Here is a 461,373-nt window from a genome sequence, read left to right on the forward strand (position 1 = left end):
TGCTTTAAGGTGTGAATCGGCATTATTGTCGATCCTGTCGTGTGCATATCCTGCATGAACTGGTACAAGCTTTTCCAGCAAGTCCAGTATATCAGACACAATACCTGACTCATTCTCGTTGACAATGATCGAGGTCGTTGTGTGCTTCGTACTGATCACGCATATACCGTTACGTACCCCACTGTCAGCTACACATTCCCTGACCCTGCTCGTTATATCGATAAGTTCGATCCGTTTTCCGGTTCTTACCTGCATACCTGTCACCAGTAAGTGATAACATTTTCAGACTTTTAATCATACCGGGTCTTATAGATTCAGTTCAAGAAACATGTGACATCGAAAGGACGTGTACACAATATACCAATGCTGTTTTTCATAAAAATAGAATATGAAACGATATCAGATCAAATGAACATAAAAAAAAGAACTTCATAAATAGAAAAAAGTCCCGGACATAAATCCGGGGTTATTTAAAAACTTGCTGAACGACCTTATTTCTGTAAATAGCTGGACAGAGCAGCTGTGCTGCTAAAATAGTCACTTACAGGGATGGTGCAGGTGTTGTCATCGGAGTTGTACTCATAACCAGCAAGTGTAACACCGTTCGCTGAGAAGATGAAATCACCTGTAGGATTCTTCAACTGGCTGGACTGGAATGTAGCAACACCGGTTGCATCTGTTACGGCAGATACAGTTTCTGATACAAGACCACTCCAGTCACCGGAAACGGTTGCACCGGGAACAGGGTTGCCGTCAGCATCGACTACAGTAGCCTTAGCAGTTGCATATGCGAAGACATGTTTGTTTGCCTTTACAGTAGAGGTGGGGTCTATAGTAAGCACACTGAAGTGCATGCTACTTACAGGATCCGTGACCGGAGTCTCTGTAGCAGGTTCTTCTGTAGCAGGAACCTCAGTAGCAGGCTCTTCTGTAGCAGGTTCCTCTGTTGCAGGTGCCTGGTCGAGATTTGATACTGCTGCAAGAGCATTCACAAGACCGTAGCCATAATAGTCATCCTTGCCTGCGGTACCAAAATCAGTAGCAGTGCTCTGGAGTCTTGCACGTACCTCTGCAGGGTCCCATGTTCCATCGTTGTCAAGGTCAAGATTGGTTCCTGAAACATCAGTGTTGAGCAGAAGGGCTACTACACCGGTCACATGAGGGGCGGCCATACTGGTACCACTATAAGAGCCATATGAAGATCCAGGCAATGTGGAATAGATATATCGTCCAGGGGCAGCCAATTCAATTTGAGGACCGTATGATGAAAAATATGCTATGGAATTACTTGATTCAATAGCTGCAACTGCAATCACAGAATCGTAATCTGCAGGAGAGAGAACTGAAGGATCATCTTCATCACCTGTGTTGCCAGCTGATGCAATGACCACAGTGCCACTGTTATAGGCGTTATCACATGCCGCTTTAAGAGTGCTGGAATATGAGCCGCCTAAACTCATAGAAATTACGTCAACATCATTGTTCACAGCCCAGTTGATAGATGCAATAACATCACTCCATGAACAATATCCTGCTGAGTTAGCTGCCTTGAGGGCATAGAAACCTACATCAGGAGAAACACCAATCACACCAATATCGTTGTCAATTCCAAGAACTGTACCGGCAACATGAGTACCATGGCCATTATCGTCCATTGGACTACTATCATCGTTAACATAGTCATACCCACCAAGGTAATTTGCTGCAAGGTCTGGGTGATTGTAGTCTACACCGGTATCGATAATAGCCACTTTAATTCCATTACCAGTAAACCCTAGAGCATGTACCTCAGGAGCATTTACCCTTTCAATTCCCCAAGGAATAGTCTCTCCTGTTATCTGGGCAATTCCATCCGGTTCGACAAGATCGATATTCGGATTCTTAGAAAGAGCATCGATGGCCTTCAGAGGAAGTTCAGCTGCAATAGCAGGAACAACATCATATTCGTACTTTATCTCTCCACCATTTGCCTTCACAAGCTGGGCATCGGGTTTATTCTTGAATTGGATAAGAACAGGAACTTTTTCATTATCGGACGATACAGCACTTGCCGGTGCCACCATAAAAGATAGCAGAATCGACAAGATCATTAATAACGTAATTGGTACTTTATTCATCATATCACCGGTTTTTCACCAAATGGAGCTTTAAAACGGAATAATATATCTGCACTTTAACAATAGTAGAACAGCTTAATGGACACATATAAGAATGTTATGAAATTATCACGGACATTTTTGTAAAAATTATACAGTTACACATTAATTACAGATGCAAAAATTATAAGCAGCAAATTATGAGCAAAATAATAATCAAATGAATATTGAAAACAATATTCATTCGAAGTCGGAAAGTCCTTTCAGGTCCAGCGTTGCGAAATAGTCTTCCACTGTTTCTGCTCTTCTGATCTGCACAAAACTTCCGTCAGGTCTCAGAAGTATCTCTGCTGACCTCAACTTGCCGTTATAGTTGAAACCCATGGCATGTCCATGAGCTCCTGCATCATGGATAACAAGTACATCACCACTCATGACCTCCGGAAGAAGTCTGTCAATGGCAAACTTATCGTTGTTCTCACATAGGGAACCTGTGACATCATAGAGCTGTGTGGCTTCCTCGTTCTCCTTTCCGAGAACAGTTATGTGATGGTAGGCTCCATAGAGCGCAGGACGCATGAGATTGGCCATACATGCATCTGTACCGACATAGTCCTTGTAGATGTGCTTCATATGACGTACACTGGTAACGAGATAACCGTAAGGTCCTGTTATGACCCTTCCGCATTCCAGGAATATCTTCAATGGATGCAGGTCATTTGCCCTGATGATCTCATCATATGCCTTGCTGACACCCTTAGCGATCACATCATAAGGAACCTTATCCTGCTCGGGTCTATATGGTATACCTATTCCACCGCCAAGGTTCACGAACTCGAACTTAATGTCCAGTTCCTCTGAGATCTCAGCTATAAGTTCGAACAGTATCTTTGCTGTCTCAATGAAGTATTCAGGGTCAAGTTCATTTGAAGCAACCATCGTGTGCATACCGAACCTCTTGACGCCCTTTTCCTTCATTACGCGGTAGCCTTCGAAAAGCTGCTCCCTTGTGAAGCCGTACTTTGCCTCTTCAGGATTGCCTATGATGGCATTCCCTTCCTTGAGAGGACCGGGATTGTAACGGCAGCATATTATCTCAGGCAGACCGGCTGTCTCTTCAAGATATTCTATATGGCTGATGTCATCCAGATTGACGATGGCACCCAGCTCCTTAGCCTTGATGAACTCCTCTGCAGGAGTGTCATTGGAACTGAACATTATATTCTCACCAACGATCCCTGTACTTTCTGCGAGAAGGAGTTCTGGAAGGGAACTGCAATCAGCACCAAAACCCTCTGCCTTGAGTAACTTCATGATGTACGGATTTGGCAGTGCCTTTACCGCAAAATATTCCTTGAAACCGTTTACAACACTGAAAGCTTCCTTGAGCTTCCTTGCATTCTCGATGATCGCCTTCTCATCATATACATGGAAGGGTGTTGGATACTTTTCAATCATCTCTGTTATCTTTTCCTGTGTGAATGGAAGTGTCTTTGCTACCATTGATCTCCCTCAACGTTACTCTACATATCTCTGCTCCCCTTAAACTCGGTCCATCAATAAATAGTTGATTGGAGAAGTGAGACCATCATCTGCATGATATGTCTCTTGATAATGATTTTATAGTAGTTCTCACACCCATTTCTTTTTTAGAACGCAGAATATATATACATCTTGTTCGCATATAGTAGAACAATTGGGGCGTATTTCATTTTACAAATTACAGAGGACAGTTTACGAAAGCCAGTTTTAGAAAAGAGGATATAGAAATGAACGAAAAAGATCATTACTCCGGTGATGATGACTCGCACGATAAGATAACCAGCATCGATGAACTGATAGAACACATTGTGGAAATGTTCGCAAGTAACATCGGAGAAAATGGTGAAAAACCAGTGATACATGGTTTTACATTTATCAACCAGCCAGGGAAGAAGCCTTTTGTGTTTGGCTTCAAAGGCCATAACGAGCCTGAACCCATGGAATATGAGGAAGAGAGCGAGGGAGACTTCTATATCTTTAAACAGGAACCTTTCATTGATGTCTGCGAGATCGGGGACGAAGTAATCCTCCTTGCAGACCTTGGAGTTGAGGAAGAACAGGTTGAGTACTATCCATACGCTTCACATGTGGAGATCTCGGTCATAACACCCAATACCGGGTATTCCCGTGTAATCGACCTCCCATGTGATGTCGACCCGGAGACCATGGCCCGGAGTTACAGGAACGGAGTACTTGAACTGGTGTTTCAGCTTGCTGATGTGGAAGAGTAAGAGAGGTATTTGATCTCCTCTTTCTTTTTTCATAATTCCCATTGACCATACCCAGCCGCAGAGGATCTTATTTCCTTTTTAATTCATTCCTTTATCTTTAGTCCTGACTCCGTATATTATCAGTTCTTTTGACAAAAAGCTCCCTCCTGAAAAAGACGCAAAGTATGGCAAGTGTCAAATACTTGAACCCTGATTTCAAACTAAGCAAAAAATCGGGAAAGATCTAAATGATAAAAGTAGTCAAAGCAGACGAAAGACATCTTGTTGACAACGACTCACAGAACAGTTACTGGCTCTTCTCTTATTCTGATTATCTGGATATGCAGAACACACATTTCGGTGATATAAAGGTCTTCAATGATGAGACACTGAAAGCAGGAAAAGCATTCAATACCGAGTCTACCAATGATAATGAAATAGTGACCATTGTCCTTGAAGGAGAACTTACCCATGAGGACAGCACAGGAACAAAGGATGTACTTAGAGCCGGTGATGTACAGGTCATATCAGCAGGTAGCGGTACCTCATTTTCAGGAATGAACCTCACAGGCAGCGATGTTCGCTTATGCAGGATGTGGATCACTTCCCTTACGCAGAATATGAAACCTTTATGCAGAAAAGAGAACTTTGAACTGGATTCCCGCAAGAACGAACTGGTAGCCATTGTCGGTCAGGGATACCCGGGTGCGGTCAAGATGCGTGCCAACTCGACAATTTTCATGGCAGATCTTGAAGAAGGAAAAACCGTGGACCTGCTGGCGGATATGTCCAGATTTATCTTTATCTATGTACTTGAAGGTGAGATCACAGCCCTGGGAGAGAAACTGGCAAAGAATGACCAGGGTCGCATAACCCAGACCGATAAGCTTTCTGTCAAAGCTGATTCTGATGCACGTTTCATCCTGGTGGATGCTACAGGTGCATATATAGGATAAGGACAGGACCGGATGGGAGAACTTGCAAAGCTTCCCAATATCGGCAAAAAGGTCGAAGAACAACTATTACAGGCCGGAGTGAACACACCGGCCGAACTTATCGAACTTGGTAGCAGGAAAACATTCGAAAGGCTGATGACAATCGATGAGAGTTCCTGTATCAACAAGCTCTATGCCCTTGAAGGTGCCATTCAGGGAATACGCTGGCACCATCTCCATGAAGAGGAAAAGAAGGCACTGAAAGAGTACTATCTCTCCCTGAAATAAGAGGACAGATACTCGAATACCTCTCCAAGCTCCTCATATTTGAGATGGGCGTAACCGTCCAGAGGAGTAGGCATATTGTTGACAATAACAAATTTTCCTCCTGTCTTCAATGATAACATAGGAAGGGTTGCAGCTGGCTGGACAACAAGTGAAGAGCCAATGACCACGAAAAGATCAGCCTTTGAACTTGCATCCATAGCCCTGTCAAATGCATTCTGATCAAGCACCTCCCCAAAGAAGGTGATCTCAGGTTTTATCAGGCCACCACATTCACTGCAATGAGGAACTTCCTCCTCTTTTAACATGTCCACAACATCCTTATAGGTATATTGCCTGTCACATGAAAGACAGCTGTGGAAAGAGGGAGAACCGTGGACCTCGATCACATTGTCAGAGCCGGCCTTCTGGTGGAGAAGGTCGATATTCTGGGTTATCACAGCTTTAACGTATCCCTGTTTCTCAAGGAATGCAAGGGTATCATGGATAAGATTGGGTTCCTTGCTGTCAAGATCATAGATGAAGTCCCTGGCATGTGTATAGAAATAGGAAGGGTCCTTCAGGAAATAATCGAGGTCGAATATCCTGTTAGCATCATATTTTGTGTAGATGCCATTACTACCCCTGAAATCAGGAATGCCTGAGAAGGTAGATATACCCGCACCGCTCAGGAAAACAGTATTATCGGAACTTTCAATGAGATCTGCCAGCCTCTTCATACCTATATCTTACAATTCAGGGTTTATATTGCTTTGTCAGGGAAGTATGAGGAGAGGAAAAGGAAGGGGGAGGGGAGATAGGACCGACATTTTACGGCGTCCTCTAATCCTTCAGGATCATCATAGGATTCCCCACACCAACAACTGTCACTTTTGTCTCAAGAGGCGGATGTGACCAGTTATCAGGGGATGTTGTCTTTTTAGAGACACTTATCTTTGTGTCCTGTTCCAGTATACCACAGCGGACCTCGTATTCAAGCACTAGTTCCTTCCCGGTCCTTGTTGCGAACTCAACAGCATCCGCATACCTCAGGAAACGTTCCCTTCCAACAGGCGAGAATACAAGGAAATCCTCATCAGGATTCTCTATGGATGCAGGCATTATCAGGATCTCTATCCTCTTGACACCTTTACCTGCAAGAGCGCCTACAGCATTACCGACATCTGCGAATTCCGGAACCACCACATCTGCCTCGATGAGCGACCTGAGTTCGCTGCCATATGCCTGTGACGGACCTCCAAGAAGTACAACCGGCAGTTCCACCTTGAACTTTGCAGGATATTCGTGGCTCAGAAGGTCGCCTATCATACCTGAAGGATGATGGGGAAGGATGTAGGACATGAGGTCTGTTGCCATGTTCTTTGCCACAAGTTCCCTTACAAGTGTACAGAGATCGTACTTTCCCCTGGTAACATATCTCGCAAGGTTCATGGCACCGGTCTCAGCAGCATCCACATCCCATTTTGTATAGACCCCGAGAACATGCAGAGCATCGGTTGGAGTGAAGCCTATCCCCTGTATCAGTCTTTTTTGCACAAGGGAATCCAGTACCTTTGTTGGTACATCCCTGTTGAGAACACTGGAAAGTTCCACGGCTGACACCGGGTCGGGACCCATGAGATCCAGCACTTCCTTTTCACTATCTTCAAGGTCAAGAGCCTCATAACCTGTCCTGACAAAGAATTTGGTAGGCTGGAAATTCTCATCCATCAGGCCTCTGGAGATCACTTTATTCCTTTTGAGCTTGTTCAGGATATCAGGATAGGTCCTGGATGCAACACAAAGAGGAATGACCCTTCTGGGACCAACATGAACCTTCTCATCCATGATCCATATATGGCTGTCACCGCCTGTTGCGGAGGTCTCCATCTTCATGGCTCTCACACGGGTCTTCCATCCACCTACAACGGCACCGGATGAACTAATTTCAGGTACTCCATTGTACAGCATGGAAACATCGGTACTGGTACCTCCTATATCGATCACGGCGCATGTTTCCATCTTTGAGAGGTATGATGCTCCAAGAAGACTGGCAGCAGGCCCTGAGAATATCGTCTCGATAGGTCTTTCCAGCGCGTCCTCGATATTATAGACAGAACCATCACATTTAAGCATCAGAAGACGTGCTTCGATACCACGTTCCTTTATGTCCGCTATAACAGAATTGACGAACTGGTATGTGATAGGGATAAGCTGGGCGTTCAGGACGGCGGTCACAGCTCTCTCATAGGCTCCAAGTTCCTGGGACAGTTCATATCCGCAGACAACCGGCATACCGGTCTTCTGCATGATGAATTCCTTGACCTTCAGTTCATGTTCGGGATTGCGAACACCAAAGTATCCGGAAACCGCATAAGCTGAGACCTTTGTTCTTGTCTGCTCGATGAAATCCTCCACAGAACAGATATCAAGCTCACAGGCCTCATCACCTCTGGGGTCATGCCCTCCTTCAACACACATCATATACTCTGTCGGGAACTCTGTTTGAGCTGGTTTCTCACCTACAATGATAAGACCCACATTGGTTCCCGTACCCTCAAGGAGAGAATTGGTTGAGAGAGTTGTCGAGACCGACACCAGGTTCACGTTCTTTAAAAGTTCCGGGTCAAGGGAATCCAGAACATTCCTTATTCCTTCCTGCAGGTCAGGATATGTTGTAAAAGCCTTCTTTGAATCCACAATTGCTCCATCGGAGCCTCTTATAAGTACTGCGTCAGTATATGTCCCACCAGCATCGATCCCAAGACCAAAATGCATTTGATATCACCCGTTTTAAAATTAATTGAACTATAATTAATAGATGGTCTGTGAGATATATAAGCATATCAGAAGCATAGTAATTTCAATAAATTTTTAAGTACTGCAGGCCATATCAGATAAGGGGTTTAGTGTAATGCGGGTCAATTATATCGAAACTGTCCTTCCATGTATAGCAGACCCATGGAAACTGCGGATCATTGCACATCTTGACGAAGAACCTGACCTGATGGTCATCTCAAAGTACCTCGATGGGAAATACTCTGAGAAGCTGGGAATGGTAGTTGTGAAGAATGGAATAAGAGAAATGAACTTCTTTCAGAATGGTCAGGTCACCATACGGATGGTTGATTCCGAAAAGGAAGCAAGTGACCTTGTGAACAGACTGCTGACAATGGCATATCATAAGGCTATTGTCACAGGAGATATCTGACCCAGGTTCTCTGTTTCGGCTCTGTTTCATAACCCTTTTATACTCAGCCTTCAAGGAAAGAACAGATATGTTCAGAACAACAGTTATCCCAAGATTCGGCGATTTTGACGGACTGAAACACGCCAACAACATTTCCATTGCCATCTGGTTCGAGCAGGCAAGGACCCCCATCTTCAGGATATTCACCCCTGACCTCGACCTGAGCTATGAGAACTGGAAACTCATTATGGCAAGGACAGAATATGAATATGTGGGAGAGATGTTCCTCGGCCCGGACGTTGAGATCATCACCTATATCTCAAGGATAGGAAATTCTTCCTTTGTAGTTACACAGGAAGCATGGCAGGATGACAGAAAGGGTGCCATCGGCAGATCAACAATAGTACACTATGACTTCATTAACAAAACATCGGTCCCGCTGCCTGATGAGATCAGAAAGGAACTTGAGAAGCACTTTAAGGAAGAAGAACAGAACAAATAAAAGAAGCAGGGATGATGTGGAACTCACACCATCTTCTTTCTCTGTACATAAGCGACTGCCAGTAGTCCGACGGATGCCAGCAGGCCTGTGAATCCGGGTATTCCGGTACTTTCAGTTTCTTCGGCGGTCTCAGGCAACTCACTGTACTCTTTATACTCTTCATAGACAGCTATGGACGTACCAAGGAAAGCACTATCATCGGAGTAATAATCCTGAAGCTCTTCAAGCAGTGTCTGCACATCTGCATCAGTCATGAAATCCTCCCCAACTGATATACCTATCAGGGCCTTTCCATCGGATACTCTTATCTCACCCATTCTGGATGCAACCGAATCGATCACATCAGCCTTGCTCTCAGGATTCGTGCCTTCAAGGTAATATGTCTGAAGTATTATCAGGTCCGCAGTCTCTGCAACCTCTGAGATATCGGACCTGTCATATGATGCAGGAATATCAACAGCGACCGCAACTTCGTTACCGGTCATCTCACGGACATCTTCCAGAAGCATCAGATTAAGCTCACATGCCTCTCCAAGGTCCTCACTGCATGGGTCAAGGGCAATATCGACACCATCGTAAGCTGAAAGTGACTTTTCATTATAGTCAAGGATCTTTTCAAGTACGCCCTTCACATACACGGAATTGTCCTCAGATGATGCACTCTTCGGATCATTGAATATCATTGCATAGACCTGGATATCATTGTCGTGGGCTGTCTTTACGAACCTTTCAAGATCCCATACATCATCACCATCGGTGAGCAACATGATCGTGTTAAGTCCACTGCCTTTGAGCTCGGATATGGTGCTATCATCATAGTCTGTAGAGTTGAAGATACGAATGGCACTTATCAGACCGCTGGCAGGTGTTATATTGATCCTTACCGGTTCTGCCTCTGCAACTGTCCCATCTTCCCCTGCCATGGCACTGGAAAACGTTACTGAAGGTTCAGGATAGACGAACTTTCTCACATAGGCATAATCGATCCATGAAGAACCGGTATTATCAGATACATCTGAATATGTACCTGTGTAGAAATAGGCCTTCATGTCAGTGACAGGTATGTAATTGTTCTCCTCTGTAGCCTCAAGGTCCATCTTACTGTCCCTTACACCATTCCTGTACCATGCGATCCTTCCCAGTTCATCTTCCGTATCCATATACCAGGCAACCCCGATAGTATACCAGTCACCCTCGATCACATTGATATCAGTAAGGTCCTTTGGATAATAACGGGCATCGCTCTTAGCATTTTCAAGTACCCATGTGACCCTTGTCTCGTTCTCAAGCTCACTGGATGCAAGTATCTGGTTCTTTGTCTCTTTCTGAGGGTCAACGAATCCCTGCATCAGGACAGGACCACGGGTGTCGGTTCCTGTTGTTGTCTTCTTCCTTTTGACAACGAACATTGAGTTCACAGAAAAATCATCCTTGGACTTGATGGTCGCGACATCCTCTGGATGGAATTTTGGAACGATCAGGTTGACCAGACCGGAGCTTAGTTTTATGTCACTGCCCCCGTTCGTGAATGTTTCCCAGTTGCTGAACAGACCTGAAGCCCCGAAATCATCGAACAGGTCGAATGTTGCCGGTCCGCTGCTGATATCCGATGCCTCCATGTTGCCATAGTACATTGTTATCTTTTTTGTACCATCAGCAGCAATGGAAGGAACCTCCACCCAGACTACGGCTTCTTCCTTTTTGGAATTCCATTCCTCTATCCAGTGTTGTAACTGCTTCTCACCTGATGTGAAACGCAGATCCTCTCCACCTGACTGAGCAAGAGAGAAATCAAAGTTAGAACTATCAAGGATCACAGGGATCTGATAGTTGATCAGATTATTTCCCGAGTTCTCTCCGATGTATATCTCTTCAGAATAGTTCCATTCCCCACCACCGGAATAGGTCAATGCTGCGCATGGTTGAACAAATAAGGCACATGCGGCCAATACTACCATAATGTGTATAATTCTTTTGAACACCGTTCCTACACCTTCTTTTAGCTCTTACCACCATTCGAGATTTAATTTCTTACTAATTATTTGCGATCAGATAGTATAAATATTGCGCACATCAAACTATCCTGCATTACAGCAGCTCAGCAATAGAAAAAAAGCAATGATAAGATAAGGATCCGGAATATGCCTGCCAGTTTGATCAGGAATGTTTGCTAATGAAATGATGTATCAATTGACCGGATATGCTGTCAGTTCCCGGAATATGAGGGATCTCATCCTTTGTGTACCATCCGGCATCCTCTATCTCGATACCATCGATCCGTATCTCACCTTCCGAATGTTCAGCTGTGAAACCTATCATGAGAGAATCGGGATGAGGCCAGGGCTGGCTTCCAAAATATCTGATGTTCCTGACAGAGATCCCCACCTCTTCCATCACCTCACGCACCACCGCCTGCTCGATCGTTTCACCTGGTTCCACGAATCCGGCAATGATGCTGTATCTTCCCGGAGGGAAATGAGGGGAACGTGCCAGTAATAATCTGTCTCCTTTCTCAATAAGCACGATTATGGCAGGAGAGATCTTCGGGAACGCGGTGAAGCCACATTCAGGGCATGCCTTTGCTCTTTCTGCCGCCTTGAGTACTGTAGGAGAGCCACAACTGCCACAGAAGAGTGTGTTCCTGTCCCATTCCATGATATGGACAGCTTTTCCTGCAAGTGAAACGAATGGTTCTTCAAGTATATCGGCAAGTCTCCTGATATCGAAGAAACTAAGATCGTCTGAGACAACATCCATATCACTATCTTCTGTCCCATTGAGTTCCATGGAATAACAGGATACATCCCTGAGCTCTCCAAGATACTGTTTTCTCAGGATATCGAGGCACATGTTCTCTGCTTCTTCAAGAGATGGCAACCTGAGACTATCGTTCTCATCCAGCAACAAGAGTTTGCGATCCCTGAATGCAAAACAACAGGTTTCGTTAGTTCCTTCTTTTTGTGGGGGACTTACCAGTGGAACGAATTCTGAACTTAGATCTATGTCTTGTGAACTCATGGTTTGAGAAATAATGTTCGGTTATGTTTATCAAAGTTACCTTTGACGACTTAAAGCTTTAATAAGCTGCAAACAAAATATTACATGGGTAAGGGAGATCTTGCGATGAACTATCTGATACTGGTAAGACACGGACAATCAAGGTGGAACCTTGAGAACAGATTCACAGGTTGGGTGGACGTTCCACTCAGTGAGAAAGGCATTCGTGAAGCTATGGATTGTGCAGAGGAACTTGAGGATTTCCGGATCGATGTTGCCTTCACATCGAAATTATCCAGGGCACAGGAAACGCTTTTTCTGATACTTGCAAAGCAGGAGAAAACAGGCATTTTTCTTCATGAGAGCGAAAAAAGGGACCGGTGGTCATACCATCCTTCAAGGGCGGATGGTTCCGAAATACCGATATATTCAAGCGATGCTTTGAACGAACGTTTTTATGGCAACCTTCAGGGGCAGAATAAGCAGAAAGCAAAGGAGACCTATGGGGAAGAACAGGTATTCATCTGGAGAAGAAGCTACGATGTACAACCTCCGGGTGGTGAGAGCCTTAAGGATACCTACGAGCGTACGATACCCTATTTTAAGGAAAGTATCATCCCGCAACTTGAAGACGGGAAGAACGTAATAATCGCTGCCCACGGCAACAGCCTGCGCTCCGTGATCAAATACATAGAGAATATCAGTGACGAGGAGATACCAAAACTCGAACTTGCAACAGGGAAACCACTGTACTATCAGTTTGAGAATGGGAGTTTCGTCAAAGAAGAAAAAGAATAACAGAAATGGATGTAGTGAAAGATGGTACTTTCACTCGTACGGTGATACCTCATCAGGCATCGGGGATGTATGCAGGATACACTCATCACCATGTTTTACCAGTTCCTCGATGGATTTCCTGAGTATCGATGGATAGACAAGTCCTACTTCTTCCTTTATTGCACGACCCTTGCAGAAGAACTTGAACGTGGGTGTTCCCCTTACACCATATTTCCTTGCGGTCATAGGACTTTCAAGTCCGTTCATCCTGACAAAGGTACAGGAATCATGGAATTCGTTGGAATAATCCCTGAAATATGGTTCTATTTCCTTACAATGGGTACATGTGGGAAGATAGAACATAACGACCATTGGTTTTTCCTGGTTCTCGAGAAGCTCTTCCCAGTTTGAATCATTGACTTCTAATACATTGCTTTCAGGCATTTTTACCGCTCCCATAATAAGAGGGGACTTATAGATATTAAAAACTTATCTTCAAAGCTTCAAAAAAGCAAATGTACATTTGATGGCCTGCCTTATCAGGGAAAGATACACCAACCAAACTGACCGATAACAGATCCAAAACTACCATAATGCAAAATATATTTGTATAATAATATTTGATTAATCACTAGCAATATATAGGTTAGCAAGTATCATAGAATTACAAAAAAGGGCGTTATCGATCGATATGGAAGACATTCCTGAACTATTTGATGAAATGGAGCATGAATACAGAAGACAGTTACTTCATGCTGCCTTTGGTCTTCTGATACTGCTATTTCCTTTAATAGGTCCCAGGACACTGCTCATTATCAGTTTCCTTATAGTGATGGGACTCAACTTTCTACCGGAAGATTCACGCATCTGCAGATACCTTTACAAGAAACCACTTCCGGGTTCCCGGGAGATGCTTACAGACCGCATCAATGAAGGGCTCAGGAGTGCAAAGAACCTTGCGATATCGGTATTCATACTGCTGCTGATAAGCTCATTACTGGAACTAACTTCCTATCAACTGCCATTATATGTGATCGCAGGTGCCATCGCGATATCCACTTTCGGAACCAGTGCAGCGAATTTCATGCGCCACAGGAAGAAGCTTCAAACACTTCATATCGAGCATCAGGATAATGATATACATGAAAGATACCTGTTACCATCAAGCATAGTCCTCCTCGCTGTCGGAATATTGACAGCTTCCTTTGCCGGTATCTGGCTCATATACTGGCAGCAGAGCGATGTCAGTACTAACATGGTGATCTTCCTGGCGGTCATAGGTTCTCTTACAGGTGCACTTTTTGAATCGATTCCCGGAGACATTGACAATAATATCTCGGTGCCACTGGGTTCAGGAATGATGATGTGGCTCTTCAGTTCTTTCGGATACTCGGTTCCACCACAACAGATGCTCTTCGCACTTATCTTCTCTATAGTTCTGGGCTATCTGGCATACAGGACAAGAATCGCAGACCTCTCGGCACTTTTCAGTGCAGCACTTCTGGGAGTGCTCATCATAGTGTTCAGTGAACTCTTCTGGTTCATTCTCCTGCTGACATTCTTCATACTTGGTGGAGGATTCACCAAATACAAGTACAGGTACAAGGAGTCCATAGGACTTGCGCAATCAAAGGGTGGTGTCAGGAGCTATGAGAACGTTTTCAGCAACAGCACGGCTGCTCTGGTACTTGCGGTCCTGTACGGGATATATCCCCAGCATGCGGAACTCATAATCTTCGCATATCTGGGTACCGTGGCAACAGCAACAGGAGATACACTTGCCAGCGAAGTGGGTACTACTGCCCGTGCCCAGCCAATAATGATAACCACACTGAAGCCCGCAAAGCCCGGTGTTGACGGGGCGGTGACGGTACTTGGCGAGATAGCAGCGCTTCTCGGAGCCATGGTTATAGGTGTCCTTCCTGTCCTTTTTGGAAAGCTCGATGATGCACTCCTTGTAATAAGTATTACAACAGCAGGTGGTTTTCTGGGAACGAACGTTGACAGCATCCTTGGAGCCACACTTCAGAACAAAGGAATGCTTTCAAACAGTGGTGTCAACTTTGTGGCAACCTTTGCAGGTGCCATTATATCCGGTATCCTCTATGTGGTTATAGTTTAACTGACACATGTATCATCATTCGAACTGACATGACCTTGCAACCCCGCTTTTAACCGCTGCATCCGCAACCGCTGATGAAACAGCTTTTACCACCCTTCTGTCAAGGGGACCGGGGATGATGTAGTTCTCATTGAGCTCATCGTCGGAGACAATACCCGCAAGTGCATAAACCGCTGCCATTTCCATTTCCGGTGTTATGTCACTTGCACAGGAATCCAGAGCACCACGGAATATCCCCGGAAAACCAAGGCAATTGTTTATCTGATTCGGACAATCCGAACGACCGGTGGCAACTATCCTGGCACCAGCTTCTTTTGCCACTGATGGCATGATCTCAGGAATTGGATTTGCCATGGCAAATATAATCGCATCTGATGCCATGGACGAGACCATCTCAGCACTTACGATATCAGGAGCTGAAACACCTATAAACACATCTGCTCCGACAAGCGCATCTGCCAGAGTACCTGTGATCCTCCTGTCATTCGTCGAACCTGCTATCTCTTCCTTTTCCGGGTTCATGCCTTCATTACGGCCTTTGTGGATGATTCCGCGTCTGTCGCATACAAGAAGCCTTTCAGAGACCACGCCTGCATACAGGAGTTTGAAGGCTATGGCTTTCCCTGCAGCTCCTGCACCAGATATCACCACACTGATGTCCTCCATTTCCTTGCCAACAATCTTCAGTGCATTGATAAGTCCCGCAATCACTACAACAGCTGTTCCATGCTGGTCATCATGGAAAACAGGAACTAGAAGCTCATCACAGAGTCTTTCCTCTATCTCAAAACAGCGGGGAGCACTGATATCCTCAAGATTGATGCCACCGAATGCAGGTGCTATGTTTTTGATCGTCCTGATCGCCTCTTCTATGTCATTGGTATCAAGACAGATAGGGAATGCATCGATATCTGCAAGTTCTTTGAATATCAATGCTTTTCCTTCCATTACAGGTAAAGCTGCATATGGACCTATATTCCCGAGGCCAAGTACTGCAGACCCATCTGAGATCACTGCGACAGAATTCCTCTTCATCGTATACCTGTAGACCTGTTCATGATCCTCAGCTATTCTTTTGCACGGTTCGGCAACACCCGGGGTGTAGGCAAGGCTCAGATCCCCTATGTCATCAAGAGGGACCTTGGCACATGTACCTATCACTCCACCGGCCTTCTCATGGAGGTCAAGTGACCTGAGACCAAGACTGCTATCACCTTCTTCACACATCGGGATCTGTTTATCTTTTTTCATAGCACCACTTCAGGATAGATAAAGGAGATATCTTATTGATACCTGATAACTGACTTTTCAACTCTCATAATACATTGTCCTCAAAAAAGTTATATGTTCTCCATGAATATCCTCATAGGATGAATACGGCCATCAGGGGAATCGCAAGAGAGACGCTTGAATTCATAATGGAGGTCAGCAGGTCTACATACCCGAAAGAGTTCGCAGGCCTTTTGCAGGCAAAGGACGGAGTGATCACCGATATTCTCATCCTGCCGGGAACCGAATCCAGCGAGGTCAATGCAGTCCTTAAACTGTTCATGATGCCGAACATGGCAGCTGTTGGTTCAGTGCACAGTCACCCCAGTTCTGTGATCAGACCGTCAAGAGCAGACCTCAGGCTCTTTAGCAAGACAGGGAATCACCATATAATAGTTGGTCATCCATTCGGCCCTGATAACTGGAAATGTTTCAGCGGGAATGGTGAAGAGATATCACTTGAGGTACTTGATGTGGATATAGAGGATGATGAGATACTTTAAACCCATGATCTCAACTTAGATCGGGGAACCCACTGGAACCCCATACCCTATCAACAAGATCATCAGACTCCTTCGTTGATAGCGGGATAGTAACTCCAAAAGTACTTCCTTTTCCCGGTTCACTTTCAAGGCTGATCTCACCGCCATGTACTTCTACGAATTCCTTGACAATACTAAGTCCAAGCCCTGTTCCCTCGAATTTCCTGTTGAGTGAACCATCGACCTGCACAAATGCCCTGTAAAGCCTTTCCTGGTCCTCTTCAGAGATACCGATACCCGTATCCCTGACCATTATATGCAGATCCCTGTTATTCTGCTTCACAGACACAGATACAGTTCCGCCTGCAGGAGTGAATTTAATTGCATTGCTGATCAGATGGTTCAATATGGTTTTGACCTTGGCCTTGTCTGCATATATCACACTTACATGCGGATCTATATCAAACTCCAGTTTGACACCTTTTTTGAATGCATTCGGACCAAGCATCCGTTTAACGTCTACCAGAATCACTGGAAGGGAGAACATCTCTATATCGAGTTCCATTTTTCCCTCCTCGATCTCGGCAATATAGATCAGCGAGTCGATAAGGTCGATGAATCTTGAGCCTGCAAACTTGATGATCTCCACGAAATGATGCTGTTCCTCGTTAAGCTCTCCGGTCTCCTGTGCCAGAAGCAGGTCGGCATAACCCAGTATAAGGTTAAGTGGGGTTCGAAGTTCATGGTTCATATTGCAGAGGAACTCGCTCTTCGTGCGGGAAGCGTTCTCTGCAAGTATCTTTGCGTCATGGATCGCTTTCTCGGCCTGTTTCGGTATACTTGTATCCTGAAGGGTCTCTATTGACCCGATTATCTTATTGTTGTGATCCCTGATGGGAGCTGCCGTAAAGAACATCCATTTGTTGATCGCATGAAAAAAATCTTCAGCCTGGTATCCGCCTTCTACAAAGGAAGAGGTAAGGTTCTTGTCACCATACAGCTTTTCGATGCTCTTCAGCGAACCATCAACTATCAGATCAGCAAGCACGGGTCTTTTCTCTTTATAGAAGGCCCTCCAGGCATCCTGGGTACCTATCATCTCACTGGCCCTGATGCCTGTTACGTTTTCACATGCCCGGTTCCAGTAGATCACATCATGGTCCGTGTTTATCACAAATGTTGGTATAGGGTTTCCATTGACTATCTGGAACAATTCATCCTTCTTGTCCTGAAGTTCTATCTCAGCATGTTTACGGGCAGTGATATCACGACCCACACCTACCAAACCAATGAGCTCGTTCTCCTCTGTGAAAAGAGGGGCTTTGACCGTCTCAAGAAGGACTTTCGTACCATCGGCACGGTCCATCCATTCAACACTTTTGTAAGACTTGCCTGAATCCAGAACCTTGCGGTCATTTGAACGGAAGAAATTTGCCTTGTTCCTGTCAAAGATATCATGACTCGTTCTTCCTACGATATCACTTACTGGTTTACCCACGTATTGAGAGAATATATCGTTGCAAGCAAGAAAGACACCATCTGTATCCTTGAAGAAAACAAGATCAGGGACCGATCTTAATAATCCCGAAAGGAGGGCCGTTTTCTGGAATAATTCCCTTTTTAGAGGATCAGATGTATCAAGACCTTTTTGATCAAAACCACCTTCAATATCATTGCCCGACAAAACTATAACTCCCACTTCTTAATGATCGAATAGTAGAACTGAACAAACAATTGCGGCACATGATATAAATATTTTGTATTTATTCGAAAAATATATTTGCAAATATAAGTAAAAGAGTCTATTGTACCAGATGATGACAGGGATCATAAAAGCAACTTGTCTTAGTTTCTGAAAGAAAAGAAGAACGAAACATCCGGAAAAAGAAGATCAGAGAAAACTTAAGAGCAGCAGACAATTGGGCACAGAAGGAATCAAACTGATAGAGAGCAAATGAGTGATGGATTTCCCCATTTGCTCTCTTTTTCACTAACTCCCGACTAGACCCATTCTGTATATTTGTGTGGTACAATTGTGTTTAGACTACGCCATGGTAGTTGAGGAATGAATAGTATGTCAACAGAGCGAACATAAGAGAGGCAAGAAATGTGCCGAAATTATATGTGTTGGAGTTAACGTGATATTCTGTCATGTTTTATCATGATATACTAGTATTTGCTAGTATATAAAACTAACTGTAATTTATCATGATTAATCATCTTATTTGATGGTGTACGAACTGTCATAGCAATATTATCCTGGAAATGAATAAAAAATACAGAATTCCTTTTTAATATTTGTCTTTTAAAAGTTAAAAAGATATTTAAGCTGCATAAACATTGATACTTATTGTCGATCCACAAGATATACATGGGAGTGAAAACAGATGTCAGATGATATTAAACAGAAAATTGTAGATTGCCTGAAAGAACATAAATGGTTGAACCTTGGGACAGTTGACAGGGATGGTAAACCAATGGTACATACCATGGCCTATGCATCCGATGGTGCAGTGATCTATTTCGGTACCGGAAAGGACACACGTAAAGTGGCTAATATGGCCAACAACCCGTACGTTGCCTGCACAGTGGACGATGACGAGGTAGAGGTAATGGCTATCACGGGTCTTCAGCTAGAGGGTAAAGCCTCCGTTGTAACTGATGAGAACGAAGCTGGCAAAGCCTACGGATTAATGCTTGAGAAATTCCCATTCATGGCTGAACTGCCAACAGAGAGTGAGAACCTTCTTTTCAAAGTAGAGCCTGTAAAAGCATATTACCTTGATTACACCAAAGGTTTCAGTCATCGCGACATGGTGACATACTGAAACTGATCAGAGCATTTTCTGGCAGGAAATATTCTTTTTGACCTGCCTCTTTTTTTATGAGATACCTGTATTCGATCACATCCATAAAAAGCAGGAAAAAAGGATCTTGCCTGCATGATAAAATATCAAGCCATGCCGGTAATCGATAAGTACCAGAAGAACAGAGAGAATGGAACAGCATTCAGATGAGGAAAAGCATGGACAGCATGGACAGCACAGACAATACTTCTAACATGGACGACATAAAAAGATACTTCTCACAGGAGTGCTTTGCTTCAAATTCCGGCATGATATTGACCGAAGTCTCAAAAGGATATGCAAAAGCAGAGATGATGATAGAGAAAAGACACCTCAATATTCTCGGCACAGTCCATGGTGGTGCGATATTCACACTTGCGGATATGGCATTCGCTGCTGCATCGAATTCACATGGAAACGTCGCTGTTGCTATCAATGCTGACATCTCATTTGTAAAAGCTGCATTTGAAGGCACCCTTTGTGCAGAAGCAAAGGAAACATCCATCAGCCCTAAGATATCAACTTACGTCATCAATGTCACAGATGAGAAGGGAGATATCGTTGCTATATTCAATGGCATGGCCTACAGGAAGAAGAACAGGCTGGATATTCCTGAAAAGTGACCGCCACTGAAAAGAGACGAGATCATTTACCGATAAAAAAAGAAATGAGATAGCTGAGTGGTCACACCAGCTCTCTTGGCTGTTTTTCTTCAGGCAATGAAGGCAATTTTGCAGAGCTCACGAACACGGGAGTTTCGACATCCTTTGCCCTCTCAAGAAGCAATTCCTTTCCCCTTTGAGTTATTCCGAAAAGAGGTACGGCACTGCCAACCTGGACCAGCGGTTTTACAAGTTCACGTATGTTCTTTGAAGCACAACTGGTGACGATATCAACATTATCCAGCAATTCCTGTGCGAACTCCCTGCCAATACCGGTCACATGTGCACCGATGATGGTCAGTTCAAGGTCCAGCTCGGATTCGAGTTCTCTCAACTCTTTTGCAGTCTCCGGGAAGACAACTGTCACAGCTATTCTTTTGTAACCGAGTTCTGCAGCCTTCCTTGTAGCTTCAACAGGATCGATGCTTGCAGTAGAAGGATCAAAGACTATACCTCCTCGTTCGTTGATCCCATTGATCGTCGCATCTATGGGTTCGGTCTCGACAAGACCTGAGATACGTGCACCGATTCCCTGTACAAGGTTCGGGTTGTTGGATATCACACTGCCTGCACCATCACATGCAGTTACAGTTGTATCAAGGAGTCCGCGGTTAAGACCTGTCATCATGGTCTCGGATGCACCGAAACCAACAAAGATATCCATGTCAAGCTGGCGTTTATCAGTGAAAAGGCCGAAATCCTCTATACGGAATTCCATGTTCTTCTTTATATCTTCCTTTGTGATCTCAGTGATCCCACGTGCCTTCTCAAAGATCGGACACCATCTGATAAGTGGTTCGCTTACCTCGACAACCTCACCGTTCTCAACAACAACTCTGGCCTTTCCCAGTATCTCCATTACATGTGGCATAGAATTCACCTTTGATATAAAATAAGTATGATCATCGGACAAGAGGACATGCTCACAGAGCATCCCTTTTGTCAATTACTTTTTTAGACTTCCCGGCTGTGCGTGGAATGTTACCTTTCTCGGTCAGTTCCACATTGGTCCTGATGTTGAGCACGCTCTTAAGTTCGTTCTCAACGTGTTTGCGAACAGCGGCAAGGTCCTTCAGCTCACCTGTGAATGCATTGTCCTCGAGTTCCACCCTCACAGTGATCTCATCGAGCATCTTCGCATTCCTGTCAAGGATGACCTGGAAGTGTTCTGTGACCTCGGGTATGTCCACAATGACATCCTCTATCTGTGAAGGGAAGACGTTTATTCCCCTGACTATGAGCATGTCATCGGCCCTTCCGAGAAGTCTGGATATGCGCTGTGTGGTACGACCACATGAACATTCATTTTCCAGTAACCTTGTGATATCACCGGTCCTGTATCTGATGATCGGTAAAGCTTCCTTTGTCAGGGATGTGAGAACGAGTTCACCCTTCTCACCTTCAGCGACCTGTTCACCTTCCTTATCAAGTACCTCGACATAGAAATGGTCGCTCCATATGTGGAGACCATCCTGTTCCTCACATTCGAAGGCAACTCCCGGGCCCATAAGTTCGGATAGACCGTATGAATCGTATGCCTTTATGCCAAGGGAATTCTCCAGTTGCTTCCTTGTATTTGATGACCATGGCTCAGCACCGAAACATCCTACCCTGAGAGAGAGCTTGTCCACGATATCCATCTCCTGAGCCGTTTCTGCAAGATAGAGCGCATAGGATGGAGTACAATGAATTGCAGTGACGCCGAAATCCATCATCATCTCAAGCTGTCTGGCAGTGTTCCCGGTTCCGCTCGGGACGGTCATGGCACCCATTCTTTCGGCACCGTAATGGAAACCAAGGCCACCTGTGAATAGTCCGTAGTTCACAGCATTCTGGAAGACATCATTGCTGTCAAGACCCACCATGGTAAGGTTCCTTGCCATGAGGTCGGACCAGTTCTCTATATCGTTCTGGGTATACCCGACAACAGTTGGCTTCCCGCTGGTACCTGATGATGCATGGATCCTCACTATATCCTTCCTAGGGACAGCAAAGAGCCCGAATGGATAGTTATCCCTGAGGTCGGTCTTCTTTGTGGTAGGTAATTTGCTGATATCATCAAGTGACCTTATATCATCAGGCTTTATGCCAAGTTGTTTGAACTTCTCTTTGTAAAAAGGAACATTATCATAGACTGCTGCAGCCGTCTTCTTCAAGCGTTTCAGTTGTAGTTCGGCAAGTTCGTCCTTTTTCATGGTCTCGTATTTTGGCTGCCAGTATCTCATAAAAAAATCTCCGGAAAATATCTGCTCATAGGAGTGAGCTTAAGGTGTTTAAACCTTTTTGCAGATACATATTCTTTTCGTCAAAATATGGCCGGAGGACAGAAGTTATTAACTTTGCTATTTAACCATAAATAGGACCGAACTGAAGATCCTGTACAGGAGATCTTACAAAAGCCGGATCATGGAGTGAAAATATCTTGTCAGATGATGTGACAGAAAACAAGGATATGAGCGAAGAGGAACTGATAGAACTCATCAAGTCCAGATTCCCCGGAAGGGATCATAAGACTTTTCTCAATGTTCTGAACAAGTCCAGCCCGACACATCGTGGCGAGATCCTCAGGACCACACGCTTGCTCCTTGATACTGACTGGATGCTTGCAGGACTTTTCCTTGAGGGTCTTCCAGCTGTCGCAGAGAATGAAGGAACAGAGATTATCAGGAAATGGGCAGGCATCGGTATTAAGATATTTGAGCAGAGCAAGGACCTGGCAATCGATTATTTTTCATTTTCACCACCACTCCTGAAGGAACTCGGTGCCAGTGAACTGGAAGAGTGGGTCCTGAATGGCTTATCTGTCTTTGAAGATAATCCTTCCTCTGGAAGACCTTATTTCTCCCTTGGGTCTGAAATCTCAAAGGAATTCATTGAGAACATCAAAGGGTCAACAGCATTGAGCGATATCATAACGGTCCTCCGATACTATGCCCTTGGTTTGTCAGGCGTGAATTTCAATATTCGGTCCCGGAGGGAGCTACAGACAAAGGATGACATGGATGCCATAAACCCTGTTATTGCAGGTAACACCATCTACCTTGCACCCCGGATAAACAAATACGGTGATAGCGAAGATAATTTCAGGATATACAAACTAAGCATAATGCATGAGGTCGGACATGTCCGTTTCAGTTCCCTGAAGGTCGAACACGAAGATGCAGCAGGACTGATGGCAGACATCAGGAAAAGGTACTCCACCATGAAGAAAAGGATCCCTTTACCGGGAATGCAGGCTGTGGGTCTTGTAGGCATTGACGATATCATAGCTCTTTTCCCGAATCAGGCACTTGCAGGGACCATACTGGGAGTTCTTGAGGATGCAAGGGTAGAGCACATGATAATGGAACGTTATGCGGGAGTTCGCTCGGACCTTGAGAGAATAAGACACCTGATGCTTCTGACAAGGCCAGCTCCCGGTGGAGGTCTTGAAGGGTTCATGGAATCACTTCTGTGGATATCCACGGGACATGAACCTGTCCATGATGCGGGCAGGGAGATAACACCCCTTCTGGACCAGGTCAGGAACCTGCTTAAGGACAGCATCTTCCGGGAGGGATCATCAATTATTGACGCACTTGATGCAACCTTCAACATATATACTATGCTTGATGCAAAAATGGGTCCGCTAAGCCAGAAGGATTACGAACCACTGAAGAACATCGACTACCGTGGAGTGAGTATAGGAGTGCATGACCGGAAGGATCCGCTTTCCTCCCGACAGCATGAGAATATCATCAGGCAATTCATCCCCGAAAAAGAGATCGAACTCACAGAAGAGAAAGAGATACCACTGGAAGAAGAGGGCAGGCGCCAGCCTACATATGCTTCGAAAAAGAACTGGAACATCCTTGGAAGGTACAGGTACGATGAATGGGATGCCGTTATCAATGGCTACAAACCGGAATGGTGTGTTGTCAATGAGGTCGAACCTTTCGGGATGTCAGATGAATATTACAGGGATTCGTCAGAAGAATACAGGAACGAGATAGCACTGATAAGGCAGATATTCAACAGGATGAAGCCGGAAACGTTCCGCAGGATGAAGGAACAGACCGACGGGACAGAGATAGATATCGATGCCTTCATCGATAATCTGATACAGAGGAAGTGCGGTGTGAACCCCAATGAGGGACTCTACCTCAGATGGGACAAGCATGAAAGGGATGTTGCAACCCTTTTCCTTGTAGATGTAAGTTATTCCACCCATAAAGTGATCGACTTCGAGGGAAAGAGCATACTGGATGTCGAGAAGGATTCACTCATCATCATGACACAAGCCCTTGAGAGCATAGGTGACAGATATGCCATCCATGCCTTTTCAGGTAAGTCAAGGGATGATGTCGAGTACTTTGTCATTAAGGAGTTCGACGAGGAACTCTCTGATGATGTTGCACGCAGGATAAGCCAGCTTGAGCCGGTATCAAATACCAGGCTCGGACCTGCCATCCGACATGCGATAAGGAAATTTGAAAAAATAGACGCAAAGACAAAGATAATAATACTCCTGTCAGATGGCGAACCCTTTGACACCTCCCGCGGGGAGAACGCCTATAAAGGAAACATTGCCGAAGAGGATACAAGGGTCGCGATAAATGAAGGCAGGGCAAAAGGAATACAGCTCTTCTGTATAACCGTGGATAATGAACCCGGCAATTATCTTGATAATATCTTCTCCGATTCAGGTTATACTATAATAGATGATGCAAGTTCGCTTCCTGAGAGTTTGCCGGTGTTGTACAAGAGGATAACTACCTAGTTCTATAAAAATTGCTTTTGTGACCGTAAATTTCCCCTGCAACACCAGAAGTCCAATTCCAGCGCCCAATAATTATATTTGTACATATATATTCAAATATGCCAGCATAATATTATAATTTTGACTGTATTTATTTGATTTTATGTACACATTAACATATTTCATGTACATGAATTATGACATGATGTCATAATGGTTTAAACCGTGTACATTCAGTCCTCTCATTAGATAGCAATGAGATATCCTGAAAAACGTAGGTTACTTACAGGAACGATACTTCTGGTCATTTTCCTGTTCACTATGCAATCAGCAGTAGCCGACAGCAGCGATATCTCAACTGACATAAGCTCCAGCTATAAACTGGTACCTGAAGAAGGAGTAGTAAAGGTCTCAAAAGAAATTACATTCCATAACTACAACAGTGACACCAAATACTGGAGAGGTTACTACTCCAACTACAACTACTATCTGCCTGAAGCTGCAATGAACGTTCAGGTCTTTGACGATGAGAGAGCAATGACCTTTTCCATAGCTTCTGAAGGCTATCATGTCTTTTACTTCAACAAGAAGGTCTGGTATGAGGAAAGTTACACATTCCATGTGACCTACGAACTTGAAGCTAACAGGAACACAGCCAGTTTCTCCATAAATGAATATGGGGATAACATAGATGTTACACTTGAAGTTCCATCTGATTTTGATACACATCTCAGCAGGGACGACTATGAGGTTGAAGAGAGATCATACTCAAGCATCTACAAGTTCGAAAAAGGCCAGGAATGGGATAAAGCCTGCACGGTCAGTTCTGTCAGGTCATCACCACGCATGACACTTGTAGAAACAGCACACCTTGATGAAAGGGATGTAGATGTGACCATACGATACTGGGAAGGGGAAGAAGAATGGGCACAGGACATCATGCAGACGACCATTGAAGGTCTGGAACTCCTTGAGGACAAATGGGGAATTGCATATCCAGCAAACTACAATATAACCATCACACAGGCCAACATCACAGAGACAGGTGGTTACGGTGGTTACAATGAAGGTCGCAGCGGTATCTGGCTCCTCTACACATCCAACCATGGAATACTCATACATGAACTGGCACATTACTGGACACGTGCCTGCAACTTCGACCAGTTGTGGATGGACGAGGGTTACGCTGACCTGTACACATATCTGGTACTGGCAGAGATGGAACCGGAAGAAGCAACTTCAAGACGTGACAGATTCCTCAGCAAGTATGAAAGCCTGAAAGAGGAATACGATCATCCACTGGCTGACTGGAACACTCCCGAAAGCATTGATGATACTTCAAATGGCAAACTTGTTGATTTCGGATATAAGAAGGCATTTGCCCTTACATACACACTGTATGAGACAACTGATGTCAGCACGCTGAAGGAAATGAATAGGGAATTCATCAGTTCAGGAAGTGACATCGACAACTCAGATTTCCTGGAGATAACTTCTTCATACACTGACCAGGACATAACCTTCATTGAGAATTATCTGTACTCCTGATAACTTTCCTACTGAAAACTTTCTTTTATTAACTTCAGGAGATAAATAAAACTGAATTAAAATATTACATTTTTGGATAATTTTATAAACCTAAAATACGTATAGGTATGTGGTCAGTGGGGACCACAATGAGATCTAATGCCTACGGTAGTCTTTATTCATTTGTGGGAAAGTGGAAGATGAATACCGAAAAAACAGAAGGGAATGCCATAGGGAATCTGGCAGATATTGTTGAGATCATACTTGACAATGCACCGATCGAAGAAGTAATGGAAATACTGATCGACCGAATCCCCTCCATTTTCCCCGAACCCGAGAACGTAGCCGCGGGAATAGAATGGATGGACATGAAATGTGAAGCCTTTTCATGTGAAAAGGAGGAACTTGTCCTCAGGAGTGACATCGTTATTGACGGTACTAAAGAAGGCACCATCAGGATTGCCGTCAGGAACATGGACAGGAAGAATATCGATGATGCTCATCTGATCGAGGAGTATAAGAGACTGCTTGGTCTTATAGCGAGGATGATATCAGTCTTCTTTGAGAAAAGAAAAGAAGTTGCAGACCTCAGGAACAGGGCAAAGATAGCAAGGGACTATTGCGAGAAGATAGATGACTACATATTCATTTTGGATCATGATGGCACAATTCTTGATTTTAACACTAATTTCATGGAATGTACCGGATATACTGCAGAACAACTGAGACAGATGAACATAACAGATATCATGTCACAGTGTGCAGAGGGCTTCAGAGAATCATTCCCGGTAACAGATACTATTCTGAACGGACATTCCACTTTTGAACTGGAACATAGATGTGATACAGGTGAGACCATACCGATGAGTGTCAAATGCAAACCACTTGACGATAAGAATGAGAGTTTCCTCTGTGTTGCAACGGACAGGTCGGAAGCAAAAAAAGCTGAGACCGAACTGGAAGAATCGGAGAGGAAATATTCCACCATCGTGGAAAAAAGCAACGATGGTATTCTCATTGTCCAGAATGGAAAAATAGTGTTCGCAAACTCAAGGATACTGGAGATAACCGGATACGTGCCTGAAGACCTCACGGACAGGGAGTATCTGATGATCATTCCTGAAGAGGACCATAAGATATCCAAAAACTGGTTCAGGGAACAGAGATCAGACCTGAATGGCAATGAACTCTTCAACATGGAACTGGTAACAAAAGAGGATAGGATAATACCCGTTGAGGCAAACTGGTCTATAATAGACTATGAAGGACAGCAAGCTGACCTGCTTATCATCAGGGATATCAGTGAAAGGGCACGTACTGAAGAACTTCTCCAGAAAGAAAGGGACCGGCTGGAGAACTACCTCGACGTGGTTGGTTCAATAATAGGAATAACCAATAGTGATGCTGAGATCATCTTCGTCAATAAGGTTGGTGCCGAAATACTGGGATATACGAAGGAAGATATCATAGGCAGGAACTGGTTCACCGATTTTCTGCCGGAAAGTGTCAGGGAGCCCACCAGAGAAGCATTTCACAAAGTAATGGCTGGCGAGATCGACCCCCCACAGTACTTTGAGAATCTCCTGCTTACAGGAGAAGGCGAGGAGAGGTTGATATTCTGGCACGATGTACCACTGGAAGATGAGAACGGAAAACGCATCGGAATGATAAGCTCCGGAGAGGACATCACAGAGAGCAGAAAGATGGAAGCACTTCTCGTGGAATCGGAGAAGAACCTCAAAACGATATTCAATAACATAGATGACCAGATATTCATCCACAGACCATATGGCAATTTCATCGATGTTAACATGGCCGTTCTCCATTCAAGCGGTTACACAAAAGAAGAAATGCTTGAGCTGGGACCAAAGGACATAGTAAGACCTGAACTACAGCCCCTCATGGATGCTTACACCGAACGTATAATGAAAGATAAGAAGATCATCTTCGAAATACCCTATATACGGAAAAATGGGGACTTACTACCACTTGAGATCAACTCCAGACTTATTGAATATAAGGGCGAAGAAGCTATTATTTCAGTAGCAAGAGACGTTACTGAGCGCAAAAAGGCGGAAGACAGGTTAAAGCGTTATGCAGGCGAGCTCAAACATTCGAACGAGCTCAAAGACCTTTTTACAGATATCATCAGGCATGACCTGCTGACACCGGCAAGTGTTGTTAAAGGCTACACTGAAGAACTGCTCCTTACAATAAAGGATGAAGAGACACTAAAACTGGCAGAGAAGGTCAGGGACAACAATGACCGGCTTATTGAATTGCTGGAAACGGCTACAAAGCTGGCAAAGCTTCAGAAAGAAGAGGAGATAACCTTTGAGAAACTTGATCTCGTACCGGTCATAAAAATGGTCATCGAGAGTTTCGGCACCCAGCTTGAAATGAAGGAGCAGGAAGTTAAGATAACCACAGATGGAAAGTACCTGTCCCGTGTCAACCCAGTTATAGAAGAGGTATTCGCAAATCTTCTTTCCAATGCCATCAAATACAGCACGAATAAAAGTACTATAGATATCACCCTTGAAGATGAAGAGAAAATGTGGAAAGTAAGTGTTGCTGACCACGGACCGGGCATTCCTGACGAGGAAAAGCCCCTGCTGTTCAATCGCTTCCATCGTGCTGATAAAAGAGGTGTCAAAGGAACAGGACTGGGACTTGCCATCGTTAAAAGGATAATAGAGATGCATGGTGGCAAGTACGGAGTGGATGACAGACCTGACGGACAGGGAAGCGTGTTCTGGGTCACAGTCAGGAAAGCATGAACAAAGATCGTCATGCCTCTTTTCAAATATATAATAACACCAGAACTATATTGATAATGCCCGCAAGAACGAACTTTTCCATCAGAATACCTGCCTGTCTTTCTAATAACACATATTATTTATTTTTAAGGTTTTGCAGACCATGATATTACTTATCGATAAGTACCATCATGAAAACCTATAAATACTGAGCATTATAAAAATAAGCGCATAAATATGGTGCCATCAGACATGCCCGAAAATACTGACAATGATCCTGCCTTTATTCAGAAAACTACCCCTATTGATCATCAGGAAGATGGCATTGTCATTATTGCACCGGACAGGACCATTACCTATTGTAATGAAAGCTGGAAAGAATTTGTTCAAAGCTATGATATCGGTCTTTTCAAAGATAACGATGGAATTGAAAAGTTAATAGATGAAAACTCTCAGGATACAGAGAATGCAGACAAATCTTCCTTCATGGTCAAAGGCATCTGTGACGTTATCGACGGCTTTGAAAACTCATTCACTTTTGAATATACACCTGAAGCCTCTGAACACGAACACAGGTTCCAGATGAAGGTCAGACCTCTTTCAAAAGACTATCCTGCAAATATTATTCTGCAGAACATCGACATAACTGAAAGAAATAGTTGCGAAAACGAGCATATTGACCATCAGGGATGTATCCATTCGTTACTCAACAACCTGCAGCTTGTTGGAGTTACACTCGACACTGAGGGGAAAGTTATCTTCTGTAATGATTTTCTACTGGACCTGACAGGCTGGAAAAGAGAGGAGATCCTCAACAGGAACTGGTTCGATATTTTCCTCCCGGTTGATATCGTTCCCGAGATAAGGGGATATTTTGCAAGTATACTGGAAAAAGTGGATGTGCCATCATACCATAGTAATGAGATCGTCACAAGGGAAGGCAACAGGAAACTGATAGCATGGAACTATACGGTTTTCAGGGATAGCGATGGGAATGTTAAAAGCATTACCAGTGTTGGCGAGGATACAACCGACCTGGAGTCTGCCGAAAGGTCCCTCATAGAAAGCAAAGGACAATTACGCACACTGGTAGATAGTTTGCCTGACCTTGTGTGGCTAAAAGATGTCAATGGCACATTCCTTGCATGTAATCCTAAATTCGAACGACTGGTCGGTGTAAAGGAATCAGAGATCATTGGGAAAACAGATTATGATCTTCTGGAAAAGGATCTCGCGGATTACGTTGTACAAAAAGACAGGGAAGCAATAAATGCAGGTATACCTGCGATCAACGAGGAAAAGGTCACCTACGCTGATGACGGGCATCATGAATATATCGAGACTATCAAAAGCCCAATGTATGATGCTGATGGAAACCTGATAGGCGTATTAGGTGTTGCCAGGGACATTACCCAGAGAAAACAGACCGAGGATGAATTAAAGAAGAGAGAGTTGAAACTGCGGACTGCACAGAGTGTTGGTCATTTCGGAAGCTGGCAGTTCGATCTTAATTCAGGAATGGTTGAGGCTTCCGAAGAAGCTCTCAGGATATATGGATTAGAAAAAGAGCAATTCACCATCAAAGAGGTACAAACGATCCCTCTTTCTGACCATCGATCAATGCTGGACAGGGCCTTAAGTGACCTGGTCGCAGGAAAAGCACCTTATGATGTCCATTTCAGGATAAAGAGACGTAATGACGGAGCTATCCGTTATATACATTCTATTGCTGAATATTTTGCTGAGCAAAATGTTGTGATCGGCACCATACAGGATATTACCGACCATAAAAAAGCAGAAAAGAAGATGGAAGAAGATGCGATCAGGAGACGCATATTCATAGAGCAGTCCAGTGATGGGATGATCATTCTCGATCAGAATGGAAAAATACTGGAAACAAACAGGAAATATGCGGAGATGACCGGGTATTCGAATGAAGAACTCACTGAAATGCATATATGGGAACTGGATGCTCACATGAAACCTGAAGAAATGGTCGAACACATCAAAGAGCATGAAGATACTGAATTATATTTAGAGACAACATTAAGGTGCAAAGATGGAAAGTTCCTTGATATTGAGATAAGTGCAAGCTATGTCACATTTGGCGGAGAGAAATTGATATTCTCTGTGTGCAGGGATATTACAAAGCGCAAGGAATCTGAACGTAAGATCCAGGAAGATGCTATAAGGAGGCGTATCCTGATCGATCAGTCCAGCGATGGGATCGTTGTTTTTAATGAAGGGGGCAGGGTTGTAGAAACTAATCAGAAGTTTGCAGAAATGCTTGGATATTCCCCGGAAGAGATCATCAGATTAAATGTATGGGACTGGGATGTAAACCTGTCGAATGAAGAAGATTTTAAAGAGTATGAGACGATTGCCCATAACGATAATTATATCGAAACCGTAGTTCGCCGCAAAGATGGTACTTTTCTGGACCTGGAGATCAGCTCGAGTGACGCAATATTTGATGGAGATAAACTTATTTTCTCGGTATGCAGGGATGTGACCAGACGCAAAAGGGCAGAAGAGGAATTGCTGCAAGCCAAGATAACAGCAGAAAAGGCCAGCAGAGCAAAATCAGAGTTCCTTGCCAATATGAGCCATGAACTAAGAACACCTCTCAATTCGATCATAGGCTTTTCACAGATGCTCAATGAAAGGATACCAGGAGAATTGAATAAAAAGCAGGCAACTTATGTATCCAATGTCCTTAGAAGCGGGAATCACCTGATAGAACTTATCAACGACATACTCGACCTTTCAAAGGTCGAATCAGGAGAAATGAAACTCAATCGCAGCCAGTTCATAGTAGACGACCTGTTAAAAGATGCTGCAACAACTATCAGGCCAGCTGCAAAGAAAAAGTCCATTGAGATAACAACTGATATACAGGGCTGCAACATGGATATATGTGCTGATCGGACAAAGATAAAGGATGTATTGCACAATATCCTTTCCAATGCTGTTAAGTTCACACCTGAAAAAGGAAGCATCGATATCAAAGCAAAATGTATCGATGACAAACTTCATGTAGCGATCTCAGATACCGGAATAGGCATCCCTGAAGAACAACAGGGAATGATATTCGAACCATTCAAACAGATCGACAGTTTCATGACGCGCAAATTCGAGGGAACGGGGCTGGGTCTTGCGCTTGTAAAAAGATATGTGGAGATGCATAACGGAAAGATCGATGTGCATAGTGAGGTTGGTAAAGGGAGTACCTTCACATTCATGATACCCATCAGCAGCAATGAGTATCAATGAGATCGCCTGAAATTTCTGCCTGAGATGTGAAGAAATTGTTTTGAATAACTATGTGTTCAACAGATGCACATTTATATATAATAGAAGTGATATCTTTTTAAGAGTAAATTGTTGAAAACCGGTGATCTATTGTCAGTAACAATAAAAAGTCTGCAGGATCAAAGCTATAAGCCCTCCGAGACCCTCAATAAAGATGAGGAACTACTTGATTGTCTATTGCAGAATGACTCAGCTTACAGGATATTGTTTAAAAACAACAAAGCTGCGGTACTGAAGGTCGACCCTGAAAACTCATTGGTCATTGATGCGAACAGAGCAGCCTGTGAGAATTTTGGATGGGACCGTAGCAATATCACTGGTATGAAATTACAGGAGATCATTGATCTGCCACATGAAATGATATATCCTGATAACAAAAAGGGCAAAGAAAATGGCACTGAGAACAAGTTCTCAAATTACTTTTTATTGAAGCATCTTACAGCTGCTGGAAATACTCGTGATATCAAAGTTTACTTCTGTCCTGTTGATACCATCCCACAAGATCATCAATATTATATCCTTCGCGACGTTACCGGGCACGAAAAGACCAGACAAACGCTTGAAGCAGAGATAATGAAAAGAAAGATCCTTATTGAACATTCCGCAGATGGTATAGTTATCATCGACCAGAATGGGAAGGTGTTCGAAGCTAATAGCAAATATGCAGAAATGCTTGGATATACACCAGAAGAAATGCTGTCATTGTACATGTGGGACTGGGACACGAACTACACACGTGAACAACTTCTGGAAATGGTCCGGCTTGCCGACAGCGTGGGAGTTATTCATGAAACAAAGCAGAAAAGGAAAGATGGAACTCTCATTGATGTAGAGGTCAGTGGAAATGCAGCTAAGTTCGATGATCAGAAACTTATCTTCTGTGTGTGCAGGGATATTACTGAAAGGAAGATCGCGGAAGAATCTCTGCTTGAAGCCAAGCAGGTTGCTGAAGACGCAAATCTGAGCAAGAGCCAGTTCCTTGCAACTATGAGCCATGAACTGAGAACTCCACTCAATTCGATCATTGGCTTTTCAGATATGCTGAATGATGGGATTGCGGGTGAGCTGAATGAAAAACAGGCTCAATATGTGAGCAATGTTTTGACTGGTGGTAAACATCTGCTTGGACTTATCAACGATATACTGGATTATTCCAAAGTAGAAGCTGGGAAGATGGAACTCTATTATGAGGAGTTCCTTATCCAGGATGCTGTCGGAGAAGTGAAAATGCTGACAGACCCCATTGCTGCTAAAAAGAACATAAACGTCAACGTAGATGTTGACCCTGTGCTTATCGTAAATGCAGACAGGACAAAGTTCAAACAGATACTTTACAACCTTACGAGCAATGCGATAAAATTCACACCAGATGAAGGTACGGTCTCTATTGGTGCCGGACCTGCTAATGATATGGTCAGAGTAACCATAAAAGATACCGGCATTGGGATCTCAAATGAGAACAGACCCAAACTCTTCTATCCATTCAAGCAACTTGACCAGTGCGCTACACGCGAGTACCCCGGAACCGGTTTGGGACTCGCTATTGTAAAGAAATATGTGGAAATGCATGGCGGGAATATATGGGTTGAAAGCAAACCCGGAGAAGGTAGTACTTTCGCATTTGTCATACCACTGAACACAGACCTGAACGATCTATGATATTCAATTACTAAGAACGGTCTTGTGGAATACTGAAGCCAAATATGCTGTAATTACCATACTCACTTTTGACCCAGACCTCCCCCTTGTGAAGCTCAACCAGTTCTTTGACAAGAGAGAGACCCAAGCCGGTACCTTTCTGTTTCCTGGTGGAAGTTTCACCTACCTGAGAAAAAGGCTGGAACAGTTTATCAAGATCATCTTCCTTTATTCCTACTCCAGCATCTTCAATTTCAAAAATAATCATAGAATCAACCACATCTGACCGGACAATGATGTTCCCTCCTTCATGAGAGAACTTGGCTGCATTACCGATTAGATTGTAGAGTATCTGCCTCAGCTTTCCCGGGTCAGCTTCTACCACATCCACCTCCGGCCCTATATCGATATTGACAGATATATTCCTGCAGGATGTCGAAGCACGCATGGCCTCCACTACCTCATTGATAACCGGTGGAACCATAATATGCTCATATTGAAGTTCCATCTTTCCGGCTTCTGCTTTAGATAGGTCCAGTATATCGTTAATGATATCAAGCAAGTGATATCCGCTTGTTCCTATGTTCTGAGCATATCTTTTCTGTTCACTGCTAAGAGAATCTGATGGGTCATTTGCAAGAATATCAGAGAACCCTATTATGGAAGTCAGCGGCGTCCTTAGTTCATGTCCCATGCTTGCCAGGAATTTTCCCCTGGCTTTACTGGAATCCTCTGCAATCTTTTTAGCTTCCCTGAGATCCTGCTCCATCCTTTTCCTTTCGGTCAGATCAATTTCCATGGAAAATATCTCCAGGCGATCATCAGATGTCGGAACAACTGAGTAGCTTGAGAATACAGGGATCTTTCTTCCATCTTTTGCCAGAAAGACCGTTTCATATGTCTGTTTATATTCCCTGTCATCCTTCATGGAAAAAAGAATATCTGCAAATCTATTTGCACTTTCATCTGGAATAATAAGATCAGACATATTGTGTCCCAGTACCTCCTCTTTTGCATAACCATACATGTTCTCGCTGGCCTGGTTCCAGTAATGTATCGTACCATCAAGGTCAAAGCCCTGTACGGCAACATCGGGAACATTTTCAATGAAATTCTGGAATTTTCTTTCAAACAGAACCAGCTGCCTCCCCTGATCATCCACTGTCCTTGACAGAGCAACCTGTCTGCTAAGCACTATATAGATCACATTGGTAATCATAAGGACAAAAATGAATGTAAGCGCCTTGATAAATGTCACATCACCCGGAACAAGTCCTTCTTCAAGAACAGTATCAAGCCATTTGCCTGTATAGAGCCAGGCATTATAGAGTACTATGAAGAATATCAACAGGGTTGTGATAGCTATTGAATATGGCCTTCTGAACCATTCTTTCAAATGAAGAGGATCCATTCCCTTATTATCACTTTTTATGTTGTGGCCTCCTTTTCGAAATATAGTCCAAAGAACTTTTACAATGATATAGGTATCAACGTTTTTCTTATCGATTCATTTATAACAATGTTATTATATAAAATGAATCATATAACAGTGGTAATAGTAGCATAAGAATACATAATGTACCAATAACGTTGTTCAATAACAATTTAATAAATGCACTTTTGAGTCCTAAAATGCGAGATATAGAATCCTATTCCACATACGTGAACATATTTTTGTTTCTGATACTGCTGAACTCACTTATGTCACGATTTGCCGTTGTAAAATCCCCTGTATCAACCGGGCCTGGTGTTTCAAGTATGTATTTTGCCGTGGCATTCATGATAGTATTTGCCCTGTGGTATGGGATCGGAGGTGCTTTATCCGCATATCTTGGTTGCATGATAGGAGCAGGCATACTTGCTGACATGCCTTTTTCCCTGAATGTCATATGGTCACTTGCAGACCTTTGGCAGGTACTTATCCCACTGGCTGCATTTTCCTACTTTGGTGTCAATATAAGACTACGAACAAAAAAGGACATAGCAATATTCATTCTCTTTGCCTGCATTATCAACAACCTGACAGGTGCTCTCTGGGGAGCACTCATGCTTGCCATTTACGGAATAATTGAGTGGGAAGCTTTCAATGCGGCATTCCAGGGATGGTTCTTTGGCAACATTATTGCTACACTGCTAATAGTACCGCTCCTGCTCCGCTATATAACTCCTTATATCCAGCAGACACGATCATATGTTAAGGGTTACTGGACATGAGGAGAAACACTAAGCCAATGTACAGGCTTCAATTTCGATATGCAGAACCATATATAACAAAAATATCTGGAAGGGTGTGTTATGGATAGAGAGGAGGACAGATGGAGACATGTATCACTAACTAACATGATCCCGTACTGTTCTCGTGTATTCTGATATCTTGGAACATATTGATGCAAACAACGCAGCAGCTGACTTTTACAGATGGTCAATAGAAGGAGGAGTTACAAGATCTTTATTCTGCAATCAGCCTCTGAACAATGACAGGACCATCGATGTTGAAGTCTCCGGACCCCGTCACCTGCAAAGAAAGTTATCTTTCCGGCACCTGCTCACATATATATAAATAATAGTATATTTTGCACTGGAAATAAGGGGGTGCTAAGACTCTGCACCTCAAAACATGATAAATAATTATATGTAATACTATACTATATTTACATAAAATATCAAGACATATTCAATTTAGACATTAACACTGATCAAGAGAATGAATCTGCACTCTTTGCATAAGTGTTGACCGTCATGAACGATTATAAGATCATATTCAAATACAGATCTACACTTAAAAAGAGCAGTTGTATGAATCTTGAAATGCTGATCTCCCTGGTGAACAATGCGGCTTTACTTCTTGCACTAGGTGTCATGTACGATGTCCTGTTTTCCAATGAGAGCATAAACACACGTGTAAAAAGTGTATCTGCAGGGATTGGCATTGGTCTGATAGGTATTGCCCTGATGCTGAACCCATGGGAGTTGTCTCCCGGACTGTTCTTTGACACACGTTCTATTCTGCTTGGTACGGTCGGCCTTTTCTTTGGATTGATCCCTGCGGCCATAGCAGGGATCATAGTTGCATCTTTCCGCCTCTATCAGGGAGGCATGGGAGCTATTGTAGGGGTTACTGTCAGTATATCTTCAGTTATAGTTGGATTGCTATGGAGACAATTCCACGAAAAGCTTCACAAATTCTTTGGTAGATCAGACCTCTACATTTTTGGTATCCTACTTCACATTATGATGCTCTTTTGTATGCTGCTGCTTCCATGGCCTTATGCATTTGAAGTCATAGAACAGATAGGTTTCCCGGTAATGTTGATCTATCCTCTGGGTACTTTCCTGCTTGGAACCATGCTTAAGAATCAGATGTTACGCAAAGGAATGCAGGATGCCGTTAAAGAGAATGAAGAAAAGCTCCAGGAATTCATAGATAACGTCCCGGTCGGGATGTTTCGTACCAATTCAGATGGTAAGGCCCTTCAGGCAAACCCGGAAATGGTCCGGATCATAGGAAGGGAAGATAAAGAGGAAGCCATCAATTACATGCAGGATGTAGGAGAACAATTGTATGTTGACAGGGAACGCCGCAAAGAACTGATAAGTATCCTCAAAAAACAGGGACATGTTGAAAATTTCGAATTTGAGATATTACGTGCAGATGGTAAACATATCTGGTTGATGCTCAATGCAAGGACACATATCGGAGAAAACGATGGTCCGTTCTTAATAGATGGTTTCACCCTTGATATCACAGAACGTAAAAAAGCAGAAGAAGCACTGAAACAAACCGAATTGAAATACAGGCAGGCACACAATATCCTGCAGAAGGTCATTGAAAGCCCTAAGGGTGTTGTCATATTCGCACTTGACAGAGACTACAAGTACATCGCCTTTAACAGGAATCATCAGATGACAATGGAGAACATCTGGGGTGCCAGCATTGAGGTTGGTTTCAGTATACTCAGTTACATCAAAGATCCTTCTGACAGGGAAAAGGCAAAAATGAACTTTGACAGAGCACTCACAGGTGAAGCTTTTACTATCATCGAAGAATACGGTAATTCTCTTCTCGAAAGACACTGGTATGAGAATGTATACAGTCCTCTTGAGGATGATGAAGGAAATGTTATCGGGCTTACTCTGTTCTTAACAGATATTACAGAACGCAAACAGACAGAAACAGCTCTTATTCAGGCTAAATTCATGGCAGAAGAATCAAATCAGATCAAATCGGAATTCATTGCGAATATGAGCCATGAACTCCGCACACCACTTAATTCGGTCATTGGTTTTTCCCAGATGCTGATGGAAAAAATATTTGGTGACATGAATGAAAAGCAACTGAAATATGTTTCCAATATATCAAAAAGTGGCAATCACCTGCTGGAGCTTATCAATGATATACTGGATATTTCAAAAATAGAATCAGGAAATATGGAATTTTCACCTGAGATGGTCGACCTTAAAGAATTGATGGAAGAGACCATAGCTCTAATGGACCCTCTGATAAAGGAGAAGAGGATCGGCCTTGAAGTTAACATCGATTTCGAAGAGCTGGAAATAAATGGTGATAAAACAAAGATCAAACAAATAATCTATAATCTACTTAGCAACGCGATCAAGTTCACACCTGAATACGGCAATATTCATTTTGATTCTAAAACAGTAAATGAGAACTTTGAGGTATCGATATCTGACACTGGTATAGGTATTCCATTGGAACAGCAGAAAGCTATTTTCGATCCGTTCAAACAGGTCAGTTCATCCACAAACCGTACTCATGGAGGAACAGGACTTGGACTTGCAATCGTTAAATATTACGTAGAGATGCATTCAGGTGAGATCGGTGTTAAAAGCGAGGTTGGTAAGGGAAGTACGTTCACTTTTACAATACCTATTGATCTGAAGAACGAGTGACGAGTGGTTCCAAATGCATTACTAAGTAAACTCACATCTCACTCAGGCAGACTTATATGAAAATATTATCGGATTCGGGATAACCAGCTCACACATACATAAATATAGATAATAGTCTGTTTTGCACGGGAACGAAAGGTCTACGCACAAATATAACATTACTTCTTCATATTTTGCCTGTATTCTATATAAAACAAGTATAAATATATAATAGCACCTATATATTGTAACAAATAAGCAAATGTGATATATCTCTGTTATGTCTAAATGATAGATAGTTCGAGATAAAGAACATAGAGATCGTTAAAGATCATACACCGATGAGGGATATAGTGTGGTTATAGATAAATCCGGATACATGGCACTATTCATAGAATCACCGATATCCATAATGATACACGACAAGGAAAGTGGTGAAATAATCGATGCTAACCCTAAAGCCTATAATTCATTTGGATTTTCTTCACTGGAAGAATTACAGGCAAACAACATCTGGTTCAACCCACCGTACTCACTGAATGAAGCACAAAAATTCATACACAGAACTATTTCCGAAGGCTCCCAGGAGTTTGAATGGCTTCATAAGAAGAAAAATGGCGAGGATCTGTGGTTATATGTCCGGCTGAATACTGTTACGATCGATGGTGTTGAATGTGTCATGTCAGCATCGATCGACATAACCGGGAGAAAGGAAGCTGAGAATGCTTTACAGCAAAAGAGTGAGGAACTGGAAAAAATTCGCGAACGTTTCATGCTGGCAGTGAATGGTTCACAGGAAGGGATCTGGGATTGGGACCTGGAAAGTAACCAGCTATACTTTTCTCCTAAATGGAAGGAAATGATCGGATATGACGATCATGAACTCCAGAATTCCTTTTCTACCTTTGAGGTGAGACTCCACCCTGAAGATAAACAAAGAGTACTCGACTATCTTGAAAAATACCTGAACGGAGAGATATCTGAATACCATATCGAATTTCGCTTCCGTCATAAAGATGGTAATTACATCTGGGTACTTACCAGAGGGGTCGCTCTTAGAGATGAGAATGGAAAACCCTGCAGAATGGCAGGTTCTCACATAGATATAACCGAACGTAAAAAGAACGAAAGAACCCTGAAACAGGCGAAGCAGAAGTACAGACAGGCATACAAGCTCTTACAGGAAGTCATTGAAAGTCCTGAGAATGTTGTTATATTCGCTCTTGATAAAGATTACAGGTATATCGCCTTTAACAGGAATCACCAGATGACAATGGAACATATCTGGGGTGCCAGGATAGAGGTTGGTGACAGCATGCTTGACCATATCAAAAGTCCTGTTGATGCAGAAAAGGCAAAGGTGAATTTTGACAGGGTACTTGCAGGCGAGGCCTTCACCATCGTCGAAGAATACGGTGATTCATTATTTGATAGAAGATGGTATGAGAATGTTTACAGTCCTCTTGAGGACCATGAAGGAAATGTCTTCGGGCTCACACTGTTCTTAACAGACATTACCGAGCGTAAGATGGTAGAGGTCCAGTTACAAAGAAAAGAAATGCAACTTCGTACTGCACAAAGTATTGGAAACATCGGGAGCTGGGAGTTCGACCTTAATTCACGTAAGGTCGATACATCTGAAGAAGCAAAAAGGATCTACGGGATCGGGGAAAAGGAATACACGATCGATGAGATACAGGATATACCATTGCCGGAATACAGGCAGATGCTATTCGAAGCGATGATGGACCTTCTGAAAAGAAATGTACCCTATGAAGTTGAATTCAAGATCAAAAGGTCCAATGATGGGGAAATTCGTGATATACGGTCTGCTGCAGAATATTTTGCTGAGAGGAATGTTGTCATAGGAATGATACAGGATATAACTGAACGCAAAAAAGCTGAGATGGCCCTTCTTCAGGCCAAGGCACTGGCTGAAGAATCAAATCAGATAAAATCAGAGTTCATTGCGAACATGAGCCATGAGCTGCGTACACCACTTAATTCGGTCATTGGTTTTTCCCAGATACTGGGTGAGAGGATCTTTGGGGATCTGAATAAAAAACAAGAGGATTATGTATCCAATATACAAAAAAGTGGTAAGCACCTATTGGAACTGATCAATAATATACTCGATATTTCAAAAATAGAATCAGGAAATATGGAATATAAGCCTGAGCTAATCGATCTTAAAGAAGTAATTGATGAGATCACAGCATTGACAGATCCCCTGATAAAAGAGAAGAATATAGATCTTAAAGTCAGCAGCGGGTCTGAAAAACTGGAAATGAATGCTGATAAGATCAAAATGAAACAGATATTGTATAATCTTCTTAGCAATGCTATCAAATTCACAGAGGAGAATGGGAAAATAGGTCTTGAATCCAGAATGGAGAATAACAGTGTCCGGATATCTGTGTCTGACACTGGCATAGGCATTCCTTTAGAACAACTGGAAGCTATATTCGATCCATTCAGACAGGTCAGTTCAGCCACGAACCGAACGCATGGAGGAACCGGATTAGGCCTTTCTATTGTCAAATATTACGTAGAGATGCATTCAGGCGAGATCAGTGTTAAAAGCGAGGTTGGAAAAGGAAGCACATTCACTTTAACAATTCCGATCAGCAAGGAAGATAAATAGTTGCTGACCAAAACTAGCTTACATTACAAATCCACGTCTACCCAGCATACTCAATGATAGAATAATCATTGGTTATACACATTAAGGCCACTTAATTAAATATTAATTGTAGTATATTTCGCACTGGAAACGAAGGGCTCCTAACTGCCAGAATAATCACAGATCATCAAACTTTATTTTCTTTCACCCCTGCAACTGATATGAGAAACAGAAAATATAAGCACAATAGGTACATACTGATTAAATTATAGTACTATAAATATAATTATAGCGATTTGTTATATATATGTTGCTGAATAATAGTAAATATACACAGACATTATTGTGAAAAAATGGATCTAACAACTTATCTCAAACATTTGTTTACTATTTTCGAGCTCAAGCTGGCCGGTCCGGCTTTGAGTGCGCAACAAATGAGGCTGCATGGAAGATAGATTTACCCTTGAAAAGAACAGACTGAAAAGTATCACAGATATCCTTCAGTCAAAACATGACTCTGTACAGGAATTCCTGGATATTGTACTTGAGGAGGCTATCAAGCTCACTGGAAGTGCGATAGGTTATATCTACCATTATAATGAAAGAACGAAGCAATTCACTCTTAATACCTGGTCTAAAGAAGCAATGGAAGAATGTAAGATTGCTAAGCCTCAGACCACTTATAAGCTGCATGGTACAGGTATATGGGGAGAAGCAGTGCGGCAGCGTAAAACCATAATAGTCAATGATTTCCATGCTCCAAACCCTTTGAAGAAAGGTTATCCTGAAGGTCATATAGAGCTTCACAGGTTCATGACGATACCTGTTTTCAGGAACAACAAGATCGTTGCTGTAGCGGGGGTCGCCAACAAAGGATCGGATTACACGGAAAATGACAGGCTCCAGCTTAACCTGCTAATGGATTCCATGTGGAATGTCACAAGAGAGATCGGTGCTGAAAAAGCATTAAGGGAAAGCGAAAAGAAATACCGGGGTCTTTTTGAGAATGCCATTAATGCCGTAGCGATCCATCGGATAATTCTTGACAACAAAGGTGAACCAATCGATTATGTCTTCCTTGAGGCAAATGAAGCATTCGAAGAACATACAGGACTCAAAGTCGACGACATCATTGGAAGATGTGTGACCGAAGTTATTCCTGGAATTGAAAATGCACATTACATCAAAACATATGGTGAAGTGGCAATTACAGGTAATCCCATCAGCTTCGAAGATTTTGCCGAGCCATTGAACCGATATTATCATATCAGTGCCTACAAAGTTGACGAAGATATATTTGCTACTGTTTTCCAGGACATCACTGAACGTAAGAATGCCGAAAATGCACTGATCAACAGAGAAGGACAACTACGGACTCTGGTAGATACCATCCCCGACCTCATATGGTTAAAGGATGCTGACGGGGTTTATCTTTCATGTAATACAAAATTCGAGCGTTTCTTTGGTGCAAAGGAAGAAGATATCAGTGGAAAGACAGATTATGATTTTGTAGACAGGGAGCTTGCAGACTTCTTCAGGCAAAAAGATGTAAAAGCAATGGAAGCCGGCAAGCCCAGTGTGAATGAAGAACTGATCACCTATGCAGATGATGGTCATGAAGAATATCTGGAGACCATAAAATGTCCCATGTACGACTCTAACGGAAAGATCATAGGAGTGCTGGGCGTTGGAAGGGACATCACCGGGCGCAAAGAAGCACAGGATGCCCTGCTTGAGGAACGCCAGCGTCTTGCAAACATTATCGAAGGGACGAATGTAGGCACATGGGAATGGAACGTGCAAACTGGCGAGACATTGTTCAATGAACGATGGGCAGAGATCGTTGGTTACTCACTGGAAGAACTGTCCCCCATTAGCATCCAGACATGGATAGACCTTAATCATCCGGATGATCTTGCAATATCCGACAAACTCCTTAAAGAACACTTTAGCGGAAAACTGGATTACTATGAATGTGAAGTGCGTATGCGCCATAAGAATGGGGAATGGGTATGGGTGCTTGACCGTGGAAAGGTCACTGAATGGGATGAAGAAGGCAAGCCTCTTCTCATGTATGGGACCCATGCAGATATCACTGACAGGAAAAAGGCAGAAGAAGAGCTTCTTCATGCAAAAGCAGAAGCAGAGAATGCCAACAGGGCAAAATCGGAATTCCTTGCAAATATGAGTCATGAGCTGCGTACGCCAATGAATTCGATCCTGGGTTTTTCCCAGATGCTATACGACGGAATACCCGGCAGTATCAATGAGAAACAAACAAAGTATCTTTCAAATATACTGAAAAGTGGCAATCAGTTAACGGACCTTATCAACGATATACTGGACCTTTCCAAGATAGAGGCCGGAAAGATGGAACTCGCATATGAGATATTCGATATCAATGACCTGACCGACGAGATTGTAGCATCAATGAAACCGGCTGCAATTGACAAGAATATAGATATAGTAAACGAGATCGATAACGGGATCATCGAGATATATGCAGACCGTAACAAGATAAGAGATGTCATGTACAATCTCCTCTCTAATGCTATCAAATTCACCCCGAAAAGTGGAAAGGTCAGCATAAAGGCAGGTCACAACAATGATAAAATCACGATATCGATATCAGATACCGGTATTGGTATTGCAAAAGAGGATCAGCCCGGAATATTCGAACCTTTCGAACAGGTCGATAGTTTCTTCACCCGTGAGTATGAGGGAACAGGACTTGGCCTTAATATTGTTAAGAAATATGTGGAGATGCATGACGGAGAGCTACATCTTGAAAGTGAGGAGGGGAAAGGCAGCACCTTCACATTCGAGATCCCGGTCAAGCCCATAGAAGAATGAACATTCTACAGGCCTGTCAAAGACCAGATATCACACCCTCTTTTTCAAATATACAAAGACTACACCAAGAATGCAGATAGCTGAAAGCAGAACTTCAAATCCCGGCAAGCCAGGACTATCAGAACTCTTTCTGATCTGCTCTGCCATTTCTTCAAGTTCAGCCTCATCTTTTAGCAATTCATAGAATCCATGCCACTGTACATAATCAGGACCCATCATGAATGCGCCCATTCTTGCACGTCTGCCCTCATGATGCCAGAATTCATAGATCTTGAACTCTATGGGTTCATCAAAGTTCTGCTCGGTCAGCAGTCCCTCTTCCCTGAGCTCATCAACTATTAGTTTTGCTCCTGCGTACTTCTTATTGTATAACTCAACAGTATTGTCTGCATTTTCATAGTAATTCGTGATCCAGTCACCTGAATGACACTGTGCACACACGGAGTACATACGGTCACGCTTTTCCTGCCACGTGGACCCATCACTGATGGGAGTCCCGAATATGTTAGCCGTGTTGTCGGTATGTCTTGATACAGGAGGTTCAAGTTCCCATGAAAGACGTGAACTCACATCATGCGTGGTTTCGAGTTCATCCGTCCCGGACATATGGCATACAGTGCAGGTAGGTGCCCTGTAATCCTCACCAGCTATCCATTCCTCTGAACTCCAGTTCCACTGGTCACCCTCGGTATTATATATGCTCCCATGCTTGGATTCGGAGTATATCTCCGTCTGGGGATGGTCCGGCCCAAGATGGCATTGTTCACATGATTCAGGTTTTCTTGCTTCTTCAACTGAGAAAAGATGGCGGGTGTGGCAGGCGGCACATGACCCAGGGCTTCCGTCAGGATTTATTCTTCCAATCCCGTTATTTGGCCATACTTTGGGATCATCCGTACTCTTACCGGTCATATTGGTCCCATGACATGCCTGACAGCCGTTGACAGTAGCATCATGGTTCACAATGGTCTCACCGTCGACCGTTATCTTACTTTCAAGATATGGCAATGCCTTATTGTCAAAATCTACCTCATAGTACAGAGCACCAAGGGAATGCAGGCTTCGGGTATTCTCTTCGAACTCTTTGGCATGGCATGACCCACAATCACTTGCTGATACCACGGGTGATATATGAGGTCCGAAATGAACCCTGGCATCAGGGTCATCAGGGTCGGCTATGTGACAGTCCCCACAAGATATACCTTCCTCTGCATGCTTGCTGCTTTCCCAGTCATCTACTATCACCGGAAATACGTCCATAGAACCGTGACAATCCAGACAGCTATCGGGTCCGTATTCGACCGCTGCACCTGTTTGGATGATCAAAACAAAAATTACGACCAATGTCCATGTTAATAAGTATGCTACCTTCATGTTCCACCCCTTGATCACAATGATCCTGTAGGATCATATGAAATGTCCCCTTAAAAAAATAGACAGAACTTTGATAAAAAGGTTGGCTAAAAAAGTGCAAACGAAAACTTACAACTGTTGATATTCTCATGTAATCGGCATTCTCATGTACATGCCATACTAGAAACCTTTGATTACTGCAGTATTGTTGTGAATGGGGAAGTAGCATATTATCAAACATCCGTTTTTTATATACAGAATGAAATATTGTGAATAGTTGTCTCCGCCACATTTATTCCAATATTGAGCACTATTGAAAGTACGTATTATCTGAATAAAGTCCAACAGTCAAAATAAGATTATAGTATATTTTGCACTTATAATTTAGTGCATTTAAATATTGAACTAACTATAAAACATCATCAATGTCCTTATCAGATTATTTAATCATTAGAAAATTATTAAATACAGAATATTTATATACAATATAACATGATACATTAATATAAATCATTGTGCAAAAGTTAAACTAACTATATGTATATCCCCGTGATCTTCATCCAGAAGTCCGAGAGACCAAAGAATAACCGGACTTTAAACTGTCAAGAAAGGAATATAATGAAAAAGAAGAACATACCTTCCTGCATCCACGATAAAGTAAAGGTAGACTGCACACAACTATTCAATAACAACATAGAACTATCAGGCTCTGGCAAGTCGTTAGCTAATGAAGAGTTAGTCACCTGTCCCGGCCATTGTTATCAAGAATATCTGGAAACAACTGATCGGGTTTGTATATTCAGGTGAAATTATTTCATGTATACCGGGGTATGCCTCGTGGATCTGAAAAAAATAAGTATTGCTCATAAAATATTGATAGTATCTTTGTTATTAACTATATTACCTGTAACTATAGTTGGCTTTTATGCTTACGAGCAAACAGAAGCTGGCACCTGGTCTCAATTAGAAGACTATTTGAACGACCAGTTGTTAATTGAAAAGGTATATATCGAGTCTACTTTCTCCCTTGCACAGGACAAAGTAAGTAGTGACCTGGGGGTTGCAAGGACCGTTTTTTACTCGAAAGGTGATCCCGAGATAATAAATGGACAAATGGTACTGGGGGAAGATTATGTTGTCAACAACAATTTCGAGATCGTTGACAATGTCAAGAATATGGTCGGAGGGACTGCGACTGTATTTCAGGTACTGGATGGAGAAGCTGTAAGGATCTCTACTAACGTAATCACTAATGAGGGAGAAAGAGCAGTCGGTACCATAGTGTCACAACCGGTTTATGACACAGTTGTCAACAAAGGTGAAACATTCTACGGAAGGGCATGGGTGGTCAATGCCTGGTATCTGACCGCATATGAACCTATAAGAAATAGTGCAGGTGAGATCATCGGTATTCTTTACGTTGGTGTTCTTGAAGAGCCATTTATCAGTACGATAAGGGATCACATTGATGAAATTGTTGTAGGTGAGACCGGATATATCTATATAATGGACTCAGAAGGAGATATTATAATTCATCCTGGTCTTGAAGGTGAGAATGTCTACGAGTATGACTTTGCAAAAGACATCATCAATAACAAAGAAGGTATTATTGCTTATGAGTGGGAGGGACGTGATAAAATTGCTGGCTACACTTACTATGAGCCAAGTGATTGGCATATAGTATCAACTACTTATTATGAAGAGTTTGCAGATCCCCTGCTAGCGATCAGGAACAGTATAATAATGGCTGTTCTGGTCTTTGTGATTCTTGGTGTTTTAGCTGCATTCCTTCTAAGCAGATCTATTTCCGGTGGAATTCAAAAAATTGTTACTGAGTTTGATGACATAACCAATGCTACTATTCAGGGTAAACTGGACAGGAGAGCAAATATTGATGTTGGTGTCGATCTGGAGGCGATACCCAGGGGTTTCAATCAGGTACTGGATGCTGTGGAAGAGAATGAGGAAAAGCTCAGTGCAATGGTGACGAACATTTCCGATGTTATCGCTATTATCGATAAGAATGGAGTTAACAGGTACAAAAGCCCAAATGTAGAGAAATTGTTCGGGTGGAAGCCTGAGGAACTGGTTGGTAACTTTGCATGGGAACAGATACATCCTGATGATGTTGCAAAGGCACAGGCAGCACTCCATGGGATATCAACTGAACCAAAAGCTACCACAAGCATAGAAGCAAGGTACCGTTGCAAGGACGGGGACTACAAATGGGCGGAATTTATAGGTATTAACCTTTTTGATGAAACTGCAATAAATGGATTTCTTGTGAATTACCGTGATATTTCCGAACGCAAGGAGTCAGAAAAAGCTATTCGTGACAGAGAAGAACAGTACAGGGCACTTTTCACAGAAGCACCTATTTCGATAATCATACATGACAGGGAAAGCGGTGAGATAATTGATGCAAATCCCAAGACCTGCGAAATGTATGGTCTTTCTTCGCTTGAGCAACTAAAAGCAAATGAATTCTGGACAGATCCACCATATTCCTTTAATGAAGCACTCAACCTGATCCATAAAGCTGCCACTGAAGGAACACAGGAATTGGAATGGCTTAGCATAAATGCAGAAAATGAGTATTTCTGGCAACATGTCCGATTGAGTCCTGTAACCATCAATGATGTTGAAAGGATTATGGCGACAACAATTGACATAACTGAACGTAAGCAGGCAGAAATGGCTCTTCTTCAGGCTAAAGCCCTGGCTGAAGAATCAAATAAAACAAAATCGGAATTCATTGCAAACATGAGTCACGAACTGCGTACACCACTTAATTCTGTTATCGGCTTTTCCCAGATCCTGAACGATAAGATATTTGGGGACCTGAATGAAAAGCAAATGCATTATACGTCCAATATACTGACAAGCGGCAAGCACCTGCTGGAATTGATCAATGCTATACTCGACATTTCAAAAATTGAATCGGGTAATATGGAGTTAACACCAGAGATGATCGATATGCAGGAAGTGATCTATGAGATAACATCAGTGATGGACCCTCTGATGAAAGAGAAAAGCATTGGTTTCAGAATTAATACTGAGTTTGAAAAGCTGGAAATAAATGCTGACAGGATGAAGCTTAAACAGATATTATATAATCTTCTTAGCAATGCGATCAAATTCACACCTGAAAATGGCAAAGTTTGGATGGATACAAAAATACTGAATGACAGCGTTCAGATATCAGTGTGTGATAATGGTATTGGTATTCCTCTGGACAAGCAGAAAGCCATATTTGACCCATTCAAACAGGTCAGTTCATTTGCAAACCGCAGTCATGATGGAACAGGATTAGGACTTGCTATTACAAAACACTACATAGAGATGCATTCAGGTGATATCTGCGTTGAAAGTGAAATAGGCAAGGGAAGCACATTTACTTTTACATTACCAATTGATCTGAAGAACGGATGATCTATGCCTTTTTACCAAAACAGGTTTCCACGGAAGTAGAAAACTTTATATCGGTTTGAATACAACCCCTTTTAAGGATATTACCCGATCGGTAGTGGGGCGGCTATATGATGGGTGCACGGGGTCCGGATACTCTTGGTTTCACTAGTGCAATTGTTTCAGCGTTAGCTATGTTGTTCTATTATTGTTGGCGCTGTCTGCACAAACGCATATCTTATGACACTACGTTGGGTTTTGGTCCATCATATTGCATGTCTGAATCCAATAAACACGCATACTGACTTGATCTCTGGCCTGCAATTCTAAAGTAATTGGAGTGGGAAATAGAATGAAACTAAAATGGTACGATCGATCATCGGTAGTGTTCATTATCACATTCGTGATCATTATGGTCCTTTCCGTGTCAGCAAATGCAGAAAATTATGTTATTGGGGATCAAAGATCGCCGGTGGTGATGCCTGTAGAAGGAGCTACTTATGTCGGAGCTGAGGAATGCAGCCTCTGTCACGCGGAAAAATATGCAGAATGGGAAACAACGGGTCATGGGTACATACTCATTACTCCTGAGGAAGCTCTGGAGATGAGAGCTGATCTGCCGTTGCCTGCTGGTTATATGGAAGACGATATACTCTTTGTGAACGGTGGCTGGGGATGGAAAGCCAGATATATCGATGAACAGGGATACATCATAACAAAGACCGGGGAGAATATGGCTGTCAACGGTTCGAACCAGTACAACATTGAGACCGGTGAATGGGTGGATTATAATGCAGGGATACTGCTGGAGTACAACTGTTTTAAATGTCATACTACAGGCGCATCCTATGATGAAGGAGTGGAAGGATTAACCGGCATTCCCGGTTCGTGGGAGTTCAGAGGTGTTCAATGTGAGGCATGTCACGGGCCTGGCAGCGAACATGTGGCACAGGGTGGTGCAGAAGGTGTTGCTATCAATGTGGATCCAAGTGCCTCTTTCTGCGGACAGTGCCACAGGAGAGGAGAGGACGATGATAAAATACCTTCAGGCGGAGGATTTGTACAGCATCACGAGGAATATCAGGAACTGCTGGCATCCGGCGGAATGTCAACATTTGACTGTGTTGTGTGCCATGACCCTCACCAGCCAGTACATGCGGGTGCTACAAATCCTACAGAAGGACTTGGCATAACCACACAATGCGAAGACTGTCATGCTGAAGCCGCCCGAATCTATGCAAATTCAACAAAAGGAGCAGCAGGAATTGAATGTCTGGACTGCCACATGCCACTGAGCGCCAGATCAGCGGTCAATACATCCCCTTACGTGGCAGATGTAAGGTCACACCTGTTCAGGATCGATACCAGCGTTGATGCAGAGTTCACATATATTGATGAAGAAAGCGGAAAGGAATATGCAAATTCGTACCTAACACTGGAGTATGCCTGCCTGAAGTGTCACACGGACAAGGATAAGGCATGGGCTGCTGAAACAACACCCATGGTAACTGCCCATGCTGCAAAAGAGGATACTGCTCCCATGACATCGACTGAAGAGGCAACGCCCGGATTTGGAGTGATCACCGCGACTTTGATGATTGCGACAGGGTATTTGATCGTAAGGAGAAGACCATAAGAATTCTCCTTTTCTTTTCTTTTCTTTTATTTTTTTCCTGAATGACTTTGTGTTCACAATGTGTGCGCGATCATGAAAATGATGAATCATGCCGGCTTCGCCGGACCCTCCGGGATCGGTAAAGTGATCCATGACTTCCGGTTGATGAAACTGCTATCTACTGCACCCTTGTGGTTCCAGTAGTTCTGCAAAAACAATTGAATAACAAAGAACAAGGCGACCATCCACTGCAGGTGGCACGTTCCTTTGCTGCCATCCTGATGACTTTTGAAACAAGATATTTGTTTAAAGTTACTGCGTTCAAAGTTGCAATTGGCAGGAATTCTACATAGCCGGAAAAAGTATTAATCAGATAATTCCCCATTTCTTTATGGGAGTTTGAAAATGGTTGAAACGACTATAAAGGTAGAGGGTATGTCCTGTGGACATTGCCAGATGCACGTTACAAAAGCAATAAATGGAGTTGAAGGTGTCTCTTCTGTCAATGTAGATCAGGAGAAAGGAGAAGCCAGTGTATCCTATGATCCGGAAACAACAGATATTGACACGATTAAAAAAGCGGTCAATGATTCCGGATATAAAGCCTGACATCGTTTGAAATATAGATTTATTTTTGCTGCGAGGGAGTAATGAAAGTACAGATCAACAGATAGATCAGATCTGACAACACATTATATATCTGCATTTTAGATGCCGGATAAAACAAGAACATCAATGATGTGAGAGTGTGATAAAGACAGTATTAGAGATCGAAGGGATGACCTGTGCGTCATGTGCAAAACGAGTTGAAGATGCCTTAGGAAAAACAGAGGGTGTTGTATCTGCAAGTGTAAATCTGCCTGCCGAAAAAGCGTTTGTGGAATATGACCCGGACATCACAGATATGGATGCACTGGTAAAAGCTGTTCAGGATACCGGATACGGTGCGATCCCCGCGGACAGGAAAGCAAGGACGATCACTGCCGACATCGGTGAAATGACCTGTGCGACATGTGCACAAACAGTTGAAAGATCACTTTCCTCGATCCCCGGTGTCCAAAAAGCAAATGTCAATTTTGCCGCATCCAAAGCAACGATCTCATACGACCCATCTGCTGCATCTGTCGATGACATGAAAGCAGCTGTTCATGATTCCGGCTATACGATGAGTTTTGAAGAAGAGGAGGAAGAAGAAGTTGACCGTGAACAGCTTTCAATAGACAAAGCGGCACGCAAGATGTGGCTGGCATCGATTTTCGCCGGCATGATCATGGTCCTGATGATGGTTCAGATGTTCTTTATGACCATTCCCTATTATTTCTTCATCACCCTGATACTGGCCATTCCATCTGTATTTATAGCAGGGGCTGATACCCACAGAGCAACCTGGAAAGCTCTGAAACACAGAACGGTTAACATGGACACGCTCATAACAATGGGCTCCCTTATCCCTTATTTACTCAGCATGCTGGGTATCTGGTTCCCGGTTACCACATTTGTAGAAATGGCAGCTACGATCATGGCATTGCACCTTGTAGGGAGGTATCTGGAAACAAAAGCAAAGGGTAGGGCATCCCAGGCAATCAAGAAACTTATCGCCCTGGAAGCTAAGAATGCCCGTATTATTGAGAATGGGGTTGAAAAAGAGATATCTGTTAAAGAGCTTGATCTGGATGACATAATGCTTATAAAACCCGGTGAGAAGATACCGACAGACGGAGTTGTGGTTTCCGGCAGCAGTACTGTGGACGAATCCATGGCAACGGGTGAATCGCTACCTGTTGAAAGGAAAGAAGGGGATGAGGTCATCGGTGCCACCATCAACCAGAATGGTTCACTCCGGGTAAAGGTCACAAAGGTCGGAAAGGATACTTTCCTGTCACAGGTCATTACCATGGTCGAGCAGGCACAGGGATCAAAGGTCCCTATACAGGAGTTTGCTGACAGGATGACCGGGTACTTCGTACCAACCGTTATCATCATAGCCATAGCTGCATCGATCTCGTGGTTACTGTTTCCTGATCTTCATATATCGATAGTTGAGTATTTCAACTTCCCCTGGAGCAATACAAATGTCCCTATATTCACACTTGCACTCCTTGCCACAACGGCAGTACTTGTTATTTCCTGCCCCTGTGCCCTTGGACTGGCAACCCCCACAGCCCTGATGGTCGGAACTGGAATGGGAGCACAGCGAGGCATTCTGATCCGCAGTGGTGAGGCGATACAGACCATGAAGGATGTTAATATCATTGCCTTTGATAAGACCGGTACAATTACAAGAGGCCAGCCTCAGGTAACCGATGTACTGGTATCAGGTTCCCTCTCATCAGAAGAACTGCTGTCCTATGCAGCAAGCCTGGAGTCGGTTTCAGAGCATCCTCTGGCAGCTGCCATAATCAAGAAAGCAGAAGAGAACGGAGCCAGTACTCATGAGGTCATGGATTTTGAATCGATAACAGGGAAAGGTGTGAAGGGTCTTATCAATGACCATGAGGTTCTCGTGGGGAACCGAAAGATCCTTTCCATGTACGATGTCGATCATCAGGAATTTGAGGAGAAGATGGGTAATCTCGAAGCTGATGCCAAAACGGTGGTATTGGTGGCAATGAATGGAAAAATAGCAGGTATCATCGCAATTGCGGATACTGTCAAGGAAGATTCCATTCAGGCGATCAGGGAGATCGAGAGAATGGGTATAAAGACCGCAATGATCACCGGAGACAACAATATGACAGCAGAAGCTGTGGCAAAAAAGGTCGGGATCAGCTATGTGATCTCCGATGTCCTGCCCGGGGGAAAAGTGGATGAGATAAAAAGGTTGCAATCTGAATATGGTATAGTCGCAATGGTAGGGGACGGTATCAATGATGCCCCCGCACTCAAACAGGCAAACATAGGAATTGCCATAGGTACGGGTACTGATATCGCGATCGAATCATCTGATATCACTCTGGTGAGAGGGAACATCAAGTCGGTTGTTTCCGCTATCAAATTGTCAAGATTCACATTCCGTAAGATCAAAGAGAATTATTTCTGGGCCTGGATCTACAATGCAGTAGCTATACCAGCAGCTTTCTTTGGATTACTTCACCCCATGATAGGAGCAGGTGCAATGGCAATGAGCTCACTGACGGTTGTTCTTAACTCATTGAGGCTCAAAAACACAAATATTGAGCCTGAACCCGAAACCTGACCACTGTAGAAGACCGGGGATGCTTCTTTACTTGAAGATGTGTCAACAAAGGAGGAGTAAGAATCCTAATACTGTAATATCGTATTATGGAGTAGAATTAAAGCAAGAGTAACGGAATCAGCAATTAAGGTGAATGTCAATGATAAGAACAGAGTCACAGGAAACGAATAGCTGGCCCTTAACAGATGGAGATTATATCATAGGTGATCCGGAATCTTCGGTTGCTGTGGTGACACTATCCTCTGATCACCATACCCTTGGTCTACAGAATTATGCAATATGTGGCACATGTTTTACGGAAAATTTTGGCATACAGAAAGTGATCGTAAATGTACTTTCAAATCCCAACATCAGTTGCCTGATACTTTGCGGTAAAGAAAGTAAGCATTTTGCAGGTCAATCTATCATGGCACTTATAGAGAACGGAGTTTCGGCCATGGGAGGTTATAAAAAGATAATCGGATCAATAGGAGTGATCCCTTATCTGGATGAGATACCCATGACCGCAATAAACCGCTTTCTGCGAGAGATCGAAGTTATAGATCTCATTGATATTACTGATCGTGGAACAATCCAGAGCAAAATAGATTCCTGTATCCATAAAGAACGAAAAGAAGCAGCGAACCATATAATGCCTGAGATCGATGAAAATAGCTGGAAGAAGTATGAAAATATAGTTCAGCAAAACACCATGTCGAAGATAAAGAAATAGAGGTCACCGGTATCAGATCACACCGGTTACCTGCTTTATTCCTTACTTTGTCCCATTATCAGTTTGCGTGGACAAGCACATGCATAAAGTTCACACCGCCTACTCCACTATCGCTGCTTACCAGTTCTTCTCCATCACTTGTAGACCTGTAATGGTCTGTTGTATAATCCCATTTAAGGTTGACATCTGCGAGAAGCTGCTGGTCCTTTGAAGCAGGAGGCTGGATCACAAATTCAAGTGTGCCGTAGCTCTCCCTTTCGTTATACGCATAGTCGGGACCGGGGCCATAGTAATATATCCTGTACCTTGGATTGCTGATACTGGTCACCCAGTACTCGTTGGCAGAATCCCATCTCCATGACTCGGAGGCGAATTCGGCATCAGGTGTCAGAGTTATCCTTGATGTCTTCTGGTCCGCATGGGTCACAAAACCTGTTATGTCAAGTATCTCTGAAGGATAGCCCGGTTTTTTAGATACGAATGTGAGCTGGTTGTTGAATCCGGTAATACTTCCTTCAACAGTTATGTCGACCTTTCCTCCACCTTCAAGATAATAGGTCTGCTCGAACTCCACCGGGATCATTTCTTCCTTTGGACTTCCCTCTATCTCCAGTTCTATCTCCTGATCGGAACTTGAACCGCCGGTGATGACCACAGCATAAAGGACATCATTCTCCTTCAGGGAAACCTGAGCCTGCTTACCATTATCGGTCAGTGATGCAACATACACCGCTTTTGTCCTTTCACCATCTATTGCCTTGTACAGCTGGATGACATTGTTTTCATTCATTCCGCTCAGAGCTTCTACGGATACGCCCCTGGTCGTTGATCCTGAATGTACATCTGCAGTGATAGCTACGAGTTTTGCAGTGTAACCGCTGTTAAGCTTAACCTTTACCTTTTCAGTGGTATCACCTGTGGAAATGTCTTCCTTGTAGGCTACAACTTCCTCATCGAGTCCTTTCTCTAGTTTTATAGGACTGTTCGCATTGAAGAGGAAGAAACCTGCAAAATCTGCATATTCGTCTTTCAGGCTGGACTTGTGGTTCTCCTTAATATAACTGTCAAGGGATGAATCCACACCTGTGAATGCTGAATCCTTTGCAACAGCACCCCATATTCCCTTGAATGGAACTCCGTTGGAAGCCATGTAGTCTATGAAGTGAGATGTTGAATATTCGTGATTTGAATCGACAGTGGTAATGGTAGTCTCAAGGTATCTGGGTTTGACATCCTTGCCCATGGCACCGGTCTTCAGTGCGATCTCATCTGCTGCATAATCTGCGGTAGCTTCTATCCACCACCTTCTCATGTCCATACCCCTGCTATAGAATACCTGGTTCTGGAACAGGTGGAAAAGCTCATGGGAGATCTCCTGTTTGGTGGCAACATCGCTGTAGCTTTGAGTACTTATGATAATGTTACCTGTGAGTGGATTGTAGTACGATTCATCACTTTTGATAACATAGACAGATATCTTGTTCTTGGGAGCCGTGAAGCCTGCGTTCACGTAGGCATCATAGGATTCCTCCAGCAATGACCTGACCTTCGCAGTGTATCCATATATCTCATATGCACCAAGACCACTTGCATCCAGGCTGTCATCGAATTTGATGGTGAAGTGCGGGGCTGTGGATACAACATAGCCATCTGAAAGACCGAACAATGTCCATGGTGAGAAGTGAGTTGTCTTTACAACTATTTTATCATCAACAATATCAAACTGAGATTCAACCCATACCTCGTCTTCCTCGTTATAGCTGGCAACCGTGAAGTAATCTAAAGCTTCGATACCTTCAGGCACCAGGGAAGCATCATAGTCAAAACTCAGTGTGATCTCTTTCTCAAAATAACCTTCATCTCCAAGTTCTATCTCGTAGGATCTCAGAGGTGTCAGTGCATCCAGTTCCACATCCGGTATCTTTTCCACACTGGATATGACCAGTTTCTCCTCAGTAGCGATCGTACCTGCTGGTATCTCTACAGTGAGCTGCTCCACTGATACAGTACTATCCTCGACCGGGCTGATACTCTGTGAAACAAGCTCATCTTTACCTGTGCATCCTGATGACAGGATCAGGAGCAACAATACACATATTATATGTAATTTTTTAATAGAACCACCTCAACAACTATATGTAAAATATAAATGAGTTAGGGGGATATATATATGCATATATATAAAGATATCAGCTGATCAGCGCTTGATTATCGTTATCAAGAAATGAAATTTGGACATGTATTCTAAAACATAAAGAAGTGTGACGGTGTGTCAATACCATTCGCAACTCCGATGACGCTTCGGAAGCACAAAGCGAGGTTCTAAGCTACGCTCAGCACCGCAATAATGAGAAGAAAAGTTTGTTAACTCTGCAAAAACAAATTGCAAGAGAAATAGATAAGTGTGGTGGGCCCGATGCCATTCACAACCCAGATGACGCTTCTGGAGCGCGAATCGAGGTGCATCGCTGCGCTCAACACCACAATAATGAGAAGAAAAGTGTAGTAACTCTGAAAAACAAACTACAAGAGAAATAGATAAGTGTGGTGGGCCCGATGAGATTCGAACTCATGACCCCCGCCGTGTAAAGGCCTCCCCTGTATCCGTTTGCGAATATATACCGGTGCAAGAGAGCCGGACATCTTCCCATGCAGAACACCCACAGGTACTGAATGATGTATGGGCCCACCACAAGGAATCTTTCAAGGATTGGTTGAACGATAAAGATGTTTCTCAGACAACAAAGAGAGATTATTATAACGCTCTTAAACGGTTCTTTTCTACTGAATCAGTTCAAAAACCACAGGACTTCAGGAAGCTCGATCTGAGAGACAAAGAAGAGCGTGGATTACGTAATTTGTTCAACTATTTTGAAGATGAGGACATTGATGATGTCTGTGGATATTCTATTCAGAAATGGCGGCGTTATGTCAAAATAAAGAAATCAAATGTCTATGAAGTCTATGTTACAGATGAAGAGATTCAGGAAGCATATGAGAGTTATCATGAAGAATTGAAACCTATCTATAAGTTGCTGATGTACTCTGGAAATCGACTATCTCATATTCACAAGATGCTGAAGACTTTTGATGAACGCAATATTGTTGTAGATGGAGAGGTTGCACATTACCCATCAGCTGCTTTCTCATCAGGAACAAAGAAGACATTCCAGATATACTTCCCATCTTCATTCATTACTACACTGAAAAGCATCGGCAAAGTCTATGGATACGATTACTATGCCAAGAGAATCAGGCATAATCGTGTATGTGCAAAGACTATTCGCAAGTGGCACCTTAACTTGATGATTAAAGAAGGAGTTACTGAGAGTTTGGCTGATTTTATTCAGGGAAGAGCACCTGCTACTGTAGGAAGTGCTCACTATCTCAATAAGGTACAGCAGTCGAAAGAGGAGTATAGGAGGATTTTGAGGAACTTTGTTATATGAGTGGCAATAATTCCCTGATTATTTGAGGTTAGGTCATTCATTTTCGTATCGCATCTTTACACTATATTGAGGGTAGCAAGAATTCAACATAAGGGCAAAAACCCTATTTGCAGGATTTAACACTATCAATAATATAAATCAATGTTTACTGATTTTGATAACATTAACTTCATTTCTCTTTAGATTCACCCCCTTTTGTGAAATTAGTCAACAATGCGGAACTTGTGCCGAAAGCAACTGAGAAGGGGGAAGGGGGTGCATGAGAAAAAGCGAAGTTATGAGCCCCTTGAAATGGATTTCCTGGAAAAGGATTTCCTGGAAATGTATATTCAGCTGGATTTATGATAGAGGGTTTTAGTCCAGCATTCTGCATAATCCATTTTGGAGCACCAGCATATTGAACACTATGCCATGCCTCATGCACGGGTGTAGTGTAAATACTTCTTCCATGAAGTAAGCGAGACATGCCATGACTTGTAAACAAAAAATTACGATTTGGAATACCATAAGTTGGATTAAATTGTGTTAATGTTGGAAGTCGAGCACGAAATTTAGGCACAAATGAAGTTTCATATATAGTAGCTATATTTTCCACTATGTTATACCTTCCATACAAATTAAGTTCCGGTGGATCCCCACCATACCTGAATTTCAAATCATTTTTTGCCCCCGCTATGCGACGTACACGGGGAGCCATTCTCCCCAGCTGATTATTTCTAATACGGGCTCTCCTTTGAAGTCCGCGAGGGCCTAAGCGATGTAAAGCATTGACACCCCGATTGTAGGCAAAAGAAGTACTTGCGCGAGCAAAGCCAAAGCCACTCCGGCCAAGTGTGTAGATGTTAATACCTTCTGAGCCAAATTCAAGCCAGTCTCCCTTCTCTGCCGCATCCCACATGCGACCAGGAGTTTCGATAATGCCCTTACCCATCTGCGAAAAAACATCGCTGATGTCCATCCCCCCTTCAGCCATCTTACCAATCCCACTGACAACTTCGTGATGATAGTCCCACCAGCCTGTCGCAATCCCAATAGCTTCTATAATGACACCACTCAAGTCTTCAGCTTGCTTTACACCTTCTACGAAAATATTGGTAACAGCCCATACGGCACCTCCCATCGCTAAAACTCCTCTCCCCCACCAAGATAATTCATGGTGTTCGCCTATTCCACCTACATCTGAGCTATTTCCACCTTGAACATTACTTCCAGTTGGAACATTATTTGTTGCTGAGAGTCCGAGACGGTCAGTCCATGCATATGGGTTGCCTTTGGCAAACCCATAGCGATCTATTCCATCTATAATGCCCAAAGGCTCAGGCTGTAAAAATCTTCCAGTAGTTGAGTCATAAACCCTATATGGGGTCAAGTAAAGGTTTTGTGAATCAGCTCTCCAAATACCGTGAAAACCATACTGATTCTGCAAAGCAGGCTCTGTAGCTGCAATCTGTTGTCCAAATACGTCGTAATTAGTAGTGGAGATTAAATTTCCAGAGCTATCTGTGATACCTACAAGAGACCCTGATAGATTTGTTAAGGGTATAAAGTTTGCTCCACACTGCGCGATTTGAACGAGGTCTGCTTCTGATATTCCATGTACATATTGAACTAGAGGATTACCATCTGCACTTCTGACTTCAATAATGGAATGATTTTGGTAAACATACCGTTTATCTACTCCGCCTTCTGAAACAGTGAGCATGCGACCAAAAGGATCGTAGGTAATCTTAAGTAAAATGTCTGCCCCCTTAAAAATTGTAGTCAGACGATTCTCTTGATCATAGACAAAACTAAAGTTTCCATTTTTTATGAGATTCCCGTGACCATCATGAATCCGGTTAACACCTTCTATGGATGTATAACGTCCAGATTCATCAACAGAGTAATTGATGGTTTCTAAAATACTCCCACTTTTTCGGTGGATAGTACGTTCTCTAGGACCATCATTGAAAAGTTCAAAGAGAATTTCTTCTTTTTCGGGATCTGAATCAATACTCAAAGATATATTTGAAGAAAGGTTATCAAAATCTGACTGTGATAGCACGTTTGTTCCAACATTACTGAAAGACAAAATATCAATGAGGGAAATATTTGTTGATTGCATTACATCTATCACCCGACCTTGTGCATCTGCTTGTATAGATTCAGTCCATACTGTACTATCTTGATCAGTTTGAATTACTTTAGGCAATCCACGCGAATCAAAAATTCTGGAAATTTCTAAAATGGGTTCATTCTTATCTTCTCTATAATAATTGAGATGTATCAATCGCCCAGCTGGATCTCGAAGAGTCCTAGCATTTAATGCTTCACCAAATTTTCTAGCAGTGTATCCGCGAAATCCAAGAGGGCATGCTTGTAGAATAGAATTAGTCATATCTGTGGATCCAGGATCATTACGACCAATAGCAGTTTGATGGATTTCTGTTAGACAGCCAGCTAAATCGTATTCATATTTTAATGTCCTTCCATTTGGGTATTTAAGATTCGATAAACGTGATGCTGAATCGTACTCACAAGAGACCGTAAGACCATCAGTATTTTCAGAAATGAGAAGGCCTCTAGAGTCATAACGTTGCCTAATAAAACTTCTGCCATCAGCCACGTGGGTAGGACGACCTAATCCATCATAAGAGAATTTAATGAGTGAGGGGCCGTTCACATGGTACCACGCTGCACCAGCAGGAATTTGCAATGCACTGCGATCAATTTCCTGTCGCTCAATGTGACCATCGCCAGTATACTTAAACTGGGATATCACTCCGTTTCCATCTTGATGCCAGACCAGATTATCCATAGCATCATATCTATGTTGTACAATTACCTCACTACTGCCAGAAGGGCCATATTTGTAGATGATGGGACGACCAAGTATATCATGTTCAACCTCCATAACACGTCCCTTCGGGCCATTTATCTGCTGGACTTCACCTGCCGAGTCTCGCACCACCTGAAGGCGGAGTTCTTCAGTAGTACCTTTAGCTACTATCATTTCCTGAAGATCACCAAAGGCATCACGTGTTTCTTTGATTTCAAATCCAAGTTCATCTTTCGCAAGGACCCTGCGTCCTGTACTATCCCACTTCAAAATGCGCTGGTTTCCAAGGGTATCTTCCAACAAAATAGGATTCCCAAGTATATCAAAAATGGTTTTGGTCTGAAACATTTCATCCACAGAAGTTCCATCCGGCTGGCTGGCCGTGGCAAAAACCCTTTCAATAGTTGTTCGATTGATTGTGTCATATTCCCTTTCAATACGATTGCTTTCAGCATCTTCAATTTTAATGATACGCCCAAGCCCATCATAATCATAACAAATAAATTCACCTTCCGGAAATTCGATTTTTCTTAGACGGTCCGCATGATCATAGAAAAAGACCGTCTCAGCTTTTTCTTCTGAGTCCTCTCCAGCAGGATCAAAAACAAATAAAATACTTTTTCGTAAGCGTCCACCTTCATCACGCTCAAACTCCTCTTCAGCCAATCGCGTATTCTCACCGGCATCTGGATGCTTTCCATATATAATACGCTTGGTTAACTTATCCAACGCATCCCATTCTAGTTTTTCAATGGTTCCAGAGGGAGAAATTCTACGAGAGATGCGCCCATATCCATCATATTCACAACATTCAACGTTCCCAAGAGGATCCCTCACAGATAGAAGTTGGCCTTCCCTGTTGTATGAATAAATATACTTTGCCTCATCAGCAGTTCCGGATGCTAAAATTTGATCACTAATTTGCCCTCTGGAATTATATGTGAATTTAGTGACCATTCCACGTGGGTTCATAGCACTGATAAGTAGCCTATCTGGACTATACTCCATAATTGTTTTACGAGTAATAGACCCATCTCCTGATTGATCCAATACTTTAACAGGGTCGCCTGAATCGTCGTATTCAATTATCTGAATTAGAGTACCAGAATAATCTAAACGGCCATTACTATTCATTCGTACACTTTTTACTTTAGCAACTCGATCGTGTTTTGTGTAGTCAAATTCTGTTATCCCCGGAAGACCACCTGACACATGAGGTGAAAGCTCTTCCCTTAACACTAAACCAAAATGGTCGAAGGTTTTTTTTACTTCAAGACCGTCTGCTTCACGAAGTCTTACCAATCGGCCTCCAAAATCCCATTCCATTTCCCTTTCGAGCGCAAAGCCCTCTTCATCACAGATTTCCTTATTGATATATGCCTCCAGCCCAAGAGTATCAAAATAATCGTAGCGTGTAACCAAATCGCTTTCTGAGAACATAGGAATTCTTCGCCGTACTAATCTTCCCCTATTATCAATTTCAAGAATTATCTGCCTCTCAGACTGAATACTTCCATCAGGGAGTGTTGCATTAGGATATTCAACCCGAATGAGGTTTCCTTTCTCGTCATAGATAAATTTGCGAGTGACGCTAGGAGGACCATTTATAGGCAGCTCATCAATTCCCGCATAATATGGACCGATTTCTTTTTCAATATATCCGAAAGTTGGATGATAGGTGAAGGTAGTAATCCTCTTTGGAGGGGAATTGGAACCAGGAATAGCATATTCTATTACTTTTCGTAGTTCCCCAAATCTGGCCTTGTCAACTGGAGGAGCGGTTTCAGGATCTCCTATTATGATTTCATATTCCTCTCGACCATAACGATATTCAATTACTCCACCCTCAGGGCGCTCCTCCCTAATTACACGGCCGTCGAGATTGTAACGATAACAATATTCAATAGTACGAAAAGATCCCTCTACAAATTCTCTTGTGGAATAGGAAACGACTCTGCCCAAATCATTATACTCGTATTCGTGGATGTTTCCATCAGGAGATTGAACATAAACCCTAACTCTTCCATAATTATGAGGTTCAAGTTGAGGATCAGAGGATATAGGCAAAATAGATTCGTAGTCATAAATCCATATTCCTTTTCCTTCTTTTTGTGCAACTACTCTATTATAAGAAAGCCTCTTAGGCTGGGTGCCATATTGAACTCTCAAGATTGAAATACCACGCGGGTCTATCACTTCCACGATATTATTTTCCATACCCATGGGTGCAAGATTTCCCAAATATCTATAACCGTGACACCGCTGAAATTGCTCCTCACGACCAGTGCTATGATTAACCTCAACAAGCCTTCCAGCCGAATCATACTCATACTGAATCCAACGATCAGATGCCTTGTCAATCAATCTCACAAGACGTCTATCATCATCATATTTCAGACAAATCTCCCGCCCTGAAGTATCAATTATTTTAATCAATAGATAATCCTCATACTCAAAGAGGATTTCATTCCCGTTGAGATCAGAGATGCGTTCAGCCTTAAGATTTTCATTATAAAAGATTCGGCGTCCTTCAGGACTTAGAAGAATATATTTTCCAGACTTTTTTATCAAACACTCATGAATTCCTGCTGGGCTTCCAAATATTGCATCAGCAACCCCGGTAAAGTCATCTGGAACATTAAAACCTTCATTTTTCAAAACAAATCTATCCATTCGCAGCGATCCACTGCTAACATACACTACAAAATCCTTACCACCTTTGATATTATCCTCTAAAGCTTCCCTAAGCCACAGATTATAGGAATGGTCCCATTGTTTCCCCATTGGACCATCATAGTCAATCCTGTGTCGATAGGTTCTACTAAACTGTATATCTAAACCAACTCCAGGTATCTCCAAGTCAATTTCACTTAATATAAGGTCACCTAAAGCAAGCAGTACAGGGTCACCCCCACTTGATGAGTCTCCAGGAGGTTGAGAACCCCTGCGATCTGATGTACTGGTCCCACCAGAAAGTTGTATGGGAGCAGAACTTGGACGTTCCAGTCCTCCAATAGAACGTGAATCTGCGGAGGGATCAAATGGGTTTCGCCCTGCCAATATTTCATCTAAATCAGGCCATATAGAAAGAAGAGTTTCTCTCGAATTAAAACGCAGAAGAATCCTTAAAATGTCGGGATGGGTGAGTGCTGCCCTTAGTTGAGCATTTTGTTCTTCCAATGAAAAAGAAGAGTTTCTTATTAGGGTCGCGGCAGGAGAAACTGCAAGATAATAGAAATCCTCATCGTCAGCGTTGTGTGTACTGACAATCGTACCAGTATCATCTATTTGGAAAATTGGTAAACCATTTACTGAAAGATGACTTTCAGCATAATAGCGTAGTGCCTCCACAATAGTTATCCTTTTTTTATTAATAAGAGAACCATTTTCATCAATGGAATAGGAATAATATTGATTATCTTCTTCTAATTGGATATAACGTTCTATCTCTACCATGAATTCAACTCCATGATATAAACGGGATGATAGACACTCTAGCCCACTTAAAACCGCTTATAGAATAATAAATATATTTCATTAGCTACGTTATAGTTTTTTTTTGATTGTTTGTTATTTGGTACCTAAACCTATAGTCTTTAACCGCAAATCCCGAATTTCCTTGTCTGACATATTTAAGGAGCAGCACATCCTTTCTGTAGGCATAGACAGAATATCGGCTTTGTTCACTTTTTCACCTAAAACACTTTGTAGGCGTTTGGCAATAGTTTCACTAATACCGGGAATTTTTGACACAGGAGGGTTGCACTCTGATGGTTGTTTACGAAGAAGACGAGCGATTTGCTTGTGGAAATAATCGGTCTGATAATAGTGAACTTGACCCGCTGGTTGCCTACCCCTACCTGAAACACTTCGAAGTATTTCTTGCCCAATTACATTAGACATTTCCCGAGATTCGATAAGTGCAGACTCATTTGCAGGTCCTGCTACAAATCTTAAACCTCGATTTGAAACGTCTTTTTCATAAGATATCCACTCCCCAGGAAGCAAAGGAACCACAGTACGCTTACAGCAACAAAGCCGTCTTCCTGTAAGGAACAATGTCTCCACTCCATCACCTGGAGTTGGAGCTATTTCTTGAAGATAAATACGGACATCAATCTTCAACTCACCATCCAACAGAAGATCGTTCGTCGTATAGTCGCGGTCTTCATATCTCCAGGTAACTGCTCCAAAAATTGTTAAGTAATCGGATCCATGTGTGACATTCCAATTTTCTAGCCGTTTTGCACTTAGCTGTATAACATTAAAATCAGTAATCTCCCAACCAGCAGGAGGGTAATATGTTTGTGAATCTTGCACTAGTTGTGTGACTGAATCATCTTCTATAGTTCCTCCTCGATTTTCAGCTTTAGCGAGGAGGTAGAACTCGAAATCATCAGTCTTTTTCTTATGGGAATAAGTAGCCTTAGTACCTACATGAGCAGTTTCTAGTTCTACTTCAAGACAAAGTCCCATCATATTATGAGGACGGCTTACTACCAAAAATACTTCCTGAATACCCTCCAACTGTCTTGGACCATTAACAAATGTAAAATTTGAAGTAACAATATGAGGGCGAGGTTGGAGAAAGAAGATAGCCCGGTTAGTCCCCAAATGATAAGCTTGAAAAAGGCTATACATCTGGGACAGATTTGTAGTGCGAGAAAAACCCTCTCGAATTTCCTCCAATCCATCTGTTGTGCGAATATCCATTCGCTGAGTCTGCGAAAGTTCCTTAGTTCCCCACTGTCCTTGCTGACCATAGTTCAATCCAGCACCTTCCTTCTCACCCCCAACTTTCAAACCAACGTTAAAGCCCATGTCAATGTCAAGAACCTCAGTAGAATTTGTTGTGGTGGTTCCCTTTTTCACATTTACAGATTGAACAGACCTAGATACCCTTTCACCACTCTCGGATACCATTTCATATAATTCTCTTTTCTTTGGTTCAAAATCAACAAAGTAGGGATATTCATCAGCCTTAAACACAGACTCTTCCGGTTTTGTAGGTCCTACAGAAACACTGAGAAGAGCACCATAACATGGAAAATATTCGTCGAGTTTGTCTCGAAATTCTTCGATACCCGGAAGAACGTCCCATGCATCATCTGACACATCTAGTTCTTTCCCATTGGGTTGGAATCCAGTGATAGTAGCCACTATCTTCAAATAGGTAATGATTCTTCCTTCATACACCTGTTCCTCCTTTGGTGGTTCATAAGAAAAAGCAGCAACCGAACTACGCCAGCGAGGTGGTTTTTCCTTATCGCAAATCCCCTCATCTACCATATCCTCGCTTACACACAACCTTTTCCATTTGATGTCTTCCGGAAATTGTAAGATTCCAATACCCATCTTTATACCCCTCAATAAACAATAAATAAATAGAAATTAAAATTTACAATACTTTAAGTAAAAGTAATTAAATATACAACTAATATATGCATTTGGAAACTGTGTTTCTAAAGTCAAATACTAAAAATATACCTTAACTAACAATAATAAATTGTTTATTATTGAATAAAATTATCATCAGGAATGTGGTACTGAGTTTGTCTTATTAGTAGGCTTGGCTGATAACAAAAACTTTCCTGCTGTTGAAGGGGAACAAAGATGATTCCTTCTATCATAACTCCTTTTTATGTGGTTAAGAGATATGATCCAGATTGTATAAAGAAAATCCATAAGACTTTTTGTGCGAACTGGAAGAACAAGAGACTTTGGATTAGATAGATTTGACCTGAAATACAATCGGACGTATAATGAAAACGTGACTGAATTTAATCATTACCCAGTTTATGTAGAATTGCTATCAATAACGATATGGATTAAAGAGGATTCTTTGAACCCTTAGATTTTCTAACTCCTGATACATATGCGTTCTACAAACCCCGCCTCTGATAGGCGATGCTTGAAAAAATACTTCTATAGCAACAAATACGTAATATCTAAAGCAGAACACATCCAGGATTGGCACTCTTCGCAGGAACCAGTTAGTAATGTAATCAGTGAATCTGGTTTAGTAATAGAAGCAAATCTTTGTGACAGGTGTGGTGTTCTGCATGGGAAATTACCTAAGTCAAAAGCATGAGGCAGTTATTCCTACCGGAATTATATTGATAAGGTAGAACACGTCCTGCAGTGGGATCAATCCTTAAATATTGGGAATTATACATAGCTAGCAGTCTAGCAAATACTCAGCAATGATCAGGTAATCACTCTGGCATAACAAGACGTTGCTGGGTCATTACTTAGGCACGATACTATATCCAAGGTCTAAGCTATTACTCCCATATTCATATTATGATAGACCAGAGGCTTTTGAGACGATAGATACTAGCTGAACTAAGAAGAATTGCTGAACATCATAACAAGTCAAGAGTTGAAGAGCAGCACGTAATGGCTGCATACAATAAAATGTATGAATCCGTCCCTTAATCTGCCCGAACCTCTCCCTTGAAGAGTCGGGTAAAACATTCATTGCACATGGTGACGTCACCAAGACCGTGGATAAAGAACAGAGCTAATCAAAGACTAACCTACTTCAAGAACCCTATTTGTACGTGAGCATAAATCGCTATCATGCAAGCAATGGCGCTGCATGACGAAAGATAATAAAACGCTACCTAGAGAATAATGGCTATTGCTATTGTTTCCCTCTGCGCAACATTGTAAACCTCTGTTTTTTCGGCACATTGTATATAAACTTTTTTAGCCAGTTTTCCAAATTTACTCCGAAAAATTGTTTTTTTGTATAATTCATTTATAAGTACATAGTAAGTTTGTAGAAAAATTTATATAGTTTAAATCAAATCTGGAGACATATGGGGGGTAAGGGGGGTTGAAACTTATAAGTATACTTGTAAGTACTCTGATGGGTTGCAGTCTGAGTGAGAACACTCGCCCTGCAACAGTGAACTAAATTGTGGACCGCGAAGCAAGGGTGGTTGCAGATCTGCCTCATACTATAGTCCTGAATAAGTGCCCTCTCCTGGACGTGTTCTGCCTTATAAGATGACAACGCATTGTTCAAGCAATGCCAGTATCTTTAATGGTGCCCTATGGATTTTTCTTCACGTAGCCATAGCAACATCCCGACACATCATCTCTGCCAGTTCAGCATGCTTCTCTTCAAAGCGGAGTGACTTGCGTGAACGAATATACTGCTTGATTCACATAAAATATCAAGTCCTCTATTTATGTGAATGAATTCGAGTAACAAAGCGCATATATCGACAATTGACGAACAGTTGTGAAATAATTCCTGCAAAGAAAAAATGTGCCAAGCAAGGACCTTGGCAAAGTGACACGAAATATCGAAGCATATTCCAAACATCGTAACAGTCATGAATAGCTCACAAACCTCGGCGAACTGTTACAATATTGACTGATGCCGAACTTGTAATTAGACAAAGGCACATACTCAATGGAAAATCCCTATCTTGTGCCATGGCATATTAATAACTGTGGATTCCAATCTTAAAATATCATGCTACTTGCTATGGATTCAAGGGGTATAGTTCCACTGGAAAAGTGTCTACTGCTACGTAAAAAACAAACCCCTCACGCGAATATATGCAGTAATACTGTAGTATATTACAGCAGAGTACTAGTAAGAACATCCATCAGTGTAGTAAAGTATTCTATACCTATCCTATTACTCGTAAGTATAGGTCCTTTGATACAGCAATACTACAGCCAATGACTCGTAAGTATAGGTAAGTTGCTACAGCAATACTACAGCCACTTACTAGTCATTATCCAGTTATCCATACTACGGTCACTTACTCGTAAGGATAAGTCCTTTGCTACAGTCAATTGCCACAGTGCAGCCGGCTGCACCAATGTGCGTGTTCTAACTTAGATGCGCCTAGGTCAACGACTGGAGCATGGTTGCAGACATACATTACACATACCCCTACAGCGCTCTGAGAGCCCCGTGGTGGACATTTTATGGCGATTTAATGGTACTATACTACTCAAAAATAGCCGATAGCGTTTTTATAGAAAGATGCATCTAGGAGCGCCGTACAGCCCCACTGTTGAGTTGTGTTTTTGAAAAAGGCATCACTCAAGCGTTTGTGCAAATGTGCTGTGGTTGCCTAGGGAACTCCATATGTTTGCACGCCATAATTTGAATGATCTCGTATATAAATAAAGCGATGGTTCTTGTATGGCGAGATACTCGAGTTGCGAGTAATGCACAAAGTTGCCCACTGAGTACTTTTTACGTCAATTGACGTAATAAACACATGGAGTAGAAAACTCCTAGCAACAGACCCATGCTTGCCATATGCATTACTTACTCAAAAAGTTCATGAGTTAATTATAAAGTATGGGCATCCTATTCCTGTCTGGGTCAGAACACGCCACGCAGTGCAACCAATCTAAGGTTATTGATTTGGTATGAGGCTTATTACTCAGTAGAGTACCAAGGCATATTCTTTAAAGGCTGCATTCTGCAGCATGCTATGTCACTGTGAGTGTTCTAACATAGGTAAATACCTAGGTGCTCTTCCAACACCCCGCCCTACCCACCATATGCCGCTGGATTTTAACTACAGTATAAAAAGTTTTCGATAAACCGCTGTATTTGACAACATATGCTGCCCATATCTAGGCAAATTAATACTGACTATATAAGTAGAATGCACATATTATCATACATTTGTCAATTATTTTATCTGTTTTTTGAGTTGCGCAGTTGAAATCGACATCATTAGGGCGTGCCCTCTTGATGCTGCTTTTGTATTAATCTTTGAAAGTATATCCATCATACTATTAGTATCAAAGGACTGTTCAGTAATGGGCTAGAAATACTAGTAGGTAAACTCTGCTCCAAGTGGAGATAATGATGGACATGGTTGAAATGCACGTGTTCTTTACAGTGCTGCGCAAGCACGAATTAGAATTAGTCAATACTGGTGCGAAGCATCAATACTCAATTGTATAGTTGTCGTATGCAAGGAGCCTTACGCCCTTGTCCATCAGCTGACGTTCTACCATAGCAACGATCTCGTCCTGTGGTACATCAGGCCACTCCTTCTTACGTAGCTCAACCGCTTTCTTTATGGTGATTATATCAGAAACGCTCATGTCATCGGCGTTTGTGACTATCAGTTCCTCTTTATTATTACTGGTGTCTTTTACTGTTAGTATCATTGCCATATCAATTACCCCCACGTTGCGTATTGGTTTGGTCATTTGAATTTTTAACACCCTGTTGTCAAGATCATAGATAGAGTGTGTAACAATCCCATATTTTTTATGATAGTAAAGATCCGTGTTGAATAAAAAGGTATCGTTAATGATGTTTCTTCGAGTTGGAAGTTCGCGACTTTGTAGGGATTTTTTAATGATTGCTTGAACTGTTCTTTGTCCAACTTTCAATGTTGCAACAGTTATACTATTTTGCTTAGCAATATCAATTACATTGCTAGTTAGCTTGAAACTGCCTACTTCTCCTTTATCAATAAGTTCCAAAGCTGCTTTGAAATGTGTATCATACTTAGACCCTATCTCCGTTGCAAATTCTTCTGCAATATCCCTATCTCTACTCACATGACATCTCCTTTATCTGTTTCTTATTAGCACTTGACATGGTCCAGAACCGTTTGTCTCGGTCACAGCCCGGCGTTGTATGGCGTCTGCAGTTCGGTGCCAAGTAGCTTCACATCTTTGTTGTGAAGTGTTCTTCTGGATATGTCACAATATTTGATAACTGTTCATGATACTTTTTAAATGTATTGTAAAGAACAATAGAATTTTTCAGCCTGAGTGATCTGAGAAGTACCTATTGTTTGTTCCACAGGAAAGTACCAATTGCATTCCATGGTGCGGTGTTCTGCTTAATCCATATATCCAATCAAGTCTTACTCACACATTCAACCGATTGAATCAGTGAACGAAACAACATATTTCATTCCGGTTACGATTGCAGTAATTGTTCAGCAGTGGACCTAGCAGCGTTTCAATATGCAATTCGCATATGAATTATCGAGTATGCCCCCCTCAAAAAGGTCTGATGATTTTCTATTATGGACTATATCCTGATGATTATAATGAGTAACATTACAAGTTAATTATTAATGAGCAACATATCCGCCAATATTACATAATATAGCAGGTACGCCCTTTTAATAAAAAAATAAGACACACGAAAGCTTTATTTGCCAAATAAAGTATTATATGCTCTTATATGAAGCTTGCCCATGATATTGAATGTACGGATGTCTACAAAATAGAACCCACAATAATAGTCAAATGGTGCTGCATCACATGGACAGCATTAATAAGTCAAATCCTTATAAGAATGCTTGAATCAAAGGCTTCTGAAGTGATAGAGGCGAGATGAATTAAGAATTACTGAACCCTTTGGAAGACTAAACGTTGACCCAGCAACGTCTGAGCTTATTTACAATATGATTGAGATGTTCGTGAATCAGCAGTTTACTTGCAACTGTGCGTGTTCTGTTTAATACGTAACCACAGTATGGCGCAATAGTGTAATTGGACAACTCATATATAGTGTTGTACAATAATTAATTGTATGAAATACATAGGAAAATCAAAGATCACTAAGCATACTGCAAACGCGAAACATACATATCCAAGAGTCAAATTACCGGAGTCACACATCGAATTAATAGGAGATACAACACATATATTTGAAGGATACTACAAAGGAAAAAAGATACTAGTTTTAGCGTTAGATGAAGACTTTGATGGTGATGTTGTTCAATCCATTGTCCAATCACAGGAAAACTCAAATCTAGAAGCTAGGGTTGAAGATTTAGAAAAACTAGTAAAAACACTAATAAGCGAACCAAAGAATTGTGGTGGGCCCGATGAGATTCGAACTCATGACCCCCGCCGTGTAAAGGCGATGTCATAACCGGCTAGACCACGGGCCCACGTTGTTTGCGAATGAAGTTGTTCGGTGGCGCTTTCGCCCTCGAGCAACCCCTAGATGTAACTAGTTGTATATAACCTTTATTGATGGAACAGGGAAATATCGGATGATGCTTAAATACTCAGTGCCTTCTTAGGCTCTGTAGAATATCTCATTTAAATTCATCATGTGATCGAGCGTGCGTGACATGGTTGTAGACCATTATTTTTGCGGGAAACATTGCGGTGTTTGATCATCGGAATTCAGAGAAGGAGATTAAGGTAACAGATTATCTTATTCATCTTTTCGGATTGTGCCGGCTTCGCCGGACCCTTCGGGATAATCCCGATTATTCATGACTTCCGATGAGTTGACCTTATTATCCCCTGTACCATTATGTTTCCGATAGCTCTGCGAAAAATAATAGATAAACAAAGAACAGTACGACCACACGCCGCAGGCGGCACATTCCTTCGCTGCCACTCTGAAGACTATTGAAATAATGTAGTTGTTAAAAATTTCTGGTTCTCAAAGGTGTATTGGCAGAATTTCTACAGACCCTCTCCATGATATAGTTGAACAAAATTAACAGTTATATCCTGAGAATTTACCGGTCATCTCAGTGATATCGACCCTTATGACCGCTACCTTGCCCAGAACCTCATCCGGGTAAGAGTTCTTCATTTCACCGGCATACTTCTCCATCAGAAGATCGAGGGCTTTTACCTTATCCTCTGCATCTGTTATGATGGAAGCATTTCCATGACCGATGATACTGTAGTATTTCATGCTCCAGCCACAACTTGTTGGTGCTGGCGTTACCTCAGCCCTGTATTCCATTTCAAAGCAGATATGGGGGTTCTCATTGATGAGATCCATCTTCTTTCCGGCCTTTGCTGCATGCAGGTAGAGAGCATTATCGTGGTATGCAAAGTTCATCGGTACCACATAAGGGACATTATCCCTGCACATGCTAATTCTGCATATGATAGCCTCGTTGAGGATGGTTTCCATCATCATGTCATCCCGGATCTGCTTCTCAGGCCTTCTCATAGCACATCAATCCTCAGTCTGTAGCTGGCGGGAAATTTGCATTGATAATATCCTCCACCTCATCCAGCCATTCCTGGCGCTGCTCAGGGGAACTGCCGGCAATGGTCCTGAACATCCTGCGATGGAAATTGATGACACCACAAAAGTCGAAGATACAGTCCTTCCATATCCTCTCAAGCGGGTCGCCAAAAACAGTGTTCTCCCGTTCCTCCGGCGTATTGGAAGTATTGAACACTATCGCCGCCTTCGCTTTCAGAAGGCCGATCGGAAGCCCGGAGCCGTCGTCATCCTCAGAGAACCTGTATGCCACATCCTCCCTGAGCACACGGTCAACCCATCCTTTCAGAATGGCTGGCGGCTGACCCCACCAGTTGGGATGGACGATGATGATTCCATCCGCTTCCCTGATCTCTGACCAGTGAGTTAGGACCAGAGGATCATCAGAACGGTCAGCCACAAGTTCCTCACCCTGAAGAATCGGGTCAAACCCTTCTCTGTGCAGGTCATGGAAACGGACATCATGTCCGCCAGTCTCTAAAGTCTCGACCACCTTTGAAGCAATAGCATGGTTGAAACTCTTCTCATAAGGATGTCCGAGTATAACAGAGATATTCACAATATCCACCTTTCCAGCACATTACCGCAGAGGATTGGATAGTTAAACCGTTCAGATAAGATAATCAACGACCACGCGGTCTTCAGCTATCTTTCCAACGAATTCCGCAACCTTCAGGTGCTCAGGATGATCCTGGTATACTTTGAGGGCTTCCTCATCCTTGAACTCAGAATAAAGAGCAACATCATAGGCAGCAGCAGATGAATTGACATTGAGTCCCACTTCGATCATCTCTATCTCAGGTATGACATCCCGGAGGGTCTCAAGCATTTCCTTCATGAACAGTGCATTCTTGACATTGGTGTTCCCTTCAGCCTGCTCCTTCAATTTCCACATCACTATATGCTTTAACATGAAATTTACCTCATCCTGAAATTGTTAACATGTATCTTATGTTTAACTATTAACTGAAGGCATGACGTAAGAAAAATCATTGATGTCTATCGCTGATGCCTGACAGAACGCCTTATATATATAAATAATAACAAAGTGAAATAGGGCTTTGTAATGGCTCACGATTCAGGTGATGAGGACGAGGACTACGAGATAGAGGTCGTCGAGGAATACATAGGAGATTACGGAAGTGTACGCTCCATAGTGCGTGAGGCGTTGCCATTCGAGCTCATGGCCACCATCGGAGGTGTCATCTCAGGACTTATCCTCTCAGGTATGAGCAACGAACTGGAACTGATACCAGGACTTATCGTCATCACTCCGGCAGTACTGGGAATGCGGGGGAACATCTCCTGTACACTTGGCTCCCGTCTTGGAAGTGCCATACATATGGGTCTTATAACAAAGATAGACCGCAATCCCGAGCTTGTGAACAACGTTTCAGGTTCACTTCTTCTCAGTCTAATCATGTCCATAATACTTGGAATTGCAGGACATATCATAACCGTCGCACTGGGTCTTCAGAGCGCAGGTGTCTTCAGTCTTACAATGATAGCAGTCCTTGCAGGTGTTTCCTCAGGGCTTATCCTGGCAGTTGTAGCGGTCTTCCTTGCACTGGGTATGTTTCGTTTCGGATTCGATCCTGACAACGTAGTTACACCTGCAATTGCCACCATCGGTGACATAGTATCAATGATAATGCTCTTCCTGGCAGCAAGGGTGGTGCTTATGATATGAGCTACTACACAGTGCGCGGAATAGTCAACAGGGGCTTCCCCATACTCTTTGTTACGTCCATCATAGGCATATTCTCAGGACAGATACTCAACATCGAGATAGAGAAACTTGTCTCCATGCCGATAATACTCGTACTGATACCCGCACTTATCAAGATAGGCGGTGATACCGGAAGTATGCTGGGGGCCAGGCTTTCCTCATCCTTCCATATGGGTCTTGGTAGCCACCTTAGCAGGAACCCTGTTGTCCGCAACAGCGTCTATGCAGCCATGATAGTAGGACTTACAGCCTGCGTGTTCGTTGCCATAACCGTATGGATAGCAGGGCTGGTATTTGACATGGGGATCCCATTCACAAAACTTCTGGCACTTTGCCTGATAGCCGGTTCCTTCGAACTGCTGGTGGTGTTCTCAGCAACCATTGGTATCGCATTTGCATCTCACAGGTTCGGAGTGGATCCCGATGACACAGTGATCCCGCTTATAGCTACATTCGGTGATCTTATCGGTGTCACAGGGATATTCGCAACCATGCATCTCCTGAACCTTATCTAATATATATTTTAAAAACAAAATAAAGAACAAGAATACATTGAACGGTAGAAATCTATGAGTCCCAAGGAAATAAGATATGTCCCACGAAATCTCAAGGATCTGTTGATCGAGATGAAGGATACTTCCGAACTCATGGTAGACCTTGCATATTCTGCAATGGTGTACGATGACGAGGATATAGCCGAAGAGGTTGTCCGGCTTGAAGAGAAGATGGATACACTTGACTATCACATGAAAATAGCTGCAATGCTCAGCACAAGGCGTGTCGAGGAAGCTGAGGAGATGTCCGGTGTGCTTCAGGTAGCACGCGCATCAGAGAACATTGCCAATGCGGCCGGTGATATCGCAAAGATCGTACTGATGGACATGGGTATCCCAATGGAATTAAAACTCGCAATGCGTGAGGCTGATGAGACCATTACAAGGGCAACGATAGGAGAGGAATCTGAAATTGCCGGCAGGAACCTCGAGGATATCGAATTTGACACTGAGGCCGGGATGTGGATCATTGCCATCCGCAGGAACGATGAGTGGATCTACGATCCTGATCATGAGACACGATTAAGACCGGACGATGTGCTCTTTGCACGCGGTCATGACGAAGGTGTACCTCTTTTCATGGAACTTGTTACCGGAAGGAAGTATATCCCAAGGGAGATCCAGCATGAAAGGTTCCTTATCGACCTTGAAAGAGCTGTTGACATAATAGTCGAGATGAAGAACATGGGAGAACTTTCAGTAGGACTTGCATATTCCGCTCTTCTCTTCGACAACGAGGACATCGCATACGAGGTCAGGGCCCTTGAAGTCGAAATGGATTCCATGAAACATGAGCTACAGCACTGGGTCCTTGAGACTGCAAAGCATGTACCGGATGTCAATATCCTTCGTGGCCTTCTCCAGCTTGCGAACTCAGCAGAGGCAATATCAGATGCTGCATATACCATTGCTGATACGGTCCTCAGGGATATCGATCTTCATCCTATCATCACGATAGCCGTAAGGGAATCCGATGAGGTGATCACCAAACTGATCGTACAGGACTGCTCACCTATTATCGAGAAGACATTCGGCCAGTTGAAGCTTGAAACTGAAACTGGTGTCCATGTAATGGCTATCAAAAGAGATGAGAGATGGGTCTACAGGCCAAATAAGAGAACTGTTGTCAAAGCAGGTGACATCCTGGTAGCAAGAGGTTCACACACAGGAGAAGAAGCACTGTTCGAGATGTGTGCCTGTCCGCTTGACGATAAAAATGGATCCTGATCCTTTGATCAGGATATTCAATTAAGTACTAAGCTTTAAGCCAATATTTCTACGGAACCGTCCTTCTTACCGATGTAGACCTCGTCTGCATTGGTAAAGATGCCGTGTTCCACAATTCCGGCAACCTGTGAAAGGAGAGCTGATGTTACTACAGGATTCTCTATCACACCGAAACTTGCATCGATAACGAAGTTACCGTTATCTGTTATCACAGGACCGTCCTTCCTTGATGCAAGACGCAGCTCAGGTTTTCCGCCTATCCTGCATACCTGCTGTGAGACATACTCCTTTGCATAAGGAAGTACTTCCAGTGGCACGTAGTGGTTAAGCTGCTCACTGTATTTTGATTCATCAGCGACCACAACAAAGCGCTCTGCGGAACGGGATACAACCTTCTCACGTGTGTGTGCTGCACCGCCGCCCTTGATCACATTCAGACCTTTATCGATCTGGTCGGCACCATCGATGGCAATATCAAGGTTTGGGTGCTCTGCAAGTGATGTAAGGGTGATACCTGCCTGGATGGCGAGCATCTCTGACTGGTATGATGTCACTACTGCAATTATGTCAAGACCTTCGTCAACACGCCTTCCAAGCTCGGCTATGGTATAGGCGGTGGTGGAGCCGGTACCAAGACCGACGACCATGCCATCCTGCACAAGGTCTGCTGCAGCGATACCTGCAGCTTTCTTCTCAGGACTCTCTCCTGTTGGGTTCCTTTCTTTCATGAACTTATCCGCCTTATCAGGGTTATGGTGAAAGTCTGCGCCTGTCCCTTGGGAAGAGTACTACATCACGGATGTTGTCTACACCAAGCATTGTCATGACAAGTCTCTCGCAACCGATACCCCATCCTGCATGTGGTGGCATACCGTATCTGAAAGCCTTGAGATAGAACTCGAATCCTTCTGGGTCAAGACCCTGTGACTCGATCCTCTCGATGAGAAGCTCAGGGATGTGTATACGCTGTGCACCTGATGAGAGTTCCATTGTCCTGTGCATCATATCGAATCCCTTTGAAAGGATCGGGTTGTCCTCGTAAGGCATTGCATAGAACGGCTTGATCTCGGTTGGCCAGTCGATGATGAAATAGTGTGATTCGCCGGTCTCTTTGAACACATACTCACCGATAGTATGCTCGGCAGCGGTTCCAAGGTCGTCTCCCCAGTTGAGCATCTCGTCTGTGTTCGCGTTGACGATCTCGATCGCCTCGTCATAGGTGACTCTCTTGAATGGAACCTGTGGGACCTTAAGTTCGACACCAAGGACTGCAAGTGAGTCTGATGCGTTCTCAATGACCTGCTCGTAGATGTAGGCCACCATGTTCTCAAGCACTTCCATTACATCGAAGTGGTCACAGAAACTTGCCTCGATATCAATGGATGTTGCTTCGTTGAGGTGCCTGCGGGTGTCGTGTTCCTCTGCCCTGAAGATAGGACCGATCTCGAATACCCTGTCAAGTCCGCCTGACATGAGGATCTGCTTGAAGAGCTGAGGACTCTGGTTGAGGAATGCCTCCCTGTCGAAGTATGTGATCGGGAAGAGTGATGTTCCACCTTCTGTTGCTGTTGCAACGACCTTTGGACTGGAGGTCTCGATGAAGCCGTTATCTGTAAGGTATCCTCTGACTGCCTTGAGGACTTCGTGTCTTACCTTGAAGACAGCTGTTGTTCCCTCACGCCTGAGGTCGATGAACCTTGAATCAAGACGTGTGTCAAGTTCTGCCTCTACCTTTCCGGTGGTGTCCATTGGGAGTGGTGATTCTGCCTCGTTGAGGAGCTTTATCTCATCAGGGATGAGCTCATATCCGTTTGGAGCCTTACCTTCCGGCTTGACGCTTCCTGTGATGGAAACTACGGATTCCCTGACAAGTTTCCTTGCCTGGTCCAGAAGTTCCGGGTCAGTCTTCTTCTTCACGAGTGTGATCTGGGATCTTCCTGTACGGTCCCTGACCACAACAAAACAAATTCCACCAAGGTCACGTACCTCGTGTACCCAGCCAGCTACAGTGACCTTCTGGTCACCCACTTCCTCCGGGTCAATCTGTGACGCATAATGTGTTCTGAGATCTGCTAATGACATATATTCACCTGATCATTGTATTAATATAATAGACTGATTCGCTAATACCTAATTTATTCGTTATAAAGGTTTGTGGACAAAGGATTAGGTAATGTTGCCTACATATTCTAACGTTGTCTGCTCTATAAGAATTCTGCAAATTCCAACTTTGAACTCACTAATTTTCACTAGCTACATTATTTCGATAGTTTTCAGATAGTAGTTTATAAGTAACTTCAACCATCCCGGAGGGTCCGGCGAAGCCGGCACAATCCAAAATAGTAATAATCTGTTGCCTTTTTCTGAATACAGGCAATTAAAAATGCGATATTTTCCACAAAATTGATAGTCCACAACCATGATATGCATGCACACTCACCGAAAACAGGCAAACAAGAATTTCTATGGAGACATAAATCCCTCTTTATTAATTTTATTCACGTCGTGCTAAAAAATAAGTTTATATAGTTTGCAATTTCTATAGTTGCATGTAGAACAGTTAAATATATTTGAACTAATGATTGAATTCATGTTAAAATTGACAATCAAATTTTCCAGGATTCAACAGCATGAGTGGTGGTACTTTGAACTTAAAAAACGTATTAATGCTAGTTTTATTGCTAGTTGCATCCATGGGAGTTGCATCAGCGAACAATTTTTCTGAAACAACAGCTAAACCCAGTAACTTTGTGTGGGACGAAAACACAGCTTCTTCAAATACATACACATGGGATGCCAGAACATTTTCGGGTTTTTACTATGATCTGGATTCCGGCAATTACTCCGAATCAATGACAATAAATATGGATAACTGTTGTGACAGAATTATAGAAGAAGGAGACCTTGAATATTCAACAATTCCTATTAACATCGATTTTAAACATGGTGACTGGGGTTCATATCAGGTAATCGGGTTTATTGGAGAGAAATACTTTTCGGGCTATACCAGTGATACAAAATTTCCTGGTGACGAGGCAAGTCTGATACCTGATGGTATAATTACAAAGATCCTAATTGATGATAACAGAAATGTACCATTCAATTCCAGCTCTCCAATTCTCCTTGAAAACGGATATATACTGAATCTTGTAGAAGTCGATACCAGTGGATCTCGTGCATTTATCACACTTGAAAAAGATGGGGAACTTCTGGATACCGGTATTGTGGCAGCAGATGACGACTACGTATATGAGATCAATCTCAGAAATAACGATGTACCAATTATAGTAGTTCACTTCAATAATATTACTCATGGAAATGAAACAAATCCTGTATTTGTCAATGGTATATTCCAGGTATCAGAGGATTATTTGTTGTTAGAAGAAGGTGATTTGTACTCTGAAATGGAACTCACTTATTATTCTGATAATGGTATCGGAATGGAAAATGATAATCAAATTAACCTGTCAAAAGGTAACATCATTCAATTAATGGGTGATATATGCTTAAAAGTTGCTGATGATGATAATCTCAGATTTGCACCCTTTGTAAACAAAGAGACAGGAAACACATACTATTTGAGAGGTACTGTTGCAGAAAATGACACTTTTACCTGGACACCTTTGAATTTCGCAGGTTTCTATTATAATATGGATAGTAACATCGGTTCTGAAAAACTTGAAGTCATCAGCCTTGATGACAGGATGATAGAAGAAGGGAACCTTGAATACACAAGCACTATTCAGGAAGTTGATTTCAAAGCAAATTATAGTGATTTGGACCCTGCAGAGTTTCCTGCAAAATATCCGGTCATGGGATTATTTGGGGAGATGTATGTGCCTCTTCGGAGCGATACTCCGAATAAATTGACAGAACTACTTATTGATAAAGACGAAAAACACTTGCTTACCGTTGAAGAGCCAGTGGAGATAGGTGGTGGCTATGCAGTTTCATTAGAAGCTACCAACAACACAGTTAAAATGATGTTACTCTACCTATTCAAGGATAGTGAACGAATAGACAGTGAAATTCTAAGCGTAGGTGACAATGGTGCTACACTTGTTTATAAGGATGATATTTCAACAGAAGATGACATCGATATTTTACGAGTACACTTTAGCAATATGTCCCATAATCAAACAACAATTGATGGTATCTGGTTAAGGGATGAGGAGAATTGTATTGATATTAATATTGGTGACTCTTTTGGAAAACTAACTGTTTCAGAGATAGGAGCTAATCATCTAAAAATGGAAAATACTGAAAATGTAACTCTTTTCCAAAATTCAGTTATTGAAATTACAGAGAATTACGCATTCAGGGTAGCAGATGATAATGACCTACGTTACTATCCATACACTGAGATAACGCCACTAAACGCATTAACTTTTAATTCTTTTAGTCCGGCGACTATTAATCCTGAATCTTACAACGGAAATATAACAACATTCAATGTAGAATTAAATCAGGAGGCAGATGTCACCTGGGTTCTGGATGATGTAATACTTTACACAAACACATCGGTAACAACTGCTTCATATATCAATACCAGTGCAAAAATTGGAATCCATAACCTGAAAGTAACTGCAAAGAATGAGAATGGATATGCTGAAAAACAATGGACATGGATTGTGACTGAGCATCCTTTTGAGTTTATAAACATTGAGCCTGCAGGGGACTGTTCTGTAATAATTGGAGGAACTACGGACTTTAATGTGAACATGCCGTACAATTGTACAATTGAATGGTATTTGGACAACAATTTGGTTCAAACTGATAACAATGTAACCTCATCAAATTACACGTTTGATTCTTTGATAAACAACATATCTTCACGTTCAAGTCATTCTATTAAGGCAGTAGCTTCAAACGGGAATGAAACATGCCAGAAGGAATGGCATTGTTCTGTATATTTGATAACACTTCGTTCTGGACTAACATGGGAACTAAAAGATGGATATTCTCTAACACTTTCGAGTGTAGATACTACTGGAGATAAAGCCCTGCTTAACCTGAGTAAAAACGAAGAACTTGTGGACCAACGAATTGTACCAGCTGAAAGTTATTACTGTTACAACAGGTCTATTAATGGAATTGAACAGAACATTATCAAAGTATATGTATCAGACATCTTCCAAGGGCAAATTGATAGTCTAGTTGTCATTGAAGAACTACAGCAATATTCAGATGCAGGCACATTAGATACTAATCCTGTAAAATTGCTGGGACTTGGAGATATATGGACTCTTGGAAGTGGTTACTCATTATCTATTGTCGGAGTTGATGAAAAAGAAGATTATTGTATAATTTCCCTTGACAAGGATGGCACAATAGTGGATGAACGTATTATCAACAGCAATACTATCTATAGATATCAGAGAACAAATGAAACAACAGACAACATTGAGACAATTATTGAGATACCAATTTTCAATGTGTTTAATTCGATCCCAGAAGAATATGTAGAATTTTCAAGCAACTATACACTCTACTCCGATGAAGGTACAGTTGATACTGATTCCTTTGTACTGATCAGGTCAGGTGAACTCTGGGAACTTAATAATGGATATGCTATTGGTATTGAAGAGATATCTGACAAAAAAGCATTGGTAACAATTGAAAAGAATGGTATTGTAGTTGATCGTGACATTATTGATGAGAACAGCATTTACAATTACGAAAGGCTGGAATCTATAAATGGAACTATCAAAACAATAATTACGATTAATTCATCAAAGATATTCAACGGGAATTTTGAAGACTACATTGAATTCAATTTGGACTATCAGGTTAATTCTGACACAGGTACAGTGGCTCTTAATGACAAAAGTATAGTTGAAGCTGGAAGTACATTGGAATGGGATAATGGCTATAGCATTAGTTTAGTTTCAACAGGCATCAACAATAAAAAAGCTATGTTCTCTCTGGACAAAGACGGAGAATTATATGATGAATTTATTCTGGATGTTGGAGACTACTACTACCTCAACAGAACAATAGATGGAACTGAACTGACGATTGTCAGGTTCCAGTTAGAGAACGTTTTTACTGGAGAGAACAACAATATTGTCACCATAAATAGAATTATAGAGAACCCTGATATTTCTGGTGATGATATAAGCATTACAACTACTGAGAAAGACACCTTCAGGATCAGAAGTCAGAACTACAATGGACTTGATCTTACTGATATCATTGGCTACAATGACACAGACTCGATTAAAATTAATTCATCAGGTTTTGCCGGTTTCTTTTACGATATAGATAAAGGTATTTCAACTGAAACGCTTACAATATTCGGTGGTTCTTATATTAATGGGACTTTGATCGAGACAAATGGAACTGTGTATGCCTCCAGAAGAATGCCAATTGAATATGAAAGCAGCAATATAGAAGGTTACTACGATTGTATTGGGCTTTTTGGAGAAAGATATGTTCCAATTAGTGAGAATACCCTCAATAAGACTGCAAAATTAGTTATTGATACTAACGAAAATATTGTATTAGAGACAAAGCAAAGTCTTTACCTTCCAAGTGGTTATGAGATCACTCCAAAAGGAATCGATGTTGAAGGAGAAAAAGTATGGATTGAATTATCTAAAAACGGAGAGTTCCTTGAAGATGAAGTTATTAATGTATTAAATAATGAGATGTGGGTCTATGATAAAGATCTTGCTGGTGAAGATGATGTTATTGTCATGAAAATGAAAGTAACTGATATAATTCAGCAGAAGGATGGTAACGGAATAACCGTTATTGAGGGCTTGTGGCTGATTGACTTCGAAAATATTGTCGAAATAAATGTAGGCGATAACTTTGGTGAAATGCAGGTATCCAAAATTACAGCAGATCACCTCGAAATGACAAATCCAAATTCAATCGAGCTTGAACGAAATTCCATCGTTGAGCTTACAGACAAATATTCCTTTATGGTAGCAGACAAAGATGAACTGGAATTCTGCCTTGTGGAAGAACCTGGGGATTCCAGCACATGCGAAGTTCGTGGAACTATTTCAGAAAATGCTGCCATCTCTGAATGGACTCCTGTAAACTTCGAAGGGTTCTATCATGGGTTTAGTGATAATGGTGGAACAGAAACACTTGTGGCTAATATTTCTGATAGCGAGATAGAGAATAGAAACCTGATATACCAGACCAGCCCTGCAAATGTGGATTTCAGGCATGATGAATGGGGTGAATATTCTGCCATTGGATTCCTTGGTGAAAAATACCTTGCATCTTACACCGGGTCAACCGGGTTTGAGCTGAACGCTACAAACCTGCTTTCAACTAACAGGTTATCCAGAGTCCTTATTGATTCTAATGATGAATATGTCCTTTACAATAATTCTATGCTGATCCTCGAGAATGGATACGAACTTGAAGTCCTTTATATAGATACAAACAATAGCCTTCTTAACCTGTCCCTCATAAAGGATGGCTCAAAGGTCGATACTGCCGAGGTGTATGCAAATCATGATTACATCTACAGAACTGATATCCAATCTATCAATGACGTGCCTATCATAGCAGTTCACTTCAATAATATCTCTGCTGAGAATGGAAGTAACGATGCACATGTTGAAGGTTTATTCCAGATTTCAGACGAATGTACTTTCCTGTCTATTGGTGATACGTTCGGACAAATGACGCTAAGCAGCATTTCTACAGGTGGTATTACCTTGCTTAATGGAAATGATATGCTGTTATCAAAGGGTTCCAGTATCAACGTAACAGAGAATCTTTATTTCAGTGTTGCAGATGATGACGAGGTCAGATTCTATCCATTTATGCATATCACCACTCCTACACTGGAATTTAGAACCCTGAGTCCGGGCAGGGATGAACTGACATCTGAATCAGATACCTGTTTAATCTTTGAAGTCACTACAAGCAAAGTATCTGATCTTACATGGATTGTAAATGACGTTGAGATCCAGACCAATGATTCATGCATGTGGGCCAGTTTCTCATACACACCTACCTCTACAGACCCATATACTGTAACAGTACAGGCAGAAAACTCAGATGAGACTATAGTGCAAACCTGGAACATGAATGCAAATATTCCACTATCGAATACTATAGATGCAAGTTCATCAGGTAGTTCCTCCTCAGGAGGAGGTGGCGGTGGAGGCGGCAGTACAGGGGAAGCCTATGAAAATATCCTCAAAAAAGAAGTTGTCCGGGAAAATGTTAACAAGGACATGGAAACAACATACAACTTCAAGGAAGATGTCAACCCTGTTGAATCCATAAAGTTCATTGCACTTAAAAATGCAGGAACAATCTCTGCGACTATTGAAGTACTGAAAGGCAGATCCTCATTTGTAGACGTAGAACCTTCCGGTGAAGTCTACAAGAACATTAATGTCTGGATTGGAAAGACTGGATTTGCAACGCCTGCAAATATAAAGGATGTACAGGTTAAGTTCAAAGTAGAAAAGACCTGGATTGAAGAGAACAATATTCAGGGATCATCCATCTGTTTATGCAGATATAATGATAATATATGGAATGAGCTAACAACACAGAAAGTAGATGAGGATGACAAATACTTCTATTTTGTCTCTGAAACTTCAGGATTCTCTGCTTTTGCTATAACAGGAAAAGCATTAGATACTGCAGGAAAGACCGATGTTAGCTACAGTCTGCAGGATAATACAGAAAATGATCCTGCTATAAGTGAATCTGAAAATTCAAGTTCAACAGAACAGAAGAGTACACCCGGATTGGGAATAACAGCTTCCATTACTGTGTATGCTTTGGTTGCTTTGGTACTAAGGAGAAGGAACTGAGTTCCTGATCCCTTTCTTATTTTCTGAGCAACTTAAAACTCCGGTCTTCAAAAATGTAATTTCCTGGTGAAAATAAAAGAGAATCCTTTAATTATTCGATTTCAAAAAAGAAATACTGGAACCTCTACTCAAGGCTCCTCTCATTGATCTCGCACCTGATATCCTGTTTGAGTATATCAACTGCATCATCATAATTCTGTATCTGACCAAGGGTCCACATCATCTTAACAAGTGCAACCTCTGGAAGCATATCCTCGCCTTCAATTGCTCCTGCTTTTAAGATATCCCTGCCTGTGTCATATACCCTGTCGCATATCCTGCCGTTGAGACACTGGGAAGTGACGATGACCGGGATCTTCTGTGATGTGGCTCTCTCGATCTGTGGTATCCAGTCAGTGGATACGTGGCCGAGACCTGTTCCTTCTATGACGATGCCTTTGTAACCTGCATCGATGAAATAGCCGAGGATATCAGGACTTGAACCCGGCGTGAATTTAACAAGAGCGCACTTTGGTTCGAGTGAATCCATGAGTGCAAGTTCCTTCTCATTCCTCTTTGTGTAGGACAGACCGGTCGTAATCTCACCTGTTGCATAGTCCACATAACCTACCGGTTCTGAGTTGACGGACCTGAAAGCATCCCTTCTGGATGTGTGCATCTTACGAACCTTGGTGGCACGGTGGATTGAGCACTTATCGTCTGATGACTCACTGTGCATAACAACGGTCACTTCTGCAATATCACTCACAGCGACCTTTGCAGCACAGATAGCATTCATGGCATTGTCACTGCTTGGCCTGTCAGCACTCCTCTGTGAACCTACGAAAACGATTGGCACAGGAGTATCGATCATAAAGGACAATGCAGCAGCGGAGTACATCATTGTGTCAGTACCGTGAGCAATGATGATACCATCGGCACCGTTCTTGATCTCTTCAACAACAGCCCTTGCAAGCTCCTGCCAGTAATCAGCCTTCATGTTCTCGGAAAGGATGTTGTAGATGGCCTTACCGCTGAAATTGGCTATCTCTGTGAGTTCAGGGATTGCCTGCAGGATATCGTCAGCAGAGAACTGTGAGGTCACAGCACCTGTCCTGTAGTCGATCTTACTGGCAATTGTTCCGCCAGTTGACAGGATGGACACCTTCGGAAGACCCTTCTTTGGTTTTACTTCAGCTTTAGCGGCTGCCTTTGTGATAGCTTCCATATCCTGTTTCTTCTGTACTACTGTGACAGTGGCACCCTCAGGTTCTATACCTGCATTGTATCCACTGACCATCTTTACGATAATATGACCGGTCGTGCTCGGCATGAGGATACCTTCGTATTCCACACCTGCCTTTTCGACCTTTACCCTGTCACCTTCTTCGAAGTCCATGATAATCCCTTGATTGTAATAACTGTAAGAATTGTGATTGTAGTGTTAGTAGTAATATATGTATATGATAGGTAAGCGTTCAAACATCTTTTCCGGTATAGCCTTCAACCACACTGAACAGAACCTTCAGTGAATCCTCGATTCCCTTGTTCAATCCGGCAATATCCGTCTTTGTGCTTTCAAGCTCTTCCATACGTATCTTGATCGCTCTTTCCATCTCAACAGGTGCAGGACCACCTGTGATAGCCCTTCTGTTGATGTTCAGTACAGGGTCAAGAGCTTCCTTTACCATCTCTGCTGTAAGTCCCCTGCTGCTCAGGGTCTCACCGATAACGTCCTTCGCGACCTCATCTATCTCTTCCAGTGTAGGATCTCCGTCACCACGTGCCAGCACACCAACAATCTGGTGGGCTGTCCTGAACGGGATACCTCCTGCCCTTACCATGGTGTCTGCAAGTTCCGTTGCTGTGGTGAAACCAAGAACAGACTTCTCAGCCATGCTTTCTGTGTTGACCTTCATGGTGGCTATCATGCCTTTTGTTATACGGACAGCACCTCTTGTGGTCTCCACTGCACGCCACATATTCGGTGTTGCCTCCTGGAGGTCACGGTTGTAGCTCAGTGGAAGTGCCTTACAGAGAGAGAGTAATGCCATAAGTGAACCGATAACCGTTCCTGCCTTGCCCCTGACGAGTTCAGCAGAGTCCGGGTTCTTCTTCTGTGGCATGATGGATGAAGTGGAAGCATACATATCATCAAGCTCCACGAAAGAGAACTCGGAACTTGACCAGATGATGATCTCCTCTGCCATCTTGCTGAGGTTCACCATGATATTTGCCATAGCAGACACGGATTCTATCAGGAAATCACGGGTGCTTACAGCATCCATGGAGTTACCGAGCATGTCATCGAACCCGAGAAGTGTACGTGTCCTTTCACGGTCAAGATCAAAACCTGTAGAAGCAAAGGCTGCAGAACCAAGCGGACATTTGTTCACCCTTGAGAATGCACTGATAATGCGCTCAATATCCCTGCCAATCGCATCGGAATGGGCCACAAGATGATGTGCGAATGTGGTTGGCTGAGCATGTTGCAGGTGTGTGAATCCAGGCATCAGTGTCTCTGTGTTCTCTGATGCTCTGTCAATAAGTGCTTTGCGAAGTCCGAGAAGCTCTTCCATAAGGGACAGAAGCTCATCCCTTAACCTTATCCTGATACAGGTTGCAACCTCATCGTTACGGGAGCGACCGGAGTGCATCCTGCCACCTGTATCCTCACCTACTATATCTATAAGCCTGGACTCAAGTGAGATATGGATATCCTCATAACCGTGATCCAGTTTTTCGATACCCTCTTCCTTTATCTTCAAAAGCCCTGTAAGGATGCTGCTGCAATCCTGTTCTTTGATAATTCCCTGCTCATGCAGCATGACCGTATGAGCCATGTCCACAAGGATATCGGCCTCGAATATCCATTTGTCAGCAGACATAGATGATGTGAAATCGAGCATATCTTCATCAGGTGTTGAAGACAAGCGGCCTCTACGTAAAATATCGCTCATTTGAACCCTCGTGATTATAAAATGTAATATGTAATTAGAAGTAACCCTGATTGGTAGCGTGGTATTGGTCTGGATACTTAAATAAGGATCGGTTTTTTAATAGTTCGCAAACTGTCATCAGGCTTTAGTATGGAACCTTTACCTTTCAAGAGAAGCTATTTATACTAACTTGAATATAATAATAGAAATAATAATTATTGCTGGTCGTACTGTGCTAATACGTCCTGCTTCATTGAGGTGAAATTTTGACTAACGAGAATGATAGTTACGCAGATAATATAGATGATGAACTTAATCAACTTGTGATATTCAACCTGGGTGTAGAAGAATTCGGCATCAATATCATGCAGGTTCAGGAAATAATCCGAATGCCTGATATAACAAGGATCCCAAAGTCACCTGATTATATCAAAGGTGTGATCAACCTTAGAGGAAAGATAATAGTTGTCATGGACCTTGACAAACGCTTTGGAATGCCGGAACAGGATATCACGGACGAATCAAGGATCGTTGTTGTGGACATAGAAGGTACCGTTGTAGGACTGGTCGTTGACTCAGTCAGTGAAGTAATACGCCTAAAGGGTTCCAGCATCGAGCAGACACCTGAGATCATCTCACAGAAGATCAATGCAGAGTACCTGAAAGGTGTCGGTAAACTGGATGAAAGATTACTTATCCTGCTCAACCTTGAGAACATCGTCGGCGATTCTGCTGCAGCAGCCTGAAATATATTATTCAACAGATGACAATGACCTGAGGGTTTGTCATCATCACTTTTTTTCAGATACATCGATCCCGGTACACGTAGTGCTATGAACAAAAGCCGGATAAGACCCTGTTTGCAGATGCAAGGATAACAGGACGAATATATAGCATCAGTAACATAACCACTTTTTGTAGAGGGAATCAAATGAGAACACTTGACATAGTCATCATTTTAATTGTCATCACCCTGGGAACAATAGCATGCGGATGCATAAATGAACAGGCAGAGGAAGATAGAACCGTTGAGGACATATCTGAAACTACTGAACAGGTCATGAGTGGTGGAACGGATACAATATATCAATTCTCGATCATCAATGCCCTGCTGGAAGGAGTATATGATGGAGAAGTAAGTTCTGCTGAACTTAAAGAACATGGAGACTTCGGGCTTGGTACCTTTGATGATCTTGACGGGGAAATGCTGGAACTTGATGGTGTGATCTATCAGGTCAAAGCAGACGGCAATGTCTATGAAGTAGATGATACCACAACATCACCATTCGCTGTTGTTACTTTCTTTGAGACGGATATCGAGGATATATTCAGTGAACAGATGGATAACCAGCAGATGGCAGAACACATAGCCGACCTCTTGCCCAGCGAGAACATAATGTATGCCATAAAGATCACCGGCAATCTCAGTTACTTGAAGACACGTAGCGTGGCAGCACAGGAGAAGCCATATCCGAGACTTGTCGATGTGACAAAGGACCAGTCTGTCTTTGAATTCAATGATACCAGAGGTACGATCGTCGGATACTGGATGCCGGAATATATCGACGGCATAAATGTCCCGGGTTATCACCTGCATTTCATCACAGAGGACAGGACAGGTGGCGGACACATCCTGGAATACACGATCGATTCGGGAATAATAGAGATAGACAGCACAGACGGGTTCTACCTTGAACTGCCTGAGAATGAGAATTATCTTGGCACGGGCTTTTCACAGGACACTGAAGGAGAGCTGGAAGAAGCTGAGAACTGATCCTGTTTAAGTGGAATATGAATATGGACGTCTGTTCCTGTTCCCTTTTCACTTTCGATCCATATATTGCCCTTATGGTTCTCCACGATAACCTTGCTGATGTAGAGTCCAAGTCCGTTGCCACCATAGGTCCTTGTTGAAGAACTGTCTATCTGGTGGAATTTCTGGAAAAGTTCCGGAATATCATTTTCTGCGATACCTACACCGGTGTCGCCAATTACCACATGTATGCCTGCACCCTCAACATTAGCGGATACAGTGACAGTCCCGTTCGAAGGTGTGAATTTCACCGCATTGTCCATCAGATTCAGGAATACCTGGGGAAGATATGTCCGGTCGGCATCTACTGAACATGAGTCGAAAGCATAGTCCACACGGATCTTTATTCCTTTCTCTTTCATAGCATCAAAGAACATATCCACTGTCTTGTTAAGGACAGAGGAGATCTCAACCGGTTCGAAATTATAGCGAATGGTCCCGTTCTGATCAGTACTGAGGAATAGTAAAGAGTCGATAAGATTCTGGAGCTTGCGCGTCTTTGTGACAACACGTTCGATAGCATATGTCTGTTCAGAGTTCAATTCTCCCAGGCTACCGTCATAAAGAAGTTCACTGAACCCTTTGATAGATGTCAGAGGAGTATTGATCTCATGTCTAAGGTTTGAAAGGAACTCATCTTTTAACTTATCGAGGGATTTAAGCTCATCATACGCTTTTTCTAATTCGGATGTAGAGCTCTTCAATGCCTTTTCTGTCTGCTTACGTTCGGTGATGTCACGTATATGGCTTACAGCCATTGTTACGTCACCTTTGGTATCATAAACAGGGAATATACGGAAATCCCTTACTCTCTCATCGACAGGACCCGTATGCTCGAACTCTTTCATATTACCCGTTGAGAATACCTCTTTTACAGGACAGGGGTCGCAGGGCATCAGGTCTGCTGTGAAGGATTCACATAACTGAGGATGTGCGTCCTCATCCCCGGGAGCGGATATGAGATCACTCTTCCAGTTACTCGTCACTATATTCATTTCCCTGTCAACCACAACGATCAGGTCCTGAAGGGCATTGAAAGTACTTGTAAGGAGTTCCTTCTGGTTCTGGAGTTCCTCTTCAGAGTTCTTGGTAGCTGTTATATCAGCAATAAGTCCGATGCCTCCCTCAAGTGAATTGTCATTACGGGAACGCAAAGGCACATAGTATGATCTTAAGAATATCTCCCTGCCAGATGTACGGGCAGAGTACTCATTCTCGTAAAATGAACCGGTATCAGATAAAGAGCCTGCAAAGAGCCGATGTAAACTGTCATCATTGACGTAATCGAACATATCAGAACCAACGACATCAGCTTTCTTTACCCCGAAGATATTCAGGAAACTTCTGTTGCAGTGGGTTATAGTTCCGCCTTTTTCTACAAAGATACCTAAAGGTGAAGCATCGAATATCAACCTGTGCCTTTTCTCTGAATCTAAAAGAGCTTCCTCAACCTGTTTTCTTTCGATCACTTTGCAAAGACGTGATGTTATCACATTCAATAGACGCTGTTCTTCTTTCAGGAAAGGACCGATGTCATGGAAAGGGCGTTCCTCACGATAGGATACATGCAAAGAACCTCTTTTCTTTCCGTGAGTGATGATATCACTGGACAGGGTGTATATGTTCTTCTCATAATGTTCGGTCCTGTGGACCTCACCATCCAGAACTATGCATAGCTCTGCAACCTCAGGGTAAAGAAAAGCTGGTTTCAGCCTTTGTATTATGCCTTTCAGTAAAGACCTGAGGGGCATATGAAGGTCGAAAAGATCAGAGATACTGTAGATGCATTCAAGCTCTCGTTCTCTTTTTCCCATATGGTCCTGTTTTTCCTGCAAGTTTTGCCCACACCAGATTCAATAATATTTACAAGTAACTAATATATTACTGTATTATATATTATTTATATTAATAGATTTTGTTGCTCAAATGATCATGGAAATAATTCAGAAGTAGCGGAAAGAGTCTTCCTGATACTATGCTATTAAATAGATGAGGGGCAATAGATGAGTTCATAAATGCCATCTGGCACATAAATGCTTGAACCACAGGTGAATAAATGTATTCAGACAGGATCAATTCATTACCCCCATACTTATTTGCAACGATCGATGAAGCAAAGGCCGCAGTAAAGGCAAAAGGTGTAGACGTTATCGATCTTGGTGTTGGCGACCCTGACCACCCGACTCCGGACCACATCGTAGATTCAATGTGTGAAGCCGTACGTAACCCGGAAACACATACATATCCATCCTACACAGGAATGATGAGCTTCAGGAAAGCTGCTGCAGATTGGTGCAAGGAGACAAGAGGCCTTGATCTTGACCCTGCATCTGAGACCCTCACACTTATCGGATCCAAGGAAGGAGTAGCCCACATACCTCTGGCATTCATCAACCCGGGAGATGTCGCACTCTGCCCTGACCCTGCATACCCGGTCTACAAGATCGGTACAGAGTTCGCAGGTGGCGAAGCACATATCATGCCACTTCTGGATGAGAATGACTTCCTGCCGGACTTTGATGCAATACCAAAGGACAAGCTTGAAAGAGCAAAGCTGATGTTCCTGAACTATCCTAACAACCCTACTTCTGCGATCGCTGATAAGAAGTTCTTTGAAGAGGTCGTACAGTTCGCCCGCGATAATGACATCGTGGTCATCCACGACAACGCATACTCCGAAATGACCTATGACGGCTACAAGGCACCAAGCTTCCTGGAAGTTGACGGTGCAATGGATGTTGGTATCGAGCTTTACTCACTCTCAAAGACCTACAACATGACAGGATGGAGACTTGCCTTTGCAGTAGGTAACAAGGAAATAATATCCGGCATCGGTAAAGTAAAATCAAACATCGATTCCGGTGCTTTCGACGCTATCCAGATGGCAGGTATCACGGCACTATCCAGTTCCCAGCAATGTGTTACTGATATGAACAAGATCTATGAGGAAAGAAGGGACGCACTCCTGAAGGGACTCACAGAAATGGGAATAGATGTCAAGCCACCTAAGGCAACATTCTACGTTTGGGCGCCTGTACCTGAAGGCTATGACTCAATGGGATTCGCAAAACTGCTGCTTGAGGAAGCAGGCATCGTGGCAACACCAGGTGTTGGATTTGGAACCTATGGTGAAGGCTACATCAGATTTGCACTTACACGCTCCGTTGAGAGGATCGACGAGGCAGTTCAGAGGATGAGCAAACTGAATATCTGATATTCTAAGCTTTTATCTTCTTTTTTCTTTCTTTTTTAGTTTTCGTCTCTAGTTTTCTTCTCCCTTTGGCCATCATATTTTGTTTTACTGCATAGTGGATACCCTGATCCGATCGTAATTAGTATATAGAAGCATATAATTTTAAAATAAAATATATATTTTAATTTTATTTATTTTATTTTAAGAAAAATATGAACATAACGCCCTGAAGTAACTACATTCCACCAATATATATGAGCAAGCTTCTATGCAAATATGCTCCCTACAAGTATCAATAAAAACAATAAAGAATTGTTCAGCACAGAAGAGATATCCGAATTCCTGCATGATACAAGATACATTATCCTGCTATACATAGTAGGGGACTTCCTGACAACATTCCATGCTCTGAGCAATGGATACGGATTCGAGGAGAACAGGATGCTTGCAAGTATAATGGCTGAGCATGGGATCTGGTCACTACTTATAGTAAAGATGCTGATACTTCTTGTGATCTACTGGAACTATCACTCGATCAGAGCGTCCGTCCATTCATATGCCAGAAGACTGTGGGACCTGTCAAGACTCGGAGTAAGCCTATTAGGACTTGTCCTTGTGATCAATAACCTGATGGTAATATCAATGAGATCAAGTCTTTTCGAGTACCTTGGCCTCTCCTGAAAGAGACTCTTTTATCTGGGTGGCCTTTATGTTGATGACCATTTCAGCTATATCCGCACTATATTCGGATATACGCTGAAAACTCTCAATTATCTTTCTTTGCCTTTCCCCGTAAAGACAATAGGTATTCTCCGAACCTTCAGACTTCTGTATTATCTTGTTCCCAAGTGCAGATGACATCCGGGAGGTTCTGATTATATGGTTCGCAAGGTCAGTATCAATGTTGAGTACTGCCTTAAAAGAATCCTGGAACAGCCTGTGTGAAAGGACACCCATCTCTATGATATCATCGCTACCATTCTTTTGTCCATCCATCTGGACAACGGTCTGGGCTATTATATTAACATGGTCACCAATGCGTTCCATGAGCTTGATTATAAGGCGATATCCGAGGCAATCCTTTGAATTATTTATCCCCAACTTCTGGGCAAGTACCGAATCATCAAGAGCGGCCTTTATCTGCCTGACACTTAAAAGATAGAATTTGTCGACATCATTGTCCCTCTGGGCTATATCCGTTGCAAGTTCCACATCGTCTTCCCTTAAAGCAACAATGGTATCCTCCATCATAGAGGATATTATACGGAACATACTCTGCAGGGACTTTTCAAGTGAAATGTCCTGATAGTTCAGGAGATTCTGGAGAACGATCTCGGTCCTGGATTCCTCAACGATCTCAATGCCAATGAGACGTTTGCGCGCAGACTCTTTCAGATACTTACGTTCAGCGGCTGTAAAACCACCTGGAGAAACTATCCTGATAATATCATATCCAACAAGATAATTGGCAACAAGTGTCCTGAAATTCTCTTCCTGGTCTTCGGATGCTACCATCTCGACCTTTGAACGGGCATTCTTCTTCTGCTTTTCCTGATCAGGAGTTATTACAAGTGAGCGGTCAGGTTTCACTGTCAGAAGCACAGTATCTCCTGCACTGAGATCACTTTCCCTTACCCAATCAATGGGCAGGGAAACGATATATGTTGAACCGCCTGTCAGCTGGATCTTTCTTTTATCTGAAATGTGAATCCTTCCTTTGAATCTATTAAATAGGACTAAAAATATTAAAGGATTGTCAGATTCCCTGAAACCTGACTGAGCCTTGATGTCATACCATCATCATCGGTAATCTCCAGATCGATAGTGATATTCCTGTCATTATACGGGTCAATACCAACCGGCCTGACAACCATACCCGAGAGATCATAATCATAGAGGGTTACATTTCCTGAATCCTTCCATACAGCCCATTTGTAACTTGTAATAAAGCCATCTGTATCAATAGAATCCGATGCATCCAGGATCAGATAACTATTAGGACTCTGGGTACCATTGGCACTTTGCAGGTATTCCACCTTGAACTGAACTTCAGCAACCGGCATAGGTGGGGTGAAAAGTTCCCTGAAGACATTGATATAAGATGTTATTATCTCTACCTTGAGAGGTTCATCCTCTGAAGGAGCAGCTCCCGCATAGGAAGTGAAGTCGATCCCATAAGAGATATTGTAATCATCTGTGTTGGTGAGACTTCCACCGGAACTATTACCATAAAAGGTGATCTGCCTGTTCTCATCGTCTATTGAGAAATTGCCTGATCCTATGCACTTTGTTCCATTTGAAGCGAAAGTGACATTGTGATCATATACAACCTCTCCAAAGGATTCCCAGGGATGTTTTTCAAGGGTATATGTGTAGTCAAGACTGTTGTTGGTCCATGAGGAAGAGGCGGGTATCACCTCTGAACCTGTTACAGTGATGTCCGAGAAATTAAGATGGATCGTCTTGCTCTTTGTAGCAGGAATGACAACCCTGTGATTCGCACTGTAGATTGCAGGATAATCCCTGTAGACATCAAAATTGCCATCGTTGTCGTATGCCTTGAAATGAAGGAAATATCCCCCATTGATATTGATTGCGGATATATAGGAATCATCTATATTGAGATTGAGAACTTTAAGGTCGATGGATTCCCAGCCTGATCCATCCCCTACCGGTTCGATGGAGATTATCCTGAGATCCTCATTCTCAACAGCAGTTTTATGGCTTTCAATTTCCATAGCCTGCTTTTCCGTAGTGGAAATAATGAAGGCTACACTTGTGGCAGCGATTATCGTAACAAGTATCAACAACAGAGTTCCAAAAACAACAGTAACTCCGCGTTCATTATTCACAAATGATCCAATATCGTTACCAGCCATCTCTGGTGAAAAGATCATTAGCGATTATATACTTTGTTTCCATAATATATATAGTCCCCAATATTCTATAGATATTGGCCAATTATTCCAAAACGATTTAAACAATGATCACTTTTAGGGTTTTGATGGTGCTAACTAGCTTCGGTTTGAAAAACGTACCTTCCAATGTGGTACTGTTAATAGAAGAGGACATAGGAGATGTAAAGAGCGTCTTCTTCCGCAAGATCAGTCTTGATGCTCTGAAGCTTGGAAAGAAGGTACATTACATTTCTACAAGGAGTTCCAGGAATGACATAATGGAGGAACTTACCAGATCCGGCATACATGACCATCTGGAGAATCTGGATGTCATTGGCAACTTCTCAGACCCCGTGTCCCTGCTTGATATGTGTTACAGAAGGCACAAACTCACCAGTCGCCTCTATGGAGAGGATGCCGGCCCGTTACACAACATAACCGATGCTGATGTCTGCATAATAGACATGTTCTCCTCTCTTTTCATCCATGAGGAGATAGAGGTGATATCAGAGACCATCGAAGCTCTGACAAAAATCAGCAGAGAAGAGAATATAACGTTCCTGCTTGCAGCAGATATCGGCATTCTTCCCGAAAGGGCAGAAAAGATAGTGCGCTCCATGGTCGATGGTGTCATACAGTTCAAGACCGAGTACGCCGGTGGCAAGATCAACCGTTTCATAAACATCCCTAAAATGAAAGGAAGTATCCCCCTGAACAAAATGATAGCATACAATGTCACAGGGCAGGGAATAACCATGGATACAAGGGAAAGGGTTGGTTAAACTACCTTCTTTAACATAGAACTATTGAATTTTAAAGGCAGAGAGAGAATTAACCATCCTCTCCACCTACTATAATTGTCGCTGTTCCTTTTGATTCACCTGCTGTTGCGGTGACTATATACGTACCTGCGTCAGAACCTGGTATAGGTGTAACTGAAACTGTACCATCATCCTCTGTCATTGAACTCGTTATTATGCCATCAGGTGATATGGTCATCTTGACAAAAGTACCGGGAACCGGATTTCCATCTGGATCGGTAACATTGAAGATGATAGGCTGTTGCAGCGGAATACCTCCAAATACTTCCTGACCATCACCGGAAACAACTGATACTATGTAAGAGTCCCCTGCACCTGCAGGTAGCAGAAGTGTTACACAGGCAATATAGCTCAAAGCTATCAATACTGCCGAATGTTTGAAACCATGCTTGATCTCGCCTTCAGTGATAAGTCCGACAATGAGTCCACCGAACAGGGCATTCAGTATGATCATATGGAAGAAACCACGCTCGAAATCTATGTCAGAAAGACCTGCTCCTCCAAGCATTTCCATACCAACACCCTGAATGAGAGGTAAAAGGGATGTTGAGAGGATGTATGTCAGCATCACGATGATACCCTGCGCGAGATAGAAGATAACAATGTACTGTTTCAGATCAGCTTCCTTTTCCCTCTGTATAGCTATCACTGACCTCATATCTTCCGAGGTACGAAACAGAAGGTCTGCAACATTACCACCTGTATAAGCTGCCTGAACTACTACATCGATATATCTTGCCACAAGGCGGCTTTTCATGGAAGCCGACATCCTGTGCATGGATTCATCGAAGGATTTCCCCAGTACCATTGAAGAAGCTGCATCCTGAGCATGACTGCTTATGGCACCGAGATTGGTCTTTGAGAGATTGATGAAACCCTTCACCGGATCGATACCACCCCTCATCAGTTCTGATAACTTGTACAGGAACTCACTGAAAGCAATCTCTCTTTTCTGCAACTTTCTCTTTTCCAGGAAGGAATCTATCGAATACGGAATGATAGCTACAAGGATGGCAAAGACCATTATGTGGTCCAGGTCATCTTTTGGTTTATCATCGTCAGGCTCCGGTTCAACCTCCTCCTCTTCAGCAGGCAGGGTCTCACCTCTTTCCGCTGCTTCGGCAGCTTCAAGTTCTGCTACCAGGGCTTCATAAGCTGCCTGCTTTGCTGCAGCTTCATCGCTTACAGCAGGACCTGCTTCTGATGCTTCATCCGTCACAAAGGAATGACCGGTGAGAACTGCCATCATCAATATCATGAATGCAATAATGACAGGGATACCCAGTGTCAGATATTCACGCTTGATATCATAACGTAGTGTCAATATCTGAACATATCTTGCTATTGTCAAATGGTGTTTTTCAATACTTCTTTCAATATTCATAGAGTACTCCTTGAATATTTCATCCAGAGCAGGATCAGGAAAACGATATTGATGAAAGGCAACATGAAATAGACGAAGAACTGGAACATCTGTTTGGCTGTGAAAGGTCCGAGGTCGATACCCAGAGCACTTGTGACCACGATCATGAGGACCACAAGTACCACACTCATCACAACTCCGCTCAGATAACCTTCACCATATACACCAAGGGAATCAACGAACTCCTTTTGCATCTTTCTCCTCATATCCATAAGTTCATTCGATTTCATCTCAAGATAGGTACGTAAGCCTCCACCGGATTGCATGGCATTGGCAAGGTCTATACAAATATTCCTGAGGGATTCCGAAGACGTATTTCTTATAAGATGGTTCATGGCACTGACACCGTCCTCACCCAGAACATCCACACGGTACATCACCTTGCCAAATTCAACTGAGACATCCCCGTAATCCTCTATGGCAACCTTCCTTATCACATCCATAGGGGACGAACCCGAACTTGCAAGGATCGTCATATAACCCAATGTGAAAGGGAGTTCCTGTTCGATATTCATGTTCTTGTTGGAGACCTTGTTATAGAGCATGAAAGGAAAGCCACTGACCGTCAGACCAAATGTCAGGAAGGTAAGGACTGATATATACACAAGCGGGGAAGAGGAATTACTGAAAAGAATGACTGATAGTATGAAGATGATCACTGATGCTAGTGCTGCAGTTACAAGCGCAAGGGAGATGAACATACCGGGGGTAAGTACCATATCCGCCTGATATAGTGATCTGGCAACATCTTCCTGTGGTTTCCTGTCTACCTGCTTACCGAAGACGTAGCAGAACATCTTGTATTTCTCTACGTATTTGTTGGTCTCACCATCATTGAAAGCCTGATGTACATCAACATCCCGGGTCCTGACCATTAATGACTCATCTCCGCCATCTCATCCTTTTCTCTTGAATACCTCCTGATAGCTCTGGCAACTTCCTCATATTCAGTTATACCGTCATTAGCAAGGGATTCAAGGTACTTTCCACGCATTTCCATTTCCCTGACAAGCTCCATCTGGTCGATACCGAACTCATCATTGATGGCATCGAACATGGCACTGCTGCCACTGTATTCGTATTCATCCGTAACGGGATTCCATTTGAACACAGGATTCGTTATAAGGTCACCACGTTCAGGGTCCAGTTCCACAATCTCAACTATCCTGAGTGCACGCCTGAGGAAATGCTCACCGACCTTGATCATGGAATTGAAGATGACCATGTCCACACTGGCAAAGAGATTCCTCGGTACGTTCATCGGCTCGGATTCGACCCTGGAGAGAAGTTCATGGATAGAGCCTGCGTGTATGGTTCCCATACATGGGTGACCCACAGAGATAGCCTGGAACAGGGTACCTGCTTCAGCACCACGGACCTCACCAACCACTATGTATTCAGGTCTCTGCCTCAAAGCAGCTTTAAGGAGGTCGAAAAGCTCAATATCTCCTGCGGACTTGCCACCCTCACCACCACCAAAACCAGCCCTTGTGATAGATTGTGTCCAGTTAGGGTGCATGAGGTTCATTTCAGCAGTATCTTCGATAGATACTATCTTGTATTCAGGCGGGATGAAAGCACCAAGAGCATTCAATGTAGTTGTCTTACCGGATGCTGTACCTCCTGCTGCCAGAACCGATCGTTTGTACTCGATCATCAGCCAGAAATAGGCAAGTACCGTGGAGTCATAGGTTTTGTAATTCATTAGGTCGATACAGGATACCGGATTGGACTTGAAACGCCTGATAGTAAAGGTAGAACCTCTTTTAGTTACCTCTTTTCCAAGTGTCAGGTTGGCACGGCTCCCATCCACAAGGGTTGCATCCCTGATCGGTTCAAGAACTGATATATGACGACCTGCTGCCTGTGCCATCCTCATGACAAAGTTGTTAAGCTCGATCTCCTCATAGATCACATCAGTAGCTACCGAACTGTAGACCCTGTGATTGATATATAGGGGTGTGTACGGCCCATTACAGGTAATATCCTCAATGTATGGGTCTTTCATCAGGAGGTCCATCCTGTCAAAGCCCATGTATTTCTTATGTAGATAATAGAAGAATTTGTCCTTCTGCGTTTCACTGAGCTTCAGACGATAGATGTCCACTATAAGATCGAACCTGTCCCTCAGAGCTTCATCCCTGTCCTCTTCTTCTACAAGCAATATCTCAGAGTGTGCCATCTTGTCAAAGGCATTCTGTATGATGTAAAGAGCTTCCTCCTCGCTTTCACTAAGTGGAGGTTCAAGGCATTTGTATTGAAGGGATTCGCCATCGAACTCAATGTGAACATACTGACAACCGGGTGTAACCTCATAGGTGATATTGACCTCCTTTTGGGGTACTCCAGGTGCAGGGACTGATAGTTCACCGACTATGAACTCCATCTCTTCAATGGTTTCAGGTGCAGGGGTTATTATCTGCTCTATCTTCTTTAAAAGTAAAGAGACCTGTGAATTTTCGGCCGGGTCCGGATCCTGCTCATTCAAGGATTCGACTATATCCTCATATACAATCTCAGAGTCCTTTTTCTTACCAAGAATAAGACCAAACTTTCGCTTCTTTTTTGCAGACTCTTTCTCTGCAGCAGGAATTTGATCATTTTCATCGATAGACGTGTCACCGAAAAAGAGAGCATCCTTTTTTGATCCCCCTTCCTGCTCCCCCTCTTTTTCCAATACCAGAACGGAGGAAATTGCTTCGTGGATGGGCACTTCGTGCTCTGCCTGAGGGAGGAGGGACTCTTCCTCGCCAGTATGATTGTTATCGGAGATGAGAATATCATCTGTTGTTTCTATCACATCTCCACCTATACGAAGGGTGGTATTTTCGATGGTATCAGGTTCTTCCTGAATATTTGTATCAATTACATGAGATGGCTTTTTTCGGCTGAGCCTTGATCTTAAATAGAGTTTAACCAATTCTGTGCCTCCAAGCAATCAAACGTATTGTAGCATTGATAATCAGAACAATAGTTATTAGAACAAATGCTGCAGCAAATGCTTCTGAATCTGAAACTAAATGAGGGTAGTTATATGCATTATAAATTGTAAGTGGTAAGCTTGCCACTAGATCCTGGAACGGATATATCTTCACACCATACAACAGCTTGTCACTTGCAGCAATCTTAAATTCAGGATAGAACTGTGTATAGCCTGCAGTAAAGATCACAACGGCAGATTCTTCTGCAGCACGGCCTGTACCCAGTACTATACCTGTCAGAATTCCTGAAAGAGCAGAAGGTATTGTAATATTTTTTATTGTTTCCCATTTTGTGGCACCAAGTGCATAACTGGCAGCTTCAATATCAAATTTTACTGTATCTATCGCTTCTTCACTTGCGCGTTCAATCACCGGTAATATAAGTATTGCAAGAGCAATGGAACCAGAGATTAGAGAAAAACCTCCAGTAATCGACCGCATATAGAATGCAAATACCAGAAAACCAAAAATACCTAGGACGATAGATGGCGTACCTGAAAGTACATCAATAAGAAAACGGAATGTTCGTACTGCAAAACCATCCTTTGCATACCTTTTTAGATATATTGCCGTCCCTACAGCTACAGGTGTTGCCAATATTGTAGAAAAAATAGACAGGAGTATAGTGCCTACCACAGCATTTCCAATTGCACCACCAAGTCCGGGTTGATTGGATTCAGAAGTAAGTATGAAATGCAAACTAAGGCTTGGAAGCGCCTTTATTCCAATCGTTCCCAAAATGAAAAACAATACCAATAATATGAGAATAGCAGACAAATACGACAAAGTAATAAATACTCTACCTGTGAGTTGTCTCAAATTAATTTTTGACACTAATGGTAGAAAATTGGTTTTAATATCTTTTGATTTTTCGGTATATGTCATTTTCTCCCCCCTATAGCCCTTGCTAATCCTACAAACAATATCTCTGTTGCAAAAAGTACTGCAGCAATAGCAAATATAGCACTTCTAGCTTCTGCATCAGCTATTTTAAAGCTAACATCTGACAGGATTTTGGTAGTCATTGCAGTGCCTGTTCCAAAAAATGTTGTTGGTATATTATTAGAACCTCCAAATAACATTACAATAGCCATAGTTTCACCCATAGCCCTCATCATACCAAGTATCACAGCTGCCATTATACCCTTAGATGCTGTGGGTAGCAACACTTTACTAATAGTTTCCCAATGTGTAGCACCCAAAGCAAATGAAGCTTCTCTGTACGCATCTTCAACTGAACGTATTGAATCCTCAGACATTGATATGATAGTAGGGAGAATCATTATGGCAAGTACTGTTGATGCAAGCGCTAAACTCACCCCTCGCACATTTATTTCTGTGCTAAAAAAGGGTATTAAACCCAACAGAGAAACTGTAAGTGGAGAGATATAATTAACGAATAATGGACCAAGAACAAAATACCCGAAAATCCCATATACTACAGAAGGAATCCCAACCAATAGTTCAATCAGGGGTTTCACTATCGAAACAAGCCTTGGAGAGGCAAATTCGGATAAAAATATTGCTGTGAAAACTCCTATAGGAACAGATAATGCAAGAGTTACCACCGTTAGAATCAGAGTTCCTAAAAAGTATATACGAATCCCATATATGTGCTCAGCATAATCCCATTTAGAACCTGTGATAAAATTGATTACACCTTGACTTTCAAATGTTGGATAGGCAATGTAGAAGATGAAACCTATGAAGAATAATGTAATAAAAACTGTAAGAGCAGTGCAAAATGCAAAGACAAATTTTGGAGTTAATGATTCTAACCTGGATATTGTCATATTATTCATTTCTTCCGTTTTATCTAATGAAAAGAAAAAGAGTGGTGATTTGTGCATTGGCACAAATCATTGTTATTTAATTTAGAGGTCGTACAATGAATAATATCCGACTTCTGAGAAGATTCCCTTCTGAGCTGGCTGGGTAGCGAAATCAATAAATGACTGCTCAATTGAGGAAGGCTCACCAAGTGTAAGGTAGTTGAGAGGTCTGGTAAGCTTTGCAGGGAATGTGCTTGTCTCACCCTGAAGCTGGAGAAGAGCCTCATCATTGTTGTCATCGAAGTCTGTACCGGCACCTACATTAATAATTTCTACTGTTGTGTCCTCAACGAATCCAATGTCTACGAATCCAATTGCAGGAGCTGTTGTGGATCCAGCCTCTACAGCTGCGAGTACACCAGGATTTCCAGTTGCCTTTGTTGCATTTGTATTGTCTATGTAGTGTTTGTCACCAAGCCACTTAGCGAAACATTCTTCACTGCCACTGCCTGCCTCTTCTCTCTGATAGACCTGTACGTCAGCGGTAGCGGAGAGGTTGCTTGGTAAAGAACCAGATGCTACCATACCATCTGCATCTGCTGCCTGATACAATGCAAGCATTTCAGCAGCTGTTATTGGACCATTACAGGTGACACCTTTGGAAATTGGAACTACTGCACTTGCACCAATTTGATGAACCTGCAGTGTTGGGTGCTCTGTTACTGTATCTACTGGCTCAGATGCTGAACCAATGTCTACAACGTCCATTTCAGCTGATGCAATACCTGCACCGGAACCGCCTGCCTGAACTGTTACTTTAACACCAGCATTTTCTCCCATGTAGGCATCTGCAAGAAGTTCAGAGACTGGCTGAACAGTTGTTGAACCTGCAATAAGGAGTTCTGCGGATGCGCCTGATGCGGCTTCTGCTGCACTTGCTTCGTCGGAAACGTCGCTTGAGAAAGAGCCCATGATCGTACCTACAGCTGCTGCACCAGCGATTGCTACCACTACTAAGACGAGGGTTGCAACGATAGGTGAAACACCTGCTTCATCGTTGAAAAGTTTCTTAAAGTTCATGTTTATCGTACACCAATTTGTTTTATGTTCCTATTCGGGAGCGGGTTTGAATCGCTCTGGCAGTAGATTGGATGCACAATATATAATCATTCTACAAGTCATGTATATAGACCACTAATCAATATAGAATACGGATATCTCTATATACTGGTGCATATACGACAGGGAAAATCCATTATATAGAAAAAACTCAACAACTGGAATTTAAAAGTGAAGTCTCTGTGAAAAAAAAAGCAAATAGTAGCGAAAAGTTGTATTTAAAAGTGACTATAAAAATAAATACAGAATAATGTGAATGAATATAATAAGAAGAATTGCACCCTGATAACTTACTTTGAAATAAGGGTATAGACAACACCAAATACGGCTGCTGCAATGATAACAACAATAACATAAAGATAATTCTCTACAGCATCAATGGCCGAACTCTCTACCACACCAAAGAGAGAGGATATTCCACCTAAAGCACCAGTGAATGTCCTGCTGACAAAATCCTGTGTCCTGTCAAAGATACCGGTTATCGGATCAAGGACCTTTGACAGGAACGTAGGTGTTGAATCATCCTGCTGAACCTCGACAGACATATCTGAAATATCTAGATCTGATACTTCATCGTCTGATGAATACAGATCATCTTCATTATTGTCTGCATTGTTATCTTCATCATCTATGACTTTCTCCGCAGGCATCACATCTACAGACGCCTGATCATCGATAGCAGCCAGGTCAGATATCCAGCCACCATTCAACGGCTTCCAGTACTGCTTTACCTCATTACCGTTAACATAGAATGAGGACTGGACCTCACCCTCATAATCCCCTATAGCCCTGAATGCACATATAGCAGGAGGGAGGTCAGGAGCTACATCTGATGAAATATCATAGGACATAGATAGTGATGAACCGGGTGGAAGTAACACACCATCAACAGAAAATGAAAAGGAATCATTAGAATTCGTAGTACTAAGGTCCCATTCGCTCAAAGGCAGACCACTGCCCTCAAGACCCTTTTCCACACTTCCATCAACATACGTCACGTTTACAGGAACAGTATCCGTAAGGTTGATCCATGCTGCACGATTACCATCGTTGGACAATTTGAGTGTGACTGTGTAGTCATCATCTGCACCTGAAAGACCTTTGTCAACCACAATATGAGGACCGTGGATCGTAAGAGATCCTGTACCTGACTCCCATGTTAATTCCTCCCCGAAGAAGTCAGCAGTTACAACAACTTTATCAAATGAGTACTTTCCAGATCTTATACCTATCAGCTTCTGACCTAAATAGTACTGGCCATTATCATCCATCGAAGAATGGTCACCGGAATCATATGCTTCAGATATCACAAGGTCTTCCGGAATCTCAGAGAACTGAACATTTAGGTCATCTATGGTATACAGACCGATATTATAGATATGTGTCCTGAGGAATACGAATTCCGTTGCATCACGGATCTCATAGTTGCTCGAGCTGTAACTGTTCGTAGCACTTTCCAGTTCCTTCACATACCATGAGGTCATATTTATCTCATTTCTGGTGATCTCCAGAATAACCTCCATATCAGGCTCAGTACAGCTCAGTTCCATTGAACCACTGAACTCATGAGAATTGCCTTTTATGTCATCTCCTGTTGCTGTAGCATTAAGGTAATAGTTAATATCATAAGGTGATGTCTTTTCATCCCACTCAGGTGCAACCACTGTAAAGTTGAGTTCAACGCTGTCATCCTGTTCGAGACAACCAAGATTCTTCCTTAGCACATTGTCCTTTAACTGAAAGTCCCCTTTTTCCCTCAAATTTAGTTCTCCAAGAGGAATTTCAAGAACAACACTTTCTATCCATGCGTCACCAGTATTCCTGACCTCGACATCAATTACTTTTTCCTCACCCGGAGCATACTGTTCAGAAGATACTTCTACACCCTGGATAGTCTCTTCACTTGCATCGAATTCAACCTTGAGTTCAGGAAGACCCCTGTAATAGATAGTTAGCTTAGCAGAAGGAGTCTTGTAGCCATCTGTGGTTATATCATCCAATACCACCAGAATCTCATTATCCCATTCGAATGACATCCTGTCATAGACGTCCAGGAAAAGGAACTCTTTTTTTACGACCCAATCTTTCTCTATTGAGATAAGGGCTGCATCAAGATCCTCAGTGAAATCATCTGATCTGAAAGTATAAACGACACCATTGACAGCCACTGTTTCTACCTGTCCCCACTCCAGACTGGTCGAGCCTTCTTTAACCCACTCAACACAATGATCAAGATCATTACATGGACAATAATTATCCGCCGCTGCCAGAGGCAAAAATGAAGAGAACAGCAATATCAGCGTTGTGAGGTAGAATAAGCTAGGTACGTATCTACTCGTTTTTTTCATAGGATCCACTCCACACTATTATGACCTTTTTGAGACCTTCCCGGAAATAACATACGCAAGCAGAGCATACCCCGCCATTGTTACAAAAACAAAGGGTATTGCCATATTGAAAAATGAAGACGGAGTATACCAGCATGTTGAATAGAAGGTATACAGGGAAAGTACCACCGCTGCCGGCAAACTGACTATTCTCTTCATGGATGCTAGAATCACAGTTTAAAATATAGCCCTTGCACAAAGGAATTACATACCTTGATGTGAACTATTGGGAACTACATAGAGTATATAATCTGATGCCTATAATTGTACCCTGACATTTTTCTTAATAATCATTCCCTTTTCAGAACCTCATATCCAAACACGGATATCGCAATTATGATAGACGTCATGGACAACATGAAGATCATATTGGAATACGCCTCCTTCAGAACGAACCAGGAAAGACCACCTAACACATGAGTGACACTCATGAGCAGGATTATAAAAACACCTATGGGATATATATCCTCATTCTCCAGAAAGTGAAGGATAGTGTAACCCATCACATAGTAGAACACGACAGTCAAAGCAAGATATGGAAGAACGATATCGTTCTCCACTGCAAAAACAAGTGTCGGGCTGAACTCATTTGCCAGTATATTCTCAATACTGCCTGCAAAATAGAACGTCAGGGAATAGTCGATCACAACGGCAGCGCAGAGAAAAAGAGGGATTAACCTATAATTGTGATAGATCGATCGCAGACTCTGCAATATTCGATGCATAATCCTTTATCCTGCTGAAACTGTCAATTATCAGTTCAATGGAATCCTCGGCCGGAACCTGACTTGCATTGATAAGCTTCTCAGTGAAGAGCTGATCCCTTCCAAGTACATTATTTGCCATCCCGCTGTCAGACTCCCTTAAAGCCTCGCTGCTGTCCATAAAGATGGACTGGCAATCCCTGCAAAGATCTGCAAGTATTGAACGTACATCCTGTGGAAGCGATATATAAGAAAAATGTAATGATATCTTGGAGATGTGATCACCTATTCGTTCAACATCATTTGCAGCCATCCGGTAGTAGAAGGATTCAACAAGGCTCAGTTTATCTTCCTTTGACTGTTTCTTCAGGTTCAGGCGGTCAACATGCTGTTTTGAGACAAGCAGGAACATCCTGTCAAGGTCATCATCGCGGGTGATGATGTGTTTGCACATGTCCTTATCATCCTCTTCAAAGGCCATTGCAAGTTCATCCAGCATGAGATACACAAGGGATGACATCCTTTTCAGACCTTTCTCGATCGTGAGATCGTCTGTATCAAGGAAGTTCTTTATCATTATCTTCTTTTCACTACTTTCAACGATCTCAAACCCTACAAGACGATGGCACAGGTCCTTTATCTCCCGCTTCTCTTCAGAGGATATATTGTCACCACTTATCTCTATTGCCTGATGGTCACCTACAATATACAGGCCGACTATGTCCCTTTTCAGATGTTCCAGTTCTTTTTTGAACTTCAGCTTCTTTGGATGCTTAGATGACCTGATACCCGGAGGCTTCAGAAGTAACGACCCGTCCTCCTGATAGAATATGGATATATGGGAACCCGCCTCCAGTTCTGAGCGAACGGCCCATTTCTTTGGAAGGGTCAATACATAAGTGGATCTGCCCGTTATCTGTACTTTTCTTGTATCCATTTGTTCTCACGATCCAATGGGAATTAAGATTATAGAGGGCAGGGATCGGACTATAAAGTTTATCTCCATAGATTATAGACTCTATGGGAGCTATATAGACCACAAAAAATGAAAAGCAAAATGATATAGAGTCAGTATATAAAAAAGAGTGCTCAGACAGCACTCATCACCAATTTATTGACTACCCTATACTAAAAGAGAATCAGGTCCTATACGACCGCTTCTTATCATATGGTCCATGAGCACAAGTGCCATCATGGACTCTGCCACAGGCACCATTCTCGGTGGAATGGTTGGATCATGCCTTCCATGGATCTCAACATCTATCTCTTTCATAGATGCAGTATCAACACTTTTCTGCGATTTTGAGATAGAAGGCGTTGGTTTTACAGCGATCCTGCAGATGACAGGCATTCCTGTGGATATGCCACCTGTGATACCGCCTGCATTATTCATTGCCGGAACTACGTGTCCGTTCTCAAGCATGTAGGGGTCGTTCATCTGACTGCCTTTCATCTTAGAGCATTCGAATCCTGCACCTATCTCCACACCTTTTACAGCACCTATACCCATCATGGCGCAGGCAAGGTCAGCATCGAGTTTACCGAATACCGGTTCACCAAGACCTGCCGGGACACCTGTGGCTATTATCTCTACGACACCGCCGATACTATCACCTTCATTACGGGCAGCATTGACCTGTTCAAGCATCTTTTCGGCTGCTTCGGGATCAGCACATCGGACAACATTGCTATCGACATTGTCACGGACCTCATCAAAGGAAAGAGGTCTGGCCTTCACTCCACCAAGTTCGGTAACGTGAGCGAACACTTCGATGCCTGCAAGTGAAAGGAGTTTTCTGGCAACTGCACCCCCGGCAACCCTGCCGATGGTCTCCCTGCCTGATGATCTTCCGCCTCCCCTGTGATCACGTATGCCATACTTCTCAGAATATGACTGGTCGGCATGTCCGGGTCTTGGGATATCCTTGATATAATCATATGCACTGGACTTCGCATTCTTGTTCCATACAAGCATGGATACAGGCATTCCTGTTGTAACACCATCGATAACACCGGAGAGTATCTCCACGGAATCTGATTCCGAACGTGGTGTCGATACCTCGCTCTGACCTGGCCGGCGGCGGTCAAGGTCCTTCTGAACGTCTGCTTCTGAAAGCTCAAGTCCTGCAGGTACACCATCGACTACGACTCCCAGGGCTTTCCCGTGGGATTCGCCCCAGGTGGTGATCCTGAAAGAATGTCCGAATGAATTTCCTGGCATAATCGTATAGATTCCCTGATATTATTTATATCGACCGTGTGTGGGCAGGCTCGATATGCACCAGCACATCCTCTATTCCCTCGAAGTTCTCCCTGATACGATACTGGACTATATGGGAGATCGTATGGGACTTGTAGGTGCTCATCTCAGGGTCAACTTCTACATGAAGGTCCACATAGACATTTCCCGGTGGACCCCTTGTACGTATCTTATGGCAATCGATAACACCTTCGATATTGCAGACAACCTGTTCTATCTCATCGGTATCTATCTGGGATTCATCTGCAAGTATGGATACACTATGAAATATGATCTCTGCGCCTGCATGTAATATCACCAATGCGATAAGGATAGAGACTGCAGGATCGATGATCGGATAACCCGCATAGATAGCTACCAGACCTATGATCACAGATAGTGAGACATAGATATCACTTCTCGTGTGAGCTGAATCTGCAAGCAGTACCTCACTGTTAAGCTCTTTACCGACCTTGCTTTCATAGGTCGTAACAGCATAGTTCACAACCATGGTGCCGAGCATCACAACAAAACTGATGGCAGTGACCTCAGGATGATTGCCGTTACCAAAACGTTCGAATGCCGAATGGACTATCTCGAATGCGACAACTGCCAGTATCACAGCGATCATTATAGATGCCAGTGTCTCGAACTTACGATGACCGTACGGATGTTCCCTGTCAGGCGGTTTAGCTGCTATCTGGATACCGATAAGACCCACGATATTGGAAACACCATCGAAAAGAGAATGGAAACCATCGGACTGCATACTGAGAACGTTGGTGTAGTAGCCGTATGCGATCTTCGCGGACGATACAGCCAGGTTCAGGAAAAGTACATAGACCATAACTTTCCGTATTTTCCTGAAACGAAGGTCCATGTCGTACATCTATAATGATTATGAATATCAACAATATAAACTATATGATATTTATATCTAATAAAAGAAGGCAAGCCAATAATCTGTAACACCGTGTGATTTAATATATTAATAAAACCATAATATAAGCAGGTGATATCATTGAAATTGAATTTAAAACGAGCTACTTTGATAATTTCATTATCATTCATCGTGTCCCTGATCATAATAGGTTCCGGGTGCCTTGAAACTCCCGAAGCTACTCCTGCAACTATAGATGAGAATGCATTGACAGCATACGGATGGTCACAGGTAGGCATTGAAGAAAAGTCATTCGAACAGGAACTTACCGATTCAAAGAGCCTGACCATCAGTTCGGTCACTGTGGAGTATTACAATGACAGACTCATGAACGATATCAACGAACAGGCACTCAGTTTCGCGGAAGAGAACAACATTCCTTTTGAGACAGGTATGCCGGCAAGCATGACAGCGCATATGGTCACATACCGTCTGACACTCCCATCCGGTGCGAAATTGCCTACCGACCTCATGTCAGATATAACGGAGAGAATGGTCAATGACATGAAGGAAGGTAACGGCATCGAAGATATCGAGGACACAAAGACAAGGACCATCATACTCAATGATGGTACTGAGGCAAGCGTCAGGATATTCACAGGGTCAGGTAATTCTACAGATACAGACCTGAGGATGATCGGTTTTGTTACTGCCTTTGAGGGTGAGAATACCAACACCTTTGTAATGGGATTCACCCCGGACGGAGAACACAGGATCGAAGCCGGTATTGTGGATGGTACCCTATTCTCAGTTGATGGCGAGAGCGAACTTGATGAGATGCTGGAACTTGTAAGCACTATAGAGTAAGATTTAAACTGCATATATAGTTCAATTTAGCACTCGAAAAACTATACAGATCCATTAGAACACCTATTAATACGATACTTTGAATCGGATGATAGGTGTTCTACTTGAATATTCATTTTGAAAAATACAGCACTAGAATATTGATAGTCACTTTTTTGTCCATTACAGTTGTTCTTTTTTCAGGTTGTATATCTGATAATGGAGGTGCTGATACCCCTGAGATCATCAACAATTCCATTGGAATGGAACTTGTCCTGATACCAGCAGGTGAGTTCTACATGGGAACCGACTCCACACCTGTGGTTGCCTTCGATGATCCGGTACACAAGGTGACCATAGATGAACAATTCTATATGGCAGAGTCCGAGGTCACACAGAAGCAATGGACAGCAATAATGGGAGATAATCCATCTTACTTCAAAAGTGATGATCTGCCTGTTGAACAGGTATCCTGGTACGATGCACAGGAATTCATTGCCAGGTTGAACGAGATGGAGAACACCGATAAGTACCGTCTTCCAACCGAAGCTGAATGGGAATATGCTTGCAGGGCAGGAACAAGTACTGACTTTTCTTTCTCTGACAAAGCCACTGACCTTGATACCTATGGATGGTCCGACAGTTATGGCTGGTGTGCTATTAATTCGAATAGTACTACAAACCCTGTAAACCAGAAGGAACCGAATTCATGGGGTCTCTATGACATGCACGGGAATGTATGGGAATGGGTACAGGATAACTGGCACGACAATTATGAAGGTGCACCTGCTGATGGAACGGCATGGGAGGAAGGGAAGCTGAACAGCCGGGTAGGACGTGGCGGAAGCTGGATGGACGGACCCAATATATGTAAGAGCCATTTCCGTGGAAGCCTTGATGCCAACAGTACATCGAACGTTCTGGGATTTCGGATCGTGAAAGATATCTGAGCTTCCATTCATGGAACAGGAATATCAATGTCCGTGACCGGAAGATATAATTCTGATAGATACTCAGTTCTGAACATGGTTAAAATTGCAGTCACCGGGAAAGGCGGAGTAGGTAAGACAACACTGTCAGGCACCCTTGCAAGGATGCTGGCAAGGGATGGATATGATGTGCTTGCCATTGATGCCGATGCTGATATGAACCTTGCTTCCTCACTTGGGATAGATAAAGCCCCTGAGCCACTTACAGATTATCAGGACCTTATAGAAGAGAGGGCCGGGGAAAAGGAAGGCATGTTCAAGTTCAACCCGAAGGTGGATGACATTGTGGATAAATTTGGTGTTACAGGACCTGATAACGTCAAAATGCTCGTAATGGGAACCATCGAAAGGGGAGGAAGTGGTTGTATGTGCCCTGCATCTGCATTCCTGAAGGCTTTCCTGAGACATGTAGTGCTCAAGGATACCAGTGCTGTCATTCTTGATATGGAAGCAGGTATCGAGCATCTGGGTCGTGGTACCACCCGTGGTATCGATCTTATGATAATTGTCGTTGAGCCGGGTATGCGCTCCATAGAGACCGCACAGAGGATCAAGCAGCTTTCAGAGGGTATTGACGTGGAACACCTTGCTGCGATCATCAACAAAGGCACTGCTGCAAATATAAAGCCAAAACTGGAAGAGCTTGGAATACCGGTCCTCGGGGAAGTTGCCTATGACCCTGACCTCATGGAAGCCGACTTCAATGGTCTTGCCCCGATCGATGTAGGCGGGAAGTGGGTGGATTCCGTCACAGAGATAAAGGACAGGATGCTTGAGATGATAGCAGGTTTCGAGAAGGAAGATAAAGCTCAATAGAGCTGGAACTCATCCAGTATCCATGATGATAAAGACTTCCTGCGGGGATATTGAAGCTTACATTACCAAAGATGGTTCGACCATCAGGGAACTGATGCACCCGCAGGTACATGGTAACTCAGCACAGAGCATCGCTGAAGCTACTGTTCCTGCAGGAGCTTCCACTCTTTTACACCGGCACGATATCACAGAGGAGATATACCATATACTTTCAGGTTCCGGTCTTTTGACACTGGATGATGAGTACATCGAGGTCAAAGAAGGCGATTCCATCTGTATCCATCCGGGAATGTCCCACAATATCAGGAATACAGGAACTGAAGAACTCAGGATATTGTGTTGCTGTTCTCCTGCATACTCACATGATGACACTGAGATCCTTGAATGACCTATAGATAAAGTACAGGATAACAGGCAACAGTATCACACCCATGCAATGGCTCTTTTTCACTCCCAGGAACGGAGCGAGCATCCCAATGGGAATAGCTATGATGAAGATGAGCAAACCAAAAAGTCCTGTTGATAGCAATACCATAGCTGCAAGGAATAAGATGATCCCATAGCAAATTTTGGGATAATCTATTTTTTCCAACATGCGGTGGACGTTATCACCCAGATAGATCGTTGAGAAATACGACAAAAGGGATGTCAGCAGGATAGCACACAAAAAGAGCACCACCATTGATAGCTCAAGAGTGATGCCACCCATTAGCTCATCTATGGCAACCATGGCGCCACTCCTTGTCCTGCCGATGAAAGCCAGTGCCATCAATCCGAATATTGCATTACTGGTATTGACACCTGATATTGAGACAATGAACTCCTTCGAGGAAGCCAGGAAAACCTCATCATCCTGCATTACATTCTTTGAATCTGGTTTCTCTCTTACGAAAATGCGTGCAAAGACCGTTGCTATAGATGAGGATACTCCAGGTAACCATGCCACTATGGAACCGAATATACTCCCGGTTGCAATGCCCCTGAGAATCCTGCTTCTTTCAAGGTCCGGTCTTGAATCATACTGTGTGGGGATAGCTGGGTCAGAGAACAGGCTTATTATGAGCTGGGAAGCACCAAAGAGTCCGCTTAACAGTGGAAGCAGTATTGAACCCTCTGACCAGCCTGTTAGCGGATGAGAAAGGGATTCCATCCTGAATGCAAAGATACCCAGCAGACCGCTCATCCCAAAAAGAAGAAGTGCAAAGGTTCTTTTTCTCCACACTTTTATCCTTCCTTCCCCTTGAAGGTATTCACCTTTCTCTGTCATGATCATCACAAGAGCGACAAGGATGAGGATGTATGCCATGTTATCCTGAATGACCTGATAACCCTTCACAAAGAGGAATGAAAGTGGGATCACTGTCAGAAGTGACATGACCACTGAACCGGCACTTCCCAGGGCTGAAAGACGGATAGCCTGTGAACCCTGACCTTCAAGCAGCAGGGTGTGGCCGGGAAGGACTGCAAGAGCTGTATCCTCACCGGGTGCACCCAGGAATATTGATGGAATGATATCGTGGAATGTGTGAGAGATACTATTTGCCAGTATCATTGCCGCTATGCAGACCACTGGTAATCCCCTGTCGGAAAGGAAAGGGGAGAACGCAAGCAATATGAGTGCGAAATTGTTGGTATGGATCCCCGGAACAAGGCCGGAGATCACACCAAGAAGGTATCCCGCTATTACCGATACCAGAAATATCCACAGGGGAACATCTGTAAGAACACTCATTGTCGTTTTCCTTTATGTTTTGCAGGAAAATATTCAATTAGTACTTAATTTTTGCTTTTTGACTTTAAAATAAATATGCCAAAATAAAGATGCTGAGGTTCTGCCTGACACTCTGAAATTCTGGTCAATAATAGATTTATATAATAAGATTCCCTGTCCTTACAGGAATGGATACCACAACGACCAAATGCAGTAAATGTAACAATAACGCGATCATTTTTCAGAAATACTCAGGTATGCACCTTTGCAGGAAGCATTTCATAAATGACGTTGAACGTAAGATCAAACTTACGATCAGGAAACATTACAGCGTCAAAAGGAATGAGGTCATTGCAGTGGGCCTGAGCGGTGGTAAGGACAGCAGTACCACCCTTTACATATTACACCAGATATTTGGAAAAAGACCTGACGTCGAACTTGTGGGTATCTCCATCGATGAAGGCATAGAAGGATACCGTCCTGACACCATACAGTCAGCAAAGGAGCTCACCGAGAAACTGGGTGTCAGACATATAATACGCTCTTTCAGGGAAGAATATGACACCACCATGGATGAGATAGCACCCCAGCAGAGGGAGAAAGGAGCATGCAGCTATTGTGGTGTACTCAGGAAATCACTTCTCAATAAGATAGCCCTTGAGATCGGTGCAACGAAACTGGCAATAGGGCACAATCTTGACGATGAGGCACAGACACTCCTGATGAACCACCTTAAAGGCGACGTTTCACGTATGGTAAGACTTGCCCCTCCTAAAGAACTTGAAGGACTTATACTGAGGATGAAGCCTCTCAGACACATTCCTGAAAAAGAGGTTGCACTCTACGCATACCTTCATGACCTGCCATTGGGCTTTGGTGGATGTCCGTATGCCCATGAGGCAATGAGAGGTGAGATAAGGGTCATACTCAATGATCTTGAGGTGAAACATCCCGGAACCAAATATGCCCTGCTTAGTGGTTTTGATAAGATATCCGGCATACTTGGACGTGAATTCCCGCAGGAAGGACTTTCCAGTTGCAGCATCTGCGGACAGGCATGTACAGAGAACGTATGCCAGGCCTGCAAGCTACTTAAAAGGGATCAGTAGTCCAGCATATACTCTTCAAAGGAGTAGAGTTTCTTTTCTGTCCTGTCAAGATAGAAGCGTGTAAGCCATACTGTTATCAGAGGCTGTATAACTATAGTGCTAAGGATCAGTTCTGCAAAGGACCATAGCTGAGCTATTACATCCACATAGGATGCTACCTCTCCTATCACTGATATGAACACAGTTACCCCTATGATAAAGAGCCACATGAAAATTGCAGACAGGATGTTATGCCTGAAGAAGGCCAAGCCTGTCTCAATTGCACTTATCGGGTCAAGGTTATCGACCACCAGGGCATAGTTCACAAAGAAAAGGACAATGCTCAGAGCTATTATGTAAAAAACCCATGCAAGCATCCCCAGAACCAGCAATGTAGCACCTGCTGCCTCACTTTCCGGATTTGACAGGAACAGACTTACGTCACCTATGGAAATAATCCCGGGAACAAGGAAGACCAGGCCTGCAATAGTAAGCAATGAAATAAGTACATTGGTGAGGAACAGGTTCAGGAAATTCTCGCTGCCTGCCCGGAACATGTCATGAAGGTCTGTGTGTCCCGTTTCTAATGCTTTCTTTGCCATACCTATGGCTCCGGCGGTGAAGAAAGAAGAGAACACCATATAGAGCAGGAGCAGTACGAGTCCTACTACTATCATCAGGAACATGCTCTCTGAGAATACCGAGGAGAACAGGCTCAACATCTCATCCGGAGAAAGGGACTCGGGGTCGATGTTCTGCTGTGAGACCAGCGGCATGATAAATATAAGCGTGAAGATGAGAATCCCAAGAATAAAGAACAGGATGACTGTTACAAGCTCAAGTATGAAAGGAACACAGATGTTAAGGTTCCTTTTCCACGTACCAAAGCCCTTGCTAATGACTGCTCCAATGTCCTCGACCATCATATAACTCCTGAGAGAGGTTCTATGTGTCCCTCATATTTATTTTCATCCCACTGGAAAATGCTAATTTCCTGTATATACAAAACCTTTTAAGGAGAAGATACAGGAACAAATCACAAAGTTTAAATATAATAATATCTTTTGTAGCAATGTTCTTGCACGGGTGGCTCTTTTCATACACTAAACCCACTCCCACACTTAAACCCCACTCCCCAAATACATTAAACCCGACCACCCGTGCAAAACTTGTTCTTTGTTTTAATGAGGTTGTTTTTGCTATTTGTTACTATGATCAGCTGGAATCATATCGAGATTATCGAATTCTTAAATAGAATACATATTTTGTAAACAAGAATAATTGATTGCTATATGGCTTAAGATAAGCCAATTGGCATTGAAACTCCCAGATAAATATATATAGGTGTTACTTACTATGTTTTTTGAGGTGAAAATACATGTCAATGTTAGCAAACATATGGGGCTTGATCGCACTTGCATCCGTTATCTGGGTTATATACGATGTACTGACTCAGAACAAAGGTTTGGATACAGTTAAGAAAGTACTCTGGATACTTGTAGCACTTATATTTGGTGTTCTGGGCGCTATAGCATATTATTTCCTTGGCAAGAAGTAAGTATCATTAAACAGATACACATTTTTTGTTTTCAGGATCATTCGATCCAATCTTTTTTACTCATCCCAGAGATAAGGTCATTGATACACCATTGTTTACCGTTGGGTATGTCAGGATATTCATTACTACGTTTACTGCAAATAATGCCCTGTTAAAAAGAGTGATTAAAAAAGAGAAAAGGATTTCCGGCAAAAGCCGGAAACAAAGAGTTTATTCTTGTTTTAGAAGATACCTGCACCAATGAACAGGGATGAGAACAGGATTGCGATCATGTTCACTACCTTGATCAGAGCGTTAAGGGCAGGACCGGATGTGTCCTTGAATGGGTCACCGACGGTGTCACCAACAACTGCTGCCTTGTGAGCTTCAGAGCCTTTTCCACCGTGTTCACCATCTTCGATAAGTTTCTTTGCATTATCCCATGCTCCACCACCATTGTTCATGGTCATAGCAAGGAGAAGACCTGCAACGATGATACCGATAAGAAGACCACCAAGGGCCTCAGGACCAAGCACTACACCAACAATAAGTGGTACGATGATTGCAAGAGCACCAGGAATTGCCATTTCACGGATCGCTGCTGCGGTTACAATATCCACACACTTGCCGTATTCAGGCTTTGCTGTACCTTCCATGATACCAGGAATTTCCCTGAACTGGCGGCGAACTTCGTTTACAATAGCGAATGCTGCCTTACCGACTGCCTTCATGGTAACTGCAGTGAACAGGAACGGAAGGAGACCACCAATAAGAAGGCCGACAAGAACAATTGGGTTGTCAAGGCTGAGTGAGCCTGCTCCGAGGTTCACTTTGTGAGTATAGTCTGCAAAGAGTGCCAGTGCACCAAGTGCTGCTGAACCTATTGCATATCCCTTTGTGACAGCCTTTGTGGTGTTACCTACTGCATCAAGTGCATCGGTGATCTTACGCACGTTGGAAGGCATGCCTGCCATTTCTGCGATACCACCGGCATTGTCAGTGATAGGGCCATATGAGTCAAGAGCTACGATCATACCGGTTGTTGAGAGCATTGCTGCTGCTGCGATGGCAATACCGTAAAGACCGATAGCAGGACTTGCTGCTCCGCCTACAACGAAATAGGATGCAAGAATACCTGCAATGATTATCAAAAGTGGAAGTGCGGTACTCTCAAAACCAATTGCAAGACCGGAAATTACGTTTGTACCTGCGCCTGTTTCGGATGCTGCTGCGATCGACTTTACAGGACGGAATGAAGTTGAAGTATAATATTCTGTGAACACCACCATAAGAACCATGATGGCAATACCTACGATCGATGCGTAGAAGAAGCTCATGCTCATTCCAAGGAACTGAGTCACGAAGTAGAATGCAACGATACTCAGAATAGCAGAGACTGCAACACCCTTGTAAAGAGCTTTCATGATCTTTCCATCGCTGCCTACCTTCACGAAGAAGACAGAAATAATGGAAGCAAAGATCGCGACTGAACCAAGAATGAGTGGGTAAAGAATTGCGTTAGGGAATGTATCAATGATGAGTGATCCGAGAAGCATTGATGCGAGAACTGTAACTACGTATGTTTCGAAGAGGTCAGCACCCATTCCGGCACAGTCACCTACATTGTCACCTACGTTGTCAGCGATAACACCTGCATTACGTGGATCATCTTCAGGGATACCTGCCTCTACCTTACCTACAAGGTCTGCTCCTACATCGGCTGCCTTGGTGAATATTCCACCGCCAACCCTTGCGAAGAGACTGATAAGACTTGCACCGAAACCGAATCCGACTACAAGGTCCACATCACCGTAAAGGATGTAGAAACCACTTGTACCGAGAAGTGCAAGACCTACCACAGCAAGACCTGTGACAGCTCCACCGCGGAATGCAACGGACATTGCCTTCTGCAATCCTTTTGATGCTGCACTTGCGGTTCTGACATTAGCCCTTACGGACACATTCATACCAACGTAACCTGCTGCTGCAGAGCTTATAGCACCAGCAAGGAAACCGATAGCTATCTTAGCTCCGTCATCAAGGAGAGCTAAGATAAGCGCTGCGAGAATAACAGCCACAACTGCTATTGTTTTATACTGACGATTCAAATATGCCATCGCACCTTCCTGGACAGCACCTGCTATTTCCTGCATCTCCTTGGTACCAGCATCCTCTTTAAGGACACCGCGCGCAAAGATACCAGCAAATAACAAACTAATAAGACCAGCAAGAGGGGCAAGATAAATTAAAGATTCAAAAGATTCCATATTAAAACTCCTCTCAAATATAGTTTATTTAAATGCGATTTACTTAATAATGTGATTTATTCATCGATTCGATCTTGTAATCATTAATGAAGCAGCATGTCACTTACAATATGACCTGCCACATAATTGTAACCACGTCGGCTATAATACTGATATATACTATATAAAAGTGAGCCGTAATTGTACGCACCTGATATGAATGTATCGGCACAAAAGACGCAAATTACAATCCGCCTCCTATCTGCATGAGTTCGAACTCGATATCATCGGGTACTTCAACCCTGAAAACAAAGACATTGTACCTTGACCTGCGAGCAGCAGATATAGCTGTCTTCTGCTCAGGTGTCAGATACCCATCCGTACTTGCTATACACAATGATTTCTTCGCATCCTTTACGAGAAAATCGAAGTGTTCACCATAAGCATCAAGGAATTCAACAAGCCCGCTCAGATCATCCCAGTTCTCACACATGTGGATACTTTTGGTAGCAGAATTACTTACATACCAGTCCCTGGACATGTATGGATACGCAGCATACTGGTCCTTAAGGTCATCATATGCCTTATGTATCTTTGTGACCTCTGAGTTCAGATCGATCCATTTCCAGCCTTGCTCCGAGAAATAGCGGGAAGCTACTATTGACACTATCCTGTTCTTATCATTCTGGTCAAGCTTCATTTTAACACCTGCGCGTATAATGGGTCTTATGACATTTAATTTTATATATCCCGGAGGTTGAATTTCGGTAAAGAAAAGGTAGATCGGGACCTGCAGATCATATCTGTGAACTCCTGTATAAGCTTCTGCCCTAATACGCGAAGTATGGCAGCACTTCTGTAGAAGAGACATTTACATATAATATAGGCTTCAGATCCATAATCTCTTCCTTTGGTACATCCCCGGTATCCAGCTCGATAATACCTTCGACCTTTAAAGAGGAACCTGCTTCTACATAGCTGTTCATCTTCTGAAGGACAGAGGCCTGAGATGTGATGATATAAGGACTTTCAGCCAGTACCGGCTCGACCGTTGTGACATAGATATCCTTCCCACCACTGTTTAAAAGAGTGAACTCGTAGCTGTAAATGGAAACGGAACCATTGTCATCGGAAGAACCTATCGATGAACTGCCATCAACAATTAACAGACCTTCCACCGGGACAGGTCCGCAAGACCATATATTGCCACTGAGGCCGATCAGCACAGCAACAACAATGATCAATAAACCATATGAAACACCTTTCTCCATTACAACTCCTCTGAATAAGAAGGATACATCCATCCAATATCCCATTTTTGCCTGAAAAGGAATGAGTTCATAATAGAAGGCAAAGGGGAGCACCTTTTCTCAAGTATTTAAAACTGGTTGGTATGGTATCTAATGAGATGGTGGTAATTTCCCACTCCCGTCTGCCAATTCAATATTGGTCAGCATAATATATAAAATATACCTGCAATTGAATAAAATTTCCAGTACTAGTGTATATCTTTTATATGTGTTGGCTGCTGGCAAGGGGGTTTAAGCTATATATTAGTACTAACATAATCAGATTAGATATATTAGTAAATATATTTAGATTCAATTAAATGTGCACTTTAACGATAAAAAGTCAGAATATAAGATCAGGACCGAGAAAAATGGAATGCAGAAAATGCAACTACAGAAAGGATATTCCTTTATATTCCAAATGTGCAGGCATAGAAGGAAGGACACGAGTAGGAACAGCTTATTATTGTGGACATCCGGATATGAAAAATCCCGTCCCGGTGATCCCGGAAAATAGAAGTCTAACGGAAGACTGCCCTGTAGAGAGAACTATCCTCGATACATCTGAGAGTCTGCAGAGTTCAGGGATCACTGGATAAAGTACCATTATCCATTGAGAACAGAAAATGTTCTGACGAACATTCGATCATAGTTTTGACCCATAGTTCTACATTTACTATTTACTATAAAGCCATTGTACGATCAGTACTTAAAATAGATGATGCCTGAGATGTGCAGGCATTCATTTTCTGAATTATATGAACATGCAACATATAATGTTCATGACAATATGATCACTTAAAGAGTTCAGCACCGGCGGTCTTTGCCTGTGACATGAGTTCAGCATTCTCTTTTACTTCACCCGGAGCGTGGTGGCCTACATCCACAAATGTTCCCTTTACATCCATACCGAACAGCTGAAGGACCTGTGTGAACTCATCAAAGACTCCTTTGAAGGCATCAGGCTCCGGGTTGCCATGCGCACCGACTATGACAGCCTTCTTTCCACCTTCAATGCGTGGTGTGAAGTCCGGGTTTACAAGTGCCCAGCAGCGGTCGATCATCTGACGCATCTGACCTGTGAACTGGAAGAAGTAGATAGGCGACCCGAATACGAAACCATCTGCATTCTTAAGGGCATCATATACTTTTGACATGTCATCTTTCAATTTACATCCATCAACTTCCCTGCAGTATGTGCATCCCTGGCAGCCTCTTATGTTCATTTCATTGATGTAGAATTTCTCAACATCCGCACCTGCTTCTGCTGCACCATCAAGGACCTGCTGAACAAGTACATCGGTGTTACCATTCTTTCTTGGACTTCCTACGAAACCTACTACTTTCATTTAGATCATTTCCTTAAATTAGTGATGATTACTTTTTGAGAAGTACTCGAATGCTATTTATGTAGCGACGATATAAATATATCATACACAGATTTACAATAGTAACTAACAAAAAGTATAGTAAAGATATTATGACAAATAACAAAGAAACTTCCAGGAAAAAAGATCAGCAATACAACTGCCCCGTAGAAGCTACTCTTGACATCATAGGTGGTAAATGGAAACCACTTATCCTGTGGCAGCTAAAAGAGAATACACTACGCTATAATGCACTTCAACAAACATTACCCGGCATATCTCCCCGCATGCTTACAAAACAACTCCGGGAACTTGAAGAGGATGGAGTCATAAGACGTAAGATGTACCCGGAAATACCACCCAGGGTTGAGTATTCACTCACTGATCTTGGAAGAACGATAATTCCCGTGCTTGAATCCCTGTGCCAGTGGGGAATAGAGCACATGGGTCATAGATGTAAACTCGAATGATCATAGATAAATTATACTGGTGTACACATATTCATTTTAAATATACACCATAAATTATTAAAAGCATTAAATATAATATACGTCATTGGTATAGTATGATCGATCTGAGGTGTGACCCTTCCTGAATCCTCCTGGTTGTCCTCATCCTGTCTAAAGTAGACTCACACCTCAGAACATACTAATAATATACTGATATAAAGTAAAGATATGGTATTCTTCATAAGTTTCTCCAAAGTATTATAATCCATAAGAGAACTTCGTTCTTCCAGGTAGATAAGCGTGAAACAAAGAATGATAGCCCTGTGTATGCTCCTTACACTGGTATTTGTCTTTATACCAGGATGTATAGATGAGAATCCCAAAGAAGAAGAAATGACTTCTAAGGACATAGTTGTAAATGAGACTGAATTTGCAGAGGTAATGAAGGAAGCTAATACAGCCTATGTAAAAGCTCTTGTGTCAACAAGCAGGAAGGACACATCATCCTCGCAGATATATATTGATGAGCTGGTGGAAAAACTGACCTATGTATCAGACACCTACGGAGAAGCAGCTCCTGAGATGTATGCAACTGATAAGTACTGGCAGACAGAGATAAAAAGAGCAGTGATCATCGCTGAGTATTCACAGGAAATGCTTGATGAAGGCGATATAGAGGCTGCCCATGAGGCACTTGAACCTATGAGGGACCTTTTTTTCGGCCTCCATGAAAGGAACGATGTATTACACATGGGAGACCACCTTACCATGTTCCATATGACAATGGAGGAGACCATTACTGCTGCAAATGAGAATAATACAGAGATGCTTACTCTCTTCATTCCAAAAATGGAAGAACAATGGCAGGATGTAAAGGATGCGGAAAGACCGGATAGTGCAGATGCCAGCTACGACCAGTCACTTGCAGCAGTTGACACAGCGATCGAAATGCTGAACGGATCAGTAGAAACAGGAAATATAACACAGGTGCAGCAGGACGCCGGAAGTCTGAAACTTGCATTTGCAGATGTCTTCTCAAAATACGGTGTTGTGATATCCTGAAAGAAGAGAAGTTGAGCAAAATACCGGATTCACCTGTCAGATAATAAACGGAGAATGGGATGGGTAAAAGGCATCTTTAAATGTGACCATCCCACTACAGGATGCGCAAACCCAGTAATTCCAGTCCCTGCTCAATGAAAAAGAGAGCAAAGATCATGTACACAAGTCCCAGACCACGGATAGTGTAGAGATAATAATTACTTTTCAGGAAAGAACGTGATCTTCCAACAAACAATGCTACCATGATCTTCGATCCTACAAGGAGAGCATAGAATCCAAGAACGAACAGGACAGTTGCAAGTATGTCGATTTTCATGCTCCTGAAAAGGATGGGACCACCAATGGCTATCCAGAAAAGGTATGGATGGGGGCTCAGAAAATTGGCCAGTATACCCTTTTTCAATGAATCCTTTTTTCTGCTCCCAATTTCAAGATCATTATTATCGGTCCTCAGGGAGGAAATACCGAGATGAATAAGATATACCGCACCTGCAAGGCTGATAAAGGCAATAGTTCGGCCCTGGTCACTGAAGTTCAGAAGAAAGAGCAGGATAACTGATACTATCAGAATATCCGTTATCAGCGGTGATATAGCAACCTTCATACCCTCTTTTGAACCATGTTGCAATGTTTCAGAGATGGTCATTGCCATAAGTGGGCCGGGAGAGAGTCCAGCCGACAGACCGAGAAAAATACCCATCAACAGGAATTCGGTTGTTCCTTGCATGTTCATCCTTTGTATCCCTTTAAAAACTTTAAGGTTTTTGGCATCTAAAGGTAACAAATAATAAAAAAGCTAGATGTTATTTATATAATTCAGCTATTAGTATCGTATGGTATAATTTTATATTACCATATAGCATATGATATTTCATAGTATCATGAGCAATTATTAAATTCAGTTGCCTACTAAAAATAAAATAATAAAAATGAAGACAGATAGTAGCACACAGGGTTGGTTGGACATTCCCTGCCTTCATGTAAACTTATAGCAATATTAGCAGTTGATAGTTTGTCCCATAGATGGAAAATACCATGAACGCTAAGACCAATATTCATAACCACAGATCACTGGCACTTGAAGTAACAGCCATGTATATGATAGCTGCCGGTTTGTGGGTCCTGTTCTCTGACCAGATACTCGGATGGTTCGTTACAGATATAGACCTGTATATGAAAATGCAGATATATAAGGGAGGAGTGTTTGTATTTGCAACAGGTTCATTACTATACCTTTATCTCGATCCACGCATCAGAGAACTCAATGAATCCCAGAGGAAATTAAAGGATGCTGAAACATCACTGAAGAAACGCCTGGAATACGAGACAGCAACAGCAGAAAGTATGCACATCCTGCTTGAAACAGGTAGTGTCGATGAGATCCTAACACGAATACTCAAAGCAATACATGGAACTGTAAAGAATAGCAGGACCTATATCTTCATGAATGAAGAAGACCTGGAACTGGGACTTTGTATGTCACAGATAGCAGAGGTCGTCTCTGATGGGATCGAAACGCAGATCGATAACCCGGACCTTCAGCACCTTCCATATAGCGAAGGAGCACCAACACTGCTCCCTATTCTTGAAGCAAAACACCATTTCGCACATATAGTGGAAGAACTTGATGATCCTGAAAGGACCATTCTAGCTGAACAGGGAATACTCTCCATACTTTTATTACCAATATTTGCCGGCAAGGAATTCTGGGGTTTCATAGGATTCGATGATTGCGTAGAGACCCGTGAATGGGAAGAGAATGACATCGACCTGTTAAAAGTGATAGCTAATGGTATTGGTGAATACATCATCCGCAAAAGATCGGAAGAGGAGCTCAGGGAAAGTGAAGCAAAACAGAGTGCAATGATCACGAACAGTACCGATGTGATCGCGATCATCGATGAGAACGGGATCAATCAGTATAAAAGTGCGAATGTGGAGAAACTGTTTGGCTGGAAGCCCGAAGAGCTCATTGGCAATTACATGTGGGAGAACATGCACCCTGAAGATGTTGACTATATAAAAGCAGCATATTCGGTGTTCACCGGTACACCGGGAGCAATATTCAGTTCCGAAATGAAATATCGGTGCAAGGATGGGACATACAAGTGGATAGAATACACGATCAACAATCTTCTGCATGAGCCTGCGATCAAAGGTATCCTGTTGAACTACCATGATATAACTGAACGCAAACGGGCAGAAGATTTCCTGCTTGAGAGCGAAAGGAAGTTCAGGAACTATATTGAGAGCGCTCCTTATGGCATCTTCGTCATAGATAAAAATGGAAATTATCTTGAGGTCAACAGAACTGCCTGTGAACTTACAGGATATGAAGAAGATGAACTAACTAAGATGAATATGCTTGACCTGATCGCAGCCGAATCATCCATAAGGGCGAGTTATAGTTTCGATGAGCTTAAAATAACAGGCTACACATCGGCAGAGCTGCGTTTTAAGCACAAGGACGGCTCGGTGTTCTGGATAAGAAGAGATGGCACAAGGCTCTCGGACACAGGTTATATCCTATTTATAACCGATATCACAGAAAAGAAAAAGGTGGAGCACTCCTTGATAGAAGCAAAGATGCTTGCAGAAGAGAACAGCCGTATCAAGTCGGAGTTCCTTGCTAACATGAGCCATGAATTAAGGACACCACTGAATTCAGTGATCGGATTTTCCGATCTGCTTGGAGTGACTATAAAAGAGGATATTACTGAGAAGCAGCTCGGATACATTAACCATATCAATAAAAGTGGAAGACACCTTCTGGAGCTTATAAATGATATTCTTGATATCTCAAAGATAGAAGCTGGAAAGATGGAACTTGAACTTGAGAGACTCCATGCATCAGAAGTATTGAATGAGGTACGGGAATCTGTTCTGCCACTTGCACAAAAGAAAAATATCACGATAAGAATTCCAGAGAATCACAATAATGGCGAGATAATTGCTGATAGGTTGAAGTTACAACAGATAATGCTGAATCTACTCAGCAATGCGATCAAGTTCACACCCGACAATGGCGAGGTTTCGATCAGTCTCAGTAAGAAGAACGACAAGACAGAATTCTCAGTTGCAGATACAGGCATCGGAATCCCTAAAGACAAACAGGAAGATATATTCAACCCATTTACCCAGGTCGATGCATCATTTAAAAGAAAATACGAGGGAACTGGCCTGGGACTGGCACTTGTCAGACAGTTCGTGGAAATGCATGGTGGGGAGATCTGGCTTGAAAGTGAAGAAGGAAAAGGAAGTACATTTACTTTCACCATCAATGACCGGATCAACGAATAGAATTGAATAAATAGAATAGATGATCAGCTTATTGTGAAGGAATTGAGGGATATTCTCAGATTCATCTTACCAGAAGTTCGTGATTCTGCTCGAATATCCTTGAAGAGATCCTCATATTTCCAAGTTCTTTGTTAGCTTGCTCAAGTTTGTTCTTCAGCTCGAAGACATCATCTTCAAGGCCCTTGATATATGCCAGTTGCTGCTCGATCCTGGCATCCTTTTTAATGATATGAAGCTGTTGTTTGTGGATAGTTGTCTGCCTGCCTATCTCTTCTTCGGTCTTTTTCTGCAGTTCAATGAGTTCTTTTTCGCGGGAGGCGAATTCCTCCTCCTGTGCAGAGAGGTTCTTATGGACGTGCTTGATGTATTCACGCCTGCGTTCTATCTTCTCGTTCTCGACCTCGATATCAATTTCACCGGAAGCTAGCTCTCTCTTCCTTGCAGTGATCTCCTTTGCCCTTCTATTGAGTCTGACCCTGGTCCTTTCAAGTCTTTTCTGCTTTTTGTGAAGGGCCAGTTCCTCTTCATACTGGACACGTAGAACCCTGTATTGCTCACAGTTTCTTTTCTGGAGAGAGTCCATATTGATATCGTATCTGTCCATACGGCTTGAAAGCTCAGTTTCAAGCTTTAAGAAGTCAACACGCTTTTTCTCGTAATCCTTCTTTGCTTTTTTGAGCTCATCATTTTTGGCAACAAGCTTTTCATATTCCACAGTGATCAGTTTTTTTGCTTCACGGATCTTCTTATACTCTTCCATGACAAGGACTTCATCAGCCTTGATCTGCTCTTTCTTCATAGAGATCTCAGCACGCTTTTTCTCAACTTCATCAAGCTGACTGAAGTAAGTAGCCTTGATATTCTCAAGATCCTGCAGTTGATTCTGGTAGAAAAGTTCCTCGCTCATTTTCGGTCCCGCTTAAATTTTACTGATTCCATCTGGAATACATAGTTTGTACTAATAAAGAGTAATTATGTTGTTATATAAAAGAAGCATGTTCATAGTTTTTCAATATCTACCCACATATGCGTTCATTAGGCATAATTATGTACATGAACAAGAAAAATAAAAGAAAACAGGCCTTTAAAGTAGAGCTAATTGTTCATTGACCGGTCATTGAACGCAATATGCAATAAAATGATCAGCTTAATGTTATATAAGCTACAATTTGCTCGGAAGCGATGTGTATCAATATCATATTGGTTGTGCTAAGTGAAGTCTTCTCAGCCTCAGGATCAGTTACATCTATAGGATTGTCATTTATCGTGAAAGTACCGGAACTAGTATCAATTTCCAGTTTATCACCGACGGCCATGACCTCACTATTTCCAGTAATTGGAGAATAGATATGAGTTTCCCCATTCGAAGAGAGGATCAATCTGATCTTCGAAAGATCCATATCATCGCCACTCTGATGTTCAAGCAAATACTTCCCGTCATCGAGTGTTGATCCCTTTACTGATACCTGAGGAAATGAGTCATATGTTTTGGAATCCGAAGACTGGTCATTCGTTTCTTCAGCTACTTCGTCTTTAATGGCAGTTGATCCCATCTGATCCGCTTCTGGCAAGGTATCCTCTGTCGTGCCATTAGCTTCATTGATCAAACCATCATCAATATCATCAGATCGGATCTGATCAGTTTCTGGCAAGACACCTTCTGTCGTGCCATTATCCTCATTGTTCAAACCAGTATCAGAAGCGCATCCTGAAACCAAAACAACAAAACCGATCAAAAAGATTACCATAGCTAACGAAATGTTACTTTTCAAGTATATCCCACCACTCAATAGGTAATCTTTTTTATATAATATTTAACTCTTCTCGTAATCTCTCAAAAAGCTGCAGGAAATTATCTTTGCAGATAATCTAAAAAGATAATGTAAAAAATAAAATAGAAGGGCTTAAAGCCCTTTTCTACCTTTCTGACCTTTCATTACAACCGCTGTCATAATTCCAATGGCTGCTATTCCAAGTATCCAATAAAGATATCCGGAACCACTTTCTTCAGTGGGTTCTTCTGTTTCTACCGGAGGAGTGTATACAACTTCCGGCGTCTCTTCAATGACCTCTTCCTTATAGATACCAAAGAGTGCATATACAGAGAAGTGAGTGGTGAAAGCAGTTGCTCTGCCATTCTCCCAATCAACAGTTGTCTCAAGGGGCATCCATTCACCATCCTCTGAATATGTGTAGATCACAGGCTCTTGCTCCCTGGAGAACTCTTCCGGATCGAAGTCAAGAGTGATCATGACCTCTTTACTGAAAGATGTGCCTGAAGGTCCGAAATCAACACATATACCAGGATCACTTACACCTGCCGGTGCAGACGCAGGCGGAGAAGGTAATTTCCTGACAGTGACCTTACCTACAGCATTGCCTGCAGGGTCAACTGCAACCGTTCCTTTGAACAGGGTTACAGTAGTTGTGGAATCTGCAGATTTGGCAACGGTATCTCTACTTACTTCGCCGTTGTTCCCGGTTGAGAGATACGTGGTCACAATGGTCCGTGACCTGAGCATCACAGGCAAAGAATCATCATCAAGCGATTCAGAAGGACTTTCAGATGACTCGTCAGATGATCCGTCATCTATGAAAATACCGAATCTACCGAAAGCTGACAGGTTGGCAATGATAGTGTTAGTGCTTGTATTCACTGACGTACTGCTCACATCATACCAGTCACTGCCATTCAACTTGTAGAGGTCGAGTGTTGATTCCTCAGTGCTGTCCAGAGATGAATCATTGTAATAGAAAGTAATGTTCATGTTCTGTGATGAGTTAAGGGACAGGTAGCCGAAAACATTCACTTTTCCTGTAAAGCTGTTCGGGTCGCTTGTGTTACCATTCAGACTGGTCTCCGAGTCATTGATACTGAAGGACAGCTTAAGTGTTTCATTTATGAATGACTGGTTGGTTACAGTTATGTTCAAGGAATCACTGGAATACAGACCATGAAGACTGTTGTCAACTGCAAAGTTCGATATCAGAGTACTGTTGCTTGAACTATTGTCGTAGATACCTACTGTATTGTTGTTCAAAGTGCTGTCAGACAAAGTATAGTCCTCACAGCCATCAACATATACACCGTAATCGGAGTTATAGCTGACAGTATTGTTGTCCAGCGTCACATGCTGATTCTCTATGAGATAGATACCATGGTTCGAGTTACTATTGATGGTATTATCGGTTATGGAACTATGATCACATGTATTGTCAGAATACTGTGAATAGGAATAGATACCATATCTTGTATTTTCACTTATATTGTTCTGAGTGATATTACTATAATCACAGCTACCTGTATATATGGAGCCGGAACTCAGATAAAGCATTACACCATCACGATTGCCTGTTATTGTATTATCTACCAGGGTGTTATAATTGCACTGAAAACTGTTGTATGAATAAAGGTAGACTCCTTCATTCGTATTGTCGGTGATCACATTACTATCCAGAGTATTGGAATTCGAGGTCTCGATCCTTATACCACGCACATTGCTATCGATAGTATTGTTCGTTATCTCATTACTGGTCGAATAATACTTGACATAGATACCATAATTGGTACTGCCTGATATCTCATTATCAAGTATATCATTATCATTGCATGATGAATACATGTAGATACCGTTATCATTGGAACTAAGAATGTTATTGGATATCTCATTAAACCTCGAAGAAGCATAAAGATAGATACCATTGGAGCTTGAACTAACGTTGTTCTCGCTCAGAACATTATAAGTTCCAGAAGAAGAGATATAAATACCATAATTGTTGTTGCTCGTCAGATCATTGTTTGTGACATTATTGTAGTCACATGAACTGATAAGATAGATACCGTACGGATTGGAAGAAACTGTGTTGTTTATCATGTCATTCGTATCTGAAGATGAAAGATAGATACCAGTATTACTGTTCCCTGTTACATTGTTGCTGGAAACATTGTTCTCATTACTTGAGGTGTAAAGATAGATACCATAAGTATTGGAATATACAGTATTGTCGAATATCTCATTGTCTGTTGAAGAATACAGGATAATACCATTGCTATTGGAAGAGACATCATTATCATTTAAATTATTGAAAGTGTTGGACTCATCCAGGAATATTCCCCTTATACTACTGTAGCTGGTGATGTTTACCAGGTCGTTATAATCGGAGTCGAACAAACGAATACCATTGTAACCATCTACAACTGTCACATTGTCTATGGTCGAGTTGTCAGTATATGCGAACAGAACGCTATCATACCCATCTGACAAGCTCAGATCCCTTACAGTGACATTGGTGGAATTGATCACACATATCTGCCCTGAATCAGCAGGTAGCTGAACATCGGATACATTCATCCAGTAATATATCGGCTTGCTGTCAACAAGATTGCTTGTGTTGACATAATTTATGTAATGGTCCAGTGATGCACCATCAACTCCGAAATTATAGGTATTGGAGTTCATTGAGTTGTTTTCAAATGTGTTGCTTCCTGAATTGAAGATGAATATACCGTATGTACCGCTATTGACACTGTTGTTGGTTACATTGTTGTAGGTTGATGTCTGTAAATGTATACCATAGTTATTCCCCGAAGTAAAATTATTGTTCATTATGTTGTTGAATGCACTATAGTCATCAAGGAAAATACCATTCGTCTTTGACGAGGCTGTGATATTGGACACATCATTGTACTCGGAATCATACAAACGGATACCATTGGTACCAATTGACACAGTAACATTGTCTATGGTCGAGTTGTCAGTATATGCAAAAAGAACATCATCATATCCTCTGGAAAGAACAAGGTCAACAACAGAGATATTCGTGGAGCTTGCCACACATACCTGACCCGCATCTGCAGGGATCTGTGCATCGGACTGACTTACCCAGTAATAGATAGGTTTGCTGTTAACAAGGTTACTTGTATCTACATTATTTGAGTAATGGGATGCAGAAGAACCATCAACTCCAAAATTATTACTATTGGAGTTCATAGTATTATTGACCAGTATACAGGAACCTGAAGAATCAAGATATATACCACGACTATTTAAGTATGCAGTATTGTTAGCAAGGTTACTGTTCCCTGAAGCAACCAGGTAGATACCATAACTGTTAGAGTATGCAGTATTATTGGTAAGGTCACTATTCCCTGAAGAAGACAGGAAGATACCATAACTGTTAGAATATGCGATGTTATCTGTCAAATTGCTATAGCTGGAAGAACCTATGTAGAACCCATATGAACTGCCACTTATTGTATTGTTCCATAATGTGTTATAATAACTTGAAGAATAAGTGTAGATACCAGAATATGAATTACTGCTTAGATTGTTATTATATATACTATTATTACTGGAACCGGTCAGGTGAAGACCACGATAATTATTTGTAAATAGATTGTCCGATATTGTACAATTAGAGTTCAAGGACATCTTCACTCCTGAACTTGTAGATGATGTGGCATCCTTGATCGTAAAACCGGAGAGAGTTACGTTATCAGATGTGATCTGAACTACATCATTATTACTAACAGGAGTTCTGATGGTAGTACTTGCAGCCCCGTTCTCAGATATAAGGGTCAACTCCTCGCTGATCACAACATTTTCCGAATATGTTCCATCAGTTACGATGATAATGTCATTTGCCGATGCAGCGGTGATCGCATCACCTATTGTTGTATATGCCTCACCGGAACCGACCCTCAGAGTCTCTGCTGAAGCTGTACCTGTGAAAATGATAATGGCGATTGCCAGTAATAGAAGAGCATTTGGTCTTGGTTTTTTAATGTACATAGTACCATCCTATATTTGTTCAATGATTTTTATAATATTGATGTGATATTGAAAAGAAGCTATATAATCTTTATTATAAATTTTAGTAAATCCCATGGACTATTCACACTGTTAACTGTTTTCAAAAAAGCGATAGGTCCGTAGAAGTAAAGAAAAAACAAGATCCTTGTCCGTAACTATTGTAAAGAACAACATTTTAAAAAAAATGAACCAATAAGGCACGTACATTCACTCTGTAATTTTTGGTTGGTTGGTATGCGAGTCAATGCCAAAGACATACTATTTGCATGTCACCGCGCCTTGTTTTTCAAAACACATAACTAGTATTTAAGTTTTTATAAATTATTCTAGAGTGTCAATTGTGAACTACATCGATACACAATATGTTCCACATGGCCCCAATATTACCATTTTATCCGATCAACAATACCAGATATAAAAAAAGTAGGAAATTGCACATGTACACATTATAAATACTATCAATACTAAAGTTCTTTGGGGTTAAAACAATGAAAAAACTAAAGAAATGCCCGGAGTGTAATTCAGAATTGAATGAGAACGAAACTGTACAGTTCTGCAAAACATGTGGTTACTGGACGAATATAGGAACTGTGAGGTTCGACCCTATAGCGTTGATCGATTGAGCAACAGGTTTTCAATTAGTTAACTGGGATCGTGAAAGTGAATTTACTGCCTTTGCCGGATTCACTTTCAACCCATATCCTACCTTTATGCAGTTCTACATATTTCCGGGTCAGCATTAGACCAAGACCTGTACCTTCATACTGCCGGGATAAGGATGAGTCGATCTGGCTGAAAGGCTTAAAAAGCTTTTTCTGGTCACTTGATGAAATACCGATGCCAGTATCTGTAACCGATATGTGAGCCATGTCCTCTTTCCTTTCCGATCTGATTGTGACGATACCACCGGCATCTGTGAACTTTATACCATTGCTCACCAGATTGTAAAGTATCTGTTTAAGGACCGATCTGTCCGCGGACAGATATTCAGGATGAGAACCACACTCCAGCTTTATTACTATCTCTTTGACTGCTGCAAGTGGTTGCATGAAAGAGAGCATTTCTTCCAGAACATTATGGTCTGACACCTTTTCCAGTTCCAGTTCGATTTTCCCGGATTCTACTTTGGATATATCCAGAATGTCATTGATGATCCCAAGGAGATGTTTTCCACTATTGGAGATATTGTTAACATATCGATATTGCTTATCGTTAAGACCCCCTAACTGCCCGAGGATCAGGAGACCCGAGAAGCCGATTATGGAGTTTAGAGGTGTTCTGAGCTCATGGCTTATATTAGCAAGAAATTCACTCTTTGCTCTGTTTGAAGACTCAGCATCCAATTTTGCATTTCTTAGCTCTGTTATGTCAACTCCGTATTCTATGATACCTTTGATATTACCCTGATCATCTTTTATCGCGGATACGAACATCTTGAATGCCTTGCCGGTCTTGATCTCACGTATATCTTCAGGTGTAGTCTCGTAAAGTATTGTTTCACCTGTTAAGAGAACTTCCTCCACTTTACACCAGGGACACGGAGAGGACCTTTGCATGAATGCCTCGTAACATTTCCTTCCCAGAACCTTATCGACCGAATCAGCATTTGCCAGTTCCAAGCGGAAGCCCGCATTGTTCATAACGATGACATTGTATTCGTTATCCACCACATTAAGGGTCCCGGGAAGCATATCTATTATGGAATGGAGTAGTTCCCTGTTCTTCCGGGCTTCATATTCCGCCTGCTTTCTTTCGGTAATATCCCGTACAACAGCCAGATTGAGGTGATCACCATTATATTCTATCGGACTGAAATTAAGTTCAATTGGCAGTAAGGAACTGTCCTTGCATACACATACCATTTCAACGATCCCACCGCCCTGACCCAGTTTCTCAGCAACCTGCTTACCTGCCATTTCCCTGAACTCAGGAGGTATCAGGTCAAGTACTCCCATCTGCAGTAATTCATCCCTTGAATAACCCAGACATTCACATGTTATGGGATTTACTTCCAGAAAACGGCCTTCTGCATTATAGATAGCAATACCGTCATTTACAGAATTGAAGATCGTTTTGAAAAGGTCGTCCAATCATATGCCCCCATAGAAGAAATGAAGATCAGAATCTAATATTTCTGTCCTGGTTGTCTCAATACCACTATACATGCGTTGTTCATTCCATTTTTCATAGATCAAAATGCAAACAGGGTCTATTATAAGTTTTATTATGGAGGTACAGGCTATTGATAATAGAGTATTATGCGTCAGTATATAAATGTTTTTATAAATATAGCAGTTTCTTTTCGTTAATTGTGCAACAAAGCTAAAATAACCAGAACATGAACATAAGGAAGAAACAAGATGAAAATAAATGAAGACCTAACTGTAAGTTTAGATCAGCTGGAAGAATTCCAGAGGATCATTGGTTTTGGATTTAACAACAAAAGCATTTTGACAGAGGCTTTGACACATGGTTCATTCTATAGCGGTAACAAGCGGAAAATGAAAGCTTTCATGCAAAAGAACAAGCTGGAAAATGCTGATTACAATAAACTGGAGAATCTGGGAGACCTTGTACTGGACCTCATTATCGGTGACTTCTTTTACCATCACAAAGAGACCGAGGATTATGCAAAGTCCAACGGCCTGTCAATAGAAGCTGCATTAACCGCTGTTAAGATCGTGCTAGTAGAGAACGAAGCTCTGGTCCCCGTAGCACAAAAACTGGAGCTGGAAAAGTACATCATCTACGGCTATCTGGATAATGTTGAAGATATATTCGATGATGTGATCGAAGCACTCATTGGAGCTATCTATCTTGATCAGGGATTACCTGAAGCCAGAGAGTTTGTCTACAAGTATTTTGATATCGAAAGTGCTTTAGAGAAAATACCACATTCAGACCCAATAGGCAAAATACAACAGATATATGGCGAAGACAACATCCAATATCCATTGATCGAAGAAACCGGCCCAGGTCATTGCAGGATGTTCACTTTTGGACTGGAAATACATGGTTCGATAGTATCCACAGGAAAAGCAACTCAGGTCAGGAAAGCAAAAGCCGAAGCTGCAAGGAAACATCTTCAGTATTTGAAAGGGAAAGGTTCATTGGAGCAGGGATAGTTAGATTGCTTTTTAAATTCATTGTGTGATGGGAATCATCACATTCTTTTTTTGAAATTACTAATACACTTACGTTCAAGCAGCATAAAAGTGTCTACATCTAAGAATTTAATATTCTCTCAGGTCATTTCCATTTTTCCTGATATATCCCATAATCTTATCTTTTAACCTCACAGGAAGCTTGGCAATATCCAACATCTTATCTGAATATTTTTGAAGATCATCTCTTAATTCAGGATAGGAAATCTCCTGGACTGGAATTGTAATAATACGCTTTGCATCAAATACCAGACCAGATAAACCGACCGCAACTTGAATTTCTTCCTTGATACTAGGCTCGAGTGAAATTTCTATTTGTTTGATTGAAGCGATTAATTGGTCCATGTTCTCAATCATTGTTTTACTATTTTCCTTAATCTCAGAGATATCTGCATAAAGAGACAGTGATGGAAAGAAACCTATCAATGTGGAAAGAATCATCATTTGATTTTCTACCTTTGATTCACTCTTTATCTCATCAATTTTAGCAATAATTAATTTGTTTTCAGAAATATCAGGAATCTTTGATTTTAACGAGAAAATTACATTATCAAGGTTCTTTCCCATTTGTTCCTGACTTTCAACTCCCCATCCTTGTATTTCTTTATTGACAGAACAAGCAATGTATTCGGCCTCTGTCCCTTTTGCCTCCCTGCAAGCAGCCTCAGCCTTCTCCTTTACATCGTCAATGAGTTTTTTGATATTTTGATGAAAATAAGGCTTTATTTTATGGAAAAGATGATTCAAATTTGGAGTATTTCCCTTTGTTTTATCCATTAAGTATTCTGCATAATGACATTGCTTGCGACAATATGTAACTAGCTCTACCTTTGATTCAATACCCATTTTATGAGGGGCTTGGGCAGCAAACAAAGCATCAGAAAGATTTTCAATTACCTTTACCAACCTTTTCTTGTTTGTTGAATCCTCAGCTACTGACCTTGCATCAATAAGGTATTTTTCAATTTTTTGTCGAGAAATCTGTTTTTTTAGTATAACTTCGCTGAAAGAACGATAGAATAAGTAACAAAATTTTGCAGGATTAAAATAGCAGTCTTCAATTGCAGCTTTCTCAAAATGTACAACAGCTTTTTCGACTAAATCTCCAAGTACCCTTTCATCCTTGGTTTTTGATGCCTTGTAAACGTATATTTTGCCAAGAGAATAATTAGCCCTATTTCGAATACAACTATGTTTATCTCCGGTAAGAGTAACCAAGCAATCAAGAATTTCGGAATCTCCACCTATATGAGGATAAATGAAGCCTAAAGAATGGGCAACTCCCATTCTAACTGAGCCACTTTCATCTTGTGCCAAAATTAGCAAATCTCTAAGGGATTTTTCAGGGAAGGGTAAATCAGGACAAGCATCCCCTATCGAGAAAGCTAATCCTTTCCTTATAGATTCATCACTATTATTTACATATTGATGCAATATTTCCCATGCATCTTCTTTATCAGGAAAAGAAGAAAAAGCATTACCTACAGAAATAATTAAACTACCCTTGAAATCGAATCTTTCATCATCTAATAAACCCATCAATTCTTTTTGAGCCAATATTTTAACTTTATCTGGAAAGTGTTGGAAAACATAGCCGATTGAAATGGATGCTGTTTCCCTTACACTTCTGTCTTCATGAATAACCAGTTGCATTAAATCATAATATCCACTTTGTTTTTCTGGATAAAATGAATATGAATGGAATATAGAGGAAGTTATTTCGTAGGTATTGAGAAAAGATGATGAATCTATAACGTAAAATAAATCATCCCAAGCTTCTAGTTTATCTTCAACATGTGGAAAAACATAGCTAAACGATCTAGCTGCTTCATGGCCTACATCACAATCATCTTCTAGTGCCATCCTTACTAAAATATCCCATGCTTTATTTCTATCAGGAAGATAAGGAAAAGCAAATTTAAGTGACATGGCAACACTTTCCTGAACCTCCTCATGAGAATTTCTTGCAAGCCGAAACAAGTCTTTCATTGCCTGGTCCTGAAATTCTTCAGGAATATATGCAAATGCCGGACCTATTGCAAAAGCTGCATATTCTTTAACCTCGATGTCTCGAGATAGTGTCAGCCTGTGCAGTTTCTGCCATGCTTCATTTTTATCTGGTAAATCCTTAAATGCGGGACCCAATGGCTGTAAAACACCTGTAATTGAGCTACTACTCCTTGAATTTAAAACATGCTTTACCGCATCCCATGCTTCGCTTTTGTCTTTAAGACAAGAAAGCACACTTAGAAGAAATGAAATAGCTTCCTTTTGGGGAGGGCCACTTGCATATTTAGCGGTTTCGATTAAAGATTGGTAAGCTAAGTCCCGTCCAGATGACGACCAAAAATCTTTGGTTATTTGCTCAATATTTGAAGGCATCTAGAGGAGATTTAGAACGTTTAAAGTATAAAAATTGTATGAAAAGAATACAGCAATGATAACAAAATTCGAAAAAAGATATCGACACTGAGGAAGGAATTCTACCAGCAATACAAAGCTTACGCATCGTGGTCTGTGTAGATCCAGCGGTCACATCCAATGAGGAATACGACCGCAGTACTTCACAGGGTGATGAAGGAACAGGATTTAACAAGAGCCGGGGTGGGGATTTTATTGTGAAGTATTATTCTAAAATACAGAACAATCTCAGAGAAAAGCAGGTGGATGAGACTGCAGAACTGGTAATTGAGAAACTGAAAAAAGAAAAGAAAGTATTATGATATGTACCGCGCTTTGAGTGGGACCATATTCTCTTTCTTGATTTGGTATACAGCATATTATCAGAAGAGTTATCCACTTGATGATGTTACAAAAAGCATAGTACCAAAAAACAGTAAAACGACAGCATTGTTGCTCTGAAGTGATTAAAGCCAGTAAAAAAAGATAAGTTGTATGAGTGAGTTGGCAGCGTTCTATAGTTCCCAAAGACTCTCGTACTTAAGTACAGTATAGAACGCAGGCGGACTTATCTTCTGTGTTCGGGATGGGTACAGGAATCGCCCCGCCGCTATGGCCGCCAAACTCTCTCATGATGAAGGTAAAGGTAAAGCCAAGATCCGGATTCGAACCGGAATGGAATCGCTCTGCAGGCGATTGCGTAGCCGCTCCGCCATCTTGGCAATGAGCGATTGATGAACGGATTCATACTATTTATACATTACCTTAGATAACGTGTATATTAACATGCACATATCAGATTTCGCCTGGACAAAGCAAGACGGACAGGCACGGATTTTTAGTAGCCGCGGACTGAACACCTCGTTGCCTTGGTGCGTACATCCCGACCCTATCAAACCGGTCTTATACCGGGATCCTTAAAGTGGTCTCTTTTCAAGTCAGATTTCGAGCTTAGATGCATTCAGCTCTTATTCCTTAGCGCGTAGCTGCTCAGCAGTGCCCTGTCGGACAACTGATACACCAGTGGCGCCGCTACTCTGTTCCTCTCGTACTAAAAGTAGCTTACCCTCAGACCACAGACACCTCTAGTAGATAGTAACCGACCTGTCTCACGACGGTCTAAACCCAGCTCACGATCTCCTTTAATAGGCGAACAACCTCACCCTTGGCCGCTGCTGCACGGCCAGGATGGAAAGAACCGACATCGAAGTAGCAAGCTGCCGGGTCGATATGTGCTCTTGCCGGCAACAACTCAATTATCCCCGGGGTAACTTTTCTGTCATTTTTGGCTCGCACCAAGCGAGCTCAAAAGTTCGCTAGAACCGACTTTCGTCTCGTCATCCACTACTGTGCTGAATAACGTCAGGCTGACTTATGCTCTTACACTCTTCAGTGGGTTTCCGACCCACTTGAGTCAACCTTTGTGCGCCCTTGATATCTTTTCAAGGGCGTCCCGCCCCAGGCAAACTGCCCACCTATCGGGGTCCTCTTCTCAGAGTAAGGGCCGTAATTTCAGAAGGGTAGTGTCCCAATGGCGACTCCATCGATGCTGGCGCACCGACTTCGACGTCTCCTACCTACACTGTACATCCAAAATCACAACCCAACGACAGGCTGCAGTAAAGCTCCACGGGGTCTTCACTTCCCCCTAGAGGTCTCTAGACTGTGCACTAGAAAGTAAGCTTCACCGGACTCTGGCTAGGGACAGTAGAGCTCTCATTGATCCATTCATGCGAGTCGCCAATTAAGCGACAAGGTACTACGCTACCTTAAGAGGGTCATAGTTACCCCCGCTGTTTACAGGCCCTTCGTCCCGTTGAAACGGGGTTTCAGGTACCTGCACTGAGCAGGATTCAGAGATCGTACTAGCCCTTACGGGTTTGCGATCTCCTATGTTGGTATTAGACAGTTAGAGCTCTCTTGTCACTGCGACCTGCTGTCTTCACAGCAGGCACTCCTTCTCCCGAAGTTACGGAGCTAATTTGCCGAATTCCCTTAGCCAAATTGTTCCGACACGCCTTAGCCTTTTCAGCTAGGGGCACCTGTGTCAGTTCTCGGTACGGACCCATGACTCCCTTTTCACGGGTTCCCGGGTGCAGCTGACTTTCGCCATTACATATTCGCCCGCTTCTCGCCATTACGGCTCTCCACGGGATTCGATGCTTAGACGGCGCGACGGCGCCGCTCAGCCTGCCCAAAAACGTCAGTTTATTGTCATGAGGTACAGGAATATTAACCTGTTTCCCTTTCGGCGTACTCGAATTACGGTACGTCTTAGGACCGACTAACCCTCGGCTGACGATCATTGCCGAGGAAACCTAGCCCCTTCGGCGGTTAGGATTCTCACCTAACTATGCTGTTACTATTACCAGGATTTTCGTTTCCGCCCGGTCCACAGGACTTCACAGCCCTGCTTCTGCCCGAACGCAACGCCTTCCTACGAGATCACCTTGCGGTGCTCCGTGGTATCGGTGGTCGACTTGAGCCCCGTCCATTTTCGGGGCCCCAAACCTCGACTGGTGGGCTGTTACGCACTCTTTAAAGGATAGCTGCTTCTAAGCTAACCTTCCAGCTGTCTAGGGCTTAGGACGCCCTTTAGTATTAACACTTAGTCGACACTTAGGGACCTTAACCACGGGCTGGGTTGTCTCCCTTACGGACTACAGGCTTACCCCAGTAGTCCGGACTCCAATTGTCTACGACGACGGTGAGTTTGGAGTTTGACAAGCGGCTGAGGAATTTCTTCCCCGGGACCACCAATCAGTGCTCTACTTCACCGACTATCTCAAATTAGGTCATGCTACGACATGTTTCGGAAGGAACCAGCTGATGCCGGGTTAGATTAGCCTTTCACTCCGAGACGCAGGTCACACGAATGATTTGCAGATCAATACCGCTTGCGGTCCTCCACGTAGCTTTCGCCACGCTTCAACCTGCCCACGCCTAGATCACCCGGCTTCGGGTCGTATCCTAATGACTCCACGCACTTGTATACGTCGCTCCTCACCTTGCGGTTGCGAGCATGTTGCTTTCGCTTCGGCTTCCTATTTGAAAGTTAGCCATCGCCATTTGAATACACTCCCTGGCCCGTTCTTCAAAACGTAAGATATGACATTGGCAATATTACCCGTACTGCGGCCTCGCGACCGTTTCCTTCGTAATAAAGATCCTTTAACGCCATATCGCTCCATCGCCTCCAGGTTTCAGGCACTTTTAACCTCCCTTCTTGGGGTACTTTTCAGTTTTCGGTCACCCTACTAGTTCGCTATCGGTCTCAAGAAGTATTTAGTTTTGGAAGTTGGTGCCTCCCAAATTCACGCGAGAATTCCAACTCACGCTACTCAGGCTGTTTTCCAGATCCTTTGGTTGTTGTTTACGTGACTATCACACTCTATGGTCTAACGTTCCAGAAAAGTTAAACTTCAACCAGGTCGGATCTTTAGAAAAGCCTACAACACCACATCTCCCGCATGTTTCCAGCGGGATTCAGTTTGAACTGTACCGTGTTCATTCGCCATTACTAACGGCATCTCTTCGATTTCTTTTCCTGCCCCTACTAAGATGCTTCAATTCGGGGCGTTCCCGATCATTGCTGATCAACACGCAAAACGTGTTAGGAAGACCCATTAGGAGATCCCAGGTTCATAGGCTCCATGCACCTACCCTGGGCTTATCGCAGCTTGGCACGTCCCTCTTCAGCTCTTGAGCCGAGCCATCCACCTGAAGGCATATTAACCAGAGTCCATCTCACTTTGTCCAGTGAGCGTCTGATATATGCATGCATATACACGATATCATTGCGGCCGTCGTTGCTTCGACCGCTTCATCCTTCCCCGGAGACATTACTCTCCAGGTGCACTATTAATGGACTTGCAGGGATTCGAACCCTGGGCCTTCGCCTTGCAAAGGCGACGATCTTCCAACTGATCTACAAGCCCATAGAAGATTCACTTAGAATCTTACCTTGTTATCTCGGATCTGACAGTTTTTCGATTTCTGACCGGTAAGTGGTGATGGACTTTGTGTCCATCATGCTTAGGAGGTGATCCAGCCGCAGATTCCCCTACGGCTACCTTGTTACGACTTAACCCCCCTTGCGAAATTTAGGTTCGAACACGGCACTAGTCCATGCCCTCACCCATACCTCACTCGGGTGGTTTGACGGGCGGTGTGTGCAAGGAGCAGGGACGTATTCACCGCGCTATATTGAAACGCGATTACTACGGATTCCAGCTTCATGAGGGCGAGTTGCAGCCCTCAATTCGAACTACGGCCGGGTTTATGAGATTACCAACCCCTTTCGGGGTAGGGACCCATTGTCCCGGTCATTGTAGCCCGCGTGTAGCCCTGGAGATTCGGGGCATACTGACCTACCGTAGCCCGCACCTTCCTCTGGTTTAGCACCAGCGGTCCCCACAGAGTACCCATCATCCCGAAGGATATGCTGGCAACAGTGGGCACGGGTCTCGCTCGTTGCCTGACTTAACAGGATGCTTCACAGTACGAACTGACGACGGCCATGCACCTCCTCTCAGCGATTCAGGTAAGACCTTCAGCCTGACCTACATATTGCTGTCGCCCCAGGTGAGTTTTCCGGCGTTGAGTCCAATTAAACCGCAGGCTCCACCCGTTGTAGTGCTCCCCCGCCAATTCCTTTAAGTTTCAGCCTTGCGGCCGTACTTCCCAGGTGGCTCGCTTCACGGCTTCCCTGCGGCACCTGAAACGGTCGCACCATCCCAGACACCTAGCGAGCATCGTTTACGGCTGGGACTACCCGGGTATCTAATCCGGTTCGTGCCCCCAGCTTTCGTCCCTCACCGTCGGACCCGTTCTGGTAAGACGCCTTCGCCACTGGTGGTCCCACAAGGATTACAAGATTTCACTCCTACCCCTGTAGTACCTCTTACCTCTCCCGGTCCCAAGTCCGACAGTATCCCCCGGAGGCCTAACAGTTGAGCTGTCAGATTTCCCGGAAGACTGATCGAACCGGCTACGGACCCTTTAGACCCAATAATAGTGGCCACCACTCGGGCCGCCGGTGTTACCGCGGCGGCTGGCACCGGTCTTGCCCGGCCCTTGCTAACACCTGCTATTTACACAGGTGGACAGCCAACATAATATGCTGGCACTCAGTATTCCCTTATCGCGGTTTCCCGCATTGTAAAGTTTTCGCGCCTGCTGCGCCCCGTAGGGCCTGGATTCATGTCTCAGAATCCATCTCCGGGCTCTTGCTCTCACAACCCGTACCCGTCGTCGGCTAGTAGGTACATTACACCCACTACAACCTGATAGGCCGCAGATTCATCCTAAGGCACCGGAGCTTTTGACCACAGAACATTCCAGTATCTATGGTATATCAGGTATTATCACCAGTTTCCCGGAGTTATGCCTGACCTTAGGGCAGATTATCCACGTGTTACTGAGCAGTACGCCATGTTCACGAAGAACATTTGACTCGCATGGCTTAGTCGAATACTGATAGCAGTGACCTCTGGCAGGATCAACCAGAATTGTTGATCACACACAAAGGATTGTATTATGGAAGTCATTTAAGGAATCATTAGGAAAGAACTCTCACTAGAGATTCTTTACACATGCACATTAGTTGGTTAATTCCTTCATTTAGTAGTTATACACTACCGGTCAGAATTAACCGAACTGCCAAATCCAACGTCGGACAGAAACAGCTTCTGTCCCCACTAATAAGGCGGTGATCGTAAGTGTTCCGCGCGATTCACGCGGACTCCTTCAATGGTCATCATCGTATATATACCTTCCGAACGCTTGGTTCGAAGGCAAAGGATGAACCTTTGGAGCATATAGATAATGCCCACTTATCGAGGAGATATCATCAAATATCTCCAAAAGGAGATACATGAAAGCCCTCCAAAACATCTCAGAGGGATTCTGTACATATCACACATAGTACATAAACCTAACCGATTTAATTAATTTAAATGTCCTGTAGAAATCCTCTAACATATGAGAGAATCATAGTCTAAAATTACTAGATAATATTGATTTCATAGATTTTCTACAGAGCCGAAAAGTGTATTAATTATATATAGTCGCAGCATTCTGATTCCATTGCATGAGTGACACCTGTTCTACATGCACATTGTTCAAACCAACAGCAATCACATACGGTTTTTGCAGACGTGAGTCTCCGGTTGCAAAGGCAGGGTTTCCGGTAGTTCCCTCAAATGAGTGGTGTGGTCAACATGAACCCCCGAGCAGAAAAACATGATAGAATCATATGCAACTGAAGCAGCTACTTTCCTGATAGGAATCTTTGCATGTATAGTCATAAGGACAAAACTCTGGTGGAAGAACAAGACCGTAGAAGAACAGAAATCCTTCGTCTACGAAGTTCTACAGTCACTGGAATATGGTAAGATTACCAATGCTAAACCGAAGAATCTGATAGAACCATACTTCTGCAGGTTTGAAAAACAGATGTGTCTACCAATCTAAGAAGATAGCAGAATTAGTATCATAACTTTTAACAAAACAGAAAAATAGTTCGACGCTGAGGGGGAGATTCGAACTCCCGCAGCGCGTTAGCACTACCGGTTTTCAAGACCGGCGCCGTAGTCCACTTGGCTACCTCAGCATGTCGGATGCTATCTTAATAGCGACCTAGGATATAAGGGTTTTGATTCAAAATCGATATTGACAGTAATTGTCTTAGATTCTGAAGAGGGAATTGATGTGTAGTATAATGCGTAATATAAAGTGAAGTGAAAAGAGGAATATTATTCCTCTGTTGCTTCAGCTTCTTCTTCCTCTGCAGGAGCTTCGGTTGCCTCAACTTCTGCTGTCTCAGGGACGTATGGGTGCTTCTCGATGTACTCAAGGTTTGGAATACCCAGCTTGTCGATAAGCTCGTTTGCGATGGTGAGTTTTGATACAAGCCATCTCTGGTTGAATCCGAGCTCGATTGGGGTGTAGACCTTGATAAGGTCATCAGTTACCTCGATGTCGATCTCAGGCATACCTGTGTAGAGTGAGAGCAGACCCTGTGCCTTTGCGACAGGTTCCTCGATCTTCTCTTCGATGGTGTATTCGTATTCAACTTCCTTGCCTGCAAGTGCGTGGTTGAGATCTATGCGTATCCTGCGGCCAATGACCTGGGAGATAACTCCGCGCCTTCCGTTAAGCTCAATTGGCATTCCAGTGTATGGTCTCTGGTCACCGAGCTGGTCCTTGATCTTTGTAACTGAGACAGTCTCTACAAGAGCAGGGTTGTGTGGTCCGAATGCCATTTCCGGTTCAATTGTGACAGTACCGGAGTATCCTACATCCTTACCTACGAAATCCTCATCAAGGCCCTTGATAGTGTGACCGGAACCTACGATCACAACATCCCCGCCGTAAACGCCACGTGGGTTGAAGATGCCATTGTCTTTTGCAAGCTGTTCATCGGTAGTGTCGAAGATCTGTCCTTCATTGAACTTACCGGTATAGTTTATCTTTATGAAATCGCCTTTCTCAATAGTCAAATCGATCAACTCGATATTATTTGATTAATAGTATGATCCTTCAATAGAACCTGTGAATTGAATTACCTGCACGCTATACTCATATGCCTTTAAGAATCTTTTGCCACCGGAGCAGGAAAAAGACCTGAAAAGGTCAGAATCGACCATCTTATCAGAGTCTTAGAAAGTCTCATCCACAACAATACCCTTAACGAACTCCCTGTCATCACCTTCAAGAAGTGTTACAGAGAACGGAGATTCCAGTATCTCCTCAAAACCGGGGAACATATTCTCAAAAGGAACCCTTGTATCATGCCAGTCCATCTTCCTGCTATGGCTCAGAACACCCTTTCCTTCACGGTACTTGTAATTGTCCCGCACCCTGCCGATCGCCACCTGCCTGTCGCACATGAGAGGGATCACAATAAGATCATAGATCCTTATACCGTTCACAAAATGAAGCATATCCTTTGCCCAGATCTCAAGCATATCCACAGGAGGAGTGCTTATTCTTGCCAGCAGTGCCTTCTTCATCTGCTCCACCTTCTCGAACTCATCGAACTCATGCATGGTGGCATCGAACTGCTTGACCTCATCATCGAACTTCTGAAGCTTGCTGTTAAGACTCTTCATCTTCCTGATCATCTCAGGCCTGTCCTTTGAATGATCGACATTCTTGAGCGCATCCTCGAACTCTTTCCTGAACCTCTTGTCGAAATCCCTGTACTTATCACCAAAGTGCAGGTACTTCTTGTAGTTCTGTGGCTGATGTTTCATCTCCATCAGTTCGTTGCCAAAAAGATCCATGATATGCAGGTTAAGATCGAACGAGATGAAATCCCTCTCAATACAGGACTTCTCCTGCTGACCGCAATAACCAGTACGTACTACCCATGCATTGTTCCTGTGTTCGCGTACCATATCTCTCACCATAATGGATAATAGTTAGATATATCTAATAGAATGTGTCTTGTGATAAGATATTAAGCCAAATGATAAAAGAGGTTGCGGTGGAACAGAACCACACAACACCCATTGATCCCTGCATCTCATACACCTGATCAGAAGACAAATGCATAAAAGCATAGATAAAAACACAAAACGACCATGACCCCTGAAGACTCATATGATATCATCGTTGTCGGTGCAGGCCCGGCAGGCTCCACGGCAGCCATGTACGCAGCAGAGAACGACCTGTCCGTACTCCTTGTAGAAAAGAAGAAGGACATAGGAGTACCGCTGCAATGCGGAGGTTTCCTCCCTCACTATCCTGTTCTGCAGGAACTCGTACCCAATGCAGAACTCCCGGTAACACTTGAAGAGATACCGTCAAGTTGTATACATGCCACGGCCAGCTACCAGCGTTTCATAGCACCCAGTGGCCTTTCCAAAGGTTTTGACGTAGACGCCGATGCGATCGACAGAAGACGTTTTGATAAACACCTCGCAAGAGAAGCAGCAAGAGCAGGTGCAGAGCTACTTGTAGGAACGAATGTCACCGAGGTTAACGACACAAAACTCCTGATGGACGGAGCATTCGGTGAGTTCGAGGTAGAAGGAAAAGTGATAATCGGTGCCGACGGCCCGAACTCCATAGTCGCAAAGGCCAGCAATATGTTACGTGACGCTGACCCGATGGGAACAGGTACTGCCTTCGAATACGAGCTCAGCGGTGTGGACATAGACAGGGATGCAGTTGAGATGTACTTCGGCAAGGATTATGTCCCCGGAGGATACGCATGGATCATATCCCAGGGTGGAGATACAGCCAACATCGGGGTCGGCATCAGGGAAGCACTCTTTGAAGAGCACCTCTGCGCCAGGGACTATCTAGAACGTTTCATGTACGAGCACCCCATAGCAAGCGAGAAGCTCAGCGGTGCATCCATAACTTCAGTTGTGGCTGGACTCGTTCCCGTAGGCGGGGCGCCAAAGGTGACCGCATCTCATAACACACTCATAGCAGGCGATGCTGCCGGACATATAATAGCAACCAACGGAGGAGGCATATCCACAGCAATGGTCGGTGGTAAACTTGCAGGAGAGACAGCATCAGATTTCCTGAAAGGAAAATGCAGGCTTCAGGAATACGAAACAAGATGGAGAGAGCAGATGGGACTTGAGATCAAGACAGCAGTCTACGTCCGTAAACTAATGGATAAACTCATGCTCTCCGACAGGCTTATGACCACAGCTATTAAAATGATAAGTCCTGAACAAATGAAGGCCATACAATGCGGACAGCTTCCTGATCCGGTTAAAAAGACATTGATGAAGCTGAACGTGGGACTCAGTTGATGTACATATTCGTTTACGGAACCCTGAAAAAAGATTCAACGAATCATTATTTGTTAAATGGTTCAGAATTCATCTGTTCCACAGGAACAAAGGAGTCATACACCATGCTTGACATGGGACAATTTCCCGGAGTTCTCAAAGACGAATTACCAGAAGGGCATTCGGCATCAATACAGGGAGAGGTCTATGATGTCAACGAGCAAACACTCGGGAAACTCGATACCTATGAGGGAGACTGGTACTTCCGTGAAGAAGTGGAACTTGAAGCAGGGGTCACAGCACTGATGTATTTCCTCAGGAAGATACCACCGCTTGACTACAGGATAGTTCCTGAAGGGAACTGGACAGGTAGATAGCACCGGAACATCAGAACAGGAAAACAGAGGAAGTGGAGATATAGATGCCAGACAATGATAACAGCATTCCAATGTTCAAAGGAACCATAAGCTATGAGGCATTCGGGAACCTTTATCTCAACATAACCAACCAGTGCAGTGCAAACTGTGTTTTCTGCATCCGGGACCTGTGCGATGGCGTATATGGCTACAACCTCCGCCTTTCAAGGGAACCCACAGAAGAAGAGATAATCAGGGATCTTGAAGGCCATGACCTTCAAAAGTATCATGAGGTTGTATTCACGGGTTTTGGCGAACCGACCTGCCGTTTCGATACGGTACTTCACATAACGAAATGGCTTCATGACAAAGGCATCATTGTCAGACTTGACACAAACGGCCATGCAGGCGTAATGAACCCCGGAAGGGATGTCGTCTCTGAATTAAAAGCTGCCGGACTCGACTCTGTTTCGATCAGTCTTAACGCCGAATCCGAAGAAAGGTATAATGAACTCTGCAAACCTGCTTTCATAGGATCATACGATGCAATGCTCGATTTCACAAAAAGATCAGTCCAGAAAGGAATTAAGACCCGGATGACAGTTGTTGGTGATACCGACGTTGACATCGATAAATGTGAAAGGATAGCAACCGGCCTGGGTGCTACCTTCAGGGTCAGATAGATCGAAAAGGATCGGCCTGCATCATCAGACAAGTTCCGTTTCTCAGAAATACCTGAACAGATCATCCCTTTTTGCACTATGAAGTCGTTGCCTGATAAGTGACTTCAGGGCCTTCAGGTCACCTTTTTTAGCACACACAGGAGCTACCACATCAATCCACTGTTTCCATGGTGGCAGCATGTTCAGTTTGTCACATATCCCATCAAGGGTAGCATTAAGCTCGGAATCCTTTATCTTATCTGTCTTATTAACTGCAAGTATCGTATCTATACCAAGTTCCCGGAACAGCTCGAACAGTTCGATATCAATAGGGATCTCATTCCTGTTCTCCCATCTCCTGACTATATCAAGGAAAGTAGCACCATCGATCACCAGTACTGCAATGCTGATCCTGTCAGCATTCTGTTCGATATAGCGTACTATCTGGTCCTTTACGATATCCTGTTTACGGTCCTTTACACCGCTCATAAAACCGAACCCCGGAAGGTCGGTTATAACCATATCGTCATTCTGTATGTGGGTCGGTTTCAATGTCACACCGGGACGCTTGCCCACCTTGACATTCTTACCTGTGATATTTCTGATGATAGAGGACTTCCCTACATTGGACCTGCCTGCAAAAAGTACCTCGTAGTTCACACCTGTAAGTTCATTATTCTTTTTCGCCATTTTTCTCAACCTTCCCTTTACTTTTTTCCTCTCCGATGGCCCTGTCGAAGGCATGAAGGAAATCATCGAAGGACCCCTTTGGTATCCTGGCACCTGCAGCTGCTGCATGACCTCCGCCACTGCCACCGAACTGCGGAGCGATACGCCGCAGCAGCATATTCAGGTCCACAGTGTCACGGGAACGGAAGCTAAGATCATAAACATTCCTCTTGTGCCTGAACTCTGCTGAAAGTCCAACATCTTTCTGCCCATAGGAAGCAGCATATATAGCAGATTTTGACATATAACCATGAGGGTCCACCACATATGCAAGGTTCCTGAGAGTCCTGACCTCTTTTTTTACATGGATGCGCAGCTTTTCCTCAAGTTCAGCACCCTCTTTCGCATACCTGAGCAGGTTAGGTATCTCCGTAGGGATCTTGTCATGAGATAGCGGCAGGACCATCTTTCTCTTAAAATCATAATTCCTGCCCGCATAGATGAGCGCCTGAATAAGTGTGCCTGCCTGAAAGAAAAGACTTCTCTTGTCCCAGTCAAGCAGCCACTCCTTTACAGATGGACTGTTATCGTAATAATCCCCAATCGCACCATATATCGCTACCCTTCGCATATCCCTGCTGAGCCTGTCCTCAAGGACCTTATAGGTGAGTTCCGATGAACAGACGGTCAGGTCATGGTGTAGCCATTCAGGATGAACACATTTCTTCGGCAACGGATGATGATCGATATATGTAAGGTTCGCATTCTCGGCAATTTCTTCAAGCCGCCTGAAAAGTTTCGAACACTTGCTCTCATCAACTGCGATGTCACATATGATCACATTCCTGTACTCTTCAGCAAGGTCCAGCTCATCCACAACCCCGATAGGGGAAGTGAAATATACATCCGCATCAGGATAAGCACTCTTTGCAATAGCACCTGAGCATACACCATCCGAATCCCCGTGTGTCAGGATCAAAGAAGAATTGCGGCCATTCTCATGTTTACTTGATCGGGTCATTGAAACATCCTGGAGTATATATAATGAATAAAGGGAATAGTTCCTCTTTCGTGTGAAATGACACTCATAGTATTTTGTCTTTGGTATCCTTCAGGAAACCGGTGATCGAATCAAGGATGTCATACAGGAACTGTAGTTTTCCATGATCCTCTGTTTCTTCAGTTACACCCGTTTCCTCTGCATTGGTAGAAACGTCTTCTGAATAACCATCCCCATATGCATCTGCCGGATATTCTTCCTCATAGGAACTTTCTATGACCTCAGCAGGGTCCCGGACCTTCATAAGCATCTTTTCTGAATAAACAGTACCCTCATACTCCTTTGAATCCACAAATCTTATCTGGGCCGGAGGAACGGTCACATCCCCTATCTTATCCATACGCATAGAATAGCTCAGTGATATGTTGTCCTCTGCCTTAAGGACACGACTCATACCTGTATCACCGTCCAGAAGAACAGCACCCAGAGGAAGCTGGTCAGAGACTGTCACATGGGCTGCCCTGTCACCTTCATTCACTATATCAAGAATGACATCCACATTACCATTGACATCGACCGCTGTACTCGATAAGGACTTGCTGGCAGTTATGAAAGGACCATGAACATCCAGAGTGGAATTGTTCAGTTCCCTTGAGTAGGTTCTTCCTTCATGCTCAACCGTTATCGAAGTCCCTGCAAGATCATAGGATCCTGGTTTCAAGGCCTTTATCGAGAATTCCAGTATCTTCTTTTCATAAGGGTCAAAAGAAACATTCCATACAGGGTCGGCATCCGGATCGAGTACGAATTCTACAGGAAGCTCCTTAGTGACAGTCACCCTTCCAAACGAATCGTCACCCTTGTTCTTCATTTCCAGAGTGAAGTATGCCCTTTCATCGATGTAGATCTCATCGCTGTGAAAAGATTCGAATTCAAAGGTTGCATTTATCCATGATATCCTGGTTGGGGTCAATGGCTCTGTAGAGTTAGCCACCTTAACACTTATTGTAGCGTACGGAGAAGATATATCATTACCTGTGATGATCTCAAGAGCTGTTACATTCAACCGGTCATCAAAGGCGGTATTGTTGGAAAACTCGGTGTTGTTGGCCAGTATGGCCATCCATGAATCATCATATATACTCCCAATAGTGAGTACCACATAATCATTCTCAGTATCAAAAGCCTTTGCAGGAGAGAAATCAGAGGCCTTGATGAGATAACCGCTGTGATTTATCTCATCTCCCCAATAGAGGGTGTACTCCTCGGCATCGAGCCATTCAACATCATCTGACTGTGCAGCTGCCACAATGCAGAAATTCATGAGCAGCACAGTCAGTGCTATTAACAGGAGTCTTCTCTGCCACATCGGGTAATTACCTGCTGCGTCTGGATACTAAATAAACTGCAAACAGAGCCACGATCATTAGACTTGCCTCGAAACCCGGCTGAACCCTGGTATCCTCGTATTCATCTTCATAATTTGTGGAACTATCGGAACTGCTGCTCTCCTGCTCATTGCTGGTTGAACTGCTATCAGAACTGCTACCTGCTGAACTATCAACTGTTTCAGGATTGGGGTCAAGGACTGTGATAATTGGCGAGTTGGATATCTTCTCACCTTTATAGTTCTCCATGTCGATAAAAGTAGCACTGGTCTCAGAAAGTTTCAATTCTCCTATATCATTGATCATGATCTTGTACGAGTAGGAATAGGATTTTCCGTTTACAGCCACATCATCAAAACTAAGGTCACCACTAATGAAAGCTACACCATCTGGAATAATTTCCGTGGTGTGCACACTTGCATCCCTGTTACCCTGATTCTTTACAGTAACTGTCACAGTGCTCTCATTGCCAGGATAGATCGTCCCAGGGTTCACTGTTTTAGTAAGGACGATATCAGGACCATTTATCTGTATACTAGGTTTGTCAGCTGTAAAAGTATAGGTCTCCCCATCAGGAGCAGTAAAAGTGGCAGTTGCTTCGGGAACTGTGTATTCGCCAGTCTTTATGGGTTTCAATGTATACTCGAATATCTTTGCCTTGGTTTCTTTTGGACTAAAAGAGAGGGTTATTTCATCGTCAAGACTGTCCTGTATCTCAAGATCATCAGTAACTGTATTAGCCACCTTGACAGAACCCACACTATAGATACCATTGTTCCATATACTGACCGAAACATGTGCAGTCTCATCCATGTAGATCTCTTCGGTCACTGTCTTGGTAATAATAAGCTCAACAACTGGTTCTATAGTAATGGTCTTTGTTTCAGTATCCTCAAGGATCTCACCGTTGATATCCTCTGAACTCGTGGTTACATTTATCTCAACATCTGTCTCTTCCCAGTAATGCGGGATCTCAAGTTTGATATCTATTGTATCGAGTACTTCGTCTTCTTCGACAGATACATAATTATATGTAAGCTTACCATCAGCAAGCTCCATTCCATCCACATCGATATCCACATCCATATCATATGCCTTTGCGTCACCATCGTTGGTGATGTCAATGGTAGCTTCAATATATTGGTATGCAACTGTCCTTGGATCATACTCATCTTTCTCGGTCTCGACAGTGATATCCATTTCTGGTATACCCCTTTCATATACCTCGATAGAAGCGGTCGGATCCTCCATGTTACCTGTCCATTCATCTATGTTCAGATCCATTGACTTAACAAATATGCGTATGTCATCACCATTCTCAGTGTCACGGAACTCAAAGCCGGTTCCTGACTGAACAGGTGATTTATCTTCAAGAACGCCATTTCGATAGATGCCTATGCTGACAAAGCCACCTTCATCAAAGTCCTCTGCCTTTATAGTATAATCGTCAAGAGTGACAGTACCACCCCAATGAAGGGTCGCACTGGTAGACTTATCGTCACTCCATTCAATATCATCAAGATCATATGCAGCAGCTGAAGTGCTGAATAACATCAAGATAAAGACAACACACAATAGATGAAAGAGATTATTATGTTTCATAGACATCACTGACTTTTTCGATATAGATAATTAGCATTTTGGATAAAGGGGTTTGAATCCCTGTAACTGAGAAGGTCTGTCAATGACCTTTGTCCTGGAAGTAGAGTCCGGGAGATTCATCAGGGAAGGACGCAGTATCATACCCGCAAAGTGGTCATCATTATGGCTGAAGCCATAACCCGATACCATTTGTCTTTCGGACCTTCTTGACTGGAATGCACCATGTTCACCTTTGGCCTGGTCTCTATGCTTTTCAGCCCCTTTCTTTGAGAGACCTGAATGCATGTCCCTCTCTTTGGACCTTAAGCCATCTTCCTTACCTCTGGTATACCTCTCCTTGACAAGTTCACCGAGTCCGGCCTCTCTGGCAAGGTCCTCCAGCATGGAATATCTTTCACTTACCCAGCCAAGCTCAGAATGCTTATGATAGCCTACTTCATATCCAAGTTCATAGACGTTGGTTGAGAGCTCAGTGATCTCTGCATCTGTTAGCTGAGTTTGCTCTTCCTTTTTAGCAAAGAATCTTACCATTCCTGAACACCATCATTCAAGAAGACCACCGATCTTTAGTCCCTGATCACCAAAACTTACCTCACGCATGTTACAATCATGCTTTGTACCCCTCATTTTAATGATCTGCAATGCACGGGTCATTGTCTTATCATAGAGGAAATTATGCATGAAAATAACACCATGGGCAGCAAACTGCTCTGTGGAATAAGCACTTGGTTCGGTCATTTCTGATATCAGGACAGTGGTACAACCCAGTTTCTTCAGGTTCCTTATGAAACGGCTCATCTCCTTTTCCTGAAGAGAGAGATCCCTTGTAGTGAACCTTATAGCAGATACTGAATCGATGACCAGCCTCTTAACGTTATATTCGGCCACATAGGCTGCGATCTCCCTGAATACCATGGAAGGAGAAGGTGCTTCATGTTCTGCCGTTGTGCTGGTGACCTCGTAATCAGGAGTTATGTACTCGTTCATCTCATCCATGTAACCATATTCCATTCTTGGACCAAGGTCAGCGAAAAGTAATTTCTTCATTTTGATGAGAGTTAGTACGTTCAACGAATAATTTGACATGTCATCGATGATGTTCTGGGGACTTTCGAGCAATGTCACATAAAGTCCAACCTCACCAAGAGCTGCACCCTGTGCCAGGTATTGAACACAAAATGTTGTTTTACCACTGCCCGGTGGACCGCTTACCAGATAAACACGTTCAGCAAGCAGACCGCCCTGCACCAGTTCGTCAAAACCTTCTACACCTGTCTTTATCCTCATTAGCCATCCTCGAATATTTAATAATACAATATATAATATAATAATTGTTTATAATTATACAATGAACCTATTTGAATGCTTCGATTGTATATATGCATATTTAATAAAAATGCATGAATAAATAGATATGTAACAAATACACAATTTCCCGACAGATTAAAATGAGTTCATAATCATTCCTCTTCTATGCAGTTAAAAGACATCATCCCGATCCTTGAAGAGGTAGCCCCTCCGGAGCTTGCTGAAGATTTTGACATTGGAAGGATAGGACTGACACTTGACCTTCAAAATGATGTTAAAAAGATAGCTGTAGCCCTTGATCCTACTGAGTACGTACTGAAAAGAGCTGCCATGATAGATGCGGATCTTCTCATCACCCATCACACACTGATATTCCATTCTATCAATTGCATCAGCAAGGAACTGGCAGACAGCCTGAAAATAGCGCTGGACAATGGCATCTCATTATACTCGATGCATACGAACTTCGACAAGGCTAAAGGCGGCATCAATGATGCACTTGCTAAGAGGATCGGGTTGTCAGATATACAGGAAACACCCATTGGAAGGATAGGAAAGATAAGTCCTTGTTCTGCAGATACATTTGTCAACCATATCTCAAAGAGCCTGGGTACACACGTCCAGTATACAGGTAACAGGGATGAGATCAGTACCGTGATGGTATTTGGAGGTAGTGGTTTCAGGTCAGAGTATATTGATATGGCCAGGGAACTCGGAGCAGATGCATATGTATCATCTGAGTTGAAGCATGATATAATAAGGTCCTACAGTGATATGCTGCTGGTGGATGCTACCCACTATGCAACCGAAAATCCGGGGATGGAGGAACTATGCCCCGTTCTTCTTGAAAAGCTGAAGCTTGATGTTGAGTTCATCGACCATGACCCACTTATCAGGACACTTTGATAGCTGTGATAGTATGGTGAAGGATACTGAAGAACAAAAGCACCAGGACAATGAAGAGATCAGTGAGGATGAACTCGAGGAATTGCTCGAAAGACAGCTCAAGAAAAAAATAGATGATCCAAAGCACCGTGGATATGGCGACTATGAAAGAAGAAGGATATACAGGGGACCCTCGGTTAAAAGGGACCCTGAATAAGATACAAAACTCAATTCTAATTACTATTGCCTGTTATCGATAACCTTCTTTCCGCATTCCTCAGGGACTATCGTAAGTTCCCCTCCCTCAAATTCATTTCTCAGAGGGTCGGTTCCGGCTATCCTGTCCAGCGTCACCGCCACAGCAGCAACCTCTGAATGTGGCTGGTTCCCAACTGCGACGTTCCAGTCGGCCATCTCATATATCTCGAACGGGACCTTTTCAGCACCTACGACGATCATGAGCTTGTCACATTCCTTTATTTCAGGAACGGCATCAGGAAGGTTTATACCATACATGGACAGATGGCAGACCTTACCGCCATCCTCTTTCCATTTCCTGATCTCAGCCTTCCAGCTAACATTGTTCTTAGCATAGAAATCGCCACCCCATCTTGTGGAAACATCGGCTATATTGTCCGCAAGCTTCTGGTCATCCGATGCAAGGAGCATGCCCTTAGCACCGAAGGCCCTTGCTGTCAGACCAACATGAGTGGTTATCCTTTTATCCCTCTGGGGACGATGACCCAGTCTTAAAATAACTATCTCTTCAGGCATATCGATCAGACTTCTGTGACGTCGGCTACCTTCTCAAGAAGCATTCCTTCTACGATTATCGGAAGGTCTTCCCTTGCACTCTTGATAGCTTCTGCAAGTTTCTCTTCCTTCTCGGCATAGATGGTCAGGACAGGGTTACCTTCTTCAACTGATTCACCACGCTTTTTGTGAATCCTGACACCTGCACCCTTGTCATTCGGCGCACCTGCAAGTCTTGCGATCTGTACTATACGCTTGTTGTGGAACTCAAGGATATAACCATTGGTAGGTGCTGTGAGTTCTGCTGTGAACTGACCCACCTGAATGTCCTTGTGGGTCACATCAGGATTACCGCCCTGTATCTCTATGATCTCTCTGAACTTGGCCAGTGCCTTGCCGTTCTTCAATGTCTCAATAGCAAGTTCACGACCCTGTCCTTTTGCAGCCACTCCACCCATCTCAAGTAGCATACCCGCAAGGACAGCACTCTTCTCGATAAGACTGTTCGGACCTTCCATTGTTTCAAGGACCTTAAGAGCCTCTATGACCTCAAGTGCAGGACCTACTGTCCTTCCAACCGGAGATGCACCATAGGTAAGAGCACAATCCACATCCATACCAAGGCGTTCTCCAAGACTTATGAGGTCCCTGGCGAGTTTTCTTGCAGCCTTTACATCCGGTAGTTTCGTACCTGAGCCTGTAGGAAGGTCCATAACTACTTTCTGGGCACCTACAGCACCCTTCTTGGCCAGGATGGATGCCAGCAACTGGCAGTGAGGATCGATCGACAGCGGATACTCGATCCTTATGAGCTTATCATCAGCTGGTGCGATATTCGTTGCACCACCCCAGACAATGACACCGCCGACCTTTTCGGTCATTTCCTTGATCTGCTGTGCGTTGAACTCCACAGGAGCAAGGATCTCCATAAGGTCAGCCGTACCTCCTGCACCGGTTATGGCACGGGAACTGGTCTTAGGGATAAGCAGACCATTGGCTGCAACGATAGGAACAATAAGAAGTGAGATCTTGTTGCCTGGAACACCACCTATCGAGTGCTTGTCCATTATAGGGGAGGTACTGAACTCTATACGTTCACCGGTCTCGATCATTGCCTTGGTGAGCCATTCGGTCTCATCCTCGGTCATGTCCTTGATATAGGTAGCAGTAAGGAAAGCAGCAAGTTCGATGTCATTGAGGTTCTCCTCAACTATGTCCTTCACAAGCTCGTATATCTCGTCCCTTTCAAGCTTGTGTCCATCCATTACTTTCCTGATGATACGGGTGGATTTGGGTTTATCTGCAGGTTCGACCTCTACAGTCTCGGTCCATTCCTTCTTAAGCTGTTCCTGCACTTCATGATACAGCCCTACCATTCCGGGAGCTATCATATCCTCTGTAAAATCAACTATAGCTGTGAGTATGGTGTGGTCCCTTATCCTGACCCTGTCACCTTCGTTGACTCCCAGTTCCTTGGCATCAATGGTATTCAGAACCACTTTGTATTTGCCGACCTTGATATCAATAGGCTGTACTTTTAACTGCATTGTTACACCTTTATATTATACAGAAAAACGCATTAAGGGATAAATAGGTTTATGGTAAACTGAAAAATAAGAGAGGAATATCTGGAAAGAACCAGATATCAGATATGATACATGAATTTAATCTTCAACCGGATCAGCAACCTCGCATTGTATGAATGAACCGGACCTGCTCCTTGCAGATGAGCCGCTCTTACCTGTCAGGAAGTTCTTTGTTGTGCATGCCATCCACTTCCAGTGTAATACAACATGGATAAGTGAGAACGCAACCATAAGAAGACCTATCCACTCATGCATCTGGAGCAATTCCCTTCCATCAAACCCTAAGAAGCTTGAATGATGGCCTCCATACATCAGGACGACTCCTGTAACACTTACTATGACCGACTGTGCTAATAACGGCATATCTACAATGTAATTCAATGTTGTCTTCTTCATTTTTAAACTCCTTTTTTCCCTGTAATTTTCCTTTACTTTTCCTGTGACTGTGAAATGTTGTTGAAATGTTGTTGTTCTTATGAGATGAGTTGGATCGAGACCACATGCTGGTGTACGACATTTTGGTGGTACGTTGATGATGGTTTGTGGTTGGGTGGTGGTATGTTGGGTGGTGGTATCAGACATGTGATCTCGCAATTCCCAGATTCGGAAATGCAAATATAAAGATACTTACAATCAAAAAACAAGTATAAAGCTTTAATTTGAAATTAGAACCATACAAAGCTTCTAAAACTTATTGTACATGGATAAATAGACATATACAGCAATAAAAGGAGTATAAAGCTTTATTCAACCATCCATACCCTTTGGTTAATAGCACCACTGCACTTAAAAGCAAACAGACATGATATTGCCACATGAACAGGTTCATGGAAATAGCGATCGATGAAGCACGCAAGGGAATGGAACACAACCACGGCGGACCCTTCGGGGCAGTTGTCGTGAAGGATGGAAAGATAGTTTCAAGAGCACATAACAATGTACTGAGAACTAACGATCCCACATCCCATGCCGAGATACTTGCTATCAGGGAGGCATCTGCCGTACTGGAACGCTTTGACCTTTCAGATTGCCAGATATATACAAGCTCACAACCATGTCCTATGTGTCTTGCAGCCATCTACTGGGCACGCATCAGGACCGTGTATTACGGCTCTGACAAAGACGATGTGGCAGCCATAGGTTTCGATGACAGCCAGATCTACAATTACATCTGTAATTATGTTCGCGGAGAAGAGCAGGAAGCTGAGCCCGAGCTCATCAATATAGAAAAAGAGAAATGCCTCGAGCTGCTCGGAGAATGGGATGAGAAGACTGACAAACAGATGTATTGACAGGAGATCATCCTTTACAGCTTTTGATATGATCCATATTATATATATTATGAGATCATCATTATTTATTGAGTATCGAGCAGAATAACCAGGAGAGAAGACATGGAAATAGAACTATTCATACCAAGCATGATCTCACTGCTGATCACCCTCTCACTGATGCTGATATTCGACTTCCTGTTCAGGAAACGGAACCTTTTCGCAAGGGAGAGGATAATACAGCAGCTTATCTTCGTTGCGATCCTTATCACAGGACTTTTGTTTACCGTCTTCACCCTGCCGATAGATGTTGAAGACAAGAATCTGGTGCTTACCTTTGTCAGCATAATCATCGGTGCCATAATCGCATTCTCATCAACGACCTTCGTGGCCAATGCAATGGCCGGGATAATGCTCCGGATGATCCTTCCATTCAAGGTCGGGGATTTCATCCAGACAGATGGTACTTATGGAAGGGTGACCGAGATATACTTCCTGCACACCCAGGTGCAATCTGTTGACAGGGACCTTATCACCGTACCCAACCTGACACTGGTCTCAAAGCCCCTTAAGACCATAAGGTCATCCGGGACGATCATAACCACAAGCGTATCCCTGGGCTATAACATACCCCGAAAGGATATTGAGAAGGACCTTCTGAAGGCAGCAGAGATCACAGGTCTTGAGAATCCTTTTGTGCACATTGAAAAACTGGGAGATTTCTCCATAACCTACAAGGTAGGAGGATTGCTCAAGGATATCGAAGGTATCATAACTGCGAGATCAGATTTCAGGAAAAATGTTCTGGACACCCTGCATGGTTCTGACATTGAGATAGTCTCCCCCACATATATGAACCAGAGAGTGCTCAGCGAGGATTACGTATGCCTGCCTCCAAGGGAAATATTCGAGGACAAGGATAAGAAGGAGCCTGAGCCTGAGGTGAAGACCGAGGATATTATATTCGATAAAGCGATCATGGCGCAGATGCTTGACAGGATATACACTACAGCAGACGGGCTTTCTTCACGCAGAAAGAACATGGATGAGAAGATCAAGACCATCGCTGACGAGAGCAAGCGTAATGAGCTGAAAGAACAACTATCCGTACTTGCCCTTAAAGATGAAGAATTAAAACCTGCCATACAGAACCTGAAAGATATTCCCGATATAACTGCAATGCCTGATGAGAAAGATGACACTTATATCAGGATACTGGTCGATGCCGAGAAGGAGATAACCCTGCTGGACAACAGGCACATCGATATTGAAAAGAAGATCGATAAGGTACTGGAAAGGCAGGGATGAAAAGATTTTTTAAATTTGCCGCTATTGAGGAACAGAATGATAATTGGTGTACTTGGTCCCAGAGGAACCTATACTGAAAAAGCTGCAAGGCAATGGATAGAAAAGAAAGGACTTGAAGAGGATACTGTTCTTGAATATTGTGCAGACATACAGGATGTGTTCACCCTGCTCGGGGAAGGAGGATGCGACGTCGGTGTTGTCCCTCTGGAAAATTCTATCGAAGGGGCTGTCGGAGTCACTCTGGACATGCTGATGGAAGGAGATATACATATAATAGGTGAGACCATCGTCACGATCAAGCATTGCCTGCTGTCCAGAGGGAAAAAGGAAGATATCAGAGTTATACTATCCCATCCCCAGGGTATTGGCCAGTGTCGCCATTCCCTGAAAGAGCATTTTCCTGATGCTGAACTAAGGACAACAGGAAGTACATCCCATGCAGCAAAACTTTCCACTGAATTCGAGGAAATGGCTGCTATCGCTTCACCTGAGACCGCGGAGATGTATAACCTTAATATCATAATGCCTGACATCCAGGACCGTAAGCATAACCATACACGTTTTGTCGTCATTACAAGATCCGATGATATGCAGACTATGGAGGGACTGAAAGAGGATGCTGCGGACTGTTCCTACAAGACATCGATCATAGTCTATCTTGACCGTGACCGCCCGGGTGCACTTTATTCCATACTGGGTGAGTTCGCAAAGAACGATATCAACCTTACAAGGATAGAGTCCAGACCTTCAAAGAGAGTACTGGGTGATTACGTGTTCTATATCGACTTCGAAGGAAATATAGACGATACAATTATAAAAGATACGATATATAATATTGAGCCACAGGTAGCGATGTTAAAAATGCTGGGTTCATACCCTAAATTCGATTCCCACTGTGAATCGAACTAGTATCTTTAAAAACACCTTTTACAGGAAATACAGGCAGTGCCAACATGGATGTAAGGGACTTCGTTAAGAAACAGGAAGCTGCACTTAAACGTTACCGCAGGATATACAAACTTCTGGACTTTATCGGGACAACGATCATCCTTTACCTGCTTCTTTTCTACATTGGTTTGGATGAGGTCTTCCAGTACCTGAGTAGCTTTGAGGTCAAGGCAGGCACATCCTATGATATACTGGGAATGAGCATCGCCTTTGAGACACTTGCCCTGACGATCATCGCTTCTTTTATATCTCTCATTGTCACCGTCCTGAGACACCTGCGTGATGACAGGACAAAAGCACTGTTCCTTATTGAGGAAAAATACCCTGAACTGCATGAAAGACTCAGGACGGCCTATGATAATGCAGGTGTTGAGAACCTGATAGTCACCGACCTGTTGAACTCAGTATCCCTGAAGATCAAGCAGGTTGCTTCATCCGCACTTCTCGTAAAAGGAAAAGTTGTGTTCGCACTTATCATCATTCTGGTTTCCAGTGCAACACTGGTCTACGTTGTTGATAACGACGTGCGTACAACCGGATTCACCCCCAAAGAGCTTGCAGAGATGATAGATGACGTAACAGGTGACGATAACGATAAACCGGATGATTTTGTAGTACTGGAAGGTGAAGACGATGACGAAGAAGGGAACTCAGGTTCGGAGGATCTGACAGGAGAAACGGCGATAATCGTGGTAGAAGGAACCGAGGTTGACCTGACACTCCCGGCAGGAAGCGGAATAGGGTTCAGTAATCAGGAAGATGCTGAGGAAGCGGATGAGGATTTTGAACAATCCTCGGCCTACGAGATCAGTATAATCTCATCACAATCATATTACGAAGAATTGCCTGAAGGCTATGAAAGCATCATCAAGTCCTATTTCGAGGAAATGGCAGGCAATTAGATCACACAGATAAATTCACATTCATCAATTACATTCACAGGACAAAGATAAAGGAGATAATAGATGGCTAGCGACCTGAATTCAAGGGATATGTCCCAAACATACAAAATGGCTGGCGATATGTTCGCAACACTTTCCAATGAGATAGGGAAAGTCGTTGTCGGCCAGAAAGATTCAGTGGAACAGATCATCATTGCGATACTCTGTAACGGACATGCACTGGTAGAAAGTAACCCTGGTCTTGGAAAGACACTTACTATTTCCACAATATCAAAGGCAATGGACCTGAACTTCAGCAGGATACAGTGTACACCTGACCTGATGCCTGCAGATATCACAGGAACACATATAATAGAGGAAAGTAACGGACACAAGGAATTCAAGTTCGAACCCGGACCGATCTTTGCCAATATCGTACTTGCGGACGAGATCAACCGTGCCTCTCCTAAGACACAGTCAGCATTGCTTGAAGCCATGCAGGAGAAGCAGATCACTGTTGGTAACGACACTTTCATCCTTGAGCAGCCTTTCTTCATCCTTGCGACCCAGAACCCTATAGAGATGGAAGGAACATTCCCTCTCCCTGAGGCACAACTTGACAGGTTCCTGCTCAAGATCCTGGTGGACTATCCTACCTATGAGGACGAGATCGAGATCGTCAACCGTTATACGAAGTCCATAATGCCAGCTGTCAGCAAGGTGATCAACAAGAACACGTTGCTTGACCTGCAGAGACTCACAAGGGACGTACCTGTTGCCGATGACATCAGGAACAGGGCCATCCAGATAGTCATGTCCACCCGTATCAAGAGCGAATACATCGAGTATGGTGCTTCCCCGAGGGCATCGATCGGACTTATCCTTGCAGCAAAGGCCCGTGCACTGATCCAGGGACGTAATTTCGTCAGCGCAGAGGACATCGACGCAATGGCATATCCGGTGCTCAGACACAGGGTCGTACTTACCTTCGAAGCGGAAAGAAGGGGAGCAAGCACTGACCAGGTAATAAAGGGCATACTTGAGAAGATAAAGTGAATTGGCATCTTTGCCGGGTAAGTCAAGCAGGGCACTTGCAATGAGCGACAAGAGACATAACATCGATGTTGAATTCTTCAGACAGCTTGATCGTTTTACCTTCATGGTGAGGAAAAGGATATCAACTGCATATGCAGGTAGCAGACGCTCCATCCATAGCGGAAAAGGGCTGGATACCATAGGTTACAGAAGCTATAACCAGGGAGATGAGCTCAGGTCCATCGACTGGAAAGCATATGCCAGGTCTGAGAAACTCTATGTTCGCCAGTTCGAGGAAGACAAGTCCCTGACAACACACATACTGCTCGACTCCAGTAAGAGTATGGACTATACTGGTGGAAAGGACCCCAGCAAGTTCGAATATGCAACCATGCTGGCAGCAGGTTTTGCCTATCTTGTCACCAAAGACAATGACAAGTTCGCCATATCCACGTTCTCAGAGGAGATCGATATCACAAAGCCCAGAAGGGGGAGGAAATATCTCCTCAACACCATCGAAAGGCTTGAGACCGCAAAGGTGGGCGGGAAGACCGAGATAGATGAATGTACAACCGTATATGGAAAGGCCATAAGCTCACGTTCACTTGTTATAATCATCTCAGATTTCCTTCAGGACCCTAAGGAGATCGAATCAGCCATCTACCGTTTCGCTGACCATGACCTGATACTGGTACAGGTACTGGACAGAACAGAAAGCTCGCTTGTTATCCACGGCCATAGCAGGCTCATCGACCTTGAATCCGGTGTCAAGATGGACACATACATCAGCGAGGACCTCAAGAACCAGTACCAGAAGAAGCTTGACGAACATGTCAACCATATCGGCGATATATGCAGCAAGGTCGGAGCCGAGTTCTATACGTTCACAACAGATATCCCGATATTCGATGCTTTCTTCCATACCATCAGCAGGAGGAAATGGTAAATGCCCTTTGAGACACCTCTTGCACTTGCAGCACTTGCAAGCATCATCCCTCTTATAATACTGTACCTGCTCAAACCAAAGCCACTTCAGGTACAGGTCCCTTCACTTATGTTCCTTCTCGACATCAAGGAAGAGAAGAAACGTTTCTACACATCGATCACAAAACTCATCAAGGACCCACTTTTCCTTATACAGCTACTTGTGCTGATACTCCTTGCACTGGCGGCAGCAGCGCCATATCTCGAGACACAGGAAGCTCTCAGCGGCGAGCACACGGTACTTATCATCGACGCATCCGCAAGTATGCAGACAGACGACAGGTTCGACGATGCCATATCAAAGGCAGAGGACTACGTCAGTAAGAAGAACAGCATCATCCTTGCAGAAAGCACACCTGTGACCATACTTGAAGGAGAAGGTTCGCAGGCAACCTACGATGCACTGGATTCCCTCGAAGCAAAGGCAACTGTGGCAGACATCTCAAGTGCTGTCTCAGCAGGTATGAGAATGCTCTCTGGAGAAGGCGGTAACATTGTGGTTATCTCTGATTTCGCCAGCTGGAACGGCGATGACCCTGTGAACGCCCTGAAACTGGCGGAATCATACGGCCTTACGGTACAGTTCGTCCTTGTGGGCAATGATGCTGATAACGTAGGTTTCATACAGGGAAGCATCGAAGTCGAAGATGGCAGTTACACATACACAGGAGTTGTCAAGAACTACCATAACAGCCGACAGATAGTTGACATAGAAATAGAGAGACTCGACAGCGGAAAGACGAATACGGCATCCCTCAATATCCCTGCAAGGTCAACAAAACAGCTAAGGATCACAAGCCTCGGAACAGGGATAACCGAAGTAAGGATAAAGGACGATGACAGCCTTCCGGCAGATAATATCGCCTACATATCCATCCCGAGGATATCTGACAGGGAACTGCTCTATGTCACAGATACCGATGACCTGCCATCAGAAGTGGCACTCTCGCTTATACCCAACATTGACCTCAAGCAGCTTGAAGGAATACCTGATGACCTTTCCGGATACAACATCGTCGTTATCGCCAACAAGGAAAGAGCACTTGCAGGAAATGAGATCGCAACCCTCAGCAGCTATCTGAACAATGGCGGCAGGGCTGTTTTCATTGCCAGTGAGGCGTTATCATCTGAAAATGCCCTGACGGAACTGGAGGAACTGCTTCCTGTGAGACCGCTGACCGTTGAAGATGCGGAAGATGGTGTTACCCTTGAAGTGGTACAGGAAACAAGGCTCAGTGAGGACATCAAATACGAAGAGGTTGCCATGTATCAGTACCTCAACGTTACCGGTAGGATAGACTCCACCACTCTTGTGGCTACGGAAGAGGAAATACCGATGCTTGTATATGGTTCAGTTGGTGATGGTACAGTAGTCTATTTCGGTATCAATGACCTTACAGGTGAGGAAGCATGGAACAACTTCCACAACCTTCCTGAATACCCCGTGTTCTGGTTCAAGCTGGCAGGATGGCTGGGAGGCACGGGCAGCGTGCAGGAGTACAACCTCAAGACAGGAACTATCTCAGCCCTTGCAAAAGAACTGGAAATTACAACACCTTCAGGTACAGAGACCGTGAGCCGTGTCCTGTATGACCAGACAGGTGTATATAAGGTGGCAGGAAAGGAGATCGCTGTGAACCTGTACAACGATAAGGAATCTGACACCAGCCTTGAAGGGGACGATGTTATAGAACGTGCACAGGCAGACGATGAACCGGGCCTTGTACGTGCAAGCTCCTACACGGCAAAGAACTATCTGGACACTTATATGATAATAATCGTTTTCGCACTGGTCATACTTGAACTGTTGATAATAAGAAAGAGAGGTGAACTCTGATGGTGCAGTTCGAGAACATAGAAGTATTGGCACTTATCGTACCTGTTGTCATTGCAGGCCTGTTCCTTATGAAAAGGAGTGAGAGGAAAGGCCTTGTTATCTCACGCATATTTGTCGCCATACTTCTGGTGACAGCCCTTGCATCACCTTTCACACTGGTACCAAGGGTCACGAGCGATGACAATCCAGACCTTGTTATAATCTCGGACGAGACCGACAGTATGGCATTGTTCGAGAATGATACATCTACCGAACTTTATGAAGCATTGACCTCAAAGACCCCCACATCACTTGTCAGGTTGACAGGTGAGAGCACTGCACTTGGAGATGCCATAGTACAGTATTCCACCGGCGAGAACCAGATAGTTCTTGTTACCGATGGAAACAGTAACTCAGGAGAGGATCTTGAGGATGCACTACTATTCGCACAGGAGACAGGCACAACAGTCTACCTTGTACAGCCCGATCTTGAGGAGAACGACCTGAGCGTACAGATAGAAGGCGACAAGACGGTCACATACAAGAACGAGAACCAGTATGAGATCGTTGTTTCCCAGGCTATGGAAGAAGAGGTCTCATACAGCTATGAACTTTACAGTGATGATACGCTCATCAGAAGCGGCAAGGTCACACAGACCGAACGCGAGAAGAGGATAATCGTACCACAGGTGACATTCTCCAAACTTGGAGCACACACCCTGAAAGCTGTTATCAAACCTTCAGGTTCTGATGTAGATAATATCAATAATGTGTTCTACAAGTCGATCTATACAATCCCAAAACCGGACATACGTGCGATCAATCTTGACACAGGTTCCCCGCTTGGTGATATACTCCTGAACCTCTATGACGTGTCATCATCAGGAGAGCTCAATAATATAGATGATAAAAAGGCGATCATCATCGACAACACTCATGCTAATACATTTACCGAGACCGAAGTACAGGAACTTAAAACCTACCTGAATGACGGAAGAGGGATCGTTGTGATCGGCGGAGACGGTTCTTACAATTTCGGCGATTACCTTGACTCACCAATAGAGGAAATACTTCCTGTGGTCTCAAAACCGACCGACTGGAGCGGAGGCAGGAATATCGTACTTGTAATGGATATATCCCAGAGTACGGCTGCTCACCAGACACTTGATGACATACTTGGAAATGCCCTCTTCATACTGAACAATGAAGACCTCAGGGATGCTTCACTTGGAGTTATCGCCTTTGGAAGTGAAGGTATGGATGTCTCAGGAGGACTTCTGTTCCTTGGAACAGCAGCCAATCTTGAGATGCTGGAAGAGGAGATCCTTACACTGACACCGGGTGCTACCAGTGAGACATCACTCGATCAGGGTCTTGTGATAGCTGAAGAATGGCTGGGAGATGAATCAGGAGAGCTGGAAATTATCATCATTTCAGACGGTGGCATCGAGAAATCATATGATGACAGTCTCGAGATAGCACAGGATATTGTAAATGAAGGTGTGAACCTCTACTATGTACACGTCAGGTCAAGTGCACCGTCACAGATAGATGACCGCGGTAATTTCTATGCAGAGGAACTCATGGACGAGGTCGGAGGGGTTTACTTCCATATAGAACAGGAAGAAAGAGCGAATATCCAGTTCGAGGACATTGAACCAGCAGATGAGGAAGAAGAGGAAACTGAAGCCGGAACCTTCCAGCTCATCGAATACAATACCAAGCATTTTATCACGAAGAACATCGAGCTTGATGGCAGTATCACAGGATACAATGATGTCACGCCAAAGGCCGGTGCTGACAGGGTCATCATCACCAGTACCGGAAAGCCGGTGCTTACCACCTGGAGATACGGTCTCGGAAGGGTGGCCGCCCTTACAACCGATAACGGACAGGGGGGAGACAACATGTGGGCCACGCAGATGTACTCCGGCAACAATTCAAAGCTGATCTCATCCACTGTGAACTGGGCTATCGGCAACCCAAGGGAGGAGACAGGTGCTGTTGTCGAGGCAGAGGACACATGGTATGGAACACCTGTGACGATCGAGCTCACAATGTACGATGAAGGCATCCCTACCCTGAAGCTTGATGACGATGAGGTCGACCTTTCACTTACAGGCACGAATATCTATGAGGCTGTTATCGAGCCGGGTTCCATAGGTATACATGACCTTTCAGGTTATCCAGTTGCAGTGAACTATGCACTGGAGTACCGTGATGTAGGACTCAATGAGGAACTTCCGTCACTTATCAAGGCATACGGTGGAAGCACCTATACAGTGAATCAGGCAAGGAACAACCTTCTGGAAGAGGCTCAGGGTAATTCCGAGAAGCTGGTACGTGACAGTGTCAGCCAGAAGATCTACTTCCTGCTGGCAGCCCTAATCATCTTCCTTGGTGAGGTAATCCTGAGAAGGATAAGAGAGATCAGGGAAATGAAGAAGCTTGAACAGGAGATCAGGACATAAGCTGATCGCCTGAAGCTATTCACTTATTTTACTTTTTTCATGCAGTCATACTTTATTTATTCATTTGTCAGATCTTATAAATATGACCTGTAACTTTATTTATCAGAACACATCATAATAAAATGAGTGAGTGTTAACAGATCGATGATATAATACAGTGGGACTATCATTTGATCATTGGTTCATTGTGAACATGACAGAGTCACAACCATAGTGGGATATGGAGCATTCTAAAAGGAATGCCACAAAGGGTAGATTCAAGTGATGCAGGAACAGGTATTGAAAATACTGTTCATAGAGGACATGCCGGAAGATGTCGAACTGGCTAAAAGGAAGATAAGGGAGAGTGGCATCACTTTTGAAACATATGTTGCCGGGAACGAGGATGAATTCCTGAGAGGGCTATATAAGTTCAAACCCGACATTATCATCTCGGATTATCTTCTACTGGAATTCGATGGCATGAAAGCACTTGAGATCACTCTCACCTATGACGATACCATCCCATTCATGATCCTTACCAGATCTGCAAATGAAGAGCTGATAGTCGATGCCATGAAAGCAGGAGCTAATGACTACCTGTTGAAGGAACGTATCAACAGATTGCCCTTTGCCATAAAAGAAGCAATGGAAAAACGAAATGCTCTGAAAGAAACAAAAAAGGCAATTGGATCACTGGAATTCCTCTCCCAGATCATAGAACAATCACCTTATGCTGTTGTTTCCACTGATATGCATGGTACGATAACAAGCTGGAATAAGAGTGCAGAGAGGCTTTATGGCTATTCTGCAAACGAGGCCCTTGGCCAGAATATATCACTCGTCTACCTTGAAAGTGACTTTGTTATCCTTCAAAAAGATATCATTGAGCCACTTATCGAAAATGGATCTAACCATAAACAGGTTCGCCTGAAACGTAAAGATGGGACGACATTTACCGGTTCCCTGTCCCTCTGGACCATCAGGGGCCGAGCCGGACAGCCAATAGGAATGGTCGGATACGCCCTTGACATCACAAAAGAAAAAGAGGCAGAAAGTGCCCTAAAAGAAAGTGAGGAAAGATACAGGCTGCTTGCTGAGAATACACTGGATTGCATCTGGATGATGAATACCGATCTGGTCTTTACCTATGTGAATCCGGCAATATACACCATGCTGGGCTTTACTCCTGAAGAATGGATCGGATCAAAACTAAGTGACCACTGTGATGAAGAGAACTTCAGGAAAATGCTTGGGTATGCACAGGCCGGAATGGCAGACCCCAATAATTTTACGAGTATCACATTCCAGACAGAGTTCTTTAACATAAATGGAAAGAGGGTGCCTGTTGAGATAATCGGGAAAGTGCTGACAGATGAAGACGGAAGAACCATTGCCCTTCAAGGTACTACAAAAGATATAACAAATAAATTACTCGCTGAGAAGGCATTGAAAGAAAGCGAGGAAAGACTCAAACTTGCAATGAAGGTCTCAGAACATGGTTTCTGGGAATGGGACATTGAAAGTGATAATTTCTACTTCAGCCCCGGTTCATATAAGATGTTCGGATATGAGGATGAAGAGTTCCCTATGTCCATTGAGAAATGGAAAGAGATGATGCATCCCGATGACAGGAAAAATATAATGCCGGTCATCATCAGGTCAATTGAAGAAGGAGGAGCCTTCAATTTTGAAATAAGGATGTTGACAATATCCGGAAAATGGAGATGGATACTGGCAAAGGGATCCACATTCAAGGGGGAAAATAAGAACCGAAGAGCAATTGGAACCCTTGTTGACATAACTGAAAGGAAAAAAGCAGAAGAACAGATGATATTGGCAAGGATAGCGGCAGAGGATGCGAATCGCTGCAAGAACGAATTGCTTGCGAACATGAACCATGAACTGAGAACCCCGCTTAGTTCAGTGATCGGTTATTCAGATGTTCTTCTTGACCCCGGGAATGATAATCTTACTAGCGAACAGAAAAAGCATTTAATGACCATTAATACTGCAGGCTGCAAACTATTGAACCTTGTCAACAATATGCTCGACCTGGCACATATTGAATCGGATGATATGACGATCAGGTTCAGCAAATTCGATCCTGTCAAAAGCATTGAAAAGATGATCGAAGGAACAACTCTACTTGCAAAGAAAAAGAGGATCACGATCGATGTCAATGTCCATGAGAACATTACAGATATCACTGCAGACATAGACAAGTTCAGGAAGATCGTCTACAACCTTATAGAGAATGCTCTGAAATTCACACCAGAGAACGGAACGGTCACTGTAGATGTAATGATCAGGAATGACGATATCGAGGTCTCTGTTGAAGATACAGGGATCGGTATTAATGAAAGCGACAGGAAGAGGATATTCGATCCCTTTGTACAGGTAGATGGTTCCCACACGCGGGGGTTCGGTGGAGCAGGACTTGGACTGGTACTTGTAAAAGAATACCTGAAAATGCAGAAAGGAACGATCTGGGTTGAAAGTGAGAACGGAAAGGGTAGTAAATTCACATTCAGAATACCTGTGTCACCTCTTTTCAGAGGTAACGATATATAGGGACAGTGACAAAATGAATGTTAAGTGTGTTATGTGGGAAAGCTCTCAAGCATCGTAATGTAAGCGGAGTGTGAATATGAAAGTAAGTATCATAGGCGGACCAACTGGCAGTGGTAAAACAACATTGATACTTGACCTTGCAAAATACCTCAATTCTAATGGGGAGAAGATAGGTATTATAGTGCAGGAGACAGGAGAAGTGGACTATGATGAAAGGACACTCTCTGAACTGGGTATCAGTACAAAAGAGGTCAACAGTGTATGTATACCATGCTCTCTTGACACCGACATCAGAAGTAACCTGTTGATGCTGCAGGAAGAATCCGGGCCTGACACGGTCTTTATTGAGACCGAAGAGACCGTGCTTCCTCACAAACTGAAAGCAGATATCGAAAGAATGGCACTTCATGATACGGAGTTACTTCCTGCCTTAGTAGTTGTCAATTCACCGGATTCTGAGACACGATCGGACCAGCTTACAGAATATGCCAGAAAGCAGCTTCAAGGTGCTGAAATTGTCTGTATCGATATGATAGAGGCGGATACGGCCAAGCATATAGCAGATGTCAGGAGTATGGTCCTGGAACTCAATCCGGCCGTAAAGCTACTTGAGTGCCCCAGGTCCAGAGATGAAACTTTCCTGAAAATGCTTCTCGAATAGCCATATTTGCAGAAAAAGAGAATTCATATCGAACTTGCAGTTCCGTACTGCCGGTATTACCTCTGGCAGGCATAGAGAAGGATCATTCCCCTGCTGCAATTAAAAACGTCCTCCCATTACCGCAGGGTGTGTGGGATCACCTGAAAAAACAGTGTAGTTCTAATAACTAACAGTAATATTCACTTTGTGAAATATGCGAAACTATATATAATGAAAAGACAATTAGGTAATATCACGATGACATCGTGACAAGAGATAAAGAGGAAACAACATGGACAACAAGAACTATGGACCCAATACCCTTGCATTACATGCAGGGCAGGAGCCGGACCCGGTAACGGGATCCCGTGCAGTACCGATCTACCAGACAGCATCATACACATTCAAGGATGCAGACCATGCAGCCAATCTCTTCGGACTGAAGGAATTCGGTAACATCTATACCAGGCTCATGAACCCTACAACAGATGTCCTTGAGAAGAGAGTTGCTGCTCTTGAAGGAGGTATTGCTGCACTCGCTGTTTCCTCTGGAATGTCCGCCATAACTCTTGCAACACTGGGTGTGACAGGTCCCGGAGACGAGATCGTCGCAGCAGACAACCTCTACGGAGGAACATACCAGTTATTCAATAACACATTCCCGAACCTCGCAAGGAAAGTGGTTTTCGTGGACTCCACAAAACCTGAGGAGTTCAAAAAAGCCATAACACCAAAGACAAAGGCGATCTACGCAGAGATAATCGGAAACCCGAAACTCGATGTACCGAACCTTGAGGAGATCTCAAAGATAGCACATGAAGCAGGAATACCTCTCATCGTGGACAATACAGTAGGAATTGGTATCGTCAAGCCGATCGAACTTGGAGCAGACATCGTTGTACTCTCCGCAACAAAGTTCCTTGGTGGACACGGAACATCAATTGGAGGACTTATCGTTGATTCCGGTAAGTTCAACTGGGACAACGGGAAGTTCCCGGGACTCACAGAACCTGATCCAGGTTACCATGGACTCAAATACTGGGAAACATTCGGAGATTTCCCCGGTGTAGGTAACATTGCATTCATAATCAAGATGAGGGTACACCTCCTGCGTGACCTTGGACCTGCACTGAGTCCTTTCAATGCATTCCTGTTCCTGCAGGGACTGGAAACACTTCCACTTAGGGTGGAGAGACACAGCAGCAATGCCCTCAAGGTAGCAGAGTTCCTTAACAACCATCCTGATGTTGAGTGGGTGAACTATCCAGGACTCAAGGACCACCCGAGCCATGAGCTTGCAACGAAATACCTGGGAGGTAAATACGGAGCGATCCTCGGATTCGGCATAAAAGGTGGTCTGGAAGCAGGAAAGAAGTTCATCGACAGCGTGGAACTGCTCTCACACCTTGCAAATATCGGTGATGCAAAGACACTTGTGATCCACCCGGCATCTACCACACACCAGCAACTTACAGTTGAGGAAAGGAAGTCCACAGGTGTGACAGATGATTTCATCAGAATGTCAGTCGGCCTTGAGGATGCAGAGGATATCATAGCAGATATAGACCAGGCTTTGAAGAAGGCACAGGAAGCATGAAAAAGGAGAACTTGGGTATCGTAGAGACACAAACCTTCAGTCTGGACCATGACCTTGTGCTGGAAAGTGGTGCAAAGCTCAAGGGCGTCCAGATAGCCTATGAGACATATGGAAAGCTGAACCCCGAAAAGAGCAATGCTATCCTGATCTGCCATGCACTCACAGGAGATGCACATGCAGCAGGGCTCCATAAAGGTGAGAGCAAACCGGGATGGTGGGACATACTCATCGGACCGGGAAAGACCATTGATACGGACAGGTACTTCGTTATCTGTTCCAATGTCCTTGGAGGGTGTAAGGGTTCCACGGGACCCTCCTCTATCAACCCCGATACCGACAGACCCTATGGCAGGGATTTCCCTTTCATCACCATACAGGATATGGTGAACGTGCAGAAAGAACTTGTCGACCACTTAGGTATACACAGGCTCTTTGCTGTGATCGGCGGATCAATGGGAGGGGTACAGGTACTCCAGTGGGCGGTCTCATATCCAGAATATGTTACAAAGGCCATAGCTATTGCCACCACAGCACGGTCATCACCTCAGCAGATAGCTTTCAATGAGGTTGCAAGGATAGCCATCCTCTCAGACCCAAAATGGAATAACGGGGACTATTACGACGGACCGACACCGACACACGGACTTGCGCTTGCAAGGATGATCGGTCACATCACATACCTGAGCGATGATTCCATGCACCAGAAGTTCGGAAGAAGACTTCAGGACAAGGAGAACTTCAATTATGACCTTGGTTTCGATTTCGAGGTGGAGAGCTACCTGCATTATCAGGGACAGTCCTTCACAAAGCGTTTTGACGCGAATTCCTATCTATACATAACCAAGGCACTGGATTACTTCGACCTTTCAAAGGACGGGTCGCTTTCCGAAGGACTGAAAGATGTGAAGGCAAAGTTCCTCATAGTTGCTGTCAGTTCAGATTGGCTGTATCCACCCTACCAGTCAAAGCAAACTGTCTCCGCATTAAGTGCCAATGACATAGATGTGACCTACAGGGAGATCGAGTCCAGCTACGGGCACGATGCCTTTCTGCTGGAATCAGGACAGCTTGGCTACATGATAGGTAATTTCCTTTCACATACCATTGTCTCCGATGTGATGAATAACGACATAATATCCATCCAGCAGGGCATCAGTATCGAGGAAACTGCAAGGGTCATGTTCGAGAAAGGAATAACGCATCTGCCAGTGGTCAGCGATAATGAAGAACTCTCAGGCATCGTTACCTCATGGGATATCTCAAAGGCAGTTGCCCTTAAATGCAAGACACTTGATGGCATCATGACAAAGGGCGTCCTCACCGTGAAAGGGAACGAGGATATCGAAACCGCGGCCAGGAAAATGGAACAGAACAACATCTCCGCTCTTCCGGTGGTCGATGATGAGAACAGGATAATCGGCATCATTGGAAGCGAGGAGATCAACCGCCTCATAGGTGCTTACAAATAATAACTCTATAGAGATCCTCCGTGTTCAGCATAGACCACAGATGAACGCAGATAAACACAGATTCAAAATACGATATTCGTGTGACCTGCTAAAATTCTGTATCGCAGAGATTCAACTCCGAAGGAGATGAACGTATCTGCGTCATCTGTGGTTATTGTTGTATCTATCAACGATAGGGCTCTACAGAAACAGAACCATTCTTTTTTATCCGTCGAGCTGCAGACAGTACCTCTATTTTTTTGCATTTATCTGCAGTACTTGGAACCCTTTATATACAACTGTTGCTTTAGTACAGTACTGTCGAATAATGGAGGTATCAAATGGTTGACTTTGCCTGTAAAGAGTTTGAGATCGAAGCTGTGATAAAATGTGGTTTGAACCTTACGAAAGCCGAACTTCAGATATTGAAGTACTTCCTGCAGTACGGCCAGGACTGGCTTACAACGGAAACGATTGCCGAGGAGCTTGAGCTTAATCTCTCCACAGTCCAGAGAAGTGTCAAGAAGCTCTATGAGAGAAAGATACTCACCCGTTCCCAGAACAACATGGATGGCGGTGGATACTTCTTCGTTTACAGGATCCGCAGTAAGAAGGACATCCACGAACTCATCATGGAGATCGTCAACAGCTGGGTCAAGAGGGTTGACAGCGAACTCAAGTCATGGGCGGATGAGAACCAGTAGAACGACAATACCTCACAGATCAAAAACATCCATTTAATTTAATAAACGAATCAAAAAACAGAAAAACAAAAAAAGGGTGATAAATGTGCTGAAAATTACTCCACACCTTGGAATTCTCGTAGTTATAGTCTCGATCGCAGGACTCTGGTTCCCGCTGCTGGGATATTTCCTGCTACTTGTATTCGCAACGCTTATGGTCACAAGTTATTTCAGAGGAAGATGGTTCTGTGGTAACCTCTGCCCCAGAGGAAGTTTCAATGACTTCTGGGTCGGGAAGATAAGCCGCAATAGAAAGATACCCAACATCCTCAGAAGCTACTGGGTCAGGATACCTATTTTCATGCTTATGATGGGATTCATGGGTTACAGACTCCTCAGCACCCAGGGACTCATCAACCAGATCGGTATGGTCTTTGTCATCATGTGCCTTGTTACAACAACCATCGCACTGGTCACAGGAGCAGGCATCAGTCCACGTACATGGTGTACCTTCTGTCCAATGGGAACCGTCCAGAACCTCATCGGTGGAAGCAAGTACCAGCTCAAGACAGATGAATCAAAGTGTATCAACTGTAACAAGTGCGAGAAGGTCTGCCCAATGCAGCTCGATGTCCACACCAACAACGATAAGCCAGACTGTATCAAGTGCGGAAGATGCATCACAGCATGTCCAACAAAGGCACTGGCATTCAAAGCCTGAACTTTTGGTTCAGGCTCTATTTTTGCTTTTTTAGTGACATAAAAACGACCCCTGATCTAAAAACAAAGTAACCATCCGCCGAAGGCGGCACATTCCTATGTTGCTAAACAGAAGGTTATTCCAGAGACCACTGTATTTTTGCTGAGAATCCTGCAGGAGACTTCAAAGAAAATTAGTCAATGTATTGTGCGAATTATTTTGTTTGATCTTGTGGGAAAACGCCGGCTTCGCCGGACCCTTCGGACCAGTCAAGTTATTCAAATTATTCAATTTATCATTCCATTTCAGAATTGTCCTTACAGATACAGAACTCACAGAATGATATATTGGTCTCTGATTGCTTATCCTTGACAGGACAATAATAATGCAGTTCTTTCTGAGTTATCCTCATACCACCCGGAAATACCATCCCGACCGGATGCAGTGGCTCTTTAACTATGAAGACAAGATAAGCAAGAACAAGCGTTGTGAATCTGGTCAGAGCTTCCCTCTTCCTGTCCTCAGAATAGCTTTTGTCCTTTATGCTATCCAGAAGAGAAGTATACTCCTGAACATCAAGTTCTTCTCCAATCTGAACCTCCCCGTGTCCTTTCAACCTGAGGAAGTTCTCGTAAAGGAAAGTGAAATAATCCGATGAATAGATGGTCTTGTATGGTTCAGGGACGTGCTCCACGGCTTCCATGATGGCTGCTCTGGCAAGGCTCAGGTCCTCGTTTGAGATGTATCGGGCTTCTTTTTTTAGTTCGGTTAGGAGTTCAGACCTGTTCATGTGTTAGGATTTAGTCTTCGGTGAAAGTACATAAGTGTTTATTCTGTGGAGGAATTGTAATTAGAAGAAGATGGGTCTTAATTCAATGTTTACAGAAATCCCATATGAATAACAAATATAACCTTTACATACATGTCTATCAGTGTCATACCTAACAGGTTTGAAAAAGAACCTATCTGACAATAACTATACCTGCATGAAGAAAAACAAACAAAGGACCTTCACCATGAATCCCGGAAAGAAAAGGCGTGACTACAAAGATATTGAATCCATCTTTCTCTACAGGAAAGAGATCATCTTCAGGGAACACGCTGCCAAACTGGACATCTTTCAGGATGCAATAGGATTGTTGTTCTACCTTACAAAGATACTGAATGCCGGGTCCGTTGATGAGGTAAGAAGAACAGGCAAGATCCCTGATGGACCCGGGTCCATCATACCTGTGCTGTTCGAGCGGAATAACCACAATCTGATCGCTGCCTACAAACTTGCATGCTTCGGGCTGAACAATCCTGCTTACCTGACCCTGAGAACCGTTCTTGAAGGGATCACACAGATGTACCTGCTTCACCTGACCGACAGGGAGGCATACATATTCTACAGGTATCAGTTAGGCATACTTACGGAAGACGAGGAGAAGGAGCTGAAGAACAAACATCACTGGCTCAGGCCCTCAAGGATACGTGAGGTCCTTTACACAGGTGAGAAGAAGAAACAGCTTGATGATTTCTATATACTCATCTCCAATGCAGCCCACCCCGGAGTAAAAAGAGCGATCGGTGATTTCGATTATCGTGAGGAAGTGACTGTTGATGTGCTATCCATTACCCTGGCCCTTACAGCTGCCAGTCTTATGACTGTCAGGGACATCTATTCTGATAGGATCGGTGTGGAAGAAGCAGAAGAGATCGATGACATAGTTGAAAGGGTGGTACAGGAACTGAAAGGACCGGTGATGGATATCAGTCCGAATCATCCGGGTTTGAAATAAGATCATGTATTGGCATGGGGTTGGTAGTGAATAATTCCCCTCAACTCTATAAAAAGAAAAGAAGTTACAGGAACTCGATACTGACGCTTCCTGTATCTTTTGCAAGGGTACCCGACATGAAATCCGATTCGATGCAACAGACGTGCATCACTGCACAGGGCACAAGACATGTGGCGGTGCACCTCGCATCTTTGGCCTTTTGCATTACAAGATTATCCTTTATGTCAAAGAGATCCATCATATCTACTTCCAGATGAGACATCTTTTTGATCTTCTCACATGGGGTATCAATGTCAACAATTATCTTTTGACCCTCCTTTCTTCCCCTGACGATATGAGTGAAACCGCAGATCCCTGAATTGACCTTTACTTCTGTCATTGATATCCTCCTCCTGACTTATGCCGAAAGACCTGAAAGCAGGCTTTCGTCCATGATCTTTATTTCTTTGTAGTCGATCGCATGCACCGGACACACACTAACACATCTTTTGCATGCCGTCCCCAGACATTTCTGAGTATTGTACTTTGCAATGAGACCATCATCCGCTTTTATGAATATTGCCTGCTCAGGACATTCCTTTTCACATTTATGGCACATTATGCATCCAACTGCAAGTTCTTCAAGAGTGACACCTATGTCCTCTATCACTTCTACCGGAGCATCACCGGTCTCACTGATATCTTGCCGTTCCCTTTTCTCAAGCATAGGATATTCGACGGGAATCGGGAGTTCAGGCAATTTGGACATCTTTAATAATTTTCTATACATCTCCATTGACATCCCCTCTGTCCAGTATCCCAGTTCACAGGCATAGAGCTTCTTGAAGTTCTCACTGGTTGCCATCATAAGATGATCGGCCTTTATATTCCCTGCCAGTTCGATCAGAGTATCAAGTTTAACCTTTTCAAGAACAATATCCCTTGCAAGGGATAGGGAGGTGTTCCCGAATTGCACTGTTCTCTTTGTAAAATCAGGACATGAACCTATCTTCCTTGCCTTGACAGGATTTACATAGGTTCCGGAAGCACCGCTCATATACATTGTTTCAAGGTCATCATAGGAGATACCTGATTCAAGTACCAGCGTTAACTGAGCTGCCCTTATGGCACCAATGGCCTTACCAGCTTCTTTTATGTCTTCTTCCGTTATCTCGATACCATCACCCAGTTCGATCCTTCCATATTTTAGTTTAGGAGGACTTGTAATGAGTCCGGTATCGATCGCAAGGGACAATATGGAAATAAGACCGGTTCCCGTGATACCAACCGGTACTACTTCCGATCCTTCAAGTATCATTCCGCTTATCGGATCGATCAAGTGTCCTTTTACGGTTTCCATGTTCTCATCCAGCACATATATTCTCCAGAGATTATTTTCCAGATCAACATCTGTGATCGCTCCCGGAGCTGCAAGCATACCACAACTTATACCCTGACCTTCTATAGCAGGTCCCGCTGCAGCGCTCCCGGTGATGATCCTGTTGCCCACCTTAATGGCCATCTCAGCGTTCGTTCCGTAATCCGTTACAAGAGTTGGCTCTTCCTGGTCAAGGAAATCCGTCTCGACCATCATGGCAAGCGCATCAGCACCAATCTCATGTTCAATAGCAGGAGGGACAATTATCATACATTTATCAAGTTTCAGATCCTTGTGGAATATATCCATAGCCGGAAATACCCGGGCATTACGTTCTACGTCACCTATCCCCAATCGATCCCGCATGTTCCTTCCTACATAGGCCAGATCACGAATCTCCGAGTTCTGGAAAAGAGATAGCTGTATCGGGTTTCCACAAACAGCGATCATTGATATCTGCGATGGACCCACATCAAATCCTTCGATCATCTTCTCCACAGTATCTATGATGATACCGTGTGCTATATCCTCTCCAATGGATATTGCAAAGTCAAGATGATCCGTCACGTTCCCACCAGGCAATGGATGTTTCATTGTCATTGAAGTCTTTATAACTTCTTTTATTTCCAGGTCGATCAGTTGCGCCCTGAAGCCGCTGGTTCCCACATCTAACGCTATTCCATACATCTTAATTCCCCCTGTCAAAATAAGATCTCATTGATTCCCACAGAAGTGCCATCTCTTCCTGAGGTGTATCCAGTGGTATCTCACATCCAGTGGATAGGATGAATCCCCTTTCAGGAGCAGCATCCATACAACGATTCACTTCGGCAGCTATCCTGTCAAACCTTCCTGTATTGAATGCATAGGGATTGATATTTCCCATCAGGCATATACCTGAATCACTGAAGTCTTTGAGATCTCTGAAACAATATCTTTCACTGCAACCAATATGCCTATGATTATGGACCTGCAGACAGTCGATCCCGTACTTTTGCCCCAGTGATTTCACATCTCCAAAGAAGAAATTCAAAGCATCAGGTTCAAGAGCCAGTTCCAGTTCGTGGAATGCATGGTTCGCACAGTTATGGGATATTACGTATCCCCCTCTTTCCTGTATGTGTGAATACATCTTCTTAGAATAATCAAAGCCGAATTCCTTTGCCATTTCCAGGCTGAAAAGATCCGAAGTGCTCCCTCCGTTCTCAATAAATATACCATCTGCTCCTGCATCAAGCATCATGTCCGCAAAGGTGATGCAACTGTCAGTAAGAACATCAAGAAGTTCATGGAAATTATCGGGATCTTTCATCATTTCCATGAACATCCTGCTCCCATCCATTAACTGTGAAGCAAGCATGAAAGGAGTAAGTAGTGCACCGCTAATGAAAACCTCATCTCCAAGCTCTTTTTTTAACAAAGATATGGACTCTGCAATGGTCTTTGTCCTTTCTGAGCGTTCTATGGTACCCGGATCAATGTTCTCATATTCTTTTGCAGAATTTAGAGGAAAGGTGGCTATTGAAGGATAAGAATGTCTCTTGATGTTTATTTTTGCCCCAAAAGCCTCCGCTTCCACAAGCAAACATCCCCATGGGGACATTACATTGTCATGGTGATACATTTCCCTTGCTAATATCTGTGCTCTGGCAATGCCTTTTGCAGAATAGTAAACATCCTCCATGTTTGTATTCATCTTCTCGAGCACCGCATCACCAGCTCCGAACCACAGATACCCCAGTGGCATCCTGTCCACTTCTTTCATTTCAAGAGCGTTGATAAAGCGCTCCCTGGAGGTCATCTCATCAACCATTTTAACTCCCCCTCAGGACTTTTTCAATACGATCTTGTCAATTCTCAATATATTGCTTACAGCCTCGGTAGCTGCGATAACAGCCATTTGTTTAATGCTGAAAGAATCATATACAGGAGGGTTGTTAGGAACGACATTTCGGCTTTGATCGATCCTGCAGTCAATTCCCTTGTTATAGGAATTGAGCATTCTCGTTACCGCATCTACCTCATTGAGACCCACGTTTCGTGCAAGTGTTCTAGGGATCTCTTCGAGGGCGTTCGCATATTCAATAACTGCGAGTTGCTCTTTCCCTTCGATGGTGGAAGAATACTGCCTGAGCATCTGTGAGAGCACAAATTCAACATCCCCTCCTCCTCTTACGGCAAGAGGATTCTTCAGTATGAATGCAGCATTATTGACTGCATCATCCACTGCCTCCTCGATCTTTTCAAGACCATACCTGAAAGGCTCCCATATCATGATAGTGGATATCAGCTGATCACTGACAGAGAGGAAAAGGAAATGCTCATCGTTTCTTTTTACGACCTCTGCCTCATCGGCAAAGCCCAGATGATCAAGCATTATATCGTCCCTGATGGAAAGAATGCTTGCACCTGTTGCCTTTGAGACCATCTCCATATCCCTCAGTTTTAGTTTCTGGAAAAGCAGTACACCATGTTTTGCAAGTGAGCCTTCCACAGATTCGTCCACCTCTCCTTCACAAAATACAAGCTTAGCCCCGGAATCAATTATCTTCTGTGACATGACTTTCAGATTTCTTTCCTGTCCCTGAAAGATAAGCCTTGGATCGGCGAGATCGTCTATCCGTAGATTGCGCTGTGAATTTATGATCTTGCTTTCAAATTTCACATTGCCGTTGATCATAAGTACGCTTGTATTTTCCAGATGCCAAGGCATGTCTGATCTTGCAGGTCTTTCATCAAGGACCATTCCGGAAATAGATTCTATAGAGGGAGAACCTACCTTTTTTATGACTTTGACATAGTCGTTGAGATCTATGTGAGCATCACCATGGATATCCCGGATCTTAGAAAGTGTCTCAAGAACGATATCTGCTATTATCCTTGCCTGATGTGGCTCAATACCTTTACCCAGAGAGGCATTCTCTATTACAGAATGCAGGTCATTTTCAGAACTTATCCGAATGCTCTCATAGTTCAGGATATCGTAAGCCTTGTTCAGAGCAAGCTGGTATCCTTTTATGATGGTTGTAGGATGCAGGCCGATATCCATGAGCTTAGCAGCATTCTCGATAAGAGAAGCAGCTATTATCACTGCGGTCTTTGTACCGTCACCACACACCCTGTCCATGGACATGGCAAGCTTTTTGAGAGAAGTGATCACCGGATGCAGCACATCTATCTGTTCAATTATCGTCTTCCCGTCACTTGTAAGATAAACGTCGTCTGTGGGACTGATTATTATCTTGCTGGATCCCCGTGGTCCAAAAGATGAAACAAGGAGGTCCTTGATATCCCTGGAAGCCTGTAGCATCTCATGGACGAGACCATCTTCTTCAACATCCTCCCTGACCCCGATACGACCACGCACACTCTGACGCAGGGCATCCATATCATCCAGTGCGTTCATAGTGTTCATGTTCCCTGCGTTTATAGTGCTCATATTTCCCGCATTCATATAACCCATATTTTCCAGTGAAGTGCTCATATTACCCTCCTGGGGGAACCAACAGCGACCCCTACTATCTTTGTCTCAAGGGGTATCGTTCCAATACTCCCTACATTATTGCATTCAAGATCGAACCTTACATTGTCCATACTCAGACCGTAACCTGACATATACTCTGAAACTGTGTTATTGACAAGGGAATTTGCCGTGTCAAGAGCCTCCTGATAATCATCGAACATCTGTCTTCCTTTTTCAGAGAAGACCAGATACTGTGAGCTGCCAGGGCTGGCAGGTCTTATCAGTATTTCTTCCCTGTACACCACATTACCCACAAGGGCACCTACAGCGTTACCAACTTCATGGTACTGCGGAAGCCTTATGTCCGCATCGATGAGATATTTCATATCTTTCAGATATGGGGCTACAGGAGCGCCCACCATTACAACGGGCGTCTTTATCGTGAATTTCATTAGTTCTGTGCCGTCCAGTATTTTCGCCAGATCGGTTTTCTTCACTTTATCTGCACAGTGTGAAATGAGATTGAGTACGATCTCCCTTGCCACATCTTCCTTGAGTGTGGTGCAAAGATCAAAGGGTCCCATAGAAGTATATTCTGAAAGAAGAGCTGCTCCAAGCATCGATGCACTGGAATCCCATCTTGTATAGTCACCTATCACATGCAGGACATCGGTCGGGGTGAAGCCTACCTGTCTCACATATCTCTTCTGTATGAGGTCTCTCAGGATACCTTCGAACATCAGAGCATGTTTATTTGTCTTTGCGGCAATATCCGCTATAGAAGATGGTTCGTCTGTGATCGCATCGAATATTTCCATCTCTTCTACCTCCAGTTCAGAGGCATGCAGTGAATGGGACTTTGTTCCATTGGACATGAAGAATGTTGTTGGCTGGATGATGTCACTCATTATTCGCTTTGAGATCCTTTCAGCATTCTGCAATTTGCTTATTATGGAAGGGAATTCGGCAGCGCAAAGACATAGTGGTATCACCCTGTTAGGTCCCATACGCGCTTTTTCCTTCATCCATACATGACTGTCCCCTCCAATGGCAGAAGTGTTCATCTTGATAGCCTTGACCATTGTATGCCAGTCACCTACCACAGCACCTGAACTGCTGATAGCAGGCAGCCCGTCGAGGATCATAGAGATATCCGTACTCGTACCTCCCACATCCACGGTCAGGCATTCCTTAAGTCCTGTCAGATGTGCAGCTCCCAGCAGACTTGCGGCGGGTCCGGAAAAAATGGATTCCACTGGTTTTTTGAGTGCCTCTTCTATCCTGACAAGCGATCCATCACATCTCATCATCATCAGGACCGAATTGATGTTCTTATCCTGCATCACAGACCTCACAGACCTTATGAACTGGTCTATTACCGGGATCAACTGGGCATTAAGAAGTGCGGTCAAAGCCCTTTCGTAAGCTCCGAGCTCCATGGAAAGCTCATGTCCGCAAACAACGGGATGATCTGTCAGGTCCTGTATTATCTCCTTGATAATGAGTTCGTGCTCCGGGTTGCGTACTCCAAAATATGATGATATAGCAAATGAGGAGACCTTATGCTGGTTCATTGTAACAAATTCTTTTACCTTCTTCAGGTCACCCAGAGGTTCCACTTCATTTCCATCGGCATCATGCCCGCCTTCTATGGAAAGAATATGATCAGTGGGAATCTTTCGGGATATATTGTAACCGACGAGTATGAGACCTGCAGGATATCCCTTACCCTCCAGCGTGGTGTTAGTAGCAAGTGTGGTGGATACTGAAGTGAATCTTACATTAGCAAGATGTTCGGCCTTAAGGCCGTCAATTGAACTGACAATGCCCCTTATCAGATCAGGATATGTCGTAAGCGATTTGTTTGAATCTATAATAGATCCATCTTCAAGATCCATGATCACGGCATCAGTATATGTGCCGCCTGTATCTATTCCTAGCCCGAGATTCATTATTATCACCTTTCATATGGAGCGTTTTTATTTGGAGGTGGGTGGTACCCCCTTTTGTGGAGATGGGGGTTAGCACCTCGATGGATGTAGACCTCATAGAGTGATCTTTAGATCACATATGAGAATAAAAAAAGGAAAAGCAGGGGGAAGTTGTCCTGCTTATCCGAAATGCTGTTTCTGAAGATCCGGACCCAGTTCCTTAACTACGTCCACCATTGCCTTCACAGTGCTGAGAGGTCCTCCTGGTGGGATCTCACAACCAGATGCCATGACAAACTTGGACTGCAGGCTGTTCTCCTTGAGTGTCGGAAGAACATCTCTAAGCAGCTGTTCAGTGTCTGTCCTGATCTTCTGCACACCTTCTGCAGAGCCATCCATGAAATCAACAGGGTTGATCTCACCCATGAGGCAGCATTCATGACCATACTTTGGAATAAGGTCTGCCATTCCCTGAGAGCCCTTGCTCCTGAGTTTTGGATAGTATGCGTAGCTGTACAGCTTTGTTCCGAACTTTGTGATCTGTGTATCAAAGTGTACTGCATCTGCACAGTTGTGAATGATGTATGGCTGGTCGTACTGCTTGAAGATCGGCAGGTGCTGGTCGTATACGAACTTACCGTCAAATTTCCAGTAGTCATCTTCGTCCATGATCACATTGTTGGACCAGAGGTTGTCGATACAAAGTGCATTACAGGCACCCTCTTCAAAGAAGAGCTCAGATACCTGACAGATGTAGTCAGTACATTTCTGGACCGCTTCAAGCACAACATCAGGATGTGTCTTCATGTCCATCAGGACACGGTCTGCACCCATAAGCTGTGTAAGGGTAAGAAGTGGTCCTTCATGGAATCCGACAAATGGTGTATCCAGTTCCTTGTTAAGTTTCTCAGTAGCGGCCTTGGAAGCCATTATAAGCTCATAGGCGCGGGTTCCTTCCTTGACCTCAGGGACCTCGATCTGTTCATATGCCTCAAGGTGTCCTTCTGATGATGGTGTGTCATCTTCAGGGTACTTGATCTTACATCCGAAGTCAGATGATGTTGCTGAAAGGTCTATGAGACCGACGAACATGTCCGTATCCAGATACTTCGATCCAAGGTAAGCACTCTCGACGAACGCATTGATGTCAGTAGCATACTGTTTGTAGTTAACATCAGCGAATTTCCTCAATACACCACATGCCAGAGGATATACAGGCAATCTGTCAACCTTTTTGTCACCCATTGCTGCCAGTGTCCTGTCCATATGGGTCATTTCTTCTTTTGTCTTGACAGCTACACTCTCAAAGTCCGCAATGATCTGTTTTGCAGTTTCCAGACCGATGTCTGTCTTTCCTTTAACTGTCTTCTTGGACAGGATCTCTCTATACTTGACCTTAGCAAGTGAGATCTTCTCCTCGCTCCATCTCTGCTCAGCAGGAGCGAGGTTGCTTACAGCTTCCTTTGCCCATTCTGTAGCCGCCATGGAATCAGGGTGTGTGGAGTCTGCAGTGATCTGTTCTGCAAATTCAGGGGAAACAGGTGCTCCTCCTACCATTACAATGAGAGAATCCCTGAGACCTTCCTCCTGCAGTATCTCGATCACTTTTTCCATGTTTGTCATGGTAGTGGTCATCAAGGCACTCATAGAGATTATGTCTGCTTTCTTCTCCTTTGCTACATCTACGAATTTCTGGACCGGCACATCGTGACCCAGATCGACCATGTCGAAGCCTGCTGCGGACATCATTGTCTTGACAAGGTTCTTTCCTATGTCGTGTACATCTCCCTCGATGGTTCCTATAACACCTATAGAACGCTGTTCTCCTCCACCTACTTTCATATGTGGGGTCAGGATGTCCATACCTGCATACATGGCACCAGATGCGATGAGCAGATGTGGTACAAAGGCTTCTCCCTTTTCGTAATTGTCACTTACAATGGTCATTCCCTTTGCAAGTCCATCCACAATTGCCTCGTAAGGATCAACACCTTCATCTAAGGCTTGTTGTGCAAGTTCTTCTGCCAGGTCGTCGTCGCCTTCGACCACAGCTTCCGCTAATTGGTTTAAAATTGCTGTACTCATAGTTTACCTCCAAGGTTTAGGTTTTTTGAACAGTGAGTCTCCAATCTTCACTGTTAACAAATAACACTATTTCACTTTTCGTATATATCATAACCTCTGGTTATTTATTAACAGCATTAATATTATGAATTGCACCGCTGTTTGAAAGGAACCGTGATCCAATGAATGAACACAATCGAATTAACGCCGTTAATCGATGGAAAGAACTCAAATGAGATCAATGGCATTGATCTGATCAATGGCTCTTATCTTATGAATACAAGAACAGAACACATTCAGACAGGGTATTCCGGATCAAAACAATTAAGATCAAAACCAATATGATTGAAAAACACAAGCAAATTATAAGCAAACTATCAGTGAAAATTTAAGCAACAAATACAGAATTATAGCAGGGACCAATATGCTATATATGATATTCTGACCTCAGATACCAGGCACTTCTTCAGATATTTTTCTGAAGAACTTGTACATATCCTCTCCCCACATCAATGCATTTGTTTCAAAACTCAGCATAGCATGATTGTGGAACATGCCTGTTTTGTAGAACAGGGTCAGTGAAAGGAATTTGTCTGTCACTACGCTGGAAGCAAAATCTATATCGCCTTTATAGACAAAAAGTTCGGTATTATTCATTCCGAGATAATCCTGCAGTTGCTCAAAATACTCCGTTTCAAATCTTTCAAAAACAGGCTCCGTTATTATTAATGAGATCCGGACACCTTTCCTGGCAAGCTCGATGTACTTGTAGGGATAAGCCGGGCTGAATGAAGAAGAGATCTCCATGATGTATTTTGACTGTATGAGATTGTCAGTGAACTTTTTCGGTAGTTCATACATACGATTAAGTTCCGGCTCAACGATCTCACATGAGCCCAGTTCTTCAATTCTCTCAAGAAGATGTGCCGGGATACCTTGTACTTTATGGTTCTCCCAGTATTGTTTATTGTCTTCAAAGACCATTAAGGTGTTTAAAAGAGGGATCATTTTCTTTACAATCACCTCTCCAAAACCGGAGAGTTTGTAATAATCATTCTCATAAAGTATTATGCCCTGGTCGATGAGGATCTTGATCTGTGTCATCATGGCACTGGAAGTAACATTGAGTGTGGTCTTGATCTCATCGATGTTCATAGGCCGTTCTATTAGCAGGATGAGGAGGTCTTTTCTTTTGTCGGATAGAAAAAGAGTGCCTAAAAGAGCCAGTTTCATTTTATCATCTCACGTTTTGACAAATTGGGAGAATCATCTTCCACAACATCTATTGGGAGCTTTATGTGGAATGTGGTTCCTTTACCCTTTTCACTTTCGATCCAAATATAGCCTTTATGTGCAAGGATTATGTCCTTACAGATATAGAGACCGGATTCAAGTCCCTGATACATTCGACTCATTGAGTCCTCCATCTGGTAGAATTTCTGGAAGATATGTGGTATAAGGTCTTTCTGTATACCTGGTCCCGTATCACTTATTCTCAAGTGCAGATGATCACTTTCTTCACTTGCGTCTATGTTTATCCTTCCACCTTCAGGAGTGAATTTTATAGCATTATCTATAAGAATTATCAATGTTTGGGTCAGTTTGTCCTTATCAGATATTATTGCCGGTAATCCCTCAGGTACATTAACCTCTAGATCAATTCCTTTCTCATCTATCAGCAATATCAGATTCATCAAAGCCTCGGATATAAGTTTATCCACATGAGCCCGGGAAAAAGTATATACTATCTTTCCAGCCTGCTCCTGGCTCATATACAGAAGTGAGTTTACCAGACGCTTTAACCTTGCAGAGTTGATCAACACGGAATCGATAGCTTTTGCCTGTTGTTCATCAATGGACATGATCATCTCATCATCAAGGATACTGCACTCTGAGAGTTCAGGACTGTATATATCTTCCAGCCTTTCTGTAATGAATTCTGTTTTCATTCTACTGATGGACCTTAGTTCCTCATTTGCCAGCTTCAGTTCATCGGAATATTGCTTCAATGCATCCTCTATTTGTTTTCTTTGAATAAGGTTCCACATACCCTGCATCAGTAAGGTAAGCTGACGCAGATCGGATCCATCATAATCCTCTGATTTGTTGCCAACACCTGCAACTGCAACTATATGGTCACCATCGAAGATTGGGATGTTCATATGCCTTGTGAGTTTAACGTGGTCCTCAGGATATCCTTTTTTTGTTGGGCTGGGAAGAGAGTAATCATTTGTTATTATGGGTTTGCGTTGCCTTACTGCTTCACCCCACAACCCGGTGGTCTTGATAGGATACACAAAGCGTTTATCTTTGATACCACATTCTCTCATAGCGCTTTTTGACCAGGAATGCATAATAAGGGCTGTTTCATCAGCATTCATGAACGCAAGGTAACCAAGTGAACTTTCTGTGAGCCTTACAGCTTCTTCCCTTGCAAAGTCTGTAATTTCATTCAATGATGCACCGGCCATACTATTAAGTTTAACAAGTGCTTCCAGCCTTTCCCCTTCAAGATCGCGTATCTTTTCCGCTTTTTTGCGCTCACTGATGTCCCTGGCAACGGATAGGATGGTTTTTTTCCCATCATATATCATGAATCGTGCGCTGACTTCCAGCGGTATCTTCCTGCCGTCCCTATGTATCGCCTCGGCCTCATATATCGCTCTTCCATCTGTTTCAATATCCCTCATTAACTTCGAAACACGGCGTACATCTTTTGAGGGTACTATATCAGAAGGACACGTATTCAACATCTCAGACCTGCTATATCCCAATGCATCAACGACAGCCTGATTCACAGCAATTAATCTGCCAGTGAGGGAACTGATGTAGATCTGGTCATTTATATTATTGAGGACAACCTTGAGCTTTTGCTCTGATTCAATGGCATCATCCAATACCCTCTTGTTGTTTATCGCGATAGCCGCAAGATTGGCGTTCGCTTTAAGGATATCTATCTCTTCTTTTGTAGGATTATGTGGCTCAGGGAAGTACATTCCAAATGTCCCAAAGACCTCATTATTCGAACTTATTATAGGCTCACAACAACTAGCCCTCAGGCCCGCCTTAGACGCCAGTTCCTTTAGATCATCCCAGTAAGGATGCTCCATTATGTCCTCTACAACAACTCTTTTCCCTGTATGAACAGCTGTTGAGCAGGAGCCAATGCCTTCGCCTATAGGTAGTCCTTCAATAGCTTTTTTGTAGAAATGAGGAAGATGAGAAGAAATAGCATGAACCAGATGCTTCTTTTCCTTGTCCAGTAACATGACAAAACTTATTGCTTCCGGCACAATTCTTTCTGTCGATCTCACCAGACGCATAAGAACATCATCCAGAGTTGCACCTGATGCCAGGGCTTCAAGAACCTGATTGCGGCAATCAATAATTGTTTCTGAAAGCTTTCGCTGGCTTATATCAAGAACGATTCCTTCATATAACCGGATATTCCCTTCCTCATCCCTTCGGACTATTGTCCTGTCATCAATGAACCTGACCTCACCTGATGCTGTCAGTATCCTGTACTCCTGGATGAAATTATCGACACCTGTTTCAGAGTATTCTGCAACTTCTCTGCGTACATTCTCAATGTCATCAGGATGGATGATATCGTCATACTTTAATCTGCCCGATAGGAAATCTTCGGGCGAATATCCAAACTGTCTGATATTCTCTGATACAAATTCTACTGGCCACCCTTCTTCCGGCTTCCATATGAAAATAGTTACAGGGCTGTCATTGATTACTTTTACAATTTCCGAATTTATATCGAGTTGTGTCATGTAGTACCATCATATAACTGGATCAAGTAAATGCTCGGAATACACTTTAAGGATATATCGATTACTTGATATTTAATATATTATATGGTCAGGAGGATACCTTCTACTCAAAATTGAATAAAGTGAATTGTGAGCCTATTTGACGATCCCATCCACCTTTTCACGTAACAGAACAACATTTTCTGGCATGACCCTGTTCTTGGATTTTTTGTCCTGCTTCTTGAAGATGAGATACCTGTCATAGGATATCAGGTTCATCTGGTTGCCACATTTATAGCTCTGGGAAATATCTACTTGCATCAAGAAAATAGATGCAAATAGAATATTTCCAGCTTATTAGATATAAACAAAAAGTATACAGGCCTCATGCTGTCATGAAACCTATACTGTAGTATTCTCCTTTATATTGTACCGCATAGATACCAGTAAGGAATTCTGTTGTGCGTTCCCATTCATCATAATCTGCTTGTACTATCTCCCCCGTTTCGATCGCTTCTTTTAATGCAGGATACTTGTTCATTTCCTCTTCCGTAATGACAATGAACTCATCAGGTTCCTCATACAAAGAGTCTGCATCAATGTATTTAGCGTTGATATGGGATTGCATGCTCATTAAAAAGAACGAGCCAGAAATAACTATTAGTGCTGCAAGGGAGATTGCAAGTGTCCTTGATACGAATCTCCATGACATGTTCCTGAAAAATATTATTGCTATGCTGAACAGGAATAAAAAAACCAGGATCGTCACGTAAAATGAATCAGGTGGATGTATTCCTTCAAGGATGTACCCACTCAGGAAAAAGGTGACAATCCCTATCATGAAGAACAGCAGGTCCTTTTTCCCTTTTTCCGGGTTCTCAATTGCTTTTTTTCCAACTGCGACCAAGAAAACAATTGATACGATGAATACCAGTATTGCCAGGAAAACCCCACTTTGAGCAATCAGTTCTTCATAACGATTTTCTCTTCCGGGCATTTCATCCCGTGTCCAATGTTCTATATCGAAAGCACCACTACCATAGACAATGAACTGTTCAGGACCGTCCTCACCACCAAAAACGATGAACCATGTATTGTCGAGGATCTCCGCCTTTTCCATATCTCCTATCCAGATCCCATAATGATCCGCATATTGTGTTGCAAGAAGAATTGCTTCTTCTCTGGTGGTTATGGGACCTTCAGGCAGCTCTTCTGTATCCTGTACTTTTTCGTCTCCCTGTACTTTAGCGATCTCTTCAACGATGCTACCCTTATCTGAAACAGGGTGTTTTCTCGGCTCCCCAACTGTAACCCTGAATGTGTTTGTATCAAGGTCTTCATCTTTTAGCATCAAAATGACAGTCTCATCAGCAGTAAATCGGACCTCATCCTCCATCTCCACATTTGTTCCTATAAATGTCTGAATCCTTATCGTATCAGTTTGCAGCGGATGCATCAGCCATTCGTGTACTTCCACAGTTACCACAGAGTGATCATAGAGTACTTCGATATCAGTTACCGTTCCGACAACAATTCTATCCGAATGTTCTACCTGGTAAGGTATTTCACCGGATTCAGCGATCAGCGCAGCATTTGCTGTAGGCGCAACCAAAACTAAAGCAAAAAATAGATTTGTCAGCAGCAAAAGAATTTGTAGGGATATTTTGATTTTGGGAACCTTATGCTTCTGTATTTTCATATTATCCCCTCAGGTTCATGACACTTGATGCTTTCAGGCATTTTCCTGTAACTCCGGCCTTTTTCCCATCTATGTCAATTCCCCTGATCTTCAGCCTGTCGTCTTTCATCACGCTGCAGATTCCCGGATATATGACCGTGACTTCTTTTCCTTCATGTTCTGCCAAAAATACACTTTCATATTTACTTCCCAGTTCCCCCAGAACAACAATGATCGGAATTCCAACAAAAAAAGTGGGTACTTTGTAGATGCTTGAATTTGTGAGTACACAGACTTCAAGCTCTTCGAAAGCCTGCTCTTCTGTTTTTGCGTTCCCTGAAAGAAGTCTGCTGAAAATTAGCAGCGAGATGATCATCAAAGCAGCAATTATGCCCCATAGCAACTGGCCGACAAAAAGAGCAAATACTAAAGAAGTGAATGTCAGGATAGCTGCGATAATTGTTTTATATTCATTGGTCATGGTCAAAGTGATCCCCAATGGAATACTGATTATAAATTATATAACCATATCTAAAATTTAAGACATTATATGTTGTTTTGTTTAGTATGTGTTGCTAGCGGCAATTCTTTGAATTACAAGCCCAATTTACCGGTAGGCCAGGTGTCTGTAATATTACATTTGAGTTACGATCCTGGTTGTAATTAATCCTCAAACGTTTTTTTAAATATAATATTATAAACACATTTAATAAGCATGAATGCATATTAGGTGCCGTAGGTTTTGGACGGAAAATAAGAACCGAGAGATTTAAAATAAATATTTCTTTGACTGTATTTTGAGGGACTGTTTAGTATACGTTAGAGATGTTCGAATAGACATTATTAGTGATAATCATGACTTTTTCACGGAGCTGTAATTAAATGGGTGAAGAACAGGCTTATGATGCAAGCAACATTCAGGTACTTGAAGGGCTGGAAGCCGTTCGCAAACGTCCGAGCATGTATATCGGAAGTATCGACGGCAGAGGTCTGCACCACCTCGTCTATGAAGTGGTGGACAACAGTATCGACGAGGCACTGGCCGGATATTGTACGAAGATCGATGTATCCATAAACCATGACGGTACGATCACGGTGGTGGATAACGGAAGAGGTATCCCTGTGGGAACACATCCCAAGTACAACAAGTCTGCACTTGAGGTAGTAATGACCATCCTCCACGCAGGAGGCAAGTTCAACAAGGACACCTACAAGGTGTCAGGTGGTCTGCATGGTGTCGGTGTATCCGTTGTCAATGCACTTTCCGAGTGGATGGAAGCCGAGGTCCAGCGTGACGGTAAGGTATACTACCAGCGCTATGAGCGTGGAACACCTACAGATGAGTTGCTTGAGATAGGTGATACCGATACCACAGGTACGAAGATCACATTCAAACCTGATGAAAAGATATTCGAAACGATAAAGTTCGTTTACGAGACCCTTGCAACAAGGCTCAGGGAACTTGCTTTCCTCAACAGGGGAATAAAGATAAGCATATCCGATGACCGTGGAGAAGAGCCGGTGGAGGATGTTTTCGAATACGAGGGCGGTATCGTTTCCTTCGTAGAGCACCTGAACCACAGCAAGAACGCATTGCATGACTCGCCAATATACTTCGAAAGGACAAAGGACGACACCATCGTCGAGATATCAATGCAGTACACGGACAGCTATGCTGATTCCGTATTCTCTTTTGTCAATAATATAAACACCCACGAAGGTGGTACTCACCTCGTTGGGTTCAAGGCCGCACTTACAAGAGTGGCTAATGATTACATTAAAAAGAACAAGCTCTCAAAGACCGACACCAAGCTCTCAGGTGAGGATATCCGCGAAGGACTCACAGCGATCATCAGTGTCAAGATTACAGAGCCGCAGTTCGAGGGTCAGACCAAGACTAAGCTTGGTAACAGCGAGGTAAAGGGTATCGTGGAATCCATGGTATCGGAAGGTCTTTCCGAGTACATGGAAGAGAACCCAAAGGTTGCCACCGCCATCTTACAGAAAGCTCTTGATGCACAGCGTGCAAGGGAAGCTGCGAAGAAGGCAAGGGAACTTACACGCAGAAAGAGTGCGCTTGACGTGAGCACACTTCCCGGAAAACTGGCCGACTGTTCAGAAAAGGACCCTTCAGTAAGTGAACTCTATCTTGTGGAGGGAGACTCAGCAGGCGGTTCTGCAAAGCAGGGAAGGGACCGTAAGTATCAGGCGATTCTGCCACTCAGGGGTAAGATCCTCAACGTTGAGAAATCCCGTCTGGCGAAGATCCTCAAGAACAATGAGATCCTTGCTTTCATCACAGCCATGGGAACAGGTATCGGTGACGAGTATGATATCGAGAAGGCACGTTACCACAAGGTCATAATCATGACCGATGCCGATGTTGACGGAGCACACATCAGAACACTTATACTTACACTATTCTTCAGGTACATGAAACCCATGATAGATGCCGGTTATGTGTACATAGCTCAGCCTCCGCTCTACAAGGTGAAAAAGGGTAAGGCAGAACACTATGTCTATTCCGACCGTGAACTTGCAGCGAAGCTGGAGGAGATCGGCGATAAAGGCGTGGGCATACAGCGTTACAAGGGTCTTGGTGAGATGAACCCTGAGCAGCTCTGGGAAACCACCATGAACCCGGAGACAAGGACACTGCTTCAGGTGACAATGGAAGATGCAGTTGCAGCGGATGAGATGTTCACCATACTCATGGGAGATGACGTGGCCCCACGTAAGCAGTTCATTACAACACACGCAAAGGATGTGGCGAATCTTGATGTCTGAGGTACGTCGGAGGTGAGGAAAAATGGCAGATAATATTGATAATGATAAAGTTCAGGGCAATGACCCGAACACACCGGAAGATGAGCTTCCTTTTGACATCCAGCCAACTGACACCGGCGAGAAGATCATACCGATCCTCATAGAGGACGAGATGAAGAACTCGTTCATGGACTATGCCATGAGTGTTATCGTCAGTCGTGCATTACCCGATGCCAAGGACGGTCTGAAACCGGTTCACCGCAGAATACTCTATGCAATGAAGGAAGGTGGGATCACCTATGACAAGGCTTACAAGAAGTCTGCCCGTGTAGTGGGAGACGTTCTCGGTAAGTACCACCCTCATGGTGATACTGCAGTATACGATTCCCTTGTCAGGATGGTACAGGACTTCTCACTGAGATATCCTTTCATAGACGGACAGGGTAACTTCGGTTCAATTGATGGTGATTCCGCAGCAGCCATGCGTTACACTGAGGTTCGTATGGACAGGATATGTGATGAGATGCTCCTTGATATCGATAAGGACACCATCGCAATGCGTCCGAACTACGACGGTTCACTTGAAGAGCCTGTAGTGCTTCCGGCAAAGCTTCCTAACCTGCTTATCAACGGCTCTACAGGTATCGCTGTGGGTATGGCCACCAATATGGCACCTCACAACCTTACAGAGGTCATCGATGCGACCAGAATGCTCATCGACAACCCAGATGTCACGATACCTGAACTTATGACAGCCATCAAGGGACCTGATTTTCCTACCGGTGGTGTGATACTCGGTAAACAGGGTATCAGATCTGCCTATGAGACAGGTCGTGGCAGGGTCAAGATAAGGGCTGTAGCCGAGATAGAGGAGATGAAGAAGGACAAGTACCGGATCATTGTCACAGAACTACCTTATCAGGTCAACAAATCAAAGCTCATCGAGGATATCGCGGCCCTTGTCAGGGAAAAGAAGATAACAGGAGTATCCGACCTGCGTGATGAATCCGATCGTGAGGGCATACGTGTTGTCGTGGAACTTACCCGCGGGACCAATGCGAATGTGGTCCTCAACCAGCTCTACAAGCACACACAGATGCAGACAACTTTCGGTATCATCAACCTTGCACTTGTGGACGATGTCCCAAGGGAACTTAACCTGAAAGAGATACTTCGCATCTATCTGGAACACCGTATCGATGTGATCCAGAGGCGTACACAGTTCCTTTTGAAGAAGGCAGAGGACAGGGCCCACATACTCAAAGGACTGAAGATCGCACTTGACCACCTGGATGAAGTGATCTCCCTGATCCGCTCTTCCAAGACAGTAGAGGATGCAAGGGAAGGACTTATCTCCAAATTCGGACTCGACGAGATACAGGCAAAGGCAATCCTCGATATGCGCCTGCAGAAGCTCACCGGTCTTGAAAGACAGAAGATCGATGACGAGTTCGATGAACTGCTCAAGCAGATCGCAGAATACAAGTCCATCATCGAGAGCGATGAGAAGAAATATGGTATCATCCGGGATGAACTCTCAGACCTGAGAGAGAGTTTCGGTGACGAACGAAGAACCGCTATCAAGTCATCTGTAGAGGAACTTGAGACAGAGGACCTTATTCCTGAAGAGGATATGGTGGTAACGATCACCAACAGCGGTTACATCAAGAGACTTCCTGTTGATACATATTCCAAGCAACACAGGGGAGGAAAGGGTGTGATCGGAATGGACACCAAGGAAGAGGATTTCGTGGTGGATATCTTCGTTGCCTCTACCCATAATTATATTATGTTCTTCACCAACATGGGTCGTGTACACTGGCGTAAGGTATATGAGATACCCGAAGGCAGCAGACAGGCACGTGGCAAAGCGATCGTGAACCTGCTTGAACTGGGAGAGGATGAGCTTGTCACCGCAATGATACCTGTGAGTGAGTTCAAGGAAGACCAGTATCTCTTCATGGCAACTTCCACAGGTACGATCAAGAAGACACAACTCTCTGATTTCAGTAACCCACGCAGGAAAGGAATAATCGCCATAAACCTTGTTGAAGATGATGAACTCGTGAATGTCGCACTGACAGACGGTTCCAGGGACATGGTAATGGTCTCAAGACACGGAAAGGCGATACGCTTCAATGAAGAAGAAGTACGTGTGATGGGACGCAGTGCCAAGGGTGTCCGTGGAATGAACCTCGAAGAGGGAGACCTTGTGGTAAGCCTTGATGTTGTGGACGAGACCGCTTCACTTCTTACGGTGACCGAGAATGGTTTTGGTAAGAGGACCGAGTTCACGGAATACAGGTCGATGCACAGGGGCGGACGTGGTGTTATAACCATAGTCACAAGCCTGCGTAACGGACCGGTCATCAACGTAAAGGCAGTACACGAGGATGATGACGTCATGCTGACCAGTTCCGAAGGCATCATAATCCGTATTCCGGTAAAGGATGTCCGTATCCAGGGCAGGAACACGCAGGGTGTGAAGATAATGGATGTCCGCGCCAGCGATAAGGTCGTTGGAGTGGCAAGAATAAAGGCTGAGGAAAAGTGATGTTAATGCTTTTAAGCATTAACTTTATTTAGTTAACTGAGTAGCTAGGCATTAAATTCGTATAACAGATTCAGGATGATATTATGGAACTTGAGAAATTAAGACATGGTACCGAGCTTATCAAGCGCGGCTTTGCAAAGATGCAGAAAGGCGGCGTTATTATGGATGTCGTGAACGCCGAGCAGGCAAAGATCGCAGAAGAAGCAGGCGCTGTTGCTGTAATGGCACTTCAGGCTGTACCTGCTGATATCAGGAAGGAAGGCGGAGTTGCCAGGATGGCAGACCCGCAGATCGTCTCAGAGATCATTGATGCTGTGACCATCCCTGTTATGGGAAAGGCACGTATCGGTCACTTCGTGGAAGCTGAGATCCTTGAAGCTCTTGGTGTTGACATGGTTGACGAGTCCGAAGTACTCACACCAGCAGACAACAAGTACCACATCGACAAGACAGAGTTCACCGTTCCTTTCGTATGTGGTGCAAGGAACCTTGGTGAAGCACTCCGCAGGATTAACGAAGGTGCTGCTATGATCCGTACAAAGGGCGAGGCAGGTACCGGAGATGTCAGCGAGGCTGTCAAGCATATGAAACAGATACTGGGAGAGATCCGTGCGCTTAAAGGCATGACAAAGGAAGAGCTCATTGCCGTAGCACGTGAGATCGAAGCACCTATCGAGCTTGTCATGGAAACAGCAGAGATGCAGCGTATCCCTGTAGTTAACTTCGCAGCCGGTGGTGTTGCAACACCTGCAGATGCAGCTCTTATGATGCGCATGGGCGCTGACGGTGTCTTCGTCGGTTCAGGTATCTTCAAGTCAGAGAATCCTGAAATGATGGCAAAGGCTATCGTCGAGGCTGTTAACAACTACGACAACCCTGAAGTGCTTGCAAAAGTATCCAAGGGAATCGGCGCAGGAATGAAAGGTATCAGCGTTGACTCAATCCCTGATGCAGACATTCTGCAGACCCGTGGATGGTAAACCCATCCCAAATTCTTTTTTATTCTAATATTCTAAAATTCTAACATACTAACGTGATATTCATGAGGATCGGTGTTATTGCTATTCAGGGAGACGTCTCCGAACACGTGGAAGCCCTCGAAAGAGCACTTGATGAACGAGGAGAACAAGCCGAGATAGTCACTATCAAACACAGCGGTATCGTCCCCGAATGTGATGCACTGGTACTTCCCGGCGGAGAGAGCACAACCCTTGGAAAACTGCTCATGCGCGAGGGAATTGCCGATGAGATCCGCGATATGAACGCCTCCGGTAAACCCATTATGGGAACCTGTGCCGGTCTCATATTGCTTGCATCTGCAGGCGATGAACAGGTAGCAAAGACCCACCAGCACCTCCTGGGACTCATGGACACACAGGTCAACAGGAACGCATTCGGAAGACAGCGCGATTCCTTTGAGATAGGACTTGAGCTTCCGTTCCTCAATGAACCATACAACGCAGTCTTCATCAGAGCACCCGGAATAATCGATTCCGGGAATGATGTCACAATCCTTGCAAGGATAGATGATATGATCGTGGCTGCCGAACAGGGCAATGTTCTGGCACTGGCCTTCCATCCTGAACTTACATTTGATACCAGGGTTCACCAGTATTTCCTTGACAAACTGTTCTAAGTTGATGCAGGTATTTTCTGCAATGTAGAGATCCTGTTAATTGCAACGTGAAACAGCAATTTTGAATAAACGTATAATTTCAATAGTCTTTAAGATAGTAGCAAAGAAGGAGAGTGCCGCCTGCGGCGGGTAGACACATTGTTCTTTGCTCGCCAATGACCTTTTGTAAAACTATCAGAAACGAAGGTCACAGTTAACAATAGTTTGGATGATAGGAAGTTATGAATAACTAAAACCATCCCATAGGGTCCGGCGAAGCCGGCATGGTCCGAAAAGGTGGATCAAATAATCTGTTGCCTTTAACTCTTTTTCTAAATACCACTATTAAAGAACACGATATTTCCATGAAATTGATAGTCTGCAACCGTGCATGCACAACTAATGATCCATTCAGAGAATGAAAAATGCTCATTGCATCAACATCCCACTCTTCCAACACCTAACGAAAACCTTTAAACTCCATTGGCACCGATTATCATGTGCTTTTAGTTATAATGAGGTGACATCAATGGTAAAATTAAGTGACGAGATGAAAGCAGAATATGCAAAGATGAAGATATTCCCATTCGCAACTGCATCAAAGGATGGCGTTCCAAATGTCATTCCTATTGGAATGTGCTTCCTTCAGGAAGATGCAGAGACGATCTGGATCGTTGACAACTTCTTCAACAAGACAAGGGAGAATCTGGCTGAGAATCCAAAGGGTGCCATCTATGTGTGGGGACCTGATATCCAGGGATGCTTCCAGATAAAAGGTGACATCGAGGTCATAGACAGCGGTGAGGAATACGACACCATGTACAAGATGGTAAAGGCAAGAGGAGAGCACTTCCCTGCAAAGTTCCTGGTAAAAATGAAGATCACTGAAGTCTTCGAGTGCAAAGGCGGACCAGGAGCAGGTGACAAGTTACTTTAAGTAACTTCCATCTCTTTTTTACTTGATCTGTTCTTCTTTTATTGGGAAAAAGGAACATACATTATATTAAAATAAAAAATGTATGTTCTTAACGTTCCAGCTGTTGTGTTATTCCATTGATTCAGCTATCTGTACTATCTCATCTTCTTCAAGGACTCCGGTAATGCTCATGATCACATCCCCGGTTTCCCATTGCAGCATCATGGTACCGCCATACATGGAATAGAGTTCACCTTCTACCCCATTGATGGAAACGGTTTCACTTTCCACCATTGGAGATAGGGAGTTCGAATCATTTTCGCCATCATAGAAACTCTCAGATATCAGAATAAGCAAATCTTCACTTGAATAGAACAACGTGACCGATTCTTTCAGACCGGCTGTCAGTGAGTTGGCACTGTATGTAACATGGTCCAGCTCATACCCTTCCGGCACATAGGATGGAACAAGTATCTCGAATTCAGAAGCATCCTGTGCTTCTTCAAGTGTCATCTCCACAGGAAGCAGATCCTCGAAATCATCGATCTCAATGACCTCTGCACCTTCAGGGATCTCAAACTCGAACTCATCATCAGATATTCCCTTGTTCACTTCAAAGTCCCTGTATTCCACAGTGATCTGATATGTATCCTCTGTTCCCATTTCAATTTTCAGCGGTGTCCATGTCTCTTCATCGACCCAGACCTTCATGTCAGAACCGAATAGCTCCTCATCCTCTTTTGGGACCAGCTTTAGCACAAACGTATCCCTTCCGCCGAACTCTTCTGTTCCCAGTAGTGAGACATCAGTTTCGTTCAAAAGACTTCCAATGACAGCTGCATAATCCATTTCGAGATTGTCAGGAGTCTCTGGCAATGCCATTATGGTGACCTGATCATTTATCGGATCATAGGTCCATATTTTCTCCCCGTTTGAAACCGTGATCTGTCCTGCCATCTCTTCCGGCAGGATCGTAACACTTTTCATCTTGTCGGGATTTTTCTGGACCATCTCATATTCCATTTCCTGAACGTTACCATCCATTGAAGTTGTCATATGGACCGTTGCAGAAGTATCCTCTATGTTTGCCTGTTTCTCCTGCATCTTCTCAGCTATCTGATCAGCGGTCAGATCCCCACCTATACAACCTGAATTGAAAAGTGCTAAGCACATCAGGAATAATACTAACAATATCTTACATTTCATTTTCATTCATCCACTCATTAATTGTCATTAGACATGCCCCATAAACAGAAAATAACAGGACATTACGAATATTAAATATAATTTTCAAATAAAGTGTAGATATTAGTGAAATAATTATATATAGTTATTATGGCCAAAAGTTCCAACTATGGACAATTGATCGAATCCAAGGTGAGAACAGAAAAATAACAGGCTCACAGGGTTTCCCTGTAACCGGATAGTGAAATAAAAAAGAATCTAAAGAGGATCAATCACACTCTTCTTTCAAAGATTCCCTTATCGCTTCGATCTTTTCCTGATCGAACAGACCCTCAACCTCATCACACATTGAAAGGATGCGTTCCATATCAGAAACCTCGGGGTCGCCGTGGAAATAGTCATCAAGGGAACAGATATCGAATATCTTGTCCAGAGACCGGATCTCTTTGTTCAGTTCTTCCGGAACCTCCATGAACATCTCTACCGTATCCATAAGGCAGGTATAATTGTGGTTGTAGGGTTCCATGTCATACAGATAGCAAAGGGCAACAAGATATCTTTCGAGTGCAAGCGAGGCCACATTGAAGACCACACTGTGGTCCTGTCCTTCACGCTGGAACTGCCTTGCTCTTCGAAGATAGGCTTTTGAATCACGATATTCCGTTTCAAAATCCTCGAATCTTGACCTCTTATCCATAAGTTCCAGTCTCATATTGTTTCCTCCGGTCCGTCCTGTAAGATAAATGATAATTTCGTTTTTGACACGGAATGCTATTTCCGTATAATACTATTTATAAATTGCTGTTGAAACAGGAGTTAAAAAATAAAAATACAGGACAGAACTTTATCTCAGTCAAGTCTCTGCCCACAGTTCATACAGAACTTCTCGCTGCCCTCGGCCTCCCTGCCACACTGAGGACACTTCTTCTTACCACCACCGATATTGGAACGCTGGATAACACTATCCTGTATAGTGGTGGTATTACTGATATTGTAATGGGTCACGGAGTCATCCACAAAGAGCTTGACATCCGTTCTCTTCTCTATCTCCTCGATGATCTTATGGTAGAATCCTGTAAGGGCTTCCTCTTTCTCAGCCCATGCCTTTACTATAAGTCTGGACTTGCGTTTACCGACAACCTCGATATAAGCGGCATATTTCATGCCTGCAACACCCTCGGCATAGAACCTTGCAACACCGGTGAACAGTTGCTGTGTCGAAGTTATCTCAGGATCGATCATGAACATGTTCATATCCTTCAGTATACGAGTGGCTATGTCGAAGAGATTCTCAGCAGGAACCTCAAGGTCTTTGGTATCCTCCTCGGCTACCATCATGGAACTGATGCTGGACCTCCATCCTGACTCGTCCATCTGCATTACCCTGAGGACCGGACAGACGATATCCACCATCTTATCACTGAGATCCATCTGCACATGCTTCTTCTGGCTGTAATCATAATAACGGATATTACCGGATATGATGCAGTTACCACACTCCCCAGTAGGCCTTATCATGAAAGTAGCGGTCTTGGATTCACCTGGCTGAAGCATGGAAATGTTCTTCTTGTCATCCTTGAGATGGAACACATCAGGAACAAAAAGAGAGATGTTGATATCACCCATCGGCTCTTCAGAGTGGTTCTCCACCTTGATCTTGTACAGGATATTCGCACCCTTGTACTGGACGGCCGACTTGACAACTACTGCATCCTTCCCGGATGTAGCAGCTGTAGCAGTAGTAGCAGCAACACCCGCTCCGGTAGAAGTAACCGCAGCTTCGGTAGCATTCTCTGATGCAGCAGACTTCTTCTCACTTATAGGAGTGGAAGACATTGCAGCCCTCTGCTTTATTTCCTGTTTCCTGAGAGCTTTCTGCTCCTTCTTTTCTTTCCTGCTCTTTCCCCTCCGGAGGATCTTACGCAGTACCAGGACAACTACAAAGACAAGGAAAAGCAGAATAAGCATCCCGAAGATCTCGTCATCTGAGGAAGTATCAGAATAATCATAATCGGATGAATCATAATCAGAATAATAGTCAGTATCTGTTCTTGTAGTATACGTGTCATCATAGATCACAGTATAATCAGGATAGATATAGAGATCGGAGATGACCACATAGTCATACCCATAAAAAGAATCATAATAGACATCATCAACCCTGAACTCCACTATGATATTGCGATCCTCATAATAGAGGTAGTCACCGATCGCATAGTACTGGTCCAGCACCGAAGTATCATAATAGGATACAATGAACCTCGTTGTTTCACTATAGGTATCTACATCCATAACACTGAGATAGTACCCATCCTGGATCTCTGCCACCTCACCTTCTGTGAGAGTGATGTCATAATCACTGGCTGCCGCAATACCTGCACCGGAACCTAGTATCGCAAATGTCAGGAGCACTACACAAAGAAAATTAAAAGATTTCTGTACCAATTATTACACCCTTACCTATCCTATAATGATACTACTTTTTTTGCGCTGGTGATATATAAATCTCGCTTAAAAAAGATGAAGAATGCCTGCATATTCCATCAGACATCAGTGAGCCTTTTTCCACACTGGCTGCAGAAACTTGATTCCGCCGGAACGGTCGAACCACAGCCAGGACATTTTCGGACAGTAGGCGAGCGTCTACCCTGTGCTGCTCCCATCATAGAAGCATCGAGTTCCTGCCTGCGATAGGAATCTTCACGTTCCCTGTCCTCGATCTCCATCATGAAGCTGACCTTATCCTCTTTTGCCAGTGCCTCGCTCTGTTTGACCTTTGCAAGGGCTTCAAGCTGTTCGGGTGACATGCGGCCATATTCACGACCTTCGCTCACGGTCTTTGCAACATCCGAACCACCGGACTCTGTTACATGTTTCAGGTATTCCATGTCACGTCCGTGCTCACGGTCCTTCATATCCTGTTCGACCTCAAGTTCGGCACGCATTCCCCTTGCCTTTGCAAGCTTTAGCTCTTCCTTGAGCCTGATAGCTTCCCTGGCTTCCCTCATATCTGCTTCATGTTGCAGCCTTTCAGCCTCAAGATCGGTCTTAACATCCTTTAGTCCCTGATCACGCTGGAAATCCTTCTCAGTTGCTATGGTAGCATGATCTGCACGCAGACCGGCAACTTCTTCCCTGCCCCTGCGTTCAAGGTCACCCTCAACTGCAAGGGTATCCAGTTCAGCAAGTTCCTCGTTGGTCTGGAAGTCATTCGTTGCCTGCATTACGACACCATAGGAACCAAGTTCCCACTGGACGGTATACTTGAGCATTTCAAGTCCCCACATGGAAAGGGTCGACCTGAGGCGCATCTCAAGTTCGTTCTCGATATTCATACGGAGCTCACGATTACCATAGAGATTCTCTATGTCCTCCTGCCGTACCTCCGGTTCAAGGACAAGTGTAAGTACCTCGCTCTCGATACGCTTGTATATATCCTGTACGGAAAGTGCCCTGACGCCTTTCCTGTCTGGAGTGGAATACGAGTACAGCATCTGGAAGAAACGCTTTGCTTCCTGTATCCTGAACCTGAGAAGACCATTGCATGATACCTTCTGGTTATCACGGGTCCACAGCTCAGGCTGTTCCCAGTTCAGGTCCTTTGGAGAGGTATCCATAAGGGCAACATCCACATCCTTCATGATATTGCCGGGTTTTAAGAGACCCCCGACCCACAGTTTTCCGCTGTCGACTATCTCATCCACTACACCATTCTTAACCATAGCCGCTTTTTCGTTAGGTGCGAGGATAACTGCTTTTCTGAAGAATCCACCAACCTGTTTCTTTGGGACCACCCTGGCTATGTCGTCTGCTTCTCTTTTCCACTTGAACGCCATGTATTGACACCTTTTTCCAGCTAAATACCTATGACTAAATATATGAGTAAATATTATATATATTGTTTTCCATTGTATACATAGGCATACGAACTGGTGCCTGGTTGGAATAACTATGGCTAGATCATATCCTGTAAGCGCAAGAATATCAGAAGATAGTAAAGTATATCTGGATACATTGGTAGAAATGGGAATAGCGATCAACAGATCAGAAGCCCTGAAGCTTTGTGTCAGATACGCGAAGCAGAAGAAAATGGAGGAGGAATTATAAGTGGGATTGACCAATCCATTCAAGAAAGTATCACCTGAAGAGCTTAAAACAAAACTGACGATCTCAGAACAAAGGCTTTCAACACGTGAAAGGGAACTTATCAAAAAGCAGAACAAGTCCAGAGAAGAAGCAAAGGAAGCACTGGCAAAAGGTAATGACAGAGAGTTCAGAGTTGCCTCAAGGAGATATTCACTGGTCGAGGGTCAGGTCAACACCATCAGCAGCATGGTAGAGATGGCACAATCAATGACCGATGTAATAGAGATGCAGACAGGACTCAAGGAAGTCGTCGAAATCGGCCAGGACCTTGGAAAATGGCAGAAACAACTTGGTTTCGATACTTCAAAGCTTGAAGGTGCGGTCACGAACATAAGAACCTCCATGGAAAAGGTCAACACTGCAACAACCATGATGACATCTTCAATGGATGCAGCAATGAGCGGCAGCGGCGAGCTCAGTGACATGCAGGATTCACTCCGGTCGGAACTCCTAGCAGAACTCTCAAGCGAGCAGCCTGCAAAGGATGAGCTTTCAAAGAAGATAGAATCAGAGATGGCAGATACCGAATGATCTGACATTCGATATCCGTACCATTTTTGGGGTTAACAGTTACAAATCAAGGGGTGCCTAGTTGAACTCAGCCATTACTTTTGCTGCACAGGCTCGTGGCTATGCAAAAGCTGCAAAGGACCTGGAAGACAAAGGGGACAAAGAAAGAGCCCGTGAGCTTTACCTGAAAGCTGCCAAGTTCTATAATGATGCTTCGATGATAGCGAGTGATGATATTGACCGGAACACCCAGCGTGACCTGGCAGAACATCTTTTCTCCAAAGCCCAGTCACTCAAGGGTTCTGAAGCAATGCCATCCGGTGGAAGACCGAATGGAAAAAGAGATTCAGGAAGCAATGACGAATCATCACTTTCAAAGGATGATCTTTTCCTTAAAGAGACACCTGACACCGGATTCTCGGACATTGGCGGTCTTGAGGATGTGAAAGAAGAGATACGCAAAGCTATAATCTATCCTTTCACCCATCAGGAACTCTATGAGATGTACGGACAGAAGGCCGGCGAAGGTATCCTGCTCTACGGACCTCCGGGTTGCGGTAAGACCATGATGGCAAAAGCAGCTGCAAAGGAATGCGGTGCGGATTTCATCAGTGTCAAGACCAGCAGTATCGTGAGCAAATGGGTCGGTGCCTCTGAAAAGAACATCAAACAGGTCTTTGACATAGCCCGTGGAGAGGAAAGGTCCATAATCTTCTTCGATGAGATCGACTCCATTGCCGGAAGGCGCAGTGAGAGCGAGGATTATGCAAAGAGGGTGGTGAACGAGCTACTTGCACAGATGGACGGTGTGGATACGGCAACCGACAATCTCCTGATACTGGCTGCTACCAACGAACCCTGGGCAATAGACCCTGCCCTGAGGCGACCGGGACGTTTCAGCAAACTCGTATTCGTACCGGAACCTGACCTTGAAGCAAGAGAGGCGATCCTCAAAATACATCTGAAAAAGCGTCCTCTGGATGAGGATGTTGATATAAAGCAACTTGCCGAACTAACCAATTCATATTCAGGTGCCGATCTTGCAGCTATATGCCAGGAAGCTGCAGACATCCCACTTGGAGAGGCACTCCGGGGCGGGGAACCAAGGAAGATAGGACTTCGAGATTTCAGGACCGTTCTGGAGAAACGAAAACCATCCATAATCAGCTGGTACATCGAAGCCAGGTCTGCCATCCGGAAGAGTGGTGAAGAACAGGTATTTTCCGAATTACTTAACAAGTGATGCTGATGCAGTTGAAACTGTCATATTTCGACCCCCGCAACAATCTACGCATTGGGATCTACACAGGCCTGATCTTCGGAATTGGGGCCGGATTTCCCGGCATGATAAGGGGCGGAACAATAGGCCTGATACTTGCATTCATAACTGCATACATCGTTCAGAACAGACTGAACAGGAAGATCGAACAGGATGTTACGGAAGACGACATCCTTTCCCATGCTTTTGTCCTTGGTATCTTGATAGCCATTTTCGGGGCAATTCTTTTCTCTGCTTTTAAGCCAGCGCCCCTTATAGCACTCTTCGCCTGCACCGTTGTGGCCCTGCGTTCCGGTTCAAAGATGAAGAATGTAGTAAGGGACAGGAACAGGGAAAAAGAGAATGAAAGAACGAGGCTGCTACAACTTGAAAAAGAAGCCAGTGACTCAGTGGATGTGAACGTTGAGGTCAGGCAACCCCTGCGAACAGATACAGAGAATCCTGTGAAGATAACGGTCAATAACCCTTCCGTCCTTCCACTAAGGAATGTATCCATAAAGGCAGAATGTACCCGTCTTGTCCGGTGCGATGAACCGGAAGTCACCATTGAGACGATAGAGCCAGAATCCTCCAGATATACTGCGATATTCGTTCACCCGAGGATATCTGACAGATTAGAGCTCGGAAAGATACATGTCGGTTACCTTGTCAACAACAACTACTACAGGAAGATGCCGATCGACATAGGAACATATGAAGCTGTACAGGGTCCTTCCGTAGCTTCAGGAACAATATCAGAAGCCGATGCACACCTCCAGGTTGTAAGGGAATCTGAGTTCTACCAGGGTTTTGTCCGTTTGAAGATGGCAGTGAACAATGATTCCTCACTAGTGGTCAATGATGTGGCATTGGAATTCGATTTTGATGAACATCTTTTCAGGATAGACAGGTTCGAACCGGAATACACTGTGAAGAACAACAGACTGATGCTTGGGAATATCGAAGGCAACACTTCAAGGTCGGTCATGGTCTATTTTGACCCCCTGCTCTGTTCAAGGTCATCTGATATCAAATGCAGGATATTCTATAAGGATGCTAAGGGAAAGCTCCGGAACACCGAGATGAAAACCAAGAGGATCGAGGTCACATGTCCTATCATGCAAACAGCCTCTGACATCAATACAGGAATGCTTCGGGAACTTCTGTCAGCACTTCCTTTCAGTGACAGCAAGGTCTATCAGGTTCGGTCCGAACTTGATACGAAGACTCTCATGAACATCTGTCGTGAGATGTTACAGCGACATGACATCAGGCACGTCAGGACATTGAGGACCAGGGATGGAAAGAACTACGAGACATGGTATCACGGGAAAACGAAGGTCAATGACCATGACATAGTGCTGAAGATCAACATCTCGGAAGATACCGGGAGCATAGAGCTTTTCGGTGCAACGCAGACGGCTGAATCACTTGTAGGTATGCTTGCAGAGTTCGGTCGCGAACTTTCCGCAGAGATGGAAGCAGGCAGCAGGGGAAAAAGTGACCTGAAACAGATAGTCAATGTGACTATCAAGGATTCTATAATCCAGCGTAGTAATCTCCTGAATTCATGCGACATCAGCGGGAATTGTTCAGGGGATGTTGTTATCGAGGACAGCGTGATACAGAGAACGGAGTTCAAAGCCAACTTCTGCCCTTCATGTGGTACAAAACTTGCAGATGGTGCGAACTTCTGCAGTGAATGCGGCACGAAAATAAACTGATGATCAGCTTGCTTAATGGATGGAATGACTAATATATTTATAATCATAGATATATAAGATAGTTATAAAGTAATTTCAGTATTAAAAGGTGGGTCAAATGGATCTGGGACCTCTCAACGGTTTTTTAAAAGCACTTGTCTATTCCCTGCAAAATCAGGCAGGAGGCAGGACCGGACTGATATTCCAGTTCTACATGTTCTTCTGGATGGTCATGACGTCCTTCTTTGCAGTGACAAGGATACTTGCCGTCACAGAAAGGCCTGACCCGATCTATCTTGCCAGTGCACCGGTCTATGTGGCCCTTCTTTACATACCCATACATGTTTTCTGGCTCTACGAAAAGAATGTGGGTATCGAGAGAAGAAGAGTAAAGGAAATGGAACTTGTCGATGCTGTCAATGTGGAGTATACGTTCTCAAAGCCCGTCCATCTGGGATTTCCAAATGCGCTGTACCTGAGGATGAACAACCCCACCGAAAGGCCAGTGGAGAACATATGGATGAGAGCGGTATTACCTGCAACCGTCCGCTGTGACAAACCTGTCCTGAACCTCGGTTCCCTTGAACCCATGTCCTCGCTGACCAATTCTTTCACTTTTACCCCCCTTCAGGCAGGGAACCTGTCAATGGGTTACTATGACCTTTATTTTGAGATCAATGGACATGAACACCAGAAACCTCCGGCATTCTTCGGGAATACTGACATTACACACTCCTACCTTGGCATGGAATTCGATGTTCATCAACCTCTTGTGTTCGGACATGTTTCAACAATATCGATCAGGCTGAAGAACAACTCGAACAGGAACCTGAACAATCTCCATATCAAATGCACCTTTCCGACAGGGATCAATTACGATACAGCATTTTCAGATACCAGGACAATGACACCGGGATCCTCTTTTGATGTGACATACGAAATTACCCCTACGACAGGTGACTCGATAGACCTTGGAACCTTTGACATTATGTTCAATGTGGAAGGAAACGATTGCAGAATAGGGGATGTGTCCCTTGGTGAATACTATATACAGACACCAGAGGTCGATGTCAGGGTAAATATGCCTGCCACATTGTACAGGGAAGCTGGAAGTACCATTGGCCTGCACGTCGATAATAAGTCTGATGAGGTGATAGAGAATATCTGCTTTAACAGCTGTTTCACTTCATTCATAGAATGTCCAAAACCCAATGTATGTATCCATGGGATCCAACCACATTCCTCAGGATATGTCTCACTTGTCATCAAACCATTGAATTCCGGAAATATCGACCTGGGTAACCTGAACTTCTCCTTTGAGGTGAATGGAGTTGTCTTCCAGAAAGAACCAATTTACCTCGGAACCCATAAAGTATCCTGAGAGCATTTTACCATTAGAGCATAATTAAAACTTATAGATATAACCGACAACCGAGTAAAAATCAGTAAAGATAACATTTATACAAAGAGCCGGATGAGATCGAAATGGAAGTACCAAAGGACCCTGTAGCCCTGGAACAGGCTAATAGACAGACATTGATCGATAACCTGAGTGATGTTTATAACTCGTTAGAGAAACTCATCCAGAGAACCTATGCAAAGAGAGAGACTGAACTTAACTTCCAGCTTCGCAATATCAGGACTTCCGCATCCCAGCTCCTTGCTGACATTAAAAGTAAGGACCTTGATAGCTTCTCAGGAAAGAATGGGACACTGGATGAGTTCTACAGCAATGAGGAACAATTGTTACAGGAATCTGCCAGAATAAAGGATGAATTCTCTTCATCAATATCTTCAGAGAACATCGATACCTTCATGCTGGAAGGCCTTCTGGATAGCTTCAAAAGGGATCTCGATAACCGTATTGTTGTTGATAAGGACATGCAGAAAGAGTTCAAGCTCAGGCAGATGGAAGCGGATAGTGCAGAGCGTGTCATGTCAGGTGAAAGACCAGCTCAGGCCAGGAAGGACTCTGAGAAAGAGGCATCTTCCAGAGCGGCACTCACGGGAAGACTCTCGGAACCGGGAAGAGCATCCAGAACTACACTTGGGATGTCAAAGACTTCCGAGAATTCCATCACCACTGATGTCAGAACGGAAAAGGCCAGCAAGGAAGATATTGGAACTGATACTCTCTCCAGACTCTACAACTATGTGAATGTACTGGAACATAAGTATTCCACACAGCAGCCGGAAATATCTTTTAACGGGGAATACACTGGTGACAGGAAATGGAAGGTCAGTATATCTGACAGGTCCGTCTCCGGGACGGTAATGGACAATGTTCTAAAACCACTCCTGACATTTGAGACCTACTGGCACCCTTTCGATGACCTCAGGACCATAATGGATTTTGTCCAGAAAGAGGCAAATTCGGTCCCGTCCGGACAATACAAAAGCGTGTGCCTTCTGAGTCCGGGATGGAACCCAGATATCCTTGAATGGGCAAAGACCTACGTACATCCACGCCTGGTCATCTACCTTTGTGATCTGGGAACAAATGAGATAACATTCAATGCGAATGTGAACAATTCAGACAGGCTCAGGATATGGCATGACCTGGAAACCTATGTACCTCTGGAAAAACAGATCGTACCTCTTATCGAACAGGACGAACCTTTCGATGCACCTGATGTGGCGGAGATAACAGGTCTCAGTGCAGAAGGGGCACAGAAACTCATCGTAAAGATGCTGTCAAAGAAAACAATAATAGATGTGGGATTTGGAACATCCCGTTACTCCGGGATGAAGGATAGATAAGAGTAATAAAAAAAGACATCAGAGAGTGAGAGACTCACTCTTCTGCTGGTGCTTCCTCAACTGCCTCTTCTTCAGGGCCTGCAAGGATCTTCTCGATGGTCTCGTTGCCATACTCTACAACAACGGTGTTGATCTGGATTATGTCAGGTGCAATTTCGTTTCCGCGCATCATCTTTCTGCGGCGTACACCCTTTGCTACAGGTGAATAACCCTTTCCGTTTGCAACAAGTATCCTCTGTCTCCTTGGACCTGGAAGATCTGGTCTCATGACCATTCCACTCTTGTCGCTTCCACCGGTTATCTTAATAGAATAACCAGGAAGACCTACTGCTGCTCCTTCAACGGTTTCGCCTATTGACTTTCCAATGAACTTGTTGGCTTCAGCACCTGTGACATCGAACTGGTATGATTTTGTCTTAGGATCTGCAACCACTACTTTAAAATCTGCCATATTTTTTCCTCCTTATTGGTTTTATTGTTCCTGTTTGTTATGATATGTTTAAATTGATCGTGCATCCTCATTATTTAGCCCAGAAGGCATTGTCCCTTCTTTTAATGGCAAGGAATGCATCTAATGTTTCTAATTCATCTGCCGACATCGAGTCGTAGATCTCATGTTCCATTCTCTTTGCGTGCCTCTCGGGTACATTGACAAAGAGAGTATCCCCTTCTTTGATCTGTCTTCCAACTGTAGCTCCTTCAATGGCCATTGCAACTTCCATGCCTATATTTGCCGTGGAGACATTTTCCCCGCGAACCTGCAGACCTTTGACCTTGCCAACGACCTCACCTTCCGTATTGGTAACATCCACACCTGTCTTCACCACACCGCCGATTATCTTTACACCTACAACAGCAGGCTTGCTCTGGCGGAATATGCAGTCAGGCATTATCTGGAACCTTCCGGGTTTTGTGATAGTATCGGATATCTCCTTTTCAGCAAGTTCCTTCTGCTCCTTCACCCAATCCTTATAGTCATCTATCAAACGATATATGACATCGTTCCTGAAAAGGGTTACATCAGTGGACTGGAGCTTCTCTTTTGCATCAGGAAGGATATTCACATTGAACCCAACTATCACAGTAAAGAACGAATCCTCGATAGCTGTTACCTCAACGATATCCCTGTTGCTGATATCACCAACACTTGCCTTCCTGATAGGGATCTCCTCTTTCTTAAGCTCATTAACGAGAGCCTCAAGGGAGCCTATAGTATCAGCTTTGATAGTGATACCCACGGTATCGGTGTCTATCTGGACATCCTCTATCTCGCTCTTGATCTCCTCGGTGATAGCATCGACCGTCTCAGGACTTACAACCCTTACAGGTGCTCCTGCAAGTGCGCCGTCCAGATTCGGAGCTGATATCTTGACACCGACCGCTGCTGTGACATCATTTATCTGCTGGAATTTCTCCTCAGCTTTGATCTCAGAGAGAGGACGTGGTTTGAGCAATGCCCTGATCTTTGTCTGGATTGGTTCTCCAAGGGTTCCGACAACTATCGTATCACCCTTTTTGATGGTACCATCATAAAGGATGGTGTCAATGGTAGTTCCAAGACCTTTTTCTTCTTTTACCTCAAGTACCGTTCCGATCCCCGGGGCCTTTGCATCATAATGCAGGTTGCCCTCAAGGAATTTCTGGGCAAGTCCGAGAAGGATCATGAGTACATCAGGGATACCTTCACCTGTTGCTGCACTGATAGGGATGATACCGATATTACGCTGGAAATCACTTACCCTGTCGTACCTCTCAGAATTGAATCCCAGATTGTAGAGTTCACCTACAACCTCATAGAACCTGTTGTCAAGATCGGACCTTACACTCTCGCTCTGCTTATTATATGAAGCAAGGAAAGGAAGGTTCTTATGTGGCTCCCAGCCGTGTATACGGTCGATCTTATTCGCAACGACTACAAAAGGAGTCTTGAATCTCTTGAGTATCTGAAGACTTTCGATGGTCTGAGGCATGAAACCTTCATTGATATCAACGATAACAATAGCAAGGTCCGCAAGTGCACCTCCTCTGCTTCTCAGGGAAGTGAATGCATGATGTCCGGGAGTATCAATGAAAAGAAGGCCCGGTACAATGAACCTGTCCTTAAGTGAAGGATCCCCACATTTGTTCACAATGTTCTCTATGGGAACCTCTGTTGCACCTATATGTTGAGTAATGGCACCTGCTTCTCCCTCGGCAACGGAGCTTCCCCTGATCCTGTCAAGTAAGGTCGTTTTACCGTGGTCGACGTGTCCCATTACCGAAACTATTGGTGTACGTAGATTTTCATTTACAGCCATGTGCAAACCCCTTCAAAGATCACTCATATAGTTGGAAATGATTTTAGTAAAGGATATCTCAGGACGCTTGATACAAGCATCCCGGAACTTCCCTGGTTACTCGTAGAGACAGACCTCATCGATCTTTGTATAGTCAGCGATCTCTGAATCCTTGAAGTGGATAGCGATCTCACGCTGTGCGGATTCGGTAGAATCAGAAGCATGTACAACATTTCTGCCGGTCTCGACAGCAAAGTCTCCTCTGATAGTACCAGGGAGTGCTTCTACAGGATTCGTTGCACCGTTCACTGCACGCATGATAGCGATAGCGTTCTTTCCTTCAACGACAAGGGAAACTGATGGACCTGATGTCACATACTCGATAAGTGAAGCGAAGAATGGTCTTTCGACATGTTCCTTATAGTGCTCCTTTGCACTTTCCTCACTCATGACACCGAGTCTCATGGCTGCGATCTTAAGACCACGTTTCTCTATTCTTGAGATGATCTCGCCCATAAGCCCGCGCTGTACTGCGTCAGGCTTTATCATAATGTATGTCTGTTCCATTTAGAACACCCGATCATGCTTTCTTCAGGTAGATCCTGCCCTGTTCGGTCCAGACGGTACGCCTTGGTAACCTTCCAAGTTTGAAGTTGCTTTCGCATTTTGATGAGCAGAAATAGTAGGTAGAACCATCCTTCTTTACAAAGAGCTTACCTGTTCCTGCCTCAAGTAATTCACCGCAAAAAGAACATTTTCTCTGTTCCATTATAGTCACCTCATCTGGTAGTCAGTTTCTTGGCCTCTCTGGAGGTCTCGATCAACATCAAAATGTCACCGATCCTTACAGGACCAACACAATTACGGGTGATTATACGACCCTTGTCACGTCCTTCAAGTACGCGGCACTGGATCTGGCTGGCCTCACCATGCATACCGGTGTTACCGATGATGTCAATGACCTCAGCCGCAAAGCCTGTATCTTCATCTGCCATAACGATACCTCACGTATCAGTATTATTTAAGTGCACTTACTTTCTGTGCGATGTCATCTACGAGTTCTGCGCCCTTACCAGCGTCAATGATAGCTACTGCAGAGCAAGCAACACCTATTCCACAAGCTGCACCGAGCTCTTTCTGTTCCTTTACATAGATGTATGCTGCGTTCTTCTCTTCACAGAGAGGTGCGATGTGTGCAATGACCTCGGCTGGGTCGACATCCTCTGCAATTACTGCGAGCTTTGTGATGCCTCTCTCAATAGCTTTGGTAACTTCATTGATACCTTTCTTTAATTTGCCTGTGTCTCTTGCAAGTTCTACACTCTCGAGTGCTTTGTTAACGAGTTCTTCTGGAACGTCAAATTTAGCTGCCATATTATTTTCTCCTTCGAAACCATGCTGTTTACTCATGGTTCTTCATTATTCATTGGGTGCCGGAAAGCCGGCTAATTTGGCCAATTACGATCGTAACAATTCATATCAATAAATTAACTGACACAACTTATTATGCCAAAGTAATGGCTGTGGATCACTGCATTCATATTTATACGTTTTTACAGAATGCGCAATTGGAGTCATTAAATAACCTGTTCAGGTATAAACCTTGTGGCAGAAAAAAGGGAAAAAAGAACGAATGGGAACTGGTATCCCATCCATGATCCTTAGTGATCCTTAGTAGTATTGTTCTGTGACCAGATTCAGGAAATTAGACGTATTGGCCGTAACCACAACTTTAACGATCCTGCCATCATCAAAGGTGCTGGTATTATAGACCAGGCCCCTTTCAGTACTATTGGCCTCAAGTCCTGAAATAGAGTCAACAGTAGTGTCCAGTGGATTAAGGAATATCTCGGTCTTTGAGTAGTTACCATCACCCATGTTCCTGTACTCCAGATAATGCTGATCTGCAAGCGGATCTACTGAAGTGACTATCTGATATTCAGCTCCTGAGTCAGCATAGCCCAGAATCTCCGTGAAATCAGTTGATGCAGTAGCTGTACCTGACTTTACATCTATTATATCTTCCAGGGTAGCCTGATCTCCCAGAAGGGTAGGTGTTCCGATCACATTGAAGACACCTGATCCTCTTGACAGAAGGGAATATCCATTGTAATTGTCAGAAACCACATAATTAAAGCCCACTGTCTCAGGATTTAGTATATGTGCCTCGAATCCGAAATTTGATCCTACATTGTATGCTGAGAACCTTCTGATCATCATTGTGTTATAATAGACATACAGATCAGTCACATTATAATCCTGAAGCGGAGTTCCATAAGTACGGGAATAATCCACATATATTGCATTCGTTACAGATCCGGGAGTAAATGCAAGTCCGTCTGAAACTGAATCCAGTTCTGCATTAAAATGTGTTCCTTCGATAACTTCAAAGCCCGGTGCATCCTCTATGTCCGTTGTTCCTTCATCAGTGCCGGAATCACCCATTAAGCTGGCAACAAAAAATGAAAAAACAGACATTACCATGATAGCAGCCAGAAACAATGCTGCGTATTTTTGATTCATTCATTCTCCTCATATAATTTTATTTCGTAAATGTGATAAAAATAATGAAAAAAATAATATCAGAGAGAAACTTCAGATAGCATTCTCCCCTATCTTTGCTATTGTAGCATCGATATCCGCTTTGAGTTCATCAGGAATACCCTGAATACCGACATCAAGGAATCCTCTTACGATCATACCTACGGCATCTTCCTCGGTAAGACCTCTTGCCATCAGGTATTCGATCTGCTCCCTTGCGATCCTTCCAACTGCAGCTTCGTGTGACAGTTCGATATCCTCCACATTGGCCTCAAGTACAGGGATCGCTCTCTGCATTCCACCACCGAGCACAAGACCATGGCATTCAAGATGACCCTTGGCATTGTTGGCATTACCTACCATCTCACCACGGGCAATAGCATCGCCACCTGTGGTGATGGTTCTTGAGATAAGCTCGGCCTTCGTATCCTCTGCATTGAACACTACCTTACTTCCAAGATCGAGCTCTGATCCAGGATGTGCCACAGCTATGGTGTTCAATCTTGCAAATGCACCCTTTCCCTCAAGGATCACAGTTGGATAGGATTGAACTGACTTCACAGGTTTAAGGGTGACATAGTTACTGATGTATGAACCGCCTTCTTCTACATGAACAACAGTTCTTGGCCTGACACCTATCTCTTCACCCCAGTTGTGGATCATAGTGAAATTAAGAGTAGCGCCCTTTTTCACATACATCTCGGAGATACCAAGGTGAAGTCCCTTGTCAACACCATGCTTTGTAGAGCAGCCCGTGATCACATCAAGTTCAGCTCCCTCTTCCACAATAACAATATTGTGAACGGTCTGGGATACCTCTTTGGAACCAATAAGAAGACATGTCTGTACAGGCATCTTTGACTTCTTGCCTGCCGGTGCCCTTATGAAATATCCGTTCGCATCCTGAAGGTAGCTCATTGCAGTGTACTTATCCTTATCCGGCTCTACAAGCTTCCATGAATAGTCCTTTACCCAGTCATGGACCTTCATAGCATCCCTTAAGGACATCAGTTCCACAACATCATCATCACGCAGGGATGAATGTGTCACAGCATTGTTGAGCATTATAAAGCTGCCTGCCCTGTTATCCTCAGAAGGTGTGAACCCGACATTAAGGAGTGTTCTCTGGTCCTCCTCACTGAGTTCTTCAAGGTCATCAGCCCGTTCTTCTTCCTCTGATGCAAGTCCGTAATCATTCAGATCGAAGTCCTCACCGTATGTTGCGGACTTTTTGAGAGCTTCTTCAGCCTTCTTTCTCATATCTTCATCAGCTTGCATTTGATACACTCCTCATATCCCTGTTCCTTTATCTCTGTGAGCATCTCGCGTGGGTTTCCTGAGCACATGACTGTTCCGTTACAAAGGATATATCCCCTGTCAGCTTCGATGTAGTCGAGAACCTGACCTGTATGTGTAATGACCAGCGATGATTTGCCATGTTTGCACCTGTCACCTGCACATTTACAGTCTTTCTGAAGAAGCTGGTTTATGGTTTGACCCAGTTGCTCGATGCTTACAAGGTCAACACCTGATTCAGGTTCATCAAGAAGTATGAAATCAGGGTTCTGTGCAGAAAGCTGGAGAAGTTCCGATCTCTTGATCTCTCCACCTGAGAATCCTACATTGACATCCCTTTCAAAGAACCGGACCATGTCCAGAGTATCAGCAAGTTCCTCTGTATCCTTTATGTCCTTTGAGATGACATTCAGCAGGTCATAGAGTTTGACACCACTCATATTGGGTGGTCTCTGGGTCATTATACCCATACCCATCTGCGCTCTTTCGTAGACCGACATATTGGTTATATCCTCTCCTTTGAAGATTATCTCTCCCTCTACAACATCATAACCACTGAACCCCATCAGGGTCATCAGAAGTGCGGATTTACCCGCACCGTTCGGTCCGAAAAGAACGTTGGTGTAACCGGCTTCGACATCCAGGTCGACGCCTTTCAGTATCCTTCGGCCGCCGATCTCAACTGTTAGATTATTGATCTCCAGCATAATTTGGCCTCCTTTTTTTGTGATAATAATATACCCATATGACATCAGGTCTGTGGGAATGGTGCTTTATTATACTGGTTATCGGTTAAAAAGCTATTGAAATTTTAAAATAGAATGACAGATCACACTGGCAGCAACATGATGAATATATAAAAAGATAGTGAGTTAGAGAGTGAACATGATCGATTAGCCTCACTTATCACTCACAAACCCAGTTCTTTAGCAATTTCCTGGAATTCCTTTCCTTTATTGGTAGTAACGTAGATATTATCTTTCTGTTCTATCAAACCCCTTTCAGATAAATATGAAAGATACCTGTTGACAACTTCAAAGTTGAGATTCGCCTGATAGACAATATGTGTTTTTTTCGCTCCCCCTAATGCAGCCCTTAAGATCTCCACACTTATGGCTGTCTTACTTCTTCTGATTATATTATCACACCCCCGATATACAATAAAAAATAAAATCTATGAATATGTCCGGGATAGACATACCATCAAAGGTCATCGATCCCAAAGCAGAGCATCACATCGACCATATCACCCCATAATTACCCGTAGTTAATTACTTTCATTCAATAGCTCCATTCTTGACGACATTCTCTATCCATAATAGCAGGAGCAGGATGATCAGAAAAATAAACGTCACCTGCCACAGGTAATAATGCACATAACTAAAAAGTGAAGGATACATCAAACCCACAAAGGAAAGGAATACAAGCCTGAACATATTTATTGTCAGCATTGCAGGTATACCCAGAACTATACCAAGTGATCTTTTACGCATTGTGGTCGGATAAGCAAGCACACAGCCAGCATAGACCAATAGTTCATACATCCCTGTACATTCATCTATGACCATTACAGAAAAGCCATTCATGTAAACTGACTGACCGGATGCAAAACTATCCACTCCGAACAATGACATCAGAACTGAAAGAGCATTTGCAGTCATCGCACTAAGGAATGTGAATCTATCCTGAAAAATTATATAGATCGCTGTGAAGAGTGCAATATACAACAAATAAGGACCTACGAATCCAATGATATTTTCATGCCGGGCAAGAAAAGATGGTAAATAGTCCTTTAAGTGTATTGAAGGAACAGAATCCATTTCTGTTCCCTTGTGCTTCCTGGTACCCTTTGGTTTCCTGCCTTTATTAGCCATATATCCTCCGGAAAATAAAGGAACTATTAAAAAAGAAGATGGAATCAATCACGCTTTCTCAGTGTGATCATTCCAAGGAAACCGAGTGCACCGATCATAGCCAGTATACCAACAGGTGTCAGTATCGGGACAACAGGCTGGCAGTAGAAATGACTTGGATCCTCATCTGTTACGACAGTACCCTGATCATCTTCACCAGTAACATCGGCAATGTTCTCATATTGAGGGATACAGTCATCAAGGGTGTCAGTGACAACATAGGTCCATACTTCCCCTACATCAAGGATGTCATCATTGTTAATGCTCTTGTCAACGATCTTATCGTCACCGATCGTACCGATCATATCATCCACAACAACGATATTGTTCAATGGTACATCACCATTATTGGTTACGAAGTACTCCCAGGTTATGGTCTCACCAACCTCGATCTGAGGACCATTGGGGTAATCTGCATCCATTCCATTGGTGTGCTTCTCAATATCAATATCAGGTTCGCACCTTACAATATAGTGGCTTGGGTCCTCATCAGTTACCGGAATTACACCATAGAAACCTATGACATCGCCAATATTGGCATACTGACCACATTCTGCCGTACCTTCAGCCTCATACGTCCAGGTTTCAGTAAGGTCAAGGATATCATCACCATTAGTATCACCACTCTGGTAGACTGGAACTACACCCTGATCATCTGTGACGACCACATTGCTCAGTGGCACATCTCCTTCATTTGTTACCACATATGTCCATGTGACATCAGCTCCATTCACCAGTTCAGGACCAGGTGGATTGTCAGCATTAACTCCATTTGTTGACTTCTCAATATCAATATCCGGATTTGGAACTACAATAGTTATAAGTGCCTGGTCCTCACCAGGAATATCAAGGTTTCCTCCGGCAGTTACTTCAACCTCGAATTCTTCACCGCCTGTAAGGTCGAAATAATTGCTAAGACCTGCTACCGATATCTCATATACTGCATCTCCACTCTGACTGTTGGCAGCAACTACATCATTTTCATCGAAACCAGGGAAAGAACCTTCCAGAACGCTTACGCTCACATCATTGTTAGTAACAAGTAGAAGAACTCTCTGTGAACCCTGCCTGATAACTATACTGAACTGTTCACCAATACCAATACCTGTGATAGGTCGTGCAGTAACAGCACCTGCGGTATCACCGTTATCTACAACGCTGGATATACTTGTATCTCCATCAAGATCACCCGGGAGACCATATACCGTAGACATACCGTAGAGTACATCGCCTACAGGATCATAACGTGCATAGAAACCCTTGAGATCATATCCGCTTTCAGCCGGACCTTCAGTGGCCATACTTTCAGAGAAACTCGTACCTGAATCCGTTAGTGGGTCCTCATCATACCAATTCCCATCCTGGAATATAACCATTTTATCTCCAAAAGGACCATTTACATCATAACCAGTACCTTCTGATTGCCCAAAAGCCCAGTTCTCGTCCCACTCATCCACTCCACGCACCCCATCCACGGTTATTGCTGCCATGGCACTGGGGACGGAGAATAGAATTACCAATATTCCGAACATTACATGTAATCTGTTCATATTTTCCGCTCCCATATCACTTATAAAGAGTATATTACTCAATAATGATTTAGTCAGCACAATATATATCGATGCAGCAAACAAAGTTCAGTATTATCTTTAAGTAAAAATGTTCCTGAAAATGCATTTCAAGTTAAAACAAATATAAAAGGAATACCCTACTTCAAAAAATTTATGGAAAAAAAGTTTAATTGTTGATGCCAGGTAAAATCAGAACTTATTTTAAGAAAATAAAAGGAGGAATTAATCCCTCCTTCTAAGATAGAATGACCCTACCAGTCCAAGAGATGATATGAATACCATCATTCCAACAGGACTCAACAGTGGTACTACAGGCTGGCAGTAGTAATTAGCTGCATCCTCATCTGTAACTTCATTGCCTTCAAACTCGCCTGTAACAACTGCAGTGTTCGTGTGCTGTGGAACACATTCCTGCATGCTATCACTTAGCTCGTATGTCCATACCTCACCCGGATCAAGAATATCATCATTGTTGATGCTCTTTGAAATAATACTTGAAGGGGAGATCGTTCCCAGTTTGTCATCAACAACAACTATGTTCTCCAATGGAACATTGCCTGTGTTTTCCACAACAAAGGTCCAGATGATCCCATCACCCACAGCAAGCAGAATTCCAGGAGCCTGATCAGCATCATTTCCATTGATATATTTCTCAATATCAATGTCAGGTCCACATTCCACATTGTAATGACTTGGATCTTCATCGGTCACCGGAATGGCACCATAATGACCCACAACATCACCAATATTTTCGTACTGGCCACATTCAGCGGTTCCGTTTGCCTGATAGACCCAAACCTCACCTGGCATAAGCGTATCATCACCACTTCCCTGATCAGTGATAGTGGTTATGATACCAAGCTGGTCATCAGTGACGGTCACATTGGTAAGAGGTACATTACCTGTATTCGTGACAACATATTCCCAGATAACATCTGACTTGTAGACAAGTGTTGGTCCAGGTGCAACATCGGCATTAACGCCATTGGTTGATTTCTCAATATCAATGCGAGGTATACAGACGACATTATAGTGACTTGGGTCCTCATCAGCTACAGTGACATCACCATAGTCACCGGTAACAGTACCGATGTTTGCATAGTCACCACATTCGGCTGTGCCGGTAGCTTCAAGGGTCCAGGTCTCACCAACTGCAAGGATATCGTCACCATCTCCCTGATCGATGATAGTGGTAACAGTTCCAAGGATGTTGTCACTTACCTGGATATTGCTAAGATCGACGTTACCTGTGTTCTCAATGACATAGGTCCACGTAACAGCATCACCACGATCCAGTGTAGGTCCCGGAGCACTATCTGCATCTTCACCGTTAGTGGCTTTCTCGATGTCGATGTCAGGACATTCACCGAAGTAATGACTTGGGTCAGCGTCAGTTACAGTGACATCACCATAGTCACCGGTAACGGTACCGAGGTTGGCATACTGGCCACATTCAGCTGTACCTTCAGCCTCATAGGTCCAGGTCTCAGTAAGGTCAAGGATACCATCAGCATTGGTATCGCCACCCTGGAAGACAGCGATAACGCTCTGGTTATCAGTAACCACAATATTGCTCAAAGGAACATTACCGGTGTTGGTCACAACATAGGTCCACGTAACAGCATCACCTTCAGGGATACCGGGACCGGGACCAGTATCAGCATCTTCACCATTGGTAGCCTTCTCAATATCGATATCAGGACATTCACCGAAGTAATGACTCGGATCAACGTCAGTTACAGTTATATCACCATAGTCACCGGTAACAGTACCGAGGTTGGCATACTGACCACATTCAGCTGTACCTTCAGCCTCATAGGTCCAGGTCTCAGTAAGATCAAGGATACCATCAGCATTGGTATCGCCACCCTGGAAGACAGCGATAACGCCCTGATCATCAGTAACTACAACATTGCTCAGAGGAACATTACCAGTGTTGGTCACAACATAGGTCCAGATAACAGCATCACCCTCTGGAATGCCAGGGCCGGGACCAGTATCAGCATCTTCACCGTTAGTTGCTTTCTCTATGTCGATTCCAGAACATTCACCGAAGTAATGACTTGGGTCAGCGTCAGTTACAGTGACATCACCATAGTCACCGGTAACGGTACCGAGGTTGGCATACTGACCACATTCAGCTGTACCTTCAGCCTCATAGGTCCAGGTCTCAGTAAGATCAAGGATACCATCAGCATTGGTATCGCCACCCTGGAAGACAGCGATAACGCTCTGGTTATCAGTAACCACAACATTGCTCAAAGGAACATTACCTGTGTTTGTCACAACATAGGTCCACGTAGCAGCATCACCCTCGGGAATGCCGGGGCCGGGACCAGTATCAGCATCTTCGCCGTTAGTGGCTTTCTCAATGTCGATGTCAGGACATTCACCGAAGTAGTGACTTGGATCAGCGTCAGTTACAGTGACATCACCATAGTCACCGGTAACGGTACCGAGGTTGGCATACTGACCACATTCAGCTGTACCTTCGGCCTCATAGGTCCAGGTCTCAGTAAGATCAAGGATACCATCAGCATTGGTATCGCCACCCTGGAAGACAGCGATAACGCTCTGGTTATCAGTAACCACAACATTGCTCAAAGGAACATTACCTGTGTTTGTCACAACATAGGTCCACGTAGCAGCATCACCCTCGGGAATGCCGGGGCCGGGACCAGTATCAGCATCTTCGCCGTTAGTGGCTTTCTCAATGTCGATGTCAGGACATTCACCGAAGTAGTGACTTGGATCAGCGTCAGTTACAGTGACATCACCATAGTCACCGGTAACGGTACCGAGGTTGGCATACTGACCACATTCAGCTGTACCTTCGGCCTCATAGGTCCAGGTCTCAGTAAGATCAAGGATACCATCAGCATTGGTATCGCCACTCTGGAAGACAGCGATAACGCTCTGGTTATCAGTAACCACAACATTGCTCAAAGGAACATTACCTGTATTGGTTACGACATAGGTCCAGATAACAGCATCACCTTCTGGGATACCGAGACCAGGACCAATATCAGCATCCTCACCATTTGTAGCTTTCTCTATGTCGATCTCAGGACATTCACCGAAGTAGTGACTTGGGTCCTCATCAGTGACTGTAATGTCACCAGAATCACCGGTAACATTACCCATGTTAGCATACTGGCCACATTCAGCTGTACCTTCGGCCTCATAGGTCCAGGTCTCAGTAAGGTCAAGGATTCCATCAGCATTGGTATCACCACCCTGGAAGACAGCGATAACACCCTGGTCATCAGTAACTACAACATTGCTCAGAGGAACATTACCGGTGTTGGTCACGACATAGGTCCATGTAACAGCATCTCCCTCTGGAATGCCGGGACCAGGACCAACATCAGCATCCTCGCCGTTAGTTGCTTTCTCGATATCGATGTCAGGACATTCACCGAAGTAGTGACTTGGATCAGTATCAAAAACAGGTATAACATCAAAGAAGCCAACTGCTGTAGCATTGTTCTCGTACTGACCACATTCTGCAATTCCAGTTGCAATATAGATCCATGTCTCTCCGAGGTCCAGTGTCGAATCACCATTTCCATTCGTGATTATGTCAGTAATTGGACCGAGTTTGTCATCTGTGACAGATACGTTCTCCAATGGCACATTACCGGTGTTGGTTACAACATAGGTCCAAAGTAGTTCATTACCCTGAGGTATTCCTGGACCTGGTGCTTCATCAGCATCCTCACCGTTGGTTGATTTTTCAATATCAATAACAGGGTTTGGTATTTCAAAGAATACTGCCGCAATATCTTCGCCTACAATATCAAGGTTTCCGCCGGCACTTGAAGCCACACTGAATCCCTGACCAGGAGTCATATTGAAATACTGAGACAGATTCTGTACTGATATCTCATATACACAACTACTACAGTTATCAGGGCCAGCTGCATTGCTATTTGCTGCAACCACATCATTTTCATCCAGTCCTGTAAAACCTACTGTGCTAACAGTCCAGTTATTATTTGTGATCACTATCATCAGTGCTTTACCACCCTGGGATATCATGATACTCCATTGTTCCCCGGGACCGATTCCTGTAATATCTTTTCCAGTAACCGGCCCAAGTATATCACCATTTTCAGTAAGTCCAATTATGTTCCCATCACCATCAAGATCACCTGGAAGACCATATACAGTGGACATACCATACAGAGTGTCATTGATTATGTCATAATGAGCATATTGTCCTTTAATATCATATCCACTGGGATAAGGACCCTCAGTACTTAGATTCTCATTGAAGTTGGTACCTGCATCAGCAGGAAGATCTTCATCATACCAGCTTCCATTCTGGAATACAACCATTTTATCTCCGAAAGGACCATTTGGATCATAACTGCTACCATTTACCTGACCAAAGTTCCAGTCTTCACTCCATTCACCCGTACTTCGCTCTCCATCTACACTAATAGCTGCTGCAGTACCCGATATCACAAGCATTGCCAGAGCTATCACAAAAATTAAATTATATTTTGTCATTTGCCCCACCCTTATAAGTAAAAGATTTATTTCTATCAGGGAATAGTTTAACTAGAACCCTATTTAGCAGTGTAGCAAACAAATATCAGTAGGAATCCTCCGCAGCATACTGAAGAAGGATAGTTCCAGAACATAGAGCCGAAAGAAAAAGTTGCAAATATAAGGGATTTTTAGAAAGGCTTTTTAATCTTGATCCTTAACTTTAAGGTCAAGTTTTCCGGATAGTATGTCTTCAATTATTTTAAGGGACTCATCATCTATCTTTGTTCTTTTACCTTTATCCGTTCTTTCCATGTTATTATAATCAAAGATATTCTTGCATACACCATGACCTTTATCAAGAGGATCCTGATCCTTAAGGAATATCATACAGCCTTCAAGGCCAATTTCTTTTTGGATATATTTCAATGCATAACCTACACCATAATGACATCCTACCCCAGGTAGAAAATAGTTGTAACCTTCCCTCTTTTTCATTTCAAGCCAGGGAAAGAGATTGGAATCACTATCAATTATAAATATCCGGTCTTTCGTGAAGCCTTTAGCCATTAAAAGGTCAACCAATCTACCAAGGGAACAGGGGACATTACACTTTTTACCTTCCAGTTTCAAACATTTCCTGTTTTTCCTGATCATCACATTATCAGATACAGGACAAACGTAATTGACGGAGGGTTTTGCACAATAAGGAATAAAAGAGACACAACTATCCAGCTCATCATCAACTATTCTCTGAATATCAAGAGAAGGTGTGGACAGAGCTACGGCAGAGCAAAGTAAATCCCTGTTCGCCTGGTTGAAACTCAACCTCTTTTCGATCATCCTCCTATTCAGCGAATAGGGAACGAATGAATATAATTTTTCCAATACCGTTAATTTCGTTAGTTATCCCTTCCCCGAATTTGACCCTTATCAAGTATATGTCACACATCCCCATAAAACTATAGACAAATAATGATTCTAAAATCTTGGCATTACAATAAAATAGTGCATACATCAGCTATTTTTGCTGTATAAAGGAAATATACAAATGATGAAACAAAATAGAGAGATCCAATGGTATTTAGCGAATACCATTGAAAATAACAGGCTTATGTGCTTGAAGGAATATCATTCGTATGGGGAGATCTTTGAGGAACATCAACCATATCCTGATAATCACCAGATAGTATGCGGTCCATCAGAATGACAGTTTCCTTGTGGATCTTGGTTCTCTTTCCCTTATCCAGGCCTTCCATTCCCAGATAATCATTCATGCACTTACAGACACCATTCTCTTTGTCTTCCGGACAAAAGTCATCTACAAATGCTATGCAACCCTTATAGCCAAGCTTCTTGCCAATATAGTCGATCGCATAGGATACACCATACTTGCAGCCAGTACCCGGCATGAAATACTCATATCCTTCTTCCCTCTTTTGTTTAAGCCATGGGAAAAGATTGGAATCACGGTCTATTATGAATATCTGATCCTTTGTGAAGCCATGTTTCAAAAGAACATCCACCATATCTCCAAGAGAGCAGGGAACCTTACATTTTCCGCCTGACACCTTGATACAGTTTTGATTTTTGCGATTGTGCTCCTTGTCCGATGTTGGACATTCATGGTCACCCATAGGTTTTGCACAATAAGGTAAAAAAGCAACACACTTATCCAGATCATTCCTGACAACTTTGTTAATGTCAAGAGAATGAGGATACAAAGCAAGATGATTTTCTATAATTGTACTATCCTGTCTTTCAAAATTACACTTCCATCTCACGATCATTTGATGAATTGAGTAGGGGATCAATCCATATATTAATTCTCGGATTAGCATTTTTCCTCCATTGACGTTTTGGGTGTGCTTTCATAGAGCTGCCCTGAGAAAACTACGTACCCATATTGAGATTATAATATATTGGTTATTTGTACATGACTATAAACATCATGACCCTATATACATGTATTCATGTACATGCACATCCATAGATAATATATAGTGTGCACATAGTTATAAATAATTCAGAAAGATACTGTACAAAGTTACTCTATTTTATGTACAAGTTAATGTAAAATAAAAGGCAAATTAACTTTGAAAGAATAAAAGGGAATATGAATATAGTTAAAATGATCAAAGACCTAATTCTTTTGCAATCTCCTGGAACTCCTTCCCTTTTGAAGTTGTTACATACAGGTTTCCTTTGCGCTCTATCAAACCTTTTTCTTCTAACATCTCAAGATACCTGTTTACCATGTCAAAGTTCAAATTTGCACTGTAAACTATATGTGTTTTCTTAGCCCCCTCCAATGCAGCTTTTAATATCTCCACACTAATGGTAGTTCTGCTTCTTCTAATACAACCACATCCATTAGTCACAACCCTTATACCTGCACTCCCCATTCCAGTAAAAGTTGGAAGAAAAAATCAATCCCAACTTTCAGATCTCATCTATTTTTTGAATCCCTATTTTTTGAATCCATACTTATAGGAAACAACAACAACTCCCACAAGGATAAGACCAAATATTGCGAGCGTACTACTTGCGCCATTTACAGGCGAAGATCCTTCTTCAGCAATATCTTCCTCTTCTTCTACCGGACTTTCCAGTATTGTTTCCTCAATTGCAGATGATCCCGAGCTCTCAGCTTCCTCCTCTACAGCACTTTCCGTAGTAGAAGCACTACCAAAACCTCCACCACCTCCACCTCCTGAAGAGGTCGATCTGGTTTCTTCTGTTGCTGTTGGCGGAGGAGAAGTTGCACTAAGGTCAAGGGAAACCATTTCACCGGTCTGATAATCACTGAGATCTAATGTAGCTGTTTCCACGCCATTTACTTCGACCGTGACAACACTATGATCAGAACTCACTCCAAGCCTGTTACTTCGTTCATCCCCATAAAGACCTGCAGTTGTTACAGTTGTTGTAGCAACTGTCTGCCCATCATCAACAATCGTCACTTCTGTTCCTACAGGTGCAGGATTCCCATCCACCAATAAGTTCCCTCCTAATACTATTGGAGGGGCAACGGCTACAGCGGGTGCAGCTACCACTATGAGTGAGAACAGAATAATCAGTACTTTTAATGAAACACCATATATTTTACCACTTATCATACGTCCACCTCTGATAAATTAAAAAAGCAGTGAGTAAAACCTCACTGCAAATATTTCATTTGTCTTTCACTTCAGCCTAGCAGACACTCCTGGTCCACGAATACATAATATCCTTCATACATATTCATATCAAAGATATCAGTACCTATCTGGTTACCATTGATGACTCCTTCCTCTCCATTGTAGCCCACATAAGCGAATTCATTTGTAGAAGCCACCCATGGTCCCTGAACCTTACTGTAGCAGTCGTCAATAGTAGACAGAGCGACCTCTGCAGGCAGTTCTACCATAGCAGTATGGCCAATCGCATTCCATCCAGGATAGAGCATCAGGGATGGTGGTGTGGATGGTACCATTGGTATGAGATAGTCCTCATTGATGACCACTGTCTCGTCCAGGTTGTTGTGTACCCAGTAAGCCTTGAGTGGCTCAAAGTCGGTTGGTACTACCATCATGCCTGTAGATGCGTCATCATAGAACACACTGTCAACTACACTGCTGTTGAAGTCCTGAAGCACGTAGTCAATGTTTCCATTCTCAAGTGTCTCTGGAATTGATATCAGGTTCCAGCCAGGCAGGAGGTCTATTCCTTCCGGCACGGGTATACTGCTTATTTCCACAGAATCATCAATTACATCGACATCTGGAATTACAGCTCCACCGTTTACAAGTGTGGCATCGTCAAGATCCAGACTATATGTTCCATCTGATGCACCTGCCTTGACCATAAAGTCGATGGTAAGTAGGGTACCAGCCTGCATGGTAGGTGTTGCATCTCCTGCTGCAAATGAGATCATTCCATCATCTGTGAAGTCTTTGACAACGATCACATCTGATCCTTCAGCTCCCATAAGTCCACTGTAGCTGGCTCCTGTAACACTAAGTGCACTGGAGTCATATATGAGGCTAAGGTCTACAGCAGAAATTGTGCTGTCCTCAGAGTCCATTACTATAGTTGCCTGGAAGGTATCTCCTATTGAGAAAACACCTGCATCAGCTATGACCTGAACAAATGGATCATCTGAAGGAATTACTACATCATCACCAATTTCTGCCTGTCCATCGTTGACCACAACACCTGGTATATCAGCTCCACCACTTATCAGTCTTGCATCTTTCAGATCAAGATCATACATTCCATCTGATGCACCTGCTTTTACAGCAAAGTTTACTGTAACAGCACTTCCTGCTTGTGCAGCAGGAGTTCCATCACCAGCTGAGAATGATATTTCTCCATCATCTGTGAAGTCCTTGACAACGATCACATCTGATCCTTCAGGACCCATAAGCCCATCGTAGGTAGCACTTGTTACACTAAATGCGCTTGTATCATATGCCATCTTAAACGCCATTGCCTCAAGGGATGCTCCATCTGAATCAACATCTACTGTTACTGAGAACGTATCAGTAGGGGCAAGTCCATCAGTGAGTTCTGGATTAATTGATAACGATGGTGCTGCTGCTGCAAATCCAATACCCACCATGAAACATGCACAAAATATCAAAAGGGAGATGGATGATGCCACCTTTCCCTTTATTTTTTCATTTGTCATGATTTCACCTCGGTTAGAACTCATATACTCCAGCGAACTGTGCAAGGTCGATGACATCTATAGCTCCATCCTCATTGAAGTCGAAGATAGCATTATAGTTACTATCGCCTTCTACACTGTCATATGCCTGAGCAAATGCAGCCAGGTCGAGAATATCGACAACCTCATCACCGTTGCTGTCACCCTTCATCTCACTAGTTGGTGGTGCTATTGGTACAGCTCCGCCGTTCATGTAGATTCCAGTTCCATCTGTTGGATCATATGTGAACATCATCCTTGGATAGACTGGCTGGATCTCGACATTGTCACATATCACAGTGTTTGGTGCTGTGAATGAACTTGTCAGCAGATAGTCACCGTCTCCGCCTGCATTTGGTACATCCGGATAGACAAACTCCTTGTAGAAGTCTGGCATTGTGTAGATGTGTAGCCACTTCCAGGTCTCATATGATTCAACTGGAGTAGTGTCTGCAGAAGTACCAACTATACCACAACCCTCCCTGAGTATCTCAAGCAGGTTGGTGTGGAATCTGTCCTCATAGTCCTTGCCTGTGAAGTAGATCTCAGTTGCTGGCACCTCGAACATGCGTTCTGCGATGGTGTCATATGGTGTGTCGATGTTCATGTCGTGATACCAGAGCAGGTCATCAGTTTCACTTGAATCATACCACTGTCCGTAATAGCAGGTCATAGCCTCTGCCTCATCGGATAGAGTATGTGGAATGTCGATGTCATCGATCATAATGTGGTCACCATTGAATGGTGGAAGCACAGGAATGATCTCACCGTCATATACAGCCTTCTTGACAACAGAAAGGTCGTTCAGTGAAACATCTGCATGTTCTGGCAGTGGGTTTCTGATAGTAATGTACTTGACATTGTTCTCTTCAGGACCATAGATCATGGCAACATCGTATTCAGCACCATCTACAAAGAATGTTTCACTGGTGTGAAGCAGACGTCCGACACGCATCAGTACCTTGCTACTGTCTACACTGGTACCAAGGACCTGCATTGCCCATGGATCATAGAAGTCTGGAGAGTCCATTACCACAGTGTGACGTCCTGCACTAAGGATACCCTGCTCAACATTAAGGCTGTGCAGTCCACCTATCTGTTCAGGAAGCACATTACCGTTGTAGTATACTTCGACTGCAACTCTGTCGATCTCACCCTCACCATCATAGTAGATACCTTCGATCTCTACAATGTGATCAAGGAACTGTATCCTATCACCGACAGCAACTGCGAATATTTCAGAACCAATGGCTACATCCTTCCTTCCATCAGCATTGAAGTCAGTTGCTCCAAGCAGGTAGGTCATGTCGTCTTCACCATCGTAGTTCATGTCAAAGCTGTCAAGACCTATCTGAGTATCATCCATGTCGGATACCGGGAACCAGAAGTATGTCCAGAGTCCTGCATCCTGGTCCATGAAGTCCTTGAAGCTGTCAGGGTTACCTTCGGAAGTTGCCATACCTGCGGTTGGCTGGTAGTGCTTGTCAATGAACATGTATGTGTACTCATTGATCACATCCTCCCAGACATAATGGTTGTGCTTGTCAATATATGTTCCATATACCTCATCAAGCCATACCATACCGGTAGGTTCGGTGTATTCAGGAACGAACCACTGTCTGAAGAATACCTTCTCATGGGAATCCTTGTTATCCACTACAATTCCTGCCTTGATCTTGGCTGGGTTGAGTGTTACAAAGTCCTTCTGTGGAGCTTCAGAGCTCAATGGATCGAATGGTGCTTCAGGATCAGTGTATGGGAATGCGGCACCAATACCGTCTTCACCATAGACTCTGAGTCCATTGGTTTCGGTGTCGATCTCATTTACATAGATATCCTCAACTCCTGTCTCCTGGTCATAGACGAACATGAGTCTCTGTGGCCAGACGAAGTTGTCAACGTCGCAGAGGTATTCATAGAAGTAATCACACTTCTTTGAGTTCTCTGCTCTGAATGAACTTGTGAGCAGGAAGTCACCTGTACCATCATCTGCATCAGGCAGCTCTGGGTATACGAATGTCTTGTAGAAATCAGGCATTGTGTGGATGTGTAGCCACTTCCATGCTTCAGTGCCTTCTATCTTACTAAGGATCGGATCCTCATCAAGAATCTCGAGAAGGTCTGTGTGGAATCTAGGTTCAATGTCCTTGTCTGTGAAGTAGATAAGCAATGGATCTACATCGTATATCTTACGCTCTTCTACAGTATCGTATGCATCAAGTATACATTCATCCTCATACCATTCTCCATCAGGAGCATCAGAGTTCAAAATTGAACCTATATATCCTGTGTACTCACAGCAGTTTTCTGTGTGTGGAATGTTGATGTCATCAACCATTGTGTGCACCTTGTTGAATGGTGGCAGCAATGGGAGATACTCCTCGTTGTCGACCATTTCCTTGACAACTGAGAGGTCATTGAGTGAAACATCAGCGTGCTCTGGAACTGGGTTTCTTATGGTGATGTATTTAACACTGTTATACTCTGGACCATAGATCCTTGCAACGTCATATTCTGCACCATCTACGAAGAATGTCTCTCTTTCGTAGAGCTGGCGACCTACTGTAAGAAGGATCTTCTCACTACCTACACTGGTAGCTTCTACCTCAAGGTACCATGGTTCATAGAACTGTGGCTTATCAAGGGTTACAGTATGACGACCTGCACTAAGAATTCCCTGCTCGACATTGACTACGTGCAGTCCACCTATCTGCTCAGGTTCCTTGTTACCATTGTAGTATACATAGAATGCAACTCTGTCGATCTCGCCTTCACCATCGTAGTAGACACCTTCTACCTCTACAATGTGATCAAGGAACTGGACAGACTCACCGACACCTACAGCCATAAGTTCGGAACTTATCTTTATGTCCTTGTAGCCATCGTAATTAAAGTCCCCTACTTTCTTGAGTATGATCATGTCGTCTTCGTTATCTCCGTCGATATCACAGCCATCAAGACCGATCTGTGCATCGTCATTGTCTGCAACCGGGAACCAGAATGTTGTCCAGTAAGCACCTGATGTGCTCATTGCTGTTGCAGCCCTTGGCTCATAGTGCTTGTCAACGAACATGTAGGTATACTCTGTGACCACATCTTCCCATGTGTACTCGTTGTGATCAGGTTCCCATACAACCTTTTTAATAGGCTTCTGGAACTCATCAAGAGAGATTTCCCTCAGTTCATCATCGGTTAACAGCTCTGATGCTTCCTCTACAGTTCCGTCATCAAGTGTACGATCAAAACAGCGTCTGAAATCATCGAGCCAGACCATACCGGTTGGTTCAACGTACTCAGGTACGAACCACTGTGTTGCAAAGACCTTCTGCTTGGAGTCGATATTATTTACAACAATATCATCCTCCATTAAGGCCGGATTGAACGTTACAAAATCTTTTATTGGCGATTCATTGTTCATTGGATCGAACGGAGCTTCCGGATCAGTGTACGGGAATGCCGCACTGAGTCCATCTTCTCCATAGATACGCAATGAACTTACATTATCTTGAGCACTTGCAATTGCTGCTATTGAAAATATAGTAATGAGAGCAATAGCAACCACTAAAAGCTCGTGCTGGAACTTCACTTTCATCGTTAGTATCCTCCTTTCTTAAGCCATACGACCTTGATATCACCAAACAAACATGACTCCGTCTCCAATCGTTCAATGATACCCCAGTGAAGTTGCCCTGGATTAAATCCCACCGACAACCCCAATTATTCATATGAAGCCAGATGTTATAAACCGATAAGAAATAGATTTTCAGAATACTAATAGCAAACAAAAGTACGAAACAATTGTAAGAAACAAAGTTACTCATCATTAAATAGATATGGATAAACAATAGCGTCTCAGCTCTTAAAAATGAAAAAGAAAGGCCATTTCTTTTTTACCAGCCTAATTCTGTAATTCAATAGCTACTGTATCATATGCGAAAATGATCCACAGAAGGAACGGATAAGCTATCCTTCCAATGGCATAAATATAAAGTAATTGCTCCTGATAATAGATAAAAAGCAACTGCAAGTAGACTATCAGCAAATTGAAGGAAATGGTCAGTAAAAGACCAATAAAAAGAACCTTTATAGTCTTTTTCTTTTCAAAACCAGTCGCAAGTACAAGAGCTACGAAAGGGATGAAATTCAAGGGGAGATAGAATAAAAAAAAATTCGTGAGATCTACAACAATAACGGAAGCAGCAAAATACCTCCCGCCAATAGGGATCCATACTATGAACAAAATAGTCAGATAAATAAAAAACCTTTTTAAGAAAGGTATCATTCTTATCGTGTTCATAATTATTCCTTCTTATCATCCCTCATGAATTACGTTTCTGAAACCTTATTGCCATGTAACATACCATTGATATGGACAGGAGGAACATAGTAGAATTGAAACCTGGTACTTCCTGTGTCTGGATTCCAGCATCCTCCATTTCTTCCACCACTTCTTCTGAAGTTGATGTCAACGAATCGGTTTCATCAGGAGTGGCCAATTTGAAAACTACCGGAACATCGGTTATTCCGATATTTGAAGCCTCCCTGTTAATTATTGCATATATCTCATCCATCAATGGTTCTCTGTCGATATCTGCAGCCTGGTTGATGTTTATCTCAAAGTATCCATCAGGAGACAATCCTGTACTCAGAAGCACGCCACCCTGCAAATAACTGTCCATCTCATCATTGATGTTAAGTGAGATATCATATGAATCCTGGTAATACCATTGCCAGCATTCTTTTTCAGTCCTGATATCAGGGATATCACCGACTGTACCTATAACCATCGGATCGTACAGGGAACTCTGATCATTCGTGAGATTCTCAATACCCTCATTCTCCATTTCCTGCACCCTCATCAGTAATTCCTGAAGATCAGCACTTATTGCAGTGGTCGTACCTTCACCAAATTCCACAGGTACGTTCTCTATACCCGCATCCTTTGCTTCTTCATCGATCATTTCATAGATATTCTCCACCTCTGAACTTTCAACCATGAGAGGTTCATAGAATACGACCACCAGGTATCCTGCAGAATTTGTGCCAAGGGACATGATCTTGCCCTGCCAGAAAAGGTATTCCCCTTCAAACTCATTCATGATCCTGCTTTCCAATACAAGAATATCCTGAGACCAGTCCTCTCCATTCTGTACCTGCCCACGCCTGCTCAATACTTTGTAATCATCAGGAATAGAACCAAAAAGGTACGAATACTCAAACTGTGCTTCTGAGGGCAAAGACGATGAACTCAAACTTGACATACTCTCTGAAGACTTACCAAAATCGAGAGTATCGGGTTCTGTCATAGCAGCACCTTCCACATCCCCGATTACTATAATACTACCTGTCGCCTTACCACTGAGTTCATCAAGGTCCGTATCTATAAGTTCGACCTCTGTGAAACGTATACTGTGCATACCATTTTCTACAGTGTCTTTCACCTGGAACTCAATACCTGACATTTGCATGGGTTGTAATATAGAGATACCACTTCCAAATGCAAAACCATAGTTAATGGTACCGGCACCATCATCACCACTCCCGGGTTCCAAAAGTATATCTGTATCAAAAATGCTTCCTTTTGTTATTCCAACTACTTCAAAGACACCGGGATCATAATCAATTTGTACATGTGCCGCCCTTAGCTGCTCACCATCTGAGTCAATAATGATATCTACAAAAAAAGTCTCATCAGGAGACAGGCCAATTTGAGATTCTGGCGATATTAAAGCAACTGCCTCTGCCGATACAATTCCAGTGGTCATCAGTAAAATGAAAACTGTCAGGACTAAGAATTTGAAAGATCCGTAATTACTCCTCATTATGCAACCCCTTGTAACCCCCGTTACAGTTTTGGCATGAACTCATAGATCATTCATAGCCAATATCAGATTTTACCTGTGATGATATATAGATTGCTATTTTATTTTTATATCTGCAACACCCGATAATAAAGAAAATAAGAATAATTGTTAGAAATAAATGGCATCAAGCCATTTATTTCTCAATTCTGTTTGGGTGGTACGTTGGTGGCATTTCTTATAAAGGATATGCTCTTGTATTGTAGGTTTGGAGACAAATCATGCCTACCAATAGATACATCTGTATTTACAGGAAATAAAGGCTAAGGAAACTATATTCAGAAGAAAAGCATCTTAACTATAATTACTTATAAACCATACCTGAAGTCCCCCCTTTTTATAAACATGCACCTATAAATTAAAACTTAAACTGTTTTGTCTTAAATTTGATGCCCTTATTATCAAATTCAACCTGAACTTGCTCGCTGAGCACCTGTTTCCATAAAAATAGTGTTCAGCTGTAAAATTGGGATATAAAGAAAAGACATAAGCACAAGTTCCTTCTTTTAAACTGATCAATGGAGGGTTGATCTATCCAATAATAAGCAGATTCTCAAAGTAAGAGGCAGTGAAGATCTTCTGCCTCTTACTTTTCTTTATTGCTTGCTGGTGGCATCTCTTATATAGTGGTACATATTCTATTGTCCCTTCAAGTCAGGGGTATATCGGAGACAATCGGATCTGCCAATCCTTATTATGCTTTTAAATGAAATAAAACCTGAAGAAACACTTTTGCTTAAGATTCATCCGTATGCATTTTAAGTAAAACACAAATATGGAAATTACATTTTCAACTGTTTCCTGGCATTGAAACTGGTAACTGTAGTATAGGCGAATGTGATTATACCAAGCCATAATATCGGCTCTCCGATGCCCTCATATCCAATATATGAAAGCGCAAGTCCAATACTCAGAATAAGTATGTTGACCTTGTGGAGTTGTCTGTTGCGCCTGAGAACTGACACGTGCTTTTCCCTTTCATAGACTATCTGTTTCTTGTTCTTATTCATAAGATCACTATACCTTGATAATCATATCAGCTGCTTTACGAACCCTGTTAAAGACCGCCATCCCTATTCCATCCTGCCTGAAGGAACCATCCACTATTATTATATCCATACCTTCCTCATCAAGACGCCTGAGTCCGAAGAAAAGATTCCTTGCTGCCTGTTCAGGCATATCCTTGCGACCAAGCGAATGTGAAATGACCGATGGAAAAGCTGGAATACTCTCTTCTGTGAGTAACATACCTGCCTTTGCACCCCTCTGCTTAAGATCTGCAAGTATCTCCTTCATCCGGGAAAGGACATTTCCATGTTCACCTTCCACAAGGATGACAGTTGAATCAGGAGAATAATGAGTATATTTCATGCCGGGAGAACGGACGGTCTCACTTTCGGGATGGGTTTTATCATCATATCCAACCTTCACTTCCCCGATACATGCTTCAAGGTCCTCTTTGCTGACCTTTCCGGGTCTTAATATGACAGGGATGTTCGAAGTAACATCAACCACAGTGGATTCAAGTCCTATATCAACTTCCCCACCATCAACGATAGCATCTATCCTTCCGGAAAGATCATGCAGCACATGGTCTGCAGTGGTAGGACTTGGTCTTCCTGACAGATTGGCACTTGGTGCTGCTACCGGAACCCCCGAGTATTCGATTAGTTCCAGAGCGATCCTGTTCTCAGGCATCCTTATGGCTACCGTGTCAAGTCCACCTGTAGTCACATCAGGAACTATATCCTTCCTTTCCATTACCAGTGTCAATGGACCTGGCCAGAAACTATCCATGAGAACAGATGCTTTTTCAGATACGCTTTTTACAAGCTTCAGGCAGCTTTCCTTTGAATGTACATGGACTATCAGAGGATTATCAGCTGGCCTTCCCTTTGCCTCGAATATCTGCATGACTGCCCTTTCGTTAAGAGCATCAGCTCCAAGGCCATATACAGTTTCAGTTGGAAAGGCAACAAGACCGCCTTCTTTCAGGATCCTGGATGCTTCCTTTATGCGCTCTTCACGAGCTTTGTCATCTACATAAAATACTCTGGTGTCCTTTTTCATGTTCATATGTTGAAAAATTGATAAGTGATAGATATTATTTGGTAGATATTATTTTCAGACTGAAAGTATGATCAAGAAGCTGACCAAAACCATACTGTTCAATGGGATGTAGCCATATTATACAATAAGGGTCATAAGTTTTTGTGTTCCGAAATGAACCTATATCTATAAATTTGATATGACAATTATGATATTGGAATTAGTTTTTTGTCCTGATACGACATACATCTGATATTTTGACTCACAAAAAGACAATACTTATATAGTATAGTTACCTCTATCACGCCGTGAGCGGGCCTATTTTTTAACCCCACTCCCACACTAACCCCCACTCCCCAGCCCGCTCACGCAAAAACAATGGGAAGATGAACAAGGTTAAGGGAAAACTTCTGTTTAAAATAACACGTAAGCAATGCTTTGATTAGTTGCAGCTATTGACAGAGCATTGATAAAAGAAAAAAGAGAAAAGGGCGTTCCGGCATTCACCAGAACCCGGAAACGATCATTCAGTATTACTCATCCTCAACCGGCGGCGGACATGCTGCTTCACATGCCTTGCCATATTCATCGATGACGGACTCCTTACAGAGACCGACACCATGCCTGTGAGCTGCACGGCTTATCATATGAGCCGCCACAGGAGATGTGATCAGGATGAAAAGAGCTACAGTAATTGCCTTTACACCCATAGGGGACAAGCCAACTTTGAGCAGGATACTAAGCATTACACTAAATGCACCAAGTGTTCCGATCTTCGTGGTTGTATGCAGCCTGTTGTAAACATCAGGAAGCCTTGCAAGTCCGAGCATGGCAAGGAACACGAAGAAAAGTCCTAAGATCAGAACTGCGTTGCTCAGCAGCTCAAGGATCATTGAAAGAGTGCTCAAAATACCACCCCTTCGTCAAGATACTTTGCAATGGTCACCGTTCCCACAAAGGATATGATAGCAAGTACAAGTGCCACATCCATGAAGAAAACAGATTCCTGCACGTATGAGTAGATACCGAGCATGACAACAATGACCGTTGTCATTGCATCCAGGGCTACGACCCTGTCAGGAATGGTCGGTCCTTTGATGACCCTGTACAGACAGGGTATAAAGGATATAACCATGAAGATAAGTGAATATTCAAGCAGGTTCATTCGAATGCCTCCATTGTGTATTTTTCCAGGTCCTCACTTATGGACCGGGCAATGCCTTCCGGATCGGTTGCATCTATTGCATGCACATACAGGATGGACCTGTCATCAGATACATCGATAGTCAGTGTACCAGGTGTAAGGGTGATAGTGTTCGCAATGGCTGTGATACCAAGATCGGTCTTTGAATCGATCGGTACTGCGATGATACCAGGCTTTATGTCGATCTTCGGCTGAAGCACGATCTTCGCTACCATTATGTTAGCCTTGATGATCTCCACTATAAGCACGTAAAGGAACTTGATCTGTGCCGGGATCTTCTTCACAGCGTTACCGAAGGAGAAATCCTGGTCGAACGGGAACAGGACCTTGAATGGCCTGATAATGAATGGTGCGATTAGAACTCCAAGTATGAAGTTGTTCACATTTACAGTACCATGAACGAAGCACCATACAAGACCGAGTACGGCTGAATAGGCAATATATCTCTTCATCTTACCACCCTCGTCATCACAGCATCGATATATGGCTGCGGATCAAGTATCTGGTTCGCCGTTGCTTCTGCAAGGGCGATCAGTGGTTCTGCGTAAATACCAAAAGCAAAGATCATCAGTGCAAGGACGACTATCGGAAGTGCTATCATCGGAGATGTACCATGTGAGGAATACTCCCCGTGCTCTGCAACATCCCTTTTCTCGCCCCAGAACATCAGCAGCATTGCCCTGAACATGTAGAACAGGGTGAAGATCGCAAAGATAAGTGCGATTGCTATGGCAAAGTAGTAGCCCTCACCAATACCTGCATCAAAGAGCTGGAACTTGGCAATGAACCCTCCTGTAGGGGGCAGTCCTGCAATGGACATTGCACCTGCAAGGAACACCAATGACATAAATGGTGCACTATCTACCATGCCACCCATCTTTCTCATGTCCCTGGTACCTGCATGGTGTATGATACCACCTGAGGTAAGGAAAAGCATGGACTTTGCGATCGCGTGGTTCACAAGATAGACCAGTGCCGCTGTGAGACCATATACACTGCCAAAGCCAATTCCAAGGAAGACATATCCTATCTGGCTGACACTGGAGTATGCAAGCAGACGTTTTACATCGGTCTGTGCAACGGCTGATATCGCTCCTACAACGATGGTCGCCAGTGCAAGATAGATTATCACAGGTTTGAATATATAGAGCGTGTCAATGAATATCAGGAAGAACACCCTGAGCATTCCGTATGCTCCGACCTTTATCAGCACACCACTAAGCATTGCGCTTATGGGTGAGGGTGCGGTTGGGTGCACATCCGGAAGCCAGTAGTGAAGCGGGAATATCGCGGCCTTGTTACCGAACACAACCACGAACATCAGGGCTATAGCGAACACGTGCCAAGGAAGCGTTCCTGCTGCACTCATTGCGCTGAGCTTCACAGAGATATCTGCCATGTTAAGTGTACCTGTTGTGGCATAAAGGGAAGCTACTGCGATGAGCATGACAATGGAACTTACCATGTTCAGTACAAGATACTTGAAGGTGGCTTCCATCTTGTCAGAGCTTTTTGTAACTCCTCCCTTCTCGTTGGCAACTACAAGTGCACATGATGAGAGCAGAAGGATCTCAAAGAATACGAAGAGATTGAATATGTCACCTGTGAGGAAGGAACCGTTAAGTCCTGCCACAAGCAGACTGAAGAGCGGATAATAGGATGCGCTCAGTGACCTCTCTTCTATATAGTCAAGTGAATAGATAAGTGCCAGGAATGACACGAATGATGTCAGTACCACCATTCCGGAACTGAGCAGATCGGCAACCAGTATGATACCGTATTTGCCCCATTCTCCTACCTCATAGGCCTGTATACCTCCTGACCAGACCTGAAGAAGCAGAAGTACACTTAATATTGCAAGTATGAACGAGACTGAAACACTCAATACCTTCTGTATTCCCGGCTGTTTCCTCAAAAGCACCATGAGGGATGCCATGAGTATCGGGGTTGCTATCAGAATGATAGGCAGGTGATTCTCCAGTGCGATCATCCCCAGAGCCTCCTGAGTTCCCTGATGTCAGTTGTTCCATACTCCTCGTAGATACGATAAGCAAGGATCAGTATGAATGCGGTTGTTGCCAGACTGATAACAATGGCTGTAAGTACAAGAGCCTGTACCAGCGGATCAACGAAATCCACATGATGACCGGCTTCAAGCACAGGTGCAAGGACGCCCTGTGACAGAGTATCTGTAAAGACAGTGCCGGTCGCCTCGGCAGCTCCGTGTCCGCCATCATCCGTGATGATAGGGACCTTTCCTTCGAAGACCCCTGTTGAAACGATCAGCAGGTTGACCGCATGGGACATTATACCCAATCCTATGATCACCCTGACTATATCACGACGAAGGATAAGGAACGTACCTATACCGAAGAGTATGGCAATTGTAAGGGAAAGCAGTGTACTGTTCATCTGTCATCACCTACATTCTTGAAAATGGAAAGCAATCCACCAATTACCACGAAGTAGACACCGATATCGAACAGTCCTGCAGATACCAGTTCGATCTCCCCAAAGAAGGGGAGATGGACGAATTCAACTGCACTCCTGAAGAAGTTATGTGAAAAGGCCATGGCCGCAAAGGCCGTTACTGAGGCCAGCAGCAGACCAAAACCGAACCAATTACCCCAGTCAGGGTTGAAGAACGATTTGATGAAATCCAGACCATATGCCACGTATGTCAGTGCTATCACCGACGCGAACATGACACCACCAATGAATCCTCCTCCCGGGTTGTTGTGTCCCGCAAGTAAGAGGGATATTGAAAAGAGGATGACCAAAGGCAAACATATCTTTGTTATTGTTTTTGTTATCAAGGTTGTCACTGATCATCACCTCTGCTGTGAATAAGGTTGTAGACACCAAATGCTGCAAGACAGAGAACCGAGATCTCACCAAGTGTATCATATCCTCTGAAGTCCACAATGATCACATTCACAATGTTGTGACCTCCTGCAAGCGGAAGGCTCTTCTCAATGAAGTAATGTGAAAGGGACTCGAATGGTGGGACTATTCCCTGTGTTGCATTGATAAGCATTATGAATACTATCGAGGCTATTGTAACGGATATCAGAAGGTCCCTGACAAGAGTTGAAGCGGGAATATGTTCCCTGAACTTCTGCGGGATCTTCACTATAGCCAGCAGGAAGATAATTGTCGAAAGTGTCTCCACAAGTACCTGTGTCAGAGCAAGGTCCGGTGCCTGCAGGTATATGAACAGGAGAGCTACCAGATAGCCAAGTCCTGAAAGGGATATTATCGCAGGTATGTACCTTGGAAGTAGTGCAGCTCCAAGTGCTGAAACCACCATGAACAGGAAGATGAGGCTTTCGTACAGTGGTACGTCGAAGTTGAGGTTCTGCGGGATAAAGCTCGTTGCCAGCAGTGCTGCAGGTATTGCGAACATTGCAATGACAAGCAGCAGAAGTGCAACCACATATGTCTTTACCGGACCGGGCTGCATCCTGTTGGAGAACTTTGCTGTAACGTTCTTTGCGTTCTCCACGGTTGCATCATAGTAGTAATTGACACTTATCCATGGGAACTTTGCATTGAACCTGTCCTGCCAGTCTGCTATCTTACCGTATTGTGTGTATGTAAGGATACCCAGTGCGAAAGTGACTATTGTCATAATAAGTGACGGGGTGATCCCATGCCACAGCTTTACATGCAGATGGGCCTCTTCGAGCAGTATGCCGGAAACCGTAGGTCCGACGAAATAGTGTACCGGAATTGAAGGTACAAGTCCGAATAGTATAATAAGACCTGCAAGGAAGATCGCAGGTGCGAGCATGATCATCGAAGGATCGTGTATGTGATCAGGCAATCCCTTTGAAGGTCTCTTACCAAGGAATATGCCGTCTATCAGTTTAATCGAATAAGCGAATGTGAACACACCACCAAGCACTGCAAGTGCCGGAATGAGTATGCTCCATGGTCCGCCAAGAAGGTGACCCATCTCAACAGATGACTCGTAGAACATCTCCTTACTTAAGAATCCGTTAAGAGGCGGAATTCCAGCCATGGAGAGAGCTCCGATGGTAGCCACAATGAAGGTGATCGGCATCTCCTTCCGCAAACCACCCATTTTCGTGATATCCCTTGTGGCAGTCTCATGGGCCACTATACCGGCTACAAGGAAGAGACATGCCTTGAAGGTTGCGTGGTTAAGAAGATGGAAAGTTGCAGCAGCAACACCGATACCCGGATGGTGATGAGTGGTGTAACCGTACATTGTCATAAGATATGCAAGCTGACTGATGGTTGAATATGCAAGTATTCCTTTTATGTCAGTCTGCCTGAAAGCAAGGAAACCTGCAAGGAGCATCGTAAATATACCGATACCGCTTACCATGATGAACCATGCATCGGTTCCTGAGAATATCGGGTGTATCCTTGCAACGAGATAGATACCTGCCTTGACCATAGTAGCAGAGTGCAGGAACGCACTGACAGGTGTTGGTGCTTCCATAGCGTTTGGAAGCCATATGTAGAAGGGACCCTGTGCTGATTTAGAAGCAGCCCCTATGAATATAAGAATGAGTGCAGCCAGGAAGAGATCATGGCCATGTAACATTTCCTTTATGGATTCGCTATGCATTATAGTAGGAATGTCAAATGTACCGGTAATAGCATGTAATACAAGGAAACCGGCAAGCATGAACAGACCACCTGTTGCCGTGATGAGCATAGATTTCGTTGCACCATACACCGACATTGGCCTGTTGCGCCAGTATCCGATAAGCATGAATGATGTAACACTGGTGAGTTCCCAGAAAATGAACAGCTGGATCGTGTTGGCAGAGAATACCATACCAAGCATTGAACCCATGAAGAAGAGGAGTTGCTGATAGTATCGTGGAAGATCTTCTTTCTTTGACATGTACCCGTTGGAGTATGACATGATGATAACACCAATGCCGGATACGATGAAACCGAACATGACGCTCAGGCCATCAATATAGAAAGAGAAGTCAATTCCCACTGAAGGAAGCCATTCTATAGATCCCTGAATGGTCTCCCCATGTATGATCTCCGGTGCAGCCTGAGCAACCAATAATAAACTCAGGAATGCAACTGCGGAAGCGTACCAACCTATTTTATCCTTTAGAAGTTTTTCCACGGCAGGCAATATACCGGCCAAAACAAATGGCAAAAAAACCGCTAGAGTAATTGCTGTAAACGGATCCATGTCACCTTAGATTCAAGTCCCTATATATAACGGTTTTTAATGTGAATTATTATTTATGAAAGATTATACAGAATAGTATTTTCATGTATATTATATAAAAACGGAAATAGCTCAACGCGCATTAAACTTATATAATAGAAAATAAAGGCCTCGTGTGCCAAAAAGTATCAACAGGAATTGCCAATATGGTAATAGAGATATACAATGCATATCATTAGTTCATATCTATTTATTACTGTGATACAATGAACAGAAAAACAGCTTTTGATGTTACCTTACCCATTATGGCCATAGAACGATGCATCCCCATGTTCTTTATATTATGCATCTGCTCCCTCTTTCTCATCACGCCTGCAATTGCATTTCCTGATGATGCTGATAATTCATCTGCAAGCACCATTGCTGAAGATGTTGGAATCACAGAATACAGTCATCTGATAGAGATGTATTTTGAGGATGATAACTATATTTTAGTTGGAGAATCAGTAGTTTATTCCACAGGTTCTGCAAATGAAAGTGGAGAACTTGTATTCTATGTCCCGGAGAATGCAAATATAATGTATCTCCAGGTAACAGATATGGCCGGCAGTATCCCTGCCACTTCTGTGAACTATTCAAGAGAAGATGACTTCATATACTTCTCACCGGTTGGTCTTACAGGGTCAGGCGGAATGCCCCTCATCTATGATACAAGATACACGGTGCACAGCCATGAAGAAGTACCAACCTTCAACAAGGTGATCAGAGAAAACGGAGTATTGGACTATCCTATATCAAGGCTTATCATAGTTGTCAATCATGACAATGAAGAGATCCCATCCATCACTTCTGCAGACGGGATCATACTTGTTGCTGACGAGGTCATGAGTGGAACGAACAAGACATCATATATATGGTCCTCACCTGATTTCGACGAGGTCAATGTCATACTCGAAAAACACAATACAGGACCTACGGCAGGAGGCGTACCTAATTACAGTATTATAGTAGGTATAATACTGCTGGTCATTGTGATAGCTGCAGTACTATATTATAAGAAGGGAAGTTCAGGAAAACTGAATGAACTTGAAGATATATATGAAGCTGAGCTTGTAGTCCTTGCAAAGATAGATGAAGACAGGAAAAAGAAGAAACTCAGCAAGGAAGATTTCGAGCGTATCCACAAGAAACACAGCGATAATGCTGAAAAGATAAAGCAAAAGATGGAGAAACTCAAAAGGACCTGATACCTAATGGTCCAGTTCCCCATACACCTCTTCTTTTTTAACCTTCAGTTCAGGGACATCAGCAGTGAGCCAGCCTATATCATAGCTCTGTCCACAGTTAGGACATATCAGTCCAAGTCTTGCCTTTCCTTCGGAGACATCCTTGAAATGGACATGAAAACCACGCTGGTACCCACAACTAGGACATACCCTGAAAGAGTTTACAGTTTTTTCTTCCACATTCTCACCCATAATTAGAACTTATGTTCCCGGATAAATCATTGTCGATATAATCGGTCTGTGAAGGAAACTAGAATTGATCATCAGGAATATTATCCATAATAAAGCTTTATAGTACATTTAATCAATAAAATATCAATAATTATAGCTTTAATTATATTTCAAACCTTTATTCTCTTTTAATATGAGATTAAAGCTTTATTTCACCTTTTTTATTGCAAGTATCTTTATATTTGCATTTGACAATCCTCGAATTGTAAGATCGCATGTTAGCGTAACACCAACCACCATCATCACTAACCATCAACAATGTACCACCATACATGTCGTACACCAGATAACATGTGATCTTTCTGACAATCACAGATCATCACAGATCATCACAGATCTATACCGTGTGCCACTAAAAGGGCACCGGGAAAAACACCACCAAGGGATCTTTGGAGACGATCAAAATTATAGGAGGAAAGGAATGGAACCAATCCGAAAGTTCAATCGGTTCGAATTGAAGTATCTGCTTTCAATGGAGCAGACACGCGAATTTAAACAGCAGCTTGAGGCGTATATGCTCCCTGACCAGTATGCATGGGATTCAGGGGACTATGTGATCTCAAGTCTGTACTATGATAGTCCGGATCTTCAATGCTATTGGGAAAAGATCGATGGGCTTAAATTCAGGAAAAAGCTCAGAGTTCGCATATACGAGACCGAAGAGAGCATAACGGACGATTCCATGGTTTTCGTCGAGATCAAACAACGTTACGACAAGACGATACAGAAACGCAGGATCGCAGTACCTTACAGAGATGCTATGATACTCTGCGACGAGCGTCGCCTTCCCGATGAGTATGACGAGAGAGACAGACCCGTCATGGAAGAGGTTCTCGGAATGATCGAGGAAAGAAACCTCCAGCCAACACTCATCACAAGTTATTTCAGACACGCTTATACCGGAACGGATTACGACAACGGCCTGAGGATAACCTTTGACTCGAACATAAGATACAGGATCAATGACCTGGACCTGGCCTCCAAGAATCCAGGAAGATATATAGTATCACCTGACCGGGTGATCCTGGAGATCAAAGCCAATGAGAAGGTACCTTACTGGCTTACAGAGCTCATCGCCCAGAACAACTACAGACTTGTCAGAATTAGCAAATACTGTACTGGACTGGATGTGGAGAACGAGTTCCCCCGAAAGATCGAGGTTTATTAAATGGCAGTAGATATTGAAAGTCTATTGGATTTCGAAGACTTGAGCGGAACTTTCACAGGCACCGACGTTTTTGTTGGTCTTGTTTTAGGTTTCATATTGTTATCAGCCATCGGATGGCTGTACAAACGCACGCACAAAGGAACATCCTACACCCAGAGTTACGTCCACACTCTCATCATGATGGGACTGGTCGTAGATGTCATCATGCTTATTGTGGGTTCGAACATTGCACGTGCATTCTCACTTGTAGGTGCATTGTCCATCATACGTTTCAGGAATGCAGTGAAAGAGATCCGTGATATCGGTTTCATATTCTTCGCTATGGCGATCGGTATGGCAACAGGTACAAAGTTCTACATGCTGGCGATAATCGCAACCTGTGTGATAGGTGCCCTTCTCTTCATAATGTTCGAATTTGACTGGTTTGCAAGACCTGCCATGAGCCAGATACTGAAGATACAGATCGACAAGGATGTTGATTTTGAAGAACTATTTGACAGGACATTCGTCAAATACACACAATCAGCAGAACTCATAGGAATAGATTCAGTCCGCTCAGGAACAGTGACAGAACTCGTCTACAGCATAATACTCAAGAAAAATGCCAGCAAGCATGAGTTCATTCAATCTATCAAAAGTCAGAATGGAAATCAGAAAGTGTTCCTGATAACCGGTTACAACACCACAGACCTATGAAATTATAAGAGGGAACTAAAATGAAAAAGTATATTTTAATAGGGGGATCTTTACTGGCCCTATTACTTATTTTTATAAGTGTGGGAGGAAGTATTGTCCCTTCAACTACAGAAGAAAATAATAATGATCTGAGTGATGAGGGAAGTATTATCTCTACAATTACAGGAGACAGTAATGAAGATATTTCTATATATGCAGCAAGCTCAGAATTCACTTCCAGGGATCTGGAACAGGAAACTGATCTGGAAGATGCAACATATATAGAAGCTGAGTCAGACACTGATATTACTATCTCTGAAGAAGGAGCTTATGTAATAAGTGGAGAGGCTACTGAAGTTACTATTTATGTAGATGCAGAAGATGAAAGCAAGGTCCAGATCGTTCTGGATGGTGTGAATATCGTTAATGAGGATATGCCAGTTATCTATGTTAAGTCAGCAGACAAGGTATTCATTACTACCACAGATAGTGAGAATTATATGGAAACGGCAGGGTCTTTTGTCAGCGATGGAGATACGAATCTCGATGCAGTCATATTTTCAAAAGATGACCTGGTCTTCAATGGTATAGGTTCTTTAGAAATTGTTTCTTCAGAAAACGGAATTAGCAGTAAAGATGACATTAAGGTAACCGGAGGAACTTATTACGTAACTTCAGAACTGGATTCTTTCGAAGCTAATGACAGGATATTGATCTATGATGGAACATTTACTGTCGATTCTTCAAAAGATGCATTCCATTGTGAAAATGATGAGGACGATAGTTTAGGGAACATCTACATTTACTATGGAACGTTTGAGATCAATGCAGCTGATGACGGGATAACCGCTGCCGGATTTATACAGATCGATGGCGGAGATATCACTATTACAAAAGCCTCTGAAGGAATTGAAGCGACCTATATCGTGATCAATGATTGTAATATAGATATTTACGCGACCGATGACGGGATCAATGCTGCCAGGAAAAGTACTGCTTATGATGTTGAAATTATCATTAATGGCGGGACGATCAATATAGAGATGGCTAGCGGAGACACAGATGGGATCGATGCAAATGGCACGGTAACCATTAATGATGGTTACATAACGATCACATGTAATTCCGGAATTGATGTAGATGAAGAATCTTACATAAACGGAGGAACTGTTATCGTAAATGGTGTGCAGATATATGAGATACAGGCAGAAATGATGGGCGGTGGAAACAGGCCAGGAGGACCCGGAGATGGAAATATGCCACCCGGAGGAGGAATGCGAAGATAATGATCCAATTACAGTATAAAGCGTGCCTTTATACTGTTTTTTCTTCATCTAGTGCAAAGTTCCCTTTGAAGAAACTAGCATTTTTCGATCAGAATAAGAAATACTGAGTCTTTTCTGTCGTTTGTCCCTTTATCGATCAAACTCCCTTATCTCCAACAACAGAGCACAATTCCACATAACTGATCGTCTCTACTAAAACTCTTATCTTATATGGAGGAATATGGGAGTCAAATGTGGATCGATGCTCTGTACTCATCTTTTGATTATCTCATTAAGGTCATCCCTCCCATCGTAGTAGGGACCATTATAATGGATATTCTCGTGGAAATGGGATGGGTCAAAAAACTGGGTTTCCTTGCATCCCCTGTGATGCGTTTTGGCAATCTCAGGGAGGAGCTGGGTGTGAGTTTCCTCACATCCTTTGGCTCATCTGCTGCGGGAAATTCCATGATAGCAAAGCTGCATGATAATAACTACATCGATAGAAAGGAGACCATCATCGCCACAATGGTCAACTCGTTCCCATCAAGCATAGTGCTCTCAAGGGATCTGCTGCCCGTTGTTGTCGTACTGCTTGGCAGCACCGGTCTTATCTATCTGGGCATAGTGGTGCTTATCGGCTTTCTGAAGACATTGATGGCTCTGGTCGCTGCTCGTGTTCTTCTTGAACCCAAACCCTACGGAGAGATCCATGCAAACATCGAGAAGGTCCCCTTCATGCAAGCACTTGAAAAGGCCTCCAAAAGATCAGGGAAATCCCTGAAAAAAATAGTCCTCACCATGGCAGTGGTATCTATAATTGTTTTCCAGCTCATGGAGACGGGTATATTTGACTGGGTATCATCCTTGATGAGCAACTCTTTTCTGATCGGATATGTACCAGCCGAGGGTTTGCCCATTGTGGCAGGATGGTTTGCCAGCAATATCGCTGCCTATACCATAGCTGGCAATCTTCTAACGGCAGAGATGCTTACACCAAAGGATGTTATACTTGCTCTTATCGTTGGAAGGATACTGGCCAGTGTTCCCAGGATCAAGAGCATGCTGCCATATTATGCAGGTATATTCAGCCCCAGGCTTGGAGTGAAAATCATGTTTGTATCCCTGATGATGCAGAACGGTATAATGGTCGGGATTGTGGCTTTTATCATAATGTTCTGGTGAAGTCACCAGATAATCACGTTTTTTGGTCTCTGTAGAGATTATCACTTCAAATTTTACGAAATCGTGCATACCTGGCATGATCGTAAATCTTTAATTGTTTACTGATTACGGCTTTTAATTACACTTATGCAGAAAAACAGTTAAAGCGAAGATTCTTTTTTCCATCTTTTCGAATCGTGCCGGCTTCGCCGGATCTTTCAGGATGGTTTAAGTGATTCACGACTTTTGATTGATATATCTTATTGTTCCCTGTACTCCTGTGCTTCTGATAGCTCTACAAAAATAATTGAAATAACTAACAAGGCCACCATCCGCCGCAGGCGGCACGCTCCTTTCCCATTGATTGAAAACAATCGATTTCATTCATTAATTGATAATTGTTGACCCCAAAAAAATGCGATTAGCAGGATTTCTACAGATCCATCATTTCCCTATCTATTAAAAAAGAATGGACACTTCCAAAACACTTATCAGAGAATATACTCAAGGGACACACATGTTCAAAGGGATTATCTTTGACTCTGACGGGGTCCTTGTAAATTCAATGCCATATCATGCAAAGGCATGGGTAGACGTGTTCGCAGAATTCGATATCGATGTCACCGAAGAGGAGATCTACGAGATAGAGGGCTCCAATCATGTTGGTGTTATCAACATATTCTTTGAGAAAGCAGGAAGAAAACCTGAACCTGAGATATATGATATCATACTTGAAAAGAAAAGGACACATTTCATGGAAAACAACAGGGCAGAAATCTTCGATGGCATGTACGAATGCCTCAAGTCCCTTAAACCAGCATTCAAATTAGCTGTCGCATCAGGTGCCGACAGAACGATAGTGACATCCCTAATGGACAGATTCTATCCTGGAATATTCGATGCCATAATCTCCGGGGAGGATGTGCAGAATGGTAAACCGAATCCTGAACCATATGACAGAGCTGTTGAGAGACTTGGTCTGGAAAAAAGTGAATGCCTTGTAGTAGAAAATGCACCTCTTGGTGTGAAGGCTGCTAAGAATGCCGGTCTTTTCTGCGTGGGAATCCCAACCTACCTTGACCCCTCTCAGCTTCATGAAGCTGATATTGTACTAAATGACCATTCAGAGCTAATCGGTTACCTGAGTAATCTGATGAAAAAAGATTGATGAAACTTAAGTAATTCGTGAATAACTTAAATCATCCCGAAGGGCCCGGCGAAGCCGGCACAATCCGAAAAAGTGCATTAAATAATCTCTTGTTCTCACTTTTATTTCTACACGCAAATGAGGATATCCACTGAACTCCCATGAATTGTAACTTTGAATCCAGCAATTATTAACAGCTGCATATTTTAATAGTATTCATGGCAGTGAAGGAAAGTGCCGCCTGCGGCGGGTGGTTGCTTTGTTCTTTGTTTGCCAATGGTTCTTTGTTTGCCAATGGTTCTTTGTTTTCACCCTTTTCTACACACTAGTAACTTAAAGCTGCAATGTATCCTACAAAATTGAGAATCTGCAATAATGACAGACATCACAATCGCATGGATCAGTAAATAAGAAATTCTACAAAACCAAAATAGAAAAAGAAGAAATATGTACGGTTATACCAACCGTACTGTTTCGAGATTTGTAAGTGCCTTTGTCTCCATCTTATTTCTCTTGTGGATGGAGCTTGCAAGGTCTATGCATGAACGTTCGTCACCGTGTTCGGTGTACACCCTTTCAGGACGTGGCTTCATCTTCTGGATATAGGACATCAGTTGTCTCCTGTCGGAGTGACCGGAGAAACCATCTACAACCTCGACGTTCATGTTCATTTTAACGACATGAGTGCCATTTCTGGTGGAGATAGGGATCTCCTTCCATCCCTTCTGTATCCTTCTACCAAGGGTTCCGTCCGCCTGATAACCTACAAAGACAAGCGTATTATTCTCGTTCTCTGCGAAAGCCTTGAAGTACTCAATTACCGGACCTGCATTCATCATACCTGATGTTGACAGGATAACACATGGATGTGGTTCTTCAATGATCTTCTGCCTCAGTTCATTTGAGTCAACCGGCTTGAAGCATTCTGAAAGGAACGGATTCTGGCCTTTCTGGAAGATAAGCTTACGCAGGTCGTTGTTGAGATATTCAGGATATGTGGCATGGATAGCCGTTGCTTCCCAGATCATACCATCGAGATACACAGGAACGTTCGGAATGATGCCTTTACGTATCGCATCCTCAAGAACGATCATTACTTCCTGACTCCTTCCCACAGCAAACGCAGGGATAAGCACTATTCCATCATTCTTCAGGGTGGAATTGACTATATTCTGCAGGTTCTTCTCAGCTTCCTTAAGAGAAGGCTGTGTGGCATTGGAGTTTCCATAAGTGGATTCCATGATGACACTCTCAACACGAGGGAACCTGTTGACCGCTGCATCGAAGAGCCTTGTCTTCTCATACTTGAAGTCACCTGTGACAACAACATTGTGCAGTCCGTCACCGATGTGGAAATGGGAAACAGCAGAACCGAGAATATGTCCTGCGTTGTGGAAAGTAAGCTTGATATCAGGAGCGATATCAGTAACTTCCTCATAATCAAGAACAATGGTGTGTTTAAGTCCCTGCCTTACATCTGCAGAAGCATATGGAGGTCTCTTGCCTTCCTTTGCAGCTACATCTATGTAGTCGAGCTGCAGAAGTGCCATGAGATCCCTGGTTGGCGGGGTACAGTAGATAGGACCTTCAAAACCATACTTGTAAAGAAGTGGCACAAGACCCTGGTGATCAAGGTGCGCATGTGTGAGTACCACAGCATCGATCTGGTTGATCGGGAATGCTTCAGGTACATAGAGATAAGGGGTCATATTGTCATCTGAACCGACATTGACACCACAATCGATCATTATACGGGATTCCGGGGTCGAGATGATAAAACAACTTCTTCCTACCTCCTTTGCACCACCAAGTGATGTTACCCTTACCCATTCATCCTTGGAAGTGCATCCTCTGTGGATCTTTCGTCCTACGGATTTGAGGATATCTTTCCTCTCTTTATGATTGGTACGCATGAACTCACGTATGTTCTTTACAGTACGTGATTTAATAGGAGGTGTCCTTACGACCTTCGGGGTCCAGCCTATCTTCTTTGTGATCTCCCTTAGGGTCTCTCCGTGTTTACCTATTACAAGACCCGGCTTTTCAGCTTCGATTATAACTTCACCGACATCCGGATCGAAATGATAATTTGACACACCTGACTCATCAGGTACTGTCTGCAGGATCTTATTAATTGATTCCTCAGGTGGCATAAGCACACTGGGATCAGGACGCACTACTATGCGTGTCCTCAATGCCTTTGCCAGGTTCCTGACTATATTGCCGTTATCTGCAAACTTCTTGGGCTCTTCTGTATAAACAACAAGTTGGGGGCCTTCAAACTCAACACCAGAAATAGTAGTACCGCTAGGTAGTTTTTCTTCTATTTTCTTCTTCAGATCAGATAGTACTTCTTCTACCGCCATTAAAACAGCCTTCCTTATGAAAAAATGAGAAATGTAATATAGTTAAAGAACTATATTTGAAATATAATATTACATTAAATAAGAGATAAAGGATTGTTAAATACCTGTTTAGAGTGTTTCCCTCATCTTTTTGACGTCTTCCATGTCAAGCCTTGTGTAGGAATCCTTCTTAATTACAACCACATCGATGTTCTCACCGGATGCAGAGTCCCTCTTCATTGCATTGTGAAGTGCTCTGACAGCAAGTTCAATACCTTCCTCTGTGGACATATCCTCTCTGTACCTGTCCTCAAGTACACCGTATGCAAAAGGAGAACCTGAACCTGTGGATACAGCCTTTGTCTCTTCGATGCTTCCACCAAGAGCATCAAGTGAATAAATGGAAGGTCCGTTCTTGTCATATCCTCCTACGAGGAGTTGTACCATCAATGGATAATATCTCTGTCCGCTGAGCATGTTCGACAACAATGTTGTAAGACCTTTGATGGTCATGGATTCCTTGCGTCTCATTTTGTATAATTTGGACTCCACACTCATTACCCTTACGATCTGCTGTGCATCCCCAACAGAACCTGCAATGGTCATCGCAACCCTGTCATCTATCTTATAGACCTTCTTTGCGGTCTTACTTGCAATGAAATTCCCCATTGTTGCACGCTGCTCGGTTGCAAGAACAACACCGTCATTGCAAACTATACCTACAGTGGTTGTACCTTTGTAATGTTTATCATTAACCATTAATTATACCTCATACAAAAATGAGAAAATAAATTTCAAAAATGTGCTATGCATGACAATGCATTAACCAGTTACTCATTAGTAATTTTTATATATATATTTATCCCTTGCAGGATAGTGACTCAGTAAGTACCAAGTTCTTCAGCAAGTGCTTTTACACGTTCGATGCTTTCAGGGTCAAGGTTGTTTTCCTGCATCTTCAGGATACGCTCTTCCAGTGTTATCCTCTTCGTACCCTTTACAAGATTATCAGCATGTGCAACTATCATCTGTTCAATCGTCACCGGCATATAATCATCATCAGGAAGGCCAAGTTCTTTTGCATCCTCCCTGGTGATCCCCGCACCTATATGGCGCTTGATTATCTCTATTATCGCCTGATCGATGCCATTCTGCTCTGCGACCTCAACACCGGCTATGGCATGGGTGATATCATGTGTCCTCGCCCTTCCAAGATCATGGAGTAAAGCACCTGCTTCCACAAGAGCTACATCCACATCCCTGCCACTGCTCCTGAGCTTCAGGGCCATCTCCAGAGCAAGATCTGCAACAGCTACGCAGTGAGCTATTACTTTTTCACTGCAACCCGATGATCCAAGTATATCCAGTGCATCCTGACGCGAGAGCATCTATTTATCTTTATCAAGGAATTGAAGTCTTTTTTCGATCTTGCTTATGAATTCACTGTTGTCATCGTACATCATATCCTCACCACAGTAAGGACAGAGGAACTCACACTCAGTAGCTTCATTGAAATTCAGACGAAGGCAACCTTCGGGACAGGCATAGAATACATTCTCGCCCTCGAATTCAAGCCTTGTCTTCAGATGCTTGACAAGCCTCTTCTTCTCTTTGACCAGTTGAGGTCCGATGTCGGTCATATCAAGGGTCCAGAGATATGTAAGCCAGCCACTGCTGGAGTCACGTTCACGCCTGCATACTGCAAGTTTGTTCTCATTAAGGATAAAAAGAGTTCTTCTGACAATGTTAAGTAGAATACCTGTTGCCTCAGCTATTTGTTCATCGGTTACCTCGCCCTCGGGCATGTCAATTATCATCTGCAGTCCATCTTCACCAACCAGACGAATAAGATACCCTCTGACAACCGGATCATTCAAGTCTATCAAAAAATTTCACCTCATGATATGCATGCTTAATGCAATGTATTCAAATATTAACCTTTGCTTGCAATTCCTGCCTGATCAGAACCTTTGGAATTGTGTCCATGTATTTGTTCAGGAATCTAGTAGATTCAATGTTTCACGTATAAACATAACGCTTTCTTTAACCCTGGAAAGAACATCCTCACGACATTTACCGGAAGATAGTACTGAGATCACCGGTTCACCGGGACCTATAGCCTGTCCTGTATTTGGAACATCGCATACATCCAGTTGAAGCAGTTCCTTTTGTACATCCCCGGTCATCCTGATATCCCTGTCGGCATAAAGAACCGCGCGACAGGCATACTTCATCCTATCATCCGTTCCTCTTCCATCCTTCCCTGCGACCATAGTTCCTTCAAAGGCCTGAAGATGGGCCGCCAGCAAATTAATCCCTGTTGCCGCTTCAACCGTATCAAGACTGCCCTGAAAACGTGCATTGACCTCGATGACCACCGGACCATCTTCGGATATTATGAAGTCCACACCACTGGAACCCACAAGTCCCAGCTCAAGTATGATCCTCTCGGACATATCTGCCATTTCCGAAGCACATGGGATCTCATAGGGTGTTATATTCCCGCAGTAAGCGAATGGTGAATCGGTGAGCCATGGCGTTCCTATCAACTGCTCATTCACAGCAATTGCAAGCGCCTCATCCTTTGTAGATACAACAGACACGCTGGCAGGCACACCTTCAACATATTCCTGAGCTATGAGCTTGTTCTTACCCGGCGGCATCCCCACATCCTGCAATCTCTTATGAAGTACATTCACATCATCATCACTCTCAAGCTTCATATTGAATATGCCGCCACCTGAACATGCAGGCTTGACGATCACAGGAAAGCCCAGTTCATTGATATCAGGAAGAAGAACGGTCTTTGGATGGGGCATGTCCATCTTTCCCATCAGCTTTGAAAAACAATATTTGTCCGAGGCATCCCTCATTATACCGGGATCATTGGAGAGCACCCGATATGGCAGTCCTTCAAGGTCCAGCATCTCAAAACCGGAACCGGGAATTATAGCATCGAACTCAACACCGAAACTCAGTACCATCCCGGCAAGTTCATCAAGGCTGACAGCACTGGCATCAAATGAACCATTGATATCAAGCCTTCTTGCATCTGTAGCAAAACGCATGAGGTCATGGTCACAGAAAGCATCGATGGCATACATGTTATATCCGGCTTTGCTGCCGGAACAAACAATGTTGCGGGTGCTGAAACCTATAACAAGGATATTCTTCATGATATACGGCCTTTATCAAAATTGTTAGAAGCACTCAGGAATTATCAGGAACAGCAAGGATTCCCTTTTCTGTTTTGACAACTGGTATCTCCGTACCTGCCTCTGCATTGAACATTACCGGCTTTTTGATCGTCACGGTCTCGTAGGTATCCGGATCAAGAACAAGAAGGTCATCATTCTCGATAGCCACCAGCATTGTCTTTCGCAGGTCCTTCCTTTTTGTCAGGAGGGTCGCTCCCTCAAGTTCATCGGCCTTGCCTGTGAAACGGGAACCTGTCTCGATATCGATACCTGTGACATTCTTACCGAACTTCCTGACCTCGATCACCCTGCCTTTGTGCTCTATGATATCCTGAGGCATGAATTCAGGAAGTCTGAGTGACAGAGTAGTACGATACACGTTCTTGCCATCCTTCATTCCCTGTAATGAGGCTGACTCGGTAAAGGTCCCTCCTAAGCGGGAGGTGATCTCCCTGCATATATGCCGGGCTGCATTCGAGGAACCAACGTAGAGATCAGTACCCTCTTTAATTTCAAGGCTGCTGGATATGAAGGCAAGCCTGTCGCCCTTGTTACATAACCTTTCAAGTACCACTGCAGCGATCTCAAGACATTCATTCTTCTCTTCATCGGTCGGGATACGGTTGGCAGCCCTTATCTGGATTATAGCCTCGAAATACCCGCCTGAAATGCGACTGCACATGTCGCACGCTTCACGAACCACCCGTATCTCGGTCTCGAGGTCCTGATGGAACATCTCATCAAGCACATTGGCATCCACTTCAATATGCACCTTATAAAGATACGGGGTACGGGCATGAGGTTCGATATATAGCTCGATATCCCCGGCCATCTCATGTACAAAAAGAGCATCCTCAGCGGTCTGGATAACAATATCCTCAAGACTGCCTTCATTCACCCACCGGTTCCTGACATTGCGTGCTCCGCAGGTGGCACATATCTTTGCATGCAGGACCTGAGGTATTTCCGCAAGGGTGAAATTTTCCAGGAAACAACTTTTGCAGCGTCCCTGGAATAGTCTGGGAGTTCCTTTTCCGCATTTTGGACAAATGGTGCTGTTCATTGGCTCTGATACCATAGTTAATTAGATATTGTTTTCGCCTGACATAAGATCGTCCGTTTCAACGGACCAGTTCATATTCCATACTTCCGGCACCGATACTCTGCGCATGTTCAAGATGAATGACAGGATCGATACCCCATACATCATTAACGCAACCTTTCTTCTCATGACCCATCCTCTCATTTATCAGATCAAGGCTTGCCATGTCAATTGCAACAGGATCCTTTGAAGCGGTTATACCTATATCACCTGCAAAGGTCGGTGCCGAGAAGTTGAAACAGTCACATCCCGGCGTGAGGTCGAATATCCAGTTGATATACCCTATCCTGCCGGAAAGAGCCTTTACAGGACCCATTGCAGCCTCACCTAGACGCTCCTGTAGTCTAACAGGACCATCTGCCGGAGGAACTATAGCCTGATAGTTACAGCTTCCAAGGCATGATAATTCCCCTTTGCAAATATCATAGTTCACATGTGCTTTCTCATTTTCAACACTAATAGCATCCCATGGGCATGCTTTCATACATTTTTTGCATCCCACACATTTTTCGATATCTATGTCCGGTTGTGAGACCTCATGAACAGCAGTTTTCCCTTCTTTGTCCAGACAACCCATACCAAGATTCTTCACCGCTCCTCCAAATCCTGAAGCAGGGTGACCTTTGCAATGTGATATCATTATCATGGAATCGGCTTTTGCGATAGCTGCTGCAACGGTGATCTCGCTGAGTATATCCCCGTCGATCTCCACCGGAACCGAGTCATCACCCTGAAGTCCGTCAGCACATATAACAGGAGCCCCCATACCTGCATGTGTGAAACCATTCACGGCAGCGGTGCTGATAAGATCAGGAGCGTTGAAACGTCTTCCATTGTACAGAACGGTCGTGTCAGTCACAAAGGGAATTCCTCCGGCCTCCTTCACAAGGTCTACAACGGTTCTCACTATCACAGGGCGTACGTAGGTGGTATTGCCATATTCACCGGGGTGTATCTTCACAGCGACGAGATCACCTTCTTTTACAGGTGATATCTTCGGGAAAAGGTCTTTTATCTGGTCTACCTGTGTCTGTTCAGGTCCAATATCTTCAGCAGGTTTGAAATAAACTTCACTCATAGGGATGCCTCGATACATACTATACGATATTTTCAGTGACAGGGTCTGTAGTACAGATGATATTTATTGTATACAGAACTGTGCTGTACTTTGACTACAGGTATAGACAAAGCATCCGAATAACTTATACTTGTCCTTGAAGAGAACATTTCAGTCTGCAACAGAAGGAGAGAATGAACGTTAGAAACCTGAATATAAGCACTTTGAACCGGTAAGCTATTTTTCGGATCATGAAAGGACATTGTTACACAAATATAGTGCATACACACTGGCAAATATAATCTATATATTTTGTAGTGATATATATTGATTATTTGCATCGAATATATCTATTCTCGCCACAATTCTGGAATTGGAAAGAGAAAGGAGAATCCATAAAATGCAAAAACTTCAAAATGACCTGAAAAAGTATAAGTACGATCATTCAAATAATTATACAAATGACAGTTTGAAAACAATTGTTAATGGACACTATGAAATTACAGAAGATCCCGAAGACATCGAACTGATCAGGTTCATGGTCGGCGGGATGGTGGGAAAGTAAAAGAAACCGGTGGGGTGCCGGCAAGTGTGGGATGATTACATGAATGTACAAGAGAACATTTGTTGTGAATTTTGTGAGACCGAACTGAAACGTCAGTTAATAGGATCGAATGTGTTCTACTACTGCAAGGATTGTGGCAGGATCACATCTGTTAAGGACAGGGTAACGATAACTACAGACGACAGGGGAGCAGGAATATGTGTATGATAGAGGAAGTGGGGTACTCTGAAGAGAATAAAAAACTTTATTGTACGAAATGCGTGATACACGTAAGAACAGGCAAATGTGAATACCTGAAATACCTTGAATCAAAGGTATCTGTTGACCTCAGCAGAGAATATTTACAGGAAATACTTATACATGAATGTGGTCTCTGACCGACCGCATCATCATACTTTTTTAATGATTATAATAACTACTAAGGATATGGGCGATCCACTGATCAATCTATGAACCAATCCACGTAGGCAAGAAGCTCTTTCTTATCCCAGTTATCAAGTTTTACAGGACTGTCCTTCTGTGCCCCTCCAAAGAGAGCTGCCTTCTGGTCACCATCAAGGACATGTACCTTATATGTTCCCTCATCGCTATCCCGGATGAAATAACCCGGAGTCGCCGAATCTGATTTCTTCCACATTGTGATCCTGTCATAGTCCCACATGCATGTTGCCCATTCAACCATTTTTTCAATATGTTCATCCCTGACCTCATCAACATCACCAACAATGACGCAGTGTTTTCCATCCTTTGTCAGTTCGATACTATTGTGAGTACGTATGATCAGATCCATTTTTATCCCACGTAAAACGACATGTAAATAGTATAAGAATTTTTTGTTTCAAATTATACTACCTTACCAGGGCAGAGATAGTACAGAATAAATTGTAAAAAGAAAGATGCATTTTTACGCGCATCTTTCAAAATAGTATATTCGTTTATTTCTTCTGTGGTGGCCAGTTCTTTTCCATCCAGCCAGGGATCCTACCGGAATCTGCAGGACCTACCATCACATTAGCACCTGTTGCATCTTCCACATCACCCTGCAGACGTGCTGCAAGTCCGGGGATCACAACGGTGTTGTGGCTTGTGTCCTTCTTAAGGTCAAAGCCTGCGTCCTCGATTCCCTTCTTGATCTTCTCGGCGGTAAGCTGTCCACCTGCCACTGCTGCCTCTACACCGATACCGTCGGTATCAATTGCCCAGAGGAAACAGTCGATCTTGTTGGATGCGATATCACTCTCTACTGTGTAGTATGTAAGAGCGAAGTTGGTTGTGACGAGAACTGGTGAATCTGCGGTTGGCTCTCCTACCTTATACATACCCGGATCTACTGTGACCGGCTTTCTTGGGTCAGTGTAGATGGTGTCACGGATGTGCAATTCAGGCAGCATTGCATATGGCTCTGTGCTGTGGAGGATCATTATGTCACCGTACTTGATGGTGAATACTGAAGCAACCACTGTTTCCCAGTAAGATGCACTTACAGGGTCATCGTGTGCCATCCATGCTGTGAGCGGAACTGCCATTATCGGATATGCGATCTCACGGTCGCCGTCAAGACCTGCCCTGCGTACCTTGATGAAGTTTGTGAAGGTCTGCTTGAGCTGCTTTCCGGTCGGGAATGTTCCCGGATCGAGTACAAGTTTCTCGGTTCCCATTTCTGCAAAGGTCTTTGCCAGTGTCTTGAGCATGTCAAGGTCATTTGGTGCAAAGAGTGTTACAGGTACATCGTACTCAAGTACAAGGTCTGCAACTTCCTTCCAGTTGTCCTTGGTTGCTGCATAGAGCAATGGGTTCCTGTCCTTTGATACCTCAAGACCAGCCTTTAAGACTGCAGGATCGAATGAACAGAGAATGATAGGCAGATCTGTTGTCTCAACTACCTTCTTAACAGCAGCTGCGAACTTTGCAGGGTCGCCGGATGTGCAGCGCACTGCTATCATATCCACGGTGAGGAAGTTTCCTACATAGAACTTCTTGAAGTCCTGGATGTATTTTACCCTCTCAACGAGGTCCTTCTCATCCATGCTATCAGTAACATCGTATGCATACTGTGTCTCGTTGAAGAATGTGAGCTTGTGCCTGTATGGGACATCGTCCCCACCGATCTTTGCGATCTTGTCACCGACACCTATCTCCACTTCCCTGATCTCAGGGGCAAGGAGGGCGTCTAGCTCTTCATACTTCTTCTTGAATTTAGCATCAAGAATAGGCTTACAGTCAGTAAGTTTGTGTGACCTGTCGATAAGGTGTGCTGCAAAGGCCATACATGTTGCTTCACCACACTCACCACAGTTGGTGGCTGGCAGGAATTTATATGCTTCAAGTGGACTGTTGATCTTCATTTATCACACCTCCGCTCCTACCCAGTTGGTGATGTCTATCTCTTCGGACTCGATGGAACCGTAGAGTGTCTGTGTAATTTCCTTGAGCACCTGTACGGATGTTGGATGCATCATCATGAACATATCGTTACCTGCAAGTGAGAGTGCAAGACCTGTGACGATCTCCCAGATCGGTCCACGGTATTCCCTTGGTCCCCAGTCGGAGTCCTGGTTGAGAGGGGAAGAGACCATCCATGCCTCACGGGCACCCCATGCGTTGGTGGTACCGGATGACATTGGGAATGTCAGTTCGTCGTCGCCCATAAGACCGGCAAGTCTTATACGCTCCATGTTGGTGTAAGCGTAGTCAAGACCGTAACCCAGAGCTGCTGTGGTTGGGTCCATTACTATTCTGTCCCTTGGGACATTACACTGCTTCATAAGCTTCCTGTTAAGCTCTTTCTGAGCGTTGATCTCAAGCTGTGTCCAGGAAAGGACATTGTGTCCGTAGTCCATGGCTGCCTTTGCGATCCTCTCGTAGTCAAGGTTCAGACTTGCGGATGCGAGAAGTACTCTCTCTCCTTCTGCAACTTCTGCTGCCTTCTCGAGTACTTCAGGGTCCTTCTCAGGGTTACCTGAACCACCGATAACGATAGGTACGTCAACTGCCTGAAGTACATCTTCGACGACCTTTGCTGCTTCCTTTGCAGGGGTGTCGCTGATGAGCGGGTCAGTTGAGATAAGGTGAATTGTTACCATGTCTGCGTTAAAGTCACGCACGACCTTCTTTGCCCACTCGGCAGGATCGTTGATAACATCCTCGTAGTTGCCCTTTACTGCCTTTGCCATACCTATCGGCATGTCGAAAACGTCCATTGTGACGTAGTTCCTGTGTGGCATCTCGGCATCGAAGTAATATGGAAGTGCGTTCTCTCCACCAATGGTCACAGTGCTCTTTCTCGTTCCACCGTCACCTGATGTTGCACCAAGTGTTACTTCCTGGATAGGGTTCTTCCAGTTGTCTACCTTTGAAACCTCGAATTTGGAAGCAAGGAGTTCCTGTATCTTCGGGGAAGTTGGTAGTGCTCCTGCCTGTGGTGCTTCTGCCATTCCGAAAGCAGATGCGAACAACTGTTCAGCAGGGAATCCAAGCATCCTTCCGATGTTGGCCATGTGCAGGGATATCTGGGATATCTCATTTCCCAGTGCATAAGCGAGTGCAGGATTAAGTCCTCCACCGCCGGATATGTTAAGCTCGATGTCACCTTCGATGGTCACACCTTCCAGTGACTCCACATCGAGGTCCTGCAACATATCACTAAGCTGTGATAATTTCATTTTCTTTGTCATGTGCATTCCACCATATGATATATTTGTTACAAACCAAGTTTCTGAGCGATCTTCTCAACTTCCTGTACTGCAATGGAATCGTCAGGAAGATCGAATAAAGGTTCCCCGGCAAGATCTCTCTCCACGATCATCTCATCCACGGGGATCATTCCTATCAGTTCAAGACCGAGTTCTTCAGCAGTACTGGAGATCCTCTCACGGTTTGCATCTGTGACCTTGTTCGCAATGACGTAGATGTTGGAAACGTCTGTTTCCAGCTCGTTAACAAGTTCCCTGATACGCTCAGCGGTCCGAAGACCCCTGCGTGAACCATCCGTAACAACTACAAGATCATCAACGTTCCTGAAGATCTTCCTGCTGAAATGTTCCAGACCGGCTTCAGCATCGATGATGAGTACATCATAGTTTGTCACAAGCTTGTTCATGATACCACGAAGCAGATTGTTCACATAACAGTAACATCCTGAACCTTCAGGCCTTCCCATGACCAGCAGGTCATATCCTGGCATCTCTTCAAGGATCTCATAGAGTTTTCCTTCCAATATGGATTCCTTGTTGACATCAGGAGGGAGATTGTCACGTTCCTCGTGCATGTACTCTTTTATGTCACCAATTGTCTTTGTAGTATCACATCCCAGAGTTTCCGGGAGATTTGTATCAGGGTCCGCATCAACGGCAAGGACTACCTTATCACCTTTTGTAAGTTGGCGAATGAGAAGACTGGTCGTTGCCGTCTTCCCTGTTCCGCCTTTACCTGTCACTGCAATTATCTTAGCCACAGAAGACCTCTCTTAGTCCTGTTTCTTAATGATTACCTTGTCAATGCTTACCTTTGCATTCTTAAGGACGATCTTTACACCGCCAGATCCGCCGCCGCTCATCATTGGCATGGATGGCATGAAGCCGCCAGTTGGCATCTGCATCTGTGGTGCAGCAAAGCCTGCCTGTGGAGCTGCTTCGGTTGCCTCTTCCTCTTCAGGTGCTTCCTCTTCTTCCTCTACCCACCTTGCAAGAATTGGGTGATCATTGTCCTTGAGGAAGTTCCTGAGACTCTCGACATCTGTTGCATCCTCTTCGGTTGCGATCTTGTCACGGATGTCCTCTGGAATGTCGCTGAGGATCTTGTCCTTGAGCATCTTAGGGAGCCAGACAACCCTGTCCCATCCACCGTCGGACTGAATGAACTTTGGTGAACGGAAGTAGTTGACACCTACACCGAGGAAACCTACTACCTGCTTACCTCCACCGGTCTGTCCTGCCATGGTTGAGAACTGGAGACCGTTTGGAGCTGTTCCTGCGAAGTCCCTGTCCACCCATCCGATACCGTCCACTTCAGGTATGTAGAAACCTACTACCTCGAAACATCCACAGGATGTGTGTGGGTACTCGAAGAATGAGTGCAGCTTGATACGGTCATATTCGCCGCTTGAAAGCCTCTCTGCAGCTTCGTTGACACCGGTGTATTCTCCGGATTCTGCGTCAATTACATCGCCTTTTGGAATTGCGAACTGAGGACCTTCAGGGTCTACCTTTGCAGCTGCCCTGCCGTCGAACCAGTTGATAGCACCACAAAGTGATATCCTGTCTGGTGTGACGACACAGACATTGGTTGGAGCGAATGATGCACAAAGAGTACATCCATAGAATGTGTCAACATCCTCATCGTGCAGGTCACGGGTCCTCTCATCTCTTGCCTTATAGACTGCCCTTGCATTCTCGACTTCCTTCTCGATCTCATCCATATCTGTGATGTAGATAGCTTCTACAGCCTCTATGAAAGGAAGTTCGTTCTTAAAGAGCATCATGATAGCTTTTGCAACAGATTCAAAGGAGGTCATGCCCTTTGCAACTGCATCCTTGCTTACCCTCATCCAGACATCGTCTCTCTGGTTCAGGTGCATGAAACCCTGTATGTAGTTCTGGAATTCGTGGTTCCTTCTTTCAACGATGGACTCAAGATCAGCTTCTACAAGCTCTCCTGCGATCTTGTAGATCATTGCAAGAGGATACCTGGAACCTTCTTCCATGTCTGAGATATCAGGACCGATAAGTGTGAACTTACCATCCTCCACCTCATTCATATCTGCTGCTCTTACAAGTTCGAATCCTTTGGATTTAGGACCTGCAAGTTCTGCATACATACCGTCTTTTCTAATCCTCTCTCCTTCAAACATAGGAGATATTTCAAAAGGAAATTCATCTGCCATGATTAGTTCTCCGTATTGTCACCATTCAAATAAATATCATAAATTCTCAACGAGTTCAGCAAGCGCTTCCACGTGTACCTCGGGCTTGAGGTTACCGAAGGACAATGTAGCGTTCTGCATGTAATGTCTTTCGATTGCCAGAGCCTTCAGGTCAGTGAAGTTCTTAATTCCTGAAAGTACCTGATCAAGATAGTACTTCTTGTGTCCAAGGAAGACAACTGTGTCATACGGACCCTGTCCGTCAAGACCTGTCCAGTTCTTGTCCCCGAGGAAAGTACCAAGTGAGTGTATGTTGATGTACTTTGCGCCGATATCCTTGTTGACAAGGGCCGTAATGGAATGTCCGGTAGCAGCTACCGGAATTCCCTTCTTTGCCATTGCGACTATCTTCTCGATGATCTGTTCATTGTCCACTATCTCAGAGCCTACTACAAGAAGCGGTCTCTTTGCCTTTGAAAGCATCTTGCCTGCAACATTGGGGTTTACAGGTTTTGCCATCTTTCTACCATAGGTGGAGTATATCTGTGTGTTCTTGGTGGTGTCTACCATTTAACATTCCCCCTTGCAGAGTCTCTTTACGTTAGTAGGCTGGGCAGAAACATCTGCCTTCATTGCCGGACCGGAAATGATCTTCTTACGCTTCCAGTCGACCTCCCATCCGTGTTCTGCCTCAAGGATCTTGAGAAGCTCCTCACGCTTTGCAAGCGGAAGGTCTGTCTCTGTCCTTACGAACCTGTACCAGTCCTCAGGCATGTGACCGAGGTACTTCTGACTGAGCTCCATGTAGTGGGTCAGTTTGATCATCCTTCCCATGCTGTTGTCAGATGGACGGATACAGTTCTTTGCAAGCATCGGGAAGAGTTCCTCAATGGACTCAGCGGTTGTGAGCAGGAACTCAGGTGCGGATGGGATAGGCATCTCTGAACCGTCCCTTGCATCGTATACCTTCCATGCTGCTTCATCATATGGCTTACCGATGAGTGCCCTTCTGTACTTGGAACCGTGTGGTCCGACAATTACAGGTATACCGAGCCTGTTACATCCTGAACCGATCGCAACTGCCTTCTGTGAGTATGCTCCCCATGCTACACCGACAGCACCGATACGGTTTGTGATGTAGTCAGCGATCTCCTCATAGTTACCTGTAACATTCCTCTGAGCGAAGATGGCAGCTACCTTGATCGCTGTTCCTGTGATGTGTGAGTTGGAGACACATGAACCTACATTGATGAGGTTACCGGCAAGGAACTTTGCAGGATATTTCTCATAGAGGGTCTCACCGTCCTCGTTCTTGTACATACCGAGGTCCATTGCTGAACATCCGGACATGACGACGATGTAGTTCCTCTTGAGCATCTCATCTGCAACCTTGTACAGGTCCTTTGTACCGTTAGGATAGTTGGAACATCCTACCATTGCAATGATACCTGGAGTTGTACCAAGAACAAGGTTGACACCTTCCTCACGGATCTCAGGGTCACTGATCTGTCCTCTTCCTGCACGTACAATACCCTTCTCTTCACTGATGAGTTTCTGTGAAGCCTTTTCTATCATGTTGAGGACAGGGATATCCTTTGGACATGCCTGGTCACATCTTCCACAACCGATACAGAGGTCGTGGAGTTCCTCGAACTTGCGGAAGTCCTTGTCAACACCATCTTTCATGGCTGCCATGATCGGAAGGTTTACAGGACAGTCAAGTTCACAGGCACCACACTGGACACATTTCTCTGAAAGTTCCTGAAGTTCCTCATCGCTTGGAAGTGCGGTTATACCCATGTCGTCACGTATCTTTGACATCTTGATAGCAAGTTCAGGTGCTACCTCTCCAAGGGTATCGAAGTTGAGAATAAGTGCTCCGGGGTCCTTGAAGGTTGAAAGGTCTTCAATGATCTCTGCTGCACTGTCATTTGACCTGTTAGGCAGACCGTACATGATCTTCTCGTTCGTTGTGATAACAGGGATAGAGAGTTTCTTTGCCTCGTCAAGGACGTCAGCCCTGACACACTGTTCATCCACAACGATCACATCAGGTACACCGGACCTGATCATCTTGAGTTCCTTTGCAAGGGTACCGATGATCTTAGCGTGTGGCTGACCACCCTTCTCAGCCTGGTAACGTGTCATGTCAAGAGCAGTACAGCACAGTCCTGCAAGCTCGATCTTGTCATCGAGGTCATGATCGTGTATGTAATCCATGATATAGGTTACACCGGAGACGTTGTGTCCGATAACAACAAGCACTGGCTTCTGGGGATCGATGCATCCCATTCCGATCTCAACGAGTGGTGTGTCGGTCTCAGCCTTTGGCATTCCGAGACATGACATCTGTGCAAGGTCGGATACTTCCATACCTACGTGGTCAAGCATACCACCGTGAAGGATCTTAGACTCGAAGTCAATGGCGGCTCCTTCCTGCCCTGCGTGGATGGTAGCAAGAAGCTGGTTTACCTGTTCCTCAACATAGTCCATTACCTCTTCGAGGTCACCAAGGGTCTCTGGTCTGATGCCTGTAACAGCCTGGGTGTTAGGAGCTATGAGGTTTGAAGGTCCTACATCTATTGGTTTGTCACGTCCGTACTTATCGATCAGGTGATGAAGGATGTGACGACCGTGTGCAGAGTGTGCTGCAGTACCGGTGATTACTCTCAGAAGGGTCTCACGTGCCTGGTGTGCTTCCATGTTGATACCACATGCACCTTCCTTGTTACCGGTAAGGTCACACTTACCAAAGGTACAGTAACAACACTGGTCACAGACAGGAGTGTAAACTGGCTGGTAGCGTGACAGCAGCTTATAATCCCAGTCCCTGAGACCGGAGATACCCGGTTTAGGAGTTGGACCTACTTCTATTCCTTCTTCCTCTGCTTTTTTCTCAATGGCACCTACGATCTTGCCGATCGTGATCTGGACGTTTTCCAGTTCGTCAATGGAAAACTTTCCAGCTTCTATGTCGCTCATGTTTGTTTTGTCCTCCTTTATAGGTGTAGAAGTGCTACGAAAAAACACTGTTGTATGATTTAGTATTATTTGCAAATCAATTCGTAATATTTTTGAAACTGTTATGTAGGGTGTTCTAATAACACCACCCTATATAAAAAAGTTTCCTAGATCTATCATGATTATTTGTGACCATTCTTTTCAATGTTTCACATAAGGTCCGGTCAATAGAATATATACGTACATATGAGTAATAAGTGACAACAATACACGATTTTCACATATAAGTTTTCCGATAAATATCACGATTATTCTTGACAATAAAAAAGCTCTCAAGATGTATTTTTCGGAAACGGTTTTATTTAATGCCAGTATACCATAAAGAAGCATTAAGAACACGGTGAATCATTTGGATAAAAAATGCTGGATATGTGGCAAAGAAGAGAGCATTCCCTTCAGATGTCGTTTTTGCGATAAGGTCTTTTGTTCCAAGCACAGGCTTCCCGAGCAACATGCATGCGAAGGCCTTGAACAGCTCAAACAGGACAGATCATACAGCGGAAGCCCAGGATATGGGAATTACGGAAATGATGATATCTTCAAGGATGCACTGAAGAACACTGCGAAACATGCAGCCAAAAGCGCAGTGAAAGGCATGGGCAGTAATATTAAGTACTCCATGAAAAGCAGCCCTTCAATGGCGATCATCTACCTCTGTATATTCTCGTTCATCCTACAGATAGTGATACCGGGCTATCAGGAATTGTTCCAGATGGTGCCTGCATTCATACTATCGCACCCATGGACACTGTTAACCCACATGTTCATCCATGCAGACTTCACCCACATATTCTTCAATATGCTGGTACTGTTCTTCTTCGGACCTGAACTTGAAAGGAGAGCAGGCAAAAATATATTCCTTAATGTATACCTCACAGCGGGTCTTGTTGCTGCCATAGCCTATTCCCTGACCACAGACAACCCCTTCATACCTGTTGTCGGTGCCAGTGGGGCGATAATGGGAATATTTGCAGCCCTTGCCATAATAGCACCGGACATAAAGGTATACGTATATTTCATCCCCATGCAGATCACACATGCATTGATACTCTTCGCCATAGTTGATTTTGTCCTGCTGGGTTCGAACGATATGATAGCTCACACTGCCCACCTGAGTGGTATACTTGTGGGTCTGCTCATGGGAAGCCGTATAAAGCGAGCACAGATAAAGTATAGTTCATACGGCAACACATATTATCGAAGGTGATCCTGTTGGTGGGAGCAAGGAGCAACCTTGCCAGGCTTTTTCCAAGACCTGAAGAGGGCGAGTTCATCCCCATACAACTAATTGATATGCAGGAAAAACTTGCAGGCTGGTCCCCTCAGCTCAGACGTTCGGTATACGTTGACGATTTTAAGGATACAGAAGGACTGAAAAGAGTAAGGGAAATAACACTCCTGAAGGTCTACAACTGGCTGCTTGATGGTGAGAGCCTTATAGAACTGTCTGACATGGAAAGAGAACAGTTCGAGGAAGTAATGGATACTTTTATAAAACATGGCGGAGAAATTCTTTTTACCAGAAAGCGAAGTGGTGGGAGGCTTGTGAACTATTTTATACTGAACGATAGTTGCAAACCGGATGCAGACGTTGAGAAAAGATCGCTGGATGAAATAATATGACGTAGAACCCGATAATGGTAAATATTCTCATATTCTTTCATAAAACAGCGCATCCCCAGTAACAGTTATATCCTATTAGTAAAAACCCATAGTAATAATATTTATAACGTACGATCTGTACACATATCACCTTATATTTCAATTATTGGAACTTGTCGGATATGATCATTTTGAAAGTTCATATCCATATTATAGTTATAGTGAGGCATCATGGCTAATGTGAAAACCGGACTTAATTCAATTGTAAAATACCTTAGTACCAAGAAAGAGACAGGCAGGCGCAGCATCGGTCTCCTTGTAGATGGTCCCAACGTATTACGCAAGGAATTCAATGTGAACCTCGAAGAGATAAGGGACGTCCTGAAAGAATACGGTAACGTGAAAATAGGAAGGGTATTCCTTAATCAGTATGCATCTGACAAACTTGTAGAGGCCATTGAGAACAATGGTTTCGAACCTATTATATGTTCAAGTGATGTTGACGTGAGACTGGCAGTGGAAGGAATGGAACTCGTCTATAACCCCACTATCGACACAATGGCACTTGTTACAAGGGATGCTGATTTCAAACCACTTCTTAACAAGGCCAATGAACATGGAAAGGAAACCATAATATTTGGTGTGGAACCCGGTTTTTCAACAGCTTTGAGGAACTCTGCAGACTATGTCATCATCCTCGAGAATGACGAGATGAACTATTACGATGATAGTCATTTCAAAGAAGAAGAGGAAGCTGTCCCTGAAACAGAGATCAGGCACAACTCAAAACATAAAAATGAAGCAGTGATGCATTAATAGGCAATTAATGCTGTTTTGCTTCTTTTACCATTGTCTCAAGTCTTGAAGGAGATATACCGTTCTTTGTTTCGGTACAGTTCTTTATCCTGTCAAGGAGCCCGGCTAGTTGTTCATCTGAAAGCTGGTGGCCCATATCACCGACAATTCCTTTCAGGGCCTTCATTCCCGTATGTTTACCTACGATCAGATGGCGCTTCCCACCTACCATCTCCGGGGTGAATAGCTCATAGGTACGAGGTTCCTCAAGGATCGCACACACATGGATACCTGATTCATGTGAGAAAGTATGCTCACCTACGATAGCTTTATTGACCGCAGGCTTAAGTCCTGAGTATTCATTGACCATCTTTGAGAGCTCAGTTAGCCCGGTAGTATCATACCTGTCAATTCCATATTGGATCCTCAATGCAACGAGAACTTCCTCAAGTGAGGCATTACCTGCTCTCTCTCCAATGGCGTTCACAGTCGTATGAAGTTGTTTTGCACCTGCCTCAGCAGCAGCAAGAGTGTTTGCGGTTGCCATTCCAAGATCATTGTGGCAGTGTATACATACAGGAGTATCAACCGTTTTCCTGATCTCACTTACAAGATAATAGGTAGTACTTGGATTCAGGATACCGATTGTGTCAGCAATACTCACATAGTCTACTTTGTACTCCTCAGCAGCCTTGAAAGCATTCTTAAGCACCTCTACATCTGTCCTGCTACCGTCCTCTGCTGCGAACCTGACACCTACGCCATGGTCCTTTGCATACTGGACAGCTTCCATTGCACAGGAGAACATCTCCTCACAGCTCTTATGGTACTTATATTTAAGATGGAGATCGGACATTGCGATGAATATGCTGATGAAATCAACATCACAGTCGACTGCCGTCTCAACATCACTTACCTTTGACCTGGCAAGACAGCATGTACGTGCATCGAGTCCCATGTTGGCAATTTCCTTAACAATTGCCTTTTCAGAGACGGATACCACAGGGAATCCTGCCTCGATGATATCCACACCAATGGAGTCCAGTTTTGTTGCAAGGGCGATCTTCTCCTCCCTTGTAAAGACCACTCCGGGTGTCTGTTCACCATCCCTGAGTGTCACGTCGCAGATCTCAATATCAAGAGGTGGTAAATTCAGATGATCCATAAGCTTGTTTCTTGAGTAATCCTTATTTTCTGACATGGTTCTGACTCCTGTGATTGCTGTGAATTTCCAGTTCCATTATATAACTGTTAGGTTTTTTGAGATAATTTGCGTCTTTTCAGCATTTGCTGAAGAGTAATGTTTATCTAGTGAATAGAAGGCAATTTTATGCTGATTTCAATGATCTTTCCGATATTCCTATCAGGCAGAAGGGTCACGCCAGTGCTCATCAGGCAAGCTTGCTCTGTACCTTTTCATAGAATCCATTTACGGAACTACTGACGAACCTTGCAGGGTTCTCTCCCCTGGTGATCGTGACCACATCATTCTCCTTCATATCATAGGAATGCTGTCCATCTATGACAATTACAGCCTCCTTCTCCGGAATTGTCATCTCCACCTTGATACTGCTGTCACCCGGTACGATCCAGGGTCTGGCAGACAGCTTGAAAGGAGCTATAGGGACCACTATTGATGCATCAACACGTGGATCCACGATGGGACCACCAGCACTCATTGCATATGCCGTCGAGCCCGTAGGTGTTGCAATGACGATACCATCAGCCCTCATATCCTCTATCTCCGAATCATCCACCGCTATCCTGAATGTAAGGATCTTTGCCGGTCTTGCAGTAATGAGAACTATCTCGTTGGTGGCATCCTGTAGCCTTTTACCGTTAAGGTGCACACTGAGCCGTGAACGCTCTGTATAAGTGAAACCTTTCAGCACATCCTCAATGTTCTCAATGGCATCCTCCGGGGGCACATCCACAAGGAAACCCAGAGTTCCCATATTGATGCCAAGTACCGGCAACGGGTCTTCCATCTTCGATATATTTCTGAGCACCGTGCCGTCACCTCCCACAGAAATTATCATCTGCACACCTGCAGCACGCATTTCCTCCACCGGAAGGGTGTTCTCTGTCAGCCCGAGGTGCGTTCCTGTCTTTGGAGAGAGCACGATGTCCACCTTTGAGCTGAACTCATCGTGGATCATCCTGACCATATCAAGAGCATCCTGATGATCGAAGCGCGATACAATTCCTATTTTACTGACCTTCATGTACTATCCCTGTTGAAAGCTTTAAGATCCGTTCGTGTGCAAGTCCGTTGGATGCGACCACACTATCCCTGCCCATTACTTTGTCCTCTAACTTTAAAGATTCACCGTATCCGTTGGTAATGATACCTCCGGCCTCTTCTACGATAAGCTTGCCTGCGACAATATCGGTCATACGCATCGTGCCCCTGACGTCTGCGAATGCATCGATCATCCCCGCTGCAACGTAACACAGCTCAAGCGCCACACTTCCAAGTGCCCTTATCCTTCTGACACTCCCGGAAAGTCCGGCAGCATTTTCTATATTGTTCCTGTAACCGTAAATACTTACGCAGAATCTGCTGACATCCCTGTTGTCAGATATAGAGATACGATTCCCATTAAAAAAGGAGCCTTTCCCTGCCTCTGCATGAAAAGTATCACCTGTGGCAAGGTTCCTTACGAATCCAAAACGTATATCGTTCAGGTCCTTTGTGGTCACAGCGATCGAAAGACCATAGAAGGGAATCCCCTGTGATGCATTATAGGTTCCATCGATAGGGTCTATTATCATTGTGTGTTCGGGAGAAGTCCCGATCATCTTTTCCCCTGCCTCCTCACTGATCACCCTGAATGAAGTACCCTCTTTCTCCAGCAGGTCAAAAATAGCTTTTTCGGAAACATCATCAATTAGTTTAGTGGGCGTTCCGTCAGCCCCTGTATAAAGGACCCTGCCGGCGTCCGATGTGCCGACAAGTCCCTCGATGGCACTATGCACTGCCTCAGCTATCCTTTCACTCAGTTCCAGGAAATTGCCTGTACGCTGCATAGAGCCATTCTCGGTCTAAAGTTATCTTAGATTCCCATTGACTTGTTGGTCTTTGCTACTGACTTTGCACCATCGGATTCCAGCTCCATCATGGCACGGATAGCATCGACGTTCTCAGGAATGACATCTGATTCCTGGTGGATGGCCTGGAAGAAGTAAAGCTCACCCTCATACATTGTAACAGAGTCTTCCCAGACACAGTTCTCCCACATGTCGCCCCTTGGGCGTCCAAGGTCCTTTCCAAGCTCCATTATCTCGGCTGTAGAGCTGATACCCTGACCGACCATCCTTACACGTGGCTGTTTTGCAAAGAGATCCTTTACATCATCAGATGTGCAGTCCTTCTCAAGCTCGATGTTGAGGGTGTGAAGGTGCATAAGGGTTGTTGGAAGCTTTACAGCGGTTGATGTGATGTTGATGTGAGGGATGACGGACTTTACATCAGGACCGTGGTGTGAAGGGAGCTTGATAGGGTTCGGGACGATAGCATTGATCGGACCGGTCTTGATATCGTTAGGATCTGCGGACCTTCTCATGAGAGTGACCCTTACCTTCTTTACACCATATTCCTGGTCCAGCGGATAGATCACTCTGCACAGACCTGTGGTGTTACAGGATACTACCCTTACGAAGTCCTTGCCAAGTGCTTCAGCATAGTTTGCCTCAGAATTGAATGAACATCCTGCAAGCTCGTGGTCCTCGCCACCCTGCCAGATCGCCTTGACACCTGCCTTCTCGTAGAGTGCCTTGTTCTTCTCACCAACACCACCTGGTGTACAGTCGACCACGACATCGGCCTCTGAGATCATGTCCTCGACAGTTCCTGCTGCAGGGATACCTGCTTTTTTCATGGCATCGACCCTGTCATCAAGGGTATAGACATCATATCCCCTGTCGTGAGCTACGAAGGCCTCATAATTTGGCCTTGTCTTGGCAACACCGATTATTTCCATATCGTCCTGTAAGGTCACAGCATCAGCAACACGTTTACCAATGGTACCATACCCGTTTATTGCAACTTTTACTTTAGACATCTTAGTTCCTTCCGATCGAAATTTAGTTTATATATTTGTAAAGTTCAATATGAATTTAATTGAATATAGATCATAAGATCATTTTTGAAGCAGTACTGCCTCTCCTGTTCCAAAGTTAATTTCTTTTATCGAGCCCTTTACGGTCTCTTTTTCCCCGAGGATCCCATAAAGGTCTATATTATCATCATTAACAACTATCTTTGTAACTGACTCCATGACAGTATCACGGGTCTCGCCACTTACAAGGACAACCTTGAGTTCACACATAATATATCACTCCTCAAATAAGCGGGCAACTGAACAGCCCTTAGGTGCACCGATATCCTCTCCCACAGGATCACATTTCACCTTAAGTAAATAGGCTATAGGTCTATAATTCTCTTCTGACAGTGTCTCGTAATTTGCCATTCCCTTACTTATAATAAGTGATGCATTATCCAGTGCATCTTTAAGTTCCTGCGGTGCTTCCTCAAAGCGGACACCTATGGAATTGGAACCTGTTGTAAGTACCCTGTCAACCTTTTCAGCAATACCGAACTCCTCGATCTCATCCATGGTGACATCGTTCAGGATAGGAGCACCCCTGACAACGAGGGTGATGTTGCCACCCATCTTCTTTATGGTCTCGAAAACAAGGGTATCGATAAGTATCTCCCCGCAGTTGTCGGCAAGATATACGACATTGCTGAGCCTGTCCAGCATCCTGTCCGTATCATCTATGTCCAGACCACGTTTGAAATGTTCCTTGAAGGTCTCATCGAAGACATCAATGGGTACTTCAAGACCCATAACACCATAGTCGAAGTAGTTACCGATAACAGCGGCAAGCACAGCGCGCTTGAACTCGGCGACAACATCGTCGTCACCATTGAAGACATGGGAACGTATTACCGGCATGAACCTGGCTGCGACCTGACTGCTCAGTTCCTTCACTTCACGATAGGGATCTGTGTCATCAAGGATCTCATAGGCTTTCCTGTGCATAGGAGTGGATAACTCTGCTGCAGGCATACCTGGCTGATAGAGAGCATTGAGCACCTCTATTCCACCGAGAACCGCCTTCTGGATCAGTTCCTCGTCATCGGTCGACAGTTCCGCTTCCTGGTGGACCCTGGATAGCAGACAATATGAACATCTTGGGTGAACTTTCATGGGACCATTCCTGTATGGGTTGTCGGGTCTGTATTTTTATCATGTGCAATAAGCTTAACCTTGCCTGAGTACTTGAAATATCCGAAAAAGAAAAAAAGCTTTGTGTGTATCTTTAACCTGAGTCTTATTTCAAGACCACAGAAGGTGATCATGAACAATACAGGATCTCTCAAAAAAAGACGCTTTAAACTGAAAACAGAACACGGTCGTTATATAATACTTGGCAGCATCGATGGTATACTGGCAGTTCTGGGTGTGGTGATAGGCACTTCCCACGTATCCGATGACCCTACCATTGTTATCAATGCAGCACTTGGTGGCGCGGTAGCACTTGCACTCACCAACGGCATAGGCTCATATCTGGCCGAAAGTGCAGTAGAGTACGGCAGGCTTGCAGAAATGGAAAAACCTCTCCTGCGCAGCCTCAACAGCACAAGACTGGAACAGGAAGCTAAAAAGAAGATATGGAACGATTCTTTCTTCCACGGCGGCGCCAGCTTCTGCGGCTCCCTTGTACCGATACTCCCTTTCATGCTTCTCGATGAATATATGCTTGAGGTGGCCATCGTTCTGAGCATAGTTGTCCTTTCGATACTTGGAATATATTCAGGAAAACTGGCAAAGCAAAGCATGATAAAACACTCGGTTCGTATGGTGGGACTTGGAATTATGATAGTGGTTGCAGTTACAATGCTGGGTCTGGAGTGAGGGTTTATTCAACTCCACCTGCAACATATTATAGGAACAAAGAACAATGCAACCACCCGTCACAGGCGGCACGGTCCTTTACTGCAATCCTGAATATTTTTGAGATAATGCAGTTGTTTAAAATTGTCGGGTTCAAAGTTGCAATTCATGGAAACAACATGATGCTGTGGGAATAGTAAACATTATGGAATGTTTATCATGAGCAATTTTCCTGCTGGCAGATATAAATTTTTTATTATGGTCAACTATCAGCTCTGTAGAAAAACTCGTTTGTGTGCAGGAACAAAATTTAAGCTACAGAACATCTCTTGCACTTTTTCGGATTGTGCCGGCTTCGCCGGACCCTTCGGGATGTTTTAGTTATTCATGATCAGTGGTCGCCTTCAATCTTCACTTACTTTTAAATGCCATGTGAATGTATAGGTCCCTCATGCTTTTGACGTTCGCATTACTGATCGTAAGTCTTGTCATGATAACAAAGGGTGCCGACTGGTTCGTGGAATCAGCAGTTAACATCTCAGAGAAAAGCGGTATCCCAAAGATCATCATAGGAGCTACGATAGTCAGTTTTGCAACCACGGCACCGGAATTCACTGTGTCTGCCATGGCAGCATATCTTGACCATGTTGAGATGACAGTGGGTAATGCAGTGGGTTCGGCAATATGCAACATCGGCCTTGTCCTTGGAACCGTCATCCTGATCAAAGCGATCCCTGTGGAACTTCATGGCTTCACACGTAAAGGAGGGTTCATGCTTGGTTCCGCCCTGCTTCTGATAGTTGTGGCATATGACGGTGTTGTCTCACCATTTGACGGAATACTGTTGTTGACGGTGTTCCTGGGATTCATGTATTATAACTTCCGCCTCCAGCGTGCGGTCTTTGACGGAAAGGACGAACTCAGGGAGAAGGTACCCCTCGTCCAGTTGAAAAAAGATATAGCTCTTTTCATCGTGGGTGCATTGCTTGTTGTTGTGGGAAGCCGCATTCTTGTTGATGCAGGTATAACCATTGCAGAATGGCTCGGCATTCCTGAGATGATAATAGCCCTGACACTCGTTGCACTTGGAACATCACTACCGGAACTTATCACAGCGGTCTCAGCCACATTGAAAGGACATCAGGATATTTCCATAGGCAATATACTTGGTGCAAATACAATGGATATAGCACTCATTCTCGGTGCTTCCTCACAGATAAGACCACTGACAATTCTCAATCAGTCCCTTGTATATGATTTCCCGCTGATGATCGTATTGATGGTGCTCCTCCTCATCTTCGGAATAACAGGAAGGAAACTGGAGAGATGGGAAGGTGGAGTTATCCTTGCTGTCTATCTCGGATATGTGGTCGGTCTGTTCACAATTTTCAATTGACCTACAGTACCCTATACCGATCTAATGAGCATGAGAAGTGTATTACCACTGCATCCATTTTATCGTCCCCTCATATGCATTTCCTGAGACTTCGCCCGAAATATTTTGAGAAGTGAAACAATACATTTAAATCAGGATAACTTTCTAACTCTTTTAACAGGGGTGTTCTATGAACAGAAAAATAGTAGTATTCATAATGTTGCTTGTATTGTCACTGGCAGTATCAGGCTGTAGCGATAAGGAAACCACCACCACCATAGAAAGCGAGGATGGGGAAGAATATGAGGTCACCTATACAGAAGGTGATGTCGGGGACGAGGAATGTCCTGTAGGTTCCTCATGGACCGCAAGTAATCCGAGCACCGGCGAAATAATGACCATGGAGATCGTTGGCAGGGAAGAGATCGAAGGCATCGAGATGTGCCATGCCGTCTATGAAGCCAATGTCATAGGAGAGGACAACGTAGCCAGAGTGGATTATTACTGGTCCGATGAAGAAGAGGATGGTGCATTCATGTTCATCGCCTATGATGAGGATGGGAATATCGTCTCCGAGATGAAGGCCATGAACGGTAAGATGACGATCACAGGTGAAGATGGGGAAACAATTGAAATGGACATACCTCAGGATGAATGAGGGCATTTCGATTTCCACTTTACTTTTTTCTCTTTTTCTCAATAGTTCCATTATCTGTCCGGCAATCCGTCCTCTGTATCGGGGGCCTGACGTCTAAATAGCTGCTTTTAAATATGATAATTACTATCAGTAATAGCCATGCAACTTCCATCACCAGATGAACTGAAGCAAAAAAGGAATGATCTGGGTCTTACACAGAGCGACCTTGCAAAAAGAGCAGGTGTCAGCCAGCCCCTGATAGCCAGAATAGAAGCAGGGGATGTAGATCCAAGACTGTCTACACTGAAGAAGATAATCGATGTGTTCAATGATATAGAGAAGGAAGATATCTATCTCAAGGATATAATGCACCGGGAAATTATATCAGTATCACCTGATGAGAGCATCGACAGAGCAGTACATATCATGGAAGACAACAACATCTCACAGATACCCGTTATTCAGGAAGGGATCTCTGTCGGCAGTATATCAGAGGAGATGATAGTCAGGTCCATGGCAGACAAAAAGACCTCTGTGGTATCCCACATGATGGTCGGTGATATCATGGGTGATTCATTCCCGACCCTTAGCCCCGGCACAGATGTAAAGACAGCATCTTACATGCTTGAGAAGAACCCTGCGGTTCTGGTGCTGGAAAAAGGTCAGGTAACCGGTGTTGTGACAAAATACGACATATTGAAACTGCTTAGCGAATAGGGTTTCAGGAAAGTGTCCGGCTAAAGTTAAATAATAAGGTTGCATATGTGGCAAAGTCGCCTGTTCAGAGCGACGGGACTGCATAAATTTGAATCGCACGCATAATTTGCATCAAATACAAATTCAACATCAATAACCAATCCCAGCAATTTCACCTACAATAAGTTACAATATATTACACTAATAATTATCAGGAGATCAGTATGAATCTTGAAGATACACTTCTTATGATGCCAGGACCTGTTCCGGTGGCACCTCGCGTACTCAGGGCAATGTCAAAACCCATGATCAACCACAGGGGCGCAGAGTTCTCAGCAATGTACGATGACTGCTGTGAGATACTGGCAGACGTATTCCAGACAAAGAACGACATTTTCATCTTGAGCGGATCAGGAACCGCTGCAATGGAAGCTGCTGTGGGATGCACAGTAGGTAAGGACGACGTTGTTGTAGCCCTTGAGAACGGTAAGTTCGGTGAGAGATTCAAGGATATCGCAGCAAGATACGGAAAGGTGAACCCACTTGCCATCGAATGGGGACACTCCTTCGACCTCAGTGAAGTAGAGAAGAAGCTCGAAGAAGGTGCAAAGGCGATCACCCTTGTACACAACGAGACCTCAGTAGGTATCCAGAACCCTGCAGAAGAGATCGGCAAACTTGCAAAGAAGCATGATGCACTCTTTATCATGGACGGTGTGACAACCCTTGGCGGGGACACAGTAAAGACAGACGAATGGGGAGTCGATATCGCAGTGGTAGGCTCACAGAAGTGTCTTGCAGCACCACCAGGACTTTCAATGATCTCTGTAAGTGAACGTGCCCTTGCAGCAATGGATGAAAAGGATGCACTTCCATATTATCTCGACCTTAAGGCATACAAGAAGAGCGGTGACAAATCACAGACACCATACACCCCTGCAGTACCATTGTTCTTTGGTCTTCAGGAAGCCCTTCACATCGTAAAGGAAGAAGGCATGGAAGCAAGGATCAACCGCCATGCAACTGGTGCAAAGGCGATCCGTGCAGCAGCAGCAGCAATGGGTCTTGAGATGTTCCCACAGCTCCACGATGATCACAGCTACTATTCCAACACTGTCACAGCTATGAAGGCTCCGGAGGGAGTTACAGGCAATGACATCAAGAAGGACCTGATGGCAAAAGGTATCACCATTGCCGGTGGCCAGTCACATCTTAGCGGTAAGATCTTCAGGATAGGAAGCATGGGTAACGTCCAGCCAAAGGATATCATGCTGACAATACAGGAACTTGAAGTTGTCCTGAAGAAAAGAGGAGTAGTATCCGAGATAGGAGCAGGGATCGAGGCAGCCAGCGAAGTGCTGGATACCCTCCTTTAATTAGTATCACCTAATATCCGATAACATAACATATCCAGTACAGGTTGACCATGGCTACAATAGGGGTCGTTGACACAACATTCGCACGCTTCAATATGGGAAAGGCGGCTATCGATGAGATCAAGCAGAACATGTCTGCGAAGATCATCCGCAGGACGGTTCCCGGCATCAAGGACCTTCCTGTGGCAGCCAAGAAGCTCATAGATGAGGAAGGTTGCGACATAGTCATGGCTCTTGGCATGCCAGGCAGCAAGGAGCAGGATAAGATCTGTGCACATGAGGCATCCACAGGGATAATCCAGGCGCAGCTTATGACCAACACCCACATCATAGAGGTCTTTGTTCACGAGGATGAGGCAAAGGACGAGAACGAACTTGTCTTCCTCATGGACCAGAGATCAAGGGAACATGCACTCAATGTGGTCAAGATGCTTGCCAGACCTGAGAAGATGATAAAGGAAGCAGGAACCGGTCAGAGACAGGGATTCGAGGATGTCGGACCTGCGAGGATATAATCTTATAAATGAAGAGAACAGATGATCCAATGATCGATCTGGATCAATTAAAATAATCTAAACTCTTAAGTGATCATTATGACCATAAAATTGGGATTTGTAATAGCTGAATTCAACAGGGACCTTACCTACCAGATGGAACTGCTCGGTGAGGAACATGCAAAGTTCCTTGGAGCAGAGGTAGTGGAGAAGATCCTGGTACCCGGAGTATATGATATGCCACTGGCTATCAAGAAGCTCTGCGAACGCGACGACATCGACGCAGTGATTACCGTCGGAATCGTTATCGAAGGTGCAACGCAGCATGACGAGATAGTCGTGCAGCATGCTGCCAGGAAGATCACGGACCTTTCACTTGAATACAACAAACCTGTGACACTGGGTATCGCAGGACCAGGTATGACCAGGATGGAAGCACATCAGCGCGTGGATTACGCAAAGCGTGCTGTCGAGGCGGCTGTCAAGCTTGTACAGCGCCTGTAGACCGATAACTGATCAAAAGAACAGTATCTTAAAGAGCAAAACTAAAAAATGGTTGTGTTAATTGCATGGCATCATCAAGGTTAACAAGGGTGGAAGAGTCAGCAACGATGAAAGCTGCAAATGTTGCCAACAAAATGAGACAGGAAGGCATTGATGTGATCAGTTTCACTCTGGGTGAACCTGATTTCGATACTCCTAAGCATATTTGTGATGCAGCAGCAGATGCGATGTACAGGGGAGAGACACACTACGCACCTGGTGCTGGAATTCCCGAGCTTAAAAATGCTATTGCTGAAAAACTCTGTACAGAGAACAAACTGGAAGCTAAAGCTTCTGATATAGTTGTCACACCGGGGGCAAAGCAGGCTATTTTCGAGATAATGATGTCAGTACTTGACGACAATGATGAAGCGGTCCTTTTCGACCCTGCATGGGTATCATACGACCCTGCCATCAAATTTGCAGGTGCCAACACAACATGGGTCCCTACTGACCCGGAAGATGGATTCAAACCAGAGAATATTGAAGAATACATCACCGATAAGACAAAGCTCATTGTGGTCAACAGTCCCGGAAATCCCACAGGTGCTGTCTATGACAAACAGACACTTAAGAATATAGCCGACATAGCCATCGATAATGATATCCTTGTACTCTCTGACGAGATATACGAGAAGATAATCTATGACCAGAAGCATGTCAGTATAGGTTCCTTTGACGGGATGCAGGACAGGACCATAACGGTCAACGGTTTTTCAAAAGCATATGCAATGACCGGATGGAGACTTGGATATGTCCATGCAAGACCGGATATCATCAAAGGCATGTTGAAGATACAGTCCCACTCGGTCAGCAGCGCAACAAGTTTTGTCCAGTACGGTGGTATCGCAGCTCTTGAAGGACCACAGGAACCCGTTACAGAGATGGTGGACAGGTTCAGGATGAGACGTGACCTTCTGGTTGACGGACTGAACGATATAGATATAAAGTGTCAGAAACCTGGTGGTGCCTTCTATGCATTTGCCGATGTCAGCGAATACGGGGATGGCAATACCGTCTCAGAGAAGCTCCTCATGGATGCACATGTTGCAGTGACCCCAGGATCTGCTTTCGGAGAAAGTGGCAGGAACTTCATCAGGATATCCTATGCTACATCAATTGAAAGGATACAGGAAGGATTGGAAAGGATAAAGACAGCACTTGTCTGATATTCCTTTTTCAATTATCTTTACTTACTATTTTTAATATGATCGCGTTTGATCGAAAAAAGCATTCTTAATTATTCTTGTTGATAGCGCTCAAGCACCTTTTTGATGATCTTCCCGCTACTGCAGAGAGGACATGTCAGTGACTGGCCGACCCTTACGACCTTGCAATCGAAGCCCCTGTCATGCAGATCATTCTGGAGCCTGTCGATATCAAAACCCTGATCGTAACCAAGTGCGATGATGTCAGGCCTGATCTCCATGATCGGCTCAAAGATATCAGATTCACTACCAAGAAGTGCTTTGTCCACCACTTTCAGGGAGCTTACCATCTCAAGCCTTTGTTCATCGGGAATGATAGGTTCTGGTTTATGTCTTATCATAGACTGCCTGGCAACTATCACATATAGTTCATCACCCATCTTCTTAGCTTCGCTAAGATAGAGTATATGTCCCGGATGAAGCAGATCGAATGTCCCTGTTGCTAGTACTCTTACCAAAACATCACCTGTGTATCGCACCCTATAAACAGCATCTGTTATAAAGATAGCTACATATCACATATTTCAAAAACAACACATCTAATCAGGTTTTTTGGGTGAAATCTGCACAGTTTTTATATAAGGAGATATATAGATAATGAACTAATATTATATCATTGGTCAACTTACTATAAAAACAATTTCTTGAGCCTGGATTAGCTGTCTATTGAAGGTTATGGTGACTGCATGAAAATATACAACAAAACGGTAGTAACCCTCGGAATAGTATTTATGTTCCTGTTCCTTCTCACCGCATCAGTTACACATTATGTCTTCATGACCCACACCCAGCAGATAGAGAATGAAGTTCTGGAAGACAATAGCCTCAGAGTACAGCGTGCATTCAGCAATGAAATAGACCACGTCGACAAGAGCACTTATGACTGGGCTGCATGGGATGATACATATGAATTTGTCCAGAACGGAAATTCTGAATATATATATTCAAATCTGGATTCTATTGAAACTCTGCTCATCCTTGATGTGAATTTCATACTGTTCTATGACAATGATGGGAACCTTGTTTACGGCAGAGCATGTGACCTCACTGAAGAAGAAGAAATACCACTTCCTGTCAGTCTTCTTGAGGAGTTCGATGGGAATAACATAATGTTAGAGCAGACTTCTGTTTCATCCTCATCTTCAGGAATTGTTGTGCTCGCTGACCTCCCGACAATAGTTGTATCAAGACCAATAATACAGAGTAACTATGAAGGACCTATTGCAGGTACCCTGATCATGGGACGATTTATTGACAGATCGTTCGTAGAATCAATAGAGGAGCAGACATTACTTCCAATTGATATCCATTACATCAACGACCCCGGCCTGCCCTCGGATTTTGGATCGATAAAAGAACAGGCACTAAAAGAAAATCATGTAACTCTGATCAGTAATAATGGAAATACCATTTCAGCTTATTTTATAATTGAAGATATCTACGGAGAAACTTCACTCATTTCAAGGACAGAGCTGCCAAGAACGATCTATAAACAAGGGCTTGCAACCATATCCACTACATTCTATCTGACACTCTTCATATCACTGACATTTGCCCTCCTATTGTTGTTAATATTGAAAAAAGACCTTCTTTCACGAATAACATCCCTGCGTAATGGGATAAGGGATATTGATCTGAAAGCGGATATAAAGTCCCGCCTTGACATTAATGGAGAAGATGAACTTACAGATCTTGCAGACAGCATCAATTCAATGCTGGATTCATTACAAAGAACAGGTTCTATATTCCAGTCAACCATTGAATCAATTAGCTATGGACTTGTAGCAGTTACAAAGGAACAAAAGATCATTTTCATGAATCCTGCATACAGGAAAATGTTTGAAATACCACCGGAAATGGATTTCGGAAATGATGCCCAGGAATTATTAAGTTACATAATTCAAAAGGCCAGGGATCCGGAAGAGATAGCTGACAGGAAAGATGAAAGAAGATATACATTGGATGTGAAAAATTCTGTTGCAGAGTTGAGAGATGGAAGGACCATCGAAACCATTTCATTACCACTGATAGTCAATAACGAGATACACGGAAGACTATATGTTCATAATGATATCACAGATATCTTATCGCATGAGAATGAACTCAGAGATGAGATCGATAAAAGGAAAAAGGCAGAAGAGAGATTAAAGCTCAGTGAGGAGAAATTCTCGAAGATCGCCACATATGCCAATGATGCCATAATAATGATCAATGATGAAGGCAGAACCACTTTCTGGAACAATGCTGCAACAAGCATGTTCGGATACTCTGAAGAAGAAGTGAAGGGAGAAAGGATACATGAGTTCATATCACCTGAGAAGTATCTTGATCTATACAAGACAGGTTTCCGAAAATTCACAGAAACAGGTACAGGTCCGGTCCTGGGTAAGACCATTGATCTTGAAGGAAAAAAGAAGGATGGTACAGAGTTTCCTATTGAGCTTTCCCTGTCTTCCATGCAGCTCTCGGACGGTTCATGGAGTGCAGTTTCCATCGTTCGTGATGTGACTGAAAGAAAACGTCTCGATGATATGGAACATGAACTTCTGGAAAGGTTACTTACTATCATAAACAACATCAATACTGGAATAATGCTCATTGACAGTAAGAGCAAGACGATAGTAGATGTAAATCCAGTAGCTGCCGAGATGATAGGACTTCCTAAAGAAAAGATAGTTGGAAACATCTGCCATCGATTTGTCTGTCTTGCAGAAGAGGGCCATTGTCCCATCATTGACCTGAATCAGACCGTTGACCATTCTGAAAGAATTCTTTTGGATAAGGATGGAAAAGAGATACCTGTTGTTAAATCGGTAGTAACCGTGAAATTGAAAGGAAAGGAATACCTTATAGAGAGCTTCTATGACATATCCGACAGGAAAAAAGTTGAGGAAGCACTGATAGATGCAAAACTCGCTGCTGAAGCCTCAAACAGGGCAAAGAGTGAGTTCCTGACCAATATGAGCCACGAACTCCGTACACCTCTGAATTCCATAATTGGTTTTTCAGACATGTTACTACACAACGGGACAAACACTTCCAGTGATAAACAACAGAAATATCTCTCGAATATATCCAACAGTGGCAAACACCTGCTGGAAGTTATAAACGACATCCTTGACCTGTCCAAGATAGAAGCCGGAAAGGGAGAACTTGATATCGAAGAATTCAGCATTCAAGATGTAATGGATGAAGTGAAGAGAACACTTATGCCACTCGCATCAAAGAAGGACATATCATTTGAATATACTGTTGACGATGATATCGACATAATAGAAGCGGACCGCCTGAAGATCAAACAGATACTCTACAACCTGGCAGGCAATGCGATCAAGTTCACACTGGACAACGGAAGCATCCGGATATTCGTAAGAAGAACATTGAACAATGTAGAGGTAGACGTAAAGGATTCAGGAATAGGTATCCATCCTGATGACCTTATCGATCTGTTCCAGCCTTTCAGACAGGTGGATTCAGCACTCAATAGAAACTATGAAGGATCAGGCCTTGGTCTTGCGATCGTTAAAAAGTATGTTGAGATGCACGGAGGAAGTATACGTGTTGAAAGTGAACCTGATAAAGGTTCATCATTCATATTTGAGATACCGCTGCATCAATAGGATCCTGAAAATAATAAGTGTTTAGACCTATTTCTTGATAGTACCGACCACAGGATAGTTTTCCAGAGCATCGACCTCATGCGGTGCTTCCATATCGAGGGATTCTGTCAGGTCAGTACCTGCTTCATGTAATCCCATATGTTCCCCATCATCCCAGAAATCGCTATCTGTCACATCATAGACCTTTCCTGCATAGACAACATATACCTTATCTTCATCCCTGCCATTGTACTTCGCAACTTCATCCATTGTGAATTCCTGCATATCTTCACCACTCATACATTTAATTTTAAGCTTAAAGGTTTTTGGGTGCTGGCACCACCGGTTCAGTAATCAGTTGATAACTTCACCCTAAACACTACTGTTGCATGCAAAACCTGAATAACTTACCTCATCAATATCGTATAAAGCAACCACCTTCGGTTCCCCTTTTCTCAAAATACTGCTGATGATATTCCTCTGCACGATAGAATGGTCCGGCAGGTACTATCTCTGTAACTATAGCTCCCTTATGTTTGCCTGACCCTTCCAGATCCATCTTCGAATCAATTGCCGTACGTTCCTGTTCAGGATCGTGATAAAAGATAGCAGAACGATACTGTGTTCCAATATCCGGTCCTTGCCGATCAAGGGTCGTTGGATCATGTATCTCCCAGAAGAGTTCCATTAGTTTACTATACGGAACCACAGAAGGATCGAAGACGATCTCAACTGCTTCTGCATGTCCGGTTTTCCCCGTACAGACTTCCTTGTATGTCGGATCATCCTTTGTCCCACCGGTATAACCTACCTGGGTGAATTCCACACCCCTGACTTTTCTGAAAGCAGCTTCCACTCCCCAGAAGCAGCCTGCTGCAAATGTCGCTATCTCATCGCCTTTCTCAAGTAATTCTTCCTTAGATGCCATGTGATCACCGATCGAATAGATCAATACTATTTATTTCGAACTCTACGATGAGTCCGAAAAGCAGTAAAATAGGAGTTTCAGTCTTACATCGTCCAAACGATGTCATAATCTCCCCATTTAAATGTCAGATAGCATGAAGTATAAATCTTTCTCTAGTGTAAAGCGAGATAATATATAGCAAAAAAATAGCCCTGAAAAACTATATCGTCCGGCAGGTCTTAAACAGCCTGCTTGCAGCCGATCACATCTCTCTTGAAATCCGCATAGCATTTTTCAAAAAGGTCCTGCCCACCTTCGATCTCAAGTATCTCGAAACCGAATATCTCTGCGAACTCATCCACTTTCTCATCGAAATCATCCGTATAGGTCAGACCTGTACGGATCTTGGCAACCCGCTTATATCCGGTCATCTCATTGACCTTCTTAAGCATCTTTATGGTCTTCTCGGGTTTTACAGGATCCACTTTCATGATCTCCCTCCAGGCATGGGCATACATAGGAGTGAAAAGGAAAGTACCATGTTCACTGAACTTCTTAAGAGTAGCAAGATATTCTCCACAGCCTCCGAGGGTGGCACCCACGCAATCATCAACTACCCTTGAATCATCCCTTAGTATCCTGACAGGACAGGTCTCCTCAAGATGTGAGAAATCGATATCCAGCTTGTCGAACACATTCCCACAGAGCCCATAGAAGAGAAGGATACCACTGGAGCATCTGCTCAGTTCATCTATTATCTTGTAGACCTCTTCCTTAAGGATCTTAGGGAATTCGTGCAACGCAAGTTCCACTATATACACCATTACAGTGTATTTTCCGGCATCGTTCCTGTATGCATGCGTATCGGACCGAAGTGTTGCAGGTGACAATGAACGATATTCCAGACCAACTGCCTTAAGTTTGGAAACGAACTCATCTTCCTCTCCATTACCAACAACAAGTATCTCATCAACCGAAGGATCATTCTCAAGGATATGTACGATCTCATCCTGAAGAACCTTGCATGACAGAATTGTAAGTAATGGCATGCTGGTATGTTTTCACTACTAGTTATTGACCCTTTTGCCTGTACAGATATAAAAAGGTCAATGCAGAAACAAATATCCCTGAAGGAATTCCCGGGAACAGCGAGAAATATATGGTTTCCTGTAATGCATGAGTAACAACTAAAGTGACCAGTATGAAAATAGCAAGACTTATGGCCACTATCTTTGTAATATGTATTCCCATTCATCTGACGCCTGAACAAGTTTAAAGTATTGATAGAAATAGTAAGGATCTAATAGAATGATCAACTGACGATGTGAACATAAAGAACTCAGTTACAATTATAAGAGGCAAGAGCATGGAAAACGTACCAGATAAGAACGAGATATCTGTAAGGCACACGAATGAACAGGACATCCCCCTTATAATGGACTTTGTACGTTCACTGGCTGATTTTGAAGACCTGAGTGACCATGTCATTTCAACGGAGGACTCGCTCCGTGAAGCACTCTTCGGTGAAAGAATATATGCAGAGGCCATAATAGCCGAGGTCAACAGGAAACCTGCAGGCTTTATCATCTTCTTCCATAACTTCTCTTCATTTGCCGGTAAACCCGGACTGTACATCGAAGATATATTCGTTCAACCTGAGTTCCGTGGCCTTGGTGTGGGAAAGGCACTCATGGTACGCTGTGGACAGATCGCACAGGAACGTAACTGCGGCAGGATAGAATGGAGCGTACTGGACTGGAACCCTGCAAGGAAGTTCTATGAGAGGTTTGGAGGGGAGCATCAGAAAGAGTGGCTCTTATACCGGTTGGATGAGAAAGGCATTGAAGAACTTGCCGGAATAAAATAAATTTCCGGATCAAGTGCGGAAGTGGGTTCGTCAAAGAGCATTACTTTCGGTTGCATAGCAAGCTCTCTTGCAATAGCGACTCTCTGTTGCTGGCCTCCTGAGAGTGCGTCTGGCAGGATATCTGCTTTCTCTTCAAGGCCAACCTTTTGAAGCAAACTCATAGCCCTGTCATTGGCCTCAACTCAATACACATACTCTAATCGGCGCCAGAGCTACGTTCATTATATCAAAATAACGACTAAAATTAAGAAATTACACAACATCAAGATGCAATTGTTAAGTCAACAGGACTTAAGAAAAGTTGATCAAAATGATCTTAAAGCATTATAATGGATAACCATGATTCCCAAAATCTTCAGAAGATAATGGGATCATAGTTGACAAAAAAACTTAGTGCTCTTCAGCTGCTGCTTCTTCAGCTGCTGCTTCTTCAGCAACTTCTTCTTCAGCTACTTCTTCTTCAGCAACTTCTTCTTCAGCTACTTCTTCTTCAGCAACTTCTTCTTCAGCAGCATCCTCTTCGGTTGCTTCTTCGGTTGCTTCTTCTGCTACTTCTTCTGCGTGTTCTTCTTCTGCAACTGGTTCTTCAGCTGTGTCTGCACATCCTGATACGGCTACGAGTCCGACCATCAGGAAAACCATAAGTAAACTTAAGAATTTCTTCATTATTAGATCTCCAATCACTACATTGCTATATAGTCTATAGAATACTATAGATGCCTATTGATACACAAGGAATTACTTAAGTTTTTCTATTAATAACGGTGCTTGGTGCCATATTTAAAAATAACAGCATTATAGCGACCAGAAAAATAGAATATTCCTGAAAATATGACAGAAAATAAAGAAAAATAATGGAACAAAATACAGATCTGAAAATTGCTCGCACCCACTAAAACTGGAATGTGGGTATTATGAAAAAGATATAGGAAAAAGAACTAACCTTCCTTTTCACTCAATAAAGACCATTGCTGCTGTAACAGTTGTCCACTTGCCATCCTTATCTCCATACGCAGTCTGGCAATAATGGGTCGTATTTATGATATGTCCGCTTGCCTTGTACATCTGTTCCCTTTCATGCCATGCACTATCGGAATCGAACTCTATCCCCAGGGTTGTTGCAAGCATGGTTGCTGCTATGTCCTCTGCGTACTCGCCTGCAATGAGTTCATCCTCTCCAAAGGAATGATGCTCTGAAATATACCCATAATTGTCCTCATTGACCGGAACCGCAGTCCCGACGGCTGCTGCAACCAGCCTCTGGGGCTCATTGGTCTCATTACGTGCAAGGACACAATGTACTATCTCACCTGCTGGCAGATCCTTTATTCCCTCTTCCCTGGATACGAGTTTACAGTTCGGTGGAAGTATGCTGGAAACTTTGACAAGATTGTATTTCTCGATCATCGCATCACGCAGTGCCAATTCAAAAGACGCTAATCTATCTTTATGCACACCAACACCTTTAGTTAAAAAACATTTCTTGGGAACCATTTGTATCATCACTTCAGTTACTATTCATACTGGACTCCATGAACATATCGTTTTCCATACTTCACGTAAGGTCAGATGATATGAGAATGAAAGGCAACACAGGAAATTGCATCTTATTATAATAAAGTTGTGCACCCGGCAATTCGGCATCAAGAACAGTGGAACTATAAATATTCCAGCTATTGGACTATAAGCTTTAAAGGATAAGAAACCTAATAGCCACCGGAGCCAGCCAAAAATGGATATTTCTCAGCTTATCGAAATGATCAGATCATCAAGAAGATATGAAGGACAGATATCTCACATAGAGGACGTACCGGCCAGAGAAGCAGAGTACAGGGATGTCGAGATCAATCCACTTATCAGATATGCAATGAGTGAGAATGGCATCGATAAGCTCTATGTTCATCAGGCTGAAGCTGTTGAGCTGGCAAGACGAAGGAAGAACATAGTACTTTCGACCAGTACCGCCAGCGGTAAATCAATGTGCTACATGCTCCCCATATTCGAACGCCTTCTTGAAGAACCACATGCTACCGCGCTTTACATATCACCCCTGAACGCCCTTGTGAATGACCAGCTTGACACCTTCAGGAATCTCAGTCATACAATGGGTTTGAATGTGAACATCGACCGTTTTGTGGGTTCCATGACGAAGTCCGAGAAGGATGCGGTCAAATATGGTAACACAAAGATCATCTTCACCAATCCCGAAATGCTTCATTTAAGCTTCCTGCAATGGAAACACCAATGGAAGTATTTCCTTTCCAATCTGAATTTCATTGTCCTGGACGAGAGCCACACATACAGCGGGGTAATGGGAAGCCACATGGGAAATCTCCTGAGAAGACTGAACCGTATCTGCAAACACTATGGATCAGACCCACAGTACATATGCTGCACTGCAACCATCGGTAATCCGGTAGCTCACAGTTCTGCCCTTACCGGAAAGGAACTCAACCTGATAGATAACGACAGTTCAGGCCAGGGTCCGCAGAAGTTCATGTTCTGGAACCCTCCCCTATATTCAAGATCAAGTAATTTCACCCGGAGAAAAGCAAGTTTTGGAGAGACTGTCGACCTTTTCACAACCTTTGTCCAGAATGATCTCCAGACGATAGCCTTTGCACGTTCAAGACAGAAGGTCGAGAGGATGTACGTCCAGGCAAAGAACACACTTGCAGAAAGGGGAGGCGAGGAAAGGATCAGCCCTTACAGAGGAGGATACCACGGGAATGAACGTGAGGCCATAGAAAAAGAGCTTGCACAGGGTAACATAGATGGTGTGATATCCACCAATGCCCTGGAGCTTGGAATTGATATCGGTGGACTTGATGCCTGTATCATGGACGGTTTCCCGGGGACCATCATGAGTGCCAGACAACAGGCAGGAAGAGCGGGCCGTGGAAGCAGGGAAAGTATAGTTGCACTTGTAGCTGACTCCAATGCGCTTGACCAGTATTACATGAGAAATCCACAGGACTTCTTCAGGCGGGATTGTGAGGAGGCTGTGGTCAATGTCTCGAACCGCTACATTCAGGCAGGTCATTTATTATGTGCTGCAAAGGAACTTCCCTTGAGATCAGAGGACAGTGAATATTTCGGTCCTGAGTTCGATACCATCGTAAAGGTACTTGAGGAAGAGGATCTGCTTGAAGGAGCTAATGAGAAGCGTTCACTTGACCCGAACCCTCACATGAGCTTGTCCATACGCAGCATCGATAATGATAATTACACGATTATCGACAGGACTACCAGAAAACCTCTGGAAAAGGATATTGAAAGACTGCGTGCATACAGGGAAGCCTTCGAAGGTGCGGTGTACATCAACAAAGGCACTCCTTACTGTGTCACAAGACTTGACCATGAGAAGAAAGAGATACATGTTGAGAAGGCACAGGATGGATACTATACAAGGTCGCAGGTATCATCGGACATCGTTGTGAGAGAAGTTGTAGAAACAAAGACCCTTGAAACATATCCCGATGTGAAGGTAGGTTTCGGTGATGTCGATGTTACCCAGCAGGTGACAGGCTACAGGAAGTTCCAGCAGCGAACGGAAACGGAACTCGGACAGGTGCCTCTGGACATGCCTGAGTTCAGACTTGAGACGGAAGCCCTGTGGCTTGAACTACCCTTCGAATTCACAGAACTTGTAAATGAATATGACCGCGACCTTGCAGGCGGTATACATGCCATCGAGCATGCTATGATAGCAATGTATCCACTCCATCTGCTTGCTGACAGGAACGATGTCGGAGGTGTTTCCACACCAGAGCATGCTGACCTTTCCCATAACACCGGCATATTCGTATATGACGGACATCCAGGAGGTGTCGGGTATGCTGAAAGTGGTTATGAGAAGATTACGGAGATGCTTGAGGTGACCCTGCGGTCCATTGAGAGCTGCCCGTGCTTCGATGGTTGTCCTTCATGCATCCAGTCACCGAAATGTGGTAACAACAACAGTCCTCTTGACAAGGATGCAGCGATAATAATACTCCGTAAGATGCTCGATAAGCCTGCATATATTCCTCAGAAGAGGAAAGTTGTCAGGAAAACTGAAAGGCCAGGCTGGAAAGAGACCGCTGGACCTGTACAAAGGAAGCCTGAGGACAGGCCATTCGATCATAATGCTGCACTTAACAGGGCAAGAAGAAAACTCAGGCAGCGTGACCGTAAAACGGTCTCTGAATGGATACAGGAAGGTGTCAAAGCAGGAAAGGAAAAGAACAGGGAACTTGCCTATGAGTGTTTTGAGGCTGCACTCCAGATCCAGCCACATAATGCCACAGCCCTTATGAACAAAGGAATAACATGCCTCCATCTTGGTCAGAACCAGATGGCACTGACCTGCTTTAACAAACTTATAAGTAGGGGCTATGGAAAAAGTGTGGTCTGGAAGCACAAAGGTATTGCACTTCACAGGCTTGGCGACTATATTGGCGCTGTAGAGATGTTCGATGAGGCTTTGAAAGAAAAGCCGGATGATACTAAACTGCAGGAACTAAGGAAGAGGTCATTTGAAAAGGTCCGGCAATGATGTGTTTCAACCTTTGGCCTTCTCGATATATTTTATCAGGTCATGTAGTGGTTTTGTTCCACCGGATATCAGGAAACCTGTTACAATCGAGTCTATTACCGGAAGGACTGTTACACCAAGCATTTCCAGGAATCGTAGCTGCAGCAGAAATGCCAGAGGCAGTCCCAGGAACGAAGTCATAACGAATACACCAAGGACCATACGATTATCCCTTTGATTTTTGTATTTCAGCAGGGTATGGAGTTCATCGTATAGTCTTTTCTCTTCTTCTTTCCCGATGTCACTATCCAGCTTTGCTTTTATCTTCTCTATTTGAAAAGAAGTTACCTCGATGTCAGCCTTGGTATCATCATACGCCCGAAGGATTTTATTATAGAATCAGTGATCCGTTCAATTACCTGGGCAGCCACATAGAATATTGCAAAGACATCTATTACGGACATTCTCACACCCTGGATAGTAGAATAAATGCGATTCAAGTAAAATGAATAATTGTGATCCCGATAAAGGACCATGCATCAACAATACAAATAAAACTGTATAGTATATATCGATTTCCTGAAAGTAATTAAAAAAGAGTTTGAACTCAGGATGAGTTCAAATAACTGCTTATGCTTCAACGATCTTGATGCTGAATGTCAGAGCCTTGCCTGCAAGTGGATGGTTCATATCAAGGACTATAGTCTCGTCTGTGACCTCAGCGATCCTTGCCGGCATCTGCTGGCCATCTGCCGTGCCTACCATGATCACCATTCCTGCAGATATCTCACAATCAGACTGGAGCATTGACCTTGGAACGGTCTGTGTCATATCGGGGTTCACTTCACCATAAGCATCAGCAGCCTCTATCCTGAATGTCTTCTCTTCCCCCACTTCCATACCCTTTACAGCTTCGTCAAAACCAGGGATGACCTGACCTGCACCTACTGTGAACACAAGAGGTTCGTCATGTTTCTCAGAACTATCAAAAACAGTACCGTCATCAAGTGTGCCGGTATAATCGATCGTAATGGTATCTCCATCTTCTATTGGCAAAATATCAACTCGGTTTATACAAAACAAGCTCTCACTCATTTTAGCTCAATGGAGGTAGGGACATTACTTAGGTGTTTTGGTAACACTATAAAATCAGAATGCTGAGGCTCCAACAGACTGTACAGCAAACCTGTTAAATATATAGCCATTATTGTATATTTTAATCATTAACCAGGTGATAGACATTATAGACCTGTTACAAGCTCTTGTTCTGGGAATCACAGTAGGCATATCTGCCGCCATTATTCCCGGCCCCATGATGTTCGCGACCATTGGTATCTCCATGAAGAACGGATGGAGGACAGGACCATGGGTATTCATTGGACATGCACTCGTAGAAACGGTTATCTTCCTGCTTATCCTTGCCGGTGCCACAGCTTTTCTGGGAGACAGGTTGATGTCATACATATCAATCATAGGAGGAGCTATGATGCTACTATTCGCATTGGTTCTCATCAGTAGTGCAAAAAAGGTTTCCACAATGGATATCTCTGCATCTTCCGGAAAACAGGAACTCTCATCGGGTCCTGTATCTGCAGGTATACTGACCTCTGCTTTGAACCCTTCGCTTGTAATATGGTGGCTGACCGCAGGCAGTGCCATCATTCTTCAGGAATATCTGTTAGGTATCTCCGCAGTTATCGTGTTTATCCTTGGACACTGGCTGGCAGACCTTGGATTCCTTGTAGCGGTCTCATCTTCATTCTCAAGAGGAAAAGAGCTATTCTCACCACGGACACACGAAAGGATACTGTACTTCTGCGGAGCATTTATGGCTGTTTTCGGCCTGTGGTTCCTTGCCAATTATGATAATGTCTCTGCATTTTTCTGAGGAGAGAAAACAAAAAGGAGGAAAACGACCGACTTATAGGCCTTTTCCCTGTAACAATTCACCTCATTTATGGCGAACACAACTTGTGCCAAGCAGTTCTATCGCCTGCTTCATGAACTGGCCGATCGTTTCCGTAGGATCATATGTGACCTCTATTCCCATGGATTCACACAGTATATCCGTTATATCCTTCTGTTTAACAGGTGCTTCCATCATATTGGTGGTCAGATTGAGTTGTGATGCACAACCCGCACAATTGGTAATAACGTAATCTGCTCCTGTGTCCATTGCCTCACAGACACGTTTCTCTCCGCAATGAGCAACCGTAGGCAGGTCATCGAAAGATGTAACGATTCCACAACAAAGAGCATCTTCCCTGTTGTGTTCCATTTCCACAAGAGACACACCCGGAATGGCATTTATCACGTTCCTTGGATACTCATAGGCACCGAACCACCTTGATACATGGCATGCATCGTGGTATGTTACCCTCTTATCAACCGGCTTCCCGAGATCAAGCTTTCCATCCCTGATAAGTTCATCAAGGAGTACAACCACGTGCTTTGTCTCAATATCCCAGTCAAGACCAAGCATCTCTGCAACGGCAGCATATTGTTCGGTGAAGGTGGCAAAGCATCCCGGGCAGGAGAATAGCAGTGTCTTTACACCCTTCTCATTGATCAGGTTGATATTTTTCTCAACAGTGCTCACGAAGTCCTCGGTGTATCCTCCGAGTGCAAGATAAAGACCACAGCATATATTGTCCTGTTCTCCGAGGTTAACCAGTTCGACACCTGCCCTGTTCAGTATCCTTACTATGTTCTGAGGCATGTTCTTTGTAACAGCAGAAGACCAGCAGCCTGGCCAGTATCCAATTGCTCCCGTGTCAACCATCTTCATATCATCAGCCTTCCACTCAAGCGCTTCTTCTGGCAGTCCCCAGAAGTTTCCTGCTTTGAGTACGTTCTCCCTGATGATCCCAAGACCTGTGTTCTCAAAATCCTTCTGTCCCATGATGCTGCGCATATTTATGAAATTGTGAGCTATTGACAGGTCTGTCTGGCATTTAAGATCACATTTCTTACAGGTAGCGCACAGGAACATTGTGGATGCGAATTCCTCGTCGAATTCGATATTACCTTTCAGATATTCGGAGAGCAGGTACCATTTACCCCTTGGTGATCTGCTTTCCCATGGGTCTGCGTCATACACGGTACAGGTGGTCTTACAGGCTCCGCACTGCGCACAGATGAATGCATCCTTCCCTATCTCCTCAGGTAATTTGTCACCATACTTGTATTCCACATCTTTCCCATCCATGATCTTCCCTGCAAAGCTCATTAAGGATCGACCCTTGCTGGCACCTTTCATGGCAATGGAAAGTTGTTTTATAGGGGAGTTCTTCTCAACCGAAGGTGGCAGGATCTTTCCCGGGTTCATTATATGTGCGGGGTCGAACTCCTTCTTGAAAGCAACTACCCTGTTGAACAGTGCCTCTCCCAGCAACTCCTTTGACTCATCAGTGAAGAATATGCCTGTGGCAGTAAGTCTTCCTCCCATCTTCTTCGCAATGTCGGCAACTATGAGCGACGATGAGAATTTCAATGGATAATTGGTCTTTCTTTCATCGGCCAGCATGAATCCCATCATGATGAGCCTGTCAGGGGTTTCCATTATGCCTTCAAAGACGAACTCACCCTTGAATTTCCTGTCAACTGCCTTCAGGAAATCTCCCAGTGAATCTGTTGGTACGATAAGTTCACTTGCAACCAGCGAAGGACCAAGACGCTTGAGCCTCATTGTGCGGAACCTGTTGTGCCACTCGTGAACTGCAACATCTTCAGGGAGGATCTCACCTTTATTGCTGCTGACAATATTTTCGATAAGGGAAGCAACTTCAGCATGGGACTGGCCATAAACTAGCTGTGCAATGTATTTGCCCCGTGGCATCTTTGTTTCATTTGCTGCCTGCTGGCTCAGTTCCACATAGCCCGGTGTCTGGATGCTTACAGACCACAGGTCAATTCCTGAACCCCTTATCTCATCAAGTGTTGCCTGCAATTCCTTTTCATCTGTGAATGCCGCAAGAACAGGTGTAAGCCCTTCGGACTTTTTCACTTTGATAGTAACCTTTGTGATTATGCCGGTGATACCTTCAAGAGCATAAACAAGGTCAATATCATCTCCTTCCATTACCTTCAGGTCACCCATGGGATCGACCATTTCTACCGAAACGATGTTGTCCCGGAAAGTGCCGTACTCATAACTGCCGATGCCACTGCCTCCCTGGGCGACCCATCCGGCCACCGTAGATGTGGGTGCGCTGCTCGGGTACAGACACAATGCAAGTCCCTTTCTTTTGAGCTTATCATCCAATTCCGACCAGACAACACCAGGTTCTACCTCTGCACTGAGATCATCGGGATCAATGGAAATGATATTGTTCATTCTCGCAAGATCGATGACTATACCATTTGCCACGGGAACTGCTCCCCCGAATCCACTGGATGCTGCTCCTCGTGGAATGACAGGGATATTATTCTCAATTGCAATTCTGACAAGGGAAGATACCTCTTCGGAGTTTACAGGCTGAACGACTGCATCCGGCATTGTGGAAATGGTCTTTTTGACAGAGTCAGGAATGGTTCCCACATCATGGGAATAGACGATCCTTTCAAGTTCACTGAAAGATACGCGATCTTCAAACATCTCTTCAAGCTTGCTTTTCAAAGCTTCATTGATTGTATAACTGGTCATGGGTGATGCCTCTATGGTACTGAATCCTACACATTTTCAATCGCGAGCAACTGTGATGTAACGCCGTTAACAAGTAGATGTTAAGACTGAATACTTATATACTAACCCTCTCCTGTATCGTAAAATCATGAAAAAACATCACAGGGATCAAAATAAACAAAGGCGTTAAAAATCGTGAGGGCTTTGAAATGGTCAAAGCCAAATAGATATAATAAATTAGCATGCCTAATATATGAGATATACACAGTTCCCTTAAATTCAGGATGAAACGTAAATGAAAGCTTCAATTATAGATGCGATCTTCCTTTCCGAAAAAAGAAAAAAGCTTCTTTTACTGCTGATGGAAGGTCCAAAGGATATCGAAGAAATAAAAGAAGCACTCGATGTTACGTCCAGTGCCATGCTTCCCCAGATCAAGAAGTTGAGAAAGCTCGACCTTATTGTGTGCAATGAGAGGGTCTATTCCCTGACAGAAGCTGCCAGGATACTCGTTGAAAAAATGGAACCTCTTCTTGGAACCATCGAGGTTTTTGAGGAGAACTATGATTACTGGATGAGCCGTCATATCAGCAGTATTCCCGAGGAGTTTCGAAGTCGCTTGTGGAACCTTGGAGAATGTGAACTTAAAAGACCGGACATGATATATCTTTTTGAACCACCGGAGGAGTTCAATGAGAGCCTTGCAAAGTCAAAGAATATCAGGACACTTGCTTCATTCTTCCATCCACAGTGTCCGCATAATTATGCCCAGCTTGCTAAAAAGGGAGTGGATGTAACCCTTATACTCACAAAAGCAGTTTTCGACAGAATGAAAAAGGACGGTTCAAAATATCTTCAAAAAATACTGGAATCAGAAGGGTCAGAATTGTTCTTCATGAAAGAAGAAATACCCATAGGATCGATCACAGTCACCGACGATATTTTCATGATAACATTGTTTAACAAGGACCTTGTGCTCGATCATCTGAAACTCATAAGCTATGAACCCCAGGCAAGACAATGGGGACTTGATATTATAGATCATTTCAAGGAGCTAGCGATCCCTGTTGATAAAGATAAAATGCTTAGGGAGATCGGTGATCAGGAATAGGGAAGTGGATATTCAGACCTTTACGTATCTGACAGCATCACCACCAATTGTTTTAACACATACCCACACGATCTGAAATATAAATATGTAAAGGTTTGATCTTTATTTTGAGCATTTGCTTATCCATATCTTCTCCATTATAAAAAATAAAATTGATATCGGTCAATTTCATATTTTTAACCGATATTGACCTTACCATTGACCGCTTCATAGCTTTTCACGGCCTTCGGAGTATTGAGCAGTATCTTCCTGATCCTGTTGTACACACTTGGTGACCTCTCCTGATCGAGCCTTTCCAGGAAACGTACCAGCATTCCCACCAGAGGGATGTGATATTCCTCCTCCATCCTGTCAATATTTGCAAGGACATTGAGTATGCTCACAGCATTGTACTCATTGACCTTAGCCAGCCTGAGAACTATATCCTCAAGCAGCTTCCTGCCTTCTTCGGTCTGAAGTGATCTCTTTCTGTTGAAAGCAAAGCTCCCATAAAGTGCTCTCTGGTCATTTGCCTGTTCTATCCTGAAAGAACCGGAACTTCCAACCTCCCTTACCAGATCGAATACATCATTGCTGCTGTTGCTTCCCACAACCCTCAGGAAAGCTTCCCAGCTAACCGGATGTTTTTCTGCTTCCTGCTGGAAGGACTTCAACAGGCTGATCCTGTCAGGTGCGGAACTGTTAAGATAGAAACTGAAAGCACTTAATCTGTCTGTGGCATTTTGTGCTGTCTCGAACTGTTGCCTGATCATCTCATGTATCACAGGAGTATCAAGGGTGGAAAGAACAGAAAGGATGGTATTCTTTACCTGACGGTCCTTGATAGAATCAACTTCATCTTTCAGATAGTCCTGACCACTATATTCCTTCTCATTGCAGACCTGATAGAGTGATATCAGGGAATCCTCATGCCTGCCTGCTATAGCTTTCAGGAGTTTTTGTTTGACCTCATATAGCAACTGATAACTGTGTGCAAATCTCTCATCCTCCACTGATTCAAAGATGGTCAGGAACTGAGCACCTGCTTCATTCATCAGGTCATTATCCACGACAAGCTCGTGATAGAGATCAGTGAATTCCTTTGATGGAAGATGGTCGCTATCCCCTATCAGTTCCATCTTTTCCATATCCACTACACGGTAGAATGCTATGAACCTGTTGATCAGATCACTGTCCACTTTTGTCTGAAGGACCAGTTCATCGACATCCGCCTCATGAACTACTTTTCCAAAGAAAGAATATCCACGGTTCAGGGAGAGGAAAGCAGGCCTGTCCACACCAGTGATGATTATTTCCTTCTCCTTACCTTTCATCAGTTCCGTAACTTCTGCAAGGTCATTTCCTTCCCTGTCTACAAGGGCTACACTGAACGGTAACTCCCAGAACTCAGCTCCTTCAGGGACTTCCTGCTCCAGCAGCAATGTATAAGCCCTTTCATTTTCATCATAGGATGTCCTTACGTGGACCACAGGGAACTGTGTCTGTTTCAACCAGATATCTGCCATCTCTTTGAACTTCTGTCCTGAAACCTCTTCCATTGCTTCTATCCATTCCCGTGTTGAAGCATTCGAGTGTTTATATCTGGAATGGTAGACATCCAGAGCCTTTGCAAAGGTCTCCTTCCCCATCATTTTCTCCAGCATCATTACGAATTCAGGTGCCTTTACATAGGTCACTGCAGAGATAAGGTCATCAGGATCATTGAACCCATCGGGGATGATGGGCATGGATGCTGCTCCCCTGTCAAGGGCAAAGGTTCCGGAACCCGGAGCCAGAAGGTCAAGTACCTCACCAAGACGGGCGTATTCCTCACCAAAGTGATATGCGTGGTACATCCTTTCAATGTGAACGGTGACAGCCTCGTTGAGCCATATCTCAAATGGACTCCAGCCGGTCACCTCTGAACCATTCAGATTGTGATAGAACTCATGTACCTTCACCCTCATCAGGTACTCAAATGCATTGTCGGTCATATGAGGGAAGGGCATTATGCGGTTGGTGCTGATGGTAGTGTTTCCCACATTCTCCATTCCACCGAAATTAGAGTTCTGCATACCTATCTCCCTGTAAACGGTACCTGTGTACCTGTATCCAGTCTGGATGGACCCTGCAGACCTCTTCAGTTCCTCCCTTATCTTTTCCAGCCCCTCATTGTCGCTTTCACCTTCATTTTTGAGCCTGTCCCTTTCCCGGATCATATCCATGAGCTTTCCACGTAGTTTAAGCTGATCATACTGCTCAGGCCCTGTGAAAAGATAGATCCACATGATAGAATCATAAAGAATATCAAGGGATCTCTGAGCTATTACCGGGTCTGAGCCGGGTGGTACCAGAAGTTCAAGGTCAAAGGTATAGCCGTCAGGGTATTCGAATTCCTTTGTAAACGTCTCATAGGTACCCAGACCAAGGAAGAAGAGATATGTTGCCATTGGTGTGACCGAATTGTCATAGACGATCCTGTCCCTGCCGTTCCCAAGAGAATGTCTTGCCTCTACAATATCACCGTTGGTAATGAGATTGGTATATCTCTCATCGGCAATGATGGTTGTAGTGTAAGTGCATTTTGCCACCATATCATCTATACATGGTACTATCCTCTGGAATCCCCATTGCTGACACTGGGTTATCTGTTGAGGTGGAGCACCGGCAGGAGTTTCATCGTAATAGAGACCTTCAAGTATGTTATTTGTAGGTCTGCAGATCGTCTGCGTATTTATCACGAACTCAGTGTTCTCAGGTACAGACTGACCGAAACTGATCAACAGGATATCTTCCTTTTCCCTGTATTCATGATCGATATCGTATTCCCCGCAACTTACAGACAGGATCTCAAGTTTCTTGCAATTAAGTTCCAGTTCATCAATTGCTTTGTCGAGGGTTTTCAATTTCAGATCGGATGTTACCTTTGTATGGTCGTCGAATATGTCGAAAACAAGGTCCATGTGCACAACTTTAACGGTTAATTCTCCAAAATCCTCAGGATAATATTTGTATATTCTTTCCATTGAATAACCTCGGTAATTTCAGGATAGCATAATGATCGGACATTGGACCGGTCATTGATCTAATTCGTGTTACCAGTCTTTGTTCTTATTATTAATCCGTCTTACTACTCAAGGTTTGGGTCAATGATTCAGACATGGAACACATGATCGATCAGGGATATGACAATGGTCTGAATATCACAGTGTATTCACTAAAAGAAGGAAAGAAATAACAAAACTAAAGAGCTAGAAGCTAGGAAAGGCCAAATATTCTAAAAAGAAGTCAAGTGGGCCTAACCGGATTCGAACCGGTGGCCGCTCGGTTATGAGCCGAGCGCTCTAACCTGGCTAAGCTACAGGCCCAATGCGAAAAAAGTTTTGAAGCGCCGCAAACAGGGCTCGAACCTGTGACATTCTGGTTAACAGCCAGACACTCTACCAACTGAGTTATTGCGGCTCTCAGCAAGGCGCTTAGGCGCGAATTCCTCTAATGCAGTTATTGCTTTTAAACCTTTTGATTGCACCAGTTCTTTGTTTTAATTTTTGGACTAATTTTGACAGGCCATCATAATGATGATGATAATATATGCTTGGATGTATATGTTCCAATAGAAACGAGGGGGTAAAAATACAACGGTCATTAATATACAGTAACCCTGACCAGTTACATCCCTCATATTTTTATTAAAACTGCCTTAAACAAAGATAACCACGTGCGGCATCAATGCCCGGGCACAATGGGAATATGCTCACCGCAACGTGGGCAAGTGGTCCCATCGGTCAACTTATTCAATTCAATATTGAACATTCCTCTTTTGATCAGCAATTCCCCACATTGAGGACAGACGGTGTTCTCGTAATCCGTTCCCGCTACATTCCCGATGTAGATATATCGCAGACCCTCCTCCCCTGCAATATCGTATGCCCTTTCAAGCGTTGCCAGAGGAGTTGAAGGAATGTTCTGCAACTTGTAGTACGGATGGAAGCGGGTGAAATGAACAGGAGTATCCTCACCAAGATTCTCGCGTACCCACACACACATCTCCCGTATCTCCTCCGGAGAATCGTTTAGAGTAGGTATTATCAGGTTCACGACCTCCACATGCATCCCCAGTTCCCTTGCAAGTTTTGCGGACTCAAGTACAGGTGCCAGTTTCGCACTTGCTATATCATGGTAGAATTCCTCTGTGAACGCCTTGATATCCACCCTGAAAGCATCCAGATACGGGGCTATCATTTCCAGCCCCTCCTTTGTGATATAGCCATTGGTGATATATGCAGTTGCCAGCCCGGCCTCCTTTGCCAGTTTTGCACAATCATAGGTATATTCGAACCATATGGTCGGTTCGTTGTAGGTCCATGCAATGACCTCTGCCCCCGAGGCCACAGCCCTTTCAACAGCCCTCTCAGGAGTGATCTCGATGGCATTGGCCTCATCTATATCTATCTGGGATATGGTCCAGTTCTGGCAGTGCTTACACCTGAAATTACAACCTATGGTCCCCAGGGAATAGGCCAGCGAACCCGGATGGAAATGGAAGAGCGGTTTCTTCTCAATGGGATCCAGAGCCTCACTGGAGACAACGTTATAGTTCAGGGTGTACAGGGTTCCCTCCCTGTTCTCCCTTACAGCACAGATCCCTCTCTTTCCCGGAGCTATCCTGCACCTGTGACTGCACAGTTTACACCGGACCTTTCCATCATCAAGTCTGTCATAAAGCATCGCTTCCCTGATCATCAATTACACCCAATAGAAGATTCGAGCTGATCACTCATTAAGTTAAGTGTTGGGCAGGGAAGGAACAGATAAGAAAAACGCAAAAGAATTATCAATGAATGTGGATGTTGATATATCCCTGTTTCATCCTTAGTTCATGAAATGAGGTTCAGGTCCACATCAAAGATTGATTTAGTGACATTGAGTTTGATATCCTCCCCGGAACCACCTTTCAGGAAGAAGACTACCACAGAGTCATTGTAACTTATCGAATACTCTGATGCATCCATTCCTGCATCATCCGTCATTGTCTCAAAGAAGGTCACCCATGAAGATACCTGTGATGTCCTTAAGGTCATCGTCATATCTGTAAAGAGTATACCTTCCCAGTACAGGGAGTCTGAACCATTTGTCCTGAAAGTAAGTTCCTCCACAGAACTGCTGCTGATACTTCTTGTAGGACCATCCATATCCACAGCATTGACATACATAGTGATATTTGTGGAATTCTCCGTCCTTTTCACTGACATCTGAGGTTCAAGGCGCATAAGTGAATAGTCATTCTGGGAAACTATCAGTGCACCATTCTCATATGTCAGGACCTGATTGACAAAATAATTGTTGTCAGATGCATAAGTAACAGTACCAAGGTCAAGCAACACCGGATCACTATCATAGTCAAGGCCTGGTGTAGTTGCCACTATATTCATATCGAACTCTTCGTCATTTATAGCCAGCCTGCCACTGGACTTCCCTGAAGCGAATATAGGGATCGAGGCTCCTCCCATCTTAACAGGGACACTGAGTGAAAGACTCGTGGAAGGTTCTGTCAGGGAGTATGCGGATAACATATCCACCTCATTCTTCATCTCAGCCATATCATAGAAAACATCATCCATATGTACCTGCTCAGCACTGGTTTTCCATTCAGGCACATACTGCACATTCACAACGGTAATGACCGAGACAACGATACCAAGTAGAAGCACAGCTGATATCACACTGGAGATGGCACTACTACATTTGCCCAGACTTTTGAATTCCACTTCAGTTCGCTTTTTCTGTGCTCTCATAGATCCGCCTCAGATCAGTACTGTGAATATGATATAGGAGATCGACATCATCAGAATTGAGTGTTTGAGTCCTGAATAGATATACCCGGTGCTCATCTTTCCTGCAACCAGGCCGGAACAGAATCCCTGGATCATAGCAGCATGGAAGAATAACAATGTATACGTTTCAAGGTCGAAGTCGATCGAAAAGGATGAACCTGCAACTGCATTATCCATGGATGCAGGCATAGCAGGCAGGAAATAAGCTGCAAGTATGTAAACGATGAACAGGAACACCGCGAATGCTATGTAGATGATAAAAACATAAACGAAGATCTCAGCATTACGTTCTTTCTTGAGCTGCCTCTGGACATCGGCATCATGTGCTGCTATTGTCAGGACAGTCTTGATATCACTGGTTGCTTCATTGGCCTTGATGATGAGAGTTATCAAACGCCTTGTCATATCCGTACGGATACGGTACTCGAACTTCCTCAATGCATCATCGAGTTTCGTACCCCATGATATATCGTTCACAAGACGTGTGACTTCGGTATGAAGGACACCCACTTTCAATTGCATGCTCATGATTATAGCATCTACGAGAAGGATACCTGCCTCATTTATACTTGCCAGGTTGTTGAGAAAATCAGGTATGCTCGATTCTATCTGCTTTACACGATAACTTCTGATCTCATCAAATATGACGAATGGGGTCAGCATTATGAGAGACGATATGAAGATATGGTCATCTACAGCACTTGCATTTATAGTATTATAGTTGGTGAAATAGATAATATTCCTGAGATTTATGTAATCACCAATCGAGTGGAAAACATAGATAAGTGCCAGAGGAATGGTCACAATGAAAACATACGATGGTTTGCCTGTAAAAAGACTGATAGGATGCAATATCTGATCCATCGTCTTGACAAATCTGGCATGATATCGAATACTTCTTCTTTTATTATCTTCATCTTCGTCCCCTTCTCTTATAGGAATGGCAGAGAAATGGTCCAGCTTTTTTTCCACCACATAATAGGGAGGAACCTTGGGATTATCATTGGTCAGTGAATTAAGGAGTATCAGGAAGAAAACGGTCCCTATCGGGATTAAAATGTACACTATTAAATTAAGTATGCTGGCAGAACCCGTATTTACAAGCCCCAGAACCACAAGGATAGTAATAAGGAAAAGCGGACCAGCTACAAATGCAGAGATATATACTTCAGCAAGGACACCCAGCGTCTCAAAGAAAATCTTCTGTTCCTTGGTAGCTGTGAGACGATACTGATCATTCTTTGCTTTCAGGTATGAACTTACATCACCACCACTGGTGACAACTGATGTAAGGCCCTCAAGGAAATCCTTGAACTTCTTGGAAGGTGTCCTCTGACCGGCCTTATCGAGAGCTTCCAGAAGATCGGTGCCATAATATTCCATATCCTTTACAATAAGACCGATCTCCTCTGCAGATGAACCATATATATAGTAGTTCTCGGCCAGCGAACTCATTACATCAAGGAGATTCATGCCTCCACCACGACTCATTGCATAAAGATATGCAGTACTATGCGGCAGGGACTGATTTATGAGTGTGCTTCTTATATTCACCTGCACCTCAGGTATCGATGTGAAGATATAATATGTGAGGGATAAGGCTATGGTTGCAAATAGAACGGCTATCCCAACACTCAGGATGAAATGAAAATTGGATATGATCAACGGATGTGTGGATCCGATACCCAGCATATAAGGCTGGACCCCTTCCATCCAGAAGTATCCGATGAGCAGACCTGCGATACCGGCTATTACAGCCATCAGGGAAGATAAAAAGTATATCTGTGCGATATATTGCTCGATAAGGATGCCCATGCCTGCTTTGCGTATAAGTGACCTTTGTTTCTCATAACGGCCAATATGCTTCCTTACATAGTTTCCGAATAAAAGATGTGAAACAGAATCTATGATATCCATCCAGAGCACCTACATATTCTCATCAAGGATAGATTCCAGAGTATCATTCCCGATAGCCTCAAGAACTTTATTCGAATCTGCATCATACGCCTGTACTACAAGAGAGATACGTATATAGTCCCTGATATCATTCCTGATCAGGTAATTGATAACGCGTTCCCTTCTTCCCAGTTCTTCGAGGAGTGTGTTCTTGTCCCATCCCCTTGAGATCATGACCTTGTTAAGAGTATATGAATCACCAGTGCGGATGAACTCATCTTTTACAGGGTCCCACCTGTAAAGTTCATTTATGCGTATGTAACCGGTCTTTGTATCTATACCTGTGAACTCTACAAGACTTTTGGTCCTTCTAACCCTTTTACCTTTTACAAACGTCTGCACCTGTATGCTCAGAATATCAAGTGATTGTAGCATGACATGAGGAACATTAAGAGGAGGACTGTCAAGCCTGTTGACAACGGTCTGGACATCACCTGCATGCATGGTGGAATAGGTAGCATGGCCCGTGGATATGGCCTGGAAAAGTGTCAGCGCCTCTTCACCCCTGATCTCTCCCACCAGTATATATTCGGGCCTCTGCCTCAAAGCAGAACGCAGCAGGTCATACATGGAGACCTCACCTGCACTGCTGACATTCATTGGCTTGCGTGTGACACCAGCGATCCAGTTATCGTGGTGCAGGGTTACTTCCCTTGTATCCTCTATTGATACAACCTTGGATAAAGGTGGAATGAAAAGGGAAACTGCATTGAGCATCGAGGTCTTACCGGATGCTGTACCTCCGGCAAAGATAGCGCAATCCCCGTTCTCCATTGAAAGCCAGAAATACGCCATCATCTCGACATTACAGGTATTGTAATTTATCAGGTCTATCGGGGTTATCGGGTCACCCCTGAACTTCCTGATAGTGAAAGAGCTACCTCTGGTAGTTATTTCTTTACCAAGGGTCGCCTGCAGTCGGGAACCATCTGGAAGGGTGGCATCGACCATAGGTTCGCTCATGGAAATATGCTTTCCACTTTTCTGGCAGAGCTTGATCACAAGAGAATCAAGTTCCTTTTCACCAAAGGAGACGTTCGTCTTGATGTTACGATATCTGGAGTGGTACATAAAGACAGGTATGTCTATACCATCACAGGAGATGTCCTCTATGTTGGGGTCGAGCATCAATGAGTTTATACGATCGTGACCAAGGAAATTGCGCTTGAGATAGTAGAGTATACGGAATTGAGAAGGTACCTCAAGACTGGCATGGTACCTGTTGAAAAGTATCAGTGCATTTTCCATTAATGCTGTTTCTTTGTCTTTACCTGAACCAACCCCGCCAAGACTGAGGATGTCCTGAAGATCATCATAGACCCTCTCAAGGATATCCTTCTCATACAGTGTCAGCATTGGTTCAACGACATGATATTGATAGATATTATTTCTCTCGATAATGGAAATGAAAGAATAAGGTTCATTCACCCAGTACCTTTCCACTTCAGTGAAGCCATCAGGTATCTCGAACTCTATGAGTGAGCCATGTAACTCCAGATCATATACAGGAAGCTCTGTGCGTGGATGCAGGATGTAGTGGATACCAGCCTTTACACTACCGATAAAAGAAGATAATCTGGAAGGTTCTTTCTCATCCATCCCGGATATATCATCAGGGATCGCTTCATCTACGATCAGCATGTCTGGTTCCGAATCCTTCATCGACTAATATATAATCTTATGTATATAAAAAGTCTTTGACCTTTTAATTATATACTAACAAACTGACGTATCCAATACAAAAAAGATAACTAAGACCAAATAAAAGGAAGGAATTAAAAAATAGAACTACAGATGACACCGGCGGAGTCATCCAATTTCAGGAAATGTACCAAAGTTCTCTTCGTACCTTGATATCATTTTATCCCATGTGGGAAGGTCGGTCTGGCAACCGATGCTCTGAACAGCAAAAGAAGCGACCGTGGAACCTATCCTGCCACATGTTTCCAGAGGATAACCGCGTGTGTATGCAAGCAGGAAACCCGCTCGGTAGGCATCCCCGGCACCGGTAGGATCAAGGGCCTTTACAGGAACGACAGGTATCATGAACTCATTTCCGCTGTTGTGGATCTTACTGCCATCTGCATCATAGGTAACGACAACTGTCTCGATCATGCCAAGAATATCATCAAGTGACTTTCCTGTCATATCACAGACACGCTGGATCTCATGCTTATTGGTGAAAAGGATATCCGTGTTCTCAAGGATGCTCTCAAGGTTCTCCTTTGAGTAAGTAACAAGATCCTGTCCCGGATCAAAGGAAACAAAACCTGCTTTCTTAGCAATCCTTGCGTTGTATGTTGAATCAGAGGTTGCAAGATGTACGAAGTCAACTGCCGGTGGTTCCAGTTCCTTGAGCTTTGCAGATGCACCCCAGTGGAAATATGTGCTCTGGTGGTGGTCCCTGTCTGTGAAAACAAATGCCCTTGTACTCTTCTCCTCAGGGAACCTGTATAACAGGGAAAGATCGACACTGTGCTTCTCAAGTTCTTCTTCATAGCCCGATGATGCAAAGTCACCGCCAACTGCGGATATCAACTGTGCATTACCACCGAGTATGGCAATCGCAACGGCGATATTGGCAGCTCCGCCACCATAATACTGATGATAGTCGATTATAGGATGGGATTCGTTGTGGACCGCGATATTCTCAACATCGAAAAGAAGGTCTATGGCAGCGTGGCCTACAACAGTGATGGTCCTGTCCATGTCGATACTTCCTTACTCCGTCCTTACTCGAATTCATCGACATCAACAACAGCCAGAGGGACATCCCTCAATGCTCTGCCGATAACGGATTTAGCTATCCTTGATGCATGCTCTGCACTTTCTGCGTCAAAGACCTTCATCTCAAGTACAAGTCCGACAATTGCAGTGTTCGCAGCGATGAACACACTGCTTATAGGTTCCTCACATGCGGGACAGAATGTAGTTCCTATATCTACCTCAACATAGTCAAGTTTAGGATTGAGGCGTTTTCCTGCCTCAGAAATAGCGACACCTATGGCATCGTCTGCTGATTTTACATCTCTTACCAACCAGGCGGCTTCAAGTACAACGTGATAATTTGACATTAGATCTCTCCGATATATACTTCATTTCTTCTTCAATTTTAAATAACTAGGACATTAAGTAGTGTATTGATCAGGTATTACTTTAACTGACCTATATGGTGAACAACACATCGTCGTCAACATCGAACAGGCCAAGCCTTGCTCCTGCATCAAGCCACGCATGCCCATAACTAAAACAGACAAGTGCATTCACAGGGTCATTCGTTTCAACGAAGTGTAACCCGTCATTATAGTATGAACTTGCCATGTTGCGATAGTCACCGGCGACTGTATACATGTGTGATTGCGGAATAGGTGCGATCTCAGCCTTTTCAAGGGCTTCCCTTAATAGACGCTCATATCTCTTAACTTTTTCATTCAGGTCAGCAGCCATAGTAACCACACATGCCTCAACAGTGTTCATGCTTAATTATCTGTTCGCTCCGAACAACTTTTTGAACAATTTTCCGCCACCTTCTTTCTCATCATCATTTCGGGGTGCCCTTGAAGGCTTTCTCTTAGGCGGAGGGGTGAATTCCTTTTCCTGTCCGGGCACTTCCATGACAGGTACATCCATCATTGCCCCGGGTTCCCAGGTATCTGCAGGTGCAGCCACAGGTGCGCTTACAGGCGGAACTTCCCTTCGTACCGGAGCACGAGCGGGTGTCGGAGTTTCCGGTTCTTCATAGGTAACCTCAGGTGGTGGTGGAGGTGTAACGGTCCTTGCAGCCTTGAGAACATTCACGGACTCACCACCGTGTTTGGATTTCCTTATCCTGATGTCCACAAGTACAGGGCGCTCGATCTCATTGCTCACAAGCATTGCAACACCGGGCGGCAGGCGCATGAGCTCCTCCTCAACGTAGGATGTAACACCTTCAAGACCCTTACTGATAGCTTTGAGGTCGTTAGGGTTTGTGACCTTCATAATGACCTGGGTACCACATTGCGAGAGTACGTTCTTATCGACCCTGGCAGGTCTCTGGGAGATCACCATCATACCAAGACCGAACTTCCTGCCCTCGGATGCGATCGTCCTGAGAATATCAGTACTTGTGGTCTTGCTGAATCCCTTTTCAGGAGCATAGTTGTGAGCCTCCTCCACTACCAGCATTCCCGGCGGGATCGTATTGAGCTTACGTGACTCGAAAAGACTTGAACAAAGGCTTGCAACGATCATGCTCTGCAATTCCGGTGCCACACCCTTGAAATCAATTACTGATGCCTTTCCTTTCTGGAATAGTTCCTCTATCGAGGTAGGATTAGGTGAAAGTATGTTGGTATCCCTTATCTGCTCAAGGGAATTGATAACGATCCATTTTGCCTTGCTCTTATCGTTACCAACCTCGAATATTATGTCATCGATGGTGTAGGTCTCCATCTCTGCACGGACTTTCTGTATGGCCTCGTACAGTATACCGGTATGTGTGGTCGAGAAATTATCCGGGAAGATGGATATCAGGTCATTGACGGTCAGATTCATCCCATTCAATCTGAAAAGCTCATCAGCATCAGGATTCAATGCCTTGCTGGCAGGAGTATATACCGTTATGTTCGAACCATATCCTTTGGGTTTGACACCAAAACGGGCGAAATCCTCTTCACTTCCCTCACCTTCCACCTTCAGGGAAGAGTACTCGCTGTGAGGATCCAGGATAAGAAGCGGAATATTGTGATCAAGCAGTTCTTCAAGCAATACAGATGCAGTATATGACTTACCACTACCGGTCTTTGCCAGTATGCTGCAGTGTTTCTGCACGAGACTGTTCACACTAAGCTGGACCTTGATATTTGTGCCTTCCAGCAGACCGATGCTCATCTCATTACCCGTAAGTCCAAGAACGGACCTTGTAAGACCCTCGTCCGCTGCGAAGATCGGACTTCCCGGACTGAAAGGTATCACAGGTGCCCTGAGCATACCTAACTCATCCCTTGAACCGATTATCATAACCTCTGCAACGATCTTATCATCGCTCTTATCGGTACGCTGGCCTTTCATAGCCTCTTCTATGGAAAATGAGTCACTGTATCTTTTTATCGCCATTACCTGTCCAAGTACCCAGGTATGGTCCTTCTCATCCGAGGAAGCATCATGCCATACTTTGACGTATGCCCCCCTATACACTTTAGAACTGTCGAGAACCATCACTTTGAACTCAAAGGTTCCGGTCTCTCCGAAAATTACGCCTACTGAACCTCTTACCATTTTTCATCCCTCAAATTCATGGTCTTCAGTATTATGTTTATTATGTATTATTATATCTTCCCTCAGTCATCAAGTCCCTCAAGTATCTCCTGGGGAGCACCTGCGAGCCTTACAAGAGCCTCTGCCTCGATGAAGTGTAGTGATGCAGGGACCACCAGTATGTGCAGAGGTTCACCGAAGTCCTCATCTTTGAGAACATGTGCGTAACCTGCCTTTACAACAGGCTCATCGGAACCTGCTCTGGCAATACCCACAGCAACGGCATTCTCCATGATGCCTTCGCCTCTTTTGTCCTCGACCTTGAGAAGAAGTTCAAGTGCCTGGTTCACGGTCATGTAGCCTTTGTCCTTATCGATATCCAGGAAAACAAGGGTATGCATATTGTGTTCCTTGTTGAGCTTGATGGTATCATACGGGGTTTCAGATACAACGGTGATACCACGACTGCTGGTGAAGGGATGTGGTATTGTGGAAGACTTCCCGAACCTGTAGTTCTGCAATCCCGAGAGTCCGCAGATAGCTGAAGCTATGGAAGCCCCGTGTATGAGTTTAGTATCTATGCCAAGGTCCTTTGCACGAAGACGGAGATCCACATGTGTCGTGGATACCATGGTGTCCCCGCCTGTCAGGAAAGCCACATCCCTGTCCTTTGCTTCTGCAAGCCAGTCCGGGGATATTTCAACATCTTCCCTGGAAAGCACATTGACCTTCTTACCGTACAGTTCTTCGAGTCTTTCTATTGTACTACCCATCAGACGTGATGTGTAGAATTCCGCAAATACCATATCAGCATTTTTTATAGCTTCGAGTCCTTTTAGGGAGATATCTTTCTCGTCAAAAAGGCCCAGTCCTATGAAAGTGAGCATGATCTGCTCTATGTCCTTATGGGTTAAATGCTTTGAGAATGCTAGCAGTGTGGTAATATATACAACGTGTGTGAACGGGGTAGACTCGCAATGTTTTTATAGAACCACATACAGTTAGTTTCACTCATAAGTATCATCTATACTATGCAGAATTACTTACTACAATTCATTATAATTACACGATTGGAGGTCTGAAGTCATGGCAGGATATGGAAATCAACCAGTAATCATCGTAGATCCAAGTAAAGAGCGCACTACAGGAAAGGATGCATTATCAATGAACATCGCTTCTGCACAGGCAGTTGCAGGTATTGTGAAGACGACACTTGGTCCAAAAGGTATGGACAAGATGATGGTAAACATCATGGGTGACATAACTCTCACCAACGATGGTGCAACCATCCTTGAAGAGATGGAGATCGAACACCCTACCGCAAGGATGATCGTCGAGGTGGCAAAGACACAGGAAAAGGTAGCAGGAGACGGTACTACCAGCGCTGTTGTTCTGGCAGGTGCTTTGCTTGAAAAAGCACAGAAACTTATCGAGACAGGTGTACACCCAACTGTTCTTGTCAAAGGATACACTATGGCTACAGAGAAAGCCCTTAGTGTTCTCGACGACTATGCCATAACAGTAGAGAAGACAGACAGGGAAATGCTTGAGAAGATAGCAAACACCTCCATCACAGGAAAGGCATCTGAGATGGCAGGCGACCACCTTTCAGGTATCTGTGTGGACGCGATCTACGCTATCGAAAATGATGGACAGGTAGATGTTGACAAGGATATCGTAATGGAAAAGGAGATCGGCGGGACCGTTCACGACACCGAACTTATCAACGGTATTTCCATCAGGAAGGAAGCACTTCACAATGAGATGCCACGCCGCATAGAGAATGCAAAGATCGCTCTTATCGATACTGAACTCGTGTTCGCGAAGACAAACACTAACTCCAAGCTCCAGGTTGACAGTGCTGAACAGTTGTTCGACTTCAAGGAACAGGAAAAGGCAAACTTCAGAAAGACCATCCAGAAGATAATCGACACCGGAGCAAATGTGGTATTCTGCTCCAAGAAGATGGATGACTATGCGCTTCACTTCTTCAAGGAAGCTAACGTGTACGCTACAAGGCGTGTAAAGGATGAGGATATGGAAGTACTCTCATACTCCACCGGTGCGGCACTTGTAAGGAACGTCAATGAGCTCACAGCTGATGATCTTGGATATGCAGAACTTGTTGAGCAGGAAGATGAGCATGAAGAGAAGACCTACATCAAGGGCTTCAAGGAAGCAAGGACAATGACCATCCTCATCAAGGGCGGTTCAGAACATGTTACTGACAGCGTTGAGCGTGTTTTCGATGATGCACTCCATGTTGTAAAGTCCGTTTACGAGGACGGAAAGATCGTACCTGGCGGCGGTGCATCAGAGATCGAGGTCTCAATGGCACTCAGAAAGTACGCTGCATCTGTCGAGGGACGTGAACAGCTTTCTATAATCGCTTTCGCCGATGCTATAGAAGAGCTTCCAAGGGCTATTGCAAGCAACTGTGGTTTCGATACCATTGACACGATCATCAGCCTGCGTGCAAAGCACGGAACTGTAAAGAATGCAGGACTTGATGTCGAGTCAGGTGATGTTGTCGATATGCTGGACAAGGGAATTGTAGACCCACTCAGGGTCAAGACACAGGCGATCAAGTCAGCAGCAGAAGCTGCACTTGTAGTTCTTCGTGTTGATGATATGCTCCGTGCAAGGCGACAGGCTATGATGGATGTCAAACCTGAGCACAACGTCCATAACTACGACGCTACAGGTATGCTGTAAAGAGGTTTAGTACCTCTTTTTCTTTTCTTTATTATTACTATCATTATCTTTTCCTGATACATTTTTATCATTTTTTGTAGCAGTAGCTGTATTCTCCGAAAAGCAATTTGATATTTGTTTAACTACCTACAACATACTAGCAAACAAAATACAATGAATAATCATGATAGATTTGCAAAATACTTATATAGCATTAATTCCTAGTATGTCATGATAAATCATGACAGAACAATACTACAATAACAACATCGACCTTAGTAAGTTCGCAGGAATGCTCACAGCATTTGCAGCAGCAATGATGGCATACTATTCCTTCATGGCATGATCTGTTATCTGCCATGAAGAATTTCTAATTATTCTTTCCTCCAATCCTTCTTTTCATGTTATTTATCTGGCCACCCGCAGGTTCATCTTTCTACATGGCAGTAAAGAGAACAGACTGATCCGGAAAAACAACAGAGCATTTATGGCCACTTGAGATACGTTCAAGCTCATTTTCAAAATAAAGGATAAAATCAGTTGGAAATGATTAATCATGACAGATTTACAAACATTTATATACCTTTAATTCCTAGTACATCATGATAAATCATGACAGAACAATACTACAACAACAACATCGACCTTAGCAAGTTTGCCGGAATGCTCACAGCATTTGCAGCAGCAATGATGGTATACTATTCCTTAATGGCATGATCTGTTATCTGCCATGATAACATTGTTATAATCATTTCCTCCAACCCTCTTTTTGCATTCACTTTTCCGGACAGCAGCGAAGCTGTTCATTCTGAAGGATACGTTTCAAATATAGAACATAATTAATAGAAATGATTAATCATGATAAATACACGCAACTCTTATATACTATCAATCCCTAGTACATCATGATAAATCATGACAGAACAATACTACAACAACAACATCGACCTTAGTAAGTTTGCCGGAATGCTCACAGCTTTTGCAACTGTAATGCTGGTATACTACTCCTTCATGGCATGATCGTTGTCTGCCATGAGATAATTCCAGCCATTATTTTCCTCCAATCTTTTCTGTACTTTTTCAGGCCTTATCCTGTAAATCCTGACTATTCCAGAGTCTACTGATCAGAGTTCATCATCTGAAAGACCATAGAAATTCCTGTAGTCCTCAATAGCCTTTCTGGCCTGCTTCGGATACCTCTCAAGCATGCATTTCAGGAACTCATCCCTTGAAGTGAACTCCTTCATCCTTTTGATGATCCTTGTTGCATACTCTTTCGAAAGGGCATTGCCCTTCTGTATCTCGAATGTCAGGCAGAGAGCATCCTGCGGGAAATACTTCCTGCGAACGTATGGAGCTACAGATCCCAGAAGCACATCATGGTCAAGCCTGCTGAATGCCGGTACGCCAATACGCTGCAACCTTTCAGCACCTGTGAGTTTCTCAAGATTCTCAGCAGAATAGGAATGGATCTCGATATAAACATCCGGCCTGAGCTCTTCCACAGCCTCTATGATAACTGTGCCGATCTCAGTGAAATAACTGTCATCAAGTGTAGAGATATAGTTACCTTTGCTCACAAGAGGAATAACTGCAAGTGTTCCTTTCTCTGGAGCATCTATATTCTCAAGTATATCCGTGGTATCCTTCCATTCCTCACCATGCAGACCTGCCACGAACAACCTGACAGGTTCGCCTTCTCCAAGTATCCTGTATGACATGCCCCTCCGAAGCCACTGTTAAATGCTCTTATCTTTATAGTTCACTTATCCTTACCAAGGTCTGCAGTCTTCTGTGCTATGATATAGATCTCCTGCCTGTCCGAATCCAGAACATCAATTATCTTTACACCCATGGACTCGACCTTAGCAAGTATGGGTTTACTGTTCTTCTCCTTTCCCATCTTGATGACCTGAAGCAGTTTTCCCTGATCCTTCAACAACGGAAGCACCCTCTCAAGGGCTGCCAGCGAGTCCATTGGTTCAAGGGTCATGTCGCTAAGGATGACATCCACCGGCTCCGGTGCCATCTCCTCAAGAGGTATCTGGAACACATCCCCGAACATCACAGATACATTATCCTTTTCCTGAACCACTTTCCCAAGCTCTTCATCAAAATCCCTGCTGAACTCTACACCCTTCACAGACGATGCTACCTCGGATGCCATCATCAGAAAACCCCCCGCACTGGAACCCAGATCGAGTACTCGGTCACCCGGAGATATCACACCTGTCGCATCCTGTATCCTCTTGAGTTTGAAGTATCCCCTGGGCATATCAAGCCCTTCATCCACATCGACCTCAGCTTCAGAACTGATATCCTTTGAGGGCTTTTTGACAACATTGCCATCGACCCTGACACTTCCGTTGAGTATGGCTGTCTTGGCCCTTCCCCGTGACTTGAAATATTCCATTTCCACAAGGTATGCATCCAGTCTCATGATTCAGATAATACGGAACTGTACTATTTATAATGTCAACATATGGAATCTGTAGAATGTTCCATTTGAATGACTCATGTAATTATGCGTATCTCTAATGATTATGGGAAACATTGTGACTTTTCAATTACCGATATGTAGAAAAAGAGTGAAAACAACAGATATTCTTATGCATCTTTTCGGATTGTGCCGGCTTCGCCGGACCCTCCGGGGTGATTTTAGTTATTCACAACTTCCTATTGGTCAAACACATTGTCACCTTGTTCTTGTGTTTCTGATAGCTCAACATAAAATCATTGATAAACAAAGAACGATGTGACCATCCGCCGTAGGCGGCGCATTCCTTTGCTGCCATCCTGAAGACTATTGAAATAATGCATTTATTGAAAATTGCTGAGTTCAAAGTTGCAAGTAACAGGTTTTCTACAGAGAAAAAATATGGAGAACATCGGGTTTCTACCCCCTGCAATACAACATCGTAACGACAAAAACAGGTTTATACAATGCTCACCGATGCTTCCCTCACAATGGTGATCATTTGTTAAAGGCAGTTATATTCGATATGGATGGTGTGCTCGTTGATTCGATGTCATATCATGCGGAGGCGGTCCAGCACATCTTCGATGAGATAGGCGTTGAGATGGACAAACAGGACATCTTCGAGAGAGAAGGTGAGAGGACCGTGGATATCGTTGAGTTCCTGCTTGAGAAAGGAACAGGTGATGCATCGAAGTACGACATACCGGACATAGTCGAGAGATACATTGCCGAGTTCAATAGAATAGTGGAGCTAAAGGTATTCCATGGGATGCAGGAATGTCTCTCTGGCCTTAAGGACAGGTTCGACCTTGCGGTGGTATCAGGTTCTGACAGACCCATAGTTCTGGATATTGTGGAGGCGAAGTACCCGGGCATATTCAAAGAACTGGTCACTGCCGATGATGTGCAGCGCGGGAAACCCGAGCCTGACCCTTATCTGAAGGCTGTTGAGATGCTAGGCATATCGAGCCACGAGGCCATAGTGGTAGAAAACGCACCCATGGGCGTGGAGGCTGCTAAAAAGGCAGGGCTGTGCTGTGTTGCAGTTCCCACATACCTGGATGCGAAAAAGTTCCATCAGGCAGATATGGTCTTTGAGGACCACACACGCCTTGTAGAGTTCCTTAACGGACTGGACCCCTCTTATGACTGTTACCGTTAATGATTATAGTCACACTTATTGGTACTGATAATTTAGATATATGATCTGATATCTGCCAGTCAACCTGTACTCAAACAAAATAGTTATAATAATCCGGGTAGATTGAAATTTGTTTTATTTTATCTTTTTTCATCTGGCATTTTACAGGATCTTTTAAACTTGTATTGTTGATACAACGTTACTCTACATCAATTGCTTTTTTTACAAGAGATATCCTGCACGCTGACGAGTGTATAAATGTAACATATACACAATATAGTAATATTTATATAATAGTACTAGGAATAGAATTACCTATGTATTTAAAAAATACAAAGATTCAGGTTTACAGTTATTAAAAATAGGATGGATTATAGGGGATATAAGATGAGTGAGGAAATAAATTTCAGTGTTTTTGATCCCTCGATACGTTTTGAACATCGGGAATTCTATGAGGAGATCGTCACTGAACTGAATGTTCTTGTTCCGGTATGTTTTTATGGAGAAGCCATAGCTGTCGCGGTCAGTGAAAATTCGGTAGAACGTGATCAGATCACCGAATTAATGAAAAATGTGGAAAGATTCTCAAGACAATTGTTGCAGATCACAAAGAAACTATTTGACCAATATTACGTCGCCAAGGAAGAACAACATGAATCTATCCTTCATACTACTGCCTACAATAAGATCAACACTCTGGACAGAAATCTTCTTGAACGGACTTGCGATGTGAGATGGTGGGCGCTGGAAACAGCATTTGGAGACTGTATTTCTTTTTACGAGAGGACAAAACGAAGATCAGCATCTGTTCTAAGAATTCTGGAGAAAGACCAGGGTCGATCCCAGACCCGGGAAGTGGAGATATCTGAAGAAAGAGATGATCTTCTTTCAAAGACAATATCAAATACGTCTTATCAGATAGCTGATGACCTTAAGGACTTCTCAGGATTATTGAAAGATGGGGCATTAAAGGACTTTATCGGAAGATTCAAGCATCTTTGCCAGGACTTTAAGGGCATGGATGATGACCAAAAGGTTCTGGATGGCTTTCTGCAGGACCTTGTGGACCTGGAATCCAGGATATCTTTTGCCTGCTACAGGCTGGAAGACATTAAGAGTTCCTACACACTTTACAGAGATCTGGTAATTACTGATCCTGAAGGATATATCCTCGCAAATTCAGACAGCCTGCGGAGATCGGAAGTTTTAGGCCTGAGAGTGAACGATGAAGATTGGTTCATCAGGGCTTTAAGAACCCAGAATGGAACAGAATATATTGCTCAGGATATCTGTCCATCCAGAATAGAAGAGCAGCTATCTCTGGTATATTCGACCGCCGTCCGTGAAAATAGTGATGAGAATGGCAATGTGATCGGGGCCATGGGCATCTTTTTTGATTTTCAGGGAGAGGCCAGGATAATCCTGGATGAATATATGCCTTTGACACAGACAGGGACCATACAGGATGGATGTTATTCGATGTTTACCAGTAACGATGCAAAAATCATTGCATCGACAGATGAAGATATACTTGAGGTCGGTAAAAAAGCGCATGTTCCAAGAAATAACCGCTCCTTAAATGACGGCGAACAGATCAATACCTATATGGCTTTTGAAGGAGTGGATTCTGCCATCTTTTCTTCCAGAACGGACGGTTATCTGGACTATCGCGGGCTTGGGTGGAGTTCCCATATCATTCTTCCAAAATCACATATCTTTGCGAACACGGTTCAGGCTGATGGATACAACATCGGATCAAATGAATTGATGAATTCCAACATCAATCCGGATATCAACAAACAGACCTACGCAAAAATACAGAATGACAAAAATGAAATTCAACTTATATCGCTCAACGGGACCATATACGCCTCTAAAATGGGAGAACGCGGTGATCAGCTGGGACCTATTTTCAATCAGATCACCCGATCCAGTAATTTCATTACGTCTAAAATGGAAGAATTGTTACAGGAGATGGCAGCCGTTGAACTGCAGCTGAATTTAAAGACACTGGAAAACTTTGCTAAACAGGCGATCGATCTTATAGACAGGAATCTCTTTGAAAGATCGGCTGATGTTCGCTGGTGGTCAACTGATGAATATTTCTGGAAAGCACTTTCAGATCCATCTGAAAAGGAATTCATGAGAGCCAGTGACAGGCTAAAAGTGATCAACGGCAGTTATACCATGTACAGGAACCTGGTTCTAACAGATTCGGAAGGAATTATAAGGGCATGTTCAAATACGGAGTTGATGAGTGAACTTGGCGGACTTGATGTATCTGATAATATCTGGTTCCAGGAGGGAGCCCGTACTTCACGATCAAGTCAATATGCCGTTCAGGACGTCATGGGTTCTTCTCTGGAAAAAGATAAGGAAAGGTCTCTTATCTATGCCGGCGGTGTTCGCAGAAATGGCAAAAGGGACGGTGAAGCCATTGGTGTACTGGGCATCCTGTTCGATTGGGACACTGAAGCGAGAACGATACTGGAAACATGTCTTCCCAAAGACAGAGATGGAGAGGTTATCCCCGGCAGTGTTGCTGTGTATGTTAACAGGGATCTCGAAGTGATCGAGACAACAGGAGGAGAGGAACTTTCTATAGGTTCTGTTCTTTCCCTTCCTGATGAGGTCTCTGTCCTGCAGCCAGGAGAGAAGATATCCGGCCTGTTCGAGTTCAATGATCAAAAATATGTCTACGGTGCATGCAGGACAAAGGGATACCGGGAATATCCGGGATTGAACTGGATCGCCTGCGTCCTCCGACCTATCTCTACGAACACCTGAAGATAAGAAATAAGAGCAGTAGGGCAGACTTTGAAATGACTCTTCTCAAATTGCCCTGCTCAGGCTTGATCACCAAGCAAGAAAAAAGAAAGGGAATCTAACCTGATGATCAAAAGCCACTGTACCTCTTGAATATCCCTATGATCATACCTTTGCGGAATTACCAAAATCGTAATTACATTTTATTCCGCTCTCATCGGAACACAAATTGCATGAAACACATTTTGCGACCTCTGTCTCGCCTTTCCTTATCTTTGCCACAAGATCAGGTTCACAGATGAGAGGGCGGCACAGGGACACCATATCGGCATATCCTTCATCGACCATCTGTTCCATTACAGCTCTCGATCGTAGACCACCCACTACCATCACAGGTACGTCCACTGCTTCCTTTATCATTTTAGAATAATCCCTGTAATATGCCTCTGAATCAGCATCATTGATCTTTGTCCTGAACATCTGCTGTCCTGCCTCGACGATACCGCCGCTGACCTCTATGGCACATACACCATTTGCAGCAAGGATCTTTGCTATCTCTACACATTCAGGAGCATCAAGAGTGTTCTTCGTTCCTTCCGGGAAACCATCGGTAGCATTGAGCTTGACAAGTATCGGGAACTCATCGCCGATCATCTCATGTATCCTGTCAAGGATGTCAAGGATTATCTGTGTCCTTTTCTCTGTGGAACCACCCCATCTGTCCCTACGCCTGTTGGTATATGGGGAGATGAAATTGCTGAGCAGGAAACCGTGAGCTACGTGAAGCTGTACACCATCAAAACCTGCTTCCTTTGCTCTCCTTGCAGCATTGGCAAAATCCTCTATGGTCTGAAGCACTTCCTCCTCTGTCATCTCCTCAGGAGTTACACCGTTCCTCTTGTTGGTCACAGCGGAAGGTGCAAGGATAACAGGATTCTCAGCGGTCATCATTGTCTGCCTGCCGCCGTGAACGATCTGCACTACGATCTTACTTCCATGTTCATGGACCCTTGAGACTATCTTCCTGTAAGGCTCGATGAACCTGTCATCATAGATTCCCTGCTGGAGATCGTCACTTTTCCCATTGGGATTGACGTACGCATATCCGGTGATGATAAGCCCTACCTCACCACGTGCAAGCTCTTCGTACATATCACCGATCCTGTCGGTTGGCGTGCCATCGGGCTCTGCCATCCACTCATGGGTCGCAGAACGTACAAAACGATTTGGGACTTCCATATTTCCCAGCATAATAGGTTCGAACAACATGCAGGAGTATTGAGAGCAGGAACTTATATGCTTTTTCTTAGCTCATGATCGCTGATACTGCATTTCTTCAAGCTCTTCCTTAAGAGCTTCATTGTTTATCCTGTAGACCAGCATTGAAACAAAGAGTAATACAAAGGCCAGCATGTTCACCATGAGAGTAAGTTGAAGTGATGTACCGTCAAGTCCCCCACCGCTGCTCCCGTATGAAGAGCCACCGAACATAAGCGGGTGGGCTGAGCGCCACAACCTGATAGACAAGAAACTGAGCGGGACCGAGAGAAAACCAATGATACCAAAGACAGCCGCAAGACGTGCTCTCTTCTCAGGTTCCTCTAAAGCCTGACGCAGCATCAGGTAGGCAAGATAAACGAGGAAGAGTGCAAGTGAGGTTGTAAGTCTGGGTTCCCATATCCAGTACCATCCCCATGTTGCTTTGGCCCATATGGAACCTGTGACAAGTACAAGGAATGCGAATACCACACCGACCTCGGCGGCAGAATGAGCAACGATGTCCCATTTACTGCTATTTCCCTTAAGCTGCATGATGCTTGCAATAAAAACAACGGTGAACGCCACGTATGAGACAATTGCGATCGGCAGATGGAAATAGAATATCTTAAAACTGCTGTCAAGTATCTCACCGGCATTGCCTTTCATCTGGGGTACATAGAAAAAGACCATCCAGATAGCAATTAGCATAGCAGGGAGCGTTATGGCTGCGAGTATTCTTTCTTTTTTCCTGTCGATGAGCATACTTGTTCCTCTGCTAATTGAGATTCCTTGTTTAAATGCTTTTCATACGCTTTAAACGATTGTTTTAGGGAGGTGAAGAGGGAGATTAATACCTAAAAATAATATTGGTGCATTTTAGTGTTACTAACAAAAACAAAAGTATTAAATATAAAGATAAATTATCACAAATCGTTTACTAGATAGAAATATCATTAATACTTGTAATACGACATTTCTCTGATTTTTGATTATCAATCAAAAAATAAGCATGAGATGTGATGAACACAGGTTGGAGCTAGAAAATATACACAGGAGCATTTGTGATGAAAAGATCATTAAGCATTTTACTGGCAGGAATGCTATTACTAGGAGTAGTTGCAATTTCCGGATGCACAGACACTAAAATGGAGATAGCAGGTACTGAAGGAACAACAACAGATGATGAGTTGATCGCAGCAGTTGGGACACATGGCGGAGAACCTGAATCAGGTTTTAATCCGGTCACAGGATGGGGTTACAATCATGAACCGTTGATCCAGAGCACTCTTTTTAAGAAAGATAGTAATGGAGCTCTTATCAACGATCTTGCAACGGATCACTCCGTTAGTGAAGATGGATATACATGGACCGTCACAATAAGGGATGATGTAACATTCCACGACGGGGAAGTACTTACAGCTGAAGATGTAGCATTCACATTCAATACCGCATCAGAAGCCGGCGGAAGTGTGGACCTTTCCATGCTTGAAAAAGCTACAGCTACAGATGATAATACTATTGAATTCAAACTAAGTGACGATCAGGCCACATTTATCAACAAACTTGCAGTGATTGGAATTGTCCCTGAACATGCATACGATGAGAACTATGGTCAGAACCCGATCGGTTCCGGTCCTTACGAATTTGTACAGTGGGATAAAGGACAGCAGGTAATTCTGGAAGCAAATCAGGACTACTATGGAGATGAACCTTACTTCAAGAAACTCACCATTGTATTCATGGAAGCAGACACTGCTTTTGCAGCTGCGAAATCCGGTCAGATCGACCTGGCTGAAATTCCAGCATCCTATGCAGGTCAGGAAGTCGAGGGAATGAAGATAGTGGCTCTTGAGTCTATTGACGCCCGCGGGATCAGCTTCCCGACACAGCCAGAAACAGGTGAAACATCCGAGGATGGATACACAATTGGAAATGATGTAACATCTGACGTTGCCATCAGAAAAGCACTGAACATCGGAATTGACAGGCAGACCCTGGTGGATGGTGCACTTAACGGACAGGGTGAAGAGGAATTCACAGGTGTTGACAAATTACCATGGGGAAATAAAGAAGCCATTATTGAAGACGGAAATGTTGAAGAAGCTAAGAAGATCCTAAGCAATGCCGGATGGGAAGATACCGATGGTGATGGCATTGTAGAAAAGGACGGTGTCAAGGCTGAATTTACTCTTCTATACGCTGCCAGCGCACAGGAAAGACAGGCACTGGCTGTTGCTGTTTCAGAGGAAGCAAAAGAACTGGGGATCAATATAATCCCTGAGGGTGCAAGCTGGGATAAGATCGATACACTTGCTCTTTCAACTCCAGTCGTATTCGGTTACGGTTCACTTGACCCGACCGACCTATACTTAAAATACTACAGTGAGAGCTACGATCCTTCAAGCTACAACAACATAATAATGTATAGCAACCCGACCGTAGATTCCTATTTAAGAACTGCAATTACCAGTTCAGACCAGAGTATTGCAAATGAGAACTGGCAGATGGCAGCATGGGATGGAGAAACAGGATTCTCTCCAAAAGGAGATGCTACCTGGATGTGGATGGCAACACTCGATTACCTCTATATCATGGACGAGGACCTTGACATAGGAACTCCAAAGATACAGCCACACGGTGCTGATATTTTCGGAAATATCCTGGAATGGGAACGCACAGAAAACTAAATTTGAGGTTTCATGAAACTGAGGGGAACTTACCCTCAGTTCAACCTATTTTAACCATTTAATTGGTTTTTCAAAGGATCTAAAATCACAAAAGATCACAAGAAACCATAAAATTGCTGGAATGGATAATGGAGGTTAAAATTGTGAATTACAGGAAATTAAGTATCTTTATGGGGAAAAAAGCCCTCAAATTAGTTTTCCTTTTAATTGTTGTTTGTATTGCCAGCTTCTGGATCGTAGAACAATCTCCCATTGACCCGGTCAGGGCATATATAGGGGAAATGAGCATCCAGCCGGAACAAAAGGCAAAGCTGGAAGAATATTGGGGAGTAAATACTCCTGCACACGAAAAATTCCTGAACTGGGCTGAAAATCTACTCAAAGGAGATCTTGGCACTTCACTGATATACAGAATGCCTGTGACAGACGTTGTTAAAGAACGGTTTGCAGCTTCTCTTATACTTATGGCTTCTTCGTGGCTTTTATCAGGAGTACTGGGTTTTATTTTAGGAATCGTAGCAGGAATGAAGAACGGAACCTTAATTGATAAAGCAATAAAAGTTTACTGTTATATTCTGCTTGCCGCTCCAACATTCTGGCTGGCGCTCATCTTCTTATTGATATTTGCAGTGAATTTAGGTTGGTTCCCTGTTGGACTTAGTGTTCCTATTGGTGTTGCAAGTGAAGATGTGACCTTTTTTGACCGCATCCATCATTTGATACTTCCGACTGTAACCCTGAGCCTGCTTGGAGTTGCTTCTATTGCGATGTTCACCCGTGAAAAACTGATAGAGGTAATGGAAAGCGACTATGTGTTATTTGCAAAAGCAAGAGGTGAAAAAGGATTTGACCTTGTTAAAAGACATGGAATAAGAAATGTTGCACTTCCAGCCATCACATTGCAGTTCTTAGGTTTCAGTGAATTATTTGGAGGAGCTGTGCTGGTTGAACAGGTGTTCTCTTATCCCGGCATCGGTCAGGCTGCAGTGGCAGCAGGTTTAAGATCTGATGTCCCTCTGCTTTTAGCAATTGTTATCGTCAGCGCTATTTTCGTCTATTCAGGAAACCTGATAGCAGATGTGATCTACGAGTTCGTTGACCCAAGAATAAAACAGCAGGAGATGAGAACATGAGCACTGCTGTTGTAACTGCTAACAGAGGACTTTTTAAAGGGTTCAACCTGAGGCAGAAGACCATCATGCTGATAAGCTGTCTTTCAGTGTTGTTAATTGCAATCGTGGTTTCAAGCACATTCATAGACGATAATGCGTTGTCCACAGATTTTGAATCAAAGAACCTGGCTCCTTCCCTGGAACATCCGTTTGGAACTGACTGGATGGGAAGGGACATGTTCATACGAACTCTTGGTGGACTTGGCTTAAGTATAGTGATCGGAGCCCTGGCATCCTCGATCAGTACTATGTTCAGTGTGATCTTAGGTTTGTTTTCAAGCATCGGTAAGGTAGAGGATTCGATCGTCTCCTGGCTTGTGGACCTGTTCCTTTCAATACCACATCTTCTCCTGATAATTTTGATATCCTTAGGACTTGGCGGAGGAGCTACAGGAGTGATAATAGCTGTTGCATTATCACACTGGACAAGCCTTACACGTGTTGTAAGGGCAGAGATCAAGCAGATAAAGACCCAGGAATACATCCATATATCAAGGAATTTTGGCAGATCCAGATGGTGGATAGCTAAAAATCATATCCTTCCCCACCTTGTTCCTCAGTTCGTGCTGGGTACGATAGTAATGTTCCCACATGCGATCCTGCATGAAGCATCAGTAACATTCCTTGGTTTCGGACTTTCACCACATCAACCGGCAATCGGCATTATCCTGTCGGAATCGATGAAATATCTCTCAGCAGGATACTGGTGGCTTGCTTTCTTCCCGGGATTATCTCTTCTGATAGTGATACTTGCATTTGATATGATCGGAGAGAACATGGGAAAGCTACTGGATCCGAAAAGAGCACATGAATAGATGAAAAATCGATGAAACCAGATATGAACGATCAAAAGAGGTGAAGTATGACAGATACATCCCAATTAACAAATAACAACACGGAGAGATCTGACGCTCTATTAAAGGTCAAAGACCTCTCACTTTCTTTCACTCAATATGCCTCCGGACTCAGGCAAACTGAACTAAAAGTGATATCCAGTTTGAGCATGGAAGCTTACAGTGGAGAGATACTAGCTGTTGTAGGTTCCAGCGGTTCCGGAAAAAGTCTTCTGGCACATTCTATATTAGGCATTCTTCCATCGAACGCTAAGCTTAGCGGCACTATGGAATACGATGGCCATGACCTGACACAGAAAAAGAAAGAGGAACTCAGAGGTAAGGAAATAGTCCTTATCCCACAATCAACCACATATCTTGATCCCTTGATGAGGATCTCCAGTCAGGTCATAGGAAGTGTTGATGATAAGGATGCAGAATCAAGAAAGAAGCTTCAGAAAGAGATATTCAATAGATATGACCTGAAACCTGAAGTCGAAAGAATGTTCCCTCATGAACTTTCAGGAGGAATGATCAGAAGAGTTCTTGTTTCAACTGCTGTGATGAGTTCGTCAAAGATCGTGATAGCAGATGAACCAACACCGGGACTGGATGAAAAGAACCTGAACGAAACTTTAGGCTATTTCAAGGATATGGCAAACAAAGGATATGCCGTTATTCTCATCACCCATGATATCGAAGCTGCATTGAAGATCTCTGACAAGATCGCCATTTTTTACGCTGGCACCATCCTTGAAATTGCAAATACAGATGACTTTTCAGGTGAAGGGGAAAAACTGAGGCATCAATACACAAAAGCGCTATGGAATGCCCTGCCACAGAACAAGTTCCAGGCCATAAAAGGTCACCAACCCATGCAGGATGAAGTGCTTGATGGCTGCTTCTTTTATGAAAGATGCACTACAAGAGGCGAAGTTTGCTCAAAATGCGTTCCTGAGTTAAAATTGTTCAACGGCGGAATGGTGAGGTGCAATAATGTATCTTAAAGGCGAAAACATTAGTTTCGGCTACAAGGAGAGTAATTTAATCTTAGAGGATGTGAACATTTCCCTTGGCAGCGGAGAAGTTCTGGGACTTGTGGGAGACAGCGGATGTGGGAAATCAACCCTGTGCAGGATACTGGCCGGATATGAGAAGAACTACGATGGGAACATAAGCATAGATGGAAACAAGATATCATCAGGCGGATATAATCCGGTACAGCTAATCTTCCAGCATCCGGAAAAAGCTGTTAACCCAAAATGGAAAATGAAGGATATCCTGAAAGAAGGACATGAGGTCTCACAGGATATTCTGGAAGCTTTTGGAATTAAGGATAACTGGCTCAACAGGTGGCCTAATGAACTTTCCGGAGGAGAACTTCAGAGATTTGCTCTTGCAAGGGCTTTGGGACCCAAAACAAAATTCCTGATTGCTGATGAAATAACCACCATGGTGGATGCTATCACACAGGCCCAGATATGGGAGAGCATTTTAAGCATCGTTGAGGAATTGGGTATTGGAGTTCTTGTTGTAAGCCACGATAAAAGTCTGATCAACAGACTATGCCATGATGTTTTGTACATGTCTGACCTGAACAGAAAATAAGGCTCTATAGAAAATTACCGGTGTTCAGAAAATGAATTAGAGATAACAGATGATTTATGCACTTTTTCGGATTGTGCCGGCTTCGCCGGACCCTCCGAGATGGTTTTAGTTATTCAAGGCATCCATTAATCAAACTTATTGTCAATGCCCTTATGTTTTAGATAGTTCTACAAAAGAACATTGACAAACAAAGAACAACATGGCCATCCGCCGCAGGCGGCACTTTCCTTCAATGCCATTCTAAAGAATACTGAAATAATTCAGTTGTTTAAAATTACTGAGTTAAAGTTGCACTTAACAGTTTTTCTAAACGCAGATTTATTCTGATCGATCAGAAATCCTAATCCATCACAGTATATTCGAACACAAGCTGTCCCACTACAAAGAATATCAGATCATACACAATAAGCAACCTGAGCTCCGAAGAAATACTACTTATCCCACCATCTGTAAGTATAGTTCCTGTTGCCATAACAGCCGGAATGATCACAGGAATGATCAGCGGAAGCAGAAGCACCGGGAGCATAATCTCCCTTGCCCTTGTGCTGGCAGAGAGTGCTGAAAGCAGGGTTCCCACGCTGACAAAACCAAAGGTTCCGAGGAAGATAATTAGTGCAAGTCCGGGAATGTTACTGATATTGTAATTGAAGAGCACTATGAATATAGGGATTGTAACCAATTCCACAATGAACATGAGTACTGCATTTGATATTGTTTTTCCGATGTAGATGGAACTCCTGTCTATCGGTGAGAGCTTCAGTCCTTCAAGGCATCCGTTCTCCATCTCACCGGCAAACGAGCGCGAAAGTCCAAGGGTGCCTGCAAAGGTGAAAGCCACCCATAGCACACCGGGTGCGAGTTTCCCTACAAGTTCGGTCTGGCTTAGAACATCACCGAATGAGATGCTGAAAATGACTATAACGATAAGTGAGAAGATGAGCATGGAATTGAGCATCTGCTTTGTGCGGAACTCGGCCTTAAGGTCCTTTGCTGCAATGTAGAGGCTTTTCTTCATTCATCTCACCGCCATGAAGTATTAGAGATTACTGATGCCCTCTGCATCCGTATCTTTTCCAACTATGGAAAGGTACTGTTCCTTGAACTGTTCCACGCTTCCAATATCCTTTTTCAGCCTGTCGAAACGTATCTCTCCCCTGTCCATGATGAGCATGCGGTCGCATAGCTCGAAGGCACGTTCGATGTTGTGGGTGATCATTATCCTTGTAACATCAGAATCTCCGGTACCCATGAGCACACGTTCAAAATTAGCTGCTGCATGCTGGTCAAGTCCTGTATAGGGTTCATCCATTAGCAAGATCCCAGGCTGATGCAGCAGGGCCCTTGCAATGGAAAGTCTCTGTTTCATCCCCCTTGAGAACGAACCAGCCCTCTCATCTGCACGCGGAAGAAGGTCAACGTTTTTCAGTATGGCATCCACCCTGTCATCGATACTGCTGCCATCAATACCGTACATGTGTGCGAAGAATACGAGGTTCTCCCTTGCTGTAAGCTCATCGTAAAGGTAGGTCTCATGGGATATGGCACCAATCATTCCTCTTATCTTTTCAGGGCTTTTTCTGGCATCGGTCCCATTCACAAGTAAAGTTCCTTTAGAAGGAGCGACTATTGTGGACATTATCTTAAGAAGTGTGGTCTTTCCGGCACCGTTGGGACCAAAGATAGCAACGAACTCACCTTTTCCTATCACAAGGTCGATGTTGTTCAGCGCCTTTCTGCGTCCGAAGCTCTTTGAAAGACCGGAAATTGATATGATACTGTCCATTGGAGCCATTAGGGCTATATTTACAATTTCAGATTATATAAATTAGCGTTCTGTCCTGAAAAATAAAAATGGTCTTGTGGGAGGAAATGCACACAACTGTGTCTCATCTCTCAAATGCAGGTCCGCCGACATCTGCACTGTTGCTGTAGCCTGCACTTTCCCAGTAGCCCACGTATGGCTCATCAGTAACCTCGATCGAGGTTATCCATTTCGCCCACTTATAACCGTATTTGTCCTCGGCCACAAGCTGCAGTGGAAAGCCCCTGTCAGCAGGCAGTGTTACATTGTTCAGCTTATAGGCAAGCATGATATCGTTCTCCACCAGATAATCCAGTTCAAGTCCTGTGGAATAGCCATCTGCACTGTAGAATATGACCGTAGTTGCACTGTCGTTGACACCTGTATCGTTGAACAGTGTGTTAAGTGTCACACCCGTCCACATTGCATCGAATCCCCAGCCTTCAACACAGTCCATACGTACGAAACGGGTGTCTGAAGGATATGCGAGCAACTGCTCATAGCTCAGGCTCATAGGGCTGTCAACTAATCCGTATATCCTGAGCTCATAGGCATCCCGGTCGATGTACTGGGTTCCTTTGATAGCATTGTTCCTCTGCTCTGAAATAGGAGTGAGGGTCTTACCTTCGAATACTGAGGCTTCGAGTACCGTAGCTTCGCCTGAAGTGTTCACTATCTCCTGCGGATCCTCAAGGCAACCGGAGCTGAGTATCAAAAAAAGAAGTATAGAAACGGTCCTGATCAACAAGACCTTTTGCTTCTTTGCATTAAGCATGTATAGACTCCGAGAATCAGATATTGGCCAGCAGGTCAAGTCCCTTATCGCTCAGGAAATACTTGTCCTCGATAATGTTCAGGAACTCACCGTTTATCAGGAACTCGGTGTGGTACTTGAATACCTTTTCATCAAGTTCTGTCCTCTCAAGAAGATCCTTCTTTGTTGAACCAAAAGCACCGATCTCCTTGATCAGTTGTCTCCGTACAGGATGTGAAGCTGCCTTGTGTATTATCTCGTGCTCAGCCTTTACACGTTCCCTTTCAGATGGTTGTGCATCGATCAGACTATCCAGTTCATCATCATCAAGCATAATCCTACTCCTCCTAAAACAGGTAAGAGAGTATATTATAAAAAGTATCGTACAGAAAAACTGTCCATCATATGAGATTATCAAATTAGCTCATCTTTTTCTCCATTCTAATTTGACAAGCTTTTTCTCACACATAATTTGCAAATGAATTTGGATTTTTGACCTTGTTTTGCAAATTTGCAATCAGCATCAATTGATAAACAACAAAGTTCATGGTAACATAGAGTTCTCTGCTTCCTTTTCTGATTGATCTAACATCAAATTTGAGAATATGCTTCACATGCTTGTGAAACCTTTCACAATCTTGTCTTGTCCCTTTTTTCTTCTGGAATTCTGCATCCTCCATGTTCTGATTTCTTAGATACATTCCAACTTGCTTTGACCTTCCATGTTTGTAGAGGAACTTCAATTTTCTGTTAAGTGGAAAGTGGGGGTCTCCCCCACTTTTCCACATCTTGTTCATCCAATGATTGATTCTCTCTATTCTTCCTTCCTCACTGACAACAGCATCAGAAGGAAGGGATATTGTAGGATTCACATTAAGATCATTCCAGATATCTGCGTAGTTAGTGAATGAATCATATGCACCATCCAAAGCATATGAATCAACTTCAGGATTCAATCTTTTCAAGAACTCAATATGCTGTTCCAGTTGTGGAGAATCATGTGCCAGTCCCTTTGTATACGTCATGTACAATGGACAAGTTCCGATTAATGTGATATGCGCTTTATCCATTTTACAGTTATAATGCGGATTATAATCACTATGCTTGTCGTACCTAGAAGCTTCAATAGGTGTTGAATCTGTTTTTAGGTCCTTTGAAGATGTTAGATCTAGTATTCTCGAAGCTACTTTTTGCATTATTTCCCGGAATCCATTTTCTCCTAACCTGTATTTCACAAAGTGGTGAAGTGTTGCTCCAGTTGGCATTGAAATATCATCGTTCGTATTAACAAAACGAAGAAGCAGAGCTTCTTCATCTGTTAGCGATGAGATAGTTTTGTCAAATGAGAGTTTTCTGAAACACATGACAATGGTGAGTTTTATCATAGAAGAAACACGATACTTGAAATGCCAGTCTTTATTGGAATAGTAGTTGTTTTCAACATGCTGTGCGATATCATCGATATTAAGAGAATGTAGCAACCGGCAAATTGACACATTATCTTTACCAACGTAGTTTCGAATGGAGTCCTCAAAGAGGACTCCTTTATACACAGTACAAATATCCTCCATGAGACTGGCCAAATTTATACTATATGAATCTATTGACCTAGCTACTGTTTTTTTTGGGGGGGGGGGCGAGGTCTTAAAGAAAAAAGAGGTAAGCTTTTAAGTCAAAATTCTAATTTGATGGACTCCATATGATCAGCTCATATAGTTAATAACAAAACAAAATTCGAAAAGAAAGAGATTCAGATGCTTGCTTCCTTGAAATATAATACGAATGCTGGCCTTGTTGAAAGCAAACAAGTTATCAATGCAAGAGGGTTGCACTATCTGAGGGGATCGTTGGTGCCAGCATTCATATCAATGTGATAAGGCCACTCTTTTCTCTGTTCCGGAAGCATGTGTTACCTCCATTGCAGGTGTCATTTGTGACCACTTTGCTACCAGACCCTGATCTGCAGGCAGGAATGTAAGTTTACCTTCCTGGTATCTCATAGGAGAACCAATAGCCTCGTAATATCCATTCTTAAGGCTCTGCATTGCAGCTATCACGGTCTCATTATCATACTTTGTGTTACCAGGGTTTGCAAATTCAACACCTATCAGCACACCATTCACGTGCAGAGCAAGGTGCAGTTGCCATGTATCCCTGTTAACGAATTCATGAACTTTAATATCCATAACCAAATTGCTTTCATCTTCCCTCAAGATCACAATCTCCTTGTAATTGACTGCAATCAATACATTGCATGAACTCATATAAAAGAAGTCTGTGGGTATTTTTAGAAAGATGTACACGAATAAAAATAACGTGTACCTGATATGGAGTTCCATGTACATAGGTTCATTCAAACAGGGCCCTTGATACCGGTCGATCGTGCTGGCCATGTCTGCCTATGTAGGCCTTATAGTCCCCGGTATCCGTATCGAACACAAAAACGTACTCGGTCTTGAAGTAGGCCCAATATTGTGCATAAGGATTCCTGGCATCACTGATGATAACGGTCACATTCGCTCCAGAGGAATAGGCACTATATACCTGATAGTCCACCTCACCCGGTAGACTGGCATCATACAGGGACCGTGCCCTGGATACGTAAGGGCTGAACTCACTTCCACTGTCAGGATATATTGGAACAAATGAACTCTGCTCGACCCCTGACCAGTAGCTTGAGGTCAATATCCTGTAATGGGTCTCATTATATTGGTATGCAGAGAGAAATTTGCCGGGAGAGATCGGATAGGAACCCTGATATCCTATATCATGACCTTCAGCATCCTCAATAGCACTTATGAGAAATGCCTTTGCAAGCGGATTGAACAAACACCAGACCGTGAAAATGATAAGAAGCTGGCGATACATCTTTGAGTGACTGCCTGATGTAAGTGTTTCGAACCATCCATTACCCCCCTTGAAGGAACCATTTCGGATCCCATTCCTTTTTACCCTGTCCGCAAGGATGTAGATCATAGGCACAAATGAGATCACAGTGACCACTGGATCGAAGAAATCTATCGCGCCTATCGTTGTAGCCTCCGTTACAAACGGGAAGAACGGTCTCATCTTCCAGCTTGTGACATAATCCAGATATACGTGACTGAATATTGCCGCCGCAGAGGCTATTGTCAATAGCCTGTCCCTTTCCCTGAGCCATACATAGATGATCACAATTGATGCAAAGGTCAGAGAATGCATGAACTCCCGATGACCCATCAGGTAGTACATGGCATTATAGACCCCATGGGACAGGTATTCATCAACTGCAAGTAATATTGTACTCAGTATGAAATCAAGATCAGGTAGAATTGCCATGAAAGCAACTACCTTTATCTGTCTGCTGTTCAGTCCTGCAACTGATGCTATCAGTAGCCCGATTCCCAGATGGGACAGAGTGTTTACCATCCTGACATCCTCACACCATTATAAAGAATGAGACTACTTCTTATTATATTCTTGGAGGATGCAGGCTGATGAAAAAGAAAAAAGAGAATGAAAAGAAAGAATAATGATCTCAGTACTTTCCAAGGGTCTTTGCAACAAGCCTGTGGAAACCATGGATGCTCGTACCGCTTCCAAGATACATCATTGAACAGCGTCCGGTTATTATGTTAAGGTTAGGGTCATATTCAAGATGATCCACATCACATGTATCTGTCTTCCAGTGCACCCAGAAATCGACAATACCCCTCTCAGCCAGTTTCTCGATCAGCCTTGCTGGTTCGCTCTTTGTGATACCTATGATGACATTCTTCACAGTAACCGGCACAGAACCTATATCCTTTACCGAGCCTTCCATAGGCTTTTCAGAAAGGTCGAGTACACTGACGATCTTTCCTCTTTTCTTAAGCTCAGCTATCGTCCATTTTATGGCAGGCTTCGTGCCATCTGTTATTACCAGGAAATTGTCCCTTTCCCAGAATTCTTCCTGCTTTGTGACCATGCGATCCTTCCTTTATTACTTCCTTAAGGAAGTTAATAGCTCATTGTATATGAGGGCTTTTAAGTGATACCACAGACTGTTTAAGCAATGGGACCAGAGAGAATTATATGTCGGTGATCTCCAAGTACAACCGGATATCTCATGTGTACGATATAATGGAACTCCCAATGGAGACCATGATGTTCAGCAACTGGAGAGAAGAGGTCCTTTCCGGACTATCAGGCAGGGTTCTGGAGGTTGGCATAGGTACGGGAAAGAACATACCTCACTATCCTGATAATTGCGAAGTTGTTGGGATCGACATAAGTGACAAAATGCTTTCCCATGCAAAAGAGAAAGCAAGCTCTAGAAACAACATTTCTTTATTCCAGATGGATGCTGAGAATCTTGGATTCAAGGATGATAGTTTTGACTATGTGATCACCACTTTCGTCCTGTGCTCGATCCCGCAACCAATCCCTGCACTTAAGGAAATGAAACGCGTCTGCAAACCTGATGGAATGGTCATCAACCTTGAGCATATGAAGAGTGAGAACAGGGCAATTGCACTGGCAGAGGATGTATTGAATCCGCTTACAGTAGCAATAACCGATGTGAACATAAATCGTGAAACAGTGGAAAATGTCAAAAAGGCAGGCCTTAACATAATAGATGTAAGGAATATGGCACTAAAGGATGTTTTCAGGCTGATAAGGTCCAAGCCGTAATTAACCAAATATACTGATCAGATCATCAATTCCCAGACTGACATCGAATTCCTTCAATTTGAAGAACTTCTTAGCCCTGTTGTCATTATCCTCAAGTCTGAGATCACTTTCAACAAATCCCGCCTTTTCCAGTCTTTTCAAGTGCAACTGGACGACCTGACGTGAGAGATCAAGATCCTTGGCAAGCTCATACACATATCTCTCCCTCTCAGAGAGCAGATACAGTAGCTTCACCCTTACCGGATGGGAGAGTGCCTCTCCTATTGTCGTTATCTGTTGAAGTGTCATCGTCATTTATGATCCTGCTGTTTTTTGTTAACTGAGTTCAGGTTCAGATCTCGTCGAGTTTATCCTTTATGTCCTGAACCATCCTCTTGACCTCTTCCACGTCCTTCTCGACCCTTGCAAGGCGTTCATTACCCTCTGAACCGCCGGAACCGGATCTGTTAAGAAGAGTAACTGTCACCCAGACAACCAGAAGGATAATAAGTATGTTCAAAAGAAGACCCCAGATACCATAACCATACATGCTGCTACCCATCATTTTCTAATTCATCCTTAAAATTATTAAGTTAACAAAGAGTATATGGGAAGGCTCGTATTACTAGTTTTCGACCTTCCCTATGCGATTATCATTCTCAGGCAAATGATATCAGTATCTATAGCCTGCTCCTCCACAGCCACCGTATCCACCATATCCGCCACGCATTCCGCGTCCGCCCTGGTAGTACTGGCCCTGATATGAAGAACTTGCATAGAAGTCCACTATGACATCGCCTGTGTATGCATCGATGCGGCCCTGCTTTGTAGTATCACCCTCTGTGTAGATGAAGACCCACCATCTGCCCATCTGATAGATATCTTCAACGGCTCCATCGATTGCATCATCTGCAATATCCATTGCATCATCAGCAGTCTCTACTTCAAGTTCAAGTGTTGTTCCATCATTTGCATATGAGCTGTACACAGGACAGTATTCAGATCCATATCCACTGGCGTACCCACTGGCATATCTCATACCATGTCCTGCCCATCTTGACATCTGACCGAAAAATGTTGCATCATCAGCCTCATCAACTGCCGCACTTACTATACCTATCCCTGCAATGGTTGCAATGAGCATACCAGCAAGGAGTATTGATGTTGTTCTTTTCATTTTTACACCTTCCTGAACTGCAGGAAAACCTGTTCTGTAATTTCATCCTGCATATGTAGTCTTGACACTACATATGTATGATAGTGTAGTATATAAGGCTTGTGTGGAACTTCCAGTGAAAGCCGAATTTCAGCAGTTGTATTAAGTATAATAAAGATACGGAATTAGACCGGAAAAATTACTTTCTTCGCTCAACATACCATCCTACAAGAGGTGGTATCCAGCAAAGGTTAGCAGCAATCGCTTCAAAGGCAGTGAAAGTCTGTGTGGTAGGGCTGAAACCAAGGATGCGTGAACTCAGAAGTCCAACCGGAACGATGAGTATCACTGCAAGGCTTGAAAGCATAACAGGATGACGGACATACCGGCTGAAAGCGGCATTCCATGTACCTTCCTTTCTTTTCAAAAAGAGCATGCCTGATATATTTGCACCTATCTGGTCGCTGAGGGAATAGAAATAAGGTATGTAGAAACCTTCGATACCATAGACATCAACCCCTGCTAACCTGCTTCCAAGGTCGATGACCCACGGAAAGGCAATACCGAAGAGTTTACCCCATCCATACGCTTCAGCCATTGTCTGCTGGCTGGGTTTGAAATGCTGCTTTATGGAATAGAATCCTTCGAATATGCTTTCCCCTTCACCTGCAAGAGTACGGACCAGCCATTGCCCGACAGGACTACGCTGATATCCATATGCATCCAGAAGTACACCTGCTATCAACCCAATGATATAACCTGGAACTGTATACCTGATAAGTTCGGAAAAGTTCTCTGTTTCGAACTCCTCTTCGTTGTCCTCTTGAACCTCTTCCACAATTATTCTATTTTGTTCTTTGTATAAGAGTTTCCTGTTAGAATGTAATAACAGACCTTAACAATATAAACAACACAAACTTTTTAAATTAATAATCCTGTAACATAAATAAATGTCTGAAGAAAATATAATTGAAGCTCATGCAGTAACGGATGCGAACATAACCTACAGACAAAGATATTTTTGGGGTATACCAATATTCATAGTGATCGGATGGATCAAGACAAAGTATGTGAGTATCTTTTCGGTCGAGCATGAAGGACACAGACTTGTCGTACTCTATGATGGCATCTGTCCGGTTGCAAGAGATGACAGGCTTCATATCACCGGGATCATGGATCATGGTGGAAATGCAGGCATCTGTGGAATGGTCATGGTAGCTTATCGAATAGAGAACATGGATACCGGTGATGTCTACGAGAAAAACTAAGGTGCTGGAGAAAAAGAAAGCAGGTAAATTACCCCTGTCATCATGGTCAGAACAACTTTATCCTTTTTCCAATTCCTTTTTCAACAGCCTTCCTGTAGACCATGTTCGCAGTTACAAGATCCTGGACTGCAAGACCTGTGGAATCGAATATAGTTATATCTTCATCAGACTGCCTTCCAACCTTCACCCCGGCAACCACCTCTCCAAGCTCACAGGAGATATCAGCCTCTGATATATCTCCGTTTGAGAGCGGGACATTAATCTCGCCGGAATGGGATGCCTGCACAATATCGTCAACGATGATCCTTGACCTTTTAAGCAGTGAGGAGTCAAGTTCCTGCTTACCCATGGCATCAGCACCTATGGCATTGATGTGAGTGCCTTCATTGATCCATTCCGATCTTACAATGGGTTCCCTTACAGGAGTTGTCGTTACCAGAACATCACAATCACATGCATCCTTAATGTTCTCCACAGGAGTAAAGTCACAGCTGACAAACTGTTTCATATCCTTTGCAAAGGAAGTACAGTGGGACATATTCCTGCTGTTGATCTTCACTTCCTCAATGTCCATTACCTCAGCAAGTGCCAGCAACTGTGTTCGTGCCTGTCCGCCTGCACCAACCATGCCGACTATTCTGGAATCGGGTCGTGCAAGATATTTTGCAGCAACCCCGCCTGAGGCACCGGTCCGCATGTCAGTTATATGGGTACCGTCCATCATGGCAAGGGGAGCACCGGTCTCTGTGGAATTGAGAACTATCACAGCCATGACCGTTGGAAGTCCTTTCTCCCTGTTATCAGGATGGACGTTGACTATCTTCACACCTGCAATATCCTGTTCTTCCATGAATGATGGCATCGTGCGCAGGTCACCGTTGTGTTCGGTGAAATACAGATAGGATTTCGGAGGCATCTGGACCTTTTTCAAGCCATGTTCCCTGAAACCGTTCTCTACAGCAGAAAGGGTTGAAGACATATCGATAACACTTTTGACATCTGATTGTTCAAGCCAGAGGACATCCATTAAACTCACTCCTTAAAAGATATAGAATATGTTGAAGCTTAAGGAATAAAACCCTGTTTATCTGATGTAATCAGAATATACAATCTTATATATAATAGCAAAGATAATATATTTTTGTGACCGGTCAGAATGACAATAATGTTCCCAGGAATGAGCTAACGCACCTGATAAGATCAGGGAATGAGATCCTTGGCCTGCTTGAAGATGATTCCACAGCCAATGAGCATGAATATCAGAAAAAGCGCAATATGTTCATTTCCGACTATAACAAATGGTACAGCAGGTGCCTGCCGATCGTCAGGACCATGATGCCTGACAGATCTGTAAGGTTCGAAAGTCTGCATCATACTACCAGACGCTCAGGGACAAACGAATATACCTACACCATACAGGACTATATCCATGGTGTATATTTCAACGGAAGGCCAAAGAGTTACACCGACAGCATTGCTGCCAAGAGGGTAAGAGAACAGATATCCATCCTGAAGGATGCCGTCCCCAGAACAGGGGATTTCTCCTTTGAGATGGAAAAATTCGTCAAGATCAACCCCATACATAGACAGCCTTCCAATGCGATCAGCAAACATGCTAAACTTGTAGATGCTGAATTTAATGATGAGCACTATGTATTGATGAAGAATGAGATCAATTCCACCTTCAAACGAGGATCATTATTTGCAGCTTTTGTACTTTCAAGAGAATTGATAAGAAACCTCTTACTGGACATGATAAGGCTCAGGTTCCCCCCATCACTACCAGAATATCTATATCTCTACTATGATATGCAGAACAACTGTCACAAAGAGATAAGGGCATTGATAGGAGTAATAGACGAAAAGAAGGATGATTTCGACCTGAACCCTGATGCCCTTGAACACCTTATCGAGATGATAGATGTATTTGAACCCAAGACCAGACCCTCTTCCCATTCTTTCCTGACCGTCCCTACCCGCGAACATCTGGAAGAGTACAAGATCGAAGAAATTGTAGATCTGCTTATCGATATTATCGATTTCATGAAAAAACAATGATCATTGATCTCTTATAACTGGATACTCTCATAGACCATGGATAAGAAAAAAACATCAAAAGAAGAACTCGAAAGAGAGAACCTTTTGCTAAAAGCACGTATCAAGGAACTTGAAGAGTCTTATAGCCTTTTCAAAGAGAGAAGAGAAGAAGAGATACATAAAGATAAGACCCTTTTAGACGGATTATTGATGTCCCTGCCTGACCTGATCAATTTTAAGGACAAAGAAGGGACTTTCATTGCATGCAATCGTGTATATGCCGATTCTTTCAACCTGTCAACTGAAGAAATAATTGGAAGGAATGATTATAATCTGCACGAAAAAGAATATGCAGATCTCTTCCGTTCAGTGGACAGAATGGTAATGGATCAGGGAATACCTCACAGGAACGAGGAATGGTCCACACTAGCCAATGGGAAAAAAGTCTACCTTGATACTTACAAAGCACCCCTTTATACAAGGGATGGAGAATGCATAGGCATACTGGGAGTAAGTCGTGATATCACGTTACAGAAGAAAAAAGAAAAAGAACTGATCAGAGCACATGAACAACTGATCTCTGTCATGGAAGCTTTTGATGAACCCGCCTATGTTGCCGACCCTGTTACCTATGAACTGCTCTTTGTGAACAATACGATCAAAAAAGAGTTGGGAGACGATGTTGTAGGGCAAAAATGCTATAAGGCCCTCCAGAATTTCGATTCTCCATGTCCGTTCTGTACGAATCACCTGATTTTCGGGGACAATGTTGGAAAAACACACATATGGGAAACCCGGAATGCTAAGAATAAACGCTGGTACCGGTGTATAGATAAAGCTATTGAGTGGCCAGACGGGCGTATGGTCAGGTTTGAACTGGCTGTGGACATTCATAAAGAGAAGATGTCACAGAAATCTTTGCGTGAAAGCGAAGAGAAGTACAAGACATATGTAAATGTGTCACCACACCCTATTTTTGTAATCGATTTCCATGGGAACTATGTAGATGTGAATCCGGCAGCTTGCAAAGTGACAGGTTACTCCAGAAAAGAGATACTGAAAATGAACCTTTCTGACTTTCTGGAGCCGACCAACAAAAGATATTATCTGGAGTTATTTAAAAAGCTACAGTCTGAAGGCCACATATCAGGAGAGTTCCCTTTTATCAAAAAGAACGGAGGCCTGTTCTATCTGGAGGTTCAGGTTGTAAGTATCCCTGAAAACAGGTTCCTTGCTTTGTGTACAGATAGTACTGAAAAGAGAAAGGCCGAGGAAAGGGTACTTCAGGCGAAGATAGATGCTGAGAATGCAAATCGTACAAAGAGCGAGTTCCTCGCCAATATGAGCCATGAACTGCGAACACCATTGAACTCCATAATCGGATTCTCAGATATGCTACTTACAGGAATTGCAGGAGATATCAATGACAAACAAACACGTTATCTTATAAATGTCTCCCAAAGCGGAAGACACCTGCTGGATATCATCAATGAGATACTGGATATTTCCAAAATAGAATCCGGCAAGATGAAACTATACAAAGATAGAGTTGCCCTTATTGAAGTGTATGAAGAGATACGTTCCAGTTTACAACATCTTGCAGATAATAAGGGTATAAAGATAATAATATCTCCTGAACTTGATGGAAAATGTGTGATCGCAGACAGGGCAAAATTGAAACAGATACTTTACAACCTTGTTGGCAATGCTATCAAATTCACAGAAGATGGCGGACTTGTTACTATTGATACGAGGTCGAGTGGAGAATTCATTGAGATATCAGTCATAGATACTGGTATAGGTATTCATCCTGAAGAAGTGAATATGCTGTTCAGACCTTTTGTACAACTGGATTCTTCTGAAGCCAGGAGATATGAAGGTACAGGTCTTAGGCTTGCCCTTTCAAAGGAACTCATTGAGCTTCATGGTGGAAGGGTATGGGCTGAGAGTGAACCGGGAAAGGGAAGTGCCTTCACCTTTACAATTCCAGCTTGTGAGTAAGTAAAATTATTATGTAAAATAAGTACTACCGGATCAATGAACCATATGGGAGTGCTATGAATACTCTATACATCTTTACGCATCCTGAACAGAAGTCATTAAATTAGGCAATGAAAGGGATTGCCAGCAGAATCCTTATGGAACTGAGAATAAGAAATGAACCTTTTTTCTTGCTTTTTTAACTTCAACCGGATCCGTAGTCAAAGTAAGCTATTTATCAGACAGGAACATTATGCAACTGGGGGTTAAGAGGAGTTTATGAAAGCGAATAACAACACTTTGTTAGGTATCCTTGTATTACTAACTATTGTTATTGTCACAGTAGCGACGTTTTCCCTTGGATGCGCTGAAGAACCACCGGCCATTACAAACAACACAACAGATATCGATGAGACACCCGATACAGTTGATGATGGATATATATATGGTAATGCAGTTGTCGAGGGAACCGAGGTACTTATCCTGGAATCCTTCCCTGTACAGGTGCATGTGGAAGTTACAGGATATCTTCCGGACGGATGCACAGAGATAGATGAAGAGAACGTTGAATTCAATGAAGAAGATAACACATTCCAGGTAAGCATAACCACAAAGAGACCTGCAGATGCAATGTGTACACAAGCCATCGTTCCTTTTGAAAGGACTGTTGCACTTGATGTATATGGCCTCGAGAAAGGTGTGTACATCGTGAATGTGAATGATGTCACTGATCAGTTCGAACTACAGACCGATAATATCATTCCTGAATGATATTATCTGGATATTTTACAGTGCTATTTTAAGGCAGAATACCCTCATATAGACATATTCTCAAGACTTTTAATGCATTCCAGAAGGTCCTGTTTACTGAATATGCCTTTTTGCATCACAAAAGAAACATCCCTGTCAAGTTGTTCCTTCTCATAGCTTTCAAGATCTTTTGCAGTACAGACGATTATAGGTATATCAATGGTCTCAGGATGCTTCTTTAGCTCGTTTATAACGTCGAAACCATCCACTTTAGGCATCATAAGATCGAGAATGATGACATCCGGGTGGAAACTCAGTGCTCTTTCAATTCCTTCTTTGCCGCTGGAAGCACCCATGACATCATAACCTTCAGTTGAAAGCATTGATTCCATAAGTTCGATCACAGAAGGTTCATCATCGATAACAAGAACGTTAACCTGTTCAAAAGAACTTAGTTCCTTCAATCTCTCGAGTGAAGAAAGAAGTGCTTCACGGTCAAGGGGTTTGACAAGATAATCGAATGCACCCCAGATGACCCCAAGGTCCTTTTCGTTGACAATAGAAACGATGACCACAGGTATATTCTCGGTACTCTTTTCATCTTTCAGTTGTCTGAGAACATCCCATCCATCTATTTTCGGCATCATTATATCAAGGGTTATTGCAAATGGCTGCAATTCCCGTGCAAGTTCCAGTGCCTCTTTTCCATCGGAAGCGAACTTCACATCATAACCTGCATCCTGCAATGTTATGGCAAGGATCTCCTGTGATGAACTTTCGTCTTCAACGACCAGCACAAGAGGTCTGTTGTCAGCCCCCTCAGAAGATGCTGATGATCCATCACTTTCCTGAACTTCCGACAGAATGACAGCTTCAAGCTCCTCTTCATCAGGGAGCTGAACAGGTTCAAGAGGCAGTTCAAAAAGGAAAGATGAACCTCTGCCACATTCACTTTCAATCCATATCTTACCTCCGTGAAGCTCTATGAAAGTCTTGACGAGAACGAGACCCAGGCCTGTGCCTTCATAGATCCTGCAACTTGAAGAGTCGATCTGTGTGAATGCTTTGAAAAGCTTCTTCTGATCTTCTACAGAGATACCAATGCCGGTATCCGTGACATTGAAAAGTATGTGATCGTCCTTTTTAGTGACGGAAACACCAACTGAACCACCATCATCAGTGAATTTGATAGCATTACTCAGGAGATTATAGATGATCTGTTTGAACTTACCCTTGTCAGCTTTTATCCATATGTTCTCAGGAACAAGTTCGATCACCATTCCTATATCCTTCTTTTTAGCCAGAGGTGATATTATTGCCCTGATCTCACTCAGTGATTCGCCAACATCAAATTCCTCTATGCTCAGGACCATCTTACCTGCTTCCACTTTCGAGAGATCGAGAATATCATTGATCAGTGACAACAGATGCTTACCGCTATGGGAAATATTACCAACATACCTTTTCTGCTTGTCATTGAGTGAACCGAATGTTCCTTCCAGAAGCAGATCTGAAAAACCTATGACAGAGTTCAGAGGTGTTCTCAGCTCATGGCTCATGTTGGCAAGGAATTCGCTCTTTGTCCTGCTTGCATCCTCTGCAGCCTTCTTTGCAGAGACGAGCGCTTCCTCTGCGTCTTTACTTTCGGATATATCTGCAATGATGCCAGCCATCTGCACCGGTTTACCATCTTCAGAGAATTCTACAACCTTTCCTTTGTTGAATAGCCATCTGTATTTACCATCCTTTCCCCTTACACGATATTCACATTCAACGTTTTCTGCGTATCCACTATATATAGACTCCAGGCTCTTAAGGATGCAATGGATATCATCAGGATGAATGCGTTCTTTCACCCATTCCATATTGGTGCCAACTTCGTCTCTGGGATAACCCAGTATCTCAGCATATCGGTCATTGAATAGAATGTGATCTTCCTGAAGGTTCAGTTCCCATGTACCTTCATTACTTCCTTCAAGTACACGTTTAAGGTGTTTTTCACTTTCTTTTAGTGAATGCTCCATCTTCCTGCGTTTAAGGACCATTGCCATTAAGGTCGAGAACATTTGGAGCGTTTCAAAATCGCCATTTCCCCATTCTTTTGTCCCTTTGACATTATCGATACCTACAAATCCTACAAGAATACCCTCAATGAATACTGGAAGTACAAGGATGGACCTTATATCCTGCATCTCAAGGATCTCTTTTTCGGCAGAAGCTTCGGGGGGCATGGAAGAGACATCTGAGATATTCACCATTTGGTCATCCTGTAATCTGGCCATCCACCAGGGGAACATATCAGAAGGCAACTCCTGAAGATCATCTTTCTGAGGTTCAACACCACCTGAACACCACTCATGAGTATTGCTCATCTGGGTCCCATCAGGACTGAATACAAAAAGATAACAACGGCTGGCATCACACAAAGTACCTATTTCCATAAGGGCTGTATCTATAGCCTTATCAATATCTCCCGGATATGTGAACATCGAAGAGATCTGGAACATCGTCTTCTCGATCAGATGTTTCCTTTTCAGTATATCCTCAGCCTCGGTCTTTGCAGCGATCTCGGTTTCAAGTTTCGAGTTAAGGTCATTGACATAAAATACACTGGCAGCTGAAACTGCAAGCAAGACCAATATCCCAAGAAGGAAATACCTGAACTCTACCAGCATACCTAAAGGATCCATATGTCTCTGGAAGGGGGCTACTTGCAACTCCATAAGGCATTCCTTTACAGGTGTATAATCCTGTGGGATGGTCCATCCTACAACATCACCAATATCATTGGATCTCCATGAACTGGAAGACACCGTGAAAAGAGCTATCGAAACTCTTTCAGATATTGATTTAGAAACGGTAGGAGCTTTAGCAAAAGCCCATCCCGGATACACCCTTGTACTGACGAACAAAGGATATTCATCGTTTACCTGTGAGTGAAAAGCCTCAATATCATTTATCTCGATCTTCCCCTCCAGATACATATTTTCAAGAACACCAGAAGGAACAATACCTACATCATGATTTCCTTCAAGTACTGAGGTAACCACAGCTTCAGGATCACCTGTAAATTCCAGTGACAACAGGTCGTTCTCAGGAACTATCCTGTGTCCCAACAGCTCCCTTTTTGCGAACAGCCATTCTCCAGAGGAAGAAGAACCAGATGAAATAAAGGAAGCACCCACAACATCATCCACATATTCGATCTCTGTTCTGTCGGACCTTGTAAAGATGACAGAACCTGTAGTGCTCAAACTTGATCTTTTTTCATATTCAGGAGGAAGATAGGTCAGTGTTTCCAGAGTAGCTATGTTGTTAAACCCATATAGCTTCTCAAATGTGACATATGTTACAGGATCAGCAATAATAAAATCGACATTCTCTGCAATTATCTGCGCTTCCATTGTGTTCTTATCCATTGGGATCAGAGAAAATCTGAACTCGGGAATGGTTTCAGATAAATGCTCTGTTACAACATCCCATTCACCCAGGGTTCCTTTAGCTGAGCCTTCCGTAAGTACAGCAATTCTTAAAGTATCTTCATTCTGTGACTGTGCCATGCCACTTGAAAGTACTAAAAGCGCCACGATCGTAAAAGCAATATAGAATATCCTGCTGTTCATCCTCATTACTCTTCCTCTGCGGAAACAACTGAACTACCATGTTCAGCATCATGATCCAGTGTTTCAAGTATTTCCAGGAGGGAATCTTTTTCAAGTGAACCTTTCTGAATTATACTGTACGTATTCCTCTTTAACAATCGCATTTCCTCTGTATCAAGGTCCCTGGCAGTGCATACGATAAGAGGAATAGCAACAGTCCTTGGATTGGACTTTAAAGTGGATATAACGTCAAAACCATTCATATCTGACATCATCATGTCCACTATCAATACATCAGGAATATCGTTGGACGCTTTATCTATACCTTCTTTTCCACCATTGGCAGTGATCACATCATATCCATAGGAACGGATCATCTCGGAAAGCATCTCGAGCACCAGTGGATCATCATCGATAACAAGCACCTTTAACGATGAGTTTTCAGATAGGGCCTTCAGCTTTGAAAGGGCACTAAGAAGATGAACCGCATCGATTGGTTTTGTCAGATGATCCTCAATACCAACTATCACACCTACGTCCTGTTCACCAAGTGAAGAAAGGATAAGGACAGGAATAGAAGCTGTTGATCTATCGTTCTTAAGGTTCTCCAGGACCTCTGTACCATTCATTTCAGGGAGATTGAGATCAAGTGTTATTGCAAATGGATGTAGCTTTTTCGCAGCATCGAGAGCTACAGCACCATCTTCAACAAGTGCTACACGATAGCCTGCTCCTGTAAGCATAGTACTTATCAATTCCCTTGAAGTTGCATCATCCTCCACAACAAGAACAAGAGGTTCTTTGCCTGTTGAATCTTCAGGATATACTATAGCAAGGTCATCTTCAGAGAAGAGTGAATCATGGGAATAGGATGAAACGATCTCATTAGATCTGACCTGAATCTGTTCCTTATTATCAATATTCAATGGGATCGTGAACATGAAGTTAGAACCTTCCCCAGGTTCACTTTCTACCCATATATTACCACCATGGAGTTCGATGAGGTTCTTCACAAGGGCAAGCCCCAGACCTGTTCCGTCATACTTACGATTACTTGACGAATCAAGTTGTACGAATGGCTTGAAAAGTTCCTGCTGGTCTTCTTTGGATATGCCTATTCCGGTATCTTTTACACTGACATTGAGCATATCGTCATTGACCGATACGATGACATGTATATTTCCATTCTCAGGTGTGAATTTCGTAGAATTACCAATTATGTTGTAGAGGACCTGTTTCAACTTGCTCCTGTCAGCTTTAAGATAAATGTTCTTTGATCTCATATCAACATCAAGAAGCAGATCTTTCTTTGTCGCTATTGGCCTCATCATTAACTGGATATCTGACATGAGATCTGCAAAGTCGAATACCTCATAGAAAAGCTCCATCTTTCCTGCTTCTATCTTTGAGATATCAAGAATATCATTGATCAGGTTCAAAAGGTGTTTTCCACTGGAAGCTATATTTGACATGAAACGATGCTGTCTCTCGTTAAGATCACCAAAACCACCCTCAAGTAGAATGTCAGAGAACCCTATAACTGAATTGAGAGGTGTTCGCAGTTCATGGCTCATGTTTGCAAGGAACTCGCTCTTTGTGCGGTTCGCTGCCTCAGCATGCACCTTTGCAGCCAATAATGCTTCCTCAGTTTCCTTGATCATTGTGATATCAACAAAACTTTCGATCAGCAGTTCACGGCCTCCCATATTTACAGTTTCCACTGATTTAAGGACAGGCACCATCGTGCCATCTGAGCGTATCATTGAACGTTCGGACCTATCAACATTCATACCAAGATCACTTATCGGGCACATACCTTTTTCTGACGGGCAGACAAAATTATGACATTCTTTACCGATGACATCTTCCTTATTGAAACCAACTATTCCCAGAGCAGTTGGGTTGATATCAACGATCTCATGATTATTTGCATCAATTACGATGACACCACAGTTAATATTGTCAAGGATGAGACTCATCCTTTCATTGCTTTCCTGCTCCAGTCTCTCGATCTCTTTCCTCTCAGTGATATCACGAATGATGAACTGGATCAACCTTTCATCAGCGTCAATAACAGTTGCAGTGACCTCAGCATCCATAGAGAGGGCATCCGGACGAGTGATCATCATCTCCTTTCGACTAAAAGAGTTCTCTATTGCATCCTCTTCCAGCTGATGCATCAATGAGAAATTATTCTTCTCCACAATATCAAACAAAGGTTTTCCAACCATTTCCTGACATAATCCAAATACCGAAATGAATGCCTTAGTATTATAATCCTGTATTATCCCATCCTTTACAATGAATATCGCATCATTCGAATGTTCAAAAAGTAACCTGTACCTATGCTCCTTTTCCCTTATAAGAGCCTGAGATATCTCCCTTTTAGTCACATCCTCAAAGTTGAACATACGGCCGATCACCGTTTCATTCTTGAACAGGGGAGTAGCTACAACTTCGTAATAGGTGCCATCCTTGAACTGTATTGTCGAGATGGTGATCTCTGTGGTCATATGGTTCTTTTTTACATTTGATACCATGTCTTCAGCATTGACCATCCGCTCCTTCAAATGATAAAGTAGCTTCATTGCGTCTCTTTCTTCAATTATATCTCCGGGAATCTCCCATGTAGTGACAAATTTTGACTTGATATGGGATATCTTAAAGTCCTCATCAATTACGATAAGACCCCCGGACATGGACTCAATAATTGAGAACAGAAGACTGTCCCTTTCATCAAGCCTGTCCATTAGATGATTGACGCTTGAACCGAGGGATGCGATCTCATCATTGCCCGGAACAAGTATTTCATTAGAACTTGAAAGGTCACCTTTTATAGAATCTACATTCCTTGTAAGGAAAGATAGCCTTGAAAGAATGGACCTCTCAAGGAATACGGTACCTACAGCACCATATAGGAAACCGGCAAAGATAATTGTATAGAGTAAATAGGAAAATGTACTCTTTGCTTTTTGGTATATATCACGTTGAGATGAGACTTCCAGCATGATAGCTGGTTCTCCATATAGGTCATTGACAATTCTGTAACCGATTATAGTGTTCTCACTGACAGTTTCGATATACATCGATTCCTGTCCCCTCTGGATCAACTCTGCCAGAGATCCAGTCTCAGGGTCTAAAGAAGGATCTTGAAGTATATGATATTGAAGTGGAATGTCATGAAGCTGACTGAAAAAGACATCAGAACCCTGGTCAAGATAGCAACCAACTACAATTGTACTGACCATAGTGCCATTAAGTGACAGATCGATCGGACGTGAGGAAAAAATAGCAGGACCATCGGAGAGTACAACCATACCTGAGGGGGAATATTCGTTTTCAGAGGAAGGTACCAGAGGTCCATTTTCAGAAAGGATACCTGTTACATCCTGTGGAAAAGGAACTTCTCCATCTGTTGATGCATCATATGATCTTTCATAGATGATATTTCCCGAATCATCCAGAAGAATAAGGAAATTCTGATCAAATTCTCTGAGCTCACGGTCTGCAAGGTCAGATACCACTGCACCTTTATCGTTGATGAGAGTACCGGAACCAAAAACCTCTGCGAAATGCTGGACCGCCACATCAGTATGCACAATGGAATTACTATAATGATCCAGCACCAGGTCCATCTCATCTGCGATATCTTTATGTTCAAGCTCCTCAAAACTCTTGAATATTATAGAGCCTGCACTGAGATATAAGGTGAATACCAGAAAGAACAGAGTTAAACTGAATACTAGTAGCGTTTTTGTGCGGAGTTTCATAAACTACCCAAACCCATATAGAGGATGTAACCTCTCATTTATTTACTTCAGTTCGATTGTCCAAGATGATATTGCACCTTTTCCTTGAAACTGTGGATGTCAATAGGTTTGGATATATAGTCTATACATCCAGCTGCTATGAAACGTTCATCGTCCCCACGCATTGAATGTGCGGTCAGGGCTATTACAGGAACATCCTTTGTGCTCTCATTTTCCTTTAAGCGGGACAGAACCTCAAGACCATCCATCTTTGGAAGCTGAATATCCAGAAGGATCAGATTAAAATCACTCTCTTTTACCTTTTCAAGAGCAATAAAGCCGTCTTCTGCAGGAGTTACATTATAACCATAGGATTCCAGAAGGTCTACAGTAAGTTCCATGTTCACCGGATTATCTTCTATTACAAGTATTCTATGCATTTTTTCCCTCAGTTTATAGATTCACTTTTCCATATGCCAGCAGCCATATCATTTTGTAGGCCATACAAATGAGAACTGACATGCCTGTATCAGTGAATGGATGATAAATATAATAACTTGATGATAATATTACTTAGTTATTTACCCTATAAAAGTATATCGCATTTTAGCATTACCTGCTATTATTATAGAAGATGTTACTCAAAAAAACAACAAACGCCAAATGTTGAAAAAATAAGCAAATTGTGAATTTATCCTGTGAGATACTGCATACCTACGCTCCGAATCAAACATGATCTGGTGATACATATAAAGTATAAAACACATTAAAAAGTGATCCAATTTGAAAAAAAATAACTCTAATGTAGATATGAGGAATGCCATCCAGATGATACATGGGTCACCCCATCACATCGTACTGATAATTACCGGCGGGGGAACCGAAGCCATAGGGGAACTATTGAGGCATGGAAAGGGTTCAACAACCCTTCTTGAGGCAAACGTTCCATACAGCAGGGAAGCACTGATAGACCTCATTGGAAAAGAGCCCTCAAGTTATGCTTCCCCGAAGACTGCAAAGGATATGGCAATGTCAGCTTACAGGAGAGCACTTTTTCTGAACAGGGATACAGAGAGGGACAAAAAGGAACTTATAGGGATCGGGGTTACCTGTAAACTCACAAAAGGTGAAGATGAACGTAAAGGAAGGAAGCATGAAGTGCATCTTGCTTACCAGTCATATAACAGAACAGGCGTATCAAGCTTTTTCCTGAAAGAAAGTGCTACAAGGGAAGAACAGGAAAAGATTGCTGCCACCCTTATCATCGATAAGATCGCAGATATATGCGCTCTTAATAAAAGAACAGAAATGCTGCCGGAAGATGTAATGGCAGAAGAGACTGTTGAGAAGGAAACAGAAGTATCAGATCCCGTTGCAGAACTATTGTTGAGAACTCTGGAAGATATCAATTCAAAAGGACATGTGAAGCCTTTGAAGGTTGATATGGAAATCAGCAGCAATGAACCGAAGATAATATTGTCAGGTTCCTTCAATCCATGCCACAAGAACCATATTGAAATGGCAGGAATAGCTTCTGGAATATATAATGCTCCGGTAGATATGGAAATTTCGCTTGCGAATGTGGACAAACCACCCATAGACCTGATATCCCTTGAAGAAAGGATCGATTCAATAATGAAGTGGCATGACAGGAGATACATGGGGAATATATATCTGACAAATTCACCCCTGTTCGCCGACAAAGCCGTACTCTTTCCTAACTGTATTTTTATTATAGGCACTGACACATTGAACAGATTGTTCAATAAGAGATACTACAGAAAGGGAGAGGATACAAAGAGCCTGGTGGAACACTTCAAAAGATACAATGTCAGATTTGTTGTCTTCATACGAAAAGGAGTGGAGATCTCAAAAGATATTGAGATACCGGACATCTGTGATATTGTCCCACTTGAAGCATACATGGATGATGGCACCTCATCCACAAAGATACGAGAAAGGAACATGGATCAGGAATGATCATCTGACCCTCTTATCTTACATGCATTGTATATAGGAGGATAACTGCGAAGCTCACTGTTCTCCAGAATATCGGAGTTGACAGCACAGACCATTCTATAGACTATCGATTGCGCCTTCAGGACACATTTTTCATCCATTTCTTCCCACCTGTCGGATGAAATATTGTCAAGCACCTCTTTCAGGAAAGAAAGATCATCCTGACAACCGGGGAGATCAACGTTTACACAGCAGTTTTCCTCTCTTGCCAGTTTCCTGATGCTACCGAACATCTTTTCTAAACAGGAACTTGTAAGTTCATGAGAGAAATTATGTTCTGACGGGACAACACCCTTCTTATGATAGTGTACCTCTGCCAGAAATAAGAATCTTTCACACTCGTAGAACCAATCCCTAAGGTCATATAGCTGATTCATATAACTCCATATTTAAATATAATTGAACGTATAAAAGCCTGTTTCTCACCTGCTATGCATATGTCCATTAATAGTTATTTACCCATCCATGAAATAATGCCACCACGATATATATGATGTATTATATATTACTCATTAAAGGCTATTCTCATCGACAGGGAAATATGAAACCGAGAGTTTTTCACCTTTATAGCTCAGCATACTCATCCTTTCCCCGACCATAAGATCAAAGAGCTTTTCTATACCCGGAGGATAGGGACCATTAGGATTCATCGGAACAAGTGGTTCCCCATCGACCATTTCCACATAGAACAGGTCGGAACCGAAATTGCGAATAAAACTGATATCATAGGCCAGGATAATATCGATAATATCCTTTCTTTTTACAGGCACCATGAAACGTTCAATGTCCTGGTCTGCAAGTTCTGTAAGCTCATTTTCCATAAAGACTGATTGATGATATCACATAAAAATAGATGCATATACCCTTCAAATACCCGATAAAAGCGAAGCAAATTAGTTAATTGTTTCAAATTTGAAACTGTAAACAACAAACTTTTATAATAAACAGCAGCAACCAGCATAATTATGAAATAAACATACATGGCATACGTTTTTTAAGAAAAGTCACAATAGTAAGAGCATAACAATGTGACATGAAGAATACTGCACGCATATATATGATATTATCATAAAAAATAAGAATTGATCAAGATGAACTGGAAATATCCGACCTGAGATACAGATCAATTACTTTTTCTGTTACGAGCCTGATCAACAGACATCTTCAGAACATCAGACTCCTGTGAGCCCAGCAGGAGATGCTTCCCATTGGTGAACTTAAGCATCAGGCCCCTGTTACCTTTTATGTTGTAAGCCTTCCCATGAGAACCATATCTGATACCCCACCCACCATAATCACGAAGGGGTCTGTAAGTAACCGCATCATAGGCATATATATCTTCAAAAGGATAATGCCTGAAAGAAAGATGTATCGGGAAGAATTTCACATAGATGCCACTATTTCTGACAACCACTACAAAACGAATGGACAGAATGAACAACGGCAGAAGAATACCGAACGCGATGAGGATAATTACCATCCCCTGGTCAGATACAGGGTTAGTACCATAAGGACGGCCATAGACCAGTTGTTCAAGGGCACCATACCACGCCATTGCAGCAGGCAAAAGAACCACCAGCCACACCCAGGGTTGAGTGAATCTCTGGCTCTCCCTGAAAATGATAGGATCCACAGGATCATTATTAGTCATGAATAAAAATAAGAGGTTTAAAATATATAATTATTTTTAGGACCCAGAGCTGATAATAATGTTCTCTATAGTATACACAACAACAGGAAACAAAGAAGAAGCCAGAAGAATAGCCTCCAGACTCGTAGAGCAAAAACTTGCGGCTTGCGTCAACATGCACCCGATCGATTCAATATATGAATGGGAAGGCAGGATCGAACAGGATACAGAAATAGCACTTTCAATTAAAACGACGAGCAGCAAAGTAGAAACTGTAACCGGGTGCATAAAGGAAATGCATAGTTATGACCTGCCGGCCATAATCTCATGGGAGATAAAAGGTGAAAAACAATACCTTGAATGGATAGCAGGATCTACCAGGCCATAAAGAAAGAAAAACACAAAAGAAAAAGAGATGATGCAGGAAGATACCTGCAGTCACTTCAGTTCTGCCTTATGATCGTTCGAACAGGGAATGGGATCTCAATACCTTCTTTCTCGAACACTGCATTGATCTTAGTGTTAACCTCATTTACAAGGGTGAACTTCTCACCCGGGTGAGTGACCCACATGATTATAGCAAAGTCGAGACTGAAATCCCCATGATTATCAAAACGGACATAAGGAGCAGGGTCATCAAGAACAAGATCACTGCTCTTTGCTATATCGGTCAGAAGACCTCTTACCCTCTCAACGTCAGAACCATAGGCAACCCCAATTGTCACCTTTACCAGCATATGCTCCTCAGGTGAAGTATAATTGGTCACCTTACTATTGGCGATTATGCTATTAGGTATAACTATCATATTGTTATACAGGTTCTTGATACGAGTACTGCGAATACCCACCTCCTGGACAATGCCGATCTCACCATCATCGATCTCTATCCTGTCACCCGGTTTGAACGGCTGGTCGAAATAGATAGAGATACCTCCGAAGAACTGGGAGATAGTATCCTGTGCAGCGAATGCAACAGCCAGACCCACAATTCCTGCCGAGGCGAAAAGAGGCAGTATGTCCGCATCCCATATGCCTTTGAGTATAGCAAGGATACCGAAGAATACGATAAGAACATCAACAACGTTCTTGAAAAGAGGAAGGAGTTCATCATCCATCTTCGTCTCGGTCTTTTTAACAAGATGGGACAACACATGCTTGAAAATGATACCATCTATCCTCAGAAGTGCCAGTATCCAGATAATACCAAGAATAGTAAGCAGCAATCCCATAATAATACCGATAGCCGTGTTCCCAGGGAACACGATCTCTGCTGCAATGAATGCACCAAAGAATGAAACAGTATAGAATATAGGTTTTTTAAGTGCATCCGCTACCAGGTAATCGCAATCATATCTCGTCTTTGCTGCATAATGAAGGAAAACCTTCTCGAACGCAAGATCTGCAATGAAAGCGATCACAACAGCAGCAACCAGTACCACCGCAGCGATCATTATATCCGACCCGGGTGCCCACGACTGAGAGCTTACAAACTGCTCGATATAGAGAGGAATGGTGTTATTCAAAAACATGCATTCTGGTTCGAACAATTCTTATATAAACTTTTTTGAATTACTCCACTACATTCACAATATAGTACAAAGCAACAAGAACAGTGAGAAAGATAATATAGACATTCACTAATAGACCAGCAAATGAGAAAAAGTAATTCAGAGATTGCGAAGACATGGACCCTGAAAGGGATTGACGAAAAAGATCCTGATAAGAAACTGCATTATTTTAACCTGGCACTCGAACTTGACCCGAATGATCCAGCTGCCCTGAACAACAAGGGCATGGTACTGCATAAAATAGGAAAGTTCAGGGATGCTATTGATTGCTATGACAGGATACTGAAACAATACAACATGTCAAAGTCATTACCTGCATTATACAACAAGAGCCTCGCACTTAAAGAGATAGGAATGAACGAAGCTGCACTGACCTTTATGAACAGGGCTCTGAAACAGCAACCAGATAACGATAAGATAAAGAAGCATGTTGAAGACCTGACCCTTATCGTCGAGGGGAAAGAAAAGAAAAGAACAGGAATTCCTGCGTACATCCCTGCAAAGGACCTTGCAGTCAATCAGATATATGACAGATGGGAACCACCCGCAGTTACAACAATTCTTGCATATTCAATGAAATGCAGCCAGAAAGATATCAAATACTACAAAGGATTTGGAGAGGACCTGATCAAAGAGAAGATAATACAGGAGAATCTCAGTCGCAGGGTATACTCATGCAGCTCATGCAAATTCTGTACCGATGGCATTTGCCACCACAGGGATACAAAAGCAATGATCGTTGCACCTAAAGCAATATGCAGGAATTTCAGACCTGAAAAAAGGAACGAAAAATAAAAAATGAAATAGAAAGGAAGAACATCAAGCGTAAAACATTATCGGAATCAGAGTATTCCGAGTTCTGTCAGACGCTCCGGCAGGTACCTGTCGGTCACAAAGTCAAGACCTTTACCTGCGAAGGCCTGCTGTTCTGCCTTTTTGTTGATATCAAGTTGCAGGCTTATCTGTTCCTTCCAGTAGTCATCTGCAAACCTTGGATCGGTCAGTTCACTCCTCAGAGCTGCCACATCCTTATCTGTCAGCTTATCAGTGGAGAGTTCATACTCTACGATATCAGATGGCTGCACACCTACAAACTGGGCACCAGGGGTTGCCATGTGTTCGGAAAGATGGGCACTTTTGATGGCACCATAGGCCACTGAAGCGAAGATACGATAGGACCATGGGTCACCATCAGTAAAGACAACCACAGGCAGGTTCATCTCCTCATTCATCCTCTTGATGATACGGCGAGTAGAACGTGCGGGCTGACCCTTGAGGTGGACGAGGATAGCATCGTTGCGCTCATCAAAACCATTCTCAATAAGCCTGGCATACATACCACCAGTCTCGATCGCGATAATGAATTTCGCATCCGTCTCCAGGAACTCGATATTCTCAACATTGAACGGGATCTGATAGCCACTCTCGCCAATATCCTCCTGACAGTGGATCACACGGTCACCACGTTTTGTTTCCTCACGCAGGCGAATAGGACCGAACATGGTAGCACCATCCTCTTCCGGACGCATGTGGAAATACTCCCTCTGAAGACCGGAGATGATCTCAAGGTCCTCTATCAGGCGGTCACTTTCAGGTTGTTCCTTGAATTTTGCAATATCCCAGTTCTCAGAGATATAATACAACTCCCTTAAAGTGGACCCCCTGTTCTGCCCCAGATGGTTCTTCATAAGAAAATCGATGACATGAGTGGTTTTCAATAACTGATAGGCACCCTTTACGGTCTTTGCACTTCTCTCTGTTTCCCTGTCACCATATACCCATACATCACTATCTTCACTGTACTCGATATTAGCCTTTGTACGGCTGGGGAGGGAGACGTTTGGAACTATCTCATCAACGAACTGGTCGTATAACTTCCCTGCAAGACCCATCAGGCGGTTGCTTGCTATCTCATCGTGTTCCTTTTTCTGATCGGAAATATCATTTGCCATTCACTCACCCCTTTATTGCTTTCGCACCGGTAACAAGCTCTTCATCAAGACCCTCCACAATAAGTGAAGGCAATCTTGCAATACCTGCCTCATCAAGAGTTGCTACGGAATATTTTACAACTTTGGAAGCACCGGGTGAAACTGCCATATCCCATATATGGTCGAAATCGTTGCCCATGCTTATAGTCTTAGGCTCAGGCACTGCACCCTCCACTTCAAAGGAGACCATGTCATGTACCTTGAATTCCTGTTTCTTGCTGGAGAAATTATTGATCTTAATGGAGATATTTGCTCCCCCATTTCCATCGGATTCGACAACACGATGCACAAGGAGGTTACCCATTATCTTCGCAACAACAGGATCGATGTCAGGAACCTCACGGTCAAGTGTCTCAGCCAGTTTCTTTGCCATCCGGGGAAGCACCTTGGTAATGATAACCTCTTTCTCGCGTCTCTTTTTGAGATTGTCGCGTTTATTGAGGTAGCGATTCATCTTTCTTGAAACTTCCTTTATAGCAAGTTCGATCTCATCCTTTATCTCAGGGATCTCGGCTACCGCATCCTTGGACTCGGAAGTGAAAGGTACATTGGTCGAAGCCACGTGCACGAGGATGACCACAGGACCCGTAGGCAATCCGCCACCAGGCTGGTTAAGACCGTATTGTTTCCATTTGATGGACTCAATTGCATGAGTTATGACACAGCCACCCTGCTGATAGAGCAGTGGTACCCTGTTGGCAAAACGCATTATGTCCACACGGTCATCCTTCTGCAGTTCACCACCATATGCTATGCCAACCTCTACAATGAAAGGATTACCTGAATAGACAGAAGCACTCCTTGTAGTGGTTGCTATGAAATCAACACTGAACTCCTTCTCAAGTCCTTTATAGATCAGTTCCTCACCAATAGGGGACAGACAATCTGTCGGAGGGGCCATGATCTTTACTTTGGAGAAAGAATCAAGGAGCTTCTTTGACTGGTCCCTTGTCATCTCATGAGGATCAAGTTCCGGATCAAGGCCGGATGCCTTGCATATCTCTTCGGCAGCAAGGTGCCCTATCTTGGAGAAAGAATAACGTAAGAACGGAGATAGCTTCTGCCTCTCGGTATACCTCAGCATCTTCATGAGAGTACCGAGCTCTATACCATGAGGATGCGGAAGGATCTCCTTTGCAGGAACAGGAAGCTTATCAGTTGCCCTTTCAAATGTCACCTCGTTCCCATCAGGTTCAACGAGTGTGATCCTCGCATGAGGATTTACGATAGCTGTTGCCTTGAGATACTCATATATGGACTGCCTCCTCCCTTTTACATAGGATGCTTCCATTTCCATCTCGATACGAGTACCATGTGGCCGGTCCCAGTCAACTATCTCATCCTTAAGGATCTCAGGGTCATTGGTACTAGTATTGATCATAAGCTCATAATAGTGAGCAGGTTTGCCATGACCGATCTTGGAGATGATCTTCGTGTGATGACCGGAAGTCAGCTGAGAATACAGCACAGATGCTGATATACCTATACCCTGCTGACCCCGGCTCTGCTTAAGAGCATGGAACCTTGAACCATACAGGAGTTTTGCAAACACCTTGGGTATCTGTTCCTTTATGATACCGGGACCATTGTCCTCTATAATGATAACTACATTGTCCTTTCCAGCTCTTTCGATATGCAGGAATATATCAGGAAGAATCTCAGATTCCTCACATGCATCAAGGGAGTTGTCCACTGCCTCCTTGACAGTTGTTATCAAACTCCTTGGAGCTGAGTCAAAACCCAGTATCTGCCGGTTCTTTTCAAAGAACTCCGCGACACTTATCGATCTTTGGTTCTTTGCAAGTTCTTCTGCAATTGGATTATCCATAAAAGTATCATCCTCGTCCGTTATTGGCCATCGTCCCTTTGACCAGAAAATAAATAACCTGTAATATATAAAAATGTTATTGGGATGAGAACCATTACTTCAGTTCCGCACCCACGATCGTCTGCGTGGCAGTCACTGATTCAGCTTCACGGATCGTATCCACGATACTGTTAAGACGGCCAAGGTCGTCGACCTCGATGATAACCACAAAGTCATATTCACCGAATACGTGATAGATATCCTTTATACCTTCAATAGCAGTGAGTTCATTATAAGCTGCCCTTTCCGACCCCGGAAGCACGTTTACCATAGTTACGCCTATTGTCATAATATCACAAGACAGAAAGTAGGATACAAGGTATTTAGCAGTTTTCTATGGCATGCAATAAGAACTGTTCAACAAATAAGAATCATTGCTGACCAACAACATACCGGGTTCATTAACAAAACGGCATCAAAAGAATACCTGGCAAAAAGTTCCTCATCATCATTATGATGATTAGCATAACCTTTAAATATGTTCGTGTTCATACAATCGTTTAGATGAGCGGGTTATCCTCTTTTTGACAATAACCCCCACTCCCCAACCCGCTCATACTCCACTCCATTTTTGACATATTAAACCCTGAACAGGATGTTTTCATTGTTGGCAGCTGCATAGAGACACAGATAATGAAATGTATGATACGATCATCACATTTGCATAAGATTCCCTATAAAAAGAACAAGGCCCTTTTTTCTATAATGTTGCACATGTCCTACTTAATAGGATAACTGTAAAAAGAAAGACATATTATGAGATTTAAATTTGTTCTCTATAAGACATAAACATCCGGACAAGACAGTTCAGTCGAAGTAGAACCACACATCATAATATATATATAAAATAATTAGCATTTAATAAAAGATATGATTTTAAATATATAATAAAATATAGAGATTACATACTATATAATTATACACATACCGAGCTAGAAATCAAATAACGTCTTCTGAGGTTTTTTAGCAGGCTCTTTTTTCTCTAATATCGGAGTTTTTGAAATTACAGCATCATTTTTAGTTACATCTGATGACGGCAATTTATCAAGACTTAGTTGAGAAGGGTCTTTCTTTGTAACGGTCCTTTCAACAAAGAACTCAGGCTCATCAGCAGGGAAAATATGCTGACGTTTTTCCTGTGCTTCATCATAGACTGCCTGAAGCTTTTTGGTAACCTTCTTAGCTCCCACCAGATAGAGAAACTCATCGAGGTCGAGTCCCAGTGTTGCAATAACATCTGTGGCATACTCATCCTGATGCAGGAGTCTTGAATACATACCTGCCACCTCAAGGCGTGAATAACGCATTGATTCATTACAATGAGAACCGACCTTTACAGCTATGTTATTACGCATATTCTTCCTGGCCCGCATCTGACCCATCTTACGCCATAGAGAAGGTGGCTGATACTTCACAAAACCACCACGTACACGAGTCTTTGAGACAACCGTCCCACCGGTCATGAGCATGCCTGCATAGCGCCACATACGATAGTTCTGTCGCCTGCGCACACGGCCAAGGAACCTGTCGGCACGTGACAGATGAGAATAGCCACTGACGATATCATCCGTAAGTGCCTCTTCACCCTTACCAGTATACTGATGCGGGAGATTCTCACCGATCCAGTGAATGAGATCCTCCGGGGTTTCATCAAGACCATATGTAGCCTCCAGTGCAGAGGATACATCCTTGCCTTTGAATATCCTGCCGACAACCTTGAATATAGACTCTTTAGTGTCCCTGTCTGACGTAGATATATCATCGACATCGATTTCCGTGCGGCCCATTGAAACTGCCTGAAGGTCATTGACAGCACTTCTGAAGTCCCCGTCTGCAGACCCGGCTATCTTTTCAATGACACCGACACCACACATGATACCTTCCTGCTGAGCGATCCTTTTGAGCGCAGGGACCATTGAACGAGATTGCACGGAAGCGAATTTCAATTCAAGACATAATGAACGTAATGAAGAAGAGAGACCATAAAGGTCGTTGGCAATAAGCACAATAGGCTGATTGGTCTTCTTAACAACATCAATGATAGCACGGGAACCTCCACGGTCACTATTACCATGAAGATTGTCAGCCTCATCAAGTATGATCAGTCGCTTTGCAGATGCCCCTGTAAGTGTTTGCATAGTGGACGCAGATCCTGCAATCTTAGTGATCACACCTGCGGTCCTCTGGTCACTGGCATTGAGCTCGATTACCTCCCAGCCCATATCATTTGCAAGTGCATGTGCAGAAGAGGTCTTTCCGATACCGGCATCACCATGGAGTAATGCAGCCCGCTTATCAGGAGTACCATACTCCCACTGCTCACCCCAGTTGCGGAGATCATCTATCACTTTTTTATGACCTACGATATCACCAAGTGTTCCTGGCCGGTATTTCTCTGCCCATTCCATCTGCACTGTCATATTACTACCCAATATTCAGGAAAAGTAATTAATGTTTGCATCGCTTTGTTTGTTCTGATCGACATTACTGACGGTAGGTATCTTGCTATGGTATCAAAAAGTACAGAGAGCCTTCTTGGCCTGATAGAGAAAAGGGCATTGAATAATAAGGCAAGAGTTGCCATAGGAGTGCGGAACCCCACCCCTAAGATGCTTAAGAGCGCGCGGGATGCACACGAAGCAGGTTATGCACATGTGCTGCTGGTAGGCAACAAGAAAGACATAGAGGAAATAGGAACAGACCTTGAGATCATAGGCACCAATGACCCGGAAAGAACCCTTGGCGACCTCCTAAAGTCAAGATATATAGATGCAGCAGTCAGAGGTACTGCCGGTGCATCACAGACACTGGCCCACCTCAAGAAGATATTATGCCAGGAGAATCTGCACAGGATCGCCCTACTCCAGACAAGTGAAGGAGAGCCTTTTTTTATTGCACCCGTAGGCATTGATGAGGGCAACTCACTTGCAGACAGGATAGCATTCATAAAGCTTGGGGTCGAGTACATCCGCAGGTTTGACATAGAGCCAGTTGTCGGGATCCTTTCAGGAGGACGAATGGGAGACCTGGGGCGTAACCAGAGGGTCGACCAGACACTTGCTGAAGGAGACTTCATAGTCAACAGGGTCAGAGAGCAGGGCATCGATGCAAAACACTACACCATATTGATAGAAGATGCCATACAGGAAGCAAATTTCATACTGGCACCTGACGGAATATCAGGTAACCTCATCTTCAGGACACTGGTCTTCCTTGGAGGAGGGGACGGGCTTGGAGCACCAATACTTATAGATGACTATGTCTTTGTCGATACATCAAGGGTCGGAGGACATTATACCAAAGCAATAATGCTTGCAAGTGCACTTGTAGAAAAGAATGTGGCACAGACAGATGCTGAGGAACAAAAATAATTATATCAGGGTGCGCACATCTAATTTAGTGGACGGAACTTATTTCTGAATATATCGAATCATTATCAAAAAGGGAATGAACGACATGGAAGCCATACTGATAAAAGCAGACACCATTGCCTCTGCATGGTCTCAACTTATCCAGGAGATATACGAAAAAGGTGAGGATCATGAACCGGACTATAAGACAATGACAAAGAGAGTGCATGCCACCATATACATCAAGGATGTCAATAACATGCAGGTCAGTCCGGCAGTACCTTTCGGAGAGAATCTGATAAAGAAGTACAAGGAAGAGCTTACAGAAGAGTATGCAGACTGGTACGTTTCACTTTCGGATGATGATAAAAGGAAGTTCGATTACTGTTATGCAAAACAGCTTTTCAGATACGGCGAGACAGCATACAATACACTTCAGGAGAATGTTAGCAACCTGCGCCCTGGCTCCAGAAGACATGTCGGAGTACTCTGGGAGAATGAGGTCCACATCCCAAAATACGAAGATCAGCCCTGCTGGATAGCCTATAAAGTAGAACTCCTGAATGAGACACAGGTAAGGATATACATCCTTTACCGGTCATGGGATGCTTTCGGCGGATTCCCGGCAAACATACCTGCCATAGTAGAAGGATTCAAGAAGGTCTTCAGAGAACAGGACCTGCCATATGAGATCGAATCACTGATAGCCACCGGATGGGACACACATATCTACGACACAGACCTCCAGTCAGTGGAGAAGATATTCAAGAATAATGCACTATGCCCCCTATGCAAGTGCATAACACCAAAACATTCATTCATACAGACAACGAAGGGCAAGGCCTGCCCTGAATGTAAGAAGTCAATGTGAACAGGCGTTCACATCTTTTTTTTATCCATTTCCTTTCTTGCAGGACCCACATTTAGCGAGCCATTGCTTTGATATTCTTCACAAGGTTCATACAGAACCCATAGATTGCATAAGAATCGAAATATAATTCCATTAATTATATATGTATGATATATGCATACAATGGTATGATTCCATACAAATGATGATTGAAGGGAGATAGCTATGAAGAGACTTACTATCAGCATGTCTGATGAACTGTTTGATAAACTGGAAGTGATCGAGAACAAGAGCCTGTTCATCAGAAAACTTGTCGAGAGAGAACTTGACATGTTAGATAATGCTCCGCAGGATGACATTATCCCCTGGACAGACAGGTTCACAACACTCAAAGACGAAGTCATGACATTATCCGACAGGATGGAGCTGATAGAGAAGAACTTCTCAGGAATAAATGCGTTGCTTGAGAATCCCCATAACGGAGCAGACGTCCCGAAGACGGAAATAGCTCCGGATGAAAGTGAAATTGAAGAAATACCACTTTCAGGACCTGATCATCAAGAAGATATCACAGACATCGGGAATGTAGCCCTAACTGAAGAAGAAATTACCAATTTCCAGGCCCCTGCTGAAGAAATTAAACCACCTGAAAATGAAATTGCGGAATCTATAGAAGCACCTGCGATAGAAGCAATAACTGCAGAGGCAGAAGTACCCACACATGCAGGAGAAACAATAGCAGACAATCTTTCCGTAGTAGAGAACGAAACTGCGATATCAACTTCTGAAGAAAAAGAAGAACAGCATCCAATGAAACTATCAGAGATGGTTGCTGAGAAGATAGAGAAGCAGGAGCAGAAAATACCTACACCGGAAAATGATACTTTTACAATACCTGAAGTTGCGATACCGGAACAACCTGACGACACTGCAAGCTTTGTAATGCCGGAAGTGAAACCACCAGAGCAGGCAAATGAAGTACCAGGATTTGAAATGCCGGAAGTGAAAACACCGGAACAAACAAATGAAGTACCAGAATTTGAAATGCCAGAAGTGAAACCACCGGAGCAGGAAAACGAAGTAACAGCATTCGAAATGCCGGAACTGGAGCCAACGGAGCAGGAAAACGAAGTACCGGGATTTGCGATGCCGGAACTGGAGCTACCAGAGCAGGTAAACGAAGTACCAGGATTTACGATGCCGGAACTGGAGCCAACAGAGCAGGTAAACGAAGTACCAGGATTTGCGATGCCGGAACTGGAGCCAACAGAGCAGGTAAACGAAGTACCAGGATTTGCGATGCCGGAACTGGAGCCAACAGAGCAGGTAAACGAAGTACCAGGATTTGCGATGCCGGAAATGAAGCCACCGGAGCAGGCAAATGAAGTACCAGGGTTTGCGATGCCGGAACTGGAGCCAACGGAACAGGCAAATGAAGTACCAGGGTTTGCGATGCCAGAACTGGAGCCACCAGAACAGGCAAACGAAATACCAGGGTTTGAGATGCCGGAACTAAAGCCACCAGAGCAAGCAAACGAAGTACCTGGGTTTGCGATGCCAGAACTGAAGCCACCAGAGCAGGCAAACGAAGTACCAGGATTTGAAATGCCGGAAATGAAGCCACCAGAACAGGCAAACGAAATACCAGGGTTTGAGATGCCGGAACTAAAGCCACCAGAGCAAGCAAACGAAGTACCTGGGTTTGCGATGCCAGAACTGAAGCCACCAGAGCAGGCAAATGAAGTACCAGGGTTTGCGATGCCAGAACTGAAACCACCGGAGCAAGCAAACGAAGTGCCAGGATTTGAAATGCCGGAACTGAAACCACCGGAGCAAGCAAACGAAATGCCGGGATTTGAAATGCCGGAACTGAAGCCACCGGAACAGGCAAATGAAGTACCAGGGTTTGCGATGCCAGAGTTGAATACACCCAGGGAAATGCCAGTATTCAGCCCGTCCGAACCACAGCAACCTCAGGAACAAGCAGGATTCCCTCCGGCAATGGGAACGGAGAGACAGACGATCCCACAACAAGCAGTAATACCACCTTCTACACCTGCCAGCGAACAGGGAGCTGGAACAAAACCGGACAAACTTGAAACTAACATATTGATGTACATGCCACGTGGCGCAAAGGTAAAGAAAGATATCATTAAAAGTCTTGTATCACGCCAGTTCAGTCAGGAAGAGATCGACCGGAAGATACAGGAACTTATAGCCAGAGAAGTGCTTGTGCTCGTTCAGGAAGACGGCGTAGAACAACTACACAGGCTCAAATAGATCAGACAAGTCCGGTCCTTTCCGACGACATCTCTGACAGAGGATTACCCGGTGAGCACTGGATGCAAACACCTCTTGAATGATCATAGCACTTATTGCAGACCAGCCTGCCGCATATAGCACATGTATTCAGCTTCCCGACGGAACCACATATGGAACAAATACCAGCTCTTTCCATTGGGTAATACTCAGTTGATACGGTTAAAATAACCATCGGTTATTATTCACAGAAACAAGATAATTAAAGCAAAAAAGATAGAAGAACAGGCCAACCAGAGTCCTGCTCCATTCCACATTATTCGATGATAGCACCCTTGCTTGCAGAACTGACAAATCTTCTGTATCTTGCAAGGTAACCGGTTACTTTCTTCTCCACAGGTACGAAAGATTCTCTGCGCTTTTGAAGTTCCTCTTCTGACACCTTGAGGTCAAGTTTTCTTGCAGGAATATCAATCTCAAGGATATCACCTTCCTGTACAAGACCTATTGGACCGCCTTCCTGAGCCTCAGGAGAGATGTGACCGATGCATGGACCTCTTGTCCCGCCGGAGAAACGTCCATCTGTTACCAGAGCAACCTTGTCTATAAGACCCATTCCTGCAATAGCAGAAGTTGGTGAAAGCATCTCACGCATACCAGGGCCACCTTTCGGACCTTCGTAGCGTATGACTACCACATCACCTGCAACTATTCTTTTTGCAAGAATAGCTGCCATTGCATCCTCTTCACTGTCAAATACCCTTGCAGGGCCACTGTGTTTAAGCATCTTAGGGTCAACAGCTGCCTGTTTGACAACTGAGCCATCCGGAGCAAGACTGCCCTTCAGTACAGCTATACCACCCTCTTCATGAATTGGTGATTCGAGTGTACCCATGATCCTTGCATTGAGCTTTGGATTTATAATAATAAGATCATCGAGATTCTCTCCCACTGTCTTTCCATTTACAGTGATCTCATCAAGGTTCATCTTTGAACCCAGTCTTGACATGATAGCCTGAACACCACCTGCCCTCTCAAAATCGATCATGTAGTTTTCCCCACCGGGCTTCAGTGAGATCAGATGAGGAGTTGTCCTGCTCAGCCTGTCAAATACATCAAGCGAGAGGTCGAGCTCAAATGCATGGGCAATTGCCGGAAGGTGAAGGGTCGTGTTGGTACTTCCACCGATAGCCATGTCCACCATTATAGCATTCTCAAATGACTTCATAGTGACTATGCTGCGAGGATTGAGACCTTCATGGACCATAGAGACGATGCGTTCACCGGATTCCTTGGCCAGCCTTATCTTCTTTGCATCTGCTGCATGAGCAGTACCACAACCAGGAAGACTGAGACCAAGTGCCTCGGTCATGCATGCCATGGTGTTTGCAGTATACATTCCGGCACATGAACCGGCACCGCTGCAGGAACAATCTTCGAGGATCTTCAGCTTTTCATCAGATACTTTCTCAGACTGACATTCACCTACTCCTTCAAAGACGGATATGAGATCACGAGGTTCATCATCCACATAACCTGGCATCATCGGGCCGCCAGTCACAACGATCGCAGGAATATCAAGCCTTCCTGCCGCCATAAGATGACCGGGTGTTATCTTGTCACAGGCAGTGATCATAACCATACCATCAAGCTGATGGCCCTGAAGGACAAGCTCAATGGAATCCTCGATAGCTTCACGGCTTGGAAGGGAATACTTCATACCTTCGTGCCCCATGGCAATCCCATCACATATACCGATAGTATGGAATTCGAATGGCACACCTCCGGCACTCCTGATGCCTGCCTTTACAGCCTCTGCAACCTTATCAAGATGAATATGACCGGGAATGAGTTCGTTCCGGGAGTTCACAACTGCGATGAACGGTTTTTTCATTTCAGAATCCGTTACGCCGGTTGCCTTCAAAAGTGAACGATGTGGTGCACGTTCGAGTCCTTTCTTGGTCTTGTCACTTCTCATTAGAAAACCTCGTTTACTGCTATACTTAAGCTACTATACGTAATAGAGAAAGAGGTATATAATAAATGCGTGCTACCGGGCAATTTCACAGAGGACAGGCAATCACTATGAAACGTATTCAGCCCATATGCGTAATAATTTACATGACCATAAAGATCAAATGAACCATCATACACATGCATACGAAATAATATTACAAATTCATATTTATTCATACGTATGATAATAGATACTCGTGTATGATATGCCCATATGAAAAAAAAAGTAACCATTAGTTTAAATATTGCATATCGCATTCCCCTAATAAATCAAATCCAAATCCATCCAAAACACTGCGTTTCAAGGAATAGTGGCTGAATTAGACACTAAATGGACAAAACCACATGCCACATAATATAAAAAGATCATAAAAATCAGAATATAGTCCAGAAACAGCAACATCAAACAATACAGCAAGTGATGAATGAAAGAATATATTCATATATAGCTATATAATAATGTATAGATATTAATTAAAATAGAATAAATAATACATATTTTACTGAATATGAGAGCAATAATAATTGACGGATACGTGGATGAACCGGCCTGCTTCGGAGTTCCACCATACATATCCCCATACATCAGATATATTGCAGGTGCATTAAGAGAGAGAGGATTGCAGGAAAGAGACATATCCTACTTCACTATAGACGACATACGCAAGAACCCTGCAAAGGTCTCTGATATCATACAGAAAGCCGATATAACCATAGTAGTTGCAGGCATGACAGTTCCTGGAAAATATCTGCGTTCCACACCCATAAGTATCGGAGAGATAGAAAGCATATTCAGTGCATCCAATGGAACAAATATACTGGGCGGACCCATAAGACTCGGTTTCTCAATGGAAGGAGGCAGGAAAGCAGAACGCAGCCTCCTGGACAACACTGACGCAACCATCTGCAGAAAGGATATTGAAGCCTTTGTCTTTGACATACTTGCCGAACAGAACACCAATCATCAGGAAGTCGAACATCGCTTCAGGTCAGTCACAGAGATAGGCAGATGGGCGCTAAATGGTGCCTTCATCATCGAACAACATCCGGACTACCCCAATGTGATGTGCGAACTTGAGACCTACAGAGGATGCGGGCGTGAAAGACATTGTTCATTCTGCACGGAACCATCGTATGGAAGTTCCGATTACAGGCCCATAGAAGATGTTATATCAGAAGTATCCGGGCTTTACAAAAGAGGAGCCAGATATTTCAGAATAGGCAGGCAACCGGACATACTCAGTTACCATGCAAAGGACAAAGGCGGACACATCCCGGAACCAGACCCTGATGCTATCCTGACCCTCTACAAAGGCATAAGGAATGCAGCACCACAGCTAAAGGTGCTGCATATGGACAATGCCAACCCAGGAACAATAGCAACCTATCCTGAACTCTGCAAAGATATATTCAAAACAATTGTTAAATACCATACATCAGGTGACGTGGCTGCCCTTGGAATGGAAAGTGCTGACCCGGATGTTGTGAAGGCAAATGGATTGAAGGCGATGCCCGATGATGTCTTTGAGGCCATCAGGATGATCAATGAGATAGGCAGGACCAGAGGTAGCAATGGGATGCCTGAACTTCTACCAGGGATCAACATCGTGCATGGCCTGATGGGAGAAACAAAAAAGACATTCGACATGAACTATGATTTCCTTAAACGTGTCATGGACTCAGACCTGCTGCTGCGAAGAATAAATATCAGACAGGTGATGGCATTCCCGGACACGCCAATGTACGGCAATGACAAACTTGTAAAAAAACACAAGCAGATATTCCTCAAGTACAAAGAGAAGATAAGAAAGGAGATAGATCTCCCGATGCTACAGAAAGTGGTACCCGTTGGAACAATACTAAAGGACGTACTCTGCGAGGTCAACGACGGAAAGATGTGTTTTGGCAGGCAAATGGGATCATACCCACTCCTGGTAGGAATTCCCGCCAGTATGCCACTCAACAATTTTACAGACATCACCATTACACGCCACGGCCACAGGTCGGTCACCGGAGTGCCATACCCGCTTAATATCAATAGCGCACCCCTGCAACTCATACAGGAGCTTCCGGGAATCGGAAAGAAACAGGCGATCGAAATACAGAAGCATATCCCATTCTCAAGCAAAGAAGACATGATAAAAAGAACAGGCAATGAAGGAATACTGCCCTACATTGACCTATAATGCAGTTCCATAGACTGAACACGTCAATCCAGATACTTCCTGATGAAATCCGCATCCTTGAGTATCTTGAAACTGACAAAACCACCGACAAAGAGATTCATATAGAAGGTAAATGCCCTCCAGGCAATGACTGCTATACCCAGGACCGAGGATGACACGAACAAAGAGAATACGGTGGTCCCCGCAAATTCTGCAATACCGCTTGCACCAGGTGTTGCCGGTATCACTATAAGGATCATTATGATCACCTGTGATGCAAAGACGACCACAGGGTCAGGGTGCTGATTCAGTCCTATCAGTATCACATAGAGCATTGAGAAGTCCACGAACCAGAATCCAAGAGTGTGGAATATCCCAAAAGCAAGACCCTTTCTACCTTCATTCGTAAGTACTGAAATGCTGTCGTGGAAATGTTCAAGCTCGGAGTCAACCCTGCACAGAACCTTCTCAAGAGCATCATCAGTTTTCTTTCCCAGAAGAGGGGCAAGTCTATGGACGAGGAAATATACGACCTTCTTTGTTGGTTCCGGCCTCCATAGTGCATACAAAATAAGAATAAGTATGAAAACCAACCCAACCTCTGCAAAAAAGAACATTGCATCGAACATAGAGTCCTTCAGAACACCACGTATGATATATATCGAGATAGGAGCAAGTGCCAGTATGAGAATACCATCAAGTACCCGTTCCCCAAGTACTACAGCAGTGGCCTTGCCCAGAGGCATCTTCTCACCATGGAGTAAATGGATCCTGAGCGGCTCACCACCAAGGGAAGAAGGAGTTATCGAAGCCGCCAGCGTCCCCGAGGTCACGATCTCGACCGACCTCATATAGCCAACATTATGACCAAGGGCCCTGCAGAGAGATCTTGTCCTCATACCCCATATCACATATGTAAGAGCATGTATGACAGCTGCTGCAAGCAGATATTCCGGCCGGAGTTCCGCCAGAGCGGCAAACGTATCTGAATCAAAGGTAAAAATAAAAACTACCAACCCGGAAACAAGGCTGATAAGTAATGATATGACAATCCATTTCTTTAACTTGTTCATATCCCAACCACATCTAAACAAAGGCAGGCATTCGTATTAAGAGTTGTTCAGAATATCTTCCCTGACCCGCGTCCTAGCAGGAATAGAGACCTTTGGCCACACCTTGATATCAGAATGAACAGTGACATCATCACCAATAGTCACATCCGGCCCAATGACAGTACCATTCTCAAGACTACAGTTTTTGCCCACCTTTGTATCATTATCAATAATAGAGCCGGAAACATTAGAATTATCCCCTATTGTCACACCATTGAACAGGTATGAGGACAATATCCTCGAATCATCCTGTATAACACAATTGGAACCAATGGTCGTGTAAGGACCGATAAGAACATTGTCACCTATAGTCGTATTTTCCCCTATCACAATAGGACCAACGATAGCCGAGTTTGAACCCACCGACACATTATGACCAAGAGCAACAGGACCCTTTATACGAGCATCCTTTGTCCTGAAATGACCTTCAATGGTCGTGCCGGGAAGAGTTTCAAGCATCCATCGTTGTGCCTGCCTGTAAGCCTGAGGACTCCCCACATCAGTCCACCTGCCAGTTGCAAGAAGACCATTTATCTTCCTTTTTTTAGCAAGGATGTCAGGAAAGAGGTCCTTTGCAAAATCATATTTCGTATTCTCCGGGATCCAGTCGAATATCTCAGGATCACATACATAGATCCCCGTACTTGCAAGATTACTGAATATCTCACCGGGACCCGGTTTTTCTAAGAAGCGGCGTATCCTGTTATTAACATCCATATCCGCAATACCGAACTCCCGCGGATCATCAATGGAAAGAAGACCAATAGTGACAAGAGCATCCGTCATTTCATGGAACCTGTGCATCTCACGGAGATTCAGGTTCATTACATGGTCCCCACCAAGAACTATGAAAGGTTCATCACGCAGGTATTTCTCCGCGTTCTTTACGCCGCCTGCCGTCCCAAGTTTATCCTTCTCATAGACATAATCTATATGAACACCGAATATACGCCCGTCTCCAAGCTGCTCTTCTATCTTATCGGCCATGTAGCCAAGGGTTATAACAATATCATTGAAACCTTCCTTTGCAAGATGTTCTATGAGATGTACAACTGAAGGCTTGTTCAAAATAGGAATACTTGGTTTTGGTCTTGCAAATGTCAAAGGACGGAGCCTGGTGCCCTCCCCGCCACACATGATACAGGCTTTCATATTTTAGTATGAGGTTATTTTTTGCATATATCTCTAGCGACTAACAATTAATTTTTACAGACCCCTTATTCCAGGACACTGACATCTTTGGCATCCTGAACGACCACCTCGAGCTCACCCATGTATTCCTCAACAGTACCTTTAATGAATAGATGGTCATTCGCAGTCACCTTTGAATCAACATCCTTTGCACCATTGCCTGAAGGTACAAAGACCATGACAACCCCCTGACCATAGTCAATATCCAGCACAAGATGATCGCCTGTATAGGTGAATTGCTTTGAAAGCACCTCACCGGTGAATTGAACATTATCCCCCGGTACAGAAGAAGAACTGAATCCACCAACACCACTCGCATTCCCATCGGAGAAGAACGTAGCATAGGCTATTCCCAGTGACAGCAGAGCCATGCACAGAAGAATAACAACGATCTTTTCTTCTTTTTCCATATATGAACCATTGATTCAGGCTTTTTCTATGGAGACAAGCTCTATTGTGAATGTCAGATCATTGCCAGCCAGATTATGATTACAATCGATCGTCACATTCTTATCAGAGATATTGACAATCGTTCCCACCTGACCCTGATAAGTAACTTTCTGACCAATCACAGGAGTGATATTAACAGCCTGGAAGTCATCAATTGACAAAGGTATAAGAAGTTCAGGACAATAAGCGCCATACGCTTCCTCCGAAGGGATTGTCACAGTTTTCTCATCGCCAACACTCATACCTATTACAGCATCATCGAATCCCTTTATCATCTGACCGGCACCGGCTGTGAAAGATAGTGGTTCATATGTCCTGTAAGGATTATAGACATCTTCGGCCTTTGCAACTTCTTCAATAGAAGTATCGAACACAGTCCCATCATCAAGACTACCTGTATAGTTCACAGATATGTAGTCACCGGACTCCACCTTTTGAGATGTATCGGATTCAGTACAGCCACTGACGAACAAAGATAAGAGAAGCAAAATGAATAATATTTTCTTCACAGGATCACCATTGATTTTCAACTATTTTATTTCATGATCAGAAGTACAGGTATGAAAAATCATATACATCAAGAATAATTTAGTGTGTTACTTCAAGATATATAAGAGTTCTGAAATAAAGATAGATGAAAGTTATATATGGAAAACATATGTTAAGAAAGTTTCATACACATTTCACTAAATAGATAGAAAAGTACATATAATATATAAATGCAGTATATACATGTGCAATTGTTGCAGCACATCAATAATCACTGGTGAGAATAATGCACATTGAACATGCTAACAAAACTAGATTAAAAAATAATACAAAAGGACAGATAGGGATAGGGACCCTTATCATTTTCATTGCAATGGTACTTGTAGCAGCCGTTGCTGCCTCTGTCCTGATACAGACATCCGGAGTACTCCAACAGAAAGCCCAGAGCACTGGAAAAGAAGCAACAAAAGAGGTTTCATCTAACCTTATGGTCCAGAAGATCGAAGGATATAGAGCAAAGAACAGTGCCAGCGATATGGCAGAAACACTCGACCTGCTGAAGATCACTATAGGATTGAACGCTGCCAGCGAACCGGTAGACCTCAAAGAAGTTGTCATAAGTATCACAGATGGGTTCAGAACGAATAATCTGATATACGCAGGGAACACGAATAGCAGGGCACCAACGCCCGGCGTGGCAGGAAACATGTCAGGATTTAGTGATAGTCCGGCAATAAATCTGGAAAAGGCCCTTACTGAGAACTCTACACTGGGCAACCCCGGAGCGAATGTGACATACGTGAACTCCCAGACATATTTCACTGTTGAAAAGATAAGAGACGAAGACGATTCGTTTTCCCAGTCACAACCAGTACTTACTACTGGTGATTTTGTTGTGGTCTACGTACCTACAGTATCCCAGTCATCTGTAGACGCCGGATACACCACCCTGAAAACGATCAACGTTTCATCCACACTGAAATCCTCTGGCCTGAACCTTGAACCCAGGGCTACCGTGAACATAGTAGTGACACCTGAAACAGGAGCATCATCATACGCAGACTTCATTCTGCCCACTACATTCGGAAGCTATGAAATGGTACAACTGTACCCATGACAGGACAAAAGAACGAATCATACCAGTGACTTTTAACTTTTCTTTTTTACTCTCGACCTGAACAGGACAAAATTGGATATTTAAGTCTATAGGCCTGCCTATGTAATTTCAGAATTCAGATAGGGAACAAACAATTACACGAACATGCAACACTGTCCTTGCAGTTCCGGCAAAAAAGTAAGTGGACTGGTCGGGAATTGAACCCGAGGCCTCTACCATGCCAAGGTAGCGATCTTCCCCTGATCTACCAGCCCGGAATATCAAGTCATACAGAACATTATCAAACATAAACCTATCGCTGCAAGCCAATGAGCAAAGAAGACATATTAAATAAATTAATCCAAAAACCAGCTTCCGAGCGAAACGTTAAAGTATCTGTATGCGTATTTGGAGTGTCGCGTGATGAAGAGCATCATGCGAGACACAAGCAATGTGGGCCCGTAGCTTAGCTAGGTGGAGCGCACGGCTGATAACCGTGAGGCCCTGAGTTCGAATCTCAGCGGGCCCACCATCATACATCTTATACTATTTTTCTTGCAATATCAATACGAACTAAATGCAATTTATTTTATCTATGTGATCTGGAGTATTTATTAGTACTTGACTTGAGAGATCCTTCCAGGCCAATTATATTTCAGCTCATCCCCGAGGTCCAGACAACATCATTCGTAAAGACCACACCTTTTTGGAGAACGTTACATTGGATTATAAAGATCCATAATCAATGATCTGCGCTTTTCTTTCATCCTTTTAAATTTAAATTCAGCTAAAAGTATATTATCAAAAATAGATGTTGTTGACTTTCTATTATAATATAAAGAATATTAATATATAATAAATTACAATAATAGTAATTAGAATTCATAGCAATGATCCCGGATACATGTACAGGACATATCGCATCAACAAGTATCTTGTGATGAGAATACCTGTAAACAGACATATCCTAAAAACGAAGGATCAAAACACACAAAGTGCATATTAATCTGGTGATTTTGGATGAGAGAGAAAAAACCTAGTGGCATGAACGAAAAAGAGTATGAGATTGTAGAGCTATTAAGGAAATTGGACATAAACCGACCTGTAGCTTTAACCCTTGCCTGCCTCTCATGCGGAGACGAGATCACATCCCGCGACATAGAGAGAAATTCAAGCCTCAGACAACCCGAGGTCAGCATTGCAATGAGATACCTCAAAGAAAATGAGTGGGTAGACATCAGGGAAGTGAAGAAGACAGAAGGTAAAGGAAGACCTGTAAAACTATACAGGCTTATAACCCCACTGGACGAGATAGTCCAGAGCATTGAGCAAAGGATCCTGCTGGAAAGCAGTTATGTGCTCAATAATATTGAGAAACTAAAGCGACTCGCATAGACGAAGCTTTTTCTTTTTTCCTGCTGCCTCTGGCAGCAAAAAACCTTTTTTACAGGGAACTTTATACTCAATAGTAAGTAATTTTCCTATCGAAGATTTTAAGTTAAAAAGGGATATTTAACAATCCCGATCCCCATTACACTAACGGAGTTAATCTTTTGAGTACTATAAGCGAAAAAATATTCAGCCGTGCTTCAGGAAAAGAAGTAAAGGCAAATGATTTTGTGATCGCAGATGTTGATTTTGCCATGGCACATGATGGCACAAGTGTCCTTGCAGTCAAAGCCTTCAAAGAGATGGAAGAAGAAAAGGTCTGGAACCCGGAGAGAATAGTCATACCTTTCGATCACCTCACACCTGCAAATACTGACACCACCGCCGGACTACAGAGCGAGATACGTGAGTGGATCAGGGACCAGGGCATCAAGAACTTCTATGATGTCGGAGAAGGGATCTGCCACCAATTACTTCCTGAGAATGGATTCGCCCTGCCTGGTAAACTCATAGTCGGAGCCGACTCGCATTCATGCACCTATGGAGCTTTTGGGGCATTCGGCACCGGAGTAGGAGCCACTGACATGGCAGAGATATTCTCATCAGGAAAACTCTGGTTCAAGGTACCTGAAAGCATAAAGATAACTGCTGAAGGAAAACTGAACGATGGGGTCTATGCAAAGGACCTGATCCTTAAAATGATAGGCACACTCGGAATTGCTGGTGCAACCTATAAGGCTGCTGAGTTCTATGGAAGCACCATCGAATCACTTTCCATGTCCGGCAGGATGACCCTCAGTAACATGGCAATTGAGATGGGCGGTAAAGCAGGCATAGTACCACCTGATAAGACCACATTTGACTTCCTTGAAGGCAGGGCTGCTCAGGAATACGAACCAGTCTATGCTGATGAGGATGCCATATACTCAAAAGAATACGATTTCGATGCAACTGAACTTGAGCCTCAGATATCCATACCACACCAGGTAGATAATGTGAAGGACATATCTGATGTCAAGCCCACAAAGCTTGACCAGTCCTTCATAGGTACATGCACCAATGGAAGACTTGAAGATCTGGAAGTAGCTGCGTCCATCCTGAAAGGAGAGAAGGTCGCAATCAGGACGATAGTAGTGCCAGCATCACGTGGCGTTCTTGTTGAAGCTGTCAGGAAAGGCATAATTGAAACTCTCCTTGATGCAGGTGTTGTGGTCGGACCACCTGGCTGCGGTCCATGCCTTGGAGGACATATGGGAGTCATAGGTAAAGGCGAGTCATGCATCTCAACCGCCAACCGTAACTTCAAAGGAAGAATGGGAACCGGAGGATCCATCTATCTTGCATCTCCTGCTACAGCAGCAGCGTCTGCTCTCACCGGAGAGATCACTGACCCTCGTGAAATATAAATGCAAGAATGAAGAACATATGAGTGGAGAAATTAGAATGGAACTTGACAAAGCAAAACTTGATCACCTCATAGGGCACTGGATAGAGCATAACGATAGCCACAGTACAAGTTTCAGTGAGTGGGCAACAAAGATAGATGATGCAGGCTACAAAGATATAGCTGAAGATATAAGGCTGGCAGCATCGAAGATGGACGAATGTTCCGAGCTGTTGAAAAAGGCCAGAACAAAGCTGGAGTAGTCCGGAACACACCATGATCAGGCCAGTATTCAGGAAACTGAGTGGCATAATACTCATTTTTTTGTGCATTGTATTCCTTTCGGGAATGGCAACAGCTTCCACAAGTGTTAGCATTGTTCCATCCTCACATACGGCAGGACCAGGAAAGGACCTCACATTAGAGGTCCATGTCAAGCCGGATACGGCAGTAGCAGGCTTACAGTTCGATCTGAGCTATGATAACAGACTTGTAGACATCAACAATATCAAAGAAGGAGACTTCTTTGCAAGCACCGGTTCAGCTGTGATGTTCAATCCAGGCATTATTGATGAACAGAAAGGAACCGTATCCATGATCTACAGCGCAGTCATCATGGGAGATCCGGTTTCAGATGAAGGTATCTTTTGCACGATAGATATCACAACAGGATATAATAATGGACCATGTGAGCTCAGGATCACAGATGTTGTTCTGGGAGACGTGAATGGGAACGAATTGCCTGTTGTGACCTTTGACTCAATAATAAATATTGATGTTGCATCAGAAAATGATGAAGAAGCAGACAGCAACGACGAAGGCACCGAATTTAATATCATCCAGAAACAGGACGAAGAAGCCATTGCATCACAGGAACCGGAACAAAGTGGTACTGGTAATGAGAATTTGGAAGCGGTCTTTGCTAGCATAGATGACCCGGAAGGAGCAGGTGACCTGAACGAGAATGAAGAAACGGAGTTCACCAGTACCGGCGCGTCAGGTGTAACAATGTTAGCTCTTGCAGTAATAGCTTTTTTTGCAATTGCATATTTCCTTGACAGGAAAAAATAAAGAGGATAATAAAAAGGGGAACATCCCCTTCGCTTTTATCCTAAGATAAATTTGTTCTTTTTCAGAGAAAGATTAACTCTCTTACTCCTTACCTTCCAAGTTCTGCATGAGCCCTTGCAAGATGGCCTGCAGCCTGTGCACCTACCAGTGAGATCTCACCTGCAAGTACGGCTGAGGCAATTATCTCAGCGAGTTTCTTTGCATTGGAACCCGGAGGAGTGCCTGAACCGCTTACACCAAGCATCCTCAGGCAATCCAGCTGTGGACCAAGGTTGGTACCGCCTCCCACAGTACCGATCGCCATTGCAGGAAGAGTGACTGAACAATACAGGTCACCATACTGGGTGATCTCCATTGTGGTAATGGTGCTGCTACCCTCTACAACGTGTGCAGGGTCCTGTCCACAGGCAATATACATTGCAGCTATTATGTTCGCAGCATGTGCATTGTATCCGAGGGAGCCGGCCCTTGCAGAACCAAGCAGGTTCTTGCGATAGTTTACCTCTACCATGGTCTCAGGTTTGCATTTCAGTCGTTCAGACACAAGTGATGCAGGTATTGTGACATCGGCAACGGTCGTCTTACCCCTTCCAAGAATGTTGTTGATAGCTGCCGGTTTCTTGTCAGTGCACATATTACCTGAAAGTGACACAGGTATGGCACCAAACTCATCCTCAATCAAACTGAGAACAGCATCTGTAGCAATAGTTACCATATTCATCCCCATAGCATCCTTGGTATCATATGAGAAACGTACATACACAGTATTACCAGTTACAAATGCCTTCACATCGATAAGTTCACCAAAGCGTGTGGTATCTGCTGCCTTGGCCTTCATGCGGGAAAGAACTGAAGGGTCGTTCAGCCAGTCAGCAAATTCCTTTGCACGGATCACATTCTCAAGCCTGAACACAGGAGCACGTGTCATTACATCCTGGAATATACGGACATTTGCACCACCTGAACGGGTAATTACAGAACAGCCCCTGTTAACACTTGCAACAAGAGCACCTTCTGTTGTGGCCAGTGGCAACTGGAAAGAATCATCTGCAAATTCACCATTCACTTTAAGAGGACCGGCCACACCCAGAGGAACCTGAATTACACCGATCATATTCTCTATGTTCTTCTTACTTGCATTCTCAACATCTATTGAAAAGTTCTGTATGTGATCGAAATTGAAGTCAGAGCTTTCCTCAATAGCATATCGTCGTATCATGACAGCAGTTTCTTTATCGGTAAGGCTGTCAAGTTTGTGAAAAGATATCTCGCCGGAGATAACACCCTCTAGCAACTCTTTTTTTTCCCTGTTAAGTTCAGTTCTTGATGTCATGTTCATATCCCTCTGTAAGATCGGTAAAACAGCAAAGCAGATAGTATCTTTTTTATAAGTACGGACTTGGTCACAATGATACAAATAGTTCACGCCTATTTGTTTTCAGCATGCTGAGATAGAAAATGAGCGGTCGATAAAATAAAATACGTGCTTTTTTATATTAGGATAACATAATAAACAATATTCTAAAAAGTACAAGTATCATATACTTTTTAATGAAAGCAGATACTAATAATATATGATCACTAAGTTTGGGAATATAATTTAATTTAAAACATTTAAGGTGGTTTAAAATGACAGGTGCTGACCCATCAGAGAGAGTGAATACCGGGATATCCGGACTGGATGAAATGTTGCGCGGAGGATTCTTCAAAGGAACTGCAAATGTCGTGTCAGGAAAATCTGGTACTGGTAAAACGATATTTGGAACACAGTTCATAGCTGAAGGAGCAAAGAACGGTGAAAAGGTAATGTGCATCATCACCTCAGAAGAATCAAAATCAATTGTCAGAGAGATGAAAACATCCTTTGGCCTGGACCTTGAGGAATATGTCGAACAGGGATTACTCACCTTTGTAGATATTACAGACCCAAGCCTTCGCCTTCAGAAGAGTGTCGAGATCGCACCATCCGAACTTATCAAAAGCTTTAAGAAACTGGTGGAAAGCAAGATAGAGGATATACAGCCAACACGTATCTTCATCGATTCAATAGAAGCCCTCTTCCTTGCAATAGAATCAAATTACAAACTAAGAACACTGATAGATGATGTTTTCAGCGTGTTCCGCAAGCATGACGTGACATCCGTAATAACCGTAGGGGCAATGTTCGGACTGGACGAGATGGTAGAATATGGTGCTGACTCCGTCATTAAGCTGGACCGTATAATCGCAGGTAACAACCTTCAGCGTTCCATCTATATTATGAAGATGAGAGGATCAGGCACAATAAATGAGGTAAGGGTCCTTAACATATCAGATAATGGTATGTCTGTGCTTGCGCAGTCACCATACCTCGATTAAGTAGTGGCATCAAAAGCCACTCACATTACTTTTTAATACATTTCTCAGAAAAGATACCAGTCATTATCGTTGGTATTATTCTGTTCATCTTCGCTCCTGATATCATTCTTCAGACCTTTTCCTGAAATGTCTGCAATTGCATCGGAAAAGTCACGAAGATAGCTGGTTTGATTCAGGCTCCCATAGATGAACTTCTTTCCTGGCTGGACCTGTGAATTGATGGTCCCTTCTTTGGGCACAATGGTCACATCAACACCTGACATCTCAACCGCCAGTTCCATTGCTTTCCTGAAGTCACCAATGCAGTAAGCGATACGATGCTTGTAGTTATCCCGGGTCTTCCTTAGATACTCCGCAAGACGTTGACTTTCCATTTTAATGAAATCACGTTTTACCTTTGCCACATTGCATTTACCAAGCATGAACTGATAGTCCATGAAAGGGTATTCGGTATCTAACTCCCTCGGAGTTATCCCACATGTTCCAAAGACCACCACATGAACCTCTTCAGGTCCAAGGATCCCGAAGATAACTTTATCGAATATCTTGTGTGAAGGACTTTCATGGTATGGTTTTTTCTTGGCACACGGGACAAAGATACAGACATCTCTGACCGGAGCCTCATATTCACTCAGTACCCACTCGTTTGCACGTATCATATCAGGGTGATAGATAACTTCATCCGTATCCAGAGGGAGATCGGACCTTTCGTCTTCAGGTATTATTGTCAAGGAAGGGGAGATTCTGGCAAACTATATATATAATTGACGCAATCTTTATTCGGTTTTGTGTAAATTGCACAAAAAGCAAGTAAACCTATTCTATGGATCGTGAGTAAAATGGCAAGTTCTATACCTGAAATGCTAAGAGCCGAATGTAAATGCGAAGATATGGCGAAATGTGTGCTTGGGCTTAAAGAACTTGATATAAATACATACAAGACATTGCTCGAACATGGTGCAATGACCGCAGAGAGACTTGGAGAACTCCTTGGAAGAGAGCGCAGTACAGCATACCGCTCATTGCAGAACCTCATTGCCGCAGGTCTTGTGTACAGGGAAACAAAGTCCATATCCATTGGCGGATACTATTATGAATACGTGGCAATAGAACCCACCGTGGTCAAAGAGATGATCAGGAAGACAATAGACCAGTGGTATCAGAAGATGAACGACCTTATTGAGAACTTCGATAAGGAACTTATTGTCTGAAACCTGTTTTATTGTAGGGACTTTCCACCCACCCGCATATCATCATTTGCATTATTATTCTAACTAATAGTATATTTATTGTATAGCAACCTCTTGTTTACATATGAGACAATTGACCCTGTCCTTGAAGTAAAGTATTTCAAGAAACGAATAACAAGTAGCATTGAATACAGTAAACATACCACTGAAAATGGAGTTAATAAAATGGAAGGACACCCACTAGGCATAATTCAGGAAAAGGACAGTGAATTCTTCGACATCATAGAAGGAGCACGTGAGAACGCACTTTCAGAGGGCAGTATACCACTGAAATACAAATTCCTCATAGCCATGGCACTTGATGCAGACCATGGAGCTGTGGATGGAGTTAAAGTACTTGCCCTGCAGGCAATGGAAGCAGGTGCTACAAAGAAAGAGATAATGGAAGCTGTGCGTATCGCTAACTTCATAGGAGGCATTGGAAGCGCTTACACCGCAGCCAACGGACTCAGGGAAATACTCTAAATAGTCTCCCGACAAATTCCTTATTTTCCATTTCTTTTTTGGATCGAAAACTGTTGATGCAAAGAAACGCTCAACACACTGGTCTTTAGAATATCATACAAATATTACAGGCATATTAACCTGATATTAAACATATGCTTTAGTCATAAATACCCATTATGATAAGATCATACATGGAATACTAAACGTAGCTGCCATAGACCTCCATAATAGAAAGTTCCACATAATTCAACAACCCCAATGATGCGAAGAAAAAAAAAAAAACATGAATAACTATACTTCAGATCAAGACAAAAACTTCACTTGCATAACATATACATAAATAAATATAATATATAATGTTTATTTAGAATTATGTACTATATAATATACATATCGTATAATACTAAGGTCGGTTCATGCCGATTCTGAATACACCCCTATGAATTCTGCCATGAAAGTCACAATGATAGAAGACATGTAGACCCACATGAAAATAACAATAACAGACCCAATTGACCCATATACCGTTGTCAGGTTACTGTAAAACAGATAGAGACCCATAAGGTACTTTCCAATAGTAAGAAGGAAAACCGTTAGCAATGATCCTGTGAAAACAAACCTTAACCCGGGATTCCTTTCAGGAAGCACCCTGAAAAAGAACATGAAAAGAGCGATCAGGGTCAGAATGTTTATTCCAAAATTAATTGCCTGAACAATATTAGAAGGGATTGAGAATGCTATTTCCAGATTATCAGAAATGATGAAGAACACAACTTCGAACAAAGTACTTATGGCCACAAGCACTCCAAAGACCAGAGCTGCAAACAGAGCAACAGCCCTGTTACGAACAAAAGTATGAAGCCAGCTACGGTCAGTTGCCTTTGGACCCCACATCTTATTGGTCATCCGCTGCAACTGCACGAAGATATTCCCTGCACTCCAGAGATATAAGAAGAAACTCAGGACAATACCAAAGTTAAAGGATGTATCGACAGAGAGCTGGGTAAATAATGAATTCAATATCCTTATGGACGTATCATCTGCAAAAAGCGATACATCTGTGATTATTGCCGCCTCGATCAACTGTTGTTTCAAAAATATGCTGCCCAGAAATAGAGTAAAAAGAAGAAGTGCCGGCATTCCTATTATAGCATGGAAGGAAAGAGCAGCACTATTTGCGATACCATCATCTTCCATCCATTTATGGAGTGTACTTTTGAAAAGAGACGCATACTTTGATATCATCCACTAAAACTAGTATATGATCCCATTTATCTCTTCTCGATGAAAATACATGAAGTCAGCAGGATAATACCCTTAAATACAATGAACAGGAATGTAAGAAGTAATGACCCGTTCTTCAAGGATGTTACAGGCATTACTTATACTTGGAATATTAGTAGCGGTCCTTGTCTATGCCCTCTACCCATTCATTAATGCTTTTTTCGGTGCTTTCATCCTGTATGTGGTCTTCAAACCTTTGTACATCTACATGACAAGTAAAAAAGGAATAAATAGGGGCATATCTGCCTTTGGCATCATCATTCTGACAATAGTCCTGATACTGATACCCCTATATATGCTAATGGCAATTGTGATCATCCAGATACAGGATATTCTTTTTGATACAGGCACTATCATAGAATATCTGAACGCTGCCAGCCTGTACATGAAAGAACTGCACCTTGAATCATTGCCGATAGACATCAACATCAATGAGAAGATAACAGAGATCATTTCGACAGCAGCCAATTTCTTCAGTGTTATGCTCGTTAACGCAATTCAAAGTCTGGGACAAAGGCTAATTGAATTCATCATCATGTATTTCCTGCTTTATTACTTGCTTGTAGGGATCGGTTCTAAATACTCGCTCAAACTTCAAAATATAGTCCCTTTCAGCAAGAAGAACACAGAGATACTCCAGAATGAGTTCAAGTCCATTGTAAATGCAACCCTTATAAGTTCAGGAATAATTGCCATCGTACAGGGAGGGCTGCTCACACTGACCTTCCTTTTGCTTGGAGTAGAAGGAGCATTCCTCTGGGGATTTGTTGCAGTGATACTTTCATTCCTGCCACTAGTGGGTGCTACATTCATCTGGGTCCCCGCAGTGCTGATCCAGCTGATCCAGCAGGATTATTTTACTGCAGCAGGAATCCTTATTGGCGGAGGGATCCTCAGTACCATCGATAACTTCCTGCGACCCATGATACAGAACAAAGTAGGAAAGATCCATCCACTTGAATCACTCATCGGAGTGATAATAGGATTGAACCTGTTCGGACTGCTGGGTATCGTCATCGGACCACTGCTGATATCGTATGTGGCCCTCATGGCAAGGATGTTCAACGAGGAGTACTTAGTAGATTGAGGAAATTCCAGTGCTCTATTAAACATTATATATTTTAAAATAATTAGAGTAATAAAATAAGAAAGGTTGTGTTTGCATATCCCTAATAAAATATAGGATTTCTGAGAGCTTACCGATAGCAATTGCAATATTAGTCACAATTTCATCAGCATTATTAGTCGCTTCACCAGTGAGTGATTCTGAATTGCTTGCTTCCTTGTATGGAAAAATTCAGCTTCTAGCAATTATAGCATTAATTTTTAGTATAATTTTAGGAGTTTTTACATATTATATTAGTTCTAAACTAGAACTTTCAGACAGTGAAGCCGAATATTTACGTAAAACAATTAAAGAACAACTTTCTGACGAAAAAACAGACGAACTAAAACAAAAAAAGAATAAATATCTTAATATATCTACCATTTCTTTTCATTATGCAAATGAAAAACGTATTGAAGAAGTCTATAACGATTACTTCTCTGAAGACAGAATTGAAAAAATAGAGAGAGAATCTTCAAATGAGGTATGCGGAGAAGCAGGTGTAGAAATACCCCAGGTTGCTAATACTAAAGCATTAAGCTCCAAAGGTATTAAGGAAAAGACAATAATTGCTCCTCATGAAATTTCCGTTGCAGAAAAGTTCAGGAAATATCAAACTTCAATCATCAAAAATAATCAAGTATCTTTAGAACTGGATATGCTTGAAATTGATAAATCTGAACTGGATGAATTCAATAAGGCTGTATCTAATTTAACATCCCGATTCTCTTTTGAGATGGATGAGTCAAAGCTCAAAAGTAAGAGAAACGAATTAACACAAGATGCAACCAGCAATACAATAACAAGACTGGAAAATGCAAGTGGCTGGGTACTCATAGAAGGCAAGTTCAAAATTATCGATAAACCAGATGATAATTCATACGAATACGAATATTCACATCCTGTAAACGAATTCAAAACAGAAGATGATGAAAAAGTCTATGTGACTATCACACTCAAAAAAGATAGTCTGATGAGTAATCTAAAAGAATCCTATAAGCAACTGGTAGACAAACAAATAAACCTCAAGGTCTATGGAGAAATATTACTTCCGTTGGATATGGAAAATGAGAATAATAAGATTATAATTACTCCGTTGGCAATATATTCATGATTATAGCACTCCTTTAAAAATTGCATTAAGTCCTGCCTTTATAGTTAACGTAATGATGACAACAAAACACAATCTTCAGAATAAACGAAATCATTGATTAGATTTTCAGGAAATAGATAGCATGGGTAATTTTTGTATTGTTAGCAGCATATAGAAATTATAAAAAAATACAACCAGTGAACTGAAGAATACACAATCATACAAATAGATGGTACAGAAATACCAGATGAAAACAAAAAAGCCAGAAAAAAATTCATCATCAGATAATGGTTGGAATAATGCAGAGATAAAAACTCATAGTTTATATTAAGGCACTATAAATCCATGGAATTTTGCCCGTACCATATATAGAAGTATTTGATATTAATATAGAATAAATAGAAAGTGACATGTGTTTTTTAATGGTCTGGTACATAGTTTAGATCAAGATGAAGTCAATTGCATATTAGAAAATGAAATTAGGGCTCTGTAGAAATCCTCTACTTTGATATAAACCACAAATGAACACAGATTAAAAATACTGATATCTGCGTGTATCTGTGTTTATCTGCGGTTATTTTGTATCTCACAAAAAGATAGGATTTCTACAGAGCCGAAATTAGAATGCATTGTTTTCTTAACCCAGACTGCATACTCCATCCCCATGAAGATAGTTCTCAGATTCGATATCTGTTATCGAAGGCTTGTCACCGCATACAGGGCATGAAGGATTCTTACGGACCTTGATCTCATCAAAGGACATGTTCAATGCATCATAGAACAAGAGCCTCCCTTTCAGTATCTCGCCAATTCCCAGCAAGTACTTGATAACCTCAGTGGCCTGAATGGAACCGATTACACCAGGCAGTACACCGAGAACGCCGGCTTCCTGGCAACTGGGAACCATGTCTGCAGGAGGAGCATCTTCGAAAAGGCATCTGTAGCAAGGGCCATCATCCGGGACTATTGTCATGACCTGACCCTCAAAACGGAAAATACTGCCATGAGAAAGTGGTTTCTTTGCAAGCACACAGGCATCATTGACCAGATAACGGGTGGCAAAGTTGTCAGAGCCATCCACAACGATATCATAGTCCTTTATGATATCAAGAATATTATCAGGACTTATCCTCTCGTTATAGATGATGACATCCACATCAGGATTTAGTCCTTCAACATATCTTTTTGCAGAATCGACCTTTGACATGGACACATTTCCACCATGTATTACCTGCCTCTGAAGGTTACTGAGGTCCACAACGTCATCATCAACAATGCCAATGGCCCCTATCCCGGCAGCAGCCAGGTATTGAATAACAGGAGAACCAAGCCCACCTGCACCAATACAGAGAACCTTTGAAGATAACAGTTTCTGCTGTCCCGTTCCGCCTACTTCCTGTAGTATGATATGTCTTGAATAACGATGGATCTGCTCTTCAGTGAATTCGTTTATCATCTTTGCCTTCCTGAAATGTTGAATTAAAAACTATAAATGTGTATATTAATACATGCCAATTTGCGATATTCTGATAAATAGGCATAGAAAGAGGCAATATTGTTCGTCATATAAAATATGAAAATATAATACGCTCGTAGAGTGCTGTTTTTTGATTTTATGATTATAACATACACGACACAAAAGCGGCCATATTGGCCTCGATAAAAGGACAGATGTATAAATACGAACTAATTGGACAGAAACACAGAGTGCAATCCAGGAGATACGATCATGACTCTGTGACAATTGACCTCAAGCCCTAATCCGCAACCACGTAAAGGGTGAAGGAACTGAGGCAAAAGGATGTGAAAAACAAATGGTATTCATCAAATTCTCATCTGCCCTGAACAATGTGACAGGAACAAGAGCTACAACCATTGAACTGGGCGAAGCAACGATAAAAGAGCTTGTTGAAAGACTTGTAACCGAATACGGCAGAGATTTCGAAACACTAATGCTGGAGAATGGAGAGATCAGAAGGTTCATCAATGTGTATGTGAACGGCGAAGATATCAGGCACCTTTCCGGGATCGATACGAAGATCACTAACAATGATGAGGTTTCAGTCCTGCCTGCAATAAGTGGTGGATGAACAGTGAACCAGCCATCAAATGCCATCAAGAAAAGGATCGATGACAATAGGCAACGGTGAATGTATGAAAGAATTAAGAATAGGGCACCTTTCCACAATGTACCATAGCTCATTCATACTTATGAGTAAGAACTGGCTGGAAAAAGCAGGTATTGAACCCAAATGGAAACTTTTCGGAGGCGGGCCTGCGATAGTCCGTGCACTGGAGAACAATGAGGTGGACATAGGTTACATCGGACTTCCCCCTACTATGATCGGTATTGACAGAGGACTGAAAGCAAAGTGTATCGCAGGAGGTCATGTTGAAGGAACAGTGATGATAGCCACTAAAGGATACCTTACGCTTGATGAATGTAATAACGATAACATACGGTTTTTAGAACAATTCAAAGGACTCCCCATTGCCTGCCCACCTGCGGGCTCCATCCATGACGTGATAATAAGGAACTATATAAGAGAAGCAGGGTTTGAAGAAGAGATCGATGTCCTTAATTATGACTGGGCTGACATGATACCCGAAGCCATCATGGATGGCGAGATAAAGGCTGCCGTTGGAACACCATCACTTGCAGTCGTTGCAAAAAGATATTGTGATGCAAAAGTTGTTATCTCTCCTGAAAAACTCTGGCCGGATAACCCAAGTTATGGGATCGTTGCAAGCCAGAAAATGATAGATGAGTCGCCTGACACACTGCTGAAGTTCATAGAATTACACGACAAAGCATGCAAATTCATCCACCAGAATACTAAAGAAGCATCAGAACTGGTTGCAGAGGCTGTAAAGATGGTTGATGCAGAGTTCGTACATGACATGTATATAATCTCACCCAAATATACTGCAAAGATATCCGAAGAATATATTGCATCCACCATGAGATTCGTGGATGTACTGCATGAACTTGGATATATCTCAGGCAAGCTCAGCCAGGATAATATCTTCGACCTTCGTTTTGTGAAGGAACTGGAACTTTAGGCCTTTTATCTCTAAAAAGCCAGGTCATAAAAAAAGTTGAACTGGATATAAGATGGAAAATTATCGGCTTTTACACCATTTCATAATCCAGCCCCTGATCATTTTTGAACTTACCCCAGGGCTTTTCTTAGTTTCCCCATTTTAGTAATGGTAGAACATACCAGCTGAGACACCTCTTCATCCATGTGGTCCCCTGTCCGGAGAAGCTCAGGCTGCATCATTTCCAACAGAATGTTGTATGAAGGCTCCGGACTTGTTTCAAGACCAAGGATATCAACCAGGATCCCAATATCCTTACTTACCTCTTTCAAGCATGTTTCCGAAATAAAGCGGGATGCAACATTGAGATTCAGATACCGTGATGCAATATCAAGATCGCCCTTCAGAGAGGAGTAATACTTAGTAAGTAAATTCTCAAAAGCTTTTTCTCCAAGTTCCCTTCTGGTATCTTCCAGAGCAAGGCCAGTACCTATGAACTCCGGTGGCAGGCCTATGGAATAAAGCGCACCCGTGAATTTAATAGCCCTTGGCATATTCAGGCCTTCGACAGGCATGCTGCCTTTAAGCTCTTTTGCAATATCACTGCGACAAAGACATGTTATGCCTGAGATATCCGGAGCAGTCCTGGAATATCCATTCCTGCCCTTGTTCAGCAAACGGTCCCGTTGCTGTGGAAGTAGTTCAGCGATCCTGTTCACTGTCGGGGCCAGTTCTCCGAGAATTCTATTGTATCTTGCTCCGAAGATCCCCATGATATTAACCATTTCTTCTTTCTCTTCGACTGAATATATGTCAGGTGTCTCCGGAAGTCTTTCTTTTGCAAGCTTTACAAGGGCTTTTGCATCCTCTTTATCATTGTCATGTCGGACAGCTGACTGAAGAGTGATGGTCCCTATGCCTTTATACTCATTGAAGAAATTATCTGCATTATTCAGATCAAGATGCCCTCTGAAAGGCAGGGATCCTGCCCCCAGTATAACACCCGTCCTTGTGTCGATCTCAGTGTTCAATTCCACAATTGAATTGATGGCATATTTACATGAAAGCGCACTTACAACATGACCAAAAGATAAAGCTGAGTCTGACTTCCCCAGGAAGATCCTGAACTTTTCAGGAGCTGTTCCAAAATGCTCATCCCAGGAAAGTATCGTTTCTTCTGTCATTTTCTTTGCATGCAGCAGTGAAGGAGCATCCTCGATAAGAGGAACAATACGAGGAACCTCCATTGATGATCCGAACTCCTTTTTTGCAAGATCACTTACATCAACCATGTGCTGTTGGGCTTCAATGATCTCTCTGACCGAGCCGGTCATCGGGTGTACGAATTCATCGATAGCCTGCACATCAGAATATTCAAGCGCCATCTGGTTAGCCTCGGCAATGGACATCATAACCATAAGTTGCCTGAATCGATTTTCCTGAACCGCACTCGGAGCCCTGGGAGTGATAAAAAAGTCTTTACCCGGGACAAGGTCGGTCTCTTCAATGAATTTTGATACTATCTGGACATTCTGGTGATAAGGTGTTGCCTTTCCCTCATAATCCGGCATATATTCATCGCAGCCGAATATGGTTGCAGCCTCAAGAGCTTCCTCAGGTTCTTCCTGCGTAGAAACATACTTTGATGCAGTGTCCGGGTGCTGAGTACACATTATTTTTGGATGATCGTTATTCTTGCTCATAGACTATATCCTCCCTGTAGTTACATGACCATTTTTCAAATTGCCCAGATCTTAAAGAAGAATTCTGAATACAGCTATTGTAAACCTGGCACATTTGTAAACAAGTTGTTCAACTAATGGTTTACATACATATAAGTATTCCTCACGGATGGACCTAACCAAAGAGAATATCCACGTGCAATCGCTTAATTCTTAATATATAAACAGCATAAAAAAGAATTATGGACGATCATAGGATTAGAAAGATGATACGATCAGGAAAGTATTGTAAACCACTCATATAAATGAATAGAACATAATGTACAAATTTACTAAAAAAGACAAAAGGCCTGCCATCTTTAAAAGAAGGCAGGAGTTTCAAATAACTTCAACTTTTCAGATGGTCCGAGCACACGACAACTGAAACACCGGATCTTGTGGATATACTGCACAGATCATCAATGGTTTCTGAGTATCGGTCGCTGTCAGCAGGGATATCCTTACAGAGGGTTTCCTTCAGCAGGTCATCATCCACATAGATGCAATGCGTACCATGCATGGAAAGACGGTCATAGTGTGCCTTTGCCTCTTCCTTTTTGTCACCAGCATATGGGATGATCCTGGCTCTCACAGCCTTGCATGCCTTATCAGGCGATACCTGTTTGCATTTGGTAATCATACCTGCAGCAGCTGTCTGGTTGGTGAGAGGATCGATCACAATGAAAGAGCCTGTAGACCTGTTCCTGGAATATACATCGGCGAATATAGGACTCTTCAATTCGACCTTGACCTTAGCAATATCATTCAGACCCAAGGACTTCGATGGCTTCGTACTGATATCATCGGGATCGAACTCATGGAGCACTTCCTCGAAATCGCCCTTCACTGTGCTGGTGGTATGCTTGATAAGATAATCCTTCCCGATCTCCATGGGAGTATTATCCATCCATACCATATTTGCCTCAAAGCTTCCGGCGATCACAGGAAGATCATCAGCCTTAGCGATCATATCCCCACGGCTGATATCAATATCATCCTCAAGGCAAATGGTCACGGCCATTGGCGCACATGCATAATCAAGGTCCCCGTCATAGGTTACGATCCTTGAAACAGTGCTCGCCTTTCCTGAAGGGAGTACTCTTACCTTGTCACCTTTGTGGACCACACCTGAGGCTATTGTACCACAATAGCCCCTGAAATCATCGCCCCCTCCCCAGTTGACATACTGAACAGGGAACCTGAGATCTGTCAGGTTACGACCACCGGAGACATTCACATTCTCCAGATAGTCAAGCAATGTGGAACCTTTATACCAGGGCATATTCTCGCTTCGGTCAATGACATTGTCACCTTTGAGAGCACTTATGGGTATGTAGTAGATCGATTCTTCTGCCAGCTTATCAGCAAATGAATTGAACTCATCTACTATATTCTCGAACACTTCCTCCGAATAGTCCACAAGGTCCATCTTATTGACCGCAACCACGAAATTACGGATACCCAGAAGGGACGATATGAACGAATGCCTTTTTGTCTGTGTTACAACTCCGTTCCTGGCATCTACAAGAATCAGCGCAAGGGACGCATTGGATGCTCCTGTGGCCATGTTCCTTGTATATTGCTCATGCCCGGGGGTATCAGCAATGATGAAACGTCTTTTCGGAGTGGAAAAGAACCTGTAAGCTACATCTATCGTTATTCCCTGTTCCCTTTCTGACTTCAGTCCATCGGTCACAAGGGAATAATCCATTTCCTGGTTCCTGTGGGTCTTCGAGAATGTTTTTATAACATTCAGCTGGTCCTCGAATATTGATTTTGAATCATGCAGCAATCTGCCGATAAGAGTTGATTTACCATCATCCACACTTCCTGCAGTGGCAAACCTCAGCAGATCGATATTCTGATTCTGTTCGATCAGAGAGTCTGAGCTCAAAAGTATCCCTCCCTTTTCTTTTGTTCCATGGAGCTATCCTGATCGTGATCGATCACCCTGGTTATACGTTCGGAATGGCGAGATACCATCATCTCTTCGATGATCTTCGGCAGAGTGTCTGCCTCCGACTTCACGGCACCTGTACAGTAATGGCATCCAAGGGTCCTGAAACGGCACATGACCTCTTTGACCTCACCCTCATGATCATCTGTGTAGACAGGGATCAGCTGGCCATTCTTCTCAATGACAGGTCTTTTCTTTGCATAATAGAGAGGAACTATCTCGATATTCTCATGGTAGATATAGGTCCAGATATCAAGCTCAGTCCAGTTGGAAAGCGGGAACACCCTTATGGACTCACCCTGGTCTATCTTTGAATTGAACAGGTTCCACAGCTCGGGTTTCTGGTTCTTAGGATTCCACTGGCCGTGCTTATCACGGAACGAATAGATCCTCTCCTTTGCCCTTGATTTCTCTTCATCCCTGCGTGCACCGCCGAATGCCGCATCATAGCCGCCTTCCTTCAATGCATCAAGAAGTGCCTTTGTCTTGAGCTCGGCACAGCATTTGACAGTACCAACTGAAAGGGGATTCACACCTCTTTTGAGAGCATCCTCGTTCCTGTGGACCCTCAGGTCAAGGTCATGCTCCTTTGTGTAGCGGTCCCTGAACTCGTACATTTCAGGGAACTTGTATCCGGTATCAATATGCAACAGCGGGAAAGGAACCTTTTTCGGATAAAAGGCCTTTATCGTAAGATGAGCCATTACCGATGAGTCCTTACCCACCGAATACAACATAACCGGATTCTCGAATTCAGCTGCTACTTCCCTGATTATATTTATGCTTTCAGCTTCAAGTGTCTTCAGATTTGAAAGCCTATAGCATTCTTCCCCAGTGGTCATTTTGACCCTCCTTTAATTATTGTAGTCATGTTCAATGAATTTATTAATACAATCGTTTTTTCTATTCTTCACGAGGCCTGATATTTCCAGAGTGCAGGCCACATTCCTTCTTTGTTGCCTCTTCCCACCACCAGCGTCCTTCACGCTCATGCTGTCCCGGCAGGACCGGTCTGGTACATGGTTCACAGCCAATACTGACGTATCCTTTCTCATGAAGCTCATTGTAGGGGACATCATTCTCCCGGATATAATCCCATACCTGTTTCGAGCTCCAGTTAGCCAGAGGATTGAACTTTATGAGTTTGCCATCACCAAATGCCGGATCCACCTCAACTACAGGTATCTCTGCACGCGTATTGGGACTCTGGTCCTTACGCTGGCCCGTTATCCACGCAGCCCTTGTGCTCAGGGAACGCCTGAGAGGATCTACCTTCCTGACAGAACAACACTCACCATGTCCGTCCCTGTAGAATGAGAACATGCCTTTCTCTTTAACAAGTTCCTCCGTCCTTTCCCTGTTGGCAAAGAATATCTCGAGAGGGATATCATAATGCTCCCGAACCACATCGAAGAACCTGTAGGTTTCAGGATGCAGGCGCCCAGTGTCAAGAGAGAAGATACTCACATCCGGCATGATCTTTACAGCCATGTCGATGAGCACAACATCCTCTGCACCACTGAATGCAATGGTAATATCTTTTCCAAACCTGTTAAGGGCATACTCAAGGATCTCCTGAGGAGTCCGGCCCTTATAATCATCGGCTAGTTTCCCAATTTCTGTTTTTTGTTCTGGCATGTTGATTTCCATATAATATTGACTGAAAGTGTATGTTTCGACAGAGACACTGTATATACACATAAAATGGACTGCATTATAGATATACAATGCAGTTCGATCCAAGCGTATTCATTCCAGCACGAAGGTCCTGAATTCTTCAAAACCCACACGCTGTATGGTATCTCCGAAACGTTCTCCGGGAGTTGCTTCATTCCTGAAGAACTCAATGGACTTTTTAATTATACTGAAGAGTGTATCCTCATCTACGAGTTCTATAAGTTTGGTACCAAATCTTGGATATCTTCCAACCTTGCCACCGACATAGATGGTATACCCCTCTTTTGATACAGCCCATGCATTTTTAGGGCATATGAGACGGCACTGACCACAGAGGATACATTTCTCCCGGTCATATTCCAGAGTTTTGCCTTCTACCCTGATCGCGTCGGCAGGACATGCGGTCTGACAGAGCTTACAATAATTACATTTGCCCTCTATCCATTCAGGCTCAAGTCCTCCCATGACACCAAGATCGTTCTCCTGAGCTTTCATACATGATGCAGGACAGCCTGTGACACCGAATTTGAACTTGCCAGGAAGCTCCATGGCAAAATATTTCTCATCGATCTTACCTGCAATGTCCTCTGAATCGATAAGTCCCCTTGGACAGATACGATTACCCTGACATGCAACTACACCACGGACCCTTGGACCGCAGGTACCCTGATGGACACCGCGCGCTTCAAGTTCGTCAAGGAGGTCTTCTGCATCCTCGAAGGGGATGTAGGATATCTCAAGTCCCTGACGTGCGGTTATGTGGACCTCACCCCTGCCATACTTCTCTGAAGCATCGGCAAGTGCGCGAAGCTGCTCAGCGCTTAACTGGCCGCCTACAACGCGAAGGCGCATGGAAAAAAGGTCTTCCTGCTGCTTCTGGCGAAGGAAACCGCCCTGTTTAAGTCTGTCATAGTTGGTTGTCTTTTCACCCATTATTATCAATTACAGTTTTGTATGTTCCAATATATATGTGTATGATAAGGCAAATGTTGCATCTTTTTAAGATCTTGTGGTAATTTTGGCCTCATTCTTCAGCGATATATAATAACCTAACATTCAATTGACAGATGCTGTCCGATCATGTAGAATGAAAGAATGAAAAGACATGCTAAAAAGGAAAAGGAGAGAATTAAAGTGATCATAGCACTGGCTGCAATTACATCTGCAATATTTATGGGATTGAACATTGGCGGAAATAATGCAGCCGCTTCCATGGGTGCAGCATATGGCGCAAAGGCCCGTACCAAGAAGCAGGCTGTGATCCTGATAGCTATATTCTCATTTTTAGGAGCGGTTATCAGTGGCGGCGATGTTGTCAGGACACTGGGTAACGATATAGTCCCGGGGAACACAATAACACTTGTTGCTGCCATCATTGCAATAGCTGCTGCTGCACTCAGCCTGTTCATAGGTAATATATTGAAGGTACCTGTGTCAGCAAGTCAGTCAATAGTCGGATCCATCGTAGGGATAGGCATATTCTTCGGCGTACTTGATACCAGCTTGCTCACTGAGATAGTAGGATGGTGGGTAGTCACACCGGTGCTTGCCTTTACACTGGCATTCATATGCGGCAAATTCATTCATCCGAAGCTCCTTATCTGGCTCATTGACCATGAATCGGAGGCGAAGATCAGGAGTATTATTACAAAGCTCCTTACTGCTTCCGGATGTTATGTGGCATATTCTGCCGGTGCCAACAATGCTGCAAGCGCAGTGGGTCCCCTAGTAGGTGCAGGATTCTTTGATCAGACCACAGGTACGATCATTGGAGGGCTGACGCTTGGAGCCGGTGCTTTGCTTATTGGCGGAAGGATACTTCAGACAGTGGGAGACGACATTACAGAACTCTGTACCATCCGTGCCATTTTCATAGAGGGAATAGCAGCAGTTATCGTTCACGGAGCATCACATGCAGGCATACCGGTCTCACTGGGACAGATCGTACCGGCAGCTATTATAGGCATTGGATGTGCGAATGAAGGATTCAATACAGTGAAAAGCAAGACAGTAAAACGTATCGGCCTCATGTGGATCACTTCACCGATAATTGCGGGTCTTATAGCATTCGGTGCTATGAGAATTGTTTCCTGAATGGACTGATCGGTCGATAGCAATAAAGTACCATGTAGAATGGTATTTTGAATTACTTTTTTAGCATTGGACTGAACAAGAATGATATCTTGAATAGAAAATGGAGAGTCTGTAGAAATCCTGCTAATTGAAACTTTGCCCTCATAATTTTTCAATTACTGGAACATTTCAATAGTCTTCAGGATAGTAGTGAAGGAACGTGCCGCCTGCGGCGGATGGTAGTATTGTTCCTTGTTTTTCAATGATCTTTGATAGATCCATCAGAAACCCGTGGATGCAGAAGATAATAGGTTTGAATGATCGGAAGTCATGAATAACTAAGACCATCCCGGAGGGTCACAGCGAAGCCGGCACAGTCCGAAAAGGTGACTAAAATATTCTGTTGGTTTCAACTCTTTTCCCGGACACCAGTAATTAGAGATCGCGACATTTACCATAAGAATCATAGGTGCGATCACGACAGAGATGCAGGGCCACATAAGCAATTTAAACAAGAGTCCCTAAAGATCAAAAATAGAAAAAAAGGAGGTGAAATGACCCATCAAGCTTTTTCGATAAGCATCTTCCATGTACCGTTATCTTCCTGGTCGATGCCAAGTACAGTGTGGCCCTCGTTCTTCACGCTTTTTGGAACATTTGATATTGCAGATTGGGAACTGAAGATCACAGTGAGGCGTTCACCGCTTTTCAGGCTTTCCAGATGCAGTTTTGTCTTAACGAAAGTGAGGGGACATACCTCCCCTTTCAGGTCCAGTTCTATAGATTCCTTTGCCATTTTCTTTACCTTTGTCCAGTGGTTCTGTAATTATTGTATAAGGACGATTGACTGAGAAATCATATAATAGCTCAGATACAGGCAAAATAGACCCGTATTTATACTCGGTCAAGCAAAAATAACTGTGGTGCATAATTATCGTGCAATTTATCGATAGTTATATATATCATCAAGTCGTTTCACAATTGTTACTTCACAATCGTGAAAGAACAAATATCAAACATTAATATTCAAAACTAAAAAGGAGAAAATATAAAATGAGGGATCGCTTTTGTTGATGCTTACAGAGAAACAGTACAGATAACTGAGAATATCGGGGAACAAAACGACAGGGATGTCAGAAAGACGATCGAAGGACTTCCACCTTCTGCAAAACTCGTCTTTAAGGTTCTCGAATATGGCGGACTCCTTACACAAAAGGAGATAGCCGAACAAAGTTACCTGCCTCCACGTACCATCAGATATGCACTTGGCAGACTGAAGGACGAGGATTTCCTGCAGGAAAGGTTCTATTTCAAGGATGCAAGACAAAGCCTCTATGGCCTGAAGAATGTGCCGGACATTGGAAGAACTCCAATGGACGATGCTCCGAAAATAGAACAGAGGATGCTAAATATGAATGCAGAGAATTTTGAACTCGCAGTCATGTGAAGACATCCAGGCAAAAGTACCTGAACAAACACACAACTTCTTCCATAAGTGGAGATGATCTGGAACACGAGTCAAGAATGATCAGTTCCGAATCTATCTCCACTTCTCCACTCCACTTTTCTATTCCTGTAACTACAGTACATTTAACTGAGAGTTAAACTGGATCACAGACTTGCAGATAGAATTACAAAGAACAAAATATCTGCTGCATTGCTACTTATTACTATACTATTACTACATTATAGTAGCAACTCTTGAGAAAAACATGATATCGAAGAACAGATGCTGAAGAGTGGAACATGGACATAAGATGTTTTGGGGAGAGATGATGTAGTGCAGAGAGAAACTGCCCATGTTCCGTTTATCGTATTCGTTTTTGCTTCAGCCTTTCCGATGATATATCGTACCAACCAATCAGCCCACAAAACCAGGTCATAGGTTATGTGACTACAATTCCTAGTTTAGTTTTCTGTTATATAAAATTATGTATTGTTTAGAATATAATGAGACTCATCATTATGACATTTGAGGTTTAGAGAGATGTCTGAATATGTGAAGTGAAATGAGAGGCATTATATCGGAATTCATCTCAAATTCGTGCTCAATCCTTCCAAAACTGATGCCTGAACATATCTGAGTAAACAAGTAAATACCAATTAATACCAATTTATCCCAAATTGGTAGTAATCCTTAAATTCTAATAGCTACCATTTACTACCAAAAAGTAATGAATTGGTATTTATGAAGATTCCACAGAAGGCACCGGATATGTGGGAGATTGTCGGGAAAAATCCCGATAAGCTCTCTATTTTTGTTGATCCGCAGATGCAGGAACTTGTTGCAAAGTTCAACAGGGATTACCTGCACTGGGATGAGCTTCGGCACCGGAAATTACCGGTGGAAGCTGAAATTATATGGGCGTTGATCAAGAATAGCAGAAGCACGCAGTCGAAAAGGCTTGAGTTTGGAGACTGGACATTTCAATATATTCAGACCGGAGAGACAATGCGACGGCTACACCTGCTGGATACAAAAGGTGCCGGGAACCTTGAGAGTGGACCGGGCGGAGTGAATGCTTCGGACAGGAAGCGATATATCGTTAATTCACTCATGGAGGAGGCAATAGCATCCAGTCAGCTCGAGGGAGCAGCTACTACAAGAGAGGCAGCAAAGAAGATGCTGCGGCAGAAAAATAAGCCCAGGGACTACTCACAGAAAATGATCATCAACGGCTATCAGACCATGCAGATGATAGCCGAAATGGAAGAGAGATCGATCGATGTAGAAACACTGCTCAGAATCCACAGGGAGATAGTCAGGGATACTCTTGATGATCCAGAGGATGAAGGACGGTTCAGGGACAACAATGAGATCGTTGTGGCCGACCCACAGGATAGTACTGTCATCTATCATACTCCACCTGATCATCGGATGGTCCCTGCACTAATGGAAGAATTCTGCAGATTTGCCAGCAATGACGAGAATGATTTCATCCACCCACTCATTAAAGGGATAATATTGCATTTCCTCATAGGCTACATTCATCCCTTCACCGACGGGAACGGGCGATGTGCAAGATCCATATTCTACTGGTACATGCTCAGTCGTGGTTACTGGCTCTTTGAGTACATGCCAATATCCCGGATACTGCTACACTCAAAGAAAAAATATACCAGGGCCTATCTCTTCACTGAAACCGATGATAACGACCTGACATATTTCATAAACTATAATCTCTCAGCAATAGAGAAAGCACTGGAAGACCTTGAGGAGTACATATCCCTCAAAAAGCAGGAACAGAATGAGACCATGCAGATCATCGAAAGGTCTGAGGACCTTAACCTCAGACAGGCAGATATACTCAAGAGTATGCTCAAAGAACCTGAAAGGTACTTCCCCATAGCTGAGATCAAAAGTAAGTACAATGTGGCTTACGATACAGCAAGGAATGATATGCAGCACCTTGCTGAGATGGGCTACATTGAAAAGATAAAAAGAGGCAGGAGCTATATGTACAGGTACAGAGGAGTTTAAGGGTTATTTGGAGGTGCTTAGTACAAACCAGCACCCAAGCTACTCTAAAAAAAGACAAAATGAAAGCCTCTTCAGCTTTCACAACCCATCAACAAAAGCCCCGATCCTTTCCAGAGCCTTCTCGATCTCCTCAAGGGAGGTCGCATAGGAACATCTCAGGAATCCGGTACCTGCATCACCGAACACATTGCCAGGAATTGTGACGACATGCTGCTCGTTCATCAGGCGTTCTGCGAACTCTTCTGAGGTCAGACCCGTGCTTTCGATGGAAGGGAATGCATAGAATGCGCCCTTTGGCTCGAAGCATTCAAGACCGATCTTGTTCAGGCCGTTGACGATAAGGTGGCGGCGGCGGTCGTAGCTGCGGACCATGCGCATCATTTCATCGGTGCCGTTACGAAGGGCTTCGATGGCTCCTATCTGTGCAGTGATGGGGGCACAGAGCATGGAATACTGATGGATCAGCATCATTGCACTGATGATATCAGGAGATGCCATTGCATAGGCCAGCCTGAAACCGGTCATTGCATATGCCTTGGAGAAACCGTTGAGCAGGATGGTCCTTTCACGCATTCCTTCAAGTGAAGCAAAACATGTGTGTCCATTATTATAATCGTAGGTAAGGCAGTCGTAGACCTCATCGGATATGACCATGATATCATGCTCGCAGACAACATCTGCAATAGCCTCAAGGTCCTCCCTGCCCATGGTAGCGCCTGTTGGGTTGTTAGGGTAATTGATGATAACAGCCTTTGTCTTAGGAGTAATAGCAGCCTTCAGCTCTTCTGCTGTGAGCTTGAAATTATTCTCAAGTTTTGTTGAGATGATAACAGGTACTCCACCTGCGAACATCACCGAAGGTACGTATGCCACATAAGATGGCTGGACAACGATTATCTCATCACCGGGATCTGTGATAGCCCTGATAGCTACATCGAGTGCTTCACTGACACCTGAAGTAACAAGTATCTCAGAATCCGGGTTGTAACTCACACCGTACTTTGCAGAGAAGTGGTCAGCCAGGGATTCCCTGAGTTCCAGAAGTCCATAATTAGAAGTATAGGATGTCTCGCCACATTCCAGAGAATGAATGCACGCTTCCCTAATGTGCCAGGGAGTAATATAATCCGGCTCACCTACGCCAAGGGAGATAACATCATCTATCCCGGACGCAAGATCGAAGTAGCGACGTATGCCTGATGGTGGCACCTTGTTCATCACATCTGCTACGAATTTTGAAGGGGTGCATGCTTTTCTCATTTATTCTACATCCTGTAATGTGACCTTTTAAGGGGTCACCGGTAAACGTGTAACATGGTCCTGCTCATAGAGGATTATACCATCCTCTTTGTATGTCTTCAGGACAAAGTGAGTGGTTGTATGTTGTACCTGTTCAAGGGTTGATATCTTCTCGGCAACGAAGAAAGCGACTTCCTTCATCGTCTTACCGGAAACGGTAAGTGAAAGATCATATTGTCCGGATAGAAGCCTGACAGAACGTACTTCCGGGAACTTGTACAGACGCTCAACAAGCGGCTGGTATCCAATTGTCCTTTCAAGGCTCACCTTGAGCTCGATTATTGCATAGACGTTCTCATCACCTGCAAGATCCCAATCAATAACGGTCTTGTATTTTCGGATAACACCACTGTCCTCGAGTTCCTTTACTCTTTTACTCACCTCATCGGCAGTGAGACCTGTAAGGGCTGCGATCTTCTCATGACCCATACGTGCATCCTCTTCAAGACATTCCAGAATATGACGTGTTCTATCATCCATATATAGCAACCCCATAAAACCAGATAAACTAAATTAAAAAGAAAAAAGAGTGCTCGAATTACTCGAGCAATACCGCGTTCACAACGCCATCCTGACCTGGACGACTTGTGATCCTTGCTTCACCAAGGGAGGTCTTGATAACTGAGCCCTTTGTGAGGATGTTACGCCTGACGTAGTGCTCGTTAGCAACATTCCCTACAACAGTCTCGATGTCAGCCTTCTGGGTCTTGCCCTGTGTATCTGTGACATTTGCGATATTGCACTGGAGAAGCCTTACTTTTCTGTTTCCGCCTCTTGTTGAAACGTTCTTCCTCTTAGTCTCATGGATGTGGGTTTCAGCTGGTTCATTACCAAGCTCGAATTTCCTCTTTCCGCGAGCTGACTTGACCTTAGCACCTGTGTATGTCCTTCTGGATCTGCCTTGCCATTTCATGATATATCCTCTTATGATCGTTAATTATTGTGAATAGAATTACCTTTGTTATTTCAATATAAATCTGGTATGATTTATGGACGTTCCTTTAATAATAAGATGATATATGAACTTTTCGAGTGACAGAAACATAGTCAAACATTTACAAAAACAAAAGCGAAGACGACACTCCGCCACCTGTTCTGCCATAGACAATTCATAAATAATTCTAATACTTATATAGATGTATGCTGCGCGTAACATTTCTTGGAACAGGGGGGTCCCTTCCAACCCCGGAACGCAATCCATCGGCTGTAATGGTCAACCGTGAAGGCGAGCTTATGCTCTTTGATTGCGGAGAGGGAACGCAACAACAGATGATGCGGGCAAAGACAGGGATGAAGGCACTGTCCTCCATATTCATAAGTCATTTCCATGCCGACCACATGCTAGGCATCCCCGGACTTATACAGACAATGTCATTCCACGGACGCACAGAGCCACTGAAGATATACGGTCCTCACTGGGTCCATGAATTCGCAAGGATACTCAGTGCCCTGGGTTACTACAAACTGCGCTTTGAGATAGATGCCATAGACCTGAGTCCGGGAGATGTTATAAAAAGAGATGATTATTCCATCATGGCAATAAAAACAGAACATAGCATACCAAGTCTTGGATACGCGCTTGTGGAAAATGAAAGAAGCGGTAAATTCGACCGCCAGAAAGCCATTGAACTTGGCGTTCCCCCGGGACCACTCTTCTCAAAACTACATCGCGGAGAATCCGTGGAAGTGGACGGAAAAGTAATACATTCAAAGGACGTCGTGGGAAAAGCACGCCCGGGAAGGAAGATAGTCTACACCGGAGACACACGTCCATGCAAGGCCATACTTGAAGCAAGCAGGGATGCTGATCTCCTTATACACGATTCCACACTGGCAAATGAACAGCAGGAATGGGCGATAGAATCAATGCATTCCACCGCACAGGAAGCTGCCACACTGGCAAAGGAAGCTAATGTGCTTAAACTTGTCCTCACGCATATCAGTTCCAGATACTCAGATGACCCGTCGCAGCTACTCAAGGAAGCAAAAGAAGTATTCGATAAAGTGGTCGTTGCAGATGACCTGATGGAACTCGACATCCCTTACAGGGATAAGATGTGATAGCACAGACAGGCTGAATATCACTATAAAAAAAGAGGATGTATTTTAAAGGAAGGTCCAGTCGAGCCTCTTATCGTCGGCATCGTAAAGGGATACTTCCATCTCTATTTCCATATCCTCTATCTCATAGGGGAGACGCTTCAGACCTATATACAGAGTGTCACCAGGAACATATTCGAAGCCTTCTGCCTTTACCTTCCCAAAATAGACACGTCCACCGGACTCGATCTCTTCTACAACAACTCCTTTCCACATGAGGGTGTCGATCACATTGACGATGACACACTCGAAACGGTCAGATTCATTTATCTCAGACATAGCCCTTCGATATAATTGTCAGGTTTAAAAAGGTGATCCTTAGATGTACATTCTGTCACCACTGGATGGTGCAGGAAGGTTCTTCAGTTTTTTGATAGCTGCATACAGGTCATCCTGGGTGACAGCATCCCTGTCCTCTATGATAACATTATGAAGAGCGGTCTTGAGCACCTTGCCTACCAGATCCCTTCCGGAAAGTCCTTCCGTCATCTTTGCAATTGCCCGAAGATCGAGATCCTTTACAGGAACAGGGAATGTCCCTACGTTTGATTCCAGTATCAAAAGACGTTCTTTCTCATCAGGGAGGGTGAACTCGATCTCTTCCTCGAACCTGCTCCTTACAGCAAGGTCTATGGTGTCTGTACGGTTGGTGGCTCCTATAGTACATACTCCCGGACGCTCTACTATACCATCCATCTCCGTAAGAAGAGCATTCACTATCTCTGCAACGTCCCCACGAAGTGTCTGGTGTCTGCGGTCAAGGGCGATCGCATCCAGCTCATCGATGAAAATTATACAAGGAGCCATTTCCTGTGCGCGTTCGTATAGCTGGTGTATCTGTCTGGCACCCTCACCTACGAACTCGCCTATAAGCTCGGTAGCCTTTACAGGAAGAATAGGTACATGTGCCTTATTTGCCAGTGCCTTTGCAAGCATGGTCTTACCAGTACCCGAAGGACCGAAGAAAAGCACGTTCCTTGGCGCCCATTTGCCGAACTTCTCAGGTGATGCGAGAAAACGTTCGATCAGTCTGCACTTCTTACGAGCGTTCTGCTGCCCAATGACATCATCAAAAGTAACATCGCTCCTGAACTCCACCGCAGGAATACTGCTCACAGAAGTATCACTTACAATGATGTGAGTGTTCTGTCCTATCACAGAGGCCGGTGGTTCAACATCAGTTACCTTGTATGCAAAATCAGGATACATGCGACGGTCAAAGAGATAATCGCCCTTGTGGGCCGTATAACCATTCCACTGCTCCCTTGCATAGTGTTCGAAAACACCCGGGTCAGAGATCTCGGGATACTCATCAAGTATGCTTGCCATAGGATAACCTGCTGGCTCCAGCACGAGAAAGTCAGCTGTACATTCTGCTGGTTCTGAATTTGTTTCCCTGTTCGACTTAATACTGGTTTTCTGGACAGTCCTTACTATATGTATCATCTCTTTTTTATTCTACAATCCTAAATGAATTACGCGAATTATTAAACCTAACCCTTAGAGCTTTCGCGATACACACTACCAAAACTAAATAAAATTGAACGTATAATAAATATAGTAGATATTACTATATTATAATGTTTATGAAAAAAGAGCCAATGGTCCGGAACATGAAGATACCCGGTGTCGTAAACACCGTCTTTCTTTTAGTCGTATGTATCCTGGGATTTGTACTTCTGGCGCCATTTGTCATTGAAGCAAGTACGAGCTCTATAATCATAAGTTCCGTACTCATAGGATGTGCTTTCATTGCTATAATCTTTGCCAGTAACCACATCGAAAAGAAGAATAAAGAACTGGAGAACAACATTGAGGAACTGGAGAACAAAAGAATAGAGCTTGAACATCTCGTCGAGCGCAATGCAAAGATAGAGGACATGATATCCTCACTTGTATCGATGTTCATCCAGCCCAATGATACCGATGCTATAATACACAAGACACTTGAGAGAACCGGCACACTCTGTAATACCGGAAATAGCTACCTGTACCTGTTCAAACAGAACGGTGCAGCATACATGTCACACCAGTGGAAAAGTGAAAAGCATGCAGACCGAACAAGTGTTTTTGAAAGAAAGGCAGTTTCACATTTATCATGGATCAGAGCTAAACTGGACAGAAGGCAGATAATAGTCCTCACAGAAAATGAGGAGAGCGAAGAAAGAACTGGTAAAGAACAGGATCTTTTAAGGTCTAATGGATTAAAGTCCATCTTCATAATACCGGTGGGATCAAACGAAGAGCTTAAAGGTTTCATCAGTCTGGAGAATTACTCTGTCGGTGTTGATCATTGTCAGGACTATACACACACATTGAAAGTAGTGTCAGAGCTTGTTGGAATGGCACTGAATCACAGGTCATTCCTCAAGGACCTCAGTCTTTTCAAGGATCTTATCAACAGGTCCAACGATTTCATCTTCGTCATCGATCTGGAGAACACAAATATCATCGATGTGAATCAGACTGCATGCCAGGAACTCGGACATACAAGAGAAGAGTTCCTCAACATGAATGAACAGGACATACAGAACCTTTTCAATGATAATTTCTGGTGCAATGACCTTCAGGAAATGTTCGGTGACAGGTATCTTGAACCCAACAAGACACTCACAAGGAAAGATAATAGTACCCTGCCTGTCGAGCTAAATGTCACCTTTTCAAACCTTGACCATCACAATTATGCCCTGGCGATCGTCCGTGATATCACGAAGCGCAAGGATATCGAGAGCATACTGGAAAAGACAAAGGAGGTCATGGAACTTGCACTGGATGGTGCTGACCTCGGGATGTGGGACTGGAACCTCAGAACGGATGAGGTCATGTACAATGACCGCTGGGCCAGCATGGCAGGATATGAACTCGAAAATATAGAACAGAACATCAATTCATGGAGAGAGCTCACACATCCTGATGACCTTGAGATGCTAAATGCGAACATTGACAATCACCTGAAAGGAGAGACACCGCTCTTTGAATCAGAGTTCAGGATGAAGAACAACGAAGGAAAATGGCAGTGGATCCTTGCAAGAGGCAAGCTCACCGAGTGGGATAAGAACAATGAACCTTTCAGGTTCACCGGAACGACCATGGACCTTGACGAAAGAAAGAGATTCGAGGAAGAACTTCGTCACTCCAATGAGCTCAAGGACCTTTTCACTGACATAATGCGCCATGACCTGCTCAACCCTGCAGGAAATGTCAAAGGTTTCTCGGACGTACTTCTGGAGATGGAGCAGGAGCAGACCAAAACACATATCATAAAGACGATGCAGAGAAGTATCGACAAGCTTATAGAGATGATCGATTCAGCTGCAACGTTCGCCAAACTGGAATCTGCTGAGGAACTGGAGCTTTCCAGAATGGATATAATGATGATGCTGAAAAATGCCAGCGAGCAATTCTATCAGCACCTAAGGGAAAAGAACATGGATCTGGAGATCCGGGCCAGAGGTAACTACCCCGCCATGCTCAATCCTATAGTTGAAGAGATTTTTGCCAATTTCATATCAAATGCCATCAAATACAGCCCGGAGAACACAAAGGTAATATTGGACATCGAGGACCATTATGACGAGTGGAAAGTGAAGGTCATCGATTCAGGAGAAGGAATTCCTGATGAGTCAAAACCCCTTGTCTTTGACCGTTTTAAGAGAGTTCATAAGAAAGGAGTAAAAGGAACCGGCCTTGGTCTTGCTATTGTGAAGAAGATAGCTGAACTCCTTGGAGGAAGTGTTGGGATCGAGGACAACCCTGAAGGACAGGGCAGTGTATTCTGGGTCAGATTGAAGAAGGCATATGCTGATGAACACCAGAATGACATCCATAACGAGCCTGACGAGATCAGTTGCAATGACACCTTTGCAAATAATGATCAGGCTGTGATGAACGATTGCTAAATTCTCTTTTTCCGCCATAGATTTAAAGGATGATCGTTCTTATCAGACCATTTAACATCAATATTGATGAGGAATTAAAATGGAACTTGATGAAACTATCATTACACGGGCTATAGTTGACGAATTCTCAAAGGTCTTTATGGATTACATCGAGGTTGATGTGGCCCTTGTTGGAGGAGGACCTGCAAACCTGGTTGCTGCTAAGTATCTTGGTGAAGCCGGACTGAAAACCGTTCTTTTTGAGAAGAAGCTCTCCATAGGAGGAGGAATGTGGGGCGGAGGAATGATGTTCCCTCGCATAGTAGTACAGGAAGATGCAAAGCACATCCTCGATGATTTTGGGATCAATTACCACGAGTATGAAAAAGGATACTATGTTGCAAGTTCAGTGGAATCTGTAGGAAAGCTCATCAGTGGTGCTACTGATGCAGGTACCGAGATATTCAACCTCATTGATGTTGAAGACGTTATGATAAGGGAGAACGACACTGTTTGCGGACTTGTCATCAACTGGGGAGCGGTATCAATGATGCGCCTCCATGTAGACCCGCTGGCGATTCGTGCAAAGGTGGTCATTGACGGAACCGGCCATGATGCAGGAGTATGCAGCACTGTCCAGCGCAAGATACCAGGAACAGAAATGGATCTTGATGTCATTGGTGAGAAACCAATGTGGGCAGATGTCGGAGAGAAGATCCTCATGGAAACAACAAAGGAAGTCTACCCCGGACTCATAGTCACCGGCATGGCTGCAAATGCAGTGGCAGGTGCACCGAGAATGGGACCTGTATTTGGCGGCATGATGCTCTCCGGCAAAAAAGCTGCTGAACTTGCCATTGAGAAGTTACAAAAATAAAATAACCTATAAAGAACGAAGCCAGATGATGCCGTAAAACAGCATTTTCTAAGGAAAAGCTTTATCTAAGAGACTGACATCTATAGGGTGCTTTCAAGGAAAGCACCTACTTCGAGCCGGGGTAGGGTAGCGGTTATCCTGTAGCCCTGTGGAGGCTACGATTCGAGTTCGATTCTCGATCCCGGCCCCATTCAACATACTTTTTTATTAACCATAAGTATTGACCACAATGTTGCATACTTGAAGTGTTGCATAGGAGATCCTGAGGGTCCAGACTAAACACTGCAAAAACACCAAACAGCAATTCCACTTATCATTGCGTTCTTTAGATAGATGTTATGAATTAACCCCACCCCCACGGGGCTTAGTAAGGGTGGTACGTCCCTACTAAAACATTGCTAACTCTAGCAATATAATGAGATTATGATGTCACTTCTATATAAGCGATATAGTATCAGGAAAAAACCGGCGTTCAGAACATACCGTGTGAAAATAGAAGAGATAAAGTATTGAAGTGAAGGATAAGAGATGATACCGGAATGATCATCCATATCAAATATTAGAATTCATGTAACTTCAACTGTCTTCTCTGACAGATACTCTCACCAGGGATCTCCACAGGATAAGCACCCGTAAGACATCCTACACAAAGGTCATCCCTTTCTATGCCTATAGCCTCTACGAGACCATCGACACTCAGGTAGCCCAGTGAATCTGCATTGATCACAGCCTCGACACCCTTGATAGTCTTATGAGCGGCTATCAGTTCATCCCTGGAAGCCATGTCAATACCAAGATAACATGGTGCCACGATCGGCGGACTTCCGATACGTGCGTGGACCTCTTTTGCACCGGCATTGCGAACCATATCGATAATACGACGGGAAGTTGTACCCCTTACGATACTATCATCGATCAGGACAACCCTGTTGCCCTTGATATTCTCATTGATGGTATTCATCTTCAGGCGCACAGCAGTTTCACGCATAGCCTGGCCCGGAAGAATGAAAGTACGTCCGATATAACGGTTCTTCATGAGACTTTCTTCATAGTCTATATTCGAGCCCTTGGAATAGCCGATCGCAGAAGTGATACCTGAGTCAGGCACCGGAGAGACCATATCCGCATCCACCGGATGTTCCTCTGCCAGTTTCTCACCTATGCGCTCGCGGACCCTGTAGACAAGTTGTCCGTCGATTATAGAATCAGGACGTGCAAAATAAACATATTCGAATACGCAGTGTGCGCCACATTTCTCATCAAAGAGCTGGTGTGATTCAACCTCGCCATCCCTGAAAATAATAAGTTCACCCGGCTTGACATCCCTGAGCAACTTACCATTGAGAGTATCAATGGCCACACTCTCTGAGGCTACAGCATAACCAGAGTCGATAGTACCGAAACATAATGGCTTGAATCCAAGTGGGTCCCTTACAGTCATTAACAGGTCATCTATCATTATGACAAGAGAATAGGAACCATTAAGCTGCTTCATCACATTGCGAATAGCCTCTACAGGTTCGTGCTTGAGAAGTTCCTTTACAAGCAGATGCGCAATTACCTCTGTATCGGAATTAGCAACAAAGACATGACCTTCGGCCTCTAGCTGGTCCCTGAGGTCCAGTCCATTGACAAGGTTCCCGTTGTGAGCAAGTGCTACATTGCCGCTCTTATATTTCACAATGAAAGGCTGGCAGTTCTCGATCCTTGAATCACCAGAAGTAGAATAGCGTACATGACCTATACCAACGTCCCCTTTAAGGGAAACAAGGTCATCCTTATCGAATACCTCAGGCACAAGACCCATACCCTTGAGGGTCTGGGGCTGCCTGCCATCATGGACAGTTATTCCTGCAGATTCCTGACCACGATGCTGTAAGGCATACAATGCATAATAGATGCGAAGCGCAGAAGGTACTGGGTGCGTTTCTTCCCTGAACTGCACAACCCCTGCAACACCGCATTCTTCGCGCATTTGTATCCCTGATCAAAAAGACTTAACTTCTTAGTACTTGCACTTTGCCTGCCACTTGTAGCTTCTCATGCGTGGGGTCTTTCCAAAGCCGCATGATGTGCACTGTTTTGTATGGATGTTGAGTGAAACACTACCGCAGCGCCTGCATTTCACGTGCGTGCGCTTCTGTCTTTTACCCATTGAGGGAGTACCTTTTGACATTTATAATCACCTTTATAAGTTTGAGATCTGGTCGATCAGTATATAATTACCGTATAAGTTGTAGCCAAAGCCAATAATTAAGATAATCAAATAATTACAGCCTGGAGATTACCCTTCATATGGCTATTAGTTCTTATAGGTTACGTTCGTTTCACGGGGAAACGTATACTACGTTGTCACCTCTGATAACAACACTACCCAGTTTCCTCACTGTCTCTCCTTCCTTAAGTTCCTCTGCATCATCAAGTACAAGGTTCATGTGGACATCATATCCCTGAAGTTTACCACGGAATTCCCTTGCGCCTTTAAGTCTCACAATTACAGGTGTGTTCAAAGCATCGTTCAATATATCAAGAGGTCTGTTTCCCATTTTAGTCGCCCTCATTTAAATAAATCCAAATAATCATACGCGATAGTAGCTTGTAAATTTGTTTATTTACTTATACATATTGCGATGCTCCAATGTCGCATATTCAATATATAAAACTATCGTACGCAGCAATATTCTGACGGATAATAGGCAGAGTCACAAACATATATAGACCCTGCTAACCAACTAGTATATAAGATACAAGACATTTAAGGGCTCCCTCACAAGTGAAGAGGACCAGCAGGAGTAAAGACATGAGCAAAATACCGGTCATATTAACAATAGCAGGATCAGACTCAGGAGGAGGAGCCGGAATTGAGGCAGATATCAAGACAATATCCTCCCTGGGACTTCACCCAGCATGTACGATAACTTCGGTCACATCGCAGAACACAACAGGTGTCTTAAGTGCCTATGACATCCCCTGTGAAGTTATACGCAGCCAGGCAGATGCGGTTTGCAGGGACATGAACATTCATTGGGCCAAGTCAGGAATGCTCTCATCATCCGAGATAATATCGACTGTTGCAGGTATCGTGAAGGAATATGACCTGAAACTGGTGGTCGATCCAGTCATGGCTGCCGAGGCAGGAGGAGACCTGCTACGAAAGGATGCAATAACAACTCTGAAAGAAGAATTGCTTCCCCTGAGCCATGTTGTGACACCGAACATCAATGAAGCCAGTATCCTCTCCGGCATACAGATAACCAACATCGAAGAAGCAAAGACGGCTGCAAGGATCATCAGCCAGACAGGGGTCAACATAGTCATTGTCACCGGCGGACACCTGGATGCTACAGACCTGATATATAACAAACAGAATAACACATACACACTGATCCCCGGAAGCTTTGTGAAAGGAGGGACACACGGATCAGGGTGCACATATTCGTCTGCACTTACATCATACCTTGCACAGGGCTACGAAATCGATGAAGCTGCGAAAATGACAAAGGAATTTGTCGTCGAAGCAATAGAAGGAAGCGTACCTGTTGGAAAAGGGGTCGGACCGGTCAACCAGTTAGCACGTCTATTGAATGATTCCGGAAGATATACAGTCCTGAAGAATGTCAAAGAGGCAGTGGACACCCTCAGAGAATGCAGGGACATGGCATACCTCATACCTGAGGTCGGATGTAATATTGCCATGGCAACCCCTGATGCCCGATTTACAACAGAGGTTGCTGCAGTTACAGGAAGGATAGTAAGGTCTAAAGGAAAGGCACAGGTTGTCGGAGATATCGAGTTCGGTGCGAGCAGCCATGTAGCCCGCATAATACTTACTGCAATGAAACATGACCCAGCCTGCAGAGCCTGTGTTAACATCAGGTACTCGGAAGAACTTGTGGAGATATGCAGGAAAATGGACCTCAGTGTAGCATCCTTCTCCAGAGAGGAAGAACCGGTAGATACACACACAATGGACTGGGGAACAACAGATGCAATTGAAAGGCATGGAAGTGTGCCGGACATCATCTATGACAAAGGCGGAACAGGAAAGGAAGCCATGATAAGGGTCATGGGTCACACCGCCACAGAGGTTGCAACATCAGCCATCGGGATCGCTGAGAACTATTCTGCACTTAGGGAAGAATAATAACAATATCAAGAGCAACATTATAGTAGACCGGAACAGCACTCCGGAGTCTGCATAATATCAGGTTCGATAAAGAGTGAAGATCATCATGGAAACGAAGGTATCAGAGATATTCAGGGGACCTTATCTCTCAAAGGAGATAAGGAAAAGCATTAAGGAAATGGGTTTCAGGGAAGCTACTGAGATCCAGCAGAAATGTATCCCGGACATTTTAGAAGGCAAGGACATCATCGGACAGGCACAGACAGGTACAGGGAAGACCGCAGCATTCGGGATCCCGCTCATAGAACTTCTTGATCCTGAAAAGAAGAAACTGCAGGCGCTTGTCATATGCCCCACCAGAGAGCTTGCCGATCAGGTGTCGGAAGAGCTCACCAAGCTTGCAAAGTACATCCCCGAAATGAGGATCGCATCCATATACGGAGGAGCCTCGATCGGTTCACAGATCAATGACCTCAGATCAGGAGTACAGATAGTAACAGGCACACCGGGAAGGATCATCGACCATCTTGAAAGAGAGACCATGCAGACCGATGACATAGGGATCGTTGTGCTCGATGAAGCAGATGAGATGCTGAATATGGGATTCAGGGAGGATATAGAGAAGATACTCAATGCAATCCCTGATGGACGGCAGACATTGCTCTTTTCAGCCACTATGCCGGAACCCATACTCCAGCTTACCGAACAGTACCAGAAGGAACCGGAACATGTGAAAGTTACCAGGAAGGAACTGACCGCCCCAAAAGTGAAGCAGTATTACTTCGAAGTAAAGGACAATGCTAAACCGGAAGCACTTAAAAGGTTAATAGAAGCTGAGAACATCAAGTCAGCACTTGTTTTCTGCAATACCAAGAAGACCGTTGACAAACTGGTCATCAAGTTAGGTTCATGGGGCTATCCTGCAGATGCGCTTCACGGCGACATCAAGCAAAATAAAAGAGAGCGCAGGATGGACAGGTTCAAAAATGAGGATATAGGTATCCTCGTAGCAACAGATGTGGCCGCAAGGGGCATAGATGTCGATAACATAGAAGTGGTATTGAACTACGACCTTCCGCAGGAATCCGAGACCTATGTCCACAGGATAGGAAGGACCGCCAGAGCTGGCAGACCCGGACTTGCCTATACGTTCGTATCAGGAAAACAGATCGAGAAACTTAATGATATAAGCGGGATAACAGGAACAGAGATCATCAAAAGAGAGACCCCCAGCAACAGGGATATTGAAAGGATAAAAGAAGAACGCATCGCGGATGATATCAGGATGATGATCAGACGCGGACATCTGGATAAATACGATGAGTTTGTGGCAGGAATTGCGGGCGACGACATGAACTATCGCCAGATAGCTGCCGCACTTGCAAAGATGATACTCAGGAAAGAGAGATAACTTAGTGTGAACCGCTTATAGAAGTATTTGACAGTTACATTTACTTAATACCTAACACTTGTACTTACACTTACAGAGGAAACTGAATGAAAGATTTCGTTATTATCGGACATAAAGCATTGACAACTGGTGATTTTTCACTTAACGACCTGCCCGGTTCTGCCGGAAGGATGGATATACTGTGCAGGTGCATCAATTCCGCACTTTTCCTTTCACATGGCATGAGACGTGATGTCAATGTCCATCTTGTACTGCTGGGAGAACCTGACCCGGGAAAGATAGTAAGATTCAACGGAGAGAAACTGAAGTACCTCAACCCTGATGAGAGAAGCAGCGGGTCACTGATAAAGAAAGCGCTTGCAAAAGATGCGATCGAATATGAGAGCCAGTCAACACCGGGAGTATATGTACGCCGTGGCGGGCTTGACACTCTTCTTAATGAGTTCAAAGAGGCAGGAAGGGACATCTATTACCTGAGGGAAGATGGAAAGGACATACGTGAATACGAAGGCCTCGGAACGGATGCAGTGTTCGTCCTTGGAGACCACATGGGAGTCACGGAAGAGGAAGAGGAGATAATCGATGGTGTTGCGAAACAGACACTCAACATCGGCCCAATATCACTTCATTCGGACCACTGTATGATAATTATACATAATGAACTGGACAGGAAAGAAGCATAACTAAAAAAGGTTATATTATATAGTACCCATCTGTTGCAGACCACCCGGAGAGATGAGAAACCGAGATATAGATAAAGTGATCCTATGAGCATACTTGAAACCGCTAAGAAGATAATTGAAGAAGGACCCATCTGCGACCATTGTATGGGCAGGCAGTTTGCCAAGTTATCCACCGGCCTTACCAATGTTGAAAGAGGACAGGCCATCAAACTGAGCCTTGTCATGGAAGGAGACGCTCTTTTCAAAGAGAGCGGTGATGAGTCACTGCTTGAAGGACTGGCAAATAGCAGCCCTTACGCCCGAAGGAGCCTGAAGATAGAGAATGAGGACGAGAAATGCTGGGTATGCCTCGGAATCTTCGAAAACCTTGATATCTGGGCGGACAGGGCCGTAGAGAGCATAGGTGACAGAGAATATTCGACATTCCTCGTAGGCACAAAAGTGAGTGGTCTTATAGGCGAGAACGAAGAGATACTCTGGAGCGAATGCGGGATCACGCATGCAGAGCAGTTCAAGACCGAGATGAATCGCGAGGTCGGTAAGCTCATAGCAGCACGTACGGGAAAAGAGGTGGCTTTTGAAAGACCTGACATCCTGGTGACGCTGGACATTGCAGAAGGATCGACAAGCGTGCAGGTCAAATCACTTTATATCCAGGGAAGATACAGGAAACTTGTCAGGGGCATCCCACAGACCAGATGGCCATGTCGCGGTTGCGGCGGCAGGGGTTGTGAACAATGTGATAACACCGGGAAGCAATACCCCGAATCCGTTGATGAACTGATAGGTGCAGAGGTCGTAAAGGCAGCAAATGGAACGGATACGAAGTTCCACGGTGCAGGGCGCGAGGATATAGATGCTCTGATGCTTGGAACGGGAAGGCCTTTCGTTGTCGAGGCGGTCAACCCGACCATCCGCAGTGTGGATGTATGGGAACTGGAAAAGAAGATCAACGATTTCGCCGATGGAAAGGTAGAGGTTGAAGGACTTAAGATCGTGGAGAAGGCAGTAATTGAGACCCTGAAGTCCTCAAAGGCGGATAAAGTTTATAACCTTAAAGTTACATTCAAAGAGCCTGTTTCCACGGATAAACTCAAAGATGCTATAGACTCCCTTATCGGAGCACAGATACATCAAAGGACCCCGCAGCGTGTAGCGCACAGGCGGGCAGATCTTGTCCGAAAACGAAATGTCCATGATATGCAACTCATTGAGAAAACAGATGAGTATGCCATTATAGAAGTTCACTGTGATGGCGGCCTGTATGTCAAGGAACTTACGTCAGGGGACGATGGAAGAACTGAGCCAAGTCTCACAGGAAAACTGGGAATACAGGCTACAGTGGCTGAACTCAATGTAGTGAAAGTCGACATATGAGTCAGAACATCATAATGATCCAAATTAGAACATTTACATATCAAACTAACTACCCGATCAATGGAGGAAAATAATCATGGCAACATCACACGGTGAAAAACACGGTACAAGATACAAGTTGAAGAAGACTTCAAGAGAAAGAGGACTCTCACCTATCAGCAAGGCGATCCAGGAGTTCGACAACGGTCAGATGGTCCACATCGACATCGACCCAAGCATCCAGAAAGGAATGCCACACGCAAGGTTCCAGGGCAAGACCGGTAAGGTAACCGGACAGCGCGGACGTGCCTTTGTCCTCGAGATAAGGGACGGAAAAGCTATGAAAGAGATCATATCCCTTCCACAGCACCTGAAACCACAGAAGTACTGAGTACATAGTTCAGGTCCTGTGACCTGGATTACCTTTATTTATCGTTAGATATATCTTTACTGCGTGTATTTAACGGAATATACAACACTATTTATCCATGCCAGCACATAATGGCGAAAATCAAATAATGCACAGAGTGTATACCAATGATAGTAAAAGAAGTTCTGAGTGAAGAGTTGTTAACCCTGCCTGAAGTCAAGGGTATGTTGCACGAGATAATGGAAGAGCGTCTCAAAGACGAGGAAGAGCTTGGATATGAACTAAAGAAAGCTATCAACCATGCAGAGATGTTCTCAAAGACAACCCCTGAGAAAGCAAGGGAACTTGTTAACAAACTCCTTGAGCTTGAAAAGATGAAACCTGAGATCGCCATCAGAGTAGCTGATGTCATGCCACAGAGCAGGGACGAGCTCAGATCACTCTACGCAAAAGAGAGATTTACCCTTACAGACGAAGAACTCGACCAGATGCTTGACCTTGTTGAAGAAGCAATGGATTAATGGATTAGATTTATATTCGATACATCCCTTTTTTAATTCGAGAGAACTTGCATAAGTAGCATTAGGTATGATACCGGAGGGAACGAGCATATGACAGCGAGGGGAAAACCACCTGAGAAGGAAGAGTTTGCATGGATCCTGGATTATCTTCCATATGGAAGTACTGATGATAAAAGGCCTTCTTATCAAAAGAAACCTCTTGTACAGGGAATCGGTGATAAGCACTTTGTCCTGATGGAACTTGTACCCAAGGAAGGGAAGGTACCGGATATCCAGTCCAGAGTATACATCGGAGATGGTGACAGGGACCTTGTCGACCATGTCAAGCACCGTATAGGTTATAATGATCTCAGCCACGGTGCACAGCTTGAACTACCATTCATTCTCGGGACTATTGTAAAACATCATGAAGAAAGGTTCGTCCAGTTCTTCAATGATGCACACCCGATAACCAACAGGCTTCACATGCTTGAGCTGCTTCCTGGAATTGGAAAGAAGCTCATGTGGGCGATCATCGATGAAAGGAAGAAAGGGAAGTTCCAGACACTTGAAGAGCTTCATGAAAGGGTCGGTGGAGTACATTCACCTGAAAAGCTCGTCGTGAACAGGATTATCGACGAGATGAAGGATGACAATATCAAGTACAGACTTTTCACCACACCCCCACGTCGTCCCCGTAGCCACTAAAAGGTGTTCATCCTTTGGTTTATGACATATTAAGGAAATATGGTATCCGCGGCGGATACCATGACCAGCATTTTTTGATAGACGAACGCATCCTTGACAGAATAGTGGATGCTGCCGACATCAAGCCAAACGAGACCATACTTGAAATAGGAGCAGGTATCGGCAACCTTACCGAGCGGCTTATGGCAAAAGCGGGCCACGTAGTCGCCATTGAAAGGGACCCTGAACTTGTAGAGGTCCTCATAGACCGTTTCGGCGACACTGACAAGCTCACCCTGATCCAGGGAGATGTACTTAAAGTTGACTTCCCGCCATTTGACAAAGTTGTCTCCAACCTGCCATATTCCATATCTTCAGAGATAACCTTCAAATTATTCAGATACAAGTTCGAACTTGGAATACTCATGTACCAGTACGAGTTCGCACAGAGACTTGTGGCCCATGCCAATTCAAAGGACTACAGCCGTCTTTCTGTGAACGCACACTATTTTGCAGATACCTCACTGATAATGAAGATCCCACGAGGAGCTTTCTCACCACCTCCCGAGGTCCTGTCAGCAGTGGTTGAGATCAGACCCCGGCCGGCAGATTTCGAAGTCCTGGATGAGAAATACTTCCTTGACCTTGTGACCGCTGCCTTCGGACAGAGACGCAAGAAGGTCAGGAACTCACTCATCAGGAACAAACAACTACTGGGCATCGATGACATGAAAGAGTTCATAAATGAACTTCCGCAGGATATGCTTGATAAAAGACCTGAGAACCTTGAGCCTGAGCAATTAGCGCAGCTTGCCAACATGCTTATCAGGCACAGGGATAAATGACCTTTCTGACATGGTAACGATCGAATACAGGAATGCAAAGGTACGTCTTGCAGAACAGGTCTATGACCCTGCAGAGGATTCGTACCTTCTTGCAGATACAGCTCTTGAGATTGTGAAGGACGGCATGGCAGTCCTTGAGATAGGAACAGGCAGTGGTTTCGTATCTGCGGTCCTCAAGGCCAATCGGGACATCAGGCTCATTGCAACCGAGATCAGCCCACTGGCTGCGAACTGTGCAAGGTCCAACAGGGTCGATGTTATCAGGACGGACATGTTCTCCGGGCTTAAAGCCGGAAAGCAGTTCGATGTGATCATATTCAATCCACCATATCTTCCAACCTCTGAAGATGAGAAAGTGCCTGGATGGTTGAACTATGCATTTGATGGCGGTGTGGACGGGCGCAAGGATATTGGGCCGTTCATGGAACAGGTAGCTGACCATCTGCAACCTGATGGAGTCGTTCTGCTATTGATCTCATCACTTACAGGCATAGATGAGGTCATTTCAGAGATGGAGGTCCATAATTTCAATGCACATGTGATAGCCTCAAAAAAATGCTCTTTTGAAAAACTTGTAGTTGTAGAAGGCAGGCCAATTAAATAAGCATGAATTGGTACTCTATCTGATCCTGAGTCAAATAGGATAAAGGTATATAGATAATATATTTAAATACGATAATAATATATTATATTGGTGTTCACTTGTTGAACATATTGTATAGCCCATAATTAATTTGAGGATCATACATGAAAGAACCAGTCCTCCTCAAAAACAACAAAAACAATTCCCTTAAGATTAAAAACGAACTTGAGGACATCTATGGAAAGGTCATAGTATATGACATCGATCAGGAAAGTCATGCTGAGAGACATGACCTTGAAGATCCAGGTATTTTCGTCTGCAGGATTGAAACCGATACAGATAACATAGTAGAAGATGCTATGAGAATTGCTGCAGATAACAGGTCACCGATACTGTTCATCTTGTCCAGTCCTGAGAAATGTTCATACGACAGAATAGCCAGCATGGAAATGGTATGTTACATTAAAGAACCATATACCAGAAATGAGCTGAAATATAGTCTCAAAAAAGCTGCAAGCTCTGCAAAGATATGTGAGTGGAACTACCAGTTGCTTAACGATAGCATTAAAGACGTGCTATTCTCAATGGGACCTACCGGAAAGATCCTTTATGTAAGTCCTTCCATTGAAAAACTCTCAGGTTTTACGCAGGAAGATGTGTTCAACAGAGACCTGAAAGAACTTGTAACTGAAGACACATTCACCTTTATATCAGGACTAATAGGCACTTTCTGCAGCAAGCTAAAAACTGGCGAAGCTGTGAGACCCCCTGTATTCGATATGGAGATAATCCACAAAGATGGTTCAACCTTATGGGTAGAATTGACGATCAACCCTGTTTTTGATGAAGATAAGAATTTCAGGTACTTTACCGGAACAATGCATGATATCACTGAGAAAAAAGAGGTAGAGAATGAATTAAAAGAACGGGACGAGATGTTCCGCCTTATTGCTGAAAATGCGAACGATGTGATATGGGTACTTGGTACGAATGGAGAAGTACTTTATGTAAGCCCTTCACTCAAAAAGTTGAGAGGATACACCCCGGAGGAAATAAAGCATGAAACCATGGAAGAGAGATTCACTCCCGAATCCGCCAAATTGGTAAAAGAGACATGGGCAAGTTTCTTCATGAGATTCAGAAAGGGAGTTATACCAGACATTCCGCAAAAGATGGAAGTTGAGCAGCCATGCAAAGATGGTTCTACCGTGTGGACAGAACTGCACATCAATCCGGTCCTCAATGATGAAGGAAATCTTAAATTCTTCCTGGGGATCAGTCGTGATATCAGTGAACGTAGAGAACGTGCAAAAGAACTGGAGAGGCAATCCCAGATACTCGATGGCATCTTTGATCTTGCGCCAATACCCATAATATTACTGGATGGAAATGGGATCATTGAAAAGATGAACCAGGCATGCATGCGAATACAAAATATCAATCCGGAAACAGCGATAGGCAAGAAGGCCGGAGAAGTATTTTCCTGTTCAAATGCATCCTATGGAGATGGATGTGGAGCCAATGATGAATGCATCTCTTGTTTGTTCCGTAATATGGAGCTGGAAACGCTTGCAACAAAAAAGAACATCTATAAAAGAGAGGGCATCTATACCTTGCAACGACCTGATGGTTCACAAGTGAAGTTGCACATGCAGGCCTCTACTGCTTACACCAACACCCTTGATAGTGAAAAGGTCATAATGAGCTTTGAGAATATAACTCAAAGGAAAAAGGCAGAGGAAGAAATAGTCAGGTCAAAGATGGAAGCTGAAGAGGCAAGCCGCACAAAGAGCGAGTTCCTTGCGACCATGAGCCATGAACTCAGAACACCGCTGAATGCCATCATAGGTTATTCACAAATGCTTCAGGAAGAGAACTTTGGCAGCCTGACAACCAAACAGCAGAAATTTGCAAAGCATGTCCATACAAGTGGAAAGCACCTTCTTGACCTCATAAATGACATCCTTGACCTTTCAAAGGTTGAAGCAGGCAAAATGGAACTGCACTATGAAAGATTCAGTGTCAATCATGTCATGAAGAACGTGTACAACATAATAGCCCCGCTTGCAGATAAGAAAGAGATAGATATAGATTTCCTGATATCAGAGGACATAAACATATATGCGGATAAGGTCCGGTTCAAACAGATACTCTACAACCTTATGAGTAATGCCATAAAGTTCACCCACGATAATGGAAATGTGTACATAAAAGCAGAAACTGACAATGGTACTCTGAAAGTCTCAGTTGCTGATACCGGCATAGGGATGTCTGAAAAAGAACAGGAGAGACTTTTCACTCCATTCTACCAGGCAGATTCATCTACTGCAAGAAAATATCAGGGAACCGGACTTGGACTATCTATTGTAAAAAAGATGATAGAACTCCATGATGGAACAATAGAAGTGGAAAGTGAGGCTGGAAAGGGCAGCACATTCACCTTCACATTACCTGTTGGACGTATGAACTAAAGAAAGGTCAGATGAAGCTATCGATAAGCGGATCGATCTTTTCTTTTTCAGGTTTATTCCTGTATAGTGGACCAGACTGTAGCACTTCCTGATGTTCCTCAAAACTTGGTTTGTCATTCACATAGAACACGCCCAGCGGGATCCTGTCACCCCATTCAAGGGACCTCTCAAATGCCTTCACACGGTCATTCAGCTCATAGCCTGTGTCCTCCATCTCGTACACCCTTTCAGAATACCAGTTGAAGGTATTCAGCTTGTTAAAGGAGACACATGGCTGGAGTACATCCACAAGAGATAGGCCTTTGTGCTGTATCGCCTTTTCTATAAGTGATGTCAGGTGTGGGATGTTACCCGCATATCCACGGCTCACAAAAGAACAGTCAAGGGATATAGCCAATGACAGAGGATTGAGTGGCATGTTGAACACACCATGAGTCTGCACTTTCGTCTTCATGCCGATCTCACTGGTGGGCGATGCCTGACCCTTGGTAAGACCATAGATCTGGTTATCGTGCACTATCATTGTTATATCGGGATTCCTCCTGACAGTGTGCAGGAAGTGGTTTCCTCCTTCACCATAACAGTCCCCGTCACCAGTGACCGCAAGTACCGTAAGTTCATGGTTGGCAACCTTGGCACCTGTTGCAGGAGGTAATGAACGTCCATGCAGGCCATTGAATGCATTACATTTGAGATAATGAGGAAGTTTACTGGACTGTCCTATACCGGAAGCGATCAGCACTTCGTGGGGCTCCTTTCCAAGATTGACAAGTGCCTGCTTTATGGCCTTGAGTATACCGAAATTGCCACATCCCGGACACCATGCTGTTTCATATTTACCATAATCCTCTATGCTGACCATTCAGATCACCTCCTTTTCCTTCAGGGCATTGATTATGAACTCAGGACTGAAGGGCTTTCCATCATAACGAAGCACATGTCCTGTTACATCGATACCTGCATCCACCTTCAGCATACGTGCGAACTGACCGGTGGAATTGTTCTCAACACAGATGGTCTTCTTCGCCTTTGAAAGTGAGTTTCTTGCTTCTTCTGCAGGTAATGGATGGATATGGGTAAAATGGACAAGGTTCACTGACCTGCCTTTCTCATTCAGGATATCCACCACCTCTGCAAGAGGACCGAAGGTGGACCCCCATCCGATAAGGGTAATGGAAGCGTCTGGCCTGCCATATATCTTCGGGGCCGGCATCTCCTCCCGAAGGACCTCCAGTTTCTTCATGCGTTTGTCATTCATCTTTATACGGTTATCAGGATCCTCGTTTATGTGACCGAATTCATCATGTTCATCACTATCCGCAACCACAACCGTACCAACTTGTCCCGGAAGAGCACGTGGTGATATTCCAACCGGGGTTATCTTATAACGTCTGTACTCCTCATTCTTGGTCCTGAGTTCCTGATCGGTCAGGAGATGCCTCTCCACCTCCACCCTGGATGCATCGAATCTCGGAAGGGTGAAAAGCGAATCTGCAAGATACTGGTCACTCATGACAAACACAGGGATGTGATACCGGTCTGCAATATTGAATGCCTCTGCCGTGAGATAGAAGCACTCCTCAGGAGTTCCGGGTGCCAGGATACACCGGGGGAACTCTCCCTGAGCAGCATTGAGGACGAACTGGAGATCGCCCTGTTCTGTCATAGTGGGCAGACCTGTAGCAGGGCCAGGACGCTGGCACAGGAAGATAACAGCAGGGGTCTCTGTGATACTGGCGAGTCCAAGTGCTTCTGTCATCAGGGCAAAACCACCACCTGATGTTGTTGTCATTGAACGTGCACCTGCAAAGGATGCCCCAAGGACCATATTAAGTGCTGCGATCTCATCCTCCGCCTGCTCCACCACCACATTGAACCTGTCAGCATTTGCTGCAACATAGGTCATAACACCTGTAGAAGGGGTCATTGGATAGGCTGCAAGGAACTGTACACCTGCTGCAAGTGCACCAAGTCCCACCGCCTCGTTACCATTGATAAGCATCAGATCATCCTTTTGATCAGGTTCGCTCACAGCGAACTTACAGCCACCGGGATAGTTCTCTTTTACATGATCATAGCCTGCACGTGCTGCAGCTATATTCTTCTGTATGATCTCCTCACCTTTTTTCCTGAAAGAGAGCTTCAGGATAGTTTCCAGATCGGACATCTCCAGGCAGAGAAGGCCGATCACAGCACCCAGAGATACAGAATTGGAATATATCTTATCCCCGCACACATCTCTGGCTATCTTAAGCATAGGAACATGGAAGACCGAGTTTTGATCCTCTTTTACTTCGATGACATCCTTATCAACAACAACGACACCATCGGTCACTTCTGCCATATGCTGTTCTATGGAAGCTGCATCAAGAGCCAGAAGCAGGTCCACACTCTCTGTCATTGCATATACAGGAGAATCACTTATACGTATCTGGAAAGTATTGTGTCCACCACGTACCCTTGAAAGATAGTACTGCGTGGCAAATACATGGAAACCGCTTTTCTTTAACGTTTTTGAAAGAGTCATACCGGTGGTCTGCAGGCCCTGACCTGCTGCACCCCCTATTTTAAGATTTAGATCGATGTTCATGATCATACTCCCTTTTATTTCAATAACTACAGTAACCGATAACAGATGCTGATCAATAGAGAAGTCCCATCCTTACCTGTCCCGCATAAATAGCCAATTGCCTGCACCGACAATCCAATCCCCCTATCTTTTTTTGGAGTGAAGCTATAAATATTATTCGCAGTCATTGGCGATAATTCCCAGCCATCAAGACGTTTATAGTAAGAGTCACAGTTTTTGAGGATCACAATGATCATACATGATCAGGCAATAGAAGAACGTTGAAACAGACTCAAAAGAGGACACAAAAGTGAGCACAATAAGGATGAAGGAATAATATTGAATTAAGAATATGTTTATATAATATATTATCAATAATATTATATAAATTGGCGGAAATAGATAGGTAGATACTAAGATGGAAAGCGTGATATAATGGAAAGAATGCCAACAGGAATAGCGAATCTGGACAAGAAGATCAGTGGTGGTTACCCGAAAGGAAAAGGTATACTTATCACCGGAGTTCCGGGTGCTGGCAAGACCATATTCGGATTACATTTTCTGCATAAGTCATGCATGGATGGTAAAAAGTGCGTAATGGTCGCAACTGAGGAAAGTCCTGAGGACCTGCTTGCACAAGCAGCTATGTTGGGGCTGGGTCTTGATTCATTTATTGAGAAAGGACTGCTGCAGATCAAACAGGTAATAGAGTTCAGGACAAGGGCTATTGCCAGAGAAGCCCGCATTGTTGATGACTTCAGCGATACGGAAATAGATATTATAGAGGAAGCGCACCTGGACAAATACATCAGACCGGACCAGGAAGGTTTCAACATAGAGGAAATAGACCTCATCGATCTTGTGAGACTCATACCCGAAGGGACAGAAGTAGCTGTGATCGACAACATAGGAGTCCTTTCATTTGGACTTAAACCAAAGGAATTCAGGGACAAGTTCGACACTATTAACAGATTACTGGCAAAGCAGGAGACGAGCACGCTCTACATAATGGATGAAGCTGCCTATGAGATGACACACAAGATAGCAGACTATTCGACCTATGGTTCAGTAAAGCTCATGGTAAAGGAGAACCCTTACACAGGTAAGAATGAAAGGTTCCTCAGCATACCAAAGATGCGGAGTACGAAAATATCACTTGATATCAATGTATTCGACATAACTTCTGCAGGTATAACCCTGAAAGGCTCCAAGGCCAAGATTGTAGAGATCTGATCTGCGAGATCAGATTCCGATATTTTTTCAATTGTCGTTGTTTACCCATAGCAGAAGCTCTGGATATAGAAAGTGGAAAGAGGGTAGACAGTAATGCCATCACATATATATAATAAAAAAAATAATATATAATTAAACTATCAATTAGTCTTCACCATCCAGCATAAAAAACGAAATAACGAGGTACAAAGGAGTTTTTACCATTACAACTGCTACTGATCACAAGATCCTCATCGTCGATGATGAGATAATGAACATCGAATTACTTAAAGCATATCTTGAAGATAAATACGCTGTTGTCAGTGCTACCAATGGAAATGAGGCACTTCAGCTTGTCCCTGAAGAAAGACCGGACGTGATACTTCTTGATGTAATGATGCCGGACATCAATGGGTATCAGGTATGCGAACAATTAAAGGCAGACCCTGCAACACAGTTCATTCCTGTGATAATGGTCACTGCACTTTCCGGAAGGGATGACTGGATAGCCGGAATAGAGGCTGGTGCTGATGAGTTCCTCACAAAACCAGTGAACAAGATGGAACTGCTCACACGCATAAACTCATTGCTTAAACTGAAGAAGATGCATTATGACCTTATGGCCGAGAGGGACAAACTGGGGCTGCAGAACAAGATCAGGTCCGTGCTCACACAGATAATCCCTGCTCTGCTTAAAACACTGCCTCCAGAGCAGAAAAGTGTCGTCATACACCAGATGATCGATATGGTAGTGGAGTCTATTCTTGAGAATACTGACCCTGAGAGTGACATCGTTGGTGTTGAGTGCGTGGGCGATATCTGCTGCCAGATAATAAACCAGCTTGGAGCAGAGTTCGAAACAGAGACAAAACCCGATGGCAACACCATTTGTACGATACAGGGACACACCTGCCCATGGGGAAAAGAAGAAGCCCAGATGAACCCGATACTCTGTACCCTTTCACGAGGGATATTTGCCAGAATACTGGACATCTATGGACAGGATATGGAAGTTGACGTGCTCGAGACCATGGGTAATGGAGACGAGCAGTGCGTATTCCAATTGAATAAGATGGATTACTGAATCAGATCCAGTATCCTTATTGCGAGATGAGCTGCGTTGGCACCATTGTCAACGCCCACACTTGCCACCGGTACACCTGGAGGCATCTGTGCTGTTGAAAGAAGAGCATCAAGGCCCATCATCTTTGCACTTACAGGTACTCCTATGACCGGTTTCTTTGTCTTTGATGCTATGACACCCGGCAGCGCAGCAGAGAGACCTGCTATGGCAATGTATACTTTTGCTTCATCCCTGGCAACATACTCTTCAAGTTTTTCAGGGTCCCTGTGAGCGGAGATGACCTGTACGTCATAAGAATAATCGGTACCATCAAGCACACCTGTTACCCTGTTCGCTATCGCACGGTCTGATTCCGAGCCCATTACTATTGCAATATCTACCATTTTACCTCCTAAGGAAGATTTCCTTCACCACGTAATTCATGTTGACGTTCTATATTCATTTCGATCAGTATCTTGAATATCTCTTTCACGGCAGAGATATCAAGGTTCATTTCTACAGCAGCATCTGCTGCACGATCAAGTACCACCGAATTCTGAGAAGGATCATTAATGCTGATCTCCTCTTTCTTCTTGGCCTCCAGTACCTTCGCAGCCATACCAACCCTTTTATGAATAAGCTGCATGATCTCGCTATCGATCAGTTCAATTTCCTGACGTACTTCATTGATAGTGGACATGTGTTCCTCGTGCATTTCTATGAGCTATATAATTATGTATACAGGCCATTTTATGCTTTATATTAAGATCCATTCAATTATGACGGATCAGATGAATATCATATTATGCCAGCACCGTTATTATCTACCCGGGTACTTATCACATTTCCGCTTATACCAAGGTCATTCCATGCATCCTCCAGCTCACCTGCCTGTTGTTCATTGACAAGTGCAACATATGAAGGGCCTGTGCCCGAAAGTGTGACTCCCGTTACTCCCAGTTCCAGCGCACGCATCAGGAACTCGGTATCGAAACCAAGGGCACTGCAATACAGGAAACCGTTCTGTGTCATTGCTTTCTCATACTCACCCTGCATGGAAAGTTCATAGGCAATGTCCACCCATGGAGCTATGAGCCTTGAGCGTGAGACATCCGTACCGGAGCTGAAAGACCTCTCATCAGGGGCAAATATCAGCACATTGTACTCCTGTTCCGTTCTTTTAAGGAGCTTCATTCCCTTATTATCCGTTACAACGAAGCCTCCGTAGAAAGAGGCACAGGCATCATCAAGAGCTCCTGTTATGGTCACGCCTGCATCAAGAGCAGCCTGAACGCCTATCTTCACAGATTCGAAGGGGTCGAGTTCCTCGCCTATAGCCGAAAGTGTTGCAAGTACGGATGCATTGGCTGCAGCACTGCTGCTTTTAAGGCCGCTTGCAAGTGGAACTTCAGATCTTGTAGTGACCGTTCCCCCCATCTCAACACCGAAATGATCGAGCACATAGGAGACAGAGTTCTCTATCAGAGTGGTATCGGCATCAGGTATGCCTTCAATGAGACCACTTATACCAGATACATCTTCGCTGAGTTCTACATCTGCGAATGTTTTCAGATCGATCCCAAAAGCCGCACCCTTCCATGTGGCTATTGCATTGATAACTGTACCTGCACCAAGTGCATAGGCACTTCCCTTTAAGACCATTGAGATATCCCTTTAGATTTCTGGGTCCGCAAAAGGCTGCAAACCTTACTGTAGACCTTTATACTTACCCATACCAGTACTATATACTATTAAAGAATAATGTTTAAAAGAATGAGAATAGGAAATAACCTATTATGATGAAATTCAATTAGCTTTTGGAGATAATATCAGATCCTTTAGTCTGTTGTAGCAATTCCGATATTTCTTGATCAGCTCAGGAGAATGCAGCTTTTCACTACCATCCATACAATTGTTCACCTTTTCCAGATATCTGTCATTTTCACCGGACATGAGCTCAAGGAAGAAATTGCTGTTCCTGAAATCCATTAGTGTATCATCCAGTATACCTTCACATGAACCATAGAACATGAGGATACCATTTGATACGGGACCATAGAACTTGATCCTCTCATATGTTTCCTTCTTCATATGCTGTGGCGACCTGTAGGTATTGACATCCTGAACTGTCACAAGTACATTGAAATCCTTGCTTTTCTTCAAACCTGGCGGGATCGTCTCCGGAAAAAGAACTTTTGGTTTTATACCCATCTGCTCGAGATCGGATAACAGACTATCAGAACCATGGTCTTCCATTACAAGAAGATGATCGATCGTCCCGTCCTCTGCCAGCAGCTCCACTATCTCTTTTTCAAATTCAGTACATCCTATAATACTCATCAAAGGCATATTCCCATCTCCTCACTAGCAATAAGCGGATCAGGGCCGAAGATACATACTGTATATAATACTGCATATAATACTGCACTGATACAGATAATCAAAAGCCCAAATATAATTCCCCATATATAGTGGGGTATGTATTAGTATATAAATTAACCGAAATACCGGGTCTTTATAAAAAAGATATTCCTGACAGTACCTTATCCAACTAAAGTATCTGCCTTAAAGATACGAATACCGGCAACTGGTTCAAACGATAATTTTATAACAAATACGTGTCACTATAATTACAATTCTTTGGTCCATGGGACTCGAAGATAATTTGAATATAGTGACGCGATCATTGAGGATCAAGATTGATAGCAGTCTATCCTGAAAGGCTGATGCCTGATGGAAGGATCTGTTGAAAAAGGCGTATTCATGCCCGCAAACATAGGGTGCTTGATCGGTAAATGTTCTTTAGTGGCCTCAGTTATAACTGATATCTGCAACACATTCTGCAGAACCGCTGCGATCTTTCACAAGACATCGACCTGGAAGCATTTGTATCCATAGGCAGGATTACGGAGAAGATCAAATGAACGAAGTAGTGTTTGGAGTAAAAGACGACAAGCAACTGGAATACACTCCTGAGAAGTGTATCGGTTGTGGAACGTGCGTAATGGCATGTCCTAAAGGTTCATTAGTTATCGGTTCAGTGGGAGCCGTGGCAAGAGGACTCATAGACAAAGATTTCCTTGAGAACCAGACAGAGCTCTGCATTGTATGCGGAATCTGTGCAAAGACATGTCCAACAGGTGCACTCGAAATGAAACAGGCCGGTGAGTCTGTAAATGATAACAGTTACATAAGTTCTGCACTTAAAGACACAACCGTCAATGACAATTGTGTCCACTGTGGACTTTGCGAACAGATATGTCCGCAGGGATGCATTGAAGTGAAACAGTGGCTTGCAAATGACGGAAGTGCAACTGTAGACGGTGAGACAAAGATCGACACCGAGTGTTGCATACACTGTGGATGGTGTGCAGAGGTATGCCCTGCTGAAGCCATCAGTGTCGAAAAACCATTCGAAGGTACATGGTTCAGGGATGAGGATACCTGTACCGCATGCCGCAGTTGTGTAGACACATGTCCATGTAATGCACTTTTCAACCCAGACTGGGAAGCCGGCGAAAGAGTTGACAAGGTAGCACAGCGTGCTGATGCATGTATATACTGTGGTGCATGTGACATGGCATGTCCTGTCGATGCTATCACTGTAACAAAGACAGCAATTGTTCCTGAAGTAGAGAAGAAGGCACTCCTTGAGAAGAAACTGCTCAATGCAGAGATGAAGAGACCAACACTTACATCCACACTTGTCATCGACGAAGATGCATGTCTTGGATGCGGTAACTGTGTTATTGTCTGTCCGGTGAACGCAACTGATGAAGAGGTAGCAGCAGGATATCTGAACGAAGTGGATGCCAAGAAGATCCTTGAAGTGAGGAACGGTGTGGCACAGGTCGTTGACCAGGACCTCTGTGGTTCTGACGGTGCATGTGCTATGATCTGCCCTGTAGGTGCGATCACACTTGAGACTAGAGAGGTATAAAAATGGCAGGAACTATTGCAATCAAGAACGGTTATGTTTACGATCCGCTCAACGACATTAACGGCGAAATGATGGACATTTTCATCCAGGACGGAAAGGTCGTCACAGAACTTTCCGGCGCAGGCATGAAAGATGTCAAGGAGATCGATGCAAAGGGCAAGACAGTTATGCCCGGTGGTGTTGATTCACACTCCCACGTAGCAGGAGCAAAGGTCAACGTCGGTAGGATGATGAGGCCAGAGGACCACTACAAACACTACCAGAAGAAGACCCCTCTTACACACTCCGGCTGTGGATACAGTGTACCTTCAGTATACCTTGGAGGATACGAGTACTCAAAGATGGGATACACAACCGTCTTCGAGGCAGCTGTCCCACCAATGGAAGCACGCCACACACACGAGGAAATGCGCTCAACCCCTATGCTCGACATGGGCGGATATCTTGTACTCGGTAACAACTGGTTCCTTATGAGATACTTCAAGGAAGGAGATCTCGACAAGGCAGCAGCATATATCTCATGGATGATGAGGACCCACAAGACCTACGGTATCAAATGTGTCAACCCTGCCGGTGTAGAGAACTGGGGATGGGGAGAGAACGTAGGAGCACTTGATCAGGAGAACATCCACTTCGAGATCACACCTGAAGATATCATAAAGTCCCTCACAGAGCTCAATGAGAAGCTCGGTATCCCAATGCCAGTGCACCTGCACGCAAACAACCTCGGTCACCCAGGATGCTGGGAGATCACAAGGGACTCACTCAAGATACCAAAGAACGTCAGGGCAAAGCCAAACACAGACGTCGAGTGGGCAGAGACAAAGAAGAACGCAAAGAGGCATGAATCCGTTTACCTTACACACTGCCAGTTCAATGCTTTCGGCGGCACATCATGGAGAGACTTCGAGTCCGGTGTTAAGGGAATCACCGACTATGTCAACAGTGTCGATCACGTCGTAATGGACAGTGGTTGTGTGCCATTCGGTGACGCAACAGTAATGACCGGTGACGGTCCTGCTATCCACGACCTCTACATGCTTACAGGCCACAAGTGGTCCAACACAGATGTAGAGTGTGAATGTGGATCTGGTGTACTCCCATTCGAATACCTGAAGGGCAACCCTGTACACAGTGTACAGTGGGCAATGGGTCTTGAGGTACTTCTCTACGTAAAGGACGCATGGAAGAGCATCATGACAACCGACAGTCCAAATGGTGGACCATTCACAAAGTACCCACAGGTAATTGCATGGCTCATGTCCAACAAGGCAAGACAGGATACCATTGAAGAATGCCACAAGTGGGCACAGGACAGATCAGGTATCGGTGGCGAGACAAGGGAAATGGATCTCTTTGAGATCGCAACCATCACCCGTGCAAACCCTGCAAGGACCATTGGTATGTCATACAGGAAGGGTACCCTTGGTATCGGTGCTGACGGTGACGTCGCTATCTATGATATCGATCCAAAGAGCCTCGAGGTCAACGACTACGAGAGCATCATAAGAGGATTCGAGAACGCTGCATACACCATCAAGGCAGGAGAGGTCGTCTCCCAGATGGGTGAGATCGTAGCGATCCCTGAGAAGAACACATTCTACTCCGACATCGCAGTCGATGATGAAGCAGAACAGAGCATGCTCAAGGATGTCAAGAAGTGGTTCAAGTACTACACACTTGGTTTCGAAAGATACCCAACACCTGACAAGTACCTGGCAAACCCAACACCTATCCAGGTAAATGCGGAGAAGTGATTCTAATGGCAGATGTAACTTTAAAACCAATAGGGAATTTCGACCTTACTGTTGAGGCAGAGGTTGTCACACCTGACAACTTTGCCGGAAAAAGTGCTGATGAGATAGGTAAATTACTCGTCTGGCAGGGTCCTGCAGAGTACCCACTTTCCGACTATTTCTCAGTCGAAGGTAATGGAGGAAGCTCAGCAGAGGACACCACCATCATTGTAGATGGAGATATCCCAAGAGTAAAGCGCATAGGACAGGAAATGACAGCCGGTAAGGTCCTCATCAAGGGCAGTGCAGGAATGCACATGGGTTCAGCAATGAGCGGCGGCGAGATCATTATCGAAGGCGACGCAGACTCATGGGTAGGAATGGAAATGTCAGGCGGCTCCATTCACATCAAGGGTAACACAAAGGACCACCTCGGCTCCGCATACCGTGGTAGCTGGAAGGGTATGACCGGCGGACGTATCACCGTAGACGGTGACGCAGTAAGCCAGGTAGGCGGCGGTCTCAGCGGTGGCGAGATCATCATCGGCGGCAGTGTAAAGCACTTCTGCGGTATCCGCATAAGCAGCGGTCTGATCTATGTGAAAGGAAACGCTTTCAGGACCGTTGGAGCAGAGATGACCGGTGGTACCATCGTTATCGGTGGATGCATTGAGAGATTCACACCAGGATTTACATTGGAAGATGTTGAGTCCGATCTCAAATTCGGTGACATCGAATGCCCCGGAGAATACAAGAAGTTCACAGGCGACTATGCCATCCCACAGAAAGGAAAGGGAACAATGTACGTATCCTGTGACAGTAACGAGTGTCTGTGAGGTGTTTATTCATGGAAGCATTACTCAATACAGGAAGTACAATTGATGAAGGAAGACTTGCCAAAGGCGGCAACAAGTATTCCGACGATTACACAAAAGAATGTGCAGTCTGCTGGATGTGCGCAGAGGATTACACCAGCCTTGGATGCCCTGAGAAAGTAGCAGTGACATCAAGGGACGGAAAGCACACAATTGCAGTTCGCCCAAAGGTAACAGAGGCAATGAGATCAGGACAGGTATTCATACCAAGGTCCATCTGGGCTAATGTTGTCGTTGAGCCAGACACATTCTCAACAGGTTCACCACGCTATAAGGGAGCTCCTGTTACAGTAGAACCAACTGATGAAGAGGTACTCAGCGCCGAGGAAGTTGTCCTGAAGCTGTACATGGGAGGTGAATAATAATGGTCTTTAAGAACATCATCTGTCCAGTATGTGGAGGTTCATGTGACGACGTTCAGGTCGATCTTGATGTAGAGAACCGCACCATCGACGTTCAGAACGCATGTAAGATGGGTAACGCAAAGTTCCACGAAGTCGTGAGCTCACACAGGATCATGAAGCCAACCATCAGAGAGAACGGCAAGGTCAAGGACGTCAGCTGGGAAGAAGCACTTGAGATGTCAGCAGACATTCTCGTGAATGCAAAACGCCCAATGTTCTTCCTTGGAAGTGAGACATCCTGTGAAGCACAGGAAGTAGGTCTTCACATTGCTGAATATCTTGGTGCACCTGCAGACTCCAACGCAACCATCTGCCACGGACCAACTGTCATGGGTATCCAGGAATCCGGTATGGTAGGAGCTACCGCCGGTCAGGCAAAGAACAGGGCAGACATGATCGTATACTGGGGTGTCAATGCTCTGGAGTCCATGCCAAGGCACATGTCCAAATATGGTGTGTTCCCAAGAGGTTACTGGACTAAGAGAGGAAGGTTCGACAGGACAATGATCACAGTGGACCCAAGGGTAACCCCTACCGCTGCTGCAGCAGACCTTCACCTTCAGCTTAACCCAAGTTCAGACTACGAACTTCTCAGCGCACTGTTCACCATCCTCAACGGAAAGGAACCACACCCATCCGTTGAAGAGATCACAGGAATCCCGATCGCTTCAATGAAGCAGACAGTCGAGATGATGAAGGAAGCAAACTTCGTTGCTATCTACGTAGGTCTTGGTGTGTCATCATCATACGGTAAGCACAGGAACATTGAGATCGCACTGAACTTCGTCAAGGAGATGAACAACTACACCAAGTGTAACATCGGTGCTCTCAGAGGTCACTGTAACGTAGCAGGATTCAACCAGCTTGCATCCTACCTCTACGGTTACCCATTCGGTCTTGACTTTATGAAGGGATACCCAAGGTACAACCCTGGAGAGACCACCTGTGTGGACCTTCTCAGGGAGAAGGATGTTGATGCAGCATTCATCATGTCCGCCGATCTTGTGAACCACATTCCGGCAGATGCTGCAAAGTACCTCGCAGATATTCCAATGATCTGCCTCGACATTGCACCATGCCCATCAACAACAGCAGCAGATGTAGTTCTGCCTGGTGTCATTGATGCTATGGAATGTGACGGTACGTTCTACAGGCTCGACAATGTACCTGTATACTTCGAACCATTCACAGATTCCCCATTCCCTGAAACAAAGAGTAACGAGGACACCCTCAAGCAGCTCTTTGCAAAGGTAAAGGCAAAGAAGGAAGCATAAGCTTAAAACTAGAACTTCGATGTGGACGTTATCATAAGGGAAGGTTTTGCCTTTTCCGGGATAGCGTTCATATATCTACTTTTTTTGAAATCTTATAATTCTGCAGGAACTTGAGGAGCTTGCTCTGTGTATTTCTTACCTGTAAGGGATTCATAGAACCTGATACAAAAGTAGATAATACAGACATAGAAGACAAAACCATTATATCCCATAACCACCCTACTACCCCCGTTAGTAACACAAATACTATTGAGAATATTACTACATTTTACAAAGAAGGTTACATTATGAGTGAAAAAATCGGAATTTTAGCTATTGGACACGGCAGCAGATTACCATACAACAACCAGGTAGTCACAGAGATCGCTAACATGATCGCAGAGGCACATCCTGAGTACGTCGTAAAGGCAGGATTCATGGAGAACAGCGAGCCTACCGTAGAAGAGGCACTCATGTCCTTTGAAGGAACAGGAGTAACAACCATCGCTGCAGCACCAGTCTTCCTTGCATCCGGAATCCACATCACAAAGGATATCCCTGCGATCCTCAAGCTCGACCCTGAGACAAACGAAGGAGAGCTCGAACTTGACGGAAACAAGGTCAGGATCGTATACGCAAAGCCTCTTGGAAGCGACGAGCTCATTGCAGACCTCATCTTCAAGAGAGCACAGGAAGTCCTTTAAGCTGTGTCATTGACACAGTACTCTTTTTTAGCTTTATTATCCTGTTAGGGAATATTTCGTTTTATCTTGCAACAGGAATTGTTTAAGGATCTTGATTATGCAGGATCTATGTAAATTCCGTCTTTCAACTCGGCAATTTTCAATAACTGCATTATTTCACTAGTTTTCAGGATGTCAGTGAAGGAACGCACCGCCTGCGGCGGATGGTTGCACTGTTTTTTGTTTTTGGATAATCCTTTGTTGAGCTATCAGAAACACAAGAACAAATAACAAGTTTGCCAAATAGGAACTCATGAATAACTATGATCATCCCGAAGGGTCCGGCGAAGCCGGCACATTCCGAAAAGGTGAATAAGATAATTGGTTGACTGCAACTTATTTTCTACATACCGAGCACATAAAAACAGCGCTATTCCCCATAAGATCAATAATTGCGATAATGACAGACATACACAACCTTATGAGCCATTCAAATAAGAATCTCCTAATATCCCATATAGATTGCAAGTAAAGTCTGTCTCTTTTGCAAAGAGATATATACTTTCCTACTAATGATATTTTCAAAAAGAAGGTATACTATGAGTGAAAAAATTGGAATTCTGGCTATTGGGCACGGCAGCAAATTACCATATAACAATCAGGTAGTCACTTCGATCGCTAACATGATCGCAGAGAAGCATCCTGAATATATCATCAAGGTGGGCTTTGTAGAGCACAGTGAACCCAAGGTCAAAGAGGCACTAATGTCCTTTGAAGGTACAGGTGTGACAAAAATAGCTGCAGCTCCTATATTCATGGCATCGGGAGTACACCTCACCGAGGACATCCCCGAGTTCCTTGATCTTGACCCTGAGACAAACGAAGGAGAGGTCGAGTTCGACGGACAGAAGGTGAAGATCACCTATGCGAAGCCTCTTGGAAGTGACAGGCTTATTGCGGACCTCATCTTCAAGAGAGTTCAGGAAGCTCTTTAAGTTGTGCCATTGGCACAATCCCTTCTTTTCTTATTTTATTTGAGTCGATGAAAATACCCTGTTTTTAGTCATTGATGGAAAATACATGATCAAGGAACTGGAAAACTGTGAAATAGATGTCGTAATGGACATCTGGCTTAAGACCAATATCAGTTCACACAGCTTCATACCTGAAGAATACTGGATATCAAATTATAGTGTTGTCAAAGAGGAATATCTGCCGATATCTAAGACATTTGTCTATATAGAAGATAACGTGACCAGAGGCTTTATAGGCGTGATCGATGGCCATTTCATTGGTGCATTGTTCGTTCAGGAAGAGTATCAGGGGAAAGGGATCGGACAGAAACTACTGGACCATTGCAAGTCACTTTATTCAAATCTTGAACTGGGAGTCTACACAGAAAATAAAGTGGCTGTTGGATTTTACACGAAAAATGGTTTTATAGTAAAGAAAGAACAGCCCAATGAGGATTCAGGCTTTATGGAATATGTAATGTCATGGAAAAAAGAATTAAAAGCCATTGAATTCGACCAGAATGGAGGTAATGGCCTTTAATTCTTTAATGGGAAGCTCCACATGGACATTTGATCTCAGGCAACAATTCCAAACTGGTCCGATCTTGAACTGACAGCACTTTCTATTATGTCCGCAATATCATTGCGTGCAATATCAGTCACTGCTGCAAATACTGTCATTTTTCCATCTTCATTGGCTCCGATGCTGAGATATTCTATCTCTGGCCGATCCTGGTAGGAGGTAATACTGACCTTAAAAGCTACAGACCCCGTGTGAAGAAACATTTTAAGGTGTCCCAGGAATCGAGGGTTCAACATCATAACACTTTTCTTGATGCTTCCCATCAGCTCCAGAGCCATATGAGTCAGATGACCCAGCTCAGAGGAACTGCTTATAGAATAAGAATCTGCATAACTGCTCACATTGAAGTGATTGAACTCATCCGTTTCAGGAGTGCAGGAATCAGCGTGGAGTGATTTTTCTGATCTTGTGATCCCGTCGCTCATCCCCTGATCGTTATCCATCAGGTTTCTGAAAAGTGAGTCTGCAAAACCCATGAATGAACCATCATCCCACTTCAGTGACAGAGAATGAAGTTCAGCATCTGAATTTATCTCTTGTATGGTAGTTTCAAATTCAGACAATTTAGGTGTGCTTAACAGGTCTTTCTTGTTAAGCAGGACAATATCTGCATTCTCTATCTGTTTTGTAATTGAATCACCGGAGTGCTGCATCAGGTCTTCGAATTTACTGCCATCGATCACTCCTATTATCGGACCCATGCTGACCTCTGGTCCGAAATCCATCTTCTCGATCTGCTCTTTGATCCTTAGCGGAAATGCAACTCCTGTAGGTTCAATAAGGAGGATGTCAGGGTCATATTGTGCCTGCACCAGTGCTATATTTCCCTCGAGGGCATACTTCAGGGTACAACAGATGCAACCCCTGGGAATCTCCTTTGATTCCAGTCCATTCTCACTGATAACATGCCCGTCAACACCCACATCCCCAATGTCGTTCACAAGCACCGATACACTCAATCCTTTGTTCTGCAGGTATTTCCCTATCCTGATAACAGAAGTTGTTTTCCCACTACCAAGAAAACCACTGACAATAACTATTTTCATGTAATCCTCCTTACTGAATGATCAGGGTCGCTTAATGATCAAAGCAGACAGTCACTATCTCCTGTGCTGCAAGCGGTCAGGTCATGATCGTAGATATCATCCATGGCATCATCCTCTTCATGCAAATGCCTGTGCCCATGTCCATGGTGGTGGTCATGACTGTGATGATGATGGTCATCGTCATGATCGTGGTGATGGTCGTGATCATGAGGGTCATGAAGGCGCTGCGTTACCATGTCCCTGCTGGCAAATGACCTTTCAACATTTTCATCTACAAGGTGCACAAGATCGTCCTCATGCATGCCGGAAACAGCAGTCAGGATCTTAAATCTTGGACCGGAATGTACAGCTGTTTGTATTATATTGACTGCAGGTTCTTCAGAATGTGATGTTACACTTATTTTCACAGTTTCTGCTGAAGTTTCCAGGAACATTTTTAAATGGCCGACAAATTCAGGACTGAATCCAATGACCTCTGACTTAACGTTCCTGGCTATTTCCATAGCGATCTCCATTGCAAGCTCTGAATCAATATCTTTTTCCAGTATCCTGTAGTCGTTTGCATATGAAGCAAGTCCTGAACTTTCACTATCATAGTGTGTATGACGGTGTCCATGATCGTGGTGATCATCATGGTCGTGGTGGTCACCATGGTGATGATGTTCATCGTGACCATGTCCTGCTTCCTGCTGAATAATTTCTTCCGTATGCACCTGTTCAAAAGCAGCCTCTTTTTCAGCAATTTTTTCTGCAATGAGGTTAGGGACAATCATTTTCATTAATTTACTGAAACCTTTGTCCCCTTTATTTGAAGACATTTTGATGACCTTTGCTTCCGGATTCAACTGCTGGACCGATTCTTCAAGTATGGGAACTCTTATAGGTTCGATCAGATCGGTTTTATTAATGGCCAGTATTTCCGCATCCTCTATCTGCCTTAATGCATATACTTTGACCGACTTCATAATATCTTTGAACCGGCTGCCGTCTATAAGTGTGACAAGTGGTGCAACCCTTAACTTGTCCCTGAAGTCCATCAGTTCAAGTTCCTTTTTGATAAGATTTGGAAATGCGATCCCTGATGGTTCCACGAGAATATAATCGGGATTGTATGAGTTGTAAAGTTCGGTAAGCGTTGTTTTCATATTGATCTTCAGCGTGCAGCAGATGCATCCGTTCGTTATCTCTTTTGTATCAAGTCCGTATTTTGATATCAGGTCCCCGTCAATGCCTACCTCACCGACCTCGTTCACTATTATCGCAACCGTGTTACCCCTTTCAGCCAGTTCCTTGCCTACGTTGATCACTGTTGTTGTCTTTCCGCTTCCTAAAAAGCCTCCTATGATGATTGCCTCCATTTAATATCCTCCTTGAATGCAGTTAGAAAATAGTATCACGTTATACCATAAAAACGTTTTTATAAAGTTGGGTTATATCCAAAAATAGTACCAAATAAAGAGTGAATGATTATAAGAGCTATTGATAATGTTTTCATAAATCAATCAAAGAGAATAGAATGAAATAAGCTATAAAATATATATTGAAACATATACTTAAATGTAGTTTCCCCATAGAAACAGTATTTGTAGCGATAATATATTCAGAAACATAATTTTAAAAAGTAACTATATTTGCATGTATACCAATATAAGTTCTAAAAATACCTAAAAATACCCAGGAATATATCGCAGATACAAACTTGTTGAAAAGAGAAAGATGATCAGATTCAACTCAAAAACAAAATGACCACATATTTTATCCCATATGAGAGAATATTGAACTCCATAGAGATAATATCAATCAACCCGGTGGTCCACGAATGAAATGTGCATGTTGTGATGATAAAGAGTGCCGGCAGGGCAAGGACTGTGCTGACATAACCGACGGTATAGCCTATGAAGGTGAAGAACTCAGGTCCATGAGGACATCAGCTGCAATAGAAGCACGACACTACATGGAAAAGACAAGACTTGAAGAGATCATCCTGTACGCAAGGGACATGGGATATGAAAGACTTGGACTTGCTTTTTGTGTAGGTATGGAAAAGGAAGCGGAGGTCACACAGAAGATACTGGAGAAGCATTTCCAGGTGTTCTCTGTCTGCTGCAAGGTATCTGCAATAGATAAAGAGAACTACGGACTGGAAAAACTGCATCCGGAATCCTTTGACCCTACATGTAACCCCATAGGCCAGGCAATGATCCTTGAGAAGAAAGGAACACAACTCAATATCATCATCGGACTCTGCATCGGGCACGATATTCTGTTCACCCAGCATTCTTCCGCCCCTGTGACCACTTTCATTGTAAAGGACAGGGTGCTTGCCCATAATCCTGCAGGAGGCATCTATTCAGGCTATTACCTGAAAAAGAGATTCGGGATTGATGAATGAAACGAGGCCTTATGATGAGACTAACCATTGTTTATGATAATGAAGCAGGAGAAGGCCTGCAAAAAGGATGGGGATTCTCCTGCCTGATAGGAACTGAGGATAACAACATCCTCTTCGATACAGGATGGGATGGTAATATGCTTCTTGCCAATATGAAGAAATTATCCATTGATCCTGCAAGTATCGATACACTTGTCCTTTCCCACCAGCACTGGGACCACATCGGGGGTGTGCCGACCTTTTTAGCCAGTAACCCGGACATCGATGTGTACGCACCATCCTCATTTTCATCCAGGCTGAAAAGAGAGATAGCATCAAGGATCACCGGAAAGCTTTACGGAGTGAAGGATCCCGGCGAGATCTGCAAAGATGTCTACACTACGGGGGAACTCGGTAAAGAGATAAAAGAACAGTCACTTATTCTCAGGTCGGGAAACGGCCTTTACATAGTTACAGGCTGTGCACATCCCGGACTTTTATCCATAACAGAAGCTGCATCCCTTTTTGGAAAGATATCCGGAATAATCGGTGGTTTGCACGACAGTCAGGAATACGGGGTGTTCAAAGACATGGAACTGATAGGAGCAGGACATTGCACATCACATAAGGATGTCATCAGGAAAATGTATCCGAAAGGTTTTGTGAATATATCTGCCGGATATTCCATTGAACTCTAATATTCTGGATCAAAGCAAAAAAGAGAATTATCCAGCACCTTAAAGGTGCTGAACTCAAAAGAGAATTATCAGCAGGCGTAAGAGCCGAACATTGACTTTGCAGAATCAACAAGATCAGCGAGCATGTTAACAGGAATACTCATTATCATTTCCTCATCCTGTATCTCTGTGTATTTTCTGCTTCCGCTGCAACCAATTGTTACTCCTGCCTCACCTGTAAGGTATGGATATGAAACACCATCTGCACATACACTCTGCTTACCTGCAAAGCCTGAATTGACACGTCCACCGGGTTTGTGGAGCAATGCCTGCGAGAGTTCCATGATTGTCTTTGGTTTTGCGATAACAAGGACCACATCAGGCATGAAGGTAGCCTTCTCAAGAGGAGCGTAGATAACAGCTCTGATGGTATTTGCCTTGACCATTGGCACTTTGTCCATGGTGGCCTTCGCAGATTCGAGTGTGTTGAAGTGATTGAGGTTGTAATATACCTCTCCGGACTTCAGTTTTGGGCTCATCTCGGTCAGACCCATCACAGCAGCACCACCCTTGCACATCTGGTCCTCAAGTGTGGCATAGAACTGGGTTCCAAGTCTTCTGACATTGTCGACCATCTGACAGTGTCTTGTGGTATCACCAATATGTGGGATGTCCGCAGGGATCTCCTCGTCGGACTTGACAAGGTGGACAGCGACAGGAGAGGTGTTAATGTTGAGTACTTCTTTAAGCTCTTCGCCTAATCTCTGAATATCTTCTGTGTTCATAACGAAAGTCTCCTTATTAGAAAAAGAATCGTTTTTCGTGTGTGCATATAGTATGCACAACTGCTATATCAAGCTTACTATCAATCAGGAAGAAAACGCCATACTGCGCCATATTTTGTTCACATCGTTAACATGCCGGTAAAAGTAAAGATGAGACGTATCATTATAAAAGGAACAAAGGCAGGAACCCACCTTACTCATCAGGATATATCTTCAATAATTCATTGTAGAACTCGGTCAGTACCACTTTATAGACAATATAGACAGGGATAGCGAGTATCATACCCAGAGCACCCAGCATGTCTGCAAAAATAAGCGTGAGCAGGATGCTGAGCAAAGGATTCACTGCAACCTTGCCCGAGATCATATAGGGAATCAGATAGAGATTGTCCACAAGCTGGGCTATGATAACGGTGACCACTGCCAGCAATGCAGTAGTAGGACTTACAATGAAACCAACTATCACCGCAGGAATGGCACCAACCACCGGACCTATGTAGGGCACGATATTGAGCAGACCTGCAATGAATCCAAGGAAGAACCATCCATTGATACCTGCAAGATAGAAGCCTATGCAACATATCACCCCTACAATGACACTTTCAAGGATCTTGGCAGAGAAGTAATCACCGAGCCTTTTTCCGATATCGGATGCTGATGAACTGACACAGTCCTGATATTTCACAGGGAAGAATCCAATGAACTCATTGAGCATAGATTCCTTCTTCGAGAAATACAGGCGGAACATCATGGGTATGATAAGCAGACCTGTGAATAGGAAAAAGGACAGCTTTGATATCAATGAGGAGAAGAAACTGAATATATAGTCACCAATGGACCTCATGTCCTCCCCTGAGATTATAGGAGCGGCAGTTCCATTAGGTGCAGCCCCAGGAGTTCCTTCCATACCTTCAGGCATATCCCCATTTCCGGTGGGGCCTGTGAATGTAAAATAACCACCATACGTATCAAAAAGTGTCGTTATGCCTGATTCATACTCTTCCTGTGAGTTTACAAGGGAATTCATATCTGAGAGCTGACCCACCATTAACAAATACACCAGAAATACACCCAGAACCAAAAATGTCATGGCATATATCCTCCGGGTCCACAATGACCTGTGTCCGAAGCGTTCATTGAATTTCATAAGAATCCTGTCTGTCACAAGTACAAGGATGCTGCCAATAATAAGCACGATGAAGAGATCCTCAAAATGGAACAGCACCACAAAGAACACGCTCAGGAATGTAAAAACGATGAGCATTATGCTCCATACTCTGGAATTGGTAGTCAATGCCATACTTCATACCTGCAGGATCATTTAGCTACTTACTGGGTTTCTTTTTATAAATAGCTCTGTCATGGAACGCAGGACAGATGCCAATACGTCCTCTTCTTCGTTCTTTGATGTATCGGCATTTCCACCAAATCCATCATCATCTGATGAAGAGGGATCTGTTGCATCACCGCCCATGTCAATAACCACCACATCACCATCCTGGTCTTCACTGGCCTTACCTGTTATGGCAAAACTGCCAAACTCAGTGGTTGTTGAAACAAAGGTAAAGTTATGCCCATTCTCATCAATGACCCTGACAGGGAATGTTTTCCAGCCGGACCCATCAAACACGTTCAGTCTTACGGAATCAACCTCTATACCATTCTCATCGATCCATTCCGTATCCACGTGGAAAACGATACGTATGTCAGTCAATCTGTTCTCAAGAGCAAGGTTGCTGAGAACTATATTAGAATAAGAATATACAGCATCATCAGGGTTCTTCGATACAGAAGATGACCTGCCCTTCAGGACCTCGATGGTTGTTTTCACATAACCGGAGTTGACAGAGGAAACGAACTCAACAGAATCTATGGGGTTTGAACTCTCCGGGAATGTGTAGGATATGGTCTTGCCTTTGTTAACGATCTTCATCTGCACATCTTTCAACGCGATGTTCCCATAGTCCTCACCAGTGGACACAGAACCCGATGATCCACCGCTTCCGCCACTGCTTCCATCGGACATTATCTGTGAAGGCGTGGCCGTAGCCAGCCAGTACCATTGGCCTGATGCGGCCCCATTGACACTGGAAACATTGACTTTGATACTATAATTGCCTGTTTCTGAAATGTCAGGAGTATAACTTGAATAATTCACATCATTGTAAGTACTGATGAGTTCATCATCAAGGTACCAGAATATATCTGAAGTATTGCTCACATTCACTGTGAACTCCGGTCCACGGTCCAGTCTTGAGGTTATTACACCCTCATCAGGAGAGAAGGTTACATTGACCGACGCCGACACAGGTAGAATAAGCATGATCAAAATGAAAATGAACAGGAATGTACGATAATTTGTCATAAGAACACCTGAATGATTGTCAGGACCTATCATAGTTCTCTGAGGTCTCCCATTTAGCATTAAGCAGGTGGGATATGGTCTGAGAGAATTCCCCCGCGCTGGCCCATACAGCCGTAAGGTCGGTTTCCCCATCTTCCTCTTTCAGGATCTCTACGATGATCTCGCTGCCATCCACAACTATTACGAAGCTTTTGAGGTCCATGCATGTATCCCTTGCAGAATTCACTTTGACAGATGCAAGAGGGACCAGATCACAGAGCCTTCTTGCCTCTTCCTCGTCTGAACTGATGAACCTTACACTGACACATTCATCATTGATCTTCTTATTGAATATACCAGTGATCGTTGCATAGTCCTTTTTGAGGGAAGGGTACTGTTCTGCAAGTATACGGAAAGGTGTTGATGAACTCATTACCAGTATGTCCTTTTTAGCACCCCTGGCCATTTGTATGACCTTATCGGTGACGTTCCTGACACCTTTGATGGTCCAGACCGGGCCTTCATTCCTTTCACCAGTGGAAACACCATACATCCCCTTTAGCTCTGAGAGGACCGCAGCACATTCTCCCTCATAGTTAGTTTTTAGTTTTGCGATCGCTTCCTCAGGAGGAAGACATCTGTAACGCATCGGTTTTGTATTCTGGAATTCGATGATGCCTCTTTTTTCCAGTTTTTTAAGAGTACCATAGATAGCAGAATTAGGAACACCGGAATCAAGATGTAACGTTGATACCGTGGCACTTTCGTTCTTCACAAGAGCTGCATAGACCTTTGCTTCATATGATGTGAAACCGAGGTTCTGAAGAGATATAAAAAGAATGGAAATAGTATCTGCCTCCCACAAAAATAAGAAAGAAAGAGAAGAGGATCACTCTTCCTTTCCATTATTTCCTTCTTTATTAGCCATGAACTTCCTGACACCTACGAACGCAACAGCAAGTATCACTACAACCACCAGGATCCCGATATACTGGCCCATGCCTGATCCGGATGAACCCGCAGGAAGGGTCTCGGTCTGGATCTTAACGGTGTCTGATATCTGGCTGTGCCCATCGGTATCTTCGTACTTGATCTCACTGTTAATGGCATATACCTTTGATACAGCAGTTTCATCAACCTTCAGTCTGAATACTGCCTCTGCAGTCTCACCTGGTGCAATTGAACCAAGGAAGGACTGGTCATCGGTCGTGCTGAACGGATCATCAGCGCTTATCCTGACTGTAGCATCCTTCACAGCTTCTTCACCTGTATTCTTGTAAACTACACGCAGGAGTCCTTCACTGCCAGCTTCGAGTTCACCGGTAACATTGACAACTTCAAAATCAGCCTCTTCCTCTACAACAACAGTAAGGTCCTGCATCTGCTGACCGACCGCATACCATAGTCCGACTTCCATATTAGTGATACCAAGGTCCGTTTCGTTGTCACCGTCGATCTGGACATTCTCCTGATATCCATAATACAACTGCAGACTGAGTGGATACTCTCCGGCAGGTGCATTCTTCGATACTTCTATATTGAAGGCAACAGGACTTTCTGTCTGCTCACCGGATGCAAGGGTACCTGCTTCCTGTGGACCGGATTTCACCCTGACATTAGGGTCTTCGGATACAAGCATGGCAACGATACCGATAGCTGTTGTTCTCTGGGCCTCATAACCCATTTCTGTTTGCTGGATCTTCTGTTCAAGATCGGAGTTATCGTCTGCTTCATCGTCTGACTCAAACCCGGTCACAACACCTTTGTTCATAAGATTGACATTGAGAGTTACTTCGTCACCGCGTGAGAACTCATTGTCACCTATCAGGGTCGCGGTCACATCAGGACCACCATAGACAGTATAGTAGTTGTCATCGAAATTGAAGTACTCCGGAAGTTCCAGGTTCACTGTTGTCATTTCATCAGCATGCACCGGAAGTGCCATGAGCACCATCATCAGTATTGATGCTGTAACTATTCTTTTAATATTGATAACTTTCATAAGATCACTCCGATCGATCCTCTGATCTCTTTGATCTGTTCGATCCATTATTCCTTCTATTTTTGATAATCAGTACTATTCCCATAACCACAAGTCCTGCAATTGCAAGGCCTGTTATGTTAAGCTGGTTCTCAGGTTGTTTAAGGTCAACATTTACCTTCATATTCTCAGAAAAAGCGGTTTCACCGTCTTCATCAGTATATTTGATTTCACTGTCAAGACCATAGTTCTTTTCAACTGCCTGGAAATCAGAAGTAATATCAAATGATACGGTCCTGCTTTCACCAGGAAGCATCGTACCAATTGACCTCACTGACCTGTCGGTACTCAATGGTTCCATTACTATCAGTCTTGCAACTGCATCTTCTGCGGTAAGCTCACCAATATTCGTATAGGTTATATTGACAGTACCAGTGCTGCCTGCTGTCAGGTTCCCTGATACACTGCTTATATGGAATTTAGCTTCAGGCATGACTATGACAGGTATCTGGATGGTCTGTTCCACCGTTTCGTAATAGGTCGCATGGTCCAGATCCGGCATTCCAAGTCTGATGGACTCACCATCTGTCATTCTTACATCCTGTGCATATTCATAGTTCAGAGGCATTTCCAGAACATATACCCCTGCAGGAGCATTGTCCGAGATCGTGACCGTGAAGGTGAAAGGATCTTCGGACAGGTCGCCAGGAAGCAGTTCATCCAGTGTCTGACTGCTTGTAGCAGCATCTACCTCTATCAGGTCGGTGGAAGATACAAGACTTGCTTTTATCCCGTATGCTGTTGTTCTTTGAGTTTCATACTGTAACTCTGTGAGAGATACCTGATGATCGCCTTCAGAAGTACCGATGACCGTGTCGGCTTTGAAACCGTAAAGTACTCCTTTGTTGGATAGTACGACCTTTATCTGGGCGGTCTCACCACGGTCGAACTCTGTGTCTCCGAGAACCGAAGCATATAGGTCAGGCTCCCCGTAGGCCTTGTAGTAATTATTCGTATATTCGTAGGTAGGTGGCAGGTATTCCTTTGCAGCTACCGAAGGCATCAGCACAAAAGTAGCTGCGAGGAGAACACATACCACTAAGGGGATGATATACAATTTTGATCTGTTGATTTCTTTGATTGTGCCATTCATGCGGTTATAACCTCCGGAATGGTGTTTGATTCATGTGTATCGATTCTTTTGGAACTGTAACCTGCTGCCTGTGCTCTCCTTTTTTCCCTGAACTTATCAAGTGTGACAATAACAGGAGGGAATATCACAAATGTAGCCAGCAGAGCCAGGAATACATCTATAACTGTGATCAGTCCGAAATTGCTGGTGATGCTGAACGGCGATGCGATCAGTGCAGAGAAACCAAAGACCGTGGTTGCACCGGATGTAACGATAGCCTTTCCGATCTTCACACTGGCTTCCTCCATTGCCTGCTCGGGATCAGCACCCTTCTCCTTTTCCTCAAAATAACGCTCCATCATCAGGATGGCATATTCCGAACCCACACCAAGGATAAGTGCGCCAAGGGTCGCTGTCATCGGTGTGTACTCCAGACCGCTGATGTACATGAGACCTCCCGCCCAGCCTACTACCACCATCATGGTTATTACCGGGGTCAAAGCCTTCAAAAGGTCGCGATATATCACTAGCAGACCTGCAAATACCAGTACTATTCCAAGCATTGTCATCATGACCCTGCCGGATGTCAGAGCGGTTATCACTTCAACGAAGACGACGGAATTTCCGGTTATAGTTACTGAGGTTCCGGGAGGTGGTGCCATCCACAGTATATCCTCTTCCACCACATCGGTAAGTTCTCCGATACCCATAAGTCCAAGCTCGCTCATTGCATTGCCGATCTCCAGATTCACCAGGATTATGGAATTCCCGTGAAGATAACTGTCCCTCTGGGTCTCAGATAGCTGCTCATATACCATGGCAACTTCTGCCGAACTGTCAGGAATTGTACCTCCATTCCGGGCCTTGACCAGATCAACAATGCTGCTCGAGCCATAGATATTACTCCTTCCGTCCACTTCATGCTGCGAGAACTCATCGATCCACTCCAGCAGTTCAGGATCTGTGTTATCATCGGTCTTGATCAACAGGTTCAACTGATCCTGACCACCCAGGATATCGGCCATATGTGTCAGGTCTATCAACGCAGGAAGATCCTGAGGTACAAAGGTCTCAGTATCCGTCTGGATGGGGACCATGGTATCAGCGACAAGTCCGCCAACACAAAGGGAAGCTGCAACAGCGATGATCAGTACCGGATGATGCATTGAGAATGTAGATATGCCTTTGAGTGCCTTTTCCAGGAGATCAGGTCCTTTTTCAATGGTTTCATGAGAGGAGGCTTTTTTGTTAGAGGATGAACTTTTCAATCCAAGTTTTGCCAGGATATTCTTCTCCGAAAGCCTATGGAAACCATATAGTACTGTGACTCCCACGAATAATGAAGACAGGAAACACATCACAATTCCGATCATCAGGAGTTTTCCGAAATCCTGTATCATGGGGACAGTGGATGTAAGCAGTGAAATGAAACCAAGTGCTGTTATTATGAGTGCGATCAGTACTGCAGGACCGGTATGTTTGATGGTGTCGATAACTGCCTCTTCATCTGAATAGCCTTCTTCCAGTTCCTCTTCAATACGGTTATGGAACTGGATGGCATAATCTATACCAAGTCCGATAAGTACCGGGAAGGCGGACATGGAGACCATTGTCATGGGAATATCCAGATAACCCATGGCACCAAAGGTGAAAATGATACCAAGTATGACTATTGGAAGTGGAAGAAGTCTCCACCTTACATGCCTGAAGACAAGGTACAGAACGACTATCATGAGAAGAACGGAGATCATAAGCAAAGTACCCATACTGGTATTCATTGCCTCGTTCATCTCTACCATGAATGCAGGATCACCGGTCACGATCACAGTATAATCCCCGGGGAAATTGGCCAGCTCGATGGCAGTCCTGGTTTCCCTGAGGATCTCCTCTTTAGTATCATCAGAAGTTGTTGCTTCAACAACCACTGTCATTGTTGCATGAGTCTCATCGGGCATGAAATAGGTAGGGACCGATGAGCTGATGATCTCATCAATTACTGTCTCATCATCAGGGATCTCACTCCTTCCCGTCATCTGGTAATTTGCCTCTTTGATCACAGAAGATGGCGAAACTACCTGGATCACCCCGGGAATGTTGACCGTTGATCCGTATGCCCTGTCCATCGCCTTGAGAAGTTCAGGATTGGTTACATCACTGCCTTCTACCATTATTACGATGGATTCAGTACCAAAGAGATTCTGATAAAGGTGATCAAAATTCTGATATAGTTGAGAGTTCTTGTCTACAAAGGTATCAGTTCCTGATGCCATACCTATGTACTGGGCACCCTGAAATGATATTATCATGAAAAGCACAGTGATCAATACGATAGGTATCGTATTGTTCTCAATGAAAACACCCAGTTTTTCAAAGATATTTTTAATGTTTAACTCTCCTTATTCTTATTTTAATAATAAAACCCTTAACTAGTTGTTTTAATTGTGATATTGATATTTAAGGGTTTTACCCCTAAATAAACCGGGTAAAAGTGAAATATTTCCAGTAAATTGATTATAAGTGAAGTAGAAACGATGACCGAATTAGCCAAAAAAGCACAGCTGTAAATGGTATGGAGGTCATTTTTGAACATACATTTTTTTGCTATATTCAGAGGTACCTGACTATATATCGACATGTCTGTGTGCATGAACACATGTATGATATATAAATTCACCGATATGTGACTGCCGGATTATATAGAATTCAAATTGAACAGGAAAATTCGATCCATGAGAAAACAGGGTTTGAGACATCCTGAAAAGGATGCCTCGTTTGGGGGTTGGATAGGTGGTACTAAACTACACGAAAACGTGTTGTTGATGGTACACAGGTCATAATAAGAAGGATTAGTACTTAAGTCTTTCTATTTATCGAAAGGTTAGGCTATGAAAATATTAGTTTTGCTCTTAATAGTGCTGCTTGTGAGGAAAAATATGTAACACACATCCTTATCAGATGTATCCACGATGTTAAAGGGATACAGATATGAATGAATCGATGCCTGTCAGGAGAGGAAACTGACAGGCCAGATAATCAATAATTTTGCGTTCAGCGTTCTGTCTGCGAAAGAACCGAACAAACTTCCAGAGGAGAATTACCGGATGAACTTTTGTGATAATATGTTTCTTCCAGAACCGGGATGACTGTCAACCATCAAAGAATCCAGGTCTACTTTCTGGTTCCGGATCCACTCTGAATCAAGATTTTTTATTGGCAATTCGCCGATATATTCTTTCAGTATCCCTACAGAGCTCACATCTTTGGCCGGATTAGATACATTGGCTTCCATATACATGCCTTCTTTTGACTATACAAATGTAATATTTGACTATATATCGTCAAGTATTATTATTCATTCATTTGATATAAACTATTTCATTACACTCATATAATATACATAATAAGTTTGGAAGTGATCCATGGCTTTCGCTGCATCCAGCGAATGAGAGTCGACGATCCAAAATGTTTATTAAAAACATCTGTATAGTTGTTTTATTCAATATATGATAAACATTTCACTCTAATAAAAACCAACCAATAGTGAAAATATGGACAGAGAAAGCTTACTAAGGGATCTGGGACTTACAAAATACGAGGCATCCGCTTATTCAACCCTTCTTAAAGAGGGGATAACGGGTGCTCAGGAACTCTCACGAAAGTCCGGCATACCTGTGGGAAAGATATACGAAGTACTTTCCAACCTCAATAACATAGGAATTGTAGAGTTCCAGAGATCAAGACCAAGAAAGTACAGGGCAATAAAACCAGAGGTTGCTCTGGACAACCTTTTCACTAAAAAGGAAGAGGACAGCAAAAATGAACTTGAGAATTTCAAGTTGAAAGTCTCGGAACTCAAGGACAATTTTTCCAATAGCAATTATCCTGATCACACCGAGATCAAGTTCTGGTCAACACTCATCGGCGAGGAGGACATTGTCAAGAACATAAAGAACACGCTGGATGAAACCGAGAATGAGATACGACATGTAAAATCCCTTAAGGTAAAAGAAGCAATGGAAAACAAGAGCAGATGTCACAAGGAATTAGATCCTGACTTAATTCTCCCTCTTGTTACCGATGAATTCATCAGGGCTGCAAGATCAGGGATAAAAATAAAAATGCTATTGCCTGCGAATTTTTTCATAGCCCACCTGAAGAAGAAATACTCCCAGATAAATGATACCAGCGTCAGGAAAATGATAAAGGAGAATCTTGAAGTAAGGATCCTTGAATGTGACTATGATTTTGTGATCATCGATGATAACGTAGCGTACATACCCATTCCTGACCCCCTGAATCCGAGCGGAATACTCGGGGAAATGAAGATGTTCGACAAGGAGTATGCAGGAAAACTAAAGAAAAAGTATGATGAACTCTGGTCCAGAGGGGAAAGAACTGTGCTGGAATAAGTATCCCATCACCATATGAAACCATTCCATTAGATTTCTCAGTCTATTTTGGCCTTCATTCGTACCTGACCGGTCGCTTCTGACAGAGACACTTATATATAGTTCTATAAGAAAACTAATATAATAAGGTGATACAATGAAGTCAAAATTACTTTTATTCCTGATAATAATGTTAGCCGCAATGGCTATGGGTTGTACCTATGAGTCCGGTGAAGAGACCTTTCTTGTGGAAAACGGATACTACCAGTATTATGAGATGGACCTGTTAGAGTACGATATCTTAGATATGACCATTGACACAGGAAACACACCGATAAACATTTACGTTGTGGATTCTCAGAATTTCAATAGATACGATTCCGGCAGGGATTTTTATACCGAATTTATGAGAGAAGGAACAATAAGGACACAACTGTCATTCGAAGCACCATATGACGGCACCTACTATGTGATCTTTGAATCCATATCATCGGATGCCTATGTTGATGTGTCCTATGAGATCTACTGAGATCTGCGCCAGATCATACCACCAAAGTGAAGATGAAGATACCTTTATTCATATTCACCATCTTTTTTATTTTTGAGGCACCTTATTTTTACTAATTGGACCTGATTCCATTCATCTTTTATTAACAACTGATCATACTCCATAAAATATAAGCAAAGTTTATATTTTAAGTCCCCTATAAAAAATTACGGAGTCATCAAGACCCGGGATAGACAGGGGAAATAACGGCTATTGTGGAACGTAGTTCAAATTAACCAGCTACAGGTCTGTTTCCTGTCCATTTGATAAAACAGATATTGGAGGAAAAAATATGGGATGGTTTGATGTCGTAGCAGGCATCGCTACAGGTGGATTATACACAGCAGGAAAGGCGATATATCAGGCAGGAAATGCTGCCGAAGAGGCAGGAGAGGCAGCCGAAGAAGCAGGCATGGCAATTGCGGTCATCGGTTCGACCATACAGGCTGTAGGAGAGCAGTTAAATTCCACTTTGAAGGAAGCAGAGGAACTCCTTACCATACAGAGACTGACACCGAGAAGTGAAGCGGATCTGTGGGATGAGGAGAAAGCAAGGCTTGATGCCCTAAGGCAGGAAAAAACACGCCTTGAGAACAAGCTCAAAGATAAAGGTGTCAGCGATACCAACAATTTTGATTTTAATTTCTGGGACATAATCTCAGACTTCACTGATGTCATTGAGAACTTCCAGCTCATGGCAAAGCTGGCGGCTGTGAACCAGGAGATACACGATATATTCTATCAGGAACCGGGTGTTGTCACAACAGGCATCTACAACGCCAAGGAGGTCCTTGAGCGTTTCAACACCATCGAGCAGCCAATGATAGAGGACATCATGGCTTCCCTTGATGATAATCTTGATGTGAGCGAAGAGGTCCTTCAGGAAGTGAAGAAGCTCTTTGTGACAAAGAAGAAAGTGCCGATATCGATCGCTGACCTCAGCCCTTCCATAAGGGATCATCTTGACATGATACATGCTGACAAGCTCTACTATGAAGGGCTCATCTCACGAAAGGACACGGTCACAGCACAGCTTGGAGACATAATGAAGGTCCATCCTGTGAACAAGTTCGAGATAGCTGCGGGAGCTATCAATGTTCCAAAGGACTATGTCTATGCAAGCAGTGTCCTTGATGATGTCATAGATGCTACTAAGATAGTCGATAACATAGATATAGCCGACTCCATAAGGGACAATACCAATTTCACAGACAGGGTCGATGCTGTCAGGGAGACTGAGGATATAAGGGACAGCATCCGGGATAACGTGAATATCAGGGGCGCGGTCAGGTCGGTAGATTCCAGTGTGAACGACAGGGTCGCTAGGAATATAACAACATCCCAGCCTGTGATGAGAACATCGGCTACAACCAGTGCAACAGCCAGAAGCAGCACGACAGTTGCAGCCGGTGCCAATAAGGAGATAGCGAATATCTCAGCGGCCAATATAGCCAGACTTGCAACATCGGTCAGGAAAGGCACTGCCACTTCCATGTCCATGATGCAGCCATACGGAGCAAAGATATCCGCATCCCTGAGTACAAAGTTCGACGGCTACCAGCGTAACTACGACCTGATGAAGGCGCAGAAGGCTTTCTACTTCAGGCAGACCCTGAAGATGGAGAAGAAATACGAACTTCTTGCCAATAAATGGGTGGAAGAACCGGGAATCATCCCCAAGACGCTGGATGAACTGCACGGCGTGCTTCACAATGTCAGGACAGAGGAACAGCCACGTATCGACCAGGTCCTTGATAATGTCAATGCCACCCTTGAAGAAGCACAGGGAACCGTTGAGAAAGCCAACGAGACCATGGATTCCGTGAAGAATGCACTCTCCATACTGGATTTTGATACAAAGTATCTTAAAATCGGAGGAATGGTGATCGGCGGGCTTGTGGTGCTAAACCTCTTCTTCGGACTGCTTGTTCTGATAAGAATGACACTAGGACTCTAATATCCTGAATGGAAGACAGACAAAAAAGAATTACATGGATGCCGTCTGGCATCCACATCTGATTTTTATTTGAATTATTCTTCAGACCTGACATCCACGGTCAGCTCACTACCGTTGCTGTCCACATGGACCGTTGCGCCTTCCGGAACCTCGCCTGCAACGATGAGCTTCGCGATCATGGTCTCGACCTCGTTCTGGATGACACGCTTGAGCGGCCTTGCACCGAAGGTTGCGCTGTAGCCGGCCTCCGAGAGATATGCCTTTGCAGCATCCGTAAGCTCAAGACCGATACGCTTGTCCCTGAGCCTGTCAACAAGATCGGCAGCCTTGATGTCAACGATCTCAACAAGCTCTTCCGGCTTCAGTGCATGGAAGAGAGCGATCTCATCGATACGGTTGAGGAACTCCGGTCTGAAGAACTTCCCGAGCTCGGTCATGGCACGCATCTGGAGAATGTTGTAATCAACTGTCTCCTCGGTCTCACCAGACTCAAGAAGGTCTGTCAGGTCACCTGCGAAGATGTTCGAGGTCATGATGATCAGCGTGTTCTTGAAGTCAACCGTCCTTCCCTTTGAATCGGTCAGGCGGCCGTCATCAAGGATCTGCAACATGACGTTGAACACATCAGGGTGCGCCTTCTCTATCTCATCGAAGAGAACCACAGAGTAAGGTCTTCTGCGAACTGCCTCTGTGAGCTGTCCACCCTCGTCATGTCCGATATAACCTGGTGGTGCACCGATCATTCTTGAAACTGTGTGCTTCTCCATGTACTCTGACATGTCGATACGCACCATGTTGTTCTCATCATCGAACAGCTCAGCTGCAAGTGCCTTCACAAGCTCGGTCTTACCAACACCTGTCGGACCAAGGAAGATGAAACTGCCGATAGGCCTTCTCGGGTCCTTGATACCTGCATAGTTACGTATGACAGCATCTGCAACTGCCTTTACGGCCTCACTCTGACCGATGATACGCCTGTGAAGGTTATCCTCGAAATGGACCAGCTTCTCACGCTGACCTTCCATTAGCCTTGTAACAGGTATGTGAGTCCACTGGCTGACAACCTCTGCAATGTCCTCTTCACCGACCTCCTCGTTCAGGAGCATATCGCCCTGCATTTCCTGAAGCTGCTTCTCTTCCTCTGCATACTGGTGTTGCAGCGGGATGAGTGTTCCGTACTTCAGCTTCGAGGCCAGTTCAAGGTTGTTATCGTTCTCAGCAAGTTCGAGCTGGACCTTGATATCCTCTATTTCCTCCTTCAGGGCACCAAGATCAGAGATAGCTTCCTTCTCGCGGTCCCATCTGGCACGCATTGCATCGGATTCTGCCCTGATGTCGGCAAGTTCCTTCTCAAGCATTTCCAGACGGTCCTTTGAAGCAGCATCCTTCTCCTTCTTCAGCGCCTCACGCTCGATCTCAAGCTGCATGATCTTACGGTCTGCCTCATCAAGCTCTGCCGGCTTACTGTCAATGGCAGTTCTCTTCTTTGCGGCAGCCTCGTCCACAAGGTCGATAGCCTTGTCAGGAAGGAAACGGTCCGCAATATAACGGTCACTCATGATAGCAGCGGCAACAAGTGAGGAATCCTTCATACGGACACCATGATGGACCTCGTACTTTTCCTTCAGGCCACGCAATATGGAGATGGTATCCTCTACCGTAGGCTCTTCAACGAATACCGGCAGGAACCTGCGTTCAAGTGCAGCATCCTTTTCGATGTACTTACGATACTCATCGATCGTAGTGGCACCGATACAGTGAAGTTCCCCACGTGCAAGCATTGGCTTCAGGAGGTTTCCTGCATCCATGGCGCCTTCCGTGGCACCTGCACCTACGATGGTGTGGATCTCATCGATGAAGAGGATTATCTGGCCTTCGGATTCTGATACTTCCTTGAGAACGGCCTTGAGCCTTTCCTCGAACTCACCACGGAACTTAGCGCCCGCGATAAGTGAACCCATATCAAGGGCGATGATACGCTTATCCTTCATGGCATCGGGAACATCACGCTTGGCGATACGCTGTGCAAGTCCCTCGACAATAGCCGTCTTACCGACACCAGCCTCACCGATGAGCACAGGATTGTTCTTCCTGCGGCGTGAGAGGATCTCCACCGAGTGCCTTATCTCATGGTCCCTTCCGATCACAGGGTCAAGTTTACCCTGTGATGCAAGTTCTGTGAAATCGATCCCGTACTTCTTTAGTGGTTCCATTGTATCTTCAGGATTATCAGAAGTTATCTTTCTATTCCCCCTTACCTGCTTTATTGCTTCGAGAAGCCTGTCACGGGTCACACCCTCACTTGCAAGGATCTTGCCACACTGGCTGTCCTTCTCCCCGACCATTGCAAGTAAGAGATGTTCGACACTGACATAATCATCATTCATCTTTCCGGCTTCCTGTGAGGCAGTATCAAGGATACGTCTCATGGTCTGTGTCATGTAGACCTGCTCACCGCCCGGACCTGATACCTGTGGAAGGTTCTCAAGCTGTGCTTCGACCTTCTGCTTCAGACGGTCCACCGGAATATCCATGTTCTGTAATAATGTAGTTACAAGTCCCCCACTCTGTTCAAGCAATGCAAGGAACATGTGTTCACAATCTATCTGCTGATTCCTGTATCTTGCAGCGATCGTGCTTGAGCCCTGAATAGCTTCCTGGGCTTTCTGTGTGAAACGTTCAATGTCCATTATTATAAACTCCCCGGGATCGACATTCCCATTATTTAATTTTATAATGTTTTGCTTAAATCACTTTTGACACGTTTTTCAGGGACCTATCCCACCGATCAACTGAGCAATTATATCAGGGACCTGATATATAAACCTTTTGCAAAAAATGGCTATTTTATCAGTTTTATCGAAATGATATCGATAAAATGTAGGGAACATTTATATACCAATGGTCCAATAGATTAAGTCTATGCCACAACAGATAATCCTGATAAATCTGGAAAAACCCAGAGAGAAAAAACTCGAAGAGGATATCCGCTGGTTCTGTAATAGTTTCGGATTATCCTCAGGAAGAGATACCGAGAACATTGCAACGCAGGTCGTCCATGACCTTTTGCATCAACTTGCAGAAAGAGAGGAAAAGATATCCTCGGACGCTATTGCAGACAACCTTGATGTAAATCTCTCAAGAGTGAACCACCACATAAGGAACCTTGTCAATTCAGGACTCATATACAGGGAGAAAAGGGCACTCTGTCTAAGGGGAGGAAGCCTCAAGGCTGCTGTTCAGGAAATGAGGAAAGACTCCGAGCGTATCTTCCAGGAACTGGAGAAGATAGCCGAGGAGATCGATGAGGAAATGGGCCTGAAGAACAGGTAAGTAACTATTTTTCCGGCAGATCAAGGATAAGTTCTACAAGTGCATCGATATCCCAGTCACTTCTGACAGGTAATTTTGCGATAATATTGGATACCTCATCCGGACCTTCTGGTTCGCCAAGGAATATCTTGGGCAGGTCACTGCTTTTTGCACCTTCGACTATGGCAATATCAACGCCGCTATCTTCAAGGGCCTTCAGGGAATCTTCAAGTGAAGGGTTTCTCTTTATTATCACCAGCTCACTGTCTGTGATAGCTGCAACCACATCGGCACCAGCATCGAAATGTTTACCAGTGTCAGTGTTCTCAGGATTGAAACGATGATGGAACATCTGCTTTACAGTACCCACAGAACCCTTTTTGGAAAGAGCTTCGACAAGACGGGTAACCATCGTGGTCTTACCGGAATTCTTGTAACCTGCAACGCAAATGACCTTCATGGATGAGTCTATGGATTTTCATTGTATAAGAATACAACGTGAACAGTAACATGCCACATCATAACCATTATTTTTTACATTCAAGTAAAAATATAATAGATAAATTACGAACAATTTATATTCTACCATTTTGTAGCCATTGCAATGAGTGAGTACAAGATAAGTATCCATGATATGCCCGAAGATGACCGGCCGCGTGAAAGGCTGCTGAAATACGGCCCTGAATCATTGTCCAACGCAGAACTGTTGGCCATAATCCTGAGGACAGGTTCACGTAAGGAGAACGTTGTCAATATGTGCAGCCGAATCTTCTCGGAGTACAATATCAAACAGCTCAGTCAGGCGAACATCACCATGCTCACCCGGATACACGGTGTCGGGACCGCAAAGGCAACACAGATAGCAGCGGTCTTCGAACTTGCCCGCAAGCTTGAAGGATACACCGATGAACCAAAGAGAAAGATAAGGTCACCTGCTGATGTCTACTCACTTCTCTATCCCCGTATGCGCGAACATAAACGCGAGAGACTTGTGGCATTGCTGCTTGACACCAAGAACCACGTGATACGTGAGGAGGTCATATCCATCGGCAGCCTGAACGCTAACATCGTACATCCAAGGGAAGTATTCAAGGCAGCACTCATGGAATCATGTGCTTCGGTCATCCTTTCGCACAATCATCCTTCCGGCGACCCGACACCAAGCAGGGAGGACATCGCAGTTACCGAAAAACTTGTGGAAGGCGGGAAACTGCTCGGGGTTGATGTACTTGACCATGTTGTTATAGGAGATGGCAGGTATGTGAGCCTGAAGGATGAGGGATATGTCAGATGATATTCTCATAATGACTCATACCTAACAAAACATTTAAGGTATTGACCGGCATTTAAGTCCCAAATGAAAGAGATAGAGCTTAGTGACCCCTATACCACTCCATACAGGGGCATATACGCAATATGCGACAGGAACAACGAGTATGCAGAGATCATCGAGCATACCAACTGTTATGGCGGTGCCGCATGGTCTAAGTTCCATTATTCACACTCACCGCTTATCCTGAACACGCGTTCCATAGGGAACATGATAAGATACACTGTAAAGACGGGTACTGCCACCCTTGAGCTTAAGCCATCCACCGCAGCAGCAGGGATCGAGTCCGTTGTTGTGGAAGATGACAAGGTACATATCACATATGCAGGTCTTGGAGGAGGCGGAGTAGGCGCCACCAAATGCAGGGCATTTGCAGATGGTGTGCTTTGCTGTAACTACACCGAATCCGGTGGCGGACGTGCTGCAAAAGGTACCATCACAGTCCCTAAGAGAGAAAGGGTGCTTATCGGCATAGATGACACTGATACAAAAGAAGAAGGTGCCACCTGGACGCTAACCCATAACATGGCAAAGGCACTGGACTGCAATGAACATGTTTACCTCTCACATTCACTTGTGCAACTTTTCCCGGTATCTGCAAGGACACAGAACTGTGTTTCCACAGTTCTGGAATTCGGCTGTGTGGATGAGAATGCCAAACAGGAATTGCTTGAAAGCGTAAAGGCAGCCCTGTTGAAATACAGTGTCTCCGATGAGACCGGAATGGTAGTACTATCAGACTTCGACGCAAAGAAGATGAACGAGTACAGCAAACAGTGTCGCAGTGGAGAGCTTACCAGGGAATATGCAATGCAGTGTGCAAAGGACAACGACGTTGATATCTGGCTTGACGGCAACGGTGTCATAGGTGCACTTGCAGCACTGGCATGGTTCGCACAACCCGATGATTCGGTCAAGCTGAGCGCACAATTAGAAGAATAATAGTAATAATTAGAATCTGACAAAGAAATGACAGGTAATGAGGATACAACCGGCCTTGAAGCAATATATCTTGCAGCGATCGACAGCAATGTAAGCTTCATTACTGCCGTTGCCGGATATCCCATGACTGCCGTTGCAGATCACTTTTTTGAGAATAAGGATTCCAGCAACTATAACATCCACTGGTTCACCAATGAGAAATCAGCCATGGAGGCTGCATTAGGCGCTTCGGTCACCGGACAAAGGTCAATAGTTATGGTGAAGCACGTTGGTATGAATGTGCTATCTGATCCGCTCATGACCGCCATGATGCA

388 protein-coding genes, 9 tRNA genes and 3 rRNA genes (2 of these 400 running past the window's edge) are annotated in these 461,373 nt (G+C 43.6%); 173 read left to right on the top strand and 227 right to left on the bottom strand.

Annotation, left to right across the window (positions count from 1 at the left end):
- The 3 genes from V7O63_RS09955 to V7O63_RS09965 form a co-directional block, all read right to left on the bottom strand.
- A protein-coding gene (locus V7O63_RS09955) for a secondary thiamine-phosphate synthase enzyme YjbQ (protein WP_340818357.1) crosses the window boundary here: on the bottom strand, nt 1–255 show its 5' portion. 138 nt of this gene lie to the left of the window's left edge; the window shows 255 of its 393 coding nt (coding positions 1–255); the start codon lies at nt 253–255; its stop codon lies beyond the left edge, outside the window.
- A 236-nt stretch (nt 256–491) separates the two neighbouring features.
- Nucleotides 492–2,063, bottom strand: a complete 1,572-nt coding sequence (locus tag V7O63_RS09960; RefSeq protein ID WP_340818358.1) for a S8 family serine peptidase — start codon at nt 2,061–2,063, stop codon at nt 492–494.
- A 273-nt stretch (nt 2,064–2,336) separates the two neighbouring features.
- Complete coding sequence (locus tag V7O63_RS09965) at nt 2,337–3,599, bottom strand: diaminopimelate decarboxylase (protein WP_340818359.1); 1,263 nt, start codon at nt 3,597–3,599, stop codon at nt 2,337–2,339.
- 266 nt (nt 3,600–3,865) lie between these two features.
- Between V7O63_RS09965 and V7O63_RS09970 the strand changes: the two genes are divergently transcribed.
- The 3 genes from V7O63_RS09970 (at nt 3,866) to V7O63_RS09980 (ending at nt 5,571) form a co-directional block, all read left to right on the top strand.
- Complete coding sequence (locus V7O63_RS09970) at nt 3,866–4,369, top strand: hypothetical protein (protein ID WP_340818360.1); 504 nt, start codon at nt 3,866–3,868, stop codon at nt 4,367–4,369.
- A gap of 227 nt (nt 4,370–4,596) precedes the next feature.
- The gene (locus V7O63_RS09975) at nt 4,597–5,304 is read left to right on the top strand and encodes a pirin family protein (RefSeq protein ID WP_340818361.1); all 708 of its coding nucleotides are present in this window, start codon (nt 4,597–4,599) and stop codon (nt 5,302–5,304) included.
- Between the two features lie 12 nt (nt 5,305–5,316).
- The gene (locus V7O63_RS09980) at nt 5,317–5,571 is read left to right on the top strand and encodes a TfoX/Sxy family protein (protein ID WP_340818362.1); all 255 of its coding nucleotides are present in this window, start codon (nt 5,317–5,319) and stop codon (nt 5,569–5,571) included.
- Here V7O63_RS09980 and V7O63_RS09985 read toward each other — a convergent pair.
- Entirely contained in the window at nt 5,553–6,287 is a 735-nt protein-coding gene (locus tag V7O63_RS09985) for an NAD-dependent protein deacylase (protein ID WP_340818363.1), read from the bottom strand. The two genes, V7O63_RS09980 and V7O63_RS09985, sit on opposite strands and share 19 nt — an antisense overlap.
- Nucleotides 6,288–6,390: 103 nt before the next feature.
- A complete protein-coding gene (locus V7O63_RS09990; RefSeq protein WP_340818364.1) occupies nt 6,391–8,325 on the bottom strand; it encodes a hydantoinase/oxoprolinase family protein in 1,935 nt (644 codons plus the stop codon).
- Between the two features lie 136 nt (nt 8,326–8,461).
- On the opposite strand from V7O63_RS09990, the gene V7O63_RS09995 reads away from it, so the two are divergent.
- Together V7O63_RS09995 and V7O63_RS10000 are read left to right on the top strand one after the other, a co-directional pair.
- The gene (locus V7O63_RS09995) at nt 8,462–8,758 is read left to right on the top strand and encodes a hypothetical protein (protein WP_340818365.1); all 297 of its coding nucleotides are present in this window, start codon (nt 8,462–8,464) and stop codon (nt 8,756–8,758) included.
- A 67-nt stretch (nt 8,759–8,825) separates the two neighbouring features.
- The gene (locus V7O63_RS10000) at nt 8,826–9,239 is read left to right on the top strand and encodes a thioesterase family protein (protein WP_340818366.1); all 414 of its coding nucleotides are present in this window, start codon (nt 8,826–8,828) and stop codon (nt 9,237–9,239) included.
- Between the two features lie 23 nt (nt 9,240–9,262).
- Here V7O63_RS10000 and V7O63_RS10005 read toward each other — a convergent pair whose 3' ends face one another.
- Nucleotides 9,263–11,197, bottom strand: coding sequence for a DUF2341 domain-containing protein (locus V7O63_RS10005; RefSeq protein WP_340818367.1), 1,935 nt, complete (start codon nt 11,195–11,197; stop codon nt 9,263–9,265).
- A gap of 199 nt (nt 11,198–11,396) precedes the next feature.
- Nucleotides 11,397–12,257: an NAD(+) diphosphatase gene (nudC, locus tag V7O63_RS10010; RefSeq protein WP_340818368.1), complete on the bottom strand. Its 861-nt coding sequence runs from the start codon at nt 12,255–12,257 to the stop codon at nt 11,397–11,399.
- An 84-nt stretch (nt 12,258–12,341) separates the two neighbouring features.
- Here nudC and V7O63_RS10015 point away from each other — a divergent pair, with 84 nt between their 5' ends.
- Nucleotides 12,342–13,034: a 2,3-bisphosphoglycerate-dependent phosphoglycerate mutase gene (locus tag V7O63_RS10015; protein WP_340818369.1), complete on the top strand. Its 693-nt coding sequence runs from the start codon at nt 12,342–12,344 to the stop codon at nt 13,032–13,034.
- A gap of 30 nt (nt 13,035–13,064) precedes the next feature.
- On the opposite strand, the gene V7O63_RS10020 is transcribed toward V7O63_RS10015, so the two are convergent.
- Nucleotides 13,065–13,457: a thioredoxin domain-containing protein gene (locus V7O63_RS10020; protein ID WP_340818370.1), complete on the bottom strand. Its 393-nt coding sequence runs from the start codon at nt 13,455–13,457 to the stop codon at nt 13,065–13,067.
- A 247-nt stretch (nt 13,458–13,704) separates the two neighbouring features.
- On the opposite strand from V7O63_RS10020, the gene V7O63_RS10025 reads away from it, so the two are divergent.
- Nucleotides 13,705–15,135: a TIGR00297 family protein gene (locus V7O63_RS10025; protein WP_340818371.1), complete on the top strand. Its 1,431-nt coding sequence runs from the start codon at nt 13,705–13,707 to the stop codon at nt 15,133–15,135.
- 15 nt (nt 15,136–15,150) lie between these two features.
- Here the strand turns inward: V7O63_RS10025 and V7O63_RS10030 are convergent, their stop codons facing one another.
- Complete coding sequence (locus tag V7O63_RS10030) at nt 15,151–16,386, bottom strand: NADP-dependent malic enzyme (protein ID WP_340818372.1); 1,236 nt, start codon at nt 16,384–16,386, stop codon at nt 15,151–15,153.
- Between the two features lie 119 nt (nt 16,387–16,505).
- Here V7O63_RS10030 and V7O63_RS10035 point away from each other — a divergent pair, with 119 nt between their 5' ends.
- Nucleotides 16,506–16,907, top strand: coding sequence for a Mov34/MPN/PAD-1 family protein (locus V7O63_RS10035; RefSeq protein ID WP_340818373.1), 402 nt, complete (start codon nt 16,506–16,508; stop codon nt 16,905–16,907).
- Between the two features lie 10 nt (nt 16,908–16,917).
- Here the strand turns inward: V7O63_RS10035 and V7O63_RS10040 are convergent, their stop codons facing one another.
- Nucleotides 16,918–18,570, bottom strand: coding sequence for an ATP-binding protein (locus tag V7O63_RS10040; protein ID WP_340818374.1), 1,653 nt, complete (start codon nt 18,568–18,570; stop codon nt 16,918–16,920).
- 703 nt (nt 18,571–19,273) lie between these two features.
- Between V7O63_RS10040 and V7O63_RS10045 the strand changes: the two genes are divergently transcribed.
- Both V7O63_RS10045 and V7O63_RS10050 read left to right on the top strand, forming a co-directional pair.
- On the top strand, nt 19,274–19,714 hold the full coding sequence (locus V7O63_RS10045) for a pyridoxamine 5'-phosphate oxidase family protein (protein ID WP_340818375.1): 441 nt from the start codon (nt 19,274–19,276) through the stop codon (nt 19,712–19,714).
- A 206-nt stretch (nt 19,715–19,920) separates the two neighbouring features.
- A complete protein-coding gene (locus tag V7O63_RS10050) occupies nt 19,921–20,355 on the top strand; it encodes a hotdog fold thioesterase (protein WP_340820834.1) in 435 nt (144 codons plus the stop codon).
- 61 nt (nt 20,356–20,416) lie between these two features.
- On the opposite strand, the gene V7O63_RS10055 is transcribed toward V7O63_RS10050, so the two are convergent.
- Both V7O63_RS10055 and V7O63_RS10060 read right to left on the bottom strand, forming a co-directional pair.
- Complete coding sequence (locus tag V7O63_RS10055; RefSeq protein WP_340818377.1) at nt 20,417–21,265, bottom strand: methanogenesis marker 8 protein; 849 nt, start codon at nt 21,263–21,265, stop codon at nt 20,417–20,419.
- 52 nt (nt 21,266–21,317) lie between these two features.
- Entirely contained in the window at nt 21,318–22,619 is a 1,302-nt protein-coding gene (locus V7O63_RS10060; RefSeq protein ID WP_340818378.1) for a phenylacetate--CoA ligase, read from the bottom strand.
- A gap of 197 nt (nt 22,620–22,816) precedes the next feature.
- Between V7O63_RS10060 and V7O63_RS10065 the strand changes: the two genes are divergently transcribed.
- The 5 genes from V7O63_RS10065 to V7O63_RS10085 all read left to right on the top strand — a co-directional run bounded on the left by V7O63_RS10065 (nt 22,817) and on the right by V7O63_RS10085 (nt 34,389).
- Nucleotides 22,817–25,153: a VWA domain-containing protein gene (locus V7O63_RS10065; protein WP_340818379.1), complete on the top strand. Its 2,337-nt coding sequence runs from the start codon at nt 22,817–22,819 to the stop codon at nt 25,151–25,153.
- 234 nt (nt 25,154–25,387) lie between these two features.
- Nucleotides 25,388–26,680: a hypothetical protein gene (locus V7O63_RS10070; protein ID WP_340818381.1), complete on the top strand. Its 1,293-nt coding sequence runs from the start codon at nt 25,388–25,390 to the stop codon at nt 26,678–26,680.
- 128 nt (nt 26,681–26,808) lie between these two features.
- A complete protein-coding gene (locus V7O63_RS10075; protein WP_340818382.1) occupies nt 26,809–29,439 on the top strand; it encodes a PAS domain S-box protein in 2,631 nt (876 codons plus the stop codon).
- 231 nt (nt 29,440–29,670) lie between these two features.
- Nucleotides 29,671–32,691, top strand: a complete 3,021-nt coding sequence (locus tag V7O63_RS10080; RefSeq protein WP_340818383.1) for a PAS domain S-box protein — start codon at nt 29,671–29,673, stop codon at nt 32,689–32,691.
- A 129-nt stretch (nt 32,692–32,820) separates the two neighbouring features.
- Nucleotides 32,821–34,389, top strand: coding sequence for a PAS domain S-box protein (locus V7O63_RS10085; RefSeq protein WP_340818384.1), 1,569 nt, complete (start codon nt 32,821–32,823; stop codon nt 34,387–34,389).
- Nucleotides 34,390–34,399: 10 nt separating this feature from the next.
- Here V7O63_RS10085 and V7O63_RS10090 read toward each other — a convergent pair whose 3' ends face one another.
- Nucleotides 34,400–35,779 carry a PAS domain-containing sensor histidine kinase gene (locus V7O63_RS10090; protein ID WP_340818385.1) on the bottom strand — a complete coding sequence of 460 codons (1,380 nt, stop codon included), beginning with the start codon at nt 35,777–35,779 and terminating at the stop codon, nt 34,400–34,402.
- Between the two features lie 221 nt (nt 35,780–36,000).
- On the opposite strand from V7O63_RS10090, the gene V7O63_RS10095 reads away from it, so the two are divergent.
- The 4 genes from V7O63_RS10095 (at nt 36,001) to V7O63_RS10110 (ending at nt 44,734) form a co-directional block, all read left to right on the top strand.
- A complete protein-coding gene (locus V7O63_RS10095; protein WP_340818386.1) occupies nt 36,001–36,582 on the top strand; it encodes a hypothetical protein in 582 nt (193 codons plus the stop codon).
- Nucleotides 36,583–37,164: 582 nt separating this feature from the next.
- Entirely contained in the window at nt 37,165–39,279 is a 2,115-nt protein-coding gene (locus tag V7O63_RS10100) for a LytS/YhcK type 5TM receptor domain-containing protein (protein ID WP_340818387.1), read from the top strand.
- 334 nt (nt 39,280–39,613) lie between these two features.
- Entirely contained in the window at nt 39,614–41,902 is a 2,289-nt protein-coding gene (locus V7O63_RS10105) for a PAS domain S-box protein (protein ID WP_340818388.1), read from the top strand.
- A 423-nt stretch (nt 41,903–42,325) separates the two neighbouring features.
- Entirely contained in the window at nt 42,326–44,734 is a 2,409-nt protein-coding gene (locus V7O63_RS10110) for a PAS domain S-box protein (RefSeq protein WP_340818389.1), read from the top strand.
- 30 nt (nt 44,735–44,764) lie between these two features.
- Here the strand turns inward: V7O63_RS10110 and V7O63_RS10115 are convergent, their stop codons facing one another.
- Nucleotides 44,765–46,060, bottom strand: coding sequence for a multiheme c-type cytochrome (locus V7O63_RS10115; protein WP_340818390.1), 1,296 nt, complete (start codon nt 46,058–46,060; stop codon nt 44,765–44,767).
- A gap of 1,002 nt (nt 46,061–47,062) precedes the next feature.
- Between V7O63_RS10115 and V7O63_RS10120 the strand changes: the two genes are divergently transcribed.
- The 5 genes from V7O63_RS10120 to V7O63_RS10140 all read left to right on the top strand — a co-directional run bounded on the left by V7O63_RS10120 (nt 47,063) and on the right by V7O63_RS10140 (nt 55,018).
- A complete protein-coding gene (locus V7O63_RS10120; RefSeq protein WP_340818391.1) occupies nt 47,063–49,519 on the top strand; it encodes a Cache 3/Cache 2 fusion domain-containing protein in 2,457 nt (818 codons plus the stop codon).
- Nucleotides 49,520–49,847: 328 nt separating this feature from the next.
- Nucleotides 49,848–51,131, top strand: coding sequence for a multiheme c-type cytochrome (locus V7O63_RS10125; RefSeq protein ID WP_340818392.1), 1,284 nt, complete (start codon nt 49,848–49,850; stop codon nt 51,129–51,131).
- Between the two features lie 384 nt (nt 51,132–51,515).
- Nucleotides 51,516–51,719, top strand: a complete 204-nt coding sequence (locus V7O63_RS10130; RefSeq protein ID WP_340818393.1) for a cation transporter — start codon at nt 51,516–51,518, stop codon at nt 51,717–51,719.
- A gap of 139 nt (nt 51,720–51,858) precedes the next feature.
- Nucleotides 51,859–54,306, top strand: a complete 2,448-nt coding sequence (locus V7O63_RS10135) for a heavy metal translocating P-type ATPase (RefSeq protein ID WP_340818394.1) — start codon at nt 51,859–51,861, stop codon at nt 54,304–54,306.
- A gap of 139 nt (nt 54,307–54,445) precedes the next feature.
- Nucleotides 54,446–55,018, top strand: a complete 573-nt coding sequence (locus V7O63_RS10140) for a tetrahydromethanopterin S-methyltransferase subunit A (protein WP_340818396.1) — start codon at nt 54,446–54,448, stop codon at nt 55,016–55,018.
- 58 nt (nt 55,019–55,076) lie between these two features.
- Here V7O63_RS10140 and V7O63_RS10145 read toward each other — a convergent pair whose 3' ends face one another.
- Nucleotides 55,077–57,104, bottom strand: a complete 2,028-nt coding sequence (locus V7O63_RS10145) for a hypothetical protein (RefSeq protein WP_340818398.1) — start codon at nt 57,102–57,104, stop codon at nt 55,077–55,079.
- 628 nt (nt 57,105–57,732) lie between these two features.
- Here V7O63_RS10145 and V7O63_RS10150 point away from each other — a divergent pair.
- Entirely contained in the window at nt 57,733–58,467 is a 735-nt protein-coding gene (locus V7O63_RS10150; protein ID WP_340818399.1) for an integrase, read from the top strand.
- 169 nt (nt 58,468–58,636) lie between these two features.
- On the opposite strand, the gene V7O63_RS10155 is transcribed toward V7O63_RS10150, so the two are convergent.
- From V7O63_RS10155 to V7O63_RS10185, 7 genes are all read right to left on the bottom strand, one after another.
- Nucleotides 58,637–64,741: an RHS repeat-associated core domain-containing protein gene (locus V7O63_RS10155; protein ID WP_340818400.1), complete on the bottom strand. Its 6,105-nt coding sequence runs from the start codon at nt 64,739–64,741 to the stop codon at nt 58,637–58,639.
- Nucleotides 64,742–64,855: 114 nt separating this feature from the next.
- Nucleotides 64,856–66,640: a hypothetical protein gene (locus V7O63_RS10160; RefSeq protein WP_340818401.1), complete on the bottom strand. Its 1,785-nt coding sequence runs from the start codon at nt 66,638–66,640 to the stop codon at nt 64,856–64,858.
- Between the two features lie 3,579 nt (nt 66,641–70,219).
- Nucleotides 70,220–70,846 carry a hypothetical protein gene (locus V7O63_RS10165; RefSeq protein WP_340818402.1) on the bottom strand — a complete coding sequence of 209 codons (627 nt, stop codon included), beginning with the start codon at nt 70,844–70,846 and terminating at the stop codon, nt 70,220–70,222.
- Nucleotides 70,847–72,121: 1,275 nt separating this feature from the next.
- Nucleotides 72,122–72,198 (bottom strand) — tRNA-Val (locus V7O63_RS10170).
- A 563-nt stretch (nt 72,199–72,761) separates the two neighbouring features.
- Nucleotides 72,762–73,229 carry a pyridoxamine 5'-phosphate oxidase family protein gene (locus tag V7O63_RS10175; RefSeq protein WP_340818403.1) on the bottom strand — a complete coding sequence of 156 codons (468 nt, stop codon included), beginning with the start codon at nt 73,227–73,229 and terminating at the stop codon, nt 72,762–72,764.
- 13 nt (nt 73,230–73,242) lie between these two features.
- Complete coding sequence (locus tag V7O63_RS10180) at nt 73,243–73,845, bottom strand: NAD(P)H-dependent oxidoreductase (RefSeq protein ID WP_340818404.1); 603 nt, start codon at nt 73,843–73,845, stop codon at nt 73,243–73,245.
- 51 nt (nt 73,846–73,896) lie between these two features.
- On the bottom strand, nt 73,897–74,199 hold the full coding sequence (locus V7O63_RS10185) for a Dabb family protein (protein ID WP_340818405.1): 303 nt from the start codon (nt 74,197–74,199) through the stop codon (nt 73,897–73,899).
- A gap of 153 nt (nt 74,200–74,352) precedes the next feature.
- Here V7O63_RS10185 and V7O63_RS10190 point away from each other — a divergent pair, with 153 nt between their 5' ends.
- Genes V7O63_RS10190 through V7O63_RS10200 form a run of 3 tightly spaced genes read left to right on the top strand, consistent with a single transcriptional unit; the run spans nt 74,353 to nt 76,796 of the window.
- The gene (locus tag V7O63_RS10190; protein WP_340818406.1) at nt 74,353–74,976 is read left to right on the top strand and encodes a magnesium transporter; all 624 of its coding nucleotides are present in this window, start codon (nt 74,353–74,355) and stop codon (nt 74,974–74,976) included.
- Nucleotides 74,973–75,530 (top strand): magnesium transporter, encoded by a 558-nt coding sequence (locus V7O63_RS10195; protein WP_340818407.1) that lies wholly within the window; start codon nt 74,973–74,975, stop codon nt 75,528–75,530. Before V7O63_RS10190 ends, V7O63_RS10195 begins: the two co-directional genes overlap by 4 nt.
- Nucleotides 75,531–75,584: 54 nt before the next feature.
- Nucleotides 75,585–76,796 carry a TrkA C-terminal domain-containing protein gene (locus tag V7O63_RS10200; protein ID WP_340818408.1) on the top strand — a complete coding sequence of 404 codons (1,212 nt, stop codon included), beginning with the start codon at nt 75,585–75,587 and terminating at the stop codon, nt 76,794–76,796.
- Between the two features lie 35 nt (nt 76,797–76,831).
- Here V7O63_RS10200 and rpiA read toward each other — a convergent pair whose 3' ends face one another.
- Together rpiA and aspS are read right to left on the bottom strand one after the other, a co-directional pair.
- Nucleotides 76,832–77,524, bottom strand: coding sequence for a ribose-5-phosphate isomerase RpiA (rpiA, locus tag V7O63_RS10205; RefSeq protein WP_340818409.1), 693 nt, complete (start codon nt 77,522–77,524; stop codon nt 76,832–76,834).
- Between the two features lie 22 nt (nt 77,525–77,546).
- The gene (gene aspS, locus V7O63_RS10210) at nt 77,547–78,878 is read right to left on the bottom strand and encodes an aspartate--tRNA(Asn) ligase (RefSeq protein WP_340818410.1); all 1,332 of its coding nucleotides are present in this window, start codon (nt 78,876–78,878) and stop codon (nt 77,547–77,549) included.
- A gap of 548 nt (nt 78,879–79,426) precedes the next feature.
- On the opposite strand from aspS, the gene V7O63_RS10215 reads away from it, so the two are divergent.
- Nucleotides 79,427–85,594 (top strand): S-layer protein domain-containing protein, encoded by a 6,168-nt coding sequence (locus V7O63_RS10215; protein WP_340818411.1) that lies wholly within the window; start codon nt 79,427–79,429, stop codon nt 85,592–85,594.
- A gap of 124 nt (nt 85,595–85,718) precedes the next feature.
- Here V7O63_RS10215 and gatD read toward each other — a convergent pair whose 3' ends face one another.
- Complete coding sequence (gatD, locus tag V7O63_RS10220) at nt 85,719–86,972, bottom strand: Glu-tRNA(Gln) amidotransferase subunit GatD (protein WP_340818412.1); 1,254 nt, start codon at nt 86,970–86,972, stop codon at nt 85,719–85,721.
- Nucleotides 86,973–87,051: 79 nt separating this feature from the next.
- Nucleotides 87,052–88,533, bottom strand: coding sequence for an argininosuccinate lyase (gene argH, locus V7O63_RS10225; RefSeq protein WP_340818413.1), 1,482 nt, complete (start codon nt 88,531–88,533; stop codon nt 87,052–87,054).
- Between the two features lie 245 nt (nt 88,534–88,778).
- Between argH and V7O63_RS10230 the strand changes: the two genes are divergently transcribed.
- Complete coding sequence (locus V7O63_RS10230; RefSeq protein ID WP_340818414.1) at nt 88,779–89,258, top strand: chemotaxis protein CheW; 480 nt, start codon at nt 88,779–88,781, stop codon at nt 89,256–89,258.
- Nucleotides 89,259–89,443: 185 nt separating this feature from the next.
- Complete coding sequence (gene budA / locus V7O63_RS10235) at nt 89,444–90,286, top strand: acetolactate decarboxylase (RefSeq protein WP_340818415.1); 843 nt, start codon at nt 89,444–89,446, stop codon at nt 90,284–90,286.
- On the opposite strand, the gene V7O63_RS10240 is transcribed toward budA, so the two are convergent.
- Nucleotides 90,226–92,160, bottom strand: a complete 1,935-nt coding sequence (locus V7O63_RS10240) for an ATP-binding protein (protein WP_340818416.1) — start codon at nt 92,158–92,160, stop codon at nt 90,226–90,228. The two genes, budA and V7O63_RS10240, sit on opposite strands and share 61 nt — an antisense overlap.
- A 221-nt stretch (nt 92,161–92,381) precedes the next feature.
- On the opposite strand from V7O63_RS10240, the gene V7O63_RS10245 reads away from it, so the two are divergent.
- Nucleotides 92,382–93,539: an LL-diaminopimelate aminotransferase gene (locus V7O63_RS10245; protein WP_340818417.1), complete on the top strand. Its 1,158-nt coding sequence runs from the start codon at nt 92,382–92,384 to the stop codon at nt 93,537–93,539.
- 255 nt (nt 93,540–93,794) lie between these two features.
- Nucleotides 93,795–94,199, top strand: a complete 405-nt coding sequence (locus V7O63_RS10250) for a DUF5658 family protein (RefSeq protein ID WP_340818418.1) — start codon at nt 93,795–93,797, stop codon at nt 94,197–94,199.
- Here the strand turns inward: V7O63_RS10250 and V7O63_RS10255 are convergent.
- Both V7O63_RS10255 and V7O63_RS10260 read right to left on the bottom strand, forming a co-directional pair.
- Complete coding sequence (locus V7O63_RS10255) at nt 94,167–95,264, bottom strand: phosphate uptake regulator PhoU (protein ID WP_340820835.1); 1,098 nt, start codon at nt 95,262–95,264, stop codon at nt 94,167–94,169. The two genes, V7O63_RS10250 and V7O63_RS10255, sit on opposite strands and share 33 nt — an antisense overlap.
- On the bottom strand, nt 95,264–96,415 hold the full coding sequence (locus V7O63_RS10260; RefSeq protein WP_340818419.1) for a hypothetical protein: 1,152 nt from the start codon (nt 96,413–96,415) through the stop codon (nt 95,264–95,266). The genes V7O63_RS10255 and V7O63_RS10260 overlap by 1 nt, the downstream gene beginning before the upstream one ends.
- Nucleotides 96,416–96,522: 107 nt before the next feature.
- On the opposite strand from V7O63_RS10260, the gene V7O63_RS10265 reads away from it, so the two are divergent.
- Nucleotides 96,523–97,197, top strand: coding sequence for an RAD55 family ATPase (locus V7O63_RS10265; protein WP_340818420.1), 675 nt, complete (start codon nt 96,523–96,525; stop codon nt 97,195–97,197).
- A gap of 49 nt (nt 97,198–97,246) precedes the next feature.
- On the opposite strand, the gene V7O63_RS10270 is transcribed toward V7O63_RS10265, so the two are convergent.
- The 11 genes from V7O63_RS10270 to V7O63_RS10320 form a co-directional block, all read right to left on the bottom strand.
- Entirely contained in the window at nt 97,247–98,620 is a 1,374-nt protein-coding gene (locus tag V7O63_RS10270; protein WP_340818421.1) for a type II secretion system F family protein, read from the bottom strand.
- On the bottom strand, nt 98,617–99,534 hold the full coding sequence (locus tag V7O63_RS10275) for a type II secretion system F family protein (protein WP_340818422.1): 918 nt from the start codon (nt 99,532–99,534) through the stop codon (nt 98,617–98,619). The genes V7O63_RS10270 and V7O63_RS10275 overlap by 4 nt, the downstream gene beginning before the upstream one ends.
- Nucleotides 99,534–101,579, bottom strand: a complete 2,046-nt coding sequence (locus tag V7O63_RS10280) for a type II/IV secretion system ATPase subunit (RefSeq protein WP_340818423.1) — start codon at nt 101,577–101,579, stop codon at nt 99,534–99,536. Before V7O63_RS10280 ends, V7O63_RS10275 begins: the two co-directional genes overlap by 1 nt.
- Nucleotides 101,572–102,525 carry a phosphate ABC transporter permease PstA gene (gene pstA, locus V7O63_RS10285; RefSeq protein ID WP_340818424.1) on the bottom strand — a complete coding sequence of 318 codons (954 nt, stop codon included), beginning with the start codon at nt 102,523–102,525 and terminating at the stop codon, nt 101,572–101,574. The genes V7O63_RS10280 and pstA overlap by 8 nt, the downstream gene beginning before the upstream one ends.
- Nucleotides 102,522–103,490, bottom strand: a complete 969-nt coding sequence (gene pstC, locus V7O63_RS10290; RefSeq protein ID WP_340818425.1) for a phosphate ABC transporter permease subunit PstC — start codon at nt 103,488–103,490, stop codon at nt 102,522–102,524. Before pstC ends, pstA begins: the two co-directional genes overlap by 4 nt.
- A 24-nt stretch (nt 103,491–103,514) precedes the next feature.
- Nucleotides 103,515–104,492: a substrate-binding domain-containing protein gene (locus V7O63_RS10295; RefSeq protein ID WP_340818426.1), complete on the bottom strand. Its 978-nt coding sequence runs from the start codon at nt 104,490–104,492 to the stop codon at nt 103,515–103,517.
- A 329-nt stretch (nt 104,493–104,821) separates the two neighbouring features.
- Nucleotides 104,822–106,879: a hypothetical protein gene (locus V7O63_RS10300; protein ID WP_340818427.1), complete on the bottom strand. Its 2,058-nt coding sequence runs from the start codon at nt 106,877–106,879 to the stop codon at nt 104,822–104,824.
- 329 nt (nt 106,880–107,208) lie between these two features.
- On the bottom strand, nt 107,209–107,565 hold the full coding sequence (locus V7O63_RS10305) for a hypothetical protein (RefSeq protein ID WP_340818428.1): 357 nt from the start codon (nt 107,563–107,565) through the stop codon (nt 107,209–107,211).
- A gap of 31 nt (nt 107,566–107,596) precedes the next feature.
- Complete coding sequence (locus V7O63_RS10310) at nt 107,597–108,559, bottom strand: phosphate uptake regulator PhoU (protein ID WP_340818429.1); 963 nt, start codon at nt 108,557–108,559, stop codon at nt 107,597–107,599.
- Nucleotides 108,560–108,745: 186 nt separating this feature from the next.
- The gene (gene aroC, locus V7O63_RS10315; protein ID WP_340818431.1) at nt 108,746–109,843 is read right to left on the bottom strand and encodes a chorismate synthase; all 1,098 of its coding nucleotides are present in this window, start codon (nt 109,841–109,843) and stop codon (nt 108,746–108,748) included.
- A 25-nt stretch (nt 109,844–109,868) separates the two neighbouring features.
- Entirely contained in the window at nt 109,869–110,750 is an 882-nt protein-coding gene (locus V7O63_RS10320) for a cation diffusion facilitator family transporter (protein ID WP_340818433.1), read from the bottom strand.
- A gap of 132 nt (nt 110,751–110,882) precedes the next feature.
- Between V7O63_RS10320 and V7O63_RS10325 the strand changes: the two genes are divergently transcribed.
- From V7O63_RS10325 to V7O63_RS10340, 4 genes are all read left to right on the top strand, one after another.
- The gene (locus V7O63_RS10325; RefSeq protein ID WP_340818434.1) at nt 110,883–111,608 is read left to right on the top strand and encodes a hypothetical protein; all 726 of its coding nucleotides are present in this window, start codon (nt 110,883–110,885) and stop codon (nt 111,606–111,608) included.
- Between the two features lie 155 nt (nt 111,609–111,763).
- Nucleotides 111,764–112,537 carry a formylglycine-generating enzyme family protein gene (locus V7O63_RS10330; RefSeq protein WP_340818435.1) on the top strand — a complete coding sequence of 258 codons (774 nt, stop codon included), beginning with the start codon at nt 111,764–111,766 and terminating at the stop codon, nt 112,535–112,537.
- A 75-nt stretch (nt 112,538–112,612) separates the two neighbouring features.
- Entirely contained in the window at nt 112,613–113,392 is a 780-nt protein-coding gene (locus V7O63_RS10335; protein ID WP_340818436.1) for an AAA family ATPase, read from the top strand.
- A gap of 22 nt (nt 113,393–113,414) precedes the next feature.
- On the top strand, nt 113,415–113,780 hold the full coding sequence (locus V7O63_RS10340) for a cupin domain-containing protein (protein WP_340818437.1): 366 nt from the start codon (nt 113,415–113,417) through the stop codon (nt 113,778–113,780).
- Here V7O63_RS10340 and V7O63_RS10345 read toward each other — a convergent pair.
- The gene (locus V7O63_RS10345) at nt 113,751–115,124 is read right to left on the bottom strand and encodes a tripartite tricarboxylate transporter permease (protein ID WP_340818438.1); all 1,374 of its coding nucleotides are present in this window, start codon (nt 115,122–115,124) and stop codon (nt 113,751–113,753) included. The genes V7O63_RS10340 and V7O63_RS10345 overlap by 30 nt on opposite strands.
- A gap of 167 nt (nt 115,125–115,291) precedes the next feature.
- Here V7O63_RS10345 and V7O63_RS10350 point away from each other — a divergent pair, with 167 nt between their 5' ends.
- The gene (locus V7O63_RS10350; protein WP_340818439.1) at nt 115,292–116,212 is read left to right on the top strand and encodes a TIGR00269 family protein; all 921 of its coding nucleotides are present in this window, start codon (nt 115,292–115,294) and stop codon (nt 116,210–116,212) included.
- Here the strand turns inward: V7O63_RS10350 and V7O63_RS10355 are convergent.
- Nucleotides 116,206–117,114 carry a hypothetical protein gene (locus V7O63_RS10355; protein ID WP_340818440.1) on the bottom strand — a complete coding sequence of 303 codons (909 nt, stop codon included), beginning with the start codon at nt 117,112–117,114 and terminating at the stop codon, nt 116,206–116,208. The genes V7O63_RS10350 and V7O63_RS10355 overlap by 7 nt on opposite strands.
- 455 nt (nt 117,115–117,569) lie before the next feature.
- Here V7O63_RS10355 and V7O63_RS10360 point away from each other — a divergent pair, with 455 nt between their 5' ends.
- On the top strand, nt 117,570–117,749 hold the full coding sequence (locus V7O63_RS10360) for a PLDc N-terminal domain-containing protein (protein ID WP_340818441.1): 180 nt from the start codon (nt 117,570–117,572) through the stop codon (nt 117,747–117,749).
- 221 nt (nt 117,750–117,970) lie between these two features.
- On the opposite strand, the gene V7O63_RS10365 is transcribed toward V7O63_RS10360, so the two are convergent.
- The 4 genes from V7O63_RS10365 to V7O63_RS10380 form a co-directional block, all read right to left on the bottom strand.
- Nucleotides 117,971–119,995 (bottom strand): sodium-translocating pyrophosphatase, encoded by a 2,025-nt coding sequence (locus V7O63_RS10365; RefSeq protein ID WP_340818442.1) that lies wholly within the window; start codon nt 119,993–119,995, stop codon nt 117,971–117,973.
- A gap of 223 nt (nt 119,996–120,218) precedes the next feature.
- Nucleotides 120,219–120,674 carry a hypothetical protein gene (locus tag V7O63_RS10370; RefSeq protein ID WP_340818443.1) on the bottom strand — a complete coding sequence of 152 codons (456 nt, stop codon included), beginning with the start codon at nt 120,672–120,674 and terminating at the stop codon, nt 120,219–120,221.
- 130 nt (nt 120,675–120,804) lie between these two features.
- A complete protein-coding gene (locus V7O63_RS10375) occupies nt 120,805–121,245 on the bottom strand; it encodes a hypothetical protein (protein WP_340818444.1) in 441 nt (146 codons plus the stop codon).
- Nucleotides 121,246–122,057: 812 nt separating this feature from the next.
- The gene (locus tag V7O63_RS10380; RefSeq protein ID WP_340818446.1) at nt 122,058–122,612 is read right to left on the bottom strand and encodes a flavodoxin family protein; all 555 of its coding nucleotides are present in this window, start codon (nt 122,610–122,612) and stop codon (nt 122,058–122,060) included.
- A 131-nt stretch (nt 122,613–122,743) separates the two neighbouring features.
- Here V7O63_RS10380 and V7O63_RS10385 point away from each other — a divergent pair, with 131 nt between their 5' ends.
- Nucleotides 122,744–123,100, top strand: a complete 357-nt coding sequence (locus tag V7O63_RS10385; RefSeq protein WP_340818448.1) for a helix-turn-helix domain-containing protein — start codon at nt 122,744–122,746, stop codon at nt 123,098–123,100.
- A 279-nt stretch (nt 123,101–123,379) separates the two neighbouring features.
- A complete protein-coding gene (locus V7O63_RS10390) occupies nt 123,380–124,141 on the top strand; it encodes a hypothetical protein (RefSeq protein WP_340818449.1) in 762 nt (253 codons plus the stop codon).
- Nucleotides 124,142–124,235: 94 nt separating this feature from the next.
- Here V7O63_RS10390 and V7O63_RS10395 read toward each other — a convergent pair whose 3' ends face one another.
- The gene (locus tag V7O63_RS10395) at nt 124,236–124,868 is read right to left on the bottom strand and encodes a LysE family transporter (protein WP_340818450.1); all 633 of its coding nucleotides are present in this window, start codon (nt 124,866–124,868) and stop codon (nt 124,236–124,238) included.
- A gap of 296 nt (nt 124,869–125,164) precedes the next feature.
- Here V7O63_RS10395 and V7O63_RS10400 point away from each other — a divergent pair, with 296 nt between their 5' ends.
- The gene (locus tag V7O63_RS10400) at nt 125,165–127,441 is read left to right on the top strand and encodes a PAS domain S-box protein (protein WP_340818451.1); all 2,277 of its coding nucleotides are present in this window, start codon (nt 125,165–125,167) and stop codon (nt 127,439–127,441) included.
- A gap of 61 nt (nt 127,442–127,502) precedes the next feature.
- Here the strand turns inward: V7O63_RS10400 and V7O63_RS10405 are convergent, their stop codons facing one another.
- The 3 genes from V7O63_RS10405 to V7O63_RS10415 all read right to left on the bottom strand — a co-directional run bounded on the left by V7O63_RS10405 (nt 127,503) and on the right by V7O63_RS10415 (nt 133,233).
- Nucleotides 127,503–128,348: a hypothetical protein gene (locus V7O63_RS10405; protein ID WP_340818453.1), complete on the bottom strand. Its 846-nt coding sequence runs from the start codon at nt 128,346–128,348 to the stop codon at nt 127,503–127,505.
- Between the two features lie 235 nt (nt 128,349–128,583).
- Nucleotides 128,584–129,213 (bottom strand): hypothetical protein, encoded by a 630-nt coding sequence (locus V7O63_RS10410; protein ID WP_340818455.1) that lies wholly within the window; start codon nt 129,211–129,213, stop codon nt 128,584–128,586.
- A 132-nt stretch (nt 129,214–129,345) separates the two neighbouring features.
- Nucleotides 129,346–133,233, bottom strand: coding sequence for a NosD domain-containing protein (locus V7O63_RS10415; protein WP_340818456.1), 3,888 nt, complete (start codon nt 133,231–133,233; stop codon nt 129,346–129,348).
- A 509-nt stretch (nt 133,234–133,742) separates the two neighbouring features.
- Between V7O63_RS10415 and V7O63_RS10420 the strand changes: the two genes are divergently transcribed.
- On the top strand, nt 133,743–133,877 hold the full coding sequence (locus V7O63_RS10420; protein ID WP_340818457.1) for a hypothetical protein: 135 nt from the start codon (nt 133,743–133,745) through the stop codon (nt 133,875–133,877).
- 15 nt (nt 133,878–133,892) lie between these two features.
- Here the strand turns inward: V7O63_RS10420 and V7O63_RS10425 are convergent, their stop codons facing one another.
- Entirely contained in the window at nt 133,893–135,344 is a 1,452-nt protein-coding gene (locus tag V7O63_RS10425) for an ATP-binding protein (protein ID WP_340818458.1), read from the bottom strand.
- Between the two features lie 270 nt (nt 135,345–135,614).
- On the opposite strand from V7O63_RS10425, the gene V7O63_RS10430 reads away from it, so the two are divergent.
- Nucleotides 135,615–136,379, top strand: a complete 765-nt coding sequence (locus V7O63_RS10430; RefSeq protein ID WP_340818459.1) for a ribonuclease III domain-containing protein — start codon at nt 135,615–135,617, stop codon at nt 136,377–136,379.
- A 108-nt stretch (nt 136,380–136,487) separates the two neighbouring features.
- Here the strand turns inward: V7O63_RS10430 and V7O63_RS10435 are convergent, their stop codons facing one another.
- On the bottom strand, nt 136,488–138,800 hold the full coding sequence (locus V7O63_RS10435) for a HEAT repeat domain-containing protein (protein ID WP_340818460.1): 2,313 nt from the start codon (nt 138,798–138,800) through the stop codon (nt 136,488–136,490).
- A gap of 128 nt (nt 138,801–138,928) precedes the next feature.
- On the opposite strand from V7O63_RS10435, the gene V7O63_RS10440 reads away from it, so the two are divergent.
- Nucleotides 138,929–139,141: a hypothetical protein gene (locus V7O63_RS10440; protein ID WP_340818462.1), complete on the top strand. Its 213-nt coding sequence runs from the start codon at nt 138,929–138,931 to the stop codon at nt 139,139–139,141.
- Between the two features lie 179 nt (nt 139,142–139,320).
- Here V7O63_RS10440 and rrf read toward each other — a convergent pair.
- The 5 genes from rrf to V7O63_RS10465 all read right to left on the bottom strand — a co-directional run bounded on the left by rrf (nt 139,321) and on the right by V7O63_RS10465 (nt 144,329).
- Nucleotides 139,321–139,442, bottom strand: a 5S ribosomal RNA gene (gene rrf, locus V7O63_RS10445).
- A 26-nt stretch (nt 139,443–139,468) separates the two neighbouring features.
- A tRNA-Cys gene (locus V7O63_RS10450) sits at nt 139,469–139,540 on the bottom strand.
- Between the two features lie 98 nt (nt 139,541–139,638).
- Nucleotides 139,639–142,562, bottom strand: a 23S ribosomal RNA gene (locus tag V7O63_RS10455).
- A 121-nt stretch (nt 142,563–142,683) separates the two neighbouring features.
- Nucleotides 142,684–142,756, bottom strand: a tRNA-Ala gene (locus V7O63_RS10460).
- 99 nt (nt 142,757–142,855) lie between these two features.
- A 16S ribosomal RNA gene (locus V7O63_RS10465) occupies nt 142,856–144,329 on the bottom strand.
- Together the 16S, 23S and 5S rRNA genes with 2 tRNA genes alongside form the textbook arrangement of a ribosomal RNA operon.
- Before the next feature lie 732 nt (nt 144,330–145,061).
- On the opposite strand from V7O63_RS10465, the gene V7O63_RS10470 reads away from it, so the two are divergent.
- Nucleotides 145,062–145,292, top strand: a complete 231-nt coding sequence (locus V7O63_RS10470) for a hypothetical protein (RefSeq protein WP_340818464.1) — start codon at nt 145,062–145,064, stop codon at nt 145,290–145,292.
- 53 nt (nt 145,293–145,345) lie between these two features.
- Here V7O63_RS10470 and V7O63_RS10475 read toward each other — a convergent pair.
- The 3 genes from V7O63_RS10475 to V7O63_RS10485 form a co-directional block, all read right to left on the bottom strand.
- Nucleotides 145,346–145,431 (bottom strand) — tRNA-Ser (locus tag V7O63_RS10475).
- Between the two features lie 142 nt (nt 145,432–145,573).
- Complete coding sequence (locus tag V7O63_RS10480; RefSeq protein ID WP_340818465.1) at nt 145,574–146,320, bottom strand: peptidylprolyl isomerase; 747 nt, start codon at nt 146,318–146,320, stop codon at nt 145,574–145,576.
- Nucleotides 146,321–146,479: 159 nt separating this feature from the next.
- Nucleotides 146,480–147,220, bottom strand: a complete 741-nt coding sequence (locus tag V7O63_RS10485; protein WP_340818467.1) for a hypothetical protein — start codon at nt 147,218–147,220, stop codon at nt 146,480–146,482.
- Nucleotides 147,221–147,406: 186 nt separating this feature from the next.
- Between V7O63_RS10485 and V7O63_RS10490 the strand changes: the two genes are divergently transcribed.
- Genes V7O63_RS10490 through V7O63_RS10500 form a run of 3 tightly spaced genes read left to right on the top strand, consistent with a single transcriptional unit; the run spans nt 147,407 to nt 149,615 of the window.
- The gene (locus V7O63_RS10490) at nt 147,407–148,597 is read left to right on the top strand and encodes a geranylgeranyl reductase family protein (RefSeq protein ID WP_340818469.1); all 1,191 of its coding nucleotides are present in this window, start codon (nt 147,407–147,409) and stop codon (nt 148,595–148,597) included.
- Nucleotides 148,597–148,953 (top strand): gamma-glutamylcyclotransferase family protein, encoded by a 357-nt coding sequence (locus V7O63_RS10495; RefSeq protein ID WP_340818470.1) that lies wholly within the window; start codon nt 148,597–148,599, stop codon nt 148,951–148,953. The genes V7O63_RS10490 and V7O63_RS10495 overlap by 1 nt, the downstream gene beginning before the upstream one ends.
- A 44-nt stretch (nt 148,954–148,997) precedes the next feature.
- The gene (locus V7O63_RS10500) at nt 148,998–149,615 is read left to right on the top strand and encodes a TatD family nuclease-associated radical SAM protein (RefSeq protein ID WP_340818471.1); all 618 of its coding nucleotides are present in this window, start codon (nt 148,998–149,000) and stop codon (nt 149,613–149,615) included.
- A 42-nt stretch (nt 149,616–149,657) separates the two neighbouring features.
- On the opposite strand, the gene engB is transcribed toward V7O63_RS10500, so the two are convergent.
- The 6 genes from engB to V7O63_RS10530 all read right to left on the bottom strand — a co-directional run bounded on the left by engB (nt 149,658) and on the right by V7O63_RS10530 (nt 155,540).
- The gene (gene engB / locus V7O63_RS10505; RefSeq protein WP_340818473.1) at nt 149,658–150,284 is read right to left on the bottom strand and encodes a GTP-binding protein EngB; all 627 of its coding nucleotides are present in this window, start codon (nt 150,282–150,284) and stop codon (nt 149,658–149,660) included.
- Nucleotides 150,268–151,284: a DHHA1 domain-containing protein gene (locus V7O63_RS10510; protein ID WP_340818475.1), complete on the bottom strand. Its 1,017-nt coding sequence runs from the start codon at nt 151,282–151,284 to the stop codon at nt 150,268–150,270. The genes engB and V7O63_RS10510 overlap by 17 nt, the downstream gene beginning before the upstream one ends.
- Nucleotides 151,285–151,348: 64 nt before the next feature.
- Nucleotides 151,349–152,632, bottom strand: coding sequence for a hypothetical protein (locus V7O63_RS10515; RefSeq protein WP_340818477.1), 1,284 nt, complete (start codon nt 152,630–152,632; stop codon nt 151,349–151,351).
- A 7-nt stretch (nt 152,633–152,639) separates the two neighbouring features.
- Nucleotides 152,640–154,205 (bottom strand): CARDB domain-containing protein, encoded by a 1,566-nt coding sequence (locus V7O63_RS10520; RefSeq protein WP_340818478.1) that lies wholly within the window; start codon nt 154,203–154,205, stop codon nt 152,640–152,642.
- A 78-nt stretch (nt 154,206–154,283) separates the two neighbouring features.
- On the bottom strand, nt 154,284–154,784 hold the full coding sequence (locus tag V7O63_RS10525; RefSeq protein ID WP_340818479.1) for a hypothetical protein: 501 nt from the start codon (nt 154,782–154,784) through the stop codon (nt 154,284–154,286).
- Nucleotides 154,785–154,796: 12 nt separating this feature from the next.
- Nucleotides 154,797–155,540 (bottom strand): ATPase domain-containing protein, encoded by a 744-nt coding sequence (locus V7O63_RS10530; protein ID WP_340818480.1) that lies wholly within the window; start codon nt 155,538–155,540, stop codon nt 154,797–154,799.
- Between the two features lie 186 nt (nt 155,541–155,726).
- On the opposite strand from V7O63_RS10530, the gene V7O63_RS10535 reads away from it, so the two are divergent.
- Nucleotides 155,727–156,467 (top strand): Nif3-like dinuclear metal center hexameric protein, encoded by a 741-nt coding sequence (locus V7O63_RS10535; RefSeq protein WP_340818481.1) that lies wholly within the window; start codon nt 155,727–155,729, stop codon nt 156,465–156,467.
- Nucleotides 156,468–156,480: 13 nt separating this feature from the next.
- Nucleotides 156,481–156,663, top strand: coding sequence for a hypothetical protein (locus V7O63_RS10540; protein ID WP_340818482.1), 183 nt, complete (start codon nt 156,481–156,483; stop codon nt 156,661–156,663).
- A gap of 23 nt (nt 156,664–156,686) precedes the next feature.
- Here V7O63_RS10540 and V7O63_RS10545 read toward each other — a convergent pair whose 3' ends face one another.
- The 3 genes from V7O63_RS10545 to V7O63_RS10555 all read right to left on the bottom strand — a co-directional run bounded on the left by V7O63_RS10545 (nt 156,687) and on the right by V7O63_RS10555 (nt 159,181).
- A complete protein-coding gene (locus V7O63_RS10545) occupies nt 156,687–157,220 on the bottom strand; it encodes a tRNA (cytidine(56)-2'-O)-methyltransferase (RefSeq protein WP_340818483.1) in 534 nt (177 codons plus the stop codon).
- 5 nt (nt 157,221–157,225) lie between these two features.
- Complete coding sequence (locus V7O63_RS10550) at nt 157,226–158,746, bottom strand: AMP phosphorylase (RefSeq protein ID WP_340818485.1); 1,521 nt, start codon at nt 158,744–158,746, stop codon at nt 157,226–157,228.
- Between the two features lie 117 nt (nt 158,747–158,863).
- Nucleotides 158,864–159,181 (bottom strand): DUF4405 domain-containing protein, encoded by a 318-nt coding sequence (locus V7O63_RS10555; protein WP_340818486.1) that lies wholly within the window; start codon nt 159,179–159,181, stop codon nt 158,864–158,866.
- Between the two features lie 419 nt (nt 159,182–159,600).
- Between V7O63_RS10555 and V7O63_RS10560 the strand changes: the two genes are divergently transcribed.
- The 14 genes from V7O63_RS10560 to V7O63_RS10625 all read left to right on the top strand — a co-directional run bounded on the left by V7O63_RS10560 (nt 159,601) and on the right by V7O63_RS10625 (nt 177,141).
- Nucleotides 159,601–160,077 (top strand): nucleoside deaminase, encoded by a 477-nt coding sequence (locus tag V7O63_RS10560; RefSeq protein ID WP_340818487.1) that lies wholly within the window; start codon nt 159,601–159,603, stop codon nt 160,075–160,077.
- Nucleotides 160,078–160,179: 102 nt separating this feature from the next.
- Nucleotides 160,180–161,364 (top strand): mechanosensitive ion channel domain-containing protein, encoded by a 1,185-nt coding sequence (locus tag V7O63_RS10565; RefSeq protein ID WP_340818488.1) that lies wholly within the window; start codon nt 160,180–160,182, stop codon nt 161,362–161,364.
- A 36-nt stretch (nt 161,365–161,400) separates the two neighbouring features.
- Nucleotides 161,401–162,273, top strand: coding sequence for a prephenate dehydratase (pheA, locus tag V7O63_RS10570; protein ID WP_340818489.1), 873 nt, complete (start codon nt 161,401–161,403; stop codon nt 162,271–162,273).
- Nucleotides 162,274–162,317: 44 nt separating this feature from the next.
- On the top strand, nt 162,318–163,214 hold the full coding sequence (locus V7O63_RS10575; protein ID WP_340818490.1) for a hypothetical protein: 897 nt from the start codon (nt 162,318–162,320) through the stop codon (nt 163,212–163,214).
- A 63-nt stretch (nt 163,215–163,277) separates the two neighbouring features.
- On the top strand, nt 163,278–164,249 hold the full coding sequence (locus V7O63_RS10580; RefSeq protein WP_340818491.1) for a MoxR family ATPase: 972 nt from the start codon (nt 163,278–163,280) through the stop codon (nt 164,247–164,249).
- A 40-nt stretch (nt 164,250–164,289) separates the two neighbouring features.
- Nucleotides 164,290–165,174 carry a DUF58 domain-containing protein gene (locus tag V7O63_RS10585; RefSeq protein ID WP_340820836.1) on the top strand — a complete coding sequence of 295 codons (885 nt, stop codon included), beginning with the start codon at nt 164,290–164,292 and terminating at the stop codon, nt 165,172–165,174.
- Nucleotides 165,175–167,049 carry a VWA domain-containing protein gene (locus V7O63_RS10590; protein WP_340818492.1) on the top strand — a complete coding sequence of 625 codons (1,875 nt, stop codon included), beginning with the start codon at nt 165,175–165,177 and terminating at the stop codon, nt 167,047–167,049. It begins immediately after the preceding gene.
- Nucleotides 167,049–169,499, top strand: coding sequence for a hypothetical protein (locus tag V7O63_RS10595; RefSeq protein WP_340818493.1), 2,451 nt, complete (start codon nt 167,049–167,051; stop codon nt 169,497–169,499). The genes V7O63_RS10590 and V7O63_RS10595 overlap by 1 nt, the downstream gene beginning before the upstream one ends.
- A 264-nt stretch (nt 169,500–169,763) precedes the next feature.
- Entirely contained in the window at nt 169,764–172,052 is a 2,289-nt protein-coding gene (locus V7O63_RS10600) for a PAS domain S-box protein (protein ID WP_340818494.1), read from the top strand.
- 76 nt (nt 172,053–172,128) lie between these two features.
- Complete coding sequence (locus V7O63_RS10605; RefSeq protein ID WP_340818496.1) at nt 172,129–172,713, top strand: GTP-binding protein; 585 nt, start codon at nt 172,129–172,131, stop codon at nt 172,711–172,713.
- 271 nt (nt 172,714–172,984) lie between these two features.
- On the top strand, nt 172,985–174,289 hold the full coding sequence (locus V7O63_RS10610) for an O-acetylhomoserine aminocarboxypropyltransferase/cysteine synthase family protein (RefSeq protein ID WP_340818498.1): 1,305 nt from the start codon (nt 172,985–172,987) through the stop codon (nt 174,287–174,289).
- Nucleotides 174,286–175,758 carry a homoserine O-acetyltransferase gene (locus V7O63_RS10615; protein WP_340818499.1) on the top strand — a complete coding sequence of 491 codons (1,473 nt, stop codon included), beginning with the start codon at nt 174,286–174,288 and terminating at the stop codon, nt 175,756–175,758. The genes V7O63_RS10610 and V7O63_RS10615 overlap by 4 nt, the downstream gene beginning before the upstream one ends.
- Before the next feature lie 320 nt (nt 175,759–176,078).
- Complete coding sequence (locus V7O63_RS10620) at nt 176,079–176,441, top strand: HTH domain-containing protein (protein ID WP_340818500.1); 363 nt, start codon at nt 176,079–176,081, stop codon at nt 176,439–176,441.
- 85 nt (nt 176,442–176,526) lie between these two features.
- The gene (locus V7O63_RS10625; RefSeq protein WP_340818501.1) at nt 176,527–177,141 is read left to right on the top strand and encodes a 4Fe-4S binding protein; all 615 of its coding nucleotides are present in this window, start codon (nt 176,527–176,529) and stop codon (nt 177,139–177,141) included.
- Nucleotides 177,142–177,415: 274 nt separating this feature from the next.
- On the opposite strand, the gene V7O63_RS10630 is transcribed toward V7O63_RS10625, so the two are convergent.
- The gene (locus V7O63_RS10630; RefSeq protein WP_340818502.1) at nt 177,416–177,910 is read right to left on the bottom strand and encodes a DUF2115 domain-containing protein; all 495 of its coding nucleotides are present in this window, start codon (nt 177,908–177,910) and stop codon (nt 177,416–177,418) included.
- Nucleotides 177,911–178,106: 196 nt separating this feature from the next.
- On the opposite strand from V7O63_RS10630, the gene V7O63_RS10635 reads away from it, so the two are divergent.
- Nucleotides 178,107–178,901, top strand: a complete 795-nt coding sequence (locus tag V7O63_RS10635; RefSeq protein WP_340818503.1) for a hypothetical protein — start codon at nt 178,107–178,109, stop codon at nt 178,899–178,901.
- Nucleotides 178,902–178,965: 64 nt separating this feature from the next.
- Here V7O63_RS10635 and V7O63_RS10640 read toward each other — a convergent pair whose 3' ends face one another.
- The 6 genes from V7O63_RS10640 to V7O63_RS10665 all read right to left on the bottom strand — a co-directional run bounded on the left by V7O63_RS10640 (nt 178,966) and on the right by V7O63_RS10665 (nt 187,737).
- The gene (locus V7O63_RS10640; RefSeq protein ID WP_340818504.1) at nt 178,966–179,280 is read right to left on the bottom strand and encodes a hypothetical protein; all 315 of its coding nucleotides are present in this window, start codon (nt 179,278–179,280) and stop codon (nt 178,966–178,968) included.
- Nucleotides 179,281–179,298: 18 nt separating this feature from the next.
- Nucleotides 179,299–180,945 (bottom strand): methylamine methyltransferase corrinoid protein reductive activase, encoded by a 1,647-nt coding sequence (locus tag V7O63_RS10645; RefSeq protein WP_340818505.1) that lies wholly within the window; start codon nt 180,943–180,945, stop codon nt 179,299–179,301.
- A gap of 1 nt (nt 180,946) precedes the next feature.
- Complete coding sequence (locus tag V7O63_RS10650) at nt 180,947–182,071, bottom strand: uroporphyrinogen decarboxylase family protein (protein ID WP_340818506.1); 1,125 nt, start codon at nt 182,069–182,071, stop codon at nt 180,947–180,949.
- A gap of 12 nt (nt 182,072–182,083) precedes the next feature.
- On the bottom strand, nt 182,084–183,742 hold the full coding sequence (locus V7O63_RS10655; RefSeq protein ID WP_340818507.1) for a TCP-1/cpn60 chaperonin family protein: 1,659 nt from the start codon (nt 183,740–183,742) through the stop codon (nt 182,084–182,086).
- Entirely contained in the window at nt 183,739–185,673 is a 1,935-nt protein-coding gene (locus V7O63_RS10660) for a hydantoinase/oxoprolinase family protein (protein WP_340818509.1), read from the bottom strand. Before V7O63_RS10660 ends, V7O63_RS10655 begins: the two co-directional genes overlap by 4 nt.
- Before the next feature lie 159 nt (nt 185,674–185,832).
- Nucleotides 185,833–187,737: a methyltransferase cognate corrinoid protein gene (locus V7O63_RS10665; protein WP_340818511.1), complete on the bottom strand. Its 1,905-nt coding sequence runs from the start codon at nt 187,735–187,737 to the stop codon at nt 185,833–185,835.
- Nucleotides 187,738–187,902: 165 nt separating this feature from the next.
- On the opposite strand from V7O63_RS10665, the gene V7O63_RS10670 reads away from it, so the two are divergent.
- Nucleotides 187,903–188,061, top strand: coding sequence for a hypothetical protein (locus tag V7O63_RS10670; RefSeq protein ID WP_340818512.1), 159 nt, complete (start codon nt 187,903–187,905; stop codon nt 188,059–188,061).
- A 102-nt stretch (nt 188,062–188,163) separates the two neighbouring features.
- Here V7O63_RS10670 and V7O63_RS10675 read toward each other — a convergent pair whose 3' ends face one another.
- The 5 genes from V7O63_RS10675 to V7O63_RS10695 form a co-directional block, all read right to left on the bottom strand.
- Nucleotides 188,164–188,949, bottom strand: a complete 786-nt coding sequence (locus V7O63_RS10675; RefSeq protein WP_340818513.1) for a winged helix-turn-helix domain-containing protein — start codon at nt 188,947–188,949, stop codon at nt 188,164–188,166.
- Entirely contained in the window at nt 188,946–191,498 is a 2,553-nt protein-coding gene (locus tag V7O63_RS10680) for a GAF domain-containing protein (RefSeq protein WP_340818514.1), read from the bottom strand. Before V7O63_RS10680 ends, V7O63_RS10675 begins: the two co-directional genes overlap by 4 nt.
- 135 nt (nt 191,499–191,633) lie before the next feature.
- Nucleotides 191,634–191,798, bottom strand: coding sequence for a hypothetical protein (locus V7O63_RS10685; RefSeq protein WP_340818515.1), 165 nt, complete (start codon nt 191,796–191,798; stop codon nt 191,634–191,636).
- Nucleotides 191,799–191,862: 64 nt separating this feature from the next.
- On the bottom strand, nt 191,863–193,176 hold the full coding sequence (locus tag V7O63_RS10690; protein WP_340818516.1) for a hypothetical protein: 1,314 nt from the start codon (nt 193,174–193,176) through the stop codon (nt 191,863–191,865).
- Nucleotide 193,177: 1 nt separating this feature from the next.
- Nucleotides 193,178–193,636 carry a hypothetical protein gene (locus V7O63_RS10695; protein ID WP_340818517.1) on the bottom strand — a complete coding sequence of 153 codons (459 nt, stop codon included), beginning with the start codon at nt 193,634–193,636 and terminating at the stop codon, nt 193,178–193,180.
- A gap of 401 nt (nt 193,637–194,037) precedes the next feature.
- Here V7O63_RS10695 and gyrB point away from each other — a divergent pair, with 401 nt between their 5' ends.
- The 5 genes from gyrB (at nt 194,038) to V7O63_RS10720 (ending at nt 201,027) form a co-directional block, all read left to right on the top strand.
- Nucleotides 194,038–195,942, top strand: a complete 1,905-nt coding sequence (gyrB, locus tag V7O63_RS10700; protein ID WP_340818518.1) for a DNA topoisomerase (ATP-hydrolyzing) subunit B — start codon at nt 194,038–194,040, stop codon at nt 195,940–195,942.
- 22 nt (nt 195,943–195,964) lie between these two features.
- A complete protein-coding gene (gyrA, locus tag V7O63_RS10705) occupies nt 195,965–198,475 on the top strand; it encodes a DNA gyrase subunit A (RefSeq protein WP_340818519.1) in 2,511 nt (836 codons plus the stop codon).
- A gap of 83 nt (nt 198,476–198,558) precedes the next feature.
- Nucleotides 198,559–199,455 (top strand): pyridoxal 5'-phosphate synthase lyase subunit PdxS, encoded by an 897-nt coding sequence (gene pdxS, locus V7O63_RS10710; protein WP_340818520.1) that lies wholly within the window; start codon nt 198,559–198,561, stop codon nt 199,453–199,455.
- A 62-nt stretch (nt 199,456–199,517) separates the two neighbouring features.
- Nucleotides 199,518–200,111 carry a pyridoxal 5'-phosphate synthase glutaminase subunit PdxT gene (gene pdxT, locus V7O63_RS10715; protein ID WP_340818521.1) on the top strand — a complete coding sequence of 198 codons (594 nt, stop codon included), beginning with the start codon at nt 199,518–199,520 and terminating at the stop codon, nt 200,109–200,111.
- A gap of 508 nt (nt 200,112–200,619) precedes the next feature.
- Nucleotides 200,620–201,027 carry a pyridoxamine 5'-phosphate oxidase family protein gene (locus V7O63_RS10720; RefSeq protein WP_340818522.1) on the top strand — a complete coding sequence of 136 codons (408 nt, stop codon included), beginning with the start codon at nt 200,620–200,622 and terminating at the stop codon, nt 201,025–201,027.
- Nucleotides 201,028–201,135: 108 nt separating this feature from the next.
- On the opposite strand, the gene V7O63_RS10725 is transcribed toward V7O63_RS10720, so the two are convergent.
- From V7O63_RS10725 to V7O63_RS10740, 4 genes are all read right to left on the bottom strand, one after another.
- Nucleotides 201,136–202,218, bottom strand: a complete 1,083-nt coding sequence (locus V7O63_RS10725) for a DUF4367 domain-containing protein (protein WP_340818523.1) — start codon at nt 202,216–202,218, stop codon at nt 201,136–201,138.
- 241 nt (nt 202,219–202,459) lie between these two features.
- Nucleotides 202,460–202,903: a HEPN domain-containing protein gene (locus V7O63_RS10730; protein ID WP_340818524.1), complete on the bottom strand. Its 444-nt coding sequence runs from the start codon at nt 202,901–202,903 to the stop codon at nt 202,460–202,462.
- Between the two features lie 137 nt (nt 202,904–203,040).
- The gene (locus tag V7O63_RS10735; protein WP_340818525.1) at nt 203,041–204,636 is read right to left on the bottom strand and encodes a zinc-ribbon domain-containing protein; all 1,596 of its coding nucleotides are present in this window, start codon (nt 204,634–204,636) and stop codon (nt 203,041–203,043) included.
- A 98-nt stretch (nt 204,637–204,734) separates the two neighbouring features.
- A complete protein-coding gene (locus tag V7O63_RS10740; protein ID WP_340818526.1) occupies nt 204,735–206,027 on the bottom strand; it encodes an SPFH domain-containing protein in 1,293 nt (430 codons plus the stop codon).
- Between the two features lie 115 nt (nt 206,028–206,142).
- Here V7O63_RS10740 and V7O63_RS10745 point away from each other — a divergent pair, with 115 nt between their 5' ends.
- The 6 genes from V7O63_RS10745 to V7O63_RS10770 all read left to right on the top strand — a co-directional run bounded on the left by V7O63_RS10745 (nt 206,143) and on the right by V7O63_RS10770 (nt 212,568).
- The gene (locus tag V7O63_RS10745; RefSeq protein WP_340818527.1) at nt 206,143–206,298 is read left to right on the top strand and encodes a hypothetical protein; all 156 of its coding nucleotides are present in this window, start codon (nt 206,143–206,145) and stop codon (nt 206,296–206,298) included.
- A complete protein-coding gene (locus V7O63_RS10750; protein ID WP_340818528.1) occupies nt 206,299–206,868 on the top strand; it encodes a hypothetical protein in 570 nt (189 codons plus the stop codon).
- A 61-nt stretch (nt 206,869–206,929) separates the two neighbouring features.
- Nucleotides 206,930–208,090 (top strand): AAA family ATPase, encoded by a 1,161-nt coding sequence (locus tag V7O63_RS10755; RefSeq protein ID WP_340818529.1) that lies wholly within the window; start codon nt 206,930–206,932, stop codon nt 208,088–208,090.
- 5 nt (nt 208,091–208,095) lie between these two features.
- Nucleotides 208,096–209,829, top strand: coding sequence for a zinc ribbon domain-containing protein (locus V7O63_RS10760; protein ID WP_340818530.1), 1,734 nt, complete (start codon nt 208,096–208,098; stop codon nt 209,827–209,829).
- A gap of 97 nt (nt 209,830–209,926) precedes the next feature.
- Nucleotides 209,927–211,189, top strand: coding sequence for a hypothetical protein (locus V7O63_RS10765; RefSeq protein ID WP_340818531.1), 1,263 nt, complete (start codon nt 209,927–209,929; stop codon nt 211,187–211,189).
- A gap of 104 nt (nt 211,190–211,293) precedes the next feature.
- A complete protein-coding gene (locus tag V7O63_RS10770; RefSeq protein WP_340818532.1) occupies nt 211,294–212,568 on the top strand; it encodes a hypothetical protein in 1,275 nt (424 codons plus the stop codon).
- Between the two features lie 34 nt (nt 212,569–212,602).
- Here the strand turns inward: V7O63_RS10770 and V7O63_RS10775 are convergent, their stop codons facing one another.
- From V7O63_RS10775 to mbhE, 29 genes are all read right to left on the bottom strand, one after another.
- A complete protein-coding gene (locus V7O63_RS10775; protein WP_340818534.1) occupies nt 212,603–213,019 on the bottom strand; it encodes a 30S ribosomal protein S6e in 417 nt (138 codons plus the stop codon).
- A gap of 70 nt (nt 213,020–213,089) precedes the next feature.
- On the bottom strand, nt 213,090–214,865 hold the full coding sequence (infB, locus tag V7O63_RS10780) for a translation initiation factor IF-2 (RefSeq protein WP_340818535.1): 1,776 nt from the start codon (nt 214,863–214,865) through the stop codon (nt 213,090–213,092).
- A 96-nt stretch (nt 214,866–214,961) separates the two neighbouring features.
- Nucleotides 214,962–215,411 (bottom strand): nucleoside-diphosphate kinase, encoded by a 450-nt coding sequence (ndk, locus tag V7O63_RS10785; RefSeq protein WP_340818537.1) that lies wholly within the window; start codon nt 215,409–215,411, stop codon nt 214,962–214,964.
- Between the two features lie 13 nt (nt 215,412–215,424).
- On the bottom strand, nt 215,425–215,613 hold the full coding sequence (locus tag V7O63_RS10790; RefSeq protein ID WP_340818539.1) for a 50S ribosomal protein L24e: 189 nt from the start codon (nt 215,611–215,613) through the stop codon (nt 215,425–215,427).
- Between the two features lie 10 nt (nt 215,614–215,623).
- On the bottom strand, nt 215,624–215,839 hold the full coding sequence (locus V7O63_RS10795) for a 30S ribosomal protein S28e (protein ID WP_340818540.1): 216 nt from the start codon (nt 215,837–215,839) through the stop codon (nt 215,624–215,626).
- Between the two features lie 22 nt (nt 215,840–215,861).
- Nucleotides 215,862–216,218, bottom strand: a complete 357-nt coding sequence (gene rpl7ae, locus V7O63_RS10800; RefSeq protein ID WP_340818541.1) for a 50S ribosomal protein L7Ae — start codon at nt 216,216–216,218, stop codon at nt 215,862–215,864.
- 297 nt (nt 216,219–216,515) lie between these two features.
- A complete protein-coding gene (locus tag V7O63_RS10805) occupies nt 216,516–217,367 on the bottom strand; it encodes a hypothetical protein (RefSeq protein WP_340818542.1) in 852 nt (283 codons plus the stop codon).
- Nucleotides 217,368–217,439: 72 nt separating this feature from the next.
- Nucleotides 217,440–218,663 (bottom strand): SufD family Fe-S cluster assembly protein, encoded by a 1,224-nt coding sequence (locus V7O63_RS10810; RefSeq protein WP_340818544.1) that lies wholly within the window; start codon nt 218,661–218,663, stop codon nt 217,440–217,442.
- Nucleotides 218,642–219,388, bottom strand: coding sequence for an ABC transporter ATP-binding protein (locus tag V7O63_RS10815; RefSeq protein ID WP_340818545.1), 747 nt, complete (start codon nt 219,386–219,388; stop codon nt 218,642–218,644). The genes V7O63_RS10810 and V7O63_RS10815 overlap by 22 nt, the downstream gene beginning before the upstream one ends.
- Nucleotides 219,389–219,591: 203 nt before the next feature.
- Nucleotides 219,592–219,855: a winged helix-turn-helix domain-containing protein gene (locus tag V7O63_RS10820; protein ID WP_340820837.1), complete on the bottom strand. Its 264-nt coding sequence runs from the start codon at nt 219,853–219,855 to the stop codon at nt 219,592–219,594.
- A gap of 103 nt (nt 219,856–219,958) precedes the next feature.
- Complete coding sequence (gene artB / locus V7O63_RS10825) at nt 219,959–220,555, bottom strand: archaeosortase B (RefSeq protein WP_340818546.1); 597 nt, start codon at nt 220,553–220,555, stop codon at nt 219,959–219,961.
- A 44-nt stretch (nt 220,556–220,599) separates the two neighbouring features.
- Complete coding sequence (locus V7O63_RS10830; protein ID WP_340818547.1) at nt 220,600–222,144, bottom strand: hypothetical protein; 1,545 nt, start codon at nt 222,142–222,144, stop codon at nt 220,600–220,602.
- A gap of 243 nt (nt 222,145–222,387) precedes the next feature.
- Nucleotides 222,388–226,680 carry a hypothetical protein gene (locus V7O63_RS10835; protein WP_340818548.1) on the bottom strand — a complete coding sequence of 1,431 codons (4,293 nt, stop codon included), beginning with the start codon at nt 226,678–226,680 and terminating at the stop codon, nt 222,388–222,390.
- Nucleotides 226,681–226,863: 183 nt separating this feature from the next.
- Nucleotides 226,864–227,502 carry a hypothetical protein gene (locus V7O63_RS10840; protein WP_340818549.1) on the bottom strand — a complete coding sequence of 213 codons (639 nt, stop codon included), beginning with the start codon at nt 227,500–227,502 and terminating at the stop codon, nt 226,864–226,866.
- A 269-nt stretch (nt 227,503–227,771) separates the two neighbouring features.
- Nucleotides 227,772–228,449, bottom strand: coding sequence for a hypothetical protein (locus tag V7O63_RS10845; RefSeq protein ID WP_340818550.1), 678 nt, complete (start codon nt 228,447–228,449; stop codon nt 227,772–227,774).
- A gap of 345 nt (nt 228,450–228,794) precedes the next feature.
- Nucleotides 228,795–229,064 carry a winged helix-turn-helix domain-containing protein gene (locus V7O63_RS10850; RefSeq protein ID WP_340818552.1) on the bottom strand — a complete coding sequence of 90 codons (270 nt, stop codon included), beginning with the start codon at nt 229,062–229,064 and terminating at the stop codon, nt 228,795–228,797.
- Between the two features lie 63 nt (nt 229,065–229,127).
- Nucleotides 229,128–229,778: a hypothetical protein gene (locus V7O63_RS10855; RefSeq protein WP_340818553.1), complete on the bottom strand. Its 651-nt coding sequence runs from the start codon at nt 229,776–229,778 to the stop codon at nt 229,128–229,130.
- A 71-nt stretch (nt 229,779–229,849) separates the two neighbouring features.
- Complete coding sequence (locus V7O63_RS10860; RefSeq protein ID WP_340818554.1) at nt 229,850–231,331, bottom strand: cohesin domain-containing protein; 1,482 nt, start codon at nt 231,329–231,331, stop codon at nt 229,850–229,852.
- A 13-nt stretch (nt 231,332–231,344) separates the two neighbouring features.
- Nucleotides 231,345–234,941, bottom strand: coding sequence for a dockerin type I domain-containing protein (locus tag V7O63_RS10865; protein ID WP_340818555.1), 3,597 nt, complete (start codon nt 234,939–234,941; stop codon nt 231,345–231,347).
- Nucleotides 234,942–235,668: 727 nt separating this feature from the next.
- Nucleotides 235,669–237,114, bottom strand: a complete 1,446-nt coding sequence (locus V7O63_RS10870; protein ID WP_340818556.1) for a cohesin domain-containing protein — start codon at nt 237,112–237,114, stop codon at nt 235,669–235,671.
- An 878-nt stretch (nt 237,115–237,992) separates the two neighbouring features.
- Nucleotides 237,993–238,220 (bottom strand): hypothetical protein, encoded by a 228-nt coding sequence (locus V7O63_RS10875; protein ID WP_340818557.1) that lies wholly within the window; start codon nt 238,218–238,220, stop codon nt 237,993–237,995.
- A gap of 7 nt (nt 238,221–238,227) precedes the next feature.
- The gene (locus V7O63_RS10880) at nt 238,228–239,286 is read right to left on the bottom strand and encodes an L-threonylcarbamoyladenylate synthase (protein WP_340818558.1); all 1,059 of its coding nucleotides are present in this window, start codon (nt 239,284–239,286) and stop codon (nt 238,228–238,230) included.
- Between the two features lie 506 nt (nt 239,287–239,792).
- On the bottom strand, nt 239,793–240,167 hold the full coding sequence (mnhG, locus tag V7O63_RS10885; protein ID WP_340818559.1) for a monovalent cation/H(+) antiporter subunit G: 375 nt from the start codon (nt 240,165–240,167) through the stop codon (nt 239,793–239,795).
- Nucleotides 240,164–240,424 carry a cation:proton antiporter gene (locus tag V7O63_RS10890; RefSeq protein ID WP_209617810.1) on the bottom strand — a complete coding sequence of 87 codons (261 nt, stop codon included), beginning with the start codon at nt 240,422–240,424 and terminating at the stop codon, nt 240,164–240,166. The genes mnhG and V7O63_RS10890 overlap by 4 nt, the downstream gene beginning before the upstream one ends.
- The gene (locus V7O63_RS10895) at nt 240,421–240,915 is read right to left on the bottom strand and encodes a Na+/H+ antiporter subunit E (protein ID WP_340818560.1); all 495 of its coding nucleotides are present in this window, start codon (nt 240,913–240,915) and stop codon (nt 240,421–240,423) included. The genes V7O63_RS10890 and V7O63_RS10895 overlap by 4 nt, the downstream gene beginning before the upstream one ends.
- On the bottom strand, nt 240,912–242,453 hold the full coding sequence (locus V7O63_RS10900) for an NADH-quinone oxidoreductase subunit M (RefSeq protein ID WP_340818562.1): 1,542 nt from the start codon (nt 242,451–242,453) through the stop codon (nt 240,912–240,914). Before V7O63_RS10900 ends, V7O63_RS10895 begins: the two co-directional genes overlap by 4 nt.
- The gene (locus V7O63_RS10905; RefSeq protein ID WP_340818564.1) at nt 242,450–242,875 is read right to left on the bottom strand and encodes an NADH-quinone oxidoreductase subunit K; all 426 of its coding nucleotides are present in this window, start codon (nt 242,873–242,875) and stop codon (nt 242,450–242,452) included. The genes V7O63_RS10900 and V7O63_RS10905 overlap by 4 nt, the downstream gene beginning before the upstream one ends.
- On the bottom strand, nt 242,872–243,288 hold the full coding sequence (locus V7O63_RS10910; RefSeq protein ID WP_340818566.1) for a monovalent cation/H+ antiporter subunit B: 417 nt from the start codon (nt 243,286–243,288) through the stop codon (nt 242,872–242,874). The genes V7O63_RS10905 and V7O63_RS10910 overlap by 4 nt, the downstream gene beginning before the upstream one ends.
- Nucleotides 243,285–245,618 carry a hydrogen gas-evolving membrane-bound hydrogenase subunit E gene (mbhE, locus tag V7O63_RS10915; RefSeq protein ID WP_340818568.1) on the bottom strand — a complete coding sequence of 778 codons (2,334 nt, stop codon included), beginning with the start codon at nt 245,616–245,618 and terminating at the stop codon, nt 243,285–243,287. The genes V7O63_RS10910 and mbhE overlap by 4 nt, the downstream gene beginning before the upstream one ends.
- Nucleotides 245,619–245,899: 281 nt before the next feature.
- On the opposite strand from mbhE, the gene V7O63_RS10920 reads away from it, so the two are divergent.
- Entirely contained in the window at nt 245,900–246,880 is a 981-nt protein-coding gene (locus tag V7O63_RS10920) for a hypothetical protein (protein WP_340818569.1), read from the top strand.
- 3 nt (nt 246,881–246,883) lie between these two features.
- On the opposite strand, the gene V7O63_RS10925 is transcribed toward V7O63_RS10920, so the two are convergent.
- Nucleotides 246,884–247,099, bottom strand: a complete 216-nt coding sequence (locus V7O63_RS10925; protein WP_340818570.1) for a hypothetical protein — start codon at nt 247,097–247,099, stop codon at nt 246,884–246,886.
- 472 nt (nt 247,100–247,571) lie between these two features.
- On the opposite strand from V7O63_RS10925, the gene V7O63_RS10930 reads away from it, so the two are divergent.
- The 5 genes from V7O63_RS10930 (at nt 247,572) to V7O63_RS10950 (ending at nt 252,590) form a co-directional block, all read left to right on the top strand.
- Nucleotides 247,572–248,318: a polyphosphate polymerase domain-containing protein gene (locus V7O63_RS10930; RefSeq protein WP_340818571.1), complete on the top strand. Its 747-nt coding sequence runs from the start codon at nt 247,572–247,574 to the stop codon at nt 248,316–248,318.
- The gene (locus V7O63_RS10935) at nt 248,319–249,014 is read left to right on the top strand and encodes a DUF4956 domain-containing protein (RefSeq protein ID WP_340818573.1); all 696 of its coding nucleotides are present in this window, start codon (nt 248,319–248,321) and stop codon (nt 249,012–249,014) included. It abuts the gene before it with no gap.
- Nucleotides 249,015–249,094: 80 nt separating this feature from the next.
- Nucleotides 249,095–250,279, top strand: coding sequence for a carbohydrate-binding domain-containing protein (locus tag V7O63_RS10940; protein ID WP_340818575.1), 1,185 nt, complete (start codon nt 249,095–249,097; stop codon nt 250,277–250,279).
- Nucleotides 250,280–250,510: 231 nt separating this feature from the next.
- Entirely contained in the window at nt 250,511–251,443 is a 933-nt protein-coding gene (locus tag V7O63_RS10945; RefSeq protein ID WP_340818577.1) for a nucleoside recognition domain-containing protein, read from the top strand.
- 496 nt (nt 251,444–251,939) lie between these two features.
- Nucleotides 251,940–252,590, top strand: a complete 651-nt coding sequence (locus tag V7O63_RS10950) for an HAD family phosphatase (RefSeq protein ID WP_340818579.1) — start codon at nt 251,940–251,942, stop codon at nt 252,588–252,590.
- A 434-nt stretch (nt 252,591–253,024) separates the two neighbouring features.
- Here the strand turns inward: V7O63_RS10950 and V7O63_RS10955 are convergent, their stop codons facing one another.
- The 7 genes from V7O63_RS10955 to V7O63_RS10985 form a co-directional block, all read right to left on the bottom strand.
- Entirely contained in the window at nt 253,025–254,935 is a 1,911-nt protein-coding gene (locus V7O63_RS10955) for a beta-CASP ribonuclease aCPSF1 (protein WP_340818581.1), read from the bottom strand.
- A 108-nt stretch (nt 254,936–255,043) separates the two neighbouring features.
- Nucleotides 255,044–255,673, bottom strand: a complete 630-nt coding sequence (gene psmB / locus V7O63_RS10960) for an archaeal proteasome endopeptidase complex subunit beta (RefSeq protein WP_340818582.1) — start codon at nt 255,671–255,673, stop codon at nt 255,044–255,046.
- 122 nt (nt 255,674–255,795) lie between these two features.
- A complete protein-coding gene (locus V7O63_RS10965) occupies nt 255,796–256,302 on the bottom strand; it encodes a TIGR00295 family protein (protein WP_340818583.1) in 507 nt (168 codons plus the stop codon).
- On the bottom strand, nt 256,303–256,800 hold the full coding sequence (locus tag V7O63_RS10970) for a transcription factor (protein ID WP_340818584.1): 498 nt from the start codon (nt 256,798–256,800) through the stop codon (nt 256,303–256,305).
- 108 nt (nt 256,801–256,908) lie between these two features.
- Nucleotides 256,909–258,090, bottom strand: a complete 1,182-nt coding sequence (locus tag V7O63_RS10975; RefSeq protein WP_340818585.1) for an ATP-grasp domain-containing protein — start codon at nt 258,088–258,090, stop codon at nt 256,909–256,911.
- A gap of 34 nt (nt 258,091–258,124) precedes the next feature.
- Entirely contained in the window at nt 258,125–259,174 is a 1,050-nt protein-coding gene (locus V7O63_RS10980; protein ID WP_340818586.1) for a 60S ribosomal export protein NMD3, read from the bottom strand.
- Nucleotides 259,175–259,232: 58 nt separating this feature from the next.
- The gene (locus V7O63_RS10985) at nt 259,233–260,291 is read right to left on the bottom strand and encodes a DUF362 domain-containing protein (RefSeq protein WP_340818587.1); all 1,059 of its coding nucleotides are present in this window, start codon (nt 260,289–260,291) and stop codon (nt 259,233–259,235) included.
- A gap of 379 nt (nt 260,292–260,670) precedes the next feature.
- On the opposite strand from V7O63_RS10985, the gene V7O63_RS10990 reads away from it, so the two are divergent.
- The 3 genes from V7O63_RS10990 to V7O63_RS11000 are packed head-to-tail and all read left to right on the top strand — an operon-like array spanning nt 260,671 to nt 261,212.
- Complete coding sequence (locus V7O63_RS10990; RefSeq protein WP_340818588.1) at nt 260,671–260,835, top strand: hypothetical protein; 165 nt, start codon at nt 260,671–260,673, stop codon at nt 260,833–260,835.
- A gap of 39 nt (nt 260,836–260,874) precedes the next feature.
- Nucleotides 260,875–261,042 carry a hypothetical protein gene (locus V7O63_RS10995; RefSeq protein WP_340818589.1) on the top strand — a complete coding sequence of 56 codons (168 nt, stop codon included), beginning with the start codon at nt 260,875–260,877 and terminating at the stop codon, nt 261,040–261,042.
- Nucleotides 261,033–261,212: a hypothetical protein gene (locus V7O63_RS11000; protein ID WP_340818590.1), complete on the top strand. Its 180-nt coding sequence runs from the start codon at nt 261,033–261,035 to the stop codon at nt 261,210–261,212. Before V7O63_RS10995 ends, V7O63_RS11000 begins: the two co-directional genes overlap by 10 nt.
- 65 nt (nt 261,213–261,277) lie before the next feature.
- Here the strand turns inward: V7O63_RS11000 and V7O63_RS11005 are convergent, their stop codons facing one another.
- The 7 genes from V7O63_RS11005 to cdhA all read right to left on the bottom strand — a co-directional run bounded on the left by V7O63_RS11005 (nt 261,278) and on the right by cdhA (nt 269,677).
- Complete coding sequence (locus V7O63_RS11005; RefSeq protein ID WP_340818591.1) at nt 261,278–261,625, bottom strand: hypothetical protein; 348 nt, start codon at nt 261,623–261,625, stop codon at nt 261,278–261,280.
- Nucleotides 261,626–261,770: 145 nt separating this feature from the next.
- Nucleotides 261,771–263,180, bottom strand: coding sequence for an acetyl-CoA decarbonylase/synthase complex subunit gamma (gene acsC / locus V7O63_RS11010; protein WP_340818592.1), 1,410 nt, complete (start codon nt 263,178–263,180; stop codon nt 261,771–261,773).
- Nucleotides 263,181–263,183: 3 nt separating this feature from the next.
- Nucleotides 263,184–264,509, bottom strand: a complete 1,326-nt coding sequence (cdhD, locus tag V7O63_RS11015) for a CO dehydrogenase/acetyl-CoA synthase subunit delta (RefSeq protein WP_340818593.1) — start codon at nt 264,507–264,509, stop codon at nt 263,184–263,186.
- A gap of 26 nt (nt 264,510–264,535) precedes the next feature.
- Nucleotides 264,536–265,288: a carbon monoxide dehydrogenase accessory protein CooC gene (locus tag V7O63_RS11020; protein WP_340818594.1), complete on the bottom strand. Its 753-nt coding sequence runs from the start codon at nt 265,286–265,288 to the stop codon at nt 264,536–264,538.
- 12 nt (nt 265,289–265,300) lie between these two features.
- Entirely contained in the window at nt 265,301–266,716 is a 1,416-nt protein-coding gene (cdhC, locus tag V7O63_RS11025; protein ID WP_340818595.1) for a CO dehydrogenase/CO-methylating acetyl-CoA synthase complex subunit beta, read from the bottom strand.
- Nucleotides 266,717–266,752: 36 nt separating this feature from the next.
- On the bottom strand, nt 266,753–267,265 hold the full coding sequence (gene cdhB / locus V7O63_RS11030; protein WP_340818596.1) for a CO dehydrogenase/acetyl-CoA synthase complex subunit epsilon: 513 nt from the start codon (nt 267,263–267,265) through the stop codon (nt 266,753–266,755).
- Complete coding sequence (gene cdhA / locus V7O63_RS11035; RefSeq protein WP_340818597.1) at nt 267,266–269,677, bottom strand: CO dehydrogenase/acetyl-CoA synthase complex subunit alpha; 2,412 nt, start codon at nt 269,675–269,677, stop codon at nt 267,266–267,268. It abuts the gene before it with no gap.
- Between the two features lie 379 nt (nt 269,678–270,056).
- On the opposite strand from cdhA, the gene V7O63_RS11040 reads away from it, so the two are divergent.
- The 3 genes from V7O63_RS11040 to V7O63_RS11050 all read left to right on the top strand — a co-directional run bounded on the left by V7O63_RS11040 (nt 270,057) and on the right by V7O63_RS11050 (nt 272,134).
- Entirely contained in the window at nt 270,057–270,923 is an 867-nt protein-coding gene (locus V7O63_RS11040; RefSeq protein WP_340818598.1) for a rhomboid family intramembrane serine protease, read from the top strand.
- 8 nt (nt 270,924–270,931) lie between these two features.
- Nucleotides 270,932–271,339 carry a hypothetical protein gene (locus V7O63_RS11045; RefSeq protein ID WP_340818599.1) on the top strand — a complete coding sequence of 136 codons (408 nt, stop codon included), beginning with the start codon at nt 270,932–270,934 and terminating at the stop codon, nt 271,337–271,339.
- A 210-nt stretch (nt 271,340–271,549) separates the two neighbouring features.
- On the top strand, nt 271,550–272,134 hold the full coding sequence (locus V7O63_RS11050) for a TIGR00288 family NYN domain-containing protein (protein WP_340818600.1): 585 nt from the start codon (nt 271,550–271,552) through the stop codon (nt 272,132–272,134).
- Nucleotides 272,135–272,141: 7 nt separating this feature from the next.
- Here V7O63_RS11050 and V7O63_RS11055 read toward each other — a convergent pair whose 3' ends face one another.
- The 6 genes from V7O63_RS11055 to V7O63_RS11080 form a co-directional block, all read right to left on the bottom strand.
- Nucleotides 272,142–273,314: a homocitrate synthase family protein gene (locus V7O63_RS11055; protein ID WP_340818601.1), complete on the bottom strand. Its 1,173-nt coding sequence runs from the start codon at nt 273,312–273,314 to the stop codon at nt 272,142–272,144.
- 190 nt (nt 273,315–273,504) lie between these two features.
- A complete protein-coding gene (locus V7O63_RS11060; protein WP_340818602.1) occupies nt 273,505–274,338 on the bottom strand; it encodes an NAD(+)/NADH kinase in 834 nt (277 codons plus the stop codon).
- The gene (locus V7O63_RS11065) at nt 274,325–275,143 is read right to left on the bottom strand and encodes a bifunctional fructose-bisphosphatase/inositol-phosphate phosphatase (RefSeq protein WP_340818603.1); all 819 of its coding nucleotides are present in this window, start codon (nt 275,141–275,143) and stop codon (nt 274,325–274,327) included. Before V7O63_RS11065 ends, V7O63_RS11060 begins: the two co-directional genes overlap by 14 nt.
- Before the next feature lie 26 nt (nt 275,144–275,169).
- On the bottom strand, nt 275,170–276,177 hold the full coding sequence (locus V7O63_RS11070; protein ID WP_340818604.1) for a type II glyceraldehyde-3-phosphate dehydrogenase: 1,008 nt from the start codon (nt 276,175–276,177) through the stop codon (nt 275,170–275,172).
- A 78-nt stretch (nt 276,178–276,255) separates the two neighbouring features.
- Complete coding sequence (locus V7O63_RS11075) at nt 276,256–276,444, bottom strand: CooT family nickel-binding protein (RefSeq protein ID WP_340818605.1); 189 nt, start codon at nt 276,442–276,444, stop codon at nt 276,256–276,258.
- Between the two features lie 6 nt (nt 276,445–276,450).
- Nucleotides 276,451–277,329, bottom strand: coding sequence for a DUF89 domain-containing protein (locus tag V7O63_RS11080; RefSeq protein WP_340818606.1), 879 nt, complete (start codon nt 277,327–277,329; stop codon nt 276,451–276,453).
- Nucleotides 277,330–277,479: 150 nt separating this feature from the next.
- Here V7O63_RS11080 and V7O63_RS11085 point away from each other — a divergent pair, with 150 nt between their 5' ends.
- From V7O63_RS11085 to V7O63_RS11120, 8 genes are all read left to right on the top strand, one after another.
- Nucleotides 277,480–278,037: a VIT1/CCC1 transporter family protein gene (locus V7O63_RS11085; RefSeq protein WP_340818607.1), complete on the top strand. Its 558-nt coding sequence runs from the start codon at nt 277,480–277,482 to the stop codon at nt 278,035–278,037.
- Nucleotides 278,038–278,467: 430 nt separating this feature from the next.
- Nucleotides 278,468–279,412 carry a calcium/sodium antiporter gene (locus V7O63_RS11090; protein WP_340818608.1) on the top strand — a complete coding sequence of 315 codons (945 nt, stop codon included), beginning with the start codon at nt 278,468–278,470 and terminating at the stop codon, nt 279,410–279,412.
- Nucleotides 279,413–279,581: 169 nt separating this feature from the next.
- Nucleotides 279,582–280,049, top strand: coding sequence for a membrane-binding protein (locus tag V7O63_RS11095; RefSeq protein WP_340818609.1), 468 nt, complete (start codon nt 279,582–279,584; stop codon nt 280,047–280,049).
- Between the two features lie 138 nt (nt 280,050–280,187).
- Complete coding sequence (locus tag V7O63_RS11100) at nt 280,188–280,745, top strand: CBS domain-containing protein (RefSeq protein ID WP_340818610.1); 558 nt, start codon at nt 280,188–280,190, stop codon at nt 280,743–280,745.
- A 203-nt stretch (nt 280,746–280,948) separates the two neighbouring features.
- Nucleotides 280,949–282,100 carry an alanine--glyoxylate aminotransferase family protein gene (locus V7O63_RS11105; protein WP_340818612.1) on the top strand — a complete coding sequence of 384 codons (1,152 nt, stop codon included), beginning with the start codon at nt 280,949–280,951 and terminating at the stop codon, nt 282,098–282,100.
- A 50-nt stretch (nt 282,101–282,150) separates the two neighbouring features.
- Nucleotides 282,151–282,615, top strand: a complete 465-nt coding sequence (gene ribC, locus V7O63_RS11110; RefSeq protein WP_340818613.1) for a riboflavin synthase — start codon at nt 282,151–282,153, stop codon at nt 282,613–282,615.
- 78 nt (nt 282,616–282,693) lie between these two features.
- Nucleotides 282,694–283,098, top strand: a complete 405-nt coding sequence (gene ribH / locus V7O63_RS11115) for a 6,7-dimethyl-8-ribityllumazine synthase (protein ID WP_340818615.1) — start codon at nt 282,694–282,696, stop codon at nt 283,096–283,098.
- A gap of 65 nt (nt 283,099–283,163) precedes the next feature.
- Complete coding sequence (locus V7O63_RS11120) at nt 283,164–284,306, top strand: pyridoxal phosphate-dependent aminotransferase (RefSeq protein WP_340818617.1); 1,143 nt, start codon at nt 283,164–283,166, stop codon at nt 284,304–284,306.
- Nucleotides 284,307–284,377: 71 nt separating this feature from the next.
- On the opposite strand, the gene V7O63_RS11125 is transcribed toward V7O63_RS11120, so the two are convergent.
- Nucleotides 284,378–284,824 (bottom strand): adenylyltransferase/cytidyltransferase family protein, encoded by a 447-nt coding sequence (locus V7O63_RS11125; protein WP_340818620.1) that lies wholly within the window; start codon nt 284,822–284,824, stop codon nt 284,378–284,380.
- A 207-nt stretch (nt 284,825–285,031) separates the two neighbouring features.
- Between V7O63_RS11125 and V7O63_RS11130 the strand changes: the two genes are divergently transcribed.
- Complete coding sequence (locus tag V7O63_RS11130; RefSeq protein ID WP_340818622.1) at nt 285,032–287,965, top strand: CHASE4 domain-containing protein; 2,934 nt, start codon at nt 285,032–285,034, stop codon at nt 287,963–287,965.
- Nucleotides 287,966–287,992: 27 nt separating this feature from the next.
- On the opposite strand, the gene V7O63_RS11135 is transcribed toward V7O63_RS11130, so the two are convergent.
- The 3 genes from V7O63_RS11135 to V7O63_RS11145 form a co-directional block, all read right to left on the bottom strand.
- The gene (locus tag V7O63_RS11135) at nt 287,993–288,229 is read right to left on the bottom strand and encodes a cytochrome b5 domain-containing protein (RefSeq protein WP_340818624.1); all 237 of its coding nucleotides are present in this window, start codon (nt 288,227–288,229) and stop codon (nt 287,993–287,995) included.
- 130 nt (nt 288,230–288,359) lie between these two features.
- A complete protein-coding gene (gene msrA / locus V7O63_RS11140) occupies nt 288,360–288,872 on the bottom strand; it encodes a peptide-methionine (S)-S-oxide reductase MsrA (RefSeq protein WP_340818625.1) in 513 nt (170 codons plus the stop codon).
- Nucleotides 288,873–289,090: 218 nt separating this feature from the next.
- A complete protein-coding gene (locus tag V7O63_RS11145; protein WP_340818627.1) occupies nt 289,091–289,900 on the bottom strand; it encodes a DUF1638 domain-containing protein in 810 nt (269 codons plus the stop codon).
- A 317-nt stretch (nt 289,901–290,217) separates the two neighbouring features.
- Between V7O63_RS11145 and V7O63_RS11150 the strand changes: the two genes are divergently transcribed.
- Nucleotides 290,218–290,718 (top strand): GNAT family N-acetyltransferase, encoded by a 501-nt coding sequence (locus V7O63_RS11150; RefSeq protein WP_340818629.1) that lies wholly within the window; start codon nt 290,218–290,220, stop codon nt 290,716–290,718.
- On the opposite strand, the gene V7O63_RS11155 is transcribed toward V7O63_RS11150, so the two are convergent.
- The 3 genes from V7O63_RS11155 to V7O63_RS11165 form a co-directional block, all read right to left on the bottom strand.
- Entirely contained in the window at nt 290,652–290,879 is a 228-nt protein-coding gene (locus V7O63_RS11155; protein ID WP_340818630.1) for an ATP-binding cassette domain-containing protein, read from the bottom strand. The two genes, V7O63_RS11150 and V7O63_RS11155, sit on opposite strands and share 67 nt — an antisense overlap.
- Nucleotides 290,880–291,108: 229 nt before the next feature.
- On the bottom strand, nt 291,109–291,384 hold the full coding sequence (locus tag V7O63_RS11160; protein ID WP_340818632.1) for a hypothetical protein: 276 nt from the start codon (nt 291,382–291,384) through the stop codon (nt 291,109–291,111).
- Between the two features lie 285 nt (nt 291,385–291,669).
- Nucleotides 291,670–292,212: an arginine decarboxylase, pyruvoyl-dependent gene (locus V7O63_RS11165; RefSeq protein WP_340818633.1), complete on the bottom strand. Its 543-nt coding sequence runs from the start codon at nt 292,210–292,212 to the stop codon at nt 291,670–291,672.
- 238 nt (nt 292,213–292,450) lie between these two features.
- On the opposite strand from V7O63_RS11165, the gene V7O63_RS11170 reads away from it, so the two are divergent.
- Nucleotides 292,451–295,255 (top strand): DEAD/DEAH box helicase, encoded by a 2,805-nt coding sequence (locus V7O63_RS11170; RefSeq protein WP_340818634.1) that lies wholly within the window; start codon nt 292,451–292,453, stop codon nt 295,253–295,255.
- Nucleotides 295,256–295,261: 6 nt separating this feature from the next.
- On the opposite strand, the gene V7O63_RS11175 is transcribed toward V7O63_RS11170, so the two are convergent.
- Nucleotides 295,262–295,456 carry a hypothetical protein gene (locus V7O63_RS11175; RefSeq protein ID WP_340818635.1) on the bottom strand — a complete coding sequence of 65 codons (195 nt, stop codon included), beginning with the start codon at nt 295,454–295,456 and terminating at the stop codon, nt 295,262–295,264.
- A 408-nt stretch (nt 295,457–295,864) separates the two neighbouring features.
- Nucleotides 295,865–296,290, bottom strand: a complete 426-nt coding sequence (locus V7O63_RS11180) for a peptidylprolyl isomerase (RefSeq protein WP_340818637.1) — start codon at nt 296,288–296,290, stop codon at nt 295,865–295,867.
- Between the two features lie 175 nt (nt 296,291–296,465).
- Between V7O63_RS11180 and V7O63_RS11185 the strand changes: the two genes are divergently transcribed.
- Complete coding sequence (locus tag V7O63_RS11185) at nt 296,466–297,122, top strand: LysE family transporter (protein WP_340818638.1); 657 nt, start codon at nt 296,466–296,468, stop codon at nt 297,120–297,122.
- 63 nt (nt 297,123–297,185) lie between these two features.
- Here V7O63_RS11185 and V7O63_RS11190 read toward each other — a convergent pair whose 3' ends face one another.
- A complete protein-coding gene (locus tag V7O63_RS11190) occupies nt 297,186–299,879 on the bottom strand; it encodes an FAD-binding and (Fe-S)-binding domain-containing protein (protein ID WP_340818639.1) in 2,694 nt (897 codons plus the stop codon).
- Nucleotides 299,880–300,153: 274 nt separating this feature from the next.
- Here V7O63_RS11190 and V7O63_RS11195 point away from each other — a divergent pair, with 274 nt between their 5' ends.
- A complete protein-coding gene (locus V7O63_RS11195) occupies nt 300,154–300,969 on the top strand; it encodes a winged helix-turn-helix domain-containing protein (protein ID WP_340818640.1) in 816 nt (271 codons plus the stop codon).
- Nucleotides 300,970–301,145: 176 nt separating this feature from the next.
- Here V7O63_RS11195 and V7O63_RS11200 read toward each other — a convergent pair whose 3' ends face one another.
- The 12 genes from V7O63_RS11200 to dph5 form a co-directional block, all read right to left on the bottom strand.
- Entirely contained in the window at nt 301,146–303,974 is a 2,829-nt protein-coding gene (locus tag V7O63_RS11200; RefSeq protein ID WP_340818641.1) for a M1 family metallopeptidase, read from the bottom strand.
- Between the two features lie 267 nt (nt 303,975–304,241).
- Nucleotides 304,242–304,316, bottom strand: a tRNA-Ile gene (locus V7O63_RS11205).
- Between the two features lie 21 nt (nt 304,317–304,337).
- Nucleotides 304,338–304,410, bottom strand: a tRNA-Asn gene (locus V7O63_RS11210).
- A gap of 264 nt (nt 304,411–304,674) precedes the next feature.
- The gene (gene amrS, locus V7O63_RS11215) at nt 304,675–305,691 is read right to left on the bottom strand and encodes an AmmeMemoRadiSam system radical SAM enzyme (protein WP_340818642.1); all 1,017 of its coding nucleotides are present in this window, start codon (nt 305,689–305,691) and stop codon (nt 304,675–304,677) included.
- A gap of 134 nt (nt 305,692–305,825) precedes the next feature.
- Nucleotides 305,826–306,743: a hypothetical protein gene (locus V7O63_RS11220; protein ID WP_340818643.1), complete on the bottom strand. Its 918-nt coding sequence runs from the start codon at nt 306,741–306,743 to the stop codon at nt 305,826–305,828.
- Between the two features lie 9 nt (nt 306,744–306,752).
- A complete protein-coding gene (locus V7O63_RS11225) occupies nt 306,753–308,699 on the bottom strand; it encodes a type II secretion system F family protein (RefSeq protein ID WP_340818644.1) in 1,947 nt (648 codons plus the stop codon).
- Between the two features lie 9 nt (nt 308,700–308,708).
- Nucleotides 308,709–310,400, bottom strand: a complete 1,692-nt coding sequence (locus V7O63_RS11230) for a type II/IV secretion system ATPase subunit (protein ID WP_340818645.1) — start codon at nt 310,398–310,400, stop codon at nt 308,709–308,711.
- A gap of 147 nt (nt 310,401–310,547) precedes the next feature.
- Nucleotides 310,548–311,447, bottom strand: coding sequence for a carbohydrate kinase family protein (locus V7O63_RS11235; protein WP_340818646.1), 900 nt, complete (start codon nt 311,445–311,447; stop codon nt 310,548–310,550).
- 23 nt (nt 311,448–311,470) lie between these two features.
- Nucleotides 311,471–311,812 carry a DUF555 domain-containing protein gene (locus tag V7O63_RS11240; protein WP_340818647.1) on the bottom strand — a complete coding sequence of 114 codons (342 nt, stop codon included), beginning with the start codon at nt 311,810–311,812 and terminating at the stop codon, nt 311,471–311,473.
- A 91-nt stretch (nt 311,813–311,903) separates the two neighbouring features.
- Nucleotides 311,904–312,185, bottom strand: a complete 282-nt coding sequence (locus V7O63_RS11245) for a DUF357 domain-containing protein (RefSeq protein ID WP_340820838.1) — start codon at nt 312,183–312,185, stop codon at nt 311,904–311,906.
- Nucleotides 312,186–312,221: 36 nt separating this feature from the next.
- Complete coding sequence (locus V7O63_RS11250) at nt 312,222–313,997, bottom strand: ATP-binding protein (RefSeq protein ID WP_340818648.1); 1,776 nt, start codon at nt 313,995–313,997, stop codon at nt 312,222–312,224.
- A 62-nt stretch (nt 313,998–314,059) separates the two neighbouring features.
- Nucleotides 314,060–314,863, bottom strand: coding sequence for a diphthine synthase (dph5, locus tag V7O63_RS11255; protein ID WP_340818649.1), 804 nt, complete (start codon nt 314,861–314,863; stop codon nt 314,060–314,062).
- Nucleotides 314,864–315,062: 199 nt separating this feature from the next.
- On the opposite strand from dph5, the gene thsA reads away from it, so the two are divergent.
- Nucleotides 315,063–316,691, top strand: coding sequence for a thermosome subunit alpha (gene thsA / locus V7O63_RS11260; protein WP_340818650.1), 1,629 nt, complete (start codon nt 315,063–315,065; stop codon nt 316,689–316,691).
- Between the two features lie 1,103 nt (nt 316,692–317,794).
- On the opposite strand, the gene V7O63_RS11265 is transcribed toward thsA, so the two are convergent.
- Together V7O63_RS11265 and V7O63_RS11270 are read right to left on the bottom strand one after the other, a co-directional pair.
- Nucleotides 317,795–318,391 (bottom strand): DUF2119 domain-containing protein, encoded by a 597-nt coding sequence (locus V7O63_RS11265; protein ID WP_340818651.1) that lies wholly within the window; start codon nt 318,389–318,391, stop codon nt 317,795–317,797.
- A 41-nt stretch (nt 318,392–318,432) separates the two neighbouring features.
- Nucleotides 318,433–319,110 carry an SAM-dependent methyltransferase gene (locus V7O63_RS11270; protein ID WP_340818652.1) on the bottom strand — a complete coding sequence of 226 codons (678 nt, stop codon included), beginning with the start codon at nt 319,108–319,110 and terminating at the stop codon, nt 318,433–318,435.
- A 538-nt stretch (nt 319,111–319,648) separates the two neighbouring features.
- Between V7O63_RS11270 and V7O63_RS11275 the strand changes: the two genes are divergently transcribed.
- Entirely contained in the window at nt 319,649–320,311 is a 663-nt protein-coding gene (locus tag V7O63_RS11275) for an HAD family phosphatase (RefSeq protein ID WP_340818653.1), read from the top strand.
- A gap of 366 nt (nt 320,312–320,677) precedes the next feature.
- The gene (locus V7O63_RS11280) at nt 320,678–323,077 is read left to right on the top strand and encodes a hypothetical protein (protein ID WP_340818654.1); all 2,400 of its coding nucleotides are present in this window, start codon (nt 320,678–320,680) and stop codon (nt 323,075–323,077) included.
- 144 nt (nt 323,078–323,221) lie between these two features.
- On the opposite strand, the gene V7O63_RS11285 is transcribed toward V7O63_RS11280, so the two are convergent.
- A complete protein-coding gene (locus V7O63_RS11285) occupies nt 323,222–324,325 on the bottom strand; it encodes an NADH:flavin oxidoreductase (protein ID WP_340818655.1) in 1,104 nt (367 codons plus the stop codon).
- Between the two features lie 42 nt (nt 324,326–324,367).
- Nucleotides 324,368–325,078 (bottom strand): cytochrome c biogenesis protein, encoded by a 711-nt coding sequence (locus tag V7O63_RS11290; RefSeq protein WP_340818656.1) that lies wholly within the window; start codon nt 325,076–325,078, stop codon nt 324,368–324,370.
- A gap of 302 nt (nt 325,079–325,380) precedes the next feature.
- Between V7O63_RS11290 and V7O63_RS11295 the strand changes: the two genes are divergently transcribed.
- From V7O63_RS11295 to V7O63_RS11315, 5 genes are all read left to right on the top strand, one after another.
- Nucleotides 325,381–327,003, top strand: coding sequence for an ABC transporter substrate-binding protein (locus V7O63_RS11295; RefSeq protein WP_340818657.1), 1,623 nt, complete (start codon nt 325,381–325,383; stop codon nt 327,001–327,003).
- Nucleotides 327,004–327,131: 128 nt separating this feature from the next.
- Entirely contained in the window at nt 327,132–328,136 is a 1,005-nt protein-coding gene (locus V7O63_RS11300; protein ID WP_340818658.1) for an ABC transporter permease, read from the top strand.
- Nucleotides 328,133–328,990, top strand: a complete 858-nt coding sequence (locus tag V7O63_RS11305) for an ABC transporter permease (RefSeq protein ID WP_340818659.1) — start codon at nt 328,133–328,135, stop codon at nt 328,988–328,990. The genes V7O63_RS11300 and V7O63_RS11305 overlap by 4 nt, the downstream gene beginning before the upstream one ends.
- Nucleotides 328,991–329,037: 47 nt before the next feature.
- On the top strand, nt 329,038–330,015 hold the full coding sequence (locus V7O63_RS11310) for an ABC transporter ATP-binding protein (RefSeq protein ID WP_340818660.1): 978 nt from the start codon (nt 329,038–329,040) through the stop codon (nt 330,013–330,015).
- Nucleotides 330,005–330,616, top strand: coding sequence for an ATP-binding cassette domain-containing protein (locus V7O63_RS11315; protein ID WP_340818661.1), 612 nt, complete (start codon nt 330,005–330,007; stop codon nt 330,614–330,616). Before V7O63_RS11310 ends, V7O63_RS11315 begins: the two co-directional genes overlap by 11 nt.
- 340 nt (nt 330,617–330,956) lie before the next feature.
- Here V7O63_RS11315 and V7O63_RS11320 read toward each other — a convergent pair whose 3' ends face one another.
- The 8 genes from V7O63_RS11320 to V7O63_RS11355 form a co-directional block, all read right to left on the bottom strand.
- A complete protein-coding gene (locus V7O63_RS11320) occupies nt 330,957–331,631 on the bottom strand; it encodes a heme exporter protein CcmB (protein WP_340818662.1) in 675 nt (224 codons plus the stop codon).
- A 21-nt stretch (nt 331,632–331,652) separates the two neighbouring features.
- Nucleotides 331,653–332,408, bottom strand: a complete 756-nt coding sequence (locus V7O63_RS11325; protein WP_340818663.1) for an ABC transporter ATP-binding protein — start codon at nt 332,406–332,408, stop codon at nt 331,653–331,655.
- A 94-nt stretch (nt 332,409–332,502) separates the two neighbouring features.
- Entirely contained in the window at nt 332,503–333,192 is a 690-nt protein-coding gene (locus tag V7O63_RS11330) for a molybdopterin-dependent oxidoreductase (protein WP_340818664.1), read from the bottom strand.
- A 16-nt stretch (nt 333,193–333,208) separates the two neighbouring features.
- The gene (locus tag V7O63_RS11335; protein ID WP_340818665.1) at nt 333,209–333,505 is read right to left on the bottom strand and encodes a hypothetical protein; all 297 of its coding nucleotides are present in this window, start codon (nt 333,503–333,505) and stop codon (nt 333,209–333,211) included.
- 127 nt (nt 333,506–333,632) lie between these two features.
- Entirely contained in the window at nt 333,633–334,742 is a 1,110-nt protein-coding gene (locus tag V7O63_RS11340; RefSeq protein WP_340817689.1) for a transposase, read from the bottom strand.
- Between the two features lie 294 nt (nt 334,743–335,036).
- Nucleotides 335,037–335,384: a hypothetical protein gene (locus tag V7O63_RS11345; RefSeq protein ID WP_340818666.1), complete on the bottom strand. Its 348-nt coding sequence runs from the start codon at nt 335,382–335,384 to the stop codon at nt 335,037–335,039.
- 136 nt (nt 335,385–335,520) lie between these two features.
- A complete protein-coding gene (locus tag V7O63_RS11350) occupies nt 335,521–336,579 on the bottom strand; it encodes a metal-dependent hydrolase (RefSeq protein WP_340818667.1) in 1,059 nt (352 codons plus the stop codon).
- Between the two features lie 109 nt (nt 336,580–336,688).
- Nucleotides 336,689–337,117 carry a hypothetical protein gene (locus tag V7O63_RS11355; protein ID WP_340818668.1) on the bottom strand — a complete coding sequence of 143 codons (429 nt, stop codon included), beginning with the start codon at nt 337,115–337,117 and terminating at the stop codon, nt 336,689–336,691.
- Between the two features lie 107 nt (nt 337,118–337,224).
- Between V7O63_RS11355 and V7O63_RS11360 the strand changes: the two genes are divergently transcribed.
- Entirely contained in the window at nt 337,225–337,824 is a 600-nt protein-coding gene (locus tag V7O63_RS11360; RefSeq protein WP_340818669.1) for a methyltransferase domain-containing protein, read from the top strand.
- On the opposite strand, the gene V7O63_RS11365 is transcribed toward V7O63_RS11360, so the two are convergent.
- The 4 genes from V7O63_RS11365 to V7O63_RS11380 form a co-directional block, all read right to left on the bottom strand.
- Entirely contained in the window at nt 337,825–338,118 is a 294-nt protein-coding gene (locus tag V7O63_RS11365) for a winged helix-turn-helix domain-containing protein (RefSeq protein WP_340818670.1), read from the bottom strand.
- 37 nt (nt 338,119–338,155) lie between these two features.
- Nucleotides 338,156–338,368 (bottom strand): hypothetical protein, encoded by a 213-nt coding sequence (locus V7O63_RS11370; protein WP_340818671.1) that lies wholly within the window; start codon nt 338,366–338,368, stop codon nt 338,156–338,158.
- Between the two features lie 108 nt (nt 338,369–338,476).
- Nucleotides 338,477–338,980, bottom strand: a complete 504-nt coding sequence (locus tag V7O63_RS11375) for a hypothetical protein (RefSeq protein WP_340818672.1) — start codon at nt 338,978–338,980, stop codon at nt 338,477–338,479.
- 178 nt (nt 338,981–339,158) lie between these two features.
- Nucleotides 339,159–339,797: a hypothetical protein gene (locus V7O63_RS11380; RefSeq protein ID WP_340818673.1), complete on the bottom strand. Its 639-nt coding sequence runs from the start codon at nt 339,795–339,797 to the stop codon at nt 339,159–339,161.
- 112 nt (nt 339,798–339,909) lie between these two features.
- On the opposite strand from V7O63_RS11380, the gene V7O63_RS11385 reads away from it, so the two are divergent.
- Nucleotides 339,910–340,227, top strand: coding sequence for a hypothetical protein (locus V7O63_RS11385; protein ID WP_340818674.1), 318 nt, complete (start codon nt 339,910–339,912; stop codon nt 340,225–340,227).
- A 46-nt stretch (nt 340,228–340,273) separates the two neighbouring features.
- Here V7O63_RS11385 and ala read toward each other — a convergent pair whose 3' ends face one another.
- The gene (ala, locus tag V7O63_RS11390; RefSeq protein WP_340818675.1) at nt 340,274–341,254 is read right to left on the bottom strand and encodes an alanine dehydrogenase; all 981 of its coding nucleotides are present in this window, start codon (nt 341,252–341,254) and stop codon (nt 340,274–340,276) included.
- Between the two features lie 116 nt (nt 341,255–341,370).
- Here ala and V7O63_RS11395 point away from each other — a divergent pair, with 116 nt between their 5' ends.
- The 3 genes from V7O63_RS11395 to V7O63_RS11405 all read left to right on the top strand — a co-directional run bounded on the left by V7O63_RS11395 (nt 341,371) and on the right by V7O63_RS11405 (nt 345,015).
- Nucleotides 341,371–342,285: a hypothetical protein gene (locus tag V7O63_RS11395; RefSeq protein ID WP_340818676.1), complete on the top strand. Its 915-nt coding sequence runs from the start codon at nt 341,371–341,373 to the stop codon at nt 342,283–342,285.
- Between the two features lie 36 nt (nt 342,286–342,321).
- Nucleotides 342,322–344,265, top strand: coding sequence for a PAS domain S-box protein (locus V7O63_RS11400; RefSeq protein WP_340818677.1), 1,944 nt, complete (start codon nt 342,322–342,324; stop codon nt 344,263–344,265).
- A 258-nt stretch (nt 344,266–344,523) separates the two neighbouring features.
- Nucleotides 344,524–345,015, top strand: a complete 492-nt coding sequence (locus V7O63_RS11405; protein ID WP_340818678.1) for a hypothetical protein — start codon at nt 344,524–344,526, stop codon at nt 345,013–345,015.
- A gap of 44 nt (nt 345,016–345,059) precedes the next feature.
- On the opposite strand, the gene V7O63_RS11410 is transcribed toward V7O63_RS11405, so the two are convergent.
- The 3 genes from V7O63_RS11410 to V7O63_RS11420 are packed head-to-tail and all read right to left on the bottom strand — an operon-like array spanning nt 345,060 to nt 352,785.
- On the bottom strand, nt 345,060–348,623 hold the full coding sequence (locus V7O63_RS11410) for a response regulator (protein WP_340818679.1): 3,564 nt from the start codon (nt 348,621–348,623) through the stop codon (nt 345,060–345,062).
- Nucleotides 348,623–352,366, bottom strand: a complete 3,744-nt coding sequence (locus V7O63_RS11415; RefSeq protein ID WP_340818680.1) for a response regulator — start codon at nt 352,364–352,366, stop codon at nt 348,623–348,625. The genes V7O63_RS11410 and V7O63_RS11415 overlap by 1 nt, the downstream gene beginning before the upstream one ends.
- Before the next feature lie 47 nt (nt 352,367–352,413).
- On the bottom strand, nt 352,414–352,785 hold the full coding sequence (locus V7O63_RS11420) for a response regulator (RefSeq protein WP_340818681.1): 372 nt from the start codon (nt 352,783–352,785) through the stop codon (nt 352,414–352,416).
- 343 nt (nt 352,786–353,128) lie between these two features.
- Here V7O63_RS11420 and V7O63_RS11425 point away from each other — a divergent pair, with 343 nt between their 5' ends.
- Nucleotides 353,129–354,325 carry a hypothetical protein gene (locus V7O63_RS11425; RefSeq protein ID WP_340818682.1) on the top strand — a complete coding sequence of 399 codons (1,197 nt, stop codon included), beginning with the start codon at nt 353,129–353,131 and terminating at the stop codon, nt 354,323–354,325.
- On the opposite strand, the gene V7O63_RS11430 is transcribed toward V7O63_RS11425, so the two are convergent.
- The 3 genes from V7O63_RS11430 to V7O63_RS11440 form a co-directional block, all read right to left on the bottom strand.
- Nucleotides 354,316–354,741 carry a hypothetical protein gene (locus tag V7O63_RS11430; RefSeq protein ID WP_340818683.1) on the bottom strand — a complete coding sequence of 142 codons (426 nt, stop codon included), beginning with the start codon at nt 354,739–354,741 and terminating at the stop codon, nt 354,316–354,318. The genes V7O63_RS11425 and V7O63_RS11430 overlap by 10 nt on opposite strands.
- A gap of 135 nt (nt 354,742–354,876) precedes the next feature.
- A complete protein-coding gene (locus V7O63_RS11435) occupies nt 354,877–355,185 on the bottom strand; it encodes a hypothetical protein (protein WP_340818684.1) in 309 nt (102 codons plus the stop codon).
- 302 nt (nt 355,186–355,487) lie between these two features.
- On the bottom strand, nt 355,488–356,015 hold the full coding sequence (locus V7O63_RS11440) for a DUF6141 family protein (RefSeq protein WP_340818685.1): 528 nt from the start codon (nt 356,013–356,015) through the stop codon (nt 355,488–355,490).
- Between the two features lie 58 nt (nt 356,016–356,073).
- On the opposite strand from V7O63_RS11440, the gene cutA reads away from it, so the two are divergent.
- On the top strand, nt 356,074–356,382 hold the full coding sequence (gene cutA / locus V7O63_RS11445; RefSeq protein ID WP_340818686.1) for a divalent-cation tolerance protein CutA: 309 nt from the start codon (nt 356,074–356,076) through the stop codon (nt 356,380–356,382).
- A gap of 55 nt (nt 356,383–356,437) precedes the next feature.
- Here cutA and V7O63_RS11450 read toward each other — a convergent pair whose 3' ends face one another.
- Nucleotides 356,438–357,523, bottom strand: a complete 1,086-nt coding sequence (locus tag V7O63_RS11450; RefSeq protein ID WP_340818687.1) for a mechanosensitive ion channel domain-containing protein — start codon at nt 357,521–357,523, stop codon at nt 356,438–356,440.
- Nucleotides 357,524–357,646: 123 nt separating this feature from the next.
- On the opposite strand from V7O63_RS11450, the gene V7O63_RS11455 reads away from it, so the two are divergent.
- Nucleotides 357,647–358,357, top strand: coding sequence for a tetratricopeptide repeat protein (locus tag V7O63_RS11455; RefSeq protein ID WP_340818688.1), 711 nt, complete (start codon nt 357,647–357,649; stop codon nt 358,355–358,357).
- 47 nt (nt 358,358–358,404) lie between these two features.
- Here the strand turns inward: V7O63_RS11455 and V7O63_RS11460 are convergent, their stop codons facing one another.
- The 4 genes from V7O63_RS11460 to V7O63_RS11475 all read right to left on the bottom strand — a co-directional run bounded on the left by V7O63_RS11460 (nt 358,405) and on the right by V7O63_RS11475 (nt 363,840).
- Complete coding sequence (locus V7O63_RS11460; protein WP_340818689.1) at nt 358,405–359,514, bottom strand: DNA topoisomerase IV subunit A; 1,110 nt, start codon at nt 359,512–359,514, stop codon at nt 358,405–358,407.
- Between the two features lie 4 nt (nt 359,515–359,518).
- On the bottom strand, nt 359,519–361,381 hold the full coding sequence (locus V7O63_RS11465; protein ID WP_340818690.1) for a DNA topoisomerase VI subunit B: 1,863 nt from the start codon (nt 361,379–361,381) through the stop codon (nt 359,519–359,521).
- Nucleotides 361,382–361,475: 94 nt separating this feature from the next.
- Complete coding sequence (locus tag V7O63_RS11470; protein ID WP_340818691.1) at nt 361,476–361,709, bottom strand: Lrp/AsnC ligand binding domain-containing protein; 234 nt, start codon at nt 361,707–361,709, stop codon at nt 361,476–361,478.
- Nucleotides 361,710–362,352: 643 nt separating this feature from the next.
- Nucleotides 362,353–363,840, bottom strand: coding sequence for a replication factor C large subunit (locus V7O63_RS11475; protein ID WP_340818692.1), 1,488 nt, complete (start codon nt 363,838–363,840; stop codon nt 362,353–362,355).
- A gap of 87 nt (nt 363,841–363,927) precedes the next feature.
- Here V7O63_RS11475 and mtxX point away from each other — a divergent pair, with 87 nt between their 5' ends.
- The 3 genes from mtxX (at nt 363,928) to V7O63_RS11490 (ending at nt 367,900) form a co-directional block, all read left to right on the top strand.
- Nucleotides 363,928–364,791, top strand: a complete 864-nt coding sequence (gene mtxX / locus V7O63_RS11480) for a methanogenesis marker protein Mmp4/MtxX (protein WP_340818693.1) — start codon at nt 363,928–363,930, stop codon at nt 364,789–364,791.
- Nucleotides 364,792–364,867: 76 nt separating this feature from the next.
- Complete coding sequence (locus V7O63_RS11485) at nt 364,868–365,641, top strand: thymidylate synthase (RefSeq protein ID WP_340818694.1); 774 nt, start codon at nt 364,868–364,870, stop codon at nt 365,639–365,641.
- Between the two features lie 204 nt (nt 365,642–365,845).
- Entirely contained in the window at nt 365,846–367,900 is a 2,055-nt protein-coding gene (locus V7O63_RS11490) for a hypothetical protein (RefSeq protein WP_340818695.1), read from the top strand.
- 295 nt (nt 367,901–368,195) lie between these two features.
- Here V7O63_RS11490 and ilvD read toward each other — a convergent pair whose 3' ends face one another.
- Nucleotides 368,196–369,857, bottom strand: a complete 1,662-nt coding sequence (gene ilvD, locus V7O63_RS11495) for a dihydroxy-acid dehydratase (RefSeq protein ID WP_340818696.1) — start codon at nt 369,855–369,857, stop codon at nt 368,196–368,198.
- A 547-nt stretch (nt 369,858–370,404) separates the two neighbouring features.
- Between ilvD and V7O63_RS11500 the strand changes: the two genes are divergently transcribed.
- Complete coding sequence (locus tag V7O63_RS11500; protein WP_340818697.1) at nt 370,405–372,081, top strand: radical SAM protein; 1,677 nt, start codon at nt 370,405–370,407, stop codon at nt 372,079–372,081.
- A 23-nt stretch (nt 372,082–372,104) separates the two neighbouring features.
- Here the strand turns inward: V7O63_RS11500 and V7O63_RS11505 are convergent, their stop codons facing one another.
- From V7O63_RS11505 to V7O63_RS11520, 4 genes are all read right to left on the bottom strand, one after another.
- Entirely contained in the window at nt 372,105–373,133 is a 1,029-nt protein-coding gene (locus V7O63_RS11505) for a flippase-like domain-containing protein (protein WP_340818698.1), read from the bottom strand.
- Nucleotides 373,134–373,169: 36 nt separating this feature from the next.
- Nucleotides 373,170–374,324 carry an NDP-sugar synthase gene (locus V7O63_RS11510; RefSeq protein WP_340818699.1) on the bottom strand — a complete coding sequence of 385 codons (1,155 nt, stop codon included), beginning with the start codon at nt 374,322–374,324 and terminating at the stop codon, nt 373,170–373,172.
- Between the two features lie 65 nt (nt 374,325–374,389).
- Nucleotides 374,390–374,773, bottom strand: a complete 384-nt coding sequence (locus V7O63_RS11515) for an OB-fold nucleic acid binding domain-containing protein (RefSeq protein ID WP_340818700.1) — start codon at nt 374,771–374,773, stop codon at nt 374,390–374,392.
- 15 nt (nt 374,774–374,788) lie between these two features.
- A complete protein-coding gene (locus V7O63_RS11520; RefSeq protein ID WP_340818701.1) occupies nt 374,789–375,322 on the bottom strand; it encodes a peptidylprolyl isomerase in 534 nt (177 codons plus the stop codon).
- Between the two features lie 266 nt (nt 375,323–375,588).
- Here V7O63_RS11520 and V7O63_RS11525 point away from each other — a divergent pair, with 266 nt between their 5' ends.
- Entirely contained in the window at nt 375,589–376,419 is an 831-nt protein-coding gene (locus tag V7O63_RS11525; RefSeq protein ID WP_340818702.1) for an archaellin/type IV pilin N-terminal domain-containing protein, read from the top strand.
- Nucleotides 376,420–376,601: 182 nt separating this feature from the next.
- On the opposite strand, the gene V7O63_RS11530 is transcribed toward V7O63_RS11525, so the two are convergent.
- Nucleotides 376,602–376,673: transfer RNA gene (locus V7O63_RS11530), tRNA-Ala, on the bottom strand.
- Nucleotides 376,674–376,853: 180 nt separating this feature from the next.
- Here V7O63_RS11530 and V7O63_RS11535 point away from each other — a divergent pair.
- The 5 genes from V7O63_RS11535 to V7O63_RS11555 all read left to right on the top strand — a co-directional run bounded on the left by V7O63_RS11535 (nt 376,854) and on the right by V7O63_RS11555 (nt 380,242).
- Nucleotides 376,854–376,930, top strand: a tRNA-Ile gene (locus tag V7O63_RS11535).
- 512 nt (nt 376,931–377,442) lie between these two features.
- Entirely contained in the window at nt 377,443–377,793 is a 351-nt protein-coding gene (locus V7O63_RS11540) for a transcriptional regulator (protein WP_340818703.1), read from the top strand.
- A 167-nt stretch (nt 377,794–377,960) separates the two neighbouring features.
- Nucleotides 377,961–379,193 carry a 3-isopropylmalate dehydratase large subunit gene (locus V7O63_RS11545; protein WP_340820839.1) on the top strand — a complete coding sequence of 411 codons (1,233 nt, stop codon included), beginning with the start codon at nt 377,961–377,963 and terminating at the stop codon, nt 379,191–379,193.
- A 37-nt stretch (nt 379,194–379,230) separates the two neighbouring features.
- A complete protein-coding gene (locus V7O63_RS11550; RefSeq protein ID WP_340818704.1) occupies nt 379,231–379,434 on the top strand; it encodes a hypothetical protein in 204 nt (67 codons plus the stop codon).
- Nucleotides 379,435–379,447: 13 nt separating this feature from the next.
- Complete coding sequence (locus V7O63_RS11555) at nt 379,448–380,242, top strand: cohesin domain-containing protein (protein WP_340818705.1); 795 nt, start codon at nt 379,448–379,450, stop codon at nt 380,240–380,242.
- 88 nt (nt 380,243–380,330) lie between these two features.
- Here the strand turns inward: V7O63_RS11555 and hmgA are convergent, their stop codons facing one another.
- Nucleotides 380,331–381,575, bottom strand: a complete 1,245-nt coding sequence (hmgA, locus tag V7O63_RS11560) for a hydroxymethylglutaryl-CoA reductase (NADPH) (protein ID WP_340818706.1) — start codon at nt 381,573–381,575, stop codon at nt 380,331–380,333.
- Between the two features lie 296 nt (nt 381,576–381,871).
- Here hmgA and V7O63_RS11565 point away from each other — a divergent pair, with 296 nt between their 5' ends.
- Nucleotides 381,872–382,600 carry an ATPase domain-containing protein gene (locus V7O63_RS11565; RefSeq protein ID WP_340818707.1) on the top strand — a complete coding sequence of 243 codons (729 nt, stop codon included), beginning with the start codon at nt 381,872–381,874 and terminating at the stop codon, nt 382,598–382,600.
- A 44-nt stretch (nt 382,601–382,644) separates the two neighbouring features.
- Here V7O63_RS11565 and V7O63_RS11570 read toward each other — a convergent pair whose 3' ends face one another.
- Nucleotides 382,645–383,331, bottom strand: coding sequence for a DUF5591 domain-containing protein (locus V7O63_RS11570; protein ID WP_340818708.1), 687 nt, complete (start codon nt 383,329–383,331; stop codon nt 382,645–382,647).
- Between the two features lie 108 nt (nt 383,332–383,439).
- Between V7O63_RS11570 and V7O63_RS11575 the strand changes: the two genes are divergently transcribed.
- Both V7O63_RS11575 and V7O63_RS11580 read left to right on the top strand, forming a co-directional pair.
- Nucleotides 383,440–383,811, top strand: coding sequence for a helix-turn-helix domain-containing protein (locus V7O63_RS11575; RefSeq protein ID WP_340818709.1), 372 nt, complete (start codon nt 383,440–383,442; stop codon nt 383,809–383,811).
- Nucleotides 383,812–384,015: 204 nt separating this feature from the next.
- Nucleotides 384,016–384,315 carry a carboxymuconolactone decarboxylase family protein gene (locus tag V7O63_RS11580; protein WP_340818710.1) on the top strand — a complete coding sequence of 100 codons (300 nt, stop codon included), beginning with the start codon at nt 384,016–384,018 and terminating at the stop codon, nt 384,313–384,315.
- Nucleotides 384,316–384,711: 396 nt separating this feature from the next.
- Here V7O63_RS11580 and V7O63_RS11585 read toward each other — a convergent pair whose 3' ends face one another.
- On the bottom strand, nt 384,712–385,542 hold the full coding sequence (locus V7O63_RS11585; protein ID WP_340818711.1) for a YihY/virulence factor BrkB family protein: 831 nt from the start codon (nt 385,540–385,542) through the stop codon (nt 384,712–384,714).
- A 103-nt stretch (nt 385,543–385,645) separates the two neighbouring features.
- On the opposite strand from V7O63_RS11585, the gene V7O63_RS11590 reads away from it, so the two are divergent.
- Both V7O63_RS11590 and V7O63_RS11595 read left to right on the top strand, forming a co-directional pair.
- The gene (locus V7O63_RS11590) at nt 385,646–386,668 is read left to right on the top strand and encodes an AI-2E family transporter (RefSeq protein WP_340818712.1); all 1,023 of its coding nucleotides are present in this window, start codon (nt 385,646–385,648) and stop codon (nt 386,666–386,668) included.
- Nucleotides 386,669–386,837: 169 nt separating this feature from the next.
- The gene (locus V7O63_RS11595) at nt 386,838–387,800 is read left to right on the top strand and encodes a hypothetical protein (RefSeq protein ID WP_340818713.1); all 963 of its coding nucleotides are present in this window, start codon (nt 386,838–386,840) and stop codon (nt 387,798–387,800) included.
- A 616-nt stretch (nt 387,801–388,416) separates the two neighbouring features.
- Here the strand turns inward: V7O63_RS11595 and moeB are convergent.
- A complete protein-coding gene (moeB, locus tag V7O63_RS11600) occupies nt 388,417–389,235 on the bottom strand; it encodes a molybdopterin-synthase adenylyltransferase MoeB (RefSeq protein ID WP_340818714.1) in 819 nt (272 codons plus the stop codon).
- Nucleotides 389,236–389,593: 358 nt separating this feature from the next.
- Between moeB and V7O63_RS11605 the strand changes: the two genes are divergently transcribed.
- Together V7O63_RS11605 and V7O63_RS11610 are read left to right on the top strand one after the other, a co-directional pair.
- Nucleotides 389,594–389,869 (top strand): ubiquitin-like small modifier protein 1, encoded by a 276-nt coding sequence (locus tag V7O63_RS11605; RefSeq protein ID WP_340818715.1) that lies wholly within the window; start codon nt 389,594–389,596, stop codon nt 389,867–389,869.
- 64 nt (nt 389,870–389,933) lie between these two features.
- Nucleotides 389,934–390,842, top strand: coding sequence for an ABC transporter substrate-binding protein (locus V7O63_RS11610; RefSeq protein WP_340818716.1), 909 nt, complete (start codon nt 389,934–389,936; stop codon nt 390,840–390,842).
- 110 nt (nt 390,843–390,952) lie between these two features.
- Here the strand turns inward: V7O63_RS11610 and ppcA are convergent, their stop codons facing one another.
- The 5 genes from ppcA to V7O63_RS11635 form a co-directional block, all read right to left on the bottom strand.
- Nucleotides 390,953–392,524, bottom strand: coding sequence for a phosphoenolpyruvate carboxylase (gene ppcA / locus V7O63_RS11615; protein WP_340818717.1), 1,572 nt, complete (start codon nt 392,522–392,524; stop codon nt 390,953–390,955).
- A 367-nt stretch (nt 392,525–392,891) separates the two neighbouring features.
- Nucleotides 392,892–394,436, bottom strand: coding sequence for a sulfate adenylyltransferase subunit CysN (gene cysN / locus V7O63_RS11620; RefSeq protein ID WP_340818718.1), 1,545 nt, complete (start codon nt 394,434–394,436; stop codon nt 392,892–392,894).
- A complete protein-coding gene (gene cysD, locus V7O63_RS11625) occupies nt 394,433–395,341 on the bottom strand; it encodes a sulfate adenylyltransferase subunit CysD (protein WP_340818719.1) in 909 nt (302 codons plus the stop codon). The genes cysN and cysD overlap by 4 nt, the downstream gene beginning before the upstream one ends.
- Nucleotides 395,342–395,402: 61 nt before the next feature.
- The gene (locus V7O63_RS11630) at nt 395,403–396,137 is read right to left on the bottom strand and encodes a phosphoadenylyl-sulfate reductase (protein ID WP_340818720.1); all 735 of its coding nucleotides are present in this window, start codon (nt 396,135–396,137) and stop codon (nt 395,403–395,405) included.
- Nucleotides 396,138–396,248: 111 nt separating this feature from the next.
- Nucleotides 396,249–397,109 carry a 4Fe-4S binding protein gene (locus V7O63_RS11635; RefSeq protein ID WP_340818721.1) on the bottom strand — a complete coding sequence of 287 codons (861 nt, stop codon included), beginning with the start codon at nt 397,107–397,109 and terminating at the stop codon, nt 396,249–396,251.
- A gap of 162 nt (nt 397,110–397,271) precedes the next feature.
- Here V7O63_RS11635 and V7O63_RS11640 point away from each other — a divergent pair, with 162 nt between their 5' ends.
- A complete protein-coding gene (locus V7O63_RS11640; protein ID WP_340818722.1) occupies nt 397,272–398,270 on the top strand; it encodes an inorganic phosphate transporter in 999 nt (332 codons plus the stop codon).
- Nucleotides 398,271–398,811: 541 nt separating this feature from the next.
- Here V7O63_RS11640 and V7O63_RS11645 read toward each other — a convergent pair.
- Complete coding sequence (locus V7O63_RS11645) at nt 398,812–399,045, bottom strand: sulfurtransferase TusA family protein (RefSeq protein WP_340818723.1); 234 nt, start codon at nt 399,043–399,045, stop codon at nt 398,812–398,814.
- A 348-nt stretch (nt 399,046–399,393) separates the two neighbouring features.
- On the opposite strand from V7O63_RS11645, the gene V7O63_RS11650 reads away from it, so the two are divergent.
- Both V7O63_RS11650 and V7O63_RS11655 read left to right on the top strand, forming a co-directional pair.
- On the top strand, nt 399,394–399,696 hold the full coding sequence (locus V7O63_RS11650; protein ID WP_340820840.1) for a helix-turn-helix domain-containing protein: 303 nt from the start codon (nt 399,394–399,396) through the stop codon (nt 399,694–399,696).
- Nucleotides 399,697–400,437: 741 nt separating this feature from the next.
- Nucleotides 400,438–401,730, top strand: coding sequence for a Fic family protein (locus tag V7O63_RS11655; protein ID WP_340818724.1), 1,293 nt, complete (start codon nt 400,438–400,440; stop codon nt 401,728–401,730).
- A gap of 78 nt (nt 401,731–401,808) precedes the next feature.
- Here the strand turns inward: V7O63_RS11655 and V7O63_RS11660 are convergent, their stop codons facing one another.
- Genes V7O63_RS11660 through V7O63_RS11670 form a run of 3 tightly spaced genes read right to left on the bottom strand, consistent with a single transcriptional unit; the run spans nt 401,809 to nt 403,942 of the window.
- On the bottom strand, nt 401,809–402,990 hold the full coding sequence (locus tag V7O63_RS11660) for an aminotransferase class I/II-fold pyridoxal phosphate-dependent enzyme (protein ID WP_340818725.1): 1,182 nt from the start codon (nt 402,988–402,990) through the stop codon (nt 401,809–401,811).
- Nucleotides 402,991–403,017: 27 nt separating this feature from the next.
- Nucleotides 403,018–403,509, bottom strand: a complete 492-nt coding sequence (locus V7O63_RS11665) for an Lrp/AsnC family transcriptional regulator (RefSeq protein WP_340818726.1) — start codon at nt 403,507–403,509, stop codon at nt 403,018–403,020.
- 58 nt (nt 403,510–403,567) lie between these two features.
- Nucleotides 403,568–403,942, bottom strand: coding sequence for a 30S ribosomal protein S8e (locus V7O63_RS11670; RefSeq protein ID WP_340818727.1), 375 nt, complete (start codon nt 403,940–403,942; stop codon nt 403,568–403,570).
- 227 nt (nt 403,943–404,169) lie between these two features.
- On the opposite strand from V7O63_RS11670, the gene V7O63_RS11675 reads away from it, so the two are divergent.
- Complete coding sequence (locus V7O63_RS11675; RefSeq protein WP_340818728.1) at nt 404,170–405,090, top strand: ribonuclease Z; 921 nt, start codon at nt 404,170–404,172, stop codon at nt 405,088–405,090.
- A gap of 45 nt (nt 405,091–405,135) precedes the next feature.
- Here the strand turns inward: V7O63_RS11675 and V7O63_RS11680 are convergent, their stop codons facing one another.
- Both V7O63_RS11680 and V7O63_RS11685 read right to left on the bottom strand, forming a co-directional pair.
- Nucleotides 405,136–405,408, bottom strand: coding sequence for a hypothetical protein (locus tag V7O63_RS11680; RefSeq protein WP_340818729.1), 273 nt, complete (start codon nt 405,406–405,408; stop codon nt 405,136–405,138).
- Between the two features lie 39 nt (nt 405,409–405,447).
- The gene (locus tag V7O63_RS11685; protein WP_340818730.1) at nt 405,448–406,575 is read right to left on the bottom strand and encodes an AAA family ATPase; all 1,128 of its coding nucleotides are present in this window, start codon (nt 406,573–406,575) and stop codon (nt 405,448–405,450) included.
- A 140-nt stretch (nt 406,576–406,715) separates the two neighbouring features.
- On the opposite strand from V7O63_RS11685, the gene V7O63_RS11690 reads away from it, so the two are divergent.
- From V7O63_RS11690 to V7O63_RS11700, 3 genes are all read left to right on the top strand, one after another.
- Nucleotides 406,716–409,028 carry an ATP-binding protein gene (locus tag V7O63_RS11690; RefSeq protein ID WP_340818731.1) on the top strand — a complete coding sequence of 771 codons (2,313 nt, stop codon included), beginning with the start codon at nt 406,716–406,718 and terminating at the stop codon, nt 409,026–409,028.
- Between the two features lie 79 nt (nt 409,029–409,107).
- On the top strand, nt 409,108–409,884 hold the full coding sequence (locus V7O63_RS11695; protein WP_340818732.1) for a sulfide-dependent adenosine diphosphate thiazole synthase: 777 nt from the start codon (nt 409,108–409,110) through the stop codon (nt 409,882–409,884).
- 115 nt (nt 409,885–409,999) lie between these two features.
- Nucleotides 410,000–410,074, top strand: a tRNA-His gene (locus V7O63_RS11700).
- A gap of 369 nt (nt 410,075–410,443) precedes the next feature.
- On the opposite strand, the gene purF is transcribed toward V7O63_RS11700, so the two are convergent.
- From purF to V7O63_RS11715, 3 genes are all read right to left on the bottom strand, one after another.
- A complete protein-coding gene (gene purF / locus V7O63_RS11705) occupies nt 410,444–411,859 on the bottom strand; it encodes an amidophosphoribosyltransferase (protein WP_340818733.1) in 1,416 nt (471 codons plus the stop codon).
- A 30-nt stretch (nt 411,860–411,889) separates the two neighbouring features.
- The gene (locus V7O63_RS11710) at nt 411,890–412,060 is read right to left on the bottom strand and encodes a 50S ribosomal protein L37e (protein ID WP_319508150.1); all 171 of its coding nucleotides are present in this window, start codon (nt 412,058–412,060) and stop codon (nt 411,890–411,892) included.
- A gap of 151 nt (nt 412,061–412,211) precedes the next feature.
- Entirely contained in the window at nt 412,212–412,430 is a 219-nt protein-coding gene (locus tag V7O63_RS11715; protein WP_340818734.1) for an LSm family protein, read from the bottom strand.
- Between the two features lie 254 nt (nt 412,431–412,684).
- Between V7O63_RS11715 and thiD the strand changes: the two genes are divergently transcribed.
- From thiD to V7O63_RS11765, 10 genes are all read left to right on the top strand, one after another.
- Complete coding sequence (gene thiD / locus V7O63_RS11720) at nt 412,685–414,028, top strand: bifunctional hydroxymethylpyrimidine kinase/phosphomethylpyrimidine kinase (RefSeq protein WP_340818735.1); 1,344 nt, start codon at nt 412,685–412,687, stop codon at nt 414,026–414,028.
- 88 nt (nt 414,029–414,116) lie between these two features.
- Nucleotides 414,117–415,421 (top strand): DEAD/DEAH box helicase, encoded by a 1,305-nt coding sequence (locus tag V7O63_RS11725; RefSeq protein ID WP_340818736.1) that lies wholly within the window; start codon nt 414,117–414,119, stop codon nt 415,419–415,421.
- 86 nt (nt 415,422–415,507) lie between these two features.
- Nucleotides 415,508–416,104, top strand: coding sequence for a tRNA (pseudouridine(54)-N(1))-methyltransferase TrmY (trmY, locus tag V7O63_RS11730; protein ID WP_340818737.1), 597 nt, complete (start codon nt 415,508–415,510; stop codon nt 416,102–416,104).
- A gap of 84 nt (nt 416,105–416,188) precedes the next feature.
- Complete coding sequence (locus V7O63_RS11735; RefSeq protein WP_340818738.1) at nt 416,189–417,481, top strand: tRNA pseudouridine(54/55) synthase Pus10; 1,293 nt, start codon at nt 416,189–416,191, stop codon at nt 417,479–417,481.
- 76 nt (nt 417,482–417,557) lie between these two features.
- Complete coding sequence (locus V7O63_RS11740) at nt 417,558–417,851, top strand: 50S ribosomal protein L21e (RefSeq protein ID WP_340818739.1); 294 nt, start codon at nt 417,558–417,560, stop codon at nt 417,849–417,851.
- Nucleotides 417,852–417,997: 146 nt separating this feature from the next.
- A complete protein-coding gene (locus tag V7O63_RS11745; RefSeq protein ID WP_340818740.1) occupies nt 417,998–418,351 on the top strand; it encodes an RNA polymerase Rpb4 family protein in 354 nt (117 codons plus the stop codon).
- A 90-nt stretch (nt 418,352–418,441) separates the two neighbouring features.
- Entirely contained in the window at nt 418,442–419,038 is a 597-nt protein-coding gene (locus tag V7O63_RS11750) for a DUF655 domain-containing protein (protein ID WP_340818741.1), read from the top strand.
- Between the two features lie 14 nt (nt 419,039–419,052).
- Nucleotides 419,053–419,862, top strand: coding sequence for a 16S rRNA (adenine(1518)-N(6)/adenine(1519)-N(6))-dimethyltransferase RsmA (rsmA, locus tag V7O63_RS11755; protein WP_340818742.1), 810 nt, complete (start codon nt 419,053–419,055; stop codon nt 419,860–419,862).
- 10 nt (nt 419,863–419,872) lie between these two features.
- On the top strand, nt 419,873–420,466 hold the full coding sequence (locus V7O63_RS11760; protein ID WP_340818743.1) for a HemK2/MTQ2 family protein methyltransferase: 594 nt from the start codon (nt 419,873–419,875) through the stop codon (nt 420,464–420,466).
- Between the two features lie 143 nt (nt 420,467–420,609).
- Nucleotides 420,610–422,916, top strand: coding sequence for a PAS domain S-box protein (locus V7O63_RS11765; protein WP_340818744.1), 2,307 nt, complete (start codon nt 420,610–420,612; stop codon nt 422,914–422,916).
- A 7-nt stretch (nt 422,917–422,923) separates the two neighbouring features.
- Here V7O63_RS11765 and V7O63_RS11770 read toward each other — a convergent pair whose 3' ends face one another.
- Nucleotides 422,924–423,778, bottom strand: coding sequence for a 2-oxoacid:ferredoxin oxidoreductase subunit beta (locus V7O63_RS11770; RefSeq protein ID WP_340818745.1), 855 nt, complete (start codon nt 423,776–423,778; stop codon nt 422,924–422,926).
- The gene (locus V7O63_RS11775) at nt 423,779–425,506 is read right to left on the bottom strand and encodes a 2-oxoacid:acceptor oxidoreductase subunit alpha (protein ID WP_340818746.1); all 1,728 of its coding nucleotides are present in this window, start codon (nt 425,504–425,506) and stop codon (nt 423,779–423,781) included.
- Between the two features lie 414 nt (nt 425,507–425,920).
- Between V7O63_RS11775 and V7O63_RS11780 the strand changes: the two genes are divergently transcribed.
- Nucleotides 425,921–426,718, top strand: coding sequence for an ATPase domain-containing protein (locus V7O63_RS11780; RefSeq protein ID WP_340818747.1), 798 nt, complete (start codon nt 425,921–425,923; stop codon nt 426,716–426,718).
- 232 nt (nt 426,719–426,950) lie between these two features.
- Nucleotides 426,951–427,781 carry a methanogen output domain 1-containing protein gene (locus V7O63_RS11785; protein WP_340820841.1) on the top strand — a complete coding sequence of 277 codons (831 nt, stop codon included), beginning with the start codon at nt 426,951–426,953 and terminating at the stop codon, nt 427,779–427,781.
- On the opposite strand, the gene V7O63_RS11790 is transcribed toward V7O63_RS11785, so the two are convergent.
- From V7O63_RS11790 to V7O63_RS11805, 4 genes are all read right to left on the bottom strand, one after another.
- Nucleotides 427,775–428,164: an AIR carboxylase family protein gene (locus tag V7O63_RS11790; protein WP_340818748.1), complete on the bottom strand. Its 390-nt coding sequence runs from the start codon at nt 428,162–428,164 to the stop codon at nt 427,775–427,777. The genes V7O63_RS11785 and V7O63_RS11790 overlap by 7 nt on opposite strands.
- 8 nt (nt 428,165–428,172) lie before the next feature.
- A complete protein-coding gene (locus V7O63_RS11795) occupies nt 428,173–428,460 on the bottom strand; it encodes a chorismate mutase (RefSeq protein WP_340820842.1) in 288 nt (95 codons plus the stop codon).
- A 98-nt stretch (nt 428,461–428,558) separates the two neighbouring features.
- Nucleotides 428,559–429,422 (bottom strand): shikimate kinase, encoded by an 864-nt coding sequence (locus V7O63_RS11800; protein WP_340818749.1) that lies wholly within the window; start codon nt 429,420–429,422, stop codon nt 428,559–428,561.
- A gap of 144 nt (nt 429,423–429,566) precedes the next feature.
- On the bottom strand, nt 429,567–430,109 hold the full coding sequence (locus V7O63_RS11805; protein ID WP_340818750.1) for a hypothetical protein: 543 nt from the start codon (nt 430,107–430,109) through the stop codon (nt 429,567–429,569).
- 571 nt (nt 430,110–430,680) lie between these two features.
- Between V7O63_RS11805 and V7O63_RS11810 the strand changes: the two genes are divergently transcribed.
- From V7O63_RS11810 to V7O63_RS11845, 8 genes are all read left to right on the top strand, one after another.
- The gene (locus V7O63_RS11810) at nt 430,681–431,700 is read left to right on the top strand and encodes a 4Fe-4S binding protein (RefSeq protein ID WP_340818751.1); all 1,020 of its coding nucleotides are present in this window, start codon (nt 430,681–430,683) and stop codon (nt 431,698–431,700) included.
- Nucleotides 431,701–431,702: 2 nt separating this feature from the next.
- Entirely contained in the window at nt 431,703–433,457 is a 1,755-nt protein-coding gene (locus V7O63_RS11815) for a formylmethanofuran dehydrogenase subunit A (RefSeq protein ID WP_340818752.1), read from the top strand.
- A gap of 5 nt (nt 433,458–433,462) precedes the next feature.
- Entirely contained in the window at nt 433,463–434,272 is an 810-nt protein-coding gene (locus V7O63_RS11820; protein WP_340818753.1) for a formylmethanofuran dehydrogenase subunit C, read from the top strand.
- Between the two features lie 11 nt (nt 434,273–434,283).
- Nucleotides 434,284–434,673, top strand: a complete 390-nt coding sequence (locus V7O63_RS11825; RefSeq protein WP_340818755.1) for a molybdopterin dinucleotide binding domain-containing protein — start codon at nt 434,284–434,286, stop codon at nt 434,671–434,673.
- A 2-nt stretch (nt 434,674–434,675) separates the two neighbouring features.
- A complete protein-coding gene (locus V7O63_RS11830; protein ID WP_340818756.1) occupies nt 434,676–435,989 on the top strand; it encodes a formylmethanofuran dehydrogenase subunit B in 1,314 nt (437 codons plus the stop codon).
- Between the two features lie 287 nt (nt 435,990–436,276).
- Nucleotides 436,277–436,672: a sirohydrochlorin nickelochelatase gene (gene cfbA / locus V7O63_RS11835; protein ID WP_340818757.1), complete on the top strand. Its 396-nt coding sequence runs from the start codon at nt 436,277–436,279 to the stop codon at nt 436,670–436,672.
- A gap of 551 nt (nt 436,673–437,223) precedes the next feature.
- Nucleotides 437,224–437,646 carry a sirohydrochlorin nickelochelatase gene (cfbA, locus tag V7O63_RS11840; protein ID WP_340818758.1) on the top strand — a complete coding sequence of 141 codons (423 nt, stop codon included), beginning with the start codon at nt 437,224–437,226 and terminating at the stop codon, nt 437,644–437,646.
- Between the two features lie 85 nt (nt 437,647–437,731).
- A complete protein-coding gene (locus tag V7O63_RS11845) occupies nt 437,732–438,205 on the top strand; it encodes an N-acetyltransferase (RefSeq protein ID WP_340818759.1) in 474 nt (157 codons plus the stop codon).
- A 35-nt stretch (nt 438,206–438,240) separates the two neighbouring features.
- On the opposite strand, the gene V7O63_RS11850 is transcribed toward V7O63_RS11845, so the two are convergent.
- Both V7O63_RS11850 and V7O63_RS11855 read right to left on the bottom strand, forming a co-directional pair.
- Nucleotides 438,241–439,293: a GTP-binding protein gene (locus V7O63_RS11850; protein ID WP_340818760.1), complete on the bottom strand. Its 1,053-nt coding sequence runs from the start codon at nt 439,291–439,293 to the stop codon at nt 438,241–438,243.
- Between the two features lie 38 nt (nt 439,294–439,331).
- Nucleotides 439,332–440,651: a GTP-binding protein gene (locus V7O63_RS11855; protein WP_340818761.1), complete on the bottom strand. Its 1,320-nt coding sequence runs from the start codon at nt 440,649–440,651 to the stop codon at nt 439,332–439,334.
- A gap of 461 nt (nt 440,652–441,112) precedes the next feature.
- Here V7O63_RS11855 and V7O63_RS11860 point away from each other — a divergent pair, with 461 nt between their 5' ends.
- Nucleotides 441,113–441,685, top strand: a complete 573-nt coding sequence (locus V7O63_RS11860; RefSeq protein ID WP_340818762.1) for a DUF1847 domain-containing protein — start codon at nt 441,113–441,115, stop codon at nt 441,683–441,685.
- An 11-nt stretch (nt 441,686–441,696) separates the two neighbouring features.
- Nucleotides 441,697–442,362 (top strand): MBL fold metallo-hydrolase, encoded by a 666-nt coding sequence (locus V7O63_RS11865; RefSeq protein ID WP_340818763.1) that lies wholly within the window; start codon nt 441,697–441,699, stop codon nt 442,360–442,362.
- Nucleotides 442,363–442,430: 68 nt separating this feature from the next.
- Here the strand turns inward: V7O63_RS11865 and V7O63_RS11870 are convergent, their stop codons facing one another.
- The 8 genes from V7O63_RS11870 to V7O63_RS11905 all read right to left on the bottom strand — a co-directional run bounded on the left by V7O63_RS11870 (nt 442,431) and on the right by V7O63_RS11905 (nt 451,872).
- Nucleotides 442,431–443,126 (bottom strand): DUF169 domain-containing protein, encoded by a 696-nt coding sequence (locus tag V7O63_RS11870; protein WP_340818764.1) that lies wholly within the window; start codon nt 443,124–443,126, stop codon nt 442,431–442,433.
- A gap of 193 nt (nt 443,127–443,319) precedes the next feature.
- Nucleotides 443,320–444,426, bottom strand: coding sequence for an AI-2E family transporter (locus tag V7O63_RS11875; RefSeq protein ID WP_340818765.1), 1,107 nt, complete (start codon nt 444,424–444,426; stop codon nt 443,320–443,322).
- Between the two features lie 21 nt (nt 444,427–444,447).
- The gene (locus V7O63_RS11880) at nt 444,448–445,491 is read right to left on the bottom strand and encodes a PGF-pre-PGF domain-containing protein (RefSeq protein WP_340818766.1); all 1,044 of its coding nucleotides are present in this window, start codon (nt 445,489–445,491) and stop codon (nt 444,448–444,450) included.
- A 19-nt stretch (nt 445,492–445,510) separates the two neighbouring features.
- Nucleotides 445,511–446,335, bottom strand: a complete 825-nt coding sequence (locus tag V7O63_RS11885; protein ID WP_340818767.1) for a helix-turn-helix domain-containing protein — start codon at nt 446,333–446,335, stop codon at nt 445,511–445,513.
- Nucleotides 446,336–446,359: 24 nt separating this feature from the next.
- Complete coding sequence (locus V7O63_RS11890) at nt 446,360–447,472, bottom strand: hypothetical protein (RefSeq protein WP_340818768.1); 1,113 nt, start codon at nt 447,470–447,472, stop codon at nt 446,360–446,362.
- Between the two features lie 4 nt (nt 447,473–447,476).
- Nucleotides 447,477–448,550 (bottom strand): hypothetical protein, encoded by a 1,074-nt coding sequence (locus V7O63_RS11895; protein ID WP_340818769.1) that lies wholly within the window; start codon nt 448,548–448,550, stop codon nt 447,477–447,479.
- A 50-nt stretch (nt 448,551–448,600) separates the two neighbouring features.
- Nucleotides 448,601–450,913, bottom strand: a complete 2,313-nt coding sequence (locus V7O63_RS11900; RefSeq protein ID WP_340820843.1) for an RND family transporter — start codon at nt 450,911–450,913, stop codon at nt 448,601–448,603.
- Between the two features lie 764 nt (nt 450,914–451,677).
- Complete coding sequence (locus V7O63_RS11905; protein ID WP_340818770.1) at nt 451,678–451,872, bottom strand: hypothetical protein; 195 nt, start codon at nt 451,870–451,872, stop codon at nt 451,678–451,680.
- 259 nt (nt 451,873–452,131) lie between these two features.
- Between V7O63_RS11905 and V7O63_RS11910 the strand changes: the two genes are divergently transcribed.
- The 3 genes from V7O63_RS11910 to V7O63_RS11920 all read left to right on the top strand — a co-directional run bounded on the left by V7O63_RS11910 (nt 452,132) and on the right by V7O63_RS11920 (nt 455,475).
- Nucleotides 452,132–452,992, top strand: coding sequence for a helix-turn-helix domain-containing protein (locus tag V7O63_RS11910; protein WP_340818771.1), 861 nt, complete (start codon nt 452,132–452,134; stop codon nt 452,990–452,992).
- A gap of 136 nt (nt 452,993–453,128) precedes the next feature.
- Nucleotides 453,129–453,500 (top strand): hypothetical protein, encoded by a 372-nt coding sequence (locus V7O63_RS11915; protein WP_340818772.1) that lies wholly within the window; start codon nt 453,129–453,131, stop codon nt 453,498–453,500.
- A gap of 310 nt (nt 453,501–453,810) precedes the next feature.
- Nucleotides 453,811–455,475, top strand: a complete 1,665-nt coding sequence (locus V7O63_RS11920) for a hypothetical protein (RefSeq protein ID WP_340818773.1) — start codon at nt 453,811–453,813, stop codon at nt 455,473–455,475.
- A gap of 74 nt (nt 455,476–455,549) precedes the next feature.
- Here the strand turns inward: V7O63_RS11920 and clpB are convergent, their stop codons facing one another.
- Nucleotides 455,550–458,165, bottom strand: a complete 2,616-nt coding sequence (gene clpB, locus V7O63_RS11925; RefSeq protein WP_340818774.1) for an ATP-dependent chaperone ClpB — start codon at nt 458,163–458,165, stop codon at nt 455,550–455,552.
- 232 nt (nt 458,166–458,397) lie between these two features.
- Here clpB and V7O63_RS11930 point away from each other — a divergent pair, with 232 nt between their 5' ends.
- Nucleotides 458,398–458,808, top strand: a complete 411-nt coding sequence (locus V7O63_RS11930) for a winged helix-turn-helix transcriptional regulator (protein WP_340818775.1) — start codon at nt 458,398–458,400, stop codon at nt 458,806–458,808.
- Nucleotides 458,809–458,812: 4 nt separating this feature from the next.
- Here the strand turns inward: V7O63_RS11930 and mobB are convergent, their stop codons facing one another.
- The gene (mobB, locus tag V7O63_RS11935) at nt 458,813–459,247 is read right to left on the bottom strand and encodes a molybdopterin-guanine dinucleotide biosynthesis protein B (RefSeq protein ID WP_340818776.1); all 435 of its coding nucleotides are present in this window, start codon (nt 459,245–459,247) and stop codon (nt 458,813–458,815) included.
- 144 nt (nt 459,248–459,391) lie between these two features.
- Between mobB and radC the strand changes: the two genes are divergently transcribed.
- The 3 genes from radC to V7O63_RS11950 form a co-directional block, all read left to right on the top strand.
- Complete coding sequence (gene radC / locus V7O63_RS11940) at nt 459,392–460,081, top strand: DNA repair protein RadC (protein ID WP_340818777.1); 690 nt, start codon at nt 459,392–459,394, stop codon at nt 460,079–460,081.
- 63 nt (nt 460,082–460,144) lie between these two features.
- Nucleotides 460,145–461,059 carry a methanogenesis marker protein 11 gene (gene mmp11, locus V7O63_RS11945; protein ID WP_340818778.1) on the top strand — a complete coding sequence of 305 codons (915 nt, stop codon included), beginning with the start codon at nt 460,145–460,147 and terminating at the stop codon, nt 461,057–461,059.
- A gap of 27 nt (nt 461,060–461,086) precedes the next feature.
- A protein-coding gene (locus tag V7O63_RS11950; protein ID WP_340818779.1) for a thiamine pyrophosphate-dependent enzyme crosses the window boundary here: on the top strand, nt 461,087–461,373 show its 5' end (the start). Its footprint extends 1,255 nt past the window's final position; 287 of the gene's 1,542 nt are visible here — the first part of the coding sequence; the start codon lies at nt 461,087–461,089; its stop codon lies beyond the right edge, outside the window.

Source organism: Methanolobus sp. WCC4, assembly GCF_038022665.1.
In the GTDB taxonomy this organism is placed as follows: Archaea; Halobacteriota; Methanosarcinia; order Methanosarcinales; family Methanosarcinaceae; genus Methanolobus.

What these genes read in the sequence shown, in the direction of transcription:
- V7O63_RS09960 (WP_340818358.1), bottom strand. Translation starts at nt 2,063, where the DNA reads ATGGTGGCACCGGCAAGTGCTGTATCGTCCGATAATGAAAAAGTTCCT.
- V7O63_RS09965 (WP_340818359.1), bottom strand. Translation starts at nt 3,599, where the DNA reads ATGGTAGCAAAGACACTTCCATTCACACAGGAAAAGATAACAGAGATG.
- V7O63_RS09970 (WP_340818360.1), top strand. Translation starts at nt 3,866, where the DNA reads ATGAACGAAAAAGATCATTACTCCGGTGATGATGACTCGCACGATAAG.
- V7O63_RS09975 (WP_340818361.1), top strand. Translation starts at nt 4,597, where the DNA reads ATGATAAAAGTAGTCAAAGCAGACGAAAGACATCTTGTTGACAACGAC.
- V7O63_RS09980 (WP_340818362.1), top strand. Translation starts at nt 5,317, where the DNA reads ATGGGAGAACTTGCAAAGCTTCCCAATATCGGCAAAAAGGTCGAAGAA.
- V7O63_RS09985 (WP_340818363.1), bottom strand. Translation starts at nt 6,287, where the DNA reads ATGAAGAGGCTGGCAGATCTCATTGAAAGTTCCGATAATACTGTTTTC.
- V7O63_RS09990 (WP_340818364.1), bottom strand. Translation starts at nt 8,325, where the DNA reads ATGCATTTTGGTCTTGGGATCGATGCTGGTGGGACATATACTGACGCA.
- V7O63_RS09995 (WP_340818365.1), top strand. Translation starts at nt 8,462, where the DNA reads ATGCGGGTCAATTATATCGAAACTGTCCTTCCATGTATAGCAGACCCA.
- V7O63_RS10000 (WP_340818366.1), top strand. Translation starts at nt 8,826, where the DNA reads ATGTTCAGAACAACAGTTATCCCAAGATTCGGCGATTTTGACGGACTG.
- V7O63_RS10005 (WP_340818367.1), bottom strand. Translation starts at nt 11,197, where the DNA reads ATGGTAGTATTGGCCGCATGTGCCTTATTTGTTCAACCATGCGCAGCA.
- nudC (WP_340818368.1), bottom strand. Translation starts at nt 12,257, where the DNA reads ATGAGTTCACAAGACATAGATCTAAGTTCAGAATTCGTTCCACTGGTA.
- V7O63_RS10015 (WP_340818369.1), top strand. Translation starts at nt 12,342, where the DNA reads ATGGGTAAGGGAGATCTTGCGATGAACTATCTGATACTGGTAAGACAC.
- V7O63_RS10020 (WP_340818370.1), bottom strand. Translation starts at nt 13,457, where the DNA reads ATGCCTGAAAGCAATGTATTAGAAGTCAATGATTCAAACTGGGAAGAG.
- V7O63_RS10025 (WP_340818371.1), top strand. Translation starts at nt 13,705, where the DNA reads ATGGAAGACATTCCTGAACTATTTGATGAAATGGAGCATGAATACAGA.
- V7O63_RS10030 (WP_340818372.1), bottom strand. Translation starts at nt 16,386, where the DNA reads ATGAAAAAAGATAAACAGATCCCGATGTGTGAAGAAGGTGATAGCAGT.
- V7O63_RS10035 (WP_340818373.1), top strand. Translation starts at nt 16,506, where the DNA reads ATGAATACGGCCATCAGGGGAATCGCAAGAGAGACGCTTGAATTCATA.
- V7O63_RS10045 (WP_340818375.1), top strand. Translation starts at nt 19,274, where the DNA reads ATGTCAGATGATATTAAACAGAAAATTGTAGATTGCCTGAAAGAACAT.
- V7O63_RS10050 (WP_340820834.1), top strand. Translation starts at nt 19,921, where the DNA reads ATGGACAGCACAGACAATACTTCTAACATGGACGACATAAAAAGATAC.
- V7O63_RS10055 (WP_340818377.1), bottom strand. Translation starts at nt 21,265, where the DNA reads ATGCCACATGTAATGGAGATACTGGGAAAGGCCAGAGTTGTTGTTGAG.
- V7O63_RS10060 (WP_340818378.1), bottom strand. Translation starts at nt 22,619, where the DNA reads ATGAGATACTGGCAGCCAAAATACGAGACCATGAAAAAGGACGAACTT.
- V7O63_RS10070 (WP_340818381.1), top strand. Translation starts at nt 25,388, where the DNA reads ATGAGATATCCTGAAAAACGTAGGTTACTTACAGGAACGATACTTCTG.
- V7O63_RS10075 (WP_340818382.1), top strand. Translation starts at nt 26,809, where the DNA reads ATGAGATCTAATGCCTACGGTAGTCTTTATTCATTTGTGGGAAAGTGG.
- V7O63_RS10080 (WP_340818383.1), top strand. Translation starts at nt 29,671, where the DNA reads ATGCCCGAAAATACTGACAATGATCCTGCCTTTATTCAGAAAACTACC.
- V7O63_RS10090 (WP_340818385.1), bottom strand. Translation starts at nt 35,779, where the DNA reads ATGGATCCTCTTCATTTGAAAGAATGGTTCAGAAGGCCATATTCAATA.
- V7O63_RS10095 (WP_340818386.1), top strand. Translation starts at nt 36,001, where the DNA reads ATGCGAGATATAGAATCCTATTCCACATACGTGAACATATTTTTGTTT.
- V7O63_RS10100 (WP_340818387.1), top strand. Translation starts at nt 37,165, where the DNA reads ATGAATCTTGAAATGCTGATCTCCCTGGTGAACAATGCGGCTTTACTT.
- V7O63_RS10110 (WP_340818389.1), top strand. Translation starts at nt 42,326, where the DNA reads ATGGAAGATAGATTTACCCTTGAAAAGAACAGACTGAAAAGTATCACA.
- V7O63_RS10125 (WP_340818392.1), top strand. Translation starts at nt 49,848, where the DNA reads ATGAAACTAAAATGGTACGATCGATCATCGGTAGTGTTCATTATCACA.
- V7O63_RS10130 (WP_340818393.1), top strand. Translation starts at nt 51,516, where the DNA reads ATGGTTGAAACGACTATAAAGGTAGAGGGTATGTCCTGTGGACATTGC.
- V7O63_RS10140 (WP_340818396.1), top strand. Translation starts at nt 54,446, where the DNA reads ATGATAAGAACAGAGTCACAGGAAACGAATAGCTGGCCCTTAACAGAT.
- V7O63_RS10155 (WP_340818400.1), bottom strand. Translation starts at nt 64,741, where the DNA reads ATGGTAGAGATAGAACGTTATATCCAATTAGAAGAAGATAATCAATAT.
- V7O63_RS10160 (WP_340818401.1), bottom strand. Translation starts at nt 66,640, where the DNA reads ATGGGTATTGGAATCTTACAATTTCCGGAAGACATCAAATGGAAAAGG.
- V7O63_RS10175 (WP_340818403.1), bottom strand. Translation starts at nt 73,229, where the DNA reads ATGAGAAGGCCTGAGAAGCAGATCCGGGATGACATGATGATGGAAACC.
- V7O63_RS10185 (WP_340818405.1), bottom strand. Translation starts at nt 74,199, where the DNA reads ATGTTAAAGCATATAGTGATGTGGAAATTGAAGGAGCAGGCTGAAGGG.
- V7O63_RS10190 (WP_340818406.1), top strand. Translation starts at nt 74,353, where the DNA reads ATGGCTCACGATTCAGGTGATGAGGACGAGGACTACGAGATAGAGGTC.
- V7O63_RS10195 (WP_340818407.1), top strand. Translation starts at nt 74,973, where the DNA reads ATGAGCTACTACACAGTGCGCGGAATAGTCAACAGGGGCTTCCCCATA.
- V7O63_RS10200 (WP_340818408.1), top strand. Translation starts at nt 75,585, where the DNA reads ATGAGTCCCAAGGAAATAAGATATGTCCCACGAAATCTCAAGGATCTG.
- rpiA (WP_340818409.1), bottom strand. Translation starts at nt 77,524, where the DNA reads ATGAAAGAAAGGAACCCAACAGGAGAGAGTCCTGAGAAGAAAGCTGCA.
- aspS (WP_340818410.1), bottom strand. Translation starts at nt 78,878, where the DNA reads ATGTCATTAGCAGATCTCAGAACACATTATGCGTCACAGATTGACCCG.
- V7O63_RS10215 (WP_340818411.1), top strand. Translation starts at nt 79,427, where the DNA reads ATGAGTGGTGGTACTTTGAACTTAAAAAACGTATTAATGCTAGTTTTA.
- gatD (WP_340818412.1), bottom strand. Translation starts at nt 86,972, where the DNA reads ATGGACTTCGAAGAAGGTGACAGGGTAAAGGTCGAAAAGGCAGGTGTG.
- argH (WP_340818413.1), bottom strand. Translation starts at nt 88,533, where the DNA reads ATGAGCGATATTTTACGTAGAGGCCGCTTGTCTTCAACACCTGATGAA.
- budA (WP_340818415.1), top strand. Translation starts at nt 89,444, where the DNA reads ATGAGAACACTTGACATAGTCATCATTTTAATTGTCATCACCCTGGGA.
- V7O63_RS10245 (WP_340818417.1), top strand. Translation starts at nt 92,382, where the DNA reads ATGTATTCAGACAGGATCAATTCATTACCCCCATACTTATTTGCAACG.
- V7O63_RS10250 (WP_340818418.1), top strand. Translation starts at nt 93,795, where the DNA reads ATGCTCCCTACAAGTATCAATAAAAACAATAAAGAATTGTTCAGCACA.
- V7O63_RS10260 (WP_340818419.1), bottom strand. Translation starts at nt 96,415, where the DNA reads ATGATCTTTTCACCAGAGATGGCTGGTAACGATATTGGATCATTTGTG.
- V7O63_RS10265 (WP_340818420.1), top strand. Translation starts at nt 96,523, where the DNA reads ATGGTGCTAACTAGCTTCGGTTTGAAAAACGTACCTTCCAATGTGGTA.
- V7O63_RS10270 (WP_340818421.1), bottom strand. Translation starts at nt 98,620, where the DNA reads ATGAATATTGAAAGAAGTATTGAAAAACACCATTTGACAATAGCAAGA.
- V7O63_RS10275 (WP_340818422.1), bottom strand. Translation starts at nt 99,534, where the DNA reads ATGGTCAGGACCCGGGATGTTGATGTACATCAGGCTTTCAATGATGGT.
- pstA (WP_340818424.1), bottom strand. Translation starts at nt 102,525, where the DNA reads ATGACATATACCGAAAAATCAAAAGATATTAAAACCAATTTTCTACCA.
- pstC (WP_340818425.1), bottom strand. Translation starts at nt 103,490, where the DNA reads ATGCACAAATCACCACTCTTTTTCTTTTCATTAGATAAAACGGAAGAA.
- V7O63_RS10295 (WP_340818426.1), bottom strand. Translation starts at nt 104,492, where the DNA reads ATGAACTTTAAGAAACTTTTCAACGATGAAGCAGGTGTTTCACCTATC.
- V7O63_RS10300 (WP_340818427.1), bottom strand. Translation starts at nt 106,879, where the DNA reads ATGAAAAAAACGAGTAGATACGTACCTAGCTTATTCTACCTCACAACG.
- V7O63_RS10310 (WP_340818429.1), bottom strand. Translation starts at nt 108,559, where the DNA reads ATGGATACAAGAAAAGTACAGATAACGGGCAGATCCACTTATGTATTG.
- aroC (WP_340818431.1), bottom strand. Translation starts at nt 109,843, where the DNA reads ATGCCAGGAAATTCATTCGGACATTCTTTCAGGATCACCACCTGGGGC.
- V7O63_RS10320 (WP_340818433.1), bottom strand. Translation starts at nt 110,750, where the DNA reads ATGTACGACATGGACCTTCGTTTCAGGAAAATACGGAAAGTTATGGTC.
- V7O63_RS10335 (WP_340818436.1), top strand. Translation starts at nt 112,613, where the DNA reads ATGGTTAAAATTGCAGTCACCGGGAAAGGCGGAGTAGGTAAGACAACA.
- V7O63_RS10340 (WP_340818437.1), top strand. Translation starts at nt 113,415, where the DNA reads ATGATGATAAAGACTTCCTGCGGGGATATTGAAGCTTACATTACCAAA.
- V7O63_RS10345 (WP_340818438.1), bottom strand. Translation starts at nt 115,124, where the DNA reads ATGAGTGTTCTTACAGATGTTCCCCTGTGGATATTTCTGGTATCGGTA.
- V7O63_RS10350 (WP_340818439.1), top strand. Translation starts at nt 115,292, where the DNA reads ATGGATACCACAACGACCAAATGCAGTAAATGTAACAATAACGCGATC.
- V7O63_RS10355 (WP_340818440.1), bottom strand. Translation starts at nt 117,114, where the DNA reads ATGGTCGAGGACATTGGAGCAGTCATTAGCAAGGGCTTTGGTACGTGG.
- V7O63_RS10360 (WP_340818441.1), top strand. Translation starts at nt 117,570, where the DNA reads ATGTCAATGTTAGCAAACATATGGGGCTTGATCGCACTTGCATCCGTT.
- V7O63_RS10365 (WP_340818442.1), bottom strand. Translation starts at nt 119,995, where the DNA reads ATGGAATCTTTTGAATCTTTAATTTATCTTGCCCCTCTTGCTGGTCTT.
- V7O63_RS10370 (WP_340818443.1), bottom strand. Translation starts at nt 120,674, where the DNA reads ATGAAGCTTGACCAGAATGATAAGAACAGGATAGTGTCAATAGTAGCT.
- V7O63_RS10375 (WP_340818444.1), bottom strand. Translation starts at nt 121,245, where the DNA reads ATGGAGAAAGGTGTTTCATATGGTTTATTGATCATTGTTGTTGCTGTG.
- V7O63_RS10380 (WP_340818446.1), bottom strand. Translation starts at nt 122,612, where the DNA reads ATGAAAGTAGTAGGTTTCGTAGGAAGTCCAAGAAAGAATGGTAACACC.
- V7O63_RS10385 (WP_340818448.1), top strand. Translation starts at nt 122,744, where the DNA reads ATGACAAATAACAAAGAAACTTCCAGGAAAAAAGATCAGCAATACAAC.
- V7O63_RS10395 (WP_340818450.1), bottom strand. Translation starts at nt 124,868, where the DNA reads ATGCAAGGAACAACCGAATTCCTGTTGATGGGTATTTTTCTCGGTCTG.
- V7O63_RS10400 (WP_340818451.1), top strand. Translation starts at nt 125,165, where the DNA reads ATGGAAAATACCATGAACGCTAAGACCAATATTCATAACCACAGATCA.
- V7O63_RS10405 (WP_340818453.1), bottom strand. Translation starts at nt 128,348, where the DNA reads ATGAGCGAGGAACTTTTCTACCAGAATCAACTGCAGGATCTTGAGAAT.
- V7O63_RS10415 (WP_340818456.1), bottom strand. Translation starts at nt 133,233, where the DNA reads ATGTACATTAAAAAACCAAGACCAAATGCTCTTCTATTACTGGCAATC.
- V7O63_RS10420 (WP_340818457.1), top strand. Translation starts at nt 133,743, where the DNA reads ATGAAAAAACTAAAGAAATGCCCGGAGTGTAATTCAGAATTGAATGAG.
- V7O63_RS10430 (WP_340818459.1), top strand. Translation starts at nt 135,615, where the DNA reads ATGAAAATAAATGAAGACCTAACTGTAAGTTTAGATCAGCTGGAAGAA.
- V7O63_RS10435 (WP_340818460.1), bottom strand. Translation starts at nt 138,800, where the DNA reads ATGCCTTCAAATATTGAGCAAATAACCAAAGATTTTTGGTCGTCATCT.
- V7O63_RS10470 (WP_340818464.1), top strand. Translation starts at nt 145,062, where the DNA reads ATGATAGAATCATATGCAACTGAAGCAGCTACTTTCCTGATAGGAATC.
- V7O63_RS10485 (WP_340818467.1), bottom strand. Translation starts at nt 147,220, where the DNA reads ATGGTACGCGAACACAGGAACAATGCATGGGTAGTACGTACTGGTTAT.
- V7O63_RS10490 (WP_340818469.1), top strand. Translation starts at nt 147,407, where the DNA reads ATGACCCCTGAAGACTCATATGATATCATCGTTGTCGGTGCAGGCCCG.
- V7O63_RS10495 (WP_340818470.1), top strand. Translation starts at nt 148,597, where the DNA reads ATGTACATATTCGTTTACGGAACCCTGAAAAAAGATTCAACGAATCAT.
- V7O63_RS10500 (WP_340818471.1), top strand. Translation starts at nt 148,998, where the DNA reads ATGCCAGACAATGATAACAGCATTCCAATGTTCAAAGGAACCATAAGC.
- engB (WP_340818473.1), bottom strand. Translation starts at nt 150,284, where the DNA reads ATGGCGAAAAAGAATAATGAACTTACAGGTGTGAACTACGAGGTACTT.
- V7O63_RS10510 (WP_340818475.1), bottom strand. Translation starts at nt 151,284, where the DNA reads ATGACCCGATCAAGTAAACATGAGAATGGCCGCAATTCTTCTTTGATC.
- V7O63_RS10515 (WP_340818477.1), bottom strand. Translation starts at nt 152,632, where the DNA reads ATGTGGCAGAGAAGACTCCTGTTAATAGCACTGACTGTGCTGCTCATG.
- V7O63_RS10520 (WP_340818478.1), bottom strand. Translation starts at nt 154,205, where the DNA reads ATGTTATTCAGCACTTCAGCTGCTGCATATGATCTTGATGATATTGAA.
- V7O63_RS10525 (WP_340818479.1), bottom strand. Translation starts at nt 154,784, where the DNA reads ATGGTAAGATTCTTTGCTAAAAAGGAAGAGCAAACTCAGCTAACAGAT.
- V7O63_RS10530 (WP_340818480.1), bottom strand. Translation starts at nt 155,540, where the DNA reads ATGAGGATAAAGACAGGTGTAGAAGGTTTTGACGAACTGGTGCAGGGC.
- V7O63_RS10535 (WP_340818481.1), top strand. Translation starts at nt 155,727, where the DNA reads ATGCAGTTAAAAGACATCATCCCGATCCTTGAAGAGGTAGCCCCTCCG.
- V7O63_RS10540 (WP_340818482.1), top strand. Translation starts at nt 156,481, where the DNA reads ATGGTGAAGGATACTGAAGAACAAAAGCACCAGGACAATGAAGAGATC.
- V7O63_RS10545 (WP_340818483.1), bottom strand. Translation starts at nt 157,220, where the DNA reads ATGCCTGAAGAGATAGTTATTTTAAGACTGGGTCATCGTCCCCAGAGG.
- V7O63_RS10550 (WP_340818485.1), bottom strand. Translation starts at nt 158,746, where the DNA reads ATGCAGTTAAAAGTACAGCCTATTGATATCAAGGTCGGCAAATACAAA.
- V7O63_RS10555 (WP_340818486.1), bottom strand. Translation starts at nt 159,181, where the DNA reads ATGAAGAAGACAACATTGAATTACATTGTAGATATGCCGTTATTAGCA.
- V7O63_RS10560 (WP_340818487.1), top strand. Translation starts at nt 159,601, where the DNA reads ATGAACAGGTTCATGGAAATAGCGATCGATGAAGCACGCAAGGGAATG.
- V7O63_RS10565 (WP_340818488.1), top strand. Translation starts at nt 160,180, where the DNA reads ATGGAAATAGAACTATTCATACCAAGCATGATCTCACTGCTGATCACC.
- pheA (WP_340818489.1), top strand. Translation starts at nt 161,401, where the DNA reads ATGATAATTGGTGTACTTGGTCCCAGAGGAACCTATACTGAAAAAGCT.
- V7O63_RS10575 (WP_340818490.1), top strand. Translation starts at nt 162,318, where the DNA reads ATGGATGTAAGGGACTTCGTTAAGAAACAGGAAGCTGCACTTAAACGT.
- V7O63_RS10580 (WP_340818491.1), top strand. Translation starts at nt 163,278, where the DNA reads ATGGCTAGCGACCTGAATTCAAGGGATATGTCCCAAACATACAAAATG.
- V7O63_RS10585 (WP_340820836.1), top strand. Translation starts at nt 164,290, where the DNA reads ATGAGCGACAAGAGACATAACATCGATGTTGAATTCTTCAGACAGCTT.
- V7O63_RS10590 (WP_340818492.1), top strand. Translation starts at nt 165,175, where the DNA reads ATGCCCTTTGAGACACCTCTTGCACTTGCAGCACTTGCAAGCATCATC.
- V7O63_RS10595 (WP_340818493.1), top strand. Translation starts at nt 167,049, where the DNA reads ATGGTGCAGTTCGAGAACATAGAAGTATTGGCACTTATCGTACCTGTT.
- V7O63_RS10600 (WP_340818494.1), top strand. Translation starts at nt 169,764, where the DNA reads ATGCAGGAACAGGTATTGAAAATACTGTTCATAGAGGACATGCCGGAA.
- V7O63_RS10605 (WP_340818496.1), top strand. Translation starts at nt 172,129, where the DNA reads ATGAAAGTAAGTATCATAGGCGGACCAACTGGCAGTGGTAAAACAACA.
- V7O63_RS10610 (WP_340818498.1), top strand. Translation starts at nt 172,985, where the DNA reads ATGGACAACAAGAACTATGGACCCAATACCCTTGCATTACATGCAGGG.
- V7O63_RS10615 (WP_340818499.1), top strand. Translation starts at nt 174,286, where the DNA reads ATGAAAAAGGAGAACTTGGGTATCGTAGAGACACAAACCTTCAGTCTG.
- V7O63_RS10620 (WP_340818500.1), top strand. Translation starts at nt 176,079, where the DNA reads ATGGTTGACTTTGCCTGTAAAGAGTTTGAGATCGAAGCTGTGATAAAA.
- V7O63_RS10630 (WP_340818502.1), bottom strand. Translation starts at nt 177,910, where the DNA reads ATGAACAGGTCTGAACTCCTAACCGAACTAAAAAAAGAAGCCCGATAC.
- V7O63_RS10635 (WP_340818503.1), top strand. Translation starts at nt 178,107, where the DNA reads ATGAAGAAAAACAAACAAAGGACCTTCACCATGAATCCCGGAAAGAAA.
- V7O63_RS10640 (WP_340818504.1), bottom strand. Translation starts at nt 179,280, where the DNA reads ATGACAGAAGTAAAGGTCAATTCAGGGATCTGCGGTTTCACTCATATC.
- V7O63_RS10645 (WP_340818505.1), bottom strand. Translation starts at nt 180,945, where the DNA reads ATGTATGGAATAGCGTTAGATGTGGGAACCAGCGGCTTCAGGGCGCAA.
- V7O63_RS10650 (WP_340818506.1), bottom strand. Translation starts at nt 182,071, where the DNA reads ATGGTTGATGAGATGACCTCCAGGGAGCGCTTTATCAACGCTCTTGAA.
- V7O63_RS10655 (WP_340818507.1), bottom strand. Translation starts at nt 183,742, where the DNA reads ATGAGCACTTCACTGGAAAATATGGGTTATATGAATGCGGGAAATATG.
- V7O63_RS10660 (WP_340818509.1), bottom strand. Translation starts at nt 185,673, where the DNA reads ATGAATCTCGGGCTAGGAATAGATACAGGCGGCACATATACTGATGCC.
- V7O63_RS10665 (WP_340818511.1), bottom strand. Translation starts at nt 187,737, where the DNA reads ATGAGTACAGCAATTTTAAACCAATTAGCGGAAGCTGTGGTCGAAGGC.
- V7O63_RS10670 (WP_340818512.1), top strand. Translation starts at nt 187,903, where the DNA reads ATGAACACAATCGAATTAACGCCGTTAATCGATGGAAAGAACTCAAAT.
- V7O63_RS10675 (WP_340818513.1), bottom strand. Translation starts at nt 188,949, where the DNA reads ATGAAACTGGCTCTTTTAGGCACTCTTTTTCTATCCGACAAAAGAAAA.
- V7O63_RS10680 (WP_340818514.1), bottom strand. Translation starts at nt 191,498, where the DNA reads ATGACACAACTCGATATAAATTCGGAAATTGTAAAAGTAATCAATGAC.
- V7O63_RS10685 (WP_340818515.1), bottom strand. Translation starts at nt 191,798, where the DNA reads ATGCAAGTAGATATTTCCCAGAGCTATAAATGTGGCAACCAGATGAAC.
- V7O63_RS10690 (WP_340818516.1), bottom strand. Translation starts at nt 193,176, where the DNA reads ATGAAAATACAGAAGCATAAGGTTCCCAAAATCAAAATATCCCTACAA.
- V7O63_RS10695 (WP_340818517.1), bottom strand. Translation starts at nt 193,636, where the DNA reads ATGACCAATGAATATAAAACAATTATCGCAGCTATCCTGACATTCACT.
- gyrB (WP_340818518.1), top strand. Translation starts at nt 194,038, where the DNA reads ATGGGTGAAGAACAGGCTTATGATGCAAGCAACATTCAGGTACTTGAA.
- gyrA (WP_340818519.1), top strand. Translation starts at nt 195,965, where the DNA reads ATGGCAGATAATATTGATAATGATAAAGTTCAGGGCAATGACCCGAAC.
- pdxS (WP_340818520.1), top strand. Translation starts at nt 198,559, where the DNA reads ATGGAACTTGAGAAATTAAGACATGGTACCGAGCTTATCAAGCGCGGC.
- pdxT (WP_340818521.1), top strand. Translation starts at nt 199,518, where the DNA reads ATGAGGATCGGTGTTATTGCTATTCAGGGAGACGTCTCCGAACACGTG.
- V7O63_RS10720 (WP_340818522.1), top strand. Translation starts at nt 200,620, where the DNA reads ATGGTAAAATTAAGTGACGAGATGAAAGCAGAATATGCAAAGATGAAG.
- V7O63_RS10725 (WP_340818523.1), bottom strand. Translation starts at nt 202,218, where the DNA reads ATGAAAATGAAATGTAAGATATTGTTAGTATTATTCCTGATGTGCTTA.
- V7O63_RS10730 (WP_340818524.1), bottom strand. Translation starts at nt 202,903, where the DNA reads ATGAGACTGGAACTTATGGATAAGAGGTCAAGATTCGAGGATTTTGAA.
- V7O63_RS10740 (WP_340818526.1), bottom strand. Translation starts at nt 206,027, where the DNA reads ATGGCGTTCAAGTGGAAAAGAGAAGCAGACGACATAGCCAGGGTGGTC.
- V7O63_RS10745 (WP_340818527.1), top strand. Translation starts at nt 206,143, where the DNA reads ATGGCTAGATCATATCCTGTAAGCGCAAGAATATCAGAAGATAGTAAA.
- V7O63_RS10760 (WP_340818530.1), top strand. Translation starts at nt 208,096, where the DNA reads ATGCAGTTGAAACTGTCATATTTCGACCCCCGCAACAATCTACGCATT.
- V7O63_RS10765 (WP_340818531.1), top strand. Translation starts at nt 209,927, where the DNA reads ATGGATCTGGGACCTCTCAACGGTTTTTTAAAAGCACTTGTCTATTCC.
- V7O63_RS10770 (WP_340818532.1), top strand. Translation starts at nt 211,294, where the DNA reads ATGGAAGTACCAAAGGACCCTGTAGCCCTGGAACAGGCTAATAGACAG.
- V7O63_RS10775 (WP_340818534.1), bottom strand. Translation starts at nt 213,019, where the DNA reads ATGGCAGATTTTAAAGTAGTGGTTGCAGATCCTAAGACAAAATCATAC.
- infB (WP_340818535.1), bottom strand. Translation starts at nt 214,865, where the DNA reads ATGGCTGTAAATGAAAATCTACGTACACCAATAGTTTCGGTAATGGGA.
- ndk (WP_340818537.1), bottom strand. Translation starts at nt 215,411, where the DNA reads ATGGAACAGACATACATTATGATAAAGCCTGACGCAGTACAGCGCGGG.
- V7O63_RS10790 (WP_340818539.1), bottom strand. Translation starts at nt 215,613, where the DNA reads ATGGAACAGAGAAAATGTTCTTTTTGCGGTGAATTACTTGAGGCAGGA.
- V7O63_RS10795 (WP_340818540.1), bottom strand. Translation starts at nt 215,839, where the DNA reads ATGGCAGATGAAGATACAGGCTTTGCGGCTGAGGTCATTGACATCATC.
- rpl7ae (WP_340818541.1), bottom strand. Translation starts at nt 216,218, where the DNA reads ATGGCAGCTAAATTTGACGTTCCAGAAGAACTCGTTAACAAAGCACTC.
- V7O63_RS10805 (WP_340818542.1), bottom strand. Translation starts at nt 217,367, where the DNA reads ATGAATCAAAAATACGCAGCATTGTTTCTGGCTGCTATCATGGTAATG.
- V7O63_RS10810 (WP_340818544.1), bottom strand. Translation starts at nt 218,663, where the DNA reads ATGCAAGCTGATGAAGATATGAGAAAGAAGGCTGAAGAAGCTCTCAAA.
- V7O63_RS10815 (WP_340818545.1), bottom strand. Translation starts at nt 219,388, where the DNA reads ATGCTGGAGATCAATAATCTAACAGTTGAGATCGGCGGCCGAAGGATA.
- artB (WP_340818546.1), bottom strand. Translation starts at nt 220,555, where the DNA reads ATGGCTAATAAAGGCAGGAAACCAAAGGGTACCAGGAAGCACAAGGGA.
- V7O63_RS10830 (WP_340818547.1), bottom strand. Translation starts at nt 222,144, where the DNA reads ATGAACAGATTACATGTAATGTTCGGAATATTGGTAATTCTATTCTCC.
- V7O63_RS10835 (WP_340818548.1), bottom strand. Translation starts at nt 226,680, where the DNA reads ATGACAAAATATAATTTAATTTTTGTGATAGCTCTGGCAATGCTTGTG.
- V7O63_RS10840 (WP_340818549.1), bottom strand. Translation starts at nt 227,502, where the DNA reads ATGATCGAAAAGAGGTTGAGTTTCAACCAGGCGAACAGGGATTTACTT.
- V7O63_RS10845 (WP_340818550.1), bottom strand. Translation starts at nt 228,449, where the DNA reads ATGATCGTGAGATGGAAGTGTAATTTTGAAAGACAGGATAGTACAATT.
- V7O63_RS10850 (WP_340818552.1), bottom strand. Translation starts at nt 229,064, where the DNA reads ATGGGGAGTGCAGGTATAAGGGTTGTGACTAATGGATGTGGTTGTATT.
- V7O63_RS10855 (WP_340818553.1), bottom strand. Translation starts at nt 229,778, where the DNA reads ATGATAAGTGGTAAAATATATGGTGTTTCATTAAAAGTACTGATTATT.
- V7O63_RS10860 (WP_340818554.1), bottom strand. Translation starts at nt 231,331, where the DNA reads ATGACAAATGAAAAAATAAAGGGAAAGGTGGCATCATCCATCTCCCTT.
- V7O63_RS10865 (WP_340818555.1), bottom strand. Translation starts at nt 234,941, where the DNA reads ATGAAAGTGAAGTTCCAGCACGAGCTTTTAGTGGTTGCTATTGCTCTC.
- V7O63_RS10870 (WP_340818556.1), bottom strand. Translation starts at nt 237,114, where the DNA reads ATGACCACTGGAATTGTATCGGCAGAGGCAGTTGCTTTAATATCGCCA.
- V7O63_RS10875 (WP_340818557.1), bottom strand. Translation starts at nt 238,220, where the DNA reads ATGAATAAGAACAAGAAACAGATAGTCTATGAAAGGGAAAAGCACGTG.
- V7O63_RS10880 (WP_340818558.1), bottom strand. Translation starts at nt 239,286, where the DNA reads ATGAACATGAAAAAGGACACCAGAGTATTTTATGTAGATGACAAAGCT.
- V7O63_RS10890 (WP_209617810.1), bottom strand. Translation starts at nt 240,424, where the DNA reads ATGAACCTGCTTGAATATTCACTTATCTTCATGGTTATATCCTTTATA.
- V7O63_RS10895 (WP_340818560.1), bottom strand. Translation starts at nt 240,915, where the DNA reads ATGAAGAGATATATTGCCTATTCAGCCGTACTCGGTCTTGTATGGTGC.
- V7O63_RS10900 (WP_340818562.1), bottom strand. Translation starts at nt 242,453, where the DNA reads ATGATCGCACTGGAGAATCACCTGCCTATCATTCTGATAGCAACCCCG.
- V7O63_RS10905 (WP_340818564.1), bottom strand. Translation starts at nt 242,875, where the DNA reads ATGAACAGTACACTGCTTTCCCTTACAATTGCCATACTCTTCGGTATA.
- V7O63_RS10920 (WP_340818569.1), top strand. Translation starts at nt 245,900, where the DNA reads ATGAACAGAAAAACAGCTTTTGATGTTACCTTACCCATTATGGCCATA.
- V7O63_RS10930 (WP_340818571.1), top strand. Translation starts at nt 247,572, where the DNA reads ATGGAACCAATCCGAAAGTTCAATCGGTTCGAATTGAAGTATCTGCTT.
- V7O63_RS10935 (WP_340818573.1), top strand. Translation starts at nt 248,319, where the DNA reads ATGGCAGTAGATATTGAAAGTCTATTGGATTTCGAAGACTTGAGCGGA.
- V7O63_RS10945 (WP_340818577.1), top strand. Translation starts at nt 250,511, where the DNA reads ATGTGGATCGATGCTCTGTACTCATCTTTTGATTATCTCATTAAGGTC.
- V7O63_RS10950 (WP_340818579.1), top strand. Translation starts at nt 251,940, where the DNA reads ATGTTCAAAGGGATTATCTTTGACTCTGACGGGGTCCTTGTAAATTCA.
- V7O63_RS10955 (WP_340818581.1), bottom strand. Translation starts at nt 254,935, where the DNA reads ATGGCGGTAGAAGAAGTACTATCTGATCTGAAGAAGAAAATAGAAGAA.
- psmB (WP_340818582.1), bottom strand. Translation starts at nt 255,673, where the DNA reads ATGGTTAATGATAAACATTACAAAGGTACAACCACTGTAGGTATAGTT.
- V7O63_RS10965 (WP_340818583.1), bottom strand. Translation starts at nt 256,302, where the DNA reads ATGCTCTCGCGTCAGGATGCACTGGATATACTTGGATCATCGGGTTGC.
- V7O63_RS10975 (WP_340818585.1), bottom strand. Translation starts at nt 258,090, where the DNA reads ATGAAGAATATCCTTGTTATAGGTTTCAGCACCCGCAACATTGTTTGT.
- V7O63_RS10980 (WP_340818586.1), bottom strand. Translation starts at nt 259,174, where the DNA reads ATGAACAGCACCATTTGTCCAAAATGCGGAAAAGGAACTCCCAGACTA.
- V7O63_RS10985 (WP_340818587.1), bottom strand. Translation starts at nt 260,291, where the DNA reads ATGAGTGAAGTTTATTTCAAACCTGCTGAAGATATTGGACCTGAACAG.
- V7O63_RS10990 (WP_340818588.1), top strand. Translation starts at nt 260,671, where the DNA reads ATGCAAAAACTTCAAAATGACCTGAAAAAGTATAAGTACGATCATTCA.
- V7O63_RS10995 (WP_340818589.1), top strand. Translation starts at nt 260,875, where the DNA reads ATGAATGTACAAGAGAACATTTGTTGTGAATTTTGTGAGACCGAACTG.
- V7O63_RS11000 (WP_340818590.1), top strand. Translation starts at nt 261,033, where the DNA reads ATGTGTATGATAGAGGAAGTGGGGTACTCTGAAGAGAATAAAAAACTT.
- V7O63_RS11005 (WP_340818591.1), bottom strand. Translation starts at nt 261,625, where the DNA reads ATGGATCTGATCATACGTACTCACAATAGTATCGAACTGACAAAGGAT.
- acsC (WP_340818592.1), bottom strand. Translation starts at nt 263,180, where the DNA reads ATGAAGATCAACAGTCCACTTGAAGCATATAAATTCCTGCCAGCCACC.
- cdhD (WP_340818593.1), bottom strand. Translation starts at nt 264,509, where the DNA reads ATGACAAAGAAAATGAAATTATCACAGCTTAGTGATATGTTGCAGGAC.
- cdhC (WP_340818595.1), bottom strand. Translation starts at nt 266,716, where the DNA reads ATGGCAGATGAATTTCCTTTTGAAATATCTCCTATGTTTGAAGGAGAG.
- cdhB (WP_340818596.1), bottom strand. Translation starts at nt 267,265, where the DNA reads ATGGTAGACACCACCAAGAACACACAGATATACTCCACCTATGGTAGA.
- cdhA (WP_340818597.1), bottom strand. Translation starts at nt 269,677, where the DNA reads ATGAGCGACATAGAAGCTGGAAAGTTTTCCATTGACGAACTGGAAAAC.
- V7O63_RS11050 (WP_340818600.1), top strand. Translation starts at nt 271,550, where the DNA reads ATGGCTAATGTGAAAACCGGACTTAATTCAATTGTAAAATACCTTAGT.
- V7O63_RS11055 (WP_340818601.1), bottom strand. Translation starts at nt 273,314, where the DNA reads ATGTCAGAAAATAAGGATTACTCAAGAAACAAGCTTATGGATCATCTG.
- V7O63_RS11060 (WP_340818602.1), bottom strand. Translation starts at nt 274,338, where the DNA reads ATGAAGGTCAGTAAAATAGGAATTGTATCGCGCTTCGATCATCAGGAT.
- V7O63_RS11065 (WP_340818603.1), bottom strand. Translation starts at nt 275,143, where the DNA reads ATGCAGCGTACAGGCAATTTCCTGGAACTGAGTGAAAGGATAGCTGAG.
- V7O63_RS11070 (WP_340818604.1), bottom strand. Translation starts at nt 276,177, where the DNA reads ATGTCTAAAGTAAAAGTTGCAATAAACGGGTATGGTACCATTGGTAAA.
- V7O63_RS11075 (WP_340818605.1), bottom strand. Translation starts at nt 276,444, where the DNA reads ATGTGTGAACTCAAGGTTGTCCTTGTAAGTGGCGAGACCCGTGATACT.
- V7O63_RS11080 (WP_340818606.1), bottom strand. Translation starts at nt 277,329, where the DNA reads ATGAAAGTTCACCCAAGATGTTCATATTGTCTGCTATCCAGGGTCCAC.
- V7O63_RS11085 (WP_340818607.1), top strand. Translation starts at nt 277,480, where the DNA reads ATGAACAATACAGGATCTCTCAAAAAAAGACGCTTTAAACTGAAAACA.
- V7O63_RS11090 (WP_340818608.1), top strand. Translation starts at nt 278,468, where the DNA reads ATGCTTTTGACGTTCGCATTACTGATCGTAAGTCTTGTCATGATAACA.
- V7O63_RS11095 (WP_340818609.1), top strand. Translation starts at nt 279,582, where the DNA reads ATGAACAGAAAAATAGTAGTATTCATAATGTTGCTTGTATTGTCACTG.
- V7O63_RS11100 (WP_340818610.1), top strand. Translation starts at nt 280,188, where the DNA reads ATGCAACTTCCATCACCAGATGAACTGAAGCAAAAAAGGAATGATCTG.
- V7O63_RS11105 (WP_340818612.1), top strand. Translation starts at nt 280,949, where the DNA reads ATGAATCTTGAAGATACACTTCTTATGATGCCAGGACCTGTTCCGGTG.
- ribC (WP_340818613.1), top strand. Translation starts at nt 282,151, where the DNA reads ATGGCTACAATAGGGGTCGTTGACACAACATTCGCACGCTTCAATATG.
- ribH (WP_340818615.1), top strand. Translation starts at nt 282,694, where the DNA reads ATGACCATAAAATTGGGATTTGTAATAGCTGAATTCAACAGGGACCTT.
- V7O63_RS11120 (WP_340818617.1), top strand. Translation starts at nt 283,164, where the DNA reads ATGGCATCATCAAGGTTAACAAGGGTGGAAGAGTCAGCAACGATGAAA.
- V7O63_RS11130 (WP_340818622.1), top strand. Translation starts at nt 285,032, where the DNA reads ATGAAAATATACAACAAAACGGTAGTAACCCTCGGAATAGTATTTATG.
- V7O63_RS11135 (WP_340818624.1), bottom strand. Translation starts at nt 288,229, where the DNA reads ATGCAGGAATTCACAATGGATGAAGTTGCGAAGTACAATGGCAGGGAT.
- msrA (WP_340818625.1), bottom strand. Translation starts at nt 288,872, where the DNA reads ATGGCATCTAAGGAAGAATTACTTGAGAAAGGCGATGAGATAGCGACA.
- V7O63_RS11145 (WP_340818627.1), bottom strand. Translation starts at nt 289,900, where the DNA reads ATGCCATTACTTACAATTCTGTCATGCAAGGTTCTTCAGGATGAGATC.
- V7O63_RS11150 (WP_340818629.1), top strand. Translation starts at nt 290,218, where the DNA reads ATGGAAAACGTACCAGATAAGAACGAGATATCTGTAAGGCACACGAAT.
- V7O63_RS11155 (WP_340818630.1), bottom strand. Translation starts at nt 290,879, where the DNA reads ATGAGTTTGCTTCAAAAGGTTGGCCTTGAAGAGAAAGCAGATATCCTG.
- V7O63_RS11160 (WP_340818632.1), bottom strand. Translation starts at nt 291,384, where the DNA reads ATGAAGAAATTCTTAAGTTTACTTATGGTTTTCCTGATGGTCGGACTC.
- V7O63_RS11165 (WP_340818633.1), bottom strand. Translation starts at nt 292,212, where the DNA reads ATGGTTCCCAAGAAATGTTTTTTAACTAAAGGTGTTGGTGTGCATAAA.
- V7O63_RS11170 (WP_340818634.1), top strand. Translation starts at nt 292,451, where the DNA reads ATGGATATTTCTCAGCTTATCGAAATGATCAGATCATCAAGAAGATAT.
- V7O63_RS11175 (WP_340818635.1), bottom strand. Translation starts at nt 295,456, where the DNA reads ATGGTCCTTGGTGTATTCGTTATGACTTCGTTCCTGGGACTGCCTCTG.
- V7O63_RS11190 (WP_340818639.1), bottom strand. Translation starts at nt 299,879, where the DNA reads ATGACCAGTTATACAATCAATGAAGCTTTGAAAAGCAAGCTTGAAGAG.
- V7O63_RS11195 (WP_340818640.1), top strand. Translation starts at nt 300,154, where the DNA reads ATGAAAGCTTCAATTATAGATGCGATCTTCCTTTCCGAAAAAAGAAAA.
- V7O63_RS11200 (WP_340818641.1), bottom strand. Translation starts at nt 303,974, where the DNA reads ATGGAAAGAATATACAAATATTATCCTGAGGATTTTGGAGAATTAACC.
- amrS (WP_340818642.1), bottom strand. Translation starts at nt 305,691, where the DNA reads ATGATCAGGGAAGCGATGCTTTATGACAGACTTGATGATGGAAAGGTC.
- V7O63_RS11220 (WP_340818643.1), bottom strand. Translation starts at nt 306,743, where the DNA reads ATGAGAGCACAGAAAAAGCGAACTGAAGTGGAATTCAAAAGTCTGGGC.
- V7O63_RS11225 (WP_340818644.1), bottom strand. Translation starts at nt 308,699, where the DNA reads ATGGATATCATAGATTCTGTTTCACATCTTTTATTCGGAAACTATGTA.
- V7O63_RS11230 (WP_340818645.1), bottom strand. Translation starts at nt 310,400, where the DNA reads ATGAAGGATTCGGAACCAGACATGCTGATCGTAGATGAAGCGATCCCT.
- V7O63_RS11235 (WP_340818646.1), bottom strand. Translation starts at nt 311,447, where the DNA reads ATGGACAGGACCATCACTGTTGTAGGCCACGCTGCCATAGACCTTCTT.
- V7O63_RS11240 (WP_340818647.1), bottom strand. Translation starts at nt 311,812, where the DNA reads ATGTCAAATTATCACGTTGTACTTGAAGCCGCCTGGTTGGTAAGAGAT.
- V7O63_RS11245 (WP_340820838.1), bottom strand. Translation starts at nt 312,185, where the DNA reads ATGGCTGCTGACCTGAATGAAAAAGTTAAGAGATATGAGCGTCTATTA.
- V7O63_RS11250 (WP_340818648.1), bottom strand. Translation starts at nt 313,997, where the DNA reads ATGGTAAGAGGTTCAGTAGGCGTAATTTTCGGAGAGACCGGAACCTTT.
- dph5 (WP_340818649.1), bottom strand. Translation starts at nt 314,863, where the DNA reads ATGCTCACTTTCATAGGACTGGGCCTTTTTGACGAGAAAGATATCTCC.
- thsA (WP_340818650.1), top strand. Translation starts at nt 315,063, where the DNA reads ATGGCAGGATATGGAAATCAACCAGTAATCATCGTAGATCCAAGTAAA.
- V7O63_RS11265 (WP_340818651.1), bottom strand. Translation starts at nt 318,391, where the DNA reads ATGTCATACAGGATACTTGGAGAAGGCGAACCTGTCAGGTTGTTCGTG.
- V7O63_RS11270 (WP_340818652.1), bottom strand. Translation starts at nt 319,110, where the DNA reads ATGAGACTGGATGCATACCTTGTGGAAATGGAATATTTCAAGTCACGG.
- V7O63_RS11280 (WP_340818654.1), top strand. Translation starts at nt 320,678, where the DNA reads ATGAGTGAGGAAATAAATTTCAGTGTTTTTGATCCCTCGATACGTTTT.
- V7O63_RS11285 (WP_340818655.1), bottom strand. Translation starts at nt 324,325, where the DNA reads ATGTTGTTCGAACCTATTATGCTGGGAAATATGGAAGTCCCAAATCGT.
- V7O63_RS11290 (WP_340818656.1), bottom strand. Translation starts at nt 325,078, where the DNA reads ATGCTCATCGACAGGAAAAAAGAAAGAATACTCGCAGCCATAACGCTC.
- V7O63_RS11295 (WP_340818657.1), top strand. Translation starts at nt 325,381, where the DNA reads ATGAAAAGATCATTAAGCATTTTACTGGCAGGAATGCTATTACTAGGA.
- V7O63_RS11300 (WP_340818658.1), top strand. Translation starts at nt 327,132, where the DNA reads ATGGAGGTTAAAATTGTGAATTACAGGAAATTAAGTATCTTTATGGGG.
- V7O63_RS11305 (WP_340818659.1), top strand. Translation starts at nt 328,133, where the DNA reads ATGAGCACTGCTGTTGTAACTGCTAACAGAGGACTTTTTAAAGGGTTC.
- V7O63_RS11310 (WP_340818660.1), top strand. Translation starts at nt 329,038, where the DNA reads ATGACAGATACATCCCAATTAACAAATAACAACACGGAGAGATCTGAC.
- V7O63_RS11315 (WP_340818661.1), top strand. Translation starts at nt 330,005, where the DNA reads ATGTATCTTAAAGGCGAAAACATTAGTTTCGGCTACAAGGAGAGTAAT.
- V7O63_RS11320 (WP_340818662.1), bottom strand. Translation starts at nt 331,631, where the DNA reads ATGAAGAAAAGCCTCTACATTGCAGCAAAGGACCTTAAGGCCGAGTTC.
- V7O63_RS11325 (WP_340818663.1), bottom strand. Translation starts at nt 332,408, where the DNA reads ATGGCTCCAATGGACAGTATCATATCAATTTCCGGTCTTTCAAAGAGC.
- V7O63_RS11330 (WP_340818664.1), bottom strand. Translation starts at nt 333,192, where the DNA reads ATGCTTAATGCAAAGAAGCAAAAGGTCTTGTTGATCAGGACCGTTTCT.
- V7O63_RS11335 (WP_340818665.1), bottom strand. Translation starts at nt 333,505, where the DNA reads ATGCTTGATGATGATGAACTGGATAGTCTGATCGATGCACAACCATCT.
- V7O63_RS11340 (WP_340817689.1), bottom strand. Translation starts at nt 334,742, where the DNA reads ATGGAGGATATTTGTACTGTGTATAAAGGAGTCCTCTTTGAGGACTCC.
- V7O63_RS11350 (WP_340818667.1), bottom strand. Translation starts at nt 336,579, where the DNA reads ATGGTAAACACTCTGTCCCATCTGGGAATCGGGCTACTGATAGCATCA.
- V7O63_RS11355 (WP_340818668.1), bottom strand. Translation starts at nt 337,117, where the DNA reads ATGGTCACAAAGCAGGAAGAATTCTGGGAAAGGGACAATTTCCTGGTA.
- V7O63_RS11360 (WP_340818669.1), top strand. Translation starts at nt 337,225, where the DNA reads ATGTCGGTGATCTCCAAGTACAACCGGATATCTCATGTGTACGATATA.
- V7O63_RS11365 (WP_340818670.1), bottom strand. Translation starts at nt 338,118, where the DNA reads ATGACGATGACACTTCAACAGATAACGACAATAGGAGAGGCACTCTCC.
- V7O63_RS11370 (WP_340818671.1), bottom strand. Translation starts at nt 338,368, where the DNA reads ATGATGGGTAGCAGCATGTATGGTTATGGTATCTGGGGTCTTCTTTTG.
- V7O63_RS11375 (WP_340818672.1), bottom strand. Translation starts at nt 338,980, where the DNA reads ATGAAAAGAACAACATCAATACTCCTTGCTGGTATGCTCATTGCAACC.
- V7O63_RS11385 (WP_340818674.1), top strand. Translation starts at nt 339,910, where the DNA reads ATGTCTGAAGAAAATATAATTGAAGCTCATGCAGTAACGGATGCGAAC.
- ala (WP_340818675.1), bottom strand. Translation starts at nt 341,254, where the DNA reads ATGGATGTCCTCTGGCTTGAACAATCAGATGTCAAAAGTGTTATCGAT.
- V7O63_RS11400 (WP_340818677.1), top strand. Translation starts at nt 342,322, where the DNA reads ATGGATAAGAAAAAAACATCAAAAGAAGAACTCGAAAGAGAGAACCTT.
- V7O63_RS11405 (WP_340818678.1), top strand. Translation starts at nt 344,524, where the DNA reads ATGAAAGCGAATAACAACACTTTGTTAGGTATCCTTGTATTACTAACT.
- V7O63_RS11410 (WP_340818679.1), bottom strand. Translation starts at nt 348,623, where the DNA reads ATGAGGATGAACAGCAGGATATTCTATATTGCTTTTACGATCGTGGCG.
- V7O63_RS11415 (WP_340818680.1), bottom strand. Translation starts at nt 352,366, where the DNA reads ATGAAACTCCGCACAAAAACGCTACTAGTATTCAGTTTAACTCTGTTC.
- V7O63_RS11420 (WP_340818681.1), bottom strand. Translation starts at nt 352,785, where the DNA reads ATGCATAGAATACTTGTAATAGAAGATAATCCGGTGAACATGGAACTT.
- V7O63_RS11430 (WP_340818683.1), bottom strand. Translation starts at nt 354,741, where the DNA reads ATGAATCAGCTATATGACCTTAGGGATTGGTTCTACGAGTGTGAAAGA.
- V7O63_RS11435 (WP_340818684.1), bottom strand. Translation starts at nt 355,185, where the DNA reads ATGGAAAATGAGCTTACAGAACTTGCAGACCAGGACATTGAACGTTTC.
- V7O63_RS11440 (WP_340818685.1), bottom strand. Translation starts at nt 356,015, where the DNA reads ATGACTAATAATGATCCTGTGGATCCTATCATTTTCAGGGAGAGCCAG.
- cutA (WP_340818686.1), top strand. Translation starts at nt 356,074, where the DNA reads ATGTTCTCTATAGTATACACAACAACAGGAAACAAAGAAGAAGCCAGA.
- V7O63_RS11450 (WP_340818687.1), bottom strand. Translation starts at nt 357,523, where the DNA reads ATGTTTTTGAATAACACCATTCCTCTCTATATCGAGCAGTTTGTAAGC.
- V7O63_RS11455 (WP_340818688.1), top strand. Translation starts at nt 357,647, where the DNA reads ATGAGAAAAAGTAATTCAGAGATTGCGAAGACATGGACCCTGAAAGGG.
- V7O63_RS11460 (WP_340818689.1), bottom strand. Translation starts at nt 359,514, where the DNA reads ATGGCAAATGATATTTCCGATCAGAAAAAGGAACACGATGAGATAGCA.
- V7O63_RS11465 (WP_340818690.1), bottom strand. Translation starts at nt 361,381, where the DNA reads ATGGATAATCCAATTGCAGAAGAACTTGCAAAGAACCAAAGATCGATA.
- V7O63_RS11470 (WP_340818691.1), bottom strand. Translation starts at nt 361,709, where the DNA reads ATGACAATAGGCGTAACTATGGTAAACGTGCTTCCGGGGTCGGAAAGG.
- V7O63_RS11475 (WP_340818692.1), bottom strand. Translation starts at nt 363,840, where the DNA reads ATGACAGTGCAGATGGAATGGGCAGAGAAATACCGGCCAGGAACACTT.
- mtxX (WP_340818693.1), top strand. Translation starts at nt 363,928, where the DNA reads ATGGTATCAAAAAGTACAGAGAGCCTTCTTGGCCTGATAGAGAAAAGG.
- V7O63_RS11485 (WP_340818694.1), top strand. Translation starts at nt 364,868, where the DNA reads ATGAACGACATGGAAGCCATACTGATAAAAGCAGACACCATTGCCTCT.
- V7O63_RS11490 (WP_340818695.1), top strand. Translation starts at nt 365,846, where the DNA reads ATGAAGAGACTTACTATCAGCATGTCTGATGAACTGTTTGATAAACTG.
- ilvD (WP_340818696.1), bottom strand. Translation starts at nt 369,857, where the DNA reads ATGAGAAGTGACAAGACCAAGAAAGGACTCGAACGTGCACCACATCGT.
- V7O63_RS11500 (WP_340818697.1), top strand. Translation starts at nt 370,405, where the DNA reads ATGAGAGCAATAATAATTGACGGATACGTGGATGAACCGGCCTGCTTC.
- V7O63_RS11505 (WP_340818698.1), bottom strand. Translation starts at nt 373,133, where the DNA reads ATGAACAAGTTAAAGAAATGGATTGTCATATCATTACTTATCAGCCTT.
- V7O63_RS11510 (WP_340818699.1), bottom strand. Translation starts at nt 374,324, where the DNA reads ATGAAAGCCTGTATCATGTGTGGCGGGGAGGGCACCAGGCTCCGTCCT.
- V7O63_RS11515 (WP_340818700.1), bottom strand. Translation starts at nt 374,773, where the DNA reads ATGGAAAAAGAAGAAAAGATCGTTGTTATTCTTCTGTGCATGGCTCTG.
- V7O63_RS11525 (WP_340818702.1), top strand. Translation starts at nt 375,589, where the DNA reads ATGCACATTGAACATGCTAACAAAACTAGATTAAAAAATAATACAAAA.
- V7O63_RS11540 (WP_340818703.1), top strand. Translation starts at nt 377,443, where the DNA reads ATGAACGAAAAAGAGTATGAGATTGTAGAGCTATTAAGGAAATTGGAC.
- V7O63_RS11550 (WP_340818704.1), top strand. Translation starts at nt 379,231, where the DNA reads ATGGAACTTGACAAAGCAAAACTTGATCACCTCATAGGGCACTGGATA.
- V7O63_RS11555 (WP_340818705.1), top strand. Translation starts at nt 379,448, where the DNA reads ATGATCAGGCCAGTATTCAGGAAACTGAGTGGCATAATACTCATTTTT.
- hmgA (WP_340818706.1), bottom strand. Translation starts at nt 381,575, where the DNA reads ATGACATCAAGAACTGAACTTAACAGGGAAAAAAAAGAGTTGCTAGAG.
- V7O63_RS11565 (WP_340818707.1), top strand. Translation starts at nt 381,872, where the DNA reads ATGACAGGTGCTGACCCATCAGAGAGAGTGAATACCGGGATATCCGGA.
- V7O63_RS11575 (WP_340818709.1), top strand. Translation starts at nt 383,440, where the DNA reads ATGGCAAGTTCTATACCTGAAATGCTAAGAGCCGAATGTAAATGCGAA.
- V7O63_RS11580 (WP_340818710.1), top strand. Translation starts at nt 384,016, where the DNA reads ATGGAAGGACACCCACTAGGCATAATTCAGGAAAAGGACAGTGAATTC.
- V7O63_RS11585 (WP_340818711.1), bottom strand. Translation starts at nt 385,542, where the DNA reads ATGATATCAAAGTATGCGTCTCTTTTCAAAAGTACACTCCATAAATGG.
- V7O63_RS11590 (WP_340818712.1), top strand. Translation starts at nt 385,646, where the DNA reads ATGACCCGTTCTTCAAGGATGTTACAGGCATTACTTATACTTGGAATA.
- moeB (WP_340818714.1), bottom strand. Translation starts at nt 389,235, where the DNA reads ATGATAAACGAATTCACTGAAGAGCAGATCCATCGTTATTCAAGACAT.
- V7O63_RS11605 (WP_340818715.1), top strand. Translation starts at nt 389,594, where the DNA reads ATGGTATTCATCAAATTCTCATCTGCCCTGAACAATGTGACAGGAACA.
- V7O63_RS11610 (WP_340818716.1), top strand. Translation starts at nt 389,934, where the DNA reads ATGAAAGAATTAAGAATAGGGCACCTTTCCACAATGTACCATAGCTCA.
- ppcA (WP_340818717.1), bottom strand. Translation starts at nt 392,524, where the DNA reads ATGAGCAAGAATAACGATCATCCAAAAATAATGTGTACTCAGCACCCG.
- cysD (WP_340818719.1), bottom strand. Translation starts at nt 395,341, where the DNA reads ATGACCACTGGGGAAGAATGCTATAGGCTTTCAAATCTGAAGACACTT.
- V7O63_RS11630 (WP_340818720.1), bottom strand. Translation starts at nt 396,137, where the DNA reads ATGCCAGAACAAAAAACAGAAATTGGGAAACTAGCCGATGATTATAAG.
- V7O63_RS11635 (WP_340818721.1), bottom strand. Translation starts at nt 397,109, where the DNA reads ATGGGTGAAAAGACAACCAACTATGACAGACTTAAACAGGGCGGTTTC.
- V7O63_RS11640 (WP_340818722.1), top strand. Translation starts at nt 397,272, where the DNA reads ATGAAAAGACATGCTAAAAAGGAAAAGGAGAGAATTAAAGTGATCATA.
- V7O63_RS11645 (WP_340818723.1), bottom strand. Translation starts at nt 399,045, where the DNA reads ATGGCAAAGGAATCTATAGAACTGGACCTGAAAGGGGAGGTATGTCCC.
- V7O63_RS11655 (WP_340818724.1), top strand. Translation starts at nt 400,438, where the DNA reads ATGAAGATTCCACAGAAGGCACCGGATATGTGGGAGATTGTCGGGAAA.
- V7O63_RS11660 (WP_340818725.1), bottom strand. Translation starts at nt 402,990, where the DNA reads ATGAGAAAAGCATGCACCCCTTCAAAATTCGTAGCAGATGTGATGAAC.
- V7O63_RS11665 (WP_340818726.1), bottom strand. Translation starts at nt 403,509, where the DNA reads ATGGATGATAGAACACGTCATATTCTGGAATGTCTTGAAGAGGATGCA.
- V7O63_RS11670 (WP_340818727.1), bottom strand. Translation starts at nt 403,942, where the DNA reads ATGAAATGGCAAGGCAGATCCAGAAGGACATACACAGGTGCTAAGGTC.
- V7O63_RS11675 (WP_340818728.1), top strand. Translation starts at nt 404,170, where the DNA reads ATGCTGCGCGTAACATTTCTTGGAACAGGGGGGTCCCTTCCAACCCCG.
- V7O63_RS11680 (WP_340818729.1), bottom strand. Translation starts at nt 405,408, where the DNA reads ATGTCTGAGATAAATGAATCTGACCGTTTCGAGTGTGTCATCGTCAAT.
- V7O63_RS11685 (WP_340818730.1), bottom strand. Translation starts at nt 406,575, where the DNA reads ATGATACATATAGTAAGGACTGTCCAGAAAACCAGTATTAAGTCGAAC.
- V7O63_RS11690 (WP_340818731.1), top strand. Translation starts at nt 406,716, where the DNA reads ATGAAAAAAGAGCCAATGGTCCGGAACATGAAGATACCCGGTGTCGTA.
- V7O63_RS11695 (WP_340818732.1), top strand. Translation starts at nt 409,108, where the DNA reads ATGGAACTTGATGAAACTATCATTACACGGGCTATAGTTGACGAATTC.
- purF (WP_340818733.1), bottom strand. Translation starts at nt 411,859, where the DNA reads ATGCGCGAAGAATGCGGTGTTGCAGGGGTTGTGCAGTTCAGGGAAGAA.
- V7O63_RS11710 (WP_319508150.1), bottom strand. Translation starts at nt 412,060, where the DNA reads ATGTCAAAAGGTACTCCCTCAATGGGTAAAAGACAGAAGCGCACGCAC.
- V7O63_RS11715 (WP_340818734.1), bottom strand. Translation starts at nt 412,430, where the DNA reads ATGGGAAACAGACCTCTTGATATATTGAACGATGCTTTGAACACACCT.
- thiD (WP_340818735.1), top strand. Translation starts at nt 412,685, where the DNA reads ATGAGCAAAATACCGGTCATATTAACAATAGCAGGATCAGACTCAGGA.
- V7O63_RS11725 (WP_340818736.1), top strand. Translation starts at nt 414,117, where the DNA reads ATGGAAACGAAGGTATCAGAGATATTCAGGGGACCTTATCTCTCAAAG.
- trmY (WP_340818737.1), top strand. Translation starts at nt 415,508, where the DNA reads ATGAAAGATTTCGTTATTATCGGACATAAAGCATTGACAACTGGTGAT.
- V7O63_RS11735 (WP_340818738.1), top strand. Translation starts at nt 416,189, where the DNA reads ATGAGCATACTTGAAACCGCTAAGAAGATAATTGAAGAAGGACCCATC.
- V7O63_RS11740 (WP_340818739.1), top strand. Translation starts at nt 417,558, where the DNA reads ATGGCAACATCACACGGTGAAAAACACGGTACAAGATACAAGTTGAAG.
- V7O63_RS11745 (WP_340818740.1), top strand. Translation starts at nt 417,998, where the DNA reads ATGATAGTAAAAGAAGTTCTGAGTGAAGAGTTGTTAACCCTGCCTGAA.
- V7O63_RS11750 (WP_340818741.1), top strand. Translation starts at nt 418,442, where the DNA reads ATGACAGCGAGGGGAAAACCACCTGAGAAGGAAGAGTTTGCATGGATC.
- V7O63_RS11760 (WP_340818743.1), top strand. Translation starts at nt 419,873, where the DNA reads ATGGTAACGATCGAATACAGGAATGCAAAGGTACGTCTTGCAGAACAG.
- V7O63_RS11765 (WP_340818744.1), top strand. Translation starts at nt 420,610, where the DNA reads ATGAAAGAACCAGTCCTCCTCAAAAACAACAAAAACAATTCCCTTAAG.
- V7O63_RS11770 (WP_340818745.1), bottom strand. Translation starts at nt 423,778, where the DNA reads ATGGTCAGCATAGAGGATTATGGTAAATATGAAACAGCATGGTGTCCG.
- V7O63_RS11775 (WP_340818746.1), bottom strand. Translation starts at nt 425,506, where the DNA reads ATGAACATCGATCTAAATCTTAAAATAGGGGGTGCAGCAGGTCAGGGC.
- V7O63_RS11780 (WP_340818747.1), top strand. Translation starts at nt 425,921, where the DNA reads ATGGAAAGAATGCCAACAGGAATAGCGAATCTGGACAAGAAGATCAGT.
- V7O63_RS11790 (WP_340818748.1), bottom strand. Translation starts at nt 428,164, where the DNA reads ATGGTAGATATTGCAATAGTAATGGGCTCGGAATCAGACCGTGCGATA.
- V7O63_RS11795 (WP_340820842.1), bottom strand. Translation starts at nt 428,460, where the DNA reads ATGTCCACTATCAATGAAGTACGTCAGGAAATTGAACTGATCGATAGC.
- V7O63_RS11800 (WP_340818749.1), bottom strand. Translation starts at nt 429,422, where the DNA reads ATGGTCTTAAAGGGAAGTGCCTATGCACTTGGTGCAGGTACAGTTATC.
- V7O63_RS11805 (WP_340818750.1), bottom strand. Translation starts at nt 430,109, where the DNA reads ATGCCTTTGATGAGTATTATAGGATGTACTGAATTTGAAAAAGAGATA.
- V7O63_RS11810 (WP_340818751.1), top strand. Translation starts at nt 430,681, where the DNA reads ATGAACGAAGTAGTGTTTGGAGTAAAAGACGACAAGCAACTGGAATAC.
- V7O63_RS11815 (WP_340818752.1), top strand. Translation starts at nt 431,703, where the DNA reads ATGGCAGGAACTATTGCAATCAAGAACGGTTATGTTTACGATCCGCTC.
- V7O63_RS11820 (WP_340818753.1), top strand. Translation starts at nt 433,463, where the DNA reads ATGGCAGATGTAACTTTAAAACCAATAGGGAATTTCGACCTTACTGTT.
- V7O63_RS11825 (WP_340818755.1), top strand. Translation starts at nt 434,284, where the DNA reads ATGGAAGCATTACTCAATACAGGAAGTACAATTGATGAAGGAAGACTT.
- V7O63_RS11830 (WP_340818756.1), top strand. Translation starts at nt 434,676, where the DNA reads ATGGTCTTTAAGAACATCATCTGTCCAGTATGTGGAGGTTCATGTGAC.
- cfbA (WP_340818757.1), top strand. Translation starts at nt 436,277, where the DNA reads ATGAGTGAAAAAATCGGAATTTTAGCTATTGGACACGGCAGCAGATTA.
- cfbA (WP_340818758.1), top strand. Translation starts at nt 437,224, where the DNA reads ATGATATTTTCAAAAAGAAGGTATACTATGAGTGAAAAAATTGGAATT.
- V7O63_RS11845 (WP_340818759.1), top strand. Translation starts at nt 437,732, where the DNA reads ATGATCAAGGAACTGGAAAACTGTGAAATAGATGTCGTAATGGACATC.
- V7O63_RS11850 (WP_340818760.1), bottom strand. Translation starts at nt 439,293, where the DNA reads ATGAAAATAGTTATTGTCAGTGGTTTTCTTGGTAGTGGGAAAACAACT.
- V7O63_RS11855 (WP_340818761.1), bottom strand. Translation starts at nt 440,651, where the DNA reads ATGGAGGCAATCATCATAGGAGGCTTTTTAGGAAGCGGAAAGACAACA.
- V7O63_RS11860 (WP_340818762.1), top strand. Translation starts at nt 441,113, where the DNA reads ATGAAATGTGCATGTTGTGATGATAAAGAGTGCCGGCAGGGCAAGGAC.
- V7O63_RS11865 (WP_340818763.1), top strand. Translation starts at nt 441,697, where the DNA reads ATGATGAGACTAACCATTGTTTATGATAATGAAGCAGGAGAAGGCCTG.
- V7O63_RS11870 (WP_340818764.1), bottom strand. Translation starts at nt 443,126, where the DNA reads ATGAACACAGAAGATATTCAGAGATTAGGCGAAGAGCTTAAAGAAGTA.
- V7O63_RS11875 (WP_340818765.1), bottom strand. Translation starts at nt 444,426, where the DNA reads ATGGCATTGACTACCAATTCCAGAGTATGGAGCATAATGCTCATCGTT.
- V7O63_RS11880 (WP_340818766.1), bottom strand. Translation starts at nt 445,491, where the DNA reads ATGACAAATTATCGTACATTCCTGTTCATTTTCATTTTGATCATGCTT.
- V7O63_RS11890 (WP_340818768.1), bottom strand. Translation starts at nt 447,472, where the DNA reads ATGAAAGTTATCAATATTAAAAGAATAGTTACAGCATCAATACTGATG.
- V7O63_RS11905 (WP_340818770.1), bottom strand. Translation starts at nt 451,872, where the DNA reads ATGGAAGCCAATGTATCTAATCCGGCCAAAGATGTGAGCTCTGTAGGG.
- V7O63_RS11910 (WP_340818771.1), top strand. Translation starts at nt 452,132, where the DNA reads ATGGACAGAGAAAGCTTACTAAGGGATCTGGGACTTACAAAATACGAG.
- V7O63_RS11915 (WP_340818772.1), top strand. Translation starts at nt 453,129, where the DNA reads ATGAAGTCAAAATTACTTTTATTCCTGATAATAATGTTAGCCGCAATG.
- V7O63_RS11920 (WP_340818773.1), top strand. Translation starts at nt 453,811, where the DNA reads ATGGGATGGTTTGATGTCGTAGCAGGCATCGCTACAGGTGGATTATAC.
- clpB (WP_340818774.1), bottom strand. Translation starts at nt 458,165, where the DNA reads ATGGACATTGAACGTTTCACACAGAAAGCCCAGGAAGCTATTCAGGGC.
- V7O63_RS11930 (WP_340818775.1), top strand. Translation starts at nt 458,398, where the DNA reads ATGCCACAACAGATAATCCTGATAAATCTGGAAAAACCCAGAGAGAAA.
- mobB (WP_340818776.1), bottom strand. Translation starts at nt 459,247, where the DNA reads ATGAAGGTCATTTGCGTTGCAGGTTACAAGAATTCCGGTAAGACCACG.
- radC (WP_340818777.1), top strand. Translation starts at nt 459,392, where the DNA reads ATGAGTGAGTACAAGATAAGTATCCATGATATGCCCGAAGATGACCGG.
- mmp11 (WP_340818778.1), top strand. Translation starts at nt 460,145, where the DNA reads ATGAAAGAGATAGAGCTTAGTGACCCCTATACCACTCCATACAGGGGC.